A 461373-nucleotide genomic window follows, 5' to 3' on the forward strand; every position below is an offset into this window, starting at 1 on the left:
CTTGTGTATATGCTTTCGATTTTTCCTTGCGGGAAAAACAGAAAAAGGTTCTCTTTATCTTGTAACAATTCGACAGCATAAGCGAGACTCTCTAAACTAGAACGCCTGCCTTTGCTTATAGAACAAGCGCCTATTTTAGATAACATCATAGTTTTACGCAGCTCTTTCTCAAGCATCATGAAATGAAACCTTCGTTTAAAAACTTTAAGGTTCAATAAGATTTGAATAAAGCCGTCGTAAAACGAAAAATGATTGCTGATCATTAGAATTGGAAACCCTTTATCTTCGTAATGACCAGTGTACCTTACACTCCCAAAAAAAAGCCTATTAATGTTTTGGTATAATACTTAGAAAATTTTACCCAATATTTATTATGATTGGCTCGTATCATTTTTTAATATTGATTGTGAATGGCAATAATTATAAAAAAGCATAATTGGATAAAAAACAACCAGCGAGCAGGTCTGTTGTGCGTATTTATCTTGAACTGTTGAATAGCTCCATTAAATACTAAAGCCAAAAGAAACCAGACCACATAGTTACTAACGGGTGGCTCGTTTTTAGAAAATTGCCACATGTCCATTAAGGGCGCTACTTTCTCAAGTAATATATCATAAAGTACCATCAGCGATGCGGCGCCTACTACAATCGGAATGTTTTTGGTTGTGTATTTAGAGATAATACTATTAGAGGCATAGGTCAAGAAAACCCAGTTAAGGCCAATGACAATGGGTACATCGGCTATTTTGAAACCAAGCCCATTTCCGTACGTATACATGCCAAATATTTTGCTAGTGGCTACACCAATAATTTCGGTTATAAAACTCAGTATAAAAATACTTGCTAAAACTGCAATCGTTTTAATACTCCATTCTTTATGATGTGAAAAGATAGCCACAGCGACCAAGACCAAGGTATAGGGTGTAACTAGAATAAACAATTCATGGGTAAGTGGCAAAAAATATAAAACCAAACCAACACAGTAAAATACGATAAAAGTTATCGGTAGCCCCTCGTTAGCTATGTATTTCATTATCCGATTCATCTATTATGCAGGAATTTCTTTAGAAACAATTTTGGCACTGGCCAAACAGAGTGGTATTCCACCTCCTGGGTGAACGCTTCCGCCAACAAAATACAAGTTCTTTACGCCTTTAAGAAAATTCGGATGTCTTAAAAATGCAGAAAACATAGAATTCGATGAATTGCCATACAGTGCTCCCCCTTTACTAAGTGTGTTTTGCTCAATGGTTATTGGCGAAGCGATTTTCTCGTGTTCGATATAGTCTTCAATGTTTGTTTTAAGACACTTGTTGATTTTAGTAATGATATTTTTTTTGGTCGTACGTATCAGTTCATCCCAATTCTCCTTACTATTTGAAGGTGCGTTAACCATTACGAACCAGTTTTCACAATTTTTCGGTGCATCAATTTTTACCATTTTTGAACTAACAAAAATATAGATAGTAGGATCGGTATCAATGGTTTTTTTTGAAATAGATTCTCAAACTCTTCTTTATAATCACCACTGAATAGAATGTTATGCAAATCTAACTCTGGAAACTCTTTATTTACTCCCCAGTAGAATACCAGCGCAGATGATGAAGGTTCTAAGCGATTGAATCGCTTTTTTAACGGGTGATCCATCAGATTATTAATAACATAGCTGATATCTGAATCTGATACTACTGTATCGAATGCTAATGCCTTATCCCCAACGCTTATCCCAACAGCTTTTTTGTTTTTTACATCGATGGATGTAACCAATGAATTAAAATTAAAACGGACGCCTTTTTTTAGGGCAAGCTCATAAATGTGCCGCACAATAGCATACATCCCTTGTTCGGGAAAATAGGTTCCCAGATTATTTTCAAGATGTGCTATTACGTTAAGCGTTGCAGGTGCTTTGTACGGATTAGAGCCATTGTAAGTGGCATACCTATCAAACAATTGAATAAGCAATGGGCTTTTAAAATTGCCCTTGTTATCACCATGCATGGTTTTGTAAAAGCGAATCTTTTGAACCTGCAACAGGGATTTCAAAACTGAAAACTTCAATAAATTCTTGACTTTATGCAAGGAGTTAAAAAGGAAGATATCAGCCGTGATTTTGTATATTGATGACGCGCGCTTAAAATATTTAGTGATATTGGAAGGATCTTCTCCTAGTTTTTGAACACATTCATCGGCGAATTTTTGTTGATCGGACCAAGCGATTAGATTTTCTCCACTGTTGTAGAAATACTTGCATATTACCTCAAGCTTTTTGTAAGCAAAAGTTGATGGAATAGTTTCACCTGCGGCACTATAAAGTTCCTCCACCAATTCTGGTAACGTAAATAAAGACGGACCGGTATCGAATCGATAACCTTCCATATGAATCTCACTAATTTTTCCACCGGGAGAGGCATTTTTTTCAAATACCGTTACTTCATGTCCTTTGGATGCCAATCTACAAGCAGTGGCTAAGCCCCCAATTCCGGCACCAATCACGGCAATCTTCATACGTTTTTGGACTTTTTAAATCTCATTTCAAAAATATGGGTTAGCGCCAATGGTGATAAAAGCAATGAGAAATTATAAAACATATCTTCAATCGGAATTGAAAAAATACGAATTCCCAAAATTGCTTGAGGATTGTAATCAAATACAGCTTGTTCAATTCCCGTACCCGTTAAGATTCCGTTTATAATAAAAAATGGGATGAGTAAAATCGGATATATGGCTAAATAGTATTGCACAACTTCTTTGGCAAAAAAATAACTCAGTAAAAGTATTGCCGGTAAAACAAGGAAAACGACAAAAGTATAGGCAAAATCCCTATATAATAATGACATTATAATGGACACTACTACTAGTAACTGCGTTAAAAATTTTGTCCATTGTTCATTCAGCTTGAATCTTGGAAAATGGAATTGTACTGCGTAAAACGAGAAAGCACAAGCATACGGAATGACAACAAAAAACAAGTATTCTTCTAAAGGAAGCTTATTTATATAAATACCCGAATTATAGATCGGGTTGAAGAACCAGTAGCCTTGATGGGTAAAGATAACATCCCAAATGACGAAAACAACCATCGTTATTAAGATTGCAGGAAGCAAGAATTTCCAACGGGTATAGAGCCCAAGGTTTTTCTCGAAACTCAAAGCTAAAGGCCCAGCGAGTGAAATAATAAGTATGATCAAATAGAGTGACATAGTTCGTGATTTTCTTGTATGCTATGCCAGTGGAAGTTTATTGGTGATGTAGTTAGAGATCAGTGCCGAAATCTTCAGCCTGTTAGATATTGGAATTCGCTCATTCAGTAATTCCGCTAAAGGTGTATAATTTATGTTAGTCGCAAGTTTACTGTAATAAAGATAGGCTACATACACTTCACTTTTTTTTGAATTGTTAGACAGTAACTTGACTTCTTCTAATGCAACTCTGAAATCTTTTGCGAAAATAGTAATCTTTTTCAAACTCGCCTCTTTATTAAATAGGCGCCCACACTATTCTACAAAACTTTCTAAGTGTGGTTTAGTTAGCCTTAGCGTTTAAGGGGACGACCTATTTTGAGTTGCTGAATAAGCCCTACACCACTTAAATTTAAAATAGTTGTATTCTACAAATACACAAGGCACCCACTCTACCTTTGTGGTATCATGAGATTATGGTTTACCCCGATAATGTCTGCCGCGCATTTTGTTTTTGCTATGCTTATGCTACTAACCGTATATTTCTTTATTGGCGTGCTGTTTGAGGAACGAGATCTAAGGGCAGCTTTTAAAGAAAGTTATCGTGTATATGACAAAGACACCTGTGACGATTCCTTTTACAAAAAGAAGGGTGAAATAAATTAACAACCTATTGCTAACTCTATGCAAGCCATGGCGGGGTTTTATCTCTTCTATGGCTTCCTTTTTATTTATTAACTTCGGGCTATCACAGAAACTGCGTCAGTGCACCAACTCCCCCACCGTTGACGCAAAGGCTTACAACGTACCGTAGCCTAACTATCACTTGGTATATAAATCAGAAATCGATAAAAATCAATTAGCAATCATCAATCAAAAAAATTACAACTATGAAAAACAAGGTCTTTATCATACTAGCCATACTATTCCTTCAATCCTGTGGAAAAGAACCTAAAACCAATCCCGCACTCGATAACATCAAAAAGGTTGAAACAGGTCTCACGACACCCATATATATTGTGGGAGACTCCACATGGACAATTGAAGAACGTATGGAGCATTACGGCGTGCCCGGAGTTAGTATCGCCGTCATACACAATGGGGAAATTGAATGGAAAAAAACCTATGGCTTTGTGGATAAAGAGCGTACAGCTCCTATCACTGAAAACACACTTTTTCAGGCCGCTTCCATCAGTAAACCCGTGACCGCTTACGGGGCCTTAACGCTCGCAGAACAAGAAAAAGTAGCCTTAGAAGAAGACATCAATACCTATTTAAAATCTTGGAAATTGCCAGACAATGAATTTACCAAAGACAAAAAGGTGACCATAAAAAATCTGCTCAATCATTCCGCAGGTATCACCGTTCATGGCTTTTTAGGGTATAGTACTGATTTACCGGTACCCACGCTGGTCGAGGTATTGAATGGCACACCTCCTGCCAATTCACCCCTAGTGTTGTAGATAAAATACCGGAGGAAAGTTTTCGGTATTCCGGCGGAGGTTATAATATCGTTCAGCAAATGATGATCGATGTTGAAGGTAAACCCTTCCCCCAAATTATGGACGAATTGGTACTTCGACCCTTGGAAATGAATAATAGCACCTACAACCAGCCCCTTACCAAAGCACAAGTAACAATGGCCGCAACGGGGTATTTGCCAGATGGCAGTATGGTAAAAGGCAAAAGACATACCTACCCTGAAATGGCACCGGCAGGTTTATGGACCACCGCTACCGATTTGGCAAAATTTGCGATCAACATGCAAAAGACACTGAAAGGTAATAGTGAAAAAGGTCTTTCTAAAGAAATGACCACAACAATGCTCACCCCTTTTGTGGCAGATTTTATAGGATTGGGAATTTTTATCAATAAAAAGAAAGAGGAAATGTACTTTGGGCACGGCGGATGGAATGAAGGATTTTCCAGTGAGTTGACCGCTCACAAAGACAAGGGTTATGGCGTGGTCGTACTGACCAACGCCAATCAACCCAACTTTATTTCTGAAGTTATCCGTTCTGTTGCCCTTGCCTATGATTGGGACAACTATGTGCCCGTATATGAGAAAATGGAAGTTGAGCCAGCTACTATAGCTGAAATTGGCGGCCGGTATCTTATTAATGGCAATAGAATATTGGAAGTATATCAAAACAACGATCAACTCTTGGGCAAAGAATTGGGTGAAGAACCGAAAGAAATGATCAAAATTTCCGATAGCAGCTATGTCAGAAGGGATACCGAATTCCGCTTTCAATTCAAACCGAATTCCGAAAATAAGACCATGAATATGGTAGTGCTAAACGCCAATGACGGAACCACGGTTTCAACGTTAACTAGGATGGATGATGATAAAAAAATGCCCATCGAACTGCTCGTTGCTGGTAATTTCGATGAATCACTTGAGGCGTATCAAGCATTACAGAAGGAAGATGAAAATGACCCTACCGTTAATGAAAACATGCTTAATGACGTAGGATATCATTTTTTGGGCAATGATCAAACGAAGATCGCACAAGATGTTTTCAAAGTGAACATGATGCTCTATCCTGATAGTTTCAATGTTTATGATAGTTACGCGGAAGCAGCTATGAAAATGGGAGAAAATGATTTGGCCATTGAAAATTATAGGAAATCCTTAGCACTCAATCCTGAAAATAGCAATGCTAAGGAAATGCTTAAGGAATTACAACAAAGCAATTAAACTAACTCTTTGATAAAGTCAAAATTTCGATTACCACCTCCCCAGCCGACGTACTCCCACTCCGAAAGGAAAATGAAGATTCCAAAGCTGGAATTCGAATTGAATCAAGAAATATAGTAATTTGTAATGATAACCAAAAATCTTAAGAGGAACCTACCCAAATATTAATCACGCCAATACTATTTGACTATGTATACTATCAAGTCTTTGCGATTACCCATTTCATTATTTTACCTTGTCTCCATGCTCATTATGGGCTGCAATCAACCAAAAAAAACCGCGGATGCCGATAAACAAGAAAATCTGGTAAACGTAGAAGATTGGCCCACCATCAAACCGCTACCTCTAAACCCTACGATCGAAGCACAAATTGATTCCATATTGCCCAAACTGACCTTGGAACAAAAAGTAGGTCAGGTGATTCAAGCCGACAATGCATCGGTCACTCCTGAAGATGTTAAAAAATATCGTTTGGGATCCGTGCTCAGCGGGGGCAACTCGGCCCCGGGTGAATTACCTTATGCCGATACCAAAAAATGGTTGGCGCTGGCCGATGAATATTACAATGCGTCCATCGATTCAGAAGGCGTTGAAGTTGCCATACCCTATATATGGGGCATCGATGCCGTACATGGTCATGCGAACCTTTCCGGTGCCATCGTCTTTCCGCATAGTGTTGGGCTGGGTGCCATGCGAAACCCGGACCTTATCGAGAAAATTGCAGCGGTGACCGCTCACGAACTTACGGTTTCCGGTCACGATTGGACCTTTGCACCGACCTTGGCCGTACCGCAAGACCTACGCTGGGGTAGAAGCTATGAAGGCTTCTCAGAAGACCCGGCAATCGTCAAGTCCTACTCAGATCGTATTGTCTACGGACTGCAAGGCCGTGTTGGGGAAGAGGATTTTATGGGAGCGGGTCGCGTGATTTCCAGCGCTAAGCATTTTCTTGCTGACGGAGCGACGGAAAAAGGCGTTGATCAAGGGGATGCCAAAATTAGTGAAGTAGAATTACGGGATGTACATGCGGCCGGTTACTACAGTGCCATACCCGCCGGCGTGCAAACGGTGATGGCCTCTTTTTCAAGCTGGCAAGGTAGGAAGCTCCACGGCGACAAAGAACTGTTGGCCGATATCTTAAAGGGGCAACTCGGGTTTAACGGCTTTGTGGTAGGCGACTGGAACGGTCACGGTCAAGTGCCGAACTGTACGAATACCGATTGTCCGCAGTCCTTAAATGCAGGTCTTGATATGTTTATGGCTCCAGACAGCTGGAAAGGTCTATATGAAAGCACCTTGGAACACGTAAAAAATGGAACCGTCCCCATGGAACGATTGGATGATGCCGTGCGCCGTATCCTGCGTGTAAAAATCGCGTCGGGCATATTCACAAAAGGTGCACCGAGCACGCGTAAAAACGCAGGGGATGAAAGTCTTTTGGCACTTCCTGAAAACAGGGCCATTGCAAGACAGGCTGTACGCGAGTCCATGGTTTTGCTCAAGAACAATGGAGGTGTATTGCCCTTGGATGCATCGAAAACCATCATGGTGGTGGGTGATGGTGCAAACAGTATTTCCAAGACCTGTGGAGGTTGGACGCTGTCATGGCAAGGTACGGGCCATACGAACGATGAATTTCCGAATGGTGAGTCGATACTTGATGGCATCAAAGAAGCGGTCAAGGAAGCTGGAGGCAAGGTGATTTTTTCAGCGAACGCAGATTCGAACGAAACGGCCGATGCGGTGATTGCGGTATATGGTGAAGATCCTTATGCGGAATTCCAAGGTGACCTCGAAAATCTCGATTTCGTTCCCAACGGTTTTGATGTCAGCAAACTTGCCAAATTTCGAAGAAAAGGTATTCCGGTTGTGTCCGTTTTTCTATCCGGCCGGCCCTTATGGAGCAACCCTGAAATAAACCAATCGGACGCCTTTGTCGCTGCATGGTTACCGGGCACCGAAGGAGGTGGACTCTCGGATTTGCTGTTCCAAAGAGACCCATCGTATGATTTTACCGGGCGTTTGTCCTTTTCTTGGCCAAGTAGTGCGGTGGTGCCCGAAGACAAAGCACAACAACCGGAAGCTTTGTTTCGGTTAGGGTATGGACTGGATTATAAAAGCAATACCATAGTTGATCAACTTTCAGAAAACCCAGGTTTGGAAAATATTGAGACAGCTTCAGCGGGTAAATTTTACAGCAAAGGGGCTCCCGTTGCCCCATGGGCCCTGTGGCTAAATTCAGGAGACTTGAAAAAACAAGTAGCTAGCTTTCCGACCTCCGTGAGCGGACTCGTTATCAGCAAAACCGACCACGAAGCGCAAGAAGATGCGCTGCGCATAAAATGGACAAAATCAGGCAATGACCAGGTTCGGGTGAGTACGACTTCGCCCACCGATATGTCACGTCAAGCCAATGGCGCAATGGAACTGACATTCTCGGCAAAATCATTTACAGACAACCATGCGGCCGTCAGAATTGGCATGGGGTGCAATGAAGATCCATCTTGTGACCAAACGGTCGATATTAGCATAATAGGGAATGCCTGGAAAGAATATCGTATCAGCCTGAGCTGCTTTGCCAATCTCGGTGTCGACATGAGCAAAATTAGCACGGCATTTCTGATTACGGCTGGTGAAGGCGTAGATATCGGAATGAGCAATATTCGCTTGGAATCGGACATTGATGCGAAACCTGGCTGTGACGGCAAGTAGCTGATTTTTGGTTTATAGGCATTACAAAGGGTATACAGCCTTACGGATTTCCAAATGTTAGAGGGTATAAACTACTCTAAAGGTCACAAATCGTGGCTGTATAAAGGTTTCTGAAGTGAAAACCGATAGGTTGTTCGCATTGTTTCTAACCTGTGAATCAATATCCAATAAATTCGTGGCTTTCAGTTCATATTCCCATTTAGCATTCCTGTCCTTTCGGTAGGCCAGGGAAGCATCCCAGTTTTGGAACGACTGCGAACTACCGGTACCCAAATCTTGATTGGTATAGGTGTATTCTGTACGGAAGGTGACCGATTTCCAGATATAGGCATCGAACTCCACCGAAGGTGCATTTGTAACGAACTTGGTCTCACGGTTGCCCTGATTATTATTGGTCACACTATAGCGATACGTCAGGTTAATGTTAGGTGCCACTTTGAAATTCGTACGTATACCGGGGGTATAGGTCTGTGTGTAGCCCTCATTCAATGATTGTTGGCCCTGAATGAACTGATTGATTTTACTGTAATTAAAATTAGCGTTCAGGCTTGCCCTTACCTTACCAAAGGTGCGTTGTACACGCCCGAAGAAACTAACATTTTCATCCGCAAAATTCGAATTGAAAAAGGTACTGGTTCGAATCACATTCTCGAAATTGGTCAAACTTCGTATCTGATCGATATTGCTAGTGTATGCGGCCCTAGCGAACACATTGGTATAATTAAAGAGATTGAAGCTGCTGTAAAACAGACTTACATTGTGCGATAAGGCATTCTGAAGGTCCGGCTCCCCGAATTGAATGCTGTTGAAATTATTCAATACTAACCCTTGTGCCAGTCTTGTGACGTCTGTGAATTGATTTCGCATGTTGTAACGAAAGGTCAGCGATTCACTCTTTTTAAAATCGATTCGCGTTTCGAAATCCGGCAAAAACCGGAAGAAATTATCCTCGAAGGTTTCCCCAGCTTGGGTATTCTTGTTTCCGTAAGCATGAAGTGAAAATCCGGGTGTTATCGTAAATTTTCCAGTTTTCAAACGATAATGTACTCCCAAATACACATCGCTAAACGTGTATTCTGTATCGTTGGTGGCCCGTCCTTCATTAAAGGCCGGTGTCGGATTGAACCGCGACCCGTCACCTAAGAGCTGAAAAATGTTTGAATTGAACTCTTGCCGACAAAAAATAGTTCCTAGCGTGAGATTTAGGTTACTTTTCTGATTAAGGAGGTTGTAATAATCCAACTTGGCATCCAATTGATTGGATTGAATACGCCGGTTCTGAGCTAGGTCGTAATTCATGAGGGAGGTGTCGAGCCCTAAAGCATCTGCCGTCGTATCAAAAGCGTCTTCGCCATTAGGGTCGTTCTGCAAAAGGGCATTGTAAAATGGGTCTTCGTCTTTTAGCAAATGTTGTGCCTCAAAAGCGAAAATATTATTTTCATTAAGGGTGTAGTAGTAATTTAAATTTTGATTTATGCTATAGGGTTTGACTTCCTCTACCTGTGTTGTGTTGCCGATAACTGAGGAAAAATTAGTTTGATTTTGCGAATCGTTCGATGTGCGCCCTAACACATCATAATTCAATTGATTATTGACATCTGGTTGATAGGATGCGCTGAGTTTCACCAAGACCTGATTGGAACGTTCCCTACTGGATTGTTCCGTAGTTTCATCGGGAATACCAAAATCTGGATTCGTATATTGTACAAAGCTCGTTTCCCGAGAAAGAATACGACTACTATTGTATATCAGGAAGCCGCTTAAATCGAGTGCCTTGTTCGGGGAATAGCTAAAATTACCCGTCGCCAGTTTGTTTTCGATTTCAAGGGCATTATTCTGATTCGTTAAGAAATTCAAACTGTTGTCCCCAAGGTTGATATCGGTTCCACTGCTGTTGCTCGGCGCCCTGAAACCGCCCCCAAAACCCCTAATATCACGTCGTGTCAAGGCCGCCTCGCCCGTATTATTCAAATCTCCTATGAAATTCAGCGTGTATTTCGAACTGTAATAAAATAATTTGGGTTGTACGATATAGAGTTCATTATCAGGGGCGGCACCAGCTCCTGCAGTAATATCCCCAAACCAAAAATTTTCTTTTCCTTCTTTGAGTTTGATATTCAAAGCCACATTATCTTGATTATTCCGCACACTGCTCATCTGACCAACCTCGGAATAATTTCGAAGTACTTGAATCTTATCCACCGCTTTGGACGGAATATTCTTGGTCGCTAATTTTGTATCCCCATCAAAAAAATCCTTTCCATTGACCATCAACTTATTGACGACCTTACCCTCTACCTCTACCTGACCGTCCTCATTGATTTCGACGCCTGGTAGATTTTCCAGCACATCTTCCAACTTTCGTTCGGTACCTGTGTTAAAGGAATCAGCGTTGTATACCAAGGTATCCCCTTTGACATTCACAGGCATTTCATAAACAACCTCTACCCCGTCCAAGGCATTTTCAGGTTCAAGTACATAGTCTTTTTTGATATCGTTTTCTTGTGTGGAAAGAATCTCTGTGAACGTTTTCATGCCCACATAACTGATCTGTATCTGGTACGTCCCATTTTTTCCTAACTCGAGTTTGTATTTACCCGTTGCATCGGTAATTCCATAAGACTCCAAACTTCCGGTTTCTTGATCGATGGCGATGACATTGGCAAGTTCAAAAGGTGCGTTCAAGCTGTCTTTGACCACCCCTTCGAATGTAATTTGACCATAGGAAGTAAGGGCTACAAAGTAGCGCAATAAAGGGTAGTTTTTTCATTAGGAAGTCTTACCTGTAAGTCTGGAAAGTAGTTCTCGACTGCACTATCGACCGGGTCTTCTTCTTCCGCGATTGTTTCTCATTTCTAGCATTTTGCCCTGAATGGTCGATCTGTAGTCTGTTTTGGTTATTTCGTTCCCTTTATCTGGGGCCTCAATCGTAATTTTCTCTTGTGGGTTCATGACAATCTTAGCACAAAGCATGGTAGTATTACCCGCACTTACTTCTAGAATTAGGCCAGGGAGTCCCCAATATTCAGCTGGCCCGTGACCTACGGGTATTTGAGGGGTATACCAAGCTTCCACTTCGGTCATTTTTATCTCAGGTACCTCAGAAGTGGTATTTGCAGCGTCCTCTTTATTTTCATCTTCTCTTAAATCTCCCCATGAAAAATCGTACCAGGTCAATTCGGACGTTGGTACGACAGCGGTGGCCTTAAAGCATAGGTACTGCCCGATTTGCTTAGACTCTTTGCCCATTTGCCATTGAATATCCTGTAATTTGTCCTTGACCAAAAAGCGTTTTCCATAGAATTCTTGACTCTGCACCAACGCATTTTCCTTTACGTTTTTGTATTGCTCTCCCCTTGCGAAATTCTTTCCCCAAGAATCCGTGGCGCCCGACATAGCATCTAACTTGTTCTCTTCCTTGAAAATTGACTCTTCCTTATTGAAGGTTAATATGTAGGTCTTTTCCAACCTGTTTTTGAGACGCGCTTGTACATCTTTTTTCTGTGCTTCGCTCATTCTTGCCCCCCAACTACCGAGCTCCATTTTTGATTTGGAAAAATAAAAAGCTTGCCCTTGAAATTCTTGGGCTTCTGGTTTAAAGGAAAATAAAAATAGAATGGAAAGAAGACCAATTTTAAATAGTATTGATTTCATGCTGATGGTTCAATTTATTTTGTTTAACGAATATAATTAAAGTTTAAACAGTTTGAGGTTGTTTATCAAAAGATTAACACTATCGCGATTATCAAATATCTAAAGCCTTCTATAAACCAGCCTAATGGTAGTACAATGGTCATACCATTGAACCGTCTATTATTTTAAAGAAGGTCTGAACACTCTTCTTGAAATAACATAAAAAAAGGCTTGCCCGTGGCAAGCCTTTTTTTATCAACGGGGTTCAAAATTATATGTCCTCGGCCAACCAAGCTTTCATCATCCAAACGGTTTTTTCCTGTTCGGTGATAAAATCGCTCATCATCGAGTTGGTGCCTTCATCGTTTGCAGCATCAGAAGCATCCAAAATTTTTCTTTCGGTGACTAACAATTCAGTCAATGAGTCAACGATCAATCGAATGGCGTCTTCGTCCCGTGTCACATTTTTCCCCACAGGAACTTTAGAATGCTCGATATAATCTTTAAAGGTATGCTCGGGCACGCCACCTAAGGTAAGTATACGTTCGGCGACCATATCGACCTTCAGATTGGCATTAGTATACAGTTCTTCAAACTTCACATGAAGATCAAAGAATCGCTTCCCTTTTATATTCCAGTGTATTCCCCTTAAATTTTGATAATAGGTTTGAAAATTAGCCAATAACGAATTCAAATCTTTACTCAGCTCTTTTGATTTTTGGGCATTCAGCCCTATACTGTTTGTTTTCATTTTATATTTTTTTGGTGTTCATTTTCTATAAACGAAATATGCCTCAAAGCTATTCCGTACTCCTGGAATCAATAATGATATTAATCATGTTACAAATTACGGCATAGGCCTTCAACTATAAATTTATTAAATATAAAATCCTTTTTAATATAAGTTTTATTGATAGTTTTTATATTTTTATAATTCAAAATTATATAGTATGACCATTACCCAATTACAATATGTGTTAGCCGTAGCCGAGTACCAGAATTTCACCCTGGCCGCTCGTAAAAGTTTTGTAACCCAACCTACCTTGAGCATGCAGGTACAAAAGCTCGAAGATGAACTTGATATACTTATTTTTGACCGGAGCAAAAAGCCTATCGGTATCACCGAAGTAGGTGAAAAAATAGTGGCCCAAGCAAAAAATATTGTAAATGAGGCCGAGCGAATCAAAGATATCGTAGATCAAGAAAAGGGGTTTATCGGAGGAGATTTTACCCTGGGTATCATTCCGACGATCATGCCCACGCTCTTGCCCATGTTCTTGAAAACCTTCATCAACAAGTACCCCAAAGTCAATCTTATCATTCGGGAACAAAGCACCGAAAGCCTGATTCGGAATATTCTGGAAGGGCACTTGGATGCCGCTATTGCCGCTACCCCTTTAGAAATTGAATTTATCAAAGAACGTCCCCTGTATTATGAGCCCTTTGTGGGGTACGTGCCAAAGAACCATCGTCTTGGAAAAGCAAAAAATTTAGACCCCAAAGATCTTGATATTTCCGATATCTTGTTATTAAAGGATGGACATTGTTTTCGAGACGGGGTAATCAACCTCTGCAATAGTACCAAAGACCGAAAGGATGAACATTTTCAACTGCAGAGCGGAAGTTTTGAAACCTTGGTAAATCTATCGAACGAAGGGTTGGGAATGACCTTGTTGCCCTATTTGAATACCTTGGAACTCGATACCGAAAAAAAACAGAACCTAAAATTTTTCAATAATCCGCCTCCAGCGCGCGAGGTAAGTCTTATCTACCACAAAAGCGAATTGAAAATACAGATTACAGATGCTTTGCGCGATGTAATTTCAGGGGTTGTTCGAGGGGCCATTGCCTTTCAGGATGTAAAAATTATCAGTCCGTTAGGCGGCAAATGACCTAGTCGATTCTATGAAGTGTAGTGGAGCATCCTTCGATACAAATTGTGGGGCCTATGGGTACGAACGTCACCAAATCGTCCTCAAAAGAGGTTCGTAACTCCCATTACACGTCCTCATTATCACGAATATAATTGAGCGTCAATACTACTTCCTCAAAAGTAAACGTGCCGGCAAAGTTGAGCGAGGTGTCCTTTTCGTAAACAAAGGTAAAAGTGCCATCCAATCCGAATGTATAGATACCACCGTTTTCGACGTCGTTCTCTATTTGCGGACCACCGATACTATAACTTTCCGATACGATCTGCCACGAACCTACTAGCTGGCCTGCATTTAACGGAACCGCGTTTTCTTGAACATCTTTGTCACACGATAAAAACAATAAAAGGACAATGGGAATAAAATACTTTTGCATACGAACATAGTCTTTGTTTTAAGATACCGAAAAAAGACAATGGTTGCTTGAGAGAAATTAAAAAAGCCACTTTTTCAAGTGGCTTTCGATTATACTTTTAAATAAATTAAACTTTCTTGTAATTCTGGTTTGTCAGTAATGAACTGCTGCAACCAGAGTTTTAGTTCTTCGATTTCATCGGGGAGCAAATTTGAAATCGCTTTTTTTACTTCCTTGCAAAATAACTTTGCATCGAAGCTTACTTTTTTGAGAACGGTTTTGGTGTACTCAAGCATAGCTCTAGCCATATTCCAAAATGTTATTAGATTAGTTGTACGTTGTTTAATACTATCGTAAAGTTAACCATCAAAAGATATATAATATTGTACCGGAGGCGTTAAAAATTAGATAAATTCGTGTTAAATTGGATAATATGCATGAAGTTACAAGAATTCCGAACCAAATCAAAACAAGCTTCGTATTTCTTAATGTATTGATAGCTTTATTAGTAACCTCTTGTTCCAGTACTAAAAAAATAATCCAAAAAGATATCTCAAGACTCATCAATTACAACGCATTTGAAAATCAATTCACGGGATTTTTATTGGTCGACCCGCAAAAAAAAGACACGCTTTTCAACCATAATGCCAACAAGTATTTTACCCCGGCAAGCAATACTAAAATCTTCACATTGCTTACGGCTTTGAAATCGCTACCGGAAAAAATTCCCTCTTTAAAATACATCACAAGAAACGATACCCTATTTATCGCAGGAACGGGCGATCCTAGTGCTTTGCATTCCTATTTTAAGGATTCTACCTCCATTGCCTTTCTAAAAAATCAAGGAAACATAGCCTTATATTTTGAGAATTTCCAGGAGGAAAAATATGGTCCGGGATGGGCTTGGGACGATTATCAGTATTACTATCAACCCGAACGTGGAAGTTTTCCGTTATATGGCAATGTGGTCACGCTGTTCAACAGTCCAGAAAAAAGTATCACTCCGGATTACTTTACGGATAGCATCATAAATCTGGATTATGCCCTAAACCGCGAAGCTGAAAAGAATATTTTTTATTATCCCGTCCAAAGAGAAGACACCCTAGAAATTCCGTTTCGTACGGACACCACCCTGACCCGCAGACTACTGGAGAAGCTACTTGATAAAAAAATCACCCATGCCACAACCATGCCAGCGGGCAAAAAATCGATTCTATATAGTGTTGCGACCGATTCCGTCTTAAAAAGAATGATGCATGAGAGCGATAATTTTTTAGCGGAACAATTGATGATCCTTTCCTCCTCGATGTTATCGGATACGCTCAATTTCGCAAAAGCGCGTGACCATATCCTTGAAAATGAACTCAACGGACTAGAACAACCCCCTAGGTGGGTAGATGGCTCCGGACTTTCGCGCTACAATCTGTTCACCCCAAAATCGATGGTGCAGGTCTTGTCGAAACTGTACGCTGAGGTATCTCGAGAACGTCTTTTGCACTTCTTCCCTGTGGGAGGAGTCAATGGAACATTGGAGCATTGGTACGGTGCCGACACGCCTTACGTCTATGCAAAATCAGGAAGTCTTGGCAACGTCTACTGCCTAAGCGGATATTTGCTCACCAAATCGGGTAAAACCTTGATTTTCAGTTTTATGAACAATCATTTTATGACGCCAAGTTCGGAGATAAAGCAACAGATGCAAGCAATTTTTCAGGGAATACGGGATGGATATTAAAGGTCGTCATTGCGAGGAGCAATACCTCCTGAAAGAGAGGTTTGGCGACGCGGCAATCTATTTGACTATTGAGACAGGTTCAACAGATTGCTTCGCTTCGCTCGCAATGACATTAAACGAATAACCCGTTCATAGCCGCATATTGCAACAAAATAATAGTCTTCGAATCATTGATCTCTCCCGACGCCATCATTTCCAAAGCTTTTATAAAGGGAATTTCCAAAACTTCGATATTCTCGGTCTCATCTTCGGCACCTCCGCCCTCCCCTACTTTCATGCGGTCTTCGTACGCGCCAACGAATAAATAGAGGATTTCGGTAACCGAACCGGGTGACATATAAGTCTCAAAAACCCGTTGTACATTATCGATCTGATAGCCCGTTTCTTCTTCGACCTCTTTTCTGATACAATCTTCCGGATTGTCGCCATCTAAAAGTCCTGCACAGACTTCAATCATCATGCCGTCTTCGTTGCCGTTCACATAGGTCGGCATCCTGAATTGTCGCGTTAAGACCACCGCACCCTTCCTTTTGTTGTACAACAGAATCGCCGCCCCGTTTCCACGATCATAGGCTTCACGATGTTGCGTTTCCCAACTGCTGTCATCTTTTTGATACTCGAACGTAAACTTGTTCAAGGTATACCAATTGTCGGAGAGCAGCTCTTTTTTGATGTTTCGGATTCGACTGTTTTTCATACGACAAAGATATAGACTGCGATTCGGTTTTAATACATACCTATTCCGCATTAATTGCTATCTTTCTCAACCAAGAGCGAACCAATTCCAACTATGAAACCAATCCTTTACCGACTGCTTATTCTTTTATTTTTTTGGTGTTCGACTGCATCATCACAACAACTTGGAACGCAATATATCGACGCCTGGAAACAATTTTATCCCTCAAAAGCACTTTCTAATGGCATGCGTCCATCAGTTTTTCAATATGAAGACTTTTCGGCAAAGCGGATTGCCGACTGGTTGGCTTTCAACGAAAAGATGCTGCAGCAATTGGATACGCCCAAATCCGATGAAATAGACCGAATCGATGCTCGGTTACTTCGGGTACAAGTTCAATCCGAAATTGATATATGGACGAAATTATCCACACAAACAAGTTCCCTAATACTATACAGCAGGGCCATTGCCAAAAGTTTGGAACCCGTCTTGAAGGCAGATTATCTGTTGGGCAACGAAAAAACCGAATTGATCTGTCAGCGGCTCGATGCGGTTCGTCAACTTTGTGAGGCGGCGAAAACAAATTTAACCCAAGTCACGGAAGACGATTTGGAAAAAGGTATTGCGCAGCTCAAATCTACATTGGAATTCTACAAAAATGACCTGTCGGAAAGCATTGAAAACGATAAATCAGTCGGCCCAGGTGAGAATTTCGAAATGTTGTTGCAAGCTGCCATTGATGGCCTCGAAAAGTTGCTGACATTTTCGGAATCGACATTACGAAAAAATACCAAACCATCTACGGATATCCTTGGACGAGACGAATATGCCCGACGATTAAAATTGTATACGGATAGCGAATTGACCCCTGAGGAACTTTCGAAAATGGCCTTGCAAGAAATTGAAACGGTAAGAAACCTCATGGTCGAGGTTTCAAAGAAGTATTTAAAAACCGAATATCCGAATAGTCCGATTCCCGATGACGCCAACGGATTGACCCTAAAAGCCTTGGCCGATATGGAAAAAGATGCACCTTTAAACGCCGCCGACTACCTTCAATTTTGGAACGAATTGGCCGACGCGGCAGTAGCCTTTATTGCCGAACACAACATCGCTACGCTCCCTAAAAACAAAACGCTCAGAATTGTTACTGCCCCCGAAAGTGCGGGTCCTGCTGCCCGTATCGGCTGGGTAGCAAGTGCGCCGCCCTTCGACCCCAATCCCATGACGACGCTGAATTTACCCTCCATTCCGGATACACTGCCCCAACAGGAACAAATCGATTTTTGGGCTTCCTTCAACCGACCTTTCAATCGTATGATCGTAATCCACGAATTGTTTCCGGGACATTATATGCAGCTGAAAATAAGTAGGGAAACCCCGCACCCCATCCGACTGTTATTTCCATATGGAATTTACATCGAGGGTTGGGCGACCTTCGCAGAAAAGGTGCTTCTAGATGCAGGTTGGGAAGCCGAAAACCCTTTGACCCTGCTCGCTCATTTGCGCAAACGATTGGAAAATGCTAATCGTGCCTATACTTCGGTACAAGTGCATTGCAAAGGTTGGAGCCAAGAACAAGTGATGCAATTCTCGACGGAAACCTCATTGTTGGCCCCGCAATTTGCCAAAAGTCTTTGGGGCCGGATCATGAATTCACCCATGCAGTTGACTTCCTATTATTTGGGTGGCGCTCAGTTTAGAGAACTGTTCGAAGCTGAAAAAGAGCGGCTGGGCGATGCTTTTGACCTGCAACACTTTATGGATACCGTCATGCGGGCGGGACCCATTCCCATAGATGAATTCTACGAACTATTCAAAAACTCAGCAACAAATTAGACTATGCAGCGATTCGAACTACAACCCGGCTATTCGATTTCAAGGGTTATCAAAGGAGGATGGCATTTGGCAGGTGGTCACGGAAACATCGCTGAAAATGTAGCAATCGAAGACATGCGGCAGTTTGTCAAAGCCGGCATTACCACCTTCGATTGCGCGGACATTTATACCGGGGTCGAAGAACTCATTGGAAAGTTCAGAAAAACCTACCAAGACGAATTTCGTTCAGGCGACCTTGCTCCCATACAGATTCATACCAAATATGTACCAGATTACAATGCGCTGGCGACCTCGAAAAAGGAAGATACCGTAAAAATCATCGATCGTTCGCTAAAGCGATTAGGCGTTGAACGACTCGACCTGGTTCAATTCGCATGGTGGGATTATAGCTTCCCCAAGTACGTCGAGACTGCAATACACTTATCGGAATTACAAAAGCAAGGTAAAATACAGTACATAGGGGTCACGAATTTCGATACAGCGCATATTAAAGAAATAATCGGTGCAGGAGTCACTATTTCTTCCAACCAAGTGCAATATTCGGTGCTCGACCGTCGTGTGGAAAAGGACATGACCACCTTGGCGGAAAAGCATAATATTCCGTATTTGTGTTACGGAACGGTGGCCGGAGGTTTTTTGAGCGACCGCTACCTCGGCGCCCAAGACCCCCCGCAACCTCATGAAAATCGTTCGTTGACCAAATACCGCTTGATCATCGATGAATTTGGCGGATACGCATTTTTTCAAGAAGCGCTTCGGGCACTTCGGGAAATTGCGGATCAATATCAAGTGGGAATCGCCGAAGTGGCCAGTAAATACATCCTGCAAAAACCGATGGTCGGCGGAGTCATTATCGGTGCGCGAAATCGGAAACACCTCAGCGCGCTACAAACACTAAACAACTTCGAATTGAGTGAAAACGATTTTAAAAAGATAGCGGAAATCGTTGCCCCAAGTCAAGGCCCGAAAGGACCGTTCTATGCTCTAGAACGTGACAAGACAGGAAAACACGGCTCCATTATGAAATACAACCTGAACGAAAGCTAGGCCCGTGAAAATCAATTCCCCAAAGGAGAACACACGTAGCATCCAGTTTTATGGAGGAGTATTTGGTGCGTTGTTGCCTTTCATCATTTTTATCATCGGCGTGGTGGTTATCGCCTTGTCAGGGGCACCCGATGAGCGCGGTTTTTGGCCCGTGTTGCTGTTGGCACTTGGGGTCGGACTTATTTTGGCCAAAAACCGTACGGACTTTTCGGAAACGGTCATTTCGGGCATGTCGCAACAAATTGTTATGATCATGATTACCGCTTGGATCTTGGCTTCCATCATCGGTATTTTAATGACCCTCACTGGTTTTGTAGAAGCCCTGATCCGGATTTCAAACCAGCTCAGTCTCAACGGCACAGGATTTGTTATTGCCACCTTTATCATTTGTTGTATCGTTTCGCTTTCCACGGGTTCTAGTTTCGCGACTATTTTAATCTGTAGTCCCTTGCTCTACCCTACTGGAGGGGTTCTAGGCGCACATTTACCTTCTTTGGCTGGGGCCATTATCGGTGGTGCCGCTTTTGGGGATTTTATCGCACCGATTTCCGATACGACCATCGCGAGTGCCTTATCACAAAATGCCAAAATCGGGGATGCCGTAAAAAGTCGTATCAAATATATCGTGCCAGCGGCACTTCTTGCCTTGGTCGGATATGCAATTACGGCTAGTTGGTTTAGTACGGAAGGTACGGCTGATGCATCTCTAATCACCGGCAGCCCAGCGGGACTACCCATGCTCCTGGTGCCCGCACTGATTATTTTTCTATTTTTAAAAGGAAAACATCTCTTGCACGGACTTTTATTCGGACTCCTTTTTGGAACGGTGCTAGGTCTCGCCTTGGGACTCCTGCAATGGGATCAAGTTCTTTCACTGGACCTCGAAAATTTCGCCGCAAAGAGTTTTGTCATCGATGGTATCAACCGGGCCGTGGGCATCAGTATTTTTACACTCTTATTAATGGGCCTCGTAGAAACCCTCAAAGCAAGCGGACTCCTAAACCGATTGGTGGATTTTGCCACACTGCGCACCCAAACCGAAAAACATGCCGAACTATGGATTTCAGCCGTAATGAGTATGGCCGTTTTATTGACGACCCATAGTATAGTCGCCATTTTAACGGTGGCCGATTTTACAAAAAAACAGGTAATCAGTGGCATATATCAAAAATCAGGCGCGCCAATCTGTTAAGCTTGATTGCCTGTGTCTTTCCGTTTCTACTGCCCTATTTTATTCCTGTGATTTTGATGGCGAACATGACCTCTACAGGAAAAGAATTCGGAATACCTCAAGTAAGCCCTTTTGAAGTAGGCTTGTACAACTTTACGTCATGGGGGCTCTTGCTTGCCGTCCTCATTACCGTTATTTTCGGAGTCGACAGCACCAAAGAAAAACAAGAAAACGATGAGCGATAAAAAACAATTACGCGACGACCAATTCGAACTTTACGACCTTAGCATCGTCGTCGAAGAAATAAAAGGCAACTGCACATGCAACATGACTATTGGCGATACCTTTTATTTAAAAGGTGGGAAAATATCGCTGCCCGAAAAGAGTGATTTCTGTTTGTATGCGATGCAGTCGACCATTCCACTTCTGCCCACCAAACAACGTAAAAACCACTCCGCTGACTGGATGGAAACCGATTCAAGAGTCGTCTGCCCAGATCCTGCCTGCCAGCTGGTCATGCGAATTAATCGTGATTCGCTTCGGGTGCTGGATCATGATGATGTGAGTCCGATTAAGTGGGAGAAGGGTAAGGAATAAATTACTCTAACTAGATTTTATCTAAAGAGGGCAAAAGATTATTCTTATATGAAATTAAGGTGTAACACATTTACCAAAACTATCTAAATGGAAAAAACAGTATTCAATAATCAAACCTTTTACACATTTCTACTAATTGGATTAGGAATTATATCATGTTAGAATTTATACACATTTTCAATGACTCAAAATTTGATAGCCCTTATTCCAGCAGTTGTTCAATTAATAATTCTTATCCTGATATTAACAAAAAATAAGCACGCAAAATTGGGAATTAAGATTTGGTCGATATTACTAATCGTAGGTCCAAGTCTTTCAATTCTGGGAAAAACTATACAAATTTTATTAGGCGATGATGTTTTAGGCAAAGTTGGTCCTCCTATTATTCAAATACTGATATTATTCGCTGGACTTACCATCTATCACTATAATACTACGACCGTGGAAGTGAAATTGGTGGACGGAAAGGAATTAGAATAAAAAACGTGTTACTGTTACTAGTGATGTCCTAGCGTGTTTACAAAGTCCAGTAATTCTTTTCAATTGACCTTTAAAATTGTAAATTCCCCTTCCCTAAAAACCAATACAAATGCAATTCAAAAAATCCTTTTTATTAGGCCTAGCAATAGGTCTCCTACTAATCAAGAGCTGTACAACTCCCAAAAAAGAATCCGCTACCCTGATCATTTATGGCGGACCCATTTATACGGTAGATTCCGTTCAGGCCAAGGTCGAAGCGGTCGCTACCAAAGACAATAAAATTCTCTTTGCCGGTAGTCTTGCGGAAGCCGAGCAATATAAAACCGACCAGACTAAAATCATCGATTTGGCAGGCAAGACCATGACCCCAGGGCTGATCGAAGGGCACGGGCATTTTATGGGACTGGGCTATAATGAATTGAACCTTGACCTGATGAACACGATCAGCTATCAAGAAATCGTCGATGCCGTGGCCGAAAAAGTCAAGACGGCCGCGCCCGGCGAATGGATCACGGGGCGAGGCTGGCACCAAAGCAAATGGACCGAAATCCCGGAGGATACGGTACATGGTTTTCAAACGCACTATCGGTTAAGTGAGGTATCGCCCGATAATCCCGTTTATTTAAGTCATGCCAGCGGTCACGCAGGCTTTGCCAATGCCAAGGCCATGGAAATCGCGGGTGTCGAAGTATTGCCCAAAGACGGTATCGACAAATTGGAAGTCGAAGGCGGTGAAGTCATGCGCGACGGATTGGGAAGGCCCACGGGTATTTTCAACGAGCGGGCACAGAGCTTGATTCGAAAACACATTCCGGAAAGTACTCCCGAAAAAAATGCCAAGGCTTTTGAACTGGCCGTTGCAGCTTGCCACAGAAATGGAATCACCGGTTTTCATGATGCCGGCATCGGTCGGGAGACCATTGCACTCTACGACCAAATGAAAACGGAAGACAAAATGAAAGTCCGTATGTATGCCATGCTCACGGGATGGGACAAAGAGTTGCTCAGCGAATGGTATAAAAAAGGGCCCTCCGTAGACCCTGATCATTTGGTGACCATTCGCTCCGTAAAACTGAATTGCGACGGTGCATTGGGATCTCGCGGTGCTTGGCTATTGGAATCCTACACGGATCGACCGGGACATTTCGGTCATGAAACCCTCCCCATGGAGTTTGTAAAAGAAACTTCATTAAACGGATTACAACACGGTTTTCAGGTATGTGCCCATGCCATCGGGGATCGCGCCAACCAAGAAATCCTTGACCGTTATGAATCTGCTTTTACCGAACTGTCCGACCTTGCGAACGACCATCGGTTTCGTATCGAACATGCCCAACATTTACATCCTGATGATATTCCACGTTTTGCGGAGTTCGGGGTCATTCCCGCCATGCAGGCAGTACATATGTCCTCCGACCGGCCTTGGGCCATTGACCGTTTGGGCGAAAAACGCATCAAAGAAGGTGCCTATATGTGGCAGGCCCTTTTGCAAAGTGGAATTCCCATTGTAAATGGTACGGATGTTCCCGTAGAACCATTAAATCCGATTGCCAGTCTATATGCGAGCGTAAGTCGGAAAACTTTAAAAGGTACTCCCGATGGTGGTTATGAACCCGAACAAAAGATGACCCGGGAACAAGCCTTACGATCCTATACCTTGGATGCCGCCTACGGCGCTTTTGAAGAAAATATCAAGGGTTCCATTACACCGGGCAAGCTGGCCGATTTTACAATATACAGCCAAGATTTGATGACGGTTCCTGAAGAGGAACTTTTGAACACAGAAATCGCGATGACCATTTTTGATGGTAAAGTGGTATATACCAAAAACGAATAAAATAGCTTATACTAAAAAATGAAAAAATCAATTTACTATTTCGCCCTTTCAGCCATATTATTGATGGGTTGCAAACAAGAAACAAAAAAGGAAGATCAAGAAAAAGAACTCCCCAGAATCGCCATTGCCGGTATCGGTATCGAATCAAGTACTTTCTCCCCTGCCCAAACCCATGAAGAGGCTTTTCATGCCCGAATCGGGGATTCCATTTTTGGGCGCTACTCTTTTTTCGATGAAGGCTCCGACATTCGAAAACGCGCGGAATGGGTTCCTGCGTTGGTGGGCAAATCATTGCCCGGTGGTATTGTAACTAGGGAGGCCTATGAGTCGATGACAGAAAAAATATTGAAAATGTTGAAGGAAGGTGGTCCGTACGACGGACTTTGGTTCGATATCCATGGGGCGATGAGTGTGGTAGGTTTGGATGATGCCGAAGGAGATCTGATCAAACGCATTCGTGAAGTTGTTGGAACGGATGTGTTAATTTCAACTTCCATGGATTTACATGGAAACGTTTCCAAACGTTTGGCCGAGCATTCCGATTTGATTACTTGCTATCGTATGGCACCCCATGAAGACGCGCTCGAATCAAAAAAACGCTCCATTGACCTGATGCTTGACCGATTGGAAAATGGTAAAGGAAAGCCAAAATACAAAGCGTGGATTCCCGTGCCGATTTTGTTGCCGGGAGAAAAGACCAGTACGCGCATCGAGCCGGGCAAAAGTTTATATGCCAAAATACCTGCTGTGGAAAATCAAGAAGGTGTCATCGATGCTGCCATTTGGATCGGATATGCGTGGGCCGATGAACCTCGAAATCATGCAGTGGTTATGGTTACCGGAGATGACAAGGAACAAGTGACGGCAGGAGCGCAAAAATTGGCCAATGCCTTTTGGGAAGTTCGGAATGAATTTGAGTTCGTGGCCCCAGTTGCGACTCTGGATGAAAGTTTAAAAATGGCCTTGGCCAGCGATAAAAAACCGTTTATGATCAGTGATATGGGCGACAACCCGACGGCAGGTGGTGCCGGTGATGTAACATGGACGCTCAATGAAATACTAAAGCGTCCCGAATTCAAAAACGAAAATGGCCCTTCATTGATCTATGCCTCCATTCCCGGACCAGAATTTGTTGAAGAAGCCATGAAAATAGGTGTCGGAGGAAAGATAAGTGCCCTAGCAGGTGCCGCTGTGGATAGTCGCTACGCCCCACCTATTACATTAACGGGCACCATCGAAGCAATCAAAGAAGGAGACCGCGACGCCGAGGTCGAAGTCGTCGTCAAAGTAGGAAGTGTTCATGTTATCGCCACCAAAAAACGAAAGCCCTATCATCAAGAAGAAGATTTTACGGATCTGGGATTGAATCCAAAGGAAAGTGATATTGTTGTCGTAAAAATAGGCTATCTGGTGCCTGAACTTTACGAGATGAGAGGCGATTGGATTATGGCGCAAACACCCGGTGGTGTCGATCAAGATTTGGAACGTTTGGGCCATAAAAGAATTAAAAGACCCATGTTTCCATTGGATGCAGATATGGAAGATCCTGATTTGAGTGCGCGGTTATTATCGGCTTCCGATGCTTTGAACTAAAATCAATCAACTTATGCGAAAAACAGTTTTCATTTTTTTATTTTTCTTGGTAACGTCTTCCTTTGCAACAGAAAAATGGGAGATTTTTGAGACAGAATATAAAGGACCAAAAGTTGACAATCCGTTTGCGGATGTTTGGCTGAATGCGGAATTCACTTTTAAAAATCACACCTACTTTGTCGATGGTTTCTACGACGGGGACCAAACGTATAAAATTCGGTTCATGCCCGAATTTGAGGGCAAATGGACTTATACCGTATTTAGTAACATACCCTCCTTAAATGAAAAAAAGGAAGTTTTAAGTGTACATCCGCCAAGCCTAAAAATCATGGACCGGTCTCTGTTCGCGATACTTTTCATTTTAAGTATGCGGATGGTACACCTTATTATCCGGTAGGTACGACTTCGTATGCATGGGTACATCAAGAAAATGAATTGATCCAGGAGACGCTCAAAACACTGGAAAAAAATACTTTCAACAAGATTAGAATGACGGTTATGCCTAAATATTATGGCAGATATGTCTCGAACGAACCACCGCACTATCCGTATGAAGGTTCAATGGAAAAAGGTTGGGACCGCAGCCGTTTCAATGTGGCATTTTTTCAAAATCTGGATAAGCAGGTCGGTGAACTTCGAAGATTGAATATCGAGGGCGATATCATACTTTTTCATCCGTATGATAAATGGGGGTTTAGCAAAGGTACCCTCCAAGAGAATTTATTTTATTTAAAGTACGTGGTGGCCCGTCTTGCAGCGTATCGCAATGTTTGGTGGAGCATGGCCAACGAATACGACATCCTGAAAAAATCCGATGCTGAATGGGAAATATATTTCAAACAATTGTTGAAAAGCGACCCATATAAACATTTGAAATCCATACATAATGGTAAAGGTTGGTATAATCATTCTTTACCGTGGATTACACATCTTAGTATACAGACACCTTACTTGGAAAAAACACAAGCTTGGCGAGAAACGTATAATAAACCCGTAATTAATGATGAATTTGTGTATGAAGGAAATGTACCCTTTGATTGGGGAAACCTCACGCCCGAAGAGACCGTGAATCGATTTTGGACAATTTATTGTCGGGGAGGTTATGCTTCTCATGGGGAGACCTATATACATCCCGAAAATATCCTGTGGTGGGCCAAAGGCGGCAAACTTTACGGAAAAAGTCCGAAAAGGATTGCTTTTTTGCATCAAATCATGAAAGATGCTCCGGAACAGGGCTTAAGACCTTTACATACCGAATGGAACAAAGAAACCTATCTCTATAAGGGTGATGATTACTTTCTTCATTATTATGGAAATAGTCAACAGGCATTGGCTATTCTCAATTTATCGGAAAATAAGAAGTATTCAATTGAAATTATCGATGTATGGTTAATGACGATTGAGAAATTGGAAAAAAACTATTCAGGAATTACAGAAATCGATTTACCACAAAAACCATATATGGCTATTCGTATTATCTCCCAGTAAAACCTTTTACATAGTTGCGAAAAAGTATTTTTCAAATTGTCTTTTGTATGTTTTTTGTTCCCAAAGGACTATTGAGGTCGCAGAGAGTCCTCCAATTAGTAATTAGAGGTGATTAAAATCTCGAATTTCTGGATAGAAATGGATTAAATAACCAGTGTTTCCGTTGGATGCATAAATGACGGATCCCAATTTAACAGCACGATTGCTGTCTGCGGCCGATGAATTGAAATGGCACAGCCACATTTACAAATTTAAAAATATAGGAAATGAAAAAATTAATCCTATTTTGGGCTTGCGGCCTTATCTATAGCTTGGCGTATTCCCAAACAGAAAATTCCATCTCAAAAGAGCTGACCGATTCATTGAAGCAAATCTTCAAACGAGGTTATATCAACGGGTTTTCGGTCGCCATTGTGAGTTCGGATTCCACCCTATATAACAAGGCATTTGGATATGCCGATATTTCAGAAAAAAAGAAATACACGGCAAGTACCATACAACCTATAGCCTCGATCTCAAAAACGGCTATCGGCATATCATTGTTGAAAGCTCAGGAAATGGGTAAACTGAAACTCGATGACCCCATCAATCAATACTTGCCTTTTTCCGTTGTAAATCCCTATTTTCCAGAGGAAAACATTACCATAAGACAGTTGGCATCGCATACTTCCACCATAAAAGATGCATCGCAATATGACGGCCGAGGGTATGTTTTGAGGGAAAAAAGCAACGCTGGCAAAAAAGTGGAAAAGAATTTTCGACCTCCGAACGAACTAATGGATTATGCAGTGTTATTGGAAAAAATACTAAGTATTGACGGTGATTGGTACAAGAAAAAGAACTTCATCAAAAAAAAGCCAGGGGTTATTTTTGAATATTCGAACCTCGGTGCAGGGCTGGCAGCCTTGGTATTGGAGAATGCAGTAGGCGAATCGTTTCCGAAGTTTACCAAGACCCATATTTTCGAACCTTTGGGGATGTCAGACACCGGCTGGTCTTTAAAAGATGTTGATGGTTCAAAACATACCAAACTATATGCCGACCAAAACACGGAACTGGCCCCATATCAATTGGTCAATTATCCGGACGGGGGTATGATTACTTCATCAACCGATCTTGGCAGGTACCTGATCGAGTTGATTTCCGGGTATAATCGGAACGGTACGCTGCTCAGGGCAGAAAGTTATACCGAATTGTTTTCCCCGAACCTAAACGATGAAAATCATAAAGACCGAAGTGAAAGTGCCTATAATGACGAATATAATATGGGCATTTTTATGGGAATGTCAGCAAAGGGTCAAATAGGGCATTCTGGTGGAGATCCTGCTGTAACGACTTTGATGTTCTTTAATTCGGAGACCAAAATCGGTAAACTCCTAATCGCTAACACAGTATTGAGCAAAGAGGGAATTAAGGAGTTTATCGACATTTTCAAAATGCTCGCGTCTTACGAAACTAAACTGTAAGCGCATGATTTAAATATCTTCTAAAGGGGAGCATCTCTTTGTAAACCCCAATTACTTTTTTCTCAAAATTATCTTTGAGGACTTCTTTTGTAGAAAACTCCATGGCAACGGCAAAAGTCTTATTTCGCAATAAATCGATATGCGGGTGGTCGTTAGAAAATCCTTTCGGGGCGTTGATGAGTTTTACATCTTCGTAAAGTCCGCTAAAGGTTTCTTCGAAAGATTTTTTATTCAAAATCTTTTTTAATTCCTCCCCATTATAGTCGATGGCATCACGAATGCTACGTAACCGTTTTGGATCGGGTCGCCAAAGACCGCCGGCGAACATAGAACGTTCAATTCCGATTTCAATATAGAAGTCTCCGGTCCCCGGGCGCTTATCAAATCCGGCACCAAAATGGTCTTTATAGATTGGTTTGTTCGGGTGAAACATCAAATTATTATTGATGCGATTGATGCCTTTTTTACCGGGAGTGTCGTAATACTCATCATCAATTTCGGCAAGGACTGCGTTCATTTTATCCAACCACCCAATATAGTCATCACGGACTTCTTTGTACCATTTTCGATTGGCATCCATCCATTCTTTTGAGTTGTTTTTTGGAGTTCTTTAAGGAAATTGATTAGTTTTTTGAAGTTCATTTTTGTTCGTCATTGCGCGCTTTGCTACCGAAGGTAGGGCAAAGCGAAGCAATATGTTATTTTGATTCTAAAAGTCCCTAAGATTTATTTGCCCAAAGTTACAAATTTGACAGATTGCTTCGTCGTGCCCCCGCGAAATGACGTGTTCCTAAAACCCACGATCTCCACCAACAATATCGCCTAGAGTGCCTAGAATACTACCCTCGCCCTTATCTTTTCCACCTCTGGGAATGGCTGCTAAAACACGACCTGCCAATCTGCTAAAAGGCAGGGATTGAACATAAACGGTTCCCGGGCCACGCAGCGTAGCGAAGAAAAGACCTTCACCGCCGAAAACGGTGTTCTTGATGCCACCTACGAACTCAATATCGTAATCCACGGTCTGTGAAAAGCCTACGATACAACCTGTATCGACTTTTAAAACTTCTCCCACCGCAAGTTCTTTTTTGGCTAAAGTACCCCCCGCATGTACGAAGGCCATGCCGTCACCTTCGAGCTTTTGCATGATAAAACCTTCGCCACCGAAGAGTCCTCGACCCAGTTTTTTGGAGAACTCGATTCCGACAGATACCCCTTTTGCAGCACAGAGAAAGGCATCTTTTTGACAGATGAACTTTCCATTTTTCTCGGAAAGATCAATAGGTAAAATTTTTCCAGGATAGGGCGATGCAAAACTAACCATTTTCTTTCCTTGCCCCACATTTAAAAAGGCGGTCATAAAAAGACTTTCTCCGGTCAATATTCTCTTACCAGCGGAAAAGATTTTGCCAAGAACCCCGGTATCCTGATTCGAGCCATCTCCAAAAATGGTATCCATTTTAATGTCGGATTCCATCATCATAAAACTGCCCGCCTCTGCCACGACGGCTTCTTGTGGATCGAGTTCAATTTCTACGTATTGCATTTCCTCGCCGTAAATCTGGTAATCTATTTCGTGTGCGTTCATTCTATATAGTTTTTTGTTGATGGTTGTTAGTTGTTGGTAAATCTTTAAATGTTACAATATTTTCAAAGTTTTTCAGATAATTTCTTGGTTCATCTTTCCAAAAAAAAATTAAGGTATCGCTTTGTCATCCATCAAATAGCAACCTTCAACTCTTAACCCTCACCGTCCACTCAAAATTAAAGGTAGACACCACTACCCCATCTTCATTCACTCCGACTGATTTCATCCAAAAGGTCTGCCCCTCGCCAGTTGCCACAGTTCTTTGAATGGCCTCCCCGATTAAAAACCCGTCTTCGCATGTAAAGGTTATTCTACCTGTGGCTTTCTTGGAGAAATTAGCATTATTATTCGCAACCAGCATGGAGATTTTCTTACCACTTTCGCGAATTTGATTGATGACCATGGCACCTGTGCTTAGCTCGGCAGCCATACCCTGTATAGCCCAAAACATCGACTTAAACGGATTCTGATTACGCCAACTATGGGTTACGGTTACCACGCATCGCTGCTCATTTATCGATTTTACCCGCACACCCGTCCACCAAGCGGCCGGTAATTTGAAAAAAGTGAATTTATTGAATTTACTAGCGGTAACGCCCATATTTACGTATGATTTCCTCAAAAGTATTGAAAATATCCCAATATATATTTGTTAAACTTTTGTTAATATTTAGTACTGTGTGTTGCATAGTACCTTCTTTTAGATATATATTTGTATAAGAAATTACTAAGCTATGACAGATACATTGACCAAGCACGAAAAAAATTTGTCCGCTATCATACATGCGTCGACCCTTTCGAAGTACTTTATTCCTTTTGGGAACTTTTTACTTCCGTTAGTATTATGGACGGCCAATAAGAACGATCATGCATTCGTGGACTATAACGGAAAGCAGGCGTTGAATTTTCAAATAAGTATTTTACTATACAGCGTGGTCCTTGCGGCGATAACAGGAATCTTGTTCTTCGTTTTCGCTTTTGAGTTTGTAGGTTTTATCGACATCTTCGATTTGAACCGCCACGATCTATCTGAATTCAGCCATGACCATTCGGGCTGGGGCATTCATATCATTTTTATGATTACGGCGGGTATGCTCGGACTAGGACTTTTGGTACTTGACGTCGTATGTACCATTCTAGCCACTTTGAAAAGTGGTAAAGGCGAAAAATATGTTTATCCGTTTACGATAAACTTTATAAAATAATGAAGTATCGAAAAACATTAATAGCTGAAACTATATGCACTGGTATTTCCAGCAGGTTGATCAGCTTACATTAAAACGAATCATCAATCAAAGGGTACTCATCATACCCGGTAGTAAATAGGAGTTTAATCATCAATCAAAAATCAATCATCAAGATGTTTATTCATCGATTAGAAAACGAACAGTTAAACTATGCAGACGCAAATTTCAGACATACCAGAAAGAGTTCCGCATAAAAAGAAAAAAGAAATTATGAATGTAGAAAATACAAAAGCACAAATGCGCAAAGGGGTATTGGAATACTGCATACTTTCCATATTGAACGGAAGGGACAAATATGCATCCGAAATTCTTGAGACCCTAAAAGACGCCAAGATGCTCGTAGTAGAGGGTACGATCTATCCCCTATTGACCCGGCTAAAGAATGCGGGGCTGCTCAACTACCGTTGGGAAGAGTCCACCTCTGGGCCGCCAAGAAAGTACTATACGTTGACAGAAACAGGTAAACTATTCCTAAAAGAATTGGATACCACCTGGGACGAATTGAGAAATGCCACCAATGTGGTGACGAAAAACAAATAGCCACAAAAAACAGACCCAGTCCTTCGACTCCGCTCAGGATGACAAGAAAGGGTAAAAAAACATCAAAAAATGAACAAGACAGTAAATATTAATCTCGCAAACAGGCTTTTTCATATTGACGAACAGGCCTATAACAAAATGCGCCGTTATCTCGAATCGATAAAACGTTCCTTTGCTAATACGCCAGGTAGCGATGAGATCATGGCCGATATCGAAGCACGTATCGCCGAACTTTTTTATGAAAAACTGGAAAACGAACGGCAGGTAATCACTGAAAAAGAAGTCGATGAAGTCATCACCATCATGGGCCAGCCCGAAGATTATATGGTTGATGAAGACATATTTGAAGATGAACCCCAATCAAGCAGATCAAGTAGCGCAGCGAAACGCTCTAAAAAACTATATCGTGATACCGACGAGAAATATGTAGCTGGGGTATCCTCAGGATTGGGACACTATTTCGGAATAGATGCTCTTTGGGTACGATTGCTTTGGATATTCTTGACCATTTTTTCAGGTGGAGGGTTCATCTTGATTTACGGTCTCTTATGGATATTGATTCCCGAGGCCGCGACAACCTCCCAAAAATTGGATATGAAGGGGGAAGCGATCAACATAAGCAATATTGAACGAAAAGTAAAAGAAGGTTTTGACGAAGTTGCCGATAGGGTAAAAAGTGTGGACTACGAAGGTGTGGGAAACAAAGTAAAAAGCAGCGGTAAGACTTTTTTTGATACCCTGGGCGATATTATCATGTTCTTCTTCAAAATTTTCGGAAAGTTCATAGGTATCCTATTGATTATCATAGGGGCCGCTACGATTATCGGTCTGTTCATTGGTCTCTTTACGGTAGGTATTTTAGATATGGTACATATCCCTGGGGTGGATTTCTACAATATCGTCAATGCGACCAATACCCCAGTATGGTTGGTATCGTTGCTTGGATTTTTCGCCATCGGCATTCCGTTTTTCTTCCTTTTATATTTAGGATTGAAGATTTTGGTCAACAACTTAAAATCCATCGGTAATATCGCTAAGTTCTCCTTATTGGGCCTATGGTTGATCTCGTTGATTACGTTGATCGTACTCGGGATCAAAGAGGCAGCGGCACATGCCTATTCCGGAAGTACGACCACTGAAAACGAATTGGTCTTTAATCAGCCAATAGATACCTTAAATATTGTTATGAAAGCCACCGATATTCCTAATGACGGAAATCGCATCGGAATCAACGGTATGCGATTGAATTTTAATGAAGAAGGTCAAGAAGAATTGGTTTCGGAAGATGTACGGGTATACTTGAAAAAATCGAAAGATAGTATTGCTCGAATCGAGATACGTAAAAATGCAGATGGTAGCTCGTTCCAAAGTGCCAAGGAAACTGCGGAAAGAATCGACTATAGCTATGTTATCGAAGGAAACAGCATTATACTGAACGATTTTCTGACTACTCCAAGGGAAAACAAGTTCAAAGATCAAGAGGTACGTGTCAATTTGTTTTTACCGGTAGGTACGATTATCGATTATGATCGCTCGAATAGTCGCTGTTCAACGATTCGTGCAACTAACGATAGGGATATGAACGGTTGTGATTTCGAGGATTACATATGGAAACTGAACCCAAAAGGCGAATGGGAGTGCCAAAATTGCCCTGAAAATGAATGGAATGACGATGATGATGAAGGCAATAACCGCATCAACATCAATGAAGATGGAATCGACATCAATATCAAAGATGAAACGGATTCGTTCAAAATGAAAATCAATGAAGATGGTGTCGAAATCAAAGCAAAGGATAGCCGCGATAGTGTAGACATCAATATAAATGACAAAGGTGTGAAGATAGATGCCGATTAAATTAGGCCTTTACGATTCATCCGAAACATTCGACGATCCAGTCATATAAACTATACAGATACGACTTAAAACAACAATTTTACATCAATCTTAAAACAACGATCATGACAACTTTAGCACGAATTGCAATTGCAGTATTAGTAAGTATATTTTTATCGTCCTGTGGGTTCGATATCAATATCGGGGACTTTGGTACTGGTATCTCAGGAAACGGTAATGTAGTAACCGAAGAACGTGACATAACCGAAGATTTTACCGAAGTCTTGGCTTCCGAAGGAATACAGGTTTATGTAACACAGGCCGACGAATTCGAAATTTCAGTCGAGGCCGATGAAAATGTAATGGACCTCATCGGTACCGACATCCGAAATGGTAAATTAAAGATTCATGCCATCGAGAATATCGGGCGTGCCACAAAAAAAGTATACGTATCCTTACCCGACGTAACCGCCCTGAAAGGCAGCAGTGGTTCTCATCTGACTACAGAAAGCACCATCAAGGCCGATATTCTTGAAATAGACGCTAGTAGTGGAGCTTTAATGAGTATTGAAATCAATGCAGACCAAGTAGACATTGAAGCCAGCAGCGGCGCAAATTTAACTGTTGCGGGCGGAAGCGATAAGACGTATGTAGATGCTAGTCAAGGAGCAAATATCAATGCAAAAGAATTAATGGCCAAGAGTTGCAACGCCGGGGCAAGCAGCGGTGCCAATATTCGTATCAATGTTTCGGACGAATTGACTGCAGATGCCAGTAGTGGAGGAAATATCTCCTATACTGGGGATGCCAATGTAACCACAAAGAAATCAGTTTCGGGTAGCGTTCATAAATACTAGTATACGGTTATAAAAGTTAAACCACCTAATATAATGACCCAGATTCGCCTACCGAATCTGGGTTTTCATTTCAAAGTATCGAAGGTTTATCTATATTAGTACAAACCTTATACGATGCAACTCGGCCTCAAAAAATACACCCTCCCATTAAAACATACCTTCAGTATCTCAAGGGAGTCCCATGACGTTCAAGACACCTTAATTGTTGGTCTTTCATTAGATGACAAAACGGGCTATGGTGAGGCCACTTCAAACTCGTACTATGGGGTTACCATTGAAAGTATGGTTTCCGAAATCGAGTCCTTACGAAACGAAATTAAAACATTCGAGCTGACCGATCCAAAGACGTTCCATCAATTTCTGGTGGAAAGAAAGTTGAGCAACTTCGCTATTTGCGCGTTGGACTTGGCCGCCTGGGATCTGTTCGGAAAACTAAAAAGCAAACCTTTGTATAAACTTTGGGGTACTTCGAACGAAAATTATCCTGTAACGAACTATACCATTGGCATTGCGCCCATAGAAAAAATGGTTGCCAAAATGAAAGAACTACCTTGGCCGATCTATAAAATAAAGCTGGGTACGGATGATGATGTGAATATTGTCAAAGAACTTCGCAAACATACCGATGCCATTTTTAGAATCGATGCCAATTGCGCATGGACCGCCCAAGAAACTATAATCAATGCTCCCCAACTCAAAGATTTAGGGGTTGAGTTTTTAGAACAACCCTTGAAGGCCGATGATTGGGAAGGCATGGAAAAAGTGATGCATCATAGTGTGTTGCCGGTGATTTCCGATGAAAGTTGTATCGTTGAAAACGATGTCGAAAAGTGTGGACTCCATTACAGCGGTATCAATATTAAATTGACGAAGTGCGGGGGCCTTACCCCTGCCCTACGCATGATTCAGAAAGGGAAGGAAATGGGTCTCAAAATCATGGTTGGCTGCATGACGGAATCAACCGTGGGCATCTCGGCCATCGCTCAACTTTTACCACAATTGGATTATGTTGACATGGATGGCCCCCTATTAATAAAGGAAGATATAGCGGATGGAATCAAAATTCTGAACAATGGCAAATTGGTGTTTCCGAAACTTGGTGGAAGTGGAATAACGTTACGATAATGGCACAGTATGTTGATAGTTTTCCCGGTCGTGAAATCGTTGTGGATGGGACAAAGCATCTATATTTCGGTGGGACGTCGTATTTAGGACTGCAGACTCTACCAGAATTCCAACAGATTTTCATCGATAACGTCAAAAAGTACGGCACCAATTATGGTGCTTCCCGAAACTCTAATGTCCGTTTATTGATTTTTGATAAAGCAGAAGCCCATTTATCAGAATTTGTAGGCAGTGAAAGTGGAATTACCATGTCTTCGGGATATTTGGCAGGGCAATTATTGGTTCAGCATTTCACATCCAAGGATTATAAGCTATTCTATGCTCCGAATGCCCACTCCGCACTCTTTACGACTAAAACCAAACCTTACACCACGTACGCAGTTTTGAACGTTGCCCTGCGCGAGCATTTAAAGAAAAAAGGAAATGCCATTCCCGTGGTATTGCTCGATTCCATAGATTTTTCAGGATATAATTACCCAGATTTCGACGGACTGCAAAGCCTGCCCTTAAATCAGGTGATTCTTATCGTCGATGACTCCCATGGTATCGGAGTGGTAGGCCAATCAGGTAATGGGGTCTTCGAAATCTTAACATCATTAAAACCCAAAGAACTATTGGTCAGTTGTTCTTTAGGCAAAGGATTCGGTATTCAGGCCGGAGCCATATTCGGTACAAAAAAGAGAATCGACCAACTTAGGGCCACGGATTTTTTTGGTGGCGCGAGTCCTGCAGCACCTGCCGCCCTGGCTTCTTTACTTGAAGCGAAACCTATTTTCATTTCGCAGCGCGAAAAACTTAAAAGAAATATTGATCTCTTCGTAGCTGGTTTGGAAGAAAAAAAGCATTTTCTGTTTATGGCGGATCATCCCGCCTTTTCTTGCATGGATACAGGTTTGGCTTCCCATCTGAAGAAAAACCAAATTATCACTACTAATTTTAGCTATCCGTCCGATATTGACGATACAAAGAGCAGAATTATTCTTGGAGCTCAACATACCACAGATGATATTCAAAGATTGTCAACCCGTATAGGCGAATACAGTTTTTAAACCTCGATGAAATTAGATGGTTTTCTTTATGAAAATGACAATAAAGTAAGTTTCATGTTGTCATATCAATATTATTTTTCGTAACTTTTGTAAGTATTAATCCTAAAGAACACCGCCATGAAAAAATTATCCGCACTAATAGTTTTGATGCTACTTCTAGTTTCTGCGACCGGAAACATTGAAAAAGATAGCGCATATCATTCCATCCAAGGCACTTGGGAACTTCAAAGCTTTTATTTTTATAATGATAATAAAATAACCGATACCGTACCGACCCAAGATGGGTATCGACAGATGAAAATGTACTATAATGGCAAAGTTATGTGGTCTCGTACCGACCCGAGGGATACCATAGGCAGGTTTGGTTATGGATCATACGTCATTACGGAAACCGAATTAATAGAAACCATCGAATATGGCGACTATCAAATGATGATGGCCTTGGACACAATACGTAACTTCACTTTTCAACTAAATCTGACCGATGATAAACATTATAGCCAAATATCCATAGATGATGATGGGTATAAAACGTTTTCGGAAAACTATAAACGTATAGATTGAAATATAGTATAACCCAACAAGAAAGCCCCGGCCAATAATGGCCGGGGCTCTTTTGTTAATTTATGATGTGCTAAACCACCTCCTCGGGCGTTTCTATCGTTGCCAAATAACGTTCGGCATCCAATGCCGCCATACAACCGGTACCGGCCGCAGTAACCGCTTGACGGTATTCTTTGTCTTGGGCATCGCCACTGGCGAAAACTCCAGGTTTATTGGTCTTTGTAGACTTGCCTTTGGTAATGATATAGCCTACATCGTCCATATCCAATTGACCTTTGAATATTTCGGTATTGGGCTTGTGGCCGATAGCAATAAAAAGACCGGTTATGGCGATATCCTCTTTTTCTCCGGTCTGGTTATTGACCATACGTAGCCCTTCGACTACTTGGTCTCCCAGAACTTCATCCACCTCCGTATTATAGTGTATTTCAATATTTTTTAAACTGTTCACCCTATGCTGCATGGCCTTAGAGGCACGCATATGGTCTTTTCTGACCAGCATGGTCACTTTGTTGCAAATATTGGCCAGATACGATGCTTCTTCTGCAGCCGTGTCTCCAGCTCCTACGATGGCAACATCCTGTCCTTTATAGAAAAATCCGTCACACACGGCACAGGCAGATACTCCCCCACCCCGTAGACGTTGTTCGCTAGGAATATTGAGGTATTTCGCCGTAGCACCGGTCGAAATAATGACCGTTTCCGCCTCAATAACTTTGTTGTCATCAATGGTCGCTTTATGTATGCCTCCCACTTCATCGTTCAACTCCACTGCTGTGACCATACCGATACGAACCTCCGTTCCGAATCGTTCCGCTTGTTGCTGTAATTGCACCATCATAGTCGGGCCGTCGATACCCTCTGGATACCCTGGAAAGTTATCTACTTCGGTGGTGGTGGTCAATTGGCCACCAGGCTCCATACCCGTATAAACCACGGGTTTTAAATCTGCCCGGGCGGCATAAATTGCTGCGGTATATCCCGCAGGCCCTGAACCTATAATCAATGTTTTTAAACGTTCTAATTGCTCTGACATAATCAAGAATCTCCTTTATGATTTATAAGACAAAAGTAGGTTTTTTACCAAAAACCTTACTTTATAACTTATGAAAAGTTATCGGTAACTTTTTAAAATTAGAATCGGTTAGGCGACGACTATTTTTATAAGGCCCCCTACTAAAGTGAAAAAATGATCTTTATCATAGATACATAAAATATTATAGGTTTTCTTTGCAAATTATAAGGTGGGAAAAACTAAACTTTTATGAATCCCTTGCATTTGTACTCTGTATATAGTATAATTACCTGAAAAATTGCATGTTATGGAACCTACCCTCTTAAAAGTCATGGTTATCGACGACTCTTCGGTACAAAGAGCGGCTATAGTAAAATTCATTGAAAATCATCCTAATCTTGAATTGACCGGAGAATACCACAATGGTATCAATGCACGAAAGATTTTGATGGAGAACGATACTGATCTTATTTTTCTAGATGTCGAGATGCCCGTCTTGGATGGCTTTCAGCTACTTGAATCATTGGACCATAGGCCTCAAATTATTATTATCACAAGTAATCCTGATCATGCGTTGCAGGCTTTTGATTACAACGTAACAGACTACTTGTTAAAACCCATCGCGAAGGAACGTTTTAACGAATCTGTCAAGAGAGCGATGAACAATCATATCGCCAATCTGGAATCTGGTAGTGAAGGTGAGCATATTTATGTCAACAGTAATCTGAAAAAAGTCAAAGTTTTCATCAATGACGTAAATTGGGTAGAAGGTTTCGGAGATTATGTCAAAATTGTGACGGACGATAAAAATGGTATTTTGGTGCTATCTACAATGAAAAATTTCATCAAAAAACTACCAGAGGATAAATTTCTCAGAATTCACAAATCATATATCGTCAATCTTGAAAAAGTTGAAAAATTTAATACGGCCCTAGTAGAAATAAAGGGTACGCAATTGCCATTAAGTCGCCACAAAAAGGACCAATTGGAAGATGCTTTGGTCAATGGTTGATCACGACTGTGTTTAATGAACTACCTCGAGGCAGAGCCATCAAGGTATCAGCCCCTAAGCGTCGGGAAGACCACTGCGCTACAAGAATCAAGAAACCAGACTTTTCTGTCTTGGCTCCAGGTTCTTGGCCGTTGAATCTTGATGAGGTCATTATCTGAATGCTACACCCGAGGTAGAGCCTCGAAGAATCCTATTGATTAAACGTTTATCAGGCTTAGATTACCTGTGTACCATTACTCGGCCGAACCTCAAAAGGGCTAAGTTCGATACCGAATCTTTTTTTGTAAGCATCTGAAATTTCTTGAACAAAACGCTCAACGGCATCTTCGTGAACAATATTCATCGTGCAGCCGCCAAATCCACCACCCGTCTGTCGTGCTCCTAAAACTTCTATATACTTTTTAGAAAATTCGACCAAAAAATCCGATTCGGCGCAGCTTACTTCGTACCATGTACTGATTCCTTCGTGCGCCTCGTAGAGAAGTTGGCCAACGACCTCAAGATTTCCCTCTTGCAACGCTTTGGCCGCTTGTAATACTCTTGCGTTTTCGTTGATGATAAAATGACATCTTCTATAAACGATATCGGTCATCTTGAGTTTGCACGATTCCAACATTTTTTCGGAAACATCCCGAAGCGATTCAACCGTAGGATATTTCTCTTTTATGATGGCCACCCCCTCTTCACATTCCTTTTTTCTAACATTATATTCACTCGTGGCAAGATTGTGCGATACCCCAGTATTTAACATGATGATTTTATAGGGATGTAGTTTCATTGGGATCAATTGATGTTCCAACGAACGACAATCCAAAAGGATGACATGTCCCGCCTCACTCATCACAGAAGCAAACTGATCCATAATACCACACTGCGTACCTACATAAGTATGTTCCGCAATTTGCGAAAGGGATACCATTTCCATTTTTGAAAGCTTTAGATCAAAAAGCTCGTTAAGACCAAATGCGATTCCGCATTCCAGCGCTGCGGAAGAACTGAGTCCCGAACCTAAAGGTAGGTTGCTTTCCAAAACACAATCGAAACCTCGGACCTTATCCGTCCGTTTTAAGATTTCGTTCAATACGCCTAGAACATAGTTTTCCCATGCTTCTGTACTTACCGAAATTCTTTTTAGGTCAAATTCAAAACCTTTATCAAAGTCTTTACTATAAACACGACATGCAGATGAAGTACTATTTTTTTGAAACTTCAACTCGATTATTTTCTCGATGGCCGTGGGTAGTACATATCCTAGATTATAATCCGTGTGCTCACCTATTAAATTGATCCTACCGGGTGAAGAAATGGTCAAATCAGGCTTAAAACGCTTTAAAAATTCCATGTACCGGCTTATTTCTTGTTCTTTTCCAACATATCGACCGAAGCTACCGTACGAAATCCCAAATGTTCCAAAGAAGAGTCTAGACTCGTTGCCATTCTCGCCGATATGCGATAACTGGCGCAATACGATTCGCTACACAGAAAAGACCCCCTTTCATTACCTTCTCCCGAGCATAGGGATCTCTTTCATTAAACGCACTATTAGCCCCTTGAGGGTTTTTTGGAGTACCGTCCGAACCACTCATTTCGTTATAATAATTAGTGTTGTACCAATCGCTCGTCCATTCCCAAACGTTTCCTGCCATATCATAGAGCCCTATAGTGTTTGGAGGATAAGATTTCACAGGCGCCCGCTCTTCGTAACCATCATTTTTGGTGTTCTCTACCGGGAATTCTCCCTCCCAAGTATTTGCGTTTTTTCCCAAAGCGGTCTTTTCATCTCCCCAGAAAAAAATTGTATTGCTCTTGCCTCCCCGGGCTGCAAGTTCCCATTCTGCCTCGGTAGGCAATCTTCTTCCACTCCATTCACAATAGGCCAAGGCGTCTTCATAAGCAATGTGTACCACGGGATGATTTTCTTTTCCATGGATAGAACTTCCAGGACCATCGGGATGTTTCCAGTTGGCTCCTATCGTCCATTGCCACCATTGTGAAAAATCATATAGATTGGGCACCGAAGTTTTGGTTTTCTTAAAAGTAAGCGATCCAGGCTGCATGATACTGTCATGGGGTTTGGGAGTACCTTCGGGAAGTTGTTTTTTCATTTCTTCCCAATCGATTTCGCGTTCGGCTATGGTAATATATCCCGTCTCGTCAACGAATTTTTTGAATTTTGCGTTGGTCACTTCGGTCGCATCCATAAAGAAACCGTCCACAGCTACTTCAAAGGAAGGCTTTTCATGCCCCATGGCCATTGGGTCTTGTGCAACGGCACCCTGGTAAAGAATAGCCCCTGGTATCCAGACCATATCTTCGGGTGCATCGATATTTTCAGGGATATTCTGTAAAAGTGGACTTTTGTCCTCCACTTCTTCCACTATTTTAGACTCGAATTTATCCGTGGATTCCCCTTTCGATTCTTTTCTGTCTCCGCAACTCCATAGCAACGAAAAAATAACTGCAAAGAATAAATATTTTATGTTCGGTATGAGTAGTTTCATTTGCAAAGTGCTAAGATGTAAAGTTATTTTATATCTTCATAACCCAAAGGAAAAATTATGAAAATCAACAAAACCTTCGCCCTGATACTCATTTTTATCAGCTTTTATGGATGTAAGGAAGAACCCAAAAAAGCCGAACCTCAAGAAGTCACTGTAAAAGAAAATAACCCAGAAGGTAATCGCTCAGGAATTCTTCCTGAAGACTTTGAAGACGCAATACATGGCGACGGAGTTTCTCTGTATACCCTCCAAAACAAGAACGGGCTTGAGGCTTCGTTCACTAATTTTGGGCAACATTTGGTATCGTTAATGGTGCCGGATAAAAACGGGGATTTTAAAGATGTCGTTCTCGGTTTCTCGAATCTTGATGGTTACCAACAACCTGGTGGTAAGTATTATGGTTCGATTATAGGAAGATACGGAAACCGCATTGCAAAAGGGAAATTCGTACTTGACGGAACAACCTATACCCTAGTTAAAAATAATGGTGAAAACCATTTACATGGGGGCGACACCGGTTTTGATTCCGTAGTTTGGGAAGTGGATTCTGTGGCCCAAAACTACATTTCGTTCAGTAGAATCTCCCCTGATATGGATGAAGGCTATCCTGGAAATCTAGAGGTACAGGTCTCTTATCTCCTAACTGACGACAATGCGCTAAAAATCGAGTATCACGCGACCACGGATAAAAAGACCCATGTTAACCTGACCAACCATTCTTTTTTTAATCTTAAGGGCTATGGAGAAGGCACCGTACATGACCACGTACTTGAAATAAATGCGGATCATATCAATGCTGTCGATGAAGGTTTAATTCCCGTTGGAAAACCCATGCCCGTTGAAAATACACCCTTCGACTATAGGTCGCCCAAACCCATCGGACAGGATATCGACGCCGACCATCCGCAATTAAAAATCACTGGTGGACTTGATCATAACTATATTTTAAATGAATCACCAAAAAACGAACAGGGACTCGTTTTTGCAGCCCGGGTAACCGAGCCAAAAAGTGGTCGTGTGATGGAAGTCTTTACCAGCGAGCCCGGCGCACAGATCATACCAGTAATTTTTCAAACGGCTCGACCGTGGGTAAAGACGATAAACCTTTTATATTCAGAGGTGCGATTTGTTTGGAGACCCAGCACTTTCCCGATTCGCCAAATCGACCGGATTTTCCTAGTACGGTGCTGGAGCCGGGAGCGGAATATCGTTCTTCCACGGTTTATAAATTTGATATTAAGTAGTAATTATTTACAAGTCAGGGCCTTCATGGTAATCAAGTATAAATGTTTGCAATGATTGATAATTTTATAATCCGTCAAAAATCAAAAAAATACCAATGGTCCGGAGATTGTTTTTTATCCATAAAGTCTTTCTATGGAGGTCAAGCAGATTATCTAGTAAATCAGCGTGAATATCAAGTTGGCAACACTAACTTTCTTATTCTTAACGAATGCACCAAATACCGCTTAACAATTGATAACCCTAAAGAAACTGAATCTTTTTGCGTGTTTTTCTCACCTGACTTTGTTTCGGAGGTAGTTTCCAGTTTAAATTCTACGGATGAAAAATTACTTGACTTCAATAAAAAACGCCAAGAGGGAATCAGACTATTTGAAAGAAATTATCATCTTAGCGGCAAAGTCTCCGAACTGCTCAAAATCGGTAGAAATAAATTCCATTTTGGAATGGACGAACTTGAAAAAGATGAATTTTATCATCAATTATTGAATGCGATATTTCAACAGAATAACAATACTTTGATCGAGACCGAGCGACTAACATCAAAAAAGAAATCTACTCGCGAAGAGATTTATCAAAGGGTTCTTTTCGTTAAGGATTTTATAGACTGCAATTATCATAAAAACTTAAGGCTAAAAGAATTGGCAAATGTTGGTCTATTATCAGAGAACCATTTACTACGGAATTTTAATCAAATTTTTGGTATCACGCCATTCCAGCATATTTCAAAAAAAGAATTCAAGAAGCCAGACGGCAAATATTGGAAACTGACAAAACCATAAAAGAGATTGCTTTGGATGTTGGTTATTCAAGTTTTGGGAATTTCAGCAATTACTTTAAAATTGTTGTAGGTCAATCTCCAAGCGCATTGCGAAAAAGTGATATATAGTAATTCGATCAATACCTAAATGATTTCCTTTGCGGAAAAGACATCGTAATGAAAACTATAATAACCTTATTTTTCTACACAGTGATAGGTCTAACATCTAAAACTACTAATATGATTGAATTGCTTAAAATGCACATTCAAAACAAAGAGGTTGAAAAAATTATATCATTTATTGAAGAAAACCCTGATGTATTGAATATAAAGGATGAAAGTGGAAGTTCAGGTTTGATGATAATCGCTTATAGTGGGCTTGAAAAAGCATTTGAGCGAGCTATTGACTTAAAGAAAGGATTTTCATTTCACGAAGCTATTGTATGCGGTAAAATCAATATAGTTAACGACTATTTGGATAAACCTGATTTTGATTTAATGAACACTTATTCGGAAGATGGTTTCTCTCCTTTATCATTAGCAGGTTTTTTCAATCGAAATGAAATCGCAAAATCTTTGATTGAATTAGGAGCTGATCCAAATTTATCGGCTACAAACCCATCAAAAGTAAACGCTTTGCATTCTGCAATAGCAAAAGAAAATTTTGAACTTTGTAAGTTATTAATCGAAAACGGAGCAAATGTAAATGCAGAACAAATGCAAAATGTAACAGCTCTACATTCTGCAGTTCACAGAGGTAACCTGGACCTTACAAAACTTCTGATTGAAAATAACGCTTCAATCTCATTAAAAATGGACAATGGAGACACGGCATTGATGATTGCCAATCGCGAGGGACATAAGGAAATAGCGAAGTACCTTTTAGAAAATCATAACTGAAAAGTATCTGCATAAAATCTGCTCCGTCAAAATTATTACATCAATCGCCGATCAATCGCCCAACAATCCATTCTCAATAAGTGGAATCCGAAACCGCTCTTCCTCAGCATTGGTATGTTGTTCAGCGAAAATGCGGGCGGCTTTTTCAATAATATCAGGGTGTGCCTCGGCCACATTTTTCATTTCAGTTGGATCATCTTTTAAATTATAAAGTTCTAATGTTGGTTCATTTTTTTCATCCTTAAGATGTTGCCGTACCACCTTCCAATCACCCATTCGAATGGCCACCTGTCCTCCATATTCTGGGAATTCCCAATACATAAAATCATGCTTCGATTGGTTTTCTTCTGCCAACAATGTTGGCAGCAGGCTGATGCCATCAGTTCCTACAGGCTTTTCATATCCGGCAATGTCCCCAAACGTGGCCATCAGATCATAATGTGCTGAAATATGGTCGCTGGTACTTCCTGCTTTAATTTTTCCGGGCCATGAAGCGATCATGGGCACCCGAATACCTCCCTCGTATACAAAACCTTTTCCTCGTCCATATTCTCCTTGAAACGGTTTGGCACTTTCAAAAAATTCAGGATCTGCCCCACCGGCATAACTAGGGCCGTTATCCGAAGTAAAAATAATCAGGGTATTTTTATAAATGCCCTCATCCTTTAGTTGTTGTACAAGCTTACCGATATTTTCATCCAGATAAGAAACCATGGCCGCATAGGCCGCTCGGGGAGTTTGATTCGGAAAATAAGAGCGCTCGCCCTGATAGGGTTCTTCTTCCCCAAATTTATCGATATAGTAATCCACCCACTTTTTTGGGGCCTGAAGGGCGACATGGGGTATCGGGGTAGCCCAATACAAAAAGAAAGGGTTGGTACTATTTTGATCAACAAAGTTGCTCACCTCTTGGAACATCAAATCCGGTGCATAATCCTTTAGATTATAGGCCGCATAGCTTTTAGGATCATTCGGATCCGCCCCCTTGGGTAATTTTGTATTAGGGGCGACCGTATCGTTTGCCAAATGCACGCGATTTCTATTCTTGTAAAGATGTAATGGATAATAGGTATGTGCCTGACGTTGACAATTATAACCATAGAAAAAATCAAAGCCCATGTCATTGGGGACGGATTTTGTGTGCGGGGCGCCTAGGCCCCATTTTCCGACGAGACCTGTGGTATAGCCTACTTCTTGCAGCCTGTGTCCGAGCGTGACCGTATTCGAGGGAATGGGCTTTTGGCCTTCTAGTGTAGAATCCTTGGCCATGGCGATATAATTCCAGACATCGCCGCGTTCTTTCCATTCGTGATTTCCCCTAATATAGGCATGACCCGCATGCTTTCCGGTCAAGAACATATATCGTGCCGGGGCACATACAGGGGCACTGGTATAATGTTGTGTGAAGAGCATACCTTCTTTTGCGAGCGCATCGATATTAGGAGTTTCTATCTTCTTCTGACCGTAGGCGCCGACTTCGGCATAACCAAGATCATCGGCTAGAATGTAGATGATGTTGGGTTTTTGCGGTTCTTGGACCACCTCTTCTTTTTTCTTTTCGTTTTTACAGGAAAAAATAAGCATCCCTACGAAAAGCAGGGATGCCATTGATTTAATTAGTTGCATAAAACTTTATGGTTTTAAAGTACGACCGTTTTTCCGGGCGTAGGAATTTCATACCATCCATCGGCATTGGGTTGTACAGGTGCTTTTGAATCCCAAGTCAGATTATCTGGAACCAATGCCAAATCGGATTTCATGGCTTCGTCCCATGTGACGACTTTGCCAGAATAAGTGGCCATCCTTCCTAAAATAGCGGTCATGGTACTTTTGGCACCGTTTTCACCGTTTGCGATGACCCCACCATTCCGGATAGATTCGAATAATTTTATATGCTCGACTTGATACGGGTTTGGATCATCTTTACCTCTATGTTCAAAGACGGTATTCCCACTATAATCCTTCAAAGTGGCATTATCGCCTTCGGTTGATACTGTACCTTTTGTTCCCTGAAAAACTCGGATACCCTGCTCATGGTCTCCGGTTGATGTCGGCATTGGCTTGCAATCACGGCACCACTGGGATACGTGAACTCTACAAAGTGATGATCGAATATCTCTCCGTGATCTTTACCGGTACGTACTTGACGGCCTCCCATTCCCTGTGCTGATACGGGATATTCCCCGATAAACCAGTTGGCCACATCGATATTATGAATATGCTGTTCCAATATATGGTCTCCGCATAACCAGTTGAAATAGTACCAGTTACGCATTTGATACTCCAATTCCGATTGACCAGGCTGACGCTCACGCACCCAGACCCCGCCACTGTTCCAATATACCTGACCCGAAACGATCTTGCCAATGGCATCTTTTTTCAATTGATCTATGGCCGCTAAATAATTGTCTTGATAATGACGCTGTAATCCTACAACTACATTTAGTTTATTTGCCTTTGCCTTTTCGGCAGCGGCCAAAACCTTACGAACACCGGGAATATCCGTGGCCACTGGTTTTTCCATAAAAACGTGCTTACCATTGTTTATGGCATATTCAAAGTGCTGTGGTCGAAATCCAGGTGGCGTGGCCAAAATAACTACATCGGCCAGATCCATCGCTTTTTGGGCCGCATCGAAACCCACGAACTGATGTTCGTCCTTCACATTAATCTTACCTTTCGCCATGTCGCCCATCTCTTTCGAGATATTGGCGAGGCTTCCTTTGAGACGGTCTTCAAAGGCATCGGCCATGGCCACAAGTTCTACATTTCCATCCGCCCGTAAGGCTTGAACGGCAGCTCCGGTGCCTCTTCCCCCACATCCGACCAAGGCAATTTTCAATTTTTTATCATTAAAAACATTGAACATGGCGTTCATCTCAAATGAAGGCAATACGGCCGCCCCCGAAAGCAGGGCAGTTTTCTTTACAAAACTTCTACGTGAGTTTTTTGAACCCGTAACAGGATTCATCTTTTTTTCATTTTCCATTATTTCGAATTTATTTCTCTAGTTGCTATTGTACTACTATAGGCTACCGTGAATATAAGAATAATATCATTTTATTCTTAATAAACAATAGAATTTGTAACCTAAATAGCTCGTAATGTCATATATACATCTTTTTTTAACTATAAGGACAACGTACTAAAGGAAACCATGATGTAAAGCACAATTAAAACCACTGCTACCGAAGCAACGATGTCCCAGATGTTGTAACTTGATTTGTTGGCGGCCTTCTGCTCGGCGCTTACGGTACCAAAAGTCAGTCCCGCCAATTGGGCCTGGGAGGGTGCCGGATAGAACATGCTCACTATAACCGCTATGGCCACACAAATAGCAAAAAAGTAGGCTCCAAAAACCAACCAATTGATATCGGCGATATTGAATAGAAAACTTCCTTCGGAAAAACTCGATTTTAATATTTCAAGCGTCAATTTGGAAAACCCGATGATAAATCCACCGATCAAGGTGGCTATGGCTCCATTGGAATTTATCCTTTTATAAAATATACCCAAGAGGAAAACGGCAGCTATCGGAGGAGAAATGTAGGCCTGTACATTTTGAAGGTATTCGTACAATCCATCGGACAAGCGGGAAATAATCGGAATCCAAAGCAACCCCAATCCGACCACAAAAAAAGTGGCGATGCGACCTGTTCTCACTAACTGTTCTTCAGGTTTGTTCGGCTTCAATTTTTTATAAATATCCAACGTAAACAAAGTAGAACAAGAATTGAAAACCGATGCCAACGAACTCATCAGCGCGGCCAAGAGTCCCGCCGCCACCAATCCCCGAAGTCCCGATGGAAGTAGATTGCTCATCAAAACGGGAAATGCCTCGTCTGGACTGTCCCAATCCAGTTTTCCCTGCATTTTCAAACCCAAGGCAATAACGCCAGGAACGAGAAAAAGAAATACCGGCATCAACTTTAATAGAGCTCCGAAAATACTCCCCCTTCTTCCCTCTTTTATATTTTTGGCGGTCAACACCCGTTGTACAATGACCTGATCGGTACACCAGTACCAGATTCCAACAATCGTACTCGTAATAAAAAGTGGCAACCAAGGATAATCAGGATCCGAATTCGGCCGCCACATATTAAAATAATTCGGGCCAATGGTTTCCTTTAATTCGCCCCAGCCTCCTACCGCATCTAACCCAATAAAAGTCAATACTCCTGCTCCCAGCACCAAAATAATGGCTTGAATCGTTTCGGTATAGACTACGGCACGCATTCCTCCCAAAACAGTGTATAATCCTGTAAGTACTACAGTTGCAACCGCACCAATCCAAAAAGGAATCCCTAATAAAGCTGAAACAACTACTCCACCGGCATAGATCGTTACGGAAACTTTGGTCAAAATATAGGCAATCAAAGAAACTACGGAAAGTACCCAACGTGAACGGGCATCAAATCTTTTTTCAAGAAATTCCGGCATCGTAAAAACACCACTTCGGGCATAGAAAGGTAAGAATACCCAACCGAGCATCAATACGATCCAGGCGTGCAGCTCATAAATCAATAACGGCATTTTATCACCAGCTCCATTTCCGGCTAGGCCAACAACGTGTTCCGAACCGATATTGGAAGCGAAAATGGAAGCACCTACCATGAACCAGCCAATATTCCTTCCTGCCAAAAAATAATCTTCGGTGTTTTTTTGTTTTTGCCTAATGACCCACCAGGCCACGCCCAATAAAATCAGAAAGTAGGCAATGATGACTACCCAGTCTAGTGTATCAAGTCCTTTCATAGTTTAACTGGTTGGTTTTAAATTTCAATTCGCCTGCTACATGTCCACACTCTTCGATATGCCCATGGCCAATCCCCGAATCTCGGCTAGGCCTTTAAGACGACCAATGGCCGTATACCCAGAATAGGCATTTTTGGTGTCGAGGTCATACAATATCTGATGTCCATGGTCGGGCCGCATCGGCAATTGCATACCTCTCGCCTTTTCAATTTCCAAAACTGCCTTAACGATTTCGTACATGTCGGAAGACCCTTCTAAATGATGGTCTTCATAAAAACTTCCATCGGTCTCACGTCTAACATTTCGCAGATGGAGAAAATGGATACGGTCCGAAAATTTTCGAATCATCTTAGGTAAGTCATTGTCTGCATTCGCGCCGAGGGATCCCGTACAAAAGGTAATTCCGTTAGCGGGACTATCCACAAAATTGACCAGATCATCCAGATCGGCCTCCGATTTTATGATTCTGGGAAGGCCCATAATATCAAAAGGAGGGTCATCGGGGTGAATCGCCATCTTTATTCCGTTTTCTTCGGCCACTGGAATGACCTCGTTTAAAAAATAGGAGAGATTCGCCTTCAGGTCAGCATGTGTAACGCCTTCGTACTGCGCAATCATTTCCTGAAATACCGGTATCGTCAAATTATCAACGGTACCGGGCAGGCCCATCAAAACATTATCTTGTAATTGTCGCCTTTCGGAGTCACTCATTTGAGAAAAATGCTCGTCGGCCCGTTGCAAGATTTCTGCTGAATAATCGCTATCCGCATTTTTGCGTTTTAAAAGATGACATTCGAAAATGGCCATATCGACCTTATCAAAACGTAATGCGGTACCTCCACTTTCAAGTGGCCAATGTAGATGTGTGCGGGTCCAGTCCAACACGGGCATAAAATTATAGCACACATTCTTGATTCCGCATTCGGCGACATTTCTCAGACTGGTCTTATAATTTTCAATCCGCTGCGTGTAATCGTTTTTCCGCAGTTTTATATTTTCATGGATGGGAATGCTCTCAATAAACGTCCATTCTAAACCATTCGCCTCGATTTCGCTTTTAGTCTTTTTGATTTCCGCTATGGGCCAAACTTCCCCGTTCGGAATATGATGTAAAGCCGTTACAACACCAGTTGCACCTGTTTGCTTGATATAAGGCAAGGTCACCGTATCTGTATTTCCGAACCATCTAAAGGTTTCCTTCATATTTTCAATGCTATCAATGCGAAGCTCGCAGCTTACTAGATTACAAAATTAACCGCACCGTCCCAAATTTTCTTTTCACACTAAATTTAAACCTAAAACTTTGTTATATTCATCATCATTTGAAAAAAGAATACCTCATTTAATCCATACTTTATGAAAAAGCATTGCCTTGCCTGCGATTTAAAAAACGACCCAGAACTTATAGCGGCTTATGAGGAATATCATAGAGACGTTTGGCCCGAGGTATTTAATAGTCTCGGGGATTCGGGCATTACTCACATGGACATCTATCGTATCGAAAATCGCTTGTTCATGATCATAGAAACGGATGACGAATTTTCCTTTGAGAAAAAAGCACAAATGGACGAAAACAACGAGAAAGTACAAGAGTGGGAAATTCTGATGTGGAACTATCAACAGGCACTACCATGGGCCAAACCGGGAGAAAAATGGCTGCCTATGGAAAAAATATTCGAGTATGACAAAGGATAATTTATTCCATCGGGTGGTCCTTTAACAGCTCTTCAGGGGTGTAAAACCCTTGTTTGTCCTTTGTTTCCTCCCTCACTTTTTTGACCATTTCTGGAGTAATCGCGGAGGCTTTGTTGTCGAATGTATTTCGCACGAAAGTCAGTACACCGGCCATTTCATGGTCGTTCAACATACCTCCATAGGGCGTCATCGGTACTTGACCCGGATAGGTTTTTCCCATTAATTCCAATTGTCCCATAATGCCGTGCAAGGTCAATTTAATGAGTCGGTCTGTACTACCTGTTACCCATGGCGATTTGGCCAAAGGCGGAAATTGCGAAGCACTTAAACCTTTACCGTCCGATTGATGACAGGTTATACAAAATCCTTCCCGTTTGTAGATTTCCTCACCCATAACGAAGAGTTCTTTTTCGGCACCTTCTAAATCAGTCTTGGTCCCCTTTGTTTCGGGATCTTGACCTACATTCACATCATGAATATGCGCTACAGCAGCTTCGTAGGGTTTTTCCATCCAGTTATCCAATGGCATTTTTCCCGCGGTTTCAATAATCGGCAATCCAACATCTTTGTCCAACCAAGAAGCTGCAACAAAAGCCTCTAATCGCACCCTTGGGTTATCGTCCTTGGCAGCGATCATCAACAAGTCGGCTTGATTTTGAATTTGATGGCCCGAATACCTCAAAACTTTGACCGCCGCGGCCCTTGCCCTGAAATCCTTAGCGTTCAGCATTTGATTCAATAAATCGGCATCCACTTTATCGAGACCCCAGGTAACCCAAAGTGCTTCGAGTACATGATGCTCATATCTCAGGTCATTTTTGTCCAAACCACTAACCCAATCTTTTATGGCCGACAACACTTCTTTTGAATCACGACCTCGTAATTCCCTTTTCGTTCGGTATCGTGTTCTGAATTCAGGCAGCTTTAAGTTATCAAGTAGTTCTTCGATAGTGGCACCCGCCACTTTTGCAGGTTCAACCAAAGGTCGTGAAGGATAGGTAATACGATATATTCTACCGTGCACATGGTCGCGTAAGGGGTCTCGGGCATTATGCTGCATGTGCCCGACGAGTACATTATGCCAATCGATTAAATATAAAGAACCATCTGGAGCGAACTCCATGTCTACAGGACGGAAATTCGTATCCGTAGAGGTGACCAAATCTTGCCGATGACGACTCAAAAATCCCGAACTATCGGCGTCGTCTATCATGGTGTGCTGTTTCGTTCCTAGAAATCCGATAGTATTGTTAATAATCAAATCACCTTGTACCTCATCCGGGAAATGGCGGCTCGAAATAAATTCGAGCCCTGAGGTGGGTCGCACACGATGCTCATCTTGTATCAAATTCTTCGGTAGTGGATTTGCTTGTCCGTATCTGGATTCAATAGTGCCAGGAGTCATCCATGTCATATCCGGACCTGAAGTATGAGCAAAAAATGGTTGCCCCCAGTCGTCAAAGGCTATTCCCCAAGGGTTTGGAATCGGCAGTTGCGCTGTTCTTTCCAAACGATGACGTTGCGGGCTGAACCGATAAAAACCTCCGTTGGTCGCCCGAACCGGCCCATAAGCGGTTTCAACATTAGTATGAAGAAATACACCTTCTCCCATATAAATGGCACCTGATGGGTCAGCCGCAAATGCTCCCGCAGTATGGTGGGTATCATGATCGTCGAATCCGCTTAAAATAATTTCTTTTTCATCGGCTTTGTCATCACCATCAGTATCTTTTAAGAGTACCAAATTAGTTCCTTGGGAGACATAAACACCCTCTGGGGCAAACTCAAAACCGATGGTTAAGTTTAAATCATCGACAAAAGTTGTTTGCTTGTCGGCCTTACCGTCATTGTCGGTATCCTCAAGAATAATCAGTTTGTCCTGTGGCTTTTCGTCACCCGGTTTGTAATGCGGATAACTGGGCATAACCCCTACCCAAAGCCTTCCTTTGTTATCAAATGATAGTTGCACAGGGTTTGCCAAATCTGGAAATTCCTTCTCGAAAGCAAAAAGTTCGATTTTGTATCCTTTGGCGACTTTAATTGAATTTAAAGCATCCTCCCCATATTTATAACCTTCCTCAACATTGCCCATACCCGGGTCGTAATTCGACTTTACCGGCGGGAGCTTTTCGGTTTTCGCATCGGCAGCTACTATATCAAAAGTTCCGCCTTTTGCGACTTCCCAAATGGCACTATCACGAATAGCGGTCATTTGATTAATCTTCTCTTTTTCAAACGGATAATTGGCCGGACCGAAAGGGTCATAACGTCGACCCCATGCATGTACTCCATTCGGGAGTTTTATCTCATTATGCCAAAACCAATTCTTCTCCATCACAGCCTCATGGACCAAATCACGATTCGTAGCTGCTTTTGCAGGTACTACTCCAAAAACTTCATCCGCTAAAAGTTTGGCGAATTTTTGATACCCGTTATCATTGAGCTGAAACCCATCTGCTGTAATATGGCTTACCTCGGTCGCCATCCATGCTGTAGTCGGTGTGAAAGCATCCACAAAAGGAACACTATCTTTTGCCGCTACCTCACGCATAGCCTCGGTATATCGTTTCAAATTTTTATTTTCCTCTACGCCGCTTGGCAAATCCATTTTTGAGGAAAGATCTTCAAAGGCTATTGGCGAAACCAGCGCCAATTGAGGTGCCTTTTCGCTATTGTACTTTTGACTTTTGGTATGTACAATAAATGCATGTAGTTCGTCCTTGAAATTCTGTAATCCTGCTTCGCCTTCGAACGATTCATTGTATCCAAAAAAGCCAAGACTACATCGGCCTCCAAATTGGTCAGCCACTCATCTTCCGTTGGAAAAAAACCGATACTTCCCGATTTATTCCCCAATGCATTCTTATAAAATTTATCTGCCCCCGGGAATGCCCAAGGCTCTTTTCTCGAGGAATGTGGTCGAAACCCGGGAGTATTGCCAGGATCCGCCATATTTCGAATAAATAGTGAACTATCCGGATAGCGCAATTGCATCTCGGTCTCAAAATGGCCGAAATTCAGCATTCGCGATGCTAAATTATTTCCGATTAGCACGATATGGTCGTTTTTATGTACTGGTATGGCTCCCTCCTTTTTGTCGGTGCAACCAACCAAAATCAGAGTTAATAAAACGAAAAACCCAATAATCCTTATTAAACTTCGAAGCATAATGTTGGTGTATTTATTCTTTATAATTGCACATGAATTCCATTCTTTACGGATAATTCACAGGCCTCGATAATCTTCTGACAAGTAATCGCATCATGTAAACTTGACAGTGGCTGTTCATCTTTTCGAACCACTTGATCAATAAAATGCGTCGCCGTGTTTTTTATAGATTCAGGATAGTTCTGATAGGTCTGTGAATGTGCTCCGTTTCTGTCATTAATGACAAAATCACGATAGCTGTAGCGTGTGCTACCTTTGGTTCCTATAACCTTTATGATGCAAGTCCATGGATCTCCGGCATGATCATCGTTTGCAAAACTGGCACAAAGGTGACTTAGCGTTCCATTTTTCATTTGAATGTTCGCCATGGCCACATTTTCTTGGGGCGCAATAGTATCATCAACGGTATTCATTATACAGGAAACTGTTTTTGGTTCGCCCGCCAAATACAACATGGTATAACTGTGGTGCGTCAAAATCTGACGAATTACACCGGGATAACGTGCTCGTATTTCATCTGCATGATGAATATTATACATCATATAGAACTGTACAATATTACCAAGCTTTCCATCTTCAATCATGGCTTTCGCACGTTCAATGCCAGGTTCGTAAATATAATTGTGTACGGGCATACATTTTACCCCGGCCTTTTCTATGGCCGTTTGCATTTGTTCCAATTCAGCAATGCTTGAAGCTGCTGGTTTTTCCACCAAAATGTGCTTTCCTGCCTCAGCAGCCTTGATGGTATATTCACAATGTGTTTCCATATTGGTCAATACGAAAACTGCATCAATGTTTGGGTCGGCTAAAAGTGAGTCAACCGAGTCGTAGGTTTTACAACCGAATTGTTCCGCTTTAACCTTCCCCTTTTCGGGAGTGCGGTTCCATAGTCCGATTAACTCGGCACCTTCTAAATCGTTTATAGCTTCTGCGTGCAGATTGGCAATATCGCCTGCTCCTATGAATCCGATTCCTATAGTGTTCATGAGGCTGGTTTTGAATATTCTAATGTTCCTTTTTCGGCCATGGCCTTAAATTCTAACAATGATTTTCGAATGCCCTCAGAAATAGTGGTTAATGGAAGGTTTGAAAAGGTACTCGCAATTTTCGTATGGTCCAAATCACAGACAAAAAGGTTAGGGGGAGCGTTGTTTGTAATCGACAAAGATGCGAAATTGCCCATTCCCAGTTTTTCTGCTTCGTAGGCCGCTAACTCTAAAAATGATTTTATAGGAATGGTTTCTCCTTGAATATTGAATGCCCCAAAACCTTCGAAACTTTGTATAGTGACCGCTGCGAATTGGGCACCGACATCCTCTACAAAATGATAGTTCTCCCGACCTTGGTAAGGCATTTCAAAAGGCATTACTTCTCCCGAAACCGCTCCCATCGTTATTGCTTTTAAAGCATTCGTTGGAGCAGATGTTTTTCCTTTGTCCCGCCCTTTTCCGTAGGTCGTATTGATTCGCAAACAAACCGTTGAAACCTTCGTATTGTCATAAAACAAACGCGCCAAATGTTCTCCGGCCAATTTCCAAATTCCATAATGATTGGGCGGAGCCAATGGTACCTCTTCAGAAATGATTTCCTGCGAATACATGGAACGCATTCCATAGATCGCCGCGGAACTGGCGAATACAAAGCGTTTTAAATTCGGTAGCTTTTCAGCGGCATCGAATAGGGCCATAGAACCACCTGTATTTATTTCCATTCCACCAATATGGTCGCGTGAGCAATCAGGACTTTGATAGGCGCCCAAGTGGATGATGTGTGTTGGATTTACTTCGAGCAACACCTGTTCAATTTCAGAATAGTTTGAAACATCCAAAGTCACAAATTCTAAACGTGGGTCTAAGTCTTCACCTAACCATAGTTTTAAGGGGGCTGTATTATTGGAGCGGGAAGCGACCACTATTTTACCGACTTCTTCGGATTGTAATAGTTTATAAATAGTAACGGAACCGATACATCCTGTTCCGCCTGTAATGAATATTTTGTTCATTAAATTATGTTTAAACAAGGAAAAACATCCCCCTAGCACCCTTCAAAGGGGGAATTCGTTAGTTCATTTTTACAACAGCTTTCATGTTTTTCGCTTTTATGGAATCTTCGAAGGCTTGGGTCACATTTTCAAAATCATAGAAATCGGTATAGTGTTCTGCGGGAAATACACCTGTAACCATCAACTTCATCGCCGACATGTAATCTTCTCTGCATGAACCCATAGAACCTCTCATATTCATGGAAGTACGTGTCAAATGTGTTGCGTTTATGGAAACTTCTTGCCCGTAGGTTGCAATGACACAAATATCTCCCTCTGGTCGAACTACATCAATTGCTTCGGTCAATACCACGGGAACTCCTGAACATTCGATAAGTAAATCAACTTTGCCATTTGTCCCAAAAGGAACCCCGTTTTCGTCGGTGATTCCGTTTTGCAATTGGGAAGTTAAGGTGTTTTCCGGAGAAACCTCTAAAGTGATGAATCCTCTTTCTTTTGCTTTTTTAAGTCGAATGTCTCGGTCGTGTGCAATGCCCGTCACGGCTACTCTCGCCCCTGCAGCTCGAGCTACTTCCGCAGACATCAGTCCGATTATTCCGCAACCGGTAACCACAACATCTTGCCCTGGATTAATATCACATTTATTATAAAGCGCATTTGTAATTATCGATAAAGGTTCTACCAAAGCACCTTGAGCTGGAGTCAAACCTTTCATTAAGGGAACAACGCGATCCGATTCTAAAACCACACGTTGCCCAAAACCGCCATTTCTATGAAAGCCTATAATTTCTTTTTGCGGACAAAGATTCCATTTGGCAACGCTGCAAGCCGGACATTCTTCGTCTCGACATCCTAACATCGCCAAGGGGGTGAAAATATCCCCCACTTTAACATCGCCATGATCCCCCGGCCCTAATTCCAAAACTTCTGCGCTGAATTCATGGCCGATTATTCGGGGGCGTTGTACCCAATCGAAATTAGCTTTGGCAATTGTAGCGCTGTTGTCCGAACCACATATACCTGTGTATAACGTCTTAGCAAGAATTTCCCCTTCTTTCAATTCTGGAATCTCCATATCGACTACCGCTGCATTGCTTGTTACGGATACACCGGAATTTGGATAGATTTTTTCCTTTCCTTTAAGACAAAAGCCTTTTGTTTTTTCTTTCATTTATTATTGATAATCGTTCGTATTGGATAGGTTATTTCACAGAGTTACACAGAGAAAAAAGAGTTTCACAGAGAGTTTGCGATTAAAAATTCAAATATCAAATTCAAGTTCAAAAAGCCCTCACTTTTTACTTTCCACTTATTACTTTTTACTGCTTACCGCTGTTGCCAAATGATTACCTCCATTGAACTCCGGTATCTTTCCAGCTTTTTGATTTTGCGGATTCTAATACGGCTTCGCAAACTTTTTGGGTTTCTTGGGCTTCCTTGAAAGTTGGGGAGCAAGGTTTACCTTCTCCCAAAGCCTTTAGAAAATCCGCCACTTGATGCACGAAACTATGTTCGTATCCTATTGATAATCCAGGCACCCACCATTTGTCCATATAGGGTTGGTCACCATCGGTAACGTGAATGGAACGCCATCCCCTTTCTATGGATTCATCGCGATGGTCGAAATATTCCAGTCGGGTCAACTCATGTAAATTCCACTTGATGGAAGCATGTTCTCCGTTGATTTCAAAAGTAAACAAGGCCTTATGACCTCTTGCATATCGTGTCGATTCGAAAAGTCCCAAAGAACCGTTGTCAAAATGACAGTGAAAGATACACGCATCATCAATACTCACTTTTTGTTTTTCACCGGTTCCCGTATGAACTCTTTCTTTAATAAAAGTTTCGGTCATTGCGGAAACATCTTTAATGCCTCCGTTCAACCACATGGCCGTATCGATACAATGCGCTAACAGATCTCCTGTTACTCCCGAACCTGCCGCGTCGTTATCTAAACGCCAAAGTCCTTCTCCACCTTGGGGGAGTTCGGGGCTGATGGTCCAGTCTTGTAAAAAGTTAGACCGAAAGTGAAAAATCTTACCCAATTTTCCTGCGTCTATTAACTGTTTCGCTAAAGTTACCGCTGGAATACGTCTATAATTAAAGTATACAGTATTCGGAACACCCGCTTTTTCAATTGCATCGACCATAGGCTGTGCCTCAGCAACTGTTCGCGCCAACGGCTTTTCGCAAAGCACCATCTTGCCTGCCTCAGCAGCAGCTATAGCGATTTCCGCATGCATATTATTTGGCGTGCAAATATCAATGGCATCGATATCGTCACGCGCAATCAATTTTCGCCAATCGGTTTCTATGGATTCATAACCCCATTGTTCTGCAAAGGCCTTTACCCTTTCTTCATTTCTTGCACAAACGGCTTTTAGAACAGGTTTGTATTTTAGCTCAGGGAAAAAATCTCCCACACGTTTATAGGCGTTGGAATGGGTGCGGCCCATGAATCCGTAACCTACTAGGCCTACTCTTAGTTCTTTTTTGTTCATTTTTAATTAGTGTTATCGTGAAAAGTCCTCCCCCTAACCCCCTCCGAGGGAGGGGGAACTCCTTTTACTCTGCTTCATACCATCCGTGCATTTCACGCACTTTAATCATAGCGCCTAAAACATCGTTCCAGGTTTGTTGTTTCATCATAACTTCATTGGGGAACATGCAGCCGTCCCAACAGATGTGCTTGAACTTTTTCGTTAGGATTCCGTTTTCATCACGTAGCCAATGTCCGGCATCGACTGCTATATCCAATTTTCCATTGGGATCTGTGGCTTGACAATGTCTTCCGGTTTTATCATGGTCACCCGCTCCGAAGACCGTTCCATCATTTTGGGCGACGTGGAAATCTATAGTCCAAGGTCGAAGGGCCGCTGTCAGAGTTTTCAGTCCTTCAGTCAATGTTTCCCTATCGTTCCAATCGAAATCTTTTGGTAAAATGCGTTCATCCTCTTTGTTATATCCAAGAAGATATAATAAGGTATGCGCCATATCGGCCTGAAAACCTATATTCGGTCTATCGACGGCCTCTAAGGTATTTAGCATTGTTTTCCAGCCGTGCATGCCGCCCCAGCAGATTTCGCCTTCGGCAGCTAAAGATTCACCATAATCGGCTGCGACATCACAAGCTTCACGAAAGGTCTGGGCGATTAGTTTTGTATTTCCGACTTCGTCTTTAGCCCAACTTTCGGGATCCACCGAAGAATCGATCCTGACGACCCCGTTGGGCCGGATTCCCATATCACCCAATTTCTTGCCAATTTCACAGGCCTTTCTCACTTGAGTAACGAAGTTTCCACGCTCTTCGGCTGAACCCATGGCTGAGCCGCCACCTGTGCCCGCCCAAACAGGGGCTACAAAACTTCCGATTTCCAACTTATAGGAACGCACCTTATCAACCAACCGTTTCAAATCATCGTCGGTCGAATCGATACTGACATGTGGATCTGCTAAAAACAAGTCGACACCATCAAATTTTTGACCGTTCACCTCCGCCTGTGACGTAAGTTTTAACATCGTATCAAGGTCAATTGGGGGTTCAGAATCGGGTCCTTTGCCGACCACTCCAGGCCAAGAGGCGTTGTGGAGTTTGGGATAGTTGTTCTTTTGCATTTTACTTGTATTTTAGATTTTCTGCTGATATTACTGTGTACAGACACAAGTTCACTAATTTAAATAAAAATCACCAACTGCCTAGTATAATAATTGTTGGTTTTATAAAACAGATGGTTATTTTGTGACAAACCGGCAAGACTTGAACAAATTAATTATGATAATAGCAAAAAAGTAAGTAAACTTATAGGCTGAAATAACACTACGACCACAAAAAATAATAGTACAACCAAACAATTTAAATTATGGAAGATAAAAATTTCAATGCTGGTGTAAACACGAATCGGCTTTTTTATGGTAGTTGCTTTGCTTTGATAACAACTGCTTTTTCTTTTAGCCTTAGAGCTGGTGTGTTACCAGAACTACAAGAAGCCTTTGGGTTAACCGCCGGACAACTAGGGGATATCAACATGATGTGGTTTCTTGGTTTCCCGATTGCCATGATAGTGGGAGGATTGACATACCATACCATTGGCCCTAAGAGAATTATGGAATTTGCATTCTTCGCACACACACTCGGAATTCTGCTGACTATTTTTGCCGGAGGATACTGGACTTTAATAATTTCAACACTTTTTATCGGATTGGGCAATGGCTGTACTGAAGCTGCCTGCAATCCAATGATAGCCGATAGTGCTACTGGTAAACGAATGAATACCCTGATGAATCGATTCCACATGTGGTTTCCGGGAGGGATTGTAATAGGGAGTCTTGTCAGTTATTTCATGACCAAAATGAATTTGGGATGGCAAGCTCAGATTTGGATTATTTTAGTGCCAACCATAATTTATGCATACCTTTTCTTTGGCCAAAAGTTTCCTAAACCAAGAGTCCAAGAGGCTAAAACGTTAAAAGGGAATTTAAAAGGTATGGCATCTCCCATCTTTATATTTATAGCGATTTGTATGGCGATGACCGCGATTACAGAGTTCGTGCCCAACCAATGGGTACAATTGATTCTAGCGAAAAGTGGTGCGGCTCCCATGTTAATTTTAGCTTTAATCAGTGGCGTTATGGCAATCGGTCGTTATTTTGGAGGAGATTTTGTCCACAAGTTTGATCAGACCGGCGTTCTTTTGGGATCTGCAATTTTAGCTGCCCTAGGTATCTTTTTGCTGAGTACGCAAACAGGTGCCATGACCTATGTTGCAGCAGTTATTTTTGCCTTGGGCATTTGCTACTTTTGGCCAAATATGATTGGCTTTGTAGCAGAAAAAATACCTAAGAGCGGAGCATTGGGTATGTCGGTCATCGGGGCGATCGGTATGTTCATGACGGCCAATATGCAGCCTATTTTTGGCGGTTGGATCGATGCAGCACGTGAAAAAGCAACTTCGATGGGACTATCTGGCGATGCCATGGAATTAGCGACTGGACAGGAAACCCTTAAGACTATGACGCTTTTTCCAGGAATATTAATTGTCTTGTTTACCATTTTATATTTTTGGATGAAAAACAGAAACAAAACAACGGCCGCCGATGCTACTAGCGGTCAGCCTGCGACTGAGCTCTAAGAATAAAAGAAAGAGATTCCGGCCTTCGCCGGAATGACAATTAATATTTTATTTATGAAAATAGGAATGAACATGCTCCTCTGGACCAATCACGTGACGGAGGAGCATTATCATATTGTAGACAACCTAAAGAAAACCGGATACGACGGTATCGAACTCTATATGGGCGATGGAGACATTTCGCACTACACCAAACTCGGGAACCATTTTGCGGATTTAGGTCTAGGAGTAACCACGGTTACCGGACTTGCACCCGAAGAAAATATTTCAAGTAAAGATGCAAGTGTTCGTCAGGCAGGCTTAGACCGACTAAAATGGGCCATCGATAATGCTGAAGCGTTGGGGGCCGAGAATATTTGTGGGCCGATCCATTCCAGTTTTGCTTACTTCACCAGACAACCGCCTACGCAAGACGAACGAAAACGGAGTGCCGAAATGCTGCGTCATGCCGCCGAGTACGCCGGGCAAGCCAACATCATGCTTTGTCCTGAGGCATTGAACCGTTTTGAATGCTATCTCTATAATACTATGGCCGATTTGAAAACTTTGGTGGAAGCCGTCGATCACCCCAACTTGGGGGCCATGTACGATACGCATCATAGCAATATTGAAGAAAAAGTCAATCCGGAGCTTTGAAAACCATTGCACCCGTATTAAAACATATCCATATCAGTGAAAATGATCGTGGTACGCCAGGAAGTGGACAAGTGCAGTGGGACGATGTTTTTCCTACTATCAAAGAAATCGGTTACGATGGTTGGTTGACGATTGAGGCTTTTAGTACGATTATTCCAGAGTTTGCCAATGCCATTAACGTTTGGAGAGACTATTCGCCATCCAAGGAAATCTATACCGAGGGATTGAAATTCATAAAAGCTGGAATCGGGGCTTAATTTCAAAATATACCATTTATGAAGAAGCTATATCTATTTTTATTTTGTTGTGTTCTGATTTCCTGTGGAGAAAAAACCGAGAAAAAGAAAGCAGCGGAAAGGGAGGTTGAAAAGATTTTGGAAGCCCCAAAACAATTGTTAACCTTCGAAGGAAATAGCGATAATGCAAAGCATATTGTTTTGGTTTCCGGGGATGAGGAATACCGTTCCGAGGAAGCATTGCCACAGTTGGCAAAAATATTATCAACGCATCATGGATTCAAATGCACGGTTCTTTTCGCACAAGATCCTGCAAAGCCAGGAATTGTCAATGCGAACTATGTCAAGAATATTCCGGGCTTGGAAGCTTTGGATTCCGCCGATATGATGGTCTTGTTCACGAGGTTCCGTGCGTTGCCTGATGAACAGATGCAACATTTCGACAAATACTTGAAAGCAGGTAAACCTTTAGTAGGTATTCGCACAGCCACCCATGCTTTCAATTTTCAAAAAGATTCTACTTCTAATTTTAGGCACTATGGTAACTACTCCCAAGGTGACAAAACAGAATGGACGGATGGTTTCGGGCGTTTGGTACTCGGTGAAAAATGGCATACCCACCATGGGTATCATAAACATCAAAGCACGCGCGGAGTGATTGCAGAGGACGCAGGGTCACATCCGATAGTAAACGGAATCGAGAGCGGTTCAATTTGGGGGCCGACCGATGTCTACGGGGTACGTTTGCCCTTACCGGGAGACAGTCAGCCCATCATTTTGGGGCAGGTCATCAATAGGAAAAGTGAATTTGATGAAAATGATATTTTCTTTGGGATGAAACCTACCGATACAGAACTCGCCACAGAAAACAACGAGGGTCTAGAAGTCAATAAAATTCTTATGCCCATTGCTTGGACCAAAAGCTACCAACTGCCAGATGGCAAAAAAGGAAAAGCGTTCACCTCTACCATTGGTTCGGCCACCGATATGTTGAATGAAAGTGTTCGTAGGTTATTGATCAACGGTGTTTTCTGGGCCATGGACGAAACCGTGGCTGAAAAAGCAAATGTGGAGTTGGTCGGAGATTTTAATCCTTCTGCGTACGGTTTTAAGACCGATGAATATTGGGTCGATAAAAACCTTAACATTGAAGACCTCGAATAAATCGGGTAGCAAAAAGAAAATTCTAAACATAGGTTCTCATGAAAAAATTAAATTATAATTCCGTATTGCTTACTTTTTCTATTTTCATGTTGTTAGGCACAACACTGACCTATTCTCAAGAATCTTTGGAGGGAAAGGTTTTGATGGCTGTTTTTGCGCATCCTGATGATGAGATGACCGTTGCGCCGATATTATCGAAATATGTCGACGAAGGTGCTCAAGTATATCTTGTTATCTGTACGGACGGTCGTTTGGGCACCAATGATTTTACGGATCATGAGGCAGGCGAAGGCTTGGTGGCCCTACGTAAGGAAGAGATGAAGTGCGCCGCCGAAAAACTGGGGGTTGAATTAATACATCTTGATTATCATGACCAATTACGTGCGGGGGAAGGCTATGACGGCCATGTACCGCATGCTAGACAATTAATAATCGAACTTGAAGGCATTATTACCGAAAAGAAGCCCGATGCCCTGATTACATGGGGTCCTGACGGCGGAAGCACTCATATGGACCATCGTTTGGTCGGAGCCTCAGTTACACAGGTCTTCACCAGTAAAATTTGGGATAAAACGAAAAAACTCTACTACGTGGGCAATCCCTCCAATCTTATTGAAGAACCGGAACGAAAGAAATTGGCGGGGCAAGACCCAAGCTATTTGAATGTACACATAACGTATTCGGATGCAGATGCCGAAAAGGCCATAGAGTCTTTGAAATGCCACAAAAGTCAAGTATCCCCTGATATGATTAAATGGAAAGAGGAGTCGCGTGCAAAATCTAATTCTACTATTTACTTACGAGAGTTCGTTGCTCCAAAGGAAAAAAGAATTCCGTATTTGAGTAATTCCGATGCTTAAAACCGATACGATAACCGAATCATAGAACCTCTAGGCAATACCGGAACTACTACAAAACTAGCATCAGGATTGGCCTGGATAAAATCGGAAGTCACCCCATTGGCACTTGCCCCAAAACTATTGGCCCCAAAGAAATTCGCAAGTCCCTCAGAATTAAATAGATTGGTTACCAAGATATTTGCCGAGAGATTTTGGGTAAGATCATAGCCGAGGCCTAAATTGAAAATACTATAGGGTGCCAATTGAAAAGCATTGGCCACATTGCCTTCGCGTTCTCCCATAAACTGCCATCTCAAGAATCCATTAAGCTTATCTTTTTGATATTCAGCACCTAGGTTGAACATTATGTTCGGATTAAACGGAAGGGTATTGTCAGAGTAATCCAAAATAGTGTCATCGGCAGTATCTACCGATCCAGCTGCGTTGTAGACCGTCCACTTTGTGGCGATACCATTTTGTATAACACCATTGAATCTAAAGGTCAATGATTCAATTGGAGCATAGGCACTCTCCCACTCCAATCCAATGGTCCTTGAATCATTGAACTGTACCGGGGTGTAAAATACACTTCCTCCTTCTGGATCAAAAGCGAAATCGGCCACGCCTATATTTTTTAACTGGCTCCAAAAAGCAGTGGCTGTAGCAGAAAAATCTTTTTTACTGTATTTCAGCCCGAGTTCGGCCTGGGTTATTTCTTGCACCTCTCCTTTTTGATTTATGGGAACATTTGAAAAATTATTGAAGTAGTAATTGAGTTCAGGGGCTTTATTTCCTGAGGAAAAACGACCAAAAATAGCTGCTTTATCGGTAAGCTTATAATTCAATGCCGCTGAATAGGCTAAATAATTGTAGTTAAAATCAAATTCATCCCTTCCACCATTGGGAGACAATAAACCGTTATCGTAGTCGGTCAAAGGGTTGCCATCAACACCACCGTCTTGTTGAAAAGGAGCAGCTTGATCCTTGCTTCCTTTGTGGACAATGCCCTCATACCTAAATCCTACATCTAAATGAAGTCTTTCCTGTAACTTCCATCGATCATTGACAAAAAATGCGCCTTGTGTTACTTCGGCTCGGGAACTTATAAAAAATAATCCCCCATAATTACTAACACCATTATTATCAGAAAGTGAAATTACTGGTTGGTCTTGATTTTCTAGCGTAACTCGTAACATTCTTGGGTTGGGTTCGTATGTTGCATAGCCAAAACTGCCTTGAACGAATAATGAAGTACTTGCATAGCCTCCATCCAAACCAAAATTCAAATCGTGATTTTTAGCTTTTTTCGAAAAACTAAAGATTCCACAACTTCAGTGGTCTCATTATCATTGTACCAGGTTGCTGTTCCTAATATTGCATCATTGGGTAAAATTCCATCACCTATATATTGAAAAGGGTCACCCGACAGAATCCCACTATTATCCAAACGCGCTAATTCGTTTCCAGAGGCTGCTTCACTAAAAACAACTTGGCCAATAGGGAATTGCGCCCCACTTATAAAATATGCTAGTGGGTCATTCAAAGAAACAAAGGCATTACTGATGGATGTCTGCCAATTTGCATCCTTCATAGAAAATTTTCGTTTATTGTGAATTGACCAGCCCTTACCCAAATTATAAAAAAAGTCAAATCCAAAAGCACGATCTTGTGCATGCACCCCCTGCGAAGGGTCAAAATTATTGGTCGCATTTTCATTCAGTCGCCTACCATCGGGAACGTTTGCCGAAAATGCTGGCATCATAAGCGCGGTAGAATTGATATCTTGCCCAAAGGCCGCTTGCGGGTCGTTCCAGTTGGTTGCTGCTACACCAGTATATCGGTTTGTAAAATCATCCAATATCTTAGCATATAATTTGAGATATCCTCCTCCATAGGCTTTGGTAACATTGAATTTTAACTGTCCACCTTTGCTAAACGTAAAATCGGTATTTCGTGCTCCATCGTCGTTGCGGTAGTGTCCGCCGAAATTGTAAAACCAGTTATTTCCCAAAGAACCGCCGAAAGTCCCGTCGATTCTTAAGGTCGGTTTTCCTTCTCCCTGTACGCCTCCTTGCAATTGAACTTCACCACCAAAATCGTCACGTGGGCCTCTTGAGATAAAATTATAGATTCCTCCCGGGCCGTTCAAGGCGGTTATCGCAGCACTTCCGCCGCGAATGGCTTCCACTTTATCTGTGGTAATATCCACTCTATGGAATATATCTGGGCTGTAGTAGGAATGCTGTACCAAACTTACCGGTAGACCATCTTCCTGTAAAGAAACATAATACCATCCCATATCATCTTCTGCAGAAGCAGATACTCCTCGCGTATACACTCTTGTGAACACTTCTCCCGCAGATGGGTCAACGAAAGTTCCAGGAATGGCCTGTAAGAGATCAGCAGTACCCCTAGGTAGTATTTGTTGAATACTTTTTGATTCAAGAGTCGTAACGGCCGTACTAGACTCTAATTGTAAACGAGGTTCAAAACTACCGGTCACTACTACATTTTGGAGGCTTAGAGGGTCGTCTTGTAAGGTTATGGTAAGTGAAAGGTCCGTGTTGTCCACTTGAATTGTTTCGGTATACGTCTTAACACCGATATAGGTAATTGTCAATAAGTACAAACCCGAATTTACGCCTCGTATTTCAAAAGTTCCTTGCATATCGGTAACTGCGAATTGTTTGGTAGGCTGCAAGGTTACATGGGCACCTGATAAAAGTGTGCCTTCTTCATCGCTGACCACGCCATTGATAGTTACCTGAGAAAAAACAAATGAAAAAAAAGTGAATGTAAAAAATAGGAAGATTAGAGCCCTTTTGTTCATGTTAAGTCAATTTGGAAGAACAAATATAGGGATATAAAAAGGCATGACCCTATGACTTTTGTCAGTATGACCGTACTATATTTAAACAAAAAAGTGATCAAATAAAACTGATCACTTTTTCGATAAGTCGGGATGACAGGATTTGAACCTGCGACCCCACGCCCCCCAGGCGTGTGCGCTACCGGGCTGCGCTACATCCCGAAAATTTTCGACTTAAGCCGAAAAAATTCCAAATTCCAAAACTAAAGTAGGTGAATTTTGGATCTTAAAATCGGACTGCAAAAATATAAAAGTTGTATTGATAACCCTTCATCTTTTTTAAAAAAGAACAAACTAATCCAAACTTTCCATCCATTCGAACATTCGTTCCGTCCAACCTCTAAGATGGGTATTGTCTCTTGCCAACGAAAAACCGTGACCACCACTCGGATAGATATGCATGGTGGCAGAAACCCCCTTATCTTTCAAAGCCTGATAAAATAAAATGCTGTTTTCAACAGGTACACCTTTATCATCCGATGCGTGGACCAAAAAAGTTTCTGGGGTATCACCGGTTACCTGTTTTTCATTGGAAAAACGAATAATCAAATTCGAGTCGGGATTCTCGCCCAATAAGTTTTTCCGAGATCCCGAGTGCGTTGAGACCTCTCCAAAAGTAATAACGGGATAGGCTAAAGCCATAAAATCAGGTCTTGCGCTTATTTTGTCTATTTCATCGATAGGTTCATATACTTTTTCCTCATAATGCGTGCCCAAGGTGGACGCCAAATGGCCTCCTGCAGAAAAACCGATAATCCCGATTTTGTTTTTGTCGATATGAAAATCTTCAGACTTACTTCGTACCATTCGAAGTGCCCGTTGAGCATCCATCAAGGGCACATCGTACTTAATCTTTTGAGAAATATCGGAAGGTAGTCTGTACTTGACTACAATGCCCGCTATTCCTTTCCCATTCAGAAACTTTGCAATATCGGTACCTTCCCAATCATAGGCCAAAATACCATAACCCCCTCCTGGAAAAATCAACATGGCCTGTCCGGTAGCGTTTGATTTGGCAGGAAGGTAGACTTCAATAGTCGGTTCTTGTACATGGCTGATGCGTAGTATACCTTCAGTGATTTGAATTTCCTTTTCGTCGGAAAGCACATGGTTTGGAATCTTGTTTTTCGGCCATAAGGGCATAATGGTGTCTTGAGAGACACAGGTTAACGACATGATCAGCCCAAAGGCCATTGTAATCAAAAATCTTTTTTCCATATTCATAATTCTGTTTTAAAAACCCGGAATCGGATCACCTGGTAAGATAGGTTTGTCTTGCCAAATGATTTTGCCGTCCTTAAATTCTAATATACGCTGATAATTGCCCACATAGGGTAATTTATTCTTTTTAGGAAGCCATATTTTCAGACTGTCGGAGATGTGTTCATACTTTGAATCCCCAATAAGGTTCATCCACTCATTGGGGTCGTTATTCATATCGTATAGCTCTTCGGCCCCATCGCCATATCGAATATAGCGCCAATTTTCTGTACGCACCGCATGATTATTATAGTTATTGGTTGTTATTGCGGGCCATTGTCTGTAGGCTTTTTCGTTTTTCAGTTGCGGAAGCAAACTATGGTCCTGTAAATCTACTTTTTCAGGTAGTCCACAGAGTGCATTCAACGTTGGATAGATATCCAAAAGTTCAACCGGTGCCCTTACTTTTTTACCTTTTCCGATTCCCTTTCCAGCAAAAATCAAAGGAACGCGTGTCGACCTTTCCCACAACGTATTTTTTCCAGATATCTCCTTTTCACCCAAATGAAAGCCGTGATCGGACCACAATACGATAATGGTATTCTCCGCCTCTCCATTCTCGTCCAATGCATCCAAAACACGACCGACTTGACTATCCATAAAGCTGATAGCCGCCAAATAGGAGCGAACGAATAGTGAATCTTGGTTTTGTTCCTGAAACCATTTCCAGCGGGGTTCGGGTACATCCCAATGGTTATACCAAGAAGACCTTGGCGTATCTTTTCGGTCGTTCTCAAGCATGTGCGGCATTGTCAATATCTCTTCGGGATATATATCAAAAGACGCTTCCGGAGCATATAAGGGTACATGGGGAAGAAAAAATCCGACCGCCAAAAAGTAGGGGGCTTTAGGTGTGCTCTTTAAAACATCTACAGCCCAAGTCGCCACATCATAGTCCTGTATTTCATTATCTTTTAACGGGAAGCTTCCCCAATCTACCCAAGGATTGTTTCCGCCCGGAGTTTCCCCCGCCAGCTTCTGAGGGGGATGCTTTTTCACCCGAATAGGTCTTATAGCCATTTTTGGAAAAGTATTGTGGCAATGTGACAATATCCTTTAATTCTTCGACATCCCTAATCCATGGGGAAAGTCCATAAACACCGGTAGTTGATGGGCGATACCCTGTCAATACACTTGTTCTTGAAGGATTGCATATCGGGGATTGCGTGTGTGCGTTCGAAAATAGTGTACCCCTTGCCGCCAACTTGTCGATATTGGGTGTCTTCACTTGTGGATGTCCTTTCAGGCAACCTACCCAATCGTTCAAGTCATCGACCACAATGAAAAGGACGTTGGGTTTGATAGCCATGGCAGCACCTGCCTTTGGTTTTTCAGAACAGGAAAAGGTCATTGAAAAAAATAAGGTAGAAATACCCAGAAAAATAACTTTGAAACCTGAAACTTGAAACTCCAAACCCCTCATTCGCATTCCCATTTGAAATTGGCTACTTTATCTTTATGCGCGCCCTGCAAGTTATAATGCCACCATTCGGTACGCGTCGACCAGAAACCATGTTTTTCCATCGTTTCCTTTAACAGTTTTCGGTTATCCATAATTTCTTGTGGTAAATCAAAATTGTCGTGATAGGCCCTTTTGCCAAAAAAATCGAAATCGGTACCCATGTCCATTTCTTCTCCATCCAGGGTAACCAACGTAATATCGACCGCTCCACCCTTGTTATGAATAGATCCCTTTTTCGGATTGGCCACATACTGTGGATTCGGCATGATTTCCCACATTTTATACTGTACCGAATTCGGCCGGTAGCAATCGAAGAATTCTATCTTCACACCTGATTTTTTGAAATCGGCATTAGCCGCCAATAAAGCCTTGACCGTTTTTACACGGGTGTAACACTCTGCGCATTCATATACTTTTTCTTTCAGAAAATTGTTTTCGGTGGCATATCGTAAATCGTATGCAAAACCATCACTGAAATCGGCCAGACGGACGAAAGTGGTGTCAGCAAGGCCTTCGACAGTACGAATCGTTTTTTTGTCCGTTTTGCTGACCATTAAGGAATCGGTCATCTGATTATTTTCCTTACCGTTTTCAACTTGGTTTTCCGTAGTACGACTTTCTTTGCAAGAAATCAGAAAGAGGGCAAGAAAAATAAAGTGATGAATTCTTTTTAGCATTCTAAAATGTTTTACTTTCTTGCAATTACAATGACCCAGTCCTTATCTTTTTGTCCGTTATAAGCAGAAAGTTCTACGCTATTCGGTTTCGTAATTTTCCAACCTTCGTTTTGTTTGTCGTACAATTTCCCTCCTTCCATGGGGTCATAAAAGGCAATGGTAAAGGCACCATCACCGATTTGAAGGTCCGTATTTTCTCCTTTGGGTAGGTAAACCACATAAACTTCGTCCTTTTTGGCAAAACAGAAAGCTTTTTTATTGTTCAACAATTCATCATGATTTTTCATCTCCCAAAAGGGCAAATGATCGACAAAAAATTGCCTTGCATTAGTACTTATCGACCACCATTGATCCCGTGCCCTGAAATCTTCAGCGGCCATATCATTATTGGGAGCGTCGAGACCGCCAAAATACCACGAATTTCCAGCGGAACCGGCCATCAAACTTCCCCAAAGGCTGGTGCGCATGACGGCGGCATAATTATTATTTGCCGCAGTATCGGTGGTCACACCGATATCCCAGTGACCAATTTCATCCAAATAGACCACCCATGGCTTCTTTTTCTTTTTTGATAGATCAAGCCATTTCTTGACTTCGACATGTACTTCGGTGGTATCGAACATTTGCAATGATGGTATTTCAAAATCTTTGTAGCCGAGCAACGGGGTAAATGTTTCTTTTATGGGGTCTAGTGGGCGGCCCTCCATACGTTTGCCGGTCACGCGTACATGATTATGAACTGCGATGGGATGATTATATGAATCGATACTACGAATATAGGAGGCGTAGCTTTTCAATTGCTCCGAGGTTCTATTTGTTTCTTCTCCTAAATTCCAGACTATGCCCAAATGATGTCCGAAGCGTGCGACTAGTTCTTTGTAATATAATTTTCGATCAAGGCCCAGTTCCCCTTTGTTCAAAATGGTATCGTTCTCGGTTTCCTGGGTAAAAACGTTCATCGCCATACCAAGTTTATCCATGTGGGTGAAAACTTTTTCCCATTGCGCCAATTTGCTAACATCGTAGCGCGTCTGTTCTTCGGGAGCTATCCACGGCCAAACGTTATCACCGTCGCCATGTTCGTTCATGGTCAAAAAGTACAGGCTGTTCATACCCTTTGACGAGAGATAGTTCAAAGCCCCAATAATGGCCTTTCCTTTACCATCGCCCCAAGTAACGTCTCCATCCTTCCAGTCGTCTTTATGGGAAGGGTATTCATGCAATCCTTTATTCAAAGTAGGCGTATAAGCACCTTCTTTCTTGAAAGTACCATCAAATTCATGATATGCAAAAAATGTTTCCGGACTGCCGACACCGTTTTTTAAAAAGGCTTTTCCGGTTTCGCCTTCTTCCAAATAATGCTTGCCCACATACTTCAATCTTCCGGTTTTATAAAACCCGGTGGCGGTAGAATCGGCGGGGGCAATTTCAAAACTTCCCGTAGACTTCCAAATCGCTTTTTTCTTTTCAGTGAGCGGGTTTAAGGCAATACCTATATCGGTCCCTTCGGCGATATAGGCCTCGAATTGCCAAATTCCTTCTGAATCAGGGAAAATTTCACCTGCCATTTGTTCCCACTTTCAGCTCCAGTATCGGCGGTGTGACCATCGGCGGCAAAATAGCCGGGGACGCTATACTGATTCTCTCCATTTTTAAAATTTACCCATAGGCCGTAGTGCAAAAACGGATTTATACTATCGGTCTCAGAAACTTTTGGGCCGTCAAAGGTAATGGTTACAGGCTGCCATTTTTTTAGACTGCCTTCAAGCACATAGTTCTGATCTGCGATTTCAGTCTTGCATCCCCCGATAGTAAATGATAAAACAACAAGGCATAAAAGAAATCTTACTTTCTTGATTGGTAACTGCATTTTTGGTCATTGATTTATGTTAGGGAAGATAATGATATTTTTACTTCGACAAAATTTGAAAACCTTTACATAAGTATCCTATTTCATAATGGACTTCATGCGATTTCTACTTATTTTTATAAACAACAAATAAAAATAATGTACAAAAAACTCTTAGTGCTAACATTTCTTTTACTTCTAATTTTTTCTTGTAAAGAAAAAGAAAAGAAGGTCGATACTCCAGAAGAAACTTCTCAGGAAAAGTGGATGCTCGGTTTCGAAAAAACGGATATCAACCCTATCATGACCGCAGATTCGAGCTATACGTTCGTTGACCCCATTAGCAATGCAGCGGTGCAATGGCAAAAAGCCGATGTTTTTAATCCTGGGGCCATCGTTAGAAACGATACCGTTTTTATGCTTTTTAGGGCAGAGGATAATCCCAAAGCAATTTTAGGGGGAAGAACTTCCCGAATCGGTTTGGCATATAGCATCGATGGAATCAACTTTACCAAATATCCGGAACCGGTCTTGTTTCCCGACAATGATGAATTCGCCCAATGGGACCAGCCAGGAGGAATCGAGGACCCAAGGGTGGTCGAAACTCCCGATGGCACCTACATCATGCTCTATACCAGTTGGAACAAGGATGTGGCCCGACTTTCAAGCGCCACCTCCAAAAATTTAAGAAATTGGACAAAACAAGGGCCTGTTTTCGAGGAAGCATACAAAGGAAAATTTTTGGATATTTGGAGTAAATCCGGTTCCGTAGTAACGGAATTGGTCAACGGAAGGTTGATCGCCAAAAAAATAAATGGCAAATACCAGATGTATTGGGGCGAACTTTTCGTGAACCTCGCCCAATCCGAAAACGGAATCGATTGGGAGCCGATGCTTGAGGAAAACAGTGAGCTATTGCACGTTTTCAAACCCACGTTGAACGAATTCGATAGTCATTTAACGGAACCAGGGCCTCCTGCCCTGTACACCGAAAATGGAATTCTGCTTCTGTACAACGGCAAAAATCTAAGCGGCGAAGGGGCCACCACCAAATACCCTGAAGGCACGTATTGCGGTGGGCAAGTACTCTTTGACAAAAACGAACCTCAAAAATTTCTTGAAAGACTTGAGACTCCTTTTATTTGTCCAAGCCTACCGCATGAGGTCAGTGGTCAATATAAGGCAGGAACGACTTTCATCGAAGGATTGGTCTATTTTAAAGATAAATGGTTCCTTTATTACGGTACGGCCGATTCAATGGTCGGTCTGGCAGTGAAGGAGTGATTTATGGTTTATGGTTTATGGTTTATAGAATGAAAAGAAATAGAAATATTTTTCTACTCCTGATTGGGATACTGCTCTTGTTATCCTGCAACGAAGAAAAGGCAGTAAAAAACACCAAATCTGAAATCAAAAGACCCAACATCGTATTGATTATGGCAGATGACCAGGGATGGGGTGACCTCAGTATCAGCGGAAACACCAACCTCAGCACACCAAATATAGATGCCTTGGCAAAAAACGGTGTCTCTTTCGAAAATTTTTATGTCCAACCTGTCTGCTCCCCTACTCGGGCCGAACTTTTAACGGGCCGTTCCGCAGCGAAAATAGGGGTCTATTCTACTTCGGAAGGCGGAGAACGTTTCAATCTAGGAGAAACCACCCTAGCCCAGATATTCAAAAAAGCGGGATACCGAACCGCCGCCTATGGCAAATGGCATAGCGGGATGCAACCTCCCTACCACCCTAATTCTAGGGGATTCGATGACTATTATGGATTTGCTTCAGGTCACTGGGGAAACTATTTCAGCCCCATGTTGGAACATAATGGTGAAATTGTAAAAGGCAAAGGATTTTTGGTGGACGACCTCACCGACCACGGAATCAATTTTATCGAAAAAAATAAGGAGCAACCTTTCTTTCTCTATCTACCCTACAATACACCACATAGTCCCATGCAGGTGCCCGATGAGTTCTGGAACCGTTTTAAGGACAAAGAACTCGATAGTCTGTATCACGGGACGGAAACCGAAGATTTGAATTTTACAAAAGCGGCCTTGGCCATGGTGGAAAATATTGATTACAATGTTGGGCGTTTGACCCATTCTCTAAAAGAACTAGATCTCGAAGAAAATACCATCGTCATCTACCTTTCAGATAATGGCCCGAACGGATGGCGTTGGAACGGTGGCATGAAAGGCAAAAAAGGTTCCACCAATGAGGGTGGCGTACGCACTCCATTTTTCATACAGTGGAAAAACGCATTAAAAGCTGGAAAAAAATACAGAACATCGCAAGTGCTGTTGATATTCTGCCAACCCTTGTCAAACTGGCGAACCTTACTTATACCGGCCAAAAAGAACTTGATGGAAAAGATTTGACTCCCTTACTGACCGATGAAAAAGTCGATTGGAACGATAGGTTGGTTTACAACCATTGGAACGGAAAAACAAGCCTACGCTCCCAAAAATATCGATTGGATGATGAAAATCGATTGTTCGATATGGAAAATGATCATGGGCAAACCACAGATGTTTCAAATCAATACCCACAAATTACCGATTCACTTAAAAAGCAAAAAGAAAAATGGACGGCCGAATTGCCTGAAATTCCTAAAACTCCTCAACCTTTTACCTTGGGGCATCCCGATTATGAATATACCCAAATTCCGGCGCGTGACGGTATGCCCCATGGGAATATCGAACGAAGCAATCGCTATCCGAACAACACTTTTTTTACGAATTGGAAGAGTATAAAGGATTCCATTACTTGGGATGTAGAGGTATTGGCCGATGGTGAGTTCGAAGTAGAACTCTACTACACAATGAAACCCGAAAATACCGGGGTGGGTATTCAGTTGTCTCATGGAAATAGTAAATTGGTCACTCGAATCACCGAAACACATGACCCTCCCCTAACAGGCATGAAGAACGATCGTGACCCGCGAATGGAATCTTATGTCAAAGATTTTAAACCCAAAGTTATGGAAAACATAAAACTTCAAAAAGGGAGAGGGCTTTTAACCCTTCAAATTCCACATATGGATGGCAATGGTGGAATTGATGTGCGCCTTCTGATGTTTAGAAGGGTAAAATAAAAGACGTCTATTGTAATTTTCCCTATGAAAAAATGGTTTGGGAATAAAGTTAATCTAGTTGTTCTGCTTTTTGCAGTTATCAACGTGCTGATCCATTTATTAATATACAATAATCTGGAATTTCATAGAGATGAACTCCTCTACTTTGCATTGGGCCGACATCCAGATTTCGGATATATGACCGTTCCTCCGTTGATTGGTTGGATTGCTACGCTGATGCAGAACATTTTTGGATACTCTTTATTCGCTGTTAAACTATTTCCTGCCATACTTAGCGGCGTCATGGTGCTATTATCATCTTCCTTGGCAAAAGAATTGGGTGGTAAAAGCTATGCCCAAATTTTAACCGCAGTTGCAATTATTGTAATGCCTATTTCTTTAAGAGCCTTCCACCTTTTTCAACCGGTTCCTTTGGATATGTTTTTTTGGACACTGATTCTATTCTATATTGTTCGCTATCTGAATTTAGGAAAAGACAAATACTTAGTAATCATTGGCGCCTTATCAGGCATAGCCATGCTCAATAAATATCTAGTTGCTCTTTTAATAGGTAGTTTTCTGATAGCGTTACTTTTTTCTGAACGAAGAAAAGTATTTACCAAAAGGGCTTTTTATATAGGCATCTTAATCGGTATTTTAATTTTTCTACCCAATATACTTTGGCAAATCTTCAAGGAGTTTCCGGTCATCGGTCACATGAACGCCTTAAAAGAAAATCAATTGGCAAATGTCGACCGATTATCTTTTCTGACTGACCAGCTATTCATGCCTTTGGCCTCGGCATTCTTATTCGTTTTAGGTTTTGTCTTTCTAATCCGATCGAATAAATATCGGGTTTTGGGTATTACCGCACTTTTGGTCATAGCCATACTACTGCTCTTGCGCGGGAAAAGCTATTACACCATTGGTTTGTTTCCTCTTATAGTGGCTGCAGGAACTTTGATTGTAGAAAAATATGTGAAACATCTGGTACCAAGAATTATTATACCTGCCATCATGGTACTCTTGACCCTCCCAATTTTGCCTTTCGGAATGCCCATTTATGGTCAACAGGGCCTTATTGACTATTACGCAGACCTTGAAAAGGACTTCGGACTTCTATTAGGAAGGACATTTGAAGATGGCTCTGTTCATTCACTACCCCAAGACTATGCGGATCAATTGGGATGGGAAGAACTTGCCCAAATTACCGCGAAAGCGTACGAGCAAATTCCCGATAAGGAAAAAGCGGCCATCTATTGCGAAAATTATGGACAGGCAGGAGCCATATCAGTTATCGGAAAAAAGCATGGTTTACCAGAACCCTTATGTTTTCATGAAAGTTTCGTGTATTGGGTACCTGAAAAATTTAATCCTGATATTGAATACTTCATTTATATCAATGATGAATTGGGGGAAGATGTTAATGAACTTTTTCAAGATGTGAAAGTTGTAGGTTCAATCTCGAACGAACATGCAAGGGAGTTTGGCACTACTGTTTATTTATGTTCACGCCCTAAATCGAGTTTTAACGCTTTTGGAAAAACGTAATTGAAAATTTGGCAGCAGACCAAATGTTCTGAATTAAAGCGCTATTTATCTTAGAGATTACTTTCCACCATATAAATATTCTGCAGCTGCTTTGCTCATTCCCCTGTAATCATGTCCGATGCCGGAAATGATTTTCAGTTCCCAATTAAATTCAGCGCCCCGTTTCAAAGCTGTTTCTTTTGAAAGCTCATAGAAATATTTTCCGCGTGCAAGTCGATGAAGTCCTTGTTTATCCGCTTCGGGCGAATGTCTTATATCTCCTCTAGTTTCATTGGCATTATCATCCTCTCCTAGAAATAAGGTTAGATTGGAGCTGAAGTCTACCTCTTCTTCCGGGTTGATATCACCAAGACCATATGGAAATATTTCGTCATCGGTCGGTAATGTATACCATCCAGAATTTGAGGCCAAGATTCTATCGGCCTTATTTTTTGGATGGAAGATGGCAAGTCGGTGCAATAGTTGTCCACCTGCGGAATGGCCGAACATATCATAAAATTCTTTTTCAAGGTTCAGATTGTTCTTGACTTCATTGAAAATCCGGTCAAAATCATCGAAAATCCATTCGTTCTGATTTTGATTGATCTTAAAGGTCCCATCTTGGATATTTACATCATATATCATTCCTGCTAGATTATAACTCCATAATCCGGGATAGTACGTTTCCGAGTATTCTAGGGATAGTATCAGAACGTTATATTTTTCAGATTGCTCGACCCAAGCGTTTCGATAATCATCTCCATTTCTTCCCGCTCCGGGTAGCACAAAAATAATTGAAGATTTGGAGGAAAAATTGTTGGGTTTGTAATAATGAACGACGATGGTGTTATTCTTTTTGAACCCTCCTTCAATTAAAAACCTTCCAGAACCATCTTCAATATTGACCTGGTTTAACACTAGTTCTTTTTCAGGAACCAATTCGCTCTTCGGGATAAGCTCCATATTGCAATTAGGACAATTTCCTGCTTGAGAAAAGGCAAGTTCATCACAGGCGAGATCACAAGGAGTGCAAACATATACTTGCTTTTGTTCTTTACAGCAAGTGAGTATAAACAGAAATACAATGAAGTATATTTTCATCGCGGCTACGCTTTGAAATTAAAAAGAAGTGAATAACTGAAAAAAGAAAGAGGGCAAGTCTGCCCTCTTTCTGCATTCCTTTTGAATCTTATTTGATAGCACCTTTTTGTAAAAGATATTTTACAACCTCATCGTGCTCTTTCTCCTTCGCCATCTTTAAAGCAGTACATATTCTCATCTTACCATCTACCATTTCTTTACACTCTTTATTGACATCCGCCCCATTCTCTACCAAAAATTCAACGGTCTTTAAATGTCCTTGTTCACTCGCACTGATTAACGGAGTTTCATCTCCTTTTACTTCCTCGTTCACTTCGGCCCCTTTGGACACTAAATACGCTACAATTGGTAAATAGCCTCCTCTTGATGCCATTATCAAGGGGTTTCCATCACCTCTTACGGCCATATTGACATCGGCCTTGTTTTCGACAAGAAATTGTACCATTTTCAGATGACCTTGTTTACATGCTTGAATCAAGGCACTACCATCTCCAGGAAACTTTGTATTCACTTCTGCACCTGCTTCTAAAAGCATCTTGACCAATTCTATATCTCCTTTTCTTGCCGCCATCCATAAGGGATAACCGTCACTTTCTGTTCCTAAGTTAGGGTCGGCACCTTTTTCCAATAACAGTTTGGCAATCCGATGTTCCTCGTGCCTAATCGCCATGGTTAAGGAAGTGCCTTCTCCCCTTTGTGTCAGGTTTACGTCACTGCCTTTTTCTATCATTCGCTGAACCGCCGAATAATCCCCAGAACGCACGGCTCGTAAAAAAGGTACTAAGTCATCATCAAATTCATTTTCATAGTTATTTTCTTCATCCCCATCGACAAAGGCAGTTTCCGTTGGCTCTTGCGATTGCAGTGCAAATGGTTGATTTAAAAATAAAAGTGTGACCAATAAAGTAGGCGCGATAAATGCATACTTCCAATAGCTGTGTCCGTTAGATTTCTTCTTGTTCATCATGATGATTCGTTTTTTGATTAATGATTGATTATAATTCGATGTAATTGAAAGCGGTTTGTGGGATGTGGCTATCGTCAACAGGTTCATCTGATAGTCTTCTGGCTGTACCAAAGTTGAATTCAGCAATAGATTGTCCGTTTGATATTCGATGTTTTTTTCGATTTCCTTCCGAAAAAGCCAAACAAACGGATTGAACCATAAAACGACAATGGCGATTTCGGCCAACAACAAGTCCACGGAATGCAAACATTTGACATGCACCTTTTCGTGTTCCAAAATTTGCTCGTAAGTTTCAGAATCATATTTCTCAGGATTTATAAAAATAAAATTGAAAAAAGAACAAGGTTCGGATACATTTTTTGAATGGATGATAGTAGTACTTCCATCACGGATTTTATGAGTCCCCCGATTAATTTTTCTTCGGATGTTTACAAACTGTGAAATGAGGTGAAGGGTCAAAACAAGGACTCCAAAGCCATAAAACATGGACATCCAGAATAGCAAGCCCTTCTTAGATGAAATTGGTATTGCTTGCACGGAAAACTCTTTCTCCGCTCCAGACGAACGGGCGACAGTTGTACTTTCCTCGTCCGGCATTTTATCAAAATACTCCGTTGATGCGCTAATCGTGCTGGTTTCTTCAATTAAAGAACTGACCACACCTTGATTATTGACCAACTCAGGAAGCGCAACAAACGGAAGTGAAAATGCCAAAAACAAACTCCCCAGCAAGTACACGCGGTTTACCGCAAAAAAACTCTCCCGTTCTAAAAGCAGTTTGTAAAACGCCCAAAGAATAAAAAGAACTAACGAAGCCTTTACTAAAAACCCTAGCATGGTTTATTCTTTTTTTGATTTGATGATGCGAATCAAGTCTTCAATCTCTCGATCCGACAGTTTTTCTTGCTTGGCAAAATGTGCCATCATTTTAGGCATCGAATTGCCAAAGTATTTTTTCTTGATCTCTTTAATATCTTCACTACGATAGGTTTTCATGGATATTTTAGGACTGTACTGATCCGTATTCCCTAATTTTTCCGATTTTAAAAAACCCTTCTTAACCAGTATTTTCACCAACGTAGCAACAGTATTGTAGTGCGGTTTCGGATTTGGGAGTTCCGCCACGATATCACGAATGAACGCCTGTTCCAATTTCCAAATGACCTGCATGATTTGGTCCTCTTTCTCGGTAAGTTTCTTCACTAGTATTAATTTTACGAAACAATACTACTAAATAATTAGTAGATATACTAATTATTTAGTAGAAAACTGTTTTATATCTTTTTAAGGTCATTCTGAAGAATGATTAATGGTAAGTCTTAATCGTTGGAATAAATCAAAACCTCACTATCGGCATATCCAATTCGTTCGGCTTTGGCCTCAAAAGGTATATCGACGGGCAATGGTTCGTTGTAGACATGCCAAATGGAATCTTGGGGTCGTTTCCACACCATCGACGCGTCGGGCCGCTTATTGAATAGATGGATGCCATCCTCTTTTTCTTCCATTTCCATGGGAGATAATTGGGGCTGTCGGCCATCGGGAAGCCAGTTGGCAATCAATTCCCTTTCAGGATATTCCCCTAAGTCGTTGGTATTCTTAATCCATTCCTTTAGCAGTTCCCGATAATAGATCAAGGTGTCCTTTGCCTCGGGATGGTTGGCCAAATTATTCAGTTCATAGGGATCTTTGTCCAGGTCGTACAATTCCTCTTCTGGTTTAAGGGCCTTCAACCAAACTGATTGCTTCTCATTCAATTTTCCGGCTGCATATAACCGTCGTAGTTCCGGCATCATGGGCATCTGTTCACGATACGAAACGGGAATGGCATGTGGCAGTTCGGTATTGAAACTCTTGATATACTTGTACCGTTTCGACCGCACGGCCCGTAAGCGGTCATAGAATTCGTCAAAACGATCCGAGGAATGAAAGGTGTATTTCGGTTTCTTTTCGACTTCAAATTGACCAAATTGTGCAACACCTTGCATCACTTTTGGCGGCTCGATTCCGGCCAGGGAAAGGACCGTCGGGGCGTAATCGATAAAACTGATCAGACGGTCATCAGTGCCACCCGCATTTTTATGTTCCGGAAACTTAACAACCAATGGTACTTTCACCCCACTATCATAAAGCGCACGTTTATGTCTGGGAAAGGGCCCGCCATGATCGCCATAAAAGAAAATGATACTGTTCTCATAGAGACTATCTTCTTTGAGGTCCGCGATAATCTCACCAATTTGGTCGTCCAAACGTTTGAGGTTGCTATAGTTGACCGCCAAATCATGTCGGATAATTTCATTATCAGGGAAATATGGAGGTACTGGAACATTTTTGGGGTCCACAAAAAGAGAGTCCTTCCCCCTACTCCATATTTGCGATTCATGACTGACGCCGAAATTAAAGACCGTAAAAAAGGGCTGTCTATCTTGTCTTTTTCTCCAATGTCTTTCTTTGCTACTTTCATCCCATGCGCCATCGGTCTTTTCAAAATTATAGTCTTCTTTTGGGCCATTGGCGGTATAGTATCCTTTCTTCCGAAGGTATTCCGTAAACATTTTGACCCCATCGGGGACAATTGGCGAATAGCTTGGCAAACTATCGAGCAAAGGTTCGTTAACTTCACGCCACGGGGTATGGGTACGCATATTATGCGTTCCTAAAGTGGTCGGATACATACCTGTAATCAAGGCACTACGCGCCGGGGCACATACGGGCACCGGGGAAACGGCATTTGTGAAAGTTACTCCATCAGCCGCTAAAGATTCTAGATTCGGAAGCGATATCGTACTGTCTCCATACATCGGAAAAAAATCGGGAGATTGGTCTTCGGCGACCAACCAGATGATATTTGGAGGTAATTGTTCAATTTCTTTGAATACGTTTTCTTTTTTATCTCCACACGAATGAAATACAAAAAGCAACAAAAAAATTAGGCGAGCGGATGAAAATTTGTGCATCATTTTTATTTTGAATTTCACGACCATTTAAAGATAGTGGATTACATATAAAACAAAAACTCCTTTCTTTAGGGCAAAGAAAGGAGTCTTGAAAATTAAATTGATAAAAATTATTCCAATCCTTCCAAAAATTCAAGGCTTTGTGGCACCTGTTCCACAACACGGGAACATTCATCTTCAATAAACATATATTCTACAACGCCTAATTCTTTGGCTCGTTTCACAACACCTGCTATATCCACTTCACCTGTTCCCAAGACCACATTCGTCTCTACATCGGCATGCCCGGTATCGTCTTTTGGTGTACCTTTTTCCATATCTTTTAAGTGCAATAGCACAAACTTATCGGGATAACGGTTCAACAAGGCCAATGGATCCTCTCCACCATGTTGTACCCAATATACGTCCATTTCAAAAGCAAAGTCCTTTGCGTTTTTTGCCATGTAATCGAATAGTGTGCCCTCTTCATAGGGTCGAAATTCGTAGCCATGGGCGTGATAGGCCAAGGTAAGACCTTCTTCTTTCAACCGTTTTCCAGCGGTATTAAATACTTCCGTGGCCTCTTTGGTTTTTTCAATATCGAAACTATTTCCCTCGTGGGAAATCCAAGCGCACATGACGTATTTGGCCCCGAAGGTTTTTGCATTTTCGATAATCTTATCCAGGTTTCCCGCCTTTAAATCGTCATAACCGGCACCGACACTGACAACATCTAGATTGTTTTTCTTCAATAATCCTTGAAACTCTTCCATCTCAAGTCCGTATGTGCCGCCGCCTTCAAGATTCGTAATACCCCAATCATTGATTAATTTCAAAGTGCCAGGTACATCGGTCTTGAATTGGTTGCGGAGACTATACAATTGCAAACCGACTTCTTGAGCATACATTGATGTCCCAAAAGCTGCTATTAATATGAGTGTTGTTAGTTTTTTCATGTTATATATATTTTATTCTTCTAAACTTTTTAAGTATTCTAAACTTTGAGGTATTTGTTCAACTGACTTTGAAGACTCATCCTCAATAAATAGATACTCCAGTCCCATTTTTTTCGCTTCGGCGACGACGGCCGCGATATCAATCTGACCTGTTCCCAAAACCACGTTTGTCTCAACATCGGATTGACCATTTTGATTTCCTTCGGTACCTTTTTTACAATCTTTCAGATGCATCAATTTGAATTCATTCGGATATTTCCGCAGCCACGCCACGGGGTCTTCTCCAGGATGCGCAAACCAATAGACATCCATCTCAAAATCAAAATACTCTGAATTCTGTATCATATGATCCATAAGCGTTGCATCTTCATAGGGTCGAAATTCATAGCCATGAGGGTGATAGACCAAGGTGATGCCTTCATCTTTCAACTTTTTGCCAGCCGAATTGAAAACATCCAAGGCCATTTTGGTCTCATCGATCGTGAAAATGGTATCCTTATGCGGAATCCAAAAACATACTACATATTTTGCTCCGTAATCCTTTGTTCTTTGGATAACCGTTTCGGGGCTACCCCTCAATTCTTCGAAAGGAGCACTGGCACTTACAATTTCCAAATTGTTCTCGACCAAAAGAGCTTTGTATTCTTCCAACGAATAGCCTTGGGTACCATCATTGCCATCTTCTACCTTCGTAATGCCCCATTCCTTTATTTTGGCAAACGTACCGGGCACATCTTTTTTGAACTCGTTGCGGAGGCTATACAATTGCAGACCGATTTCTTGGGCAAAGCAACTTGTACCTATCATCAGAAGGACTGATAAGACCATGACATTTCTCATAATCAAACTATGTTCAAGAAAATAGTTAAATACATAATGGTTTCGCTAAATTACTTTTTGAGAAATGGAACCTTTGAAATTATGTAATAAGATTCCCTTTCTCGTCCCATTCGGCAATTTCGTTCCTTTTACTTTGGTCCACACATTTAGCTATCCAATCGGGATCGTAGGCCATGCCATGTTTATCAAGTACTTCTTGGGGCACACCATCCCAAACATTGGGCTGATTACCTTTATAACCCAAATCGGCTATGCCAACTTTTGAAGTGTAGTATCCGGTTACCACCAAATTACGCATCGACGCAAAAAATTGTATTTCAAGAGGTTGCTCTTCTAAGGGTGTTTCAGGATCGTGCCAACAGATTTCGTCACAAATTTGTTTCTGCTGTTCCAAAGTGGCCGATTTGAACTCAGTGCCAAATTCGGTATTGCTTTTATGGTCCAACCACATCAACCCGCCCAGCAAAGTGGGTTGCATTTCGGGCATATCTTTTCCGACAAACTCTATAAATTCTGGAACTTCGGCTTCAATGGGCCCTCCATTCGGTTCTTTTGGAGGAAGTATTACCGTACTCAAAACTGCAATTGTCTCCAACTCGTGTTCATTGAACAATTGTTCAGCGTTCAATTTTTCGATACGCTCCAATTCCTCGGGAGTTCGGCCAAAATATTTGGTATCCCCAGTGGCCGGAATTTCTCCGTTTGCTTTATTATCCCCTTCGGTCTTACAACCATGAAAGGCCAGGGCTGATGCACCTGCACCAAGTATGATTGTCTGTATACTTTTTCTTCTGTCCATTACGATCTAAATATTTTGCTGTTTCAATTGTTCGATGATGTAATCACTTGCTCTCCATGACAGGGCTAAAATCGTCCATGTGCAATTTTTATCCGCTTGCGAGGTAAAGGGTCCTGCATCCACAATGAATACGTTATCGACATCATGTAATTGGTTGAACTTATTGGTCACCGAGGTCTTGGGATCATCGCCCATGCGTGTTGTACCTACCTCATGAATAATCTGTCCTGGTGCAAGAAGTCCGTAATCTTGTTCTTTGCCCGGTTTGCCGCCCCATATCTGTTCACCACCCATATTATGGATCAGTTCTTCAAACGTATCCTGCATGTGCTTGGCCTGCTTGATCTCGTAATCGGAATGATTGTAATTGAACTTTAGCACGGGAATACCATATTTATCAACTGTTGTAGGGTCTATTTCGCAGTAATTATCTTTTTCTCGCGATACTTTCGCCCCTTCCGCCAAAACCGATTACGGAGCCATAATATTTTTTGACATCGTCACGCAATGAATCCCCATAACCACCAACCGGCAGATTAAAGAACTCGTTGAACGCGTTCGCATTAAATCCAAAACCGTAATTGGGTTGCCCCATACCGCCCCAAACTTCGATATGATAACCTCTCGGGAAGTCCAAATTTTTGTTATCGCCCCACCAAGGAGAATATACGTGCATACCCCCAACACCATCTTCATTGTAACTTACATCGCGGTTCATCAAACCTGGAATGAACCCCGCGGCACTGGCCCCAGTGGAATCGTGCAGATACTTACCAACGACATCACTACTGTTTCCCAGTCCGTTCGGATGTTGTTTACCTTTAGAGTTCAAAAGGATACGCGCCGAACTACAGGCAGACGCAGCCAATACTACAATTTTGGCCTTTAGTTTATATTCTTTTCTGTCCTCCTTATTGATATAGGATACTCCTGTAGCCTTTCCTTCTTCGTTAACCGTGACCTCCCTAACCATGGAGTTGACATAGATTCTTACCTTCCCACCGCTTTTTTGTGCTGGGAAAATAAGGCAGCTACCGGCAGAAAAATCGGCATATACGGAGCAGGAACGCCCACATTGTCCACAATAAAAACAAACCCCCCGATCTTTATTGATACGTTTGGTCAACATGGACATTCTACTGGGAATTACCGGAATACCTGTTTTCTTTGCGCCCTGAATGTAGAAAAGTTCATGTAACCTCGGTTTTGGCGGGGGAAGGAAATAACCATCCGGGTCGTTCTCCATCCCCTCGTTCGTTCCGAAAACACCTATGAGTTTATCGACCTTGTCATAATACGGCTTTACGTCATCATAGCTAATGGGCCAGTTCTCACCTAGACCATCTACATCTTTATGTTTAAAATCCTTTGGGCCAAAACGAAGGGAAATACGGCCCCAGTGATTGGTTCTACCGCCCAACATTCTAGCGCGCCACCAGCGAAAATCGGACCCTTCAGCTTGGGTATAAGGCTCGCCTTCTACCTCCCAATCACCCCAAGACATGTCCCATTCGCCAAAAGCGCGATCGGTACCTGCCCCTCTTCTGGGGGATTCATAAGGCCATTTTAATTGGGTCATTGTTTTAGGATCTGCGGGGTCGAAAAAAGGACCGGCTTCCACAACGGCCACATTGAAACCGGCATCGGCCAATTGCTTGGTGGCCATACCACCACCGGCACCGGAACCAACGATGATTACATCATAAACTTCTGAGGATTCTTTTATCTGCATGCTCTAATTTTTGTTATTTGCTACAATTTATAAAAATATGGAAAAGGAAACGCAATTATTTACAGGAATAACCAAAATATCCTCGGGGTAAGCCCAATCAGGTATTCAAATACCAAATTCCAAGCACCGAACCTGTCTGCCGACAGGCAAGATTCCAATTAGACCAAAAGGAAATTCATAGTGAACAATAAAATTATTGGTGGTTCAATGCATTGACTTTGTAAACCTATTGGATAGACATCTATTTCATTCAGAAGGAATCGAGTTGCTTCAAGGCCTCCTTGACGGTTTTGACAGGAAGTTTGCAAGTCGTATTCTGGCAAACATAGATGAAAGTATCATCAGGCTCATACCGATCTTTGAACAAGGGCATCTCACTTTCGTCGTCGCTACCTACTATCAATGCATTCGGAATGTAATCTTCATGAAGGGAAGCCACCATCGACTTCGCCTGTTTTCCTACCACGGCGATTTCGAAATATGGATAGGCATGATTCAACATTAAAGAATTCCATTTACCATAGCTGGAAGCATTTGTCCGTATCATCGAAGACATCGCGGACAACATTTTTTTCGATCTCTCAAGAAATTCAGGATTATATTCGATATGACCTATTTGAAACAAATTATGGGCCATCATGGCATTCGGCGAAGGTAAGACCCCATCATCGGTTTTAATAATTTTTGAAATGAGTTCTTGATCTTTGTTATAGCGGAACATAGACGAGTCGCCATCCAGATAATACTTACTCGCCGTCATATTCAGTTCCTGCGCAAAATCGTAATAGCTAGCATCAAAAGTTGCGGTATACAAGTTTAAGGAGGCATTCATCAGAAACGCATAGTCTTCGATAAAACTACTTCCTTTTCTGCTGCCTTCTTTATAGGTGTGCACCAGTACATTATTTTCATAACTGTTTTCCTTTAAGAAGCTGAAGGTTTCAATTGCTTTCATTAAAAAATCCACATCGCCAAAGGCTTGGTAAGCGTCGACGTATCCATTGATCAGCAGGGCGTTCCATGATGTGATGATCTTTATCGTCGACATTGGGCCTAGGCCGCTTTATCCTAGCTTCGAGAAGTTGGTCTTTCCATTTATTCTTTGCCGTTACCAAATCCGTGATTGATATACCATTTTTATTTGCGAATTCTTGATCTTCTTCTCGCTTAAAAAGCACATAGCTTTCTTCCCAGTGGTGCTCCGGAGCGATATTGTAATATTTCGAAAAGCGTTCGAAATCGCTTCCCAAAATGTTTTTTAATTCTTCTTCTTCCCAGATGTAGAATTTACCTTCCCCTCCTTCGGAATCGGCATCCAAGGCAGCATAATATCCACCCCTGTCATTTTTCATATCGCGATCTAAAAATGCGACGGTCTCCAATACGACTTTATGATACTTCGGGTCTTTGAACACTTGATATGCTTTGGAAAACAAACTGATCAATTGTGCATTGTCGTACAACATTTTTTCGAAATGGGGCACTTTCCATTCCTCATCGGTACTATATCTGAAAAATCCACCCCCAACATGGTCGTAAACCCCTCCCATAATCATCTTGTCAAGTGTATTCTTGACATGTGCTTTCGCAAGTTCATCTTGGTTCAACAGTGCATAGTCCAATAAAAAATCAAGATTCACCGGAACCATAAATTTTTCAACGCCCTTATCGCCTCCCCATTGCAAATCCCAATTGAGTTTCCAGGTTTCGATACCTTCCATTAAAATCTTATCCAAGGGAACCGTAGAATCTTCGGCAGGAGCGATTATGTTCGTTTGTTGAATACCAGCCGCGACCATATCTGCATATTCATTGGCCTTTTTAGGGTCGTTCTTGTACATATCCCCGATTTTCGACAATACCTCGGCCCATTGTTCTTTCGTATGATAGGTGCCGCCATATAGGGGCTTTCCATTGGGTAAGACAATTACGTTTAGAGGCCATCCAGAATTGCTGTCGATAAGTTGCACGAACGTTTGATAGATTTGATCGACGTCGGGTCGTTCTTCACGATCTACTTTTATATTGATGAAATTCTCGTTCATGAGTTTGGCAACCTCCTCATCTTCAAAGGTCTCTTCTTCCATAACATGGCACCAGTGGCACGAGGAGTAACCGATACTGATCAAGACCAATTTATTTTCCTTTTTGGCATCTTCCAAAGCTTGCAGACTCCATGCACGCCAATCTACGGGGTTATGGGCATGTTGCAATAAGTACGGACTCGTCTCATCGATCAATGCATTGGTATACTTATGTACGGTTGTATTGTTTTTCTCTTGTTGTTTGCATCCTAAGAATAGGAATACAACTGCGAAGACCGTTAGCAAAATACTGCCGACTTTGTTACATTGATTTTTCATAGCTATAATTCGTAGTTCGGTAAAATTACCATTTTGAGAAAAAGTAGTGGAACAATTACGAAAATTTAATCAGTAACGAAACTTGAAGTGGGAAGTCCCGAAGAATTGAACAAATCGGGCAGGGCGGTATTGCCCCATGCATAACGTACGCGTTTGGGACTCTTAACATTATTGGACGAAACTATAATCGTATCATTTCGGATAACCGCTTGGGCTGGAAGAAATTTTCCATCTTGGCCGGCAATCTCAAATAGCGTTCCCCCTTTTCTTTCCATGTTAAACCTTCGGCATGCTTAAAAATGACTTCGACTTCATTGCCATTGATTATCATTTCTTTATAAAGCGGACCATACACTTCGGCATCCAAGCTTTTGTAGTGTTCTTTCAAGGCCACATTGGCGAGACGAAGACCGACATCTTGTTTGTTCGTTGGATGGATATCATCTATCGTACAAATATCGCTAGTAAGAACCATTCCCGTATTAGGGAATTCCATAGCTCTACGCTGTTGATCGCGAACGATGACTCCGGCCTCTGGAGTTCCATATTTGAAGGGAGCTATCTGTGAATAGTAAAAAGGGAAATCGTAACCCCAACTTTTTCGCCACGAACCGATCATTTCCGTAAAAAGCTTTTGATACGTTTCTGCATTCGGGACATTTGATTCGCCTTGGTACCAAAGGGCTCCCGTTATTTTGAAGGGCGTAATAGGTGCAATCATGGCATTATGGACTATAGTCGGTTCCGTAGGCCAAGAATCGGTCGGTTCAATAGCTTTGGCAGCCTCTTTCAGCTTCTCGTTTTCTTCGAAAATCCGCTCAGGCGTCCACACTTCGGCAGGGGTTCCGCCCCATGACGCATCGATGAGTCCGATCGGGATTCCTGTTTCCTCCTGAACCTTTTTTGCAAAAAAGTAGGCTACGGCACTAAAATCTTGCATTGTAGCTGGAGTACAGACCTGCCATGTACCATTTACATTTTCTTGCGGGGTATCGGCGGTCGTCTTTTCAACAGAAAACAAACGTATGTTCGGAAAATTGGCATTGGCTATTTCTACCTCGGCGTTATCGATACCACTGTTGGCGCTCCATTCCATATTCGATTGGCCCGAACACAACCAGATGTCACCGATCACTACATTTTTCAGGACAAATTCATCACCCTTTCCTTTTATGGATATTTCATACGGACCGCCAGCCTCAGGAGTGGCTAACATTGTTATCCAATTTCCATCCTCATCTATTTCAACTTTGTACTCTCGACCGTCCCAACTTGGAGTGACCGTAATGCGTTCATGGTTATGCCCAGATCCCCAAAATTGCGCCTCCGAATTCCGTTGTAATATCATATTATCGCAGAAAATGGAAGGCAGTTCAATAACGGAAATGTTCGGTTCGCAGCTGAAGAAGACCACAAAAACCAAAATCAGAAGTCTGAATTTCATTACGGGTATTTACATTTAGAATGACCTAAATATAGGCAATAAACTTAAAGGTCATATCCCTACCTATTTATTGTACTTTTCAATATCTTTAGGACAAACTAACCGAACAACCTATCAAAATAAGGAGTCATGGAAAAAAACCAATTCGACAAAAACAGACGAAGTTTTATGAAAGGCGCTTCCGCAGCCATGTTGCTATCCTCTTTTGGCACATACGGGTTTGAATTACGGAATACCGCAAAACCGATTCGAGTAGGCTTGATTGGTACGGGCTGGTACGGAACTAGCGATCTTTTTAAATTGATACAGGTTGCCGATGTCAATGTTGTAGCCCTTTGTGATGTGGATAGCAAATTCTTGAACGATGCCGCGGAGCAAGTGGCCCAGCGTCAAAAATCGGGCAAGAAACCTAAATTATATTCCGATTACAGAAAGATGTTGGAGAAAAAAGATTTGGATATTGTTCTCATCGGAAGCCCAGACCATTGGCATGCCTTGCAAATGATCGACGCCGTCAAGGCAGGAGCACATGTGTACGTGCAAAAACCCATCAGCGTAGACGTTATGGAAGGTGAGGCCATGGTAGCCGCAGCCAGAAAATACAATAAAGTGGTACAAGTGGGTACCCAAAGAAAAAGCACTCCGCACCTAATTGATGCAAAAAAACAAATCGTCGATTCCGGACTTTTGGGAAAAATAAAACACGTTGAGATGTGTTGCTACTTTCATATGCGGGCCAATGGTAATCCGCCTTTGGAGCCCGTGCCCGATTTTTTGGATTATGAAATGTGGACCGGTCCTGCCCCTTTACGACCTTATGATGGCCTTCCGCACAGAAGATGGTGGCGGACCTTTATGGAATACGGCAATGGCATTACCGGAGATATGTGCGTTCACATGTACGATACCGTGCGTTGGATGCTCGACTTGGGTTGGCCCAAGAAAATTAGTGCCACTGGCGGAATTTACGTGCAGACCGAAGGCAAGTCGAATATTGCCGATACACAGACCGCCATTTTTGAACACGATGACCTCAATTGTGTATGGCAGCATCGGTCTTGGGGTACACCCGCCGACCCAGAGTATCCTTGGTCGTTTAAGTTATATGGCGAAAAGGGAACCCTATCAGGAAGCACCATGCAAGCCGATTTCGTACCCTACGATAAAGACGTTGAACCTATTCATTTTGACGTACTCTACGAAAAAGAAGAATACCCGGAGGATTTAGTTGAAAAAGATAATGAACTGAATGCTGCGCCTGCTACACGCCGCCACATGAAAGATTTTCTCGCCGCTATCGAAAACGGCTCACGCCCAATTGCCGATATTGAAGAAGGGCATATTTCAACAGCAAGTTGTATTCTAGCCAATCTATCCATGGAACTGGGCCGACCCTTGGTGTACGACCCAAAAACACGCACTGTTTTAGATGACCCTGAAGCAACTAAAAAGCTTCAAAGAGACTATAGAGGACCTTGGGAACATCCTCATCCTGATACAGTTTAGTTAAGGTTTCTCTTTTCAATGATAGATTACAAGCATCTTAAATTCACGACTGCAGAAGCGGAACAAGTTATTTTCGACCTTTATGGCATCTCGGGAAAAGCCATTCCCTTGCCTGGGGAAATCGATTTTAATTATCGAATCAAGATTGAAAATCAAGATGGATATATCTTAAAAATTTCCAGACCGGATGAAGATGAAGCGTATCTTGATTTTCAAATAAACCTTTTGCAACATGTAGCCAAGACAGCACCCAACTTGGGAATACCCAAGGTAATAAGGGATAAAAAAACAACAGTCTGGCCAAAATAAAGGACCAAGCAGGTAACACAAGAAAAGTACGATTGTTATCTTGGATTCCAGGTCGATTGTGGAGCCAAGTAAACCCGCAAACGGAAAATCTACGTCTTAGTCTTGGCAAACATTGTGGCAATCTGACTAAGGCCTTAGAGGGTTTTGATCATCCGGAAGCCCATCGTGGTTTTGATTGGGACCTCGCCCAATCATTATGGATAAAGGATTATCTACAACTATTCGATGGCACCGAAAAAAGTATTTTATCATACTTCCTAGAATCCTTCGAAAGTAAACAGACTGCCTATCAAAAACTCCGAAAAGGTGTTGTTCATAATGACGCCAATGACAATAACATTGTGGTATCGGACGTGCTCATCGACCCTGTGGTCAAGACCATAATCGATTATGGGGATGCATGCCATACACAAATAATCAATGATGTCGCCGTTACTTGCGCATATGGCATTATGGGGCACAATGACCCGCTAGAGGCTGCATTGTCAATCGTTCGCGGATATCATGAAAAATTTCATCTGCTGGAAGAGGAACTTTACCATCTCTACACGTGCATTGCCATGCGATTGGCCATTTCGGTGACCAAGTCCGCCATCAATCGAAACCAAGAACCGGACAATGAATATTTATTGATCAGCGAGAAACCTGCTTGGGAAGCACTTAAAAAATGGAGAGAAATCAATCCTGAATTTGCATGGTATAGTTTTAGGGAGGCCTGTTATTATGATGTCCATCCCCAACAGGCAGCATTTGAAAAATGGTCGGCACAAAAAAGTATCTCATTAACTGATCTTTTTCCTACTATAAATAAAATTAAAACCCATCATTTAGATTTAAGCGTGTCAAGCACCTGGATCGGACATCAGAAGGAATTCAATGATCTGGATTGGTTTCAATTTAAGATCGAAAAACTACAAGCCGAGCATGCTGATTTTATTATTGCCGGAGGTTACCTAGAGCCGCGCCCACTTTATACTTCCACGGAATATGATAAAATTGGAAATAACGGTCGTGAAAGCCGTACCGTTCATTTAGGAATCGATTTTTGGCTTCCTGCCCAGACACCCGTGCATGCTCTTTTTGATGGGGAAGTTGTGATTGCGGTCAATGACGAAGGCGACAAGGAATATGGAGGGCTTATAGTGCTTAAGCACCAGATCGACAACATGGAGTTTTACTCCCTTTATGGACATCTTGCCGTGGCAAGTGCAACTGGGAAAGAAATTGGACAACAAATCAAAAAAGGAGCTCGTATCGGACATTTGGGCAACTATCCAGAAAATGGTAATTGGGCACCGCACCTTCATTTTCAGTTAATGCATTCGTTATTGGGTTATACCAAAGACTTTCCGGGAGTCGCCTATTTCAATCAAATCGGAGTTTGGAAAGGACTATGCCCTGACCCCAATATACTTTTCAAAGACGAATCACTATTTCCGAAAGAGCATGCTTCCAATGAAGCTTTGATTTCTTACCGTAAAAATCACCTAGGCAAAAGTCTGAGCTTACAATACAGAGAACCTATAAAAATGGTCAGGGGCCAAGGTGCCTATTTGATGGATCAAAATGGCAGAAAATACCTAGATACCGTAAACAATGTGGCCCATGTCGGGCACGAACATTTTGAAGTTGTGAAAGCGGGTCAAGAACAAATGGCATTGCTCAATACCAATTCGCGTTATTTAAATGAGAATATCAACCTTCTGGCCAAAAAATTACTTTCCACCTTGCCGAAAGAATTAAGTGTGGTCCATTTTGTAAACTCCGGCAGCGAGGCCAACGAATTAGCGATACGCATGGTCAAGGCCACCACAAGTAGTAACGACATGATCGTATCGGAAGTTGGATATCATGGCAATACCAATATGTGTGTGGATATCAGTTCTTATAAGTTCGATGGAAAGGGAGGAAGAGGCGCACCGGAACACACCCACGTTTTTCCACTTCCCGATGCTTTCAGAGGTAAATACCGCGGGAAGGACGTGAGTGGCAACTATGCCGAAGAAGTACAACTACAAATAGAGAGAATTCATCAAAAAGGACGAAAGGTCGGTGGCTTTATCATCGAACCAATCATCAGTTGTGGTGGACAAATAGAATTACCGAACGGATTCTTAAAAGAAGCATATCAATTCGTGAGATCCGCCGGTGGGCTTTGTATTTCAGATGAAGTCCAAGTGGGATGCGGACGCATGGGGAAAACCTTTTGGGGTTTTCAATTACATGATGTAATACCCGATATTATCACAATTGGAAAACCTTTGGGCAACGGACACCCTGTAGCCGCCGTGGTTTGCACCCAAGAAGTGGCCGAAAAATTCGCCAACGGCATGGAATACTTCAATACGTTTGGCGGAAATCCTGTTTCGTGTGCCATTGGTACTGCGGTTTTACAAACCGTGCGCCGGGAAAAACTGCAAGAGAACGCCCTTGTATTAGGGACTTTTCTAAAAAAAGAACTTCGAAAGTTGGCCCAAGAATTTCCAATACTCGGGGATGTCCGCGGGCAGGGACTTTTTTCGGGATAGAACTCGTCGATGCCGAAATGAATCCCTTGGCGGCCCAGACCGAATACTTAGCGAACCGCATGAAAGACCATGGAATTCTTATGAGCACTGATGGGCCTGATCACAATGTTTTAAAGATTAAGCCGCCTATGGTTTTCTCGAAAAATAATGCGGAAGAGTTGGTTTACTATTTGAAAAAAATTCTCGCCGAGGATTTTATGAGGTTATGAACTCATCTTGAGTTAATGTTTGGAACCGAGAATGAAGGCTTTTGTGGCCTGATGAAGTCATTTTTTGGTTGCATAGCCATAGCTACGGAAGCTGAAAATGGCAAAATCAGCACGCAAAATGCGAAATTCGCAGGTAAAAGATTAACTCAAGACGAGTTCTATAGCAATCCTACCCAATTCATTTCCCCCTACCTTATTTGTCACTCATTGTAGGGTTTTTTCAACGTTGTACGATTTCGAGAATATTCTTCTTTTTCCACACAAGAATTCAAGCTATATTGATATGAATTTGGAATTTTTGATGAGGGTCTAATGGCGAAAAAATTTGAAAAATATAACAATACGGGCATTTTAATACTTGGTATTTGTTTCCTAATGAGCATCGCATGCGAAAAAAATTCTTCGGCGAACAAAGATAGCACAGGTATCAAAGAGTTTTCAATCATCTATGATGGAAACAACAATACTTCCGGAATTGCTCCTAAAGATGACCAAACCTATACCATAAATTCCATAGCCAAAATAAAAGGACAGGGCAGTTTATCCAAGGAAGGATTTATTTTCAATGGATGGAATACCACAGAAAATGGTAGTGGTGTTGCATATTCCGAAAATGACACTTGTCATTTGAAAACAGCCAATATTATTCTCTTTGCGCAATGGCTTAACGAAATTTCCTATAATGAGTTCATTCCGAGCAACGTAAGTATCATCGACATTTTAAATGGTACCCCCTCCCATCGGGTCAATGGTATTATGCTACGGTAGATATAGTCAACGGAAGTCTTACCCTCCGGGATGGCATGAGTTCGGATAAATTCCAATTTCAATACAACGGGGAGACCGGTTCCAATTCGGATAATTTAGGATTTCTTAGGGTCAAACAAACGGCTGGTTATCGTACCGCGACCATCAACGGAAAAGCAAGGGCCATGAGTTCAGGGAGTTTAATCGATGCCAATACTTTTGATGCATCGAATATCGCCGAGATTAGTGGCGACTTTTATAATTGGACGGATTTGAACAACGTCTTCATTCCTGCAATGATTACCATCAAAACTAAAGTACATTTCGGTTACCTCAACGTATCCTATGACAATCAGGCCGGGCAATTGACGATTCATGCAACATCCTATAATAGAATTCCTGAAAAGGCTATTCGGGCAGGCGACAAAGGTTGACTTTCTTCACGGTGAAGTATTAAAATCAAAATTTCAGGAAATAAAATAAGTGTCAAAGGAATTTGGGTGTTTACTTTTGCGTGTACACCAAAAGGCTATCCCGATTTTGAGTGACTAAATACAATTCCTTTCCCAAATTACTTTGAACCTTTGTTATGGACTTCGCATCACCCGGTGCCAAGAAACCACTTTTATACATATCTACCGCTTCGAACGAACCTTTGCCATTACCTTTTAACAAAAGTCCGTTAGAGGCATCATAACGGCCAATAAAGGTTTCGTTGCCATAATCATTGCCTATCAATATCACGTCAAGGTTGGTGTCGTTGTCGACATCTGAAATTGCAATATCATTAATAGGGGCGAATTGGGCTTTAAGGGGTAGCTCAGAAACTTTAAAACTTCCATTTCCAAGATTTTCGGCATAAATACTTCTATCGTAATTTCCGGTAAGTTCGGTACTACCCTGAAGTTCTTCTTCATTTAACAGAGTCTCACGCGTAGCCTTTGCGAAATCTTTATACAAATTAAATTTTTCACGAAATAAAGGGCTTTGTTTTGAGAGATCGCCCCAAAAATTGACTGGAACGGATTGGTAAACTCCCTCACTGTTTTTAAGGTAGGCAAACGACACGGGGTCAATACTACCGTTGGCATCGAAATCTTTGGCAAATACGGTAACGGGACGTTCGGCCGAAGGTTGATAAAAATTATTACGGCCCATATTGCCTACAATGAAATCTTGATCACCGTCTTTATCAAAATCGGCGGTGGCGATACTCTCCCACCAACCCAAATAGTCTTCAAGACCCGTATTTGTAATTTTTTGAAATGAGTTCTTGCCATTCTTGAAAATAGTAATGGGCATAAGTTCACCGACCACTACCAAGTCTAAAAGATTATCGTTATCAACATCCGACCAGACTGCATCGGTAACCATTCCCACCTTTCTTAACTCAGGAACTTGTTGCTCGGTAACATCTTCTAGGGTGCCATTATTATTTCTTAACAAGAGGCTATTTTCAGGCATCGGATATTTACCAATCGGTGTTCTACCTCCAACAAACAAATCGGTAAATCCATCCTGATCGTAATCCGCCGCTACCACTACGGAACCACTCGCACTGACCACGGGAATTTTATTTTTAGCTATCGTAAAATTGCCTTTTCCATCATTGATGAGCAGCCAATCTTGATAAAATTCGCTTTCCGCATTATACTCATTACTTCCGGAAACCAGATACAGGTCTAAGTCCCCATCATTTTCAAGATCAAAGAGGGCCATGCTTTCCTCTTCATATTCCATATTCCCTGTATCGCTGAAAAGGGAGCTTGTTTCAAAAGTACCGTCAGATTTTTGATGAAATAACTTAGGGGAATAACCTCTAGAACTTCCAATGATAAAATCCTCTAATCCGTCTCCATTGACATCACCATTGATAACGCAGGGGCCATTCTGGGTCAATTTATGGGGCAGTACCCGTTGTACATTATAGTCGACAACATCCTGTTCAAGATGCTTGTATTTGATCCCCAAAGCTTGGGATACTTCTAGAAAATGCGAAGTTTCATTCTTTGGAACGAAGGGAAACGAGAGTTGTGCAAAGTCCTTTGCCGCGGCATTTTTGTGATCTAAGGAAATAGTGCTATTTGTTTTGACATTGTCAATCTTTTCAAATTTCCCATCGGGCCATAGCACTTCAACCGATTTTACATACTCAAGATTGTCAAGGCCAAAATGTACTGTTTGTGCCACCGATGACATATAGCCTCGTGTCAGATGGTGCTCATAATACTGCATGTCATCATCATAACGAACGGTAATCTTTGTTCCAATACCCAAAGGGTTCTCTGAAGCACCCTTTACATCAATTTTGAGATAATGCCCACCTTCGAGGGACTCATTGGCATGATTCTCAAATAGAAAGGCCTCGTCATTAATGTTATTGACCACATAATCCATATCGCCGTCATTATCAAGATCTACAAAAGCGGCGCCGTTCGAAAAAGATGGAATGTTCAGACCCCAGATTTCTCCTATATCTTCGAAAGTCAAATCTCCCTTGTTTTTATAGGCATAATTCGGGATTTTTATTACCGGTATAGAATCCAACATCTTTGCCGGGCTTAAAAACTGACTCACGGTCAAATTAAAATCCGAAAAATCCATATCCGTGATATCCCTAGGAAAACCATTGGTAATCAAAAGATCTCGGTATCCATCGTTGTCGACATCCACGAAAAGTGGCGACCAACTCCAGTCTGTTTTTGATATACCTGACAGCAAACCGATTTCACTGAAGGGAACGTCTGTGCCATTGCCCAACTGCAACATATTACGCATGTATTGTGGTTGATAGTCCCATCTTTTATTAAGTACATACGAAATATAATTATGACCCATAATGGTCGTCTTCATACGATGATTCGTCTCTCCCAACATATCGAGCGTGATAATATCAAGATAGCCATCATTGTTATAATCGGCTATATCAGAACCCATGGCAAATTTACCTTGATGTTTTATTCGGCCTTCTATATTGTTCGAAAAGGTGCCGTCACCGTTATTGATGTATAATAGGTCGTTGGTCAAATAGTCGTTGGTTACATAAATGTCGGGCCAGCTGTCGTAATTCAAATCTGAAATAACAACACCCAAACCAAAACCCTCTATGGTAATACCAGCTTCTAAAGTAACATCGGTAAAAGAGCCATTACCATTATTTCGATACAGGCGATCATTGCTTACCGCGGAGCCATCGGTCACTTTTTTACGATAATTCGTTGGCAATACATGTACTTGCTCATTGTTGAGTACATACAGATCCAAATCACCATCCTTATCGTAATCAAAAAAAGTGGCGCCCATACTATTACCTTGTTCAGCAATGCCATAGACCTCCGCCATTTCTTTAAAAATGGGGACACCTTCACTATCAATCCCTTGATTCACGAACAACAGATTCTTTCGCTTTTCCAAACTCTTTTCGCGGGCAGAGCACACATAAATATCCAATAGACCGTTATGGTCAATATCCACTACCGTTACCCCTGTATTCCATCGGTCATTTGCTTCAATACCGGCTTTTACCGAGACATCGCCAAAAGTAAAACTACCTTTATTCAAGTATAGTTTATTAGGCACTTGATTACCGGTAAAAAAAACATCGGGTAAACTATCATTATTAAAATCTCCTATGGCTACCCCACCCCCATTGAAAATATATTCTTCGGTAAGTATGTTGGCGCTATCGGTCTCAACGATTCGATTGTTAAAAGTAATACCTGTTTGTTCGCTTGATTGTAAAACAAATAATGTTTCTGCTTTTTTCTCTGAACAGGCCGATACGAAAACCAACAGAAAGCCCAACAAAAGTGTACCATATTTCATTTCGATACGATTATATCTAGATTATTAATTAATCCGCTAATCTACAAATATTAATGCGTTTACTATTCATTTTAACAGCTGGAACATCATTCATTATTACTATTTCAATACTTATTTTTCAAAGAATCATCATAAAAAAAAGCGACCGAGAATAACCCGGTCGCTTTTCAAAACTATAATTTCTATAATACTTAGTAGGCTGGATCCTGAGTCAAGGTAGGAACACCATCTATTGCAGATCTATCGATTGCTTCTAAAGGTATTGGGAAATATTCATGCTTACCAGCGGTAAAACTCTTTCCGGCCATATAGCTTCTGTGCTGTGATTCGCTCGCTATATAAGCATTTAATACCTCAGCAGAAATACCCCATCGCTGTAAGTCGAACAAACGGTGGCCTTCTAAAGCAAACTCCAACCGTGTCTCGAAACGAACGGCCTTTCTTGCCGTAGCCTGATCCGTCCAAGGGGTATTGTATTGCGAAATTTCATAATTAGCAGCAGGCGTACCTTCTAGTACTGTGAAATCATTACGCTCTGCTCCTTGCGTCGCCGCCGACACAAAGCCTTCAGGATTCGATGCTCTTGCGCGGATTAGATTCACTAATTCCCTAGCGCGATCCAAATCACCTAATTCCACTTCTGCTTCGGCCAACCATAAATAAATCATACCTAAGCGCATAATCCTGTAGTTATTGGCCGAAAGGTTTTGCCAACCCCCTTGCGCGAATGCCTCAGGTTCTGCCATATGCTTTTGAGAAAACCATGGACCGGCATAATTCAAATCACGGACAAAATCTGTTTGATAAATTTTAAACCCCTTAAAAAGGATACCAGGTCGACCCACAGAGTGATCGATCCTTGGATCCAAGGTGGTCGTCACTACAGAAGTACCATCTGCATTGGTATCGGGCGAGACATCCGTTGCGTCAAAGGCATCCAACAATGGTAAGCCATCTACGGTCTGATAGGCATTGACCAAGTTTTGAGATGCCTGATAAAACCCACAGCAACCCCATGGGTCGGTATAAGGGTGCGCCAAACCAATACCCCGGTTCGCTACATCACCTGAAGCACTGTTAATCGCATATTGCACTTCAAAGATAGATTCCGAATTGTTACGTGTCGCTACCAAAAAGTTATCTTGAAAATTGGGTACCAATGAAAACGGACCGTTGTTTACAATATCGTCCAGAAGAACCTTAGCCTCGCCCAATTTTCCTAAATCTGCCGTACCATTAGGCCACCCCTGATACATTTTGGCTTTGGCCAAAAAGGCTTTTGCGGCCCAGCTAGTAGGTCTACCCACATCGCTTTGCGTCGTTGGTAAAACCGCTGCAGCCGCTTCAAAATCGGCCTCTATCAATGGCCAAATTTCACGGTCATTGGGCACCTTCGTACTTTCCAAATCGTTCAATACAAAATTGGTCTCATCAATATAGGTCGGCATACGCCACATTTTACGGGCTTCAAAATGGAACAAACCTCTTAAAAAACGTGCCTCTGCAATTATCTGCGCGCGCCTTGCCTCACTAATATCTTCTACTTCGGCCAGTGTATTTATCGTATTATTGGCCGCAGCTACTCCCTTATACAACCCTCGCCACTTATCACGAATGTGACGGTTGAACGACTGAAAGTCATACTGCTCTATAAAAGACTGCTCAGGCTGATCCCCTGCATCGGTACCCTTCAAACCGTCATCTGAAGCGATATTGAACACCCAGCTATGAATGTCGTTATGCCATGTTTGACCTGTAAGACCACCACCGGGCACCATATTGTAGGCCCCGATCAATAGCCCTTCGACACCGTCTGCGGTGGCCACATCACCCTCGCTAAACTGGCCCTGGGGCTGTCTGTCCAAAAACTCATCATTGCAAGCTGTCCCCAACAAGAGAAGCGTACATGAGGTAATAAAAATCCAATTTCTCTTTTTCATGATATATGTAATTAGCATTTTTAAATTATTTTAAAGTTACGTTTAATCCCAGACTGAAGGTACGCGCTACCGGCAATCCTCCACCATCATAACCTAAAGTCTGGTTTCTTCGAGCATCATCGGTATTCGATAATTGTACTTCAGGGTTCAAGCCCGTATATTTAGTAAAGGTAGCTAAATTCTGCGCTTGAAAATAAATCTGGGCATTGGCAATACCACCAACGGATTCTAGTATCTGCTCGCCAAAGGAATACGTCAACTGCACGTTTTTAAGACGAAAGAAACTGGCATCTTCGATAAAATAAGAAGAGGGTCGGCTACTAACAGCATCGTTACGGTCCATAATAGGCGTCGTCGCCCCAGGATTTCTTGCTACCCAAGTGCTCGGATCCGCATTGATATCGGTAGGTTGCCATGCATCAAATAACGCTCTTTGTGACTTGTTGCCTTGAAAGGTATTGAAATCAGCAAAATAACGTGTATAGTTAAATACGTCGTTTCCTTGTGACCCATTACCAAAAATATTGAGAGCCAAATTCTTGTAGCTCAAATCGATATTGATGCCATAGGTAAAATCCGGGTGTGGACTACCGATGATGGTACGGTCATCATCATTGATGACCCCATCATTGTTGATATCCGCTACGCGGAATTTACCAGGCGCATTATAAACGCCGTAAGGAGCCCATGCATCGGCTTCGGCCTGTGACTGAAACAGCCCTAGGTTCTGAAATCCATAGAAAGACGATATAGGAGAGCCTTCTTGTGTTAACGATAGGGCCGGTATCCTTCGGCTTTGACCAAAGATTCGGGTGTCCTCGCCAACCAATTCGTTCACCTCGTTCTTATACTGCGAAATATTACCATTAATGCTATAGCCGAAATCACCTTTCTTGTCGCTATACCCTAAGGATATATCGAAACCTTTATTGGTCATTTTACCCACGTTAAAAGAGGGCTCGTTCGCTTGACCGGCCGTATACGTAACAGGCACCTGAATCAACATGTCATCGGTGACACGGGTGTAGATATCAAATGCGAAATTCAACTTGTTATCCAACATGACCATATCAAGACCGAAGTTACCCTGGGTAGTAGTCTCCCACTTGGCATTCGGGTTACCAAATGACTGAGTAGAAAAACCTATTTGAGGAGCAGCGGTTGAACCATCAATAGGATATCCTCCTGTCGTGATATCAGATCGATATGTTGTGAAGGCATTATAGTCACCAATTTGTTGGTTACCGGTTTGCCCCCATCCATAACGCACCATCAAGTTATTCATCCAATCGACATCCTCCATAAATTTCTCGTCGGAAACCCTCCAACCTACACTGAAAGCGGGGAATACGGCACTACGAGCCGCTTGTTGGAACCTCGAAGAAGAATCATTCCGCAAGGTAAGCTGTAACAAATATCGACCATCATAATCGTAATCAATCCTACCGAACTGCGACCACAATGAATAATCTTGTTGCACAAAACCATAATTTCCAGCGGTCGTTTGATCCCCTTGGCTAATATAACTTAGAATATTGGTCGTTTCAAATTTGAAGCGTTGTCTTGAAGCCCCGAAACGCTCTTCAAAGAGTTGGATAGACTCCACACCTAGATAGGCTTTGAAATTATGTACATCGTTGAACGTCTTGTTATAGCTTAACGTATTCGTCCAAGTCCACTGATATTCGTATTGTTCACGAGCATTGGAACTATTGATAAAATTACCCTCGACATATTCAGGCTGAGGTCGCCCTAAATCGCGTTCCCTTTGCACCCGACCATCGAGACCAAAGCTGGAACGAATATTCAGACCCGGTATAATTTCGTAGTCGGCATAGACATTACCCAACAAACGTAATCGAAAATTTCGGTCATCTTGATCTCTTGAAAGACGCGCAAAGGGGTTAAAGTTGTTCCCTAAATTCGCACCTCGACTACCGGCAAAGTTACCCGCAATATCATAGATGGGCAATAGAGGATGATGCTTATACGAACCTTGCACCGGGCCTTGTTCATCATCATTATTAACAAAACCTTTTCGATTGTCAAAGGAGGCCGTAAAATTCTCTCCGATCGTCAGACGATTGTTGATAGCCTTGAATTCCGTATTTGCACGTAAGGAAACCCTGTTATATTCGAAGAACTTTATGAACGATTCTTGTTCAAAATAGTTCAAACTAAAGGCATACCGAGCACTTTCTGTTGCACCGGAAGCAGAAATGTTATGACTCATAATCGGTGCCGAGCGGGTAATTTCTTCCCACCAATTGGTATCGGCGGCGCGGGTAATTGCATAAATATTACCCTCTTCCAAAGCATAAAGACCTGGATCTGCGGCAGGATCGCCTTCAAAAGCACCACTAGGAAATACAAAATCCGGTAGGATCACATCACTAGGGCCAAAAGTGTATTGACCATGATTTGGTGCTACCCCAGCATAAATATCTGCCAAATATAGGTATCTACCTAAATCTACGGCATTCAATGCCTCTACATCCTTCTCGGCACTTTGAGTTCCATAAAAGGTATTGTAGGTAATGTTCGGTTTCCCTAACTTACCTTTTTTGGTCGTAATAATGATAACCCCGTTCGCCGCACGTGAACCATAGATAGAGGCCGCCGAGGCATCTTTCAATACTTGTAGCGATTCAATATCATTAGGGTTAAAGTTTCCTTGCGATTGCGATGGTACCCCGTCTATAATGTAGAGCGGGTCGTTATTACCCAAGGTACCGAAACCACGAATACGTACTGTGGCCTCACCACCGGGTCTCGCATCGTTCACAATGTTCACACCGGCTGCCCTACCCTGTAATTGTTGGGAAAAGGTAGTTGCGGGTATCGCCAATAATTCTTCAGTATCGACTACCGTAACAGAACCGGTCAAATCCTTTTTGGCCTGACTACCATATCCCGTTACAACAACCTCGTCCAATTTACTGGCATCTTCGATCATCGTTACATCGATAGTGGTCTGCCCATCGACCGCAATCTCTTGGGTGCTGAATCCGATATAACTAAAGACCAAAGTGGCATCCGAATCGACCTCTATGGTATAGTTACCATCGAAATCTGTCTGGGTACCATTCGTTGTTCCTTTAACTAGGATAGTTGCCCCCGGCAAGGGACCCGTCTCGTCACTGACCGTACCGGACACCGACTGAGCATTTGCAAATGCGAAACAAAAAAGAGTTCCGACAAGCAACATACTTTTCAAAAGCGTAATCTTCATAGATAGTTGATTTTTAAGTTAGTTAATTTTGATTTAAATAAATGATTGATAATTACTATTAAATTTTTGAGTTTGAAAATCATGAATTCTATCCTTAACTCATGAATTTTCACTTAGGGATTTGCCAAATTTAAGCATGGCAAGCCTCTTAATATAAAGTTAAAGGTAAAAATAAATTTCAATCATACAAGGTCATACGTCTCATGATTAGGGTTCCTTAGAACCAGACATTGTGATAGTCCGATGTTTTTTCGTACAAAATAAAAATATAAAATGTTGAGATACAGATTATTAAAAACAAGAGGCGAAAAAAATTCATCTCAAAAATTAACCTTGATTTAATTCATAATAGTCTAATTCGAGTACCAGAAATAACATATTTACCGCATTTCATGACAATTTTACGAAAACGATGTATTATATTCTTCTTGAATTCCTTTTAGAAAATACCGATAAACAAATAACAAACCCAACCTGAGAACCCGGCCGAAACCTTTTTGAAAATTATTGATATATGGTCGATTATTGCTTGAAGCGATTATAAACTAATCGACTTAGGACTTATATAATACTAAGTATTTTGAACCTTAGAAGTCCCCTCCTCTAGAGAAGCTGAAGAAGAAGGAAGTTTCATTCATAAATGTCTATCAGATGTGTTCTAATATAGACAGGTTCCGCCAAACTATCTGTGTTGAGTTGCACCTGCATGGTAGATGATGGTGACAAAGGCATATGGCACGCGATACAATCGTTGTTCATACCTGTGGTCATTGTTGTATTTTCATTTGTGCAACCTTTGGTAATCGACGCATGGCATTCCATACATATTTTATTGAAAGATGCCATATCACCTCTCTGGTTCTTATGAGGATTATGACAGGTGGTACAGTCCATATCCGGTGACTTGATAAAGCATTGGCTGCTTGTTAAGAGGCCATACTGATTACCGTGCACATCAAGTTTCTCTTTGGGTCGGCCCGAGTTATAGTTCTTTGAATATTCATCGAGATGCTCCCCGGGCAGAAAGTCAAAGGGATTTCCCTTGATTTGACGATTTCGAAGTCCGGAATGGCACTGGGCACATATATCCAATCGCTGTTGCCTAGAAAGGCTATCAATTTTTATGATATGTTCTGGGGTTTCAACGGAAGGATTACCTCTTTGATATAACACATGTTTTTCTAAAGGGCCATGACATCTTTCACAATCAATACCCAAAAACAATTGATCTTTAACAAATTGATTACTATTTCCAACGGGGTCATGGTTCTTGGCAAAGGTAACATGACACTTTAGACAGGCATCGGTAATGGGCCTTTTAAAACTGGTCACCGGAAAACCGGGAGCGTTGACCCAATTATCGATCGGTGTGTAGTAGGATGCCTGCAACTGAAATAACCGGTCGTCTTCCCAACTGAGATAAGATTGCCCTTTTACGCCAGAGCCGATAACAACGTCCAGCTTTGAAGTAACTTCCTTGGCTTGGCCGTGCGTACCATATTTAAAATCGGATTTTTGGAAGAACGCCCCATCTTCGGAATGTAGTGTGAGTCTGGCATCCTGGAGTTCAATCGTGTTCGAGTCCGTATCAAAACTACCCTTGATACTTTCAGAACTTGCAACTGCCGAGGTATTATAATGTGCCGTACCTATATGGGTCTCATAAATATCGGCGTGACATTCCATACAAGTCTCGGACCCTACATAATTTCCTCCAGTAGCATGAGTTGCCAAAACCTTTGGTGTAAAATAGTCCGATTCGGTTGTCCGGTTTTTACAATGCCACACAAAAGACGCCACTGTTATTCCAACTAGAAAAAGAATGATGTTGCGGATGCCCTTTTTTTTCAAAATCAAGGAGTCTTGCTTTAGATGGATTCAAAGTTAGGTTTTAAATAGTTTCTGTTCAAAGATTGGGCAATTAGTATTCTACTAATCTTTCTATTCTATCACTTTTTAAAAAATTTATTTTTCAAAACCAATGAATTTAAATTTTATATCTTTAATAAAAACTTAAACTTCTTTATGCGACTTTCATTAAAATTTGTTGTCTTTTTACTATGCTCATATTCTCTTTTAGGTCAAAAGACCGAATCAAAAATCACTTGGGTCAAAGGCACGGTATTGAATGCAAATCAGGAACCCATAAAAAAGGCGGTTATTTATTTGGATTCAATGAAAACCAAAATCAAAACCGACAAAAAAGGGCAATTTAAAATTGGTTTGAAGCCTGGTGAGGAGCTCGTATCTGCCTATTCATGGAAGTATGGGGTCCAAACGGTTGCCTACAATGGCAATGAAGAAATCTCAATTGTTTTTCCCGCAAACGGAGACGTTATGTCTGAAGAGAAACTAGCAGATATGGGTTTTAAGACAAAGAAAAAAATCAGAAAAAAAAGGAACCCAAAGACTACAGCAAATACTTGGATATGTATCAGTTAATTGGGGCCGAAGTGCCAGGAGCACAAGTTAGTGGTACGACCATTCGTTTGCGCGGAAATGCTATAAACTCTGTGAACTCTGGCCAAGAACCACTTTTGATTGTCGATGGCACTGTGGTGGGTTCGTTGGAATATATTCTTCCTAGGGAAGTTGCCTCTGTACGGGTTATTCGTGATGAAAACGCTTCGATCTATGGCGCTCGTGGCGCTAATGGCGTAATTGTAATAAAAATGAAAAACTAAAGGGTCAGTAGTACGAATTTTCCTTTGAAACAGGCTTTGTTTTATCATTTGCCAGAAGATAATGTTCTCAATAAGATGGTTGAAAACAACTAAATCCGATCACAAAAGTGATCGGATTTAATTTGTAGGGATAGTAGCATATCATATACCGCTGCAAGTAAGTGATTTCGGTATTTAGGTTTTCCTATGCAAATCAAATTCCCATAAGGTTACTTGGCAAAAAAAGTTATTGTCCTATATATTTGTAAAAGTTCTTATTGCTCGCACAAAGGCACCCGAATTATTCTTAACCTGAGAGGCAACACCTCCATTGTTTACCATAATTCTAGCTTGATCCGTATTTACCTCGGTAGAACTCCAGTAATAAAAAAATATAATCTCTGTTCCTCCATTTGCTAGAGATGTATTGTTAACGGTTGCCAAATTGAGGTAAATTTCAGATAGTTCGAACAATGAAGGTAAATACCAATCAGAATAACCAGCTGAAGTTGAATTATCACATAAAGCTGCTGCATATACGCCAGCTCCATGGTTATTTATAATTGCTGTTGTATTTGCCTGTCCTGTACCTATGTTTTGCCCGGTAGCTCCAGTATTGGTATTTGTACCAATACTCCAGCCTATTCCTTGATTAGGGGTGGGATTGACTTGGTCGACAATGTCACAAACTAATCCGCCACCATTTCCATCAAGCCAAAAAATTACACCTCCGTAGTTAAAATCTCCAATCTCATCTATGTTATTTACGTCAATTATCACCGTTGCCGGATTTATAGCTCCATCTGCTGTAATCGTCGCAGTAATTGTTGCATTTGTTTCAAAGTCGAACAAAGCGGCATCCGCAACACTTAGCTCACCTGAATTTGCATCTATATTTAAAGCACCTGCCGGAGATTGAGAGGTTATATTGAAGTTTACGCCTACTCCTTCACTGGTTTGTACGGTTCCTACAATTTGCCCGTTGGTAGGATTTTCATCAATGGATTCCACCGCATCTTGTAGCGTTACCTCATTTAAGTTAGTGAGGTTAATTGTAGCTGTGGCTGGGCTTTCTGCATCATCAACCGAAATCGTTGCAATGATAATGGGATTGGTTTCATAGTCGAATAACGTCGCATCAGCTACAGTCAACTCTCCTGTGCTTTCATCTATACTTATTGCTCCCGCTGGTGTTTGAGTTTCGATACTAAAACTTAAAGGTCCGTTTCCATCCACTTGTACCGTCCCCAAATTTTGTCCATTCATTGGGTTTTCATCGATTGCGACAGTTAAGTCTTGAACCCCTATTTCATTGAGGTCATTAAGGTTTATGGTAACCGTTCCTGAATTTTCGGCACCGGCAACGGCAATAATTGCGGTAAGAACAGGATTTACTTCATGGTCGAACAAAGTCACATCCGCAACGGTTAATTCTCCTGTAATTGAATTTATGCTTAAAGCTCCTGTTGGTGTTTGAGATGCTATACTGAAACTTAAGACGCCGCCACCTTCAGTTTCTACCATACCAATAGTTTGGCCATTGGTTGGGTTTTCATCAATAGTGACATTTAAATTCTGGACACTTATTTCATCATTTACGATTACTTCATTAATAGACCCTTCATCATCGTTATTACAACCAAAAGTTGTGAGTACTAAGGTAAGTGTCAATACGTAGGTTACTTTCAATGTTTTTTTCATGGTATTTAATTTTATTAATTTTAGATATGTAGGTTCGTGTTTATTTTAATAATTCGTTTTTATTGGTTCACCGTTTAAAGCATTGGAGAACCTAAAGGTCGTGCCGCCATGTTCTGGTTTTAGATTTATTGATTATTCTGTTTTAACCACGACGCCATTTTTTTTGGAAACACAATAGAATCGATAACGAGTGTTGGATTGTCTCTATTTTTTCCATCCTTAGAACGCCAGATTGTGCGGCTCTAGTGCAGTTGGAAACGGCCGATTTATTTGTGGAACTTTACAGCGCATAAGCGCAAAACTTCACGCCATATACGCATTGAGGGAATTGGAAGAAATTGCTTTTTAATTAGATAAAAACAGCATTTAATCACTGTTCTTATTCAGAAAGGCGGAAACAAAGTGTTCTTTTTTACGAGAAGAAACAGGAATCTTTTTCCCATCTTTTAAATGAATCATCCCAGATTTATCATACTTGTCTATAAACTTCATATTGACCATAAATGACTGGTGCGGACGAATGAAATTGGCCAAGACCAAACGTTCTTCAAATTCCTTTAGGGTTTTAGACACGAGATGATTTTTACCATCACTACAATAAAAAGTCGTATACCCTTTATCAGATTCACAATATAATAATCCGTTTAAATCGATGACTTGAAAGCTATCATGAAGGGATAATATCAATGTGGCGTCGTCGTTCTTCCATGCTGCTCTTGCTGTTCTAATGTTTTGCTTTTGCTCGGTAACGGTCAAATTGGAAATCTTTTGAAGTGCCAATTTAAGCTCTTCTACATCCACAGGTTTCATCAGATAATCCACAGCACCCGCTTTTAGGGCTTTTAGGGCATATTCTTCATAAGCCGTAATAAATATAACTTTGAAAGTAAGGTTTTCGGTCTGTTCCAAAAATCAAAACCGGTACCATCGGTTAAATTAATATCCAAAAAAACCAAATCGGGTTTGCAGGCTTTAGCCACAATTAGCGCCTCTTTAACTGACTCACATTCACCCACCACGGTTATCGCTACATCTATCAACTCCAATAAACGCAACAAACCTTTTCTTATCGGTTCTTTATCCTCTACCAGTAATACTTTCATTTTATGGAATCGATTTTATACGGAATTACCAAAGTAACCAAGGTTCCCTGCTCACCAAATGATGCCCTATCCGCAACACTGACGGAACTTTGTACTCTAAATTCTTTGGAGAGCATTTTCAAACGTTCCGAGGTTATGGCGGTAGCCAAAGAGTTCTTGTTCTTTTTTGTTTTCAATTTCCTCTTGTTGATACCTATTCCGTTATCAGTTATATTACAGATGATTTTTTTGTCTTCGAACGATATTTGTACCCTAATTTCCTTATCCTCTTTTTTAGAGGTAAACGCGTGTTCAATGGCATTTTCAACAAATGGTTGAATAAGCATTGGCGGAATTTTAAAAATAGTTCTATCTATGGTGGGATTTATTTCCAAATGATATGTAACTGGGGGGTTTACAGCAAGGTTTTGAAGCTCTATATAATTGTCGATGGCCGAAAGTTCTTCAGATAACGAAACCAAAACTTGTCTTGAGTTCTCCAAGGAAGTTCGAAGTAATTTCGAAAATTTGGATAAGTATAGAACTGATTTATTCCCTTCATTATTCAAGATCATTCCTTGCAATACCGATAGTGAATTGAAAATAAAATGCGGGGTCATTTGCGAGCGTAACAGCTTTTGCTCAATCGATATATTCTGATTCTTCTCTTTTATATTTCTCAATTTTAAAAAGAAGATTATTCCTCCTAGAATTATGGCTGTTAAAAGAAAAGCAATTATGGTTAAGAATATATTACGTTGTGACTTCTCTAAATTGGTATTGATGGAACTTACCTCTTTAGTTAGCTTTAACTCCCTGATACTGGCAGAATCCAATGCCTGTTTATATTTGTATTCATATTCTAACTGTGTAATTTTCTCTATATTTTCTTTGTTGAAAAGGCTGTCGTTCAGTATTTTGAATTGTTGGTGACTTGTAAGTGCCCTTTTGTAATCTCCTTTGTTTTTATAAATGTCCGAAAGCAATTCGAACACCTCTGTTTGATAGTTTAAAAGTTGGAGTTTACCGGAGAGTTCTTTACTCTTTAAAGCATTCGTTAGGGCTTTATCGTACTCTTCTTTATTTGTATATATTTTTGCAACCCCTAAATAAGAATTACACAAAGCACGAGGGTTATCAGCTTCCAAGTTTATCTTCTTTGCTTTTTCAAAATATTCGAATGCAACTGCATCATCTTTTAGTTGTAAATGAACATCTCCAATATTATTTAAAATAGTGCCTATGTAAATTTTATTCTTGATTTCTTTACTTATTTCTAGTGCTTCTTCAAGAAAATCAAGGGCTATTTTATAGTTTTCTTTTCTCTTATGAACATTACCCAAGTTATTTAGAGTTTCTGTCGTACTTTTTTTGTCATCATTCTTTTTATGAATTTTTAAAGCCCGCTCATAAGACGCTATTGCTTTATCATAGTTCTGTAAATTTTTATAAATAATACCTAAATTATTTAGTGATTTTGATATCCCTAAAGTATCTCCAAATTTTTCATCAATGGCCAAACTTTGGTTGTAATACTCCAAAGCAAGTGGATAATTTCCTTGATCACTATAAATTGTTCCCATGTTGTTAAAGCTGCTTGACATTGTTTTTTCATCACCCGACTCTTTACTGATTTTCAGCGCTTTTCGGTGGTATTTAAGTGCTTCCTCGTAATTACCCAGATTTGAATAAGCCTTTCCTATATTATTCGAATTAATTGCAATGTTTTTCTTATCATCTATCTCTTCATTAATTCTTATTGATTTTTCATAATACTCTATTGCCAGCCTCTGATCTCCTTTATCATAAAAGAGTATGCCTATTGCATTGTAGCATTCAACGATACCAATTTTAAAATTTATCGTATTGTACAATCGCAGTGCTTCGTTAAAATACTGAAAGCCCTTATCGAAATTTGATTGAGCCGCTTGAGTTACACCTTTTACATATAAACTTTTAGCTCTTCCTTTTGTAAAATTTAGCTTATTTGCCAGTGCCTCAGATTCTTCTAAATAGGTTTGCGTTTTAAGACTATCTTTTTGATAATAGGCGTAGGCCAAATCGTTTAGAATATTTACCCGAATCGTATCTTTTTTTGTATAAAGTGATAGTTCATCTTTCAAACTATCTATAACAGTATTTTGCGATTGCATGCCTATCGTAAAAAATAGTAAACATACAATAGATAAGATGGTTTTATCCTTGAAATTCATAAAGCGAAGTTGCTATTTATAATCATATCATTCCCCAAAAAAGAGTTGATTTAGATCTTTGGGTTCTAAACTTTTATAGCAAGTTTATCAATAAAAAAGGACTCCTATACATTTTGGTTGAAATTCAAAAGTATATATCTGCCCAAAGTAGGATGTTTTGAATAAAGTATTAAATATTTATTCAGCGAATAACCATTCAAGTTCTACGCTTATTTATTCTTTAGAGCCATATATATATTCTCTACAATTTCCTACTCTTCTGCCTGTTAATACTACGGTATAAACAACATAATCAAATCATTTATGAAAACAGTACGTAAATTATTATCAATTGCATGCATCGCTCTTATATTCGCATGTTCTACTGAAGAACCTGAAAACAATATAATTGCCATAACTCCAGGTCCACCGGAAGAGGAACCAACACCACCTGCACAACCTTTATTGGTAACTTATTTAACCGTTATTGTAGATAATGACTACAATACAAATACCATTCCTTCAGAAGATTGGATCTTGGTACACCGCGAAAACGGCGATCTGTATAATTATGTTCCCTTACAAAATGGAAATACGGTAGTTTTGGAAGCTCTAGATACAGTCAACTTGGCGAATATGACGGTAACCAAATTAAGGGTGAATGACTTCGGTAACAAATTAAGTTATAACCTACAATCTTTTGGAAAAATACAACCTGGAAGAACTTGGACATTAAGTGGATTTGCAGCTAGCACACCTTTAACAGATTTGGGTCAAGTTGACATTACCGTAAACAACGTAACCGCTTGGAATTCATACTCCTTAACGAACACTCAAGATTATTCCCCTCCATCCGAGTTGAGCCAATATGCGGCTTTTAACCCGGGGTTTGATCCAAACATTATCGACATTAATGGTTTCACGTATAAACAAACCACTGATTATTTGATGACCGTAATAGACGGCAATTGGGTCCCAACGTATTCTTTGATTAATGGTTTGACCGATGGCGCTACTATTACACTCGATGGCAGTACCCAGTTTTCTGCCTTTGATCAAGTTATTGCTGTTCCCGTCAATAGTACTTTAAATAATTTTAGTTACGGCGTATCGGCCTTGAATGCGTTTACCAATTCACGTTTCCAACTATATTGGACATCGACTCCGAACCCTAATTATGTCGCAGGTACTAGTTCCTCTTTTAGTGTGGGTTATTTAAATGCCTACCAAGATTACGAAACGAACATTTCTATGGGCAATCCGAACTTTAGTTATAACTACAGTAAAAAGGGAAGCCCTATCGCTAATGGTGACGTTGTGTTTCCTACGGCAACGGTTACCCTAAACGATACTATGTTTACCACTTATGATTTTACAAGCACGGCCAGCCCAATTACTAATGCTTCGAGATGGGGAGGAGGTATGCCAACGGACTCTTATAAAATAGATTGGATAGTTTATGGGCCAACCGACGAAATTCCTTCGATTGGAGAAATGCCATTGGTAGACTTTCCAGATTTGGATTTTGCCAATATTTCTTTTATTTCTACAAGATTATTTACCCAGGGTGATGGGTATGACATCTATACCGGAAGCATTTTCGGCGATGGCACTACAACAAATTATAATCCTGTTCAAGAGTGGTTTGAATTTAAACCATAAGTCTTATTGGATTATTTGAGGCATATAATTTGGCCGTTATGACTCAACATCATAATGGTCAAATTCTTTTAAGAAGACTTATTTATTTTGTTTGGTTTTTTAGGCATTATGATGAGAAACCGTTTTTTTTATTGCTAAAAACAAAAAAACCAGCTCATAAATTAACTGGTTTTAAGTCGGGGTGGCAGGATTGCCGACCCTATTGCAAATATTTGATTTTCAGTATTTTAATGGTGCTTAGCCAAAATCAAATCCCTTTATGGACACTCGATTTATAAGTAACTTCAGAACGTATTGATTGTGTGTTATTTACAAGATAAAATTACAAAGAAAATCGATATCATCAAATGTTATAATAGTCCAAGATTACCATCGTGCAATCATGTTTAGTATATATGCCTACCAAGTGTTGTGCTCAAATTAAAATATTGTCACATAAAAAGTTCGTTTTATGGAGCAAGAGCTTTTCATGGCATAGCTACCTTTCTTATTGTTTTACTTTTGCGCATGCTTTATTTCCACTATAATCCGTGGCGCATATTTTAATATTATTCAGCTCTAAAGTACTTGAAAAGCTAGCGACCCATAAGTTTTCTCCATACCAAGTCATTGAAATTGGTTTGGATTTTTCATCCAGAATTAATTTCACTGAATCCCAATCTTGCGGCATATTCGGGCTCTTGTTATCGTGGATTCTCGCTTTTACGATTATGCTTCCGTTTTCTTTATTTTCATAGGTTTGGATGTGTGAAATAATAGGTATTGCGCTATCCATCTTGATGTTTTTTCCCATAAAAATTCGTTCTTCTATTCCTTCCTCACCTTCTCCCTGCCCCATAATGATATCCATTTTTTTGTCGTTGTCTATATCTCCTAATATCATAGACAACGTAAGTGGGGTAGCATTTCCTTTAAGTACTGGCTGGATAAGCTTGAATTTTCCAGTGCCGTCATTTTCTAAGAGTCGATCCTCACCGGTTAAGGAACTTATTAAAAAGTCGGCATCACCATCAGAATCATAATCTAGAAAAACGATATTATTATCGTCCATCCCAATATTTTCTGAATCTGGCCAAAGCATATCCGTGGCATCGATAAATGTTTTTGCACTGTCATTTAAAAATATATGTTCCCTTCTTGAATCGGGCGCTTTATTTACAATATCGCCATCATTAATAGTGAGCAGGTCTAGAAAACCATCCCCATTAACATCCATTATTTCCAAATCGTAGTTGTTGGTATATGCCGGTAAAAGCCTTTTATCCTTAAAGTAACCTTTTCCGTTATTTACATAAATTCTACTTGTAGCACATCGCTTGCAAGAAATAGCGATGTCTAAATCAAAATCATTGTCAAAATCAAAAACTCCAAATCCCATGAAAATTGGATCAAGATTTCAGGCATTTGTGTTTGAGTTAGGTCGGTAAAATATCCTTTGCCATCGTTTACCCAAAGCATTGTTCTTCCTCCTGAATTATTCATATTAGAGCCAGCTCCCCAGTCCGATAGCACCATATCCAAATCACCATCATCATCTACATCACCTAATTCTATATCGCCTACACTTCCATTTATTTGTGGCAATTGGGTGGAAGTAACATTTTTAAATTTTCCGTTTCCAAGACCTACGTATAATTGGCTTTGTGTCTGGTAGGTGGTTCCAAGAATAATGTCTGGTATGGAATCTGAGTTAATATCACGGACTTTTATGACCCTGGACAGGAATTTGGAATCAGAAAAAACTTGGTCGGTAACTTCCTTGAATTTTTTATCCGCTCCTTGATTGACAAAAATTCGACTGAATTCCGGTTCCCCTGGTGAGGAATAATTTCCTCCATTTGCAAAAAGTAGGTCGATCATTTTATCGCCATTTATATCGGCGACTTCAACTCTATTTGTCCATTCACGGGTAATAGGAAGATAGGTCTCCGTTTTGTCCTCCCAAAGTCTATATTCGGTATTTTTATCTGCCGGAATATCCTTGTTCATTTTATCCGTACAAGCCAATAGCAATATTCCGATAAGCAGTATTGAAATTGATTTTGTCATAGTAGGTTTGGTTGTTAGGTCAATCACAGGTATTTGATATGGTTTCGACGCATGACGCATTTAGTGAATTAAGAACAATGCATTTTTTAATCTATAGGATATATTATAAAGCTGTCATGAACTTCTCTTGTTGGTGTGTCTCCCAATGCTGTAAGTGCCATGGCAAGTTCATTTAATTGGTCGATGCTTAAAGGAAGCGGATGTTCTTCGGGTTGATACATCGTTTCCATAGGATAATCCACACCGGCAGTCCGGGTCATTTCTATATGGTTGCCAAGAATATATGAGATTTCATTCTTCGTTGTGAATTCAACAAGACGTTGTATGCTTTGCTTAAAAGCGCCCCAATCTTTAACATACAGCCTTCCGGGATAAAAGGAGTCTCCCGTCAATAGTATTTTTGTAATAGGGTCATAAATGGCAATAGAAGAGGCCTGATGTCCAGGAATTGGTATTATGTTCATTATTCGATCGCCAAGGTCAAAATCCACAATTTCTTCGGGCCAATTTGCAATATTGAATGTCTTTTTTAAATCTTCGACTTCAAGACCTACGACCATTGTATTTGGTTTTCCCTTAAATTGACCATCGGCGGCGTAATGGTCACCGTGCTTATGCGTATGGGCAACCACTAATTCAACTTTGCCATTCTTTTCGGACCAATCATCAATGATTTCTTTTACTGTTGTATAAAGCGGAAAGATGTCAGCTTCTTCGGTCGCCCCCGTATCCATTAACAATGCTTTCTCTTTACCTAAAAACAGAAACATAAAAGGCGCTTCGTAATTGGTGCACTTGTTTTGACGCAAAATCCAAGTAGTACTGTTGTACTTAACCACCTGAATTGGCGGGTCTATATTCTCATTGCAATTTTCGGAACCATAAATCCAATTTTGAACATCTAGGTCCACTATTTCTTCTACCGCAGGTTTGCATGACCAAATCAGGATAAGTACTGACAGTGCTAAAAAGGTATTTGTTTTCATATGTTATTTAATTGCATAAACGGTGTAGGCAACCCCACCTTCTATACGTCTTCCTATTCCAACCGCTATCGTGTGATTTAGCCAATAATATTTTTCTGAACTTGTCTCAAAAATTGGAACAACCCTAAAATAGAGACTTCCATCCTCCTTAGGATAAATAAACCCTGTATACGTCACATAAATAAGCGCATCATCATCAGTTTTTAGAACAATATCAACGTCTAATTTCTTTATTCCAGAATCGAAAGAAAGTGCCCAATCGGCCCCAATTGGTAAAACTTCTCCTTTAATTTTTGGACCTTCGAAAGAACCACCGGTTACAGGATGAATCATTCGATTACCTAGCGATGTTTTTCCTAAAACAATGGTCGAATCTAAAGTCGCTTCAATTTCGTAAAGAAACTCATATTCAAGTTCGCTCTTTTGCGCTGGTACGGCTTGAATAAAAAATAGATTCAAGAAAATAAAATTAATGACTGTCGATTTGTATTTTTTCATATTCGCTATTTTTGTTGCTTAGATTGCGGCGGTGTTAATTGGGCTTTACTATTTAAGTTGATCACATCCTTCCAAATATTTTGTATAGGCTGTGTTGATTATTTTCCAACCCATTTTCGTTTCGGTAAGCGTAAATATATCTATACCACAATGGGTGAATTTTCCATTGACTCTAAATTGGTAAGGAACCCAAGCCATTGCAATTCCGTTATGTATTTTTATATCAAAACTCAAGGGTATTTCCTCCCAAATCTCAGCTGGATTAAAAGTTAAAATATCGTCACGAAAAAACCTCATTGATATGTTACTTGATTTCATGGTATTGTTTATCGACCATATTTGACCATCAAGAAGTACTATATTTTTGTAAAGTGTAGTGTCTTGTTTATTGAGTGCCTCAAAAAATTGAGTAACTACTTTTTTGACCTTAATTTCGTTAGAATCGTTTTTATTTTGAGATAAGCCCCCGAAACTTATCATTATCCATATCATTATTAGTATTTGTCTCATAATTTTTTAGCCAATTAAAAAAGTTTGAATCACTTTATGGAATGGGAATCATAATCCACATTTACTTTTTGTTCTTACTCTTTTTAGTTTTTTGATCAAAATAAAAGTCCGTTACTAAATAGGCACAAAAGCTGGATGAAATCCCAATGAAAATTGACGGAATCTCTTCGCTCCCAAAGTAATCCCACCCTAACTTTAATAAAAACCCAGCGGCCATGGATAAAACCGCTGATTGCCAGTAATGCTTCTTTTTTACAATGGAAAAAACCGTAACCGCAAGCATCACATTCGCATAATAATCCAAAATAATCAAGGCAACTTCCAATGCAGAGTCAACAAAGTTGGCGACCACTATGGCAACCAATGCGATAAAAACCGTATAGGCTTTTGAGTAAAATAACTTCTTTTTGTTAGAGACAGATGGCACGATACGTGGCAAGATGTCTTGAGCGAAACTTACGCCTGCGTTGTTCAAAAACGTGTCTTGTGATGACATCACAACCCCAATCATGGCGATAATAAAAATACCGTATAGAATGCCCGGAAAATGATTTTGTGCAATGTGAAGTAATACTTGGTCATTATTGGCCATTTCAGGATACAAATACGCTCCTGTAGTGCCAATAAAAATCATCAATACCGTCCAGACGAAAATAAAAATACCCGACCATAAGGTAGCACTTTTAGCTACGTTATCATTTTTTGATGCCAAATATCTACTGACAATGGGTGTGTCATATCCGGAGATCGTAAAGAAAACCAAAAAAAGACCAAAAATTACCGATACACTACTTCCTTCAAAAGCGACTTGAGTTTGCTCCATTGCAAGCTGATTATAATTTTCCCACGAAAAACCATCGTTAATAACGATAAGTACAGCTAAAATCGGAATAAGAATTGCAAAATGAAGAAATTGAATAACATCGGTTTGGATGGTCGCTCGTATACCTCCAAATAAGGAATACAACATAACTATGGTGGTAATGATGAATATTGACCAAAATTTTGAAAAACCAAAAACATTGTTGATCAATTCCCCGCCGGCATAACTCATAGCCACCACCAATGCTGAGAGTGATAATAGCACCATTGTTCCTGCCATGATGATAACCACGGGATGATTGTGGGAAAGTTGACCTCCGACAATATCACCAATAGAGTAGCAATTAGTAAATTTCCTGCGAATTTTTGGGGCCAAAAACAGCGCAAAAATTATTATGGCAATTCCCATAATAGGTGCTATGAATGCCATAAACATTCCATTGTTGAATCCATTACGTGTCAATCCCAAAGTCCATCCGGGCCCTAGATAAGAGGCACAGATTGAAGCGAAGATCACAAAACTGCCTAAACCTCTATTGGCTACGGAATATTCTTCAAAATCTCCCTTCCTTCTTGTGTAAATGATAAAAGCGAAATATAAAATTCCAAAGAGAATAATAATTATTTGGTTGTTGGTCATACTAAAAATCAGTGGTTATTGGTTGGTCATATTTTCTACTCGGGGCTTTTCGGTCTTCATAGCCGAGCTACTTCGTCGAAGGAGGCCAGCAAGGATACCAAAGGCTAAGGTTTGGTAAATGAATTCATATTCATTGGTACTGATTGTTATTCTTTTTTATCACTCTGGTTATCGGAAATGATTTCATAAATTCCATTAGAAACCTTTTTTGGGCTCATAGACACATTGTTGCTAAACACAAATACTCTTATATTCTCCTTCGGATTTACCATAAAATGGCTTCTAAAGCCAACAATGTAGCCCGTATGGCTTATTAGTTCTTTGGAAAGAAAAAGGCCATAACCATAACTATCCAACTTGCCCGATGGTCCCACCTCATCTGATTCTATATAAGATGTGGACATTTTTTTTAAAGATTCCTTCTGGAGTATTGGCTGCTCATTTTCAACATAGATGTTTGTCCATTTTAGAAAATCATTTAACGTTGTCACTAAGTTGCCATCCGGCTCGGTAACGGGTAAACTAACGATGTCGTCAAGTACGTGTTTATTCTGCCCATCGTCCCATCGATATCCGATAGCTTCATCATTTGAGGCTGCATAGTCGGTTGTATGAATAAAAGAAGAATGCATTTCTAATAGCTCAAGAATGTTTTCCTTTAAGTAACGGTGATATGGTTCTCCCGTTCTATTTTGAATGATCTCTCCGAGTAGCGTATATCCTATGTTGGAATAGGAAAACTGCGAACCTGGCGGAAAATTTAATTCCTTAGACATCGCTTCCTTTATCATTCCATCTACAGTTGCTCCTAAACAGAATCCCTTCTCAACTTCATAATAATCTCGAACTACTGCATAATCTTCAATACCACTTGTATGGGATAATAGATGATGAACGGTAACACTATCCCAATTATCGGAACGATATTGAGCAGGTAGAAAATTATTGATGGATTCTTCCAGATTTATTTTATTCTGCTCTACTAGTTGCATTATTGCAGCCGCCGTAAATTGTTTGGTTATCGAAGCCACATGAAACTTAATATTGACATTGTTTTTAATTGTGTCATTAGCCATCCCATAGCCTTTGGCATGAATGACATCATTGTTTACGGCTGCAAGAACAACGCCTTTAAAATGCTCATCGTTAACCATCTTATTAATAAATGCTTCTATTGCTGGATTCGTGACCTCCTTATTAAGTTCTGTTTTTTCAGCACCTTCATTATTTACTACTTTTTTTCTTTGTTATTGCATGAAGTAATAAGAGATACAAATAAGAAAATGCTAATTGCTTTGATGTAATTCATATTTTGTTTTTCAAATGACTTGTAACGATAAGTATATGGCACTTTTTCAACGTGCTCTATGCAACTTAGCTTTTACATTTTCTATTCGATTGTTTTTACGATTTTCCCACCTTTCATTACGAATTTCACCCGAGTCAATTCGGAAATGTCATCAATTGGATTTTTCTTTGTGGCTATAAGATCTGCGATTTTACCGACCTTTATACTTCCAATTTCGTCTTCCTTCATAAGCAACTCGGCATTCACCATGGTACCGGCTCGTATTGCCTGTAAAGGTGACATTCCGAGTTCGACAAGTGCCTGGAATTCTTTGGCTGCAAAATTGGGCGGGAATCCGATATTGTCGGAACCTACACCTATTTTTACACCGTTGGCAATAGCCTTTTTATACATCTTCCAATAGCCTTCGCGGTATTTTTTCGTCAATTCATACATTTTAGACTGCGCCTTACTGTCTTTAAAAGTTTCTAGTCCGTATTCACCTACATAAACAGTAGGGATCAGAAAAACATCATGTTCTAAAAAAAGCTCGATACTTTCTTCATTCAAGAAGGTGCCGTGCTCGATGGAGCGCACCCCAAATTTTATCGCTTTATTGATGCCCTCCGTGGCATGTGCATGGGCCATAACGGGAACCCCCCTTCTTGTTGCTTCCTCAATGGCAGCAGTTAATTCCTCATCACTGAATTGGACGTTTTGCGGATTATCCCCTTCAGACATAAAAGCTCCTGTTACGAGAATCTTGATCCAGTCGCTTCCATATTTTATTTCCTCTCTTATGGCCTTTTGAATTTCATCCTTGCCATCAACAACCAGTCCCTCGGCAATAACAGTTTGTTCAGGCGCGATAAAATTGATATCACCACCCCCGCCGGTTACGGATAAATAATGCCCTGCCCCATAGATTCTAGGACCGTCGAAAAGACCGGCGTTTATGGCATCCCTGATTTCGAAATGAGCATATTGGGTATCGGCATCACCGGCTATCCGTATGGAAGTCCAACCTTCTTTAAGCCAATTTTGCACTGTTTTTAGACCCCTTAACGCATTAAATGCGGATGATCCCTTTAAGTGATTTACTTGGTAGTCGTCACCATATATCAAAGGATGCACGTGCGCATCTATTAATCCAGGAAGTATAGTGTATCCCGTTAGGTCTATTATCTTGTAGTCGGACTTTATAATGTCCTTGGTGCCAATCTCCACGATTTTTTCGCCCTGAACGACGACTACCCTATCGGTATACACCCTATCGTCTTCAGCGGTGATAAGCTTGCCACAAATGATGGCCGTTTTATCTTGGGAACGAAGTACCGTTGAAAACATTAGTACTAGAAGTGCTACTACCGATACAATTTTCATTTTTAATAGTTTAGGATGGAGTTAAGACGTTCTTTCATGGCTCGTTGCCCTATCGAATATTAGATACGACTCAGTTCTGAGTTTGTTATGTATGCTGGGGGAGATTTTAAATGTAACCAAATTTTTTCCATGCACAACATACCTTTTTTGCGCTATTTCTTCAATTGAGACGATATCGCCGACTTTAGGTCATGAGCTAGTTGGGTTACCTTTTCATTTACAGAAATATAACCTTCATAAATCCTTTTTTGGGATTTTAGTATGTTCCTAAATTTTCTTTGATTAAGCAATTCATTAACTGCATCAGGATCAACTTCACCTGTATCGACGAAAGGGATATACTCCAGTATATATGGGTCTATATTCTCACCTACAAACTTTTCGTGCCAGGTATTGGCATCTCTAATACTGGCCAGTTCGTATTCATAAAATGACGTAATTTGTTTGCGTAATTCTTTAGATTGGATTAGGCGGATTTTTTTCTTCTTTTAGCGCTACATAAATAGTGGTAAACTCCTTTGACTTGATCTCGTCACTAACTGCAAATACAATGTACACTTGTTCTTCGGCTGAACCAACACTGTCTTTATAGTTGTTTATAGCTAATAACTTTTTTTGCTTGTCTTTTTTTCTGTTTCTAAAAACTGAAGGTTCTCATTCAATTCTTCAATCATGGCATGCAAAGCAATGTTTAGTTCTTTTCTTTCAATTCTAATATCGTTCCAATTATTGATTTGAAGGGCAATTAAAATACCAATGATGACTAAAAGTATTTCGCCAATGGCATATTTCAGGTACTTCCCTGTTTTTCCTTCTGACAGCAGATTCTGTCTAATTTTTCTAAAGAATTTTATCATTGGTTATTGATTACCGGTTGGTTTTATTGGCTACAACAATTGGATAGCTCCATCAATCTTATTTCACTTATGTGTCTTGGTTAATAATCGTGTATTTGAACTTTAGTCCCGATACCAATCGGGAATGACAAGAGCTTTTCATAGGAGGCTTCGTTGGCATTAGTATTTTTTATCTTTCTCGAAAACACTTTTGGGAATATGCATGGTTACTAGCATATGCGGTAAATCAACTACTTCCGCAATTTTTAAATCTCCAATAAGTGAACAAAGCATATAAGCCTCTTCCCATGATATATCATATGTTTTTGAAATATGTTCTACCATATATCGGGTAGCTTTTTTAGCTGCTTCGTCTATACTTGTACCAAAACCTGTTGTCGCATAATAATCTTTTGATTCATATTCGGGCTCTGCTATTTTTTTATCCTTTATGATACTTAATCGAAATCGTATTCGCATATCACATTCTACGGCCGTCCCAACAACTTCACCAAGACCTTGCACCGCATGTGTGTCCCCAATTGAAAATAATGCACCTTTTACAAAAACAGGAAAGTATGCGGTAATTCCTTTAACCAAATTTGGGTCATCCATATTTCCACCATTTGCTCTTGGTGGAATAGTCGTTAACATTTCTTCCGTATTTGGTGCTACCCCCATGACTCCGGGAAACGGCTTCATAGGTATACTAATGTTTTCGGAAAAGTGTACAAGATTATTTTCTTTATCCAGTTTATAAGTTTTAAATCCTTTGGCATCGGTTTCACCGGCTAAAAACCCAAATTCTGGTCCCATACCAGTCCATCCCCAATCTCCAGGTTCCAAGTCCAGTAACTCAACGGCTAAAACATCACCAACTTCCGCTCCCTCAACGTATATGGGTCCTGTTAAGGTGTGGACTTTACCCATATCTACTTTCTCAAAATCATCTAGTGTAGAATTTACATTCAATTGTCCTCCAGTTGCTTCTTTGGTAAAAGCCTCAACAACACTTCCATTTGGAACTTTGATTTGATAAGGAATAGCGCTACTGAATTTATTATGGTTTTTTTCAACTGAAATTGTAAAATCAGGTTCTGGAATCGATTCCGTAACGGCTGATTGACTTACGTCAGCCTTTTCTTCGCATCCGAAAGTTGCAATTAGAAACAAACAAGTTAGTACTCTTTTCATACTGGTTTAGTATTTAGTTATCAATATGCTGTATGTCTTTAATCAGTCTCTCCGCCCCTAAAGCTGATTTGGATTTTTGATACATAGATGAATCATTCCTTTTGCCCAAAATAAGGTCTGCAGCAACTAGTCCGTAGGCTAGAGAGCCTTTTGCTCCAACACCTGACATTCCTCCAATAAGTACAAAACTGGAATCAATTTCCGTTTCATTTTTTAGTGCGTGACTTACATAAGGTATTTCAGATGGCGTTAAAGAATACACGCACGAATAACCCCGAACATATTCCAAATCTGAAAATTTTACGGGTAAATCTAGTTTCACTAAATAATCTGCTGTATTCTCTTTGCTCCACTTAATTTCTTGCGTAGTTAAATCCATTGACCATACTTTATCCAAATCCTCAATGTCCGTTCGCAAAAAATGTCCGCCAACCTTTAATAATGGATTGTCTTTTTCATCATATTCTTCAATCATGGAATAGAATATTTCAGAATTTAGATATGCAACCGGATAAGATTCTTGAAGTTTTTTCTTCTGGTCGATTGTAAACATGGCGTATTTATCCGAATCGATTTTTAAAAATGATAGGAATAATCGTTTTGGACTTATTAAACTGTCAAAATAAGGGGCTATATCTTTTACTAAAGTTCCATTATAGGGCCCGGCTGCAGCAATGACTTTTTTGCTCAAAATGGTTTTGTTTGTACCGGTTTTAGTGTCTTTAATATTGATTTCATAAATACCATCCTCTTTTTTTATACTGGTAACCTTCTGATTATAGTCTATTCTATTTCCAGATTTACGTATTCCCTGATGTAGTTTTTCAATTAAAACTTTCGGATTAAGGGTACCCGAATATGGTTCAAACTCTCGAATCACCATCATGGTATCGGAAATTTTCATTCCAAACTTTTCTTTGGCTTCTTCTGAATTTGATGCATATTCATATTTAACGGGCTGTCCGTTTAACAATTCTTCAACTTCATTTAATTGGGATTTAGAATACATGTAGGTTACCGGGGAAGTTGTATAGATTTCTTCCATAGCGTGTAATTCTTCCAATTCCCCTTCGTTTAAAAAATCAATCAAATCTTTGGTTTCACTAACCGAGGTCTGTTGTAGAAATGAAAAAATATCCTGATTTGGCCCAAGGCTTCTTGAAATCCGTGTTTCGCCGAAACTAGAACCAAAAGTATAAATCGAGTCTTGTTGCTCAACCAATAAAACATTTTGTCCATATTTTGATAACTCCCATGCCGTAGAACTCCCCATTAGTCCACCACCAATAACTACTACGTTTTCTATCTTATCAGAAGTTTTACATGATACTAATGCGAGTGAAAAAAATAGTATTAGGATTAACTTTTTCATTTTTGGATATTAATGCCAACAATTGGATAGCATCATTGATGCATTTCCACTTTGGTGTTTAAGGGAATACTCCTTTGATTGAACTTTAATCCCGATACCTATAGGGGAAGGACTAGGGCTTTTCATAGGATACGTTGTTATGCTCAATTTTTTTAATCTTCCTATGCGTTGTCCTTGTTGAACGGACATAGCACTAAGTCTATTTTTTCAAAAATCAAGAGTACCGTAGATCCGCCATATGCAAAATGCCCTAGTTTTTCCCCTTTATATATTGGTATTGGGTTCGCGTCATTGATTTTTTTGTATGCTGTTTCAAAGACTACCGAACCTACGGTCTGTAATCCGATCGGTACCATTGCCACGTAACCATAGGCTGCTGTCTTTATGATAAAATAGCCATGTCTGAAATTTTCAAAAACACTGTAATCCTTATTATATCCGACATTTCCATTATTTATCATAGCTAACATATCGGGCATACCGAAGTATCTATCCCCGACAGCTTCATTAGATTCAACGATACTTCCTGAAATTGGCGCATGATAGTGATGATAGTTGTCTGGCATTAAAAATACAGCCATTGCTGTGCCGCCAATAAACTTTTTAGCATAGTCCGAATTATCCAAAAGGGCGTTTAGGCTCATGGTCATTCTGCCTTTGGTAGATATTTCGGAATCCAATTGCAATTCATTTGCTATCATGTTTATAACTCCATCTGCAGGTGAAACAAGCACAGAATTATCAGCAACACCATCAATAGGTCTTGCTCCCGGTTTTAGGTCTCTTTTAAAGAATGCATTAAATGACTTAAAACCTTCCGGTGGTAAAACAAAATCTTCATTTCCAAGCTCTTTGTCAGCCAGCCATTCCTCAATTATTTTTGCAGACGCTGGGCTATCCATGAACTTTCCGCGTTGTTCAACGAATGAGTTGGTCCAACTTAGACCTGGCTCTTCAAGAATAAATTTCATTCCGCTTGGGTTTTTGTAATACAGAAAAGTAAATTTTAAAATTCTGTCTAAACCATTGTGGGTGTTCGGTAAAAAGTAGAACCAGTCATTGAAAAAATCCCCTAAATCATCAATGTTCTTATTTTTCCATGGGTTTCCTGTACCGTCTGGCAAATCACGGACATTTTCAAACATTGAATCTACCGTATTCTTGAACTCTTGGTCATTGGTGTACAGTGATTTCAATTGCGCCACCGGGGGGCTGTCCGTTTGGGCAATTGCACATAATCCAAAAAAGGATATTGCGATTAAACAAAGAAGAACTTTTAGTTTTTTCATTTGATTGGTTTGTATTGCCAAAAAGGAGTTTGGATACAACTAGGTGTGTTGTTGAAGCATCTAACTTAATGAATATAAATAGAATATGGCCCTGATAGTTAATGGGACACGAAGATTTTTGTCGGAAGTGGTAAAATAGCCATTACCTATAGCCATCCTGCTGTATGCCGTTTTTTAATCCAAATCAATTTCAATATAAGCTTGCTCATGCGGCTTTCCCGGAGCAATTATAAATTTGGGGGCTTTTGAAAGTTCATAAATTACACTGGCGTAGGTCGAATTATTGCTAACTACGTCATTGCCATCGTTATCCCTTGAACGAAGAACGTCTTTAATAGCATCAATTCGAATATTCGTAGTGTTCTCCGAAAATCTTTTTTGAAACGATTTGATACGTTGGCATTCATACAATCCCTCTTCGATGGTCTTATCATTCTTTTCCAATTGTGCGAGATAGCTTGTATTAAAATCGGTATTGCTCATCGGATGGTTGGTATGATACGTGAACATTGCGTTTTCAAACGGTCGGAATTCAACTACTTTGTTCGCCGAACATTCCAAACTATATACCTTTTCCGAACCACCGATAATATAATTTTGGCCCGAAGCATGGGGTATTTCATTTATAAAATTCAAAGCCTCTTTTTGTGTGTTTTTATCTAAAACAGCACGCACAACAAAAGATACGGGCAATCCAGTCTTACTATAGTCCAATTGCATTAATGTATTGCAATTTATGGACACTGATTTATTGTTCATTCCCGTAATGCCTATGTGCCCTGGAATAGTAAGCACCATAGTTTGCTTATCCGAATTTGGTTCACTGATCTTGATCACTGTTTGAAAGCCATGATAAAACTCGGGGATATCCATATTTTGGGCTGTAAGGCTCGGTTTGTCGTTTCTTTTGTTTACGCCAAAGGAGCTACAACTGTGCGCCAAAATATCCTTTGTATTAAACCAATACTCATCTCCTAATTGATGCATAAAGATGGTTTCCATCCATTCCGGAACCATCTGAAATTCCTTGTAATTCCTTCATTATTTCCGGCATCCATTTTTGAACAGCGGTTTTATAATCGGTTTGCTCTAAAAACTTCGCAATAAATAGGTCTGGCTCCTGCTTAGTGGTCTGCGCTATCTCCTTTTTGAACAAACGTATTACTTCCTGTATTTCCTTCTTTAACACTTTGCCATGCATTAAACCACGTTCGTAAGGCGTTCCGTTTAGCTCAATATATCTAAGTTTTCCATTAGCAAGTAATTCAACCTCCTGTGTTTCATTTTGAGCAATAGCGACCTTCTGTTTTTGTTTGCCATCAGTAAGGCAGGAGTAAAGAAAGATGTTCGATAAAAGAAGTAATAAGATCTTATTTTTCATTGCTATTGCGTATTCATCGGCGTATACATCGTTTGCTATATAAAACTAAAACATAACAAAGGGATTGTTTCATAAAATTCTAGTGGCGTGTCGACTTCCTGTCATAATAGTGAGTGTGATTATTAGCTAATATAGGAATATATAGTTTGATTATAACCAATTTATTTGAGCTATCGGTTACCACTTTTGGAGCCTCATAATCGGACGTTTTAGGGGACAATCTAACGAAAGTGAGAAACGTTGGCAGGAAGTGTTTTAAATGTGGTCTCTTTTAATAGTTTCATTAATTCACCTTTTATGGGGCACTTCTAACAAGGTAATATGGCTAGATGTTTATCCCATCGACATATATTTTAAATATGTCGAAATTTTTGGGTTTTATCGACATATTCAACAAATACGACAACTAGCCATTCCCAAATGCAGCTGCCATTAATTCTTGCTCCGCCCTTGGAATTCCGATTTTATTGGCAATTCTCTTCCATTGTGCAACTGAGTTTAGAACTTCTTTGATTATAGTATCCATTTGTTTATCGTCCAAACGAAAGTACTCTCCTACACTTTTGGCCAACTTCAAATCCAAAGAGTTGTTCTCCATATCAATGTTTAGTGCTAGTCCGTCTTTGTCTATTGATGGGTTAATATCATAAGCGGGAGAAAGTATCCAGCCTTTTGGTGTCAAAATAAATCCATGGTTCCGCAAATGGTCATCCGTATTTGAAACCGCAATATTAAAAACAATCCTGCGCCATAATTGGTGCAAGTTTTTATCAATGTTTACCCCATTAGTTTGGATGAACTCGGCAATGTCCAGATAACTTGCTGGGCTATCTCGTATAGTATCCTCGTTATTCCCGGTCATGGTCATTGCGGAGGAGAAATGGATGCGCTCCCTTTCTACCCTATCAAAACGTTGTGTAAAAAACGTATGATAGTTTCCAGCTATCCTTTCAATCCTTGAAGATGCCATTTCGATACCACAATTTACCGCTAATCGATATGTCAAAAATTCCCATGCCCCTTTATCTATAGTATCATTTTTGGATGGAAATTTTGCTATCCATAGGTTTCCGTGTTCATCTAAAATATTGGCTTTGGGTCTGGCGCCTCCTAACGAGGACCCAGGAGCCATGAGAACGGCCAGCCATTTGCCTACTTCATCATTGTCCGTATCGTTTTCAAAATTCTTGGCTGCTTCTTGAAGTTCTCTAACCGATGACCAAGGTGGGGTCGGATTGTCTTCACTATTATCCAAAAATGGGCCATCGGGGTCGATTTTAAAACGTAAAGCGCCCATTCGACTTTCGTCATATACTCCTAATAAATAATCAATTTCATATAATGTAGGGGCTTTTTTGTCCTGCTCCCTTGCTTCTTGGGCTGCTCGTCTTTTCATTAGGGTTCGCCCCCACGTATCGGGCATACTATCCAAGAATACCCCAAAGTTTTCTTTGTTATTTGGGTACTGCGGACCTGAATAAAATTGGATATCCGGGTCTAACAATAGCTGTTGTTCCGATTTTATCCAATCCTTATCGTATTCGAAACTAAAGGCTTTTTTCCCTTTGGCATAATGAGCCGCAAGAATACCTATCATCTTAGCTTCTGGCATTCCTTGCCAATGTGCATACACGTATATGTCAAATTTACCTTGTGCCATTCCTCCCTTTTATAATAAATCCAAGTCCTGTAGTTTTCTTCCGAATTCGTCATCTGTTGCCAACTTCAAGAAATCATCTTGCAAACTTAGTGCAATCAGAACATTAAAATAGGATCCGATCGCGACCTTCGAATTTCCTTTTTCGATTTCGTAAAGGGTTCGTCTATTTATCCCGGCCCTTTCCGATACCTGAATGGTATTAAGCTTTCTACGCTTACGGGCAAGTTTGATATTTTCCCCTACTTGCTCCATTATCTTTTGATATTTTGGGAATAGGACAGCTTTCTTATTTTTCATTTTGGGTAATATTTTTCCCAAATATACTCTTTTTGGGTATAATAATGCTCATTTTAATGAAAAATTATTTTAACAATCAACGAATACTCATCTTTTAAAAAGAGTTTATAGGATAAACTTCCACGCTTATTTGTAACAGAGTAAGGGTAATTTCTTCATTTTTTTGTAACAAAGTCAGGGTAAATATTGTACTAAAATGAGCCTAGCGTACTATACCAATATTAGCCCTGTATGCGAAATATCTCAAAAAGTTATATTGAAACATGACAATTCATAACCTTTTTCTTCCTTCCCCCTATCCACAAAAAGTGCCCATAAGGGCACTAATTCCCATTGACTAAACACATTGATTTATTCATATTTGAATGGTAATTTCTGTTTGGGGTAAGTCCGTCCCAAATCTTACCTTAAAACTTTGCGCATGGATCCTGTCCGGTTTTTGTAGCGATTCCGGCAGATTAGCGTTAAGCAAAAACCGGATAGGGCGCACCCCTACTCTCGATTTGGAACGCTGTCCTGCTTTTTGGCCCACCTTTGAAAATCCCTGTAGATGACTTCGTGATCTTCAAAATAGCCCCTTGCCCGGCCAAGGCCTTCCTGTCTAGCTGTACTTACAGCATCCTGCATTTTAAGTTCATAGTTGATATAATAGTAGCCGAAATAACTGAACGCAATGGTATTGATAATTACATAGATATAGAACAACGCAAGCTCCCATTTTGGCGTCCATCTGGACTTCTCAATTTTTTCAAGGACTTCCTCCATCCGTTCTTCGTAGGAATCCTTTGTGCGGTTCTGAAGCCTTAAGAATTCCTTGATTTGGAATTCTAGATGAGATGTATCCATTTTGATTTCTGTGTCATCATACTTTTTAGAAAGTTCTTCCAGTTTTCCAATGGAATTGTTGAACCCCGATATTTCTTGGGTAAGAACTTCCATAATTTCGTCCAGCTTTGCCATAGTATTACATTTCCATTCCTAATCCAATCGATTTTTTAACGGCCATTTTGATGGCCTTTTTTGCAATCGCCATCGCAAAGTTGGGCGATACGCCTACAGTTTTTCCAAGTAGCTTTAGGGAGTTGTCCTTTCCAATTTTTTGAGCGACGATTTCGTCAAACCCGATCCGCTCTGCAATCCTTCCCATGGACATCGAACGGTGCACATCGCTTCCTTTCAGATTGTGGCCTTTGTATTCAAAGCGGAAACCCTGTAACAGATTTGACTTATTAATACTTGGTATAACTTCTACATCCCTTTGTTTCATCTGCTTGATGTATTGATCAAAATCCTTGGGTCTCATTTCCGTCATGACCTTTTCATGTATCTCCTTGATTTCCGCCCGTATATCCTTAATCTTGTCCAGTTTCTGTTGTTGCACTTCCCTGACCGTTGTCATGCCCAATTGCCTTGCTACCTTTTCGGCAGCGAGTTGGCTCCGTTTTCCGATATAGTTGTCCCTATAAGCTTTTCCCTCAAAATTTATCCGGTTCACGTATAAATGGATATGTATATGCCTCATGTTCCGATGGACAAATGCAATGGCCTGTCGTTCCTCTAATCTCATTTCCTTGACGAACCGTTCCGTGATTTCCCTTAGTTCCTTTTCCCTGAATTCCCGACCATCTTCTATGGTGGGACTCAACACAAAACTCATGGTGTTCTTTTCACATTTATGGTTCTGCATTTGTATAATCTTGAATTCCTGTGTAATCTCCTTGGGATTGTCCCCTGACAGATGTTGCCTATAGACCACTTCGGCATCCTTTTCTTGATCCCATCCATAGCCCATGGAGGCTCCCGTATGCGATATGGATTTTCCCAAGCCTATCATTTCCGGAAACTCAAAAGGTGATTGCGTATCTCATTTGCCAAATGCACCACTTCATCGGCCAGTTTCGGGTTGCGTTTTCGGTACATGTTCCCGATGCGCTTAAAGTTGACTTCGTACTTGGTCAGCATCTTGTACATCTCTATTTGTTCTTGGGTCAAACGCTCGATAATCCTATCATCAAAAGCAGCACGGCGACAATACTCGCTTATGGAAAGTCCACTCCTATCGGCCTTGACCCTAAGCAGTTTCTTCTCATAAATAGAACATCTAAATTGTACAAACTCCTTTTTCACTTTTGGTATTTCTTAAATCTTAAAACCGTCCCTTTTTGAATTAATCCTAATCAAACTTCAACTTTAAATTATATATCGAAAACCCAATTAACAGTTCCTATTCTTTTGCGACCCATCGGGAGCAAAAGCGAGATTTGTCATGACAATGACACATCTCGAATTATTACTTACTAATAATAATTGGTTACTATATTCATTTATATAATTTCTGTATTCATATACTATTCTTAATCATTTTCTCGATTAAAAATTGATATTCAGTATTGAATTATTTTTTCTTTTTAGGTGTAAATTTTTTATCAAATTGCCTATCCAAATAATCATCGGTTAAATTAGGTTCGCCCAACAGCCAGGCATCGATAATATCCTTGTCGAAGAATTTTTGGCGGATGTGTTTGTTGCCGCCCATGGGTATCAAACGCAATTGGGTCAGTTTATAGATCTTGCTTTTTGAGAGTCCTGTGTAGGCCACAAGGTCATCTACGTTCATCACTTTCTTCTGATGGGAAAGAAGTCCCTTGATATCCTTTAGGAGTTCTATCATGTCGTTTTCCGTTTCCATAGTTACAAGCTTTAAAAGCAGCCTCAAAAGCGGCCACTTGTGTTACAAATGTGCGATGCAATGTAAATGGATGAAAGCAGATGGAAGGGCGAAAAGGGGAAATCTCCCCCTAAGATTTTTTAAATATCCCCAAAAAGTCGAAGAACGAGTCTATTAGTTCTTCAGTTTCTCTTGTTAAAGGGTTTTTATTATAACTTTTTGAAAGCTTCTTGGCGGAAATTAACTCCCCTTTATTGTAGATTTTCTCGGAGCGTTCAAAAGTTGATAGATGTAGTCCTTTTTTAAACGGCTTGAATTTTTCCAATATGTACTTTAGTTCGGCCTGGGTGCAATTGAAATGTAGCATGGATTCATGGTCGTCGAAATCGTACACCAGAACATTGTAGAAATGTTCGAATTCGTTCCGGTTTTCGTCCAAAAATTCATAACTAATCAATGAATTATATATCCTCCTCAGGATATGTTGGTTGAAATCCATATGGAAACCGACCAGTCTCATCGAAGGGTTCCTATATCGTTTTCTTAATTTGTCCTTATAGGCATCCGATATTAAAAGACTGAATGTAACAATGATGAACAGAACTATCGGAACCAGCGCAAGCCATAATTTTCCATAATCCCTGTACAGGTCGAATGCCGTATACAGAAAAAATATCCCGAAAAGAACCAGCCCGAATATAAGACCGTTGTTCCCCCTTTTCATAAAAGTGGCATAGTCCTCGTTGACCTTGGCTTTCTTTTCGTTCAAGGTCATAAGCCAATCGGCGATATGGTCTATTATCTTTTTCACTATCCTAAAGCTTGATTTCAAGATAGTTAAAAGAAATTATACCGCTTTTCATTTTCGATGTCATGGGTCATAAATTGGACAGAAGTATCCAATGTTTTTGTGGGTAGGGGAAGGAAAGGTCAAGCGGCCCTTCGCCACTTGTTCTTTCGCGCGGCACCGAGGGGGTCGGAAAAACCGGAACGGAAAGACTTCCCAGACGGACCGGTGAAACGTGTCCGTATGGGGAGGATTGAAGTGGAAGAGTTTGCCGACTTCCGCAGGGGCTTGAATCTAGGGTATTGGTCTCTTTGTCAAGCCATGAATTCGCTTCATCGCTGGCCCGCATTTTCTTCGAGGGCCACGCGTAAAATTTAAAATGTCAATACCTGCCCGTTGTTATTGTTAGTCACTAAATTCGTAAAAGTAATCGCTTTAGGGCTATGACTTTTTCCATAACACCCCTGATTTCATTCATTCTCTTTTGCGCGTATTGATAGCTTGGATAACCCTCACATTCTTGAAAATTCTTACTAGTAGATTCGAGTGAATCTAAAATGAAGTTCAGGTCTAAAATGGTTTATTCGTCCTTCATAATACTTGAAATTTGGGTGTGTTAACCGACAAAATCATGTGGTTCTGCCTTTCGGGAAAGGTGCTTATAATAGCGATCCAGTAAGTAATTAGCACCATCGCTTTTTAACCGCATTATTCGTTTAATACCAAAGTTGAATTTGTCACCGGAATAAACTGTCGCTTTGCCAATATTGTGTAAAGGGGCTAATTTACAACCTACTGAACTCAAAACCTTTTGTTTAGTTGCATTGTTCAAAGCTGCTAGTTTTGGAGTTAACTCTAAAATTTGTTTATTCTTTTTAGTATAGTATTTCAAAAGCTTTTCATATCTCATTTCCCATGCTGCACTCACCAAATCGGTATCAAATTTATTTGCGGAGAGGTTAATGTTTGCCTTACCATTTGAATTAAATACTGTAAGATCTAGGGCGTCCAGATCAACTCGATATTCGCTATTGAAGTATACAATACCCACGTTCTTTTTGCCCTCAATAAAATATTCCAGTTTGAATTTATTCGCATAATAATGCATTAACATTCCCGATTTCTTGAAATGTGATTCAATTTCCTTTTCAAGATTGTCCAATGAAAAAGTATTCAATTTTAGTAACATTGCTGTCTTAGCAGCCCTAACACCTCCACTTCCTCCCTTACTGGTACGCATCATTAGATCGCATTCTTGCGCTACAAGAATGTAAAGCCCTTTACCACTCCCCTCGTAGATTTCAAATACATCCCCATTTTCAAGCGGCAGGTGTAGTTCATTGATTTGGTTTCCTGGATGATAGATATCGTGATGTCGTAACGTTAATTTTTCCTTGTACGGTTGGTGATTGGCTGGGACATTAAATGTGATGTCACTTAACTCCTTTGCCCGTTTTATTGCTGGATTTACACCTTTGGCAAACTTCTTCCTGACCATCAACTCCTTGATTTTTTGGTCATAAAGGTTATTTGCAATTCGCATTAGGGTATTTACCTCCCAAACACCCTCTCCATATGAACTTCGCAATATTGTATGATCAAAGTCGTAGGTGTCTAATCTATTTAGTTTGTTTATAACTTCTTTATAGGCTTCTTCTATAATTTCGGTAGCTTTTTCTTTTATATCCTCACAATGTTCATTCAAAAAGGTCTTTTTAATGCCATCGCATAGCTTTTCAGGATAATTGATGCGCTTTTTGGTTAAGGCAAAGAAGTCATTTTTTCTTAAAACACCATTGGATTTCTCCACAATTTTGTCTCTTTCGGGAAGCTCTTTCGAAACCTCAGAAATTAGATGCGTTATCAGCGCACACACGATGTTCTTACCAGCTTTTGATTTTCTCGCTGATAGAATTAAATCCGTACCTGTTGTTGCCCCGCTTCTAAAGCGTTCCCCTTGGGCATACTTTAATTCTAGATCAAAGAGAATCAATACCTTTTTCTGGTTGGACTGATATTTTTTTCAATAGTTGCAAATAGATTATCCCAATTATCAGGACTTACAGTATGTAGCGTGCCAGCAGGAAAGTAGGATTTTAATTTGCTGGTTCGATCATAATCAACACTGTCAAAGCTGACTTTATCGACTTTTGAAATAATTTCACTTTGGGATTCTTTGCTTAGTGTTCTCCAGTGTTTTTCTAGCTCATCTCCAAAAACATCTACATCCGGTACGTTAGTCTTAACTCCTTGGCCAAATATTTCTTTGAGTGCTTCTTGATTCTTTGCTTCATATAAATCTTTTGAATGACTTAAGATAGCTGGCAATGGATTGTAATCAAATAAATCATCTACATAGTAGACCTCTTCAATATGCATCAAATCAAGCAGTTGATTTAACTTTTCAGGCGCACTTAGTTCCGGTATTGCAGTTGGTTTAGCTAACATATTTTTGTTTGCATTTTTTCATTAGGGAATGACCGCAGCCATGTTTAGTTGAAAGATGTACCTTCTTCCAGCTTCGTTTTTTTGTTTAGTAGCAGTATTTCACAGCCTTCAGATTCCAGCATTTGCTGTACAATGAACAAGCCGAGTCCCCTACCTATTTTTTTAGGTTTAGTGGTGATAAATGGCTGAAATATCCGGTCTTCAACAGTTGGATCTATACCGCTTCCATTATCATAAACCTGAATGACGGGTTCACGAATTTCAAGGGTAATCTCTGGTAAGAATTGGGGTTCTCTCTTCTTTTTCTGTAAAAGCCAGTATTCTGAATTAATTATAATGTTATCAAGTATCTGGACCATCTTTCCTTTGTTAATGTTCAAATTGAAATCTGTCCCTTTATGTATTACCACAACCTTAATCTGTTTATCAAACCGATCTATGTAAAACTCTTTGGTTTCTTCAATCAGGTCCGCAACGGCAATAATCTCCCTACTTTCCCTCACATACTTCAATGACGGCGCAAGATGACTCAATTGCTTTTTGAATGACTTAGAAGCTCCCTTCACATGCTCAATAAAAAGCTTTACAGCCTGTATTCCATCAATAGTTAACTGACTCCTTATATGTTTACTAACTCGGTCAGTTTCGATTTCCAGCCTATCTAGAATGTTTGATAATTGATGAGATAGTGCTTCTGCCGTTAAGCCTAATCCTGCTAATTGTGAAAAGTCCGTTAACTGTTCCTGCAAACCCTCTATTTGCGGCTGTAAAAACTCGACATGTTTATCCAGAAGCTTTGCTTCTTCCAGCAAGCCTTCAACCTCTTCTAAATTACGGCTGGCCTGTTCTAGCAAACTCATGACCTCGTTTAACAAAGCCCTTTCATTTTCTCCAATACCTTTTTTTGAAAATTGCTCACTTGCCTTTATATGTAAGTCGCTGATTTTCTTGCGCGTATTTTGCGTCTTAATGGTAGATTTGTGTGCCTTTTCAGAGGCTTTTTTAAGACTTGTAAAGGATTCGCTTATCGATAATATATTGCCTGCTTCCTTGGCGACTTTTGATCGATAATCATTTAAGCTTCTTCGAGTACTCTCCAAAGTATCATTAATACGCTCTACGATTTCACCCATAAAGCGGTGAAAATTTCGGGAATAGGGACTGTCCATAAAACCTTCGCGATCTGTCTTCTCCCTAAGGTTGCTATTCTCCTTCGCTGTAATTGCAACATAACCAATTACGTTGCCAGGGCGTAGGCCATAGATTGAACTACCAGAAGTTGCTCCTTGTGATAGTTTAAGCCAATCCTGTCCGTCTATACCATACGGTTTTATTCCGAAACCATCTCTAAAAACACGAATTCCGACCTGGTTTTGCACAATGCGTTTAAATTCCGACAATGAGTCAAACGCTTGATTAATAGTATCAGAGTCTTTGAAAAAGAAATCGTCTATTTCTCCATTGAACTCACCTGGATGAGCTAGTGATAATCTATCTGGTTTACTATCATCCTTTATAATCCATGATACTTTTGAAATATCAGCTAAAGATTTCTCTATCGTAAAAGTAAAAAGCTGACCTTTTTTGCCTGAATACTCAACGTTGGTAAGATGATATTTTTTGTTATTTTTCGGGTCAGTTAGAAAACTGAAGAAGTTTGCCCCATTATCAGGCATAATATTTTGCTCATAAAATTTTAAAGCATCTCCTCCTCCTCCTGCCAGTTTGCGCAGTTTTACTTCTCCAGTTAGCATTAGTTTGTCTTCTGTTATTTTATAAGTATAACTTGAGACACTATTCTGTCTAACCCTTTCACTTAGTTCATCAAGGTCTTCATTTTTACCGTTCAGCTTTAGATAAACATCGAAAATTCGTTTTTCCTTAAAAGGGAAAACCATTTGCGAAATTTGTCCTCTGAACCTATCCCACGAACTGCCCTTCCATTTTTGTGGATCTCGAAGCTTGGTTATGACTAGCTTTGTTCCTTGTTCATTCTTGACTTTTTTATTATAGCCCAAATGTAAAGGGACCGATGTTAAAGAAACATCATCCTTAAATTCAGACCAATCAAATGCTACATGGTTACTTTTTTCTTTCCCTTGTTGCCCTGTAAACATTTCGAGACGGTCACCCAATTTCTGCGTACTTAGACGCCCTACCCCTTTTCGCCTAAGGGTGTTCTTTCTTTTGGTGTGGTATGTCCTTCCAGTTTGAATTGCTTTTTGAATGACAATGATATTTTCATCCACTTGTCGCGTATGTCGCTTTCCGACATACCAAATCCATCATCATGAATAACAATATAGCCTGGTAAAGTATTTTTATAAAAGCAATCTGGATTTGCATACTTGTCATTCGTATTTACTTCCACAATTACCCAATCGGCATCAGCATCGTAGGCATTTTTCACCAACTCCATAATGGCTGTCACTTCGTCTGTGACCAGTTCTTCCCCTAATTGCCTGATTACTGCGGCACTAATATCGAAATGCGGTTTTTCAGCCAAGTTTTCTAAAGATTAAAATGTCCTCAGTATTTATTAGTGCCGAAATAGAGTTTCGCTTTGCCATTCGCTTCCGAATTATTTCCCGTTCCACTGTTGACACCAACTTTCCCTGTTTTTTTCAATTAATTCTGTAATAATAGCAGCGTTCGGAATTTCTATCCCTCCAACTCTGCGATTGCCTACCGTCCAAATTTGATAACTATTAGGCTTCATCACCTCAAATATATTCGCAATTGTTTGATTCAGGTCAAGCAAAAAAGCATCTACCTTTTTTACAAGTGAATCATTAACCTTTTCTATGGCTTTACGAGTCCTCAGGAAAGATGGGCTTTGTTTACATAGTTCGTCAACTTTTTCCGAATCAATTTCGGTCAATTTTCCGCCAAGAGAACGTGAATCAATTTCCAAAGTGGTTCTCAAAAAATCTTCAGTAGCCTTGGCGTCAATATCATTTAAATCAATCCATTGCAAAGGAAGATAGGAATATTGACCGTAGGTTACAGTAGTTTTATTATCGCCATATGGCGGTGAGGTGACCAGCAAATCGTAAAATGGCTCTTTGGTTGGGCAATATATACTGGCTTTGGAATCTTCGATTCTAATATGCACTTCTGCTCGATAGGATTCTTGGACTAGCTGTCCAGAATTAGCTAAAAGTACAGTATGAGCTTCGTAGTCTTCCAAAGTCTTATCTAAGTGAAGTGCAAAGACATCAATTGCCGAAAAAACACGCCTATCTATTTCATCCTCTGGTCGAATATGCAATTTGAAAGTGGATGTTCGATCATTAGAAGAAACCCTCACTGTCTCGGCCAGCACTACCCAAAAAAAACGTCTGACATTTAGATTTTCTTCTTCACGAATTCCACGAACAATTTTTGATAATTCTTGCTGTGTTACTGGCTTAAACCACTTGTTAATTCCTTTAAATTCTTTTTCAATTTTGTCATTTTTGTCAGACTCAATGCGCTTCATCAAATGCATGGCTTGTTGCTTTGCTCCTTCAACTAGAAATGGGCCTGTTCTCACTTTTGAAATCAATACCGCCAATGGGTTTATATCCTGCCCGTAGCAGTTCAACCCATTTTCCATTGAGGCAACCAGGGTTGTAGCCGAACCCATCATTGGATCAATCATATTCTTGGTTCCCTTTACTACAGATGAAACAATATCTATCAATTTTTTCTGAACAGCTGGAACCATCATGGCCGGATATTGAAAAAAACTGTGGCAATACTCCCTACGGTTAGAGTCTGGACAAGTCCAAACATCAGAGTTTTCTGCAGTAGCGTGTTCAATTTCTTTAACAAGTAGTTGATCTGTTTCTTCAGGTGTGAGCCCCTTTTCTACTCTTGAAATTGATTTAACGCTTTTTTTATTAATGGCATATTTATCTGTGATTCACAATGTAACAAAAATACACTTTAATAATATATACCAGTCTTAGAATGTCTCAAACTAAACGACCTGGGCTTACTAGTGAAGAAGTATGAGGCCCTCAGGAGCGCGTCAAAATATAAAGCTATTAAAATTTGAATTTTTATATCATTATGCACCTTTTCCCTACGCTTCGAACAGCAATAAAAGTGTTCCATTACATTTTTAAAGAAGTTTTATAGAATAAATTTCTCAGATGATACCATATAAACTTTTTTTCCGAAGCTTAAGTTAAAGAACGTAAGACATTAAAGTACAACCTAAGAAACTTCCTCGGCTCTATCACTCTTTTCCCTCATGTGCGCCATCAAATTCTGCATATCCTCCCCCACCTTCTTCTCAACCACTCTTGCATAAATTTGGGTTGTAGACAACTTTGTATGCCCTAAAAGCTTTGAAACTGTTTCAATAGGGACTCCATTTGAAAGTGTAATTGCTGTTGCAAAAGTATGCCGCGCCACATGAAAGGTTACTTTTTTACGAATACCACAGACTTTTGCTATATCCTTTAATGTCCGGTTAATCATTGGGTTGCTATACAAGGGTAGCAATCGGCCACTTTCGTATAAATCAGGGTCATCTTTATATTTATCTATGATTTCCTTTGCCTTGGGTAGCAAAGGAATTTTTAAAGGTTCATCAGTCTTTGTTCTTTTTGTATACAGCCAATCGTTACCATCCATACCCTTTACCAAATGGTCGGCTTTTAATTCTTGTACGTCAATAAAAGACAACCCGGTATAACAGGCAAAGATGAAGAGGTCTTTTATATGTTGAGTGCTTGGCACTTTAAAAGAGGTTTCTTCTATTATTTGTAGCTCCCGTTCGGTCAAAAATTGGCGTTCCACTTTTTCAAAGCGGAGTTTAAAATTTATGAATGGGTCTTTCTCTAGCCATTCTAATTTGACGGCCAATCTGGACATCTTTTAAGGCGTTCCATGTGTTTCATGGTGCCATTGTTGGCACAACCCATTCGTGTGGCTGGTTTGTACTTTCTTATATATTGTTCGAAATCAACAATAAAACCGTAGTTCAGTTTTTTGAGCGGAATATCCTCAATGCCCTTTTCTTCTTTCAAGAATTCGTTGATGCAACGTTCCGTACTGTAGTAGTTTTTCATCGTACCTTTTCTAAGTACGGTTTGCATTGAAGTATTGTGGTACGTAATTAAATCAAGTAAAGTTTTGTATCGCTCATCTTGACCCAGATACCTGGCCTTAATCATGGCCGAGGTTATGTCTACATCATCCTGCAAAAGTTGCCGATGCGCTTCATGTAATCCTGTAAAAATTTGATCTAGATACTTGTTTAAAGAGATGACATATTTGGAAAATCCCTTACCTCTTTTACTCCTATTATCCCATAAAGAGGCTTTCAATTCCCGATTGATACTAAATTCAGCTCTTTTACCGTCCACGGTAATCCGAGCATAAAGCATCAAATTTTCGGTTTCCCTTTCGAGTTTTCTGGTAATGAATACGACGGATAATCTACTGTTTTCTAACATATTACGTAGCTTTAAATTAATAAATGAACAGTAAAAAACACGAGGTCAAATACCTTCAAAAGCTACTTCAATGTACAAAAAATACTGTGGTGTCCAATTCCCGAATCCCACACCAGCGAGGTGTTTTCAGGTGGTTTCATGAGGTTTCATCTGGACCCCCTAAAAACATAAAACGTTGCAAATCAAGCGATTTGCAACGTCATGCAACTATATGAAAATAGTTAAGTCGGGGTGGCAGGATTCGAACCTGCGACCTCCTGCTCCCAAAGCAGGCGCGATAACCGGGCTACGCTACACCCCGAATGGTGTGAATTAAATGTTTCAAAGAAAATTGCGGAGAGAATGGGACTCGAACCCATGCGACACTTACGCGTCGACAGATTAGCAATCTGCTCCGTTACCACTCCGGCACCTCTCCTGTAATTTCTTCAATGAACATGCACCACCGAATCAGTGATAAAATGCGGTTGCAAATGTACATTTTTCCATGACTATTAAACAACAAATTATTTACTTTTTTTATTCCCTTGAAAACCTTGAGCTATTCGGGGTATTCTACCCGTAAATGATAGATATTCGTCAATTTCTGTTTGAAGATTTTCTTGATGAGTTCGATTTCTTTAAAAGTAATGTTTGCGTTCAAGAACTGATTGGCACTCATTTGGCCGGCAATTATTTTATCGACGAACTCATCAATAATTAAGAACGTCGGGTTTTTAAGACTTTTCGAAGCCGCTTCTACCGAGTCTGCCATCATTAAAATAGCAGTTTCCTTAGAAAAAGGAATGGGGCCCGGATATGTAAAATCAGCCTCATCAACATCCTCCTCGAGCTCTTGCTGTTTTTTGTAAAAATAATAGACCATCGTAGTGCCATGATGAGATCTTATAAAATCGATTACTCGATCTGGTAGCTTGTTCTTTCGGGCTATCTCTATTCCGTCGATTACATGGTTCACTATGATCTTTGCGCTATCCTTGGGCGAAAGCTCATCATGTGGGTTTACATTGGTAATTTGGTTCTCGGTAAAATACGTGGGGTGGTTCATCTTACCAATGTCATGGTACAGGGCCCCTACCCTCACCAGCATTGCATTGGCCCCTATTTCGTTGGCGGCGGCTTCTGCCAAATTGGCTACCTGTAATGAATGGTGAAAGGTGCCAGGGGCCTTATTCGATAGTTCTTTCAACAATTTCGAATTGGTATCGGAAAGTTCCAACAATGAAACATCGGAAACCAGTCCGAACAATTTTTCATAGATATAAATCAGCGGCTGTGCAAAGAGTGTAATCATTCCGTTCAATAAAAACAGACCCAAGGTTAGCCAAACGATATTATCCAGATTACCTTCATGGATGATATGAAATGCGAGGTATCCTATTATATAGATAAGTGTAATCTGGCCAACCGAAATAAAAAGATTCGCTCTCTTGTAGAGTTCTGAAACGCTTAAAATAGTTACTATTCCCGCTATAATCTGAAGAAATATATATTCAAAGCTATTGGGTACTACAAACCCCAAGATCAGAATAGTCAAGACGTGTGCGAACAACCCGAGCCTAGCGTCGAAAAATGTTTTTAATATCAGGGGGAGTATGCATAACGGAACTACGAATACATAGGCCTCATCATACTTTAAGACCAATGTGGTCACAAAAACCATCAGTAAAATATTAAAGAATATAAAGGTTACCTTGGTACTGTTGTTGTAAATAGAGCGTCTGTATTTTTTCAAGAAGAGAAGAAGCATAATCAAAACCAATGCAACCAAAACGGTATAACCCGCCAAAATAAAATAGTAATTCTTGGCCGTCCAGAGTTCAGATTCGAATTCCGACCGTAAAGATTCGAGAACCTTTAGATTATCGGCCTGTACCACCTCACCTTTTGCTATAATCAATTTGCCTTCATCGACCGTTCCCCTGGTCGTTGAAATTTTTGACAGTTCATCGTCAAGTGCTTTTTTAGAAAGGGCTTGATCAAAAAATACATTGGGTTTGACCAAATCGAAAAATAAATTCTCGTATTGATTGCCAAAGCTCCTCAAACCCCTTTTTTGTATAACAGTCTGAATTACCTTGTTAACATCTCTTACACGATATACGTTTTGGGCCGACCTCCGTTCTGCCTCGTTATTTTTGACCAAATATACTTGTCGGTCCGCACTTGAAACTTCTGTTTCTTTAAAGATTCCGTTTTCATATAGGGAATCTAAAATCTCTTGGCCCACCTGCTTCAGTGTAATCCGTTGATTCTCATTATAGGTATCGGCGCTAAAAATGGTCGGAAATTTTTTATCGTATTCCGCATATACTTCTCTTTGGATGTCACTGTCGTATCGATAATAATCCAAATGCGCGTCCCTTGTCTTTTTTTGATCCTTTTCCAGCTCTGGTTCGCTTTTTTTAACCGAAAAATCAAAAGGGGAATACAAATTTTCATATTGCCATGGTTTGCCTTTCTCAAACTCGTACTTAAATTTTCCTCCTTTTGGAAAAAAAAATACAATACAGGCCGTAGTAACCAAATACAGGAAAAATTTGTAAATGCGGGATTGGTTTTTGAACAGCTTTTCCAGGAAGTTTCGCATGAAGGAGATATCTAAAATCAAAAATAGAAAATATAAACTTAAAAAGGTCTTTTGGCCCAATTGCCATTTTGATTGGTCATTAATTTATTAATTTCGCAAGACAAGGAAATTTGTAATATGAAGGAAGTAGTTATAGTATCAGCGACGCGAACTCCTATAGGAAGTTTTATGGGAGCCCTATCAACGGTTCCTGCACCTAAATTGGGTGCTGTGGCCATTAAAGGAGCTCTTGAAAAAATCGATTTGAATCCAGAATCGATAGAAGAAGTGCTTATGGGAAATGTAGTACAGGCAGGTACCGGGCAAGCTCCTGCTAGACAGGCTGCGATTTATGCAGGAATTCCGGATAGCGTTCCGTGTACGACCATAAATAAAGTTTGCGCTTCGGGTATGAAAGCGGTAATGCAGGCTGCCCAAGCCATTGCGTTAGGCGACATTTCGATAGCGGTTGCCGGAGGGATGGAAAATATGAGTCTGATACCGCACTATATACATCTGCGCAACGGAACTAAATTTGGACCTTCAACGCTCATTGATGGGATGCAGAAAGACGGTTTGGTCGACGTGTATGACCAAAATGCGATGGGAGTTTGTGCCGACGCTTGTGCGGTGGAACATAATTTCAGTCGTGAAGACCAAGATGCTTTTGCCATACAATCATATAAAAGATCTGAGGAGGCCTGGAAAACCGGAAAATTCAATAACGAGGTGGTATCCGTCGAAGTTCCGCAACGGAGAGGTGAACCCATCATCGTCAAAGAAGATGAAGAATATAAAAACGTAAAAATGGAAAAGATTCCGTCTTTACGGCCTGCATTTTCAAAAGATGGAACGGTTACCGCTGCCAATGCTTCCACCATCAATGACGGGGCAGCGGCCCTTGTACTTATGAGTGCGGATAAAGCGGCCGAGTTAAACCTTAAACCCATTGCCAAGATCATCGGATACGCTGATGCGGCCCAAGAACCTAAATGGTTCACCACCGCACCTGCAAAGGCATTGCCAAAAGCACTGGACAAAGCCGGAATTCCAATGAACAATGTCGATTACTTCGAATTCAATGAGGCTTTTGCGGTCGTTGGCCTCGCCAACATGAAATTACTGGGCCTGACCGATAAAAATGTCAATGTAAACGGTGGGGCGGTTTCCTTAGGGCATCCCTTGGGCTGTTCAGGAGCCCGTATTATGGTTACATTACTTAGTGTATTGGAACAAAACAATGGAAAAATAGGCGCTGCGGCCATCTGTAACGGTGGTGGTGGAGCTTCGGCGATAGTTCTCCAAAAACTTTAATTTCTTCCCTAGATAGATGCAATACGGTATTTGCGCGCTTAGCATTGTTCCCATTCGATCCGCTACGGACCACTCGAGTGAAATGGTTTCTCAAATTTTATACGGCGAACATTTTAAAATACTTGTACAGCGAAAATCTTGGAGTCAAATTAGAATGGCCCTAGATGGATGTGAAGGTTGGGTCAGTAATGAACAAATATTCACCATTACGGAGCAGGAATATCAAGAAATCGAGAAATCTGAAAATAAAAAATGTGTTTCAGATCTTGTTTCGTACATCGAGACGGAAAACAATATTCTCATTCCGATAGTGTTAGGTGCTACCATTAACACTGTCACCATCTTAAAGCATACATACGAAGGTTATTCTACATTTTCTGAATCTTCTAAATCGAACCTCATCAATACAGCATTGCTCTATTTGAATGCGCCGTATCTCTGGGGCGGCAGAACTCCTTTCGGGCTCGACTGTTCCGGATTCACCCAAATGGTCTATAAAATCAACGGTTATAACTTACTTCGAAAGGCCGGTGAACAGGCAACCCAAGGAACCGCCTTGAGTTTTATCGAGGAAAGTGAAGTCGGGGATCTGGCTTTCTTTGATAATTCAGAAGGAACTATAGATCATGTCGGCATCATTATGGGTGACAATTACATCATTCATGTTTACGGAAAAGTCAGGATCGATCGTTTGGACCATACCGGTATTTTCAATACCGAATTAGGAAACTACACCCATAAGCTACGGGTCATCAAAAAAATCGTATAAAAAAATCCTTCCCGAAAATCGGGAAGGATTTTTTACTACTTACTTCGTTGCGAATATTATTCGCCCATCATCTTTTTAAGACGCATGAAGTTTTCATTGTCGCCCATGGCACCATAGATATTCTTAAGTTGTTCCATGATGCTCTTGCTATCAGGGGTTGTTTTCAAAGCATCCTCCAAAACTTGGGCTCCTTGCTTGAAAAGGTCGTCCTTTTTTCCCTTCAATTCTTCGTATTTGGCAATATCACTTTTTGAATTTCCCAAAGAATTCATTTCGTCAATGAAACTGTTGCCCTCATTAACATAGGTAGTGGAAAGGTTTAGTTGCGCATTGGTGTAATCAGGCTTTATTTCCAAAGCTTTTTGATATGCAGCCCTAGCTTCTTCCATATTGCCCTGCTCCATACTGATAACTCCAATATTGTAATGTAAATCAGCGTTGTCTGGTGCCAAAGCGGTAGCTTCCGACATCAATGATTTGAATTTGTCCAAATCTCCTTTTGAATAATAAAGATTGGCCTGATTGATAATCAGATTAATATCCTCAGGGTCGTTAGCTCGTGCCTCGTCATATGCCGCCAAAGCCTTATCATCTTGACCGGTCTCCGAATAAATTAATGCAATGTTCTTAACGATCTCAGGTTTTTGGAGGGCGTCTTCTCATCGATAGGGTCTTTATAGGTACCCGACTTGACCATTAGATCACGCTGAATTTTATCCATTTCCTCTACTTCTCCAGATTCAATATTTGTGGCTTTAAATACTGTGCCACTACCGTCGTAGCCTACATCTTTAAGCTCTTCATAGTAGCCCAATGCCTGATCGTAGTGCCCACCTTTTACCGCGCTACTGGCTGCATAGTAAAGGTAAGATGTATCTTGAGGGCTTATTTTGAAACTGGTGTACAATTTCTCGGCCGCCTCTTTATACTTCTCTTCACCATTGTCCTTTACAGCTGCATTTACCAAATCAGCGGTCAGAGCTGCCATATGTTGTTTGGTCTCAACACCGTACTTGGCCTTACCACTTTTTTCTTCAACTTCTATTACTTTTTGAAAGGAGGTCGCGGCCTCTTGAAAAGCACTTGCATCACCTTTTTTTGCCAAGTCTGCATAGGCCTTACCTCTTACAAAATAGTATTGCGCTTGCAATTTTTCATCGGCCCCTGATATTGAACCCGCAGCCGCTTCAAGAGCTGTTTTTGCTGCCATCGAATCACCACCCTTAAGGGCTTTTTCCGCAGTTTTTATTTCATCTTTCTGCGCAAATCCGACCATTGCAAAAGACATGGCCGCTAGTATTAGAACTTTAGTTTTCATTTCGATTTAATTAAATATTAGTGTTTAAAAAATTATTTTCATTCTTCGCTACTCCCTTCATCAATAGCCGTGCCATCTTCGGTATCTACCTCAATATCAAGTATGTCGGCGCCTTCAACGGCATCTTCGTCTTTCATGACCTTGGCCACTGCCGCAATGGAATCGTCACCTTTTATATTGATCAACTTGACACCTTGTGTAGCACGCCCCATAACTCTCAGGTCTTCAACGCTCATACGAATCGCAATTCCTGACCTGTTAATAATCATAAGGTCATCTGAGTCGGTGACGTTTTTAATGGCCACCAAACTTCCCGTTTTATCGGTAACCGATATGGTCTTCACTCCTTTACCGCCTCTATTGGTTATGCGATAATCTTCGATACTTGAACGTTTTCCGTAACCATTTTCCGAGACGACCAAAAGTTCGTCCTCGAAATTATGTACCGAAACCATACCTATCACCTCATCATCGTCGTTGGCCAAAGTAATTCCGCGAACACCTGAAGCATTTCTACCCATGGGGCGGGTCTTGCTTTCCTCGAACCGAATCGCTTTTCCAGATTTCAAACCTAAGAAAATTTGACTTGTACCCGTTGTCAGTTTTGCCTCTAGAAGTTCATCTCCCTCTCTAATTCCTATGGCATTGATTCCATTTTGACGAGGTCTGGAATATTGCTCTAGGGATGTTTTCTTGACTACACCTTTCTTGGTAGCCATAATCACATAATGACTATTCACATAGTCTTCATCTTTTAAATCTTGGGTACAGATAAAAGCTTTGACCTTATCATCGTTCTCGATGTTTATAAGATTTTGTATCGCCCTACCTTTTGAGGTTCTACTTCCTTCCGGAATTTCATAGACCCGCATCCAAAAACATTTTCCTTTTTGTGTAAAGAACAACATATATTGATGGTTGGTACCTACAAAGAGATGTTCTAAGAAATCCTCGTTCCTTGTCGATGATGCTTTTTGACCTACTCCACCTCTATTTTGTGTTTTGTATTCGGTAAGGGGGGTTCTCTTGATATATCCCGCATGTGAGATGGTAATCACCACTTGTTCATCAGGAATCATATCTTCGATACTCAAATCTCCACCGGCAAAATTGATTTCCGAACGTCGTTCGTCGCCATATTTATCCTTGACCTCAAGAAGCTCGCTCTTTATGATTTCCATTCTTCGATCCTTCTTATCAAGTATATCCTTCAAATCGGCAATGGTCTTTATTACTTCATCATACTCGGTACGCAACTTGTCTTGCTCTAATCCGGTAAGTTGACGAAGTCGCATTTCTACGATAGCCTTAGCCTGTATTTCAGTTAGTTTGAAGCGTTCCATCAAGTTTTCCCTTGCTTCATCAGCATTGGCGGAAGCACGTATAATCGCAATGACCTCATCGATATTATCAGATGCGATGATAAGTCCCTCTAAAATGTGGGCCCTATCCTCGGCCTTTTTAAGCTCGAATTTGGTCCTTCTTACCACTACTTCATGTCGATGATCCACAAAATGATGGATCATATCCTTCAGATTGAGCATCTGCGGTCTGCCTTTTACCAAGGCAATGTTGTTGACACTAAAGGAAGACTGAAGCGCCGTATATTTATAAAGTGTATTTAAGACGATATTGGGAATTGCATCCCGTTTGAGAATGTAAACGATACGCATTCCTTTTCTATCCGATTCGTCACGGATCATTGAAATTCCTTCGATTTTCTTTTCATTGACCAGGTCAGCGGTCTTTTTGATCATATCGGCCTTATTCACCTGGTACGGAATTTCCGTCACAATGATACACTCCTTGCCTTGAACCTCTTCAAAAGTAGCTTTGGCACGCATTACGACTCTTCCACGACCCGTGTGGAATGCCTCTTTTACACCATCGTATCCATAAATAATACCTCCCGTAGGAAAATCGGGTGCCTTGATATGGGTTATTAATTCGTCAATTTCGATATCGTTGTTCTCTATGTAGGCTATGATACCGTCGACTACTTCCGAAAGATTATGCGGCGGCATGTTGGTTGCCATCCCCACCGCGATTCCTGAAGCGCCGTTGACCAATAGGTTCGGAACTCTTGTCGGTAAAACGGTCGGTTCTTGAAGTGAATCGTCAAAATTGAGTTGATGATCGACGGTATCTTTATCGATATCGGCCAACATGTCATCCGCTATTTTACGCATGCGCGCTTCGGTATATCGCATCGCGGCAGGACTATCACCGTCTACGGAGCCGAAATTTCCTTGTCCATCGACCAACATATAGCGTAAACTCCATTCTTGCGCCATTCGCACCATTGAGTCGTATACCGATGTATCACCATGCGGGTGGTATTTACCCAACACTTCACCAACGATACGCGCAGATTTCTTATGGGCACTGTTTGAACGCACCCCCAGTTCATACATTCCGTAAAGAACCCTTCTGTGCACCGGTTTGAGACCATCCCTTACATCGGGCAGGGCACGTGACACAATGACCGACATCGAATAATCGATGTAGGCAGATTTCATTTCATCTTCTATGTTGATCGGAATCAATTTTTCTCCTTCAGCCATTTAAAAATCTTGAGTTTTATTTGTGTTAAAAAAGCATGCCAATATACGCAAAATCAAACCTTTCAAAACAAATTATAATTACTTTATTCAATAATTTATCAACACTTTTTGCGTTAGCTATAATTAACAATTACAATGTTAATTATTTTGTAAATCGATGCTTTTTTCGTCATTTCACACTAGTTTATCGATTATGGGTACAGTATTTGTTTCTGTTTGGCCTAGATTTACTAATTTTATATTTGAAAGGATAATTTATGGATGATAATTTCTCACCGCGGGTAAAAGACGTAATTGCATATAGCAAAGAAGAAGCATTGAGATTGGGCCATGACTTCATTGGCACCGAGCACTTGATGTTGGGCCTTTTGCGCGATGGTAATGGAAAAGCAATCAGCATTCTCGATGCATTGGAGGTCGATTTGGATCATTTAAGACGAAAAGTAGAAATTTTAAGCCCGTCTAATCCGAACCCTTCAGGAACTCAAAAAGACAAAAAAAATCTACATCTGACGCGACAGGCTGAAAGGGCCCTGAAAACCACTTTTCTTGAAGCAAAACTTTTTCAAAGCTCATCGATCAATACGGCGCACCTATTACTTTGCATTCTCAGAAACGAAAACGACCCGACCACAAAACTGCTACATAAGTTGAAAGTGGACTATGATGGTGTAAAGGAACAGTTCAAATTTATGATTACCAGTGATGACGAAATCATCGATTCTCCTACTTCGGAATCTTTTCCGGGAGATTCCGATGACATGGGCGATGCAAAAGAAGGAACTTTTGGGTCCACTTCAAGCCAAAAGGGCAACAAAAAATCAAAGACCCCTGTACTCGATAACTTTGGGAGGGATTTAACCAAAATGGCAGAGGAAAATAAATTAGACCCTGTTGTTGGAAGAGAAAAAGAAATCGAGCGGGTATCACAAATCTTAAGCCGGAGAAAGAAGAACAATCCATTGCTCATTGGCGAGCCAGGTGTTGGAAAAAGCGCCATCGCAGAGGGATTGGCACTGCGCATCATCAATAAAAAGGTCTCTAGGATCTTGTACAACAAACGTGTGGTTACCTTGGATTTAGCTTCTTTGGTGGCCGGAACAAAATATAGGGGGCAGTTCGAAGAACGCATGAAAGCCGTAATGAACGAGCTGGAAAAAAATGAGGATGTCATTCTCTTCATCGATGAGATTCATACCATAGTTGGTGCGGGAGGAGCAACAGGAAGCCTGGATGCATCCAATATGTTCAAACCGGCCTTGGCCCGTGGCGAAATACAATGTATCGGTGCAACCACACTTGACGAATATCGTCAATACATTGAAAAAGACGGTGCTTTGGAACGTCGTTTTCAAAAAGTCATCGTTGAGCCTACCACGGTCGATGAGACTATTGAAATCCTGCAGAATATCAAAGGTAAATACGAAGAACACCATAATGTTCAATATACCGATGAAGCAATTATCGCTTGCGTGAAATTGACGCATCGCTATATGACGGATAGATTCTTACCGGACAAGGCCATTGACGCTTTGGACGAAGCCGGGTCTCGAGTACACATTGTTAATATGGATGTGCCAAAACAGATCTTGGAACTCGAAAAGCAGCTTGAAGATGTGCGTGAATTGAAAAACAGCGTAGTCAAAAAGCAGAAATATGAAGAAGCTGCCAAATTGCGTGACGACGAGAAGAGAATAGAGAAAGATTTGGCCACGGCCCAAGAAAAGTGGGAAGAAGATAGTAAACAGCACAAAGAAACCGTTTCTGAAGACAACGTGGCCGATGTGGTCTCTATGATGAGCGGTATTCCTGTAAACAGAATAGCACAGACCGAAAGCAACAAATTGGCCGAACTGCCCAATCTGATAAAGGCAAATGTTATAGGTCAAGATGAGGCGGTCGCCAAAGTTGCCAAAGCCATTCAAAGAAACAGGGCCGGACTCAAGGACCCCAACAAACCCATAGGAAGTTTTATTTTCTTGGGACAAACAGGGGTGGGAAAAACCCAATTGGCCAAAGTGCTGGCCAAAGAATTGTTCGATTCGGAAGATGCCTTGATACGTATCGACATGAGCGAATACATGGAAAAATTCGCTATATCTAGATTGGTCGGAGCACCTCCGGGATATGTAGGATATGAAGAAGGTGGCCAGTTGACCGAAAAGGTGCGGCGTAAACCGTATTCGGTTATTCTTTTGGATGAGGTCGAAAAAGCACATCCTGATGTGTTCAATATGTTATTACAGGTTTTGGATGATGGATACTTAACCGATAGTCTCGGTAGAAAGATAGACTTCCGGAATTCAATAATCATAATGACCTCAAATATTGGAGCGCGTCAATTAAAAGATTTCGGACAAGGGGTCGGTTTCGGTACGGCGGCTAAAAAATCGCAGGAAGATACGTATCAGAAAAGTGTTATCGAAAGTGCCTTGAAAAAGGCTTTCGCCCCTGAATTCTTGAATCGTATAGATGATGTTATCGTGTTCAATCCTTTGGAGAGGGAACATATCCATCAAATCATCGATATCGAATTACGTAAGCTCTATGCGCGTATTTCGGATATAGGTTACGACCTTAAGCTAACAGATAAGGCAAAAGACTATATAGCTGAGAAAGGATTCGACAAACAATATGGGGCCCGTCCGTTAAAGCGTGCCATTCAAAAATATATTGAAGATGCATTGGCAGAGGAAATCGTAAATTCCAAACTAGAGGAAGGCGATAGTATTTTTATGGACCTGGATACCAAAAAAGATGAATTGACCATAAAAATCAAAAAAGCGGAAAAATCGTCTAAAACATAAATTAAAGTAAGAATTTTAAGATAAGGGAGTCATACAAATTGACTCCCTTTTTTTATGGCATAAAATGAAGTCGTAAGAATTGAATCACAGTAAAACTGCTCAAAAAGCAGTATAAACGATATTTAAGCGTTTAATCTAATATTTTCTACAGTCTTTACGGTTACATCTACATTCGTTGCAGACACTATAACACAGATGAAATGAGAGTGGGACAACCGAAAAAGACAATTATCGTAAGGGAATATCAGTTAGACATCGGAGTTATTCAGGTATTTGAAAACTATATGGTCGCCATATTTGAAGAAGGGGCGACACTAACGTTGGAACGCGCTTACCAAATTATAGGCATTTCCGAAATTCATTTTAGGGAAAAGAATTTTGGTTACATAAGCCTGAGAAAAAACTCCTATGCCATTGACCCTACCATTTATAGTTATTTAAGGGAGTTGGACAACCTAAAGGCACTGGCCATCGTATCGGTAAAAGAAATCGATATGCACAATTTCAAAATCGAGAAGCTTTTCTATAAAAAGCCTATGAAATTCTTTATCGAGTTCGACAACGCACTTGCTTGGGTCAAACAACGGGTAAAGAGTAAATAGAACCCAAGCGGCAAACAAATTGGATAAACCCTGATGTTAAGGTGATTTATCAGCATTTAAATCTTTTAGCACCTTGTGATTGTCTTTTAGAAAATCCCACTTGTCGCCAAATTTGCCATCGACTACATCGAAGTGCCAAATCTCATCCCACGAAAGTGCCTGATTTTTAGGTTCGATACCTTTAATTATTTCGTCGCCATAATCGCTGCCCTCAAAAGTATGTGATGCCGCATAATTAGCGGTTATATTGATCCAAACGATGGCTTCATTTCCTTCTACGGTCAAATGTTTGATTGTCGATTTATAATTGGGGAAGGATTCTCTAAATTTGGAATGTTCCTCTAAAAATTCTTCTGGGTTTGGTTGAAGGTAGTTGGGAAGTTTGGTTTTCCAATCCGATGAATTCAATTCCCTCAAGTAATTCTTAATGAAATTTCTTGTGCTTTCTTCCTCGGATAGCCTCGACTCAAAAGCCTGTAATTGAGATATTTGATTTTCTTGAACACCCTCATTTTTTGGTCCACCACAAGACAACAGGCCACAAACGGCCAGACCATATACTAGTTTTTTTATCATTTTTTCTTTATAATTTTAAGACGCTGTAGTCTGGGGTTGCATCACACCTAATTGTTCCATCAATATCATCTGATCGGCAATAAGCCAGTGGTCTGTTATTCTACCATTTTCGATGGTGTAACGAATAACAAAAGGTAAGTCCATTTTTCTACCTGTAGGTGGAATACCGCTAAATTCACGTTCGTGGATTCCCGTGGCCCTACCCTGAACGATTACTTTATTACCTTCGGTAACCATTTCCTCGACAAAAAGTTCGTACTTGGGAAACGCCCCATCAAAAAATTGAATGTGCTCTATCAATTTTTCATCATTGGTATATTCTTCACATAGTTCACGTGTCTTTTCGACACCTGAAATTGCATTGAAATACTTAATGATGAATTCCCTGTTTTTCTTTAGACTATCCATAAGATTGAGTTTTTTGAATATTACATCTATATTATACACATCAAAGTTAGGGCGACTTTTAAGACCCTAATTGACCGAATGTTGCAAAAAATTGCGCCTAGGTTACATTTTGGCCTTTATAAAATCGGAAGGGTTAAAACCAAACTTTTTTGAAAAGAGCGCGTAAAATGACTTTTACTTGCAAAACCTACCTCATAACAAACTTCACTTACGTTCAAATCTTTATCTTTTGATTGTAGGAGCTTTTTTGCTTTTTCCAATCGTACGAATCGCAAATATTGTTGGGGAGACATTTGGGTAAGGTTCTTAATTTTTCGAAACAATTGTGTTCGACTCAAGGCCATGGCATCGGCCAAGGCATCTACCTTAAAATCGGGATTTGAAATATGTGAATGTATGACCGCATTGACTTTCTTCAAAAAAACTCCCTCACTGTTACTTTTTAACGCAGCGGCCTTTTCCAAATGTTCGGTATTCGAAAAATGGGAACTAAGCCTTTGACTGACCGCGGAAAAATACATTGGATATTTTTTGGGCAATAAACTTCCGTTTACACCTGATTTAGTGGGCATCATGCTATCTTGCTTTGTAGGAATCGAAACTATAAAGCGAGTTCCCTGGCTCAGTTTTTCAACCAAAAGACCGTTTTTAACCGCCGAGAGAATCTCTCCTAATCGAGAAAGATCTACCCCGGTATTCTCTATGGAAAGAATACACCGATCCTCGTTCTCAATACATCGACCTACTGAAACTTTGATAGAATAGGATTGTGGAGTAAAAGTCACTACCCGGCTTAGCAATACCGTAATTTCAGAAAGTACTTCCTCTGGATTATAAGAAGCCTGTAACGTTTCAACCGAAGATTCAAATTCCAACTCCACCTCTTGCGCTACGGCAAAAGGCCGAAGGCCCGTGACCAGTCCACGGAACAAGGGAACAAGATCGGCATTGATGGCAAATGACATAAGAACTAGTAATAAGAATACCTATAAGATAGTGTTTAAGACAAAGGTTTCCAAACCTCCCTAAGAACCCATTGACTACTCTTCCGAACCGGCGGGAACTTCTTCTTGTCTAGGAGCTTCGGGGATTTCGAATAAATCTATATATGCTTTTCCTATCGATTCTATAACTGCCGAAGCGGTCAACGATTGATATCCCGTATACTCAACTGCGATATCTCCTGCCCTGCCGTGTAGATAAACGCCAAAGACAGCGGCATTCAATGGCTCGTATCCCTGAGCCACCAGACCTGTTATAATACCCGTCAAAATATCGCCTGTGCCTGCGGTTGCCATTCCTGGGTTTCCGGTCATATTCACATATCCTTTTTCATCATACACAGTGATGGTATGCGCCCCTTTTATCAAGACGATACAATCGTGTTTTTTTGAGAAGGTCTTGACTTTTTTGAGTTTATCAAAATCATCTTTCCACTTGCCGACAAGTCGTTCCAATTCCTTGGGGTGAGGGGTCAAAATCGATTGTTTTGGAAGCATTTTCAAAAACTCCTTATTCCCAGAAATAATATTCAAAGCATCCGCATCGATGACCAAAGGAACCTTATTCTTTTTAAGAAAATCGCAAAAAGCTTTCACGGTTTCCGTATTCGTGCCCAAGCCAATCCCAACTCCGACCACAGAAGGATCAATATTAAAATCAATCTTTCCAATCGTACGTTCGTTGGTATCGGTAATCACCATTGCCTCGGGTAAGGCAGTCTGCAAAGAAAGATATCCACATTCGGGCACATAGGCGGTGACCAAGCCACTACCGGAATGCAGACACGCCTTCGAAGCAAGAATTACCGCTCCAATTTTTCCATGACTGCCTCCAATAATCAACGAATGGCCATGCGTACCCTTGTGCGAATATTTCTCACGAGGTTTGTATAACGGCAGCATCTCATTTTTTCCTATCAGTTCATATTCCGTCTCGTTGGTCATTAAAAATTCGGGGTCGAGGCCAATGTCCAAAATTTCCCACTGGTTGACATAGATACCTGTTTCCGGCATGAAAAAAACCAATTTTGGCGCTTGAAAACTGAGTACATAATTCGATTTTATAATACCGCTTGGATTGGCCGGTATTTTATCGGTAAACAATCCGGAGGGGATATCCACCGAAAGAATAAAGGCTTCAGACTCGTGTAGATGCTCCATAAGCTTCATCACCCATTTATCCGGCGGACGGTTGAGACCGATTCCAAAGATGGCATCAACGATAATATCATCCCTACCTATTTGTGGAAGGGTGTCATCCGATTCCAAAAATTCGGGCCATACTTTTCTATCTTTCAACCGTTCAAGATTGATCAAAAAATCCTTTGAGCGCGTCTTGCTATAATTCACGACGTACACGGCAATGTTATACCCATGTTCCTGTAGATGTCTGGCAAGGGCGATTCCGTCACCCCCATTATTACCTATTCCGCAGAACAGATGAATCTTTACCTGCGCACCTTGCATACGTTTGTGAATCCAATTGAATATCTGAATGGCGGCCCGTTCCATCAACTGGTCACTTGTAATCTGCTGTTTCTCTATTGTGAATTTATCAGCGGCATATATTTGTTGGGCGGTAAAAAGCTTCATTTACTAAAAGTAAGAGTGAATTATTGACGATTCTCTAAAAATAAGTGCAAACATTTGATTGGGATACTAAAAGTACTACTTTTGATGCTTTATAAGAAAAATGGGCGTTCTCAATTCGTACATAGTAATCCACTCCTCACCGTCTGCCATAGATTGTATTACCACGACCCCTGTGGGGTAAGCAACTATTTTTTTCGTCCGTCTTTTAGTTCTTTTTTTCTCATTTGAAATCCACCTTTTGTAAATTACCTCGGGGCAAGTCCCGCGAGGCATTGAAAGGAAATTCATTGTTTGATTTCGACGCAAGCGTCGGAGCATATAAATCTCGATTATCGAGTAAAATCCGTTTTCAAAATGAAAGTATTGAAATTTGGGGGCACTTCGGTCGCCAACGCACAGCACATCATTAAGGTCAAAAACATTGTATTAAAAAACACCGGCGGCAGTGCCATTGCGGTTGTGGTTTCGGCATTTGGCGGAATTACCGACTTATTGCTAAAGGCCTCGGAAAGTGCGGCGTTAAACGATACTTCCTACACCAAAACTATAAAAGAGATTGAAATAAGGCACCTGACCGTGATAAAGGAATTGCTTCCTATACAAGTTCAAAGTAGTATTTTAAGCAAAATAAAATCGGAAATAAACGATTTGGAAAGTCTGTTAGAAGGAACTTTTTCGATTGGGGAACTTACCCCAAAATTATCCGATAAAATTGTGAGCTATGGTGAACGAATGTCCTCTTACATCATTAGCTCCTTTTTTAAGGAGGAAGGCCTGGATGTCACTTTCAAAGACAGCAGGGAAATTATCCGAACCGATGAAAACTACGGTGCAGCGGTGGTCGATTTTGAGATGACGAACACGGAGTGTGTCGAATATTTTGACAAGACAGAGCATCTGATAACCGTAATGGGGGGTTTCATTGGATCTTCGGCTATGGGAAATACAACTACATTGGGTCGCGGTGGATCCGATTATACGGCCGCCATAATCGCGGCCGCAACAGATGCCGAGGTACTGGAGATCTGGACCGATGTAAGCGGTATGTACACCGCCAACCCAAAAATCGTAAAACAAGCCAAACCCATTCCGCAACTATCCTATGAAGAAGCCATGGAACTGTCACACTTTGGTGCATCGGTTTTATATCCACCTAGCATTCAACCTGTATTGACGAAGAATATTCCCTTGCACATTAAGAATACGTTCGACCCTGAAGCCTATGGTACCCTTGTCTCGAGAGACCACCGTGAAAAAAAGAAAGTAGTCAGTGGAATCAGTTCCGTAGAACATATTGGAATACTCACCTTGGAAGGGCCGGGAATGGTGGGCATACCGGGTATTTCAGCTCGATTTTTCGATGTGCTTTCAAGAGCGGGTATCAATGTTGTACTGATTACGCAAGCCTCTTCTGAACATTCTATTTGTGTAGGAATCTCGGATAAGGATCTGGGCAAAGCCGTTGAAAAAATCAATTCGGCCTTTTCTTTTGAGATATCCCAAGGTAAAATAAATCCCGTCAAAGCCGAAACTGACCTCGCCATCATCGCACTTATCGGCGATCAGATGAAAAGCCACCAAGGCTTGAGCGGAAAAATGTTCAGCACCTTGGGCAAAAACAATGTAAACATAAGAGCAATCGCACAGGGGGCCTCGGAGCGGAACATCTCGGCCGTAATTCGAAATGTCGATGTCAAGAAGGCCTTGAATGCCCTGCATGAAGAATTTTTTGAAGAAAACACCAAACAGCTCAATCTATTTGTAATGGGCGTGGGCAATGTAGGATCGAAATTTTTGGCCCAAGTTCAAAAACAACGAAAATTTTTAAAAGACAACCTCAAATTAAATTTGAGGGTCATCGGTATTTCAAATTCCCGCACAATGGCTTTTGACGAAAACGGCCTCTCGTTGAAAAACTGGGAGACATTATTGGCCGAAGGTCAAAAAGCGGACAGGGATATATTTTTCGAAACGGTACAACACTTCAATTATCGAAATAGCATCTTCGTTGATAATACGGCAAGTGATGCAGTAGCAGCTACCTATGCATCGTATTTGGGCAATAGTATCTCTGTAGTGACTTGTAATAAAATAGCCTGTTCTTCTGATTATGCCATCTATAGAAACCTCAAGCATTTAGCGAACGAATATAACGCCCCGTTCCTTTTTGAGACCAATGTGGGAGCAGGATTGCCCATTATTGATACGTTAAAGCATCTGATTGTCTCCGGGGATAAAGTATTGAAAATTCAGGCCGTACTTTCGGGAAGCCTGAACTTCGTCTTCAATAATTTCAGCGATAAAACGACATTTCACGATGTGGTAAAACAGGCGCAAGAGGAAGGCTATACCGAACCCGACCCTAAAATAGATCTTAGCGGTGTGGATGTGATGCGAAAAATACTGATATTGGCACGTGAAAGTGGAAACGAATTGGAAATTGATGATATAGAAAATAAGTCCTTTTTGCCAAAGGAAAGTTTGGATACCGGCAATAACGAGGATTTTTTCGAATCCCTTAGAAAATATGAAGCCGAGTTTCAGAAAATGTATAAGGATGCGATGGAAAATGATAGCAAGCTAAAATATGTCGCACAATATGAAGATGGAAAAGCTAGTGTAGGTTTAGAGCAAATTCCGAAAGGTCATGATTTTTATAATTTGGAAGGAAGTGATAATATAGTTTTATTTTACACGGAACGCTACCCCAACCAACCGATGATCATTAAAGGAGCCGGGGCCGGATCAGATGTTACCGCTTCTGGGATTTTTGCTGACATTATCCGAATCGGAAATTTTTAAACCCAACTTCGCGAGGAGCGGGGAAAATAGTTGAGTACAAAACAAATTTTAACGCGACGCGGCGATCTGCTACATTTTGAATCAAACTAAAATAGATTGCCGCGCTTCGCTCGCAATGACGAAACAAATGAACGAAATCAAAATATTCTGCCCAGCGACCATCGCCAACATATCCTGCGGATTTGATGTGCTGGGCGTAGCTTTGGATGCTGTTGGCGATGAAATGATCGTTCGAAAAGTTTCCGAAAAAGGAATCCGTATTACAAAATTGACCGGTCAAGACCTTCCGCTAGAAACTGAAAAAAATGTTGCCGGAGTAGCAGGTTTGGCCTTTTTGGAAAAATCGGATTACGATGGCGGGTTCGAAATCGAAATCTATAAAAAAATAAAGGCCGGTAGCGGTATCGGTAGTAGTGCGGCAAGTTCTACGGGTGCTGTTTGGGCAATGAACGAATTGTTGGACGGACCGTTTTCAAAGCTCGATTTGGTAAAATTCGCCATGGAAGGTGAACGCCTGGCAAGTGGTGTGGCCCATGCAGACAATGTGGCCCCTGCCCTATTCGGCGGATTCACCTTGGTACGCAGTTATGAACCTTTGGACATTATCGAAATCAATACCCCGAGCGAATTGTACGCTACGGTAATTCATCCGCAAATCGAAGTGAAGACTTCCGATTCGAGAAGTGTGCTGCGAACTAATATTACGCTCGCTCAGGGCATCAAACAATGGGGCAATGTTGGCGGACTCGTCGCAGGACTTTTCACAAGCGATTACGATTTGATCGGAAGGTCGTTGGTCGATCATATTGTTGAGCCCATTCGTTCGATTTTGATTCCTGGTTTTGACGAAGTAAAATCAGGTGCCCTGAAAGCAGGTGCCCTCGGTTGTGGAATTTCAGGCTCCGGACCCTCGATTTTTGCCTTTAGCAAAGGGGAAACGGCCGCCAAAAAAGTTGCCGAAAGTATGAAGAACGTCTATAAAAATATTGGAATTGATTATGATGTGCATGTTTCTAAGATAAATGTTGAAGGCGTGCGGATGCTTGATGTCTGATGCTCGGTGCTCGGTGCTCGGTGCTCGGTGCTCTAATAAAATATTCATGGTAAAATCCCTTTATAAAACATCGTGCTTCGTGCTTCTAGCATCCAGCCATTTTCAAATTAATAAAATTTTCAAATTAACACATTGAACTTCTACAGCCTAAATAACCAAGCACCCAACGTCTCATTTAAGGACGCCGTCATTACAGGAATTGCCCCCGATAGAGGTTTGTACTTCCCTGAAAGTATCGAACCGTTACCTTCAAGTTTTTTTGAAAGAATCGAAGAACTTTCCAATCACGAAATCGCGTTCAATTCCATTCATCAATTTGTTTCTGATGATATTCCCAATGAGAAATTAAAAGAGATTCTTGCCAACGTTTTGGACTTCGATTTTCCGGTAGTCGAGATCGAAGAAAATGTGGCCACTTTGGAACTTTTTCACGGCCCTACCATGGCCTTTAAAGATGTTGGCGCCCGATTCATGGCGAATTGTATGGGTTATTTTTCGGAGGGAGAAAATTCAGAAGTTACCGTTTTAGTGGCTACTTCTGGGGATACCGGTGGCGCAGTTGCCAATGGATTCTTAGGAGTTAAGGGAGTAAATGTTGTCATTCTTTATCCGAGCGGAAAAGTCAGCGATATTCAAGAACGGCAATTGACGACACTAGGCCAGAACATAACAGCATTGGAAGTCGATGGTACTTTTGACGATTGTCAGAAAATGGTCAAGACCGCTTTTTTGGATGAGGCATTATTGAAGAAGATGAAACTGACCTCGGCCAATTCAATCAACATAGCCCGATGGCTTCCCCAACTTTTCTACTTTCTATTTGCTTACAAACAGGCCAAATCAAAAAACAAAGAAATCGTTTTTTCTGTTCCTTCAGGAAATTTTGGAAATGTTTGTGCCGGTATGGTCGCCCAAAAGCTAGGAATGCCTGTCAAGCATTTTATCGCTTCCACCAATCTCAACGATACGGTTCCTGAATTTATGAAAACGGGGGAATATGTTCCAAAACCTTCGTCCGCAACCATATCGAATGCCATGGACGTCGGCGACCCAAGCAATTTTGTTCGCATCCGCCATTTGTATGGCGATAATTTTGAAGAACTTTCCAAAAATCTTTCCTCCTATATGTTTACCGATTCCGAAACGCGAGAGGCAATGTTGCACATTTATACAAATAGCGGATATATTACCGACCCCCATGGCGCGGTAGGTTATCTGGGACTAAAAAAATATCAAGAATTGCATCCCGATAATTACGGAATCTTTTTGGAAACTGCCCATCCGGTCAAGTTTTTGGATGTTGTCGAAGAGACAATCGGTATATCCGTGGAAATTCCCTCTCAAATCCAGAAAGTAATGGGAAAGGATAAAAAATCCATCCACATCACAAAGTATGACGAGCTTAAAAACTTTTTGCTAGAGGGTTGCTAATCTAGATTAGGAAGTACAAAATCATCCAGCGGACTTGGTTGTTTCATAACTGCTTCAATCGCTTCTGTAGTTCTTGGGGCTCCAGCAGATAAATTGACCGGGCCGTTGTCGGTAATCAGAATATCATCTTCAATGCGTACGGCGATGCCCCACCACTTTTTGTCGCAATCGCTTCCTTCAGGAATATAAATTCCCGGTTCTACCGTAATCACTGTATTTGCTTGAAACGGTCCATAGGTACCTTTATCGTGAACATCCAATCCCAGGTAATGTGAAGTGCCATGCGGAAAGTAGGTTCTGGCTTCCTTGGCTTCCTTTATAATTCCTAATTTCATAAGGCCTTCGGCAATTACTTCACTAGAGGCACTACCCGGTGCCTGAAAAGGTGCACCGACAGTACTTGCTTTAATTCCCGCTTCCTGCGCATCATAAACAATATCATATATCTGTTTCTGCTCTGGTGAGAACTTTCCGTTCGCCGGAATGGTCCGGGTTACATCGGCCGTATACCCATGGTACTCCGCACCCAAATCCATCAAAACCAAATCATTGCCGACCTGGGTCTTGTTGTTTTCAATATAATGGAGAATACAACCATTATTACCTCCTCCTACTATTGAAGGATATCCTTCATATTCAGCACCATATTTTTTGTAAACGTATTCGTGTACCCCTTGAATTTCAGTTTCCGACATATTGGGGTGCATCGCTTTCATCACTTCCACCTGACCCACTGCCGAAATCTCGACGGCCTTTTTCAAAAGCACCATTTCTTCTTCGGTCTTTGTTTCCCGTAAGGTGGACATGATTTCAGAAATCATACTTGAATCAAGGTTATTCGCCTTTAGTTTCAAACTTACCTTTTGCTTTATCTCGCTTCGTATGGCGTCATCTTTGGCATTCATAAAACCACTTAACAGTTCATCTTCCTTTAGTTTGGCATCGTAGTTCAAATAACGGCCCAAGGTCTGTGCTACATTGGCACTGTTCTCCACATCGGTTGATTGGATCCTCGTATATAATTGCTGTTTGGTTGCGCTATAATCAGCAGGATACTCGGCTTTTATCTTGAAGCTTCTTATCAAATCGAACAAATCGGCATCGCCCCTTTTATCCCTGACATCATTGTTAAAATCAAAAAAAGAGACCTTATCGAAAGAAGTGAAATCTATGTTTAGGTTCATAAATTCACTTCCGTTAAAGGCCATATCAAAACCTAATTCCTTTTTCACGCCTTCGACACCCAACCGTTTGCCGTTCCATTGTTCCGCCAAAGGATCTCGCTCCTGCACATAAAGAAGTTCATTGTACTCTTTGCCGTCGGAATCTTTTGATTCTCGGAAAAAACTACCAAAACAGCGTTCGGTTCTTTATAGCCTGTTAAATAATAGAAATCAGGATCTTGATGATAAATATAATCTACATCGTTAGCACGATTACGTTCTGCATTCGCGAACAATACGACTATACTATTGGGCGGCATCAACTTGCGCACCTTATCCCTTCTTTCCTTATGAAAATCAGCTGGGAGGAAGTCGGTAGGTGTATTCTGCGCCCAACAGGTGAGCGAAGTTAAAATAATCATTGCGGCAAATAGGATTGTCCTGAACATGTGAATATTTTTAATGGCTCAAAATACCATTTTTTGTAAAACAAATTTGAAGCTGTTATTATAAAATTGTGAAAACATACGGACTTCGAATAAGAATTTCCCTAATTAATTCGATAAATTTGCTCAGCTAAAATTTCGATGTATATGAAAGACACGGCCTTATCAAAAACACACGAAGCCCTTGGGGCCAAAATGGTGCCTTTTGCAGGTTATAATATGCCTGTTTCCTATGAAGGCGTGAATGCTGAGCATGAAACTGTACGCGATGGCGTTGGTGTTTTTGATGTTTCCCACATGGGCGAATTCTTGATTTCTGGGCCGACCGCCTTGGATTTGATTCAAAAAGTTACCTCGAACGATGCTTCTAAATTGACCATCGGAAAGGCACAGTATAGCTGCTTACCGAATGAAACTGGAGGTATCGTCGATGACCTTATCGTTTACAGAATAAAGGAGGAACAATACCTGCTCGTTGTGAACGCTTCGAACATCCAAAAAGATTGGGCCCATATCTCAAAATACAATGCGGAATTTAATGCCGAGATGCGAGACCTATCTGAGAATTATTCCCTTTTGGCGATTCAAGGCCCAAAGGCCGTCGAAGCTATGCAGTCAATGACCTCGGTCGATTTGGCTGAAATAAAGTTCTACAATTTCGTTGTCGCCGATTTTGCAGGAATCGATTACGTCATCATCTCGGCAACGGGATACACCGGTTCTGGCGGATTCGAAATATACTGTAAGAACGACCAAGTAAAACAAATATGGGACAAAGTATTTGAGGCCGGAGCGGATTATGGCATAAAACCCATTGGTTTGGCAGCGCGTGATACGCTACGCCTAGAAATGGGCTACTGCCTTTACGGTAATGACATTAATGATGAAACCTCACCCATTGAAGCGGGATTGGGGTGGATTACAAAATTTACCAAAGACTTCGTAAATAAGGAAGCTCTGGAAAAAGAGAAGGCCCATGGCCCCGAACGAAAACTCATAGCCTTTGAATTGGACGACCGTGGAATTCCAAGACATGATTATGATATCGTTGACGGACAAGGAAAAAAATTGGAACCGTATCCTCGGGAACCATGTCTCCCTCATTGGGCAAAGGCATCGGTCTTGGGTATGTACCCGTGATATTTTCTGAAGTAGGAAGCAAAATCAATATTCAAATTAGAAAAAATGCGGTACCCGCTACCGTGGTAAAACTTCCGTTTTACAAAGGGTAGTTCTTTATGGCCAAACGAAAGGGAAAGTTGCAGGAAGGAGGCAAGAAGATTTTGATTTTAGGGGGAAGCGGATTTATCGGCCATGCCATCTACAAAGAACTCTGCAATTATTTTGACACCTACGGCACCTATTTTACGGCGCGAAAAGCTTTCGAGGGCAACCAACAATTCTTTCGCTATGACATGCAAGAAGATGATGTTTTTCCTTTATTGGAAAAGATACGTCCCCAACTGATTATTTCCGTGGTACGCGGAAATTTTGCCGCTCAGGTACAGGCACATCAGCATCTGGTCGAATATATTTCGAAAAACGATTGCAAACTATTTTTTATATCCTCGGCAAATGTTTTTGACGCCTATAGCAAATATCCTTCTTATGAGAATGACAAGACGCTTTCTGAAAGTGTCTATGGCAGGTTTAAGATAAAAATCGAGAACATGTTGTTGCGCTTGCCCAAAGAGAAAATGGGAATCTTGCGTTTACCCATGGTTTTCGGCAACAGTTCCCCAAGAATTAAAGAAATCAAAAATCGAATCTGGAACAATGAACCTGTAGAGGTTTTTCCGAACCTAATACTGAATGTAACAAACGACGACAAGTTGACCCAACAAATACATTATCTTATCAATCGCGACAAAAGCGGAATTTATCATTTGGGAAGTACGGACTTGGTACACCATGAAGATTTCATTCGGGAAATTGTCGGGCGTATCGGAAATTTTAATCCCATCTACAAACGGGTATATACGACCAACGAAGAGCGCTATATGGCCGTACTTCCCAAGGACAATAAGCTGCCAAAAAGTTTGCAGGTCACTTTTCAAGAAATCATAGACCATCATATTTTGAGTTGAAGAACTGCGTACGCTTGTTTATCTTTAAGAATTGAATAGAAATAGATTCCTGCTTTTGCAGGAATGAAAAAAAATGTTTAGCTATGGAAAAACTAACAGAAAGAACCATCGAAGAACGTCTTGAAAAATTGGAAGGATGGGAATATGTGGACGGGGCCATTGAGACCTCTTTCGAATTCAAGAATTTTAAGGAAGCTTTTTCAGTAATGACCCGGCTCGCGTTCGAGTTTGAGAAGCATAACCACCATGCAGATTGGAGCAACGTTTACAACTCGTTGAACATACGATTGAACACCCACGATGCAGGAGGCGTTACCGAAAAAGATTTTGAACTCGCACATGCTATCGAGAAAATTATTGAAACATAGTTTGAAGTAGGCAGTGGTTGTAATCAGTAATCGAAAATAAGTTTTGAACTTGAACTTGCGCTTGAACTTTCTTTAATTTGTAGGTATTCAATTTTTAGTATAAAAAATATGGGAAGAGCTTTTGAGTTCAGGAAAGCGCGTAAAATGAAACGTTGGTCGGCGATGTCGAAAGCGTTTACGCGAATCGGCAAGGATATTGTTATGGCCGTAAAAGAAGGTGGCCCCGACCCTGATTCAAATTCCCGATTACGGGCCGTAATCCAAAATGCGAAATCGGTCAATATGCCCAAAGACAATATTGAGCGGGCCATAAAAAGAGCTTCTGACAAAAGCCTGGGGGACTTTAAAGAAGTCTTGTTCGAAGGTTATGCCCCACATGGCATTGCCATTTTGATAGAGACGGCAACGGATAATAATACCAGAACCGTCGCGAATATCCGTAGTTATTTCAACAAATGTGACGGAAGCTTGGGCACTTCAGGATCCGTTGAATTTATGTTCGACCATACTTGTAATTTTAGAATTCCCGCCGAAGGAATCGATTCCGAGGAATTGGAATTGGAGATGATCGACTATGGCGCCGAAGAGGTCTTTGTTGACGATGACGGAATTCTCATCTATGCCACCTTCGAGAGTTTTGGTGCCATTCAAAAAGAATTGGAAAACCGTGATATCGAAATACTTTCTTCCGGTTTTGAACGCATTCCGCAAGTGACTAAAAAGCTGACCGAGGAAGAAGCGGCAGATGTAGAAAAACTACTCGAAAAAATCGAGGAGGACGATGATGTTCAGAATGTATATCATACGATGGAGGAGTAAGTATAATTTAGTCCATAATTTAAGAAAGTTATTTTTAATTTAACTTGTTTTTAGTTTTTTAAGGTACTGTAAATAAATTGCGGTAACTTGATATTTTTGAACCTTGCAACCTAATTAATGACCTCCATTAAAGAACACTGTTGTGGTGCCGATGTGTTTTTTGACAAGAAAACAGCAAAAAAACAATATCGGCAATATTTAAAAAATGGGCCATCGAGGGTGACTGCAAAAATCATCCGACAATTAACCGCTCAAACCATCGAAGGTAAATCATTGATCGATGTGGGTGGTGGCATTGGTGCTTTGCAATGGTGGTTCCTTCAAACGGGTGGGGCTCGAACCACAGCTATCGACGCTTCATCTGGTTATTTGCGACAAGCGGAAGAACATGCTGACAAAAAAGCATGGGGGGCAAAAACTCATTTTATTCTTGGCGATTACACGGTAGTACATACTCAAGTCGACCGCCCTGATTATATCACCCTAGATAAAGTGGTCTGCTGCTATCCGGATTTCAAGGAAATAATTGAAACAAGCTGTCAAAAAGCAAGAACTCATGTTGCGCTGAGCTATCCCATCGACGGAATAATTTCCAAAATCGTATCCTGGATCGGTGCTCTGATCATAAAGCTTAAAAGCAATTCATTTAGACCCTATGTTCACCCTGTAAATCAAATCAGGGAGGTGTTCGAGCAACAGGGATATGAAAGGGTCTCGCATGCCCTGGCCTTCCCTTGGCATATTGAAACCTACCGTAGAGTAAAAGTATAGAGCTTTTAAACGGTTCAATAACCCATGCTCGTGTATATCTGTTCGATGGCCGCACAAACCTATGACATTGCCAGACATAAACAGCAAATCACGAATTAGATGCTGAAGTCAAACAGAGGCGGTGGAGTTTCTGATCTATGCCCCTTTCGAAAGTTTCGGTACCATTCAAAAAGAATTGGAAAACCGTGAGATTGAAATTCTTTCTTCCGGTTTTGAACGCATTCCGCAAGTGACTAAAAAGCTGACCGAAGAAGAAGCGGCCGATGTTGAAAAATTATTGGAAAAAATCGAGGAGGACGATGATGTACAGAATGTATATCATACCATGGAGGAATAAAGAATTCATTCCCAATTAAGTTGCTGACGGTACACACAGATTGTAGAACTACCAAACAAAAAAGAGAACCTATTAGGTTCTCTTTTTTGTGCAGTTTTTAGGCATTAGTGTTTCACTATGACCCGTTTTGTAAACTGGTTCCCTTTTTCATCAATTGCCTTTAGTAGGTAAACTCCAGATTTAAGGTCTTGTACATCAATGGTGCTTTCCAGATTTGCCTTGGCTATTTTACGCACCGAGCGGCCGCTCATGTCGAAGATTTCCATACTACCCATCGTTACCGGTTTCTCAAAACTGACGGAGACACGTTCACTGGCCGGATTAGGATAAACCTTTAGTGCGTTCAGCGGTCTTTTTCCAGCTAGGCCGTTTTCACCAACCTTGCTCACGACAAGGTTGTCATAGTGGGCCGACCCAGGTTCGTTACGGCCGAAGTTCGGGTAGATCCAGATATCGAGGGTCCTTACCCCCTCACTTACGGTTATCGTCTGCTCGTGGGTACTCCAACCTTGGCCGAAGCTATGGCCGATCTCCCAGGTGTTGGGCCTGCCGTTCTCCACTACCTCGATTCGCGCCTGCCCGTCAGTACTGTTGCCGTCGATACTGAAATAAAGTTCATCGCCTGCAGCGATTTCTTCCTTTGACAAGTCGATACTGATGACATATTTCGCCCAAGGTTCGTTATTGCCATTGTTGACCAATTGAATGGCGCAGTCCGAACCGTTGGTGATATCCGATACGCCATTGGCGACATCCAATCCGGAACCGTATCTGCCTCCCCCAAGCGGTAAGCTCAGGTCTTCATTGGCCAAATCATCGGGGCAACCTGCAGGTATGGCCCTTCTCACCACAAGATTGTCGTAATGCGCAAATCCCGGGACATTATTCTTGAAATTCGGGTAGAGCCAGATATCTAGGCTCTGTAGCCCCTCCCGAACGGTAATCGTCTGTTCGTGGGTGCTCCAGCCTTGGCCAAAGTCATGGCCTATTTGCCAAGTGTTGGGCCGACCGTTCTCGACTACTTCGATTCGGGCCTGCCCGTTCGTACTGTTCCCGTCGATGCTGAAGTACAGCTCGTCACCTGCGGTGATCCCATTTTCGGCCAAGTCTATCTTTATCGCATACTTCGCCCAAGGTTCGTTCGTATCGTTGTTCACCAATTGTATGGCACATTCCGAGCCGTTTGTGACGTCCGACACTCCGTTCGCGGCATCAAGACCCGAACCGAAAGTACCCACCGGTAATAGAATGTCATCATCTTCATTGGCAAGAATATCGGGACAATCGGAGCCCTCCACTTTTCGTACGATAAGGTTATCGTAGTGTGCCGATCCCGCTACGTTGCCCGCAAAGTTCGGATAGATCCAGATATCGAGCGTGGTGATGCCGTTGGGTACGGTCATCGTCTGTTCATGCGTGCTCCAGCCAGCCCCGAAGGTATGGCCGATCTGCCAGGTGTTCGGCCTTCCGTTCTGCACCACCTCGATGCGTGCCGTACCGTTGGTACTGTTACCATCGATACTGAAGAACAATCGGTCCCCGGCGGATATGCCTTTCTCAGCCAGGTCGATTTGTATCGAATACTTCGCCCAAGGTTGATCGGGGTCGCTATTGACCAATCGTATCGCACAGTCAGACCCATTGACGATGTCGGATACCCCTATGGCAGTATCGAGGCCCGAACCAAAGGTACCGGCAGGCAAGGATAAGTTTTCATTCTCGTTGGCCAATAAATCGGGACAACCTTCGGTCGGGCAGTCTTCGCTTTTCGCTGCATCGATGATGGTCCAACCGAAATCATCGATCAGTTTTTGGCGGGCGGCTTCGCCCTGACAGTACTCACTATTGCCGCTATCAAAGACAACCCCATTTTGAAGCGTTACAAGGCTAGCCCAACCTATTAAGATATTGTCATAATTTTCTGTAGATAAGAAAGAATTGGCAAACATTCCATTCATATTTGTAACACTGCTCACATTCCAATTGCCTATATCTTGGTTGAACACGCTATTGTAAAACATACCATCCATTGTCTTTACATTCGAAACATCCCATGCATGGATGTCTTGGTCAAATACCGAATTACCATTGAACATTGCGGTCATATTACTGACACTACTAACATCCCATCTGCCTATGTCTTGGTTGAATGTGCCGTTAGAAAACATATGGAGCATATTCCGAACGTTTTGAACATTCCAATCACCGATATCTATATTGAATTCCTTGGCTCCGGTAAACATCCAATCCATGACATTAACCTGACTAACATCCCAATCATTGAAGGAACTATTGCCTACCAAAGAAGTACAACTTAAAAACATATAGGACATATCTTCGGTATTGGTTAAATCTGGTATATCGGTGGCTAAAACATCCATATTTCCGCAAAATGCGAACGCATTTCCCATGGAGGACCATCTAATAGATCCCCACTGATCAACTGATATTAACTTTTTTTGATCTCTGGTCTCCCCAAAACCTTCTTCAAAATAGATTCTTGGAAACGCACCCGAAATTGAAACCTGGTAGGTCCCCGGCGTTTCGTAGGTATGGGTGATGTCCGTCGTAACCTCAGTATCAGAAGTGCCATCACCCCAATCCACAGAATAATTATAGGTCTCCCTTGGAAAAGTTGGTATGGTAATCTGATTGTCTTCCGAACTACCGGAATTATCAGTTTTCCAGGTAGAGACAAAGGGCTTTTCAATTACACAGTCCTCACTTTTTCCTTCATCGGTGATGGTCCAACCGAAATCATCGATCAGTTTTTGTCGGGCGGCTTCGCCTAGACAATATTGGCTGTTGCCACCATCAAAAACAAGATTATTTTGAAGTGATTGAACGCTCCAACCAACCAATGTATTATCATAATTTTCGACAGAAAGTTTAATACCTGAGAACATACTATTCATCTCTCTAACCTGTGCCATATTCCATTGACCCAAATCTTGGTCAAAGGCAGATGCTTGATTAAACAAATAATTCATATGCCTAACATTCGATACATTCCAACTACTTATATCTTGATTAAAGGAATGCGCACCAGAAAACATTGATGTCATACCGATAACATTTGCCACATTCCATTTGGCTAGATTTTGGTTAAAAGATATAGCTCCATTGAACATATTGGTCATTGAGGATACCTCGGCGGTATTCCAACCAGAAATGTCTTGATTAAAAGAAGAAGCAGAAAGAAACATATCGGCCATTGTAGTGACATTGGAAACGTTCCAATTACCTATAGCTCCATTAAACGCTTCGGCATTTTCGAACATAGAATTCAATGTAATAACATTATCTACTTCCCAACTATTGAGATTCATATTAAATGTGCTTGCCCTATTGAACATATCGTTCATGGTGACAACGTTACTGACGTTCCAATTTCCTATATCTTGATTAAATTCACCAGCTGAATAAAATGCATATGACATATCAGTTATACCACTTGTATCCCACAAACCGACTGTAGCATTCCATATCAAATTTGAACAAAAAGCAAAGGTCGTATCAAATGAAGTAACATGCGTAAGATTGGGTAAATCAGTTGCTTTGATATCCAAATTAGAACAGCCATTATAAGCCGAGTGGAATGAACCCCAAATATTATCACCCCATTGGTCCACGGTCAGAAGTTTTTCTCTATCGTTATTTGAAGACCATCCAAAATACATTCCCGGAAATTTTCCCGAAATCAAAACCTGATACGTTCCCGGTACTTCATAAGTATGTGTGATGTCTCCGGCAACCCCTCTATCAGAAGTACCATCTCCCCAGTTAACTGTGAAATCATATATAAAATCAACGAAAGTAGCATTCCTGTAAGTTGGAATGGTAATCTGATTGTCTTCTGAAGTCCCGGGGTTGTCGGTTTTCCAGGTGGTGATAAAAGGTCTTTCAGTTTCGCAATCTTCACTTTTACCACCGTCGGTAATCGTCCAACCGAAATCATCGATCAACTTCTGCCGTGCGGCTTCGCCAAGGCAGTATTGGCTGTTGCCGCCATCAAAAGCAACTCCGCTTTGGAGTTGTTGTGTACTCCATACATTTAAAAGAACATCATAGTTCTCAGTAGACAACCCCGCATTTTTGAACATCCAAAACATATTCGTAACATTTGATACATTCCAATTAGAAATATCCTGATTGAATGAACCGGCGTCAACAAACATCTCTGACATAAAAACCACCTTCGATGTATCCCAATTTTCTAAATTTTGGTTAAAAACAACATTCTGGTCGAACATCCCTCCCATGTCAGCCACCTTGCTGACATCCCAGTCTCCAATATCATGATTGAAAGGAGCTAGCCTGAACATGCCACTCATGTCAGTAACGTTCGAAACATCCCAATCACCGATATCTTGATCAAAAGGAGAAGTAGAAAACATTTGATTCATCGATGTAACCTGGCTGACATTCCAATTACCAATATCTTGATTAAATCCTGAGAAGTTGAACATACTCCCCATATTGGTTACATTGCTAACGTCCCAATTGCCAATATCTTGATTAAACAAGCTGCATCCAAAAAACATAGAGCTCATATAGGTTATATTGCTCATATCCCAATCATTTAGCGAATTGTTATAGACCAAGGATGAACAACCTCGGAACATATGACCTAATATAGTCAGTTCTGATATGTCTGGTAAATCAGTTGCGACAACATCTAGATTTGCGCATTGATCAAAGGCAGCATTTAAATCTGACCATAGTTGAGACCCCCATTGATTAACTTGCAATAATTTCAAATTATCTTTTTGTTCTCCGTTGATTATTCCAAAGCTCACTGCCGGAAAAATCCCTGAAATTGATATCTCATAAATCCCAGGAATTGTGTAGGTATGGGTTATGTCTTTTGTAACATTATTATCTACACTACCATCCCCCCAATCGACCGTATAGTCGTAAGGACCACTAAAAATACTTCGAGATGTATGAATGGTTATTTGGTTGTCTTCTGAAATACCGGGGTTATCAGTTTTCCAAGTTGTTACAAAGGCAATGCTACTGTCTAAGGTTATATTGATAAGCTGTTGACAAGATTCAGAACTATTTCCGGCCACGTCGACAGTGCTCCATGTAATAGTTGTTGTACCCAAAGGAAATGGAGCCTCCAAATCTTGGCCATCGCTTCGGGTAGCCGAATATTGAAATTCTTCTTGACAATTGTCCGTTGCCGTCGGTGAGATAAGTTCTAAGGGAATACTATCACCGAATGGAATCGTATGGTCAATATCAGCGGGACAAATTATCGTCGGCGCCTCTTCATCTGAAACTATCACCAGTTGTGCACAACTCTCCGATGTATTACCTGCCTCATCGGTGGCGGTCCATGTTATGGTAGTTTCCCCGATTGGGAAGTGGTCGGTCAATTCTAAATTGTCACTTCTTATTGCCTCAAAAATGAAGGTTTCAGACACATTATCGGTAGCTGTTGGCTCCGAAATAAGTGAAGTTGCTTCGCAAATTCCTTCTTCGTTGATTAGGTCAATATCAGCAGGACAGGTGATAATCGGTGCCTCGTTATCTTCGTTCGATTCAAGACTTCCAGGAGATCCGATATCCCCGGCGGTGCTGGTATATGTATTGAAAAGGGGCGTTTCTTCTTCATTTGGTTCGGCACTGCTCAATGACCAACTGCCCCCTACGGTGTTGTCGAAATCCAAGGCGATTAAAAATATGGACTTTGAATTGCTCGAAGCGGGCCAATCACCTCCAGCGTCATAAATGACTTGCTGAATGACATTCGCTTGTGAAACATTGTCTCCCTCATAACTCTCGAAACTATCCCATATTCCTATAGAATCTCCCGTATTGTTCAAACCAGGCCAGTTGGCCACCGGAATTGCATCAACGACACCCCACGCCGCCTCAAATTCTTGAAGGGTCAGGTCATCATCAAATAAAATAACCGATTTTCCGGGTTGTAATATGCCCTCGGAAATATTTGCGGCATCTTGATCCGTATTGTTATTGTCATCAAGTACATAGCCGGTCAAGTCGATCGCCTCGATGCTATTGTTATAAATTTCTATCCACTCCCCATTGCTTTCTGTAATGGGGTTGTACATGATTTCTGTAATAATTAAATCCGGATTTTGACCGTAAACGGAAAAAGAAAAAAGAAGAATGAACAGCGCGGAAAAAGTAAAATTTCTCATAATGGTTAGGTTTATAGTTATTTAATCAAATTCGAGTACCGACCTGTGATTGAATCGAAGGACCGAATTAAATATTTATGTGATACTAACAAATATCCTATAATGGGTATTTTATCGATCATCGGCCTGTAGGTAGCCTTTACAAAGAATTGGGAAATTGTAAACTGAATCGCATGATGAAACTAGAGCATCTCATCAAAAACACTAAATTTATGTTGTGAGTCAAGACAAGAATGTTGTGAAATGTTAAAATTATTTGGTCAAAGCTACTTTTTTTGTAAGAAAAAAGTGCCAAAACAGAATAATGAAATCCGAATCAAGAGATGATTTAGTCGTATTGGAGAAGTAGCTAACTATACGCTGGCACTTTGCCAACCACACCTTTAAAGAACGACATATAAGTTTTGAAATCATCCTCTTTATTATCGGTCGGAAAATGAGGTTCGGAAAACTTTATCTCTTTCTTACCATAGTCAAAAGCGACCATGACAATGGGTACGTTAGCTGCCTTGGCGATGTAGTAGAAGCCCGTTTTCCATTGTGTCACTTTTTTACGCGTACCCTCTGGCGATAGTGCCAACCTAAATTCTTTGCGTTCGTTAAAAATTTTGGCAATGGCGGAAACCGTGTCGCTATTCTTACTACGATCTATGGGTGCGCCGCCCATCCACCTGAAATACCATCCGAAAGGGAACTTGAAAAGGCTTTTTTTGCAATGAAATTGATTTGCTCGTTGCAGACCCGACGGATCAATAGTCCCAAAAAAGAAATCGACCCAACTGGTATGGGGCACTACGATAAAGATACATTTATCTAAATCGGGAAAGGATCCTACCAATTTCCAACCCAAAATCTTGAAGTAAATAAATCTAGCAAGGCTTTGCATGGCATCGAATTACTGAGAATCATTAGGTAGTTCTAGACTTTAGCCTTTGCTGAGCGCAGCCGAAGTGCTCTAACAGACAGTAGAAAAAACTAAATTTTTTGATAGATGGATTTCAATTTGGCGGGGGTCATCGTTTTCTGCCAATCTTTACCCAAAGCATTTTCCCATAACGGCTCCATGTTCAATGAAACATTTATCATGGTATCGAAATCAGCTTCGCTCAAATTGGCGCAAACATTCTTAGGAAGTGTAACTTCGTGTTTTTCGAGCATGGTTTTAAAAAGTGCGACCCCCTCGGGGTAAAACTCCTCTAAATGTTGAAATACCAGACAATTACCTATCCCGTGTTTTACACCCAGTAAATAACCCAGACCATAGCTCATGGCATGGGCAACACCGACCTGGGAGTAGGCAATGCTCATACCGCCATGCCAAGAAGCCATCATCAATTTATCACGGGATTCAGAATGTGACAGGTCTTCTAAAAAAACTTCTTTGCATAGCTCCAGTGCCTTTTCGCCATAACTTTGACTAAAAGCGTTCAAATAAGTGCCATTGAGTGATTCGATACAATGGATATAACAATCCATTCCGGTATAGAACCATTGCTCTTTGTCGACGCCTTTGGTCAGTTCGGGGTCCAGCACAACTTGATCAAACGTGGTGTAGTCAGAATTGATTCCCAATTTTCTTTCTGGTCCCAACAGCACCGTAGTACGGGATACTTCTGCACCGGTTCCACTAATGGTCGGTATGCCTACATGATATATCGACGGTCTATGCACCAGGTCCCAGCCTTGATAGTCCGATGCTACTCCTTTATTGGTCAGCAATATGGCCACTGCTTTGGCCAAATCCAATAACGTACCACCACCAATACCTACGATACCGGATGGAAGCTCAGAAAACTCCTTTTTGATACGATTTACCAAGACATCCACTTGTGTCGTCTTGGGTTCTTCATCCGCAGAGATGAAAATAATTTGATCGTTGAATATTAAAGGGACTCTTTCAGCAAGCTCGGTCCCTTCGAAAACATCGTCCACCAAAAATATGATGGGTGCTTCGGAGTGACTTCTTTTCGGCATCAAAATCTCTCCCAAGTGATCAAAACTTCCCGAACCGAACACCACTCTGGGAACCATAGGAAAATTTCGGTACTGCCGCGTTTTCAGAGCCGAAACGTTTTTTATATCCATATCTTTTTTTGTATGCATAATCTGAATTACAAGTACTTCAAAATATTCGATAACTTATTTAATGTCAGATATTTATTGTTATCTTCCTCGACCGTTACTTCTTCATGTTTCCATGTCGTATGAAAAGGAATATGAACCGCTTTGGCGCCAATATTTACAATAGGCAGAACATCCGATTTAAGTGAATTTCCGATCATTAAAAATTCCTTCACACCTATCTCCAAATGTTCGAGCAAATTTAGATAGTTTTCTTCTTTCTTATCGCTCAATACCTCAACATGATGAAAATAAGTAGACAAACTCGACCTATCCAGCTTGCGTTCTTGGTCAAGAAGATCACCTTTGGTCAAGACGATCAACCGGTATTTATCTTTTAGCACTTCCAACACTTCTTTCACACCCTCAAGAAGTTCTACCGGATGAGCGATCATCTTTTTACCCAGATTCAAAATGTCATGAATCGTTGCTTGGGAAATCGTATTATTTGATATTTCAAGGGCAGATTCGACCATAGAAAGCATAAAACCTTTGATTCCGTAGCCGTAAAGCTCTAGATTCTTCATTTCCATTTTGAAGAGCTCTTGATCAATCTTGTTCTTGGTTTCATAACCTTCGAGTAAATCAGCAAATTGTTCCTCCGCCTCCCTAAAATAAGTTTCGTTTACCCATAGCGTATCATCGGCATCAAAGCCTATGACCTTAATGTTGCTAAAATCTATTTCCATGCTTCTTGCGCCCTTTTTAGGTCTTCAGGTGTATCTATCTCTATTCCTGATACGTTTGTTTCCACCATTTTTATCTTCTTTCCATATTCCAAATAACGAATGGCCTCTATTTTTTCGGTGGCCTCTAAAGACAGCATAGGCAGTCTTTGAAAGTCCATCAAAGCACTTTTTCTAAAGGCATAAATCCCCTTATGCTTATAATACTTAGCCTCGATTTCAGTAGACCTTGGATAGGGAATTGGTGAACGCGAAAAGTATAAGGCAAAATTGCGATTGTCCACAATGACCTTTACGGTATTCGGATTTGAAATTTCCTCCTCGTCCGTAATGTGTACCATTAAGGACGCCAGGTCTATTTCTTGATCAATATCACTTCGAAACACCTCTAAAACAGCCGCAAGACTAGTGCGCTCGGTAAAAGGCTCATCGCCCTGTACATTGACTATGATATCGACATCAATATCGGCAACGGCCTCTGCGATACGGTCACTGCCGCAATCGTGCTCTTTTAGACTCATTATCACCTTACCGCCAGCCTCAGCAATGGCATCATAGATTACCGGGCTATCCGTCACAACGAACACCTCGTCAAATAACTCTGTTCGCACCGCCGCTTCATAGGTTCTGACGATAACAGGTTTACCTGATAGGTCTTGCATTAATTTTGCAGGAAATCGAGATGCGGCGTATCGCGCCGGAATCATAGCTATAATTTTCACTTGCTGAATGGATAAAGGTTAGGTTTTTGCCTTGGGCCTTAATTTTCTATAAATCATAAAAATGAAAACAAGAATAATGATGACCATGATGACGGCCAATATCGGTGCAAAAATAGATGCGGTCGTTACCGCTATGGCAGTACCTGTTTCAACAGTCGACACTAGAGGGTTTGCCAAACCGCCTGTTGTTGCAGTAGATGTTAATCGGCTCGCCGCCCCCGCTCCTTTAATGGCGGTAGCTGTTCCGCCACCCGCAATTATGGCCAAAGACCAGGTCACAACGGGATCCAAGTTGGCCACGGTAGAGACCATGACGGCAGTACCGGCAATGGCAGCCAAGGGTACGGCAAAACTATCCAGCAAATTGTCGACCCAAGGAATAAAATAAGCAAAAATCTCAACAACGGTCGCTACCCCAAGGGTAATTACAGCGGCGAGACTGCCGATCCATTGCCAGCTATCGTTCAATTCCCATACATCAAAATAGGCCGCTAAACTCAGGGCAAATAGGGGAAGAAAAACCCGAAAGCCCACAGAAGCCGCAAGACCTACGCCCAAGAAAACACTTATGATGGTTTCTGATGTCATGTATTGGCAAAGTTCAAGTGCAAGTTCAAATACAAAAACAGTTCCAAAGAGCAGAAAATTTCCCTAATGTGCATTTGACTCCCATTATTTCCCACGAATTTAACTTATTCCGAATCAAGAAAAAAATCGTTCTTAAAACCGATAAGATATAGTTGCGATTTGGCCCTGGTAATTGCAGTATAAAGCCATCTCAAGTACTCCTTGTCTACCCCATTGGGTAAATAAGGTTGCTCCACAAAAACAGTGTTCCATTGACCCCCTTGGGACTTATGACAAGTAATTGCATATGAGAATTTTACCTGCAATGCATTAAAGTATTTATTATTCTTTACGGACAAGAATTTTTTATACTTCGATGTTTCATCGGCATAGTCTTTCATCACCTCTTGATAAAAGCGATTACCATCTTCGTAGGAAAGTGAAGGAGTCACGGCCTGAATGGTATCTAACAACAATACAGTTTCAAGGGGTTTTTGATTCGGGTAATCGACCATCTTGACCATAACCTCGGCAAATCGAAAGCCATATAACTCTTTGATCGAAAATATTTCGAGTACCTCGATAATATCGCCGTTAGCAATAAAGCCAGCTTCCGAATTCGGTTTTAGCCAAAAGTAATTGTTCTTCACCACCATCATGAAGTCGCCCACCGCCAACTCATTTTCTAAATATAGAATGCGATTACGAATATTCTCGTTATAGAGATTGGCCCTTTTGTTCGATCGAACAATAAAAGTTGTTTCCTCTTTGCCATGTATCGAATAAGCATTTTCTATGGCCTCCAATATTTCGTTCCCATCGATCAAACGCACGATATCACCGTACGGATTCACATCAAATTGAAAGATTTCGAAAAAATTACCCTGAAGTTGTTCGCGCAGCACCGTGGCATTGACCAATATACCTGAATCTTCTTCCTGTCTGACCACCTCATCCAATTCGAGACGAACAACCTCTTTATTATAGTTCATAGAAAGTTTGTCGGCATCTAAGGCTGGACTCAATTCTAAATGTACCGGAGGCAATTGAGCAGTATCTCCTATCAGTATCAATTTGCAATTATGTCCCGAAAAAACGAATAGTAAAAGGTCATCCAACAAGGATCCGTTTTCAAAAAGTTTGGAATCGGCCGGCGTATCAGGAATCATGGATGCCTCGTCTACGATGAAAACCGTATTTCGATGCTTATTGGGCGCCAATACGAATTGTACCCTGCCCCCGCTCTGCTTTTTGGGGATATAGATTTTTCGATGTATCGTAAATGCCTGGGTCTTAGAATAATTCGACATCACCTTGGCGGCTCGGCCCGTTGGGGCCATCAAAACGGCTTTCATGGTCGTTTTCCATAAACACGATACCAGTGCACCGACGATAGTTGTTTTTCCGGTTCCTGCGTATCCTTTTAAAAGGAAAATATCTTCTTGATTTTTTGAAAGTACGTACTTGGCCAATTTTTGAAGGGCAACGGATTGCTTGTCCGTCGGGTCATGCGGAAATTTTTCCTTTAAAATTTGATAAAAAGCACTATCGGAAAGTACACTCATAGAAAATCAAAGATAATCATGATTTTTTAGGAATGCTTTTTTAATGCATCTGTCGGGAAACATGTAGCATAATCGCGCAAAGCTATTTTGAATTCCCTTTCCAAAATCAATCCTAATCAGCTTAAAGCAGCTCAAATACAAGGAGTTACAAATTAAATTTGAAGGCTAAAATCAGGTCTTAAAAAATTAGGCAGTTTCCAAAAAAATTGTAGATTTGTGTTAACCACTAAATTAAATAAACACGTACGAAATGAAGACCATAATACAAATTGTACTTTGGATTGCCTGCATCGGTTTAGGATACATGATTTATAACTCGATTACTGGCCCGATTAAGTTCAATGATGAAAAACAGGAACGTTTTTCAAAAGTTATTTCGAACTTAAAAGACATCAGAAGTTCTCAAGAGGCCTATAAAACCGTCAATAAAAGATACGCCAAAGATTTTGAAAGCCTTATTAGCTTTGTGGATACCGGAAAATACACCATTACGCAACAAAAAGATTCTTCGTTCATGCGTTATGACAAGGCATATCAAATCGACCTTCAGGTGGACACAGTTCTAATAGATACTTTAGGTTTTGTAGCTGTGAAAGATTCACTTTTTAAAAATGATGATCGTTACAAAAGCATGATGAACGTGCCGGGAGCGCCCAATGGCGAAAAATTTGAGATGAAAGCCGATATTATCGACAAAAGTGGTTACAGGGCACCGGTTTTCGAGGTAAAGGTGGCCAAAAGCGTTATTTTGCACGATCAGCCTGCGGATCTTTTGGCGAGGGAAAATGCACAGATCAGTGTTGAAGAGGTTAACGGAAACGAAATAAAAGTTGGCTCGATGACCGAAGTAAGTACGAGCGGAAACTGGCCTCCGATCTATGACAAAAAAGGTGACGAAAACTAATATCGAAGCGTCAAAAGAAAATTTTCAAAAACTGTCCATTCAAGTGAGCTTGAATGGACTTTCTTTTGTATCGTAGACACGGTCAGTCATGCTGTCAAAATGTTGGAGAGTACTATTTTTGCCAAGGAATTGACCCCTATGATCTTCAAGAACACTTGCAAGAATTTTTAGAGAAACACAAGATTGATAAAAGAAGTTTCTCAGAAGTTATCGTTGTACACCGAAACAATTTGTTCGCACTGGTGCCGCAATCACTTTTTGATGATTCTCAATTAGCGAACTATCTTAAGTTCAACACGAAGATATTGGCCAACGACCATATTGTCTACGATGAAATTAAAAATCACGATATTTTTACCGTCTATGTACCCTTTGCCAATATCAACAATTACATTTTTGACCTATACGGCGAATTTGATTTTGAACATCATAGCACCGTAATGATACATTCTTTGTTGAACGCCAGTAGCAATGAACTTGACACCATAGGCTATGTTCATGTGGGACGGCAACAAATGGATATTACCATTATTTCCAATAAGCAACTACTGTTATACAATACTTTCGCTTTTGTGACCAAAGAAGATTTTATCTATTACTTACTTTTCACTTTGGAACAATTGAAGCTCAACCCAGAGCATATTTCATTAAAGCTTTTCGGCGCCATAGAAGAGGACGATGAAATTTATAAACTTTGCCATCGCTATGTAAAAAATGTTGTGATTTCAGTTCCACCGGTAAATACATATCCCATTTTAGAATCCGTTGAGGAGTCTATAGATTTCACGTTGTTAAGCACTTTATAATGCGTATTATTTCAGGAAGCCATAAGGGAAGGCGAATCTTTGCGCCAAAAAACTTGCCCGTGCGGCCTACTACAGACATGGCCAAGGAAGCACTTTTCAATATTCTGAACAACCAATATTATTTCGCGGATTTGAAGATCTTGGACTTGTTTTCGGGTACTGGCAATATTGCCTTTGAATTTGCCAGTCGCGGCGCAAAGGAAATTACATGTGTCGATAGTCATCAAGGTTGTGTTCAATTTATTTCCAAAACCTCCGAGGAACTTGATCTCGGCATTTTGGCGATGCGGAATGACGTATTTACCTATTTGGGGCGGACCAAAGATCAATTCGATTTGATTTTTGCGGACCCACCTTACGATATGTCTTTGGAGGATTTCGAGAAGATTTCTAATTTGGTTTTCCAAAATAACCTATTGAAAAAAGAGGGCTCCTTGATTATTGAACATTCAAAACAGATGGACCTCTCTCATTTGTCAGGCTTTAAAGAGCAACGTAAATATGGAGGTAGTGTTTTTAGCTTTTTCAGTATTACCGGCAATGGTGATTAGAACCAAGGTCACAAAGAAAATTAACGCGCTCGAGAGAACGATGATATAGTAAAAAAGCAGGCCATAAGCCGGATTCTGTCTCCACTAAAAACGGATCCCTATCATTTATCTAGGTCTTTGGTCGCCCAAAGACTCGAACCGCCTACCCTTCGGCTCGGGCGTGCAGCCCTCGAACACCGATTTACATGACGTTTCACCACATAGAGTTTACCTGATTTCACTACAGCCGAACTGTACTTGCTTTCTGTTGCACTTGTCCTGTCCCGCCCAGGGCGGGACGACGGGCGTTACCCGCTATGTTGCACTATGGTGTCCGGACTTTCCTCTCCCCGCCAAGGCGGGCAGCGATAGGGCGGCCTGCTTCCGCAAAGTTAGTGCAATAAACAGAACCAGCTAAGAATTTAATTTCCATAGAATTACCTGGATTGCTTTTTATCCCTAATTTTTCCTTTTTAGCCCAATCTAGACAGCAAATAAAAATTATCCACTATTTTGACCTTCTTCAATGAATCAATAATGATTAAATTTTTAAGACAGCACTATCTCTTTTTCAAGAATTCAAAAAAGCCATTTATGTACCCAACATAATCGGTATTCTAACCTTTCTTATTGTATTATTTTTCGGAAGTGTTCTGACCTACTCCGATCAAAAGATTTCCTCTGTTGCCTTTATCGTGCTTTTTATGGTTTACGTTAGTCAGTTCGTCTGTCGTATTGCCCTACCCTTAATTTTTAAAAACATTTTCAAATATGATACATGGACAATTGGCAAAGAAATAATTTGGCTTTTCTCTGAATTGATTTTAGCTATTCTATTAGGATACTTTCTTTTGAAAATCATTTGGCAAATACCTATAGGAGAACGATTGAACATAACGTTGCAAAACGTTATTAGAACAGTGTTGGCTCTTCAATTGTTTATCGTTCCCTTATCTATTTTTATTAAGAAGGAAATGGTTCTTCAAAAACATTTCTACCATGCAAAACACCTGAATATGATTCTAATCAGGTTTCATACCGGTTTCAAAGAAGCGAAAAGCGAGAAGATTCTAGTTTTCAAATCAAATGATAGTCAAGAAGATTTGAAGGTCAATGCCATCGATTTGCAATTGATACATGTAACCGACAATAATATAGAAGTATTCTATTCGCTCAATGAAACCAACCAAAAGGTTTTATTGAGAAATACGTTAAAATCTGTGATTGACTCAATTCAAGGTGTTGATTATCTTTTTCAATGTCACCGATCGTATATTGTAAATCTTCGCAAGGTTACCTCTATAAACGGAAACTCGCGAGGTTATAGAATTAACTTCAAAAATCATGATGAAGATATTCCTGTTTCTAGAAGCAAGGTTGGGGAATTCAACGAATTAGTCTCTAAGCTTACGGAAAATTAAACGTGTATTTCCACCCTAAAACATCCCATTAATCCCTTTCGGTTTGAGTGGGCCATACTATTTCATTACCTCATGCTTTTAAATGAAGAGACTATGAATACAAAAAAATTAAAATTGTTTATGACCCGGGGGTGCTTTCAATAGCCATAATTCTTTCTGTTGGTATACTATATGAACAGGTGATACGTATAAAAACACGGCAGATTTTTCCACCTAAAGGCTCAATTATCCATGTTGGTGACCAAAACTTTCATGTCAATATCGAAGGGAACAAAACCTCTTTACCTACCGTAATCTTTGAATCGGGATATTATCCAACAGGAGGCAGTTCATTAATTTGGGAAAAAATACAAAACGAGATTTCAGAACATACAAAAACCATTTCGTATGACCGTGCCGGTATTTTAGGGAGCGAACCTTCCAAAAATGAGCTCACCACTGATCGAATTCTTGAAAACTTCCATGGTATTTTGAAAAAGGTCGATGGGGATGGCCCTTATATTATTGTGGCCCACTCCATATCAGGAATGTCAGCTAGGGCATTCACGGCCCAATATCCGGAAATGGTTTGTGGTCTCGTTTTGATAGATGTTACGCATCCTGAGGCGTATGAAAAAATACCAAAAGAAATTCTCGGAAACCAATCTCCAAGAAATCTTACATGGATCAAGTTTTTATCTTTTATCGGCTATCTCAGACTGACAAATTCCTATCGATATCCTGCTACCAGGGCAAATGATTCGATTAATATCATCAGCAATGCTTTTTTTCCGGAAAAAGCAACATCTATTGCCGAAGAGAAGAACCTTAAGATGGAATGGTCAGAAAAAATAAAAAATAACCGCTTTTTAGGAAACTTACCTATAAGAATTATTTATGCAGGTGGAGAAAAAGTAATCAGTGGCTTTCCCTCAAGAAAACAAGGGGAACTGTATAATACTATTTGGGAAAAACTACAACAAGATATGCCGACTCTATCCAATGATACAGAATTAATAGAAGCTAAAAAAAGCGGCCATTATATACCTTTGGAGCAACCTGATTTGGTTACTAAGACCATCTTAGATTTACTTAGACAAATTGAGGACGAATAGTTCTAAAAATAATGTTTCTTGAGAGCTTTTGGCACCTGTTAATAAATAGAGGTAACTTAACGATTCTGACCAACATTTATAGTCCGCAATTTTTATATTTGTACAAAGACCGGAAACATAGTTAAACGCTTAGCCATTGGAACCCTTTATCGTATCGGCAAGAAAGTATCGCCCCCAGACATTCAAAGATGTCGTGGGGCAATCCTCCATTACCAATACGTTGACCAATGCCATAGAGCACGATCATTTGGCTCAGGCACTATTGTTTACCGGACCACGCGGTGTTGGCAAGACCACTTGCGCCAGGATTTTGGCCAAACAAATAAATTCGGATGGCACGGAACGTGAAGATGAAGATTTTGCCTTCAATATTTTTGAACTAGATGCCGCTTCGAACAATTCGGTCGACGACATCCGAAACCTGATAGACCAAGTTCGTATTCCGCCGCAAGTCGGCAAATACAAGGTATATATTATAGACGAGGTTCATATGCTCTCGCAATCGGCCTTTAATGCCTTTTTAAAAACCTTGGAAGAACCGCCCAAGCACGCCATATTCATTTTGGCGACCACGGAGAAGCATAAAATAATCCCGACGATACTTTCGCGGTGCCAAATCTTCGATTTCAAAAGGATTACCGTCAAAGATGCCGCAGAATACTTGAAATACATCGCAGAAAACCAAGGAATCGAGGCAGAAGCGGATGCCTTGCACATCATTGCCCAAAAAGCAGATGGTGCCATGCGAGACGCATTATCCATTTTTGATAGGGTCGTGAGTTTTTCAGGAAAAAAATTGACACGAAAGACGGTTACCGAAAATTTGAACGTACTCGATTACGATACCTATTTTGAGGCCACGGATCTCATTCTGAAACATGATATTCCCGGATTGCTATTATTGTTGAATAAAACATTGGCACTAGGTTTCGACGGTCATCATTTTATTATTGGCCTGGCATCCCATTTTAGGGATTTAATGGTTTGTCAGCATACGAGTACGATCGAATTGCTCGAAGTTGGGGACAATGCTAAAAAGAAATATACGGAACAAGCAAAAAATACTACTAGTTCGTTACTGTTAAAAGCCTTGGACATCGCAAATGACTGCGATCTCAAATACAAAACGAGCAAAAACCAAAGATTGTTGGTTGAACTTACCCTGATGAAACTCGCCTCTATAGATTTTGATGGCGAAAAAAAATCCTGAATCAATTGCTTTAGCGGACTCCGAAGTTGAGTTTATTGCTCCGGCGTCTTTTTATAAGAATAACAAATCTCCAAGACCAACCTCAAAAGATGGAAGTTCAGAGCAGGTTATAACCGAAAAAGTAAATCCACAAACAATTCATTCGGATGGGACTTCAACTGACGAAACTTCAATTGAAAATGCTTCGGTCAGTAATCAGCAGTCCGGCCAGTCCATAAATCTAGAGATCAACGAAGTTGCTAACGAAATCGAAAATGAAATTGAGGTAGTCGAACCTATTTCCGTGGCAGAACCTATTTCAAAAATAGCTCTGCCAAAAATCGATGTGAAAATCAAAAGTGATGTCGATAAGGGTATGGCCGTTCGGTTAGCCGAAAAAAGGATCTCCGGGCTTTCCATATCAAGTTTAAAGGCAAAAAAAACACATGAACTAAATAAAAAAGATAAAAGTGTTGACCCGGCAAAACTACCGAGGGAATCTTTCACTGAGGAAGAAATGCAAAAACACTGGGCCGATTTTGTAAAAAAATTGGATGAAGACGGGCGTAAAATCTTGGCCTCCAATCTACATACCGATGTTCCTAAATTACAAGACGATTCCGTGATTTGGATAGAGATGCCGAATAGCACCATGAAAAAGGAAATTGAACGCGAGCAGTTCGACCTCATGGAACATTTACGGCAAAAGCTCAACAATCATTTAATAGAACTGAGAATCACCGTTAACGAAGAAACCGCCAAAAAGTTCGCTTTCACTCCTGAAGAAAAGTATCAAAAGCTACGGGAAAAGAACCCTGCCATCGATATTTTAAGAAAAGAATTCGATTTAGACCTTTGAGTTTTTGTGCGAAAAATGAATCCAGTACGCATAGACGAACATGACCAAGGCAATAATTAAAAGGCCTATGGCCTCTCTACCTTCCTCTATATTATTGATATCACCACCTTCGAGATCGAAACCTTGAAATTTTTCAGGAAAGACATACCAACATCCCAATATAGCCATAAGTCCGAATAGAAAAGGTACGATGGCACGCACTTTATTCAAAGCGAATACGAAAGAGACTATTGCGGCAACTAGATAAATCAATATCCAGACCATCGGATCGGGATCGTTGTATTGAAGCACAGCGGAAGTCAAACAAAGTATTCCGAATAACCATCCAAATAATTTAAAGAACAGACCCATAGTATTGCCCAATTTTGATTGCGAGTAATTTCACGCTATTTTTACAAATCTAAACAATAAAAATATGTTAGGCCTGAAATTACCGACAGACCCTCGATGGGTCAATATTGTTGAGAAAAATATCGATGAGATCTTGACAGATCATGCATACTGCGAACAAAAGGCGGCAAGTACGGCGATTTCCCTCATTGTCAGTTTTCCGGAATACACAAATTTGGTGGAAGAGATGATCGCCTTGTCTAGCGAAGAAATGGGTCATTTTAAGATGGTGCACGATCGTATTGTCGACCGAGGAAAAACATTGGGTCGTGACCGAAAAGACGAATATGTTTTAGAGCTTATTAAATTCTTTCCAAAAGGCGGTAGCCGTGTCACTCAATTGGTTCATCGATTACTATATGCCGCTTTGATCGAAGCTCGAAGTTGTGAACGATTTCGACTGTTATCGGAACAATTAGCTGATAAAGAACTTGCCGAATTCTACCATAAACTCATGGTCAGCGAGGCGACGCACTATACGATGTTCTTATCTTTTGCACGAAAGTACGGCAATCGAGAAGAGGTCGATAAAAAGTGGAAAGAATTGCTTGAGTACGAAGGCAAAATCATGCAAAATCTAGGCAAAAAAGAAACCATTCACGGATAATTTTCTTCAGTACAAATTTAATCTATCAAGCTTTTTTTCGGTCTTTTTAGAAGAAATCAGCGATGCCTTAAGTTTTAGGAATCGATTTCCTTATGGTTCAATTTATCCAAGTAGTAGTCATACATGGCAAATTGAGAGCGTAATTTGGGTTTTCCATTATTTTTTCGATAGGCATTATCTTGCTTTTCCGAAAAAATCCGAGCCTTCATATTATCGTTCCAAGAAATTTCAAACGTATCTATCAATTCTTGTTTTATCATCGGGTCATAGACGGGGCATCCGACCTCGACGCGATAGTCAAGATTTCGGGTCATCCAATCAGCCGACGATATGTAGACTTTTGAATCTCCGTTATTCCCGAAAATAAATACTCTTGGGTGCTCCAAAAATTTATCTACGATACTTATGGCCTCGATGTTTTCGCTCATTCCTTCTACGCCAGGTACCAAACAGCAAATACCACGCACAATAAGCTGAATCTTGACGCCTGCCCTACTCGCTTCGTAGAGTTTGTCGACCATCTTGTACGACGTAAAGCTGTTCATTTTAATTTTGATATAGGCCTCTTTGCACGCTTTGGCGTTTTCGATTTCCTGATCGATCAACTTTTTGAATGCCTTGACCGTATAGTGTGGAGAAACTATCAAATGTTTGTATTTGTTTATCTTGAAGGTGGTCTCAAAAAAATCAAATACTTTGTTCAGTTCCTTTAATATAGGTTCATGGGCGGTGAACAAAGTATAGTCCGTATAAATGCGCGCCGTAGATTCATTAAAGTTTCCTGTACTTATAAAACCGTAACGCTTAAGCACATCGCCTTCTTCCCGCTCGATTACACATATCTTACAATGTACTTTAAGGCCTGGCACCCCAAACTTCAATTTAACTCCTTCGGCCTGTAATTGTTCGGCATATTCAATATTGGCGCGTTCATCGAATCTCGCCTGAAGTTCTATTTGTACGGTTACCTGTTTTCCGTTCTTTACAGCATTTATCAAAGAGGCGGCCACTTGCGAATTGTTCGCCAATCGATATACCGTGATCTTAATACTCCTCACTTTTGGATCAAGTGCCGCTTCCCGTAAAAATTTTATCAGATATGAAAATGTATGGTAAGGGGTGTACTGCAAAAAGTCACGTTTGGCGATATGCTCAAAAAGACTTCCTTCTAGACTAAGTCCTTTTACCGGCAAAGGCACTATTTTGTCGTAGAGCAAATCTTGTCTGCCCAGACTCGGAAAGCCCATATAATCGCGTCTATTATGATATCGGCCACCGGGTATTACACTATCGGTATCCTCAATATTCATTTTATCCTTCAGGAATTTCAGGGTATCCTTACCAATGTTTTTATCGTAGACAAAACGTACAGGGTCACTGATCTTGCGATGCTCGACACTGGACGAAATTTTCTCGATGAAACTTTTGCTCAGGTCGTTGTCGATATCAAGCTCTGCATCGCGGGTAATCTTTATCATGTGTGCAGAGATCGACTCGTACTCGAACATGGTGAAAATGCTACGAAGACAATAACGGATAAGGTCGTCCAACATGATGATATAGCTCTTATCACCTTCTTTAGGCAACTCGACAAAGCGATCAATTCCTTTGGGAATTTCGATCAACGCATACCGCTTCTCTCTTATTCTTGAGTTACCATTGCCCAAAATGACCATTCTAACAGCTAAATAGGCCGCTGTATCTTTCAAAGTAGGAAATTTTGTTAAATCGTTTAGGATGATGGTCATCAGCTGTGGACTGACCTTTTCAACGAAATACTGTTTAACAAAATGGGCCTGACTATCTGAAAGTTCGGTTTCTCGTAAGATAAAGATGTTCTTGGTCTCTAGTTCGTCCTCTATGTTCTTGAGTATGCCAAGGCTTTTCGTTTGTTGCTGTATACAGATTTTGGTAATCTGCTCAAGTAGGTCTTTGGCCACCTCACCTCCTAGAACGCTTTTTCCTGTCTTTCCGACTTCAACGATTCGCTTGACCGTTGCATAACGAACCTTGAAAAATTCATCAAGATTGTTGGAGAAGATTCCCAAAAATCGAAGTCGCTCTATTAGGGGCACATTCTTATCGGCACTTTCTTGCAATACCCGTTCATTGAACCATAGCCAACTGATTTCGCGATTTACATATTGATTTTTGGTTTTTATCATCCTCTCAATTGTTTTGGGAATATCATTTGTTTCGTTGTTCCTTTTGATATGGATTTCCAATCGGAAACATCAAACTCCAAATGCACGACACCACTGGTCGGAACGTTTTCAATATAGGTATTTCCCAATGAATTGGCAAGATGCGTAAAAGCATGATTGTGTCCAAAAACCATCACGGTTTCTAAATGATCATCCAATGCTTTGGCAAAGTGTAGCACGTCATCTCCTGAAAAATCATAAAGCCCATCGGAGACCTGAAATTTATCAAAAGGAAACTGTAATTGTCTCAAAAAAACCATACACGTATGCAGAGCCCTATTGGCTGGACTTGAAAATATCGCATCTATTTTCACATTGTGGCCATTGAAGACCGAACTCACCAAAAGGAGTCATTGATGCCCCTTTCCGACAACGGTCTATCTTTATCGCTTACCGAATATTCCCAAGACGATTTTGCGTGACGTACCAGAATTAGTGTTTTCATGTAACATAAATTTAGTGTACCGAGGATTCATTGATAGGATGATCCAAGATTCAAGTCCATAAATACTAAAATCGAAATTCGAACTCTTGAACTTTAAACCTGAGATTTTGAACCTTTTTAGGGCGCAAGCCGTTCCATCTTCCAATCGAAATCATCTTGTAAGGTATACCTTAGTCTATCGTGTAGACGATTTGACCGACCCTGCCAAAATTCAATGGAAACGGGCTTTACGATATAACCGCCCCAATATTTTGGCCTTTCAATTTCTTTGCCTTCATAGTATTTTTCAAGTTCCGCGAGTTTTTCCTCTAGAACATCTCTTGATGAAATTACCCTGCTTTGGTCAGAAACTATGGCACCCAATTTGCTCCCATCAGGACGTGATTCAAAATACCCATCGGAAAGGTTTTCAGCAATTTTTTCGGCCGTTCCTTTGATTATTATCTGTCTTTCCATGGTGGGCCAAAAGAAAGAAAGGCACACCTGCGGATTTTTTGTAATTGCCCGACCCTTTTCACTTGTATAATTGGAATAGAAAATGAACCCTTCATACGTATATTTTTTCAATAGCACCACCCTACTTTTGGGATATCCATCCAAACCTAAGGTCGAAACGGTCATCGCGTTAGGCTCATCGATACTTTCCGAAGCCTCAACCTCATAAAACCATTTTTGAAAAAGCTCCATAGGGTTTTCGGAAACCGAATCTTCGGTAAGGGCACTTTTTTCGTAGGATTTTCGGAAATTACCCAAATCTTTTTGCATGATACCTATTCTAAAGTTCAGAAAAGTAAAGTTCAGGAAAAGATGGGAGAATGTGAAGTGCCTTGCTATTTAAATCTCGAAGATTTTTCCGTCGTCGGCCAATTCGACATTTTCAAAAACCGTTTCCGCCTCATCCTTAAATAATGCTATGGATTTATATCTGGTAGAATAATGCCCTAAAATAAGTAGGCCGACTTTTGCCGATTTTGCGATTAGTGCCGCTTCTTTTGCGGTACTATGTTTTGTTTTCGTAGCGAGATATGCTTCAGACTCAAGAAAAGTCGATTCGTGGTACAACATATCGACACCTTCGACATATTTCACAATCGTCGGTTCGTAACCCGTATCACTACAATACGCATAACTTTTTGGTTTAGGCGGTTCAAAGGTCAGCTGACTGTTTTCAATCACCTTGCCGTCATCAAGAGTCACATTCTTTCCGTTTTTTATATTTCGAAAATAAGCCTTGTCGATTTTGAACTCGGCGACCGCCTGAATATTTAATTTACGCTGCGCTGGCTTTTCACGAAAAAGAAAGCCATTCGTATAAATACGATGGTTCAAGGGGATAGTGGAAACCTCAACTTTTGCATCCTCAAAAATCAATTCAGGTGCGGTCGAAGTGAGTTCGTGAAAAAGCAAAGGATAATCCGTCCAAGAATTTCCTAGCTGTAAGAGTAAGGTTATGGCTTCCTTAATACCTTTTGGGCCGTGTATATGTAGTGGTTTTTCCCTTCCCAGCAGTCGAAAGGTAGAGACCAAGCCCGGAAGTCCGAAAAAATGGTCCCCGTGCAGATGCGAAATAAAAATATGATTGATCCGTGAAAACTTGATCTTATTTTTGCGCAACTGAACTTGTGTACCTTCGCCACAATCGATTAAAAATACATGATTTCTGATTTCCAGAACCTGCGAAGTAGGGTTGGTCGACGTTCGCGGCGTAGCGGCGTAGCAACCTAGAATATGGAGTTTCATACTTCTGTTTCTAGGTTTGTCGTTTATAGTTCAGTGCCTCTTCCGGAGAAAACTCACTTTTGAAGGAAAAAGCATAAGGGGTTTCACCATATTGGTTCAGATAATTTAATCGCGCTTTTGCATCTTGCGGTGTGGGATCATATCCATTCCGAACATACCAAAGTGCCATATGCATATCGGTCATTTTCTCGAACCATTCTTTTCTTCTTTTGAAAATTTCAACATGATCCAATGAATAGGTGAAGTCAAAAAGAGATTTTTTATCCTTCCATACAGACATATTTATAATCATGAAATTATCGTTGAAAACGTTTATGGAAGCCGCGTTGTCGTTTTCGTCCTTTAACCGCCAAACAAAACCTGGGCTGCGCTCCGCCAGTGTATTGATCCTATCAAGATTATTCACAAAATCGGCCATAATCGGATCATCTATAGGGGTAAGCATTCGAGCGATATTGATTTGGGCAAAATAGTAGCTCATAGGTCCAAATCGCGTTCTATCTCCTCCATCTCGATAATGTCTCGTGCCTCTTGAATGGTCGGCACCACGCTGATCTCATCAGGAACTTCGTCGTACGAAACTTTATCGGTAACGATAACAAAGGATTTCTTCGTACTTCGATGTGCATTGGAAAGTTCCAAAAATTCCAGAACATCGTTGGAAGTCAATTTGGTAAAAGAAAAAAGATTGATAATAATACTGTCATTTTTAATTTTTGGGTACCCCCCTTTAAATTATCCAAGAACTTTTGAAGCGAAATATTTTCTTGAAAAACGATGGTCGTACCGTTGTTGGAATCAAAAATCATATCAAACTATTTAATTTTAGAGGCCAATAAATAAATGACGGCCATTCGAATAGCCACGCCATTTTCTACTTGATTCAATATAATGGATTGTTTGGAATCGGCCACGTCACTTGTTATCTCGACTCCACGGTTTATAGGACCTGGGTGCATAATAACGATTTCTTTGTCAAGACTGTCCAAGAGTGCTTTATTTACTCCGAATTGCTGGGTATATTCCCTTGTCGTCGGAAAGTAATTGATGTCCAACCGTTCATTCTGTATTCGAAGCATATTGGCGACATCACACCAGTTCAAAGCCTTTCTCAAATCGGTCTCGACTTCGACACCCAACGATTCGATGTGTTTGGGCAACAAGGTTTTTGGCCCGCATACTTTAACGTTCGCGCCTTGAAGTTTCAGGGCGAAAATATTCGACAACGCCACTCTTGAATGCAAAATATCACCTACAATTACCACATTTTTACCGGCTACATCATGTAATTTTTCACGAATGGAATACGAATCTAAAAGTGCCTGGGTCGGGTGCTCATGGGCCCCATCACCAGCATTTACAATAGATGCGTTGACGTGTTTCGACAAAAAAATACCGGCACCTGGGTTTGGGTGACGCATGACCACCATGTCGACTTTCATCGAAAGTATATTGTTTACCGTATCGATAAGGGTCTCACCCTTTTTGACCGAGGATTGTGAGGCGGAAAAATTGAGAACATCGGCAGACAATCTTTTTTCGGCCAATTCAAAAGAAAGCTTGGTACGTGTACTGTTTTCGAAAAAGATATTGGCAATGGTGATGTCACGTAACGAAGGAACTTTCTTTATCGAACGATTGATGACTTCCTTGAAATGATCGGCAGTTTCAAAAATGAGTTGAATATCTTTTTTATTCAGATATTTAATTCCCAATAAGTGTTTTACACTCAGTTCACTCATTTATCAGTTGTTTATCAAATAAATAACGTCTTCCCCATCATTTTCCTTCCACATGACCTTGACTTTTTCGTCGTTTATGGCGTCGACCTGCCGGCCCCTATAATTAGGTTGTATGGGTAAATGTCTACTAAATCGCCTATCGATCAGTGTCAACAGTTCTATTTCGCTGGGTCTTCCAAATGATTGAATGGCGGTCAAGGCGGCTCGTATACTCCGACCTGTATAAAGAACATCATCGATCAGTACCACACGCTTATCCTCGACCAGAAAATCGATTTTGGTCTGGGTGGCTTCCAAGGTCTTGTCACCACGCCTAAAATCATCTCGGTAGAATGTAATATCGAGAAAACCTACCTGTATTTTTTTTACGCCGTATTCTTCCTTTAAAATTTTGGTCAACCTATCGGCCACGAATATCCCCCTGGGCTGAAGGCCAATGAGCACTGTATTTGAAAAGTCAAGATGATTTTCAAGAAGTTGGCAAGCCAAACGATGGAGGATGATGTTTATTTCTTTTGAGGAAAGCAAAACTTTTTGACTCATATCCGGGCCATCAACACTTTTGAAGTACAAAAATAGGGATTTCCTATTAAAGTATGGGGAATCAATTCCAATTGAATATAATAGAATACTTTAGGATCTGTATATATTCAAATCTAAATAACTGTTTCTGAATTTTCCTTCGGGGTCATAGTGCTTTATCAACCGCATGAATTCGGGAAGCTTTTCATATCTCGAATGCAATGTGGAAGGTGAAATCTTAAAAATTTTTCCCAATGCAGGCGGGCGCCAAAGGGCTCAAGAACACCTTCGATTTCCGAATAATACAATAAAAAAAGCCCTGATGTTTATCAGGGCTTTTGAGATAAGATGACAAGAAACCTACTGCTTCTTTTTTAGAACCAGCTTCCATTTTATCTTTCAACGCTTGTAATGCTTCGTTGGCATCGCCCAAAGTTGGCTTAGCCTCATCTGCACTTGCCGCTTGTCGTTTGACAGCTGCCTTTACATTACGTCTTTCTTCTTCTCTAAAAATTGCCGTATGGCTGGCAACGACTCTTTTGAAGTCTTTGTTGAATTCGATAATCTTGAATTCAGCTTCTTCGCCTTTACCCAATTTTTTACCATCTTCCTTCTCCAAATGACGTTGCGGCACGAATGCGGTAATGTCATCGTTGAAATCAATAGTAGCACCTTTATCAACTATTTCGGTGATAGCTGCTTTGTGAATGGTATCTACGGCAAACTCATTCTCATACTTGTCCCAAGGGTTGTCAGTAGTCTGCTTATGGCCCAAGCTTAGCTTACGACCTTCGACATCCAATTCAAGTACCTCAACTTCCAAGGTTTCGCCCACGGCGGTAAACTCCGATGGATGCTTTATTTTCTTGGTCCAAGATAAATCGGAGATATAAATCAATCCGTCAATTCCTTCCTCCAATTCAACAAAAACACCGAAATTGGTAAAATTTCGTACAATACCCTTATGTCTTGAACCTACTGGATATTTCGTTGTAATATCAGTCCATGGATCCGGAGTCAATTGCTTGATACCCAAAGACATTTTACGGTCTTCACGATCTAAGGTCAATACTACTGCCTCTACCTCGTCGCCTACTTTTACAAAATCTTGTGCAGATCGTAAATGTGTCGACCAAGACATTTCGGAAACGTGAATCAAACCTTCAACACCCTCAACAACTTCGATAAATGCACCATAATCGGCAATTACGACTACCCTACCTTTAACTTTGTCTCCTATTTTGATTTCATCGCTCAACGCATCCCATGGATGTTTCTCCAATTGTTTAAGACCTAATTGAATCCTTGATTTGTTCTCGTCGAAATCGAGAATTACAACGTTCAATTTTTGGTCAAGTTCTACAACCTCGTTCGGATGGTTGATCCTGCTCCATGACAAATCCGTAATGTGTACCAAACCATCTACGCCGCCCAAATCGATAAAGACTCCGTATGAAGTGATGTTCTTCACAACACCTTCCAATACTTGACCTTTCTCCAATTGGCTGATAATCTCTTTTTTCTGCTCTTCGATATCAGCTTCGATAAGCGCTTTGTGAGATACAACAACGTTTTTGAATTCATGGTTGATCTTGACCACCTTGAATTCCATGGTTTTATTGACATACTGGTCGTAATCGCGAATAGGCTTCACATCGATTTGAGAACCTGGCAAGAAAGCCTCGATTCCGAATACATCGACAATCATACCTCCCTTGGTTCTGCATTTTACAAAACCGCTCACCACTTCTTCTTTGTCATGGGCCGCATTTACGCGATCCCAAGCCATAATGGTTCTTGCCTTTCTGTGCGAAAGTACCAACTGACCACTTTTATCTTCTCGAATATCGATAAGAACCTCGACCTTGTCACCCACCTTTAAATCAGGGTTGTATCGAAACTCGTTCAACGATATTACACCTTCCGATTTTGCGTTGATATCGATGATAGCCTCCCTATCGGTAAGATATACCACGGTACCTGTAACGACCTCTTCATCGGCCGTGTCCACAAAGTTTTTGGCTACCAGGGTTTCAAATTCCTTTAACTTGGAATCATCCACCTTCTCGATACCTTGCTCGTACTTGTCCCAATCGAAATTTTCCAAAAATTCTTTTGGGTCTTGAGCCGGAGTTTCCGTCTTTACTTCTTTTGTTTCTTGTTGCACTTCGGCAGTCTCTACTACCTCTGCAGTTGTTTTTTCTTCAGCCATTTGCTGATGTTAATTTGTATTCCGTGATATTACAAGAGTTGTGCAAAATTCCCGGAAGCTATTAGCACTATTTTTTGTCGTCCTTTTTCCTCTTGATTATTTGCAAAAAAGGAGTGCAAAAATACGATTAATAAATGGTTTTACAAACCGTTGAAACAACGGTTTTAATTTGAGAAGGAGTATTTCACGGAATTTGCCCTAAAATATTGCAAATATCACTATCTTACGCACTGAAATATTAACCGTTTAAATTTTAATTATTATGAGTGTCAAAGCAAAGTATCAACCCGTTTTGAACCTTGGTGAGCAATTGGGCATCAAAGATGGCAATGTAACCGAAGAAGGTGGGGTTTTGAAAATAAAAGGTGTGGCCAATACACAATATGAAAAAAATCTTTTATGGGATAAAATAAAGGAAGTGGGTGGTCAGAGCCCTTCCGATCTTAAAGCAAATATTACCGTTGCCGATGATTCAGTATATCACAGACATGTTGTAAAAAGTGGTGAATCGTTAAGTAAGATTGCAAAACACTACTATGGTGATGCCATGAAGTACAAGCAGATTTTTTCTGCTAACACCAATATTTTGAAGAATCCTGATGTGATTCATCCTGATCAGGTCTTGGTTATTCCAAATCCGTAAGCAGAGTTATTTAATATTAAAAAACGGGCGTTAAATAACGCCCGTTTTTTTATTGTTAATGATGCGAAGTGCATAATTGTACATGCGTTCGAATTGTTCTTTAAGTCCCATGTCGCTGTTATCAAATTCTATGGCATCTTCTGCCTTTCTCAACGGGGAAAATTCTCGCGTGGAATCGATACGATCCCGATTTTGAACATTCTTCAATACGTTTTCGTAGGAGACTTTTTCACCTTTATCAAGCAACTCCTTATATCGCCGGTATGCCCTTTTTTCCGGTGAAGCCGTCATGAAAATTTTCAGCTCGGCATCGGGGAAAACAACCGTACCAATATCGCGACCATCCATTACGATACCTTTTTCGGCACCCATATCTTTTTGCATATCAACCAGCATATGGCGCACCTCCTCAATTTCAGCAACGCGACTTACATTTTCGGAAACTTTTAAAGTACGTATTTCATTTTCGACATTTTCACCGTTCAAGAGCATTTCGGAATATCCTAATGTTTCATTGTATTCAAACCTTAAAACTATTTTAGGTAATAATTTTACCAAGGCATGAATATTCTCTCTTTCATCACCTACGAATCCATTACGCATGGCAAATAAGGTAACGGCCCTATACATCGCCCCCGTGTCGACATAGATATAGCCCAGTGCTTTTGCCAATTGTTTGGCAATCGTACTTTTACCTGTTGACGAATAACCGTCTATGGCTATGGTGATTTTTTCCATGAGTTAAAAATACTCAGAAATAAACAGGGAACGTAATATGGGCAAATATATCTTAGCCCATGCAGCCCCTAAAGCTTTTTGGCGTTTTTTACTTTTTGCTTCGTTATGGCCGCCTCAATGACTTCGTGCATATCGGCTACATAATGGAAGACAAGACCTTTGAGGTATTCCTGTTTTATTTCAAGAATGTCTTTTCTGTTATCCTCACAAAGTATGATCTCTTTGATACGCGCTCTTTTGGCGGCTAGAATCTTTTCCTTTATTCCCCCGACCGGCAATACTTTTCCTCGTAAGGTAATCTCTCCCGTCATGGCCAAACTCTTTTTCACCTTGCGCTGGGTAAATAGGGAGACCAAGGAAGTTAACATGGTAATACCTGCACTCGGGCCGTCTTTAGGGGTAGCACCTTCTGGCACATGTATGTGTACATTGTATTTCTCAAAAACTTCGGGGTCAATCTCGAACCGATCTGCGTTCGATTTGATGTATTCCATGGCGATGGTGGCCGATTCTTTCATCACCTTTCCTAAGTTACCTGTGATGTTCAAATTTCCTTTTCCTTTGGAAAGGATTGATTCGATGAACAGAATATCGCCCCCGACGGTTGTCCATGCCAGACCGGTCACGACCCCCGCAACATCATTATTTTCGTATTTATCGCGCTCCAATCTCGCCGGGCCTAAGATCTTTTCCACGTCTTCATTGCTTACTTTGATATCGTATTCTTCTTCAATGGCAATTGACTTTGCTGCATAACGCACCATTTTGGCAATCTGTTTTTCAAGGCCCCGCACCCCCGACTCTCTTGTATAACCTTCAACTATTTTTTCCAACTGCCGTTTCCCTATTTTCAAATCTTTTGCTGATAGGCCATGCTCTTTCAGTTGTTTAGGCAATAAATGTCTTTTCGCAATCTCTACCTTTTCCTCAATGGTATATCCGGTAACGTTAATAATCTCCATTCTATCACGCAGTGCAGGCTGAATGGTCGATAGATTGTTTGCAGTAGCTATGAACATTACCTTGGATAAATCATAGCTCATTTCAAGAAAGTTGTCGTGAAAATCCGAATTCTGCTCTGGATCTAGCACCTCAAGCATAGCGGATGAAGGGTCGCCTTGGTGACTGCTAGAAAGTTTATCGATTTCATCAAGAATAAAAACTGGATTCGAAGTTCCTGCCTTTTTCAAGCTTTGAACGATCCTGCCCGGCATGGCGCCTATATAGGTCTTTCGATGCCCTCGTATCTCGGCTTCATCGCGCATTCCCCCTAATGACATTCTTACATACTCTCTGCCCAAGGCTTCGGCTATGGACTTACCCAGCGAAGTTTTACCAACGCCCGGAGGTCCATACAGACAAATAATAGGCGATTTCATATCATTTCGAAGTATCAGAACCGCCAAATATTCGATGATCCTCTTTTACATCTTCCAAACCATAATGATCACGATCCAAAATTTTCTCGGCCCTTTTTAAATCGAATTTATCCTTTGAAAATTCATTCCATGGCAGATCCAAAAATAAATCGAGATAATTTCTTTGAATGGAATACTCGGCCACCTGTGGATTCATTCGTTGAATCTTGGCAAGCTCTTTTTCAAAATGTTCTTTGACCTTTTTGTTCCATTTTTTCTTTTTGGCCCGAATCCGCATTTCGTCAATTTCCTCATCGTAAGAACCGCCACCCAGTTCTTCTTGTATGGTCTTCATCTGCTGATGCAGAAAATATTCACGTTGCTGCTGGTCAAGATCACTTCTCACCTTGGATTGAATGTCATTTTTGAGCTCCAGTTTTTGTAGCTCGACATTCATGTATTTTAAAGTGGCCAGGGCCCTATCTTGTAAATTCGCGATTTCTAGAAGGTCTTGTTTGTCCTTAACGTCCAAGTTAAGGTTCGACGAGACAAAATTGATCAAGAAAGAATTGCTCTGTATATTCTTTATGGCAAAAGATGCTTCACTCGGTATATTCGGGTTATCCCTGATAATCTTTAAGGCCAAATCTTTAATGGATTCTATAATGGCCAAGAATTCCTTACTGGTCTGATCTGGCCGTATTTCTTCAGCTTCCCGAACCGTAGCGGTCATATATGGTTGCTCTGTAAGTACTTCGGCAATTTCGAAGCGTTTTTTTCCTTGTATTATTACCGTTGTATTGCCATCGGGCATTTGTAATACTCTCAAAATTCGTGCAACTGTACCCAAAGTATTGATATCGCTCACCCCAGGATTTTCGGTTTCCTCATCCTTTTGGGAAACGACTCCAATTACTTTTGAACCGTTATTGGCATCTTTGATCAAATTAATCGACTTATCCCTTCCTGCTGTGATAGGAATGACCACTCCCGGAAAAAGTACCGTATTTCGCAAGGGCAAAATAGGCAGGGTTTCCGGAAGTTCCTCATTGTTCATATGTTCTTCGTCCTCTGGAGTCAACAACGGAATCAATTCTGATTCTTCGTCAATACTTTGCAAAGACATATTGTCAAAATTTGAAAATTTGGAATCTCCCATATATATTTTTTCGGCCATAATGTCATAAATATGACATTTACCATTTTATTATAAACTATTCAATCCATCAAAAGCCCTATTCTCATTAAACCTTTGTCATTCGGGCATTCTCGTTCTACACACAAAAACAATTGTTGTGCCATTCACAGCATGAAAAAGAAAAACCCTTTCAGAAACAAACTGAAAGGGTCTTAAAAAGACAATTTAAAATAATCTTACCTTTTCTTTATTATTTTACGGGTAATTACTTCCCCGTTATCAAGGGTTAACTTTATAATATACATCCCTGGTGGAAAATTACTCATGTCGAACGTTAGACTACTCGAATGATCTTCTGTCAATATCTCCGATATCAAGGTCTGCTGCTGCATATTACTCAGTATAACACTTAAAGGCCTACCTTGTAAGGTTTGAATATCCATGGTAGCCTGATCCATAGTTGGATTTGGATACACCGCGAACTCATTCTTTACCGAATGATAATTCTTAAAATCTCCTTGAAACTCATCTAAAGGCGAAGATTTTCCGGTTCCAGGTTTGGAGACATCGAGTGTCAATGTCGTCTTACAACCTTCAGAAGACCTAAGTACGTATACACCTGAATCAGCATCCGTTACGTTTCTCAAGCTATAGTTGTCAGCCACTTGTCGTCCATCCGGAGTGGTAATCGTTAGACCGATATCGTTCGGCAGCATACTAAGCAATAAATCGGTTCCCGCATCGACTTTTAGATAATTCTGACCACTTTTCCAGATACCGTCGATGCGATATTCGGGAATTATACTTTCAGCTGTGCAGTTCACCGAGCCATTGACCGTAATATCTAGTGTAGCGGAACAACCTTCCTCAGAGAAAAAGGTATAGATTCCGGCTTGCTCCAATTTTATACTCCGCATGGCATAATTATCGGAAACTAAAGTACCATCTGGCCTTACGATGGTCAGTCCTACATTTTCAGGGAGCATACTCAGTACCACATCCGAACCTTCGTCAACAATCAATGTATTTTCACCGTTGGACCAAATGCCATCTATACGATATTCAGGTATAACACTATCTTCCTCGCATTCATCCACAACATTGACTTCCAGGGCTTTACTACAACCTTGGGACGATGTTAGAAGATACGTTCCGGCTTTGGACAAGGCAAAATTGCTTATTTTATAATTGTCTTCAACAATGGTCCCGTCAGGTAAGGTAAGGGCCATCGCTACTCCATTGGGCAACATACTAAAAATAACCTCAGAACCTTGGTTTATCGTTATAACATCTTCCCCATTCGACCATTTTCCATTGATACGGTATTCAGGGATCAATATTTCATCACAACTTGAAGTACCCTCGTTCACCGTCAAATTAATTTCAGTGGTACAGCCTTCTTCAGAAGTCAGTATATAGGTACCGTTGTTTGCGGTCGTTACAGCGCCCAAACTATGTTCATCACCTACAACTTCGCCACTTGGCAACGTTATCTCAAGTCCGATATCTTCAGGATACATACTAAGAACCACTTCGGCACCAGGTTGTACCGATAGATTATTGTAACCCTTGAACCATGTTCCGTTGACTTGGTACTGAGGCACTATGCTTCCCGTGGGACACGTATCGCCATCTGAAATCACAAAAATTTCAAAAGCCCTTGAACAACCATCGTTACCGGTTATTCGATAAACGCCTGCTTGGTCTGGATTGATGATTCCGAGGTCATAAGATCCTGAATGGACCGTACCGTTTGGCAATGTAATGGTGTAAGTACTTCCGAGCCCCCTTTTTCTTATTTGAACCGAAGTGCCTTCGTCTACAGTTATCCTAGAATCTCCTGAAATCCAATTAATACCGTTCAAGGAGTACTCCATACTTATATCGGCATCCGAGCAGTTAAAGTTTTGAGACCATACGGCAAGTTTGCTAGAAGTGCTATTGCCGGCTGCATTGAAATTTCCACCTACATAAAGGTCATTCCCGTTGGCGGAAAAATATATGCTATTTACTTGGTTATCCGTACCTACATTTTTAGAGGTTCCTAATGCTTCAAAACCGGATGATTCACTCCACCTCGCCATATTATTCATAACGTAGTTAGACTCAGTTACGTCAGAGACCGTTTCAAAATTTCCTCCCAAATAAATATAAGTACCATCGGTTGCAAGTGCGTTTACGTTACCACTGGTACCATTGCCCAGTCCTTCCCAACTCTTAGACGTTATATTCCAGCGGGATATCCTGTTTACCGTTTTGCCACCGGCAAGGGTGAAATTTCCACCAGCGTAGATATATCCTGATTGTACCAAAATAGCCTGGACAAAACCACTTGTGCCTTCGCCTAACGTATTCCAGCTACTACCATTCCATGTAGCGATCCGATTTGCGGTCTTACCTCCTGCGCTATCGAAATTACCTCCGACTATAAGCTGTCCATTATGTAAGGCAACAGATCTAATTTCATTGTTCGTACCACTGATCAAAGTACCCGAATCGCTCAATGGAGACCATCCATTTTTCCATTTTGCAATATTGTGGACGATTATTCCCCCAGCGTTCTCGAAAGCTCCACCTGCATAAACATTGTCATTCTGGTCGATAATTATTTTGGCCACGGAACCATTTGTTCCCGTACCCAGGGGCGACCAGTTAGAACCATTCCATACCGCAATATTTTTGGCTTCTACACCGCCAATATTCGTAAATTCGCCGCCAGCATAAAGATTTCCATTGGATGCTATAGCCAACGCATTTACACTGCCATTGGCACCGCTAGAGAGTGTCTTCCACCCTTCATTTTTAGTATATACAGCTATATTGTTGGCTGCAATGGAGCCAGCCGTAGAGAAACTTCCCGCAACAAATAAATCGTCACCTGAAGTAATTACCGCCTCGATATTTCCATTCGTTCCATTTTCAATATCTTGCCAAGATCCGATACCATCGACGACTGTATTCGACGGGTCCGTATTTTCATCACCCCCGATGATTTTAAAAATTTTTGCTGAGTTTCCGTAACCGCTGAAATAAAGCTCACCGGATTCGTCCAGGCCAAAACTTGAAACATACTCTCCATTGGTTCTAAAAAGTAATTTAGATGTGGCCGAATTATTGCCAGAATTGTAGTCGAGTGACCAAACCCTTCCGGAAACATAATCCCCATAGATATATTTTCCCTGTAAATCAGGATTATTACTCGAACCCCTATATACATAACCTCCTGTTATTGATAAATCGCCATTATTATGGTTATATTGGTAAATCGGTCCAATTTGGGGGTTTGTGGCCAAACCTGTTGAAGTATTATAGTCTGCATTTGCCTCATATCTATTCCAACCGTAGTTACCTCCTTTTGAATCAAGTTGATTTCTTCGAATTCCCCTTGGCCCACATCAGCGCCCCACATGATATTAGTACTTGTATCAAAGGAAAATTTCCACGTATTTCGAATACCCCATGCATAGAGCTCATCCATTCCGCTACTTCCCACTCGAGGGTTGTCATTGGGTATCTCATAATTGCCATTGGGGAGGTCAGGATTGGATTCCAAAGGATTATTTCCATCCACATCTACATCGATTCGCAGTATACTTCCAAAGGGATTATCAAGATTTTGGGCATTTCTGTTCGGATCGCCGCCGCCGCCGCCATCACCAAAAGAAGCGTAGAGATAGCCGTCTGGGCCAAACCCGATTTTACCACCATTATGATTCGAATGTTCTTGATTTTTATCGAAACTCAAAATTTCCAATCTACTTGAGACATCGGCTTGATCGGAATTATTGGAACTAGCATTATATCTAGCGATAACAATTTCCACACCTACATTGGCCACACTGCTATATCGGGTATAGTAAACATAGAAGTAGCCATTTTGGTTATACTCGGGATGAAAGGCAAGACCTAAGAGGCCTATTTCCTGACCGAATGAAAAGCTTACTTCATTGGTCAAATCCAAAAAAACTTTTTGTTGGGAAGTATTAGGGTCATTATCGAAAACCTTGATTTTTCCCGATTGTTCAACTACGAACAACCTATTGCTGGAATCACCAGCATTCTGAATTTCAACAGGAAACTCAAATGTCAAGTTTTGAAACGCCTCTTGATAGGTTACCGCTTCTTGGGCAAAAGTCGTTAAACAAAAGGCAATAAAAAGTAGGCATAAGTAGGTAATTTTCTTCATAAATTTTGGGGATCAAATTTATTCAAAGTAAACGGTCTATTTCGCTTAAACGTACCTTTACTACGTTTAATTACATAAAAAAGATTTTTATTACTGAGAAATTACACATTTTTTCGATGAAAGAACCCAAAATTTAACATATTGATTCTTATTTTTAATTCACACACTTGCTTTTATCGAAAGAAAAGCTGTACAAAAATTCGCTATTTTTCAATAACAATAGATTTAAAAATATTCCCATAAATACTCTGAATTTGAAGATAATAGACACCAGAAGAAAGATGACCTAGATTTAATTCCTCATTTGAGGCATGATTGGCATCAAGTTTAAGGCCAAAGACATTTTGCCCAAGTGAGTTGTAAACATTACAATTAAGCTCGACATCCATAAGACTACTCAAATTCAAATAAAGCAATCCCGAACTTGGATTGGGATAAACCAATACTTTATCTAGTTCAACAAATGCATCAAGATCTTCCTCTAAAGTATCATTTGAATTAATAAGTTTTTCGTTAAGGATATTTTTACCCGTGCCACCTATTGACCCCTTGCTCACCACAAGGTCCCCGTAGCGCGCCGAGCCCGCCGAGGAGACCCCGAAGTTCGGGTAGATCCAGATGTCCAGTGTCGACAGCCCAGAGGGGACCGTCACCGTCTGCGAGTGCGTAGACCAGCCCGTGCCGTAGGCGTGGTCCACCAGAAAGGTGTTCGGACGGTTGTCCCGCGCCACCTGGAAGCGCGCGGCGCCACCCGTGCCGCTCCCCGCAAGGCTGAAGTAGAGCTCGTCGCCCGCCGAGATCCCGTTGGCCGCTAGGTCGATCGCGATGCGGTACTTCGCCCAGGGCTCCCCGCCATCGCCGTTGGTCAGCTCCAATTGGCAGCCAGGGCCGGCGCCCGTGCCCTCCAGCATCACCGCCGAGTCCAGGCCCGAGGCCAGGACGCCCTCCGGCAGGGGCAGCGAGGCGTCACCGTTGACCAGGTAGTCAGGGCAGCTGCCGGGCTCGCCCGTCACCGTGATCCTGACCGTACCGCTGTCGGTCTGGCCGTCGGAATCGGTCACCGTCAGCACAGCGTCGAAGGTGCCCACGGAGGTATACTCGTGGTCCGGGTCCGCCACGTTGGAGACAGGGCTGCCGTCTCCGAAGTCCCAGCTATGGGACAGTCCCGGCTGGTCGTCCGTGGAACCGCTGCCGGTGAAGCCCACCGTCAGCGGTGCCGCGCCGTTGGTCGGGGATGCCAGGACCACGGCCGTCGGGCCGTCGCCAGGGCAGACCCCTTGCTCACCACAAGGTCCCCGTAGCGCGCCGAGCCCGCCGAGGAGACCCCGAAGTTCGGGTAGATCCAGATGTCCAGTGTCGACAGCCCAGAGGGGACCGTCACCGTCTGCGAGTGCGTAGACCAGCCCGTGCCGTAGGCGTGGTCCACCAGAAAGGTGTTCGGACGGTTGTCCCGCGCCACCTGGAAGCGCGCGGCGCCACCCGTGCCGCTCCCCGCAAGGCTGAAGTAGAGCTCGTCGCCCGCCGAGATCCCGTTGGCCGCTAGGTCGATCGCGATGCGGTACTTCGCCCAGGGCTCCCCGCCATCGCCGTTGGTCAGCTCCAATTGGCAGCCAGGGCCGGCGCCCGTGCCCTCCAGCATCACCGCCGAGTCCAGGCCCGAGGCCAGGACGCCCTCCGGCAGGGGCAGCGAGGCGTCACCGTTGACCAGGTAGTCAGGGCAGCTGCCAGGCTCGCCCGTCACCGTGATCCTGACCGTACCGCTGTCGGTCTGGCCGTCGGAATCGGTCACCGTCAGCACAGCGTCGAAGGTGCCCACGGAGGTATACTCGTGGTCCGGGTCCGCCACGTTGGAGACAGGGCTGCCGTCTCCGAAGTCCCAGCTATGGGACAGTCCCGGCTGGTCGTCCGTGGAACCGCTGCCGGTGAAGCCCACCGTCAGCGGTGCCGCGCCGTTGGTCGGGGATGCCAGGACCACGGCCGTCGGGCCGTCGCCAGGGGCAGACCCCTTGCTCACCACAAGGTCCCCGTAGCGCGCCGAGCCCGCCGAGGAGACCCCGAAGTTCGGGTAGATCCAGATGTCCAGTGTCGACAGCCCAGAGGGGACCGTCACCGTCTGCGAGTGCGTAGACCAGCCCGTGCCGTAGGCGTGGTCCACCAGAAAGGTGTTCGGACGGTTGTCCCGCGCCACCTGGAAGCGCGCGGCGCCACCCGTGCCGCTCCCCGCAAGGCTGAAGTAGAGCTCGTCGCCCGCCGAGATCCCGTTGGCCGCTAGGTCGATCGCGATGCGGTACTTCGCCCAGGGCTCCCCGCCATCGCCGTTGGTCAGCTCCAATTGGCAGCCAGGGCCGGCGCCCGTGCCCTCCAGCATCACCGCCGAGTCCAGGCCCGAGGCCAGGACGCCCTCCGGCAGGGGCAGCGAGGCGTCACCGTTGACCAGGTAGTCAGGGCAGCTGCCAGGCTCGCCCGTCACCGTGATCCTGACCGTACCGCTGTCGGTCTGGCCGTCGGAATCGGTCACCGTCAGCACAGCGTCGAAGGTGCCCACGGAGGTATACTCGTGGTCCGGGTCCGCCACGTTGGAGACAGGGCTGCCGTCTCCGAAGTCCCAGCTATGGGACAGTCCCGGCTGGTCGTCCGTGGAACCGCTGCCGGTGAAGCCCACCGTCAGCGGTGCCGCGCCGTTGGTCGGGGATGCCAGGACCACGGCCGTCGGGCCGTCGCCAGGGGCAGACCCCTTGCTCACCACAAGGTCCCCGTAGCGCGCCGAGCCCGCCGAGGAGACCCCGAAGTTCGGGTAGATCCAGATGTCCAGTGTCGACAGCCCAGAGGGGACCGTCACCGTCTGCGAGTGCGTAGACCAGCCCGTGCCGTAGGCGTGGTCCACCAGAAAGGTGTTCGGACGGTTGTCCCGCGCCACCTGGAAGCGCGCGGCGCCACCCGTGCCGCTCCCCGCAAGGCTGAAGTAGAGCTCGTCGCCCGCCGAGATCCCGTTGGCCGCTAGGTCGATCGCGATGCGGTACTTCGCCCAGGGCTCCCCGCCATCGCCGTTGGTCAGCTCCAATTGGCAGCCAGGGCCGGCGCCCGTGCCCTCCAGCATCACCGCCGAGTCCAGGCCCGAGGCCAGGACGCCCTCCGGCAGGGGCAGCGAGGCGTCACCGTTGACCAGGTAGTCAGGGCAGCTGCCAGGCTCGCCGGAATCAACGTTTAAATTAATTATGACCGAACAACCTTCTGAAGAAGTCAATACATAGACTCCATTTTGGTTGGACGACACATTCGTTAAAATATAATCCCCTGAAATATCGTTCACTACACTGCCGCTTGGCAGCGAAACATCAAATTCCAAAATATTGTTCTCGGCATCTTGGTTAGGTAAAATACTGAGTCTTACCGTATCTCCGAGTTCTGCTGAAATGGATATATCCTCTCCTTCAAGGGCATTTAAATACGGACCATCATTAATTCTCCATTCTGCCGATACTTGAGAGTTTCCGGGCTCACACCCTCCTATTACTACATTATACGTCACCACTGTCGGGCATCCCCCTGCGGTGGTGAGGGTGAGCTGGTTGTTGGCCCCTATGTCGGTGGCCGGGTCTATCAGGTAGCCGTTGGCCTGGGTGAAGTCGGTCCCGGATTCGAAGGTGGGGCTGTCGTTGTCGTTCTGTGCCGTGGTGACGTAGTAGGTGCCCGTGGCCACGGCCCTGATGTATACCTGCGAGGAGGAGGGCGCGTTTATCACGTTGCCGTCCGTCCACGGCCCGCTGGTACCGATGCGGTACTGCGCCGTGATGGTGCCCGGCGGGCATGCCGGTACGCCCTGTGCGACGCCCGCGTCGTAGAGGGCCTTTATCTCCTGTGCCCCCAGGGCGTTGTTGTATACCTTGAGCTCGTCGATCTTGCCCGATATCTCGTCGGTGACCCCGCTCTGGTTGTAGTTGTTGTTGATCAGCACGTTGTTGGTGGCCGGGTCGCGGGTCTCGTAGAAGCCCGAGGACGCGAAGGAGGAGAAGTTCGGCGTGGTGGCGTCGAAGATGATATCGCCGCTCACGGCCTGCGTACAGACCTCGACCCCGTTGGCGAAGAGCCTGGCGGTGGTACCGTCGTAGGTGGCCGCGATGTGCACCCACTGCCCCGCGGGCGAATAGCCCGAATAGCAGTCCCCGCCCCCCGCTGTGGTGGCGAACTCCCATTTGTAGAGGTTGTTGTGGAAGCCGAAGAACATGGCCGGGTAGTCGTGGGTGAGTATGCCCACGTTGTTGGCGATGTCGTCGCGGTCGACCCATGCCATCACGGTGATGGACTGTGCCGTGGCCGCGAGCGAGGCGGAGTAGGGCACGTCAACGATGGTGTTGCTCTGGAAGGTCTCCCCGTCCATCTGGGCCGCACCCCCGAAGAGGCCGGTGGACCAGTTGTCGGTACTGGGGGCCTTGGTGGCCCCGTTGTCCGTTACGTCGAAGATGGTGCCGTCGTTGTTGTTGCCCGAGGCGTCGGCCGCCACGGACCCCGAGGTCTCGTCGAACTTCAGGTGCATCACCAGGTTCGGGTCGCCGGTGAGCGGCACGGCGTTGCCGACCCTGATGGTATGGGCCACGCTGGGCACGCCTGCGGCGTTAAGGCCGAAGAGCATGTAATAGCCCGGGGGCAACAGGTTCCTGCCCGGTATGGCCAGGCTGTGCGAGGTGCCGCCCGTGGTGGCCAACGGGATCCTGCGCTGTTCGTTGTTGGTGCTGTGGGTGGCGGCCGAGAAGCGGATCAGGCTGAACTCGGTGACCGCCGTGTTCGTGGTGACACTGATGTTGGTGTCGTAATCGGCCGTCGCCGGGGCGTTGGTGATGGACGGCCTTGTGGCCAGTTGCCCGCCCGCGGTGAAAAGGTACGGCGGGCTGTAGACCTCGGCGTCGAAATGGTTGGTACAGTCCTCGTAGCCGGGCAGGCCGATACCGTCGCACAGGCCCCCGCCGCCCACGAAGACGCGGCCGTCGGTCATCAGTATGCCCACGCTGTGGTAGGTCCTGGGGGTGGCCATGGCCGCCAAGGTCTCCCAGGTGTTGGAAACCGGGTCGTAGAGCTCGGCCGGGAGCGCCGCCCCCGTGTCGGAGAAGACCTCCGCATGGTCGAGCCCGCCCGTGACCAGTACCTTGCCGTCGGGCAGTACCGTGCTGTTGTGCATCGTGCGCACGTACTGCATGTTGGGCGTCGCGGTCACCGTTACGTTATTGGGATTGTTGATGTCTATCACGAAGGACTTCTCGTTGGCCGGGATGCCGTTGTTGAACTCGGTACCGTAGGAGGTCGCGCCCCCTACCTTGAGGATCTTGCCCGTATCGAACATCACCGTGGTGCCCTTCATCGAGAAGGTGTCGTTGCCACGAGTGCCGGCACTGGTCACCGTACCGCTGCCCGAGACGTCGATCCAGTTCATCGAGGCACTGGGCCCCGCATGGAAGATCCGCCCGTCGGGCGCCGCCCAGAGCCACAGGTGGTTGTCCACCCGGTAGAGCCCCTGTTGCTCGCCGTTGAGGTCGGCCGTGGTAAAGATGTCCGAGCCCTGGATGCCGGGCTTGTTGATCCAGCCCGTCTCGGCCGACCACAGCTCGCCGTCCTTGCCGCCGTTGGTCGCCGCCGTGTTGCTGCCGCTCCAAGAGCCGCCAAGGGTGAAGACCGAGCCGTCGGCCAGGGTCACGTTGCCCTGGTAGCCCCGGTTGATGTTCATGTCGTCGGCACGGCTCCATACCCCCGTGGCCGGGTCGTAGATGCTCGTGCGCTCGCTGCTCACACCGCCAGCCGAGAGGATCCGCCCGTCCGCAAGGTTGTTGATCCCGGGGCAGAACATGTCGTGGTCCGTCTGGGTGGTGGTCATCGTCTCGGTGGTGCCCGTGGAGGGATCGAATATCTGGGTATAGGTCATCCCGTTGCCCGTCTCCACGAAGGTGTCCGGGTACTGAGAGGACCACGTGATCAAACGCCCGTCGGGAAGGTTCGCAACCGCCACCGGGACCAGGTTGAAGCCTATCGGGGCGCTCCACTGCCCGTCCTGGGAGGGAGTCTGGGAGAAAGATAAGTTACAAAATAATAAGAGTATTGTTAAAAGTACATATCGCGGTAAAAAGTGCAAGTTTCCCATTGTATTTGATATTTCTTATAAATTAAAGATTCGGGAGAACTTTACGGCCCTCTAAATTAGGACTATTGACCTTCTAAATCACAATGAAAGAGTATTGATCGATTAACTTTTAGAAATATCGATTAAGTGTAACAAATCTTTTTTTTTGTTCTCAAACTGTAACATTTGGTAAATTGGCTCATCTCTAATACAAACCATCCACCTTTTGAGCCACGAAAGAGAAGATATTGACACATTATTGCAATGGTGCCTTGAAGGAAAGCAAACAGCACAAATGCAAGTTTACAATCGCTATTATAAGGCCATGTACAATACAGCTTTGCGAATCGTAAAAAATAGTGCCGAGGCCGAGGATGTTATGCAAGAATCGTTTCTAAACGCGTTTACCAAATTGCATACTTTCAAAGGCGAAGTAACCTTCGGGGCATGGTTAAAGAGAATTGTGATAAACAACAGTATCTATCATTACCGAAAGCAACAAAAGAACAAGGAAGTAGCCCTAGATGATGTATTGTACAAGGTCGAAGATAATGACGGAATTGCTTCGGATCATGTGTTCACCGAACTGAAGGCTCAAAAGGTGATGGAGACCATGAACCGGTTAAAAGATAATTACAGAGTTTCTTTGACCTTACATCTAGTTGAAGGTTATGATTATGAAGAAATCAGTACGATTATGAATATCAGTTATGCCAACTGCCGGACGACCATTTCAAGGGCCAAAGAAAGTTTACGAAAAAAATTAACAAACGTATAAATCATGCAAGAAGAAAAACTTGAAGATTTTTTCAAAAGGGCAAAAAATGATTTTGATTATCACGAGCCTTTAATAGGGCATCAAGAGCGTTTTTTAGCTAAGTTGGAAAGACAACATAGTGTCATAATACTTGATGATAAGAAAAAATCATGGTGGAAGCCACTGTCAATTGCTGCTTCAGTAGCGATTCTGCTATCAATTGGCATTGGATTTTACTCATCCCAAGACGCAACGGACAACAATCAAGTAGCAGAAATGTCCTCCGAGGTTTCCAATACACAATTTTACTTTGCCAGTCTTATTGAGGAGCAGGTTAAACAGTTGGAAAGCGAGAGCATTCCCGAAACCAAAAAAATGGTTGATGATACCATGGTCCAACTGAAAAAACTTGAAGCCGACTACACCATTTTGGAAAAAGATCTTGCCAATGGGGGAAACAGTAAAATGATCTTAAGTGCAATGATTACCAATTTTCAAACAAGAATTGACCTCTTGAACGACGTTCTCGAACAAATCGAAACTATTAAAAATCTAAAAGAATATAATGATGAAAACTTTACTATTTAAATACTCCACGATTCTTCTTTTAGTCTTCCCAGTGATGCTTATGGCACATGAGGGCAAGATGGGAGGCAAACACACCAAGGAGAAAACCATTAAAAAAGAGTTCGATGTGAACTCAGACGCCCTATTAAAAGTAAATAACAGTTATGGCAATCTAAATATTACTTCTTGGAACGAAAATCGGGTAATGATCGAGGTCCATATCAAAACCAACGGGAATAATTTGGAAAAGGTGCAACGTAAACTCGACGAAATTACAGTCGATTTTGAAAATACCATGAGTATGGTATCCGCTAAGACGATTTTCAATAAAGACCGAAATGGTTGGGGATGGAACAGGAATAACAATGTCAATATGCAGATTAACTACACCATAAAACTTCCTGTTAAAAACAGTGTGAACCTTAATAACGACTACGGTAATATCATACTTGACAGAATCGACGGTCATGCCAAAATCAATTGTGATTATGGCCGGTTGGAAATCGGTGAGCTACATGGTCGTAATAATCAGCTTAACTTTGATTATACCTCAAATTCAAGTATCGGGTATATCAACAGCGGCGAAATCAAAGCAGATTATTCCGGATTTAAAATTGAAAAAGCTGGAAATCTTACTATCAAAGCCGACTATACGAACTCAACTGTCGAGTATATGGAAAACCTTGAATACTCTTGTGACTATGGAAAAATTGAAATCGGAGAGGCCAATAATATTCAAGGAAACGGCGATTATATTACCGTAAAATTAGGTACCGTTCATGGCAACTTGGATGTTGAAGCCGACTATGGTTCCATCCGGATTGAGAAGATGGCGGAAGACGCAGGCAATTTGAGAATCGATTCTGATTATACGGGCGTGAAAATAGGGTATGACCCGCAATATCATTTTGATTTTGAAATACGCACTTCGTACGCAGGTGTTAGTGGTAAAGATGATTTCGAAATAAATATTAGTACCGAAAAGTCAAGTAACAAATATTATAAGGGGTATCACGGAAAGTCAAATAGTGGTAATACCGTCTCAATAAACAGTGAATATGGAGGAATAAGTTTCTCGAAAAATTAAATAAATCAATCTTAAAAACACAAATCATGAAAAAAATCGCAATCTTGAGTTTAGTAGTATTATTTACCGCTTCGTGTACTGCACAATGGGGCAAAAGAGTAAAAGGAAATGGCGATATGGTCACCATAGAGCGTTCGGTCGGAGATTACGACGGTATCGGGGTTTCGGGTTGGTTCGATGTCAAACTGGTCAGTGGCAATGAAGGCGAATTAACGTTAAAAGGTGAGGAGAACATCTTGGAACATATTATTACGGAAGTAAAAAACGGAAAACTTTCAATAAAAGTTGAAAAAGGATATAATTTGCAACCCTCATCTTGGAAAGAAGGGGTGCTTATTACCGTACCGGTAGAACAAATCAATTCCGTGGCACTATCCGGATCTGGGGACATTGTTGGAAAAACTACGATGAAAGCTAACGATTTTAAGACCTCAATGTCAGGTTCTGGCGATATTACTTTGGATTTGGATGTTGATTCCATATCAGCCTCCATGTCAGGATCTGGTGATATTACCTTGAGCGGCAATGCCAAGGATTTTGACGCAACGATCTCAGGAAGTGGGGACATAAAAGCCTACGACCTTTCGGCAGACAATGTAGACGCAACCGTTTCAGGTTCTGCGGATATTAAGGTAACAGCTAAAAAAATGTTGAAGGCCAGAGTATCCGGTTCAGGGGATATCAGCTATAGAGGTAACCCGGAAAAAGTAGATACAAAAACCTCCGGGTCAGGAGACATTTCAAAAGGATAGGAAAACATCACAATTAAAAAACGAAAGTCAATTTTCAGAAGCCTCTTTATACAAAGGGGCTTTTTTTCGTGGTACTCGTAGTAGCAACAGAATTCCGACTAGAAAGAACAAAAACAAAAAGAGAATGGCATAGCGCATCGTACTAATTTGATCTACGATGGCAAAAAGAACCATGCCTATTACAATGCCTATCTTTTCAGCCACATCATAAAAACTAAAATAAGAGGTAGTGTCTTCTGTTTCGGGTAGAAATTTTGAATATGTAGAGCGCGCCAAAGCTTGAATTCCTCCCATTACCAAACCCACCAAGCCCGCAGCAACATAAAACTGCATTGGAGTAATCATAAAATAAGCGTAGAAACAAAGGCACAGCCAAATCGCGTTTACGGTAATCAACGTACTGATGTTCCCGAATTTTTCAGAAGCCCTTGATGTAACGATAGCGCCGAAAACAGCCACTAATTGAATAACCAAAATACTAATGATCAGTCCTGATGTTTTCTCGGAATCAGTGGCCCAAGCGATTTCTTTCTCCCCGAAATACACGGCCATCAACATAATGGTCTGCACTGCCATACTAAAGACGAAAAAAGCGCCTAAATATCTTTTCAACCTTAGATTTTGTTTCAATTGCCGCCATACCAATTGTAGCTCCCTAAAACCATTTAACAATACATTTCTAGTCACCCTGTGGCCATTGGAAATCCCCTTCGGGAGTACATAAAACGTATATTGACTGAAAAGAATCCACCATACACCAACCGTGATGAACGAAACTTTCATGGCCTTCAATTTGGCGAGGTTGTTTTGTTCTTCCGTACTTCCGATGTCAAAACCGAACCACTCGGGCTTCATGACCATCGCCAAATTTAGCAGCAGCAAAAGAACACTACCGATATAGCCCAACGAAAAACCCCTTGCACTTATGCGATCTTGTTGGTCTTCAAACGCAATATCGGGGAGGTAGGAATTGTAGAAAACCAAACTTCCCCAATAACCTATCAAACCCATAAAATAAAACAATAGGCTTAGGTGGATATGTTCTAAACTGAACCAATATAGCCCTATGCATCCCGTTCCTCCCAAATAGCAGAAGAATTTCATGAAATTCTTCTTATTTCCAATATAGTCCGCAATACCAGATAAGATCGGGGATAATACCGCCACCATTAAAAAAGTAAAGGCCGTAATTATGGATATCAATACCGTTTGTTTCATTTCAAAGCCAAATGCCGAAACAAGTTCGTCAGGGGAAGAAAAAAGTGCTGAATAATAAATAGGAAATATAGAAGAGGCAATGGTCAAAGTGTATACCGAATTGGCCCAATCATAGAAAGCCCATGCATTCAATAATTTTTTGCTCCCCTTGGTGGCTAACGTCTTGACCATATTTAAAATAAAAAACCGCTCCAAATGGAACGGCTTCTAATATACGATTATTGACTTAAATACCTATTGGAATTTGGTAACTCCAAATTTAGCCGCCTCTTGTTTTGCCAAAGGTGCCCATGCAGTTAAATTGGAAATTCTAGTGTCGTTCGATGGGTGGGTGCTCAAAAATTCTGGTGGAGCCTGTCCCCCACTTTTGGACTTCATACGTTTCCACAGTTCGGCCGCCTCATCAGGATTGTACCCAGCTATGGCCATAATCTGCAACCCGATACGGTCCGCCTCAGTTTCATGGCCTCTGCTAAAAGGCAACATCAGACCAACTGTCGAACCAAGTCCATACGCCTGATTGAACATATTTCTTTTTTCTGGATCCTGGATCGCTACATTTCCGGCGACAGCCCCGATTTGCTGTAACGTACCGGCACTCATTCGTTGTGCGCCATGATCTGCCAATGCGTGGGCGACTTCATGACCCATAACGACCGCAACACCCGTTTCGGTCTGTGTAATTGGAAGTATGCCCGTATAGAAAACAATTTTACCTCCTGGCATACACCAAGCGTTGACCGTTTCATCTTTAACAAGGTTATATTCCCACTTATAGTCCTTGAGATACCCTGGATATCCATTGGCTACCAACCATCGTTCAGCGGCGGAAGAAATACGCTGTCCGACCTTGGTAATCATCTTGGCCTCAGCCGTATTTTCAACGACCGCGTTTTCGGTCAAAAATTGATCATATTGTGCGAATGCCATCGGAAAGATTTGGCTATTCGGATAAAAATTCAAAACTTTCTTGCCGGTAAAGGGGTTAACCTTGCATGCCATTACAGTCAAAAAGACCGCTGTTATTAATACAATTTTTTTCATTTTAATATAGTGTTTAGTGTCTTGTAAAATACAAAAAAATTAATTTCCAATAATATGTAATTCGGTAAAATCCTTTTTGATTACAATACTATTGTCGCCATTAAGTTTGAGTTCTTTCAAGGGCACTTCTACATTGTCTACTTCTATAGCCATAATTTTAAAGGGCAGGCCATGCAGGTTAATCTTGAAATTCTTGTAACTCGTTATGAACGACCCATCTTTAAACTGCTGAACAATCAATTCTTTTTCTTTGCCCAATAATTTCAATCTTCTAAGGCTATACTGTCCTTTTTTGTAATCATAGCCATTCTGTGCATCTTCATATACCAAGGAACTCTCTACTCCTAATTTATAATATACCTCTAAATTCAATTCTTTTATCTCCAACTCGCCTACATATTGTTGAACCGGGTACTTGGGTACGATTGCCCCCTCTTTGACAAACAGGGGCATGCTATCGAGATCAGCTTCTACCCATTTCTCTTTTCCGCCTTCGACAATTTCGTTATTCCAATAATTATACCATTTTCCTCTGGGTATGTACATTCTTCTTCCTTTGGCGTTCGGCTCTTGTACCGGACATACCAAAATTTGCTTACCAAAGATGAACTCGTCCGTTCTGAAATGGGTCTGCGTATCCTCCTGGTCGAAATGTACCAAGGACTGCAGCATGGGTGTGCCTGCAACCGTATACCTCCAGAACATGGTGTACAAATAGGGCAACAATTGATATCTGATTTCAATGAATTTACGGACTACATCGGTTACTTCCTTACCGAAAGACCAAGGCTCTTGGTCACCATGGTCCCCACTGGAGTGCACCCTACAAAAGGGATGAAAAATTCCCAATTGAATCCATCTTGCAAAAAGTTCACCGTTGGGTTGTTCGGCAAATCCACCGATATCGGAACCGACGAACGAATACCCGCTCATGCTCATTCGCTGTGCCTGAACATTGGCAATCCACAAATGCTCCCACGTGGCGACATTATCTCCGGTCCAAGTAGAAGAATAGCGCTGTGTACCAGCAAAGGCAGCTCTTGTAATCACGAAAGGCCTTTTTGGGTATACGTATTTCTTAACCCCTTCATAAGTCGCACGTACCATTTGCATGCCATAGATATTATGGGCTTTTCGATGCGAACTTGGGTGGCCATCAAAATTATGTCTTGTATCTAGAGGAGCGGTTTTTGTGGGTACTTCCATCACGGCCGGTTCGTTCATATCGTTCCAGACGGCATGAACACCGATTTCGGCCATGAATTCTTTGTAAAGTTCCGCCCACCATGCGCGCACCTCAGGATTCGTAAAATCGGGAAAATGACACTCTCCCGGCCAAACTTTTCCTTTCATATATGGTCCATCCCCACGTTTACAGAAATAATCCTTTTCAACGGCCTCTTGATAAACCCAATAGTCACGGTCTACCTTGATTCCCGGATCGATCATGACAACGGTCTTGAATCCATCTTCATATAACTCATCGATCATTCGTTTTGGGTCGGGAAATTTTTTCTTGTCCCATGTGAAACATCGAAAACCATCCATGTAATCGATATCCAAATAAATGGCATCACAAGGTATTTTCAATTTTCTGAACTTAGCCGTAATATCCTTTACATTCTTTTCTGGAAAATAGCTCCATTTTGATTGATGATACCCCATGGCCCACATCGGAGGAAGTTCTGGAGTACCGGTCAAATTGGTATAGGCCTTGACCACTTCGGACATCTGTGGACCATAAAAAAAGTAATAGTTCATCTCGCCCCCATCGGCCCAAAAGCTGGTAACGTTTCTACGCTCATGGGCAAAATCGAAGTACGACCTGAACGTATTGTCGAAAAATATACCGTAGGATTTATTGTTATGTAAACCTATATAAAAGGGAATCGCCTTATAAAGTGGTTCTTGGTCTTTTCCATACGCATATTGATCAGTGCACCAATTGTTGACCCGCTTTCCTTTTAGGTTCGAATGGGTAGCCTTATCGCCCATACCATAAAAACTTTCGGTATTTTGAGTAATCTTGCTCATTTTCACTGTATTTCCACCGAATTCATAATTCTCTTCCCAGTGAAAGCCGATTTCATCCTCATTTATGATGGTTCCTTCCAAATCAGAAATTTGAACACGTAGCGAATTTTTGTCGACCAATACTTGAACTTTTTCGGTCTCAACTAAGTATTCGGTCTTTGTCTCGGTAACTTCCAATTTATTATACCCGTGGCTTGCGGTATCGCTGACGGCGTACGAAAAATCGGGTTGAAAAACGTGTTCCGTGGCATAACGGAACCGAAAAAGACCATCCTGCAATACGGTAAGTTCCAATATGACACCGTTTTCGGTGGTAAAGTAAAGTTTGTGAGTATCTCTTATATAATCTACTATCTGGTTCGGGTATAGATTCCCTTTATATTCCAGTTCAGTATTTGTAATCATAAATGGTTTATTTATTTAGATGGCAAAAAAAGGCCATAACAGTCAATTTTAAAAATTTAACAATACGAATTGTCAACTTGATCGTTTAGGCGACGGATTATTGCAGAATGATTACACTTAACGGAGGTATGGTCACTTCAACAGAATTTTTCTGGCCGTTCCAGTCGGTCTTGGTGGTCTTAATGGTAGTATTCGTTATTCCGCTTCCACCATATTTGGTATCGTCACTATTGAATATCTCTTTGTATTTTCTTGCTTTGGGAACCCCAATACGATAGCTCTCCCTAGGAATGGGCGTAAAATTACAGGCCACAACCAAATCGTTTTTCTTATCGTGGCCTTTTCGCATATACGTCAAAACCGAATTTTCAGAATCCCCATAATCAATCCATTGAAAACCCTCTGAACTGAATTGTTTTTCATAGAGTGCGGGATAGGATTTATAAACCGTGTTCAAATCCTTGACCACATTCTGTATTCCTTGATGCAGTTCAAATTGAATCAAATGCCAATCAAGACTTTGATCGAAATTCCATTCTGAAGTCTGCCCGAATTCGGCACCTTGAAACATGATCTTGGTACCTGGGTGCGTGAACATGTAACCAAATAAAAGTCTTAAGTTGGCAAACCGTTGCCATTCGTCACCGGGCATTCTATAAATCAATGATTGCTTCCCATAGACCACTTCATCATGTGAAAAGGGAAGCATGAAGTTCTCGGTAAACGCATAGGTCATACTGAATGTTATATCGTTCTGGTGGTGTCTTCTATAAATCGGTTCTTTCTTGAAATATTCAAGGGTATCGTGCATCCATCCCATCATCCATTTCATGCCAAAACCAAGTCCGCCTAAATAAACAGGGCGAGTAACCCCTGAAAATGCCGTGGATTCTTCCGCGATTGTCTGAACACCGTCATAACTTTTGTAAACCTCTTCGTTCAATTCCTTTAACAGCGATATGGCCTCAAGGTTTTCATTGTTCCCGTATATATTTGGCTCCCAATCTCCATCATCTCTAGAATAGTCTAAATACAACATCGAAGCTACTGCATCGACCCGTAAGCCATCAACATGGAATTGTTCTAACCAAAAAAGGGCATTGCTAATCAAAAAGGCCCGTACCTCGTTACGGCCATAATTAAAAATCAAACTTTTCCAATCAGGGTGGTATCCCCTTCTACGATCAGGATGTTCGTATAGGTTCGAACCGTCAAAATTACCTAGTCCGTGGGCATCTTCGGGAAAATGAGAGGGTACCCAATCTAGAATTACTCCAATATCGTTCCGGTGAAAGGTATCGACAAGCACCTTAAAATCTTCAGGTTTTCCAAAACGGGAGGTCGGTGCAAAATAGCCGGTTAGTTGATACCCCCACGAAGGGTCGTACGGAAATTCCATAATCGGCATGAACTCTACATGCGTATACCCCATTTCCTTCACATATTGAACAAGTTCATCGGCAAGTTCAATGTACGACATGAAGGTATTGTCGGCTTTTCGTCTCCAGGAGCCCAAATGCACTTCATATACCGAATAGGGTCGATCTAACCCATTTTTATCCTTTCGGTATCCCATCCATTTTTTGTCCTTCCATTTATAATCCGACTCCCAGACCACGGAGGCCGTTTTAGGCGGTTGTTCACAAAAACGAGCAAATGGATCTGCCTTTTCCGTTATAACATCATTGTTGTTCGATTGAATTTTATACTTATATAAGGTGCCCTGGTCAAGTCCGGGAATAAAGCCTTCCCAAATGCCGCTAGAATCCCAACGAACGTTCAATCTATGGTCGCCTTCCAACCAAAAATTAAAATCGCCGACCACCGAAACCGATTTTGCAGAGGGTGCCCAAACGGCAAAATAAACTCCTTTCTCGCCATCGACCTCTACGATATGTGAGCCAAGTTTGTCATACAATCGATAATGTTTCCCCGATTTGAAGAGATCTATATCAAAGTCTGTAAATAAGCTATGTACTTTTACTTTGCCCATATAATTATTTTGTTTCATTAATTATGCCCAGGATGCCTTCAAGTGGTATTACCGCCCAGCGCGGACGCGAATTCATTTCATAGCCCAATTCATATACCGCCTTCTCGAGCATAGTATATTTCAGAATGAAAATACGTTCTTGATGGTACCCGATATTGAGATTGTTCTCTTGAATTAGAGTGACATAGGTTTCCAAAAATACGCCAATAAAAAATCGATATAGTGTTTCACCTGCTTTAAATAGATCTTCTTGCGAATACGGATATTTGTCGCCATTGTTAAAAATAGTCGCATAAATAGCGTAGTGAAATGAACGGAAGATTCCGGCAACATCCTTTAACGGTGGGTGTTTTACCTTTCTATCACGAATTGTGCTTTCTGGCTCTCCTTCGAAATCAAGTAGATAAAAATCATCTTGGTTCACTAAGATTTGCCCTAAATGATAATCGCCGTGCACACGAATACGCTCTCCCTTTAGCTTCGTCCAGTCAAAATTTACGAAACGGCGGCGTATCTCGTTCTTTCGTTCTAAAAACTCCTTGACCAGTACTGCGGCCCGACCCTCTAATTTATGGAGGTTATTCTCGACACTGTTTATTCTGTTCTGAAACTGATACAGTAACCGATTTTTAAGCCAGACCTCGTAATCACTATTGAAATGTGCAGGGGTAAACGAAGTATCTTCAAACTCAGAACCTAGGGCGATATGCATTTCTGCGGTACGCCTTGCCATCACCTGCAACCGAAGAAAAATGCTCAGACCGGCCCAGTCGATTATTTCAGGCGGCACATCTTTTATTTGAAGCCGTTGGAACATTTCTGTCTTTGGCAACTTTGAAACCTCGATTTTTTTATACTCCAGGTTAGCGAATACCTTATTCACCTCTTTAAGCATGAATTCCCAAGCATCGCCTTGGTTTGGCACCAATTCTTGTAATAGAGCGATAGTGATATTGTCTTTATCCTTATCGATAAAACTGATGCTTCCCAAGTAGGCCGGCGTATTCTTAAATCCTTTCTTTTCGGAAAGAAATTGGCTCATCTCAAAATCGGGGTTCTTATCCGCATAAATTCGCCTGAAAAATTTGATGACCGAATTATCATTGATGATGATTGAGGTATTGCTCTGCTCTAACCCCATAAACCGAGACGATTTATATTCAGTTTCATTGAACAATGCACTTTTGTGGTAGCGAACTGCAGTTTTATCATTGGGCACCGATGTCATAATTCGCTCAAAAACCAATTTTCTGAAGGCCTCTAAGTTGATGGCGTCGATAATGAAGCCTTCTTGTCCTTTCATGGTCAACGGTAGAATACGATCTTCTTTGGCAAAACTTTCATCTGAGACGAAAGCAATCGGCAAGAAATAGTGCTGGTAAAAGGCCTCTTCGAAATTGATTTCCAATAAGAGTCCGTAGTATACCTCCTCATTCTGCTGGATCCGAAAGTATTGATGCAGCTCTATGTACTTCAATTTACTCGATTTGCCCCCGTACCAACGTTGTCTTAGAATATATTCAACAAGAATATCGGATAGAAACGCCTTGATAAATGGTTCATGGTCAAGCAAGTTTTCCCAGGGCACATCGAAAACGTACGGAGGTTGCAATAGGGTTTCTTGCTTTTTTTTTGCCATGTTGTTCGTAACGATTTTAGCTATTCTAATTTATTTTACGTGCCTTGAAATATTGATACAAAGAGCTTGCAGCAATTAAAGTCCATATGGCTCGATACAGCCAAATATTCATCGAAAAACCAAAAATCGAAGCATTTTCGTTACCTCCCCAAAAACTGTAAATCACGTTCGCCACAGCTATTATTCCCACTATTAAATTCAAGGTTTTGTTCATAATAAAAAATTGATCGGCTTTGTTATTGCTTTTTAATATGGAATAAATGGAAAGGCAGGGCTGGATGTACTTCTACAAAATTCCATTCTTCCCGCCAAATGTAGCTATTATTGGTAATTACGTCATGCATTTCTACGGACTGCCCGGCCTGTAGCCCCATTTCGAGCAAAGGAAGTTGCACCGTTCCGCGTTGCGCATAGTGATTATCCAGATTGATTATGGTCAATGTCTCATCGGTGCGGTCGTCGTTCCATTTGTAAAAAGCGATCAGCATATCGTTTTCTATATGGCAAAATCGGATATTGTTCGTCTGCTGCAAAGATCCATGGTCTTTTCGGGCCGCATTTAGCTTTGAAATTACATAGACCAGTTTATTTTCTATCGACCAGTCCCAATGTCTAATCTCGTATTTTTCGGAGTGTAGGTACTCCTCCTTGCCGGGCATGGCATCGCTTACCATATATTCGTAAACAGGGCCGTAAAGTCCTAAGTTTCCACATAAAGTAGCGGCCAGCGCATAGCGCAAAATATGCATGGCTTCATTAGAACCTTGCAAATGGTACGGATTGATATCGGGCGTATTTGGCCAAAAGTTCGGCCGGTAATATTCCCGCATTTCGCTTTGGGTCAGTTCGTTCATATACTCGATCAATTCGTGTTTCAAGACCCGCCACGTAAAATAGGTATAGGATTGGGAGAAGCCTTGTTTACCCAGCTGTTGCATCACTTTGGGCCGTGAAAATGCCTCGGCCAAGAACAGAACATCGGGATGTTTCTTTTTGACTTCGATAATCAACCAGTTCCAAAAATAATGGGGCTTGGTATGCGGATTATCGACCCTGAAAATATTGATTCCACATTTCACCCAATGCAGGGTGACACCGAGCAATTCTTCCCAAAGCGCCTGATATTCCTTTGCATCAAAATGAAAATTGACAATATCCTGATATTTTTTCGGGGGATTCTCGGCGTACTGAATCGTACCATCGGGCCGTTTTCTGAACCATTCGGGATGTTCCGTAATATACGGATGGTCAGGTGCCGCCTGAAACGCAAGATCCATCGCAATCTCGATATCGTGCTCTTTCGCTTTCTTTATGAGCTCCTTAAAATCTTTTTCCGTTCCCAGTTCAGGGTGTATGGACTTGTGCCCTCCCAATTTGGAACCAATGGCCCAAGGCACTCCTGAATCGCCTTCCTCCGCATCTGTGGCATTATTTTTCCCTTTTCTATTTTTCTCTCCGATAGGATGAATTGGAGGAAAATACAAAGTGTCAAATCCCATTTTGGCTACCCTGGGCAATAATCGTTCACAATCTTTAAACGTACCGTGTTTACCAATTTCAGGGGAAGCAGAACGTGGAAAAAACTCGTACCATGTACTGAAATTCGCTTTTTTACGGTCTACATATACCAGCAGCAAATTACTCGTATTCACCAATAAACGCCGCGGATTTTCGATAAACAAATGGTGCAATTTCTCCGAGACGGCCACATTGACTGCCTCATCGTATTTTGAATCATCTTGAAAAAGTATCTCCCATTTTGCCAGTTCCGACCTATGTTGGCCTGTAAGTTTTTTGGTTAGAAACTTAAGGTATTGCACGCCATCAAGAAGTTCGCTTTTTACATGTTGCCCATCCTTTAATTTAGCTTCGATACCGTGTTGCCAGTTTAGGGCGTGGTCTACCCAACCTTGTATTCGGTATTCGTAAAAGCCTTGCTTATCTGCCTGAAAGGTGGCACTGTGCACATCATTGCCCAAATGGACCATTCGAACATTTTCGAACTTTTTTTGGTTTTCTTGTTTGAATTGAACCTCGGCCTGAATAATATCATGGCCGTCACCCAAAACATCGGCGATTACGGTAACATTTTCTCCCACTACCCTTTTGATGAAAAATGCTCCACATTCCAGTTGAGGGCTAATATTTTCGATAACAACACGTTGTTGTCTAAGCATGGTCTTGGTTTGATGGTTATTTAATGTAGTCTCTAAAAATAGGGAATTCCTATGAAACAAAAATTAGGAATTTAAGATATTTCAAACTAATCCGGACTCCAACATTTTCGCTTGAATTCATTTTTGGAACGCTTTTTGAAAGCATTCGAAACATCACACTAACGACAATGTATAAAAATCATTTAAACTTTAGCATTATGAAAAAAATCACTATAGTACTCGGCGCCTTTCTAACCTTATTCTTTGTGGCATGCGAAGGACCTCAAGGACCTCCAGGATTTGATGGTTTCGACGGTCTAGATGGATTAGACGGGCAAGATGGAATCAACATTCTTGGAAAGGTCATCGATATCGAAGGTGATTTTACAGCGGAGAACGAATATTCGATTTTTTTCGAATTTCCACAGACTATCGAAGTTTTCGAAACCGATGTGGTTCTCGTTTATATTTTATGGGACCAGATCGAAGACAGTAACGGAGACCCAGTAGATGTTTGGCGATTATTGCCCCAGACCCGCATCTTAGATCAGGGGTTGCTTCAATATAACTATGACCACACTTTCTTTGACGTGAACTTGTTCTTGGAGTCGGACTTTGATCTTACGACTTTACAGCCAGGTGATACCGATAATCAAGTGTTTAGAATTGCCGTACTTCCCGCCGAAACGCTTTCGGGTTCAAAAATTGACAAGTCGAATATCGAAGGTATTATGGGCATGTTAAATATGAACGAATTGGATGTCCAAAAAATTAGTCTCGACTAAACGTATCCCCACAAAAGCTAAACCCGTTGGCCAATTTGGTCGATGGGTTTTTTGTTTGCCATACATTCGTTTTAAAAAGTAACTGGATTTTTTTCCATGGTAACGTATCTTTGAAAGGATTGTATATGAAAAACGTCTAACAAGAAAAAGAAAGTATGAGAGTTAATGCATTGATTTTGGCCGCTTGCTTTGCTTTTGCAAGCTGTAACGGAATTTCACAAGAAAAAAAGTCAAAAGAAACCGCCCAAGAGACCAAAACGGCAACTTTTCCGGTTTCAAAGACCGAAGCCGAATGGCAAAAAGAACTGACCGAAATGGAGTTTTACGTGCTTCGTAAGGCGGCTACCGAAAATGCCTTTACCAGTGATTTATTGGACAATAAAAAGGAGGGGGTTTACGTATGTGCCGGTTGTGGTACCGAAGTCTTCAAAAGCGAACATAAATTTGATTCAGGCACAGGTTGGCCTAGCTTTGATCGTGAAATCGAGGGCAATGTAGCGTATGATGTAGATTATAAAATTGGCTACAAGCGCACTGAAGAACATTGTGCTACTTGTGGCGGACATCTTGGGCATGTTTTCGATGATGGCCCTAGTGCCACAACAGGAAAAAGACACTGCATCAATGGTGTGGCCTTGGATTTCATTCCAACTGAAAAATAGGCTGCCAAAGGAAGAGTCTTTTCTATTTTGATAAAGTTGAAGTATGGATTACCAAGAGAATTTTTTGGAAAGCGTCCGTTTTGAATTGATGAAATACAAATCATACGGCGAAAAAACATTTGCCCAACTCAGCGAAGAAGATATTCATCGGAAGCTTTCCGAGGCGGACAATAGCATCGCCATCATTGTCAAGCATATGGTAGGTAATATGCTGAGTCGGTTTACCAATTTTCTTACCGAAGATGGTGAAAAACCATGGCGTCATCGCGATGTTGAATTTGAAGACCCGTATGAAAACATGGATACGATGATGGCTGCTTGGCAAATGGGATGGGACTGCCTCTTTGTTGCCATGGATTCAATCAACAAAAATAATTTTGATACCCACATCAAGATTAGAAATGAAGACCATACGGTTATAGAAGCCCTTACCCGTCAATTGGCACATTATGCCAGCCATATCGGACAGATTATGCTCATGGGGAAAATGATCAAAGGTTCCGAATGGAAATCACTCTCAATACCAAAAGGCGCCTCAGAAGCTTTTAATAAAGAGAAGTTCGAAAATTAATCGATTAACATGTAGTGGTCTGGAATACGTTCTCGTCCCTCGCCAGCAAAAACCATAAATTTTTTTGAATTTGACCCCGAAACTTCTGAGGGGGCTTGTTTTTTGGTGCTTGATTTCCGTACTTTTGCATCTGCCTTTTGCAGGGTACATTTCTATTTCAAAATTCAAAAAATAAGGATATGGGCAAATTTGATGTTATTGTTGTGGGCAGTGGCCCCGGAGGCTACGTAACCGCTATCAGGGCTTCACAACTCGGTCTTAAAACGGCCATCGTCGAAAAGGAAAACCTGGGTGGTGTCTGTTTAAATTGGGGGTGTATCCCCACCAAAGCGTTGCTTAAATCGGCTCAAGTATTCGAATATCTGCAACATGCAAATGATTACGGACTAAAGGCTGAAGGCGTCGATAAGGATTTCGACGCTGTAGTACAGCGAAGTCGAGGTGTTGCCGACGGAATGAGCAAAGGCGTTCAATTTTTGATGAAAAAAATAAAATCGAGGTCATCAATGGTTTCGGGACTTTAAAATCAGGAAAGAAAGTATCGGTCAAAGGAGATGACGGAAAAGAGACAGAATACAGTGCCGACCATATTATAATTGCGACCGGTGCACGCAGTAGGGAATTGCCCAGTTTGCCCCAAGATGGTAAAAAGATCATAGGCTATCGCGAGGCCATGACCTTAAAAGAACAGCCTAAGAAAATGATTGTTGTGGGTAGCGGTGCCATCGGTATCGAGTTTGCCTATTTCTATAACGCGATGGGTACAGATGTTACCGTCGTGGAATATCTACCGAATATCGTTCCGGTCGAAGATGAAGAAGTATCGAAACAATTGGAACGGAGTTTTAAAAAAGCCGGTATAAAAATTATGACTTCTTCAGAAGTTACTCATGTTGATACTTCAGGGGAAGGGGTCAAAGTGAATGTAAAGAAGGCCGGTGGTGCTGAGATTATTCCTGCGGATATTGTATTGTCGGCAGTGGGAATAAAATCGAATATTGAAAATATTGGGCTTGAAGAAGTTGGTATCGAAACCGATAAAGATAAGATCTTGGTCAACGATTTCTATCAGACGAATATTCCCGGATATTATGCCATCGGAGATGTAACGCCAGGGCAGGCATTGGCGCATGTCGCTTCTGCGGAAGGCATCCTATGTGTTGAAAAAATTGCGGGAATGCATGTTGAGCCCCTTGATTATGGCAACATTCCAGGCTGTACCTATTGTATGCCAGAAATTGCATCCGTGGGGCTTACTGAAAAACAGGCCAGGGAAAAAGGTTTCGATATCAAAGTGGGCAAATTCCCGTTTTCCGCAAGCGGAAAGGCGAAAGCTTCGGGCAACTCTGACGGTTTTGTAAAAGTCATCTTCGATGCGAAATACGGTGAATGGCTCGGTTGTCACATGATCGGGGCCGGAGTGACAGATATGATCGCGGAGGCCGTTGTCGCGCGTAAACTGGAAACTACGGGGCATGAGGTTTTAAAGGCGGTCCACCCCCACCCGACTATGAGCGAAGCGGTTATGGAGGCTGTTGCCGCGGCCTATGATGAAGTCATCCATTTATAATTTTTTTAGATGAAGCTTACCCATCGAAACATCCACCGTGATGTCGCCTATTTCTATGTAGGATTGATTCTTGCCTTCTCCTTTTCAGGAATTATTCTGAACCATCGTCAAGACTGGTACCCTATGGATTATAGTTATGATACCAAAGAGGTGCAACTTGAAATTCCCACTGATAAATCCGCTTTTGAATCGGAAGACTACATCAAAGAGATTTCGGAACAATGGCAATTGGCCTCGGAGTACGATGACCATCGATTACGTGATAACGAGCTCCGTATTTTTTACGATGATAACGTTATTCTCGATGCCGACATCACCACAGGGAAAGGAATTTTGGAATACAAACGGAAAGTCCCATTTTTGGGCCATACCATGTTCTTGCACAAAACCACGAACAAATTTTGGATCTGGTATTCGGATATTTTTGGCATCGCCATGTTGACCATTGCCATTACCGGAATGTTCTTGGTAAAAGGAAAAAACAGTTTTAAGAAAAGAGGATGGAAATTGGCCTTGGCCGGACTCATTTTTCCCATAATCATTTTAATCATATTCGCTTGACACCATGTTGAACCTATTTCGGCTGACCGCTATTTTAGAAGGTATTTCGTATCTCTCGCTCTTTGCCGTGAGCATGCCCTTAAAGTATATGGCCGAGATTCCAGAACCCAATAAATATATTGGGTATGCCCATGGATTTCTGTTCATCGCCTATATCATTTTGGCCATTGTTTTTTGGATGGAAAAAAAATGGAGCATCAAACGGCTTTTTATTTTGGTCATCGCTTCCCTACTACCTTTCGGTACGTTCTACATTGACGAAAAATATCTAAAACCCCTGAAATCAGGGGTGACAGTATAATGGTCCAATAGTTCGTAGAGTCCATTTTGTAGCACACTTCAAAATGTCATTGTTATTGAAGTTAAAATTTCTTTTGTGATGGTCTTCGCCTTCCATCAACGCAATCTAAAGAGAATTGTCGTAGGGTCGTATAGGCAAAAGATTAGGTTTTATTAAAAAAGGGAATACCCTAAAATCAGGGCTACCGCCTTGTAATCTGAAGAAAATGATTGCGAATCAGTTATGACATCACGACTTGTATGATACCTTAGTTCCAGCGATAATTTGTCATTCATTTTATATCCAAATCCAAATGCTAAATTTGGACTCGATCTGATCTCCAAATCACCGACCGTATCATAATCAAAAATCGAATTTATGGCAAAGTCTAACACAACGGCACCATTTATAAATAATTTCGATTGTTCGTTTAAGAACATATAGTGACGTATTCCTAAAGGTAGTTCAATAGATCTATAACTGGCTTTAACAAGATATCTTTCCAATTGTTTCTCCGCTTCAAAATATTGATAGGTAGGTTCAACGAAAACCGCCCATTTTTTGCCGTTGAAAGCCATAACAAACTCGGCTTCAAGCCCCAGCCTGAAACCAATTTTAGAATCGAATTGTGCGTCTCTATTATTAAGGAGTCCGCTATCAATTGTAAGTGCCGAAGCATTTATTCCCGGTCGAAGGTTCAGATGAAATAAATTGTTCGATTGCGACTTGCTGTATTCCTTGAAATCAGAACCATTACATTCGTTGAACTTTACAAAAAGCCTGACTAATTCACCTTTACTATAGTTTAGCCTTTTTATTTCGCTCAATGGAATAGTAGGGCATTTTAAATCGTTCCATAGCTGATTCAGGTACTCATTGTTTTCCTTCACTTCAAAATCAGTGGCTTTGTACTGTTTATAGATCAGTTGTTTGACCCCAGAATCTCCCACCGTATAGAAAAATCGTCTTAACCCCCGTCCTCGTACATAAATAGACTTGCAGAACCTTCTACCAATACCTTCAAAAGAAGCTGTTCTTCCTCGAAATTTGGATTTCTATCAGAACTCAAATTGCTCAAAATTTTGCTTGATCTGTCTATTTCAACATTATATCGTCCATATTTTGCCTTGTTATAAACACCCACCTCACGTACATAATGCATTATTTTCTTCGAGGTTTCGCCGTTTTCGGATAATTTATATTCAAATTCGGTGGGATTATTTTTCCAACCCACGTTTCTGATTAGGCATTCTGTTTTTTCATCTAGGTTGTCGATGAAGTATCCTTTTTCAAAAGAAATCTGCGAGTGACAATTAAAGCTCAACAGTAATACGAAAACGAATAGGTACAGTTTTTTCATTATGAAACCTCCATTTTATTAGCTTGGGTGGTTCGATATTAACAGGTTTCATTTCATTTTATTGCCTTTCATTGTGGGAATGGCCTTACCGAACCAAGCCTACTTGGCACCATAATCCTTCGTTGCTTAATCCTAAGAATGAGTATTTAGGGCGTACAATTACCTGAATCGCATAATAATATGCTTTTAATGGTTTGTTAATATCAAGGTTGGATATCTAAAATACCTGAAGTCGGAGGTGCCCGCAAAATAGACTTCTAGTCTATTGATTAACTTTGAAGAAAAGGAAAGGGCTTTCCCTAGGGCACTTTGTTGCATTCCTACTTTTCCGGCCAGATCGTTTCAAACCATTCGCAGACTATTAGCATTTCTTCTGTCGGTTTCTCCCCACTTTGTTCCAATGCGTTCGCAAAAAAGTCCCAATGTGCTTTTTTCCATTTTTTAAGAGGTTCAATTTTCGTTCCCATATCGAGTTCAGCATATTCTTTGGAAATTTGGTTGAATGGAATTGTATCTACTTTTGTAATTTTAATTATCGCTTTTGCTTTTCCGTCAAAATCCGTTACAATACTTTTTGTTCCGATTTTCGGTAAATCTGCATTAGCTTCTTCGAACCAATAGTATAACATGGAACCTGCTTTTTTTCTCCTTTCAAAATCAATTCCGCTAACCGATTTGCGTCATATTCATTGTTGTGAAAAGTATCAGAATCTGGTAGTTCGTCTTTTTTAAATTCAGGATTTGATTCGATATAGCTGTTCCACATTTCAGAGACAGAAGAGACAGATTTATCAATCGAGTTTTCAGGCTCAGTTTCCATTTCTGTATGTGTTTGCGTCTCAGTTTTGGTTTTGGTTTCGCTTTTACAGCCTATAAAAATAAAAAGTAAAATGAGTGTTAGATGTTTCATAGTTTCTTCGGTATTAATGGCAACGTCCTCGGCAATAGCAAAAGAGGCTTTCGGTTAGCTCAGGCATTTCCGCCACGCATTTGGCCATTGTTTTACTCCATTTTGGTTTTCAACATTTTATATGGCTCCAACTTTTTCAAGTCCAGAATTTTCTCTCCGTCAAAATTGTCCAATTGCGTATTGATTACAAAATATATATTTCCGTCTAAAATGTCAAAGGTGGTGGGTATTTTAAAATCCTCCGTGAAAGCGATAATTTTTTCTTTTCCCAAAATTTCCGTTCCTGTCTTGTTAAGTTCAAACTTGAACAATCCATTTTGGGAAATGTTGCCCCAACCATTCACTATTCCGTATAAATTGTCTTTGTAGAATTTTAAACCATCAATGCTCGAATACTCTTCTTTGGGCTGATTTATAATTTTTTTTGATGCTTTTTCGACAATGCAAATTCCGTTGTTTGACGCAAAATATAAATATTTATCATTACTGGAAATAGTGATTCCATTGGAGTTTGGAATCTTTTCAGAATCCAAATAGACTTCGATGGTTTTACTTGGTCTTTGGATTTTATAGCTTTTATTGCTTTCTGAATCGGTTATGAAAATTTCATTGTTAGCACTAATTGTTAAATCGTTCAAATATTGGAAATCCGAACGGTCAATCGAATAAGAGTCAATCAAGTCCCCCGAGGAAATTTGTAAAAGCAAAAGGATGGATTTGTTTTTGTCTGCCGTTAAACTATTAACAAGAGCATATAAAGTATCTCCTTTTATTGTCATTCCAAAACCCGCTAGATAATTGTGTTCGCCAGTTTTTAGAAAAGTTTTAGGGTCGCTGCCGTCAATTGAACCACTTACTATTTTCTTGCTTTTTAGACTGTTCAGATATACCCTTTTTGTCTTGTTGTCTATTGCAATGCCTTCGGGAAACAAATCTTGCTCAAAAGGTAGTTCGATTAATTCCACTTTTTGACCGGAACACAAGTTTAAACAGAAAAATAGGGTTGAACACCAGAGAATTAATTTGATTTGCATGATTTTTTTCATCTTAGAACAATTACTTATAAGGCAAATCTATTTTGTTTAATCAGGTTATCAAATAAGGGGTAAATTTTGCACCATCATAATTCATCCCCAAATTTTGAAAGTGCTTTAAAAACAGGGGAAAGTTGAGTTCCTAAAGAAGTAATTGAATATTCTGTTTTTTTCGGAAATTCATCAAAGTCTTTTTTCTGAATAAGTCCATCATCTATCATTTCACTTAACTGTTGCGTTAGTGCTCTTTTTGAAGCTTCTGGAACTTCTCTTTGAATATCCCTTAATCTTGCGTTAGTTTCAAAAAGTATACTCAGAATTACTGGTTTCCATTTTCCAGAAATCACGTTTAGAGTTTTCTCTATCGAGCAATCGTTTTTTAATTGAGTTTTTCGTTGGTACAAAATCTTTTTTTTAATAATGGCCAACTTCGTTATATGCCTTATTCTTATTTGCATATACCCCCAACATGGGTGGATATGCAAACTTTTTATTCCAAAAAACTCCGCACCGCCAAATCATAACTTTGTAACCCAAAACCTAGAATGACCCCTTTTGCTCTTGAAGCGATATAAGAGACATGTCGATATCCTTCACGTTTATGGGTATTGGAGATATGTACCTCGACAACGGGAGTTTCAATGGCCTTGACCGCATCGCCCAGCCCTATCGAAGTATGGGTGTATGACGCCGCGTTTAGCACGATTCCGTCATAGGTAAAACCTACCTCTTGGAGCTTGTCAATAAGCTCGCCCTCGATATTCGATTGAAAGTATTCGAGCTGTACGTCCTTGAATTTGAACTGTAATTGGGAGAAATAATCCTCAAATGTCTGGTGGCCGTAGACCTCGGGCTCGCGTTTTCCGAGAAGGTTCAGATTGGGCCCATTGATAATAAGTATCTTCATTCGCTAAAAATAGCGAATTGCGACCTAAAAAAGAACGGGAGATTATCTAAAATGTCGAGCCGACAAAAAAGTATAGACTACACCAAAAGTCACTGTTGTCCAACTCTCATTTTCCAATTGAATCGCCGTATACGAAAAGTTTACTTCGGTCTGCGCACCCATTTGAAATCCGATTTGGGGGCGATAATAGAATCCGCCGTCATTGCCATCGCTCAATCCAAACGCTTGGCCTACATCACCTCCTAAAGAAAAAGAACGCGATGGCCATATACGTACCGAAGCCGCTATAGGAGCAAATTGAACACTTGGCGATTTCGTGGAAATCACCTCATCTTTGAAGGTTTCCCCAAAACCGTGTACGATACCCGTTTTGATTCCCAAATCGAACACTTTGTTAGGGGCCCACATATAGCCGATATCGGCACCGAAGACCAGGCCGATCTTATCATTAAAATCCCCTAGGGGTATTCCGCCATGGGCTCCTAGTTTAAATCCCTCTTGGGCGTAAGTCAACGTCGTTAAAAGGAAAAGGGCCAAGGTCAACATCTTATATTTCATGGGTACCGATTTTTAGTTTGGTTCCTACGAATCTAGGACCTTACCCAAAGACTGCCTCATTTTTGTTGTCAATTGCCCAAAAAGGGTTGTAGAATAGCCATTTTAGTTCATTTGCCGATGGCAAACCATCGTTTTATGGCACGGAAAAGATGTTCGGATGTAAAGGTCTTGCGCTCAACAGTTTAGCACTAGAAAAAGTAGGAAGCTCCTATCTGTACTGCTATGTTATAGGTGTTGATATTGTCAATGACCTTAATAAAACCGGTATTGAACCGCAACTGAAAGTAGAAATTTTCATCCAAACGATACCCACCACCAACGCCTATTCCTATATCTATGGTACTCGTTTCCAAGAGGTCGTCATAGTTTCCACCGAGAAGAATTCCCACTTGCGGACCTGCTTCAACAGCGATTTCTTCCGTAATGTGATATTTGCCCATAATCGGCACATTCAAATAGTACAAGTGCAGGTTATCCCCTGTGTTATTGGTCCCTTGCATCGAAAACAGAAGTTCAGGATCTAAGTAAAAATCTCCGGTAATAGGAATTTCAACGATACCACCGACCTGAAATCCCGGGTGCGGGGAATTATCGATAATACCGTTCCCCCTCAAATCGGAAACGACCAGACCGGCCTTGGCCCCAAAGCGGATATCAGAACCACCGCTAAGCGAAGAGGTACCTTGAACAACGTTTTGTGAATAATTCATCGAGGGAAGGGCCATCAAGAAAAACAGAAGTAGCGGGAATAACTTTTTCATAATCTGGAGCTTTTAGGTTAAACATTGGGGTTATGCTAACACAAATATACAAAGACTCTTGATGTTTATGTCAGCTATCGTCAACAGATCGTTTAACTACGAAGAAATGAAATGGGTAAGCTTTAGCCATTAAAAAAAGCGGAAGATATCTTCCGCTTTTCATAAAAAATGTCTCGAATACTATAAAAAGTAAATCGCGGATATCTGAAATACTCGGTTCTTCGAACTTATGTCTTCAATAGCGTTTACTATACCGGCATTAAAACGAAGTTGAAAATAAAAGTTCTCATCCAAACGGTATCCGGCCCCGATGCCCAGTCCGATGTCAAAACCATTGGAAGACTGGCTCACGGTAGGCGCACCTGCAAAGGCATTTCCCTCTAAATTATCAGCAAAAAGAAGTCCGATTTGTGGACCAGCCTCGATATAGAATCCATCGAAGATGTTATACTTTGCCATTACGGGTACGTTCAAATACCAGAAATTAAGGTCATCTTGAAAAAAACCGCCACTTCCCTGTAACGATATCAATGCCTCGGGCTGTACCATAAATGCATCGCTTACTGGAATTTCGAGAGCGCCCCCTAAATGAAACCCAGGTTTCACATCGTAGGAATAGATGGCGTCACCGCTCAGGTTTGCAGCGTTAAAGCCTACCTTGGCTCCGAAACGAATGTCGTCTTGCGCCCCTGCACTTAGGGTAAAAAGAAATAAAGCTGTTAAAAGGTAAAGTTTATTTTTCATATTGTTCGTGTTTAGTTCAGATTGCTGTAGTTCATAGACTAAAATACGCAATAATCCGAACTAAACACAAACGGGATTTAGAATTTATAATACGCACCCAAATTCAGGTTGGACCCCTTAATGTTAAGGAGACTTCCGGCAGGACCCGAGTAACGATCTGTCAATTCGAAAGCATATCTTGCCTGAACCCCCAATTTATCGGTAATATCATAACCTGCACCAAAGCCGAGGTCAACGCCCAGCGTCTTTAAAACATCGTCAACGTTTCCGTTGGTTCCGATGATTTCCTCCACATCTTGGATGGTTTGTTTGATGTCATTAAGATTGGATGAAAAATTTAGCTGTGGCCCTGCTTGTACATGAAATTTATCGGCTACGTAGTATTTTGCCATGATCGGTAGATAGACAAAAGAAAGATCCCCCGCTCTGCCATAGGTCAGTTCAGGTTGCACATGGAATTTTTCAGTGGCCGCAATATCGACCAAGATGCCTGCATAATATCCGGTATTGTTGATTTTGGCAAATCGGTTGACCCCGACCAAATTTAAAATGGAATTGCCTGTTCTAAATTCAACGTTTGCATTGAGCAATCCCCCGGTTACGCCAACTTCAACCCCTTGGGCGTTGGACGAAAAAAAGGTCAAAAAAGCAAATACGAGTAATACTAGTGTTCGTTTCATAATAGTGTAGTGTTTAAAAAATGATTATTTCAATCATCGATTTACAAATACGATGCCAAAATTATACAGCATTGATTTTGAATAACTTGTTTGTTTTTTTAACTCAACTACCTAAGGGCAGGCCCGCAAAGCACTAAAAAGAATTAACCTTCACCATTTCGAAGCAAGCTCGCTTGAACGTCAACAGGCTTCGAGATGCTAAACCCACTTGTGGAAATAAAAAAAGGAATAATCAAATGCACTTTTTAGAACTTGTTGAATTATTACCTGGCAATTGTATCAGTACACTATCTTTACTTCATGAAGTGGAGCCAAGCTATTCAAGATTATCGGCACTATCTAAAAATTGAACGTGGACTGGCGGAAAATTCCATTAAAAATTATGTGTTGGATGTAGAAAAACTATCCTTTTTTTGGAAGAAAATCAGGCCTCGGCGAGTCCCGTAAATATAGATAAGGAAACGGTTCAAAAATTTATCTACGAAGTGGCCAAAACAGTAAACCCCAGGTCGCAGGCACGAATCATTTCAGGACTCAAAAGTTTTTTCGGATATCTTGTTTTTGAGGATTACCGCAAAGACAACCCCATGGACCTTATCGATTCCCCTAAAATAGGACGAAAACTTCCGGACACCTTATCCGAAACCGAAATCAATGCCCTCATTGGGGCCATCGACCTATCAAAACCGGAAGGAGAACGCAATCGTGGCATTCTAGAAACACTCTACGGCTGTGGGCTACGCGTATCGGAAATAACAAGCCTAAAAATATCAGATCTCTATTTTGATGAGGATTTTATTAAGGTAACTGGCAAAGGAGACAAACAGCGCTTCGTTCCGATCAGTGAAATCAACAAAAAATATATCAATATCTACCGAAATGAGGTCAGGGTGCACCAAAAAATACAAAAAGGTTTTGAAGATATTCTTTTTCTAAACCGCAGGGGAAAACAGTTGACCCGTGCCATGGTCTTTACCATTATCAAGAAATTGGCCGAAACAATCGGTCTGAACAAGAATATCAGTCCGCATACGTTTCGACATTCTTTCGCAACCCATTTATTGGAAAATGGCGCCGATCTTCGGGCCATCCAGCAGATGTTGGGTCACGAAAGCATCACCACCACCGAAGTCTACATGCATGTTGACCGCACTCATCTTACCGATGTGATGCTCAAATATCATCCTAGAAATTGAAGTTCAAAACGTAAGCTTCCCACTGATCGTGTAAATTTTAGGCATGGGCACGTGGAGTTCGGCATAAGCGCCCATCGGGAAATTGTTGATTTGAGCCCTTTCCCATAAAAAAATACATGCGCAATCGTTAGAGTCTATCAAATGTAAGAACAAGGTTTTGCCATTTGCTGGAAAGCAATATCTTTAATCTTTAAATTCAATACGCATGCAAAATATAAGCCGTTCATGGTGGAAGGAAGGAATCGTATATCAAATTTATCCCCGCAGTTTTCAAGATACCACTAACAACGGTATCGGCGACCTTCAGGGTATCATAAAACGTCTCGATTATATCAAAAGTCTCGGGGTCGATATCATCTGGCTGAACCCCGTTTATGCCTCACCAAATGATGACAACGGATACGACATCAGTGACTACCGAAATATTATGGAAGAGTTCGGTTCGATGGCCGATTTTGATGCTCTATTGGCAGACATGAAAGAACGTGGGCTGCGATTGGTCATGGACCTCGTTGTCAACCATAGCAGCGATGAACACCGATGGTTTCAAGAATCGCGAAAATCGAGGGAGAACCCTTATCGGGACTATTATCATTGGTGGCCTGCCGAAAAAGGAGTACCGCCGAAACGATGGAGCTATTTCGATATCGAAGAAAATGCCTGGAAGTACGACGAACAGACCGATGCCTATTACCTACATTGTTTTTCGGTAAAGCAGCCCGACCTGAAATGGGAAAATCAAAAAGTGCGCCAAGAGATTTACGACATGATGCATTTTTGGTTCAAAAAAGGGGTGGATGGCTTCCGGATGGATGTCATTTCCTTTATTTCGAAGGATACCGATTTTCCTGAACTTCCTGAAAAGTATAATGGCGATTATATTCCCTTTTATTCCAACGGACCCAAATTGCACGAGTACCTAAAGGAAATGAATAGGGAAGTATTAAGTAAATACGATGTCATGACCGTGGGCGAAGCCCCAGGAATCGGACTTGACCGTGCCTTGGAATTTGTGGACGAAGACCGCATAGAACTTGACATGTTCTTTCATTTCGATCTCTTGGGATTGGACCGCGAACCGGGCGAGACCTTTTTAATGCGAAAGGATAAATGGAAACTTACCGAATTCAAAAAGATACATTCCGATTGGGATGCCGCCTTTGCCCATAAAGGTTGGGGAAGCATTTTTCTTAACAACCATGATTTCCCGCGAAGCGTTAGTCGATGGGGCAACGATTCGAAAGTACATTGGCAAAATTCATCGACCATGTTGCATACCTGGGTATTGACCATGCGTGGTACCCCCTATTTCTATTATGGGGAAGAAATCGGGATGACCAATATCAAGTTCGAAAAAATAGAGGATTACCGTGATATCAATACCATCAATCGTTATAGAGCCTTAAAAAATGAGGGGGAGACTTAGAGGCTTTCTTGAAGAACGAAAAACATGCAAGTCGTGACAACGCCCGTACCCCTATGCAATGGGATATTTCTAAAAATTCTGGTTTCAGCGATGTCAAACCTTGGATAAGAGTCAACGAAAACTACGCCGAAGGTATCAACGTCGCTCAACAGGAACCAGAGAAAGACTCTGTCTTAAATTACTTTCGAGGGATGGTCGAAATTCGCAAGAAGCATCTGGGACTTGTGTATGGCAACTATGAATTGTTGTTGCCGGAAAATGAAGAAGTGTATACCTACCTGAGAACTTTCAACGAGGAACGATACTTGGTTTTACTAAGCTTTTCGACCAAAAAAGTCGAAGTTCTCTTTGAGGAATTAAATTTCGATTCGGCTAAATTATTGATTTCGAACGATGATGCGCCTTACGTAAAAAAAGATTCCGATTTTGTGCTAGAGCCTTATCAGGCCTGCGTGTATCAATTGTATTAATCCTTAAAAGCGCTGTAATCTTTTTTATAGGGGCGTATAATCAGGCGAGCCTCGCGATCAAAACGTACGTAGTTGTATACCCAATTGATGAAGACCACCATTCGATTTCTAAAACCGATTAGAAAAAACAGGTGTACGAACATCCAAACAAACCAAGCGAAGACTCCTTGAAATCTGAATTTGGGCAAATCAACTACCGCTTTGTTCCGACCGACAGTGGCCATAGAACCTTTGTCCTTATATACAAATGGTTTCATTGGTTTACCTTCCAATAGCCGCACAATATTAATACCAAGGTTTTTACCTTGCTGCATTGCGGGCTGGGCCATCATGGGGTGTCCATAAGGCCGAGCCTCCGTAACGATACAGGCTACATCGCCGATGGCAAAGATATCCGATTGACCCACTACCTGATGAAAGTCATTGACCTTGAGTCGATTACCACTAACGACAATATCTTTGGCCTCAAGCCCTTTGATCAAGGCTCCTTTTACTCCAGCTGCCCATACCATAGTGGCAGCTTCAAAGGTAAGGCCCTCCGTAGCTGTAGTAATGGTCTTTCCGTCATAACCGGTAACCCTTGTATTCTTCCAAATTTGAACCCCTAGTTGCTCCAAAAACTCTTCCGATTTTTTAGAGGCCTGCTCGCTCATTTCTTTTAAAATACGATCGCTAGCCTGTATAATGTTGATCTGCACCCGACGGGTATCCAAATCAGGGTAATCCTTAGGTAAAATTCCTTTTTTTATCTCGGCCAAAGCACCCGCCAACTCGACACCTGTCGGTCCACCACCAACAATCACAAAATTCATAAGGGCATCACGTTCGTGCATCTCATCGGTCAATAGAGCTTGTTCAAAATTTTCAAGAATTAGGCTTCGCAAGTTCAATGACTGGGGAATAGACTTCATGCTCATACTATTTTTCGCAATTTCCTTATTGCCAAAAAAATTGGTTTTAGAACCCGTTGCCAAAACAAGATAATCATAATGCAATGGCCCGATATTCGTCCGAACTATTTTATCAGTTCTATTAACACTTAAAACTCTGGCTAGCCTGAAATAAAAATTTGTAAAATCTTTCAAGACCTTGCGAATGGGGTAGGCAATAGAGTCCGGTTCCAATCCCCCCGTAGAAACCTGATACAATAAAGGCTGAAATGTGTGATAATTATGCTTGTCCAATAAAACAACTTGTACTTCTTTATTGCTTAGTTCTTTTGCTAGTGAGATACCGCCAAAACCACCACCAATAATTACGACTCTAGGGAAATTTGACCTTGGAATGTTCATAGGTAATATTGTAGCGCAAACTTAAACAAACCTCGGCGATTTGGGAATAGGATACTCCTTTTGATTATATTTAGAGACTGTTTTGGAAATGTGTCGATTATTTTTTTATGCCCCTTTTTGCGCCGTTCTTCGTTAAAATTATATGCCGTAGCTAAGGCTATGCCAGAAAATTTTGCCTAAAACGACATCAAAAATGATCTATAAAAATTCTAATCACACATTTCAAAACAGTCTCTTAAAAAGCTGATTCAAAAATTATAGAAAAATGAAAAAATCAATACTTTACGTGACCGTTCTGTTTTTTGCTTTACAAAGTACTATCGCCCAAAAAAAAGTCGATGACGTTATTAAGAAACTGGATGACCAATCGGAAGCATATGGTGCTATCGCACAGAATATCTGGGACCTTGCCGAGATGGGCTATCAAGAAGAAAAAAGCTCCGCCCTACTTCAGAAAACCTTGGCCGATGCCGGATTTTCCATTACAACCGGAGTAGCCGGCATTCCCACCGCGTTTATTGCGGAATATGGCAGCGGTACTCCGATCATTGCCATTATGGGGGAGTACGATGCCCTACCCGGACTTTCGCAAGAAGCCGTGCCTGAAAAAAAATCGGCGGGTAAAGCGGCTGGCCATGCCTGCGGGCATCACCTGTTCGGTACCGCATCAACAGCAGCGGCCATTGCCACTAAAGATTGGATGGTTGCCAATAAGACAAAAGGTACAATACGTTTCTATGGCACACCCGCCGAAGAAGGCGGAGGCGCAAAAGTCTATATGTCGCGAGAAGGACTTTTCGATGATGTTGATGTTGCATTACATTGGCATCCTGGAGCGCTGAATGCAGCTAGTGCAGCGGCAGCTCTATCAAATATCTCTGCAAAGTTTCGCTTTTATGGGGTTTCCGCACATGCCGCGGGTGCACCCGAGAAAGGTCGTTCTTCTTTAGATGGCGTTGAAGCCATGAATAATATGGTCAATTTATTGCGCGAGCATATTCCTCAAGAAACACGTATTCACTATGTTATTACCGATGGCGGAAAAGCACCCAATGTAGTGCCCGATTTTGCCGAAGTCTATTACTATGCTCGACATAATCGAAGAGATGTGGTTAAAGGAATATTCGATCGTATCGTTAAAGCGGCTGAAGGTGCCGCTCTTGGTACAGGAACGACCATGGATTATGAAATAGTGAATGGTGTACATGAGCTATTACCCAATATTACGCTGCAAAAAGTGGTGCACAGTAATTTATCGAAAGTTGGAGGAATTGAATACACTTCTGAAGAAAAGGTTTTCGCAGATAAAATCGCGGTTAGTTTGGGCCAAGAGAAAGCGGACCTAGCTACTGCAAGAAACATACAGCCCTTTAAAGAAACCGCAAGGGCTTACGGTTCAACGGATGTAGGAGATGTTAGTTTTGTGGTACCCACCGTAGGGTTCAGTACCGCTACATGGGTCCCGGGCACCTCGGCCCATAGCTGGCAAGCAGTCGCTACAGGAGGCACCTCAATAGGCATAAAAGGAATGATGGTCGCCGCGAAAACCTTGACGATGACGGCTATTGACCTATTCAAAGACCCCAAATTGGTCAGTGCGGCCAAAACAGAATTCATGGAAGCCCGTGGAGCGGATTTCAAATACATTCCGTTATTGGGCGACCGGGCACCAGCCTTAGATTACCGAAAGTAAATCAAATACTTCATTACGAGGAGCCAAAAGAATACTTTTCGCCTCATTGAAAAGCTTCAGCGGTGGCAATCTGTCGAACTTTTGTACTGATGTCAACAGATTGCCACGTCGCTAGGGCGCTCCTCGCAATGACGTATGTCTAAACTTTTCCATTTTGTGTAACAAAATGGAAAAACGAACTACTAATCACCAAACGCCACCAGCCTTCTTGTGAACAAAGAACTTGAGCACAAATTCGTTACCGAACTTGAGAACAATCAGAATATTGTTCACAAGGTCTGTACATTGTACACTAATGATCGTGATTCACATAAAGACCTATTTCAAGAGATTACGATACAGCTGTGGAAGGCGTACCCGAAATTCAGAGGTGATTCAAAGTTCAGTACCTGGATGTACCGTGTGGCCCTGAATACGGCCATCACCATGTATCGGAAATCGAAGAAAAGAATCCGGACGCAAGATTATGAATCCGTAATTTTTAAGATTACGGCCGACGAATATGACGAAACCGAGGAGCAACAACTGAAACTGATGTACAATGCCGTAAAACAATTGGGCGATATCGACAAAGCCCTTGTTTTTTTATATCTGGAGGATAAAAACTATACCGAAATAGCGGAAACACTTGGTATTACGGAGGTAAACGCCCGAGTTAAAATGAACCGCATCAAGAATAAATTAAGAACTATATTGGATCCGTAGGGTTATGATGGACGAACTGGAACTATTAAAAAAAGATTGGCAGAAGAAAGAAGAGCATCTTCCCAAATTGTCGTACGATGAAATTCATAAAATGATTTGGAAGAAGTCTTCTTCAATCGTTAAGTGGATATTGATTATCAGTATTTTGGAGATTACCCTGCCCCAATTGTTATTTTTATTTCCATCCTTTAGAAGCGCCATATCAGACTCTTCGACCTTTAATTCTGGTTACATTGCCCTGTCCGTTTTTTACTATATCGTCGTCATCTATTTTATTTATCTTTTTTATAAAAGATATAAGGAAATTTCAGTCTTGGACGATGCAAAAAATCTAATGCGTAAAATAATTTCGGCTAGAAAGACGGTTCTTTACTACATCATTTTTTCTTTGAGCATGCTCTTTCTAATCTTCTTGTATTACGCTATTGGAATATACATAAGTGACGAGGCTTTGATGAGTATTGAAGGGGTTGATCGGTTACTTGAGAAAAAATCCTTAGAGGAAACTAGAAATGCCTTGTTTTGGGTGTTCAGTTTAAGTGGTTTAGCCGTCACAGTAGTCATGGGAGGAATCTATTTTTTATTATACGGCCTCCTTCTACGAAAGCTCAAAAGAAACTATCAAGAACTGAAGAAGATGGAAGTCTAAGAAGAAGGAGATTTTTTCGCCTTGTTCATATTCCGAAATCTGCGCAATTCATTTTCTTCCTCATAGGCCAACAAATCCTTCTCCGAAATCACTTTTAAAAATGAAGGATGCTGTTCAATGGCATACTCCAACTTCTCGATAATGGCATCGGTCGACTCGTTGTCATAGTCAATTTCCAAAGGTTCTTTGATCACCATCGATTGTAGAATGCCTTTTTTCTTGACCCGAAGTCCTTTTTTATCGAACGATCGGCGAAAACCATCGATAACGACCGGAACAACAATCGGTTTATATTTTTTAATAATATGGGCAGTTCCTTTGCGAAGCGGTTTCCAGGGAGTCGTAGTACCCTGTGGAAACGTAATGACCCAACCATCGTTCAAGGCTTTTCCGATACTCGAAATATCGCTCATTTTTACCTGACGATTGACATCTTTGCCTTCAGCGCGCCAAGTACGTTCAACGCTAATTGATCCGGCATAGGCGAATACTTTGGTCAAGAGACTTTTTTTCATGGTCTCTGCTGCAGCAACATAGTACATATTGAGCTTTGGCTTCCAGATGTAGCCGATGTTTCTGATGTTGTCGTCCCTTCCGCTCAGGCTCGCATTGAATACATGGAACATGGCCACTACATCGGCGAAGTAGGTCTGGTGGTTGCTAACAAAAAGTACATTCGTGTCCGGCAACGACCGAATAATTTCAGAGCCATCGATTTCCAAGGTATTGAAACCTTTATAGCGTTGGTGCGTTATTAATCCTAAAATTCGGATGAGCCATTTTTTAAGAAATAGAATATGTCCGAACGGATTTTCCTTGAATATACCCATAGGGTGCTAAAATACGAAATATGATCGATGAAGTAAGGGGTACGGGGCACCAAATATGAGGTGGATGGCAAAAAACAAGAAACTCTGCATACGCTATTAAATAAGGAACAAGACATTTTGACCGTGCAGAATATTTAGGTCTTACAAAACCTGTTTCAACAGTTCCTTAATCTCGCTAAGCATCATTGCGGTAGCGCCCCAGACCGTATAACCGTTTAAGTTAAAGGCCGGTACATCGATATCGGTAGCATAGGAAGTACTCAATTTTTGTGTAAAGATTTTCGAATCGTCCATAAAATCGACAATCGGAACCTCAACCAAAGATTCAACTTCGGCTTCTTCAGGTATAAATGAAAACGGATTTACAAGCAATCCGACGTAGGGCTGCACCTCAAAATTACTTGGTGGTATATAAACCGTACTTAATGATTTTATTAGCGTAACTTCTTCAGGTGGAACACCTACTTCCTCATGGGTTTCCCTCAAAGCAGTTTCTATTAAATCTGAATCGTTGCTTTCCATTTTACCACCCGGAAAACCTATTTGGTTCGAATGTACACCCTCATATGTTTTTCTGTGGATGAGTAGTAAATGGGTCGTCAGCTTCGCATCAGGATAAAAAAGCGCAATGACGCCCGCCTTTTTCGAATTTTCTGGAATACGCTTACGCTCACGCATAAACTGAATCCTGATTTCAGGGGCCATTTTAAAGTGGGATGCTTCCCCCGGTAAGGGCAGATTTTTTATTTTTGGGAGTTGTTGTGAAAATAAATTGAAATCCATGTTGTTGAAACGAATCGCTTTTAGTGCAATATTACCATTAATTTTTATCGTTGGCTGTAAGGAAGAAAGTGATAAAAAATCCTCAGATACGAAAAAAAATACGGTTCAAATAGACAGTTCAGCCATAGAAGTAGCTGAAAACGAAAAAAAGGAAGCCGAAGAAAAATTCGAACTGAACGAAGAAAATGCCATTGACTTCTTCTTCAATTATCAAAAAGAACTCGATGATAATATCAAGGTAAAATTGACCACAAGCCTAGGTGATTTTACGGTGCAGCTATATGACAATGTACCCTACCATAAGGCAAATTTTGTGTATTTGACCAAAAAGGGATATTTCGACAACTCACAATTTCACCGTGTCGTGAAAGATTTCATCATCCAAGGCGGGAATGCCGATGACAAATCCATAGCCGAGAAACGCCGTGCGATTGGACGTTATTTGTTACCACCCGATACAAGAAAAGGATACAAGCATCATCGGGGTACTATATCTATGCCGAGCAGCGAAATCAATAATCCACATATGTTAGCCTCTCCCTACGAGTTTTTTATCGTAGTGACCCAACCAGGCTCATATCATCTTGACGGCGACTACACCCCTTTTGGAAAAGTCATTGAAGGAATGGATGTGGTCGACAAAATCAACAATGTTCGCGTTGGTAAGGGCGATTGGCCGTTTCAGAATGTGTATATCGAAAAGGCCGAAGTTCTGGAGTAGCAGGGGCCACTCCAAATTTCAATGTTATCTCATTTTCAGAATTTCATTTATCGTTCCGATAAATGTTTGGCAAGGCAATTTTAAAAATTACCGCCAGCAATCGTATGCCGATGACCACTACGATGGCACCGATATAGGCATATGTATTATCAATCGGGAGTTTGCGAAGTAAAAAATAACTGGCACCACCGATAATACAAGCCGTTGCATAAATTTCTTTTCGAAAGATTACCGGAATCTCGTTACAGAGAATATCACGAATAACACCACCGAAACTTGCCGTCATAGTACCTAGGGCAATACACATAATCGGTAATAAGCCCGCATTAAGTCCCTTTTCTATGCCGACCATGGTGTATAGTCCGATACCGATGGTATCGAACAAGAACAATGATTTCCTAAAATACTTCAACTGGTTTCGGAACAAAATAGCAAAAACTACAGTCCCTAAAATGACAAAGGTATAGGTTGCATTTTGCATCCATCCTACAGGTGTGTTCCCTATAAGCATATCACGAAGGGTGCCCCCTCCTACTGCGGTAACGAATGCAATGATGAAAACCCCGAACAAATCCAACTTTTTGTCCATGGCGATCAATACGCCAGATATGGCGAAGGCAATGGTACCAAGAATATCAATAACAAAGTAGAACATTTACTAGTTTCAAATTTTAACTTTTTCTTTATAAAGAGTATCAATTATTAACTTAATAATGATAAAAAAGTGACAAAATTTTATTTTTTAGGTTTTTTCTATTCGAATTCAAAGTTGTTGAGTATAGAAATTATAATCCTTTATCACAATATCCACAAACTCGATAGGTTTAAGGTCTGAGGTAATATCGGTTACCTTCTTGATACGATTGCTCAACGAAAGAATGACATTGTGGTCTCCGTTGCGCTTGGCCGAATCGAACAATTCTTTGATAGTCTGCATCTCACGATCCTTGAAAATCGTCACTTGCGGAAACTTCGGACTATAATCTTCGGGCAAATCACGTAGCAAGGTGTCTTTTAAGAATACTTTTTTCTTTTCACTGATGACGGTAGTGCCGGCAGCGATATCGCCAACACGCTGACCCTTTCCTCGTATCAAAATGGTTAGGACGGCAACTCCTCCCGAAGTCAGTACCACATCAATAATACGCAGAATCCAGCGCACAAAATAACTTGAAAAATTAGGCTTCGAGCCATCGATTTTCACCACGCGAATGTGCAAGAGGCTTTTACCTACGGTCTTGCCATCCATAAAAGTTTCGAGCAACACATAATATAAGAAGGCGGGTAGACCCAATAACAAGTACAGCGCCCACATGTCTGAAAAATCAATATCAAGTGAAAGCAATAACCAAATAATCAAAATGGTATATACAAGTATGATAAAACTATCTATAATATAGGCGAGCATACGATCACCCAGATGTGCGGTATTCTGATCGATACTTATATTTTGGGCAGTTTCTATTTGAAATTGTTCCATATATTTCCTTCGGTAAAGAAAGGTCTTATTTGATTTTTGAAAATACTTTTTTGTACATAACTTCGTTAAAATCTGGAAAGATAGACGTACTAGCCTTCGCTATCTAGGCAATTTTAGAACAAAAATCCAACCGATTCCGTAAACCCCGGTATTTCATGCGCGAAGCTGCCTTTGTAAAACAAAATAAGGACAAATGGGCCACTTTTGAAAACGCACTGTCAAACAAAACGAATATTGCGCCCGATGTATTGTCCGATCTGTATATTGAAATTACAGATCATCTCAGCTACGCCAAGACTTTCTACAAAGGTAGTAACACCGAATTCTATTTAAATTCGCTAGCGGCACAGGCGCATCAAAAGATATATAAAACCAAGCGGGAGGCAAAAAACCGTATTCCCGAATTTTGGAAAACTGAATTCCCGACCCTCTTCTATCATCACCACAGAGAATTGCTCATCGCTTTTCTAGTATTTATTTTTTTCGCATTTGTCGGGGCTTTTTCGGCCGCGAACGAAGGTGATTTTGTACGTTCCATCTTAGGGGACGGTTATGTAAATATGACCTTGGAAAATATTGAAAAAGGGGACCCCATGGCCGTATACAAACAAATGGGCGAGTTCAATATGTTCTTGGGCATTACTATCAATAATGTGCGGGTAGCGCTCATGGCCTTTGCCTTTGGAATTTTTCTAGGCATCGGAACGTTGATGATCATGCTACAAAACGGAATCATGCTCGGAAGCTTTCAATATTTCTTTTATGAAAAGGGATTATTATGGGAATCGGCCCGTACCATCTGGATCCATGGCACGATAGAAATATCGGTCATCATCATCGCCGGATGTGCCGGACTGGTACTGGCGAACGGAATGCTTTTCCCGGAACCTATTCGCGGCTGGAATCTTTCAAAAGAGGTGTCAAAAACGGATTGAAAATTATGGTCAGTACAGTCCCTTTTTTCATAGTGGCCGGATTTCTGGAAGGTTTCGTGACACGACATACCGAAATGCCCGATTGGCTTGCCATTCTCATTATCGCGAGCTCACTGACACTGATTATTTACTACTATATTATTTACCCGATTCAATTGAACAAAAAACCAACAATATGAAAGACCAATATATTGAATTTAAAAAGCAAAGGGAACTTGGCGATATTCTATCGGACACCTTTGCTTTTCTACGCAACGAATTCAAACCCTTCGTCTCCACCTTTTTTAAAATTGTCGGGCCATATCTCTTTATCATGGTAATTGCGCTGGCCTTGTACATGTACTACATTGGCAATAGTTTCAGTCTTTTGATGTTCAACTCAGATGCCGTACCCAATGTTCCCGTGATGCTTTTAATAGGGCTTTTTTATATGGTGTCCATAGTGGTGGTATATACGATGTCGCAATCAACGGTATTGCATTATATTAAATCGTATGAAAACGGCAAAGGTAAAATCGATTTCAATACTATTAAATCAGACGTGTACGAATCATTTTGGAAGTTTGTCGGGTTAGCATTCTTGGTGGTCATTTGCGTATTTGTGGGGCTCATGTTTTGCCTAATTCCCGGTATATATCTTTGGGTGCCGTTGTCATTGGCTTTTGCCGTCATGGTATATAATAGATTAACCGTAACGGATGCTTTTAGCTATAGTTTCACATTGGTCAAGGATGAATGGTGGATAACCTTCGCCACATTGATTGTAATTACGATTATCGTAACCATAGCAAGTTATGCCTTCGCCCTGCCGACCGCGATATACAATTGGATGAAAATGGGTATTTTTTCAGGCGAAATGGATGCAGAAGGAATCATGGATGTTTTTAAAGACCCTATTTACATTCTGCTCAATGTTATCGGCACCGTAGCCCAGTTTTTACTAAATGTCATCACTATTGTAGCAGGTGTATTGATCTACTTTAATCTTAATGAAAAGAAAAACTTTACCGGAACGTATGAGCGCATTCAGAGTTTAGGCGAAACCCCGAAAACTAAAATGCTAAAATACCTTCGTCTCCTTTTACTCTTTTTTATGTTGGCCAATTTTACGATTGCCCAACAAGATTCGACGGCGACCGCGAATTATGATACTGCGCCGTTGGAAGTACGTAAAATCACGGAAGATGATTTACAATCCTATCGTGATAATCCTGATTTTGACTATGAGGTCGTCAAACAAGATCAAACCTGGTGGGACGATTTTAAAACTTGGTTGGGTAATCTACTGATCCAATTTTTTGAATGGCTTTTCGGCGTGGAAAAGGCAGCGGGTTTTCTGCAGGTCTTTTTTAGGATCATCCCATATATCCTTTTGGTAGTATTGATTTTCATTCTCATCAAGTTCTTTCTGAACGTGAATGCCAATGCCTTGAAACAGGCCAAAAAGAATGAAGCCTTGGTCGCTTTGTCTGAAGAGGAACACATCATCAAAAATGAGGATATCCAACAATTGATACAACAAGCGCTGCAAGACAAGAATTATCGGTTGGCGATACGGTACTACTACCTATACATCTTACAATTGATGGGTGACAAGGAAATCATTGTTTGGGAGCTTCAAAAAACAAACTATGACTATTTGAACGAAATCGACCGGCAAGAATTGAAACATCCCTTTAGTACCATTACAAGGTGGTACGACTATATCTGGTACGGTAATTTCGACATTGACGAGGGTAAATATAAACGGGCCGAAAGTGATTTTGAATCCCTTCAAAATACATTGAAAAATGGGTAAGAAAGGAAGGGTATATATCATCATCGCCGTCATCACTTTGGCCGTTCTCATGCTCTTGCAATACAGCAAGCCCAAAGAAATCAATTGGTTTCCGTCGTATGTGGCACAGCATAAGATTCCGTATGGCACCTTTGTATTGAACGATGTTATGGCTAAGCTGTTCGGGGACCAGATACAACAAGTTCATGTACCGCCTTTTGAGTTTTTAATAGATAATATTGAGGCAGAAGGCACGTATTTTTTTGTGAATGAAAGGATAAATTTTGGAGAGAGCGAACTCAACGTCCTACTCGATTGGACTTCGGAAGGAAATACGTTATTCATCGCATCCGGTGCTTTCGAGGAAAATTTATTGGATACCTTGAATCTGGAAACCTCCTATCTTTTCGCCGGTTTCGGCGATGAGCAAAAGGAATATTATCATTTGGCGCATCCGAAATTGAAAAATGAGGAAGGCTATCCCTTTGAAAAAGATGACTACGCCACTTTTTTCAAAAATATAGACTCTTCGAATACCACAATAATCGGCACCGTGGATTATTTCGACGACCAAGGAGAATACCAGATGAAAAATTTCAATGTCATCAAGCAGCCCTTTGGTGAGGGGGAAATAATATTATCGACTTTTCCAAAGGCGTTTACCAATTATTTCATCCTTGAAGAAAAAAATAGGGGCTATACTGCGGGCCTACTCTCGTATTTGGATGATTCACAGACCATTTATATGGACAATCACTATAAATCTGGGAAGACGTTCTACACCTCGCCCATGTATATTTTCTTGAACACCAAAGAATTTAAATGGGCCTATTACCTTGCCTTGATAGGCGCATTGTTCTATATCATTTTCGAGGGTAAGCGAAAACAAAGGGCGATTCCGGTGGTGCTTCCCCTTAAAAATCAAACCCTGGCCTTTACCCGTACCATTGCAGATATGTATTTTGAAAATGGGGAAACCAAGGCGATTTCAGAACATAAGATAGCCCATTTTTTAGAGTATATACGTTCGCATTTCTATATGAGCACCCTAGAATTCAATGAAGAGTTTTATCGCAATCTAGCATCTCGCAGCAATCATTCCTTCGAAGAAATAAAAGAACTTTTCACCCTAATAAAGCGCATGAAAAAAAGCGAATCTTTTAGTGACGAAGAGCTAAAAAAATTGAATAGAAGTATCGAAAAATTTAAACATAAAGCACATGGAAAATAACGAAACATCGAATAATGACCTCAACTTTGACAACCGTATTCCGCTGGAAGAGCTTAGAAGTTCAGTAACCAATATCAAGACAGAACTGGCCAAGGTCATTGTTGGACAGGAGAACTTTGTAGAACTTTTGATCGTATCGCTTTTGGTCGATGGGCATGTGCTAATAGAAGGTGTGCCGGGCGTTGCCAAAACCATTACGGCAAAGCTTTTTGCGAAAACCTTAAAGACCGATTTTAGCCGGATTCAGTTTACGCCCGACCTAATGCCCAGCGATATTTTGGGTACTTCGATTTTCAATGTCAAAACTTCGGAGTTCGAATTTAAAAAAGGTCCCATTTTTTCGAATGTAATTCTTATCGATGAGATCAATCGTGCACCCGCCAAAACGCAAGCTGCCATGTTCGAAACCATGGAGGAACGTCAGGTCACGATGGACGGTACTACCTATAAAATGGATGTTCCCTTTATGGTGTTGGCGACCCAAAACCCTATTGAGCAAGAAGGTACGTATGCCCTTCCGGAAGCACAGCTAGATCGTTTTATTTTTAAAATCAAGGTGGATTATCCGAATGTGGATGAAGAAGTACGCATCATTCAAACGCATCACGAGCGAAAAGGTTCAAAACCTCAAGAACTCATCAAAGACGTTATTACACCCAAGCAATTGGCCGATTTTAAATCAAAGATCCAAGGGATTGTGGTGGAGGAAAAAATCATCAAATACATTGCCGATATCATCACCAAGACCCGTAACCATCCCCATTTGTATTTGGGTGGTTCACCAAGGGCATCGATTGCGACCTTAAATTCCGCAAAAGCTTTTGCGGCCATCAACGGACGCGATTTCGTAACTCCGGAAGATGTGAAACGGGCATTGGTCCCCGTATTGAACCACCGTGTCATTTTGACTCCAGAACGTGAAATGGAAGGCATGACCACGGATAGCGTAGTCAACATGATCATGGAATCCGTAGAAATACCAAGATAGTCGAATGCAGTTTTTAAAGTCGTTCTACATACACAATACTTTTTTCAGGTATATCGCCATTTTGGCGGCCTGTTTTATCCTATCCTACTGGATGCCTTGGCTCTACCCTATCTCGTGGGTTTTGACCCTGATTTTAGTGGGACTATTTTTATTTGATGTCTATCTACTCTACACTTCAAAAGGTATCGAGGCAACACGCACATTGCCACAGAAACTCTCAAATAGTGATTTTAATCCAGTATCGATTGAGTTCAAGTCCAACTATCCTTTTCGAAGTTTTATTTCGTTGATCGATGAACTTCCGGTTCAATTTCAAAAACGTGATTTCGAACACAAAACTAGCCTCATAAAAGGTGAAAAGCGGAGTTTTGAATATACGGTACGGCCTGTCGACCGAGGTGAATATGTCTTCGGAAACATGAACATCTATGTTTCTTCGCCTTTGAAAATTATAAAACGCCGGTATGTTTTTCAAAAAGACCAAATGGTGCCTGTGTACCCCAGTATCATTCAGATGCAGCAATATGATTTTTTAGCCATCAGCAATAAATTGACACTTTTCGGATTAAAGAAAATAAGGCGCATCGGGCATACCCAAGAATTTGAACAAATAAAGGAATATGTATCCGGCGACGATATCAGGACTATAAACTGGAAGGCGACCGCAAAGCGAAACCAACTCATGGTCAACCAGTTTCAAGATGAAAAATCGCAACCCATCTACTCCATTATCGATACCGGTAGGGTCATGAAAATGCCTTTCAACGAACTCAAACTGTTGGACTATGCCATAAATTCTACCTTGGCATTCTCGAATGTTGCCTTAAAACGAAACGATAAAACAGGTATGGTCGCCTTTTCGAAAAATATCGAGACCCACTTACCCGCCGTACAAAAATTGACGCACCTTAATGCCATTTTGGAAAAACTCTACAATATCAACACCGAGTTTACCGATTCGGATTTCGGATTGCTCTATGCCCATATCAAACGAAAAATAAATCATCGAAGCCTTCTACTGCTTTATACAAACTTTGAACATATCTCTTCTTTAAAACGTCAGCTTCCTTTTTTATTGGCGATTGCCAAAAAACATGTTCTGGTCGTTATCTTTTTCGAGAACACTGAATTGGAAGAGCTCATCGCCCTTGACGCCGAAGACCTACAATCGATGTATCATAAAACCGTTGCGGAAAAATTTTCCCTCGAAAAAAGATTGATGCAAAAAGAATTACAACAATATGGCATTCAAACTATTTTGACCAAACCGGAAAATTTGACCATCAACACAATCAACAAATATTTGGAAATAAAGGCAAGGGGACTGCTATAATCAAGCAGGCTCTTAGATTATTCTCGTAATATGGCCTGCACCTGAAGGTTGGAAACCACGTCATGCGATCCATTTTCAAGCGCATCGAACGGTAATGCATACTGCATTTGAATTACATATGACGAAGTGTTCTTAAGATTCGTGTTGTAACGCCTACGACTTTTTTTAATAGTAGATCCAATGCCACGCCTGAAACGATTCCTCCCACAGCCGTAAAAAGCACATCGCCATTGTCCCAAACTCCATAATCGGATTGGTCGTAGGCTTCTTTGGCCAAACCTGCGACAAGGCTACTACCAACGGCACCAACCCACGTCCATGTTCTATCTCCTTTGAAAATTTTATGGGCAGCATACCCTCCAACACCTCCAATGACGGCCCCTGCGGCCAAATGTTTCGCTTTATCAGGACCCCATTCAATCTGCGCTCGGACATTTCCCAAAAAGGAGCATAGCACAAAAAATAAGATATATCTTTTCATTTTATTGGTTGCTAACCCATTCTAGGTCAATTGAAAACCGACTCCAAACTCCCTCTAATATAAACATACATTAGTGGTTTCAGTTATCAATTTACCCAATTATCGACAAGAGGTAAATCATACCTTTCACAAAGGGAAGATTTCCTATCTTCCCCAAGAAATTTTTTCACTGAGCTAATCGACCAACAAACTATGACCGCATACAAAAAGATATTCCTACTTGTAGCATTTCTATTTTCAACAACTTGGGCACAGATAAATGCCCAGACCTATGCCAAAAATGGCATGGTGGTGTCCTCCGATAAAACTTCTTCGGAGGTCGGGGTTTCTATTTTGAAAAAAGGAGGCAACGCGGTTGATGCGGCAATCGCGACGGCATTTTCTTTAGCGGTAACGCACCCGGCAGCGGGAAATATCGGAGGTGGAGGATTCATAGTGTTCATGAACGCCAAAGGCAAGGTCACCACTATCGATTTTCGTGAGAAAGCACCTTTGGCGGCCGGCCCCAATATGTATCTCGATGAAAACGGAAACCTCATAGCGGATATCAATCACATGACGGCAAAGGCCATTGGAGTTCCGGGGACCGTGGCGGGACTCTATCTTGCACATCAAAAGTATGGTCAACTTCCTTGGGCCGAGTTGGTACAACCAGCGATAGATCAGGCCCAAAATGGATTTGTCTTCAATTGGTCGCTGAACGGAGCAGCCGAATATTTCTCTTCCGAGGAAAATGAAAGTGAATTCATGAAAAACTATTTCAAGAACCAAACGGGAGAAATTCCTGAACCCGGGGATCTTTGGCACCAACCCGAATTGGCATGTACCCTGATCTTGATCCGCGACAAAGGCCATGACGGATTTTATAAAGGAGAGACTGCCAATAAGATTACAGCTTGGATGAAGCAAAATGGTGGCATCATCACAAAAAAAGATCTCAAAAAATATGCGGCCGTTGAACGTAATCCGATACAAGGAAGCTATAAAGGGTATGATGTTTATTCCATGCCCCCGCCAAGTTCGGGCGGAGTAGCGCTGATAGAAATGATGAACCTGATGGAATTGGCCGACTTCAAAACCATGGAGTTCAATTCCGCGTCACATTTGCATTTGGTGGCCGAGGCCATGCGTAGGGCCTTTGCAGACCGGGCAGAACACTTGGGTGACCCCGATTTTAATCCTGATATACCTGTTGATAAATTGACCTCTAAAGATTTTGCGAAAAAACGTTTCGCTGAAATCGACATAAACCGTGCTTCCGTGAGTGATTCAACAAGATTCGGACAGTTATACGACGGGGAAAGCACGACACATTTGTCTACCATAGACAAAGATGGAAATGCCGTATCCCTAACTTATACCTTGGAATATAGCTACGGCTCCCAAATGGGTTCCTCAGAGCTTGGGTTTATCTTCAATAATGAAATGGGCGATTTTAACCCCCAACCAGGCGTGACCAAAAGCAACGGACAAATAGGAACCAATGCAAATTTGGTCGCCCCCGAAAAAAGAATGCTCTCCAGTATGACCCCGACCATCGTCGGAAAAAACGGAAAACCTTATCTGGTCATCGGGAGTCCGGGTGGACGCACCATTATCAATACCGTTTTTCAGACCGTGTTCAACGTACTCGAATTCGATATGCGGATAGACAAGGCCATCGAAGCTCTGAAAATTCACCATCAATGGTTGCCCGATCAGATTATCTATGAGAAAAACCTTTTGTCTCCAGATACCAGAAAGATTCTTGAGGGCATGGGGCACACCCTAAGAGAACGGACCAACATGGGCGCCCTTATGGGAATTACCTATGATTCCGAGAAAAAGGTATTTACGGGTGCTTCCGATTCTTCGCAGCCTGACAGCGGCGCGGTCGGCTTTTAGTGGCATGCTAACATAAAAAATAGAACGACAAAATTGGCCCAAGGGCACTCTCGTTCTTAAAATAAAATCCTAAATTGTAGACTTACTTTTTATGAAACCCTAAAACGGAATGAAACACTATAAAACCAAAATCATGAAAAATAATTTATTTACGGTCGCAATTGTATTCTTTGGAGCGGTTACGGCATTGGCAAATCAAAAAATCACATCATCTGAGACGGAAAATTCTTTCTTAGGAACGTGGACCATGGATATCGCAGGGGATGAAAAAGGTGTAGGCTGGCTACATGTTCATGAAGACAAAGGATATTTGGATGCCGAAATGTTATGGATCGGTGGCAGTGTGCTACCCGTAGGTCACGTGTATATGGTCGATGACGATACCATGGTGGTAACCCGTACGTATGGGTACAAGAGAAGTGGCGAACGTACACATGTTATGACCCACGTGGTCCGCATCGAAAAGGATGGTAATGATGGTATCAAAGGCGTCATGACCGGACCTGCATGGGGCGGATCCGGTGAGACCACTCAAACCTTTACCGGAAAGAGAATGCCCCCAATGCCGGCAAAACCAGATTTGAGCCAAGTAAAATACGGCAAACCCATCAAACTATTTAATGGAAAGAACTTGGACGGATGGGGTATCATCGACCCCGAACATAAAAATGGATTTAAGGTCATTGATGGAGAATTGGTAAACGATCCTGTTCAACCGAAAGAGGGCGAGCACCATCATTACGGTAATCTTCGCACGGAGCAAGAATTCGAGGATTTCAATTTGAAACTGGAAGTAAACGTGCCCGAAGGAAACAATAGCGGTGTATATCTTCGCGGACTTTACGAAATTCAGGTGGTCGATTCGTATGGTAAGGAATTGGATTCGCATAACATGGGTGGTCTATACAGCAGGGTTACCCCTACCGAAGCAGCCGAAAAACCGGCGGGCGAATGGCAGACCTTCGATATTACCCTCGTAGACCGCCACGTAACCGTCATCTTTAATGGAAAAAAAATCATTGACAACCAACCGGCACTTGGCCCGACTGGTGGAGCCATTAGCTCCGATGTAACCGCCCCCGGGCCGATATATCTTCAGGGTGATCATGGTAACGTAACGTATCGTAACGTCGTTTTGACTCCCGTACTCTAATAGTCTTAGAGATAACTATTAAAACAAAAACCCTAGAAAACTAGGGTTTTTGTTTGTTCATATCTCAACGTTAGAGCTTTATAGACGAATTAGCTTTTTTTTATGAAACGACCTCAAAGTATTCGTTTAAATTCGAAATCTAATACAACAGAAGAAAATAGGTTCTAACACACTAACCATGAACTATATAAAATGTATTATTTATTTTCTGCTTTTGGTACCGTTACTAGGTTTTTCGCAAAATGAAATAGCGGAAACATCAAAAGCCGAATCGAGAAAAAATAGACCGACCTATCGGGGCATTTCATTAGGTGGACTTGGTATTGGCAGTTTTAGGGATTTTGCTACCTCCCCCTGATTTATTCAGGAATCGCTATTTCTTCATCCCGTTTTAAAATAAGTATGGATAAAGAAAGGGAAACCGAAAGAGGCAGTGCGCTCTCGATTGGTTTTTTCGGTAATAATTTCAATGACCACTTCAGCCAAAGTATCGTAATTTCCCCATCATTATACTATTCCGAGCTGTACAAGTTGAAGAAGATAAGCTCAGAGAAATTCAATATAAAGGCAGGGGGCATGATCAATTTGACCGCAAACGTTAGGATCAATCCCGACCTGAATAACAATGCTGTTGGCTATGAACTCATACCCACACTTTTCGGAAGTGCTAAAGGCACACTCGATGTAAGCCGAAAAGTAGATAAAGATAAAAAGTTCTTGTTTTTCAGGTATCGGGCGCTAAAAAGAACGAAAAAGCTGGCGTTACGGCTCAATGTCGGTCTTATTAATTCCTCGTATCGAAATGGCTACGTTTATTCGGGACAATCATTCTTACTTAACGACTCCAGACTCTTTGATGGATATGAGTTCAAGGTATTTTCCGGATTTAGGATGAGCAGCTCTTTGGATTACACCCTACATTCCAGAAAAAATAAAAATGCCGTTCAAATATCGTATGTATGGGATGCGTACAAGACCGGCGGAAATCTCGACAAATTCGAAATGGCACAACATGCGTTGCGATTCACGCTATTATTTAATACCAAATAATATGATGATGAAAAAACATATCATACTGGCAGTTCTACCAATCCTTATTTCATGCGAAAAAGTACTGTTTGAAGAAGACCTGGCCACGACGGACCCCAAGGCAAATTTTGAATATCTCTGGAATGAATGCAACGAAAAATATTCATACTTCGAGGTAAAGCAAATTGATTGGGATGCGGTAAAAACCGAATACGAGGCAAAACTATTCGAAGGAATGACCCAAGATTCCCTATTCAATGTCTTAGGAGGCATGTTGACAGAGTTGCGTGATGACCATGTAAATCTCATATCGAATTTCAATGTTTCCTTTTTTGGGGTTGAATTTCTCGGACAGGATAATTTCTATGGCCGCCTTATAGAAGAAAATTACCTGAACCGTGATTATTATATTTCCGGACCTTTTGGTCACAATTTTATCTCCAACGACGAAATCGGCTATGTTCGGTTTGCATCCTTTCCCGGTACGGTAGATGATACCAACCTCGATTTTGTTTTGGACCGCTATAAGGACACCAAGGGACTCATTTTAGATTTAAGGGAAAACGGTGGCGGAGCCGTATCGGATATCTTTAAAATACTCAGCCGCTTTGTAGAGGAAAAGACATTGACGAACTATTCGCGGATTAAAAACGGTCCCGGGCGCAATGATTTTTCAGAAGCCGAGCCCGTATACGTTTCCCCTCACAATGGAATCAGATACACCAACAAGGTTATCATGTTGGTCGATAGAGGCACCTATAGCGCTGGCTCTTTTACCGCATTGGCTACAAAAGCCCTGCCCAACATCATTTTGATGGGCGATACGACGGGTGGCGGACTCGGCCTACCCAACGGCGGCCAATTGCCCAATGGGTGGACCTATCGTTTTTCAATCACTCAAGCCTTGACTTTGGACAAAAGTGCTGAATTTGAAAATGGAGTGCCTCCCGACATTCGAGTACTTTTCGATTGGAACGACTTGACCAAAGACGAGGTTTTGGAACGGGCTATTCTTGAGTTGCAATAAACCTACATGAAACACATCGGTTTTTATATCTTTAGGGCATGACCTTTATTGAGAATCCGATTTATGTCTTAGGGGTATTGTGTTTGATGGTCATGCTATCGATCTATGCAGGTAAAACTCAATGGGGCAGTAAGATAGGTGCCGCATTGTTGGTCATTCTTTTCACGGCGGTACTCGCCAATTTAGGTGTCATACCATCTGCTTCGAATACGATTCCGCTTTATGGTGGTATCTTTCATTATGTAGCTCCCATATCCATTTTCTACCTTTTGCTGGGCGTCAATCTAAAATCCATCAAAAAGGCCGGAGCACCTATGATAATCCTTTTTCTAATTGGTTCGTTGGCCACGGTAATAGGTATTTTGGTAGCTTGGTTTTTGATTTCACCAAAGGAGGTTCTTGGCGATGATGCCAATATCATAGCCGGAATGCTTACGGGTACCTATACCGGAGGAAGTATAAATTTTAATGCCGTCGCCCTAGAGTATGATTTTCAAGAACAAGGTAATCTATATGCAGGTACTATTGCTGTTGACAATGTGGTAACGACCATCTGGATTATGGTCACTTTGGCCTTTCCTGCTTTGTTAAGAAAGTTCTGGAAAGATAAAAAAGTGAAACAATCTACCACCAGCAACCATGAAATGGAAGATGACAAAATCGACCTCAACGCATTAATGTGGTTGGCGTTTTTGGGAATATCCGCTTTTTTCTTGGCGGAATTGGTCAAACTGATTCTTCCGAACATTCCTTTTATGTTGACTCTCTCGACGATAGGGATTTTGGTTGCCCAGATTCCATTTGTATCGCGACTACCAGGAAGTCATACGCTGGGCCTGTACCTAGTCTACCTGTTTTTAGCAGTTATTGGTGCCTATTGTGAAGTCAATGCAGTCTTGGCCTTAAAGGAAATTGGCATTACCCTTTTGCTATTTACATCCCTAGCGGTATTCATGCACGGCATACTCATTATTTTATTTGGAAGCCTTGCCTATCTTGATTGGGACATGATTTCGGTAGCAAGTCAAGCAAACGTTGGTGGAGGTCCAACGGCATTGGCCATGGCCGAGTCTTTCGGTCGAAAAGAATTAGTGTTGCCTGCAATATTAATCGGCACATTGGGGAATGCCTTGGGGACCTATTTGGGCTTTTTGGTGGTCGGTGTACTCGCATAATAGTTCTAGAAATCATATGCCTAACTTTATAATCTTAAAAACTTCAAAATGAGTAACCAACAACTGACAATCACAGCCACAATTATCGCCAAATCAGAAAAAAGAGATTTGGTAAAACAATCCTTATTGGGCCTTATTCCTCCTACCCTTGCCGAAGCAGGTTGTCTGAACTATGATTTACATCAGGACAATGAAAACCCTAATCGGTTTTTCTTTTATGAAAATTGGGTGACTCGTACTCATTGGCTAAACCATAATGAAAGTGCGCACATTTCAATCCATAAGAAAACCACAGAAGGGGCTATCGAAGAGGTCATTATTCATGAGATGAGTCCAATACCATTTCAATAAGATAATTAAGTCCTCATCAGGAAATCCCACTTTCCAGAAATCCAAGCATCTAAAAATCAAAAAAAAATAACCCCTGACATCATCTGACATTCATACCGATATCTTTGCGGTATGTTTAACCTTAAAAATCAATAAAAGATGTCAAATGCAATCAGCTGGTTTGAAATTCCAGCAAAAAACTACGAAAGGGCAAAAAGCTTTTACAACACGGTATTGGCCACGGAAATCAAAGATTCACCCATGCCCGAGGGCAAGTACGGTATGTTTCCCTATGATGAGGATAATAATGGTGTTGGCGGTGGACTTGTTCAAATGGAAGGTATAGAACCCTCTGCAAACGGAGTCACCGTTTACTTAAATGGCGGCAATGATTTAAGTGAGCCGTTGGCCCGTGTTGAATCTGCAGGCGGGAAAGTGGTCATGCCAAAAACCGATATCGGTGAAAACGGCTTCATGGCACAATTCATAGACACCGAAGGCAATAAGATTGCCCTTCATTCCTGGAACTAAAACAATACAACAAAAAGAAGGTAGTGAACTTTTAATCAGGTTCACTACCTTTATTTCTATGTCGCAACTACCACGACTCATATCGATTTTAACGCTGTTGAAATCCCGAAGGGTTTTAACGGCCACTGAACTCTCCGACAAATTTGATGTCAGCGTTCGTACTATTTACCGCGACATTCAAAAACTAATTGAATCAGGGGTTCCCGTCATTACTCTAGAAGGACGAGGCTATACTCTAATGGATGGCTATACGGTCGCTCCCGTTCAATTTACCGAAAAGCAGGCCAATGCCTTGATTACAGCACAACATCTGGTGGGCCAATCAAACGATTCTTCTTTTGTGAAAGATTTCGAGGAGGCTTTGACCAAAATTAAGTCGGTATTTCGTTCTTCCGTTTTGGAAAAAAGTGAATTGTTGGATAATAAAATCCACATTTTCGATACACGGCAAGAGAGCATCTCGAGCAATGCCCTATCTGAAATACAATTGGCCATTACCCACTTCAATTATGTGGAAATCAATTACCGAAAAGCGGATGACCCTAACATTTCATTCCGGAAAATCGAACCTTGTGCCATCTTCTCCACCGAGAACAAATGGATTTTGATTGCGTGGTGCCATCTACGAAAAGACTATCGTGCCTTTCGTATCGACCGGATCCAGCACTTTAAAATCCTTCCCGAAAATTTCGAAGATCGTAAATTCTCCATTCAAGATTATTTTAACTGTGAAAAGGAAAAAGCGTATCGGGCGAAGTTTCAGTAATATTCTAAATGTTATTTGTTACTTCGAATAAGGCTGAGTTATAAAGCTTAAATTATTTCATTTTTTTATAAGGCAGGATAGATAGTTATACTACTTAGGTTTTCCAAATGAACCCTTGATAAACATATAAATACTTTCGGACAAAAAAAAGTACCATTCGTCCTTTAAAACTAAAATTGCCTTTCCAGACTATTTATCTTTAGTATACTTTCAGAAGTACGTTAAATTCCCCTACTTCTAAGAGTACCACATACTATAATTAATGGTATGTAGTGCAATGAAAACTCCCCCTAAGAATAGAATAAACACCTAAGACCCCATCACCATTGGTACGGGGAACGATAAGAATTATTTTCAAGTTTACCTTAATCATTTTTAAACCAGTTAAAACTTAATCGTATGAAAACAAAAAAACAAAGTGGGATGGGAGCAATTTTGAAATTAGCCATCCTGTCAACATTTTTATTATCAGTAGCTTCCTGCAGCTCGGAACCCGAGCTGGTGCCCGAAGCAAAAACCGAACCTGTAGCAAGCCTTAAGCCTGAAAAAAGTACGGAATCGGAAGAAAATCTGGAATCCAAGGAAATCACAGAAATAAATTATGTCCTATCCGAATTGACCACTGGTGCTGCCTTGCACGGTGCCAATGGTGTTGACATTGGGCCAGATGGCAATCTGTACATTGGTAGTGTTGTTGGCCAGGAAATCGTTGTTATGAACAAGGAAAACGGAACGATCGTCGATCGGCTTGGAAAAGAGAGAGGTGTGATTGGTGCAGATGACCTGGTGTTCGGACCGGATGGGTCACTCTATTGGACCGACATATTGGTTGGTGAAGTTGGACGAATGACTCCCGATGGAGCCATAACCAAACAGTTTGTAGCACCAGGGGTCAATCCGATTGCATTCTCACCCAGTTGTCGTCTCTTTGTGGCACTTGATTTCTTGGGTGATGGGCTATATGAGCTTGACCCTAACCTTATAGAACCACCACGGCCTATAATCATTGCTACCGAAGCAAACCCTTTCCCTCTTGGATTTTTCAATTCATTTGACTTCGGTGCAGACGGCCGCTTGTACGGGCCTCTTTTTGCAGCAGGTTTGATTATAAGTGTGGATGTCGGTAACCCTGGTGATCCTGTTTCAACAGACCCTTTTACTGATGGAACCGTCCAAATAGTAGCTTCCGGATTTCAGAACCCTGCAGCAGCGAAGTTCGAAGTGGATTGCCTTCTTACTGTACTGGATCAAACAGGAGAGGTTTTTAAGATAAACACTATAACCGGCGATAAAACACTGTTCACCACCCTTGAACCAGGTTTGGATAATATGGTCTATGACAAGGATGGAACTCTATATATGACCAATAATGACGAAGGCTGGGTCGCTGAGATAGGATCTGACGGACAAGCCCGCACCATCAGTCCGGGAGGGATGATAGCCCCCAGCGGGCTGGCAGTTTTACACGGGCCGAATAATCAGGACAATATATTTTTGGGAGACATATACCGACTGAGACAATTTAATGGAGGTAACGGCGAACAAGAAAACAGCTATAAAGGCCATTTGGTCCCAGAAGAAAACACATTGTCACTGATATTACCGATGAACCTTAAAACAGATGGGAACAACCTAGTGGTTGCTTCATGGTTCAGTGGTGCGGTACAGGTCTGGGATTCCCAAACAAATCAAGTCCTAGAAAATTTTGTGATGGGTGCTCCAATTGATGCCATCAGATTTATGGACGATCTTGTGGTGTCCGATATAGGGCTGGGCGGCGTAGTCTGGGCCAGTGACAATTCGATGATACTTCCTATCGACAATGCAACTGTATTCGCACCCGGTGGTTTGGCGACCGATGGAGAATCCGTTTGGGTGGCCGACTGGGGCTCTGGCATTGTTTTGCAAATCGATTTTGAGGGCAAGACCCCAGCTGCACCAATTGTTGTAGCATCAGGTTTAGCGAATCCCGAAGGATTGGCTTTGGATAACGACGGAAATTTATTGGTAGTTGAAACAGGTGCTTCAAGGCTATCCCGTATCGACTTGTCCACCGGCGAGGTAGCAGTTGTTGTGGATGGCCTTGAATTTGGCGCACCTGGCGGGGAAGGCTTTCCACCTACGTGGACCTTTGATGCTGTGGCCATGGGCCTATCCGGTGACATCTATGTTACGGGTGGCGGACCCAATGTCATTTATCGCCTCTCACCAGAATGAGGTTTATAAAGGTCTTTGAAAAGGAAGTTTCCTATTTTTAATGATTTTCTAGCCGGTAATCGATACCCTGTATTAAGCAGGGATATTGATTGCCGGTTTTTTTTGATTGGATACGTTAATTTTTATCAGCTCCATACAATTATTTAACTACTTAAGGCAATTAAAATGTCACCCAATGCACTTTAATTTACATCTGTACAAGGATAGTAAAAATCTATTCTAACAAATAGAAAATGTAATATCTAAGCCTTTCCCAAGAGCAAGAATGAAGCAAAATCATGTGAATTTTTGTACATTTCTATCCCTTAAACCAACTTTTTTATGAAACGATTTCTTGTTGCCGTTACTTTCTTGCTTACAATAAATGTCAATGCACAATATTCCTCCGTACAAATAGATTCCCTAGTAAACGACGCCATAGAAAAACTAAATGTCGCAGGGACGGCAGTCGCCATAGTTAAAGATGGCAAGGTCATTCATAACAAAGGCTATGGTGTAAAATCATTCTCCACCAAAGAAAAGGTCGACGAGCACACCAATTTTGCCATTGCCAGTAATAGCAAGGCTTTTACGACTACGGCCTTGGCACTTTTGGTCGAAGAAGGCAAAATAAAGTGGACCGACAAGGTCATCGACCATATTCCCGAATTCAAGATGTACAATTCGTACGTTACCGAAAATTTCAATATTCAGGATTTATTGACCCACCGCAGCGGGATGGGACTAGGCATCGGCGATTTGATGATTTTTCCTGACAGTTCTGATTTTACGATGGAAGATTTATTATCAAGTTTTCAGCATTTCAAACCGGTTTCCGCCTTCCGAACGAAATTCGATTATGATAATTTGTTATATCTGGTGGCCGGGGAATTGATTGCCCGAAAAAGCGGTATGACCTGGGAACAGTTCATACAAATAAGAATCTTCGATCCCTTGGGAATGGATAACTCCTCCCCTTCTTTTAAAGATATCAAGGACAAAAGCAATGTTGCTTCCCCACATACGACGGTCTACGGAGAAATGAAAGCGCTTCCTAATTATGGTGATATGATGAACGGAGCCGCCGGTGGCATCTATGGCAATGTGGATGATCTCACCCAATGGATGATGGTACATCTCAATAAAGGTGCCTATGGACAACAATTAAAAGATACATTGTTCACAGTGGAAAACCAAAATGAAATGTGGATGATTCATACGACGACACGAACGAATAGAGATCCAAGATACAATTCGCATTTCTCCGGGTATGGACTCGGATGGGACCTGACAGATAAAAAGGGAAATATGGTCGTATCACATACAGGTGGCCTCCCTGGAATGCTGTCGCGAACAGTACTAATTCCCGATCTGAATTTGGGCATCGTCGTCTTGACCAATACCGAGCCGGGAGGTGCAGGAGTATTCGTAGGCGTCTCTAGAACTTTGGTCGATAGTTATTTAGGATTGGATGATTTTGGGTGGATAAATAAGTTCGGCGAGTATTTCAAAGAAAGAAAAGGCGAATCGGAAGCCGTCGTCAACAAAGTATGGGAAACGGTAGCGACCAACAAAAAGAAAAAATAGACAAAAAAGCCTATATCGGTAGTTATCAAGACCCTTGGTTCGGGAAAGTGGAAGTATTCGACAAAAACGGAACCTTATGGATGAAATGTTATCGCTCACCAAAACTAAACGGACCAATGGCATTTTACAAAGCAAATACCTTTGCAATAAAATGGGAATACCAAGATATGAACGCCGATGTCTTTGCGATGTTTCAATTGGATGAAGAAGGCAAGGCGGTCGGACTCAAAATGAAGGGTATATCCCCTGATATAGATTTTAGTTTCGATTTTCAAGATCTTGACCTTTATTGAATCGAAATCGACGAATAGACCTAGTGTGTCTCTGGGCATAATCTATGATTTTATCTTAAAAAAGAATCGAAAAGAATGGAGCTAGCAATTACCATAATCATATACATACATGCAATTCTTGGCGGTATCGGACTAGTCATGGGTTTTGGTAGCATGGCGGTCAAAAAGGAGGAAAACTGCATAAAAAGATGGGGGTTGTATTTTCAATAAGCATGGTCGGAAGTTGCATTCTTATCATACCAATTGCTTGGATGCCAAATCATGAGAGCTTGTTTCTATTTCTTATTTCGTTGTTTACCATCTATTTGGTATTGGTCGGTCAGCGTGCACTAACGTTCAAACGAAGAAGCAAACGTAGTGCATCAAAATTAGATTTAGGTATTTCTTCGATTATGCTTGTGTTTTCGATATTTATGTCACTATATGGACTGTATGGACTCTTGAATCCTTTTGCAGATAATATTCTCTTTTTGGTTTTTGGCGGATTGGGAATATTCTTGACCTTTAAGAACTTTCTGTTCTATAAAAATTTCAAAGAACTGAAAATAGCATGGCTCCTAACACATTTAACCCATATGATAGCTGCCTTAATTGCCTCGATTACGGCTTTTATAGTAGCCGGTTTGAAATTATGGACTATAATGGCCTGGATTCTACCTTCCATTATTGGAACCGTTTATATTATTTATTGGCGACTAAAAATCAAGGGAAAGATAAAAGTATGAGTAAGACGCGAAGAAAATTTCTAAAATCAATTGGAGTAGGCATTACCGGAGCCATGGCCGCGCCCACATCCCTATGGGGAAATACTTCAGAATTCCTAAATTCCGAAATCCAAAGGTTAGCTTTAAGAACGGAAGAGACTTCCGAAATTTTCTGGGAAGAAGTAAGCGCACAGTTCAAATTTGCAGAAGGACTTACGTATTTCAATAATGCCTCGTTAGGGGCCTGTCCGAATCCTATTCGTAGCGCCACCATTGATTTCCAAAATACTTTGGACGATTTTCCATCCAAATACATGTGGGGCGGTTGGGATACCGAAAAAGAACGAACGCGAAAGCAAGTCGCCGAACTTTTTTCGGTCTCCGATGAGGAAATCGCCTTAATTCACAATACTACCGAAGGCATGAACCTTATAGCTCGTAGCCTGGACCTAAAGCCCGGCGACGAAGTCATCTTGGCGGACCACGAACATGCCAGCGCGGTTTCTCCATGGAAAGTTTGGCAGGAAGAAAAAGGCATCGTTTTAGTGCGCCCTACCCTACCCATTTTACCAAAAAAAGTAAAGAATTGGTCGAGGTATATCGCCAGGCCATCACACCAAAAACAAAAATCATTTCGATGTGCCACATGGTCAACACCAATGGAATGATCCTACCGGTCAAGGAAGTTTCACGATTGGCCCATGAAAAGGGAATCTTGGTCGCGGTCGATGGTGCTCAAGGTGCAGGAATGTTCAATGTTAATTTGCACGATTTGGGCTGTGATTTCTATACGGTCAGTGCCCACAAGTGGCTATTCTCTCCGAAAGGTGTCGGTATTTTTTATGCAAAGGAAAGTAGTCAGTCACAACTAAAACCTTTGATGGTCGCCAGAGGATATGAAGATACATCTATCCGTAGGTTGGAAAACTACAACACGAGAAACCTTCCAGAAGTTCTAGGGTTAGGTGCCGCCTTGGACTATAGGAAAGCCATAGGGGCTCAAAAAATCCATGACCGCGCCTTTGAACTGAAACATTATTTTAGGGATAAAATAAAAGGTAATCAAAAGTTGGTCTTGAAAACTCCGGCCTCCGATGAACAATCCGCCGCTATTCAAGTTGTCGAAATTTTGGGCAAAGATGTGCAAGAAGTAAAAGAACGACTTTTCGAGGACCATGGAATCGATTGCCGCCCAATGAGCAACTTTGGCTTGAATGCCGTTCGACTTTCCTTCGCCATTTTTATTACCAAGTCTCAAATAGACATTTTGGTAGATGCCTTAAAGTCTATTGTCGATAGTTAAAAAGCTTTGCTTCTTCATCGCATTGGAGAACAAATCAAAATCAGTATCTTCCTTTTATCAAATTTATACGAATGCAATGCGCCACTTTTTACTTGTATTTACAATTTTAATTAGCTGTAATTTCTCTAACGCCCAAAAACTAAAAGTCAGCGAAAACAATCGCTATTTGGTCACAGAAACCGGGGAACCGTTTTTCTATATGGCCGATACCGCTTGGGAACTTTTCCATCGCTGTGATCGCAAAGAATCGAACATGTACCTCGAAAAAAGAGCCGAACAAGGCTTTAATGTCATTCAAGCAGTCGCCTTGGCCGAAATCGACGGATTGAACACTCCGAATCTGTATGGGGAAACGCCGCTGGTAAATAACAATCCTGAAACTCCAAATCCGGCCTATTTTGAACACGTGGATTACATTATCAAAAAAGCCGATAGTTTGGGAATGTACATTGCGCTATTGCCGACTTGGGGCGATAAACTCGACAAGAGGGGCTGGGGCGTTGGGCCGGAAGTCTTTGGTCAAAAAAATGCCCGAGCATTCGGCAACTGGATTGGACAGCGATACAAAGACTGCGACAATATTATTTGGGTCATCGGCGGCGATCGCAATCCCCAAGAAAATACGAACCAAGTCGAAGTCTGGAACCAAATGGCCGAAGGCATCGCCGAATCGGTCGGAGGGTATGATGAAACCTTGATGAGTTATCATCCACAACCTAAAGAAGCTGGTGGTTCTTCAACGTGGTTCCACAATCAAAAATGGCTTGATTTCAATATGCACCAAACAGGCCATTGTGCCAATCAAGGCACCTACAAGCACATTGAAAACGATTATAATTTGAGTCCCGTAAAACCAACTTTGGACGGAGAACCGCTTTATGAAGACCATCCCAATTGTTTCAATGCCAAAGAGCTAGGACATAGTGTTCCGGAGGATATCCGACGCATCATGTACTGGAACGTCTTTGCGGGAGCCTTCGGGCAGACCTACGGTTGCCATGATGTCTGGCAGATGTACAAATTGGATAAAGAAGGTATCAATTCCCTTTACGTCCATGGCCCGTGGCTTTGGATTTGCCCATGGCAAATCAGGTAAAGCATTTGAAAAATTTGATGCTGTCACGGCCTTTTCTCACACGTATTCCGGATCAATCGATGGTGTTGGATGCTCAGGAAGAAACTAGTAACTACGTGATTGCCACTCGCGATAGTGAAGGTTCATACGCCATGATTTATTTTCCTACCGGGAAGACTACAAATCTCGACCTTTCAAAAATTGAAGGAACAAAAGTCAACGGATGGTGGTTCGACCCTCGCACCGGTAATGCATTTCCCACCTCGGAAATCAATCCGTCAAAAAAGGTAACCATAGCTCCTCCCACTTCCGGTAAAGGCCATGATTGGGTTTTGGTTGTCGATGATGCCTCCAAAAATTTTACTGCCCCTGGAAAAAGAAATTGAAATCGAGTTGACATATCCCTTCAAAAAAATTAACTTCCCTTTGAAAAATTATTATGTTATTGGGTTACTGCGTTATTGTGAAAAATTTATAATGAACCAATAATTGAATAACAAAGTAGTACGTTTACCGATGATTTAATAACCTAGTCACCAAAAACCTAATAACCAGAAAAATAATGAGACAGCATTTAATCACCCTTTTATTGGTCTTGGCATTTGGCTTTACAAGCGCCCAAGAATCCATTACCGGTTTTACACCTGAGAACGCAAAAAAACAACAAGAATTGGAAAAAGCCTTTGAGTCCAAACTTTCCTCGGACAATTTGGACAAATGGATGCAGCGTATGGCCGCAGAACCGCACTGGGTCGGCACGGAATATGGTGAGAAAAATGCAAAATGGATACAGCAGCAATTCAAATCATGGGGATACGATGCCAAAATCGAAACGTATCATGTGCTCTTCCCCTACCCTAAAACAAGGGTTTTAGAGATGACCGGACCTACCACCTATGAAGCAAAATTGACCGCCGTACCCGTTGAAGGTGATGAGTTTACTGCGCAGGGCGATGCACTATTGCCCAGCTATAATGCCTTTTCTACGGATGGTGATGTTGAGGCGGAATTGGTATTCGTAAACTACGGCATTCCCAAAGATTATGAGGAACTTGAAAAATTAGGTATCGACGTCAAGGGAAAAATCGTCATTGCAAAATACCAAGGTTCTTGGCGCGGTATCAAACCCAAGTTGGCCGCTGAAAAAGGAGCGATTGGCTGCATTATCTATTCAGATCCACAAGACGATGGATATGTACGTGGAGACGTTTATCCCAAAGGTGCTTACAAAAACAAAACTGGGGTGCAACGTGGTTCGGTAATGGATATGCCTACCTATCCCGGTGATGTATTGACTCCCGGTTATGCGGCGACCAAAGATGCCAAACGTTTAGATCGAAAAGACGCACCGACCATTACCAAGATTCCCGTATTGCCTATTTCCTATGAAGATGCGGCACCGTTGTTGGCCGCTTTGGAAGGTCCTGTGGTTCCTGATTCTTGGAAAGGTGGGTTACCGATTACCTATCATATAGGTCCCGGCCCGGTGAAAGTCCATTTAAAATTGGAATTCGATTGGAAAATCGTTCCTGCCCATAATGTTATTGCCACTATGAAAGGAACGGAATTTCCAGATCAATGGGTTATGCGGGGCAACCACCACGATGCTTGGGTACATGGGGCCAATGACCCGATTAGTGGTATGGTCGCACTTATGGAAGAGGCTCGCGCCATTGGCGAATTGGCCAAAAAAGGCCAAAAACTAAAACGTACGCTAGTCTACGCTGCCTGGGATGCTGAGGAAGAAGGTCTAATAGGTTCGACCGAATGGGTCGAGGACCATAAAAAGGAGTTACAGGAAAAGCTTGTTGCATACATTAATACCGATGGCAATGGCCGTGGGTTTTTGGGGGCCGGAGGATCCCATTCGTTACAAAAGATGGTCGTTGAAGTGGCAGGTTCGGTAACAGATCCACAACGAGATGTATCGATACGGGAAAGAAGAATGGCCGTAGATCAAGTCAACGGCGGAAATGATAAATTCGAACTCTATGCGCTAGGTTCAGGTTCCGATTATACCCCTTTCATACAGCATGCTGGAATTGCGGCGCTTAATCTCGGTTTTGGTGGCGAGAATGGTGGAGGGGAGTATCATACCATCTACGATACCTATCCGCATTACAAAAGATTCAAAGATCCAGGATTTGCTTATGGAGTAGCACTGGCAAATACCGCTGGCCGAATTACACTTCGCTTGGCGAATGCAGATGTGTTACCCTTCGAATTTCAGCAATGGCATACTACCGTTTCAGATTACCTGGATGGGATAATGAAGAATACCGAATCGATGCGCTCCGATGTTGAAAAACACAATACAATGGTCGACAAAAATCTTTTTGAATTGGCCGCGGATCCTACAAAGCCTTTTAAAAAACCCGAAAAGAAAGATGCAGTACCCTTTTTGGATTTTACGCCTTTGCAAAACGCCATGGCAGACCTAAAATCCACTATCACCGAATTTTCAAAAATGGATGTTTCGAAGTTATCCGTTGAAAAGCGAAATGCACTCAACAAAAAATTAATGATGGCCGAGCATAAACTCACTTCCGAAACCGGATTGCCAAGACGCTCATGGTACAAACATCAAATCTATGCACCCGGATTTTATACCGGTTACGGTGTCAAGACCTTACCAGGAGTTCGCGAAGCGATCGAACAAAAAAATTGGAAAGAAGCGCAGGAGCAGATTACCAAGCTTGCAGGCACATTAAATGCATTTAACGAGCATGTACAGGAAATGAACAAATAAAAATCAAAGAACTATGGAATCGAACTATGAAAAAATATATACCGGAAGCTCTTTCGTAGCACATAGAATCGTTAGCAAGTTGCATGGTTTGGGAATTGAAGCCGTGGTCAAAGATGAAGCGGAATCCGGTCGATTGGCCGGGTTCGCCACTACCTCTTCGGGACTTGTGGATTTGTTCGTACATAAAGATGAGGTTTCAAAAGCTACTTCAATAGTGGAAGAGGAAATCAAAGAATGATCATATAGATTTTATCGAATAGCCAAATTAAATGCTGTTCACACATTTTTTAGAACGGAATGGACTTTAATAACCTCATCTGACACAATTTTACTTTCTAGGATAATCTTCTTCCTTAATTTCGCTATCTTAGAAACGAGCAATTCATTACTTCATGCTTTTTAGGTATTGCTCTTCATTCCCCCAAAGTTATTTTATACGATTAAAAGTCTAAAAAGTCACACATTGTTTTAACAAACAATGACATTTTAGTATTCAAGTTATAAGTATCATCTCAAAAGTTCCGATTTAAAAGTAAAATCAATATCAAAGGAGCACTAATAGTAATAGATTAACCGACAATCATGAAGACCACTTCCAAATTCGTAATTTCACTTTCCTTGCTTCTATTCTTAGGTTGTAAAAACACCAAATCAAACCCAGACCTAGCTTCTTTGGATTTACTAAGAGGCGACCTTCAATTATGCGGAGACGGACAATTCGGAGAAGTTAGTTTTTCAGAATCGTGTAATTACGAAACTCGGGAAACCTTCGACCTAGCTATCTCCCTGCTCCATTCCTTTGAATATATCGAATCGGAAAAAGCCTTTGTGCAAGTCATTGATGCAGACCCGGAATGCGCTATGGCCTATTGGGGAGTTGCCATGAGTATTTATCATGGGCTTTGGGCGCCGCCAGAACAATCCGTCTTGGAAAAAGGGATAAAACTTCTTGAAGTTGCCGAAAAACTGCCCAAATCAAAAAAAGCGGAACAGTATTTAGATGCAATCGGTGCGTTCTATAAGGATTGGAAAACAGTCGACAACCAAACCAGAAAAGAAAAGTATGCCCAAAAGATGGAAGAAATGTACCTCGAAAACAAGGAGGATACCGAGGTTGCCGTTTTCTATGCTTTGGCCCTTCGCGCATCGGCCGTACCAAGTGATATGACCTATTCCAAGCAAAGGGAAGCAGGTGAAATTTTGGAAGATCTGTTCAAAAAAGAACCCAACCATCCGGGTATCGCACATTATATCATCCATTCGTATGACTATCCCGAACTGGCCGAATTAGGACTCATCACGGCAAGACGCTACGCGGAGATTGCACCGAATTCCGCACATGCGCAGCATATGCCTTCCCATATCTTTACACGCCTCGGACTTTGGGAGGAGTCTATTATTACCAACATCAATTCGGCATCTTCTGCCATTTGCTATGCCGAAAGTGTTTCTCCCGGAGCCCATTGGGATGAGGAAGTACATGCCATGGGGTATTTGGTGTATGCCTATTTACAAACGGGGGATAACAAAAATGCGATTGAGCAATATGATTATCTCAAATCCTTTGAGAAAATATTTCCCGAAAATTTTAAAATCGCCTATACGGCCGCAGCGATTCCAGCCCGCATCGCAGTAGAAAATAAAAACTGGGAGGAAGCAGCCAATCTTGAACTTCCCCAGAATTTAGGACTCGCTTGGAAAAACTTCCCATGGCAAAAGTCGCTGCTCCATTTTGCCAAAGCATTAGGAAATATTCATATTAATGACTTGAAAGCTGCTCAGGAAGAACTTGACTTACTTGTTTCTTTCGAAAGTGAATTGCTTGAGTTGGAAGATGCCTATAAAGCCAACCAAGTGGCCATTCAAATTGAGACGGTGGAAGCTTGGCTACAATTGAAAAAAGGAAATAAAGAAGAAGCCATTGCACTAATGACCACTGCGACGGACATGGAAAGTAAGACCTCAAAACATCCCGTAACTCCTGGAGAAATTTTACCCGCTGACGAACTTTTGGCCGATATGTATTTAGAGATGGGCAAGCCGACCGAGGCTTTAACCGCGTACGAGCTAAATCTAAAAAGACGTCCGAATAGGTTCAATGGGCTATATGGAGCCGCAATTGCCGCGAAACAATCGGGCAAACTTGAAAAAGCGGCACTTTATTTTAATCAACTTATCGCACTGACCGAAAAGTCAAGCAGCGACCGACCTGAAATCATAGAAGCCAAAGCATTTGTAAAACAACAGGTAAGCTAGACTATTGAAAAAAATGTAACAAAAACATAAAAAGAGCATCCAAGAAATAAGCCATACCAATTCTCGGTACCAATCGAAATCGCGGATTCATGAATACCTTTAAAAAATAAGTGAAAACCAGCGAACTAAATGTTCAATGGCGCCGTGCCCGCCGGCAGGCAGGAATTACACCTGCCGGCCGGAGGGCTGGTTTGGCAAAAAAATAACTAAATACAAACAAATGAAAACAAAGTTAGGGTTAGCCATAATAGCTTTGGCACTATTGGTCGGAGTCCAATTTTTAACAAAGAACAACAACACCGAAACGACGCAAAATTATCAAAAAGCGTCCTTTAATTTTATAAAGTGTACATCTACCAAATATATGTTGGATGTGGTGGATACCACCCAACGAATCTCACCACTTTTCACGAATCTTGGTAATCTCCATTTTTCAATAAGCACTAAAAATGAGAGGGCGCAAGCCTTTTTTGACCAAGGTGTAAAATTGTCCTATGCCTTCAACCATGCTGAAGGGCACCGCTCATTTATGGAAGCGGCAAGATTAGACTCCAACTCTGCGATGACGTATTGGGGGCAGGCGTTCGCGCTGGGTCCAAATATCAATGACCCATTACCTGATGAAGAGCGTAAAAATAAAATAAACGAGGCCATGGTCAAGGCTAAAAAGTTGGCAGCAAAAGCCAGTAATAAAGAGCAGGCACTTATTGAGGCCTTATCCGCTAGGTACAGTGAAGATTTGACAGCCGATGTTGCCGAACTTAATATGGCCTACATGAATGCCATGACCAAGGTGGTCAATAAATATCCTGAAGATGCCAATATCCAGATTTTATATGCTGCATCGGTAATGAATACGGTTCCATGGAATTATTGGGACAAAGACGGTAATCCTTCCCCGAATATTAAAGAAGCGAAAGCAGCATTGGAAAAGGCCATTGAACTAGAACCGGAAAACCCCGGTGGACATCATTATTATATTCATATGGTGGAATTGCCTTATCCAGATTTTGGGGAACCAAGTGCGGATCAGTTGGCTTCTTTAATGCCCGGCGCAGGTCATATCGTGCACATGCCTTCTCATATTTATATTCGGGTAGGCAGATATTTGGATGCCGTAAAGGTGAACCAAGCCGCAATTTTGGCCGATGAAGATTATATTGCGCAGTGCTTTTCCCAAGGGCTTTACCCACTTGGCTATTATCCGCATAATATTCATTTTTTATGGTCTTCCGCCAGTTTATTGGGAAGCAGTGAAATTGCAATAGATGCGGCCAAAAAGACTGCGGAAAAAGTACCGATGGGCGAATTGATTGCAATGCCCTTTCTTCAAGATTTTGCGTCGACACCTATGTTGGCCTACACACGTTTTGGAAAATGGAACGAGATTCTGACGATACCAGCACCCAATGCAGAAATCAAACATTTGACATTAATGCGTCACTATGCAAGAGGAATTGCCTTCGTTCGAAGAGGAAATGCCAAAGAAGCACAAGAAGAACTGCATGCCATTGAAGAAATTCGAAAAGATCCGGAGTTGAAAGATTTGATCGCAACGGCGAACAATGATTCCCATTCCATTGCCAATGTTGCCCATGAAGTAGTTGCCGGTGAGCTGGCAGCACTTAATGGCGATTTGTCAAAAGCAACCGAACATCTAAAAAAGGCGGTCAAACTAGAAGATAATCTTGTTTATACCGAGCCTGCCGCCTGGCACATTCCTACCCGGCAAAATTTAGGCGCTATTTTGATGAAGGCCAAGAACTATGAGGAGGCCGAAAAGGTTTACAAAGAAGATTTGCAAATTCTGCGTCAAAATGGTTGGTCATTAATGGGTTTACATAATAGCCTAAAGGCACAAGGAAAAATGGAAGAAGCCAAAACCATCAAAGAAGAATTCGATAAAGCTTGGGAACATGCCGACATTGTAATCGATAATTCAATATTGTAAAATAAAAAGCCATTGGGTTTACAGAAAACATCGAAATTTTACATTTTTGGGGGCCTTATTATCTTAGGTGTATTATTGGTTTCATACTTTTTCATAAACCAAAAGGAAGAATTACCAATCTATAACCCAACGGATTTTAATCCGGAATTGGTTGATCCCAGTTTACAACAAAAGACCACCGACCATACCGTTTCAGATTTTAAGCTTACCAATCAGAATGGCGAAACAATCACTCAAAAAGACTACGAGAACAAAATTTATGTGGTTGATTTCTTTTTACCAGCTGCCCGAGTATTTGCCCGATCATGACAAGCAATATGGAAAAAATCCAATCCGCTTTTAAAGATGATGCGGATGTGAAACTACTATCCATATCAGTAACACCAATATTGGATAGCATTCCTGTTCTGAAGGAATATGCTACGAAAAAGGGAGTAATCGATGCCAAATGGAACATCACTACTGGCGACAAAAAACATATTTATAATTTAGCCCGTAAGAGTTATTTTGCGGTAGTCAATGAAGGGGATGGTGGCCTACAGGATTTTATTCATACTCCTAATTTTATTCTCGTCGACAAAAACAAGCAGATTAGGGGTGTCTATAATGGAACCAATAACGAAGAGGTAGAACATGTTATTCAAGACATCAAAAGTTTATTGGACTAATCGACCAAAAACTTTTCAAAAAACCTGTTACCATCAAAGAGTCCATGAATTTTCTCCGTTATATGGAATACATCCTTTATATTCCCCGGAATAGGGTCGTATCGCAAATGGTTTTTTCCGATTTCCTCAGAGGTGAAATAACCGACCAATGTAAATTGCTTTACCCTGCGGTAAAAATCCAACGGTGCCTGCTCGCCTAAAAAAGTGCCCCAAATACTGGGATTGAACTTGTTGGTCTCCTCCCCTACTTGTTTTAATATTTCCGCACGTTGGTCGTTGTTCAGATTCGTAAATGGTTTACTGAATTTTTCCTGACAGATTTCGGCAAAGCGATCATAGCCCTTCATAACGTGTTCTTGGTCTTCGGGAGACAAGGTTTTTGCGAACATCAAATCCACGAACATATCTACCTTTAAATCTTTGGCACCGGGAGTGTCAGTTTTAGGAAGAATCATTTCTGTGATTTCGGAAACCTGGGCCGCTTGTTCCTCAGTGAAGAATTGTGGTTGCCAATCGATTCTTTTTTGGTCTTGACACGATTGTAATAAACTTGCCAATGTACTTCCGCCCAGCGTTACCCCTGCCAAAAGCGCTGTATTTTTGAGTGCTTTTCTTCTATCCATAGCTATATATTCTGTTTATTAAGTTCCTTGACGGCATGGTCGGCCGCTCGTGCCGTAATCGCCATGTACGTCAATGATGGATTCACACAAGACGAAGAGGTCATACATGCACCATCCGTTACAAAAACGTTTTTGGCGGCATGTACTTGATTGAATCCGTTCAAGACTGATGTTTTCGGGTCACGCCCCATTCGCGCAGTACCCATTTCGTGAATGCCATGCCCTGGAGGGCTCTGATTGTCAAAACCAAGAATATCCTTAAACCCTGCCTTTTCAAGCATATCCACTGCATCCGATTTGATTTGCCGATTCATGGCTTTCTCGTTCTCTTTAAACTCACAATCAATATTCAAAGTCGGTAATCCCCATTTATCCTTCAAATCAGTATTAAGGGATATTTTATTTTCATGATAGGGAAGGCACTCCGCAAATCCGGTAATAAAAAAGCCCCATGGACCGGGTTTGAACAATTTGTCCTTGAAGTCCGCCCCGAATTCCTGATTATTGATTCCCGAGCCCCAATTGGATCTTCCGGCTCCGCCTTGATATCCAAAACCACGAACAAAATCATTTGATTTCGTATTCTCATCGAGGTTCACATAACGTGGAATATAAATTCCGTTCGGTCGTCGACCTGAGTAATATTCATCCTCGAAACCTTCGATGCTCCCCATGGCTCCGACTTTATAGGTATGGTCCATCAAGTTGTGCCCCAATTCTCCACTATCGTTACCAAGCCCATTCGGAAAGCGATCGGATTTCGAATTCAACAAAATCTTGGTAGAACTTAAGGCGGAAGCATTGCAAAAAACAATTCTGGAATAAAACTCCATTTCTTCCATCGTCTCGGAATCTACGATTCGAACACCTGTCACTTTTTCTTTTGCATCATCATAAATAAGCGAACTCACAATCGAATGTGGCCGTATCGTCAGATTACCTGTTCTTTCCGCTGCGGGAATTGTCACGGCATTGCTGCTAAAATACGCCCCGAACGGACATCCTCTTGAGCATCGATTTCTGAATTGACATTTTCCACGCCCGTTCAAGGGTTCTGTCAAATGGGCACATCGCCCAATAATCAAATGCCGATTCTCATAATTGTCTTGGATTCTTTTTCTGACGTGTTTCTCGACGCAATTCAATTCCATCGGTGGTAGAAAATGGCTATCGGGCAAATGGGGCAGACCTAATGGCTCACCACTGATACCTGCAAATTTTTCTACATAGGTATACCACGGTTCAATATTCTTATAACGAATCGGCCAATCCACTCCATGACCATCTTTTGCATTTGCCTCAAAATCGAGATCGCTCCAACGGTAGGTTTGTTTTCCCCAGACAATAGATCGTCCACCAACTTGGTGCGCACGAATCCAAATAAAAGGTTTTACTTCGGTATACGGATTCTCTTCATCGTTCGCAAAATTATGAGCCGTATCCGCACCGCCCCATCCGACTCTTGATAGTGAATGGTGCTTTTGCTTTTCTTCATAATCCAAGGCTCCTCGAAGTTCAAAATCCCATGGATCTTTTGTAGCGGTGGGATAATCTTGAGGATGTTCGATCATACGGCCGCGTTCAAGAACAAGTGTTTTCAAGCCTTTCTCGCACAATTCTTTAGCGGCCCAGCCTCCGCTGATGCCAGAACCGACGACGATGGCATCATAGGTGTTTTCTGCTTTTGCTTTGATATTCAAGTTTGCCATGAAGTATTTTTATTGAGGAAAAAACGAGTACACAAGATAGTCAACATTTGGGGGATTATGCAAATGCCCCTGAAATAACCATGATCAGGGCATAGCTAAAAAGTGGTCACTTGCTCCTTTGCCATTTTGAATTCGCCCATTATTTCATCAACGATCTGAGCAGCAGGTTTAATGTCGTGGATAAGCGCGGAAATCTGCCCGATTTCGAGCTCGCCCTCTTCCAAATCACCTTCAAACATTCCTTTTTTAGCCCGTGCCCGCCCCAACAATTCTTTTAACTGTTCTACGGAAGCTCCTTGGGCGTATGCTTTTTGCACATCTTGATAAAACTTATTTTTGATGAGCCGTACCGGTGCCAACTCTTTAAGGGTCAATTCTGTATCGCCTTCTTTCGCTTCTACCACCTTTTGTTTGAACAACTCGTGGGACGAGGCTTCATGGCTAGCCACAAAACGACTTCCTACTTGTACACCATCAGCACCAAGCACCATAGCAGCCAACATCGCCCGACCCGTAGCGATACCACCAGCAGCGATTAAGGGAATATCTATTTTTTCTCTCACTGCGGGAATCAAGACCAAAGTCGTCGTCTCGTCCCTTCCATTGTGCCCGCCGGCCTCAAAACCTTCCGCCACTATGGCATCGATGCCAGCTTCCTGTGCCTTAAGGGCAAATTTTACACTACTGACTACATGAACTACGGTGATTCCCTTTTCTTTTAAATAGGATGTCCATGTTTTAGGGTTTCCTGCGGAAGTAAAAACGATTTTGATGCCCATTTCCACAATGATATCCATGATTTTGTCAAGATCCGGATACAGCATTGGCACATTGACTCCGAAAGGTTTTTCGGTCGCCTGTTGGCATTTGTAAATGTGCTCACGAAGCACTTCGGGATACATGCTTCCGGCACCGATGAGACCAAGACCGCCCGCATTGGATACCGCGGATGCCAAACGCCAACCACTGGCCCATATCATTCCGGCTTGGACGATTGGGTATTCAATTCCGAAAAGCTGGCTTATTTTGTTTTGCATAAAATACTGTCTATTCGAGCGCCCGCCTGAAGGATGTATTCAGGCGGGCAGTTGGGAATTATTTAAGAATGTCTCTTGACCTCTCGACTGCGTCTGCCGGTCGGCAAGACAGGCTCAAGGGGACAATGTAAAATTTAAGAAATCACCCCAGAACCAATCAATTCATCCCCTATATACCAAGCCACAAACTGTCCTTCGGTAATCGCCGACTGTTTGTTTTCAAAATCGACATATAACCCACCATCGATTTTATAAAGTGTAGCTCTTTCCAAAGGTTGTCGGTAACGGATCCGTGCCAAGACCTGCATTTTTTCATCTACTTTCAAGGCCAAATCGGGCCGCACCCAATGTACTTCTTCTTCGTTTACGAAGAGGGTTCTTCTGTACAGTCCGGGGTGTGATTTTCCTTGTCCTGTATAAATTACATTTTTCTCAACATCGGTTTCTATCACAAACAGCGGTTCTTTGGTTCCTCCTACATCCAAACCTTTGCGTTGGCCTTTTGTAAAATAATGTGCGCCTTGATGCTCGCCTACTATTTTGCCATCGGTAATTTCATATTCCGGCTTTTCGGAATAATACGCCAACTCGGCTTTCTTTGATTCAAATCTAGACTGGTGACGGTTGTATTGTGAAACATTGGAAGGCACCTCAACAATGACGCCCTTTTTCGGTTTTAATTTTTGTTGGAGAAAATCGGGCAAACGAACCTTTCCTATAAAACATAAGCCTTGAGAATCTTTTTTATCGGCAGTCACCAAACTCTTTGAGGCAGCTATTTTTCGAACCTCTGGCTTGGTCAATTCCCCAATCGGAAATAATGTTTTTGCCAATTGTTCTTGAGATAACTGACATAAAAAATAAGATTGGTCTTTGTTGTCGTCTACTCCTGCCAATAGTTGAAAGGTTTCGGAACCATCTGAGTTTTCCAAAACCCCTTTTCGGCAGTAATGTCCGGTCGCGACATAGTCGGCGCCGAGTTGAAGGGCGATTTTCAAAAAGACATCGAACTTTATCTCGCGATTACAAAGTACATCGGGGTTTGGCGTTCGGCCTTTCTCATATTCACGAAACATATAATCGACAATACGTTCTTTGTATTCTTTGCTCAAGTCGACCGTCTGAAAAGGAATGCCCAACTTTTCGGCTACAATCAAAGCATCGTTGCTATCTTCTAACCAAGGACACTCCTCTGAAATAGTTACCGAATCATCGTGCCAATTTTTCATAAAAAGTCCGATGACGTCATACCCCTTTTCCTTTAAAAGATATGCGGCAACGCTAGAATCTACCCCTCCCGAAAGTCCTACGACCACTTTTTTCATCACATCTAAAATAAAAGACAAAAATACAAAATTAGCTGGCAAGCTTTGTAAGGCCCAGCACAAGCTATTACATCAATTTGTAAGGACAGTTATAATCCATCGACATTCAATTTCATAAGCAACCAATTTCTATTTTATCCATCTTACTACATATATGGTTTTGTCAAATAAGTATAAAGAACGATACTCCTTTGGTTTTGACTTCTTAAATTTCTCATAAAATGATTGCGTCAAATTGAAAATATCATATTTATTCCATTAGTTTAAAGCAAAAATTAAAAATAGATTATGAAAAAGTTTCAAGAATTTAATGTTGTGTTCCTTGCAATAGTTTTGCTGTTAGCAACCAGTGCCTGTAATTTAGATGATGGTGTCAATTCAATTCCATTGCCTGAATCAAACATCATTGAAGTAGCTTCGGGCAATACGGACATTTCGTCTTTAGTAGCTGCGATTGAACGTGCCGAACTGACCTCGACCCTTTCGGGCAATGCTAAATTTACCGTACTTGCCCCAACGAATACTGCTTTTGATGCCTTCCTGGCCGCCAATGGTTTTGGAAACGTCAACGACGTACCGGTTTCGACCTTAAAAGAACTTTTGCTAAATCATTTAGTTAGTGGTACCATTAGTGCGGCCAATTTGGCCGTATTACAACGAAACTATTTGGAGTCACTGGCCAACGGCCCAGTGGACGGTACCAAACTTGCACTTTATTTTGATGCTACAGGAGGAGGAGTAACGTTTAACGGCCAATCCAGTGTTACCGATGCAGATATTTTGGCATCAAACGGGGTCATACATATTGTAGATGCCGTGGTCGAACTACCCACCCTTGATACTTTTATTTCCTCTGATGAAAATTTCGAGGATATGGGAACGGCCCTAGATTTGATTACGCCGGTATCCGATTTACCGGACGAAATCAAAGATGGGCAAAACGGTCCGTTCACGCTATTCGTCCCCTCAACGGATGCCTTTCAAGCATTGTTGGATTCAAATTCTGACTGGGAGTTCTTGAGCGATATCGATGAAGCCCTTTTAACCTCGGTTATAGCACATCATGCCGTAAATGGAAATATTCGGTCAGAAGGTTTAGCTCCTGAAACCGTTATTACCACATTGGAAGGCGATGAGATTACAATCAACTCCCTAGACGGAAATGTTGAAATTACGGATGGATCAGGAAATCCTGGAAGTGGTATTGCCATTTTTAATATTCAGGCATTGAACGGTGTTATACATATCATAGATAAAGTATTGATACCAGATACTACCAACTAGAAATGTATTCCATCACTGAGAAATAATGAACCGCCATATGGCGGTTTTTTTATGTCATAAAAACTTGAGAATACGAGAGATAGAAGCATTTTCTAAAACATTTGTTAAGGAATCGTGCATTTCATCCTTTATTTTGTTAAACTTTTTGTAAAACAAGTTAAACAAAGCAACCTTTTTAAAATTGTTCATCTATTTTTAGAAAAGATTAAACAAAATACTTTGTGGAACATATTTAGTTATTGAATAAGTTTTAAAAAAATTACTTCTGTTCCCCCTGACGAATGAGCTTTTACAAATTGATTTGTTTTTGAATTTCAAAAGTTTAACAATTTAATCCTTAAAAACAGTTTATTATGAAAAGATTGAGCACTTTAAAAAGTATACTGCTCTTGGCAGTATTCTCGATGTTCGTTGTGTCTTGTGACAAGGAAGACGACAACCCAACGGACAAAATGGAAAACGATGCAATGGCAACCATTGTAGAAACAGCTCAGGCAACAGATGCCTTAAGCAATTTAGTTGCTGCCTTGGGGCAAGCCGATGCAGGTTTAGTGGAAACCTTAAGTAGTGAAGGTCCGTTTACGGTCTTTGCTCCGACAAATGACGCCTTTGTAGCATTATTAGATGCCTTGGGCGATGATTACAATAGTTTAGAAGATTTCGATACACAAGCCGAAAAGGACTTGTTGCGAGATATTCTTTTATACCATGTTATCACCAGTAAAGTACTTTCTACCGATTTGGCCGAAGGAGATGTTCCGACCGCCTACGCAGACAATAGTGTACAAGTTATTGCCAGCGGAGGCACTTTTGTAATTGGAGATGCTTCTGAAACGGATGCCAATATTACCGCTGTTGACATTGAAGCTTCAAACGGTGTTGTACACTTAATAGACAAAGTACTTTTACCGCAAGCTGCCATTGACTTCGTAATGAGTTTAGGCGAGGAGGAAGAAGAAGAAATGGAGTCTAACATTGTAGAATTGGCGAAGTCTGTTGACGACCTCAGTTTGTTAGTCGATGCCTTGATTCAGGCAGATGCTGGCTTGGTGGACGTCTTGAGTGGTGACGGACCGTTTACCGTATTCGCTCCTACCAATGCCGCTTTTGCCGCTTTACTTGATGTTTTAGGAGACGATTACAACAGTCTTGAAGATTTCGATACGGATGAAGAAAAGGCTTTATTAGCCAAAGTGTTGACGTATCATGTGGTCGGTGCACAAGCACTATCAACAGACCTAAGTGATGGTCAGATGATTGCCACCGTACAAGGTGAAGACGTTACCGTAAGTCTAGAAGGAGGCGTATTTATTGGTGATGCTACAGACACTGATGCACAAGTGGTAACTGCTGATGTAATGGCAAGTAACGGTGTCGTACACGTAATCGATAAAGTTTTATTGCCTCAAGAAGTATTGGACTTGTTGGCCCCTGCAACACCTAATATCGTAGGTTTGGCGCAATCCGTAGATGACTTAAGTCTGTTGGTTGATGCGTTGATTCAGGCCGATGCCGGTTTAGTTGACGTTCTTAGTGGAGATGGTCCTTTCACCGTATTCGCTCCTACTAATGCAGCCTTTGCAGCTTTATTGGAGACTTTGGGAGATAACTATAATAGTCTAGAAGACTTTGACACAGACGAAGAAAAAGAAATCTTGGCCACTATTCTTACCTATCATGTAGTTGCGGGAGCGGCTGTCGAGTCGGGCGATTTGACCGACCATCAAATGATTACCACCGTACAAGGTGAGGATGTAACCGTTAGCCTTGATGGAGGAGTATTCATTATTGATAAAACGCATACGGGAGCACAAGTGGTTACCGCTGATGTGATAGCGAGCAATGGAATTGTTCATGTCATCGATAGGGTATTATTGCCACAAGAAGCACTTGATGCTCTCGGTCACTAAATGAAAGACGTTAGTTGATTAATTTTTGGTTGTTGAAACTTCCCGCGCCATCTTAGTTTTTGAGGATGGATGTGGGAAGTTTTTTTATGCCAATTCCCTAATAAAACAGACGTCAAAATTTTCATACATCACCACAGCAACTTTTAGCATACAAAAATCGACGCTTGACAACTATTAATTTTTTTAAAGGGAATGATGCGCATCTTTGAAATCCCAAATCTTACCAAACTTAACCTACTTAATGTTGAAAGCCCGGACATCTCTCCGGGCTTTTTCATTTCAAATCAGAATCAAATCTTGAGAGGAATCCTGAAGGGAATATCCTTGTTATTTTCTGGACATTACCTTCTTCACGATTTGCTCAGATCCTGTATTTATAATCATAATGTAAACGTCCGGAGCCAATCGGTTAACATTAAACCTAAGATCATTAGATCCTTTTTTAACAGATCTACTATCGTCTTTAAGTACTGTTCGACCGTTCATGTCGTACATTCTTATATTGAGTCTGGCATCGTACTTAATCTTGATATTCAGGTTCAATTCATTGACAAAAGTCAAAGGATAGGCCCTAACAACAGTCTCGTTGACGACCGCTTCTGGCTGCTCTTCAGAATTGGTTCCTCCACTGGTGTACACAACCTCTTCAACTGCGATATTTTCAGTTACCTGTTCTTCCTCATCTTCCTCATTGGTTACGAACTCCTCATCAATAATCTCCTCTCCCGTTACGACAACACCTTCCGTATCACCCTCATTACCAATCGTTACTTCAAGCGTTACGGAACAGCCATTCGCATCAGTAACGGTAGCGGTATAGCTGCCTACGCTTAGACCTTCGGCCGTATCGGTAGTCGCACCATTGCTCCAAGCAAACGAATAGGGTGCCGTTCCACCAACACCAATAGCCGTCGCCGAACCATCACTTGCGCCAAACGCACTGACGTTTTCAGTAATATTGATACTGCAGGCCAATACATTCGGCCCTGTTATCATTACCGAACATTCCGATGTTGCTCCTGTGGCATCCTTGACAGAAACGGTATGATACCCAACTCCAAGGTTATCCACCGTGTTGTTATTGGTGTAAGCACCACCATCCCATGAATAGGTATAGGGCGCATGACCACCGTAGCCGGTAACAGTAGCAACTCCGTCCTGGCTCCCAGCACAACTGGCAGGAGTGTCTTGCGCAACGCTACATATCAGATTTTTATTGATGATAATTTCACAACTGGTCGTGCCACAACCATTACTATCGGTCACGGTTACCGTATGTGGACCATAGGTCAAGGCGACCGCCGTTTGGGTCGTCTCACCGTTGTCCCACAGATAGGTATAGGATCCACTTCCTCCCATAGGGTTGACCGTGGCCACTCCATCTTCTGAAAGATAGTTGCTGGCTAAGACATCCTGTGTAATACTGCAACTCATTTCACCTGTTCCGGTTACGGTAACCCAACATTGCGATGTTGCACCTGTAGAATCCATTACCGTGACATTATGGTCTCCTACACTCAAGTTATAGTTGGTAGCATTCTCTGAATATGCTCCTCCATCCCAAGAATAGGTGTAGGGTCCATAACCACCGTAGGCGGTTACCGTTGCAACACCGTCATTGCCACCGCCTGCACATCCTGCCTGTGCATCAAGCTTGACACTACATATCAGCACCTTGGTGATATAAATCTCACAAATGGTCTCATGTCCACTCGAATCCCTCACGGTAACCGAGTGCATGCCGTATGTCAGAGCGGTGGCGGTCTGGGTCGTCTCTCCATTATCCCAGGCATAGCTGTAGCCTCCCGATCCTCCGGCAGGATAGACCGTTGCGGCCCCATCAGCGGACAGATACGTACTGGCCAACACGGTTTGGGTAATGGAACAGGCCAAATCATTTGGACCAGTCACCATGACCGAACATTCGGTTGTATTACCTTCGGAATCCATGACAGTAACGGTATGGTAACCTACATCTAGATTGTTGACCGTGCTGTTGTTGCCAAAGGTACCACCATCCCAAGAATAGGTATAGCCCGGATATCCACCAAAGGCAGTAACAGTCGCCTGGCCATCGCTAGCACCGGCAGAACTTACCGGGGCATCAAGTCTTATGCTGCATATCAAGTTCTTTTGTATGAACAGTTCACAGCTAGTTTCGCCGCAACCATTAGTATCTACGATAGTCACTGAATGCGGACCGTATGTCAAAGCGGTCGCGGTCTTGGTGGTCTCACCGTTGTCCCACAGATAGGTATAGGACCCACTACCGCCCACAGGGTTGACTGTGGCCACTCCATCCGCTGCCTGGAAACTGGTTGCCAGTGCATCTTGGTAGATACTACAACTTAAGTCGACTGCCCCACCTCCTGGGACTTCAATATAACATTGCGTCGTAGCTCCGGTAGTATCCATGACAATTACTATATGGTTTCCGGCACTTAATGCAGAATTGGTCGGGTTACCAACAAAGGCACCGCCATCCCAAGAATAGGAGTAATCACCGTAACCTCCGAACGCCGTGACCGTAGCCACGCCATCGTCGCCTCCTGTACAGGTGGCTGCGGATACCAGACTGACACTACAGATTAAAGTCTTGCTGATAAAAATCTCGCAGGTCGTTTCACCACATTCCGCATCTGTTACGATAACCGAATGTACACCGTACGTCAAGGCAACCGCTGTTTGGGTAGTCTCGCCATTGTCCCATAGATAGGTATAGTCTCCTGATCCTCCAGTTAGCATTACCGTAGCCACACCATCAGCACTCTGGAAACTGGTCGCCAATTGATCTTGTTCAATGCTACAAGCCAACATCTCATACGATTCAACCGTAAAGGCATCCGAAGTAGCTGAACACCCTTGGTCATTGGTCACAGTAACAGTATAACTTCGGGCATTTACGGTTATCATCTGTGTGGTTTCTCCGGTTGACCAAAGGTAGCTAGCATAGCCTGCACCTGCATCAATACTACTCCGTTGCCGTCGTAGCAATAGGTATCGTCTCCTGTAATTTCAGGCACGTCAACAGCATCCAAGGTCGCGCCGATCGTGAACACTTCAGAATCAGCAGTACAGCCAGAGGCGTTCTCGGCAGTTACCGTATAATCAGTTCCAGGTGTAAGGCCCGTGATATTTCCATCAACGTCCACGGCGCCCGATGGGCTTACCGTATAGGTCAATCCCGCAACAGGCACCAGACTTGCGCTGCCCGCCATTTCACAGGTAGCATCGACCACCGTTACTACAGGCGCGTCAACAGCATCCAAGGTCGCGCCGATCGTGAACACTTCAGAATCAGCAGTACAGCCAGAGGCGTTCTCGGCAGTTACCGTATAATCAGTTCCAGGTGTAAGGCCCGTGATATTTCCATCAACGTCCACGGCGCCCGATGGGCTTACCGTATAGGTCAATCCCGCAACAGGCACCAGACTTGCGCTGCCCGCCATTTCACAGGTAGCATCGACCACCGTTACTACAGGCGCGTCAACAGCATCCAAGGTCGCGCCGATCGTGAACACTTCAGAATCAGCAGTACAGCCAGAGGCGTTCTCGGCAGTTACCGTATAATCAGTTCCAGGTGTAAGGCCCGTGATATTTCCATCAACGTCCACGGCGCCCGATGGGCTTACCGTATAGGTCAATCCCGCAACAGGCACCAGACTTGCGCTGCCCGCCATTTCACAGGTAGCATCGACCACCGTTACTACAGGCGCGTCAACAGCATCCAAGGTCGCGCCGATCGTGAACACTTCAGAATCAGCAGTACAGCCAGAGGCGTTCTCGGCAGTTACCGTATAATCAGTTCCAGGTGTAAGGCCCGTGATATTTCCATCAACGTCCACGGCGCCCGATGGGCTTACCGTATAGGTCAATCCCGCAACAGGCACCAGACTTGCGCTGCCCGCCATTTCACAGGTAGCATCGACCACCGTTACTACAGGCGCGTCAACAGCATCCAAGGTCGCGCCGATCGTGAACACTTCAGAATCAGCAGTACAGCCAGAGGCGTTCTCGGCAGTTACCGTATAATCAGTTCCAGGTGTAAGGCCCGTGATATTTCCATCAACGTCCACGGCGCCCGATGGGCTTACCGTATAGGTCAATCCCGCAACAGGCACCAGACTTGCGCTGCCCGCCATTTCACAGGTAGCATCGACCACCGTTACTACAGGCGCGTCAACAGCATCCAAGGTCGCGCCGATCGTGAACACTTCAGAATCAGCAGTACAGCCAGAGGCGTTCTCGGCAGTTACCGTATAATCAGTTCCAGGTGTAAGGCCCGTGATATTTCCATCAACGTCCACGGCGCCCGATGGGCTTACCGTATAGGTCAATCCCGCAACAGGCACCAGACTTGCGCTGCCCGCCATTTCACAGGTAGCATCGACCACCGTTACTACAGGCGCGTCAACAGCATCCAAGGTCGCGCCGATCGTGAACACTTCAGAATCAGCAGTACAGCCAGAGGCGTTCTCGGCAGTTACCGTATAATCAGTTCCAGGTGTAAGGCCCGTGATATTTCCATCAACGTCCACGGCGCCCGATGGGCTTACCGTATAGGTCAATCCCGCAACAGGCACCAGACTTGCGCTGCCCGCCATTTCACAGGTAGCATCGACCACCGTTACTACAGGCGCGTCAACAGCATCCAAGGTCGCGCCGATCGTGAACACTTCAGAATCAGCAGTACAGCCAGAGGCGTTCTCGGCAGTTACCGTATAATCAGTTCCAGGTGTAAGGCCCGTGATATTTCCATCAACGTCCACGGCGCCCGATGGGCTTACCGTATAGGTCAATCCCGCAACAGGCACCAGACTTGCGCTGCCCGCCATTTCACAGGTAGCATCGACCACCGTTACTACAGGCGCGTCAACAGCATCCAAGGTCGCGCCGATCGTGAACACTTCAGAATCAGCAGTACAGCCAGAGGCGTTCTCGGCAGTTACCGTATAATCAGTTCCAGGTGTAAGGCCCGTGATATTTCCATCAACGTCCACGGCGCCCGATGGGCTTACCGTATAGGTCAATCCCGCAACAGGCACCAGACTTGCGCTGCCCGCCATTTCACAGGTAGCATCGACCACCGTTACTACAGGCGCGTCAACAGCATCCAAGGTCGCGCCGATCGTGAACACTTCAGAATCAGCAGTACAGCCAGAGGCGTTCTCGGCAGTTACCGTATAATCAGTTCCAGGTGTAAGGCCCGTGATATTTCCATCAACGTCCACGGCGCCCGATGGGCTTACCGTATAGGTCAATCCCGCAACAGGCACCAGACTTGCGCTGCCCGCCATTTCACAGGTAGCATCGACCACCGTTACTACAGGCGCGTCAACAGCATCCAAGGTCGCGCCGATCGTGAACACTTCAGAATCAGCAGTACAGCCAGAGGCGTTCTCGGCAGTTACCGTATAATCAGTTCCAGGTGTAAGGCCCGTGATATTTCCATCAACGTCCACGGCGCCCGATGGGCTTACCGTATAGGTCAATCCCGCAACAGGCACCAGACTTGCGCTGCCCGCCATTTCACAGGTAGCATCGACCACCGTTACTACAGGCGCGTCAACAGCATCCAAGGTCGCGCCGATCGTGAACACTTCAGAATCAGCAGTACAGCCAGAGGCGTTCTCGGCAGTTACCGTATAATCAGTTCCAGGTGTAAGGCCCGTGATATTTCCATCAACGTCCACGGCGCCCGATGGGCTTACCGTATAGGTCAATCCCGCAACAGGCACCAGACTTGCGCTGCCCGCCATTTCACAGGTAGCATCGACCACCGTTACTACAGGCGCGTCAACAGCATCCAAGGTCGCGCCGATCGTGAACACTTCAGAATCAGCAGTACAGCCAGAGGCGTTCTCGGCAGTTACCGTATAATCAGTTCCAGGTGTAAGGCCCGTGATATTTCCATCAACGTCCACGGCGCCCGATGGGCTTACCGTATAGGTCAATCCCGCAACAGGCACCAGACTTGCGCTGCCCGCCATTTCACAGGTAGCATCGACCACCGTTACTACAGGCGCGTCAACAGCATCCAAGGTCGCGCCGATCGTGAACACTTCAGAATCAGCAGTACAGCCAGAGGCGTTCTCGGCAGTTACCGTATAATCAGTTCCAGGTGTAAGGCCCGTGATATTTCCATCAACGTCCACGGCGCCCGATGGGCTTACCGTATAGGTCAATCCCGCAACAGGCACCAGACTTGCGCTGCCCGCCATTTCACAGGTAGCATCGACCACCGTTACTACAGGCGCGTCAACAGCATCCAAGGTCGCGCCGATCGTGAACACTTCAGAATCAGCAGTACAGCCAGAGGCGTTCTCGGCAGTTACCGTATAATCAGTTCCAGGTGTAAGGCCCGTGATATTTCCATCAACGTCCACGGCGCCCGATGGGCTTACCGTATAGGTCAATCCCGCAACAGGCACCAGACTTGCGCTGCCCGCCATTTCACAGGTAGCATCGACCACCGTTACTATCGGGGCGGCAAGTTCGACTGGTTCATTTATAGTAAAACTTTCAGTGATAGTACAGCCTTTATCATCGGTTATCATAACCTCATACGTACCTGGAGAAAGGCCCGTTTGATCTTCGTCAGATACCGATAAACCACTTCCATCGGCTGTGGACCAAGCATAAGCGTAAGGAGTTACCCCTCCCGAAACGGACAAGTCAATTGCCCCCGTCGCATCGCCAAAACACAGAACATCGGTTGTAGTAGCGGTCGCTGTCAAAGCGGGTCCAACGGTAATGCTTGCAGGAATAGTACACCCGTCTGCATCCGTCACAGTAACAGAATAGTTTCCTGGCGCAACAGAAAATAAGTCTTCAGTAGTGGCTCCATTTGACCATGAGTAATTGTAAGGTGCCGTACCGCCCATGACATCTAGGTCAATATCAACATTATTGCCACTTGAACAAGCCGCAGTCGCCATCGCCTGCAATGGTGGGTTAATTATTAGAGTGCCTGTTGGTCTATCACATTTTGAACTGTTCACATCGCCACTTAAAATCGGGCATGGGTCGTCTGAAGGCACAGTCCATGCAACCATAATATTGCTCAGTTCGAGTGAAGATCCGCAAGTATATGTAACTTGTCCAAAATTAATAACTTGAATACCATTGCCTTGATTTTGGACTGGAACATTATCAAGAATGCTATTCTTCGGAATAATAGGTCCACTACATTCTGCAAAAGTTGTGACCGTTGGAACACCATTTACATCGGTGGTGGTCAAATCACCCATAACTGCAAGGGCAGGTCGATTACTATTTGTGTTGTGCAGAACCGTTATTAGTAAGTCATATGTCAAAACATCACCAGGCATACATGTTGTACAACCAGTTCCACTAAGTTCTGCACTTAACAATTGTACATCGTTAGCGGTACAATTTAAATTAAGCGGTCTTAAATCTTGCTGTTGCTGGGCGATTCCAAATAGGGGAAGTGCCATAAGACCAACAAAAAATAAGAAAACGCCCATTTTGGACATTCTACTTGATTTTTTGAAATTCTTCTTTTGTAATTCTAAATACGAATTGTCAGCTATCGGCAAAGTACCGGTAGGATAATGGGTAGTGTTTTCCATGATAAAGTTTTTAGGTTAGCTATAACTTTACCATAACAACAAAAAATTAGACTCATTGAATCTGTAAGAATGTGGGGCTCTTACGAATCAACAATCAAAAAAAGGAAAGTGAACAAATAAACTTGTTCTAAAAATTTAAAAAAATGTTTGGGGGAAGTAGTAATGTAAAAATCTAAAGCATAAGCACTTGTTTGTTTAAAATGTAACTTTCCAAATCAACATTGTTATGATAAAGTTCCAACAGTTCTGATGATAACGTTAACATTTTCATAATATTTCGATGAAATGCACAAAAATGCCATGAAAAGCACAAAAATCCTGTGAAATGCAAAAGCCCCTTTAGTTAAAAAGAGGCTTTTTCAAATTTATATTGGAAAAAATTTATCGCTTTCCGGCCTTTTTCTGTTCCTCGGCCTGCTCCATCATTTCGCGCATCTTACGCTGGAACTTATTTTCTTTCTTGGGTTTCTTTTTATTCTCTTGAATCTGCGCGTGGATCTTGTCGTTGTCCAAAATAAAGTTCTTGATGACTAACATGATTCCGATGGTAATCAGGTTTGAAATAAAATAATACAGACTTAGTCCACTTGCGTAGTTGTTAAAAAAGAACAACATCATAAAGGGCATCAGGTACATGATGAATTTCATGTTCGGCATACCAGGTTGTTGCGGCATATTCTGGCCTGTGGTCATCATCATATAAAAGAAGATAGCAACTGATGCCAATATGGGGAAGAGACTCACATGGTCACCATAAAAAGGAATGGTGAACGGCAATTGTGCAATCGCGTCATAAGATGAAAGGTCATCCGCCCATAAAAAAGATTTTTGACGTAAAGCAAATGAAGTGGGAAAGAACATAAATAGTGCATAGAAAATCGGCATCTGCAAAAGTGCGGGCACACAACCACTCATCGGACTCACCCCGGCCTTACCATATAGTTTCATGGTCTCTTGCTGCTTTTTCATCGCATTGTCCTTATACTTTTCTCCTAGCTCGGTAATTTCCGGTTTAAGCACTTTCATTTTTGCTTGCGACAAATACGATTTATAGGTTACTGGAGACATGGCCAAGCGAACGATGATCGTCATCAATATAATGGCAATTCCAGCTGGAAGGAAAGAACTTAAAAAAGCATAGAACGGAGTGAAAATATACCGATTAATCCATCCGAAGATGCCCCACCCGAAGGGAATGGAATCTTCCAATCCCAAATCTTCATAGTCATCCAAAACCAACGCGTCGGTCGGGCCATAGTACCAATGCATGTTCTGGGAAAGTTCACCGCCATTTAACTTTAGAGGTACAACGGAAGCATATTCTTTTGTGAACCCTTGGGTATGGCTTTCTTCTTCGACCAAATTTTTTGATGACAATTCCGCTTTTTCAAAATTCTCCTTAGTAGCTAAAATGGAACTAAAGAAATGCTGGCGATACGAAAGCCATTTTATATCCGTCTCGGTTTCTTCATCGTCACTACCCTCTGAGAGTTTACTTATTTTTCCTTCCTCGTGATTATAGGTCAATCGGGTATATCGATTTTCGTATTCTACGCTCTTATTGTGGCGTATTCCTTTCAGGTTCCATTCCAATTGTACTGGCTTCGAACTATTGATGACCCCGTTCAAGCCTTGTGAGCGAATAGTGAAATCGACTAAATAATCCTTCGGTTTCATTTCATAGCGATATTCCAAAAACTGGTTCGGTGAGGTTTTCGCTTTTAAGGAGAGTACTTGGTTATCTCCACTTTTACTTAGGGAAGGTTCAAAATAAAGGTCTTTGGTATTCAAGACGCGATTATCGGAAGTAGTAAAATTCAATGCAAAGGAAGCATTACCATCCTTAACCAAATAAATCGGAACGGAATCGTACGCCTTGAACTGTTTCATCATGGCTTCCACTATCTGCCCGCCTTTGTTAGCAATTTCAAGCTTTACCAAATCGTTTTCCAAGATGGTCGTTTTATCAGAGGGCGATGTAAAGCCAAAAGAACCTATGGTACTTTTATATTGGGCAACAGCTGCGGAATCTTGAAGATTAATGACCGCTGGTTCGTTCGTCTTGTTTTCTTTTACTTGGTTTTTTTCGACCGCTGCCTCGACCTGTTCTTGTTCAGCTTTCTGAGCCTCAACTTCTTCGGGTGTGGGCTGGTTCTGATACATCCAAAAAAGAAGGATTCCGAAAATGAGCACAAAGCCGATTATGGAATTTATATCAAGTTTCTTTTCTTCCATCTAAATAAAAAAATTAGGATATGGTAAATGTTTGGTTTTCAGCACGCAAATATATGTCCAATTGTGGAAACTATGCCAAACTGGCATTCGTTTGCTGTTTTTTGTGTTTTAAGGCTGCCTGTACAAAGCCAACGAACAACGGATGCGGATTGGCCACCGTACTCTTATATTCAGGATGATACTGCACCCCTATAAACCATGGATGTTTTGGAAGTTCTATAATTTCGACCAGCCCAGTAGCCGTATTGATACCAGAAGATTTGAGTCCCGCGTCCTCCAACTGTTCTTTATAATCATTATTGAATTCATAACGGTGGCGATGCCTTTCGGAAATATCCGTAGCCCCTTGATACACCTCTTGAGCCAAACTACCATCGACCAATTTGCAATCCCATGCTCCCAAGCGCATCGTACCCCCTTTATTGGTTATGGTTTTCTGTTCTTCCATTAAACTGATGACTGGATCTGGGGTATTTTCGTCCATTTCGGTAGAATTGGCATTGGTCAACCCTAAAATGTTTCTGGCATATTCGATGACGGCCATTTGCATGCCCAGACAAATACCCAAAAATGGAATACCATTTTCACGGGCATATTGCACCGCCTTTATTTTTCCTTCGATGCCCCGTTCCCCGAAACCGGGTGCGACCAGAATACCATCAAGACCCGATAATTTTTTTCAAGGTTCTTTACGGTCAAATGTTCGGAATGGATCGAGCGCACATTGACCCGAACCTCGTTAACTGCTCCGGCATGAATAAATGATTCTAAGATAGACTTGTACGAATCTTGTAATTCTACATATTTCCCTATGAGTCCGATATTGACTTCATTCTTCGGATTTTTGTGTCGATGCAAAAATTCGTTCCATTGGGTCAAATCGGTTTCTTTATCATCGGGCAAGGCCAATTTTTGTAGAGCGACCGTATCCAAGCCCTCCTCTTGCATCATTACCGGCACGTCATAAATCGTAGAGGCGTCAATGGATTGGATTACCGCTTCACGCCTTACGTTGCAAAACAATGCGATTTTTTCCTTGATTTCATCCGATATCTCATGTTCCGTTCTACAGACAAGAATGTCGGCTTTGATACCGCTTTCCATCAAGGTTTTTACGGAGTGTTGGGTAGGTTTTGTTTTAAGCTCCCCGGCAGCCGACAAATAAGGCACCAAAGTCAAGTGGATGACGATACCATTATTGTCGCCTAGTTCCCAGAGTAATTGGCGCACCGCTTCGATATAAGGCAACGATTCAATGTCACCGACGGTACCGCCGATTTCGGTAATGACGATATCATATTCGCCACTGTTTCCCAAAAGCTGTACTCGCTCCTTAATTTCGTTGGTAATGTGCGGCACGACCTGTACCGTTTTTCCTAAAAATTCGCCACGACGTTCTTTCTCGATGACGCTCTGATAAATTCGTCCCGTAGTTACATTGTTCGCCTGTGAGGTTCGAACATTCAAAAAACGCTCATAATGCCCGAGATCCAAATCGGTCTCCGCACCATCGTCTGTCACATAACATTCGCCATGCTCATACGGATTCAAAGTACCCGGATCCACATTGATATAGGGATCCAATTTCTGAATGGTGGTCTTGTAACCTCTAGCCTGTAGCAGTTTGGCCAGAGAGGCGGCAATAATTCCTTTTCCTAAAGAAGAGGTAACCCCGCCGGTTACAAAAATATATTTGGTTTGAGACATGAAGCGTTCGGTTGAATTCGTAACGCAGGCAAAAATACGAATTGCCATAACAAATCACAGGGAATCCTTCGGAAATTCTTTCTGTACTTTACGAACCAAGGGCTCTAGCCCGTTTATCTTTATTTCGTGCATCGCCTGCAACAAATGACCCAACTTTCCATCCGGAAAACCCTTTTGCTTGAACCATACGAAATACGCCTCCGGCGATCCAGTAAATAACGTCCTTTATATTTTCCGAAAGGCATGCGATAATGGGCCAATTCGATGAGTTTTTGCTTGTCGGGACTTATTTCCATTTTTAAAACTAAAACTTATATCTTTAAGACAACAAAATTTCACCGAAAATGAAACGAAGAAAATTTATCGGAACATCGGCCGCAGCCTCAGTGGGTATTTTGGCCTATAAAAGTGCCAATGCAAATCCGACTCACGAAACTATTGCCAACGAGCTTAAGGGAAATATAAACCATAGTGTTTGCCGATGGTGTTATTCGAAAATTCCTATGGAGGAGTTTTTGCAAAACCTGAACGACTTGGGAATCAAGGCCATGGACCTAACTGGTCCAGAAGATTGGCCTTTGATGAAAAAATACAACATTCATTCCTCTATGTGCTGGGGAGCCGGCAAAGGAATTTTAGAAGGATGGAACGACCCCAAACTTCATGAAGAACTCATCGCAGACTATACAAGGGTAATTCCTCTAGTGGCCGAAGCGGGCTATACCAACCTTATCTGTTTTAGTGGAAACCGAAATGGCATGGACGACCAAGAAGGACTCGAAAACAGTGCAGAGGGATTAAAGAATATTATGCCCATAGCCGAAAAGCACGGAGTGATAATTCAAATGGAGCTGCTTAACTCAAAAGTAGACCACAAAGACTATATGTGCGACCACAGCGCATGGGGTGTCGACCTGTGCAAGGCCATCGGGTCGGACAACTTCAAGTTATTATATGACATTTACCACATGCAAATTATGGAGGGGGATGTTATTCGGAACATTCAGGATTACCATCAATATTTTGGTCATTATCACACGGGGGGCAATCCGGGTCGTCATGAAATCGATGAGACCCAAGAGCTATTTTACCCGGCCATTATGAAAGCGATTCTAGCCACGGGATATAAAGGTTATGTCGCCCAAGAATTCATTCCTTCTTGGGAAGATCAGATTGCGGCACTGAAGGATGGTGTTGAACGATGTGATGTGTAAGTCCATTTGAGATAGTAGAATACTAAAAAAAGATAACACCCTTTTAAATGAGAATTCCAAAAAAAGTAATCCCCTATTTGACATTACTTGTCGTAATAAGCTGTGTAAAACCAAAAGACTTGACAAATGCGGTAGATCAATTAGAATGTTCGACTTTATTGGGTGAAATTTTTACAGACGAATCTTTGACCTGTTCACAAATAGAAGCCAAAATCAATAATGTAGAAAATTCGTGCGGAAAGTTTCTAACGGACGAAGAAAAAGCGGACTTGGCCGCGATAAAAGAGAATTGTACCGATGACTAAGAATTAAGGCTATTGCAAAGCATCCAAGATATCTTGGTTCCACTGTAACTGTTTCTCGAAGTTTCTTGAGAAATTTGTTTCGTAATCGTATTTCTTTTGAAAGGCGCTCAGTTCTTTTAGAATATCCTTATAAATCTGTTTTATCTCGGCCTTGACATTTTTGGTAAAGGTCGTTTCAGCTACTCTTTCTCTCATCTTTCGGGCAAAGAGCTCCGAAATATCGAAGTGCAATTGTTCATGGCTTAAAATTACCCCATTGACCAAGCCAGGCTGAAACCAAGACTCCGCGGGATAAAAATGGGTGCTAATCTCTATATCAAGTTGAAGGTTTCCCGCTTCCTCTACCGAAGAAAACTCATAGGTTATGCCGCTTGCCGTTACCGCTGCGGCCCAAGCGGTCTTAAAGGGTCTTCCCTTAAAATCTTCCCACTGTAATTTGCGTTCTGAACTCCAATCGATAGTTTCTTCTTCTTGCGAAAAAACAAACCCTGTTACCAGAAATAGGGCAGATAAAAATATGTTCTTTAAAGGTCCCAATGATAGGAGATTGCTTTTTCGATATCGGGATGTAGGCTATAATGTACCGGACAAGTATTCGCGATATGTATTAAAATCTTTCTGTCCTTTTCGGTAACCTGCGCAGGTAGATTCAATTTTACTTCGATTTTTGAAATGCGCCTAGGGTTGGAAGCCATGTGCTTTGTGACCTCGGCGGTCGAATTTGACAAATCGACTTCCAGACCTTCGGCCTTTATGCCCATCATGGTCAACATACAACTGGCCAAACCTGTGGCGACGGTATCCGTTGGAGAAAATGCTTGGCCCTTTCCATTATTATCCGTTGGGGCATCTGTAATAAATGCATCCCCTGAACGTATATGTTCGCTTTTGGTGCGCAGCCCTCCCGTATAAGTTACTTTTGAAGTCATTATTCTATTCCTTTATCTGTTGGATACGCATTTCGTTATACTCCATGATATAAGCGGACTGATTGAAATACCCGGATGAAAAGCTCTTTTCATATGAGAATTTATTTCCGGTATATTCGGTCTCCCCTATTAATTTAGAAACTTCCATCAAATTATTCTTGTAGGCAAGTTTCAGCAAAAGATCGAACGTCATATCGAAACCATGAACGGCATAGCTATCAGGACTATCGCCAAATCGTTTCCTATAGCGTCTGACAAAAGAGTCGTTGGCCGGCTCACGATGTACCGACGGATAGGTAAATTTGAGGTTCGACAAATGTGAACTTGAAATTACATCGCTGTCGAAGGCTTCGTCTTTATAAGTCGTAAACATTTTTAAGGTAACCCGCTCCTTGTCCTCAGGTTCCAAAAGTGCGTTCTGAAAAGAATTCAGAATGGAGGTTACACTGCTAACCAATTTAAAATCATCGGTCTCCACAAAAACCCAATTCTCCTTTTCTTTTGAAAACAATAGTTTTAATTTATCGATATTCACCCCAATGTTCTTCTCCTCTTCTTTGACCTCGGCCACTTTGGCATCGGGAAAATTCGCTAAGAGAGAATCTCGCACTATGGAATGAGATGAATCGGCTATGATGACAATATTTTCGTCAACAACCTTTTGCTTTGTATAATCGATCATCTTTTTCCGAAGTAGCGCCTCTGAGGTGTTCGAAAAATAAACGTTTTGGGGGACGACCGTACTGTATGGAGGTCTTGGTGCAATAATCGGAACCTGATGTTCCAATGCACGCGCGGCGACTTCATTTAAGGAAGCTACATCCAATGGGCCCACTATAGCATTCACTTCAGCAAGGTTTTCGCCTGCGAGTATTTCTTTTGTTCTGTTAAGATCCAGTTGATTGTCATACGTTTTCACATCTACAGAAATACCCAGTTCGGCAATAGAGTCGAGTGCTACCAAAGCACCTGAGTACACTCCTAGACTCAATTTGATTTCCTTTCTTTTGGCGATCATTTCCTCGACACTTTCTTTGTCATTGAAATTCAATCGATTCAACCGAAAGGGTAATAATACTAACAGTTTTGGTCGATTGGTCGTATCGATACTATCCAAAAGATTTATTCTATCGAGCACCAATGCATTTCGTACTTCAAAATCACCCGTTTGATCTTTTGGTAGTTTCAAAACCATGCCCGCTTTGAGTCCGTCTTGTAAATCAGGGTTCAAGGCCAATAAATCTTTATAGGCAATGCCCAATTTTCGGGTCAGTGAAAATTCGGTCTGTTTAGGTTTTACCTCGTAGAATATAAAATTGTCGGTATTGACTTCGCCCGGGTCAAGCTTTTTTTGGGAATTCGAATGACCATACCTTCTTTCAATCCTCCCCTTTGCGAGATTTCAGGATTCAATCGAACGATCTCATCCGATTTCACCCCAAATTCTTGTTCCAACCTAAAGAAGTTCATTTTGGCGGGAACCGTGTACGAAATGAACAATTGGGTTTCTTGGCCCTCAATAGAACTTCCCGCTAATTTCGGCATTCGAAGTTCTTGGCCTTCCTGTATGTAATTGGTCTTCTTTGATAAATCAGGGTTGAGCACCAACATACTATCTATGGTGATACCATATTTATGGGCGATGCTCCAACGGGTTTCCTTTGGGGCCACGGTATAGGTTTCAAAATCTTCTTCATTGACAACATCTTCGGGTCTGACCCTACGGTACTTGGGAATTCGCAGTACCATCTTCTTTTTTAATTGCGAGGAATAGAGTTCTCGGTTATAGCGCTTAATATCCTCTTCGGTAATGTTGTAGCGTTTGGCAATGCCAAAAAGGGTCTCCTTTCTTTTTACCTTATGGTCCGTAAATCCGATAGGTTCTTCTTGAACAGTTTTTTGGTTGGAACTCGAAGAAACCGCATTGCCTTGGGTGGCCGGAATCACCAAAATGGTATTGGCCCGCAATTCTTGGTCTTTCTTGATCTCTTTGTTATAGGTAAGAATGCTTTCTTGTGACACTCCGAATTGCTTGGCGATAGTCTCCAAGGTTTCACCTTTTTTACGGAATGCGTCCTAAATTTCTGGGCGGTCGCTTTGCAGCCCATGAACATCACCATGATAAGCACCATGGTATTCTTCAAAATTCGGTTCATACTTATTCCCATTCTATGGTTGCCGGGGGTTTGGAACTAATGTCGTACACTACTCTATTGACTCCGGGAACTTTATTTATAATATCATTCGATGTTTTCTGTAAAAACTCGTACGGTAGATTGACCCAATCGGCCGTCATACCATCGGTACTTTCTACCGCCCGTAAAGCTACGCATTTTTCATAAGTGCGCTCATCGCCCATCACCCCTACACTATTTACGGGCAAAAGCATCGCTCCGGCCTGCCAGACCTTGTCATAAAGGCCCCAATCGCGCAATCCTTGTATGAAAATATGGTCGACTTCTTGCAAAATGGCCACTTTTTCGCGGGTGATATCCCCTAAAATTCGTATCGCCAATCCGGGACCCGGAAAAGGATGTCTGCCCAATCGTTCATCACCCACGTTCATACTTTTTCCTACCCTTCGTACCTCATCCTTGAATAACATTTTCAAAGGTTCAACTACTTTCAGTTTCATAAAATCGGGCAGTCCGCCTACATTATGATGGCTTTTTATGGTCGCCGATGGTCCGCCCGTACCGGAAACCGATTCAATAACATCGGGATAAATCGTGCCTTGTGCCAACCATTTTGCATCTTCGACCATATGCGCCTCATCGTCAAAAACCTCTATAAATACCCGGCCAATAATCTTTCTTTTGGTCTCCGGGTCACTTTCCCCGGCCAGTGCATCCAAAAAGCGTGCCGAAGCATCGACCCCCTTCACATTAAGACCCATGCCCTTATATTGTTCGAGCACCTCTTCGAACTCGTTTTTTCTGAGAAGACCGTTGTTTACGAATATGCAATGTAGGTGTTTGCCGATGGCTTTGTGGAGTAGCACTGCAGCTACGGTGGAATCGACTCCTCCCGATAATCCCAATATAACCTTATCTTCTCCGATCTTTTGCTTGAGCTCCACAACGGTTTTTTCGACGAAAGCATCCGGTGTCCAAGTCTGTTGGAGTCCTGCGATATGAACTAAAAAATTTTCCAAGAGCTGCTTGCCCTGTGTGGTGTGGTATACTTCAGGGTGGAACTGAATGCAGTAGGTTTCTTCATCGTTAAACCGGAAGGCTGCATTCTTTACATCCTGTGTACTCGCCAATAAGGTCGTATTTTCGGGAAGTTGTTTTATTGTATCGGCATGGCTCATCCAAACCTGTGAACCGTCGGTTATTTCATAGAAAAAAGGCTCCGTACTCGAGATGGCGGTCAAATTGGCCCGACCGTATTCACGGGTGTTCGACTTTTCAACGTTCCCACCATGGAAATGCGCCAAATATTGCGCTCCGTAACACACCCCCAATAAAGGTATTTTACCCCTGATTTGAGATAAATCGGGATGCGGCGCGTCATCGGCCCGCACCGAAAACGGAGAGCCCGAAAGGATAACCGCCCCATATTCGGAAAGATTCTCAGGAAGCTTATTATACGGTTTGATTTCGGAAAAAATATTCAGCTCGCGAACACGTCTACCTATAAGTTGGGTGTACTGCGAACCGAAGTCTAGAATCAGGACTTTGTTTTGCATGGGCAAAAATAGGAAAATCGAAAATTTGGGGAAGAATTCTTCAAGGATATTTACAAGAGGTTTTTAACAAGCGCAGAAATGTTAAAAAAAGTACTATTTTAGAACTATCCCACAAAACCAGACCAACATGAAATCCATCACATGTCATCCCATATTTTTGATCTTTTTTTATTCTGGGTTGCCACAGGGCAAGGTCAAAAAAATAAAAAGGCACTCGACAGTACTATTCTTGCCGTTGAGCATATGCCAGATGACACTCTTAAAGTAGGGGCATACGGAACATTATTTGAAGTATTACAGTTTAATAATCCTAATTTAGCGAACAGTTATTCGAAAAAAGCTTTAAATCTTTCAAAAAAGCTAGATTACAAAAAAGGTATTGCAGTTTCCAACTTTCAATTTGCAGACTTTTATAGATCAAAAGGGAATATAGATTCTGCTAGGTTTTATTATGAAAAAGCAGCAAACTTAGGCAAAGAAGCCAATAGTATTATAATCCAATTGTTTGTAAATCATTCTAGAGGAGATTTAGAGAAAAGCTTGGGCAATTACAAAAAAGCACTATACTTTATCAACAAGAATATCGAAATATATGACCAAACAGATACAATCTATCGCGCCCAAAGTGGAAAGTTTAATTTAATAGGTTCCGAATTTGAAGCAATAGGATCAATTCACAAAGAATTGGGCAACTATCAAATAGCACTTTCAGAAACTCTAAAAGCTTTAAACTTTTTTATAAAAATAAAAGATACGCTAAGACAAGCGGATGCCATGAAGCAGCTCGGAAGTATAGAGAGTATCTTAATGAATTATGAATCCGCAATTGAACATGGCAAAATTGCGCATGAAATTTATGACTCCTACAATGACAAACAATATAAAGCATTTGCTGCAAATGATATTGGCTCGTACTATCTAGCATTAAACCAAAGTGCAAATGCTGAACCCTTTTTAAACGAAGCACTGAAAATATCCAAAGAGATTGCTAGTAAAGAAATAGAAGCTCATGCTCTAAGTAATCTTGGCGAAGTTTACTTTGCTTTAGATGAATTTGATAAATCGGATTCCTTATTAAAAGAAGGATTAAAAATTTATAGGGAATTAGATTACAAAAAAGATATTTCTTCAACCTTGAACAAACTCTCTATTTTAGAAAAAGAGATGAATAAGCTCAATAAAGCTACAGCATATCTTGATGAATCAATTCGGACGGCAAACGAAATTGGGGCAAAAGATATTTTAAGTAAAGCATATTCGCTACGGTCAGCGGTGCATCAAGAATTAGGAAACTATAAGTCAGCACTAGATGACTTTAAATTATTCAAGTCAACTAATGACACCCTGTTCAACACCACCAAATCACAACAAATCGAAGAACTCCGCACCATTTACGACACCGAAAAAAAGAACAACAAATCGCCCAACAAAAAACCGAAATTAATCTTTTGGAAGAAAAAGAAAAGGTAAGCAACCTTCAAAAAATAGCTCTAGGTGGTGGGCTAGGATTGTCACTATTAACCTTAGGTTTCGGGTTTTACGGTATCCGTCAAAAAATTAAACGAAATAAAATTGAAAAAGAAAAGATAGCTGCCGAACTGCAGTTAAAAGAATCTGAGCTTGCCTTTAAAAAGAAAGAATTGACCACACACGCCCTGCATTTGGCCAAAAAGAACGAAGTGCTTGAAAACGTTAAACAAAAGGCACGGGAACTAAAATCTTCTGAAAATGGTGGGCGAGGCTATCAGCAGTTGATCCAGACCATCAATTTTGATCAACAAGATGACAAGAACTGGGAAAATTTTACCCAATACTTTGAACAGGTGCATAAAGACTTTAGTAAAATAGTAAAAACAAAATATCCTGACATTACCAAAAACGAACTGCGTTTGATGGCGCTTTTAAAAATGAATCTGTCCTCAAAAGAGATCGCCACTATTCTTAATATTTCTTCCGATGGGGTGAAAAAAGCACGGCAAAGGCTCCGTAAAAAGATGGAACTTTCCCCTGAAGAATCGCTCGAATCTACGGTTCTAACAATGTAACCAAAATACTTCGAACTCCGAAAAACCCTATATTCATTGACGTAAAAGGCTGTACCCCCTTTGTACCCCCTTCATATTTTTATGGCCTGAAGTCATGGCCTAGGTTTGTGGTGTCATTAAGTTGACAAACAAGTTTTGTGGTCTTGCTCGGTTCGATACTGCAGATCAAAACCGAGTAGGTCACACAAAACAAAAACAAAGTTTAACCACAAAACAAATAGATTATGAAAACGCAAAAGAGATTTTTCAGACTTTTACTTTTGGTAGCATTGGCCTTCACATTTACTAATTGTACCAAAGATGAAACCCCACCACCCCCAGAACAGATTGTCGATACCGACAAAGACGGTATTGCCGATGCCAGTGACAAGTGCCCTTCAGAAGCAGGGCCTGCCAACAATCAAGGGTGTCCATTAGGCGAAGAGGGTACAGGACTAACTTTTGATGATGTCGTAAAGTTAGGCGCGGACCCAGAGCCATTTCCAGCCTCTAGAACTGAAGAAGAGATAGGAGAGCCTACCTCGGAAAATGAAGACCAAACCCGTCAAAGTGAAACAGGAGAATCGATAACGGAAAGGTTTATTTGCACAAGAAGAACAGTAAGTGTTCGAGACGGCAACGGGGAATTTCCATTATTCAATACAAGTGCCGATGTAATTTACCCGGGTAATATTTTACAAGGTAAGACCCTTCAAGCAGCTACCCCCTCTCCAATTGTTGTCAAACGAGCCGGAGGTACCATTTCATACGATTTGAACAATGGAAACTTACAATCTTCATTCGATGTTGAAGAAGTGAAAAAAAGTAGTGTTCAAGAAGCCATGAACAATATTATCTCCAATTCAGGCGATGTGGTTCCCGCCAATATTGATCTAGAAATTATTCAGATCGAGTCAGAGAGTCAATTAGCCCTTGAAATCGGCTTCGATGTGGAAACCCTGGTAACCAAGACATCAGGTAATTTATCATTCAGTCAAGATAAATCATACAACAGAACCTTGGTAAAGTTGAATCAATCGTATTACACAATGAGTTTTGACCTCCCCACTAGTTTAGACCAAATATTTGATGCTAGTGTTAAACCTGATGATTTGGCTACCTATGTTCAAGCTGATAATCCGGCTACGTTTATATCGTCTGTAACTTACGGTCGGGTCTTTTATATGTTGATCGAGTCGACCTCAAGCCGAACCGAAATGCAATCAAAACTAGATTTGGCGTATGATGGTGTCGCAGCACAAGTTGAAGGGAGCATAGAAGCCAGTTACATTCAAGAACTGAACGATTTGAAAATTAAAGTAATGGCCTACGGCGGCGATGCGGCAGGCAGCATAAGTTTGGCAGGAGAACAGAGTATCTCTGATATAGCGGATCGCATTGCGCAGAGCACCGATGTTAGGGCAGGTCTACCAATATCCTATGTCGTGCGTAGCGTAGAACGCCCGGATCAGATTGTAGGTGTACAATTGGCAACGGAATATGACATCGTAAATTGTGAACTAAAAGGAGTATTGCCTCCACAAGCATATTTGTCTTTGGTAGATCTTTTTAAGGACGATGCCGATGGTGGGGGAATTGGGGCCATGACTAATGTTACAGGAAATGAGATTTTAGTTTTTAATAAAACAGGGGATAAGTACGCTTGGTTTAATGGAAACAGTGGTGAGATAAAAGGTGTTTATGGAATAAAGGACGCCAACTCACCTTTAGGGGTAGTGCCATTAGAAAATGTTGGAGCTGTATTGATTGGTGGTGAAGCAACAATGCACCTAATCGATAAGACAGGCCTCTATTTGGCAAAGTATAACTGGGCATTTGACGGAGTAGATTTTAGTGGTGATAATCCTCCCATTCAATTTGGCATCTATTATACTGGTGGTAACGGGGGAAGTGATCAGGTATTTTTAATGAACACTGAATATGGTCAATATGATAATTTCCAGTTTGGTCAAGAAGGAATTGATGCCGGTCTCAGTTTGCGAGGAGTTGACGGTCTACGTTTCACACTTTTTGCAAAACCAGGTAATGAATTTCAGAATTTAAGTGTCTATGACTCTACAGATATTTTTGGAAATTTTACACGAATTATTGAACACACCAATCCCGGAAATACAAGAGATTGGATTTATAATTCAGGTAACAGCATTCCCTTTGAAAAAGTTGGTGCGGCCTGCTATATATCTATAGGAGGTGAAGAATACTATCTCTTTGTAAATGACACAGGTGATGAGCTAGCTTCGGGTACGCTGACCGTTTTTTCAGGTCAAAATTTGCCGACTGCCCAGTTCGACGCTCCTTGGGTCATTAACTAAATGCTTTATATAAATTAGTTTTTAAAACAGGCCTTCGGGCCTTTTTTTGTCAAAAAGTAAACAAAATTGGAGGATATATCGTTCTCCCCAAATAATACATATTTTCTAAAATTAACTTTATATAAATAACTTTATAATACTGGTTATTAATATTTTAAATCTATTCCTACAAATTGAATTTGTTAGAAATATTTAGTAGGTTTTTGAATCAGTAGACTTCTCCACCGAAGAGGCATGGTCTTTTATAATATACCATCTTCCTTCGATTTTTTGAAGGTCATAACTAATTATCATACGATTGAAATAAGGTTTCCCGTCCCTTTCAGGTTCCCGGTACACCACTTCTGTAATAGCCATCCCCATGGTTTCCCCAACCGCGGTATTCAAAATTTTGGTCTCGAATGTCCAGTCGGTTTGGGCGAACCATTCTTTGTGATAGTCCATAAAACCTTCAACCTTGTCTATAATTTCCTCACTTGGCAAAATCAATTGCATATTGCCTTTTGGCGATAATGTGCTTCGTAAGATTTCAAGGTCACGATTGGTAACTGCATCCAAATGGGTTTGCATCACGTCAAGAAATTCGGCTTTGTTTTCGGCGGTCGACTTTTGGACCGATACTTCAGCTTTGGTTTCATCCTTCGGATTGCAGGAAATCAATCCCGCCGATAACATTACAAAACAAAGTACTATTTTCAAAATAAGAACATTCCACATAGTGACCTCAATTTTCGATTGTTAGGGAACGTAAATTAGAAAATTGAAGAATAAAAGTTGTATCTCGCTTTAGGGTTTTGAAAAATCATTTTATTAAGGAGGCACAGAAGTGCTAAAAATTTAGGCATTAAAAAAGCCGCGACCCTACATCGCGGCTTTTAATCAAAATCAAAAAACCAACCTAAACACATGAACTTAATTAAACTAACTCAAATCAAAATTCTTTTTTAAAAAAACCTCATCCCGACGAGTTGGGGCGAATCAGGATGAAGTTTTGTAATCTTTTTTCTTAGCAATTTGTATATAGAACACCTACGAGGATAAAAACCCTACTTCAACACTACTTTTTTTTAAATTTTAATCAAAAAAATATGTAATTATCTCATTTACTGATATTTATAATCTAAATATTTTTATACTTTTTTCAAGAAGATCCATTAATTATGTTCATCGTTAGTATTTATTGTGTAATTTTAATAGGCAAATATCATAGGGTATGACCGATGTTTTTTTCAAGGAACTAAAAGATGAACTCGAAAATGGGGCTTCGTTAAAGGAGCATCCTTTTCGATATTGTGCGCTTGCCACTTTGGGTCTGGAGAAAATGCCCAGACTTCGTACCATTGTCCTACGTTCGGTCGATAATTCGCTCAACTTGATCTTTTATACCGACACCCGGTCTAAAAAGGTACTGCACATCAAAGAAAACAATCGGGTGAGTTTACTCTTCTATCATCCAGAAAAATTACTTCAGATACGCATTGAAGGACTTGCGACTATCATAAAAGACCCAAATATTCTTACAGAGCATCGAAAAAATATACATGAATCAAGTATAAAGGATTATACGACCAAAACCGCCCCGGGGAGTGCCATTTCAAATCCTGATGCGGTTGAATATTTAGACGATACCGATTATTTCTGCATGGTCAACATAGAACCTTTTAAGATTGAATATCTAAAATTGAAACGCCCCAATCATCTTAGGGTCCGTTTTTCGAGAAGCGGTGCAAATTGGGAGTCGAATTTTTTGGTGCCTTAGAATCTCTCCTCAACCCGCCCGAGCGGTATGGAGAGGCCTCTCAAGAAGGTGTGTGAAATCATAATTTAATTACGGTGAAGTCTAATTGCAAAGGGGCTAACGATTTCATCAAATTTGGAATCAAGGTCTCTCCATGTTCAAGATAGAGTTCTGAAAAATTGATATTCCGTTCTTGTAGTGATTTGCCAGGAAATAATTCGTCTTGCAGTTCGGTCAACCGTACCACGTGATCTTTGAGCTTTCTTTTTTGTGCTTTTAGCAGACGTTTCTCAAGACGGTCCAAGCCTTTTTTTGTTTAACCTCTTGCGCCTTTACGGCGCCCAAAAACGTTTTGTCGGTCTGTTCGGCAATTTCGTATAACGCCTTGAACTGTTCTTCCAATACCTTTTTTTGCGGCGCGAAATCAATATCGATATTGGAGATTTCCCGTATTTTTTTATTTACCAATTGGTTCTGTTTCAAGAACAAATCGACATCGGAAATATCTAATTTTTGTAGTTTTTCGCCTTGCTTTTTCGACATGACCAAAGCGGAATTTCTGAGTAATAACATGGGGAACGGAACATCCATCGCTTTAAACGAGGCTTTTAATTCCAACCAGTAGGCCAACTCTCCCCCACCCCCGATATAGCAGAGATTGGGTAAAATCACTTCTTGATACAAAGGCCTAGCGATGACATTGGGCGAAAATCGTTCGGGATACTCCTCGATTTCTTTTTCAAGTTCTTTCTGGGTCCAAGCAATTTTAGAATCGATAACGGCATACTTTTCGTCGATACCTACGATTCGCTCGCGAAGTCCATCCTTCAAATAGAAATAATTGATTTGCCTAGGGTTTACTTGAATCGAATAATTGTCGGGCAGTTCTTCCAATTCAGTTGCAGTCGAGGATACCTTTTCAAAAGCTACGTTCTCAAAAATGTCTTTTTTGATGTACGGTATCAATAACTTTTTGAGTGATTTATCATCGCCATCCACGATAACCAGACCATGCTCCTTAAAAAGTTCATTGGCTAAAAAACGTGTAGCATGGGTCAATGTATCATGACTAAGATAGGCATCCTTAAATAGCGTTTTCAGGGTATCGGCATTTTTACTGCTTCCCAAGCTATCGGAGAATATTTCTAAAACCTCATCGAGACCATCTGTTTTCAAATGACCCACGGCACCGGCGGCCTTTCGGTTCCATTGCAGCTTTTTTCCCTTGAAATTGAAGTAGTTGATCTCTTCAAAATCATGGTCCTCGGTGGCCATCCAATACACGGGTACGAAATTATATTTGGGATAGGCCTTTTTTAATTCGACCGTCAGGTTAATGGTAGAAATGATCTTGTACAAAAAGTACAACGGGCCGGTAAAAAGATTCAATTGATGCCCCGTGACCACCGTAAAGGTGTTGGGTTCTTTGAGCATGGCCATGTATGTCTTTACCTTTTTGCTTAGCTCCACCCCTTGATATTGCTGCAGTAAGGCATCATAGAGAATATTTCTATGGGTTTCGGGAAAATGATCCGATTTCTCACAGATCTGTGCCTCGAAATTTTCGAGTCGCGGAAATCGATTGTAAAAGGGTTTAAGCGTTTCCCTTTCATCGAGATAATCACAGATAAGGTCTGAAAAATAGCCGGTGTTTCTAAAGGGAATACAATCAATATCCATAAATGCGGTGAAAATGCGTGTAAAGATAAAATTCTTGGGTGTATCAGTTCCTAAAAATACGTTAATTAGCGAAGGGTTCATCCTATAATCGCAGAAAGCGATGCAGTCGTAGAAATTCGGGATATTTTGTGCACATTATTCATTAGATTTGATTTTGTTCCATTTAAACCATTTCTATGAGGCCATTTTTACTCCCTTTGACACTCCTTTTTACCTTGATTTCAATTTCACAAGACATCAAGTCACCCTCCGAATTTTTAGGTTATGAACTTGGCACCGAGTTCACAAGGCACCATCAAGTGGTCGATTACTATCAATATTTAGCCACCACCGACCCTGCCCGGGTGAAATTGCAAGAGTATGGAAAAACGAATGAACGACGTCCCTTGCTTTTGGCCTATGTTTCTTCTCCGGAGAATATCAATAACCTCGAAAACATTCGAACCGAACATTTAAAAAGTACAACGGGCGAAAGTACAGCGACCAAGGCCATCGTTTGGATGAGCTATAACGTACATGGCAATGAAAGTGTGAGCACCGAGGCTTCGATGCAGACCATCTACGAACTGTTGACCGACAAAAGCGATTACCTAGTGAATACCGTCGTACTTATGGATCCATGTATCAACCCCGATGGACGTGATCGCTATGTCAATTGGTACAACCAAAACAAAAATATACCCTATAATGTTGACCCGAATAGCAAGGAGCATAACGAAGGTTGGCTGAGCGGTCGTAGCAACCATTATATGTTCGATTTAAATCGTGACTGGGCATGGTTGACCCAAGTGGAAAGCCAACAGCGCCTTAAAATGTTCAACCAGTGGTTGCCCCATATACATGTCGATTTTCATGAGCAGGGGGTGAACAGTCCGTATTACTTTGCCCCCGCGGCAGAGCCTTTCCACGAGGTCGTTACGCCTTTTCAGCGGGAATTTCAAAAAACGATAGGAAAGAACCACGCCAAATACTTCGATGCCAACGGCTGGTTCTATTTTACCAAGGAAATTTTCGACCTTTTTTATCCGAGTTATGGAGATACCTATCCGACCTACAACGGCGGTATCGGAATGACCTATGAGCAAGGCGGCAGCGGACGCGCCGGATTGGGAGTTTTGACGAATATCGGTGACACCTTGACTTTAAAAAATCGCATCGCCCATCATCGCACGACAGGGCTTTCGACCGTAGAGGTCGCCGCTAAAAATGCCGAACAACTGATTTCGGAGTTTAAAAAATTCTACCGGAACAAAAATTTCAAATATAAAAGTTATGTGCTGAGCGGGGATCAAGATAAAATCGATGCCCTGACCCGCCTTTTGGACCAACACCAAATCGAATACGGAATTTCGGGCGGGGGATCCGCAAAAGGTTTCAACTACCAGACCCGAAAAAACGAAACCTTGCGCAATACCGCCAACAGTCTCATCATATCGACCGACCAGACCAAGGGCACCTTGGTCAAAGTACTTTTAGAACCGAATGCAAAGTTGAGCGACTCATTGACCTATGATATCACGGCCTGGTCGCTGCCCTATGCCTACGGACTCAACACCTTGGCCTCAGAGGTAAAACTCAATGCGGGCCAAAACCAGAATAACGCTACAAAAACTAATAGGTCGGTAGACGGCGATGCCTATGCTTATATTACGGATTGGAACAGTATGGACGATGCCCGTTTTCTAGCAGCGTTGATGCAGAAAAAAATAAGGGTCCGCCATGCCCTGAAACCCTTTAAAACTGTAGAAGGCAGTTTTGACCGCGGTAGCCTGATCATTACGAAAGCTGACAATAAAAACAACAAAGAGTACGTATCCGCCTTGAACGAAGCAGCTACAAAACATAACAAAAACTTGGTAGCCACCTCGACGGGATTCGTAGAAAGCGGAAAAGATTTCGGTTCACGCTACGTGCAGATGATCGGTGAGGTCAAAGTGGCCATACTCTCCGGAGAACCTACCTCTACCTTACAATTTGGGGAAGTTTGGCATTTCTTCGAGCAGCAATTACACTACCCTGTAGCCATTCTTGATTCTGAATATTGGTCACGGGTCGACCTTTCGGAATATGACGTACTGGTACTGCCCAACGGATGGGGCTACGAGGGCTTTTTTAAGGAATTGCAATTGGAAGCCCTGAAAGAATGGGTCAGTGACGGTGGTAAATTGATTGCCATGGGCGGTGCTATCAAAGGTATCGATGGCGACAAAGGTTTTGATATCAAACTTCGCAAGAAGGAGAGCGATAAAGATTCGACCGCCATCGAAGTACAATCTTACGATGATGGGCAGCGCGAAGGTATGAAAGAAGCCATTACCGGCGCTATTTTCAAAACCAAGGTAGACCCGACCCACCCATTGGCCTATGGCTATGACGACACGTATTTTACCTTAAAATTAGGGCAAGACGCCTACGAATATCTTGAGGAGGGTACGGTGGTATATCTTGAGAACGAGACTAAACCAGCGGCAGGCTTTGCCGGTAGCGAAGCCCAAAAGAAAATCGCAAAGACCTTGGTCTTCGGCGTAGAGGAACACGGCCGCGGACAGGTCATTTATATGGTCGACAACCCATTGTTCAGAGGGTTTTGGGAAAACGGAAAACTCTTTTTTGCCAATGCGATTTTTATGGTGGATTAAGGAGTTGGCTATGGATGTATATTTGTTTCAAAATACACTCATAGCCCCCCAAAATGGTATAAAAGTGGCGAAAAGGTATCACATATAAACAAGTTGTACCTAATTTACGAAATGAACAAATTACAATTCATACTTTTACTTTTCATAACATTATTTGGGCAATCACAAAATACGGAATCTGAACCTACATTTTACTCTGAACTAGCAGAAAAAGTGGCGCCCAAAACTTATTATGACCTAAAATTCGGCAACCCAGCCGAAGTAATTGTTAATGACACAATCTTCATGGCAAATTCTGAAACTTGGATTGAGAAAAACATTTATAGCTTTAAATCTAGTAGTGAAATGTTTGTAAAAAAATATCGCGATAATGAATTAGTTGCCGACGAAATAATTGAATTAGATTCTAACAATAGAATTCTGAATTATGAAGGTAATTTAAAATATGAAGGTGGAAAATGGTACGTAACTAAAGTCAAGTATCAATATCAAGAAAACGAAAAGATAAAGGAAAAAATAAATGATTCTGGAGAGACTTATTTGAGATATACAGTAAAGTATGACAGTTTGAAAAACCCAATTACAATTGAGCATACAATTGTTGGTCCAGACCCTACAAGACTTCAAAGTGTAAATTATGATTATACAAATAGTAAGTTCATACTAATGGACCTTAATTATCAAGGTCGGCTAGAAGAAATCAAGGGAAATATTAACTCAGATTTTGTAATTGAAACCAATGAAAATGGGGATATAACAAAAATGTACTGGATTTTGACTGATAAAAACGAACCTTTTATACATGAAATAGATTACGTGTATGATGAAAAGGGAAATTGGATTAAATTAATTAAAAACGTATTAAGTCCGGATGGAATAAAAAAACCATATCATCGGACTTACAGAGAAATCAAAGACAAACTTAGGATGGCTATAGCAAATAGGGCATAAAGTGCTATACTTAGAGGCTTGGGCGTGTTTGCTAAGTCCGCCAAATCTTTTGGATTTGGCTTTTAAAATGAAAAAGATAAAAACAAAACAAAAAGCTTTGGCTACCAGCGCAGACGGAAACGAAAAATTTCCTTGCCTGCCCTACTTGCCATAGCCGCGACCGTTAGCTCCAATTTAAAATCGCAAAAAAATGAAGGTTACAGCTGAAAAAAATGAAAAAGTTGCTAATATGATCTTTGCATCTATTTACCCCTTTACTGGAATAGATTGGAAAAGCATGGAAGAACAAAAAGAAGAGTTCCATCAAGTAATAGAATGGTTAACTGGTTTTGATGAAAAAAAATTACAATCACTTATCGAAGAGAAGGCAACGTTTAGAACGTTTTTTGAAAAAGCAAAAATCCATCCCAATGCTCACATGATTAAAGGAGTTGTTTGTGGTTATCGAATTGAAGAAATAGACGATGAATTTGAAGTGTATAAACAATGTAGACGTTTAGAGAAGTTGATTGATGAATTAGCGAAAGGGCGAAAAATGGAGAAAATTTTACGAGAAGAAAAGAAATAAAAACTGGTGCTAATAACTAAGTATAGTGCATACCCAGAGGGATACGCACCATACACAGAACGTTCTTCGCAAGCTGAAAATATAATCTCAAACAAATGATTGCAAGAATCTGGAAAGGAAAAACAAAAATTGAGCATTTGGAAGAATATACTGATTTTATGAAAGTCAGAGCAATTCCTGACTACGCTCAAGTTGATGGATTTATTAAACTGACTTTTTTAAAACGAATCGATAAGGATTATGCCTATTTTGAATTAATCACTTTTTGGGAAAATATGGAGGTAATCAAGGGATTCGCTGGTAATAATTTTGAAAAAGCCAAATATTACTCAGAAGACAAGAACTATTTGATTGATTTCCCCGAAAGAGTTACTCATTATGAAGTGTTCGCTGAATAAGCCAGTGAACAACAAAACCTCTAATTCATTTTGGCGGATTTCCTTGCAGGAAATCACTGCTTTTCTATTAACTTCAGGCTATGGCGGAAAAGTCCTGAGGACGTTTTCCGCACCGTATCACAGCCGAACCGTTTACCGTAATTAGGCGCACCCAAAAATGAAATTTGAGAATCCCCGCTCCGCAAAGTCTCCCGACTTTCCGCCACACAACCGTGAACTAAATACAACAAATTACCCTCTAAAAATTCACTACATTTAAGGGTCACGTTTTAAGACCAGTTCATGCCAATCTCTTTAACCGCCCGTACTCGATTTCTGCTTTTCGCGATAGCAATAGGCTATTTTATCCAACTTCAAGCCCAAAACGACCGCCCTAATATCATCTTTATCCTGACCGATGACCAACGATGGGATGCCTTGGGCCATGCGGGCAACCCGATCATTCAGACCCCGAATATGGACCAACTTGCCAAGCAGGGCACCTATTTCACAAACGCTTTCGTGACCACGCCCATTTGTGCGGCCAGTCGGGCCAGCATTATGACAGGACTTTTTGAACGAAAACACGATTATACATTTCGTCAGCCTCCCTTAAAAAAGGCATTTATTGACCAAAGCTATTTTTCCCTTTTGCAAAAAGCGGGTTATTATAATGGATTTCTGGGCAAGTTCGGCGTCAACTTTGAAAATCAAATGGATACCCTGTTGTTCGATGTCTATAAACCCGAACAACAAAGCGGATACTATCGACTTAATGAAGATGCCACAAAACATCGCCACTTGACGAACATTATGGCCGACAATGCCATTGATTTTATCCAAAGCGCACCGAACGGTAAACCCTTTGCGCTTTCCATCAGTTTTCATGCGCCACATGCCGTCGACAGTTCGCCCGACCAATATGTTTGGCCCATCGAATTGGATACGATGTATCAAAATATCACGATTCCCGATCCGATGATGAGCGAAGATTCAGACTTTGCCCGGCTTCCCGAATCCGTTCGTAAAGGCTTTAACCGCGCCCGTTGGAACTGGCGTTATGACTCCCGCGAAAAGTATCAAAAAATGGTCAAGGGATATTATCGTATGATCAGTGGAATCGACGCGGCTCTGGGCAGCATTCGGAAATCCCTCGATGACAATGGCCTTGCCGAAAACACCATTATCATTCTTATGGGCGATAACGGTTACTTTTTAGGCGAACGCCAAATGGCCGGCAAATGGCTGCTTTATGAACCTTCGCTACGGGTTCCCCTAATCGTTTATAATCCTATTGAGGGCAAACAAAACACCGTGGCCGATATGGTGATGAATATCGACGTACCTTCGACGATACTCGACTTTGCGGGAGTGGACATTCCCAAAACCTATCAGGGAAAAAGTCTATCAGGCTATACAAAGACAGATGGGAATGTGCCTGAAAAAAGAACCGAGGCCTTGTTCGAACACCTTTGGAATTTTGAACCTATTCCCCCAAGTGAGGGCGTGCGTACTGAAAAGTATAAGTATTTTAGATACCGTGATTTTCCCGAATGGGAAGAATTGTACGACCTGGAAAACGACCCCAATGAAGAAAATAACCTCGTTGGTCAGGCCGAACATAAAGCTATTCTAGTAAATTTAAGAAAGCGATGTGACGCATTGATCCAAAACATGGAAAAATAACCCCGTTTGGGCTTCCATCTCTGCCATAAACCGACACTGTTAAATTTAGTATCTTTCCGTAATCACCGACACCACTTTAAAATCTTCAAATGTATGGGCCACCGAAGCATTGTAATTTCCAGCTTATCTGTTCTTGCCGTTCTCTTTGGATGCAGACAAGAGGCGAAAAACGAAAACCAAATCGAATTGACCGGACTCAACGAACCGGTAGAAATTATCCGTGACGAGGCGGGCATCAACCATATCTATGCCAAAAACCAGCATGATCTATTTTTTGCCCAGGGCTATGCTGCCGCGAAAGACCGTCTTTTTCAGTTTGAAATCTGGCGAAGACAGGCCACCGGAACGGTAGCGGAAATTTTGGGTGAACGTGAACTAAAACGCGATATAGGCACACGGCTCTTTAAATTTCGCGGTGATATGAAGACCGAGATGGAACACTACCATTCTGAAGGTGTAGAAATCCTTACGGCCTATACCGATGGGGTCAATACATATATCGACGAAGTACTGCAAAACCCAGAGCTGCTTCCGGTAACCTTTAAGGCGTTGAACATCCTTCCCCAAAAATGGACTCCCGGAGTCATTATTTCAAGACATCAGGGACTGCTGGGCAATATTACCGAAGAATTGGATTATGGCCGTGCGGTCGCCAAATTGGGCGCCGAAAAAGTGAAGAAATATGCTTGGTTCCATCCCAAAGACCCGAATATTGAGCTAGATCCGGCCATCAATGGCGCACTTTTGTCCGACGACATATTGGAACTATACAATGCCTATCGCAGACCCATAGAATTCCAACCTGAAGATATCCAACCCCAATATCGGTTAGATGGCCAGCAATCGGCAGCGGTTTCTAAGAAAGAAGGTCAAGAAGATTGGGAAAAGGACAAAACCTATGTCGGAAGCAATAATTGGGTCACCTCACCTACACTTTCGGAAAACGGACATGCCTATATGGCCAACGATCCCCATCGTCGATTGGCGATTCCGTCGTTGCGCTATTATGTGCATTTATCCGCCCCAGGCTGGAATGTCATCGGTGGCGGAGAACCGGAAATTCCCGGAATATCCATTGGACATAACGATTTTGGCGCTTGGGGACTGACCGTTTTTGAGACCGACGGTGAAGATTTATATGTGTATGATATCAATCCTGAAAATCCGAACCAATACAAGTACAAGGATGCATGGGTGGATATGAAAATTATCGAAGAAACGATTTCGGTAAAAGACAGGGACAATGTATCCGTAGATCTTCGGTACACACGTCATGGCCCAGTAACCTATGTCGATTCGGTAAACCATAAGGCCTATGCGGTGCGTTGTGCATGGATGGAACCGGGCGGATCGCCATACCTCGCCTCACTTCGGATGGATCAGGCCAAAACTTGGGAAGAGTTCAGGGAAGCTTGTAATTACAGCCATATTCCTGGAGAAAATATGATATGGGCCGACACCGAAGGAAATATCGGATGGCAGGCCGTGGGCATTGCCCCGATACGCAGAAATTATAGTGGTTTGGTGCCCGTACCCGGCGACGGTCGCTATGAATGGGACGGATATTTGCCGATTATCGAAAAACCGCATTCCTATAATCCAACAAAAGGATTTATCGCCACGGCGAACCAAAATGTAACGCCCAATGATTATGCCCATTGGGATGCTATCGGTTTCGGCTGGTCAGACCCCTATCGGGGAAAACGTGTCGATGAAGTGTTGGGTTCGGGCAAAAAGTTGGACATGGAGGATATGAAAAAACTGCAGACCGATTACCTATCCATTCCCGCACGTACTTTGGTACCGATTCTAAATGAAATTATTAAAATCGAGGAAGCTCTAGTTGAAAAAGCTTGGGATCAATTGAATGGCTGGGATTATGGACTGGATAAAAATTCAGTTGCCGCCGGTATTTATGTGGCATGGGAAGAAGAACTTCAAAACAAGTTTTTGCAGTATTTTCCAGATCCAGGTGCTGAGGAATTGGTGGAAAATTTACAAATGGCCCGATTGCTGGAATGGATTCAAAATCCAAATAAAAAAATGGGTTCAAAAACTAAAAGAGATCAATACCTGCTGCGCACTTTTACGAGTGCTATTCAAGGTTTGTCGGAAAAACTCGGAGATGACATTTCAAATTGGAAATATGGCCAAGCGGCCTACAAACATGTACAGATCAAGCATCCGCTGAGCGACGTGGTCAATGCCGAATTACGAACTACATTGAATACGGAACTGAGTCCGCGAGGCGGAAACCAACATACCCCGGGATCGACGGGAAGTGCCGAAAGCCAATTGTATGGGGCAACCTTTAAGATCATCGTTGATGTCAATGATTGGGATGCTACCATTGGCGCAAATCCTCCGGGGCAGTCAGGGCATCCCGAAAGTCCATTTTATAAAAATCTATACAATCAGTGGGTAGCGGACGAATATTTCCCCGTCTATTTTTCGAGGGAAAAAGTAGAATCTGCAAAGCGTGAGCAAATCATTTTGGTACCGTCGGAGTAAAATAACCTGACAACTTTCGTATTACCGTGATATTTTCGTGATACTTCCTTAAAATCAAATACTTACCTTTATCCTTAGGAATCAATACAATCTGGTCGATACTTCCGAAGCCCACTATTATGAAGAAATCAATCCCATTAATTCTCGCATCCCTAATTATTATGGCCTGTAGTCCGGACACTAACCCTGTCGAACAGCTTATAAACCCTGACCCCGTGCTACCCACAGCTGATTTTTCGGCTGATATTACAGCGTTGGAAACCGGGGCAAGCGTCAACTTCGCGGATGATTCGGAACATGCGACCAGCCATGAATGGACTTTTGAAGGCGGAGATCCTGCCATCAGTTTTACGGAGAATGTTCAAGTAACCTATGAAACAGCAGGAACGTATTCGGTAAGCCTAAAAGTGACCAATGACGACGGTACTGACACAGAGACAAAAGTTGATTTTATCACCGTTACCGATGCTCCCGCTCCCCCGTTGCCGAGTTTTCAGGAGATTCCACCACATTAGAAACTGGTGAGAGCATCCAATTTACGGACAGTAGCACCGGTATGCCAACCGCTTGGGCATGGGAATTCGAAGGAGGCGACCCAGCGACCAGTACAGATCAGAACCCTTCCGTGACCTATGCAATGGCAGGTACGTATACGGTAACACTGACCGTCACCAATGACGATGGCTCGGATGAGGAAATAAAAATGGATTATGTTACTGTTACAAATCCGATTCTGGTGCCCGTGTCAGAATTTAGTGCTTCGCAAACCACAATTACAAGTGGCAACGAAATTACCTTTACCGATGAGAGCACCAACGAACCCACTTCTTGGTCTTGGGAGTTTGAAGGAGGAAGTCCTGCTACAAGTACCGAGCAAAATCCGACGATTAGCTATAACAATTTTGGCACCTATGAAGTGACACTTACCGCTACCAATTCAGCAGGAAGTGATGTGGAGACGAAGACCGGTTACATTACAGTCAATATGCAGACCGCGACGTATACGGTTACCTTCAAAGGTAATTGGAGCGCAGCGAACCATCCGACCAATTTCCCCGGTGGCAATCATTTTTCATCGGCCGTAGGTATGGTACACAAACCGGGCGTCACCTTTTTTGAGGAAGGAGAACTTGCCTCTCTTGGAATCAAGGATATGGCGGAACAAGGCCAAAACGGACCCATAAGTACTGAAATCGGCACGTTAGTGAGTAACGGTTCTGCCCTTAGTTATTATAGTGGCGGAGGATTACCGACAGGTCTTGATGAAGTGAGCTTTACCATTACGGTTAACGAAGAATTTTCTTGGGTCACCTTGGTCAGTATGATTGCACCAAGCCCCGACTGGTTCGTAGCCGCAGAAGATGTGAATCTTTTTGATAACGGAACCTTTATTTCAAACCTTACGGTCGATGGAATCTCGTACGATGCGGGTACCGATAGTGGGCCCAACTTCACATCAGGGAATCAAGTAACGAGTCCGGCCGAAAATATCACGTTGATTACTGACGCACCATTGGGTAACGGAACTACTGTAGACCCGACGGTAGCCTTCTTTATATTTACGAAGAATTAAAAAGAACTGATTACTTTAAAGGAACTTCCTATACGTAATCATCGGCGGTTAAAAAAAAGTCTTTTCTCATTGGAGGAAAAAGCGCAGTTCGCCATTGCTGGACTGGTACATATTCTTGCAATCGTCCATTTCTATTGAAATAAAGAGCCTGCCAAATCCGTTCCGGCGAGCTTATGATGTTGGGCAAATTAACCTCTACGGTCTTGGAGTGAAGATTCCGATTCCACATAATAGGAATCGGGTCAATTTTTAGTACCGTGTCATAACGGAAAAATTGATACTTTAGAACAATTGTTTTGAAAGTATGCGATCACCTAGAATATTTCATGTTACCGAATGCCTATGCTCCATGGTGGCACTTTGGTTTTTTATGGCGTGTTCGGATTACGAAACAAAGGTGCCGGAAGGTTTTCAGATACACCCCGATTTTACGTTACAGCTAGCCGCTGCGGAGCCTTTGGTCTTTGACCCTGTTGACCTACAATTCGATGAACACGGGCGCGCCTATGTACTGGAAATGCCGGGCTACCCAATGCGAGATGCACAAAGTCGGTTGATTGAACTGGTCGACAACAACGATGATGGACTTTTCGAGGAGCGCATAGTTCTCGATGACAGTTTGGGCATTGCCTCGGCCTTCTTACCCTATAAGAATGGTTTTTTGGTCGCTTCGCCACCGAACCTCCTTTTCGTCGCCGATACCAATGGCGATGGCAAGGTCGATATGCGAAAAATAGTGATGGAAGGTTTTAGCACCGGAAACCTTCAGCACAATTTTAATGGTCTTACCTATGGCATCGACAATTGGATCTATGCCGCCAACGGAGGTAATTCCGGGGCTCCTTTTTTGAGAGCCAACCCACGGAAGCACTCGAAATGCACGGGGGTGATATCAAGTTCGATATGGAAAACAAAATCTTGAAAAGGGTCGGTGAATCATCAGGTGGATTCAAGATTACCTTTGACGATTGGGGTCGCCTCTTTGAGACCCATAACCTTGAGCATGTGTCTCATCTCGTGTTCGAAGATCGTTACCTTGACGAACTTCCGGTTTCCCCGGCCCATGGTTTGACCAACATTTCGGATCACGACGAGAACGGATTGGCCCGCATCTACCCTATCGGGGAGCAGGAAACCCGTGTCAACCATCCCGAGCAGTCGGGATATTTCTCCGGGGCCTGCGGTATTACGCACTACGGCGGAGGGGCGTTTCCTAAAACCTTTGACAACACCCTTTTAGTAGCTGATTGCGTATTGAACCTCGTACATATGGATTTACTTTCTGCGAATGGCAGTTCGCTCAAAGCTTCACGCGTGCAACAGAAATCCGATTTTTTAGCTTCGACAGATCGTTCCTTTCGCCCGGTCAATATGGCCGTATCGCCCAACGGGGCTTTGTATGTTTTGGATATGCACCGCGAAGTCATCGAACATCCGGAATGGATTCCCGATGAATTGGAAGTCGATATGGATCTCGATGCCGGAAAAGAGAAAGGAAGAATTTATCGTATCGTTCCCAAGGAAGGTTTATCGCCAATTGATTTCGAGTTGACGGTCGATGACCCTAAAAGTTTGGTCAAGGCATTGGGAAGTAAAAATCAATGGACAAGAAACACCGCCCAGCGCCTGATAGTGATTAACAAGATGGTGAATACCGTTGACTTGTTAATAGAGCAAGTCAAAAATACCAAGAATTCGTTGGCGCGTTTGCACGGTCTTTGGGCGCTGCAAGGACTTGGCAAATTAAAAACACCCGAATTGAAAAGAGCATTGCAGGATTCCGTGGCCGAGATTCGTGAAAACGCCATCAAAGTAGCGGAAGAACGATTGAATTCCAATTTGGAACTGGCCGACGAAATTATGATTTTGTTACGAGATTCCAACCCGAGGGTGCGAATGCAGGCCTCCTTGACCATGAGTACATTAAACGAGGAAAACTATTTCGCCAAGAAAGAAAAGTTGGGGTCGATCATGTCGGATGTCATATCAAATGAAGATAATGATATTTGGGCCGTCAGGGCCATAGCAAGTAGTCTACAACGACAGGCTTTCCCTTTTTCACTGCAGGTGTTAAACAACGAAAGGGCGGATTTGAACCGTACAAAAGTTGAAGTATTGTCGCTTTTGTTCGAAAAATTGGGAAAGAACCACAAGGCTAACGAACTTGCCAACTTGACAAAAATCCTGCAGGAAAATCAATTTGCAACCTCGGCAAAATCCAAACTCTTGACGGCCGTGGCCACCGGTTGGCGACAGGGCTCGGGCAGCGAACCGTCAATTGCAGATACGAAAGCGTTGGCCAACGCATTGAACTTAGTCGAATCTGAAAACGATGTTGTTATGATTCGAGCGGCCGGAGCCATTCGCAAGGCAGCCGGACTTCCCGCTTCCACCAAGGTTTCCGGTTTTATGAAGACGGCCCGTACTTTGGTTTTTGACGAGGAGTTGTCGACCGTTGATCGCTTGGACCAATTAAAACTTTTGGCCTTTGACGATTTTGATAACAAAGCAGCCATCTTGTATGGCCTATTGAACAATAAGAAGCCATTGGTGCTTCAAAAAGAAGCACTGGCACAATTGGAGTCCGCTGGCAGCCAACAGGTCGCCAAGCACCTTCTTGAACTTTGGCCCGGTCTTGGGCCTCAGGCTCGAAAAATCGCCGCTGATATTCTTTTGTACAAATCCTACAACCACGATGCCCTTTTGACGGCCATGGAGAACGGTACTGTAAATTTGGGCGAGTTCAATCTAGATTTGGAGCGTAGAAGAACCCTCTTGATGTGGTCGGAAAAGGATATTCAAGAACGTGCCAAAAAACTATTCTCCGATGGCGGTATCGTTCAACGAAAGGAAGCCATCGAAAAAATGCGTCCGGCATTGGCCCTACAAGGTAATATGTCGTCAGGTGCAGTCGTTTTCAAAGCGCAATGCGCAAGTTGCCACCGCTATGGCAGCGAAGGCGAAGAAGTCGGCCCGATGCTCACAGAGGTAAACCGGAAAAGTAAGGAATCGCTTCTGTACGACATTCTAGATCCGAACGCAGCGGTCGATACAAAATATCTCAACCATCAAGTCAAGACCGAGGACGGCGATATCATAACGGGACTTGTCTTTAAGGAAACAGATACTGAGATTGGCCTTAAAATGATGGGCGGCCAAGAGAAAATCATCCCCAAATCCAAGATCGATCAATTTTCATCCTTAGGCGTTTCCATGATGTTCGAGGGCCTTGAAGCAAATATCAACCAACAGGAAATGGCCGATCTTTTGGCCTTTTTACAGCAATCGAACAACAATTTATAATCAATAGGCAATGAGAACTATTTTTATGTGGGTATTGTTGGTCTCTCTTTGGGCTTGTAGGGAAGAGCCAAAGCAGGTCCAAATCGCGCCCGAACCCAAAGAAACAGCTACAGCTGAAAACATAGCACCCATAGATTTAATCGGCAAGACCATTGTGTATGATTACGGCGAGAACGTCTATCATGTGACCATTGATGATGAAATTCGCCTGCATTGGGAGGCAGTGGAAGGATCAGAAGTAGGGGTAAAGGAAACCGAAACCTATAAAATGCATCGAATCACTGCCCAGACTATCTTCATTACCTGGGGCGAAGCCAATGGAATAGGAGTCAGCCAAGTACTCGATTTTAAGAAAGGTATCGTTTACAACCATTTATTACGCGGTCGAGATATAGCGGTCGGTACCGGGGAAATTTTCATTTTAAATAATTGACATTATTTAAGGCTCACTTCCAGCACATAATCGTCGGCCGTAAGAAAAAGTCTTTTCTCATCTGAAGAAAAAGCACAATTCGCCGTGGCTTGACCCGTATGGATCCGTGCAATCGGCTTTCCTGAGGTATCAAAAATAAAAAGTCCGGCCGGGCCTGTCGAAAAAAGATGCCCAGAACTGTGGATTTTCATACCGTCGGGAAGGCCTTGTTGCCCTTCTTGTCCGATTAAATCGGTGGCGTCGTAGAAAATCTTTTTATTCACGGTTTTTCCAGTTTCCATAAGATCATATTGGTACCAGACCGCATGTTCGGGGTCGGAGACAGCGACGTACATCTTTGATTCATCAGGTGACAATGCGATTCCGTTCGGGCGTGTGAGTTTATCGATTAAAATAACTTCACCCGAAGTCAACAGACAATACACTCCTTGAAAATCAAGTTCTTTGTTGGGGTCCTCCATTTGTTTGGGTAGGCCGTATGGAGGATCTGTAAAATATAAATTTCCTAGGGAATCAAATACTCCATCGTTCGGACTATTGAACCGTTTACCCTCAAAGTTGTCTGCAAGGGCAATATATTCCGGTTTTGGATCATCAAGGGAAGTATCCATTTTTGCAACCCTTCTTTCCCCATGTTGCATCAACACCAGTTCCTTTTTTTGTTTAACAACAATCCATTGGATCCGGGTTCGTTTCCATAATCAGATTTACCAAGATATCCGGATGGTTTTAGGTATGTAGATAAATCGCCTTCGGCATCAATCTTAAAAACGGTATTGTTGGGAATGTCGGAGAATAAAAGATAATTTCCATCATCAATGTATACCGGGCCTTCCGTCCATGTAAACCCTTCTCCGATAACTTTAATTTCGGCATTCGGATCGATAAGTTCCAAGGCGGCATCATCAAGAATTTCGATTTCAAATTCTTGTGCCTTGGAACACGCTATCGACATAAGAAGAATGGCCAGATTCAGAATAGCTGCTTTTTTCATGGGACTGTTTTTGTTTTTCGTAAAGTAAGAAAATATTCTTATAACAATGCTTCTGGCAAAGCGAGATATATAATTGGCAATCGCCCCTGTCAGCAGATAAGACAGGTCTAACCTATAAAAAACGGATAAAGGATACAGCTCGATTACATGGGTAAGGTCCGCATCTATATTTTTGAACAAAAAAGCACCGCTTCCGCGGTGCTTTCCTAACCAACCAATAATAAACAACACTTATTTGGGCATCACAACATCTTCGATGATATGGATCACTCCGTTTGAGGCCATAACATCGGTCTTGGCGATTTTACTGTAGTTTCCGTTTTGGTCCATCAAGAAAATTCCTCCATCCTTGCTGACAGCGGTTAACGTAGCACCGTTCAAAGTGGTCAACTCAACTTTTCCATTCCCACTCTCCAAAGCTTTTGCAACATCGGCAGCCGCTAACTTGCCCGACACAACGTGATAGGTCAGTATGGCAGAAAGCTTTTCTTTGTTCTCTGGTTCCAGCAAAGAGTTCAATGCATTTGAGTCAATTTTTGCAAAGCCAGAGTTTACGGGTGCGAAAACCGTAAATGGGCCCTCACCTTTTAGGGCTCCTACAAGGTCGGCCGCCTTCAAAGCGGAGACCAAAGTTGAAAAGTCATCCACTGATACCGCGATATCGACAATATCCTTTGACTGTGACTGGGCCGTAGTTGTTTGTGAAAACATAAACAAGGCTACGGTTGACATAATAAATAATACTTTTTTCATACTTGTGTTTTTAAGATTAAAGTTTAACTAAATGTGCTGCGCACTTTCATTTATAACTACACATTCATTTTGCCCATGGATGAGCTGCAGTCTTTTTTATCATATCTTTAACATTCCATATGACAAATACCCCGTCGGACATAGAATTGATTACCAAGCTTCGTCAAGGTGATAAAGCGGTATTACTTACCCTTTATGACAGATACGCCCGGGCTTTGTATGGCGTTATTTTGAAAATGTGCAAAAAGGAGGATTTGGCCCAAGACCTGCTTCAGGAAACCTTTTTAAAGATTTGGAAAAAAATAGATCAATATGATGCCGATCAGGGAAAATTCTTTACTTGGAGCTATCGCATCGCCAAAAACACGACCCTAAATTCATTGCGAAAGGTTTCACCGCTCATCCAAACGGATGATTTGAGTGTATATGCAAATAGGGATTCGGAAGAAAGTGCTCCGAAAGATTTTTCTCAATTGAACGGGACACTTAAGTTGCTTCAGCCACATCATCAAAGGGCACTTACTTTAGTCTATTTTAACGGATTGACCCATCGGGAAGCACATAAAGAAATGAACGTACCCTTGGGAACGTTCAAATCATATATTAAACAGGCGCTCAAACAGATGCGAGAGCACTACGGAAAAATGGCCTTGTCGATTATAGTATGTATAATATTGTTGGCAAATGGATAGGAAACAAATTTTGGAAGAAGGATTATTGGAACTTTATCTGTTAGGGGAATTGACTCCAGGAGATGAGGCTAAGATTGTCGATGTCCTTAAGTCCGATGCCGACCTGCGGCGTATCTTCGGGGAACTTGAATCCGATTTCGAACATATGGCCCTAGAGAACGGAATGGAACCACCCAGCTCAGTTCGTGAAGCTTTGGAAAAGGAAGTATCATCACCGAAGGTACCGGTCAAGACACTTTCCTTACCTACCGAGGTCAAGGCCAAAGCTCCTTCCAAGATAAGATTTTTGGTTGCCGCCAGTCTTGCCGCACTGTTTGCCTTGAGTTCGCTATGGCTCTATAACAATTGGCAAACGGCCGATAAGAATGTACGCGCTTTGGAAGAGCGTTCGCTTGACATGGAAGAACGCTTGACTACGATTGAAAAGAACTATAACGATACCTCGAACAAACTTCAAAAAATCAACGACCCTAACATTGTGCCCTTACTTCTTGTCGGCAACGAAAAACTTCCTGAGGGAAGGGCAACGGCCTATGTAAACCATACGACCAAAGAAGTCTTTTTAAACACAAAAGGACTTCCGGCCGTGGAAAACGATAAAACCTATCAACTCTGGGCCGATGTGGATGGCGTCATGATCGATATGGGCATCGTACCAACAAATCAAGAACTGATCGCCATGCAATATATCGATAACGCCGAATCGCTAAATATCACTATTGAACCCGCAGGAGGTAGTGATCATCCTACCGTTGAAAATCTTGTTTCGAATGTTTACTTGTGACCATGGCGAAAATATCTCTCTTTCAAATCAACAGGAAGACTTAGTTCTCAAACGGGCTCGCCATACAAATCGAAGTCGGCCGCATCGGTAATCTTGATATTTGTAAATTCCCCTTGTTTTAAATAGTGTTTAGAGGCATCAATAAGCACCTCATTATCTACGTCAGGGGAATCGAATTCTGTACGACCCACAAAATAATTACCTTCTTTTCGGTCGATAACACAACGGAAGGTTTGACCGATTTTTTGCTGGTTCAATTCCCAAGAAATCTGGGACTGTATTTCCATAATCTCGTTGGCACGTTCTTGCTTGATTTCTTCAGGAACGTCATCCTCTAAATTATAAGCGTGGGTATTCTCTTCATGACTGTACGTAAAGCAGCCCAAACGCTCAAAACGCATTTCCTCGACCCATTTTTTAAGTGTCTGAAAATCCTCTTCGGTTTCGCCCGGATATCCCACGATCAAGGTCGTACGAATGGTCATTTCAGGAACCGCAGCTCTAAAGTCTTGTAGTAGTTTTGTGGTCTTTGCCTGCGTAGTTCCACGACGCATACTTTTTAAGATGGCATCTGAAATGTGCTGTAAGGGAATATCCAAATAATTACAAATCTTGGCCTCACGTTTCATAACATCAAGCACATCTAAAGGAAAACCCGTTGGGAAAGCATAATGCAAGCGAATCCATTCAATACCTTCAACTTTTACCAAAGCTTCAAGAAGTTCGGCTAGGTTTCGTTTTTTATAGAGGTCTAATCCATAATAGGTAAGGTCTTGTGCAATTAAAATCAATTCTTTGACGCCCTTCGCAGCCAATTTTTCGGACTCCGTAACTAGGTCTTCAATTTTTTTACTCCGGTGCTTACCCCGCATAATAGGGATTGCACAGAATGAACAGGGACGGTCACAACCTTCGGCAATCTTTAAATAGGCATAATTCTTTGGTGTAGTCGTTAATCGCTCTCCGATTAATTCATGTTTATAATCCGCACCAAGTGCCTTTAATAAATTTGGTAGTTCACTGGTACCGAAATACTCATCGACATTCGGAATTTCTTTCTGTAGATCAGGCTTGTAACGTTCGCTCAAACATCCTGTGACGAAGACTTTGTCCACTTCGCCGGCTTCCTTTTTCTGTACATATTCCAGAATGGTATTGACACTTTCTTCCTTTGCATTCGCAATAAATCCACAGGTATTGATGACCACGACATTGCCTTCCTCTTCGTGAACGACATCTTTATCGTTGGCACGCAACTGCCCCATAAGTACTTCGGAATCGTACACGTTTTTGGAGCAACCAAGAGTTACTACGTTGATCCTGTTCTTTTTAAGTGTTTTTGTACGCATAGCATTTTTCTGGGAGGCAAAAATACAACAAGCCTTTCTAATGACTCTATTTAAACAAGATTTCTTCTTTTTTTACGTTAAACTTTACATCCTTTTTAGAGTCCAATATCAAAACTCATCCTTATGAAAAAGCCATGGATATTCATCGCCCTAATCGTATTCGGATTTTTCTTCAGCTGTTCTTCGGATGACGCTATCGATACTATTCCGCAGGAAGAACAAGAACAGGAAGAAAACGAGACCGGACTTTATTTTCCACCTTTATCCGGCTCAACTTGGGAAACCAGCTCCATTACCGAGTTAGGTTGGAATACCGATGCAGAACAAGAACTTTATGATTTTTTAGAAGATAAAGGCACCAAGGCCTTTCTAATTTTAAAGGATGGAATAATCGCCGTGGAATGGTACGCCGAAGACCATAATCAAGATGCTCCTTGGTACTGGGCATCGGCGGGAAAAACCTTGACCAGTTTCACTACGGGCATCGCTCAGGCAGAAGGTTATTTATCCCTTTCGGATAAGACTTCAGATTATTTAGGCACCGGTTGGACGTCCACACCCTTAGAAAAAGAAAATCTCATTACCGTTTGGCATCAACTAACAATGACCTCGGGCATGGACGATACCGAAGGAGATTGTAAAACCCCAGCATGTCTGACCTACGTTGCCGATGCCGGAACACGTTGGTCGTATCATAATGCGCCTTACACGCTACTGCAAGATGTGGTCTCGAATGCGACCCAAGTGGATTTTGAAGCCTATTTTAACGAAAAACTTAAAACAAAAATCGGTATGACCGGGCAATGGCTTTCCACCAATGGCGACAATAATGTCTACTGGAGTACCGCACGCAGCATGGCTCGTTTCGGACTTTTAGCCCTAAATGAAGGTGTATGGGATGAAGAAGCTATTCTCGGCGATGCCGATTTTATCAACGGCATGAAAACCACTTCTCAAGAATTGAACCAATCGTACGGTTACCTATGGTGGCTTAACGGAAAGGAAAGTGCTATGTTACCTAATACTCAAATTGTGTTCGAAACCGAATTAATGCCCGCAGCACCCGACGACCTATTTGCAGGACTTGGCAAAAACGACCAAAAACTGTATGTCGTGCCCAGTCAAAATCTGGTTGTAGTTCGTATGGGGGAAGATACCGGTGAAGCCGCAGCAGGCCCTTCAGGATTCGACAACCAACTTTGGGAACAACTAAATGCTATAATCGACTAATCATAATCTTTCGGCATCACTCTAGCTTTTGTAGCCTTCTCAAAAGCAGCACCCATTCTGAGCAGCTCGGCCTCTGAAAACTGTTTTCCGACAAAGGTCAAACTTATGGGCTCTCCCGATTCTTTATATCCCATTGGTACAGTTAGTACCGGATATTTAGCAACCGCGGCATAACCAGCATGATAGTTATTTATGGATAGTACTGCATCTAGATTATGGTCATCCATAACTGTATTAAAGAAAGCTCGTCCGTTTTTTTCTAGGGTGGATTTGATTTTTTCCAATCCTTCCGCAGAAGTGCTATCTGCCAGTATTCCATCAAACCGCACTTGGCCGTACGGAATCCTAAGCAAGGAATCTTCAAGATTAAAGGCAACTGCATCGGCTACCGATGAAATTTTAACAGCATTCTTATCTTTTACTTGCGTTCTTATGTATTCAGGAAGGTCATTACGCATATCAATATTTAAAATGCTGAGAAAACCATCCATTTTAACTTCGGGAGGCGTAAATTCGATAATTTCCGCTCCCAAGCTTCTCATTTTTTCAATATTCGCTTTGTAGACGGAGTCACTTTCTAGTAACGATTTCATCGCTCCCAAACGCAGATTTTCAAATGGAGTAGGATGCAACCCTGCAGAAATAATTCCAGGAAAATGTTCTTCAATAGATTTTGAATCCAAGGTATCCTTCCCAGTCATGGCGTCTAATAGAATGGCATTGTCAACAACGTTTCGAGTCATTGGTCCTGGTGTATCCAAAGTACTTGAAATAGGAACGATTCCGGTTCTGCTCAAAAGACCGATAGTTGGTTTTAAACCCACTACCGAGTTTTGACCGCTTGGCGAAAGAATCGAACCTGAAGTTTCCGTTCCCACGGCAGCTACCGCATAATTGGCTGCCATGGAAGTACCGCTACCCGCACTTGAGCCACCGGTATCAAAAACACGACGTCCATAGGGATTTAAGGTCTGTCCCCCAACCGCACTTTGACCATTGGGACAATCGCACAAAAAATTCGCCCATTCGCTTAAGTTCACTTTACCAAGAATCAAGGCTCCGTTTTCTTTTAACTTTTTTACAATAAAAGCATCCTCAACTTCATTGCTTATCAAGGCAATAGCTCCGGCGGTAGTTTTCATACCTGAAGTATTGATGTTATCTTTTAATAAAATGGGCATTCCGTAAATGGGGTGGCGTACTTCAGGGGCAGTTCCTTTGGCGACCATTTCATCTAATTTCTGAGCTTGATCTACTACATTTTCGTTCAAAGCGATGATGGTATTTAGGGTAGTAGTGTTGTTCAGTTCATATTTGTAAATGCGATATAGGTAGAACAATACCAAGTTTTCGTAATTAAGTTTGCCTTCTTCAAGATGTTTGCGAAGGGTCAGCATGTTTTGTTCTAGAATCAAAGGTTTCAACGATTTATACTGCTCCTCGGGCATTTTTGAAACCTCCGTATACAAGGGCCTGAAAACATCATTTTTGTCCAATACCGGGGACTGGATACGCTTGTAGCGCATACGTTCTTTTTCGTGGTCTGCATTGACCGCCACTTCGGCGGAATCATTGTACGGTTCCCAAAGAACGATTTCGGCTTTGTCGGTTTGATTTTTTTCTTGACAGGAACATATAAACACAGTTACCAGTACCAAAAAAATCTTTTCATCTTCATTTTAGTTTGGTTTTCCACAGGATTATATTTTTTTGGTTCATGCGTACAAATTCGTCTTTTTCTTCTTTCTCAGCAAGTGCTAAGGATTTTTCGGCAGATTGTATGGCGGACTCATAATCTCCCAAAGTGGCTTCCACCTGCGATTTGACGCGATGAAAATAATAGGTGTCACCACCAAGTTCTATAGCTTTGTCAAGATAGCCCAAAGCAATTTCATAGTCATTGCCTTGCTCTTGTAAATAGCGTGCGGCTTCGTAATAGGTCTGTGCCGTCGGATTTTCCTCTAGTTGAAGTTCGATTTCCCGTCGCATTTTGCTATCGGTATCGACTTGAATGGGAATACTGATTTTCGTGTTCACCCATTGCCAAACCATGTTTATGGAGTTATGGGTTATCGAATTAAAGAAAATCAAAAAATTTTCTTGAAAGTCTTCAGAAGTTTCGGGTTTGACCTTAATTCGAAAAGCATCTTCTTCGGGATTGTATGCAGCACGCCCATCGCCCCAATGCGAAGTGTTTTTATGAAAAACGATTTCCCATTCCTCTTCTTCAGGAAAGGCATATAAGGCATAAGTGCCTTTGGGCAATACATTGCCTAAAATTTTCAATTCGTCAGTACAGCTAAATTTTGTGGATTCGTTAGCCCCGACCCTCCAAATTCGGCCATAGGGAACAAGTTCGCCAAAAACAGTTCGGCCACGGGTTGCCGGTCGGGAATATTCAATCATAATTCTTGAAAGTCCGACTTCTTGCTCCACTTTCGCAAACGAACTTGCTTTGGGGTGGGTTATTTGGGAGAAGGCAAATACTCCAAGAAATAAAAAAAGAAAGGTGATTTGTTTTTTCATAGGATGCCGACCAAATTACGTGGAAGGAAAAAAAATAAATATTAATTAGCTTTAGGGGACTGGACTAGGACTTTTCATAGGACATGTTGTTAGGTACTGGACTTTCCCCGCCAGTAAATTATTATTAAGCCCAAAATTATGAAAGGAATGCTTAAAATCTGACCCATATTCAAAGCCATCGAATCTTCAAATCCGACTTGGTTTTCTTTGAAGAATTCGACGACGAATCGTGCAGTAAAAAGTAAAATCAACAGTGTTCCGATTAAAATTCCGTTTTTGTTTTCTACTTTTTTCAATCTATAAATCAATACCAAAACCCCAAAAATCAGAAAATAGGAAAGAGCCTCATAAATTTGTGTAGGATGTCTTGGAATTAGGTCGTCTCTCTCGAAGACAAATCCCCAATTTCCGTTAGTAGGTTTTCCATAAATCTCGGAATTCATTAAGTTTCCAATGCGTATGAATGTTGCAGTAACAGCCCCTCCGATTGCAACTCTGTCAAGCACCCATAAAAAATTGGTGTTGGTTTTTCTTGAGTAAAGAACTATTCCAATTATTGCTCCAAATACTCCACCGTGGCTTGCAAGTCCTTGAAATCCTATAAATTCGAACGATTCCCCGACTTTTTTAATAGGTAGGATTATTTCAAGTGGATTGTGAAGGTAATATTGAGGTTCATAGAAAAAACAATGTCCAAGTCTCATGCCTAAAAATGCTCCGATTAGAATGTACATAGCCAACTGGTCAAGATGTTCCACGGGGATTTTTTCTTTTTGATAAATCTTCTTTACTATAAAGTAGCCTAAACCAATTCCCAAGACCCAAAAAAGGCTGTAGTATCTTATTGGAAACGTGTCCAGAATCGTGAAAATTTCTGGGTCAACGTTCCAATATATAATTCCGTCTTTCATTTCTATTTGGTTGAGCTTGCTATAGTACTGAGCTTGTGGGTAACTTGTTTATATACGCATGTTCTATACTCTTATCCCACTGTTGAGGTCGGCTATGTGCAGGTTTTCTTTTTAATTACATCTTAAAAAAAGAATCAACAAACTCAAATTTGTTAAAGACCTGTAGGTCTTCAATGCCCTCGCCCACCCCGATATACTTTACGGGTATCTGAAATTGGTCGGAGATACCAATGACGACTCCGCCTTTGGCGGTTCCATCGAGTTTTGTGACCGCAAGCGAAGTAACTTCAGTAGCTTTAGTAAACTGTTTGGCCTGTTCAAAGGCATTCTGTCCGGTTGAGCCATCGAGTACCAATAAGACTTCATGCGGCGTGTCATCGACTACTTTTTGCATGACCCGTTTTACTTTGGTCAATTCGTTCATCAGATTTACTTTGTTATGCAAACGACCTGCCGTATCGATAATAACGACATCGGCATTTTGGGAAACCGCCGAACTTAACGTATCGAAAGCTACCGATGCAGGGTCGCTTCCCATTTTTTGCTTCACAAGGGGTACACCGACCCGGTCGGCCCAAACCTGTAATTGATCAATCGCAGCGGCCCGAAAGGTATCGGCAGCGCCAAGCACCACGTTTAGCCCTTGGTTTTTGAATTGATGTGCCAATTTTCCGATAGTAGTGGTTTTTCCGACTCCGTTTACGCCGACCACCATAATGACATAGGGTCTTTTATCGGCAGGCACTATGAATTCCGTTTCACTGCCAGAGTTTGTTTCCGAGAGCAGTCCGGCGATTTCTTCACGAAGGATTCCATTCAGCTCGTCCGTGCCCATATATTTATCCTTGGCGACCCGAGCTTCGATACGCTCAATGATCTTAAGCGTGGTATCGACACCAACATCAGAAGTGACCAACACTTCCTCAAGATTATCGAGCACATCGTCATCGACCTTTGACTTTCCGGCGACGGCCTTACTTAATTTGGAAAAGAATGTCGTTTTGGTCTTTTCGAGACCTTTATCAAGTGTTTCCTTTTTCTTTGAGGAAAATATGTTCTTGAATAAACTCATTTGTTCTACTAGGTTAGGTAACCAAAGATAAGGAATGGTGGGTAAAACCTTTTAATAGATAACGCTTTTCTGTTCGACCAACCTCGCGTATGAACACCCCCCTTAGCCCCCCTCAAGGGGGGAATAATTTCGAATGAAAAAAGCTCCTTTCAGTAGAAAGGAGCTTTAATATTTTTGAAAAGAGTAAAATTACTTCTTTGCCATCCATTCGTTCACCATTTCTGGTGGCATGACCGATTCTACAAAGACATAAGCACCTGATTTAGGAGACTTTACCATCTTAATGGCCTTTGTCAATCGTTTTGAACTTGTCTGTAAACTTGCTACCGTCTTCTTTGCCATGATATATTATTTTATCTCTTTATGGACTGTCATTCGTTTCAAGATCGGATTGAATTTTTTTATCTCCATCCGTTCTGGGGTGTTCTTTTTGTTCTTGGTCGTAATATACCGAGAAGTTCCGGGCTTGCCAGAGTCTTTGTGCTCCGTGCACTCCAATATTACCTGAATTCTATTGCCTTTCTTTGCCATCGTTACTTAATTTTCAGACTATTTGTTCAATAATCCTTGTGCCTTTGCCTCTTTTAAGACTGCGGAAATACCTCTTTTGTTGATGATCTTCAACGCCTTTGCGGAAACTTTCAAGGTTACCCAACGGTCTTCCTCAGGAATATAGAAACGTTTCTTGGAAAGATTAACGTTAAATCTTCTTTTCGTCTTGTTGATGGAAAACGAAACGTTGTTTCCGAACATCGCCCTTTTTCCCGTAATCTCACAAACTTTTGACATAGCGCCGATTTTTTAACAGGATGCAAATTTATATCATTTTTACGGGACGGACAAAATTCTTATCTAGAATTTTAAAATTTCTTTTTGCAGTAGCTCAAAGGCCTTATTTACTGACTTTTGCACGATTCTGGTTCTATTGTTTCCCATGTTGAATTTTTCAGCAAAAACACCGTTCGGAGAAGCTATGGCTATGAACACCGTACCGATTTCAGCATCGGAATCTCCTTTTGAAGGTCCTGAGTTTCCCGTTGTGGCGACGGCGAAATCTGTTTTGAGCAGTTGTCTCACATTTTCGGCCATTTCTTTGGCGACCTGAGCACTCACTACGGAATGCTTGGCAACTATCTCTTTGGAAACCTTCAATATCTCTATTTTCGTTTCGGTAGCATAACTGACAACACTCCCCTTAAAATAGGCCGATGCGCCTGGAAGGGCGGTAATCCGCTCGGCAATCTTTCCTCCCGTAAAACTCTCTGCAGTTGCCAAGGTCATCTTTTTCGAAACGAATAATTGGGCGACTACTTCTTCTATAGTCTGGTCATCTTCGATCCCATAGATCAAATCGCCTATCAGTGGATATAATTTTTGGGACTCGGCCTCCATCTCCTTTTCCAATACTTCCTTATCGAAACCCTTTGCACTCATTCGCAAACGTACTTTTCCCAAATTCGGCAAATAGGCCAATTTGATAAAGGGGGAAGGTTATCTTCCCAATCTTCGATTCGTGCCGCAATGGCACTCTCACCTAAGCCATAGGTCACCAAAGTCTTGTGAATGATAAAGGGCCGTTCAAAACGCTCTATGATTTTGGGAATCACGCTATCGGTCAAAAGATGTTTCATTTCAAAGGGAACACCGGGCAAGGAAACAAAAACGGTTCCGTCTTCTTCGATCCACATACCCGGTGCGGTACCGTTGGGGTTATGAAGTACCGTTGCCTTTGAAGGCACCATCGCTTGTTTACGGTTAATATCGGAGATCGGGGTACCCGAAATATGTTTTCTAAAGAGCTCCTCGACATGATGGAGCACATTTTTATCCTCCACGAGAACATCCCCAAAAAATTCACAAAAGGTATGTTTGGTAACATCGTCTTTGGTTGGCCCTAGACCGCCGGTAACAATGACAACCTGTACCCTAGATTTAGCATCTTTTAAGGCCTGCAAAATATGCTCGCGGTCATCTTGTACCGAAGTAATCTGATATACCGAAATACCTATTTTATTGAATTCTTTACCAATAAAAGCAGAATTGGTATCGACAATCTGACCTATAAGGATTTCATCGCCAATGGTGATGATTTCTGCAAGCATTATGCGGGAAAGTCTTTTTTTAGCTCAGAAACTACTTGCTGGATATCTGTCTTGAGTACGGGAAAAACCTTTTCTATTTCTGACATATTGGCCGCATTCTTTCCTAAAGTCTCTATTTGCAGGGCGGCTTCCCGGGTCTGTTCCATACCCAATAAATCTACATTGGGCTTGATTTTATGGGCCAATTGATAGACTTTTTCATGATTGCCTTCCGCAAGGGCGATTTCTAAGTCGGATAGGTCTTGTGGCACCTCTTCCAAAAAAACCGAAATGACCGAATTGATGAAATCTTCATCGCCCTCCGCCATCTCATTGATTTTATCAAGATTATAGATCATTACTTTACCTTTAAAGAGAAGAGCTCTTGCCCTTCCAAAACGCCCGCAAGATAGTCATTTGTTGCTACTCTACCAACACCGGCCGGAGTGCCGGTAAAAATAATATCACCTTTTTTTAACATAAAAAATCGAGATACATAAGATATCAATTCATCTATCTTCCAGAGCATTAACCCTGTATTTCCTTTTTGCACTTCTTCTCCATTCTTAAACAACGAAAATTTCAAATTGTTTACATCTGGAAAATCGGACTTCGGAAGCCATTTTCCAATGACGGCGGCCCCATCGAAACCTTTGGCCTTTTCCCACGGGAGTCCTTTTTCCTTTAGTTGTGATTGCAAGTCTCTGGCAGTGAAGTCGATACCCAGCCCGACTTCATCGTAATACGTATGTGCAAAACGTTCATCAATATGTTTGCCGACCTTTTTGATTTTTACCAATACCTCGACTTCGTGATGCACGTCATTCGTAAAATCGGGAATATAAAAATCTTGATCTTTTGGCAAAATTGCGGAATCGGGTTTTATAAAAACTACGGGGTCCGTTGGTCTTTCGTTGGCCAGTTCTTTGATATGATCCGTATAATTACGGCCGATACAGATGAGTTTCATTGTATTGATGTTTGGTGCTCGATGCACGGTGTTTGGATTGTCTGAATTAGGATTTTTAGGATTATTTGATTTTAGGATTATTTGGATATGGAAATTGTAAGAAACTTTTTCTTTCGTTGTCGATTGAAGTACTCAAATAACTAATTACCTTTTATGTTCACTCCAACTGCTTACTGCTTACTGCTTACCGCCAACTAACTCAACTTATTATTCAGTCTACTAAGTTTAATCTGCGTCAATACTTTTTTTGTGTACAATGGAAAGTCGGCATTTAAAATCCATCCGAAATAACCGGGTTCATTGTCGAGAACATCCAACACCTTTTTTCCCTTGTGCTTTCCGAAAGCAAAAATTTCCTCTCCATCGTCATCGTATCCTAGAAAGCCTGCAAAATCGGCAAATTGGCGATGGGTCGAAAACTCCGCTAATTTCTTGATATTGTTTTCAAGATCGGGATATCTATCAAGCTGCGACAGTAAAACTTCATAGGTAGCCAGGGTATCGGCTTCTGCGCTATGGGCGTCTTCCAAATCTTTATCACAATAAAACTTGTAGGCGGCACCCAACGTGCGTTTTTCCATTTTGTGGAATATGGTCTGCACATCGACCGACACGGTATTCTTCATATCGAAATCGATATCGGCACGTAACATTTCCTCCGCCAACAGCGGAATATCAAAACGGTCTGAATTAAAACCTCCTAGATCACTATCCTTGATCATACCGTAAATCTCTTTTGAAAGCTCTTTAAAAGTAGGTTCGTTAGCTACTTTTTCATTGGAAATGCCGTGAATAGCGATTGAATCAGCAGGAATCTCCATCTCAGGATTCACGAGCCAAGTCTTGCTCTCCTTATTACCATTAGGATGAATTTTCAAAATGGATATTTCCACAATTCTGTCTTTGGCCACATTGGTGCCCGTGGTCTCGAGATCAAAGAAACAAATAGGTCGGGTAAGTTTTAGTTCCATGGGGTAGGTTTAAGCGTACAAAGATAGCCTTTCGCAGAAGGAAAGAAAATGAAAGGAAAATTTTTATTGACAGAAATTCCTATTTTAACACCTTGTAGCTGGTATGATACAGAAGGGCATGAATATTGAAATCCGAATTTCCAGCACTATTCTTGAGACGCTTCACAAACTCCTTGTACAACATTGGACTATCATGTTCTTGTTTTAGAAAATCAAAAACTTCCTTCAAGGACAAGAGAATATGTGCCAGATCGGAAGGATTGATCACGATGCGAGTTTCTTCCCTGCGCTTACCGACCAAGCGAATACCTTCTGTCATTAATCCCGAAAAATCGGCTTCGTGGTCATAATCGTTTTCCGCACCGCTGACAAAATTAAGATTCGTTAGAATTTCTTGAACTTGAAGGTCAAAATCGTAGACAATAATAGTAGCTTCCTTTTTACCGACCCGGATCAGTTCATTCAGCAAGGTCTGTGATTTGGCATAATGCAAGGATCCAGCAAGTGTAATGACATCAAAAACGGAATCTTTGGATTCAATACCATCGTTGACATAATCCATGTAGGTAACTTTCGGACATCTAATAGCTTTTTGCCGCATAGCACTACTTGGCTCGATGCCGATAACCGTATTGCAAAAATGACTGAGGGCAATTGATGAATGGCCCGTACCTGAGCCGACATCGAGTCCGAGGTCGTATTTTTTAGCCTTTTCCAAACACTTTTCCAAAATCGGAATATGAAGAGGAGGTCTGTATTTAAGATAATGATGGGCAGTTACGTCATTATATTCATCAATCATAACTCAAATCATTCGGGTCAGGATTTATTAAATCAGGTTTGGGAGTAACTTTAAATCGCGCAGCTTTCAAGTTAGAAAATCCGTTAAGATAGGCCTTACAGACCCGATGCATACCATCCATGACCGAACCATCGGCCGCCAAAATAATGGGGTAGTCTAAGTCACACTCAAGTACCAATTGCATATGGTCCGTAATCCACTTGCAAGTAGGCACATCGGTATCGTCCTGATACCAATAATTCTCGAACAACGCGCCTATTCCTGAAATTGGAATTTCAAGAACAGGAAGGTGCTTTGACCGCTGCGCCAATTTGTGAACGTCCCAGACAAGCCATCCGTCAGTAGACTTTTTATGATGATATTGTTTTCTCATTTCCCTCGAATCGAACACGCTATGGTGAAGCTTTAAAAGTAGTAAATAATAGAATTGAACGGAGGTATTGGTTTCCGTCGGCGTTTTTTATCTTCGTAGGATGAGACCTTTAGTCAAATACTTTTTGCCCATATTTTTTCTATGTTGTCAGGGGAAGCCTGAGAATCAACCACATCATATCTATACCTCTATCGCCTCTGATTCAGCATTATATTATTACAATCTGGGCTGGAAGCAAATCATGGATGATGGAAATTATGGTCCCGCTGAAGTATCCTATCGCAAGGTTTTGAAACACGATCCCGATTTTCTCATCGGAAAAAGTGTATTGGGCCGTTTAACCCTTGATCTTGAAGAACGCCTTAAAATTTTTAAGGAAGTTGAAGAAGGAAAAGATAAAGTCACTGGAGACGAACGACTCGTTCTTGATGTGTACCACGCCTTGGTCGAATTTACCAATGCAAGGGAACAAAAATCATCGAATGCCGCATCGTTACGTGAAAGGGTTTTTAAACTAGCCGAAAACAATTTGAGGGCCATTGTGCACAAATATCCCAAAGAGGTATACATGAAAGCGGAATATATCGAATTTCTTCACGCCGTTCACGGACCCGAAATCGCTTTGGATTCTTTGATCATACTGACTTCACCCGCTCAAAAAGAGAATCCGTTTTTATTGGGATATTCGGCCAGTATGAACGCGGAGGTCGGAAATTTTGAATTGGCATTACAACAAGCGAAGCGACTACAGGAGGTTATTGGTGATAGCGCGATACCGAAATCGTATGCTGTTTTAGCGGATGTTTATTTTCAAATGGACAGTCTAGAACTGGCAAAAATCAATGCGGATAGAGCGAACATGTTGGACCCAAGAAACTTGGATGCCTCAAGGCTTAAATCGAAGATAGATGCGCTTCTCAAGGAATAAAAAGAACAAAAGCCGTGTATTGATGATATTGTTAAATGCCGAACCAAAGGTATAGCTCAGACCCACGCAAAAACTTATTCGAAATCTGTTGCTATCTGCTTTTGTTGTAGTAATACATCTTCGATGGAAGCATCGCCTGCGGGAAGATTGATTTGATCCCGAATAATTTCGAAATCCCCGGAAAAACGGACCGCAAGTCCTTTAAATAAACGAAGTGACAGACTGCTAAACAATTGAATTCGGTTCTTTTTGAAATCGTTCAAGAAGGTAGAGCCTCGCAATCGCGAGTAAAAATTGCCCCAAGGTTGGCGATAACGCACCTGTACATCGAGGGAATGGTTAAAAATACCTTCTTGCAACTGGCCAAAAATGGTCGGGTCGATATAATCATTATGAAAATATCCGATTTTATAAGCGAACACGATTTCCCTTCGCAGTACCTCATTATACGAGAAAATATTGTATTCGATGGCGGGTGAAAAATAATACCGAAAATCAAGATTCGTAAAAGTATCGTGTCTGGCACCGGCGAAAATACCCGTTGACCAATGATCGGAAAGACTCCTGACAATACTACCGTCTCCTGAATACCGAAAACGTTCACTGGTAAAGGTATCCTCGTTTTGAACAAATTCGCTATTGGCCTGATTCAATTGAAGGTCGGTACGTATTCGCCATTTTTCTGTGACCCGGTCGCTTTCAAAGCCCACTTCGTAGGCAAACTCTTTTCGGCTTGATTCCCTGTCAAGTTCCATTTCACCGTATACTTCAAATATCCAATTGTTCCAGGGATCTTTGAAATCGATATCCTGAATATCACCCATACCTTTGTCATCAATCGTATATGTAATATTTTCTGCCATATCGGACTCCAACTCGTATCTCAAAAGTCCGGACCTCACTTTCTTCAAAAGTCCTTTTCGAACTTCATCTTGGGTCATATTGGCATTGGTATCGTATGAAAGTTTTTGAACAATGTCATCATAATCTCCGGTTCCCTCGAATTCCAGTTTATACGTTCGACCACTACTACCGTTGGCAATATCGTATATAAAGAGTTTTACGTTGGCTTGGGCTTGGTCACGCACATGACTCACGTAATTTTTTTCTTGACGCAAGTAACTCTTTTCACAATTGCAGTCCGTAAATAATTTAATAGGGTCTTTGTTTTCTTCATCATGTTGGGAGGAAACTAATCTGGGAAACAGTAAAAGGAAAAAAATAAAAGGATACGCTGCGAGTTGAAAGAAGAACTTCATGTATGGTGATTCGTAATCTTGGTTTGGAAGCGTAAAGATAAGATTTGCAAAAAAGGCTCGATGTTAGCGTAATGTTAATAGCGAATCTGATGATAGGTTACAGAAAATTTACCAATTTGCAAAAAATGGGCGACTAATTGAGAAAGATTGGAAGGTTCTAAATTTAGATTTCACGGTTCACGTCCCAAGCTTCAAGATAATCCGCTACGGACTTCGCGAACATACTGCCCAAAGCACCGTTAACGACACGATGATCATAGCTGTGGGAAATATACATCTTACTTCGAATTCCTATAAAATCACCTTCGGAAGTTTCGATAACCGATGGAATCTTGCGTATAGCGCCCAATGCCAAAATACCTACTTGGGGCTGGTTGATGATGGGCGTACCAAAAACACTACCAAAAGTACCTACGTTGGTCACGGTATAGGTACCATCTTGTACTTCGTCGGGCTTTAGTTGATTGTTCCGCGCCCGATTCGCCAAATCATTTACGACTTGGGCCATCCCGACAAGATTCAATCGATCGGCGTTTTTGATTACGGGTACAATTAGATTTCCATCAGGTAGGGCGGCCGCCATGCCAATATTGATGTTCTTCTTTTTAATGACCTTGTCACCATCGACCGAAATATTCATCATTGGATAGTTTTTCAGGGCCTTGGCTACGGCCTCCATGAAAATCGGGGTAAAGGTCAATTTTTCACCTTCACGCTTTTCAAAAGCGTCTTTCATTTTATTTCGCCAATTGACCACATTGGTCACATCGACTTCGATAAAACTTTGAACATGAGCCGAGGTCGATACACTATCGACCATGTGTTTGGCGATCAACTTGCCCATTCGGGTCATTTCGATGACCTCATCGGCCCCAGAAGTAGTTATTGGAGCTTGGGCAATTGTACTCGCCGGTTCTATAACAGGTTCACTTACAATAGGAGGTTGTTTCTCTTGGCCGGTATTTCGCGCTGCTCCAGCTGAAGATTTCCTATTGGCAACATACTCTAAAATATCGTTTTTGGTCACCCTACCCTCTTTGCCAGTTCCTTTGATGGTATCGAGTTCGGCAATGGAGATATTTTCTTCTTTGGCTATATTTTTAACCAATGGGGAGTAAAATCGGTCAGAACTTGATGAGTCCAGAACCGGTGTACTTACGGTCTCTTTGGCAATAGCAATAGTTTCTTCGACGGCTTCTACAGTTTCCTTTGAAACTTCCGGATCTACTACTTCTTTTTTCTCTACTTCGGTGTCAACGGCAACGCCATTCAATTCGATCACCGCCACCGTTTGGCCTACCTTAATAATATCGTCTACGTCAAAAAGCTTTTCGACCAGCACCCCTTCCACCTCGCTCGGTACTTCAGAATCTACCTTGTCGGTGGCTATCTCGAAAACCGCCTCATCCAACTCAATGGTGTCGCCAACTTCCTTTAACCAAGAGGTCAAGGTAGCCTCTGCAACGCTCTCCCCCATTCTCGGCAATTTTAATTCAAACTTTGACATATTGATATTTTGTAGCTACTTTTCTCCTTATTTTTTGCAAAAATAATAAAAAAACATCCTTAAAATTAAATTTAACGCAACGTTAATTCATCTTCAAAGAACCTTCAAAAGGAATGCGATTCAAAATGCTTCTACCTAACGTAACCTCATCGGCATACTCCAATTCGTCACCCACAGCAATACCACGCGCAATGGTCGAAGTGCTTATATCTAGACCTTCCAATTGTTTGTAAATATAGAAATTGGTGGTGTCGCCCTCCATTGTGGAACTTAACGCAAAAATCAACTCTTTTATTACGCCCTTTTTGGCTTTAGTTATCAAAGATGAGATCGTAAGGTCTTGAGGTCCAATACCCTCCATTGGGGATATTTTTCCTCCGAGAACATGATATAATCCACGGTACTGCCCTGTGTTCTCTATGGCCATGACATCTCGAATATCTTCGACCACACAGACCAAGGTTTCGTCCCGTTTTGGACTGGCACAAATTTCGCACAGTTCAACATCGGAAATGTTATGGCAGTTTTTACAAAACATCACCGAATTGCGGAGATTTTGCAAGGCATTCGACAAATGGGCCGTACGTTCATTGGGTTGTTTTAGTAAATGCAGAACGAGACGCAACGCGGTACGTTTTCCGATTCCCGGTAGCTGCGACATTTCGTAGACCGCATTTTCCAATAATTTCGAAGAAAAATCCATAGGGACAAATTTACGATTTTAGATTTACGATTCTAGATTTTGTACTTTGCATTTCAAATAGCCTTACAATGACTCCGACCAACATTCTGCTGCTTATCGGCGGGTATTTTCTACTGCTCATATTGATTTCCTATTTTACAGGAAAGAACGACTCTAACGAAGATTTTTTTAAAGCGGGAAAATCCTCGCCTTGGTATTTGGTCGCCTTTGGTATGGTCGGCGCATCACTTTCTGGGGTTACTTTTATTTCGGTACCCGGCTGGGTGGAAGCCTCTCAGTTTAGCTATATGCAGGTCGTATTCGGCTATTTTCTGGGGTATATGGTTACGGCCTATGTATTACTTCCTATCTATTACAAACAAAATGTGACCTCCATATACGAATATTTGGACGACCGTTTCGGCTTTGTGAGTTATAAGGTCGGTGCCATTTCTTTTTTCGTATCGAGGGTACTCGGGGCCGCTTTTCGCCTCTTTTTGGTCGCCATTGTGCTGCAACAATTCGTATTCGATGCATGGAACGTACCTTTTGAGGTTACCGTAACACTTTCCATTCTTTTGATATGGATATATACTTTTAAAGGAGGAATAAAAACCATCGTCTGGACCGACACCCTACAGACCTTGTTCATGCTGCTATCCGTAGTACTCTCCATCCATTTTATACTGGAACAACTGGATTGGAGTTTTTCCGATTTCTTGAGTTCAGCAGAATTCGGCAACTACAGCAAGACCATTTTTGTCGATGATTTTATGGATAGCAAGCATCTTATCAAATCATTTTTAGGTGGTATGTTCGTCACCATTTGCATGACGGGCCTGGATCAAGATATGATGCAAAAAAACCTGACATGCAAAACCTTAAAAGATGCACAAAAGAATATGGTCAGCTTTAGTGTGGTGCTGGTCATCGTGACGTTCGTATTCATGTTGTTGGGGGCACTCTTGTTCATTTACTCGAACAAAAATCAAATTGAACTCCCCTTAATGGACGGAAATCCAAAGTCAGACCTTCTCTTTCCTGAGATTGCCTTAAATAGTGGACTTGGTATTACCGTGGCCATTACGTTCATGTTAGGGCTTATTGCCGCGGCTTACAGTAGTGCTGATAGCGCATTGACCTCATTGACTACCTCTTTCTGCGTCGATTTTTTGGGCATCGCGAAAAAACCGGAAACCAGCCGTAAAAGAATAAGAAAGGCTACTCATGTAGGTATGAGTGTCTTGCTGATTATCGTTGTCATCGCCTTCAAACATATTTTGGATACCAATGTAATAGATGGCCTTCTAAAAGTTGCGGGTTATACGTATGGGCCTTTGTTAGGTCTTTTTTCTTTCGGTATTTTCACAAAATATCAAGTTAAGGACAAATATGTCTGGATCGTAGCATTGACCTCGGTAGTGATTTGTTACGTCTTTGGTAAAATTCCACCGGCCAATCTTGGAGGTTATGTTTTGGGCTATGAGTTATTACCCTTGAACGGACTATTGACCTTCATCGGATTATGGTTGATCCGAAGAAAATAATATGCCCCTAATGAATCAATCGATAAACGGATTGAAATCTTCGACGTTCGTTTTCAAGGAAAATGTTAAAGTTTTAGCCCAAAAATATCGCAAACGATTTCGCTCGAATTTAATATTGGTTTGTAGACAATAAAACCAAAGTACAAGCTACCGCTACGGCAATGCCCTTATCTTCTAGTATTTTGTAGAATTCCGTATTTTCAGTTCCCGGATTAAAGATGACTCTTTTGGGGTTGATTTTAAGAATTTCACCGTAATAATCAGGCTGACGTGCCGGACCGATGTACAAAGTTATCGTATGAATATTTTGAAAATCGTCGAAATTGGACTTTATTTGCACTCCCCTGATTTTACCTTCTTTAAGACCGAATGCTTCAGTTTTAATGTTATGGTCCACGAGGCGATTCACTGCCAAATTACTATAACGATAAGGTTTTAAGGAAGCTCCGAAAACGAGGGTTTTTTGCATATGTTAAAGTTGCATTTAAAGTGTAACTTTTTTAAGATAAAGCCGTCTTTACACAACACGGTGTTTATTAAGTTAGAAACAAAATTATCGTTGATAACGCTATATGTTTATAGTTAATGGTTAGTGTTTAGTATAGCCTATCAGCGAAAGAAACCCCGGCAGCAATGTCGGGGTTTTGTGTTTTTACCACCTGATGATTACGCTGCCCCAAGTGAAGCCACTACCAAAGGCGGCCAGCACTACCAAATCTCCTGATTTTATTTTACCTTCTTCCCAAGCCTCGGTCAATGCAATAGGGATAGAAGCGGCGGTAGTATTGCCATATTTCATAATATTGTTGAAGACTTGATCGTTTCCTAGACCGAATTTCTTTTGAATGAACTGTGATATTCTTAAATTGGCTTGATGCGGAACGAGCATGTCGATATCCGTTGGTTTAAGATTGTTTTTGTTCAAGCCCTCCATAATGACTTCGCTAAACCGTACGACCGCATTCTTAAAAACGAATTGCCCGTTCATCACTGGGTAGTACGATTCGTCTTCCGGATTGTTATCGGAAACAATATCGTTTACCCAACGCCCTCCCATTCCGGGTGCCAAAAGTGCCAGTTCTTCAGCATGTTGACCTTCAGAATGTAGATGGGTCGAAAGAATTCCTTTTGCAGGATCTTCTTCGCGGCTCAATATCGCCGCACCAGCACCATCACCAAATATTACAGATACCCCACGACCTCTCGTGGTCATATCCAATCCCTTGGAATGGATTTCAGAACCGATAACCAATACATTCTTGTACATCCCGCTTTTTATGTACTGATCGGCGATGGAAACTGCATAGACAAACCCTGAGCACTGGTTGCGCACATCAAGGGCGCCTACGGTTTTAATACCCAGATCGCGTTGTACCAAAACACCAGGGCCAGGAAAATAATAATCAGGACTCAAGGTCGCAAAAACGATAAAATCGATATCATTCTTATCGATACCCGCTCTCTCTATGGCAATTTTTGCGGCTTTTACGCCCATACTCGTAGTCGTCTCTTCGCCATTCTTGGCGACGTGCCTACGCTCCTTTATTCCTGTACGTTCTTGGATCCATGCGTCATTGGTATCCATCAATTTTGATAAATCGTCATTGGTGACTACGTTATCGGGAACGAAAAATCCCAAACCGGTAATTTTCGAGTTGTACATTTTAATTTGTTTTACGATTCTAAAGTAGTGAGCTTTTCCATCCCATTCAAGAAATTTGAAATCGATGATGCGAACATTAAAGTTACAAATAAACGGCGAATTAAATTAGTGTTGATACAGGGCACCAATTTATGTGAGCCTGATTTGCAAAGTGTTGAGATACTGATTAAATAGCAATGGAAATGAGCCCCTTGCATAATTTTTATGTAAATTGAAAAACTTTGAAAATGCTTTTTTTCCAACAAGAACACACTAAATATATTACAATGAAAAAACTACTTTCTATAGCTGTCATCCTCTTTGTTTTCTTAGGATATTCACAAGAAAATCTGACCTATCAAAAACCTCCGAAGGCCATTTTAGATTTGGTGGACGCCCCGTTGGCACCTACGGTATTGATCAACGACAGCGGTGATCATATGGTCATGCTCTACCGGAATTATTACAAATCGATCGCAGAACTTTCGGAAACCGAACTTCGATTGGCGGGGCTGCGCATAAACCCAAAGACCAATATTGGAAGTCGCACGAACTACTACAATAATATCAAGATAAAATCTCCAAAAGCAAAGGAAGGCACTCAGGTTACGGGGATGCCAGAAAATCCGAGATTGGCCAATTTTAAATGGTCGCCCGACCAATCAAAAATCGCAATGACACAAACCATCGAAAACGGCGTTGAGATTTGGGTACTAGACCTCAACAAAGCTTCGGTAAGCAAAATTACCGACGAGGGCGTAAATGCCAATATGGGCGATGTAGTCAATTGGTTCAAAGATGGCCAAAGTCTTCTCGTGAAAATGCTGCCAAAGGATAGAAAATCATTGATAAATGCTTCGGAATCTATACCTGCGGGACCTACAATCTCTTCGAACGATGGTAAAAAGGCGCAAAACAGAACGTATCAAGATCTATTAAAAAACCCGAACGACGAATTTAATTTTGAACAATTGGCCCGCTCGGAACTTCATAAAGTAAATCTTGACGGGACTAAATCCTTATGGATGACGGCGGATATGTACTCCTCGATAAGTTTTTCCCCAGATGGCCAATATGCCATGGTAGTTTCGGTCAATGGACCATTTTCTTATCTCGTACCCTACTATAGATTCCCATCGAAAACCACCATCTATTCAAAAGATGGTACGTTGGTTTCAGAACTATTGGAAGTACCTTTAATAGAAGACCTGCCCAAAGGTTTTATGGCCGTTCGTATGGGAATGCGAGATGTGAGCTGGCGCAATGATAAACCCTCAAGCCTTGTATATGCACAAGCGTTGGACGGTGGCGATCCAGAGAACGAAGTTGAATTCAGGGATGAAGTTTTTGAAATCGAGGCTCCGTTCAAGAGCAGCGGTAAAAGTCTATTGAAACTTGTCAATAGATATAATGACATCGAATGGGCAACTGAAAATACTGCCGTTGCCTATGATTATTGGTGGAATACCAGAAATACGAAGACCTACCTTTTTAATCCTTCCGATAATACGGTAAAACCTGAATTGATTTCCGATAGAAACTATCAGGATGTATATAGTGACCCCGGAGATTTTGCCACAGAACTTAATCAATATGGGCAGTCGATAATCGCATTGGACGGTAGTGGCAGTGCCTATTTGCTGGGTGACGGTTTTACCGAAGCCGGACAATTTCCCTTTGTGGACAAATTAAATCTCAAAACTCAGAAAAAAACAAGATTATACACTTCAAAACTTGAAGGAAAAAAGGAAAGTCTCATGGAGTATGACCCCAAGAAAGATGAGCTTTTAGTACGGATCGAATCGCCCACGGAATATCCTAACTATTATTACAAAAGCTTGAAAAAACGAAAAGGGCCCGAACAACTTACCAACTTCGAGAATCCTTTCAAGAGTATACAAGATGTTCATAAAGAAGTGATTACCTATAAAAGGGAAGATGGCCTAGAGCTTACTGGTACGCTTTACCTACCCGTTGGATACGACAAAGATAGTAAGGATAAAAAGCCCATGATCTTATGGGCATACCCTCGCGAATTCAAGGATAAGAACAGTGCATCGCAGAACACCCAAAACCCTAATGAATTCACATATCCTTTTTGGGGTTCCCCGATTTATTGGGTAACCCAAGGGTATGTTGTTTTGGACGATGCCGCTTTTCCTATTATCGGTGAGAAAGATGAACAGCCCAACAATACATTTAGAACTCAATTGGTAGCCAATGCCAAAGCAGCCATTGATGCCGTTGATGAAATGGGTTACATCGACCGAAAAAAGGTAGCCGTAGGCGGTCATAGTTATGGAGCCTTCATGGTGGCCAATCTGTTATCGCATTCGAATCTTTTCGCGGCGGGTATCGCCAGAAGCGGGGCCTACAATAGAACCTTGACTCCATTCGGATTCCAAAGTGAAGAACGCAATTATTGGGAGGCACCTGAAGTGTATTACACCATGTCGCCATTCATGCACGCCGATAAAATGAAAACGCCTTTGCTGCTGGTTCATGGTGAGGCGGATAACAATTCGGGCACCTACCCGATGCAAAGTGAACGTTATTTCAATGCATTAAAAGGCTTGGGAGCAACCGTTAGATTGGTCATGTTACCGAAAGAAAGTCACGGTTACCGGGCAAAAGAAAGTATTCTGCACCTGCTGTGGGAGCAAGATCAGTGGTTGGATAAATATGTGAAACAAGAAGGATTGCCCGTAAGTATGGAAAAAGATAATATCGAAAAGGATTAATTGAGATATTTCACGTAATTGTTGACCACTACGTTGGACTTCAAATCATGAAGAAGGTTGAATAAACCAAAAAACGTACGGTTCATGTATAAAAAGTGCTTTGAACCCCGGTTGCCGTTCATTTTTCGAATTTCAGGGTCATTTGCATATTTGTCACTTAATTCCGCGATTCGGGACCAAAACGTACCGTCGCCGAAATCGAATGTTTCAGTATGGAAGGGAGAAGTGAAAAGCGACAACATTTCTTTAAACAGGTTCTTGAAAAAGATTTGATCTGAGACTGAATCCGTTGGGAGAAGTATTTCCAAATCAACCAACTTGGAAGTAAAAATGGCATCGTCCTCCAAGTTTTCCTTTTTTGCCAACTCGAAGTAGGGCAGGTAAAATTCATCGGGGACTTCCTTAATACATCCGAAATCGATAGCAATAAGCTTTCCATCTTCACTAATCAGAAAATTTCCAGGATGTGGGTCGGCGTGCACCTTACGAAGACCATGTATTTGGTACATGTAGAAATCCCAAAGTGTTTGGCCCAAACGATTGCCGAGTTCTGTGGAAAAATCGGTCTTGGCGAAATCGCTCAAGTGCTTCCCTTCCATCCAGTCCATCGTAATGATGCGTTCACTTGACCATTCCTCATAGTATCTCGGAAACAGTAAGTTATCAATATGGGCGCAACCTTGGGTTATTTCATTGCTTTGTGTTACCTCTAGAAAATAGTCGGTTTCCTCGATGAGCTTGTTCTCGACCTCCTTAAAGTATTTATCGGAATCTTTCCCCTTGATATTGAACATGCGAAGGGCAATGGGTTTGACCAAGGCCAAATCACTACTGATGCTTTCCGCCACCCCAGGGTACTGTACTTTCACCGCCAATGTCTTGCTGTCTTTCGTTGCACGATGCACCTGTCCTATACTTGCGGCGTTTACCGAATCTCGTTCAAAAGTGTCAAAAATCTCTTCCGGATATTTGCCTAAATATTTCTTGAAGGTCTTACGAACCAACGGACCTGATAAGGGAGGGACCGAAAACTGTGATAAAGAAAATTTTTCAACATAGGCCCTTGGTAAAAGGTTTTTTTCCATGCTCAGCATTTGAGCAACCTTAAGGGCACTTCCCTTTAAAGTCTTTAATCCGTCATAAATATCCTCGGCGTTATCTTCGTCAAGACCCTCTCTACCCAATTCAGGATTTACAAGGCGCTTGCCATAGTATTTTACATAATTACCACCGATTTTAACGCCAGTTTTCACGAGCTTGCCAGCGCGTTCGATTTTTCCGGTCGGGATTCGGTCAAGGGTTTTCATTTTTTTCTTTTAAGTTCAAGTCGGCCCGCCGGAGGAGGGTTCAAAGTGTTGTTTTTACGCAAAGGTTTCTTTGTACAGAAATTTTCCGAAATCAACTATTCTTTCCAAAGGGGTATTGTCAAAAACATCAAAAATAGTGTTGATGGATTTTTCAATGGCCATATCCGTTTTTTCAAAACCTGGGGATGAGTCATCGATCCAAAATTTCAGGATAAAGAGAAATTGAATCCAAGCCCCCTCGGAAAATAGGGTCCCGTTGTATTTGGTCAAACCCTTTGATTTATATGCATTTGCATCGTCGATAAGGTCTCTGGCAAACGACTTTATTAGTTTCCTAAGACCCTTTAATTGCTCCATGTTTTTTAGCACACCATGACCACGATCTAGTGTGAACAACACGTAACTTCTGTTTAAAGTCAACAACTCGAAAAAAGTATAGAAGAAGGTGAGCATCTTCTCTTTGTTGGGCAATGTTTCGTAGTCCTTGTTTTTTTCTATCAGAGCAAGGGTATGCTCATAAAAGGAATTCCAAATACTTTTTCGTACACTCTCCATAGAACCAAAGAGTTCGTAGAATGCTTTCTCTTCGAAATTGTGTTCCTTACAAAATTTGTAGACCGACTTCGGAACGCGTTCTTGTTCCAAGACATAGTCCATATATTTCTCGATAACTTCTTTTGCCGTAGTCTTTTTCGTTTTAGCCGCCATAATTAAAAGTTTTTGTAAGCCACCCAGATTGGGTATTTCAAAAAGAAATGTTGTTTAAATTGATTTTAGAAAAAACGTGCTTCTGGGGGAAGCACGTTCTCAAACAACCTAACCAATAAATAATCAAACGTGATTATGGGTTAAATTTCTTTTTCATAGCAATTCTAGTCCCACAATCATATACAAATATAATTAATGTTTAACTATTTAATGAAAAAATTAAACAAAAATATTTGTTAAATCTTTTGACACTACAAATCAACCTTAAGTGTCAGTTTGTCACGAAGTTCGAGTGTGGTACTTTTTTTGACTATATCATCGATGAAAACAAAGAACCCAAGAGGAACAGATTTCCGATTTTTTTGAAAACAATAGGAACAGTAATCAGATTCCCTCCTTCGAGGAAATGAAAATAAAATACTTTATTTATGGCAACAGGTAAAATCAATGTATCAGTAGAGAACATTTTTCCGCTGATTAAGAAATTTTTATACAGTGACCACGAAATATTTCTTCGTGAATTGATATCAAATGCAACCGATGCAACCTTGAAATTGAAGCATTTGACCTCCATAGGAGAGGCCAAGGGTGTAGTATACGGTAATCCGCTAATCGAGGTGAAAGTCGATAAAAAAGGTAAGAAAATCCATGTCATCGACCAAGGTATCGGTATGACCGAGGAGGAGGTGAAGAAATATATCAACGAACTCGCTTTTTCAGGTGCCGAAGAGTTTCTGAACAAATATGAAGACGGTGCCAAAGAAACTGGAATCATAGGGCACTTCGGGCTTGGGTTTTATTCTTCTTTCATGGTAGCCGACAAGGTCGAGATCATTACAAAAAGTTACAAAGATGAACCTGCCGTGCATTGGGAGTGTGATGGTTCTCCGAAATTCAGTATCAAAAAGTCAAAAAAGGAAGATCGTGGCACCGAGATTATTCTTCACATCGCCGATGACTCGAAAGAGTTTTTAGATGATGCAAGAATAACGGGGCTACTCAAAAAGTACAACAAGTTCATGCCGATACCGATAAAATTCGGAATGCGGACGGAAACCCTTCCAAAACCTGAAGATGCCAAAGAAGAAGATCCGGCCCCAACTCATGAAGTCGATAATATTATTAATAATCCGGATCCGGCATGGACCAAACAGCCCAAAGACCTAAAGGATGAAGATTACAAATCTTTTTATCGGGAATTGTACCCCATGCAATTCGAAGAGCCGCTTTTCAACATTCATTTGAACGTTGACTATCCGTTCAACTTAACGGGAATATTGTATTTCCCTAAAATGACCAATGACCTCAACCTTCAAAAAGATAGAATACAACTCTATCAAAATCAGGTGTTCGTTACCGATAATGTAGAAGGAATCGTCCCAGAATTTTTAACGATGCTTCGAGGGGTCATCGATTCACCCGATATTCCTTTGAACGTTTCGCGATCGTATTTACAAGCGGACGGAGCGGTCAAAAAGATATCCTCATATATTACTAGAAAAGTGGCCGATAAACTGAACTCGCTTTTCAAAAACAACCGTGAGGACTTTGAGGCCAAATGGAACGATATTAAAATCGTCATCGAATATGGAATGCTCTCGGAGGAAAAGTTCTTTGAAAAGGCAGACAAATTTGCACTCTACCCTACCGTAGATGGCAACTACTTCACTTTTGAGGAATTACAGGAAAAAATCAAGGATACCCAGACCGATAAAGATGACAAGTTGGTTGTACTTTATGCGTCCGATAAAGAGGCGCAACATAGCTATATAGAAGCCGCAAAGGCCAAGGGTTATGAAGTTTTGTTGATGGATTCACCGATTATCGGACACTTAATGCAAAAACTGGAAACCTCGAAAGAGAAAATTTCCTTTGCACGTGTTGATGCCGACCATTTTGATAATCTTATTAAAAAAGAGGATACCCAGATTTCAAAATTATCGGACGAAGAGAAAGATCGCCTCAAAGCGAATTTAGAAGAAGTCATAGAAAACAAAAGCTATACCATACAATTAGAACCTATGGACAGCAATGCATCGCCCTTTATTATTACCGAACCTGAATTCATGCGCCGTATGAAAGAAATGCAGCAGACCGGTGGCGGTGGTATGTTCGGTATGGGCAATATGCCAGAGATGTACAACCTCATCGTAAACACGAATCACGAATTAGTGGGTGAGATATTGAATACCAAGACCGCAAAGAAACGAGAACGTTTAATCAATCAATCCATCGATTTGGCGAGACTTTCAAAAGGCCTGTTAAAAGGTCAGGAATTGACCGAGTTTATCAAACGAAGCTACGAGATGGTGAAATAATTGGCAGTGCGCAGTTTGCAGTTGGCAGTGAAATGATGCTGGATGCTGGATGCTGGATGCTGGATGCTGGATGCTGGATGCTGGATGCTGGATGCTGGATGCTGAAAAAAAGAAAGCCGCTTCATTGAAGCGGCTTTCGTATGTTTTCCACAAAAAATACTGGTTTTCAGGTATGGTACGATTTAAATACCGACACTATATTTGAATCACTCTTGTTTAGGCAAGAAACCATTAACTATAGCTATAGTGACCGCCCCAGAATCTGGGGTGGTTTTTTTATTAAAAGTTGTTATCTTTCTTAAAATAACTACCAAAATGAAAAATGACTACCAGAGCGCCGATTTTAAGAAATTGCTCGATAAACTTCAACAAGATAGCTGGCAATTGGAACTTATCATTTCTGGATTTGCGATTTACGGATTGTTTGTGGGCTTCGAACCCATAGAGGTAGAAAGTCTAAAAGCCGTCAAAAATAACGAAGCGCTGGGTTCATTCTTTATAAGCAACACCTTAAATAGTATGTCAATCTTAATAATGTTACTATTGACTCACGTCGTCCTTAGAGGGCTTTGGATTGGGGCCATCGGCCTTCGGTATGTTTCGGGCGAAATTGAATATAAGAAATTGAACTATTCAGAAAAGTTCACTTCTTTTCTTGAAAAGAAAGTAGGTTCTTTTGATCAGTATATCTCAAGATTAGAAAATATTTGTAGTTCGTTGTTCGCACTTGCGTTTTTAATGATTTTCTTTTTTATTTCCTCTTTTATGGTAGTCGGTGTTTTTACATTGGTGACACATTATTTAGAAGGCTTAGAGTCAATTTCCAAAGGGGTGCATACACTTGCATCATGGACTTTTAATATTGTATATTTTTTTTGTGTTTTACTTGTTCTGATTGACTTTCTGGGTGCGGGACTATTAAAAAGGAACAAATTGATTTCCAAGATTTACTTCCCTATTTATCGGGTTTTCAGTTATATTACCCTTTCTTTTCTATATAGACCTTTGGTCTATAACTTTTTAGATCAAAAAAAAGCGCGTTGGCTAGGCATACTCATTGTTCCTTTATACCTCTTATTCTCAATTTTCGCATCAGCATATGGTAGGTCAAACTCAAATTACCTCGTAGTTGACCAGAATACCTCCGGAATTTATACCAACAAAGAAAACTACGAAGACCAGCTGATCGAAGAAACTGAACTGGTGCGATTTGTATCTATTCCATCGAAAGTTATAGAAAAACCCTATTTACCAATATTCATAGGATTTAATGCTTGGATGGAAGATGCCGTTTTCGAAAATGATTCTACCCTTTTACCCAAGAACGACGAAAGAGGCTATGGCTTTCGGCTAGATAGGTTAATTGCCGCAATGGGAAGGTCATCAATCAACATTACATCAGCAGAATCATTGGGTTTTCAAAAAAGATATCTAGAAAATTTTGGTAAAATTTTTCAATTCCATATTGATTCCATGGTTTACAAAAGTGAATTTGGAATGACGGCTAACAAAAAAGACAGATTCGGTTTTGAGACTTATTTGGATATTGAAAACCTTCCTAAGGGAAAGCATCTCTTACGGTTCATCGGACCGGATAGACAACCCAATGGCGAATTTGTAACTGATACACTCATTACAATACCCTTCTGGTATTTTCCAGAAAACAGTTCAGGGAACACAAAAAGTGAAATCCCCAGTTCAGAAGGCGTAGTGGAACAAAAGCCTTCTTTATAAGTCCGTCTGAGCGCAGTCGAAGACCCCAGCGCGTTCCTAGGCATTTCGTCTGCGCTCAATGTGACATGTAGAATTACAAACTCTTCAAATAATCAATACTACCCTTCAACGTCCCAGGGTTCGACTCCATTTCTACATAGACCACTTGTAACCCTCCGGTATCGGCGGCGGCAAAGAAGTCTTTCCAATCAGATATACCTGAGCCCAAGGCGATTTCCTTTGGATTCTCCATAGCATCATAATCCTGCATGTGGGTGGATATAAAACGACCGGGAAATTTTTTAAAGTAATCCGACCCTTTGTATCCCAGCACGATAACCTGGGTCTGGAACTGCATTTTTACCAAGTTTGGATCCAGTTCCTCTAAAATGATATCGTATTCTAGTTTGTCATCAAATTTCGTTTTGAATTCTATGTCATGATTGTGGAAGGCAGCCACCATGCCGGCCTTTTTGACTTTTTCTCCAATAGTGTTCAACTTCGCACACTTTTCCTTTAGTTCATCTAGAGTTTCGGAATGTAGCCCTCCTGAAGCTACAAAATGTTCAAGTCCCATTTGATTGGCCCAATCGATGCGTTCTTCGAGGTTCTCGTTCATTTCGTTCCAAGTAAGATGGCTACTATTACATTTCATGCCACAATCTTCGATGATTTTTTTAAGTTCCGTTCCAGAATATTTTACGAGTGGCTCAAAAGGTCCTTTGTATCCTGAAGGGGAGCACATTTCAACATATTCATAGCCCATTCCGGCCATTTTCTTGAGTGTGCCGGTGATATCTTTTCCGATTTCTTCACGAAGAACATATGATTGAAAGCCGATGGGCTGGGTTACCATTCCTGCCGCTAAAGTATTCGCAAATAATGCGTTTCCATAGGGCGAAAGCAGTCCGAAGGAAGTTGCCCCAAGGGCACTTTTGGTCAAAAATTGTCTTCTTTTCATCTTCTCATGTATTTATTCCTAATCAATGTATGAAATTTTTGCTTATTCCAATCATTTGGAATTTTGAATTAATTATTTGCACGAATGAATTCAATCATTGATGCCCTGTAGGTGCTTGAATTGTCAAACGAAATATTCCTCCAAAGTTCCGCATGATTCAAATCAGGGACATAAACTACGTTGTAGTCCTTAAAATCGCTTTCCATTAACCGTTTTTCAAAAAGCCTTGTATACCTATCAAGTGCATTATCTGAAATCAATAACATCGGAATACCTAAATTTTCAAGATAATTCGTTGGCGAGGCGTTTATAAAATCTTCTTTTGAATCTCCAAAAACCGCTTCTACATGGAGTTCGGCCAGTTCCTGTCTATCGCCAGTTTCAAAGACCTCATGGTAGTTTACGACATCGTAAGTTCCGGATATGGGAATCATCCCTTTGATAACATCTTTTGAAAGGCCCTCATTTTTAAGGTACGATTCGTCTAAACCGATCAATGCTGCAAGATGTGCACCCGAAGAAAAACCGCCAATAAAAATCTTCTCTTTATCATATCCATTTTCCGATGCGTGCTCGTAAAGCCATTTGACCGCAGCGGCCAAATCTTTGATATGCTCAGGATGCTTCACTCCCTTATCCAAAATCGAATCCCGCCATTTGGCAGCACTTAATCTGTGACCTATACTTGCAACCGCGATTCCCTCCTCGGCAAATTTTCTTGCCAGGTCCATTTCCACATTTCTATCGACATAGGACCATGCTCCACCACCAATCCAAACCAATAAAGGATAATCCGTGTCTGTCTTAGGAAGGACCAAGTTTAGTCGTTGAATCGTATCGATGGATTTTCCTTCGAGATAGTCAATGTTTTTTAGCTCGATAAACTCAAATTTGTTTTTGGTCTGACCAAAACAGCAACTAGCGACCACACAAAAAATCGAAATATAGAAAGTAAGTCTTTGCAGATTACATCGAAACATTATCATATGAAGTTGTTTGCAAACAAATATATGGTTTTCGATACATTGATTTCACATAGCGTTGACAATGAATACGTTAAAAGCATGCTAAAAGATTAACGTTCTTTAAAAACTTCCTTTAAATTGAATCTTATCAACTTTTTAATCCAAAATCATGAAAAATAATTCAAGACGCTCTTTTATAAGGAATTTGGGTTTGGGAGTTGGTTCTGCCGCACTGTTACCTTCATTTACATCTCTCGAACAAGCCGATAGTGAAAATAGAAAACTCTATCAAGGAAAAAAGTTGAATATTGCACTTTGTGGTCTCGGTCGCTATGCGAACATTTTAGCGCAGAGTTTTGTGGATTCAGAGTATTGTCATCTTTCGGGAATTATTACCGGCACTCCAGCAAAGGCCGTAGATTGGAAAGGACGCTATTCAATTCCTGATGAGAACGTCTATAATTATGAAAATTTTGATAGCATAAAAGATAATCCAAATATTGATTTGGTCTATGTGGTGTTACCCAATGGAATGCACAAGGATTATACCATTCGGGCGGCCAAAGCCGGCAAGCACGTTATCGTAGAAAAACCCATGGCATTTACCGAAAAAGACTGTCAAGAAATGATAAACGCTTGCAACGCAGCTAGAGTTCAACTTGCTGTGGGTTATCGGTTACATTACGAACCAAATCATATGGAAATCATGCGATTTGGGCAGGAAAAAGTATTCGGACAGGTACGTTTAATCGAAGTCTCACTTGGATACAATATAAGCGGAATAGGCCCAAACGATTGGCATTTAAAAAAGGCCCTGTCAGGTGGTGGCCCTTTGATGAACCTCGGAGTGTATTGTGTTCAGGCCAGTCGATATACTTTGGGAGAAGAACCGATTTCGGTAACGGCTCAATTTGGCCCTATTACCAGACCTAATATTTACAAAGAAGTTGAAGAATCGATTACTTGGCAATTGAACTTTCCTAGCGGTGCTGTAGCAACTTCCACGAGTTCCAATAATAGCAGCGTGGATCGATTTTTCGCTTCCGCGGAAAGGGGTTTTTTCGAATTAAGCCCAGCGGTTAGCTATGGTCCGTTCAAGGGAAGATCAAGTGAGGGTGCGTTCGACTTCCCGGTCATCAATCAACAAGCTGCACAAATGGATGGCATCGCAAAGGAAATTCTTGAAGGCCGCAATCTTCCTGAACATATTTCAGGCGTTGAGGGCCGTAAGGATATGAAGGTTATAGAAGCTATTTACAAGGCAGCCGAAAGTGGTAATGAAGTTATTTTGTCTTAAGCGAAGAAGCTACCAAAAAATCGGTCCTTTTCCCAAATACTTTTCCGCGATTGGCTGGTAGTAACCGCGAACATCCTCCAAATCATAAATCTTTTGACTTTTCGTGTAAAGGTCATATTTGTTGAAGTCTTTAATAAGCTCTAAATATTCTTGATCTTTTTCATTCAACAATTCGGAATAGGCGCCTCCCGAATGCCAGGGATAAAAAGAATGGTAGCGAATCATGACCATCGCCTCTTCGGGTAGTTTATTTTCTTCATGGTTGCTCAACACTTGATATAAATATTCATCGTGGCCCCAAGCCAATTCAACATTATCGATTCCACAGCCCTTTTCATAGATACCTATTGAAGTTTTATAGCGCTCATCTTGCATATCAGGATTCGTTTCATTGAACTCCGGATAGACACATGAATCGGGCAAGGCGCAACCGACCACAAAAACATCGCCAACCATACCCCACTGTTCGGCCTGACTGGTACCGTCTTCATCACTACCCCATAGAAACATGATTTTACCCAAGTCGTGAATGAGCCCGGTTAATTGCATCCAGTCGGGGCGGCCTTCGGCTCGTAAGGCCTCTGCGCTTTGTATCAAATGCTGCACATTCGGAAGATCTAAATCTGGATCGCTGACATCGATAAGACGATTCAGATGCCCCATAGCTTCCCAAAGGTCCATTGGCTTATCAAAAGTCAGGTATTTTTTGTGCATACGCTTCACGTAATCATAGGTTTGATTCTTGCGCATTTTACGATAATGCTCTTTGACGGCTACCGAGACATCGGGAGCTTCGTAGTTTCTAAATGTTTTTTCCATAATTAAAGTTCAAGTACAAGCGTAAGTTCAAATTCAATGTCCAACCTCTAACTCCTAACTCCTAAACTACACATTTCCTAATACAAGGTACAAAATAACTGTAAATACGATCAAAAAGAGGCTGAAGGGTTTTGCATATTTCCAAGGTTTTAGGTCAAGAACCCCGGCATCTTTCATTTCAAATTTCTCCTCCTTTGGCAATAAGAACGAGGCCAAATGCATGATCAGTATGTTCAGTACAAATTCCAATCCCCATATATGTACAAAATGAAGGTTGACTTCGAAAACAAAATTCATAATAACGTAAAAGAAAAGACCGAATACCAATCCGACTTTTGCGCCTGAGGATGTCACTTTTGGAAAAAGGAAACCTGCAATGATTACACTGGCTATTGGGATAAAAAAGATACCGTTCAACTCCTGTAACAGTTGGTACAAGCCTTCAGGTGCGTTCGCTACAAAAGGCGCGATCGAAATGGCGAATATTGCCAAGATGGCAGAAGTCCACTTTCCCATTTCCACCAATTTAGTTTCGCTGGCATCTTTTTGAATGTACCTTTTGAAAATTCCTAAACTGAAGACGGTGGCCGCACTGTTAAGGGCACTATTAAAAGTACTCAAAATGGCACCCATCATCACCGCCACAAAAAAACCGGTCAACCAGAGGGGCAGCACTTTTTTGACCAATAAGGGATATACCGTATCTGGGTTGTCATACAAACTTTCCCCAAAATAGTAGAATCCGATGAGGCCGGGGAGCACAATGATCAAAGGGACAAGAATTTTCAACAGCCCCGTGAAAAGTAACCCTTTTTGGGCCTCCTTAAGGTTTACGGCTCCGAGTACCCGTTGTATGATAGACTGGTGCATCGTCCAAAAATAAATTTGGTTGACCATCAGGCCCGTAAACAAAACTTCAAAAGGCAGAATTGCAGTGCGCGCACCTTCCCCTACTCCCGATTCCTTGCTGACCACATTAAATTTTTCGGGACTGTTGTCAAAGACCATCCCCATGCCCTGAAAAAGATTGCCATCGCCAATGCTCAATAACGCCAAAATGGGGACCAGCAACCCGGCCACTAGAAGACCGAATCCGTTTATGGTATCGGTATAAGCTACCATTTTCAGCCCTCCGAAGATGGCGTAAACGGCGCCGATACAACCTACAACCAAAATCGTGATCCAAATACCTTCTTTTTGACTTACGTTCAAAAGTTCTGAAATTTCAAAAATCGCCTCGATATTGAGTGCTCCGGTATACAAAACGATGGGCAACAAAGTTGCCACAAACGAAATAATCAAAAGCAAAGCCACCAAGGTTCGGGTAAGTCCGTCAAATCTCTTTTCAAGGAATTCGGGAATAGTAGTAAGGCCCATTTTAAGATACCGAGGCGCAAAATATAGGGCACCCAAGACCAAAGCGAGGGCCGAGGTAACTTCCCAAGCTACGATTATCGCTCCGTTACGATAGGCCGAGCCGTTCATGCCCACCAAATGTTCGGTTGAAATATTGGTCAACAATAACGATCCCGCGATTACGATTCCCGTGAGCGATCTTCCTCCTAGAAAATAACCGTCACGAGAATTTAATTTATCTCGACGGAGTTTATAAGTGGCATAAAATGCGACAAATCCTGTGAATAATAGAAATGTAAAAAGAGCCATGCCTAAAAGTAACGATATTTTTGAAAGTTAGGTCAACATCTTATTTTGTTGATTTGGGTATGGAAAAACAATAAAAATACCAAGAAACCAGTATTTTATATATTTAGACAACCTTGTAAATTTACAATGGAACATAAAATACGATCGGAAATGGGATATCTAAAAATTTCGATTTTGCTATTAGTCGGAGCACTATTACCCGTGAACGGGCAGGAAAATAAAGCGGATCAGTTGTATCTCACCAACGGGGAATTATTGGAAGTCACCATTAAAAAGGTAGAACCCAATACGATTACCTATAGCTTTTTTGGCGAAGATCTCGAGAATATTGCCGAAAAGGCCAATGTGGCAAAAATTTTATTCAAAAATGGCAGGGAACAACTATTCTCAGATTCACAGGCTTCTGCCGCAAGCCCCAGACCTGTGGATTTTGAATACCCACCCATGAAAGCAAATGAAGGTGCTGTTTTGCCTTTTGAGTTTGTGGTTGACGGCTCGCAAAGTCCTGAAAACGGTATCGAGGCCCAAGAGTTTTATTATGATAACCTAATGCGAAAACCGGAACGCAATACGATCAGCTATCAAGATGCAGAAACTACCCGTAATCGCTTGCGCGCCGCCGGTGTTAAGGAGGCCGTGGACATGAGGGACTATGATATGAAAGAAATAGCAAAAATCGTTGGGGCAGGTATTTTGGTAACAGGTAAAATTACCGTTGACTATAGAACCACAACTTCGACGACCACCGGCTCGACGACCACAAAGGTCGATACCAAAAAGAAAAAGGTCAAATCGTATTCGAGCGACTACAGCACGTCTTCCGATGAATTCGACACCAAAGTAGATTTTAAGATTTATGATATGAACGGCAATAAAGTCGTTGACCAAACACGAAGGCCATTTATGGCGAGCACCCGTGAGAATTATGTTACCGCGCTCAATTATTTTATGAAAAGAACACCGTACTATCAAAAGTGAAAGGCCTCAAATCTTTTAAATGGTAGGCATTTAGAAAGTGCCATTTAGATGAGCACCGATATTTTGCCCTTCCAAAATACCTTAGAAACTAAAGTTTGTTTATTAAATCTTAGGAGGCATATCTTTTATCGAAATGCTGCTTCAATAGTAATATTTGTATTCCCACAAAAAAAGCAAAGGTGACAACTCCATAAAAAACCACTTTCGAAATTTCAAAGCTGGGCAAAGTGAAAGTTTTTAATTTGTGAAAAGGAATAATATCAAAGTACGAACCAAAAGAGGTCCCGGTTTCTATATTACCAAACAAGAGATACGAAAAAATACCAACGGTTAGCAGAGCGGTCAACACCCATCCTTTTTTAGAAATCAATGGTTTATAACCGACTTGTTTTGCTCTTGTCACTGCCTCGACATCGACCATCACCCGTGTCGTAAAATCAAAAGAAGGCACTTCTTGCGATACATCGCAGAACAACTTTCTCGTAAAATCATCTAACTTCTTATCGGTTTCCTTGTCCATAATTTTGTAATTGTATGGGTTCTAGATGCGTCCTTAAAATAACCGCTAAACGTTTTCTGGCCCTGAACAATCTAACCTTTAACGTCTTTTTATCGAGGCTAACTATTTTCGAAATTTCTGCTAACGAAAGCTCCTCATAATAGAACAACCTTATCAACGTACCATCTTCGGTGGGTAGTTTTCCAAGACATTCCTTTATAGATTTTTCCCGATCCGAGCGGTCCATAATGTCTAAGGCCGTTTCCATGGTCCGTATCTGATTCTCGTTGATTTCATCAATGACCACGGTCGTTTGCTTTCTATTGTTACTTTTAATTTGGTCTAGACACGTATTATAGGTGATTCGATATACCCAAGTCGAAAATTTAGAATCGCCCTTAAATTTTTCCAAGGCTTTAAAAATTTTCAAAAAAACGTCTTGGGAAACTTCTTCGGCTTCCTCTCGATTTTTAAGCAATTGCAAAGCCAACGAAAAGACCATATTCTTATACCGATTTACCAAAATGGCAAAAGCCTTGGTATCGCCATTCAGAACATTTCTAATCTCAAGTTGGTCGTTGTCGGCTGACATGTACCTCTTTGACGACCGAAAATGTTCATCGGTTACAAGAAATTCCCTTAAATATTTTGAAAAAGTTGTAACCATGATTTGATTTACATCGTCATACACAAAGTACTTAATAAAATTAACCAATTAAAAAACAAACGTCATGGTAGCAATAGTATTTATCAGTGCATTTATCGTAATATTCGGAATCGTGTATCTTTTCTTTTCAACCCGGAACAAAGAACGCATGGCCCTTATCGAAAAAGGAGCCGAGGCAAGTATTTTTGTTAAAGGAAAGCGAGAACATGCCGCACCCGTCTGGAAGATTCTTATTTTAAATCTTGCACTTCTGCTGATGGGAATCGGCGCTGGCATAGTAACCGGAGGTATCTTAAGGTCTAGCCTTAATGTGGACTGGGATACCGCTATGCCCGGATCTATATTCCTTTTGGCCGGTACAGGGTTATTGGTAGGTTTCTTTATCACCAAAAAAATGGACCAGGAAGCCTAATCAACTTTTTGTTTCATGAATTAAAGAAAAACCATTCGTTAATTGGCGGATGGTTTTTCTATTTTTGAAGTATGAAGATAGTATCCACCAATATTGGAAAACCCACCACCTTCATGTGGAACGGAAAGGAAGAGCAAACAGGAATCTTCAAATACCCTGTTGACGAACCCTTGTTTTTGACCGCTGTCGATGTGGCCAATGACACTATTATTAACAGAATCAATCATGGTGGTATCAATAAGGCCTGTTATCTTTTTTCGAAAGAACAATACCCGTATTGGAAAAAATTATACCCTCAATTGGATTGGAACTGGGGCATGTTCGGCGAAAATCTGACCGTCGAAGGCATGGACGAATCACAAATGCGCGTTGGCAATATTTATAAAGTGGGAAGTGCCATGGTACAGGTTTCGCAACCCCGTGAACCCTGTTATAAACTTGGGGTTCGGTTCGGCAATCAAAAAATATTAAAACAATATATTCAACATAGTTTTCCTGGCACGTATGTTAAGATTTTAGAGGAAGGCACCGTTCAAACGAGAGATGAATTCCATTTGGTACAACAATCGGAAAATACCCTGACCGTCAACCAGTTTTTCGATTTGATGTTCACCAAGGAAAAAGATTCCGAAATACTACAATTGTTCATGACCAACGATTCCGTTCCAGAGTATAAGAAGGAACGAATGCAAAAATATCTTTTATAGATATGACGATGCCATGGCACCTTTATTTGATGGCGGCAATGTACATTTTTGCAGGCACTATGCACTTTATCAAGCCCAAAGCATACTTACGGATCATACCAAGGTATTTGCCTAAACACAAGCTGTTAGTGGCACTAAGCGGATTGGCAGAGATCATATTAGGTATCGGACTCTGCTTTTCTGTAACGAAAGATTTATCCATTTATGGAATTATAGCTATGCTCGCCGTTTTCTTGTTGGTGCATTTTTATATGCTCAAAGGTGAAAGAGAATCGGCAGGAATCCCGCAATGGATATTGACACTTCGTATTCCTTTACAATTCGGTTTGATATATTGGGCCTATTGGTATTTACAGTTTTGACAAAAAAAGTCCCCAAGAGCTATGAACCTCTTGGGGACTAAAATTAACTCAACTTCAACTAACTATTTTACGACAACCGACTCATAAAACGTGTTGTCATTATTTCGTACCGAAATTACGTAGTCATTTGCAAAAGCCTTCTCGAAACTGAACGCTTTCTCAATAATCATTTCATCCTTTATCGTCTCCTTGAAAATGATTTCATTGTTATTGTCGGTTACTTCTAGGGTAACATCTTTTTTATCAAGGTTCAGAAAATTCAAAAAGACCTTATTATCTTCCCTTCTAAAGAAAGGCTTCGTAACCTCCTTCTTTTCTACAACTTTTAAATCGGCTTTTTCGATTTTCACATCATAAGCGATTTCCTTTGAATTACTTTTAGCCTTTAGCGTATAACTACCTTCCTCTAAGGTATTCAAATCGAATTTTTTCGAATAGGTTACTCCAGATATAACTTCAGAATAGATAACGTTACCAGCGTCATCTACAATACTGATGGACTGTACTTCTGAATCGGACTCCCAAGAGAAGGTCAGACTTTTATCTGTACTGTTGGTAACTAGTTTCGGGTCGGCAGCGATGCTCTTTGCTGTTACGAACATAATGGCCAACATTGCGACTGATCTTATTACTTTTTTCATGTTTTTTTTATTTAAAATTTATATTGAATAATTAGTTTTTCGACTATCTGAAACTCCGATAGGACGCCCAACGGACCCTTTTACTTTTCTTAAAGTTTGAAAAAAGGAATTTTTCCTAACCTCCGTCGGCATTTTGCTCATTGTTGCATTCATAGAATTCATCTTTTAGGATTCATAAATAATTTATGGTACAAACTTACCACCGATACGCAGCCTACACTACTACAGATTTTTCCTATTTATGTGTTATTTTACCCAATAGGTAGGTTAATTAATTGTTAAATGGTAATATTGAACATATTTTAGGTAATTTTGCAAAGGATTACTGTTTTGATCACAACTAACTTTGTATATAAAGACCTACAGTTATGCAAAAACAAAAACCCGCATTTGAAGCTATAGAGCCCAATTTTGGGCATTCGTTTACCTATCAAAAGTTTTCTGAAAATAAAAACGACAAGAATGCCAATTGGCATTACCACCCTGAGATAGAATTGGTGTATGTAAACGGTGGATCTGGCAAACGCCAAATCGGAAGTCATGTCTCCTATTACTCCGAAGGCGACCTGATTTTAATCGGGAGTAACCTGCCGCACTGTGGCTTTACCGATAAGCTGACAGGAAACGATAGCGAGACCGTGGTACAGATGAAAGCCGATTTCTTGGGAAACGATTTTTTCAATATCCCGGAAATGAAAAAAATACAAGCGTTGTTCGAAATGGCACAAGGGGGAATCGCTTTCCATGGAAAGACCAAAATGAAAATCGGCGAAAAAATGGAAATATTGGAATATCAGTCCGATTTTCAAAGGCTATTATCCATCTTGAACATCTTGAACGAATTGGCAAAATCGGATGAACTTCAGATACTCAATGCCGAAGGCTTTTCCATGGAAGCGGAAGTGAAGGACAATGACAGGATCAATCTGGTCTTCAATCATGTAAAGAACAATTTCAAGGAAGAGATAACACTGGACGAAATCGCAGATTTGACAAGTATGACCGTACCCTCGTTCTGCAGGTACTTCAAAAAAATAACCAACAAAACGTTCGTTCAATTTGTCAATGAATATCGTTTGGTACATGCCTCTAAATTATTAGCCGAAAAACCGATGAGTATTACCGAAGTATGCTTTGAAAGCGGATTCAATAATTTTTCGCATTTCAACAAACAGTTCAAGGCCTTTACGGGTCAAAATCCATCGGAGTACCGAAATCAGCTAAAGACGGTCTTGGTGTAATGGAGCGAACAAATTCCCAAAGATTGGATTTGAACCTTCCTGATAGTAATATTCTATATTTCAGGGATTTCTTTACTACGGAACGCGCAAACGAATATTTAGAAGTTTTGCGAAATACCGTTCCATGGCAGCAAGACGATATCAAGGTTTTTGGGAAAGTGCATCCGCAACCTAGACTTACCGCCTTGTTCGGAAATAATGAGAAGCCCTACTCGTATTCCAATATTACCATGCAGCCACGGGCGTTCAGCAACGAACTTTTCGAAATAAAAAAGGAAATAGAAAAAATTGTGAAGGTAAATTTTACCACCTGCCTATTGAACTTATATCGCACGGGAAAAGACAGCAATGGATGGCACGCAGACAATGAAAAGGAATTGGGGAAAAATCCCATAATCGCCTCAGTCAGTTTGGGCCAAGAACGGTTCTTTCACCTAAAGCACAGAACCTGGCCCGATGTAAAACATAAGATGTTGTTGGAACACGGAAGCTTATTATTGATGCAGGGCGAAACACAACACCATTGGTTGCATCAGTTACCAAAAACGGCCAGGCCGATCGGGGAGCGTATCAATTTGACGTTTAGGGTTATTCTGTAGACTAACCACAAATAAAAAATCGACCTCCAAACAAAAGTCGATTTTTTAGTACCCATCAGAAAATTGGAAGCTATCTTTAATAAAAGTGGGCCGTTTTATTAATATCCCTGCGGCCAATTTCTTCTTTAAGATAACTTCAAAACGTGTGCCAAGGTATTTCTATTCGTTCAAAATCTTATTTTTTGGGTCAAAGACCTTTTTATTAGCAGGAATCCCGACTAACTTTGTGGCAATATGGAAGAGAATTTTACCGAACGTCAACTGGACCGCATCATAGAAATGGCTTGGGAAGACCGTACGCCCTTTGACGCCATTACCTACCAATTTGGTATCTCGGAAAAAGAAGTGATTGAAATCATGCGGCGCGAAATGAAGCCCAAAAGTTTTAAAATGTGGCGCAAAAGGGTTCAGGGCAGAAGTACGAAACATGCCAAACTGCGAAGCGGGGAAGTCGACCGGTTCAAATGTTCACGGCAAAAACATATTTCGAACAATAAGGTTTCGAAAAGATATTCCTAAAACAGCTCGTTCAACACCTTCGCCAACCGTAACCCTCCTTTTTCTAGTTGCAGCTCCACCGTGCCCCACCAGACATACCCATAACGATAATATAGTTTTTCGCCAATCTCCACCGATTTATAAACTTCATCCGCAAGTAAATGTGACTCCTCCACCCAATCCAATAATCCCCCTTCTTGTAATGCTTTTTTCTGTTTCTTCGAATATTGGGGAAGCGAGGCTGTAAGCTCTGTATAACTCATGCCATAATCATTGATCATATTAGCGTCCCAAAGTTTGTGCAGGTTGCTTCCGTTATTGAACCATTGCAATTGAATATCGTTTCCGCCTTTATCTTCCAGACGGCCAACGTGCATGGGTTGATGAAGGTCGCCCACCAAATGGATAAGCATTTTTAGGTAGAACGCTTTGTCTTCAGGTGAACTGTTCCGGTCTTTCACGATACGCATACATTCTTGAATCCCCTTGACCAGGTCGCCATATTTAAAAGGTTCGATTTCGTTATATGTTTTCCCTTGGGGAATGTTCACGTAATGCCAAGAACTGAATTTTCTAAAAGTGGAATCGGCCTTGATCTCATCGGCAAAATTGGAAACCGAGGCAAGACTTTGTCCGTTAAGTATTTTTTTAATGGCCCTTCGGGCCTTTCCGTTCAAGTGTTCTTGGGCGACTTCACCAATGACGCGATGTCCGGTCTTCGACCAAACGGGGGTGTTTGCGAAACTCATTTGACAAACTAAAAGAAGAAGAACTATTTTTTTCATCATAAAATAATTTCTGACTATAAATTTTGCTTTGCATATTGCATTCTCTGTGAAACCCTGCCTGCGGCAGGCAGGTCTCTTTTCTCTGTGAAACTCTGTGAAATAACCTACACGAGTTCTTCTACAGAGCTTCACAGAGTCCACACGGAGGCATTAACTACATAGTACCATTATCCGCATAAAAGTAAGGTATCGAATTCAAATCTATTGTTAAGAAGCTACCGCATTTGAATTATTAATTTGATATTGCGCTGCAAAACGAAGCCGGTTTGATACTAAAGAATATAAAATCCCCAATCCTCAGATATGTGGTCATTTTTGTGCTGGCCGGTTTCGTGCTATTGTTTCTTTTTGTACTAAGTGTCAGGTTCGGGGCTTGGGGCAAGATTCCCGATAAAACCGAACTCTCCGATTTTAAATACCAACGTGCTTCAGAGGTATACACAGCAGATAGCGTGCTAATCGGAAAATATTATCTGTTCGATAGGCAGCCCATTGCATTTGATAACATTCCGAAACAGCTTGTTGAAGCCCTTGTGGCCATTGAAGACGAGCGATTTTATGAGCATTCGGGTATTGATTATCCGAGTCTTTTTCGTGTCGCTTTGAAGACAATTTTGATGCAAGACCAATCATCGGGCGGCGGTAGCACGTTGACGCAACAATTGGCCAAAAATCTCTATCCAAGAAGGGAGCGAAATAAAACGAATATTGCTGTTGATAAGCTGAAAGAGATGTTCATTGCATCCCGATTGGAAGCTATTTATTCAAAAGAAGAAATTCTTACGCACTATCTGAATACCGTTTCCTTTGGCGACAACACATTCGGAATCGAAAGTGCCTCCCTGAAATTTTTTAATATAAGAGCGGAAGAACTAACGTTGGAACAAGCGGCTACCTTGGTCGGAATGTTAAAGGCGACGTATGGGTATAATCCCAGAGTATTCCCTCAAAAAAGTCTTGACAGAAGAAATTTAGTATTGCAATCGATGGTCAAGAATGATTTTCTTTCCGAAAAAATGAAGGATAGTCTCCAAAACCTTCCCCTAAAACTTAACTATCGAGATTACGATTACAACGAGGGGCTCGCTCCTTATTTTCGGGAGGAAGTCCGCAAAAAAATGCTAAAATGGACAGCGGAGCAAAAAGAAGCAGGCAATGATTACAACATCTATACTTCCGGACTTAAAATTTACACCACGCTACATTCAAAAATGCAACGGTTTGCCGAAGAAGCCATGGTCGCTCACATGGAAAAATTACAGTCGCAGTTCGAAAAAAGCCATGGAAAAAGTGCCCCTTGGATAAAGGATAAGAAACTCATTGCCAAATTGGTAAAACGTACACCTGCCTATAAAAAATTAAAGGCCAACGGCTTGGACGAATCAAAAATAATGGATTCACTAGCCATCAAAAGAAAAATGATTTTGGCGGATTGGAAAGGCGAAAAAACCGTCGAAGCAAGCGTCATCGATAGTGTACAACACTATATGAAATTTTTGAACACCGGTTCATTGGCCATTGATCCCAAAACAGGTGCGGTAAAAACTTGGATCGGCGGGGTCAACTTCAAATATTTCAAATTCGATCATGTTGCACAGAGCAAAAGACAAGTTGGGTCAACATTCAAGCCTATCGTGTATACGGCGGCGCTGGAAGTGGGTATCCCTCCCTGTACCTATTTCTCGGCCCAAGAGGTGGAATATGAAAATTTAAAGGGATGGTCGCCGAGTAATTCGGGGGACAAAGATGAAGACTACCTCAACTATTCTATGGAAATGGCGCTGAGCAATTCGGTAAACACCGTTGCGGTCAAAGTTTTAGAAAAAACAGGAATCGAAAACGTACTGGTTCAAGCCAAAAATATGGGCGTTTTCTCCGAACTGCCAAAACAGCCTTCGCTCGCCTTGGGTACCGGGGAAATTTATGCCAACGAACTGGCAGGGGTCTATGCGAGTTATGTCAATAATGGAAAAGCGGTTTTGCCCTATTTAATTGAAACCATCACGAATCAAAAAGATTCGATTTTGGCCAGTTTTGAGCCAAAAAGAGCACAAAAAAGCGCTTTTGCTAAGGAAACAGGCCAAATTATGCTCGAAATGTTGAAATCTACGATTAATCAAGGTACTGCCTCACGTTTAAGAACAACCTATAAACTAAACAATGATATTGCTGGTAAAACGGGTACTACACAGAACAACAAAGATGCTTGGTTCGTAGCCTTGACCCCGAAGCTAGTTCATGTCACCTGGGTGGGACTCGATAATCACGAAATCGGATTTCGAAGTACAAATTTGGGCCAAGGTGCCAATGCCGCTCTCCCTCTATTTGCGCTTTGGATGCAAAAAATGAACCGTGACCCTGAGTTTAACGCAATTACAAAAGCAAGATTTCCGCGACCCGACGTCAATGTCTTACGAAGTCTAGATTGCGAACCTATTAAGCGTGACGGTTTCTTCAAACGGCTTTTTAAAAATCCGAACAAAAAGAGGACCAAAAAGTTTAGGTCAAAGAATTCGGGTAGTCCAAGATAAAATTTAAAAATTTCAAAAAAATTTGGCTTTGTATCATTTATTTTGATATATTTATGATATCATTTTAATATCATTAAAACAAACCATCATGAAAAACGAAAAAGATTTGAACCCAACGAACGGCTACTTGATGCTCTTAGTAATTTTTATTTTGCTCATTGTGGGTGTTTTGGCACTTCGCGGGCTTGTTGTTTTTGCCGTTATCGCCCTTTTTGCAGCTATTTTGATGATTCCGGGCTTTGTATTGGTCAATCCGAATAGTTCTAGGGTATTATTGCTTTTTGAAAGTATATGGGTACCATTAAGAAAAACGGCCTTTTTTGGGTCAACCCGTTTTATTCCAAAAGAAAGATTTCGTTACGGGCAAGTAATTTTGATAGTGAAAGACTCAAGGTAAATGACAAATTGGGGAATCCTGTCATGATAAGCACCATATTGGTCTGGCGGGTGACCGACACTTACAAGGCCGCTTTTGATGTGGATGACTATCAGAACTTTGTTCGTGTACAGACCGATGCGGCGGTACGTAAGTTGGCTAGCATGTATCCCTACGATAATTTTGCTGATGAAGGCCTTGTAGAGGATATTACGTTACGTTCAAGCGTCAATGAGGTCAGCGTGGCCCTGGAAAAAGAATTACAAGAACGTTTATCGATGGCAGGTATTGAAGTACTTGAGGCACGAATCGGTTATTTGGCATATGCCCAAGAAATTGCGAATGCCATGTTGAAAAGACAACAGGCTACCGCCATCGTAGCCGCTCGACATAAAATTGTAGAAGGTGCCGTAAGCATGGTCGAAATGGCTTTGGAAGAACTTAGCAAAAAAGGTGTGGTCGATTTGGATGAGGAACGAAAAGCCGCTATGGTCAGCAATTTGATGGTCGTCTTGTGCTCAGACAAAGATGCTTCACCTATTGTTAACGCAGGAACCCTAAATCACTAATTATGCGTGTTTTTAGCGAAATTCAGCGATTTAATCAATGGTGGATGCAACTCATAAATATCGGGTTGTTGGGTTTTCTTCTGTTTTCTTTTTATAATTGGTATATCGCCAAAGAACCCACAGGAAATGTTACGCCAACGGATACCGTTGGTCAAATTGTTGTTATAGTTTCCATTATTCCTGCTTTACTTTTGTTATATAGTATTAAGTTGAAGACTTCCAACGATGAAATAGGCATTCATTATCAATTCACCCCTTTCCATTTTTCAAGAAAAACCATCCGTTGGAACGAAATTGAAAAGTGCTACGTTCGCACCTACAATCCTATAAAGGAATATGGCGGATGGGGATATCGCACCTCGTTTGGCAAGAAAAAAGGCAGTGCGTTCAATGTCAAAGGAAATATATTGGCATTCAATTGGAGCTCAAAACAGGTAAAAAGCTATTGATAGGCACTCAAAAAGAAAAAAAGCGAAGGAAACACTTAATCGCTATTTAAATCCAGAGCAATGAAGGAGTATAAAATTTTAAAGCAAAAAAGTAATTTATTGAAAAACACCGATGCCCAATTTGAAAATGAACTGAATACCCTCGCCAGAGAGGGCTGGCATGTTATAAGCGCAACATGCCTCTCACACACAGAGCAATTAAAAGTCGTTCTCGAACGCAACAAAAACAGATAGTATCAAAGAGAAACAAAAGACAGGAATGACACCTTTGATTCACTGTATTTTAAAATCCGAATCATGAGCAAAAAGAAAGCCTTCGCCCTGCGATTGAATGAAGAAATGCTCAAGGCTATTGAAAAATGGGCTAGTGATGAATTTCGCAGCACCAATGGCCAAATTGAATGGATGCTCATGAAAAGTCTAAAAGAGGCTAAGCGAGAGCCAAAAAGAAGTAAAAAGATCGAGTAAAAAATCAAAATTATAAGTTAATAGCTGTTTTAATCAACGTTTTGATTTTATTGACCACAATCTATTCGACCAACCGGTAAAACAAATGAATTGAAAGTCAAGCTAATAGATTTTGGGGTTCTCGCTTTACGTTGGTATCTAATCGTATATATGCTAAGTTATGGTTTTAGCAAACTGACTCTTAGCCAATTTGGAGTTCATGACGACTCGATTTTGGAACAACCGATTAAAGATATCGACAGTTTTTACGTTGCTTGGCATTTGTTCGGCAGAAGTACTTTCTTCAATATAGCTACTGGTCTGCTAGAAATTTTAGGAGGCTTATTACTAATCTTTAACAGAACCGTATTATTAGGCGCCCTCATAGTATTGTCCGTATTGGCACAAATACTCATTATCTACATTTCATTTACGACCCTTCCCATCTTCTTGGCCCTTCGCTCCCGTTAAGAATTCTAGGGATGATTGTGGCCGACTTGCTAATTCTCTACTATTACAAAGATCAAATTCTCGTTATTTGGAAAAAGCTAACCACTCAAGTCATACCAAAATTCAAATATAAATGGTGGATATATTTGCTTTTACCAATCATTGGAATCTTAATGGACTTCGTTTTTGGAGGTCTAACTTTTCCGATAAAAATACTATTGGAATGGATTAAGAACTAAAAGCCATTTATTTTGCTCAGAGGTGATATAGCCCTTAAATAACTATTTATCGAATTCTGACCGAGCTACAGCTCGGATAATACAAATGAAAATAGGCTTATGAAAAGTCTTAAGAAAGCCCAACGCAAACCCAAGAAATAGAGCGGTTGGACCAAAAAGTTTAGGATAGTTTTAACGATATATTCCCTTAAATTTGATGTTCCAGCTAATTCTTGACCAATGCCTAAATTTTTTTGTGGTTCCCTACTCTTACTTTTTCTTTTTTATCCTTTTCGCAAACAGAGAACAAATCGTTTAACGTCAAGCTGATTTCAGAAACTGTTCAATTAGACGGCGCCCTTGACGAACCTTTTTGGGAAAACGCCGATGGCCCGCACGATTTTCAACAGTATTTTCCCTCCGATAGTATTCTTGCCAAGAACCAGACCGATATTAAAATGGTGTATGACAACACCACTCTTTATATAGGCGTTACGGTCAAATCAATAGGTGACGATTGGGTTATTCCTTCGCTTAGAAGGGACTTTAGAGCCAGTGGTAATGATAATGTAAACCTAGTATTCGACACATTCAATGACGGCACGAATGCCTTCATGTTCGGCATTAATCCGTATGGGGTTCAGCGCGAAGTACTCATTTCTGGTGGTGGTTTAGATTTACGGGGATTCAATACCGCTTGGGATGTGAAATGGAAGGGGGAATCAAAGCGATATAAAGGATATTATACCGCTGAACTTGCCATACCGTTGACCTCATTCAAGTTTAAAGAAGGCGAGACCAAATGGCGGTTTCAATGTTACCGATTCGACATGCAAAGTAATGAGCGAAGTGTTTGGTTCAATGTGCCACAAAATCAACTGGTAATTAGTCTGGCATTCATGGGAGATATGTATTTCGAAAAACCTTTGGGAAAATCGAGAACACCAATTGCTCTGATTCCTTACATCAACGCAATTTCTGAAAAAGATTTTGAAACTGACATCGGCGATAACCGATTAAAAGTAGGTGGTGACGCGAAAGTATCAATAGGCAATGGAATGAATTTGGATGTGACCCTTAATCCTGATTTTTCCAATGTCGAGGTCGATGATATCATTACCAATTTGACCCGTTTTGAAATTGGGCTTCCCGAGCGAAGACAATTTTTTACTGATAATAGCGACCTGTTCGGAAGTTTTGGTGGAAGCCGAGATGCCAACCCATTCTTCTCCAGACGTATTGGTATTGCAAGAGACACGGCCGACAATTCCATAGAAAATCGAATTATTGGAGGCGTACGCCTAAGTGGAAAACTAAACGAAGATTGGAGGCTTGGTTTTCTAAATATACAAACAGACGAAGACATTGAAAATGAAATCGCTTCGAACAACAATATGATGTTCGCCCTACAAAAAAAGGTCTTCTCGCGCTCCAATATTAGCATGTTCCTTATTAATAAACAGTCTTTTAAAGACTATGATTTTATTGAAAGGGAAGACGAATATAACCGCGTAGTAGGAATGGACTACAATCTGGCCAGTAAAGACAATAGCTGGTTCGGCAAGTTCTACCTGCATAAGTCTTTTCAACCTGATGACAAGAAAGGAAATTTCTCTTCAGGTGCTTTTCTAGGACGTAATTCTAGGTATTTCAACTTTTTTCATGACATGGCCTATATCGATGAAGAATTTCAATCCGATCTGGGTTTCGTACCAAGAACCGATATTTTCAAAACGGCCACCTCGGCCGAAGTAGTCTTTTGGCCGAAAAGTAATATTATCAACAACTACAGCTTTGAACTATTTCCGATTCTAACATGGCGGCCAGGACTTGATTTCAAGCAAACAGACCATGATATTATGCTCAATTGGAATGTGAACCTACAAGATCAATCCATGGGCGGTATAGGCTTTACCAATTCCTTTATTTTTCTTACCGACCCGTTCGACCCCACCAATACAGACGGTGCCGTAGAACTTCCTGGAAATCAAGGGTATCATTTTAATAGTATTACCGCAGCTTACGAATCGAATCGAGCCAATGTTTTTGCCTTTGAGGCCGAAACCTCGGTAGGCCGTTTTTTTAATGGCAATCGTTTTTCATTTATGGGAGAGTTCAATTTACGCTTACAACCCAAAGCATTGATCAGCCTTGCATTGAACTACGATCAACTACGGCAACCTGCGCCTTACGCGAGTGCCGACTTATGGTTGGTCAGCCCTAGGTTCGAGTTTACCTTTAGCAAATCACTTTTTTGGACGACCATTTTACAGTACAGTAATCAACGTGACAACTTAGGTATCAACTCACGATTGCAATGGCGATTTGCCCCGTTATCCGATTTGTTCATCGTATACAATGACAATTACTTTGTAAATACCTTTGTACCGAGATATCGCTCCATAAACTTGAAATTCACCTACTGGCTGAATATTTGATCGGGGGTTCGACTAAACCCTTCCATTACATTAAGATTTAAAAATTTAGGTGTTTTCATTGGTGAATCACTTAAATTTACTTTTTAGACTCGCGACCAATGACAAAATTATTTTGGGGTATTGTATGCATATTAGCTACCTCAGCTTTATTTGGTCAAACCCAACCACGATCGTTTACCGTAAAGTTCATTTCAGAGCCCATTGTTGCGGATGGAATTTTAGACGAACCCATTTGGCAAACCGCCGAAAGTGCCAACGACTACTGGCAGTATTTTCCAACAGATTCTGTCCGGGCCGGACAGCAGTCCGAAGTCAAGATATTATATGACGACAAAAACATTTATATTGGTGTAAAGGCGAATTCCGTCGGGCAAAATTATGCATTGACATCCTTAAAAGGGATTTTAGGGGAGCGGGCAACGACAGTTTCTCGGTCATGTTCGATACCTATAGCGATGGACAAAATGCTTTTCTATTTGGCATCAACCCCTATGGTGTGCGTCGAGAGGGATTAGTTTCCGGTGGCGGGAACGATCGTATGCGAGACTACAGTTTGTCATGGGACGTGAAATGGAAAGGCGACGCCAAAATGTACGAAGATCATTTTACAGCCGAGATGGTCATTCCGTTAACATCATTAAAGTTTAAGGAGGGCGCTACCAAATGGCGATTCAACAGTTATCGCATCGATACACAATCGAATGAGCGCAGCTCATGGGCTAGAATTCCTCAAAACCAACTTATTTTCAGTACCGCTTTCATGGGCGATATGGTCTTTGAAAAGCCCTTGGGGAAATCGCGGACGCCTTTGGCGATCATCCCCTACATCAATGCGCTGTCCCAAAAGGATTTTGAAATAGACGAAGGCCTGAACAATTTAAAGGTCGGTGGTGATGCCAAGGTTTCTATCGGCAACAATTTGAATTTGGATGTAACCATAAATCCCGATTTTTCGCAGGTAGAGGTCGATGATCAAGTGACCAACCTTACTCGATTTGAGGTTTCGCTTCCTGAAAAAAGGCAATTTTTCATTGATAACAGTGATCTCTTTACAAGTTTTGGTGATCAGCGAGATGCCAACCCGTTCTTCTCAAGGCGCATTGGTATTGCAGTCGATACGGCCGATAATTCCATCGAAAATAAAATTATTGGTGGTATCCGGCTTAGCGGTAAACTGACAAAAAATCTTAGGGTCGGTCTTTTGAATCTACAGACCGCAAAAGATGAGGCCAACGAGATTCCGTCGAACAACAATACCATGTTGGCCTTTCAACAAAGGGTCTTTTCAAGGTCTAACTTTGGTATGTTCTTTATCAACACACAATCCTTTGAAAAAAATGATTTTTTGGATAGGGAGGAAGAATACAATCGCGTATTCGGATTTGATTATAACCTAGCCTCCAAAGATAACATATGGACAGGAAAGGCATACCTCCATAAATCATTTCAGCCAGACGATAGTGAGGGAAACATTTCGACCGGGGGAACACTAAGGTATCAAACAAGAAAATTCAACCTTTTTCTAAAAGGTGTCTCGATTGACGAAGATTTTTCTTCCGATCTGGGATTTATTCGGCGAACCGATATTTTCAAGGGGTTCGTTAGTGCTGAACGGGTTTTTTGGCCCAAGCAAGGCATATTGCAAAATCACAGCTTCCGATTCTCACCGGTCTTTATTTGGAGCCCCAGTTTGGATTTTAAAAATACCGACTATGATTTCAGAACCAGTTGGGAGGCACAATTCAAGGACCAGTCACAATTTAATCTTGGCATGACCAATAGCTACACCTTTCTATTTGACCCATTTGATCCGACCAATACAGACGGGGCCGTAGAATTGCCCGGTGACCAAGGGTATCATTATAATAGTGTTGAATTTGAATATACCTCCGATTTGAGAAAACGTTTTTCATACAATTTGGGATCCGAGATCGGCCGATTTTACAATGGAAATCGTTTTTCTGTAGAAAGTATGATGACCTTACGGTTTCAACCCAAGGTATTTCTTTCGTTGATATTGAACTATGACCAGATAAGTTTGCCCGACCCCTACCCGAGTGCCAATATTTGGTTGATAAGCCCAAAAATCGATATTACGTTCAGCAAATCGGTCTTTTGGTCCACCTTGATCCAGTACAGCAACCAACGTGACAACCTCGGTTTCAATTCGCGCTTGCAATGGCGATTTGCACCCCTGTCCGATCTGTTTATCGTGTACAACGATAATTACTTCGTGAACAGCTTCGCGCCCCGGTTTCGTTCAATAAATCTCAAATTTACCTACTGGTTGAATCTCTGATCCCTAGATATATTCAAAAATACACGCTCCCTGAATTTGATTATATTTGAACAGCAACAACCTTACTTTAATGACAGAGTCCACTATTCCCCAACCATTGATTGCCGATGATACGATAGTTTTTGGATTGTTGGCTTTGTGCCTCGGTTTCGTATTTTACACTTCCTCGATAAATACCGGCTTTTGGAAAAAATTCTACGGCATTGTTCCTACGGTATTGATGTGCTATCTCTTACCAGGAATCTTGACCAGCATCGGACTGATCTCCGATGAGACCTCGAATCTATATTTTATGGCCAGTCGGTACTTGCTGCCTGCGGCACTGGTTCTTATGACCCTAAGTATAGACCTAAAAGCGATTGCCAATCTAGGCTCCAAAGCTTTGATTATGTTTTTTACGGGAACTGCAGGAATCATTATCGGCGGGCCTTTGGCCATTTTGATAGTCTCTATCTTTTCTCCGGAAACGGTCGGAGGTGCCGGACCAGATGCCGTATGGAGAGGACTTTCTACCATTGCAGGAAGTTGGATCGGTGGTGGGGCCAATCAAGCTGCCATGTTCGAAATTTTTGAATACAATCCGGATAAGTTCGGGGGCATGGTGCTTGTCGATATTGTCATCGCAAATCTATGGCTGGCCATTTTGCTTTTGGGAGTGGGAAAAACCAAACAAATCGATAAGTGGCTAAAAGCCGATACTTCCGCCATAGAAACCTTAAAAAAGAAAGTTACGGAACACACGGCCAGAATTACTCGGGTAGCTACGTTGCACGATTACATTGTTATGTTAGCATTGGCATTTACCTCAGTCGGGGCAGCACATTTATTCGGAAATTATTTTTCTGAATATTTAACAAACACCTTTGAGGTCATTCGCGACAAGACCAAAATATTATCTTCCTTGGGGTCAAGTTTTTTATGGATGGTCGTATTCGCAACAGCTGCCGGCATAGCCTTGTCATTTACCAAGGCCAAAAATTATGAGGGAGCGGGAGCCAGTAAAATCGGGGGGATGTTCATTTATATTTTGGTAGCTACTATCGGTATGCAAATGGATCTAAGCAAAGTGTTGGATAATCCGGGGCTCATCGCGGTAGGTCTTATCTGGATTTCGTTTCACGCAGGCCTTTTAATCCTAGTTGCCAAATTGATAAAGGCACCCTATTTCTTTCTCGCCGTGGGAAGCCAGGCCAATGTTGGTGGAGCCGCATCGGCACCTGTCGTGGCTGCGGAATTCCATCCTTCCCTAACCTCCGTGGGAATATTACTGGCCGTTTTCGGCTATGTAGTTGGAACTGCCGGAGCTTATCTTTGCGCCATTTTGATGGAAATAGCCTCGAAGGTTTAATAATCGGTAAACTTTATTGATATTTGCGGCACAAATAATTTTCAATGAAAAAGTTTGCGCTTCTTACTGTTTTATTATCCTTATTTATTTCCTGCGGTGATAGTCATACCGAAAAAACCATGACCGTTATGGGAAAGGTAAAGGGGTTGAAGAAAGGTACACTCTATCTACAAAAACTTCCCGACTCAACCCTGATCACTATTGATTCCTTAGAAATCAACGGAGATGGTAGTTTTCAATTCAATACTGAAATCGAGAGTCCTGAAATATTTTATCTGTACTTGAACAAAAAGGATAATAACGATATAAACGATCGAATTACCTTCTTCGGAGAACCAGATACAATTACCATCAATACAGCCTGGAACACCTTTGATACCAATGCCAAGGTCATGGGATCAAAAACCCATGAAAAATTCGAGGAATATCAAAAAGTGATGACCCGGTTCAATACCAAAAATTTGGAATTGATGAATAAAGCCTTTAATTCTGAAACCGCTTTGGACTCGACGGAAATAGATTCGATACAACGCCTGAGCGATAGAAATATGCAAAAAGGCTATGCCTTTGCCGTCAACTTTGCGTTGAATAATAAAGACTCATACATAGCCCCGTATATAGCACTTTATGAAATATCAGATGCAAATAAAATATATTTGGACTCTATTTATAGTTCGCTCAGCCCAGAAGTAGCTGGTTCCAAATACGGCAAGGCCCTAAAAAATCATTTGACCAAATTGACGGAATAGCCAAGACCAACAAATTAGCACCAAGAAATACTGTATAGAAAAAGCCCGTGATCACGGGCTTTTTCTATATGATATTCGAATAAGGTTTTATCCCAATTTATTTAGGTCATTCACAAGACCTGTCGCTTTTTTCTCCAATTCGGCACGCACTGCATTTAAATGCGCTTTCCTGTTTTCAACCTTTCGTTGGTTGACTTTCGCAATAAGGTCATCAAAAGTTGCAATAGCACCATCTATAATCTTAGCACCTTCTTTTGAGTCTTGCTTTCCATTGGCTGCCTCAACAATATATACCGCTTCAATGATATCGCCCAATACGTAATTTATATCTTTTTTTAAATCCCGAATATTTGCCATTTTTAAAATGTTTTTTGCAAAAGTAAGTTTTTAAACCATTTCACCTACATCAATATGTATTTTATACTCCTGCCACTTAGAAATCCGGGGATTTTGGGAATTTTATTTTTTTCTTTCTCAAGGCATAATTTTCAAGCATAGCCGTAGCTACGGTTTAAAATTTTAACACGGGGAAAGGGAAAAAGAAAGACACAAAAACTTGGGTTTCTAAGTGGCAGAAGTATACTTCTATTATATCGTAACCTCCAACAATTTAGCATCATTTGTCTTTAAACTTAGTTTGGTCGAATTCGCTGAAATCAAAAGAGTTTCACCCTTTTCGATAAAAGCACTCCCGAAATCATTTTCCACCGTCACGGATCCGCCTACACACATAAAAATGGTAAACGAATCCCTTTGAGTAATATCAAATTCAATATCCTTTGTCAGATTCAAATAATCGGTCTTGAAATACGGGCAATCGACCATGGTATTCGTTGTGTCCGATCTGTTTTTATAACTAATCTTAAAGTCGTCCTTTTTCTTATAATCTATGGCATCCAGCGCCAGCTCAGTATGTAATTCACGATAGTTGCCATGCTTATCCTTGCGGTTAAAATCGAATACCCGATAGGTAATATCAGAAGTCTGTTGAATTTCCGCTAACATGACACCGGCACCTATCGCATGAATTTTTCCGGTGTTTATAAAAAAAGTATCCCCTTCCTTTACTTTTTCGTAATTCAATAAATCCAAAAGGGTATTCTCTTTTAGACTGTTCGCGTACTCCTCTTTGGTGACATCCTTGTTAAAACCAACAATGAGATCGGCATCTTCATCGGCATCCATGATGTACCACATTTCGGTCTTTCCGAAAGAATTGTGCCGTTCTTTGGCCAATGCGTCATTGGGATGTAATTGTATGGAAAGGTCTTGCTTTGCATCAATGAACTTGATAAGAATGGGGAACTCTTTACCAAAACGCTCTACTACGCTCTTTCCCAAAAGTTCTTCGGCCCTTTTATCGATCAACATTTGAAGCGACGAACCGGATAGTTCGCCATTTGCAACAACGGATATATCTCCCGCTACGGTAGAAAGTTCCCAGCTTTCTCCCGTGATATCAGACGTTATCGGCTTACCCAATACATCTTTCAGTTTGGTGCCGCCCCATAGGCGTTCTTTCAAAATAGGTCTGAATTTTAAAGGATAGAACTGGTTCATAAATTACTGTTTAAGGGCTTGCAAAGCTTTTTTAACATGTTGAGAGGTATTCATATTATTAAAAACCATTATCAATTTGCCTTGTTTATCGAATACAAAGGTCTCCCTTCCAGGCAGCAAATTAAAAATTCGATTTTCAACACCGAACAATTTTCGGGTTTTTTTATTCGGATCGGATAATAATACAAATGGCAAATCATAGGTTGAGGTAAATTTACGGTGCATTTTTGCCGAATCTGAACTAATTCCGACGACCTCAGCCCCTAGATTGGTAAAATCCTCATAACTGTCGCGAAAGTTGCAGGCTTGTTTTGTGCAACCTGGGGTATAATCTTTAGGATAGAAATAAATGACCACAGGTTTCTTACCATGAAAATCAGAACTCCGTAAAGTATTCCCAGTTTGGTTCTTCAACTCAAATTTAGGAAGCGGATCGCCAATTTTTAGTCCCATCGATTTAGCCCGAGTAGGTTACAAAATTACGCGGGGTTTCGAACAAGACAACCTCAAGTTCTTTCGAGGCACTGATATGGGGTCGTAATTTGTTCCAGATAACGACCGCAATATTTTCCGCTGTAGGGTTCAAGTCTTTGAATTCTGGCACCTCAATATTCAAATTTTTATGATCCAGAGCATCTTCGACCTTATCTTTAATCAAGTCTTTCAATACTTTCATATCCATAACAAAACCCGTTTTCGCATCGATTTCACCAGTAACGCTGACTACCAATTCATAATTATGCCCGTGAAAGTTGGGGTTGTTGCATTTACCAAAAACCGTATTGTTCTTCTCATCGCTCCAGTCAGCACAAAATAATCGATGAGCTGCGTTGAAATGGGCCTTTCTACTAACTTTTACCTTCATTGTGATACGCCTTATTGTGTGATATGATCGTAGAATTTATCGAAAATTAATTTGAACCATTCCGTGTAGCGTTTTGGATTCTTCTCGATATCGGACTTAATATCAACGGGCAGCATCCATTTCCAATCGGCGACCTCGTCACTATTAATTTCAGGAGCCTTATCATAGGTACCCACCATTACGTGATCCAGTTCATGTTCGGTTAGGCCGTTGTCAAAGGGGGCTTTATAGATAAACGAAAACAGTTCTTTTAAATCTGTCTCAAAGCCCATTTCTTCTTGCAGTCTTCTTCGACCGGCTTCAAGGTTACTTTCACCGATGCGCTGATGGCTACAACAGGTATTGGTCCACAACAATGGGGAGTGGTATTTGCTAGACGCTCTTTGTTGCAGCATGGTCTCTCCTAAATCGTTCATTATAAATACCGAAAACGCCCGATGAAGTACGGCTTTTTCATGAGCCTCCATTTTGGGCATGATACCCAGAACTTCATCTTTTTCATTTACCAATATCACTTCTTCTTCCTTCATAGTGTAAAAATAAGGCCTTTGGTCAACTTTTGAGTCAAGGTATTATAAATAATCCCTATTGTACATCATGAATAGTGTTAATGACAGAACCATAAATAAGAAACTCCGGTAGGATCTTCCATTTTTGAAAAATACAATACCGGAGTTTTGCCATAGAGATATTTTTAGTTCAAATAGAGATGCCCTGAAAGTTTTTTAGAAGACCCGTCGGTATCCGTATATTCAAAAAGATAAAAATACGTTCCTGTAGGCAGTTTATTTTCCTTACCTCCAACTGGCCTTACCTGCGAAGTACCATCAAAATAGTTACCCAATGTGTTATATGATTCGGTATAGTAAATTAGAATTCCCCAGCGGGTGTAAATTCGGAGTTTATTTTCCGGCCGTACCTCTAGACCGGTAATGGTCAGTATGTCATGTACACCATCGCCGTTCGGGGTGACCACGTTGAATACCTCTACCTCATCGATTTCAATCGGTAGGTCGCTATCTAAATAATCGGGTGTACCATCACCATCAAAATCATCGTTGGCGTAATTGCCATCTTGATCCATATCCTCATCGATCGTATCTATTCCATCATCATCATCGTCCGTATCCCTATAATCGGACTCATCGTCTCCATCAGTATTCGGAAGGTCATTAATAGGATTGTCAATTTCATCGTTCACGTCGATATCTATTTGTTCGGCACCTTCATAACCATCGTTCAAACCGTCATCGTCTTTATCCGAGCCGATAAATGTCACATCAGCAACGCCGTCATGATTAAAATCATGACCCTCAATGTTGTCAGGTACATTATCATTGTCACTATCGGAATCCAAATAATCAGGTAAATCGGTACCATCGGTATTCACGGGAATGATACCGATATTGCCATTGGCCTCATATGCATCATCAAGGCCGTTTGCGTTTCCATCGGTTCCACTTGGTGGAATATATCCAGAAGTTGCTTGTGCCTCAACATTGTCAGGAATACCGTCATCATCGCTGTCGATATCCAAATAATCGGGATAACTATCGCCATCCGAATCGGTTGGATTCGTAGAAGGATCATTATCACCATCAGCATTCAAATCCTCAAAACTATCCAAGATACCATCATCATCGGCGTCTATATCCAAGGGGGTATCGTCAGTTGCATCCCTAAAATCAACATCTCCCCCTGTGTTGGCATCATTGTCTATATCCGGAAGAATTACCGTACCTGATAACGGATTATCAATTGTTCCTCCAACATCAGTGTAATCGGGAGTGGCGTCTGTGGCATCGTCAAGGCCATCATTGTCAGTATCGTTTCCGGAAAGTGTAATCGCTGCTTCCGCAGTGTCATCGGCCCCTTCGTTATCTGAATCGATATCCAAATAATCGGGATTATCGACTCCATCGGTATTCGTAGGAACCAAACCGGCGGTATAAGATGTGTCAACTCCATTGGCATCTATACTCCCTGAAGGGGCAACGTAACCTATTGTCGTTTGCGCTTCAACATTGTCAGGAATACCATCACCATCGGCATCTAAATCGAGAATATCATCAACCCCGTCGGCGTCGGAATCCAACATCACATAATTTACCGTCTCCCCGTCTGGGTCGTTCTGCACGGCATCAGGTACACCGTCTGTGCCGACTGTTCCATTTACGACTCCATTTGTATGAGGTTGACCATGACCGACCTCAACGGCATCGAAAATTCCATCATTATCACTATCCAAGTCAAAGGCGTCGATAACCCCGTCGTTGTCAGTATCCATACAAGATGAAGGATTCGTGACGGTAACACTAACAAAATCGATATTTGCACCTGAATGGAAACTTGGCCCAGGGGCATCGGAAGTCAATCGCACCGTAGTTTGTTCTGTGGTCGCAACGAAAGTACTCTCATAGTAAAACCAGGTATTTGGACCGCGAACACCAGCTATGGGACCTTGAGCCAGAGTGGTTTGACTATCATTAAAAATCGTGGCACTTGAACTATCGATGACATCTATTTGTAAATCAACCGTGGTGCCTGATAAGTGACCATAATCCTCCCCCCAATACAGTGAAAGGGTGTAGGTATTTCCGGGTACTGTATTGATTTCCTGACTGAATTCGTTCATTACGCCACCTGACCTTGTTGCATTTCCGATCAGATCCATGTACTGTCTACCATGAAATGCCGGGGCCCAAGTACCTCCGTCAACCCAAGCATCCATATTTTGGGTGTAATCCCAAGCTGAAATTTGGTCTGTGTTCAAATCTGCTCCAATATAGGCCCCATTATCACCTGCATTGGCATACGTTGCGGTATTGGTAAAATCGTCTCTTTCAAAAGAAGCGTTCAGTATCAGATTGCCACAACCTTCATCGGTATCTAAAATACCATCATTGTCATCGTCCAAATCGACGATATCGGGCATTCCATCGTTATCATTATCGGGGCGATCGTCCGATGCATCCCTAAAATCGACATCGCCTCCAGTGGATGCATCATTATCTTCATCAGGTAGCATAATCGGGGCGTTTAGTGGATCGTCAATAATTCCACCTGGATCCGAATAGCCACTTAAATCATTGTCCGACCTATCATCTAAACCGTCATTATCAATGTCGGCACCGGCAATCCATTTTAAGGCTTCCTCCAAATCGGTTCGGGAATCATTATCGGAATCGGTATCCATGTAATCAGGATTATCAGACCCGTCGGTATTAGTGGGGGTTATTCCTGCAGCATAGGCCAAATCAACTCCGTTTGCATCTACGGTGCCGTTAGGTGCTATATAACCAATCGTTGTTTGTGCTTCCACATTATCAGGAATTCCATCACCATCGGAGTCTAAATCGCCAAAGTCTGACATGCCGTCTGCATCATCTGAACTTTCTGAAACGGTATAATTAACAATTCCGTTATCAGGGTCTGCCTGTACGGCATCGGGTACACCGTCAGCACCTACACTTCCATTTACTCTTCCGTTAGTTTGTGACTGCCCATGACCTGCTTCCACAGCGTCATAAATTCCATCGTTGTCGGTATCCAAATCTATCGGATTAGGATAGCCGTCCTTATCACTGTCCAATACATAAATCTCAGGATTTATATAATTCGTAGTACAGCGAAAATCAAGATTATGTTCTCTTCCGGAGGCCGCTACGGCAGGTATGATAGTGGTAATACCAGCCCTGAAACGAATCTCGGATCGGTTTTCATAATTTATACCAAAATTGGCCTGTGGATTGGTATTGCCTGCTCCTGTGTACTCCGTCGTTCCACCCGTGGCTACGATCCAAGGAAACTCATAGGAAATCGATAAATCCGTTGGATTAGATACTATATAATTCGTCGGATTCTCTACATAGATTTCCTCACTATAGTCTACATTGCCATCAGTATCATTGATGTTTATAAAGAATTTCGGAACCGTTACCGGAGTCGTACCTCCAGAATTCACGAACTGCATACGATATTCAATATACCCTTCCTTACCTACATTCGAAATATCAAACGCCGTTCGCGGCCTAAAGGCCTGTGCTTCTGAAGTATTATTATCTATGTCTGCCACGGAAGCATTGAACGTCTCTACAATAGTCACCAAGGCATCGGTACCCGATGTTATATTCGAAAATCTGTAGACTGCCCCCTGCTGTAATGCGGTGCCGGACTCAAGCGACGATGGAGTACTAAAATCGAGAATGGTCTCACCAGTACAATCTGGTTGCGTGTTTCCTACAATAACGTTTAGTTCTTCGGAATCCAAAAGGCCGTCGTTATCGTCATCAAGATCTATGGCATCAACAATGCCGTCAGTATCGGTATCCAATCGGTCATCCTGTGCGTCCCTGAAATCGACATCGCCACCTGAATTGGCATCTTTATCCGTGTCCAATAGAATTATCGCTCCTGAAAGTGGATCATCTATTGTACCACCAACATCGGAATAATCTGCTGTTGCGTCAGTGGAGTCATCTAGGCCGTCATTATCAGCATCTGAATTTAACAAAGTAATCTGTGCTTCTAAAGTATCGTTTCCTCCCTCGTTATCGGAATCCAGATCCAAATAATCAGGGGCATCTGCACCATCGGTATTTGTTGGGTTTATTCCTGAAGGATAAGCAGTATCGAAACCGTTGGCATTTACCGTACCGCTTGGGGCGATATAACCAATGGTTGTTTGTGCTTCCACATTGTCGGGAAGGCCATCTCCATCGGCGTCGAGATCCAAAAAGTCAAATAGCGTATCGGTGTCATCTGTACTTTCTGCTACGGTATAATTAACCAATCTATCATTTGGATCAACCTGCACAACATCCGGTATACCGTCAGTGCCTACTGAACCGTTAACCCTACCATTGGTTTGAGGCTGTGCATGGCCAGCTTCAGCAGCGTCAAATATGCCATCATTATCAGCGTCTAGATCAAGATAGTTAAATACTCCATCTAAATCGGTATCTAAATTTTCGCAAGTGGAAAAGCGAATAGTGAAATCATCCCATACCGAAAAATCCGCTGCATTATCATCAATATGGCCATAAACATAGGTTCGAATGGTGTAGGTGGTATTCTCATCTAATTTGATAAATTCATCTCTACTTTGAGTTAAACGATCTCCTGGTAACAAATCAGTATAACTACTATTCACATCAATATCAATGGAAAGAATATCATAAGAAGTAAAACCATCACTAGAAATCAGGGTCGCGATTTGGTAAGAATCACCTACAGTAGGTTCGAACCAACCCGTGGCCAATTCTGTGATTACCGGTTGCATCAAGTTAGTGCCTGTAGTAAACGAGACTTCAACATAGTCATTCGCAGCAAAGGCCTCACTGAAATTATTAGCATTTATATTTCTTAATTCTACTTGTTGTGCTGGAGTACTTGCAGTAATTCCACTAAATGAGATATCAGTATTGGTAACAACCAACCAATCCGTTATGCTAGGGTTTTGCACAAAATCTAAACTTAAATTTCCTGGTGGTGTATTCAGGGTCCATGAAATATAATCGTCATCAATACACTCAGCACCTTCATCCGTATTCAAGATTCCATCATTATCAATATCATAATCCAAAAAGTCAACAATACCATCACCGTCGGTATCAGGTCGATCTTCTATATCATCCCTAAAATCGACGTCACCGCCCGAGGAAGCGTCGCTATCCAAATCGGGAAGTATTACGGGTGCGGTCAATGGGTAATCTATGGTACCTCCAACATCCGAATAATTCCCTGTCGCATCGGTTGCGTCGTCAAGACCGTCGTTATCGGTGTCATTACCTGAAAGTGTTATTGCGGCTTCAATCGTATCATTGGCCCCTTCGTTGTCCGAATCTGTATCCAAATAATCTGGGTTATCCGTGCTATCTGTATTTGTGGGTACGATTCCCGAGGGATATGCTGGATCTACTCCAAAGGTATCCACCGATCCACTTGGCAAAAGATAGCCTATCGTGGTTTGCGCCTCCACCTGGTCAGGAATGCCGTCACCGTCAGAATCCAAATCTAAAAAGTTATGGATGGTATCGGAATCATCGGCGCTCTCACCGACAGAATAGTTAACCATCCCATCATTTGGATTCGCCTGAACCAAATCGGGAATGCCATCGCTACCAACTGCACCGCTAACAATACCATTGGTATGTGCCTGTCCGTGGCCAGACTCTACCGCGTCCAACATCCCATCATTGTCACTGTCCAAATCAAAAATATTGATGACGCCATCGGCATCAGTATCCAAACTGCAAAATACGGGTTGGGTGAATCTTGTAGAAGAGTCTGTAGGGTATTCAAAACTAAGGACAATACGACTCACTTGCCCTTCAAAATAAAACAGAATGGATCCAATAGGGTCATCGGCAGGGTCATCACCGTCAGAGTCTACGGCGTCTGCCACGAATAGATTTCCCGTTTGGGTTATTATAGAACCTACTTGCGTAACACCTTCTGTTGTAAGGTCGTAAAGCACATTATTTTCATCATAGACATCAATGGTGCAACGTGTATTATTGTCGAAGTCTGTCATCTTAAAGCTGACCTTCGCTATCGGAATACTAAAGGTCGAAGTCAAACTACCTGACTGACCAGCATCGCCACGCAGTCTTATGGATGGGCCATTCAGACCGGCATCATATCCAAAAATCTCAACGTTATCAGGATTATTCAATGTATAGGTCAAATCTGTACCGTCTATCGAATAGGTATCATCAACAACATTATTTCCTATTCCTATCGTACCAGAGATGTTAGAATCCCTGCACCCATCGATACTATCGGGAATCCCGTCGTTATCGTCATCAAAATCTACCCGATCTCCAATTCCATCCATATCATTGTCTGTGGCCAAACCTAATGTAAAGGAACCTCTATAACTAATTGTGTGGGCGTCAACGGAAATATAATAGGTATTACCGGCTATAAGGCCGGGTACTCTAAGGTTTACATCTTGGTTGGGAAAGGCGTAGATTGCACTGGTGACCTCAGTAACCCCGTCACCCTCCCAAAGCGCTATCAACGTTCTTGTCTGGCTTCCCTTGGCGCCCCCAATATCAACTGTTATGTTCACTTGATTGGTTGCTGGGGCAACAAAGTAGAACCATCGATTTGCACGCGGTCCACCAACACCCCAAGCACTACCTGGGTTTAAATCTGGTGAAGCACCCAAAGTATTGTAAGCCGCATCGGCGGAAGAAGTATTTATTAGACCGGTAACATCAACTGCCCCTTCATACATATCGTAATCAACCTGATCTTGAAGACAAAGCGTAAAAGAACCTTGTCCCGCATAGGAATCCACTGAAATATAATAGGTAGAACCGGGAGTCAAGCCCAAATAGTTCGCATCTACGTGAGATCCTGCAGAGTCGAACCTATCACTGGCAAGTTCTGTAACGCCATCGGCTTCCCAAAGTGCCAACTGCGTAAAGCGTTGTGTACCCAAAGGATCACCGGCACCCCCGCCCCTTCTAACAATGACTCGAATCTCCCCCGAAAGAGGGGCATCGAATCGAAACCATCGATTATGTCTGGGGCCACCAGCAGACCATTCACTGGCGCTGTTTCGGTCCGCCGAAGCACCGTACGAATTATATGCGGCATTCGCGGAACATCCGTTTATAAAACCTGTAATATCCAAGGCCCCTTCGTAAAAGTCATAATCCATTACATCCTCCAAACACAGAGCAAAAGTACCGGTGGTAGATGAACCATGACTATCTACTGAAATATAATACGTGCTTCCAGGCGTAAGACCAACATGACCTATATTGACATTGTCATATTGTGTATACCAATTTTCGCTTCGTATTTCAGTTAGTCCGTCAGCTTCCCAAAGTGCAATCTGTGCGTATCGAATTGCACTTGGGGAGGTACTTCTACGAAGTCTAATATTAATTTGTCCATTGGCAGGTGCCACAAAACTGAACCACACGTTATTATCTACCACCCCACCGTTCCATTCACTTCCTGCATTGCCATCACCTGTAGAGTTTACGGTCGTATAGGCGTCATCAGCCGAACAAGAATTGATTAAGGAGGAAATATCAATGGAATTAACGAAATCATCGTTCGCAGGTTGGGCAAAAGATAGTTGGGCACAACTTAGCAAAGCAATGAAAAGTAACATTTTCATCGCTCCGGATAGAGGTTCGGTTTGGTTAGTTTTATTAGGGGGCATAGGCTTTTCTATGGCAGTCCAATGGGGCTTTTATTCATATATATGGATAATGAAATGTTAGAAAAATCTTGGCGATTTCATCTGTCCCTTGGTCTTAATGAAATCATATCTCAAAATAACCTCAAAAGAACCATCGTTAAAAGCGGCGCTACCCAGTTCGGTAACTTCACGATCATAGGCCATACCGATTAAAATATTTTCAGAAATATTAAAACCGACCATACCGCTTACGGCAGCATCCCAACGATATGCAGCACCTAAGATAAATTTATCGTTCAGCATGAAATTGGCCGATAGGTCAACCTGTAATGGGGCACCTTGTACGACTTTGGTGAGCAGGGTGGGTTTGAATTTTAAGAAAGGGTTCAAATCCCATACGTAGCCTGTAATAAAATAGAAGTTCATCTGTTCTTTGGCACTAGATAGGGATGATTCATCAAAATGAGATGTCTGTAAAAATCTGGGTACCGAAAGACCCGCATAAAATTTTTGGGTATGGTAATAGATCCCTGCACCAAAATTGGGGGAAAAACGATTATCGATATCTTGCTCTAAGGTTTGGTCAGGAGCAAATTGATTGAGTTCCGAGAAACGCACGTCCAAAAGATGTGCGCTTGCCTTAAGGCCAAAACTCAACCTACCTTCAGTCGAAGTATAAATAGTATATGAAAAATCGATATCGAAATTCGTTTCGGATGTCGGACCTATTTGGTCGTTTACTATTGAAACGCCGAGTCCTACCCCACGATATCCTATAGGCGAGTGTAAATTCAAGGTTTGCGTTTTTGGGGCACCATCAAGGCCCACCCATTGAGATCTGTGTAGGGCAGCAATACTCATATGCCCTCTGGATCCCGCATACCCTGGATTCACACTAACGGTATTGTACATGTATTGGGTGTACTGTGCATCTTGCTGTGCAAAACTTCCAGTGACAATAAAAAATATGCCCCCAAATACCCATGATGTGAGTCTTTTGATCAAAATTTTATTTTTGCCCTTTTTAGCTATCAACATCATTTATCTATTTATATAGAGATATCCTGAAAGGGTTTTCATATTTCCTTCCGAAACCTCATAATCCAAAATATAGAAATAGGTGCCGACCGGTAACATGTTATCGGCCTGTACGGTTACTCTACCTTTCGAAGTACCGTCGAATACATTCCCCTCGGTATTATATGCATTGGTACTATAGACTAGAACACCCCATCGGTTATAAATTTTGAGGGTATTGTTCGGATAATTTTCCAGTCCGGCTATCGACAATACATCGTGAATTCCGTCACCATTGGGTGTTATAACGTTAAAAACCTCTATTTCAGTATCCGGTAAGTTCGGTTCCAAGTATTCGGGAATACCATTACCATTGGAATCATCATTCGAATAATCACCATCACCATTAAGATCTTCGTCAATAGTTTCGATGCCGTCATCATCGTCATCGGTGTCTCTATAGTCCGATTCTCCATCACCATCAGTATTCGGTAAATTGTTGAACGGGTCATCTATTTCATCGTTGACGTCAAGGTCAATGGCAGTTGTACCCTCATAACCATCATCAAGACCGTCATTATCTTTGTCAGAACCGATCAATGTGACTTCTGGAATTCCATCATGATCATGATCATGCGCCTCGATACTGTCAGGTACGTTATCATTATCACTATCCGAATCCAAATAATCAGCTAAAAGGTCTCCGTCGGTATCGACAGGGAAAATTCCCAGATTACCATTGGCTTCATACGCGTCATCCAAACCGTTATTGTTCAAATCCTGTCCGTTAGGAGGAATGTAACCTGCTGTAGTTTGTCCTTCCACATTATCAGGAATACCATCGTTGTCACTATCTATATCCAAATAATCGGGAAATCCGTCACCGTCGGTATCCGTTGGATTCGTTGATGCATCACCATCACCGTCTAAATCAAGATCTTCAAGATTATCCACAATTCCGTCATCATCGGCATCCAAATCGATGGCATCTGTCACCACAACCGTTACGTCGGCCGTACTACAATTGCCAACATCGTCGCAAATAGTGTATGTAAACGTATCAGCACCCACAAAACCAGTGTTTGGCGTATAGGTTACCGTATCATCTGATGGATCATTGGGAGTACCGTTGTCATTTATGGTCACAGTTCCATCAGATGGATTTGTAGTCGTTAAAGTCCCGATGGATGGAAGGTCATTGTCGTTGGCCAGAATATCGATATCGATTGGTGTATCTTCCATTGTCGCTACAGCATCGTCGATCGCATCAACAATAGGAAGTACATCGATTGTTACTGTGGCCGTACTACAATCACCAAAGGTGTTACAGACGGTATAGTCAAAACTATCCGGCCCATTGTAATCGGGGTTCGGAATATAAGTGACGATATCGTCGGTCGGATCATTCGGCGTACCATTGTTATCAATGGTTACTGTTCCATTGGAAGGATTTGTAGTTGTTAAATTTCCAGTCGTTGGCAAGTCAGAATCATTCGCATAAATATCAACAACAACAGACTGATCTTCGTCCGTCGTAACTACATCATCTACCAAGGTAGCCGCTTCGTAGATACAGACCACCGTAAACATGGGCAGATTGAAACTATTCCCAACTTTTGTAATGGTCGCTTGATATTCTACTGGAGTTTCGGTTGCGATTACAGTCGGACGGGTCTGGTCACCCGATACTGCAGGACTCCAAGTTAATGTAGCACTGGGTGATACGTTATTGGTATTATCCGTTATATCAAGTGTAACTTCGTTGAATGGTGAATTGCAATTGGTAAGAATAAAATAGCTCGAAGCGTTTCTTCCACAAAGTGTTCCATCGTACAGGGCAAAATAGACTCCACGATCAGTTACCTCTAAAAAGGAGTCCGTGCTTAAAATCGTGCTGGTATCCGAAGCCTCATACCAACGATAGTTGGTTTCATCCGTGCTGTTCGGGGCCTGCAATAGAAACTGGGCATTGGATGCAACAATCCCCAGCAAAGTAAGAACAATGCTGAGGACTAATGATTTATATGTGAATACGGACTTCAATTCGATTTGGGATCGTTTAGTTTGTTCAACTTATTTTACTACAAAGACCACATTGATCAATGAATTGTAATCCGCTGGTGTTGCAATAATATCATAGGTCAATACACCACCTGCGCTGATTGTAAACTCTGCCGGACTCGTATCAAACACTGTCGGATCCGCATAGGTCACATAGTAATACAATTCGGTACGACCATACGTAGGTACCGTTGGAGCTGTTGCGTCCGACGCAGCTACGGGACTGCCAAATTGGTCAATATATTCCTGATATAAATCCACAGTTCGATTATTCCCAGTAGAAGATGCATCAATCGCAATTGAAGGTGGATAGAATATCCTCGCCGCTTTTGAAACTATAGGCGCTATATCCTGGATTACATCTTCTACGGTATCCTCCGTAGTTCCATCTCCATCAACATCAACCGGAGTATCGGAATCTACTTGTGACGCCGTTTGTTCATCGGTATTGTCTAGATATACTGATAGGTCAATAGCAGGTGTTGGTGTAGGGTCTCCCGTTAGGCTTAATATATGGGATGACAATGATAAATCTTGATCATCGGTTGCTGGGTCTCCTGCGGGACCTTGTGGGCCTGTTGCTCCTGCTGGGCCTTGCGCTCCTGTTGCTCCTGTAGGACCGGCTGGGCCGGCTGGGCCGGCTGGACCCACATTACCTTGTGGTCCTTGTGCCCCAGTTGGACCGGCTGGGCCTGTTGCTCCGTCTGCTCCCGCTGGGCCTACTGGACCCGCTGGACCTGTTGCTCCGTCTGCTCCGTCCGCTCCCGCTGGGCCTACTGGACCCGCTGGACCTGTTGCTCCGTCTGCTCCGTCCGCTCCCGCTGGGCCTACTGGACCGGCTGGACCTGTTGCTCCGTCAGCTCCGTCCGCTCCCGCTGGGCCTACTGGACCGGCTGGACCTGTTGCTCCGTCAGCTCCGTCCGCTCCCGCTGGGCCTACTGGACCGGCTGGACCTGTTGCTCCGTCCGCTCCGTCCGCTCCCGCTGGGCCTACTGGACCCGCTGCTCCCGTTGGGCCTACTGGACCCGCTGGGCCTGTTGCTCCGTCCGCTCCGTCCGCTCCCGCTGGGCCTACTGGACCCGCTGGGCCTGTTGCTCCGTCAGCTCCCGCTGGGCCTACTGGACCGGCTGGACCTGTTGCTCCGTCCGCTCCGTCAGCTCCCGCTGGGCCTACTGGACCCGCTGGGCCTGTTGCTCCGTCAGCTCCCGTTGGGCCTACTGGACCCGCTGGACCTGTTGCTCCGTCTGCTCCCGCTGGGCCTACTGGACCCGCTGGGCCTGTTGCTCCGTCAGCTCCCGCTGGGCCTACTGGACCGGCTGGACCTGTTGCTCCGTCCGCTCCCGCTGGGCCTACTGGACCCGCTGGGCCTGTTGCTCCGTCTGCTCCGTCAGCTCCCGCTGGGCCTACTGGACCGACTGGACCTGTTGCTCCGTCCGCTCCCGCTGGGCCTACTGGACCCGCTGGGCCTGTTGCTCCGTCTGCTCCGTCAGCTCCCGCTGGGCCTACTGGACCGGCTGGACCTGTTGCTCCGTCTGCTCCCGCTGGGCCTACTGGACCCGCTGGGCCTGTTGCTCCGTCAGCTCCCGCTGGGCCTACTGGACCGGCTGGACCTGTTGCTCCGTCCGCTCCGTCCGCTCCCGCTGGGCCTACTGGACCCGCTGGGCCTGTTGCTCCGTCTGCTCCGTCAGCTCCCGCTGGGCCTACTGGACCCGCTGGGCCTGTTGCTCCGTCTGCTCCGTCCGCTCCCGCTGGGCCTACTGGACCCGCTGGGCCTGTTGCTCCGTCTGCTCCGTCAGCTCCGTCCGCTCCCGCTGGGCCTACTGGACCCGCTGGGCCTGTTGCTCCGTCTGCTCCGTCAGCTCCGTCCGCTCCCGCTGGGCCTACTGGACCCGCTGCTCCCGCTGGGCCTACTGGACCCGCTGGGCCTGTTGCTCCGTCAGCTCCCGCTGGGCCTACTGGACCGGCTGGACCTGTTGCTCCGTCCGCTCCGTCCGCTCCCGCTGGGCCTACTGGACCCGCTGCTCCCGCTGGGCCTACTGGACCCGCTGGACCTGTTGCTCCGTCCGCTCCGTCCGCTCCCGCTGGGCCTACTGGACCCGCTGCTCCCGCTGGGCCTGTTGCTCCGTCCGCTCCCGCTGGGCCTACTGGACCCGCTGCTCCCGTTGGGCCTACTGGACCCGCTGGGCCTGTTGCTCCGTCTGCTCCGTCAGCTCCCGCTGGGCCTACTGGACCCGCTGGACCTGTTGCTCCGTCTGCTCCGTCAGCTCCGGCTGGGCCTGTTGCTCCGTCAGCACCTGCTGGGCCTATTGGACCCGCTGGACCTGTTGCTCCGTCTGCTCCGTCAGCTCCTGCTGGACCTATTGGACCCGCTGGACCTGTTGCTCCGTCTGCTCCGTCAGCACCGTCAGCACCTGCTGGGCCTATTGGACCCGCTGGACCTGTTGCTCCGTCTGCTCCGTCAGCTCCGTCCGCACCGTCAGCTCCTGCTGGGCCTATTGGACCCGCTGGACCTGTTGCTCCGTCTGCTCCGTCAGCACCGTCAGCACCGTCAGCACCTGCTGGGCCTATTGGACCCGCTGGGCCTGTTGCTCCGTCTGCTCCGTCAGCTCCTGCTGGGCCTATTGGACCGGCTGGACCTGTTGCTCCGTCTGCTCCGTCCGCTCCTGCTGGGCCTATTGGACCCGCTGGACCTTGTGGACCAGTGTCCGGATCTATCCATGAATAGGTTCCAATACCGTCAGTTGATAATACTTGTCCATTCGTTCCACCCGTAGGTAATTCTATTTCGTTATCTGGATCAGCATCCTCATCTCGAATGTCAATCAATGTGTTTCCTCCATTGACTAAATCTATTTGAACAGATTGGTTCGGTGTCACTACCGTACTACTAATGTCCTGTGTGTCCAAACTCGATAATGGGACGTCAAAATCGGCTCCCCCATCACTTAATCTTAAATTCGTGCCTACTATAGAAAAAGCATTGTTGTACTCATTGCCGACAACACCGTCTAAATCAGGCGTGGCGTTACCCCCTACCGGATCCCATGTAGTTCCATTATAGACATATAATTGTCCTGCGGCATCATCTATATAGGTGGCTCCGGGATTATTATTTGCAGGAGCTCCCGATGGTGCTCCTGTTCCGATTACCGAAAGTTCGTTGGTTATATCAGAATCAGCATCCCTAATATCAATTTGTGTGGTACCACCTCTTTCTAAGTTAATATCTACGGATTCGTTAAGAGTGGCTACAGCACTACTAATTTGTTGGTTATCACTACTATTGGCAGCAAGGTCTTCCAAAGCTTCCTGAACATTGGTCTCATCGGTCAAATCTCCGTCAACATCAAAATTCGGGCTTAGTGCCACTTGAGAAGCATTTTGATCATCCGTTCCATCAAAAGAAGTGGTAGTAGTATCTTCCGAAGTATAGGTATAGGTAATATTATCTGCAGTTGACAGGGTAGTAACTGTCTCCGCGGGGAGCACCAAATTCGTTATCGTGCCCTCCTCGTCGGTATAGGTCAGCGTACGTGTAAGGTTGTCGAAGGTAAGCGTGCCGACGCCCAAGGGGACGTTCGTTATCGTGCCCTCCTCATCGGTATAGTCGATCGAGTTGCCGTCGGCGCCCAATGCCGCAGTGCCCACGCCCAACGGGATGTTCGTCGTCAGGTTGTTCTCATCGGTATAGTCAAGACTGTTGCCGTCGGCGCCAAGTGCAAGTGTCGTCAGCGTCTCCGCGGGGAGTACCAGGTTCGTTATCGTGCCCTCCTCGTCGGTATAGGTCAGCGTACGTGTCAGGTTGTCGAAGGTAAGCGTGCCGACGCCCAAGGGGACGTTCGTTATCGTGCCCTCTTCGTCCGTATAGTCTATCGAGTTGCCGTCAGCGCCCAATGCCACCGTACCGACCCCTAACGGGATGTTCGTCGTAAGGTTGTTCTCATCGGTATAGTCAAGACTGTTGCCGTCCGCGCCAAGTGCAAGTGTCGTCAGCGTCTCCGCGGGGAGTACCAGGTTCGTTATCGTGCCCTCCTCGTCGGTATAGGTCAGCGTACGTGTCAGGTTGTCGAAGGTAAGCGTGCCGACGCCCAAGGGGACGTTCGTTATCGTGCCCTCTTCGTCCGTATAGTCTATCGAGTTGCCGTCAGCGCCCAATGCCGCAGTGCCCACGCCCAACGGGATGTTCGTCGTCAGGTTGTTCTCGTCCGTATAGTCGAGGCTGTTCCCGTCCGCGCCAAGTGCGAGCGTGGTCAAGGTCTCAGCGGGGAGCACCAGGTTCGTCACCGCGCCCTCCTCATCGGTATAGGTCAGCGTACGTGTCAGGTTGTCGAAGGCCAGCGTGCCCACATTCAGGGGGACGTTCGTTATCGTGCCCTCTTCGTCCGTATAGTCTATCGAGTTGCCGTCAGCGCCCAATGCCGCAGTGCCCACGCCCAACGGGATGTTCGTCGTAAGGTTGTTCTCATCGGTATAGTCCAGGCTGTTCCCGTCCGCGCCAAGTGCGAGCGTGGTCAAGGTCTCAGCGGGGAGCACCAGGTTCGTCACCGCGCCCTCCTCATCGGTATAGGTCAGCGTACGTGTCAGGTTGTCGAAGGTCAGCGTGCCGACGCCCAAGGGGACGTTCGTTATCGAACCCTCCTCATCGGTATAGTCGATCGAGTTGCCATCGGCCCCCAATGCCACCGTACCGACACCCAACGGGATGTTCGTGGTAAGGTTGTTCTCATCGGTATAGTCAAGACTGTTGCCGTCGGCGCCCAGTGCGAGCGTCGTCAAAGTCTCCGCGGGGAGCACCAGATTCGTTATCGTGCCCTCCTCGTCGGTATAGGTCAGCGTCCGTGTCAAAATGTCGAAGGTCAAAGTGCCGATGCCCAATGGGACGTTCGTTATCGTGCCCTCCTCATCGGTATAGTCGATCGAGTTGCCATCGGCACCAAGGGCCACCGTACCGACCCCCAACGGGATGTTCGTCGTAAGGTTGTTCTCATCGGTATAGTCCAGGCTGTTCCCGTCCGCGCCAAGTGCGAGCGTGGTCAAGGTCTCCGCGGGGAGCACCAGGTTCGTTATCGTGCCCTCCTCGTCGGTATAGGTCAGCGTCCGTGTCAGGTTGTCGAAGGTCAGCGTGCCGACGCCCAAGGGGACGTTCGTTATCGAACCCTCCTCATCGGTATAGTCGATCGAGTTGCCATCGGCGCCCAATGCCACCGTACCGACACCCAACGGGATGTTCGTCGTAAGGTTGTTCTCATCGGTATAGTCAAGACTGTTGCCGTCGGCACCCAGTGCGAGCGTCGTTAGCGTCTCCGCGGGGAGTACCAGATTCGTTATAGTGCCCTCCTCGTCGGTATAGGTCAGCGTCCGTGTCAAAATGTCGAAGGTCAAAGTGCCGATGCCCAATGGGACGTTCGTTATCGAACCCTCCTCATCGGTATAGTCGATCGAGTTGCCATCGGCCCCCAATGCCACCGTACCGACACCCAACGGGATGTTCGTCGTAAGGTTGTTCTCATCGGTATAGTCAAGACTGTTGCCGTCGGCGCCCAGTGCGAGCGTCGTCAAAGTCTCCGCGGGGAGTACCAGATTCGTTATAGTGCCCTCCTCGTCGGTATAGGTCAGCGTACGTGTCAGGTTGTCGAAGGTAAGCGTGCCGACGCCCAAGGGGACGTTCGTTATCGTGCCCTCTTCGTCCGTATAGTCTATCGAGTTGCCGTCAGCGCCCAATGCCACCGTACCGACCCCTAACGGGATGTTCGTCGTAAGGTTGTTCTCATCGGTATAGTCAAGACTGTTGCCGTCCGCGCCAAGTGCAAGTGTCGTCAGCGTCTCCGCGGGGAGTACCAGGTTCGTTATCGTGCCCTCCTCGTCGGTATAGGTCAGCGTACGTGTCAGGTTGTCGAAGGTAAGCGTGCCGACGCCCAAGGGGACGTTCGTTATCGTGCCCTCTTCGTCCGTATAGTCTATCGAGTTGCCGTCAGCGCCCAATGCCGCAGTGCCCACGCCCAACGGGATGTTCGTCGTCAGGTTGTTCTCGTCCGTATAGTCGAGGCTGTTCCCGTCCGCGCCAAGTGCGAGCGTGGTCAAGGTCTCAGCGGGGAGCACCAGGTTCGTCACCGCGCCCTCCTCATCGGTATAGGTCAGCGTACGTGTCAGGTTGTCGAAGGCCAGCGTGCCCACATTCAGGGGGACGTTCGTTATCGTGCCCTCTTCGTCCGTATAGTCTATCGAGTTGCCGTCAGCGCCCAATGCCGCAGTGCCCACGCCCAACGGGATGTTCGTCGTAAGGTTGTTCTCATCGGTATAGTCCAGGCTGTTCCCGTCCGCGCCAAGTGCGAGCGTGGTCAAGGTCTCAGCGGGGAGCACCAGGTTCGTCACCGCGCCCTCCTCGTCGGTATAGGTCAGCGTCCGTGTCAAAATGTCGAAGGTCAAAGTGCCGACGCCCAAGGGGACGTTCGTTATCGAACCCTCCTCATCGGTATAGTCGATCGAGTTGCCATCGGCGCCCAATGCCACCGTACCGACACCCAACGGGATGTTCGTCGTAAGGTTGTTCTCATCGGTATAGTCAAGGCTGTTCCCGTCCGCGCCCAGTGCGAGCGTCGTTAGCGTCTCCGCGGGCAAGATTACCGTAATTGGCGGGCCACCGTTCTCCAATTCTAAAGTAAGTTCGTTCGTCAAGTTGTCGAAACTAAAATCAAGGATTTGTTGACTATCCGTAGAGGTCAATTCCCATGAATCGCCATCCCAAAAATAAATGGTACCCGTATTGGTGTTAACGTAGATATCACCAATATCAGCTCCCGCAGGTGTTCCTGAACCCGGTACCGTTACCAGCGTACCGCTCAACACTTCACAGTTACATTGATCTTGCAGGGTAACCGTAGTCTGCGAAAAAGCAAACGTGGCAAACAAGAGGAACGCAATTATTAGAATCTTTTTATTCATGACGACTAGTCTTTACTTAAAATATTCTTACTACTTCTAGTTTCTATTTGACATAAACCGTTTCGTTGTTGTACCCATCAAATTGGATACAGCATCGGCAAGTAGATTAACTTATAAAATGCGACTAAGTGAGAGATTCCTTTGGAATAAGGATAAAGGAACTGAAGCAGATGGTTTTTCATCCATTTGGCCTTTCTTGTTTTTACTGGGTAAAACCTTCATTAAGTCGGTTAAGTTATTCAAACTTGGGTTGGTATAAATGCCTCGTTACTGATTAAATATCATAACAGATTTATTACACCATACAAAATTAGATTAATGCCTACCATAGGAAAATAAATGTTGTGTAAGTGTTAAAATGTACTGTATAGGCCTATAATTTTGAGGTTTCATATAATTTTTTTAGCCATTTTTAGTCTGTTTAGTTGGTCGATCACGCCAATTATTACGGCACTTCCAGAATACATTTTGCGTGGGAAAAATCTTTAGGAATACTATTGGGCCTAAGCATTTTTCTAATTCGGATTTACTCGATAGGTAATACGTCTATTGGTAATCAAGGTGCTCAATTTAAGCGTTGCGATGGCAGTATCAGTAAGACCCAAACCTGGACATAAACTGACATTGGAATCAGATATGGTATAATTGAACGAAGTACCCGGAAAAGGTATTGCTGCACTATAGGTAAAGGTCACCAACCCATTATCTGCATCATCGATTACGACCGAGCCTAGGGGTGGTTGGGTAACGCTTTGAATGAAGAAATTCTCTCCATCTGGTTCTGAATCATTGGCAAAAAGATCTATTTGAATTGAGATCGTGGTACTGTTGGAAACAAGTTGCGTATCGTCAACTGCCACAGGCGCGTTCTCATTTTCAATGGTTTCTGCGTCTGTCGTTGTTAGTGTATAGTGATTAGTTCCAGGTATTAAAATAGGTTGGGCAATACCTGTTGCAATTAGCCTTGAAATCCCGTCAACCGGGTCATAAAAGTTAGGATAGTGTACCTCAATCAAATAAGTCTGGGCCTCCCCGAGTGGCAGACCAAAATGCACCGTTTCTGGTTGTTGTGTTCCATGGCCAAAAACCCCATTTACCTGCCTCAGACCACTCACAATGTTTCCTTCACAATCTTTGATAAGCACATTGGTTCCCGTAGCAACACGACCAGAAAATCCACCAGTCGAACCATCAGGGTTTCTATCCTCGGTAACGTGAACGATCAAATGATTATTTCTATTTGCAACAGGAAGGTTATTTATCCATAACTGATTTCCAGAATTATGATTGATGCTCATATAGATATCCAAATCTCCATCGTCATCGATATCTACCATAGTCGTCCCTTCGCCGTCACGGGTATTGAATGTCTGGGAGTCTAAAGTAAACCCCATTGGGACACCGCTTCCTATTACACCAGGCGCCGGAGTTGGGCTATTCAATTGATTTATGTATAAATAGCTTCGATTGGTGCCAACTAGTAAAACATCAATATCGCCATCGTTGTCAATATCTCCACCGGCCAAAGCATCTATTCGATTACCTGAGGTACTATTGTTGGCATTGGACGGTTGAGGTAGTCCTGGGAAAACCCCTGCTCCCAAAGGAGTCCAGATACCCGGGCCATCATTTCTGAATATTTGTGTAAACCCGTTTTCGGTCCATACTGCATCCAAGTCCCCATCATTGTCTAAATCCCAAAGACCATTACCTCCCTTGTTGCTATTTGATGCCTGAGCCAAATCGGCACCACTGGTGAAGGTTCCTCCCTGATTTAAAAAGAAGTCGTTCTCATCGCGCTTTCTCATAAATATATCGACCCAACCGTCATCATCGACATCAGCAGCCGTACCATAGTCGCCATCGGTAGCATATTGGTTCAAACCAAATTGTACCACTCCAGGTCCATTACCGGTCGTAATATGAGTAAACATGCCATTTGCTGGAGGATTCACAATCGTATGTGTAAGATGATTGATGTAGTTGTTTCGCAGCAATTCAATTCCGAAATTATGGCTGTCGAAAAAGATGTCGAGATCGCCATCGCCCTCAAAATCAAAAAAGCCTGCACCTTCAACATTCAGGGGGTTGACGTTTATTGTGTAACCGCTTCTTCCAACAGTTATCGGTGCGGTGCCACCCACCCCGTTACCGAAGGTGCCACTTGGGTTTTGAAGGAAAATCTGGAGGGCCGGATTAGTACTGCTATTACCATGTGAGCCAATCATGAAGTCGGGTCTACCATCATTGTTCAAATCGCCCCAGGCCGCTTGTCGCTCAGCAGGGGCTGACAGCATTCCGGGTGCTAAAGTAGCTTGTACATTCGTGAAAAAACCAGCCGTATTTTGCATCAAAAAACTCTTTACGCTTCCATTTTGATTTTCCAAGACCAGAACATCTAAATCTCCGTCTTGGTCGAAATCGGCCCACGCATGCCCTCCATCTTTATTTCGATTTAAATTAAGGCCATATGCCGCGGCACTCTCGGTAAAAGTAGTTTGGGCATACGAACACATACCTATTCCCATAAAGAATACAAAGATCATCCTATATAATAATCGCTGAATCGAATTCGTTGGTTTTGGTTTTGTGCTATTCATTTCTTTCTAATCCTAAATGCCTAATTCTTATTAACCCTATATGTTATTCTTCTATTTGTTATGACCGTATTTACTTGCACGGTCAGCGTAGCGGGATCCGAAATGGTCGGACCACATATATATTCATCCGAGGAGATGAGCACCCTGTACTGATTTCCATTATCAGCTGGGGCAGCATTGGTAATGACCAATGTATTTGTAGTGATACCACTATGGATTCCCGAATTGGTCAAATCGACCCAAACTGTACCGTTATAGATTTGCCATTGGTAGCTGTCGTCATTAGAAGCCGTCCCTGGAAACGTTGTGCTACAGCCCGGACAAATCGTGGTATCAACAGGTTGTGTCGCAATGACAGGAAGTGTGTCCTCAATATAATCGCGTGTTCCATTCCCTCCTGAATCTGCCGGAACTGGGTAGGCGGCAGTCGTAACCCTACCATTGGCATCCGTCGTAGGTGGATCGCCTACATCGTAGTACTCGTTGTCGCCACCATCTGCATTTGCATTGGCATAGGCTTCATTGGCATCACTACATCCGTCGTCGTCACTATCGGTATCCAAATAGTTGGGAGGTGCAGTTCCGTCGGTATCCGCAATCGTATAATTAATTGTGCCACTTTCCGGAAGCGTTTCGACCAAATCTGCCAATCCGTTCCCGCCAAACGTACTTATAAGCACTCCATTGTTATGGGGTCTATTATGGCCAGCCTCCACCGCATCATAAATACCGTCGTTGTCACTGTCTAAATCTAGATGGTTGGCTACTCCGTCGGAATCGAGATCAATTCCATAGTTCTCGGGGTTATTGTAATTGGTTAAACAGCTAAACTCTATATTGTGCTGTCTACCCCCTGCATTTGCACCGGCCACCCTTGCCTCACCACCTACCCTAATGGACATAGATGACTTCGAAGTATAGCTGACTCCAAAATTTACTTCGGGAAATGTGTTGCCCGCACCAGGAAATTCAGTTGTACCTGCAGTACCAATTACCCAGGAACCATCGGTTGACATGGTCAATTCTGTGGGATTGGAAATCGTATAACTTGTGGGATTATCCGTCCATATTTGCTCTGCATAGTTGGCGTTTCCATCAATATCGTTCAAATTCATGAAAAACTTGTTGATAACGACGGGGGTTGAACCCCCCGAACTTACAAATTGAATATTATACTCGATATACCCACGGTCACCTATGTTCGACAAATTAAAGGCGGTTTGGGGCCTAAAGGCCGAAGTATCAGAGGAGTTATTATCTATATTGGTCGGAATTGCATTCACCGTTTTGGCAATGGTCACTAGGGCATCGGTACCTGTCGTTACGTTCGCTATTCGATATACTGCACCTTGTTGTAAATCAGTACCTGAAATTAAAACGGCCGTGCTGCTGAAATCCATCGAAGTATCGCCGCCGCATGCGGGTTGTGAATTGCCAACAATGGTACTGAGCTCATCCAAATCTGGGATACCATCGTTGTCATCGTCCAAATCTGTCTTGTCGATTACTCCATCGCCATCTGAGTCGGCTGAGACTATCAATAAAGCAGCGCTCGAGGTAGTGGGGCTACAAATGTAACTTCCATCTAGGATCAATACTCTGTAGAAATTCCCATTTTCGGACGCTGTTACACCACTCTCAGTATATGAACTGGACGTCGCTCCGGGAATGTCGGAATAATTTACTCCACTATCCGTACTTACTTGCCATTGATAACTTAAAATTCCTCCGGTGGCCGAGACTGAAAATGTGGCATCAGCCCCATCGGCAACCTCTTGATCTTGAGGTTGTGTATTTATGGTAGGAACTGAACCTGCTTCCTCATGGTCTGAGGTTCCATTTGAATCTGAGTCTGATGGAGTTGCGTAAGAAGCCGCAATTACGGTACCATCCGCATTTGTAGCGGGCGGATTTCCAGTTCCGAAATATTCATTGTCCCCTCCATCTGCATTCGAACTTGAGTACGCTTCATTCGCATCACTACAGCCGTCGCCGTCACTATCGGTATCGAGATGATCGTTAGAGCTATCGGTGTCGATATCGCGAGCACGGCAGGCCGAAACGCTAAAATTGAAATCATCAAAAACGGAGTAACTTTCGGGAGTATCGTCAACCTGACCATAGGTATATACCCTAAACTTATATTGTGTATTCGACTTTAATTCTAGGCTTGAGGCCTCTAGATGGTCGAAAGTCAGATACGAACTACCGCTACCATCATAAGTATGAAATACGTTTTTGGCCAATGTGTACCATGTTCCGGTAGTTCCTTCAGAATACATTACTGTAGTATGGTAGGAATCACCCTGATTCGGTTGAAACCAACCCGAGACTATATTATCAACAATATAAGAACTGGTTTCGATACCTGTAGTAAAAGATACCCCTATGTAATCGTTGTTGTTAATGGCACTCTCAAGGCTTGTGGCGGACATGCCCGTAATATGAACGTTCGCGCCAACTACAGAGTAAATTCCGGTGTTGAGTACCATGTTGGTTGTGGCGTCAATGGCCCAATCCGTTATTTTCGGGTCATATACCGTATCCATGCCTAAGTTTCCTGAAGGATTGTTCAATGACCATACAAAACCCGAAGAAACTTGATCGGAAGATTCAACGCAATCCGTGATTCCATCATTGTCGTCATCTAAATCCATAAAATCCGGTATACTATCGCCATCATAGTCTGCTTCACAGGTAAATAATGAAATTGACTTTTCGGCCTCGATATAGCTGATACGCTGGTTACTCCCTGTAGCGCGCATTAGGCGTATATACTGCCAATCTATAGGCGAGGTAAATGTATAGTCCAAGGTGTTGCTTCCCAAAGAGGTCCATGGGCCCGTACTACTGGAGGATATCCAAACATTAAAAACATGCCCTTCGGGGCCGTTTACGGTGGCCTTATCGCCACTATTTACAAGAGAGGCCATTTCCAAAACCAGCTCATCGCTGTTATCATTGAAAGAGGCGGTGGTATTGTCATTACTGCCCAGCGCATTGGTCTCATTGCCAACACTATTATCGGTTATCACCGCGGTGGCAGAAATATAATCGTAATAGGTGCTTTCATATAAAGTGAAACCAGGAGAACAAGCCGTATTATCTCGTAAAACAATTCTATAATCCTCTGCTTCGCCATCTGCAGCTTCGCTGTTGCCTGCTGCCAGACCAGTTTCTGAAGAATATCTAAATCTGGCGTAAGAAGTACCATTACTCGCCGTAATCGGCACCGGTACATTTAGTGTGATCGTGCCACCAGACGGGGCTACATTTGAGGCAATCTGCTCTCCACTATCATTGAAATCACCATCCCGGTTAAAATCTATCCATGCATTTAGAAACCCTGATCCGTTGGCCACTATATCGAGTGTTTTGGTCTGGCCGAGATCAAAAACCTGTCCGCTGATCTCAAAACCTCCACTTGTTACTCCATCTTCGTCGTCGCCATTGTTATCATCGGCCGTCCCAATACTAAAATTGCCAAAGGGATCCTCGCTATCGGGCGGGACATTACCCAAATAAATGGATACCCCTGTTGCCGTCAAAACCGGTAAAATATGGGCCGCATAACCATAAGATGAAGGTGCATCGCCCGCATCATTTCTGGTGCCCAGATTTCCCATAATGGACTCAACATCACCGGTGCTGCCCAGTTGTGCTGCCGGAATCAAATTTCCGGTATCGGTATCGACAATAAAAATGGTTCGACCCAGACCAACATTATTCTCATCTTCGATATAGTTCGTTCCATCACTTGCATAGGTAATTCCCTCGCCATCTATACCCAAAGACGTGGAAAAGGCAAAAGTTGTGACTCCGGTGGTAACATCAACCGTATAATAATCAACATTATTATCGTTTTGAATATAAAACTCCGCAGTATCAGGGTTCCAAGAAATACCATCGGCGTTACTTCTAGCACCAGATAGGGTAATTGGGTATCCATTGTAAGGGCTCCATGCCGGTAAGGACCCACTGGCGTTGGGGTTGATGGCCATAATACGATCAGCACCGCCGCTTGTACCATTATTATAAATGATAAAGAGCACTTCTTGACCTGTACTATTATTAATCCAAAATTCGGCACCTTCGACATGACCTCCAACAATACCGGTTTTGACCAAAGTAGCGACTCCGGTCGAAGGATCAATCGAGTACATATCAGAACTTGTGGTCGGTTCACCACCTACAAATACATAGACCTGTCTATCGGTCGATCTATAGCCACCACCTTCCCCGGAAAACGTTATTGGCGATCCACCAAAAGTTACATTCGTAAAAGTGGGCGAAGGTAACGGTGTCGCAGTGGGATCTGGCGCTACTGAATAGAGTTCAGACCTATTATCGGCGATATAATAAATAAATGGAAGCCCCCTATTTGGGTTGGCAACTATTGCTGGTAAGGGATCCATCGTAAAATCGGCAACAATCGTTAAAACCGGGGCACGAGAAGAATCCCCGTTGTAGGATTCTGCCGTTCGTTCCCCTATACCATTGATTATAAATGACATCGCATTACCGGAGGACCAACCGCCCCTGTTCACAATTTCTTGAACGATGCTGGTTAAATCCGGAGTGCGTTGGTTCGCTCCTGATTGGCCTACCGTATTCCATGCCGGTATGGCATTCCATGCCACGGATGCAGTGGTCAAGGTTCTAGAGGAAATATTACCATTTGAGGTCGTATAGGTGGACGCATTGTCCGAATCTTCCCCTGAAATTACAACGGACGTGGTACCGCTATCCGTTTCATCAGTCGTGAATTGAATACTCGCACTTAATATTGTTGTTCCCTGCGGAATGAATATGTTCTGGAAACGAATGCCCACCAACTGATTATTACTACCATCACTTGTCAATTCAAGATCTGAGCTATTGATGATCGTATTCCCATTGGAAACACGCTCTTCGGCATCATCACTACCTTGGGAGACCTGTGAAGTAATGGTAGTCTGCCCAACGGAAAGGGAAGCCAACATAAGCATTGAACAAAATATAATTCTATGTAGGACTTTTTTGATCAAGCTTTTCGGTCAACTTTGGGTTAGGTTTGGGGCGATGAACTATTTTCTATTATGAAGTAACAAAAAGGTACTCCCCACATTACAAAATTAAACCAAAGCATAGAGTGTTAAAATAAATGTTGTATAAGTTACCATAAGCAACGTAAAGGGTTTAAATCTTGAGGTCAGGCCTATGGTAAAAGTATATACCAAAGCCCTTCATAGGCCTAATAATCAGTAACTTATCTAGATTTTTTGTAGGAAAAAGACTAATTTTTGTTTACTCTATAAGTAATTCTTCTATTCGTTATAACGGTATTCACCTGTATGGTCAAAATTGCGGTATCTGAAATAGTCGAGCCGCAAACATAATCATCAGAGGAAATGAGTACCCTGTACTGATTGCCGTTATCAGCTGGAGAAGCATTAGTGATTACCAAAGTGTCAGTGGTCGTGCCACTATGGATTCCTGAATTGGTCAGGTCCACCCAACTAGAACCATTAAATAACTGCCATTGATAGCTATCGGCATTAGAGGCGACAACGGTAAATACTGTACTACAACCGGGGCAAATTGTTATATCGACAGGTTGTGTCGAAATTACCGGAATGGTATCCTCAACGTAGTCTTGTGTACCATTGCTTCCAGAATCGGCAGGAACTGGGTATGTAGCCGAAGCTACCCTACCATTGGCATCCGTTACCGGAGGATCTCCGCTGTCATAATATTCATTGTCACCTCCATCGGCATTTGTGTTCGCATATGCCTCGTTGGCATCGCTACAACCATCATCATCGCTATCGGTATCCAAATAATTAGGAGGTGCATTACCATCGGTATCGACTATGGTATAATTTATAGTTCCGCTTTCAGGGGAGGTCTCCACATCGTTGGCAAGCCCGTTAGCACCAAAAACCGAGATGACCACTCCATTAAGATGGGCCGCGTTATGCCCTGCCTCAACGGCATCATAAATACCATCGTTGTCACTGTCTAAATCCAAATGGTTGGCTACTCCATCTGAGTCCAAATCAATTCCATAGTTCTCAGGGTTATTATAATTGGTCAGACAACTGAACTCAATATTGTGCTGTCTTCCACTTGCAGAGGCCCCGGCGACCCGCGCTTCTCCACCGACACGAATAGACATGGAAGATTTTGAAGTATAACTCACACCATAATTCACTTCGGGATTCCCGTTTCCGGCCCCGGTATATTCTGTGGTTCCTGCCGTACCGATTACCCATGAACCATCAGTCGACATAGTCAGTTCGGTTGGATTCGAAATTGTATAACTCGTCGGATTATCTGTCCATAATTGTTCGGCATAATTAGCATTCCCGTCAATATCGTTCAGGTTCATAAAAAACTTATTAATGACCACAGGAGTCGACCCTCCTGCTGTTACAAACTCGATGTTATATTCTATATAACCCCTATCACCGGGGTTTGTAAGATTGAATGCGGTTTGCGGCCTAAATGCCGCCGCGTCGGAAGAATTGTTATCCACATTGGCTACAGTAGCGTTGACCGTTTGAACAATAGTTACTAGGGCATCTGTTCCCGTCGTTACGGCGGGAATTCTGTAGACCGCTCCCTGTTGCAATGCGGTTCCAGAAATTAGTGTGGCAGCTGCGCTAAAATCCAAAGAAGTATCGCCACCGCATGCCGGTTGTGAATTGCTCACAATGGTATTAAGCTCATCCGTATCTGGGATACCATCATTGTCGTTATCCAAGTCATCCTTATCGGCAATGCCATCGTTATCACTGTCGGTTAAAGGTAAAACTGTAAGCGTGCCGCTAGATTCTCCTTGTAAAGGGATATTTTGAGCATTTGTAATGTCAGAAGGAGATATAGTATTCAAAAACGTCCCATCCGTGGTGGTAATCACATCAAAGGTAAACGTACAGCTGGTACCTGCTGGAATATTTGCTCCGGAAACCGAAAAATTACTATTTCCTGGAACTGCCAATACGATTCCACCGCATGATGATGAGGCATCAGGTGTTGGTGCAATGATCATATTGGCCGGAAAATTATCCGTAAGCGTAAAATTGGTAAGGTTCACCCCATTCGCGGGGTTATCCACCACGATGCTCACCGTAGATTCGTCTCCCACCGAGACGGTAGAAGAGGTAAATGTCTTGCTGGCCACCGCCGGAAAGGCAATTTCATTGGAAACCACAAAAACGCCACCCCACAGCCCTTCACTAGAACTTCCCAGAACAACATTTAAATTCGTAGCATTGTTGGGTACCGTACCCGAGGCATCGAACACATCCGTATCGATACCCCAACTGTAACCGAAATTTGGATTTCTGCCGCCAACGTCCACTCCAAATTCTGAAATAGTCCCATTCAGGGTGTTGTTGTTTGGGTTTAATCCATTGGCTAGGGCAGTCCCATTAATACTTACAAAATCACCATTCAAATTAGCTTCCCCGTCAAATGCAAAATATCCTGCATGTGTTTCAAAAGCACCCGTACTGGGTGTCAACAGCCCAGTGACCGTGAAATTATCATTGGTACCAAAACCAAAGAAATTAAAGCCATCCCATACGTTAATCCGACGTGTTTTCTCAGTTGAATCACTATAAACAATGACCATGGTCCAACCCCCGTAAGGTCCGGTAAAGGAACTTCCCGTTGCCAAGGCTATATCGGCAACAAAATAGTTGCCACTACCTGCATTTTGTACTATTGAAGTTACATCGGCATGCGACATAAAAGACCGCCAACCTGGAAAACGTACAGTTTCAATATTTCTTACGTCTGCATTTATCGTAGTATAAGCCCCCGCACCGGGTTCCTGAACTTTACCTGATCGATATTCAGTGTTCCCGGCGGGTTTGTTATTCCGCTATTGCTGCTGTTATACATACCTCCCCAGTATAATCCCGCCCATTCTACATTTGCCCCGACAGGAATGTTAATGTTACTACTACTTGAGTTTTGTGTGGTGCCATCCGAGTCTACATCTATATAGGCCATGTTCGCCCCAGGGTTATTAGTAGTAGGCGTAGCAGGGCAACCTGATACACATTGAAGGTTCGTATTACCGCGCATGATAAAATTACCCATCAAATTTCTTGCGTCCCTTTCTTCATATGGCCTTGTTGCATTGGGGTCGCTTTCATCATCAAGAATAGTGCCTGTTGCCGTGTCCGAAATGTTCACGGAACCGTCGGAAGAACCCGTGAATTGGACAGCAAAGGTTTCGTCACCTTCAAAAACGAAATCATCGCTTATGGGAACCGTAAATTGATCCGTATCCCCTACAATACCATTGAAATTTAAAATACCACTACTCGAGGTATAATCGACCGGCGCGGTAGCCGAGCCATTCACCGTGGTATAATTTACCGTGAAAGGTCCGCCAGCGTTCAAACTGGTATGAGTAACTGTAAAGGTTACGATTCCAGCATCTTCATCTACCACTTCATCATCAATGGTAACCGCCGGACCGCTGGGAGTAGTACTAATCAAGACATTGTCGACATAGGCATAATCGTTACTTGCCCAATTACTATTGATATTGTTAAACCTAATCACCGTATTCGCCGAAAGATATGGCGATATATCTTGGCTAAAAGTACCTGTTGTTGTACCCGTTAAATAGCCCAAGGTAGTATAGGACACTCCCCCATTGGAAGAAATCTGAACTGCCAAACGCTGCGTTGATGTTAGGCTGACTGTTTGCCAATCGAAAGATAGGATAGCCGAGGAAGCACTGGACAGGTCTACACTTCTTCTTATATTTTCCCCCCAAATGTAATAGAATCGAAGCCTATTACCCGTAACATTGATATATTGGCTTGAGGGACCGTTGTTGGTATCTTGACCATTCTCTACCCAATCAGACGCCCAATTCTGATTACCATCATTTCTGGAGTATGATACCGTGCTAAAATTGTCTAGATAGGTATCCTGACCGCAAACAAAGGTTACGGCGAATACCATCAACAAGAAAATAAAAAGCCTTGGTCGGAACATAAGTAGGTCAATCTAAGCTACAAAATTAGCCCTACTGCCTATTATTGCCTAAATATTGTTGTGAATCAACAAAATAAGTGTGTGAAAGTGTCAAATGACCGAGGGATTTTTACTTAATTTTTTCGAGTCGCCGTCAATTAGCCTAAAAAAAGGCCTTTAACGGCTGTTTTTCAATATTTCATCCTATAGCTCACTCCATAATAATAAATTCAGACCTGCGGTTCAATTCATGCTCTTTGGCCGAGCATCTCACACCGTTTTCACACCCGTTCACCAGTTTTGTTTCACCAAAACCTTCGCCTTGTAGACGGTCTTCAGAAATGCCTTTTGCAATCATGTAGTTTACGGTAGACTCCGCACGTTTCTGTGAGAGCCACAAATTATAGGAATCCCTACCCCGACTATCGGTGTGCGAATTAACCATAATTTTTAGACTTGGATATTTTTCCATCGCAGCAATCACTTTTTCCACCTCAACTTCAGAATCTTTACGGATATTGAATTTATCAAAATCAAAATAGATAGTGCTTAGCTGCAATAATTTGGCCAAATCATCGCCGAAACCTGCGGTCACCTTGTCACGCTCCAAATAAAAATCAATGATTCTTGGTTTACCATCAGACTTACCTAAATACTCCTCAGAAGGAACGTAACCGTTCATCATGGCCCTTACAAAATTACCCCTATCACAATCTAAGGACAATATGTATTTGCCTTCCGAATCGGTAATTGCTGAAGATACCTCTTCGTTGTTCTCATCGATGACCTTGACGGTAGCACCGACCAAAACTTCATTTGAAATTTTATCCCGTACCGTTCCAGAAATCTCTTGGATACAGTCCAATTTTAAAGGGGTAGTTTCCAAAAAGCTGTAGATGTCATCTGCACCCATACCTTCGGCACGGTTAGACGCGAAATATCCTTTTCTATCTTCTTCATTGAAAATGAAGGTAAAATCATCCATATTACTATTCACTGGCTCGCCCACGTTGACTACGGAACCATCAAAACGATCGTTGGCAATTTTGATTGCAAAAACATCCAGTCCGCCTAGTCCCGGATGGCCATCGGAAGAGAAGTATAGCACTTCTTCCTTGGATATGAACGGAAAAGTTTCACGCGCTTCAGTATTTATCGTATTGCCCAAGTTTTGGGGTACTCCATAGCTTCCATCTTCATTGATGGCAACTTTGAACAAGTCGGATTCTCCCAAAGTTCCAGACATATCAGAAGCAAAATATAAAGTCTTCTCATCAGGACTTAAGGCCGGATGCGCAACAGAATAGTCATCACTGTTAAAAGGAAGTTCTTCAACACTTCCCCATACTCCTTCTGTGAGCACAGCCTTGAAAATTTTCAATCTTATTACACCATTTTCATCTTTTATATACTTCCCGTTCTTAAAATTATTACGGGTAAAATATAGTGTATTGCCATCGGCGGTAATTGTTGAAGTTGATTCATGCAATCGTGTGTTGACCTCATCGTCTATTTTCGTGACTTGGTTTTCAGATATGCTGTCGGCATTTACCTTATAAAGATCAAGAAAATCTTTTGAGTTCCAAGTATGTCGGTATCTTGCCAAGTTTCCGGTATCCCTGTCGGAAGAAAAGATTAGTCCCTCTTTATAGAACGAAGGAGCAAAATCAGAATATGGAGAGTTGTATTCAAAAGGGCCTATATCATACCGGCCAGAGTTTTTCTTTATATCGGCCATATAATCCTTTTCGGTCTTAAACACCGATGCCCGGACATCGTTCGAGGTCATTTCAGTAAACTTGGCCATTACTTCGTTCGAATCCTCATAATTGCCCAAGGTTTTAAGGGTCTGTGAATACCTAAAGAAATATTCAGGTCCGACATCTGCCGGATATTCATCGACTAGTTTTTTATAGGTTTCCGACGCTTCTTTATAGTCAGCATTAAAATAATAGGAGTTCCCCAGTTTTTTTAGGAGGTCGGCGGATACATAGCCTTTCTCCATGACACGCTTGTATATATCTATTGCCGGACTAAAAGAATAATCTTGATACTGTTCGTTGGCCTTGTTGACCAATCTTTCTTGCGCGATAGCCTGCCCCCAAAGAGTAAGGGACATTATAAAAAGAAGTAAGCTTATTTTTTTTATCATCGCAACCAAAATTAAAAGAAACGTGGAGATACCAATTTTTGAAACGATTTGACCAGTTCAAACCTCAAGAATACCTCGAAAGAACCATCATTGAACTGCGTACCCCCTAGTTCGGTCGTCTCGCGATCGTAGGCGAGGCCCAACATCAACTGATCGGTAATCTGAAAACCTGCCATGCCGCTTAAGGCCGCATCCCAGCGGTACGCGGCACCGAACGTAAATTTATCGTTGAACAAAAAATTAGCAGAAACATCTACTTGTAAAGGCGCTCCTCCAACTACTTTGGTCAAAAGGGCAGGCTTAAATTTGAAGTTGTTGTTCAGATCAAAAACATATCCGGTAATCAAATAAAAATTGATTCGTTCTTTCGAAAGAAACCGCACTGAGTTAGCATCTCTTTGTGAATTATCGAAATGTTCTGTCTGCAATAAGTTCGGGGCCGATAGACCAGCATAAAATTTATTGGTATGATAGTACATACCCAGACCGACGTTGGGCGAGAATCTATTTTCGATATTGTCGGCAGCAACCGGTTCCACATCAAAATTGCGCAGGCCATTGAAGTCTAGGTTCAAAAGGTTTCCCCCTAGCTTAAGGCCGAAGGAAAGTTTACCCTCCAAAGAAACATCGACCGTATAGGAAACTACCGCATCAAAGTAGGTCTCTTGTACAACTCCATCACCAATATTGTCATTTACCACCGATAGGCCGTACCCTATCTTGCTATTACGAATCGGGGAATGTAAGTTCAAAGTCTGACTTTCTGGAGCCCCATCCAGGCCCACCCATTGAGATCTGTAGAGGCCTGCAATGCTCAATTGACCACGAGAGCCGGCATATGCAGGATTCACACTCATGGTATTGAACATGTACTGCGTATATTGTGCGTCTTGTTGTGCAACCGCATATTGAAACCCCAAGACCGATACTAAAACCAATGTAATTATTTTGCCCCTTAAATTTACCATAAGTCTTTACATGATTAATTACTTACATATAGGTATCCACTATCCGTTACATCGCCTTTTTCATCGGTTTGATACTCAAAGATATAAAAATATACTCCCGCTGGAAGGTATTCGCCTGAACTGACGGTCGATCTACCTTTCGATCTTCCATCGAAAACATTGTTCTGATTGTTGTAACCCGCTCCTTCGTAAACGGCTACACCCCATCGGTTATATATTCTCAACGTATTGTTCTTGGCTTTGTCGACATTTCTGATGAACAAAAAGTCATTTTTACCGTCACTATTCGGGGTTACTAATTGATTTACTTCTATAATACCGTCGAAAGGTATTTCTTCCACCACCACGGTAACGGTAGCCGTATCACAATTTGTTGTTATTGCAGTTTCACAAATGGTATACTCTATGGTGTACGTACCCGCATCTGTATTAGGCGCCAAATCTACAGTGCCATCAGGATTAACGGTCAATGGACCAGTTGGTGTCGAGGTTATTACTACATCATCCGGATTTACTGGATCACCATTCAAAATATCATTATCAAGTACGTTGCCTGGTAAGGTGCCGCCATCGGTACCATCTTCAAAAGGAACACTAAAGTCATCATCCACTGCGTCTATTATAGGCGCACCGACCGTAATGGTGACCGTAGCTGATGCACAAACATCGGGGTCGGGATCCGTGTTGCAAACCTCATAAATTATGGTAACAACCGTACCGGTTTCCTCAGCTGTCGGCGTGTAAATTAGTTCTCCCGTTTCAGGGTCTAAAACTACCGTTCCGGTCGCCGTGCCTCCTATTTGGGTAATACCTGTCGTACCAAGATTGTTGGCATCGTTGTTCGGTAGGTAGTCATCATTTTCGAGAATGTTGATCGTCACTTCTGTCAATGCATCTGTTGAACCTGCATCATCGACTGCTGTTGCCACCAGTGGATTTGGATCACCACCGTTCGGATTGCCATCACTATCGCAGTCTAAGGCAAGCCATTCCACAGAAGGCTCAAGGGTCTGGCTTACTATCAAAAGGTCGCAAGGATCTAAAGGATCCGTACCGTCGATAACTTCTTGTTCATTTGTCACGCCATCACCATCGCAATCGAGATTGTTCCATTCTGTTGTGGTATCCACGGTTTGATTCTCCAAAACAAAAGAACATGGATCTTGAGGATCTGTACCATCTGTAACCTCCTGCTCGTTGGTAACACCGTCACCATCACAGTCTGCTAAGAGAAAATCTCCTGTTTGTGCTAAAGTAATATTTGCCGGATCATAGTCGCAAGGGTCTGTCGGATCTGTCCCGTCGGTAACTTCTTGTTCGTTGATAACCCCGTCGCCGTCACAGTCAATGGCATTCCACTCATCTGAAGGATCCACACTTTGACTAGCAACAACAAGGTCACAAGAATCGGATGGGTCTGTACCATCTGTTTCCTCTTGCTCGTTTGTAACACCATCTCCGTCACAATCATTTGTCGGTACGGATAAACAATCCACATTACATGCCGCAGCAGTAACGTTGCTATCCGTTGCACTAACATTCAATTGACCGCCGTTTGCCACTACTGGAACGCCGTTTGTATCCTCGCCCCCAGTGAGTGCCCCATTACCATCAATCGCCGAATTTTCAAAAGCTGCGCTTCCCTCTAGAGCATCAGGACAACTATCGTTATCGGAATCCAAATCCCTAAAATCAGGAGTAGAGTCGTCATCTGAATTTATTGGATCGAGACCATCATTACCGTAGGCATTGTCCAAGCCATCGGTATTGTCGTCCAAGCCAGAAGGCGGATTATAAGCATCTACAGGCTGCGCCTCCCTACCATCAAGAATACCATCGTTATCGGTATCCAAATCCCTGTAATCGGGAATACCGTCATTATCGCTATCAATGGGATCCAGCCCATTTTCATAAGAATCGTCGATATCGTTATCATTCGCATCCCCTGTTGGAGGGATATAACCTTCCGAAGTCTGTGCCTCTACTTTATCTTTAATGCCGTCATCGTCGGAGTCAAAATCGCGAAAATCGGGATACGAGCCACCATCGGTATTTATCGGATTTATCCCAAAGCCAAAAGAACCTTCATAGGCGTCGTCCAAACCATTGTCGTTTGCATCGACTCCAGAGGGCGCAACATATCCGATAAATGGCTGTCCTTCAATATTATCGCGAATACCGTCTATATCCGAATCTATATCAAGATAATCAGGAATTCCACCACGATCCGTATCAAGAGGAGTTAAACCTGCACTGGAAGAAAATTCATAGGCATCATCAAGACCATTACCATTGGCATCGACACCTGAAGGGGCTATATAACCGTCAACTCGCTGCGCCTCAATATTATCTAAAATACCATCATCGTCAGAGTCGATATCCAAATAATTGGGTACGCCATCGCCATCCGTATCCGTCGGGTCGGTACTTGGGTCGTTATCACCGTCTGTATTTTTGTCCTCAACACTATCTATGATACCATCACCGTCAGCGTCATTCACGTTGTTGAAAATAGGAGTGAGAACCATATTTTCTATAATTGTCGAATTACCAGGTTCGGCAATTAGATAATTAGAAGAGAGAATTGCAATCGTAAAAAAAGGAATGTGCCAAAAAAATCTTTTATTCCTGTTTTGGGGGAATAGGATGTAGAAAGTTCCATAAGTGTCAGCAATTTTTAACCTGCCGTTTGGGCAGGCGGGTTTACTAATCACCATGGCCTGTAGATGTCTCGTGTAAGTATTTGGGAATACTAAAATTCAATGCAAGATATACCTAAAAATTCAATCTTCAAATTGTTCCTACAGCATCTGCATTCAATTCTCCTTTAAAAACAGGTTAACTCGACAAACTGCAAAATATTGTTTTTGCGAGTTCATTTAAATACGTGAAAATCGGTTAAAAAGATGTTGTGCTTTGAATTAAATCGATAAAAACAACTCTTCATCGGTGGGTTAAAATAATATCGAACCGCATACGAAAAACTTAAATGATGTTCTGATTAAGGATATAGAAAATAAAGGGAATCCCACTAATAAATTGCCTCCTTCCGGTCTAAATTTTCTCTATTATTTACCCTACTTTTGTCAAAATTTATACATGAGTTTCGCTAAAGAAATCCAAAGGAGAAGAACGTTTGGGATTATCTCCCATCCTGATGCCGGTAAAACTACGTTGACCGAAAAATTATTGCTTTTCGGAGGGGCAATACAGGAGGCCGGAGCGGTCAAGAACAATAAAATAAAGAAAACGGCCACAAGTGACTTTATGGAAATTGAGCGACAACGTGGCATTTCGGTAGCGACGTCGGTGTTAGCGTTTCTTTATAAAGACAAGAAAATCAATATTTTAGACACCCCTGGGCACAAAGACTTTGCTGAAGACACATTTCGAACCTTAACGGCAGTCGATAGTGTCATTGTGGTCATCGACGTGGCAAAAGGGGTCGAAGAGCAGACTGAAAAACTTGTCGAGGTCTGCCGTATGCGAAATATTCCCATCATTGTTTTTATCAACAAATTGGACAGGGAAGGTAAAGACGCGTTCGACCTACTCGACGAGGTCGAACAAAAATTAGGTCTTTCCGTAACGCCCTTGAGTTTTCCTATTGGCATGGGATATGACTTCAAGGGAATCTACAACATCTTTGAGAAGAACATCAATCTTTTTAGTGGGGATAGTAAAAAAAATATTGAAGATACCATTGCTTTCGATGATATTAATAATCCGGAACTGGAAAACATTATAGGAAGTAAGGCTGCAGAATCTTTACGGGAAGATTTGGAATTAATCCAAGGCGTCTACCCCTCGTTTAACAAGGAAGAATATTTAAAAGGAGTTCAACAGCCTGTATTCTTCGGATCGGCCCTGAATAACTTTGGGGTACGTGAACTACTGGACTGTTTTATCGACATCGCCCCATCACCAAGACCCAAAAAGGCGGAGGAGCGTTTGGTAGAGGCAAGTGAAAAGGAAATGTCAGGATTCGTTTTTAAGATTCATGCCAATATGGATCCCAAACATCGTGATCGACTCGCCTTTGTAAAAGTGGTATCGGGTACGTTTGAACGTAACAAACCTTATTTACACGTTCGAAGTGATAAAAAATTAAAGTTTTCAAGTCCGAATGCGTTTTTTGCGGAGAAAAAGGAAATCGTGGATGTTTCCTACCCAGGAGATATTGTAGGGCTTCATGACACGGGTAATTTTAAAATCGGGGACACTTTAACCGAAGGGGAAATATTACACTACAAAGGGATTCCCAGTTTCTCACCGGAACATTTCAGGTACATCAACAATGCGGACCCAATGAAATCCAAACAACTATACAAAGGTATCGATCAACTCATGGATGAAGGTGTAGCCCAGTTATTTACTTTGGAAATGAACGGACGCAAAGTAATCGGAACAGTGGGTGCACTGCAGTTCGAAGTTATCCAATACCGTTTGGAGCATGAATACGGGGCAAAATGTTCTTACGAGAACTTTCCGGTCTATAAAGCTTGTTGGGTCGAAGCACAAGATCCTAAAAATGAAGAGTTCAAAGAATTCAAAAGGGTCAAGCAAAAGTTCTTGGCAAAGGATAAAAGAGGGCAATTGGTCTTTTTGGCCGATTCGCAATTCTCATTGCAAATGACACAACAGAAATATCCTTCTGTGAAATTACATTTTGTCTCTGAGTTTGATTGAGGAAAAAGTTAATGAGAAAATTAATTAAGGGTATAAATCCAACATTAGCTTTTTTCTCTTTAACTCATTAATTTTTGAAAACGAAAAGCGCCGGCAATTGCCGGCGCTTTTCGTTTTAAGCCTCTCCAGTCGGCCCGAAATTAAGGGGTATATGAGGTTGTTCATAATCTTTTATTGTTCCGTGTGCCTTTTCAAAACGATTTACGTTATCCGTCAATGCTTTTAGAAATTTCTTGGCATGCTGCGGTGTCAGCACGATTCTACTTTTAACCTTAGCCTTCGGTGCTCCAGGCATCATACTAATAAAATCCACAACGAATTCAGAGACCGAATGATTGATAATAGCAAGGTTTGAATAAATACCTTCGGCGGTTTTCTCATCCAATTCGATATTTATCTGTTTTTGTTTCTGATCTTTATTATTGCTCATAATAATCGAAGTCTTTAAAAAAATGACCCCCGACAAGAATGTCGAGGGTCAGTAAATTTCTAGAATTTCAAGGCTTCCTTTCGGGCCATGATTTCATCATATTCCTCTTTCGAGCCCACGATGATATTTTCGTAGTCACGCATACCCGTACCTGCCGGGATCTTATGTCCTACAATAACATTCTCTTTCAAACCTTCCAAGGTATCCACTTTACCGCTTACCGCCGCTTCGTTCAATACTTTGGTCGTTTCTTGGAACGAGGCCGCAGAAATAAACGATTTGGTCTGTAAAGATGCTCTTGTAATACCTTGGAGTATCGGCGTAGCTGTCGCAGCAACCGCATCTCTCGCAGTAGCCAGTGCTTTATCGGAACGTTTCAAGATAGAATTCTCATCACGCAATTCACGAGCAGTAATGATCATTCCAGCCTTGATATTTTCTGATTCTCCAGCATCTAAAACCACTTTCTTTCCGAAAATTTCATCATTTTCTTCAATAAAGTCGTCTTTATGTACCAGCTGATTCTCCAAGAAGATAGTATCTCCCGGATCTTCGATTCGTACTTTACGCATCATCTGACGCACCACTACTTCAAAGTGCTTGTCATTAATCTTCACACCTTGTAAACGATATACTTCCTGTACCTCGTTCACCAAGTATTGCTGAACAGCTGACGGACCTTTGATCGCCAAAATATCTTCTGGTGTTATCGACCCGTCGGATAATGGCATGCCTGCACGAACATAATCGTTCTCTTGTACCAATATCTGGTTGGAAAGTTTCACCAAGTATTTCTTGACTTCGCCCAATTTTGACTCGATAATGATTTCTCGGTTACCTCTTTTAATCTTACCAAAAGAAACAACACCGTCAATTTCTGAAACAACCGCCGGGTTCGATGGGTTACGGGCCTCGAACAATTCGGTTACCCTTGGAAGACCTCCTGTAATATCACCAGCTTTTGCCGATTTACGTGGAATCTTGACCAAAATCTTACCTTCTTTAATCTTATCTCCGTCATCAACCATAATATGGGAACCAACGGGAAGGTTGTACGAACGTAAGACCTCATCCTTATTATTCATAATCAGTAAAGTCGGAATCAATTTTTTGTTCCTTGATTCTGCAATCACCTTTTCTTGGAAACCGGTCTGTTCGTCGATTTCAACTTGGTAGGTGACTCCCTGCTCTATATTTTCATAAGCAATTTTACCAGGGAATTCAGAAACAATAACTCCGTTATATGGATCCCAAGAACAAATGACATCTCCCTTAGTTAATTTGGCACCGTTCTTAATGAACAATGTCGAGCCATAAGGAATGTTGTTCGTACTCAAGGTAATTCCTGTTTTGACATCGACAATTTTCAATTCAGAAGTTCTCGAAATGACAATTTCCGCCTTTTTACCTTCACCATCTTCACCCGTTACCGTTCTTAAATCCTCAATTTCGGCAACTCCTGAAAACTTAGCCTCAAGCTTGTTCTCTTCGGAAATGTTTCCTGCAATACCCCCAACGTGGAAGGTACGTAAGGTCAATTGAGTACCTGGTTCACCAATGGATTGAGCGGCAACGACACCTACGGCCTCACCTCTTTGAACCATTTTATTGGTAGAAAGATTTCTACCATAACATTTGGCACATATTCCTTTTTGTGCTTCACAGGTCAATGCCGAACGAACTTCTATTTTTTCAACAGGAGACGCCTCGATTTTCTTAAGGTCAGATTCCATAATTTCTTGACCGGCAGTCAAAAGTAACTCTTCGGTCAACGGATCATAAACATCATGCAGCGATACACGGCCTAAAATACGCTCGCCCAAAGACTCCACGATTTCTTCATTTTTCTTCAAAGCCTCGACTTCGACACCTCTCAAGGTTTCGCAATCTTCTATATTGATGATGACATCTTGTGATACATCTACTAAACGTCTGGTTAAATATCCAGCATCCGCAGTTTTCAAAGCCGTATCGGCAAGACCTTTACGGGCACCGTGGGTGGAGATAAAGTATTCCAGAATTGATAGTCCTTCTTTAAAGTTAGAAAGAATCGGGTTTTCAATAATCTCACCACCACCGGCAGTCGATTTTTTCGGTTTTGCCATCAGACCTCGCATACCTGTCAACTGACGGATCTGCTCTTTAGATCCCCTCGCACCAGAATCCAACATCATGTACACGGAGTTGAAACCTTGCTGATCTTCGCGGATTCTCTTCATCGCCAACTCGGTCAACATGGCATTGGTAGATGTCCACACGTCGATTACCTGATTATAACGCTCATTATTTGTAATAAGCCCCATATTATAGTTGGCCATAATACCATCTACCTGTCCGTTAGCATCAGCAATCATGTCGTGCTTTTCTTGAGGGATGATAATATCGCCCAAACTGAACGAAAGTCCGCCTTTAAAGGCAAACTCGTATCCCATGGTCTTGATCTTGTCCAAGAAATCGGCAGTGGTCGGTACATCGGTGACACTCAAAATTCTACCGATAATATCTCGAAGCGATTTCTTGTTCAATACATCATTGATATAACCCGCTTGTTCTGGCACTTCCATGTTGAACAGTACCCTTCCGACTGTGGTCGGAATTATTTGGTTTACCAATTCACCTTCTTCATTGAAATCTTTCGCACGGACTTTTATTCCAGCATTCAAGTTGACCATACCTTCATTAAAGGCAATTTCAACTTCTTCGTAGGAATAAAAAGTAGAACCCTCACCTTTAATCGGTACCTCAGGGGTCGATTTTCTTTCCTTGGTCATATAGTATAGACCCAATACCATATCCTGTGAAGGAACTGTAATTGGTGAACCGTTCGCAGGGTTCAATATATTATGTGATGCGAGCATCAACAATTGCGCTTCTAAAATAGCCTCAGGACCCAATGGTAAATGAACCGCCATTTGATCCCCATCGAAATCCGCATTAAATGCGGTACAAACCAATGGGTGAAGACGTATCGCCTTACCCTCTATCAATTTTGGCTGAAAGGCCTGAATACCCAAACGGTGCAAAGTAGGGGCACGGTTTAGCAGAACAGGATGCCCTTTCAATACGTTTTCAAGAATATCCCAAACTACAGGTTCTTTTTTGTCAATTATTTTCTTAGCCGATTTTACCGTCTTTACAATACCTCTTTCAATCAATTTACGGATCACAAAAGGTTTATAAAGTTCAGCGGCCATATCTTTAGGAAGACCACATTCGAACAATTTCATCTCGGGCCCAACAACAATTACCGAACGAGCGGAATAATCCACACGCTTACCCAAAAGGTTTTGACGGAAACGACCTTGCTTTCCTTTTAACGAATCTGAAAGTGATTTTAAAGGTCTGTTAGATTCTGTCTTGACAGCCGATGCTTTACGAGTATTGTCAAAAAGTGAATCAACAGCTTCCTGAAGCATTCGCTTCTCATTTCTAAGAATTACTTCTGGAGCTTTTATCTCTACCAATCTTTTCAGACGGTTATTTCTGATAATTACCCTTCTATAAAGGTCATTCAAATCGGAGGTTGCGAAACGACCACCATCCAAAGGCACCAAGGGACGTAGTTCTGGTGGAATTACCGGAACTACCTTCATGATCATCCACTCCGGTCGATTTTCCCTATTATCCTGAGATTCGCGCAAGGCTTCAACTACCTGAAGACGTTTCAAAGCTTCGGTCTTACGTTGCTTTGAAGTCTCGGTATTCGCTTTATGACGTAATTCGTATGAAAGTTCTTTTAAGTCGATTCGAGCCAAAAGATCAATCAAACATTCCGCACCCATTTTAGCGATAAACTTATTCGGGTCCGAATCTTCCAGGTACTGATTTTCTTGAGGAATGGATTCGACAATGTTCAAATACTCTTCCTCGGTCAAGAAATCTAATTTTTGAACCTCTTCACCTTCAGGACCTTTGGCGATACCTGGCTGGATCACAACATAACGTTCGTAGTAAATAATCATGTCCAACTTCTTGGAAGGTAATCCTAAAAGGTATCCTATTTTATTTGGTAACGAACGGAAATACCAGATATGGGCCACGGGCACTACCAAATTGATATGTCCTACCCTATCTCTACGTACTTTCTTTTCGGTTACCTCGACCCCACAACGGTCACAAACGATACCGCGATAGCGGATGCGTTTATACTTACCACAGGCACATTCATAATCCTTTACAGGACCAAAAATACGCTCACAGAAAAGTCCGTCACGTTCTGGTTTGTGCGTTCTATAGTTAATGGTTTCAGGTTTCAAGACCTCACCCCTAGACTCTGCCAAAATTGCTTCTGGAGAGGCTAAACCGATTGAAATTTTGTTAAACCTTTTTTGTGGTGTATTATCGTGTATTCTAGCCATAATATATTATGCTACTAAATTATAATGTGTGTTCTAAAACTATTCTTCCAATCTGATATCTAAACCTAATCCCTTAAGTTCGTGCATCAATACGTTGAAAGATTCCGGTAAACCGGGTTCTGGCATGGTTTCTCCTTTTACGATAGACTCGTAAGTTTTCGCCCTACCGATTACGTCATCTGACTTGACCGTCAAGATTTCCCGCAACGTGGCAGATGCACCGTATGCTTCCAATGCCCAAACTTCCATCTCTCCAAAACGCTGACCACCGAATTGGGCTTTACCACCCAAAGGCTGTTGTGTAATCAACGAGTAGGGTCCGATAGAACGTGCATGCATCTTATCGTCTACCATGTGACCTAATTTCAACATGTAGATGACACCAACAGTCGCAGGTTGATCGAAACGTTGTCCGGTTCCACCATCGTAAAGATAGGTATGCCCGAATCTTGGAATACCGGCTTCATCGGTATATTCGTTGATTTGATCCAAGGTTGCACCATCGAAAATCGGGGTCGCATATTTCTTGCCCAATTTTAGACCGGCCCAACCTAGAACGGTTTCATAAATCTGACCGATGTTCATACGTGATGGTACCCCTAACGGATTCAGTACGATATCAACCGGAGTTCCGTCTTCCAAGAACGGCATGTCTTCTTGACGTACGATACGAGATACAATACCCTTGTTACCGTGACGACCCGCCATCTTATCACCAACCTTAAGCTTACGCTTTTTGGCAATGTATACTTTGGCCAACTTCATGATACCTGCTGGTAACTCATCACCTACCGATATCGTGAACTTGTCCCTTCTCAGATTCCCTTGCAGGTCGTTCAATTTAATCTTGTAGTTGTGCAAAAGGTCCGCTACGGAAGTGTTGGTCGCTTTATCCGTTGTCCAACTTCCTCCAACAAGGTGAGCAAAATCATCCACCGAGTTCAACATTTTCATGGTGTACTTCTTCCCTTTCGGAAGTACTTCTTCTCCAAGATCGTTCAACACACCTTGCGATGTCTTACCGTTGATCAGGGTAAAGAGTTTTTCAACAAGAACATCTTTCAACTCTTGGAATTTCACTTCGTATTCCAACTCCAACTTGTTCAAGTCTTCCTTGTCTTCCGAACGTTTGCGCTTATCCTTCACAGAACGCGAGAATAATTTTTTCTCGATTACCACACCTCGCAATGATGGGGAAGCCTTTAAGGAAGCATCCTTTACATCACCGGCTTTATCGCCGAATATGGCACGCAACAGTTTTTCTTCGGGAGTTGGGTCCGATTCCCCTTTTGGAGTAATCTTTCCAATTAGAATATCGCCCGGTTTCACCTCGGCCCCGATACGGATCATTCCATTTTCATCTAAATCCTTTGTAGCTTCCTCTGAAACGTTCGGAATGTCATGTGTCAACTCTTCAGCACCTAATTTAGTATCTCGTACCTCTAAGGAATACTCATCGACATGAATAGATGTGAATATATCTTCGCGGACAACTTTTTCCGATATTACAATGGCATCCTCGAAGTTATATCCTTTCCAAGGCATAAAGGCAACGGTCAGGTTTCTACCCAAGGCTAATTCACCTTTTTCGGTAGCATATCCTTCACAAAGAACTTGTCCCTTCTTTACTTTATCACCTTTTTTGACAATAGGCTTCAAGTTGATACTTGTACCTTGGTTGGTCTTTCTAAATTTAACCAACTCATAGGTTTTTGAATCTTCCTCAAAACTTATCAGTCTTTCAGCATCGGATCTTTTGTACTTGATCGTGATTTTCTGAGCATCGACGTATTCGATAGTTCCGTCTCCTTCTGCATTGATCAGTACTCTAGAATCAGAGGCTACTTGACGCTCCAAACCTGTACCGACAATCGGGGATTGTGGTTTCAATAATGGAACGGCTTGACGCATCATGTTCGAGCCCATCAAGGCACGGTTTGCATCATCATGTTCCAAAAACGGAATTAGTGAAGCAGAAATAGATGCGATCTGATTTGGTGCAACATCGGTGTAATTGATTTCAGATGGGTCTACTACAGGAAAATCACCTTCTTCCCTAGCAATAACCTTATCGGAATCAATAGTACCGTTATCTTTAAGCGGAATGTTTGCCTGCGCGATTTTCATTCCTTCTTCCTCCTCGGCACTTAAATAGACATATTCAGCAGTATTTACTTTCGACTTGTCTACTTTTCGATAAGGCGTCTCAAGGAAGCCCATCGGATTTACCTTTGCAAAAACGGCCAACGAAGAAATCAAACCAATGTTAGGCCCTTCAGGCGTTTCTATCGGACAAAGTCTGCCGTAGTGAGTGTAATGAACATCACGTACCTCAAAACCAGCTCTTTCTCTTGAAAGTCCACCAGGTCCTAACGCCGATAATCTTCTCTTGTGCGTAATCTCAGCTAAAGGATTCGTTTGATCCATGAACTGAGACAATTGGTTTGTACCAAAAATGAGTTGATTACCGATGATAATGTCTTTGCATTGATCAAATCAATGGGTGTAAACACCTCATTATCACGAACGTTCATTCGTTCACGGATGGTTCTTGCCATACGGGCAAGACCTACGCCAAATTGCGACGACAATTGCTCACCCACCGTTCGAACACGTCGGTTCGAAAGGTGATCGATATCATCGATTTCCGCTTTGGAGTTGATCAGTTCGATCAAATACTTGATAATGGTAATGATGTCTTCTTTGGTCAAGACCTGCTTGTCCATTCCGATATCAAGTCCCAATTTTTTGTTCATTCGATACCGACCTACTTCGCCTAAGTTATAGCGCTGATCGGAAAAGAATAGTTTGTCAATGATGCCACGGGCCGTTTCCTCATCGGGCGGCTCCGCGTTTCTGAGTTGGCGATAGATATGCTCTACGGCCTCTTTTTCAGAGTTCGTAGGGTCTTTTTGCAATGTATTATGGATAATGGCATAATCGGATTGCGCATTGTTTTCTTTGTGCAACAAGATGGTTTTTACATCCGTCTCCAAGATTTGTTCTATGTGGTCTTTTTCAAGAACCGTGTCACGATCCAAAACAATCTCGTTTCGTTCGATGGAAACCACCTCTCCAGTATCTTCATCAACAAAATCTTCATGCCAAGTGTTCAACACACGGGCGGCCAATTTTCGGCCCAAAACTTTCTTCAAGCCCGCATTGGAGACCTTAATTTCTTCTGAAAGATCAAAGATTTCCAAAATATCCTTATCACGCTCAAACCCAATAGCCCTGAACAGCGTGGTTACCGGTAATTTTTTCTTTCTATCGATATAGGCATACATAACGCCATTGATATCGGTAGCAAATTCAATCCATGAACCTTTGAACGGAATTACCCTTGCAGAATATAACTTGGTTCCGTTTGCATGGAATGACTGGCCGAAGAAGACACCAGGTGAACGGTGTAATTGAGATACAACTACACGCTCTGCACCATTGATTACGAACGTACCACTAGGAGTCATATACGGAATCGTTCCTAAATAGACATCTTGCACTATAGTCTCGAAATCTTCATGTTCCTCATCGGTACAATACAACTTCAAACGTGCTTTGAGAGGCACACTATAGGTTAGCCCTCGTTCTATACATTCTTGGATGGAATATCTTGGTGGATCGATGAAATAATCAAGAAATTCCAATACGAACTGGTTACGTGTGTCAGTAATCGGAAAATTCTCTTGAAAAGTATTGTAAAGACCTTCATCGCCCCGTTCATCAGATTTGGTTTCAAGTTGAAAAAAGTCTTGAAACGATTTGATCTGAATATCCAAGAAATCGGGATATTCCGGGGTGTTCTTTGCAGATGCAAAATTTATTCTTTCAGTAGTGTTTGTGAACATCTATGGACAGTATTTTGATCGTGAATACTAGATAGGTCGTATATCCCTTTATATACGGTATACATAAAAAGGCTTAGGTCTAGCTCCGCCCGAGGGTGAAAAAAGACCTAAACCAAAGTGCTATGGTTGTTGCTATTATTTAAGCTCAACTTCTGCTCCTGCTTCTTCCAATGATTTTTTGATTCCTTCAGCTTCGTCTTTAGAAACACCTTCCTTAACGGCTTTCGGTGCGCTATCAACGATGTCTTTAGCATCTTTCAATCCAAGTCCAGTCAATTCTTTTACCAGTTTTACAACTGCCAATTTAGAACCACCTGCAGCGGTCAAAATCACATCGAATTCTGATTTTTCTTCAGCAGCTTCACCTGCTTCACCACCACCACCTCCGGCGGCAACAGCAACTGCAGCAGCTGCAGGCTCGATGCCATATTCTTCTTTAAGTATGTCAGCCAATTCATTAACCTCTTTTACGGTCAAGTTAACCAACTGTTCTGCGAAATCTTTTAAATCTGCCATTTTTCTATCGTTTAATAAATTTTTAAAATATAATTGTTCTTAGTGCGTACTTATTTTTCTGATAATGTTTTAAGGATTCCAGCGAGTTTACCTCCTCCGGATTTAAGTCCAGAAATAACATTCTTAGCGGGTGATTGTAGCAATCCGATAATCTCGCCGATCATTTCTTCCTTAGACTTAATGCTAACCAAAGCATCCAGGTTTTCATCACCAATGTAAATTGCCTCTTCGATAAATGCCCCTTTCAAAAAGGCCTGTCGGATTTTTTTCTGAAAGTCTTGATCAACTTTGCAGGTGCATTTGCCGTATCGGCGAACATCAACGAAGTATTACCTTTCAAAACTCCGGGAAGTTCCCCGAATTCTTTCTCAGAAGCTTCCATTGCTTTTGCAAGCAAGGTATTCTTAACTACTGCCAGTTTTATGTTAGCCTTAAAGCACGCTCTCCTCAAATCGGAAGTCGTGCCCGCGTCCAATCCCGAAATATCGGCCAAGTAAATGGTCGAACTATCGGCCAACTGCGTAGTTAAATCTTCTATAACGTTTGCTTTTTCTTCTCTTGTCATATTCTAATTTTTACTACCCAGTTATTGAACTGTCTTGGGATCTAGTTGAACACTCGGGCTCATGGTACTTGACATAAAAACACTTTTCATGTACACCCCCTTTGAAGCTGTAGGTTTCAGCTTATTCAAAGTATCCAACAATTCTTTGGCATTGCCTGCGATTTTTTCAGCAGGAAAAGATGCCTTCCCGATTGCCGCATGTACAATACCCGTTTTGTCTACCTTGAAATCAATTTTACCCGCCTTCACTTCAGAAACTGCTTTCGCGACATCCATGGTTACAGTACCGGTCTTTGGATTGGGCATTAATCCCCTAGGTCCCAAAACACGGCCTAAAGGTCCTAATTTTCCCATGACGCTGGGCATGGTAATGATGACATCAACATCGGTCCAACCGCCTTTTATTTTATCCAAATATTCATCCAACCCAACATAATCAGCACCGGCTTCTGTCGCCTCTGCTTCTTTATCTGGGGTAACCAAAGCCAAAACCTTAACGTCTTTACCTGTTCCATGAGGAAGTGTCACCACTCCACGAACCATTTGATTTGCTTTTCGCGGGTCAACGCCCAAACGAACCGCCAAATCAATCGAGGCATCAAATTTTGTATTGGTAATCTCTTTTATCAAAGCTGAAGCCTCATCAACAGAATAGAGCTTGTCTTTCTCTATTTTGGCGTGAGCTTCTTTTGCTTCTTCGTTAACTTTGCCATTTAAATTGCTTTTTAGATTTAAAAAGGTCTTTTACCTGCTACCTTCATACCCATCGACCGTGCAGTACCAGCAACCATACTCATCGCGGATTCTACGGTAAATGCGTTAAGATCGACCATTTTATCCTCGGCAATTGCCTTGATCTGATCCCAGGTTACACTACCTAATTTTACTCGGTTAGGTTCGCCAGATCCTTTTTTAATCTTAGCTGCTTCCATCAATTGAACTGCCGCTGGCGGTGTTTTAACGACAAAGTCAAAAGACTTGTCTTTGTAGACGGTGATAACAACGGGCAATACTTTGCCTGGTTTGTCCTGCGTTCTAGCATTGAACTGCTTACAGAACTCCATGATGTTAACTCCGGCAGCACCTAAGGCGGGTCCAACCGGTGGCGATGGATTCGCTGCACCTCCCCTAACTTGTAGTTTAACTACTTTACCTACTTCTTTTGCCATTGTTTAAATTTAAATTCAAAGTGTGTTCATGGGAAGCAACACAACTTTAGACTATGTAACAATTTATTTTTAGTCCATTGAAAATTTTCAATGGCTACACTTTTTCAACTTGCATATAGCTTAGCTCCAACGGTGTTTTTCTTCCGAAAATCTTGACCATTACCTCTAGCTTACGCTTCTCTTCGTTAATTTTTTCAACCGTACCGTTAAAGCCATTGAAGGGACCATCGATTACCTTGACCGTCTCACCAAACACAAAAGGAATCGCAACACTATCCGTATTAACGGCCAATTCGTCAACTTTTCCGAGCATACGGTTTACCTCGGACTTTCGCAACGGCACGGGATCCCCGCCTTTGGTCTCTCCTAAAAAACCAATAACATTGGTAATAGAACGTATGATATGAATCATTTCCCCGGCCAAGTTGGCCTTGATCATAATGTATCCAGGGAAATACACTCTCTCTTTATTAATCTTTTTTCCGTTTCGGATTTGCACCACCTTTTCGGTCGGAACCAAAACATCCTCTAAATAATCTGAAAAGCCATGTCGCTCTACCTCGCTTTCGATATAGCCTTTGATTTTATTCTCTTGGCCACTGACAGCTCGCACCACATACCATTTCTTCTCCAATACTTCTGACATAGGGCTCGGCTTAATTTAAAACGTTATCAAAATATAACTTGATCAATTTACTGAACACGGTATCGACCCCCCAGGTTGCCAGGGCGAACAAAATGCTAAAAACAGCTACGATGACCATAAGGTTTGACGATTCTGCCCTCGGCGGCAAGCTAACGTTGTTTCTTAGTTCTTCGATTGATTCCTTTATATATGTCAACATAATCTTTTACTATTATTGGCACGGGAGGAGAGACTCGAACTCCCGACACCTGGTTTTGGAGACCAGTGCTCTACCAACTGAGCTACACCCGTTTATATTTACATTGAAAGGTATCCCGCCATAGCGGGACACCCTTAATATAATTTATACTCTATATAATTTAATCTAAAATCTTGGTGACCTGACCGGCACCAACTGTTCTACCACCTTCACGGATGGCGAAACGCAATCCTACGCTTAAAGCGATAGGAGATAAAAGATCAACAGTAATCGTAAGGTTATCACCTGGCATTACCATTTCAACACCACTAGGCAAATTGATAGTACCTGTAACGTCAGTAGTTCTCACATAGAACTGTGGACGATAGTTGTTATGGAATGGCGTGTGACGACCACCTTCTTCTTTTTTAAGAATATAGACCTCAGCTTCGAACTTAGCGTGTGGCTTAACAGAACCTGGCTTACAGATTACCATACCTCTAGAAATCTGAGATTTTTCAATACCTCTTAATAGGATACCTACGTTATCGCCAGCTTCACCTCTATCCAAAATCTTACGGAACATCTCAACACCCGTTACGGTAGAAGACAATTTTTCAGCGCCCATTCCGATAATGTCAACGGCATCACCTGTGTTGGCAACACCAGTCTCAATACGACCGGTTGCAACAGTACCACGACCAGTAATCGTAAATACGTCTTCAACAGGCATCAAGAAAGGCTTATCAATATCACGTGCAGGCAACTCGATCCATTCGTCAACCGCATTCATCAATTCCATTACGGTATCAACCCATTTTTGCTCACCGTTCAATGCGCCTAGTGCAGATCCAGCAATTACAGGTCCGTTATCACCATCGTACTCGTAGAAAGAAAGGAGTTCCCTAATTTCCATTTCAACAAGCTCTAAAAGCTCTTCATCATCGACCATGTCAACTTTGTTCATGAAAACAACAATTCTTGGAATACCTACCTGACGTCCTAAAAGGATGTGCTCACGGGTTTGCGGCATAGGTCCGTCCGTAGCAGCAACAACCAAGATGGCACCGTCCATTTGAGCGGCACCCGTAACCATATTTTTCACGTAATCTGCGTGACCCGGACAGTCAACGTGTGCATAGTGACGACTTGCGGTTTGGTACTCAACGTGAGATGTGTTGATCGTAATACCTCTTTCTTTTTCTTCAGGAGCGTTATCGATAGAATCGAAGCTTCTCTTTTCAGACAATCCTGCGTTAGCCAATACCTCAGTAATAGCGGCAGTCAATGTTGTTTTACCGTGATCTACGTGTCCAATAGTACCAATATTCAAGTGCGGTTTGGAACGATCAAAAGTTTCCTTTGCCATGTTTAATGAATTTTAATCTTAAGTTTATATTAGTGTGTACAAATTATTCTTTAATTGAGCCAACGACGGGAATTGAACCCGTGACCTCTTCCTTACCAAGGAAACGCTCTACCCCTGAGCTACGTCGGCTTTTTGAGGTTTCAGGTTCAAGGTCCAAAGTTTCAAGTTTTCCTGACATCTTTTAACCGTAAACGCTAACTCAGTTTTGAGCGGGAGACCGGGTTCGAACCGGCGACATTCAGCTTGGAAGGCTGACGCTCTACCAACTGAGCTACTCCCGCATTTTATAGACCTGGATTCAATATCCAGATTTAAAGGTGTGGGGAGAGCAGGATTCGAACCTGCGAAGACATAGTCAGCAGATTTACAGTCTGCCCTCGTTGGCCGCTTGAGTATCTCCCCTCAATCGTAAAATGTAAGAACTTTCTTCTAAATTGAGCCGATAGAGGGACTCGAACCCACGACCTGCTGATTACAAATCAGCTGCTCTAGCCAGCTGAGCTACATCGGCCTTTTTGCACTTTTTATCGCATAAAAAAGTCCGCTATTTCTAACGGACTGCAAATGTAGATATTTATTTGTTTAATCAAAACAAATTTGAGAAAATTTTAATCACACCTGAACACGAAGTTTTTCCTTGCGTTTTATGAGTTTACGCTCTAACGAACTACATGCAGAATCAACTGCTTCTTCGAATGACTTGCACTGTTTTTTGACTACAAAATTATCCTTGGGCACGTTCAATTTAATTTCCACGATTTTGTTCTCCTTTGCACTTGTATTCTCCACTTTCAAATAGACATCCGAACTTATGACCTTATCATAGAATGTTTCCATCTTGTCCAATCGGTTTTGGATGAAATCCATCAATTTCCCATCCGCATTGAAATTTACTGATTGCGCGTGTACTTTCATAGGTTAAGGGTTTTAGGTTAAACAATGTTTGAAAAGAATTTCTTTTACTTTTTGCTTCTCGGGTGTGCCGAAGTATGTGCTTTTTTGAGTTCGGCGATACTATTATGGGTATATACCTGGGTCGAGGCCAAACTAGAGTGCCCCAACAATTCTTTAACGGAATTCAAGTCGGCTCCTTTATTGAGCAAATGCGTCGCAAAGGTATGTCGCAAAATATGCGGACTCTTTTTTACCTTGGATGACACCTTACTAAAATACCCATTTATAATTCTATAAACAAGAGTTTCATATACTTTATTGCCACTCTGGGTCAAAAAAACATAGTCGTCGTCAATGATGTCATCGAGCGATTTTCTTTCCGTGAAATACTCTTGAAATAGCTCTTTGGTAGAGGGCAATAGCGGCACCAAGCGTTCTTTATTTCGTTTTCCTAAAACCTTTAAGGTGCCCCCTACAAGATTTACATTTTGCGTTTTAAGGTTAATCAGTTCGGCCCTTCGTATGCCAGAAGTGTACAGAAGCTCGATAATCAACTTATCACGAATGCCTTCGAAATCATCATTAAAAGAAATCTGTCTTAAGACCAGTTCCATTTCTTTTTCGGAAAAAGGCACTTCTATTTTTTTTGTGGTTTTGAGAGCTTTATGTTTTGCAAGCGGATTCGCTTGAAGTTCTCCGATTCGCTGCAAAAATTTATAATAAGCCTTTAACGAAGCAACCTTTCTATTTATGGAACGGTTCGAAATACCCGAGTTTACCAGATCAACGATCCAGTTTCGGACCACTACGTATTCTATATTATCTATTGAGACACTATCGAATTTGTCGTTGCAAAAGGCCCTGAACGATTCCAAATCCTTTCTATAGGCACTTATGGTATGAACTGAATAGTTTTTTTCCAAGGACAAATAGGATATGAATGCATCTAGCGCCATGTAACAAAGCTACGAAAGTTCGTATCAAAAATTTCTTTGGAAGTACTTAGAAAGACTCCTGCCGAAGTTTATCCTGAGACTTTGGACTTCGCTCAAGACGGGTTTGGTCGAAGGGCGGGAATGAAAAAAAGAGATTTATGAAACAAAAAAATCCCATCGGTAACCGATGGGATTTTTTAAATTTTATTCATTTGAATACAAGAAGATTCTAGATTTCTTCCTTATCTCTCAAACCTTGAATATACTGTGCCTTTTGTATCTGGGCTCTACGTTCTACGGAGGGTTTTGAGAATGCTTGTCGCTTACGCAATTGACGCATTGTACCTGTCTTGTCGAACTTTCGCTTGAAGCGCTTTAAAGCTCTATCGATGTTTTCTCCTTCTTTAATGGGTATTATTAACATTGGCTACAACCTCCTTTCTTTAATGATTAAGGATGCAAATATACAGCCATATTCAAAATAAACCAGACTAATTTCAAAATATTTTCTTGCGCAACAGCTTTCACTATTTATCCGGTGCTCGATACTCCTTTTTGTCGATTACTATTTTGGCTATGATTTCTTTGAGTATCTCGGAAGTGCCCCCTCCGATAGGCCCGAGCCTACTATCTCGAAACATGCGCGCCATCGGGTAATCTTCTATATATCCATAACCGCCCAAAAACTGAAGACAGTTATAGCTAACATCATCTGCCATTTTAGTGGACTTTAATTTTGCGATGGTCGCCTCACGAACCACATATTCGCCTTTGTCCATTTTGTATACGACGGCATAATTGTATTGTTTGCATACATCCATGTCGGCATGTAGGTCTACAAAGCGATGGCGCAAGGCCTGATATTGGTTGATTGGCTTCCCAAAAGTCTCACGTTCCGACATGTACTGCAGGGCATAGTCCAAGGCATATTCCGCACGGGCATGGGCATTGATGCCCATAATCAACCGCTCCAATGAAAAAGCTTCCATGATAAAGGTAAAGCCCTTACCCTCTTGGCCGATTAAATTCGTAGCAGGTACGATCACATTATCGAATGCCAATTCAGCCGTGTCCGAAGCCCTCCAGCCCAACTTGTTCAATTTGTTGGCAGAAACACCTTTACTGTCAAGGTCTACAATGAAAAGACTAATGCCTTTATTTCCAGCGGATGGATCGGTCTTTGCGGCCAAAATAATATAGTCGCCATAGACCCCATTCGTAATGAATGTTTTAGAGCCATTAATGACATAGGTATCACCTTTTTTTGTTGCTGTCGTAAGCATACCGGCCACATCGCTTCCGCCAAAAGGTTCGGTCACACCAAGACATCCTATTTTATTGCCATTGACACTTGGTATTAAATACCTTTTCTTTTGATCATCATTCGCATTTTTGTTCAAGTGGGTCATCGCTAGATAAACATGCGCCCAAATAGCTGCCGCGAACCCTCCTGAATTAATCTTTTGAAGTTCCTCGAGTAAAATAACCGTGTAAAAAAGATCAAGGCCCAAACCCCCATCAACTTCTGGAGTCGCTAGGCCGAAATAGCCCATATCGGCGAACTTTTTCCAAATGAAACGTTCAATGGTACCTGTCTCTTCCCATTTCTCGATATGGGGAACTACTTCTTTCTGTAAAAAATTCTTTAAACTTTCTCGAAATAAATGATGTTCTTCTGTGAAGTACATACTGTTCATAGCATATTTTTTAAAGTGACAAATATAATGCTATTCTATCGATCTTATCCGATGGGAAATCATCTATACTTTTTAATTCGTCGAACGAATCGATTGAACCGTTCAATTCCCTGTAGACCACTATATCTTGGGCCACAGCGTATCTTATATAGACGAGTTTGACCAATTCGGCAACGGATGCTTCGTTGACATTTATTTTCTTTATCTCGGGTGTACTTAGTAACTTGAAACGCTTCAAGGTTCTTTCGGCAACAGCAGCTTCCAATCCATAAACATCATATAACTGCTCATCGACCAAAAAACCGCCCAGGCGATCTCTGAATTTTATGATTCTGGCAGATAGTTTCTCGCCGATGCCAGTGATGGTTCTTAGGTCTTGGGCGGTGGCGGTGTTTAAATCTTGCACCAAAAAGTCCTCCCCTAGCCCCTCCCGAGGAGGGGAATTTTTTCGCCCACCCGACTGCTTGGTGTCAACTGCCGACTGTTTACTCTTTTTCTGCGTCCATTCGGGGAATTTGAAATAGGGCGAAATCGCTTCTAACAAAGAATCGGAAATTTGGGTCACAGTTTGAAATTCTTCCGGCGAGTTGGCAAACTTGCTCTGCGCTCGAAAGGCACGTAGTCTATCGATTTCTTCAACGGACATACCCAGTGCATACCCTTTATAATCAGTGATAAAATTCGGATTAAAGGGATATATCTTAACGGAATCTTTTTGCAGTGCTTTTTCCTTTAGAATATCGATCTGAGCCTGGGTCTCGATATCGATTGAAATCGATTCCGCATGATTCTCTGCAGGGAACGTTTTAAAAAGAAAATATCCAACCTGAAGTACTACGATAAGAAGAAGTAAAAAGAAAATCCCACTTCGTTCTTGTTTGTTGAAGTCAAAGTGGGATTTAAAGTTTTTCAATTTTTAATTAGTTGAAAGAAGACTTTATGTCATCCAAATATTTTGCCAATTCTTCACGGACCCGTGGGAATAGGAACAATAGCCCCACCATATTCGGGAAGACCAAGGCTAAAATCATGGCATCGGAAAACTTGATAACGGCATCCAAAGTTGCAGCGGCACCGATAACAACGAATAGAAGGAAAAGTATCTTATAAACGGTATCCGCAGTTTTACCCCTTCCAAAAAGATATTTCCAAGATTGGAGTCCGTAATATGACCACGAGATCATCGTGGAAAATGCAAAAAGAATAATGGCAATGGTAAGTACATATCTAAAACCGGGAATAACCGAATCATACGCCATCGATGTCAAGTCTACCCCGCCCACATAGGCACCCGTATCGTTTAGGAGTACCGTGCTGCCTACTGCGTTTCCATAATCGAAAGCTCCAGCATCCATATTAAAGAAGATGATGACCAAGGCGGTCATGGTACAAATGACCACGGTATCAATAAAAGGTTCCAACAAGGCCACTACGCCCTCACTGGCAGGATATTTTGTTTTCACAGCAGAATGGGCTATAGCGGCCGAACCTGCACCAGCCTCGTTGGAAAAAGCCGCTCTTTGAAAGCCTACTATAATAACACCGACGATACCGCCTAGACCTGCCTCAGGAGTGAACGCTCCGGCGAAAATCATTCCGAAGGCATCCCCGATATACTTTATGTTAGCAAAAATGATGACCAAAGAAGCCAATACATAAATACCTGCCATGAAGGGAACAATTTTTTCGGTCACACTGGCGATTTTTTTAATTCCTCCGATAATCACAATACCCACCAATACAGCCAAAATAACGCCGATAATTACACCGGTCGCCCCACCTTCTAGATTCAACATGGTCGTTAATTGTACTGCCGCCTGATTTGATTGAAATGCATTGCCCCCGCCAAAAGAAGCGCCGACGCAGAGAATTGCGAAAAGCACGCCCAAAACCTTGCCAAGCCCTTTCAAATTTCGCTCTGCCAAACCTCTCGATAGGTAGTACATCGGACCACCATATACCGTTCCATCGGGGCCTACATCACGATATTTTACACCTAAGGTACATTCCACAAACTTCGTCGACATACCGATAAGTCCGCAAACGATCATCCAAAAGGTAGCACCGGGTCCGCCCAAAGCGATGGCGACCGCAACACCCGCAATATTACCTAAACCGACCGTACCTGAAACGGCCGTGGCCAATGCTTGAAAGTGGCTAACCTCACCTTCCTTGCTTTCATCACGTATCGTATCGGGCAAATCACCATCGACGATATTGACATCAGATTTCTCAACACCATGACCTTCGGGGGATTCCAATTCGTCGTACTTTCCACGTACGGTATTAATTGCAAGTCCGAATTTAGTAATGCTCGGAAACTTAAAATAAATGGTAAAAAAGGTAGCGCCGAAAATAAGGAGAATTAGAACAATTGGAAGATTATAGCCTGCCACAGGTATAGGGGTGAGTATCAAGTTTTCCCACCATACCGCAAATGGCATGAACGCATCGTTGACTTTTTCATCCAACCCTTTCTCGGTAGTCTCTTGGGCAAATGTCAGAAAGGGAAGAAAAACAACTAATAATGAAAGAAGGTTACGGTGCTTCATAAGGTATGTTTTTGTATTTGTTTAGTTTGTTGCCCGACAATATCGAAAAAATAAGCCTTACTATCAAATATTAGTCTTGATTTAAATGGAAATGGCACTAGCCTATATGGAACATTTCGTTCAGTTTGTGTATTTGCTCCGGCCGGCCAAGAACGATAACTTTACTCTTGGGCTGTAACTGCAAGTCCGCTTCTGGATTTATAATATAGTTGCCGTTCGGTTCTATATAACCAATAATCGTACAACCGGTTTTCCTTCGCAAATCAAGGTCACGAAGCGAGTTGCAATTTACCTGCCCTTGGAAATCTTCGATAGCTACTTCCTCCAAATTGGTGGTATGTTCACCTTCCATCGAAAGCTTATCCATAAAGGTTATCAAATCGGGCATGACCACTAACGAGGCCATATGATCCCCACCTATTTTATCGGGCATGATAACCTTATTGGCTCCCGCAAGCTGTAATTTTTTCTGCGAGGTCACCAACGAGGCCCTACTAATAATGAAAAGGTTTTTGTTCATCTGTCTAGCGGAAAGCACGACAAATAAATTGGCGGCATCATCCGGAAGAGCGGCAATGAGGTATTGGGCATTATCGATCCTGGCTTCTCTCAAAATCTCATCTTCGTTTGCATCGCCCTCTACGAACAACACCTCGGAATCATGTTTTTCGATAATCTCCTTTTCCCGCTCTATAACCACGAATGGTTTCTTATACGCCGTCAAACGTGCTACCGCCTGCATGCCATTACGGCCAAAACCACAAACGATTACGTGATTGTTCAGACTGTCGATTTGGTTTTTCACTTTTTTCTTTTTTAAGAGTTGAAGGGAATTTCTACCTAATATATATTCCGTAATAACCGAAAGGGCAAAGGCGAATATAAAAACACTCAATACGATTAAAAATACGGTAAAAATTTTTTCTTGCGCACCCATAGGCACAACCTCGCCGAAACCGACCGTTGTGACGGTAATTATGGTCATGTAAAAGGCATCGACCCACGAAAGGTCAGACAAAAACCTATAGCCTAAGACTCCCATCAAAAGAACCGACACCATTAGGATCAAGGCCAAATATATTTTCGAACGAAAAAGTCTTAGCATATTAAAGGTCAAAAACTGATGTTCGTTTGGTATATAATAGGTCTTTGATTTTTAACCAAAAGGCCAAAAACAGGTACAGGGCAAAACCAAAACCTAGAGTAACGAAGGTCAAGTAAATAAATGAGGTGCGCACTACCCTGGTCCTAATTCCCAAACGTTCTGCAATACGCCTGCAGACCTCAAAGCCCCTTTTTTGAAAATAGTAAAGCGTGCGATAAAATAAATTCATGCCTAAAATTAATCTTTTCCTTTTAATATTCGATTGCCCACTGCACATTGCAGGCATTTATTCTGGGTGCAATATTCATTGTATAATTGAAGAACGGACTGGCTTTCTTTGGCACTTTTCAAATCGAGTCCGAATTGCTCGAATTTCTGAACGATAGAATTGTGCTCTTCCGATATTTGGGATATGATGCCGACAATTTCTTCCCCGGCGTCTTTTCCCATGTGCTTTGCATAGGCAAATTTTATAGGAAGTATGGTATTGACGATCAATAAGTCAATGAATTTTCTAGTTGTCCTTTTGATGCTTTTTTTAGATTCCTTACCAAAATTAAAATGAGTATCCCAATAACTACTTGCCGAAACATCGAGGGTATTATAGAGTGCTTCTAAGATACTAGCCGCTACTATTTCAGCGAAGAGGTTCTGTTTACTGTGATACAAACTGGCCAACTGCGCCAGTCTAATCGTTGGAAAGTTATGAGGCCTCAATTTAAAAAATGCAGGTTTGAGAACACGGTCAGGGTTCAATTCGAATTTTTTGATGAGATAATGAAATTCATTTTGCAAATTGAGATAATATTCGTCGACAACATCGTTAGATTCAAGAAGATGCGACATTCCGAAGAAAAGACTTTCCAACAGCGGGCGGCCGTTCCGTAATTTCCGTACTATGGAGTAGTCCACTGCCTGGGCCAAGCTTACAAATGCTTCACCATTTACTTTTAGTCCGAAATTTTTTAGCAGGGAGGAAAAAAGAACCTGTTCCCAATCATTCTTACTATCCTTTAACAATGTTTCGATTTGGACGGATTTGCGTTCCAGACGCTCAAAATAAAGTCGCTCTAGCCAATTCTCCAATACAAACGCATCGATTTGGCCGATACGGCTTTCACAATTGATGAAGGATTTATGCTTCTTATCAAAAAGATCTTGGTATGATTTCAAGATTCCGGGGGCGATGAACGTTTTAAGTTCCAAGGTGGGAATCTCCGAATTATCGCTACGAAAGACTTCCATATCGTCTTCCCAAACAACATGCAGAATTACGTTATCATAATTGGGGTCTTGTTCATGGTTGTGGGCGAACCAATCGGATGATTTAATATGGATCTCTATGTTACCGGCCCACAATTGATCATCTATTCGAACCTTGGCATTAAAAAAGTCCGGACCTGCCAAATGATTATGTGTTCCGACATCTTCAATTAGAATCGGTTCGTTTTTCGAAGTGACCAAATCTTCCAGCTGAAGCTTTTTATACTTCCAGATAAAATGGAGCAGCTCTTCTTTCAAGGTGGTTATCGGGTTACTGGGTTATTTAGGTTATTAGGAAAATAATCAAAACCAAGTTTGGTAAACTGAAGGTTATCGTCTTATGGTTTCAGGTTTTAAGTTAATTCTAATCGAACTTGTGACTTGAAACTTTTCAAACATGAAACCTACTCGGCCACCTCTCCTTCCCAATTCATAAATCCACCTTCAAGATTATAGGCATTTTCAAAACCGATGCTGTTCATAATGGCGCAGGCCTGACCACTTCGGTTACCGCTTCTACAATAGACGTAGTAGTTTTTAGTTTTATCCAGCTTTTCAAGTTCGGACAAGAAATCCTGCCCTAGATAAATATCGATATTGGTAGCCTTGGGTATATAGCCTTCCTCTACTTCTTCTGGGGTTCGCACATCTAAAACAAATGCGTTATCATCGCTCTTTAGCTGTTCGGTCCATTCTTCTTGTGATAAGTCTGCCATAGATTACAAGTTTAATTTCATTCCCTTGCCCATGCTGAATTTATTTCAGCAAAAGACCAAGATTCACTATAGAATCTCAAAAATACAATTTCCAATATAAATTCCTTCTGAAAATTTTTAACAAAAATTTGGCGCATCGAAAGTTGCCATTTCGAAGATTCCATTTACATTTGTACATACAATTGTTGTAATTACATGAACGTTGAAAAAATCATAAAAACGGATAAAAAAATTCCTGTCAAAAGCAGGACCATTATTCATTTTATGTTGGTCAACAATAAAATCAATGAGACCATAGCGAACGTTTTAAAACCTTTCGATGTTTCGTTGCAACAATTCAATGTTTTACGAATATTAAGGGGACAAAACGGAAGACCGGCCAATTTATCGACCTTGAATGAGCGCATGGTAACCAAGATGAGCAATACCACCCGTTTGGTCGATAAATTATTACTGAAAGGATATGTTAACCGAATTGTTTGCCCATCCAATCGAAGAAAGGTCGAAATCAGTATTACCGAAAAGGGATTGGAAATGCTGGAAAAAATGGATGCTGGCATGATCGTTGCAGAGGAAGAAATATTACAAAACCTTTCGACCAAAGAACTGGAACATCTGAACATGTTGTTCAACAAATTTTAAATAGACACTAATTATTAATTCAATTAAATTTTAAAAACAATGAAAAAAGGAATATTTAGTTTAGCCTTGGCCGTAGTTTTCGGAATTACTGCAACTGCAACCGAACCGATCGATGGCGAAAAGAAAGAAGTCAACGTCGAAAAAAGTAAAGTGACCTGGAAAGCCTACAAAGTTGGTGGCGGACACGTTGGAACCGTTAATTTGAAAGAGGGTGCCTTTATGTTCGACAATGGAAAATTGACCGGAGGCGAGTTTCTAGTCGATATGACCACCTTGATTCCTACTGATGTAGAAGGCGAGTCTAAAGGGAAATTGGAAGGGCACTTGAAATCCGATGATTTTTTTAGTGTTGAAACGCATCCTACGGCAAAATTGGTCTTTACAAAGGCGGAGTCATTTAACAAAAACTCCTACACAGTAACGGGAGACCTGACCATCAAAGGAATCACAAAGCCTATTACTTTTGTGGTTTCCATTTACGACAATAAGGCTACTTCAACCCTTAAAGTTGATAGAACAAAATATGATATTAAATTTAGGTCCGGGAATTTTTTCGAAAATCTTGGCGACAAAACAATCTATGACGAGTTCGATCTTGTCGTTGAAATGGAATTCTAAATAAACTTGACCTCACAAGTTTGCCCGCTTCCTTTCGCAAGGAAGCGGGTTTTTTTTTTCATGAATCCGTTTGTGGTTCTGAAAATGATTTCTATATTTGACCCAATGAAGCCCATAACGGGTATTTTTAAGATGAAACGAAACAAAATAAATACTTGGTGGTGGAACAACTTACGGACGACATCGTGAGCTGAGCACCATTGTAGTAAAACTATATAAAAGGCTTGTCTATCACGACAAGCCTTTTGCTTTTGAAAATTTTGAGAATATGCAGTACAAATTAGAAACCCATTATAAAAAGATTTTGGCGGACACCATAACGCCGGTAAGCGTATATCTTAAAATCCGCGATCGCTACCCAAATAGCATTCTTTTGGAAAGTAGCGACTACCATGCCAATGACAATAGTTTTTCTTATATCTGCTGTAATCCGATAGCTTCTATCAAGGTGGAGAACGAAACCGTGGTCCGGCAATTTCCTGATGGTAAGATCGAATCACTTGCAATCAAAACGGAGACCGATGTAGTACAAATTATCGATGAATTCAGTCAGAGCTTCGAATCTAAAAACAACGGTTTCAAGTTTATCAACAATGGGCTTTTTGGCTACATGGCCTATGATGCTGTTCGCTATTATGAGGATGTCGAAATCTCAAAAAAAGATAATTCCATTGCAATTCCTGATATCTATTATGCAGTCTATCAAAATATAATCGCCATCAACCATTTTAAGAACGAGGCCTATATTTTTGCCCACTGCTACAATGCCAAGGAAAATACTTCGGAAATAGAACAGCTTTTGAACGTTCGCAATTTTGCTTCTTATAATTTTTCGACGGAAGGCGAAGCCATCTCTAATTTGAAAGACGAAGAATACAAAGAGCATGTGAACTTGGCGAAAAAACATTGCCAACGTGGCGATGTTTTCCAATTGGTACTTTCGCGAATGTTCTCTCAGGGATTCAAAGGAGACGAGTTCAATGTATATAGGGCCTTGCGTTCGGTAAATCCTTCCCCCTATTTATTTTATTTCGATTATGGGGATTTCAAGATTTTTGGGAGTTCTCCCGAAGCACAATTGATTGTCAAAGATGGTAAAGCCGAAATACACCCGATTGCAGGGACTTTCAAACGTACCGGAAATGATGAAAAAGATGCGATTCTGGCAAAGGAGCTTACGGAAGACGACAAAGAAAATGCCGAGCATGTCATGCTGGTAGATCTCGCCAGAAATGATTTAAGCCGGAATGGTAATATGGTCGAGGTAACCAATTATCGAGAAGTACAGTTTTTCTCTCATGTTATTCATTTGGTTTCCAAGGTGACGGGGCAAAAGAAAAAAGACATTCTGACAATGAAAGTCGTTGCCGATACTTTTCCGGCCGGTACTTTGAGCGGTGCCCCGAAACACATGGCCATGCAGTTGATCGAGAAATATGAAAAAACAAGCCGCGGATACTATGGCGGTGCTATCGGTTTTATGGATTTTGAAGGAAACTTTAACCATGCCATCATGATCCGTACGTTCTTGAGCAAAAATCACGAACTCCATTATCAAGCAGGTGCAGGTTTGGTCGCCGCTTCGGATCCCGACGACGAACTTCAGGAAACATATAATAAATTAGGTGCTTTGACAAAGGCTTTGGAAATGGCAAAAACGATATGAAGATGAAGAAGATACTTGTCATCGACAACTACGATAGTTTCACGTATAATCTAGTGCACTATCTCGAAGACCTTAACTGTGAGGTCGTGGTAAAACGAAATGACCAATTGACCTTGGCCGAAGTCGATGCGTTTGAAAATATAGTGCTTTCCCCAGGACCTGGAATTCCTGATGAGGCCGGTTTACTAAAGGAAATAATTTCAACCTACGGACCGACAAAACGGATTTTAGGCGTTTGCCTTGGCCAACAGGCGATAGGCGAAGTATATGGCGGTTCTTTGGTAAATTTGGAGGAAGTATATCATGGTATCGCCACTGGCATAAAGATTATTAAAAAGGATATTTTGTTCGAAGGGCTTCCTGAAGAGATAGAAGTGGGCAGATACCACTCTTGGGTCGTGCATCCCGATCTTCCCGAAGTTTTGGAAGCCACTTCCATAGACGAAAACGGACAAATCATGTCCCTTCGACACAAGACCCATGATGTTTGTGCGGTGCAGTTCCATCCCGAATCGGTGCTTACTCCCCATGGAAAAAAAATGTTAGAAAACTGGTTGAATAATTAGATTATGAAAGAAACCCTTAACAGATTAATAAATCACGATGCGCTCTCTAAAGATGATGCCAAACAAATCTTGGTCAATATCGCAAAGGGGGAATACAATACCAGTCAAATTGCGGCTTTTCTAACGGTGTACATGATGCGTAGTATTACTATCGAAGAGTTGGAAGGTTTCCGTGATGCGTTGCTAGAACTTTGTGTTGCCATCGACTTATCAGCCTATAACCCGGTCGATTTGTGTGGCACCGGAGGTGATGGCAAGGACACGTTTAATATCTCGACCCTGGCCTCTTTTGTGACCGCAGGTGCGGGGGTAAAGGTTACCAAGCACGGCAATTATGGGGTTTCCTCAAAATGTGGAAGTAGCAATGTCATGGAGTTTCTAGGAATAAAATTTAGCAATGAACGTGATTTTTTAGAGAAATCCATCGACGAGGCGGGTATTTGTGTACTGCATGCACCGTTGTTTCATCCTGCCATGAAAAATGTAGGCCCAATTCGTAGGGAGTTGGGTGTAAAAACTTTTTTCAATATGCTAGGGCCTATGGTCAATCCCGCATTTCCAAAGAATCAAATGGTCGGTGTATTTAATCTTGAATTGGCGAGAATGTATGGATATCTGTACCAGAATACCAATAAAAATTTTACTATTCTCCATGCCTTGGACGGATACGATGAAATCTCATTGACCGGAAATACCAAAACCATTTCGAACAAATCGGAAAGCATGTTGCGCCCAGAAGATTTCGGAGTTAATAAAATACAACAATCTGAAATATTAGGCGGCGAAGATATAAACGGATCGGCCCAAATATTTATGGATGTGCTTCAAGGCCGCGGTACCGAAGCACAAAACAATGTAGTCTGTGCCAATGCCGGGGTCGCGATTGCTATCGTTAAAAATATTAGTCCAAAAGAAGGATTTGAGAAAGCGAAAGAATCCCTTTTGAGCGGGAGAGGTTTAAAGGCTTTAAAGAGATTACAGGAATTGAGTAAAAATTAGTTGATGGTTGTTAGTTGATAGTTTTAAGTTTTAGTACTATCAACCAAAAACCGTTAACCAACAACTATACATGAATATTCTAGACAAAATAGTAGCCGACAAACGTAAAGAAGTCGCTTTGAAAAAATCGCTCATTCCAATTTCACAATTGGAGTGCTCAGTGCTTTTCGCGCGTGAGACGTTCTCTTTGGCCAATGCCCTTCGCGAAAGCGAAACAGGAATCATTGCAGAGTACAAAAGACGTTCTCCTTCAAAATCGACCATCAATCAAAATGCGAACGTGTCCCAAGTTGCCAAAGGCTATAAGAAAGCAGGAGTATGTGGTATGAGCATATTGACCGATATAAAATATTTTGGGGGTTCCTTGGAAGATTTATTACTAGCGAGGGCATCTGTTCAAATGCCATTATTGCGAAAAGAGTTTATCATCGATGAATATCAAATTGTCGAGGCAAAGGCCCATGGGGCCGATGTCATTCTTTTGATAGCGGCGATCTTGACCAGAGAAGAAATAAAAACATTCTCAGAGGTCGCTAAGCAATTACAATTGAATGTTTTATTGGAAGTACATAATGAAGAAGAACTTCGTAAAAGTGTTATGCCGAGTTTGGACATGTTGGGAGTGAACAACCGAAACTTAAAAACGTTCGAAGTCAGTTTGGAAACAAGTAAATCGTTGTCCGAATTGATTCCCGATGAATTTGTGAAAGTTTCGGAGAGTGGCATTAGTTCTGTCGAAGCAATCAGGGATTTAAAAGATTATGGGTACCAAGGGTTTTTAGTCGGGGAGAACTTCATGAAGACGGATGATCCCGGGGAAAGTGCCATGGAATTTATTAAAAACCTAATGAAGTGACCTCCCCTAACCCCTCCCAAGGAGGGGGACTAAATAAGTATATGGACAGAAATTCGAAAAATAATGACAATTTAGACTCCCTCCCCTTGGGGGAGGGCCGGGGTGGAATCAAGCTAAAAATCTGCGGTATGAAATATAACACCTTAGAGGTTGCGACATTGCGACCTGACTATCTGGGTTTTATTTTTTGGGAGCCGTCCAAACGGTTTTTTAATGGACAGATTCCTTCGCTTCCGCTCGGAATTAAAAAAGTAGGCGTTTTTGTGGATGCTTCTTTGGAAGTAGTTTTGGAGAAAATCGAGAAATATGGTTTGTGGGGCGTTCAATTGCATGGAGATGAAAGTCCCGAATATTGCGAACAATTAAAGGCAAAATGTCATGCTGAGCTTGTCGAAGCACATTCGAAAGACCTACAAAAAGTTCAACTCATAAAAGTTTTCTCCATAAAAGATAATTTTGACTTTTCAATTCTGGCATCCTACGAAGAAGTATGTGACTACTATTTATTCGACACCAAAGGAAAACTACCCGGAGGAAATGGATATACTTTTAATTGGAAGGTTTTGGAAAACTATCCCTCTACCAAGCCTTATTTTCTAAGTGGTGGTATTGGATTGAAGGAAGTAGAATCCGTCAAAGAATTTATGCAACGACCCGAATCGAAATATTGCTATGCCATTGATGTCAATAGCCGCTTCGAAATCGAACCGGGTCTGAAAAATATTGTCAAATTGAAAGAGTTCAAAAAGTTGTATCCTAAATACTGATAACTGAAAACTATGAAATCTTATCACGCGAACGAAAAAGGCTACTATGGAGAATTTGGGGGAGCTTTCATTCCAGAAATGTTGTATCCGAATTGTGAGGAACTTCGGCAGAACTATATTCGAATTATGGAAGAACCTTCCTTTAAAAAAGAGTTCGACCAGTTGTTGAAAGATTATGTAGGCCGTCCTACCCCACTCTATTTTGCGAAACGTCTTTCAAAAAAGTACGGTACCAAAATCTATTTAAAAAGAGAAGATCTTTGTCACACCGGTGCCCACAAGGTTAATAATACCATTGGGCAAATTTTAATGGCGAAGAAATTGGGCAAAAATCGCATTATTGCGGAAACCGGTGCCGGTCAACATGGGGTCGCCACGGCTACGGTATGTGCTTTAATGGGTATCGACTGCGTAGTATATATGGGCGAAATCGATATTGCTAGGCAGGCACCCAATGTGGCACGTATGAAAATGTTGGGCGCCGAAGTGCGACCGGCCCTTTCAGGCAGTCGAACCTTAAAAGATGCGACCAACGAGGCCATTCGAGACTGGATTAACAATCCTGTGGATACGCACTATATTATAGGTTCTGTGGTGGGGCCGCACCCCTACCCCGACATGGTAGCCCGTTTTCAATCCGTTATTTCGGAAGAAATCAAATGGCAGTTGAAGGAAAAGGAAGGTCGTGAAAATCCTGATTATGTGGTCGCTTGTGTCGGTGGTGGCAGTAATGCGGCCGGGGCCTATTATCACTATCTAAATACTCCCGAAGTGGGCATTATTGCGGTAGAGGCAGCCGGTAAAGGTGTAAATTCTGGAGAAAGTGCGGCAACCTCGGCGTTGGGGAAAGTAGGCATCATCCATGGAAGTAAAACGCTTTTGATGCAGACCCAAGATGGACAGATTACGGAACCCTATTCTATTTCAGCCGGATTGGATTATCCCGGTGTCGGACCCATGCATGCACACCTTTTCAAGTCAGGTCGAGGCGAGTTTATTTCAATAACGGATGACGAGGCCATGACGGCAGGATTGGAAATATCGCAATTAGAAGGCATTATTCCTGCCATTGAAACATCACATGCCTTTGCGATTTTCAATCATAAAAAGTTCAAGGAAGATGATGTTATTGTCATTAACCTTTCAGGCCGTGGGGATAAAGATCTACAGACCTATATAGACTATTTCAAGCTATGACAAATAGAATTAATCAAAAAATGATGGAGGATAAAAAACTCCTCTCCATCTATTTCACAGCAGGATATCCTGCTTTGGACGATACCGTAAAAATCATTCAAGACTTGGAGAAAAACGGAGTAGACATGATCGAGATAGGCCTACCCTTCAGCGATCCATTGGCCGATGGGCCGACCATTCAGAAAAGTTCGACGGCCGCCCTGAAAAACGGAATGACCACGGAAATTCTTTTTGAGCAGTTGAAGGACATTCGCAAATCCGTTTCCATTCCTTTGATCATTATGGGCTATTTCAACCCGATGTTGCAATATGGTGTGGAAGCGTTTTGCAAAAAATGTCAAGAAATCGGTATCGATGGATTGATTATTCCAGATCTTCCGGTCGATGTATATCATGAGGAATATCAAGCCATTTTTGAAAAATACGGACTGATCAATGTGTTTTTGATTACCCCCAGACTTCGAAAGAACGTATTCGGTTTATCGATAGCGTTTCGAACGGATTCATCTATATGGTCAGTTCGGCCAGTGTTACCGGGGCTAAATTCGGTTTTGGTGATGAGCAACAAGACTATTTTCAACGCATTGCTTCACTTTCGCTCAAGAACCCTCAAATTGTTGGCTTCGGTATCAGTAATTCCGAAACGTTCGATCAAGCCACCAAGAGCGCCAAAGGTGCTATTATCGGTTCGGCCTTTATTAAACATTTGACGGAAAACGGAACTGGGTCGATCGGTGATTTTATAACAAAAATTAGATGATGAAAGACCTTGTCAATAATTGGAAAATTGTCATCTTATTGTGCTTGACTTTGGGTCTCGCCCCTTTTTTTCCTGAACCCCATATTTGGGGCAAGCTAAAATGGATTGCCGGAGGGGCCATAGGAATGGGGTTTGCTGACTGGTTCGATGTTCTATTCCACGGACTTCCCTTTCTGCTCTTGGCCAGATTGATCTTTGTGAAGTTCATTCTATTGAAAGCACCCTGAAATGAGAAATGAATTCGGTAGATTTGATAAATTTATTTGAATGGAAAACTTTTTAAGAACTAATTGGCCCACTATATTGATTGGAATAGGATATTTTCTACTGCTGATAATTGCGTTCTATAAAATAGATTGGGAGAAACCTTCATTCAGTACAAATTGGATTTGGTACATTTTACTAGCTCTGTTAGGCATATTAGGATACATTTTTGCTCATTACTTTTATAGCACGATTGCCCAACAAAATCAAACACTAGCCGTTGATTTTCTCAAAGTACTTTTACCGACAATATTGGCAATTCTATCTTTGATCTATGCACTTAGTTCAGGATTATTTAACATTAAGAACGAAACACTTCAAAAAAACAAGGCAAATCTTCAATACGAAATAAACGAGTTTGAGAAAAAACAGAGGATTGCTTCTGATGAGTTAAAAAGTCTTGAAGATTCAATACATTCAAGACAGGTTCAACTTGAATTGAAAACCAAGGAAGTTGATAAAAAAGAAAAGGAAATTGAATCTTTCCAAAAGGAAATTGAAGAGATTAAAAAAGAAAGTATTGAGAAAGAAAAAGCTATTGAAGAATTAACAGAATTAAATCAAGAATTTGATAAGCAGTTAAAAATCAGACTGAAAAATATAGAAAAACCAATCGTTGAAATTGTAAATGTTGATCTTGAGCCATCTTCTTTGCATATCAAAGTTTCAGTCTATGATTCTAATATGAAACTCTTAACGAACAAGGATATAGCTTTATTAAATAATGACGAGATGTCTATGCCCTCTAAGGGCTTTGATGAAAAAACCGGAATGTTCAATTACTCTCCCCATATCTACGCGGGTTTATCCTTGAGCGGAAAATGGAAGCAACACTTATTTGGGCTAACAATAGTAGGTAAGGTAGTTGACACATCGGTTAATTATAGAGGTTATGACGATTCTTATCACAAAACTATTTCACTACCTTACATGAGTGCCGAATATCGAATAATCCTAAACGATTTTAAATGAATAAACTATTTCTAGCCCTTTTCTTATCTGTAATTTATTTTTTACCCGCCCAAGACTCTATTCAATTAAAATCCCAGGTACGCCATAGTATCGATGAGCTGCGAGATTTTGTTTCTATACCGAACGATGCCCTTGACCATGCCGATATCAACAGAAACCTGACATGGCTCACCAAAAAGTTTACTGAAAGGGGCTTTAATTCCTCTATACTTCCGACCGAGGGAGAATCACTTTTCTTCGCGGCACTTCCGATGGACGATGCCAAACCCACCATTCTTTTTTATATGCATCTGGATGGGCAATCGGTTGATCCCTCAAAATGGAATCAACCCAATCCCTATCAAACGGTATTAAAATCAAAAGATGGCGATGGTTGGAAAACTGAAAAGTTTGAAGACCTCAACGATGACATCAACTATGATTGGCGGTTGTTCGGCCGTTCGACCTCAGATGATAAGGGGCCAATCGTCATGTTCTTGAACGCCATAGACCTTTTGAAAAAGGATAAAGTGGAAATCCCTTTCAACATTAAGGTCATTTTGGATAGCGAAGAGGAAAAAAGCAGTAAACCTTTGCCCAAGGCGGTAAAACAATATCGAGAATTATTAGAAGCCGATTTTTTAGTAATCAATGACGGCCCCGTTCATGTTTCTGAAAAGCCAACGGTGGTCTACGGCTGTCGCGGCATTACTTCATTGTCATTGACTACTTACGGCCCTATAAAACCACAACATAGTGGTCACTTTGGCAACTACGCGCCAAACCCGGGTTTTCAGTTGGCACAAGTTTTGGCGACCATGAAGGATGCAAATGGAAAGGTATTGATAAATGGTTATTATGATGGCATTGTAATCGATGAGGCTACCATGAAAATCCTAAAAAGTGTACCTGACGATGCGGAGGTCATCAATTCGAACCTTGCCATAAAAACGCCGGATAACGTCGGTAGTTTTTATCAAGAGTCATTGCAATATCCGTCTTTAAATATCCGTGGACTAGGTTCGGGATGGATCGGCGAAAAAGCTCGGACTATCGTTCCAGCCACTGCCACGGCTGAAATCGATTTGCGACTCGTACCCGAATCGGACGGAAATCGATTAAAAGATTTGGTTAAGGATCATATCAAAAAACAGGGGTTCTATATTTTGGATAGTGTACCCACCAAAGCGCAACGCTTGGCACATGACAAAATAATAACAATTATGGAAGGAACGGTTACCGATGCCTTTCGTACGGATTTAACGAATCCCTATGGTGATTTTTTGGTTAAAACCTTAAACGAAAAGTTTAGGGAAGAAGTGGTGCAAATTCGAATTATGGGCGGTACGGTACCGATTGCTCCTTTTATCAATGAATTGAAGATTCCCGCATTTATTGTGCCTATGGTCAACCCCGACAACAATCAGCATAGCCCGAACGAGAATCTGAAAATCGGACAGATCGGGTATGGAATTCAAGCTTTTTATGGGATTTTGAGTACGGAGTTTTCAAAATAGCACTATAACCCATTTGTTTTCGTTTGTATTAGTGAAATCATTACAACCTAAGATGAGGGGAAATTTCATAGTGGTTATTTTTTTAGTATCGTATTTTGGCCTTTCCCAAGACATTCAAATTGTGGATAGCCTAGATCGCTCCCCGATACCTTTTGCAACCATTTCTTTTGGCAACGGACTAGGTACTTTTGCCGATGAAGAAGGTCGATTTTCTTTTTCAAAAAGGAAATATGCTGACATAGATTCGCTCTTTGTATCTTCTATGGGGTTCGCCGACAAAGCGGTCAAGATAGATTCCACTTTATTGGTTATCTCGCTGACTCCTGCGGCTTCACAATTAAGTGAAATTATCGTTTCGGCACCTAAAGAGGGTAAATTCAGGTCTAAAAAACAAAAGGCAGAAACCCATACCGACATATTTGCTTGTTGGTTACCTACCGTGGAAAGTGAGGTAGCGGTGCTTTTCGAACGTTTCGAGAAGCGTGTTACCCAGATCTCGAAACTCTATCTGCCCATCAACGCTGAGTCGCAATATAAATCAAAAGGAAAAGGTAAGTTCGCAACCATTTTTAGAATACAGTACTACGAAAACCAAAGTGGGGTTCCCGGTAATCCGATACCTTATGAAAACATTGTTTTTTCTATCGATGAAAAACAGGACAAGGTTTTTGAACTTGATGTACTCTCCAAATCATTGTTCATTCCCGAAAACGGAATCTTTGTTTCGCTACAAGTACTGGGTTATGCCGATGATAACGGAAAACTTGTAGATTCTAAAAAATATCGCGAAGTCAAGACTTCAAGAGGTATACAGAAGATTTCAACTTCTTTTAGGCCTTTGCTTCCTTTTGTGAAAGGCTTGCCCAATGAATCTACTTTTGTGCGACGCATATTCCTAAATAATAGAAAATGGCAGGTATTCGACCGCAACTACAACAAAAATTCAAAACTTGTTCAGACCGGTCATAAAAATTATGGAATGGGGGCAGAATTCAAAGTTTGGGAGTAGTTTTTCATAAAGCCCAGAATTCTCATTGTGAAATCCCGGGCTTTATTATTTTAAAAATTATGCAGAGTTCCTACTGGCGTTGATATTACCGTAAAGCGAACGTGTCACGATTTTTTCGTAAAGTTCGATATATTCGGATTTCTGCCCTATTTTTTGCAAAGCATACTGTTGTATCACCAAGAGTGGTAGTACGATATTTTCCCGAATTTTTATGGATTCCCTCGATACGGCCTCATTCTGCATAAGAATATCGAAACCCGAAATCAGCAACAGCATTTCTTTTGAAAGTTTGAATTCTCCGTGTAAAATATTCCAAAATCCACCATATTCGGCATCCTCCTTCATATAGCTGGTCAATTCAAAATAGCATTTTGAAAGCGACATCATACTGTTCAACATCAGTGCTTTGAACAGGGGTACCTCTTTGTACAGTTTTTTCAGTTCATGTATTCTGCCTTGATCTTTTAAAGTCTTAATGGCGGTACCGATACCAAAATAACCGGGAACGTTCTGCTTTAACTGGCTCCAAGAACCGACGAACGAAATGGCCCTGAGGTCGCTCAATTCCAGCTTTTTCTTGTTTCCTCGTTTACCTGGCCTACTGCCTATATTCGCCTTGGTATAATACTTTAAGGTGCTCATATTTTCAAGATATGGCATAAACTTGTCATGATGCTTCAAGGCATCATATTTTTCAAAACTGAGATCGGAAAGCTCTTCGAGGAGTTTTCTAGATTCCTTTGAAATTACATTTTCTTTCCCGAATAGATTATTCGATAGTCCGGCCGTCAACAATTGTTCGCTATTATGCATGAACTGTTCTTTTGTACCATAGGTACTGGTAATGGTCTGCCCCTGTATCGTCAACTGAATTTCGTGGTTGGCGATATCTTTGGTCTGGGCTGCATAAAAACGATGCGTCTTTCCGCCGCCACGAGCGGGCGGTCCTCCACGACCATCAAAGAAAATCGCTTTGATACCGTTCTTTTTGCAAACTTTTGAGAGTTGTTCCTTTGTTTTAAAAATGGACCAGTTAGCCTTTACGTACCCGCCATCCTTTGTTCCGTCGGAAAAGCCCAACATAATGTTGTGCTTATTATCGCGTACTTCTAAATGCTTTCGATATTCGGGCAGATCAAACAAGGTCTGCATGGTATCCTCGGAGGTTTCCATGCCCTTCATCGTTTCAAAAAGCGGGACGATATCGAACGTAATGGGGGCGTTTTCCCATCCGCACCAGCGGAAAAGGGCATAAACGAACAATACCGAGAATATATCTTCTGAATTGCTAATGATATAGCGATTGCATCCTTCTTCGCCGTTTTTTTGCTGAATACGCTTTAGTTGTGCAATATTCTTAATGGTATCCTTTACGATATCATCTGAATAGTCACTGGCCTTAAGGTTCAGACTTTTATGCAAAAGGATATCAATCATTTTCTTTTCGGAAAGTTCACCAAGACTTTCCTTGATGAATCCGTTCTTCGACAAAACCTGCTCGATAACCTTTGTGTGGGCACTGTGGTCTTGCCGGATATCCAAAGTAGCAAAGTGCGTTTTGAATATTTTGACCTTATCGATAAAATGTTCGAGTTCAACAAGATAAAGATCATGATATTCTTCAATGAGCAGTTCACGAATCGTGCCCAACGGTTCTATAATGTCATTATACCCAATATTCTTGGTCGAGTCGAACATGGCCAAATACAGGTTTTTTCGAAGCTGTTTCAAGGGTTCTTGTAACTTTTTAAAGGTCAATTTTTTCTGTAATACCTTAAGGTCATTATAATAGCATTTCATCAAATTGATACGCAGCTCATCGGCAACATCCTTGGTAATCGAGGCGGTGACAAACGGGTTTCCGTCGCGATCCCCGCCTGGCCAAAAACCAAGCTTCATGATATTGTGGTTTTCGAATTTCTCATTGTCGATGTTTTCCTTGATATAGGCATACAAATCACCTACAGCATCATAGTAGACATTTCTTAGAATATAGATAATGTTCTTTGCCTCGTCGAGCGGAGTAGGCTTTTTGGAGTTGATCAACGACGTAAGGCCCAATTGCTGAAGGGTCAAATCTATATCATCGATTTTATCATGTAAGATCAAAGAGCGTAACTCATCGATAATATCGAGCACGGCAGGAGTATAAAACTGTGTCGGATGGGCCGTTAACACAATGCGGGCACTGAACGTCGAGAGTTTATCGGCGACTTTGTCCCAACTCTTGTTCTTATCGACCAATTGAAAATAATCCTTTATAGAAAGTGATAGACTATGTTCATGCAACTTCGGAAAAGCCGCATCCTCAACACTATCATACAGCACCACCTGACGTTCTACATATTGAATGATGCGGAACATGAAATCGATCTGCGCCTTTTCGGAATCAATGTTAGCGTAGTTCTGAAAAAAAGTTTCAAGTATGTCTTGCGGATTTTTTCCCGATTGCAAACCCTTCTGACTTTGGTCGAGCAATAAGGGAATCAACATACCTACATTTTCTATATTCTGATAAGGAAGATTCAAAAACAGGCTATTATAAACATTAAATTTGTTGTTTACCGATTTTTTGAATTCCCGTAGTCTTTCTTCTTGCAACATAGATTTTATAATATTTTTTGAGAAATCACCAAAACAATGTGTGCTCTCGATTTCAACATCCAAAGATCGTCATAAATCCATGAAAGCGTTCACCTCTCGGGTTGAAATAACAAATTTTAAGATGCGATATGAAAAAACCAACAGAATAAGACGGTTGCTTTGCATTATTCATAATTTAAGCACTTCCATTTTAAAAAAACGGACGGTATTGCCTGACCCTGAAATCGAGTGTTGTGAAATCAGGATTCTCCTTCTTTAATTTTTTGTATACGGAAAGACTTCCTACAGCCCTATTCGCGGCCCCCGAGGGCGCTGTCAACGAGACGGTTCTGATTATTCTGGAAACATTCTTTTTCTGGGTCACCATCGGGAGTCGAAATTCGTATATTCTTGGAACTTCATCGGAAACAACCTCTAAACGCAGTTGATGATCTTTTAAATGCTTTCTAAAGAAATACTCGGGGCCGTTCTTGCTATTTCCGCCAGTAAACAAAAGAGTATCGACGTTTGGATATTTCTGTAAATACGCAAGAAGGTTCCTTAATTTGATGTTTTGCATCCCTAAATCGGAGGCATCGATTTTTGAACGTTCGGCACTTGCTACGATGTCACAGATTCCGATTTTTCGTTTAATTAAAAAGTCTTTTCGTTGTTGTATGGCTTCCTCTGTAGTTTCAAATTTCAGATTCAAATTAAAGAGCCTATCCAAAATTGGCCATAACTGACCGTCTCGGCTGCCGTAACAGAAATTCACATCATCCGATTTCAAATCGCCAATGGTAAATCTTGGGGGCGGAAGTGTACCGACTATCAATTTCGTTGCTTCCTCGAATAGAAAAGGTTCGTACGGGTGGGTATGTAGAAACAAATGTTCGTGGTTGTTCGTTGTTCGTTGTTCGTTGTTCGTTGTTCGTTGTTCGTTGTTCGTTGTTCGTTGTTCGTTGTTCGTTGTTCGTTGTTCGTTGTTCGTTGTTCGTAAACTATAAAATATCGATTTAAATACCTATTTTTAAGGGAACAAGAAAATCCTAAATTCAAAGAAGAGGCTTTAATATAGGTAACAATAAGAGGTAGATTCCCGTCTCCACGGGAATGACAATAAAATAAATCATTTATGGGAAAAGGAGATAAAAAATCAAGACGTGGAAAAATCGCCAACAATTCGTACGGTGCCCGTCGGCCAAGAAAAATCAAAAAGAGACCTACGGTAGAGGAGAAAATCAGTGTGCGAAAGAAAAAGTAAGGTCAATATCTACCTACCTCACAAAAACTGGCTGATTCTCTTTTAGAGTGTGCTCTTTGCTAAATTCATAGTCATCAAGATTGAAGCCGCGGATATCATTTAAAGTTTTGGCATTCGAATCGATAATATATCGCACCATAGAACCCCTTGCCTTTTTGGCAAAAAAGCTGATTACTTTGAGATTGTCATTTTTCCAATCTTTGAAAATTGGGGTAATCACGGGCACTTTAAGCTGTTTTTCGTCAATGGCCCCGAAATATTCGTTACTGGCCAGGTTGATAAAAAGTTCATCATCTTCGAGTTCATAGTTCAAATGGGCGGTCAAGTCCTTTTTCCAAAATTCATACAAGTTCTTTTTACGACCCACTTTTAATTGGGTTCCCATTTCAAGTCGATACGGTTGTATAAGGTCGAGTGGTTTTAGAATGCCGTAGAGGCCTGATAATATCCTCAACGTATCTTGCAACTTGTCCAACTTCTTTTCTGCAATGGTGTATGCATCCAAACCCTGGTACACATCCCCATTAAAAGCATATACGGCCGGGCGGGCATTTTCTGTTGTAAAAGGGGTTTTGAATTTTTGATTTCGCTCCCAATTAAGTTGCGCAAGATTATCCGAGATGTCCATCAATTTTGAAAGTGCCTTGGGCTTTTTCTTCACCAAAATTTTATTCAGCTTTTCAGCCTGTTCCAAAAAATTAGGTTGGGTATATCTTGAGGTGGGCAATGTGCTTTCAAAATCAAGCGATTTTGCAGGTGATATTACTATTTTCATTTTCAAATTTTATGAAGCCCATAATGGGCATTTACCTAATAGTGGAAGCACCAATTAATACAAATAAATCTATATGAACTGGTTCGCATTTTTTTAGATGAATTATAAAAATAGCATCATTTTTTAAGATTGCCTATACTACTGAAAAAGAGTTCTTGATACAGCCATAATCAAAAATTATGATTGACTATGCTGGGCATAGGCACGCCACTTCTCGATACAATCGGCCATATCTTGTGGTATTTCGGAATCAAATCGCATTGTTTTACCTGATACGGGATGTACAAAACCTAACGTTTTGGCATGAAGCGCCTGTCTTGGCAGTACTTTGAAGGCATTATCCACAAATTGTTTATACTTCGTAAAAGTGGTGCCTTTCAAAATCTTGTCGCCACCGTAGCGTTCGTCATTGAACAGCGTATGCCCAATGTATTTCATATGTACGCGAATTTGATGGGTACGACCCGTTTCAAGCTTACAGGAAACCAACGTGACATATCCCAAACGTTCCAAAACGGTGTAATGGGTAACGGCATCCTTTCCCTCATCCCCTTCAGGGAAAACATGCATCTGCAGTCGATTTTTCGGATGTCTTGCTAGATGACCCTCGATGGTGCCACTGTCATTTTCAACATTTCCCCAAACCAGTGCAATATATTCGCGCTCAGATGTCTTATCGAAGAATTGTTTGGCGAGGTGGGTCATGGCCGCCTCGGTCTTGGCAACGACGAGAAGTCCTGAGGTATCTTTGTCAATACGATGGACCAATCCCGGTCGTTCGTTGCTATTCACTGGTAAGTCTTTTATATGATGCAATAAGGCATTGATCAGGGTGCCGGAATAATTTCCGTGGCCGGGATGCACTACCATTCCCGCAGGCTTGTTGACGACCAGCAATACTTCATCTTCATAAACAATATCCAAGGGTATATCTTCGGGAACCAATAAAAATTCATGCGGAGGGTGCTCAAAAAGAACCTTAACCTCATCCCCGGGTTTTACTTTGTAATTCTGCTTCACGATGGTGCCATTCACCCAAATATGGCCATTTTTGGCAGCTTGCTGAATCTTGTTTCGTGTAGCATACTCGATAAAATTCATCAAGAATTTGTCGACCCGTAAAGGTTCTTGACCTTTGGAAGCTATAAATTTGTGATGTTCGAACAGCTCGTTGTCCTCTAGTTCAGGACTGTCTTGAGGTTCCATAATTTATTCGGAGTCTGCCTTTATCTGGGCCCGATTCGAAATCTTACCGTTACCACAGACCAATTCAATTTTGGAGGTTTTCGGAAGTTTATCTCCCGGCGATATATTCTTGCCCTTGTATTTGATATAATAGACCATGTCTTCGCCCAATTCATCAATATAAGTTACCCGCTGTACGTCAAGACCTACCGCACGCAACATTGAAGCGGCATTACGTTGGGTAACCTGAATAATCTTTGGCACGCTGACTTTCTTATAACCCGAAGGGTTTACCGTAAAATAAATCGTGCGGTCGGGTTTTACCTTATTGCCCGCGCCGGGCTCTTGTTCTATTATGGAAAAACGCGGAAAGTCGGGATTGTAGTTCGCAGAATCTAAAACTTGATAGCGAAGGCCCGCGTCTTCAACGGCTTTTCGCATATCCATCACGGACATTTTCGAAAAATCGGGTACTTCTACGAACTCACCGTGATTGGTATTGCTTTTCAACCAAGAAAATACAATATACCCCAATATTACAGATGCCAAGATGGCAAGTCCGATTTGGATCAAGAAGGTTTGGCTCTTCAAAAAGTTGAAAAAATTTCGCATTAGTTCGTTTTGACCTCGCAAAGATAACAAAGACAGCGCTTTTTTTCTTTACTTTGAAACGGTTTTATCCGTCTATCATTATAACTACATTATGCGAAAAAATATTGCCATCATCATGGGTGGATACTCAAGTGAGTACAAAATTTCCTTAAAAAGTGGCAACGTGGTATATGATTATCTCGATAAGAAGAAATTCAATGGCTA

386 protein-coding genes, 8 tRNA genes, 1 other RNA gene and 19 pseudogenes (2 of these 414 only partly in view) are annotated in these 461373 nt (G+C 41.8%); 177 read left to right on the forward strand and 237 right to left on the reverse strand.

From position 1 onward, the window contains the following. From N8A86_RS01075 to N8A86_RS01095, 5 genes are all read right to left on the reverse strand, one after another. A protein-coding gene (locus tag N8A86_RS01075; protein ID WP_273568999.1) for a 1-acyl-sn-glycerol-3-phosphate acyltransferase crosses the window boundary here: on the reverse strand, positions 1 to 332 show its 5' portion. 229 nt of this gene lie to the left of the window's left edge; only the first 332 of its 561 coding nucleotides appear in the window; the start codon lies at positions 330 to 332; its stop codon lies off the left edge, out of view. 62 nt (positions 333 to 394) lie between these two features. After that, the gene (locus N8A86_RS01080) at positions 395 to 1033 is read right to left on the reverse strand and encodes a carotenoid biosynthesis protein (protein ID WP_273567384.1); all 639 of its coding nucleotides are present in this window, start codon (positions 1031 to 1033) and stop codon (positions 395 to 397) included. Between the two features lie 15 nt (positions 1034 to 1048). Then, on the reverse strand, positions 1049 to 1441 hold the full coding sequence (locus N8A86_RS01085) for a phytoene desaturase family protein (protein ID WP_273567385.1): 393 nt from the start codon (positions 1439 to 1441) through the stop codon (positions 1049 to 1051). Continuing rightward, positions 1435 to 2505, reverse strand: coding sequence for a phytoene desaturase family protein (locus N8A86_RS01090; protein WP_273567386.1), 1071 nt, complete (start codon positions 2503 to 2505; stop codon positions 1435 to 1437). Before N8A86_RS01090 ends, N8A86_RS01085 begins: the two co-directional genes overlap by 7 nt. After that, positions 2502 to 3200: a lycopene cyclase domain-containing protein gene (locus N8A86_RS01095; RefSeq protein ID WP_273567387.1), complete on the reverse strand. Its 699-nt coding sequence runs from the start codon at positions 3198 to 3200 to the stop codon at positions 2502 to 2504. Before N8A86_RS01095 ends, N8A86_RS01090 begins: the two co-directional genes overlap by 4 nt. Before the next feature lie 396 nt (positions 3201 to 3596). Here N8A86_RS01095 and N8A86_RS21925 point away from each other — a divergent pair, with 396 nt between their 5' ends. From N8A86_RS21925 to N8A86_RS01110, 4 genes are all read left to right on the forward strand, one after another. Next, positions 3597 to 3845 (forward strand): methyltransferase family protein, encoded by a 249-nt coding sequence (locus N8A86_RS21925; protein WP_430682191.1) that lies wholly within the window; start codon positions 3597 to 3599, stop codon positions 3843 to 3845. Between the two features lie 224 nt (positions 3846 to 4069). Continuing rightward, the gene (locus N8A86_RS01100; protein ID WP_273567388.1) at positions 4070 to 4642 is read left to right on the forward strand and encodes a serine hydrolase domain-containing protein; all 573 of its coding nucleotides are present in this window, start codon (positions 4070 to 4072) and stop codon (positions 4640 to 4642) included. A gap of 5 nt (positions 4643 to 4647) precedes the next feature. Continuing rightward, positions 4648 to 5880, forward strand: a complete 1233-nt coding sequence (locus N8A86_RS01105; protein WP_273569000.1) for a serine hydrolase — start codon at positions 4648 to 4650, stop codon at positions 5878 to 5880. 189 nt (positions 5881 to 6069) lie between these two features. Further along, on the forward strand, positions 6070 to 8592 hold the full coding sequence (locus N8A86_RS01110) for a glycoside hydrolase family 3 protein (protein WP_273567389.1): 2523 nt from the start codon (positions 6070 to 6072) through the stop codon (positions 8590 to 8592). A gap of 57 nt (positions 8593 to 8649) precedes the next feature. Here the strand turns inward: N8A86_RS01110 and N8A86_RS01115 are convergent, their stop codons facing one another. From N8A86_RS01115 to N8A86_RS01125, 3 genes are all read right to left on the reverse strand, one after another. Further along, positions 8650 to 11343, reverse strand: coding sequence for a carboxypeptidase regulatory-like domain-containing protein (locus N8A86_RS01115; RefSeq protein WP_273567390.1), 2694 nt, complete (start codon positions 11341 to 11343; stop codon positions 8650 to 8652). Between the two features lie 63 nt (positions 11344 to 11406). Beyond that, positions 11407 to 12246, reverse strand: coding sequence for a GLPGLI family protein (locus tag N8A86_RS01120; protein ID WP_273567391.1), 840 nt, complete (start codon positions 12244 to 12246; stop codon positions 11407 to 11409). A 250-nt stretch (positions 12247 to 12496) separates the two neighbouring features. Next, positions 12497 to 12976 (reverse strand): Dps family protein, encoded by a 480-nt coding sequence (locus N8A86_RS01125; RefSeq protein ID WP_273567392.1) that lies wholly within the window; start codon positions 12974 to 12976, stop codon positions 12497 to 12499. A gap of 199 nt (positions 12977 to 13175) precedes the next feature. Between N8A86_RS01125 and N8A86_RS01130 the strand changes: the two genes are divergently transcribed. After that, the gene (locus N8A86_RS01130) at positions 13176 to 14117 is read left to right on the forward strand and encodes a LysR substrate-binding domain-containing protein (RefSeq protein ID WP_273567393.1); all 942 of its coding nucleotides are present in this window, start codon (positions 13176 to 13178) and stop codon (positions 14115 to 14117) included. Between the two features lie 106 nt (positions 14118 to 14223). Here the strand turns inward: N8A86_RS01130 and N8A86_RS01135 are convergent, their stop codons facing one another. Then, positions 14224 to 14532: a lipocalin-like domain-containing protein gene (locus tag N8A86_RS01135; RefSeq protein ID WP_273567394.1), complete on the reverse strand. Its 309-nt coding sequence runs from the start codon at positions 14530 to 14532 to the stop codon at positions 14224 to 14226. An 89-nt stretch (positions 14533 to 14621) separates the two neighbouring features. After that, positions 14622 to 14819: a hypothetical protein gene (locus tag N8A86_RS01140; RefSeq protein WP_273567395.1), complete on the reverse strand. Its 198-nt coding sequence runs from the start codon at positions 14817 to 14819 to the stop codon at positions 14622 to 14624. Between the two features lie 125 nt (positions 14820 to 14944). Here N8A86_RS01140 and N8A86_RS01145 point away from each other — a divergent pair, with 125 nt between their 5' ends. Further along, positions 14945 to 16246: a D-alanyl-D-alanine carboxypeptidase/D-alanyl-D-alanine-endopeptidase gene (locus tag N8A86_RS01145; RefSeq protein ID WP_273567396.1), complete on the forward strand. Its 1302-nt coding sequence runs from the start codon at positions 14945 to 14947 to the stop codon at positions 16244 to 16246. Positions 16247 to 16358: 112 nt separating this feature from the next. Here the strand turns inward: N8A86_RS01145 and nudK are convergent, their stop codons facing one another. Then, positions 16359 to 16943: a GDP-mannose pyrophosphatase NudK gene (nudK, locus tag N8A86_RS01150; RefSeq protein WP_273567397.1), complete on the reverse strand. Its 585-nt coding sequence runs from the start codon at positions 16941 to 16943 to the stop codon at positions 16359 to 16361. Between the two features lie 93 nt (positions 16944 to 17036). Here nudK and N8A86_RS01155 point away from each other — a divergent pair, with 93 nt between their 5' ends. The 11 genes and pseudogenes from N8A86_RS01155 to N8A86_RS01200 all read left to right on the forward strand — a co-directional run bounded on the left by N8A86_RS01155 (position 17037) and on the right by N8A86_RS01200 (position 28440). Continuing rightward, positions 17037 to 18761, forward strand: a complete 1725-nt coding sequence (locus N8A86_RS01155; protein ID WP_273567398.1) for a DUF885 domain-containing protein — start codon at positions 17037 to 17039, stop codon at positions 18759 to 18761. 3 nt (positions 18762 to 18764) lie between these two features. Then, the gene (locus N8A86_RS01160; protein WP_273567399.1) at positions 18765 to 19808 is read left to right on the forward strand and encodes an aldo/keto reductase; all 1044 of its coding nucleotides are present in this window, start codon (positions 18765 to 18767) and stop codon (positions 19806 to 19808) included. A gap of 4 nt (positions 19809 to 19812) precedes the next feature. Further along, positions 19813 to 21000: a Na+/H+ antiporter NhaC family protein gene (locus N8A86_RS01165; RefSeq protein ID WP_273567400.1), complete on the forward strand. Its 1188-nt coding sequence runs from the start codon at positions 19813 to 19815 to the stop codon at positions 20998 to 21000. Between the two features lie 2 nt (positions 21001 to 21002). Then, complete coding sequence (locus N8A86_RS01170; protein ID WP_273567401.1) at positions 21003 to 21224, forward strand: hypothetical protein; 222 nt, start codon at positions 21003 to 21005, stop codon at positions 21222 to 21224. Then, a complete protein-coding gene (locus N8A86_RS01175) occupies positions 21214 to 21576 on the forward strand; it encodes a TIGR04076 family protein (RefSeq protein ID WP_273567402.1) in 363 nt (120 codons plus the stop codon). The genes N8A86_RS01170 and N8A86_RS01175 overlap by 11 nt, the downstream gene beginning before the upstream one ends. A gap of 589 nt (positions 21577 to 22165) precedes the next feature. Continuing rightward, positions 22166 to 23893 (forward strand): amidohydrolase, encoded by a 1728-nt coding sequence (locus tag N8A86_RS01180; protein WP_273567403.1) that lies wholly within the window; start codon positions 22166 to 22168, stop codon positions 23891 to 23893. Between the two features lie 18 nt (positions 23894 to 23911). Next, positions 23912 to 25486 carry a M81 family metallopeptidase gene (locus N8A86_RS01185; protein ID WP_273567404.1) on the forward strand — a complete coding sequence of 525 codons (1575 nt, stop codon included), beginning with the start codon at positions 23912 to 23914 and terminating at the stop codon, positions 25484 to 25486. A 13-nt stretch (positions 25487 to 25499) separates the two neighbouring features. Continuing rightward, the gene (locus N8A86_RS01190; protein WP_273567405.1) at positions 25500 to 25883 is read left to right on the forward strand and encodes a DUF5060 domain-containing protein; all 384 of its coding nucleotides are present in this window, start codon (positions 25500 to 25502) and stop codon (positions 25881 to 25883) included. Positions 25884 to 25903: 20 nt separating this feature from the next. Beyond that, a pseudogene (locus N8A86_RS22115) lies at positions 25904 to 26557 on the forward strand (apiosidase-like domain-containing protein); the annotation flags it as partial. A 141-nt stretch (positions 26558 to 26698) separates the two neighbouring features. Continuing rightward, positions 26699 to 26974 (forward strand): DUF5605 domain-containing protein, encoded by a 276-nt coding sequence (locus tag N8A86_RS22120; RefSeq protein WP_337251794.1) that lies wholly within the window; start codon positions 26699 to 26701, stop codon positions 26972 to 26974. Positions 26975 to 27240: 266 nt separating this feature from the next. Then, complete coding sequence (locus N8A86_RS01200; RefSeq protein ID WP_273567407.1) at positions 27241 to 28440, forward strand: serine hydrolase domain-containing protein; 1200 nt, start codon at positions 27241 to 27243, stop codon at positions 28438 to 28440. Here N8A86_RS01200 and N8A86_RS01205 read toward each other — a convergent pair. From N8A86_RS01205 to N8A86_RS01215, 3 genes are all read right to left on the reverse strand, one after another. Further along, positions 28430 to 29020 (reverse strand): DUF2461 domain-containing protein, encoded by a 591-nt coding sequence (locus tag N8A86_RS01205; RefSeq protein ID WP_337251712.1) that lies wholly within the window; start codon positions 29018 to 29020, stop codon positions 28430 to 28432. The two genes, N8A86_RS01200 and N8A86_RS01205, sit on opposite strands and share 11 nt — an antisense overlap. A gap of 210 nt (positions 29021 to 29230) precedes the next feature. Further along, positions 29231 to 30028, reverse strand: coding sequence for a TIGR00266 family protein (locus tag N8A86_RS01210; RefSeq protein WP_273567408.1), 798 nt, complete (start codon positions 30026 to 30028; stop codon positions 29231 to 29233). 145 nt (positions 30029 to 30173) lie between these two features. Then, on the reverse strand, positions 30174 to 30629 hold the full coding sequence (locus tag N8A86_RS01215; RefSeq protein WP_273567409.1) for a DUF4442 domain-containing protein: 456 nt from the start codon (positions 30627 to 30629) through the stop codon (positions 30174 to 30176). Positions 30630 to 30762: 133 nt separating this feature from the next. On the opposite strand from N8A86_RS01215, the gene N8A86_RS01220 reads away from it, so the two are divergent. The 7 genes from N8A86_RS01220 to N8A86_RS01250 all read left to right on the forward strand — a co-directional run bounded on the left by N8A86_RS01220 (position 30763) and on the right by N8A86_RS01250 (position 37246). Further along, positions 30763 to 31233, forward strand: a complete 471-nt coding sequence (locus tag N8A86_RS01220) for a DUF4870 domain-containing protein (protein ID WP_273567410.1) — start codon at positions 30763 to 30765, stop codon at positions 31231 to 31233. A gap of 252 nt (positions 31234 to 31485) precedes the next feature. After that, on the forward strand, positions 31486 to 31815 hold the full coding sequence (locus tag N8A86_RS01225; RefSeq protein WP_273569001.1) for a PadR family transcriptional regulator: 330 nt from the start codon (positions 31486 to 31488) through the stop codon (positions 31813 to 31815). Between the two features lie 69 nt (positions 31816 to 31884). Beyond that, positions 31885 to 33672: a PspC domain-containing protein gene (locus N8A86_RS01230; protein WP_273567411.1), complete on the forward strand. Its 1788-nt coding sequence runs from the start codon at positions 31885 to 31887 to the stop codon at positions 33670 to 33672. A gap of 104 nt (positions 33673 to 33776) precedes the next feature. Beyond that, on the forward strand, positions 33777 to 34508 hold the full coding sequence (locus N8A86_RS01235) for a head GIN domain-containing protein (RefSeq protein ID WP_273567412.1): 732 nt from the start codon (positions 33777 to 33779) through the stop codon (positions 34506 to 34508). A gap of 114 nt (positions 34509 to 34622) precedes the next feature. Beyond that, positions 34623 to 35633, forward strand: a complete 1011-nt coding sequence (locus N8A86_RS01240; RefSeq protein WP_273567413.1) for a dipeptide epimerase — start codon at positions 34623 to 34625, stop codon at positions 35631 to 35633. Then, positions 35633 to 36682, forward strand: coding sequence for an aminotransferase class I/II-fold pyridoxal phosphate-dependent enzyme (locus N8A86_RS01245; RefSeq protein WP_273567414.1), 1050 nt, complete (start codon positions 35633 to 35635; stop codon positions 36680 to 36682). Before N8A86_RS01240 ends, N8A86_RS01245 begins: the two co-directional genes overlap by 1 nt. 117 nt (positions 36683 to 36799) lie before the next feature. After that, positions 36800 to 37246, forward strand: coding sequence for a hypothetical protein (locus tag N8A86_RS01250; protein WP_273567415.1), 447 nt, complete (start codon positions 36800 to 36802; stop codon positions 37244 to 37246). Between the two features lie 70 nt (positions 37247 to 37316). Here the strand turns inward: N8A86_RS01250 and trxB are convergent, their stop codons facing one another. After that, complete coding sequence (gene trxB, locus N8A86_RS01255; RefSeq protein WP_273567416.1) at positions 37317 to 38282, reverse strand: thioredoxin-disulfide reductase; 966 nt, start codon at positions 38280 to 38282, stop codon at positions 37317 to 37319. Between the two features lie 286 nt (positions 38283 to 38568). Here trxB and N8A86_RS01260 point away from each other — a divergent pair, with 286 nt between their 5' ends. Further along, entirely contained in the window at positions 38569 to 39273 is a 705-nt protein-coding gene (locus N8A86_RS01260) for a LytR/AlgR family response regulator transcription factor (protein ID WP_273567417.1), read from the forward strand. Positions 39274 to 39487: 214 nt separating this feature from the next. Here the strand turns inward: N8A86_RS01260 and galK are convergent, their stop codons facing one another. Both galK and N8A86_RS01270 read right to left on the reverse strand, forming a co-directional pair. After that, positions 39488 to 40615 carry a galactokinase gene (gene galK / locus N8A86_RS01265; RefSeq protein ID WP_273567418.1) on the reverse strand — a complete coding sequence of 376 codons (1128 nt, stop codon included), beginning with the start codon at positions 40613 to 40615 and terminating at the stop codon, positions 39488 to 39490. 79 nt (positions 40616 to 40694) lie between these two features. Next, positions 40695 to 41774, reverse strand: a complete 1080-nt coding sequence (locus N8A86_RS01270; RefSeq protein WP_337251713.1) for a formylglycine-generating enzyme family protein — start codon at positions 41772 to 41774, stop codon at positions 40695 to 40697. A gap of 57 nt (positions 41775 to 41831) precedes the next feature. Between N8A86_RS01270 and N8A86_RS01275 the strand changes: the two genes are divergently transcribed. The 4 genes from N8A86_RS01275 (at position 41832) to N8A86_RS01290 (ending at position 44676) form a co-directional block, all read left to right on the forward strand. Continuing rightward, a complete protein-coding gene (locus N8A86_RS01275; RefSeq protein ID WP_430682174.1) occupies positions 41832 to 43073 on the forward strand; it encodes an aldose epimerase family protein in 1242 nt (413 codons plus the stop codon). Then, a complete protein-coding gene (locus N8A86_RS01285; protein ID WP_273567419.1) occupies positions 43070 to 43798 on the forward strand; it encodes a hypothetical protein in 729 nt (242 codons plus the stop codon). Before N8A86_RS01275 ends, N8A86_RS01285 begins: the two co-directional genes overlap by 4 nt. Then, entirely contained in the window at positions 43777 to 43905 is a 129-nt protein-coding gene (locus N8A86_RS21935; RefSeq protein WP_430682175.1) for a helix-turn-helix domain-containing protein, read from the forward strand. Before N8A86_RS01285 ends, N8A86_RS21935 begins: the two co-directional genes overlap by 22 nt. A 111-nt stretch (positions 43906 to 44016) precedes the next feature. Continuing rightward, positions 44017 to 44676, forward strand: a complete 660-nt coding sequence (locus N8A86_RS01290) for an ankyrin repeat domain-containing protein (protein WP_273567420.1) — start codon at positions 44017 to 44019, stop codon at positions 44674 to 44676. 51 nt (positions 44677 to 44727) lie between these two features. On the opposite strand, the gene N8A86_RS01295 is transcribed toward N8A86_RS01290, so the two are convergent. The 5 genes from N8A86_RS01295 to uxuA form a co-directional block, all read right to left on the reverse strand. Then, the gene (locus N8A86_RS01295; protein WP_273567421.1) at positions 44728 to 46302 is read right to left on the reverse strand and encodes an arylsulfatase; all 1575 of its coding nucleotides are present in this window, start codon (positions 46300 to 46302) and stop codon (positions 44728 to 44730) included. Between the two features lie 14 nt (positions 46303 to 46316). Next, positions 46317 to 46643, reverse strand: a complete 327-nt coding sequence (locus tag N8A86_RS01300; protein WP_273567422.1) for a hypothetical protein — start codon at positions 46641 to 46643, stop codon at positions 46317 to 46319. After that, complete coding sequence (locus N8A86_RS01305; protein WP_273567423.1) at positions 46640 to 47665, reverse strand: Gfo/Idh/MocA family protein; 1026 nt, start codon at positions 47663 to 47665, stop codon at positions 46640 to 46642. Before N8A86_RS01305 ends, N8A86_RS01300 begins: the two co-directional genes overlap by 4 nt. Positions 47666 to 47805: 140 nt before the next feature. Continuing rightward, positions 47806 to 49431, reverse strand: a complete 1626-nt coding sequence (locus N8A86_RS01310; protein WP_273567424.1) for a sodium:solute symporter — start codon at positions 49429 to 49431, stop codon at positions 47806 to 47808. Between the two features lie 36 nt (positions 49432 to 49467). Continuing rightward, complete coding sequence (uxuA, locus tag N8A86_RS01315) at positions 49468 to 50634, reverse strand: mannonate dehydratase (protein WP_273567425.1); 1167 nt, start codon at positions 50632 to 50634, stop codon at positions 49468 to 49470. Between the two features lie 153 nt (positions 50635 to 50787). Here uxuA and N8A86_RS01320 point away from each other — a divergent pair, with 153 nt between their 5' ends. Further along, positions 50788 to 51126 carry an L-rhamnose mutarotase gene (locus N8A86_RS01320; protein WP_273567426.1) on the forward strand — a complete coding sequence of 113 codons (339 nt, stop codon included), beginning with the start codon at positions 50788 to 50790 and terminating at the stop codon, positions 51124 to 51126. Between the two features lies 1 nt (position 51127). Here N8A86_RS01320 and N8A86_RS01325 read toward each other — a convergent pair whose 3' ends face one another. From N8A86_RS01325 to N8A86_RS01350, 6 genes are all read right to left on the reverse strand, one after another. Next, complete coding sequence (locus N8A86_RS01325) at positions 51128 to 53935, reverse strand: PVC-type heme-binding CxxCH protein (RefSeq protein ID WP_273567427.1); 2808 nt, start codon at positions 53933 to 53935, stop codon at positions 51128 to 51130. A 379-nt stretch (positions 53936 to 54314) separates the two neighbouring features. Further along, positions 54315 to 55283, reverse strand: a complete 969-nt coding sequence (locus tag N8A86_RS01330; RefSeq protein ID WP_273567428.1) for a Gfo/Idh/MocA family protein — start codon at positions 55281 to 55283, stop codon at positions 54315 to 54317. Beyond that, positions 55280 to 56299, reverse strand: coding sequence for an NAD-dependent epimerase/dehydratase family protein (locus N8A86_RS01335; protein WP_273567429.1), 1020 nt, complete (start codon positions 56297 to 56299; stop codon positions 55280 to 55282). Before N8A86_RS01335 ends, N8A86_RS01330 begins: the two co-directional genes overlap by 4 nt. A 58-nt stretch (positions 56300 to 56357) precedes the next feature. Next, a complete protein-coding gene (locus N8A86_RS01340; RefSeq protein ID WP_273567430.1) occupies positions 56358 to 57470 on the reverse strand; it encodes a zinc-dependent alcohol dehydrogenase in 1113 nt (370 codons plus the stop codon). 175 nt (positions 57471 to 57645) lie between these two features. Further along, a complete protein-coding gene (locus tag N8A86_RS01345; protein ID WP_273567431.1) occupies positions 57646 to 58800 on the reverse strand; it encodes a Gfo/Idh/MocA family protein in 1155 nt (384 codons plus the stop codon). 64 nt (positions 58801 to 58864) lie between these two features. After that, positions 58865 to 59914, reverse strand: a complete 1050-nt coding sequence (locus N8A86_RS01350; RefSeq protein WP_273567432.1) for a sugar phosphate isomerase/epimerase family protein — start codon at positions 59912 to 59914, stop codon at positions 58865 to 58867. 245 nt (positions 59915 to 60159) lie between these two features. Between N8A86_RS01350 and N8A86_RS01355 the strand changes: the two genes are divergently transcribed. The 5 genes from N8A86_RS01355 to N8A86_RS01375 are packed head-to-tail and all read left to right on the forward strand — an operon-like array spanning position 60160 to position 64324. Then, a complete protein-coding gene (locus N8A86_RS01355) occupies positions 60160 to 61428 on the forward strand; it encodes an MFS transporter (RefSeq protein ID WP_273567433.1) in 1269 nt (422 codons plus the stop codon). Positions 61429 to 61482: 54 nt separating this feature from the next. Further along, positions 61483 to 62064, forward strand: a complete 582-nt coding sequence (locus N8A86_RS01360) for a sugar phosphate isomerase/epimerase family protein (protein WP_273567434.1) — start codon at positions 61483 to 61485, stop codon at positions 62062 to 62064. Beyond that, positions 62061 to 62321 carry a sugar phosphate isomerase/epimerase family protein gene (locus N8A86_RS01365; RefSeq protein WP_273567435.1) on the forward strand — a complete coding sequence of 87 codons (261 nt, stop codon included), beginning with the start codon at positions 62061 to 62063 and terminating at the stop codon, positions 62319 to 62321. Before N8A86_RS01360 ends, N8A86_RS01365 begins: the two co-directional genes overlap by 4 nt. Positions 62322 to 62339: 18 nt before the next feature. Further along, positions 62340 to 63464 carry a ThuA domain-containing protein gene (locus tag N8A86_RS01370; RefSeq protein WP_273567436.1) on the forward strand — a complete coding sequence of 375 codons (1125 nt, stop codon included), beginning with the start codon at positions 62340 to 62342 and terminating at the stop codon, positions 63462 to 63464. 38 nt (positions 63465 to 63502) lie between these two features. Next, complete coding sequence (locus N8A86_RS01375; protein ID WP_273567437.1) at positions 63503 to 64324, forward strand: PIG-L deacetylase family protein; 822 nt, start codon at positions 63503 to 63505, stop codon at positions 64322 to 64324. Here N8A86_RS01375 and N8A86_RS01380 read toward each other — a convergent pair. From N8A86_RS01380 to N8A86_RS01420, 9 genes are all read right to left on the reverse strand, one after another. Then, positions 64321 to 65589: a TonB-dependent receptor domain-containing protein gene (locus N8A86_RS01380; protein ID WP_273567438.1), complete on the reverse strand. Its 1269-nt coding sequence runs from the start codon at positions 65587 to 65589 to the stop codon at positions 64321 to 64323. The two genes, N8A86_RS01375 and N8A86_RS01380, sit on opposite strands and share 4 nt — an antisense overlap. Further along, the gene (locus N8A86_RS01385; RefSeq protein ID WP_273567439.1) at positions 65586 to 67133 is read right to left on the reverse strand and encodes a TonB-dependent receptor; all 1548 of its coding nucleotides are present in this window, start codon (positions 67131 to 67133) and stop codon (positions 65586 to 65588) included. The genes N8A86_RS01380 and N8A86_RS01385 overlap by 4 nt, the downstream gene beginning before the upstream one ends. 127 nt (positions 67134 to 67260) lie before the next feature. Next, a tRNA-Pro gene (locus N8A86_RS01390) sits at positions 67261 to 67334 on the reverse strand. Between the two features lie 132 nt (positions 67335 to 67466). Continuing rightward, positions 67467 to 68390 carry an alpha/beta hydrolase gene (locus N8A86_RS01395; RefSeq protein ID WP_273567440.1) on the reverse strand — a complete coding sequence of 308 codons (924 nt, stop codon included), beginning with the start codon at positions 68388 to 68390 and terminating at the stop codon, positions 67467 to 67469. 15 nt (positions 68391 to 68405) lie between these two features. Continuing rightward, positions 68406 to 69431: a sulfatase-like hydrolase/transferase gene (locus tag N8A86_RS01400; protein WP_273567441.1), complete on the reverse strand. Its 1026-nt coding sequence runs from the start codon at positions 69429 to 69431 to the stop codon at positions 68406 to 68408. Next, positions 69340 to 69855 (reverse strand): sulfatase-like hydrolase/transferase, encoded by a 516-nt coding sequence (locus N8A86_RS01405; RefSeq protein ID WP_273567442.1) that lies wholly within the window; start codon positions 69853 to 69855, stop codon positions 69340 to 69342. The genes N8A86_RS01400 and N8A86_RS01405 overlap by 92 nt, the downstream gene beginning before the upstream one ends. After that, positions 69852 to 70571 carry a M15 family metallopeptidase gene (locus N8A86_RS01410; RefSeq protein ID WP_273567443.1) on the reverse strand — a complete coding sequence of 240 codons (720 nt, stop codon included), beginning with the start codon at positions 70569 to 70571 and terminating at the stop codon, positions 69852 to 69854. The genes N8A86_RS01405 and N8A86_RS01410 overlap by 4 nt, the downstream gene beginning before the upstream one ends. A gap of 11 nt (positions 70572 to 70582) precedes the next feature. Further along, positions 70583 to 72139, reverse strand: a complete 1557-nt coding sequence (locus tag N8A86_RS01415; protein ID WP_273567444.1) for a glycoside hydrolase family protein — start codon at positions 72137 to 72139, stop codon at positions 70583 to 70585. Next, on the reverse strand, positions 72064 to 72441 hold the full coding sequence (locus N8A86_RS01420) for a DUF5060 domain-containing protein (RefSeq protein ID WP_273567445.1): 378 nt from the start codon (positions 72439 to 72441) through the stop codon (positions 72064 to 72066). The genes N8A86_RS01415 and N8A86_RS01420 overlap by 76 nt, the downstream gene beginning before the upstream one ends. A 138-nt stretch (positions 72442 to 72579) precedes the next feature. On the opposite strand from N8A86_RS01420, the gene N8A86_RS01425 reads away from it, so the two are divergent. The 4 genes from N8A86_RS01425 to N8A86_RS01440 are packed head-to-tail and all read left to right on the forward strand — an operon-like array spanning position 72580 to position 77047. Further along, positions 72580 to 73704, forward strand: a complete 1125-nt coding sequence (locus N8A86_RS01425) for a glycoside hydrolase family 130 protein (protein WP_273567446.1) — start codon at positions 72580 to 72582, stop codon at positions 73702 to 73704. Positions 73705 to 73733: 29 nt separating this feature from the next. Continuing rightward, a complete protein-coding gene (locus tag N8A86_RS01430) occupies positions 73734 to 74801 on the forward strand; it encodes a sulfatase-like hydrolase/transferase (RefSeq protein WP_273567447.1) in 1068 nt (355 codons plus the stop codon). Beyond that, complete coding sequence (locus N8A86_RS01435) at positions 74798 to 75517, forward strand: hypothetical protein (RefSeq protein WP_273567448.1); 720 nt, start codon at positions 74798 to 74800, stop codon at positions 75515 to 75517. The genes N8A86_RS01430 and N8A86_RS01435 overlap by 4 nt, the downstream gene beginning before the upstream one ends. 24 nt (positions 75518 to 75541) lie before the next feature. After that, positions 75542 to 77047 (forward strand): glycosyltransferase family 39 protein, encoded by a 1506-nt coding sequence (locus N8A86_RS01440; protein WP_273567449.1) that lies wholly within the window; start codon positions 75542 to 75544, stop codon positions 77045 to 77047. 57 nt (positions 77048 to 77104) lie between these two features. Here N8A86_RS01440 and N8A86_RS01445 read toward each other — a convergent pair whose 3' ends face one another. From N8A86_RS01445 to N8A86_RS01495, 11 genes and pseudogenes are all read right to left on the reverse strand, one after another. Then, the gene (locus N8A86_RS01445) at positions 77105 to 78127 is read right to left on the reverse strand and encodes a hypothetical protein (RefSeq protein ID WP_273567450.1); all 1023 of its coding nucleotides are present in this window, start codon (positions 78125 to 78127) and stop codon (positions 77105 to 77107) included. An 88-nt stretch (positions 78128 to 78215) separates the two neighbouring features. Beyond that, a complete protein-coding gene (locus N8A86_RS01450) occupies positions 78216 to 79931 on the reverse strand; it encodes an ankyrin repeat domain-containing protein (protein ID WP_273567451.1) in 1716 nt (571 codons plus the stop codon). Between the two features lie 3 nt (positions 79932 to 79934). Next, positions 79935 to 80297: a BlaI/MecI/CopY family transcriptional regulator gene (locus N8A86_RS01455; protein ID WP_273567452.1), complete on the reverse strand. Its 363-nt coding sequence runs from the start codon at positions 80295 to 80297 to the stop codon at positions 79935 to 79937. A 116-nt stretch (positions 80298 to 80413) separates the two neighbouring features. Further along, positions 80414 to 82015 (reverse strand): sulfatase family protein, encoded by a 1602-nt coding sequence (locus N8A86_RS01460; RefSeq protein WP_273567453.1) that lies wholly within the window; start codon positions 82013 to 82015, stop codon positions 80414 to 80416. A 146-nt stretch (positions 82016 to 82161) separates the two neighbouring features. After that, positions 82162 to 82986 carry a sugar phosphate isomerase/epimerase family protein gene (locus tag N8A86_RS01465; RefSeq protein ID WP_273567454.1) on the reverse strand — a complete coding sequence of 275 codons (825 nt, stop codon included), beginning with the start codon at positions 82984 to 82986 and terminating at the stop codon, positions 82162 to 82164. A gap of 12 nt (positions 82987 to 82998) precedes the next feature. Then, positions 82999 to 83826: a sugar phosphate isomerase/epimerase family protein gene (locus N8A86_RS01470; RefSeq protein ID WP_273567455.1), complete on the reverse strand. Its 828-nt coding sequence runs from the start codon at positions 83824 to 83826 to the stop codon at positions 82999 to 83001. Between the two features lie 79 nt (positions 83827 to 83905). Then, positions 83906 to 84625 carry a gluconate 2-dehydrogenase subunit 3 family protein gene (locus tag N8A86_RS01475; protein WP_273567456.1) on the reverse strand — a complete coding sequence of 240 codons (720 nt, stop codon included), beginning with the start codon at positions 84623 to 84625 and terminating at the stop codon, positions 83906 to 83908. 6 nt (positions 84626 to 84631) lie between these two features. Continuing rightward, positions 84632 to 86357, reverse strand: a pseudogene (locus N8A86_RS01480) (GMC family oxidoreductase). Between the two features lie 250 nt (positions 86358 to 86607). Then, entirely contained in the window at positions 86608 to 87312 is a 705-nt protein-coding gene (locus tag N8A86_RS01485; RefSeq protein WP_273567457.1) for a YyaL domain-containing protein, read from the reverse strand. After that, on the reverse strand, positions 87299 to 88720 hold the full coding sequence (locus tag N8A86_RS01490; protein WP_273567458.1) for a thioredoxin domain-containing protein: 1422 nt from the start codon (positions 88718 to 88720) through the stop codon (positions 87299 to 87301). Before N8A86_RS01490 ends, N8A86_RS01485 begins: the two co-directional genes overlap by 14 nt. Before the next feature lie 181 nt (positions 88721 to 88901). Then, a complete protein-coding gene (locus N8A86_RS01495; protein ID WP_273567459.1) occupies positions 88902 to 90164 on the reverse strand; it encodes a sialate O-acetylesterase in 1263 nt (420 codons plus the stop codon). Between the two features lie 129 nt (positions 90165 to 90293). On the opposite strand from N8A86_RS01495, the gene N8A86_RS01500 reads away from it, so the two are divergent. The 6 genes from N8A86_RS01500 (at position 90294) to N8A86_RS01525 (ending at position 95897) form a co-directional block, all read left to right on the forward strand. Further along, positions 90294 to 91670, forward strand: coding sequence for a Gfo/Idh/MocA family protein (locus N8A86_RS01500; protein ID WP_273567460.1), 1377 nt, complete (start codon positions 90294 to 90296; stop codon positions 91668 to 91670). Between the two features lie 18 nt (positions 91671 to 91688). Further along, positions 91689 to 91979 (forward strand): hypothetical protein, encoded by a 291-nt coding sequence (locus N8A86_RS01505; RefSeq protein WP_273567461.1) that lies wholly within the window; start codon positions 91689 to 91691, stop codon positions 91977 to 91979. A 32-nt stretch (positions 91980 to 92011) separates the two neighbouring features. Then, positions 92012 to 94507: an aminotransferase class III-fold pyridoxal phosphate-dependent enzyme gene (locus N8A86_RS01510; RefSeq protein WP_273567462.1), complete on the forward strand. Its 2496-nt coding sequence runs from the start codon at positions 92012 to 92014 to the stop codon at positions 94505 to 94507. A gap of 17 nt (positions 94508 to 94524) precedes the next feature. After that, a complete protein-coding gene (locus tag N8A86_RS01515) occupies positions 94525 to 94716 on the forward strand; it encodes a hypothetical protein (RefSeq protein WP_273567463.1) in 192 nt (63 codons plus the stop codon). A 312-nt stretch (positions 94717 to 95028) separates the two neighbouring features. Next, positions 95029 to 95484: an InlB B-repeat-containing protein gene (locus N8A86_RS01520; protein ID WP_273567464.1), complete on the forward strand. Its 456-nt coding sequence runs from the start codon at positions 95029 to 95031 to the stop codon at positions 95482 to 95484. A gap of 35 nt (positions 95485 to 95519) precedes the next feature. After that, entirely contained in the window at positions 95520 to 95897 is a 378-nt protein-coding gene (locus tag N8A86_RS01525) for a hypothetical protein (RefSeq protein ID WP_273567465.1), read from the forward strand. Between the two features lie 70 nt (positions 95898 to 95967). Here the strand turns inward: N8A86_RS01525 and N8A86_RS01530 are convergent, their stop codons facing one another. The 4 genes from N8A86_RS01530 to N8A86_RS01545 all read right to left on the reverse strand — a co-directional run bounded on the left by N8A86_RS01530 (position 95968) and on the right by N8A86_RS01545 (position 106311). Further along, entirely contained in the window at positions 95968 to 99288 is a 3321-nt protein-coding gene (locus N8A86_RS01530) for a VCBS repeat-containing protein (RefSeq protein ID WP_273567466.1), read from the reverse strand. 191 nt (positions 99289 to 99479) lie between these two features. Then, the gene (locus N8A86_RS01535) at positions 99480 to 101228 is read right to left on the reverse strand and encodes a RagB/SusD family nutrient uptake outer membrane protein (RefSeq protein WP_273567467.1); all 1749 of its coding nucleotides are present in this window, start codon (positions 101226 to 101228) and stop codon (positions 99480 to 99482) included. 25 nt (positions 101229 to 101253) lie between these two features. Further along, positions 101254 to 104460, reverse strand: coding sequence for a SusC/RagA family TonB-linked outer membrane protein (locus N8A86_RS01540; RefSeq protein ID WP_273567468.1), 3207 nt, complete (start codon positions 104458 to 104460; stop codon positions 101254 to 101256). A gap of 630 nt (positions 104461 to 105090) precedes the next feature. After that, positions 105091 to 106311, reverse strand: a complete 1221-nt coding sequence (locus N8A86_RS01545; protein ID WP_273567469.1) for a cytochrome c3 family protein — start codon at positions 106309 to 106311, stop codon at positions 105091 to 105093. Between the two features lie 174 nt (positions 106312 to 106485). On the opposite strand from N8A86_RS01545, the gene N8A86_RS01550 reads away from it, so the two are divergent. Both N8A86_RS01550 and N8A86_RS01555 read left to right on the forward strand, forming a co-directional pair. Then, on the forward strand, positions 106486 to 106902 hold the full coding sequence (locus tag N8A86_RS01550; RefSeq protein ID WP_273567470.1) for a hypothetical protein: 417 nt from the start codon (positions 106486 to 106488) through the stop codon (positions 106900 to 106902). Continuing rightward, the gene (locus N8A86_RS01555) at positions 106890 to 107144 is read left to right on the forward strand and encodes a TonB-dependent receptor plug domain-containing protein (protein ID WP_273567471.1); all 255 of its coding nucleotides are present in this window, start codon (positions 106890 to 106892) and stop codon (positions 107142 to 107144) included. Before N8A86_RS01550 ends, N8A86_RS01555 begins: the two co-directional genes overlap by 13 nt. Positions 107145 to 107378: 234 nt before the next feature. On the opposite strand, the gene N8A86_RS01560 is transcribed toward N8A86_RS01555, so the two are convergent. The 4 genes from N8A86_RS01560 to N8A86_RS01575 form a co-directional block, all read right to left on the reverse strand. After that, positions 107379 to 108824, reverse strand: coding sequence for a hypothetical protein (locus tag N8A86_RS01560; RefSeq protein WP_273567472.1), 1446 nt, complete (start codon positions 108822 to 108824; stop codon positions 107379 to 107381). Positions 108825 to 109190: 366 nt separating this feature from the next. Continuing rightward, positions 109191 to 109733, reverse strand: coding sequence for a LytR/AlgR family response regulator transcription factor (locus tag N8A86_RS01565; protein WP_273567473.1), 543 nt, complete (start codon positions 109731 to 109733; stop codon positions 109191 to 109193). Further along, a complete protein-coding gene (locus tag N8A86_RS01570; protein ID WP_273567474.1) occupies positions 109667 to 109927 on the reverse strand; it encodes a LytR/AlgR family response regulator transcription factor in 261 nt (86 codons plus the stop codon). The genes N8A86_RS01565 and N8A86_RS01570 overlap by 67 nt, the downstream gene beginning before the upstream one ends. Further along, on the reverse strand, positions 109924 to 112119 hold the full coding sequence (locus tag N8A86_RS01575; RefSeq protein ID WP_273567475.1) for a tetratricopeptide repeat protein: 2196 nt from the start codon (positions 112117 to 112119) through the stop codon (positions 109924 to 109926). Before N8A86_RS01575 ends, N8A86_RS01570 begins: the two co-directional genes overlap by 4 nt. 303 nt (positions 112120 to 112422) lie before the next feature. Between N8A86_RS01575 and N8A86_RS01580 the strand changes: the two genes are divergently transcribed. Continuing rightward, positions 112423 to 113760 (forward strand): hypothetical protein, encoded by a 1338-nt coding sequence (locus tag N8A86_RS01580; protein WP_273567476.1) that lies wholly within the window; start codon positions 112423 to 112425, stop codon positions 113758 to 113760. 487 nt (positions 113761 to 114247) lie between these two features. Here N8A86_RS01580 and N8A86_RS01585 read toward each other — a convergent pair whose 3' ends face one another. The 21 genes from N8A86_RS01585 to N8A86_RS01685 form a co-directional block, all read right to left on the reverse strand. Beyond that, positions 114248 to 115138 (reverse strand): FG-GAP repeat domain-containing protein, encoded by an 891-nt coding sequence (locus N8A86_RS01585; protein WP_273567477.1) that lies wholly within the window; start codon positions 115136 to 115138, stop codon positions 114248 to 114250. Further along, positions 115096 to 115809 (reverse strand): FG-GAP-like repeat-containing protein, encoded by a 714-nt coding sequence (locus N8A86_RS01590; RefSeq protein ID WP_273567478.1) that lies wholly within the window; start codon positions 115807 to 115809, stop codon positions 115096 to 115098. Before N8A86_RS01590 ends, N8A86_RS01585 begins: the two co-directional genes overlap by 43 nt. Positions 115810 to 115895: 86 nt before the next feature. Beyond that, positions 115896 to 116795 (reverse strand): MBL fold metallo-hydrolase, encoded by a 900-nt coding sequence (locus N8A86_RS01595; RefSeq protein WP_273567479.1) that lies wholly within the window; start codon positions 116793 to 116795, stop codon positions 115896 to 115898. Between the two features lie 3 nt (positions 116796 to 116798). After that, positions 116799 to 117293, reverse strand: a complete 495-nt coding sequence (locus tag N8A86_RS01600) for a DUF3237 domain-containing protein (protein WP_273567480.1) — start codon at positions 117291 to 117293, stop codon at positions 116799 to 116801. A 48-nt stretch (positions 117294 to 117341) separates the two neighbouring features. Then, positions 117342 to 117803 (reverse strand): hypothetical protein, encoded by a 462-nt coding sequence (locus tag N8A86_RS01605; protein WP_273567481.1) that lies wholly within the window; start codon positions 117801 to 117803, stop codon positions 117342 to 117344. A 61-nt stretch (positions 117804 to 117864) separates the two neighbouring features. Then, positions 117865 to 119265 (reverse strand): sodium:solute symporter family protein, encoded by a 1401-nt coding sequence (locus N8A86_RS01610; RefSeq protein ID WP_273567482.1) that lies wholly within the window; start codon positions 119263 to 119265, stop codon positions 117865 to 117867. A 146-nt stretch (positions 119266 to 119411) separates the two neighbouring features. Next, complete coding sequence (locus tag N8A86_RS01615; RefSeq protein ID WP_337251795.1) at positions 119412 to 120440, reverse strand: serine hydrolase domain-containing protein; 1029 nt, start codon at positions 120438 to 120440, stop codon at positions 119412 to 119414. 215 nt (positions 120441 to 120655) lie between these two features. Further along, positions 120656 to 121936, reverse strand: coding sequence for a metal-dependent hydrolase family protein (locus N8A86_RS01620; protein WP_273567483.1), 1281 nt, complete (start codon positions 121934 to 121936; stop codon positions 120656 to 120658). Positions 121937 to 122538: 602 nt separating this feature from the next. Further along, a complete protein-coding gene (locus N8A86_RS01625; RefSeq protein WP_273567484.1) occupies positions 122539 to 122793 on the reverse strand; it encodes a DUF6090 family protein in 255 nt (84 codons plus the stop codon). 159 nt (positions 122794 to 122952) lie between these two features. Further along, a complete protein-coding gene (locus N8A86_RS01630) occupies positions 122953 to 123966 on the reverse strand; it encodes an acetamidase/formamidase family protein (protein ID WP_273567485.1) in 1014 nt (337 codons plus the stop codon). A 13-nt stretch (positions 123967 to 123979) separates the two neighbouring features. Continuing rightward, on the reverse strand, positions 123980 to 125338 hold the full coding sequence (locus N8A86_RS01635; RefSeq protein WP_273567486.1) for an NAD(P)/FAD-dependent oxidoreductase: 1359 nt from the start codon (positions 125336 to 125338) through the stop codon (positions 123980 to 123982). Positions 125339 to 125499: 161 nt separating this feature from the next. Next, positions 125500 to 126627: a phosphatidylserine decarboxylase gene (locus N8A86_RS01640; RefSeq protein ID WP_273567487.1), complete on the reverse strand. Its 1128-nt coding sequence runs from the start codon at positions 126625 to 126627 to the stop codon at positions 125500 to 125502. A 174-nt stretch (positions 126628 to 126801) separates the two neighbouring features. Continuing rightward, positions 126802 to 127614, reverse strand: a complete 813-nt coding sequence (locus tag N8A86_RS01645) for a C45 family autoproteolytic acyltransferase/hydrolase (protein ID WP_273567488.1) — start codon at positions 127612 to 127614, stop codon at positions 126802 to 126804. Further along, positions 127595 to 128008 carry a C45 family peptidase gene (locus tag N8A86_RS01650; protein ID WP_273567489.1) on the reverse strand — a complete coding sequence of 138 codons (414 nt, stop codon included), beginning with the start codon at positions 128006 to 128008 and terminating at the stop codon, positions 127595 to 127597. Before N8A86_RS01650 ends, N8A86_RS01645 begins: the two co-directional genes overlap by 20 nt. Before the next feature lie 406 nt (positions 128009 to 128414). Further along, positions 128415 to 129668 (reverse strand): type II toxin-antitoxin system HipA family toxin, encoded by a 1254-nt coding sequence (locus N8A86_RS01655; protein ID WP_273567490.1) that lies wholly within the window; start codon positions 129666 to 129668, stop codon positions 128415 to 128417. A gap of 9 nt (positions 129669 to 129677) precedes the next feature. Further along, positions 129678 to 129965: a helix-turn-helix domain-containing protein gene (locus N8A86_RS01660; RefSeq protein ID WP_273567491.1), complete on the reverse strand. Its 288-nt coding sequence runs from the start codon at positions 129963 to 129965 to the stop codon at positions 129678 to 129680. A 492-nt stretch (positions 129966 to 130457) separates the two neighbouring features. Continuing rightward, positions 130458 to 130925, reverse strand: a complete 468-nt coding sequence (locus N8A86_RS01665; RefSeq protein ID WP_273567492.1) for a DUF6730 family protein — start codon at positions 130923 to 130925, stop codon at positions 130458 to 130460. A gap of 4 nt (positions 130926 to 130929) precedes the next feature. Next, complete coding sequence (locus N8A86_RS01670) at positions 130930 to 131799, reverse strand: relaxase/mobilization nuclease domain-containing protein (RefSeq protein WP_273567493.1); 870 nt, start codon at positions 131797 to 131799, stop codon at positions 130930 to 130932. Continuing rightward, a complete protein-coding gene (gene mbpA, locus N8A86_RS01675; RefSeq protein WP_273567494.1) occupies positions 131796 to 132092 on the reverse strand; it encodes a mobilization protein MbpA in 297 nt (98 codons plus the stop codon). The genes N8A86_RS01670 and mbpA overlap by 4 nt, the downstream gene beginning before the upstream one ends. A gap of 268 nt (positions 132093 to 132360) precedes the next feature. Beyond that, positions 132361 to 132654, reverse strand: a complete 294-nt coding sequence (locus tag N8A86_RS01680) for a helix-turn-helix transcriptional regulator (RefSeq protein ID WP_273567495.1) — start codon at positions 132652 to 132654, stop codon at positions 132361 to 132363. Positions 132655 to 132763: 109 nt separating this feature from the next. Then, the gene (locus tag N8A86_RS01685) at positions 132764 to 133444 is read right to left on the reverse strand and encodes a DUF6617 family protein (RefSeq protein ID WP_273567496.1); all 681 of its coding nucleotides are present in this window, start codon (positions 133442 to 133444) and stop codon (positions 132764 to 132766) included. A 57-nt stretch (positions 133445 to 133501) separates the two neighbouring features. Here N8A86_RS01685 and N8A86_RS01690 point away from each other — a divergent pair, with 57 nt between their 5' ends. Continuing rightward, a complete protein-coding gene (locus tag N8A86_RS01690) occupies positions 133502 to 133798 on the forward strand; it encodes a hypothetical protein (protein ID WP_273567497.1) in 297 nt (98 codons plus the stop codon). Between the two features lie 238 nt (positions 133799 to 134036). Here N8A86_RS01690 and N8A86_RS01695 read toward each other — a convergent pair whose 3' ends face one another. From N8A86_RS01695 to N8A86_RS01740, 10 genes are all read right to left on the reverse strand, one after another. Further along, complete coding sequence (locus N8A86_RS01695) at positions 134037 to 135413, reverse strand: hypothetical protein (protein ID WP_273567498.1); 1377 nt, start codon at positions 135411 to 135413, stop codon at positions 134037 to 134039. Further along, the gene (locus N8A86_RS01700) at positions 135410 to 135868 is read right to left on the reverse strand and encodes a hypothetical protein (protein ID WP_273567499.1); all 459 of its coding nucleotides are present in this window, start codon (positions 135866 to 135868) and stop codon (positions 135410 to 135412) included. Before N8A86_RS01700 ends, N8A86_RS01695 begins: the two co-directional genes overlap by 4 nt. A 44-nt stretch (positions 135869 to 135912) precedes the next feature. After that, positions 135913 to 138003, reverse strand: coding sequence for an ATP-binding protein (locus tag N8A86_RS01705; protein ID WP_273567500.1), 2091 nt, complete (start codon positions 138001 to 138003; stop codon positions 135913 to 135915). Positions 138004 to 138023: 20 nt separating this feature from the next. Continuing rightward, the gene (locus tag N8A86_RS01710) at positions 138024 to 138374 is read right to left on the reverse strand and encodes an ATP-binding protein (RefSeq protein ID WP_273567501.1); all 351 of its coding nucleotides are present in this window, start codon (positions 138372 to 138374) and stop codon (positions 138024 to 138026) included. Between the two features lie 75 nt (positions 138375 to 138449). Next, on the reverse strand, positions 138450 to 139775 hold the full coding sequence (locus N8A86_RS01715; protein WP_337251796.1) for a DNA methyltransferase: 1326 nt from the start codon (positions 139773 to 139775) through the stop codon (positions 138450 to 138452). Between the two features lie 296 nt (positions 139776 to 140071). Then, a complete protein-coding gene (locus tag N8A86_RS01720) occupies positions 140072 to 140734 on the reverse strand; it encodes a site-specific integrase (protein WP_273567502.1) in 663 nt (220 codons plus the stop codon). Continuing rightward, positions 140710 to 141318 (reverse strand): phage integrase SAM-like domain and Arm DNA-binding domain-containing protein, encoded by a 609-nt coding sequence (locus N8A86_RS01725; protein WP_273567503.1) that lies wholly within the window; start codon positions 141316 to 141318, stop codon positions 140710 to 140712. Before N8A86_RS01725 ends, N8A86_RS01720 begins: the two co-directional genes overlap by 25 nt. 226 nt (positions 141319 to 141544) lie before the next feature. Beyond that, a tRNA-Pro gene (locus N8A86_RS01730) sits at positions 141545 to 141619 on the reverse strand. A gap of 33 nt (positions 141620 to 141652) precedes the next feature. Further along, a tRNA-Ser gene (locus N8A86_RS01735) sits at positions 141653 to 141736 on the reverse strand. 123 nt (positions 141737 to 141859) lie between these two features. After that, a complete protein-coding gene (locus N8A86_RS01740) occupies positions 141860 to 143908 on the reverse strand; it encodes an HD family phosphohydrolase (RefSeq protein ID WP_273567504.1) in 2049 nt (682 codons plus the stop codon). Positions 143909 to 144025: 117 nt separating this feature from the next. Between N8A86_RS01740 and N8A86_RS01745 the strand changes: the two genes are divergently transcribed. Together N8A86_RS01745 and N8A86_RS01750 are read left to right on the forward strand one after the other, a co-directional pair. Beyond that, positions 144026 to 145201 (forward strand): acetyl-CoA C-acyltransferase, encoded by a 1176-nt coding sequence (locus tag N8A86_RS01745; RefSeq protein WP_273567505.1) that lies wholly within the window; start codon positions 144026 to 144028, stop codon positions 145199 to 145201. 16 nt (positions 145202 to 145217) lie between these two features. After that, on the forward strand, positions 145218 to 145970 hold the full coding sequence (locus N8A86_RS01750; RefSeq protein ID WP_273567506.1) for a C40 family peptidase: 753 nt from the start codon (positions 145218 to 145220) through the stop codon (positions 145968 to 145970). A 56-nt stretch (positions 145971 to 146026) separates the two neighbouring features. Here N8A86_RS01750 and N8A86_RS21320 read toward each other — a convergent pair whose 3' ends face one another. The 3 genes from N8A86_RS21320 to gyrA are packed head-to-tail and all read right to left on the reverse strand — an operon-like array spanning position 146027 to position 149852. After that, positions 146027 to 146605, reverse strand: coding sequence for a tetratricopeptide repeat protein (locus tag N8A86_RS21320; protein ID WP_337251797.1), 579 nt, complete (start codon positions 146603 to 146605; stop codon positions 146027 to 146029). Next, positions 146584 to 147288, reverse strand: coding sequence for a tetratricopeptide repeat protein (locus N8A86_RS21325; protein ID WP_337251715.1), 705 nt, complete (start codon positions 147286 to 147288; stop codon positions 146584 to 146586). Before N8A86_RS21325 ends, N8A86_RS21320 begins: the two co-directional genes overlap by 22 nt. 38 nt (positions 147289 to 147326) lie before the next feature. Further along, a complete protein-coding gene (gene gyrA / locus N8A86_RS01760; protein ID WP_273567507.1) occupies positions 147327 to 149852 on the reverse strand; it encodes a DNA gyrase subunit A in 2526 nt (841 codons plus the stop codon). 257 nt (positions 149853 to 150109) lie between these two features. Between gyrA and N8A86_RS01765 the strand changes: the two genes are divergently transcribed. Both N8A86_RS01765 and N8A86_RS01770 read left to right on the forward strand, forming a co-directional pair. Further along, positions 150110 to 152659, forward strand: coding sequence for an ATP-dependent Clp protease ATP-binding subunit (locus N8A86_RS01765; protein ID WP_273567508.1), 2550 nt, complete (start codon positions 150110 to 150112; stop codon positions 152657 to 152659). A gap of 200 nt (positions 152660 to 152859) precedes the next feature. After that, entirely contained in the window at positions 152860 to 153261 is a 402-nt protein-coding gene (locus N8A86_RS01770) for an STAS/SEC14 domain-containing protein (RefSeq protein WP_273567509.1), read from the forward strand. A 36-nt stretch (positions 153262 to 153297) separates the two neighbouring features. On the opposite strand, the gene N8A86_RS01775 is transcribed toward N8A86_RS01770, so the two are convergent. The 4 genes from N8A86_RS01775 to N8A86_RS01790 all read right to left on the reverse strand — a co-directional run bounded on the left by N8A86_RS01775 (position 153298) and on the right by N8A86_RS01790 (position 156839). Continuing rightward, positions 153298 to 153837, reverse strand: coding sequence for a nuclear transport factor 2 family protein (locus N8A86_RS01775; protein ID WP_273567510.1), 540 nt, complete (start codon positions 153835 to 153837; stop codon positions 153298 to 153300). Positions 153838 to 153852: 15 nt separating this feature from the next. After that, on the reverse strand, positions 153853 to 154245 hold the full coding sequence (locus tag N8A86_RS01780; protein ID WP_273567511.1) for an ester cyclase: 393 nt from the start codon (positions 154243 to 154245) through the stop codon (positions 153853 to 153855). Between the two features lie 116 nt (positions 154246 to 154361). After that, the gene (locus N8A86_RS01785) at positions 154362 to 155210 is read right to left on the reverse strand and encodes a helix-turn-helix domain-containing protein (RefSeq protein WP_273567512.1); all 849 of its coding nucleotides are present in this window, start codon (positions 155208 to 155210) and stop codon (positions 154362 to 154364) included. Between the two features lie 75 nt (positions 155211 to 155285). Beyond that, the gene (locus N8A86_RS01790) at positions 155286 to 156839 is read right to left on the reverse strand and encodes an NAD(P)H-hydrate dehydratase (protein WP_273567513.1); all 1554 of its coding nucleotides are present in this window, start codon (positions 156837 to 156839) and stop codon (positions 155286 to 155288) included. Between the two features lie 354 nt (positions 156840 to 157193). Between N8A86_RS01790 and thrA the strand changes: the two genes are divergently transcribed. The 3 genes from thrA to thrC all read left to right on the forward strand — a co-directional run bounded on the left by thrA (position 157194) and on the right by thrC (position 162126). Beyond that, a complete protein-coding gene (thrA, locus tag N8A86_RS01795; protein WP_273567514.1) occupies positions 157194 to 159641 on the forward strand; it encodes a bifunctional aspartate kinase/homoserine dehydrogenase I in 2448 nt (815 codons plus the stop codon). 127 nt (positions 159642 to 159768) lie between these two features. Then, the gene (locus tag N8A86_RS01800) at positions 159769 to 160695 is read left to right on the forward strand and encodes a homoserine kinase (RefSeq protein ID WP_273567515.1); all 927 of its coding nucleotides are present in this window, start codon (positions 159769 to 159771) and stop codon (positions 160693 to 160695) included. A 132-nt stretch (positions 160696 to 160827) separates the two neighbouring features. Continuing rightward, on the forward strand, positions 160828 to 162126 hold the full coding sequence (gene thrC, locus N8A86_RS01805; protein WP_273567516.1) for a threonine synthase: 1299 nt from the start codon (positions 160828 to 160830) through the stop codon (positions 162124 to 162126). Here thrC and N8A86_RS01810 read toward each other — a convergent pair. Further along, positions 162123 to 163418: a M24 family metallopeptidase gene (locus tag N8A86_RS01810; protein ID WP_337251716.1), complete on the reverse strand. Its 1296-nt coding sequence runs from the start codon at positions 163416 to 163418 to the stop codon at positions 162123 to 162125. The genes thrC and N8A86_RS01810 overlap by 4 nt on opposite strands. After that, entirely contained in the window at positions 163355 to 163738 is a 384-nt protein-coding gene (locus tag N8A86_RS21330) for an aminopeptidase P N-terminal domain-containing protein (RefSeq protein WP_337251717.1), read from the reverse strand. The genes N8A86_RS01810 and N8A86_RS21330 overlap by 64 nt, the downstream gene beginning before the upstream one ends. Positions 163739 to 163882: 144 nt before the next feature. On the opposite strand from N8A86_RS21330, the pseudogene gcvT reads away from it, so the two are divergent. The 6 genes and pseudogenes from gcvT to N8A86_RS01840 form a co-directional block, all read left to right on the forward strand. Next, positions 163883 to 164967, forward strand: a pseudogene (gene gcvT / locus N8A86_RS01815) (glycine cleavage system aminomethyltransferase GcvT). Positions 164968 to 164973: 6 nt separating this feature from the next. After that, a complete protein-coding gene (locus N8A86_RS01820; RefSeq protein WP_273567517.1) occupies positions 164974 to 165822 on the forward strand; it encodes a sugar nucleotide-binding protein in 849 nt (282 codons plus the stop codon). Positions 165823 to 165905: 83 nt separating this feature from the next. Then, on the forward strand, positions 165906 to 166190 hold the full coding sequence (locus tag N8A86_RS01825; RefSeq protein WP_273567518.1) for a 4a-hydroxytetrahydrobiopterin dehydratase: 285 nt from the start codon (positions 165906 to 165908) through the stop codon (positions 166188 to 166190). 108 nt (positions 166191 to 166298) lie between these two features. Beyond that, positions 166299 to 167009, forward strand: coding sequence for a YebC/PmpR family DNA-binding transcriptional regulator (locus N8A86_RS01830; RefSeq protein WP_273567519.1), 711 nt, complete (start codon positions 166299 to 166301; stop codon positions 167007 to 167009). Between the two features lie 117 nt (positions 167010 to 167126). Further along, positions 167127 to 167780, forward strand: a complete 654-nt coding sequence (locus N8A86_RS01835; RefSeq protein WP_273567520.1) for a class I SAM-dependent methyltransferase — start codon at positions 167127 to 167129, stop codon at positions 167778 to 167780. A gap of 130 nt (positions 167781 to 167910) precedes the next feature. After that, positions 167911 to 168117 (forward strand): annotated as a pseudogene (locus N8A86_RS01840) (YebC/PmpR family DNA-binding transcriptional regulator); the annotation flags it as partial. Positions 168118 to 168221: 104 nt separating this feature from the next. Here N8A86_RS01840 and N8A86_RS01845 read toward each other — a convergent pair. From N8A86_RS01845 to N8A86_RS01875, 7 genes are all read right to left on the reverse strand, one after another. Then, the gene (locus N8A86_RS01845) at positions 168222 to 174290 is read right to left on the reverse strand and encodes a BspA family leucine-rich repeat surface protein (RefSeq protein WP_273567521.1); all 6069 of its coding nucleotides are present in this window, start codon (positions 174288 to 174290) and stop codon (positions 168222 to 168224) included. Between the two features lie 349 nt (positions 174291 to 174639). Continuing rightward, positions 174640 to 175176, reverse strand: a complete 537-nt coding sequence (locus N8A86_RS01850; protein WP_273567522.1) for a 1-acyl-sn-glycerol-3-phosphate acyltransferase — start codon at positions 175174 to 175176, stop codon at positions 174640 to 174642. An 89-nt stretch (positions 175177 to 175265) separates the two neighbouring features. Continuing rightward, entirely contained in the window at positions 175266 to 176375 is a 1110-nt protein-coding gene (locus tag N8A86_RS01855) for an iron-containing alcohol dehydrogenase family protein (RefSeq protein ID WP_273567523.1), read from the reverse strand. A 26-nt stretch (positions 176376 to 176401) separates the two neighbouring features. Further along, positions 176402 to 177100, reverse strand: coding sequence for an HAD family hydrolase (locus tag N8A86_RS01860; RefSeq protein WP_273567524.1), 699 nt, complete (start codon positions 177098 to 177100; stop codon positions 176402 to 176404). Next, positions 177091 to 177804 (reverse strand): 3-deoxy-manno-octulosonate cytidylyltransferase, encoded by a 714-nt coding sequence (kdsB, locus tag N8A86_RS01865; protein WP_273567525.1) that lies wholly within the window; start codon positions 177802 to 177804, stop codon positions 177091 to 177093. The genes N8A86_RS01860 and kdsB overlap by 10 nt, the downstream gene beginning before the upstream one ends. Before the next feature lie 33 nt (positions 177805 to 177837). Next, on the reverse strand, positions 177838 to 178407 hold the full coding sequence (locus N8A86_RS01870; protein WP_273567526.1) for a DUF4126 domain-containing protein: 570 nt from the start codon (positions 178405 to 178407) through the stop codon (positions 177838 to 177840). Between the two features lie 104 nt (positions 178408 to 178511). Then, entirely contained in the window at positions 178512 to 179951 is a 1440-nt protein-coding gene (locus N8A86_RS01875; protein WP_273567527.1) for an ATP-dependent DNA helicase, read from the reverse strand. Positions 179952 to 180201: 250 nt separating this feature from the next. On the opposite strand from N8A86_RS01875, the gene N8A86_RS01880 reads away from it, so the two are divergent. From N8A86_RS01880 to N8A86_RS01890, 3 genes are read left to right on the forward strand one after another with little or no spacing between them, the layout of a single operon-like run. After that, on the forward strand, positions 180202 to 180855 hold the full coding sequence (locus tag N8A86_RS01880) for a hypothetical protein (RefSeq protein WP_273567528.1): 654 nt from the start codon (positions 180202 to 180204) through the stop codon (positions 180853 to 180855). 53 nt (positions 180856 to 180908) lie between these two features. Continuing rightward, positions 180909 to 181661 carry a DUF3822 family protein gene (locus N8A86_RS01885; RefSeq protein WP_273567529.1) on the forward strand — a complete coding sequence of 251 codons (753 nt, stop codon included), beginning with the start codon at positions 180909 to 180911 and terminating at the stop codon, positions 181659 to 181661. Beyond that, the gene (locus tag N8A86_RS01890) at positions 181661 to 182212 is read left to right on the forward strand and encodes an RsmD family RNA methyltransferase (RefSeq protein ID WP_273567530.1); all 552 of its coding nucleotides are present in this window, start codon (positions 181661 to 181663) and stop codon (positions 182210 to 182212) included. Before N8A86_RS01885 ends, N8A86_RS01890 begins: the two co-directional genes overlap by 1 nt. Positions 182213 to 182261: 49 nt before the next feature. Here N8A86_RS01890 and rnpB read toward each other — a convergent pair. Continuing rightward, an RNA gene (gene rnpB / locus N8A86_RS01895) (RNase P RNA component class A) lies at positions 182262 to 182576 on the reverse strand. Positions 182577 to 183207: 631 nt separating this feature from the next. Here rnpB and N8A86_RS01900 point away from each other — a divergent pair. The 3 genes and pseudogenes from N8A86_RS01900 (at position 183208) to N8A86_RS01910 (ending at position 186754) form a co-directional block, all read left to right on the forward strand. Then, entirely contained in the window at positions 183208 to 183612 is a 405-nt protein-coding gene (locus N8A86_RS01900; protein WP_273567531.1) for a LytTR family DNA-binding domain-containing protein, read from the forward strand. 179 nt (positions 183613 to 183791) lie between these two features. Continuing rightward, a complete protein-coding gene (locus tag N8A86_RS01905; RefSeq protein WP_273567532.1) occupies positions 183792 to 184706 on the forward strand; it encodes an alpha/beta fold hydrolase in 915 nt (304 codons plus the stop codon). A 136-nt stretch (positions 184707 to 184842) separates the two neighbouring features. Further along, positions 184843 to 186754 (forward strand): annotated as a pseudogene (locus tag N8A86_RS01910) (DNA polymerase III subunit gamma/tau). Here the strand turns inward: N8A86_RS01910 and N8A86_RS01915 are convergent. Then, a complete protein-coding gene (locus N8A86_RS01915; RefSeq protein ID WP_273567533.1) occupies positions 186743 to 187105 on the reverse strand; it encodes a transmembrane 220 family protein in 363 nt (120 codons plus the stop codon). The pseudogene N8A86_RS01910 and the gene N8A86_RS01915 overlap by 12 nt on opposite strands. Positions 187106 to 187169: 64 nt before the next feature. Here N8A86_RS01915 and N8A86_RS01920 point away from each other — a divergent pair, with 64 nt between their 5' ends. Then, positions 187170 to 187751, forward strand: a complete 582-nt coding sequence (locus tag N8A86_RS01920) for a MiaE family protein (RefSeq protein ID WP_273567534.1) — start codon at positions 187170 to 187172, stop codon at positions 187749 to 187751. A gap of 74 nt (positions 187752 to 187825) precedes the next feature. Here the strand turns inward: N8A86_RS01920 and ppk1 are convergent, their stop codons facing one another. The 10 genes from ppk1 to rpsA all read right to left on the reverse strand — a co-directional run bounded on the left by ppk1 (position 187826) and on the right by rpsA (position 196616). Further along, positions 187826 to 189916 (reverse strand): polyphosphate kinase 1, encoded by a 2091-nt coding sequence (gene ppk1, locus N8A86_RS01925; RefSeq protein WP_273567535.1) that lies wholly within the window; start codon positions 189914 to 189916, stop codon positions 187826 to 187828. Beyond that, the gene (locus N8A86_RS01930) at positions 189913 to 190296 is read right to left on the reverse strand and encodes a SixA phosphatase family protein (RefSeq protein WP_337251718.1); all 384 of its coding nucleotides are present in this window, start codon (positions 190294 to 190296) and stop codon (positions 189913 to 189915) included. The genes ppk1 and N8A86_RS01930 overlap by 4 nt, the downstream gene beginning before the upstream one ends. Before the next feature lie 221 nt (positions 190297 to 190517). Continuing rightward, positions 190518 to 191165 carry a pyridoxamine 5'-phosphate oxidase gene (gene pdxH, locus N8A86_RS01935; protein WP_273567536.1) on the reverse strand — a complete coding sequence of 216 codons (648 nt, stop codon included), beginning with the start codon at positions 191163 to 191165 and terminating at the stop codon, positions 190518 to 190520. Positions 191166 to 191234: 69 nt separating this feature from the next. After that, entirely contained in the window at positions 191235 to 192140 is a 906-nt protein-coding gene (locus tag N8A86_RS01940) for a ribonuclease Z (RefSeq protein WP_273567537.1), read from the reverse strand. Positions 192141 to 192150: 10 nt separating this feature from the next. Next, the gene (locus N8A86_RS01945) at positions 192151 to 192621 is read right to left on the reverse strand and encodes a DUF3291 domain-containing protein (protein ID WP_273567538.1); all 471 of its coding nucleotides are present in this window, start codon (positions 192619 to 192621) and stop codon (positions 192151 to 192153) included. Then, positions 192618 to 192809 (reverse strand): hypothetical protein, encoded by a 192-nt coding sequence (locus N8A86_RS21335; protein ID WP_337251719.1) that lies wholly within the window; start codon positions 192807 to 192809, stop codon positions 192618 to 192620. The genes N8A86_RS01945 and N8A86_RS21335 overlap by 4 nt, the downstream gene beginning before the upstream one ends. A 146-nt stretch (positions 192810 to 192955) precedes the next feature. Then, positions 192956 to 193882 carry an aspartate carbamoyltransferase catalytic subunit gene (locus N8A86_RS01955; protein WP_273567539.1) on the reverse strand — a complete coding sequence of 309 codons (927 nt, stop codon included), beginning with the start codon at positions 193880 to 193882 and terminating at the stop codon, positions 192956 to 192958. A gap of 3 nt (positions 193883 to 193885) precedes the next feature. Next, complete coding sequence (gene pyrR / locus N8A86_RS01960) at positions 193886 to 194425, reverse strand: bifunctional pyr operon transcriptional regulator/uracil phosphoribosyltransferase PyrR (RefSeq protein WP_273567540.1); 540 nt, start codon at positions 194423 to 194425, stop codon at positions 193886 to 193888. Positions 194426 to 194515: 90 nt separating this feature from the next. Next, entirely contained in the window at positions 194516 to 194659 is a 144-nt protein-coding gene (locus N8A86_RS21940) for a D-arabinono-1,4-lactone oxidase (protein WP_430682176.1), read from the reverse strand. Then, positions 194643 to 196616, reverse strand: coding sequence for a 30S ribosomal protein S1 (rpsA, locus tag N8A86_RS01965; RefSeq protein ID WP_273567541.1), 1974 nt, complete (start codon positions 196614 to 196616; stop codon positions 194643 to 194645). Before rpsA ends, N8A86_RS21940 begins: the two co-directional genes overlap by 17 nt. Before the next feature lie 262 nt (positions 196617 to 196878). On the opposite strand from rpsA, the gene N8A86_RS01970 reads away from it, so the two are divergent. Beyond that, on the forward strand, positions 196879 to 197259 hold the full coding sequence (locus N8A86_RS01970) for a LysM peptidoglycan-binding domain-containing protein (protein ID WP_273567542.1): 381 nt from the start codon (positions 196879 to 196881) through the stop codon (positions 197257 to 197259). Between the two features lie 30 nt (positions 197260 to 197289). Here N8A86_RS01970 and cmk read toward each other — a convergent pair whose 3' ends face one another. From cmk to N8A86_RS02000, 6 genes and pseudogenes are all read right to left on the reverse strand, one after another. Continuing rightward, the gene (gene cmk, locus N8A86_RS01975; protein ID WP_273567543.1) at positions 197290 to 197997 is read right to left on the reverse strand and encodes a (d)CMP kinase; all 708 of its coding nucleotides are present in this window, start codon (positions 197995 to 197997) and stop codon (positions 197290 to 197292) included. 68 nt (positions 197998 to 198065) lie between these two features. After that, a pseudogene (gene lon / locus N8A86_RS01980) lies at positions 198066 to 200514 on the reverse strand (endopeptidase La). Positions 200515 to 200729: 215 nt separating this feature from the next. Further along, entirely contained in the window at positions 200730 to 203786 is a 3057-nt protein-coding gene (locus N8A86_RS01985; RefSeq protein WP_273567544.1) for a T9SS type A sorting domain-containing protein, read from the reverse strand. Next, on the reverse strand, positions 203720 to 204679 hold the full coding sequence (locus N8A86_RS01990; RefSeq protein ID WP_273567545.1) for a PQQ-dependent sugar dehydrogenase: 960 nt from the start codon (positions 204677 to 204679) through the stop codon (positions 203720 to 203722). Before N8A86_RS01990 ends, N8A86_RS01985 begins: the two co-directional genes overlap by 67 nt. 203 nt (positions 204680 to 204882) lie before the next feature. Further along, complete coding sequence (locus N8A86_RS01995) at positions 204883 to 205926, reverse strand: T9SS type A sorting domain-containing protein (RefSeq protein ID WP_273567546.1); 1044 nt, start codon at positions 205924 to 205926, stop codon at positions 204883 to 204885. After that, positions 205887 to 210674, reverse strand: a complete 4788-nt coding sequence (locus N8A86_RS02000) for a PKD domain-containing protein (protein WP_273567547.1) — start codon at positions 210672 to 210674, stop codon at positions 205887 to 205889. Before N8A86_RS02000 ends, N8A86_RS01995 begins: the two co-directional genes overlap by 40 nt. A gap of 337 nt (positions 210675 to 211011) precedes the next feature. Here N8A86_RS02000 and N8A86_RS02005 point away from each other — a divergent pair, with 337 nt between their 5' ends. Genes N8A86_RS02005 through N8A86_RS02020 form a run of 4 tightly spaced genes read left to right on the forward strand, consistent with a single transcriptional unit; the run spans position 211012 to position 213948 of the window. Continuing rightward, positions 211012 to 211563 carry an RNA polymerase sigma factor gene (locus N8A86_RS02005; RefSeq protein WP_273567548.1) on the forward strand — a complete coding sequence of 184 codons (552 nt, stop codon included), beginning with the start codon at positions 211012 to 211014 and terminating at the stop codon, positions 211561 to 211563. 3 nt (positions 211564 to 211566) lie between these two features. Continuing rightward, positions 211567 to 212130 carry a hypothetical protein gene (locus tag N8A86_RS02010; RefSeq protein ID WP_273567549.1) on the forward strand — a complete coding sequence of 188 codons (564 nt, stop codon included), beginning with the start codon at positions 211567 to 211569 and terminating at the stop codon, positions 212128 to 212130. Then, positions 212111 to 213196, forward strand: a complete 1086-nt coding sequence (locus N8A86_RS02015) for a DUF4097 family beta strand repeat-containing protein (protein ID WP_273569005.1) — start codon at positions 212111 to 212113, stop codon at positions 213194 to 213196. The genes N8A86_RS02010 and N8A86_RS02015 overlap by 20 nt, the downstream gene beginning before the upstream one ends. Before the next feature lie 26 nt (positions 213197 to 213222). After that, a complete protein-coding gene (locus N8A86_RS02020) occupies positions 213223 to 213948 on the forward strand; it encodes a head GIN domain-containing protein (RefSeq protein ID WP_273567550.1) in 726 nt (241 codons plus the stop codon). A 27-nt stretch (positions 213949 to 213975) separates the two neighbouring features. Here N8A86_RS02020 and N8A86_RS02025 read toward each other — a convergent pair whose 3' ends face one another. The 6 genes from N8A86_RS02025 to N8A86_RS02050 all read right to left on the reverse strand — a co-directional run bounded on the left by N8A86_RS02025 (position 213976) and on the right by N8A86_RS02050 (position 224458). Further along, positions 213976 to 215337: an MFS transporter gene (locus N8A86_RS02025; RefSeq protein ID WP_273567551.1), complete on the reverse strand. Its 1362-nt coding sequence runs from the start codon at positions 215335 to 215337 to the stop codon at positions 213976 to 213978. 63 nt (positions 215338 to 215400) lie between these two features. Further along, complete coding sequence (locus tag N8A86_RS02030; RefSeq protein ID WP_273567552.1) at positions 215401 to 216210, reverse strand: M48 family metallopeptidase; 810 nt, start codon at positions 216208 to 216210, stop codon at positions 215401 to 215403. Between the two features lie 39 nt (positions 216211 to 216249). After that, a complete protein-coding gene (locus N8A86_RS02035; protein WP_273567553.1) occupies positions 216250 to 218649 on the reverse strand; it encodes a glycoside hydrolase family 31 protein in 2400 nt (799 codons plus the stop codon). A 97-nt stretch (positions 218650 to 218746) separates the two neighbouring features. Further along, entirely contained in the window at positions 218747 to 220642 is a 1896-nt protein-coding gene (glgB, locus tag N8A86_RS02040) for a 1,4-alpha-glucan branching protein GlgB (protein ID WP_273567554.1), read from the reverse strand. 4 nt (positions 220643 to 220646) lie between these two features. Then, entirely contained in the window at positions 220647 to 222281 is a 1635-nt protein-coding gene (locus tag N8A86_RS02045) for a maltokinase N-terminal cap-like domain-containing protein (protein ID WP_273567555.1), read from the reverse strand. 236 nt (positions 222282 to 222517) lie between these two features. Beyond that, positions 222518 to 224458, reverse strand: coding sequence for an alpha-1,4-glucan--maltose-1-phosphate maltosyltransferase (locus N8A86_RS02050; RefSeq protein ID WP_273567556.1), 1941 nt, complete (start codon positions 224456 to 224458; stop codon positions 222518 to 222520). Between the two features lie 197 nt (positions 224459 to 224655). Between N8A86_RS02050 and N8A86_RS02055 the strand changes: the two genes are divergently transcribed. The 6 genes and pseudogenes from N8A86_RS02055 to N8A86_RS02080 all read left to right on the forward strand — a co-directional run bounded on the left by N8A86_RS02055 (position 224656) and on the right by N8A86_RS02080 (position 228887). Beyond that, positions 224656 to 225222, forward strand: a complete 567-nt coding sequence (locus N8A86_RS02055) for a collagen-like triple helix repeat-containing protein (protein WP_273567557.1) — start codon at positions 224656 to 224658, stop codon at positions 225220 to 225222. A gap of 155 nt (positions 225223 to 225377) precedes the next feature. Beyond that, positions 225378 to 225884 (forward strand): peptide-methionine (R)-S-oxide reductase MsrB, encoded by a 507-nt coding sequence (gene msrB, locus N8A86_RS02060; RefSeq protein ID WP_273567558.1) that lies wholly within the window; start codon positions 225378 to 225380, stop codon positions 225882 to 225884. 43 nt (positions 225885 to 225927) lie between these two features. Continuing rightward, positions 225928 to 226455: a DUF1572 family protein gene (locus N8A86_RS02065; RefSeq protein ID WP_273567559.1), complete on the forward strand. Its 528-nt coding sequence runs from the start codon at positions 225928 to 225930 to the stop codon at positions 226453 to 226455. 179 nt (positions 226456 to 226634) lie between these two features. Continuing rightward, positions 226635 to 228025, forward strand: a pseudogene (gene lpdA / locus N8A86_RS02070) (dihydrolipoyl dehydrogenase). Between the two features lie 9 nt (positions 228026 to 228034). After that, a complete protein-coding gene (locus N8A86_RS02075) occupies positions 228035 to 228586 on the forward strand; it encodes a PepSY-associated TM helix domain-containing protein (RefSeq protein WP_273567560.1) in 552 nt (183 codons plus the stop codon). Positions 228587 to 228590: 4 nt separating this feature from the next. Then, positions 228591 to 228887, forward strand: coding sequence for a DUF3817 domain-containing protein (locus tag N8A86_RS02080; protein ID WP_273567561.1), 297 nt, complete (start codon positions 228591 to 228593; stop codon positions 228885 to 228887). A 152-nt stretch (positions 228888 to 229039) separates the two neighbouring features. Here N8A86_RS02080 and N8A86_RS02085 read toward each other — a convergent pair whose 3' ends face one another. The 10 genes from N8A86_RS02085 to N8A86_RS02130 form a co-directional block, all read right to left on the reverse strand. Then, positions 229040 to 229816, reverse strand: coding sequence for a porin family protein (locus N8A86_RS02085; protein ID WP_273567562.1), 777 nt, complete (start codon positions 229814 to 229816; stop codon positions 229040 to 229042). Between the two features lie 17 nt (positions 229817 to 229833). After that, positions 229834 to 230226 carry a hypothetical protein gene (locus tag N8A86_RS02090; protein WP_273567563.1) on the reverse strand — a complete coding sequence of 131 codons (393 nt, stop codon included), beginning with the start codon at positions 230224 to 230226 and terminating at the stop codon, positions 229834 to 229836. Between the two features lie 320 nt (positions 230227 to 230546). Continuing rightward, positions 230547 to 230855, reverse strand: coding sequence for an ASCH domain-containing protein (locus tag N8A86_RS02095; RefSeq protein WP_273567564.1), 309 nt, complete (start codon positions 230853 to 230855; stop codon positions 230547 to 230549). 373 nt (positions 230856 to 231228) lie between these two features. Then, entirely contained in the window at positions 231229 to 232101 is an 873-nt protein-coding gene (locus N8A86_RS02100; RefSeq protein ID WP_273567565.1) for an SMP-30/gluconolactonase/LRE family protein, read from the reverse strand. A gap of 155 nt (positions 232102 to 232256) precedes the next feature. Further along, a complete protein-coding gene (locus N8A86_RS02105; RefSeq protein WP_273567566.1) occupies positions 232257 to 232574 on the reverse strand; it encodes a winged helix-turn-helix transcriptional regulator in 318 nt (105 codons plus the stop codon). Between the two features lie 86 nt (positions 232575 to 232660). Beyond that, complete coding sequence (aroQ, locus tag N8A86_RS02110; protein ID WP_273567567.1) at positions 232661 to 233077, reverse strand: type II 3-dehydroquinate dehydratase; 417 nt, start codon at positions 233075 to 233077, stop codon at positions 232661 to 232663. A 42-nt stretch (positions 233078 to 233119) separates the two neighbouring features. Further along, positions 233120 to 233635 carry an outer membrane beta-barrel protein gene (locus N8A86_RS02115; RefSeq protein ID WP_273567568.1) on the reverse strand — a complete coding sequence of 172 codons (516 nt, stop codon included), beginning with the start codon at positions 233633 to 233635 and terminating at the stop codon, positions 233120 to 233122. A 188-nt stretch (positions 233636 to 233823) separates the two neighbouring features. After that, positions 233824 to 234396, reverse strand: coding sequence for a porin family protein (locus N8A86_RS02120; protein ID WP_273567569.1), 573 nt, complete (start codon positions 234394 to 234396; stop codon positions 233824 to 233826). Positions 234397 to 234576: 180 nt separating this feature from the next. Further along, positions 234577 to 235140 (reverse strand): porin family protein, encoded by a 564-nt coding sequence (locus tag N8A86_RS02125; RefSeq protein ID WP_273567570.1) that lies wholly within the window; start codon positions 235138 to 235140, stop codon positions 234577 to 234579. 77 nt (positions 235141 to 235217) lie between these two features. Further along, the gene (locus N8A86_RS02130) at positions 235218 to 235820 is read right to left on the reverse strand and encodes a porin family protein (RefSeq protein ID WP_273567571.1); all 603 of its coding nucleotides are present in this window, start codon (positions 235818 to 235820) and stop codon (positions 235218 to 235220) included. Positions 235821 to 236120: 300 nt separating this feature from the next. Between N8A86_RS02130 and xerD the strand changes: the two are divergent. The 3 genes and pseudogenes from xerD to N8A86_RS02145 all read left to right on the forward strand — a co-directional run bounded on the left by xerD (position 236121) and on the right by N8A86_RS02145 (position 238912). Further along, a pseudogene (gene xerD, locus N8A86_RS02135) lies at positions 236121 to 237016 on the forward strand (site-specific tyrosine recombinase XerD). Positions 237017 to 237221: 205 nt separating this feature from the next. Beyond that, positions 237222 to 238442, forward strand: a complete 1221-nt coding sequence (locus tag N8A86_RS02140) for an alpha-glucosidase (RefSeq protein WP_273567572.1) — start codon at positions 237222 to 237224, stop codon at positions 238440 to 238442. A gap of 8 nt (positions 238443 to 238450) precedes the next feature. After that, positions 238451 to 238912 carry an alpha-amylase family glycosyl hydrolase gene (locus tag N8A86_RS02145; RefSeq protein WP_273567573.1) on the forward strand — a complete coding sequence of 154 codons (462 nt, stop codon included), beginning with the start codon at positions 238451 to 238453 and terminating at the stop codon, positions 238910 to 238912. Here N8A86_RS02145 and N8A86_RS02150 read toward each other — a convergent pair. Then, positions 238909 to 240204 (reverse strand): NAD(P)/FAD-dependent oxidoreductase, encoded by a 1296-nt coding sequence (locus N8A86_RS02150; protein WP_273567574.1) that lies wholly within the window; start codon positions 240202 to 240204, stop codon positions 238909 to 238911. The two genes, N8A86_RS02145 and N8A86_RS02150, sit on opposite strands and share 4 nt — an antisense overlap. Positions 240205 to 240469: 265 nt before the next feature. Between N8A86_RS02150 and N8A86_RS02155 the strand changes: the two genes are divergently transcribed. From N8A86_RS02155 to N8A86_RS02165, 3 genes are all read left to right on the forward strand, one after another. Next, a complete protein-coding gene (locus N8A86_RS02155) occupies positions 240470 to 241897 on the forward strand; it encodes an amidohydrolase (protein ID WP_273567575.1) in 1428 nt (475 codons plus the stop codon). A 210-nt stretch (positions 241898 to 242107) separates the two neighbouring features. Continuing rightward, complete coding sequence (locus N8A86_RS02160) at positions 242108 to 242602, forward strand: RNA polymerase sigma factor (protein ID WP_273567576.1); 495 nt, start codon at positions 242108 to 242110, stop codon at positions 242600 to 242602. Between the two features lie 7 nt (positions 242603 to 242609). Continuing rightward, on the forward strand, positions 242610 to 243251 hold the full coding sequence (locus N8A86_RS02165) for a hypothetical protein (RefSeq protein ID WP_430682192.1): 642 nt from the start codon (positions 242610 to 242612) through the stop codon (positions 243249 to 243251). Here the strand turns inward: N8A86_RS02165 and N8A86_RS02170 are convergent. Together N8A86_RS02170 and N8A86_RS02175 are read right to left on the reverse strand one after the other, a co-directional pair. Beyond that, on the reverse strand, positions 243248 to 244081 hold the full coding sequence (locus tag N8A86_RS02170) for a lysophospholipid acyltransferase family protein (protein ID WP_273567578.1): 834 nt from the start codon (positions 244079 to 244081) through the stop codon (positions 243248 to 243250). The genes N8A86_RS02165 and N8A86_RS02170 overlap by 4 nt on opposite strands. A 141-nt stretch (positions 244082 to 244222) precedes the next feature. Continuing rightward, positions 244223 to 244864, reverse strand: coding sequence for an NUDIX hydrolase (locus tag N8A86_RS02175; protein ID WP_273567579.1), 642 nt, complete (start codon positions 244862 to 244864; stop codon positions 244223 to 244225). On the opposite strand from N8A86_RS02175, the gene N8A86_RS02180 reads away from it, so the two are divergent. Then, entirely contained in the window at positions 244863 to 245585 is a 723-nt protein-coding gene (locus tag N8A86_RS02180; protein WP_273567580.1) for a peptidylprolyl isomerase, read from the forward strand. The genes N8A86_RS02175 and N8A86_RS02180 overlap by 2 nt on opposite strands. A gap of 43 nt (positions 245586 to 245628) precedes the next feature. On the opposite strand, the gene N8A86_RS02185 is transcribed toward N8A86_RS02180, so the two are convergent. Further along, positions 245629 to 246240: a trimeric intracellular cation channel family protein gene (locus tag N8A86_RS02185; RefSeq protein WP_273567581.1), complete on the reverse strand. Its 612-nt coding sequence runs from the start codon at positions 246238 to 246240 to the stop codon at positions 245629 to 245631. A gap of 108 nt (positions 246241 to 246348) precedes the next feature. After that, on the reverse strand, positions 246349 to 247065 hold the full coding sequence (locus tag N8A86_RS02190) for an RDD family protein (protein WP_273567582.1): 717 nt from the start codon (positions 247063 to 247065) through the stop codon (positions 246349 to 246351). Between the two features lie 155 nt (positions 247066 to 247220). Between N8A86_RS02190 and N8A86_RS02195 the strand changes: the two are divergent. The 5 genes and pseudogenes from N8A86_RS02195 (at position 247221) to N8A86_RS02215 (ending at position 253329) form a co-directional block, all read left to right on the forward strand. Next, positions 247221 to 248179, forward strand: a pseudogene (locus N8A86_RS02195) (stage II sporulation protein M). Beyond that, positions 248176 to 249798 carry a DUF4129 domain-containing protein gene (locus N8A86_RS02200; RefSeq protein ID WP_273567583.1) on the forward strand — a complete coding sequence of 541 codons (1623 nt, stop codon included), beginning with the start codon at positions 248176 to 248178 and terminating at the stop codon, positions 249796 to 249798. Before N8A86_RS02195 ends, N8A86_RS02200 begins: the two are co-directional and overlap by 4 nt. Continuing rightward, a complete protein-coding gene (locus N8A86_RS02205; RefSeq protein WP_273567584.1) occupies positions 249791 to 251008 on the forward strand; it encodes a DUF4350 domain-containing protein in 1218 nt (405 codons plus the stop codon). Before N8A86_RS02200 ends, N8A86_RS02205 begins: the two co-directional genes overlap by 8 nt. Beyond that, a complete protein-coding gene (locus N8A86_RS02210; protein WP_273567585.1) occupies positions 250998 to 251996 on the forward strand; it encodes an AAA family ATPase in 999 nt (332 codons plus the stop codon). The genes N8A86_RS02205 and N8A86_RS02210 overlap by 11 nt, the downstream gene beginning before the upstream one ends. A 4-nt stretch (positions 251997 to 252000) precedes the next feature. Then, positions 252001 to 253329, forward strand: a complete 1329-nt coding sequence (locus N8A86_RS02215; protein ID WP_273567586.1) for a DUF58 domain-containing protein — start codon at positions 252001 to 252003, stop codon at positions 253327 to 253329. Between the two features lie 112 nt (positions 253330 to 253441). Here the strand turns inward: N8A86_RS02215 and N8A86_RS02220 are convergent, their stop codons facing one another. Next, positions 253442 to 253810 carry a hypothetical protein gene (locus N8A86_RS02220; RefSeq protein WP_273567587.1) on the reverse strand — a complete coding sequence of 123 codons (369 nt, stop codon included), beginning with the start codon at positions 253808 to 253810 and terminating at the stop codon, positions 253442 to 253444. Between the two features lie 192 nt (positions 253811 to 254002). Between N8A86_RS02220 and ggt the strand changes: the two genes are divergently transcribed. The 23 genes and pseudogenes from ggt to N8A86_RS21345 all read left to right on the forward strand — a co-directional run bounded on the left by ggt (position 254003) and on the right by N8A86_RS21345 (position 276487). Next, on the forward strand, positions 254003 to 255694 hold the full coding sequence (gene ggt / locus N8A86_RS02225) for a gamma-glutamyltransferase (RefSeq protein WP_273567588.1): 1692 nt from the start codon (positions 254003 to 254005) through the stop codon (positions 255692 to 255694). Positions 255695 to 255827: 133 nt separating this feature from the next. Then, entirely contained in the window at positions 255828 to 256847 is a 1020-nt protein-coding gene (locus N8A86_RS02230; RefSeq protein WP_273567589.1) for a 3-keto-disaccharide hydrolase, read from the forward strand. A gap of 178 nt (positions 256848 to 257025) precedes the next feature. Beyond that, positions 257026 to 257205 (forward strand): hypothetical protein, encoded by a 180-nt coding sequence (locus tag N8A86_RS02235; protein ID WP_273567590.1) that lies wholly within the window; start codon positions 257026 to 257028, stop codon positions 257203 to 257205. Positions 257206 to 257249: 44 nt separating this feature from the next. Beyond that, positions 257250 to 257897: a hypothetical protein gene (locus N8A86_RS02240; RefSeq protein WP_273567591.1), complete on the forward strand. Its 648-nt coding sequence runs from the start codon at positions 257250 to 257252 to the stop codon at positions 257895 to 257897. Between the two features lies 1 nt (position 257898). After that, a complete protein-coding gene (locus N8A86_RS02245) occupies positions 257899 to 258903 on the forward strand; it encodes a S41 family peptidase (protein WP_273567592.1) in 1005 nt (334 codons plus the stop codon). 38 nt (positions 258904 to 258941) lie between these two features. Beyond that, positions 258942 to 260078: a DUF819 family protein gene (locus tag N8A86_RS02250; RefSeq protein ID WP_273567593.1), complete on the forward strand. Its 1137-nt coding sequence runs from the start codon at positions 258942 to 258944 to the stop codon at positions 260076 to 260078. Positions 260079 to 260126: 48 nt separating this feature from the next. Then, positions 260127 to 260429, forward strand: coding sequence for a putative quinol monooxygenase (locus N8A86_RS02255; RefSeq protein ID WP_273567594.1), 303 nt, complete (start codon positions 260127 to 260129; stop codon positions 260427 to 260429). A 138-nt stretch (positions 260430 to 260567) separates the two neighbouring features. Then, a complete protein-coding gene (locus tag N8A86_RS02260) occupies positions 260568 to 260939 on the forward strand; it encodes a VOC family protein (RefSeq protein ID WP_273567595.1) in 372 nt (123 codons plus the stop codon). 58 nt (positions 260940 to 260997) lie between these two features. Beyond that, positions 260998 to 261705, forward strand: coding sequence for a helix-turn-helix transcriptional regulator (locus N8A86_RS02265; RefSeq protein ID WP_273567596.1), 708 nt, complete (start codon positions 260998 to 261000; stop codon positions 261703 to 261705). A 399-nt stretch (positions 261706 to 262104) separates the two neighbouring features. Next, on the forward strand, positions 262105 to 263922 hold the full coding sequence (locus N8A86_RS02270; protein WP_273567597.1) for a hypothetical protein: 1818 nt from the start codon (positions 262105 to 262107) through the stop codon (positions 263920 to 263922). A gap of 321 nt (positions 263923 to 264243) precedes the next feature. Further along, on the forward strand, positions 264244 to 265488 hold the full coding sequence (locus tag N8A86_RS02275; RefSeq protein ID WP_273567598.1) for a serine hydrolase domain-containing protein: 1245 nt from the start codon (positions 264244 to 264246) through the stop codon (positions 265486 to 265488). Then, a complete protein-coding gene (locus tag N8A86_RS02280) occupies positions 265452 to 265781 on the forward strand; it encodes a DUF3471 domain-containing protein (RefSeq protein ID WP_273567599.1) in 330 nt (109 codons plus the stop codon). The genes N8A86_RS02275 and N8A86_RS02280 overlap by 37 nt, the downstream gene beginning before the upstream one ends. Positions 265782 to 265856: 75 nt before the next feature. After that, entirely contained in the window at positions 265857 to 265991 is a 135-nt protein-coding gene (locus N8A86_RS02285; protein ID WP_273567600.1) for a hypothetical protein, read from the forward strand. A gap of 59 nt (positions 265992 to 266050) precedes the next feature. After that, entirely contained in the window at positions 266051 to 266506 is a 456-nt protein-coding gene (locus tag N8A86_RS02290) for a hypothetical protein (protein WP_273567601.1), read from the forward strand. Continuing rightward, positions 266503 to 267153 carry an aminotransferase class V-fold PLP-dependent enzyme gene (locus tag N8A86_RS02295; RefSeq protein ID WP_273567602.1) on the forward strand — a complete coding sequence of 217 codons (651 nt, stop codon included), beginning with the start codon at positions 266503 to 266505 and terminating at the stop codon, positions 267151 to 267153. Before N8A86_RS02290 ends, N8A86_RS02295 begins: the two co-directional genes overlap by 4 nt. Next, positions 267123 to 267788 (forward strand): aminotransferase class V-fold PLP-dependent enzyme, encoded by a 666-nt coding sequence (locus N8A86_RS02300; RefSeq protein WP_273567603.1) that lies wholly within the window; start codon positions 267123 to 267125, stop codon positions 267786 to 267788. The genes N8A86_RS02295 and N8A86_RS02300 overlap by 31 nt, the downstream gene beginning before the upstream one ends. Positions 267789 to 267864: 76 nt before the next feature. Further along, the gene (locus N8A86_RS02305) at positions 267865 to 268884 is read left to right on the forward strand and encodes a glycoside hydrolase family 140 protein (protein ID WP_273567604.1); all 1020 of its coding nucleotides are present in this window, start codon (positions 267865 to 267867) and stop codon (positions 268882 to 268884) included. Between the two features lie 5 nt (positions 268885 to 268889). Then, complete coding sequence (locus N8A86_RS02310) at positions 268890 to 269249, forward strand: putative collagen-binding domain-containing protein (protein ID WP_273567605.1); 360 nt, start codon at positions 268890 to 268892, stop codon at positions 269247 to 269249. 176 nt (positions 269250 to 269425) lie between these two features. Continuing rightward, the gene (locus N8A86_RS02315) at positions 269426 to 271612 is read left to right on the forward strand and encodes a transferrin receptor-like dimerization domain-containing protein (protein WP_273567606.1); all 2187 of its coding nucleotides are present in this window, start codon (positions 269426 to 269428) and stop codon (positions 271610 to 271612) included. A gap of 13 nt (positions 271613 to 271625) precedes the next feature. Continuing rightward, complete coding sequence (locus N8A86_RS02320; protein WP_273567607.1) at positions 271626 to 271850, forward strand: putative signal transducing protein; 225 nt, start codon at positions 271626 to 271628, stop codon at positions 271848 to 271850. 344 nt (positions 271851 to 272194) lie between these two features. After that, positions 272195 to 273868, forward strand: a complete 1674-nt coding sequence (locus N8A86_RS02325) for a tetratricopeptide repeat protein (RefSeq protein ID WP_273567608.1) — start codon at positions 272195 to 272197, stop codon at positions 273866 to 273868. Positions 273869 to 274088: 220 nt separating this feature from the next. Next, entirely contained in the window at positions 274089 to 275819 is a 1731-nt protein-coding gene (locus N8A86_RS02330; RefSeq protein WP_273567609.1) for a tetratricopeptide repeat protein, read from the forward strand. Positions 275820 to 275966: 147 nt separating this feature from the next. Then, positions 275967 to 276487 (forward strand): annotated as a pseudogene (locus tag N8A86_RS21345) (SCO family protein). On the opposite strand, the gene N8A86_RS02340 reads toward N8A86_RS21345, so the two are convergent. The 4 genes from N8A86_RS02340 to mnmA form a co-directional block, all read right to left on the reverse strand. After that, positions 276484 to 277110, reverse strand: coding sequence for a gluconate 2-dehydrogenase subunit 3 family protein (locus N8A86_RS02340; RefSeq protein ID WP_273567610.1), 627 nt, complete (start codon positions 277108 to 277110; stop codon positions 276484 to 276486). The pseudogene N8A86_RS21345 and the gene N8A86_RS02340 overlap by 4 nt on opposite strands. A gap of 2 nt (positions 277111 to 277112) precedes the next feature. Then, positions 277113 to 278819, reverse strand: coding sequence for a GMC oxidoreductase (locus N8A86_RS02345; protein WP_273567611.1), 1707 nt, complete (start codon positions 278817 to 278819; stop codon positions 277113 to 277115). Between the two features lie 95 nt (positions 278820 to 278914). Beyond that, the gene (locus tag N8A86_RS02350; RefSeq protein ID WP_273567612.1) at positions 278915 to 279856 is read right to left on the reverse strand and encodes an NAD(P)H-dependent flavin oxidoreductase; all 942 of its coding nucleotides are present in this window, start codon (positions 279854 to 279856) and stop codon (positions 278915 to 278917) included. 134 nt (positions 279857 to 279990) lie between these two features. Next, a complete protein-coding gene (gene mnmA, locus N8A86_RS02355) occupies positions 279991 to 281181 on the reverse strand; it encodes a tRNA 2-thiouridine(34) synthase MnmA (protein ID WP_273569006.1) in 1191 nt (396 codons plus the stop codon). A 288-nt stretch (positions 281182 to 281469) separates the two neighbouring features. Between mnmA and N8A86_RS02360 the strand changes: the two genes are divergently transcribed. Further along, complete coding sequence (locus N8A86_RS02360; protein ID WP_273567613.1) at positions 281470 to 282465, forward strand: fasciclin domain-containing protein; 996 nt, start codon at positions 281470 to 281472, stop codon at positions 282463 to 282465. Between the two features lie 353 nt (positions 282466 to 282818). Then, positions 282819 to 284375: a fasciclin domain-containing protein gene (locus N8A86_RS02365; protein ID WP_273567614.1), complete on the forward strand. Its 1557-nt coding sequence runs from the start codon at positions 282819 to 282821 to the stop codon at positions 284373 to 284375. Between the two features lie 327 nt (positions 284376 to 284702). Here N8A86_RS02365 and N8A86_RS02370 read toward each other — a convergent pair whose 3' ends face one another. The 5 genes and pseudogenes from N8A86_RS02370 to N8A86_RS02390 all read right to left on the reverse strand — a co-directional run bounded on the left by N8A86_RS02370 (position 284703) and on the right by N8A86_RS02390 (position 296205). Then, the gene (locus N8A86_RS02370) at positions 284703 to 287288 is read right to left on the reverse strand and encodes a T9SS type A sorting domain-containing protein (RefSeq protein ID WP_273567615.1); all 2586 of its coding nucleotides are present in this window, start codon (positions 287286 to 287288) and stop codon (positions 284703 to 284705) included. Continuing rightward, complete coding sequence (locus N8A86_RS02375) at positions 287285 to 291967, reverse strand: SprB repeat-containing protein (protein WP_273567616.1); 4683 nt, start codon at positions 291965 to 291967, stop codon at positions 287285 to 287287. Before N8A86_RS02375 ends, N8A86_RS02370 begins: the two co-directional genes overlap by 4 nt. A 381-nt stretch (positions 291968 to 292348) precedes the next feature. Then, entirely contained in the window at positions 292349 to 294202 is a 1854-nt protein-coding gene (gene yidC, locus N8A86_RS02380) for a membrane protein insertase YidC (RefSeq protein ID WP_273567617.1), read from the reverse strand. 70 nt (positions 294203 to 294272) lie between these two features. Beyond that, positions 294273 to 295909, reverse strand: a pseudogene (gene pyrG, locus N8A86_RS02385) (CTP synthase). 54 nt (positions 295910 to 295963) lie between these two features. Then, positions 295964 to 296205: pseudogene (locus tag N8A86_RS02390) on the reverse strand (DUF3820 family protein). A gap of 48 nt (positions 296206 to 296253) precedes the next feature. Here N8A86_RS02390 and N8A86_RS02395 point away from each other — a divergent pair. Together N8A86_RS02395 and N8A86_RS02400 are read left to right on the forward strand one after the other, a co-directional pair. After that, positions 296254 to 297123: a hydroxypyruvate isomerase family protein gene (locus N8A86_RS02395; protein WP_273567618.1), complete on the forward strand. Its 870-nt coding sequence runs from the start codon at positions 296254 to 296256 to the stop codon at positions 297121 to 297123. 47 nt (positions 297124 to 297170) lie between these two features. Further along, complete coding sequence (locus N8A86_RS02400) at positions 297171 to 297428, forward strand: hypothetical protein (RefSeq protein ID WP_273567619.1); 258 nt, start codon at positions 297171 to 297173, stop codon at positions 297426 to 297428. 9 nt (positions 297429 to 297437) lie between these two features. Here N8A86_RS02400 and N8A86_RS02405 read toward each other — a convergent pair whose 3' ends face one another. The 5 genes from N8A86_RS02405 to guaA all read right to left on the reverse strand — a co-directional run bounded on the left by N8A86_RS02405 (position 297438) and on the right by guaA (position 302048). Further along, entirely contained in the window at positions 297438 to 297965 is a 528-nt protein-coding gene (locus N8A86_RS02405) for a DUF922 domain-containing protein (protein ID WP_273567620.1), read from the reverse strand. Further along, on the reverse strand, positions 297953 to 298357 hold the full coding sequence (locus N8A86_RS02410) for an OsmC family protein (protein ID WP_273567621.1): 405 nt from the start codon (positions 298355 to 298357) through the stop codon (positions 297953 to 297955). Before N8A86_RS02410 ends, N8A86_RS02405 begins: the two co-directional genes overlap by 13 nt. A gap of 4 nt (positions 298358 to 298361) precedes the next feature. Next, a complete protein-coding gene (locus tag N8A86_RS02415; protein WP_273567622.1) occupies positions 298362 to 299618 on the reverse strand; it encodes an ABC transporter substrate-binding protein in 1257 nt (418 codons plus the stop codon). A 35-nt stretch (positions 299619 to 299653) separates the two neighbouring features. Continuing rightward, entirely contained in the window at positions 299654 to 300406 is a 753-nt protein-coding gene (locus tag N8A86_RS02420) for a lytic transglycosylase (protein ID WP_273567623.1), read from the reverse strand. 109 nt (positions 300407 to 300515) lie between these two features. After that, the gene (gene guaA / locus N8A86_RS02425) at positions 300516 to 302048 is read right to left on the reverse strand and encodes a glutamine-hydrolyzing GMP synthase (RefSeq protein ID WP_273567624.1); all 1533 of its coding nucleotides are present in this window, start codon (positions 302046 to 302048) and stop codon (positions 300516 to 300518) included. Positions 302049 to 302189: 141 nt separating this feature from the next. On the opposite strand from guaA, the gene N8A86_RS02430 reads away from it, so the two are divergent. The 3 genes from N8A86_RS02430 (at position 302190) to N8A86_RS02440 (ending at position 306405) form a co-directional block, all read left to right on the forward strand. Beyond that, on the forward strand, positions 302190 to 303518 hold the full coding sequence (locus tag N8A86_RS02430; RefSeq protein ID WP_273567625.1) for a tetratricopeptide repeat protein: 1329 nt from the start codon (positions 302190 to 302192) through the stop codon (positions 303516 to 303518). Further along, positions 303497 to 304093: a helix-turn-helix transcriptional regulator gene (locus N8A86_RS02435; RefSeq protein WP_273567626.1), complete on the forward strand. Its 597-nt coding sequence runs from the start codon at positions 303497 to 303499 to the stop codon at positions 304091 to 304093. The genes N8A86_RS02430 and N8A86_RS02435 overlap by 22 nt, the downstream gene beginning before the upstream one ends. A gap of 224 nt (positions 304094 to 304317) precedes the next feature. Continuing rightward, positions 304318 to 306405, forward strand: coding sequence for a thiol-activated cytolysin family protein (locus N8A86_RS02440; protein ID WP_273567627.1), 2088 nt, complete (start codon positions 304318 to 304320; stop codon positions 306403 to 306405). A 192-nt stretch (positions 306406 to 306597) separates the two neighbouring features. Here N8A86_RS02440 and N8A86_RS02445 read toward each other — a convergent pair whose 3' ends face one another. Further along, on the reverse strand, positions 306598 to 307122 hold the full coding sequence (locus tag N8A86_RS02445; RefSeq protein WP_273567628.1) for a YybH family protein: 525 nt from the start codon (positions 307120 to 307122) through the stop codon (positions 306598 to 306600). 496 nt (positions 307123 to 307618) lie between these two features. Here N8A86_RS02445 and N8A86_RS02450 point away from each other — a divergent pair, with 496 nt between their 5' ends. Next, a complete protein-coding gene (locus N8A86_RS02450; protein WP_273567629.1) occupies positions 307619 to 308164 on the forward strand; it encodes a pyridoxamine 5'-phosphate oxidase family protein in 546 nt (181 codons plus the stop codon). Between the two features lie 58 nt (positions 308165 to 308222). Here the strand turns inward: N8A86_RS02450 and bshC are convergent. Beyond that, positions 308223 to 309904, reverse strand: a pseudogene (bshC, locus tag N8A86_RS02455) (bacillithiol biosynthesis cysteine-adding enzyme BshC). Between the two features lie 95 nt (positions 309905 to 309999). Between bshC and N8A86_RS02460 the strand changes: the two are divergent. From N8A86_RS02460 to N8A86_RS02510, 11 genes are all read left to right on the forward strand, one after another. Next, positions 310000 to 312462 (forward strand): M14 metallopeptidase family protein, encoded by a 2463-nt coding sequence (locus tag N8A86_RS02460; RefSeq protein ID WP_273567630.1) that lies wholly within the window; start codon positions 310000 to 310002, stop codon positions 312460 to 312462. 111 nt (positions 312463 to 312573) lie between these two features. Then, on the forward strand, positions 312574 to 313413 hold the full coding sequence (locus tag N8A86_RS02465) for a hypothetical protein (protein WP_273567631.1): 840 nt from the start codon (positions 312574 to 312576) through the stop codon (positions 313411 to 313413). A 190-nt stretch (positions 313414 to 313603) separates the two neighbouring features. Continuing rightward, positions 313604 to 313981 (forward strand): DUF2200 family protein, encoded by a 378-nt coding sequence (locus N8A86_RS02470; RefSeq protein ID WP_273567632.1) that lies wholly within the window; start codon positions 313604 to 313606, stop codon positions 313979 to 313981. 95 nt (positions 313982 to 314076) lie between these two features. Continuing rightward, positions 314077 to 314379: an antibiotic biosynthesis monooxygenase gene (locus N8A86_RS02475; RefSeq protein WP_273567633.1), complete on the forward strand. Its 303-nt coding sequence runs from the start codon at positions 314077 to 314079 to the stop codon at positions 314377 to 314379. Positions 314380 to 314661: 282 nt separating this feature from the next. Further along, positions 314662 to 316044, forward strand: a complete 1383-nt coding sequence (locus tag N8A86_RS02480) for a sulfatase family protein (protein ID WP_273567634.1) — start codon at positions 314662 to 314664, stop codon at positions 316042 to 316044. Between the two features lie 93 nt (positions 316045 to 316137). After that, positions 316138 to 318555 carry a penicillin acylase family protein gene (locus tag N8A86_RS02485; RefSeq protein ID WP_273567635.1) on the forward strand — a complete coding sequence of 806 codons (2418 nt, stop codon included), beginning with the start codon at positions 316138 to 316140 and terminating at the stop codon, positions 318553 to 318555. A 119-nt stretch (positions 318556 to 318674) separates the two neighbouring features. Beyond that, complete coding sequence (locus N8A86_RS02490; protein ID WP_273567636.1) at positions 318675 to 319070, forward strand: PKD domain-containing protein; 396 nt, start codon at positions 318675 to 318677, stop codon at positions 319068 to 319070. Between the two features lie 14 nt (positions 319071 to 319084). Then, positions 319085 to 320128 (forward strand): PKD domain-containing protein, encoded by a 1044-nt coding sequence (locus tag N8A86_RS02495; protein ID WP_273569007.1) that lies wholly within the window; start codon positions 319085 to 319087, stop codon positions 320126 to 320128. A gap of 304 nt (positions 320129 to 320432) precedes the next feature. Then, on the forward strand, positions 320433 to 321050 hold the full coding sequence (locus tag N8A86_RS02500) for a DUF7133 domain-containing protein (protein WP_273567637.1): 618 nt from the start codon (positions 320433 to 320435) through the stop codon (positions 321048 to 321050). Continuing rightward, a complete protein-coding gene (locus N8A86_RS02505; protein ID WP_273567638.1) occupies positions 321032 to 323431 on the forward strand; it encodes a DUF7133 domain-containing protein in 2400 nt (799 codons plus the stop codon). Before N8A86_RS02500 ends, N8A86_RS02505 begins: the two co-directional genes overlap by 19 nt. A 10-nt stretch (positions 323432 to 323441) precedes the next feature. Then, positions 323442 to 323864 (forward strand): MoaF-related domain-containing protein, encoded by a 423-nt coding sequence (locus N8A86_RS02510; RefSeq protein ID WP_273567639.1) that lies wholly within the window; start codon positions 323442 to 323444, stop codon positions 323862 to 323864. Positions 323865 to 323866: 2 nt separating this feature from the next. Here N8A86_RS02510 and N8A86_RS02515 read toward each other — a convergent pair whose 3' ends face one another. The 3 genes from N8A86_RS02515 to N8A86_RS02525 all read right to left on the reverse strand — a co-directional run bounded on the left by N8A86_RS02515 (position 323867) and on the right by N8A86_RS02525 (position 325611). Continuing rightward, on the reverse strand, positions 323867 to 324505 hold the full coding sequence (locus tag N8A86_RS02515; RefSeq protein WP_273567640.1) for an SMP-30/gluconolactonase/LRE family protein: 639 nt from the start codon (positions 324503 to 324505) through the stop codon (positions 323867 to 323869). Further along, the gene (locus tag N8A86_RS02520) at positions 324505 to 324858 is read right to left on the reverse strand and encodes an SMP-30/gluconolactonase/LRE family protein (protein ID WP_273567641.1); all 354 of its coding nucleotides are present in this window, start codon (positions 324856 to 324858) and stop codon (positions 324505 to 324507) included. The genes N8A86_RS02515 and N8A86_RS02520 overlap by 1 nt, the downstream gene beginning before the upstream one ends. A 231-nt stretch (positions 324859 to 325089) precedes the next feature. Beyond that, positions 325090 to 325611: a fasciclin domain-containing protein gene (locus N8A86_RS02525; protein ID WP_273567642.1), complete on the reverse strand. Its 522-nt coding sequence runs from the start codon at positions 325609 to 325611 to the stop codon at positions 325090 to 325092. Positions 325612 to 325730: 119 nt separating this feature from the next. On the opposite strand from N8A86_RS02525, the gene N8A86_RS02530 reads away from it, so the two are divergent. Then, a complete protein-coding gene (locus N8A86_RS02530; protein ID WP_273567643.1) occupies positions 325731 to 326303 on the forward strand; it encodes an RNA polymerase sigma factor in 573 nt (190 codons plus the stop codon). Then, a complete protein-coding gene (locus tag N8A86_RS02535) occupies positions 326296 to 327087 on the forward strand; it encodes an anti-sigma factor (protein WP_273567644.1) in 792 nt (263 codons plus the stop codon). Before N8A86_RS02530 ends, N8A86_RS02535 begins: the two co-directional genes overlap by 8 nt. Before the next feature lie 47 nt (positions 327088 to 327134). On the opposite strand, the gene rimO is transcribed toward N8A86_RS02535, so the two are convergent. Next, positions 327135 to 328436, reverse strand: a complete 1302-nt coding sequence (gene rimO, locus N8A86_RS02540) for a 30S ribosomal protein S12 methylthiotransferase RimO (protein ID WP_273567645.1) — start codon at positions 328434 to 328436, stop codon at positions 327135 to 327137. 123 nt (positions 328437 to 328559) lie between these two features. Between rimO and N8A86_RS02545 the strand changes: the two genes are divergently transcribed. Beyond that, positions 328560 to 329666 (forward strand): serine hydrolase domain-containing protein, encoded by a 1107-nt coding sequence (locus tag N8A86_RS02545; protein WP_273567646.1) that lies wholly within the window; start codon positions 328560 to 328562, stop codon positions 329664 to 329666. Here N8A86_RS02545 and N8A86_RS02550 read toward each other — a convergent pair. From N8A86_RS02550 to N8A86_RS02610, 13 genes and pseudogenes are all read right to left on the reverse strand, one after another. Continuing rightward, the gene (locus tag N8A86_RS02550) at positions 329663 to 331318 is read right to left on the reverse strand and encodes an amidase family protein (RefSeq protein ID WP_430682193.1); all 1656 of its coding nucleotides are present in this window, start codon (positions 331316 to 331318) and stop codon (positions 329663 to 329665) included. The two genes, N8A86_RS02545 and N8A86_RS02550, sit on opposite strands and share 4 nt — an antisense overlap. Positions 331319 to 331340: 22 nt before the next feature. Further along, on the reverse strand, positions 331341 to 332192 hold the full coding sequence (locus N8A86_RS02555) for a DUF2911 domain-containing protein (RefSeq protein ID WP_273567648.1): 852 nt from the start codon (positions 332190 to 332192) through the stop codon (positions 331341 to 331343). 89 nt (positions 332193 to 332281) lie between these two features. Then, a complete protein-coding gene (gene lgt, locus N8A86_RS02560) occupies positions 332282 to 333103 on the reverse strand; it encodes a prolipoprotein diacylglyceryl transferase (protein ID WP_273567649.1) in 822 nt (273 codons plus the stop codon). Positions 333104 to 333218: 115 nt separating this feature from the next. Continuing rightward, positions 333219 to 334175 (reverse strand): signal recognition particle-docking protein FtsY, encoded by a 957-nt coding sequence (ftsY, locus tag N8A86_RS02565; RefSeq protein WP_273567650.1) that lies wholly within the window; start codon positions 334173 to 334175, stop codon positions 333219 to 333221. A 189-nt stretch (positions 334176 to 334364) separates the two neighbouring features. Further along, positions 334365 to 334517 carry a DUF4295 domain-containing protein gene (locus N8A86_RS02570; RefSeq protein ID WP_273567651.1) on the reverse strand — a complete coding sequence of 51 codons (153 nt, stop codon included), beginning with the start codon at positions 334515 to 334517 and terminating at the stop codon, positions 334365 to 334367. Positions 334518 to 334523: 6 nt separating this feature from the next. Continuing rightward, positions 334524 to 334706: a 50S ribosomal protein L33 gene (gene rpmG, locus N8A86_RS02575; protein WP_100871363.1), complete on the reverse strand. Its 183-nt coding sequence runs from the start codon at positions 334704 to 334706 to the stop codon at positions 334524 to 334526. Between the two features lie 18 nt (positions 334707 to 334724). Beyond that, a complete protein-coding gene (gene rpmB / locus N8A86_RS02580; protein WP_273567652.1) occupies positions 334725 to 334964 on the reverse strand; it encodes a 50S ribosomal protein L28 in 240 nt (79 codons plus the stop codon). Positions 334965 to 335027: 63 nt separating this feature from the next. Next, positions 335028 to 336277 (reverse strand): annotated as a pseudogene (locus N8A86_RS02585) (competence/damage-inducible protein A). Next, the gene (locus tag N8A86_RS02590; protein WP_273567653.1) at positions 336277 to 336615 is read right to left on the reverse strand and encodes an Hpt domain-containing protein; all 339 of its coding nucleotides are present in this window, start codon (positions 336613 to 336615) and stop codon (positions 336277 to 336279) included. The pseudogene N8A86_RS02585 and the gene N8A86_RS02590 overlap by 1 nt, the downstream one beginning before the upstream one ends. Next, on the reverse strand, positions 336615 to 337226 hold the full coding sequence (locus tag N8A86_RS02595; RefSeq protein WP_273567654.1) for a fumarylacetoacetate hydrolase family protein: 612 nt from the start codon (positions 337224 to 337226) through the stop codon (positions 336615 to 336617). The genes N8A86_RS02590 and N8A86_RS02595 overlap by 1 nt, the downstream gene beginning before the upstream one ends. Positions 337227 to 337420: 194 nt before the next feature. After that, entirely contained in the window at positions 337421 to 338197 is a 777-nt protein-coding gene (locus tag N8A86_RS02600) for a 3'-5' exonuclease (protein WP_273567655.1), read from the reverse strand. Between the two features lie 79 nt (positions 338198 to 338276). Further along, positions 338277 to 338999 carry a class I SAM-dependent methyltransferase gene (locus N8A86_RS02605; RefSeq protein ID WP_273567656.1) on the reverse strand — a complete coding sequence of 241 codons (723 nt, stop codon included), beginning with the start codon at positions 338997 to 338999 and terminating at the stop codon, positions 338277 to 338279. Next, complete coding sequence (locus N8A86_RS02610) at positions 338992 to 339372, reverse strand: hypothetical protein (RefSeq protein WP_273567657.1); 381 nt, start codon at positions 339370 to 339372, stop codon at positions 338992 to 338994. The genes N8A86_RS02605 and N8A86_RS02610 overlap by 8 nt, the downstream gene beginning before the upstream one ends. 100 nt (positions 339373 to 339472) lie before the next feature. Between N8A86_RS02610 and N8A86_RS02615 the strand changes: the two genes are divergently transcribed. Further along, entirely contained in the window at positions 339473 to 340300 is an 828-nt protein-coding gene (locus N8A86_RS02615; RefSeq protein WP_273567658.1) for a hypothetical protein, read from the forward strand. A gap of 74 nt (positions 340301 to 340374) precedes the next feature. On the opposite strand, the gene N8A86_RS02620 is transcribed toward N8A86_RS02615, so the two are convergent. The 3 genes from N8A86_RS02620 to recR all read right to left on the reverse strand — a co-directional run bounded on the left by N8A86_RS02620 (position 340375) and on the right by recR (position 343769). Further along, positions 340375 to 341418 carry a DUF481 domain-containing protein gene (locus tag N8A86_RS02620; RefSeq protein ID WP_273567659.1) on the reverse strand — a complete coding sequence of 348 codons (1044 nt, stop codon included), beginning with the start codon at positions 341416 to 341418 and terminating at the stop codon, positions 340375 to 340377. A 304-nt stretch (positions 341419 to 341722) separates the two neighbouring features. Next, positions 341723 to 343066 (reverse strand): dihydrolipoamide acetyltransferase family protein, encoded by a 1344-nt coding sequence (locus N8A86_RS02625; RefSeq protein ID WP_273567660.1) that lies wholly within the window; start codon positions 343064 to 343066, stop codon positions 341723 to 341725. An 82-nt stretch (positions 343067 to 343148) separates the two neighbouring features. After that, positions 343149 to 343769 (reverse strand): recombination mediator RecR, encoded by a 621-nt coding sequence (recR, locus tag N8A86_RS02630; protein WP_273567661.1) that lies wholly within the window; start codon positions 343767 to 343769, stop codon positions 343149 to 343151. Positions 343770 to 343837: 68 nt separating this feature from the next. On the opposite strand from recR, the gene N8A86_RS02635 reads away from it, so the two are divergent. After that, positions 343838 to 345295 carry a sodium:solute symporter gene (locus tag N8A86_RS02635; protein ID WP_273567662.1) on the forward strand — a complete coding sequence of 486 codons (1458 nt, stop codon included), beginning with the start codon at positions 343838 to 343840 and terminating at the stop codon, positions 345293 to 345295. A 109-nt stretch (positions 345296 to 345404) separates the two neighbouring features. Here the strand turns inward: N8A86_RS02635 and N8A86_RS02640 are convergent, their stop codons facing one another. Both N8A86_RS02640 and N8A86_RS02645 read right to left on the reverse strand, forming a co-directional pair. Next, positions 345405 to 345764 (reverse strand): CoA-binding protein, encoded by a 360-nt coding sequence (locus N8A86_RS02640; protein WP_273567663.1) that lies wholly within the window; start codon positions 345762 to 345764, stop codon positions 345405 to 345407. Positions 345765 to 345947: 183 nt separating this feature from the next. Beyond that, on the reverse strand, positions 345948 to 346958 hold the full coding sequence (locus tag N8A86_RS02645) for a 3-oxoacyl-ACP synthase III family protein (RefSeq protein ID WP_273567664.1): 1011 nt from the start codon (positions 346956 to 346958) through the stop codon (positions 345948 to 345950). 266 nt (positions 346959 to 347224) lie between these two features. Between N8A86_RS02645 and N8A86_RS02650 the strand changes: the two genes are divergently transcribed. Further along, complete coding sequence (locus tag N8A86_RS02650) at positions 347225 to 349678, forward strand: alpha/beta hydrolase family protein (RefSeq protein ID WP_273567665.1); 2454 nt, start codon at positions 347225 to 347227, stop codon at positions 349676 to 349678. On the opposite strand, the gene N8A86_RS02655 is transcribed toward N8A86_RS02650, so the two are convergent. Together N8A86_RS02655 and N8A86_RS02660 are read right to left on the reverse strand one after the other, a co-directional pair. Further along, entirely contained in the window at positions 349675 to 350985 is a 1311-nt protein-coding gene (locus N8A86_RS02655) for an ABC1 kinase family protein (RefSeq protein ID WP_273567666.1), read from the reverse strand. The genes N8A86_RS02650 and N8A86_RS02655 overlap by 4 nt on opposite strands. Before the next feature lie 54 nt (positions 350986 to 351039). Next, entirely contained in the window at positions 351040 to 351693 is a 654-nt protein-coding gene (locus N8A86_RS02660; RefSeq protein ID WP_273567667.1) for a TetR family transcriptional regulator C-terminal domain-containing protein, read from the reverse strand. Between the two features lie 428 nt (positions 351694 to 352121). On the opposite strand from N8A86_RS02660, the gene htpG reads away from it, so the two are divergent. Together htpG and N8A86_RS02670 are read left to right on the forward strand one after the other, a co-directional pair. Continuing rightward, positions 352122 to 354011, forward strand: a complete 1890-nt coding sequence (gene htpG, locus N8A86_RS02665) for a molecular chaperone HtpG (protein ID WP_273567668.1) — start codon at positions 352122 to 352124, stop codon at positions 354009 to 354011. Positions 354012 to 354326: 315 nt separating this feature from the next. Beyond that, positions 354327 to 355745, forward strand: coding sequence for a hypothetical protein (locus N8A86_RS02670; protein ID WP_273567669.1), 1419 nt, complete (start codon positions 354327 to 354329; stop codon positions 355743 to 355745). A gap of 73 nt (positions 355746 to 355818) precedes the next feature. On the opposite strand, the gene N8A86_RS02675 is transcribed toward N8A86_RS02670, so the two are convergent. Further along, positions 355819 to 356685 carry a sugar phosphate isomerase/epimerase family protein gene (locus N8A86_RS02675; RefSeq protein WP_273567670.1) on the reverse strand — a complete coding sequence of 289 codons (867 nt, stop codon included), beginning with the start codon at positions 356683 to 356685 and terminating at the stop codon, positions 355819 to 355821. Positions 356686 to 356753: 68 nt separating this feature from the next. Next, complete coding sequence (locus N8A86_RS02680; protein WP_273567671.1) at positions 356754 to 357671, reverse strand: alpha/beta hydrolase; 918 nt, start codon at positions 357669 to 357671, stop codon at positions 356754 to 356756. Between the two features lie 148 nt (positions 357672 to 357819). On the opposite strand from N8A86_RS02680, the gene N8A86_RS02685 reads away from it, so the two are divergent. Continuing rightward, entirely contained in the window at positions 357820 to 358947 is a 1128-nt protein-coding gene (locus tag N8A86_RS02685; RefSeq protein WP_273567672.1) for a Gfo/Idh/MocA family protein, read from the forward strand. 9 nt (positions 358948 to 358956) lie between these two features. On the opposite strand, the gene N8A86_RS02690 is transcribed toward N8A86_RS02685, so the two are convergent. Then, complete coding sequence (locus tag N8A86_RS02690) at positions 358957 to 359766, reverse strand: inositol oxygenase family protein (protein WP_273567673.1); 810 nt, start codon at positions 359764 to 359766, stop codon at positions 358957 to 358959. A 66-nt stretch (positions 359767 to 359832) separates the two neighbouring features. After that, positions 359833 to 361431, reverse strand: coding sequence for a solute:sodium symporter family transporter (locus N8A86_RS02695; RefSeq protein WP_273567674.1), 1599 nt, complete (start codon positions 361429 to 361431; stop codon positions 359833 to 359835). Positions 361432 to 361581: 150 nt separating this feature from the next. Between N8A86_RS02695 and N8A86_RS02700 the strand changes: the two genes are divergently transcribed. Continuing rightward, a complete protein-coding gene (locus N8A86_RS02700; protein WP_273567675.1) occupies positions 361582 to 362409 on the forward strand; it encodes a hypothetical protein in 828 nt (275 codons plus the stop codon). Between the two features lie 109 nt (positions 362410 to 362518). Here the strand turns inward: N8A86_RS02700 and N8A86_RS02705 are convergent, their stop codons facing one another. Both N8A86_RS02705 and N8A86_RS02710 read right to left on the reverse strand, forming a co-directional pair. Then, entirely contained in the window at positions 362519 to 362929 is a 411-nt protein-coding gene (locus tag N8A86_RS02705; RefSeq protein WP_273567676.1) for a hypothetical protein, read from the reverse strand. Next, positions 362910 to 363500 carry an RNA polymerase sigma factor gene (locus tag N8A86_RS02710; RefSeq protein ID WP_273567677.1) on the reverse strand — a complete coding sequence of 197 codons (591 nt, stop codon included), beginning with the start codon at positions 363498 to 363500 and terminating at the stop codon, positions 362910 to 362912. The genes N8A86_RS02705 and N8A86_RS02710 overlap by 20 nt, the downstream gene beginning before the upstream one ends. Before the next feature lie 139 nt (positions 363501 to 363639). Between N8A86_RS02710 and N8A86_RS02715 the strand changes: the two genes are divergently transcribed. The 3 genes from N8A86_RS02715 (at position 363640) to N8A86_RS02725 (ending at position 365056) form a co-directional block, all read left to right on the forward strand. Next, the gene (locus N8A86_RS02715) at positions 363640 to 363987 is read left to right on the forward strand and encodes a DUF6249 domain-containing protein (protein WP_273567678.1); all 348 of its coding nucleotides are present in this window, start codon (positions 363640 to 363642) and stop codon (positions 363985 to 363987) included. 71 nt (positions 363988 to 364058) lie between these two features. Further along, on the forward strand, positions 364059 to 364694 hold the full coding sequence (locus N8A86_RS02720; protein WP_273567679.1) for an MOSC domain-containing protein: 636 nt from the start codon (positions 364059 to 364061) through the stop codon (positions 364692 to 364694). A gap of 2 nt (positions 364695 to 364696) precedes the next feature. Then, the gene (locus tag N8A86_RS02725) at positions 364697 to 365056 is read left to right on the forward strand and encodes a DoxX family protein (RefSeq protein ID WP_273567680.1); all 360 of its coding nucleotides are present in this window, start codon (positions 364697 to 364699) and stop codon (positions 365054 to 365056) included. 62 nt (positions 365057 to 365118) lie between these two features. Here N8A86_RS02725 and N8A86_RS02730 read toward each other — a convergent pair whose 3' ends face one another. Next, the gene (locus N8A86_RS02730; RefSeq protein WP_273567681.1) at positions 365119 to 365697 is read right to left on the reverse strand and encodes a DUF3244 domain-containing protein; all 579 of its coding nucleotides are present in this window, start codon (positions 365695 to 365697) and stop codon (positions 365119 to 365121) included. A 368-nt stretch (positions 365698 to 366065) separates the two neighbouring features. Here N8A86_RS02730 and N8A86_RS02735 point away from each other — a divergent pair, with 368 nt between their 5' ends. The 3 genes from N8A86_RS02735 to N8A86_RS02745 all read left to right on the forward strand — a co-directional run bounded on the left by N8A86_RS02735 (position 366066) and on the right by N8A86_RS02745 (position 368056). Then, the gene (locus N8A86_RS02735; protein WP_273567682.1) at positions 366066 to 366938 is read left to right on the forward strand and encodes an AraC family transcriptional regulator; all 873 of its coding nucleotides are present in this window, start codon (positions 366066 to 366068) and stop codon (positions 366936 to 366938) included. Then, positions 366938 to 367537, forward strand: a complete 600-nt coding sequence (locus N8A86_RS02740; protein ID WP_273567683.1) for an alpha-ketoglutarate-dependent dioxygenase AlkB family protein — start codon at positions 366938 to 366940, stop codon at positions 367535 to 367537. The genes N8A86_RS02735 and N8A86_RS02740 overlap by 1 nt, the downstream gene beginning before the upstream one ends. 234 nt (positions 367538 to 367771) lie before the next feature. Next, positions 367772 to 368056, forward strand: coding sequence for a TIGR03643 family protein (locus N8A86_RS02745; protein WP_273567684.1), 285 nt, complete (start codon positions 367772 to 367774; stop codon positions 368054 to 368056). Here the strand turns inward: N8A86_RS02745 and N8A86_RS02750 are convergent. Then, on the reverse strand, positions 368053 to 368820 hold the full coding sequence (locus N8A86_RS02750) for a S1/P1 nuclease (protein ID WP_273569008.1): 768 nt from the start codon (positions 368818 to 368820) through the stop codon (positions 368053 to 368055). The genes N8A86_RS02745 and N8A86_RS02750 overlap by 4 nt on opposite strands. Before the next feature lie 269 nt (positions 368821 to 369089). On the opposite strand from N8A86_RS02750, the gene N8A86_RS02755 reads away from it, so the two are divergent. The 11 genes and pseudogenes from N8A86_RS02755 (at position 369090) to N8A86_RS02800 (ending at position 380697) form a co-directional block, all read left to right on the forward strand. Then, positions 369090 to 371354 carry a transglycosylase domain-containing protein gene (locus N8A86_RS02755; RefSeq protein WP_273567685.1) on the forward strand — a complete coding sequence of 755 codons (2265 nt, stop codon included), beginning with the start codon at positions 369090 to 369092 and terminating at the stop codon, positions 371352 to 371354. Positions 371355 to 371442: 88 nt separating this feature from the next. Further along, positions 371443 to 372299 (forward strand): annotated as a pseudogene (locus tag N8A86_RS02760) (SPFH domain-containing protein). A gap of 2 nt (positions 372300 to 372301) precedes the next feature. Next, on the forward strand, positions 372302 to 372748 hold the full coding sequence (locus N8A86_RS02765; RefSeq protein ID WP_273567686.1) for a hypothetical protein: 447 nt from the start codon (positions 372302 to 372304) through the stop codon (positions 372746 to 372748). 60 nt (positions 372749 to 372808) lie between these two features. After that, the gene (locus N8A86_RS02770; protein WP_273567687.1) at positions 372809 to 372982 is read left to right on the forward strand and encodes a DUF4177 domain-containing protein; all 174 of its coding nucleotides are present in this window, start codon (positions 372809 to 372811) and stop codon (positions 372980 to 372982) included. Between the two features lie 63 nt (positions 372983 to 373045). Further along, positions 373046 to 373216: a type II toxin-antitoxin system antitoxin gene (locus N8A86_RS02775; RefSeq protein ID WP_273567688.1), complete on the forward strand. Its 171-nt coding sequence runs from the start codon at positions 373046 to 373048 to the stop codon at positions 373214 to 373216. 90 nt (positions 373217 to 373306) lie between these two features. Beyond that, entirely contained in the window at positions 373307 to 373666 is a 360-nt protein-coding gene (locus N8A86_RS02780; protein WP_273567689.1) for a DoxX family membrane protein, read from the forward strand. Between the two features lie 451 nt (positions 373667 to 374117). Further along, positions 374118 to 376301 carry a DUF5916 domain-containing protein gene (locus N8A86_RS02785; RefSeq protein WP_273567690.1) on the forward strand — a complete coding sequence of 728 codons (2184 nt, stop codon included), beginning with the start codon at positions 374118 to 374120 and terminating at the stop codon, positions 376299 to 376301. A gap of 98 nt (positions 376302 to 376399) precedes the next feature. Further along, on the forward strand, positions 376400 to 376816 hold the full coding sequence (locus tag N8A86_RS21355) for a DOMON domain-containing protein (RefSeq protein WP_337251725.1): 417 nt from the start codon (positions 376400 to 376402) through the stop codon (positions 376814 to 376816). Continuing rightward, entirely contained in the window at positions 376738 to 378600 is a 1863-nt protein-coding gene (locus tag N8A86_RS02790; RefSeq protein WP_337251726.1) for a DUF5916 domain-containing protein, read from the forward strand. Before N8A86_RS21355 ends, N8A86_RS02790 begins: the two co-directional genes overlap by 79 nt. Before the next feature lie 70 nt (positions 378601 to 378670). After that, positions 378671 to 379948, forward strand: a complete 1278-nt coding sequence (locus N8A86_RS02795) for a DUF819 family protein (RefSeq protein WP_273567691.1) — start codon at positions 378671 to 378673, stop codon at positions 379946 to 379948. A 44-nt stretch (positions 379949 to 379992) separates the two neighbouring features. Beyond that, positions 379993 to 380697, forward strand: a complete 705-nt coding sequence (locus N8A86_RS02800; protein WP_273567692.1) for a DUF4369 domain-containing protein — start codon at positions 379993 to 379995, stop codon at positions 380695 to 380697. Positions 380698 to 380784: 87 nt separating this feature from the next. Here N8A86_RS02800 and N8A86_RS02805 read toward each other — a convergent pair whose 3' ends face one another. From N8A86_RS02805 to N8A86_RS02880, 16 genes are all read right to left on the reverse strand, one after another. Then, a complete protein-coding gene (locus N8A86_RS02805; protein ID WP_273567693.1) occupies positions 380785 to 381054 on the reverse strand; it encodes a hypothetical protein in 270 nt (89 codons plus the stop codon). A 231-nt stretch (positions 381055 to 381285) separates the two neighbouring features. Further along, entirely contained in the window at positions 381286 to 382257 is a 972-nt protein-coding gene (locus tag N8A86_RS02810) for a type I phosphomannose isomerase catalytic subunit (RefSeq protein ID WP_273567694.1), read from the reverse strand. Positions 382258 to 382260: 3 nt separating this feature from the next. Continuing rightward, positions 382261 to 382710 (reverse strand): peroxiredoxin, encoded by a 450-nt coding sequence (locus N8A86_RS02815; RefSeq protein ID WP_273567695.1) that lies wholly within the window; start codon positions 382708 to 382710, stop codon positions 382261 to 382263. Between the two features lie 4 nt (positions 382711 to 382714). After that, complete coding sequence (locus tag N8A86_RS02820) at positions 382715 to 383122, reverse strand: 6-pyruvoyl trahydropterin synthase family protein (protein ID WP_273567696.1); 408 nt, start codon at positions 383120 to 383122, stop codon at positions 382715 to 382717. A gap of 11 nt (positions 383123 to 383133) precedes the next feature. Then, positions 383134 to 383652 carry an isopentenyl-diphosphate Delta-isomerase gene (idi, locus tag N8A86_RS02825; protein ID WP_273567697.1) on the reverse strand — a complete coding sequence of 173 codons (519 nt, stop codon included), beginning with the start codon at positions 383650 to 383652 and terminating at the stop codon, positions 383134 to 383136. A gap of 164 nt (positions 383653 to 383816) precedes the next feature. Further along, positions 383817 to 391262: a T9SS type B sorting domain-containing protein gene (locus N8A86_RS02830; RefSeq protein ID WP_273567698.1), complete on the reverse strand. Its 7446-nt coding sequence runs from the start codon at positions 391260 to 391262 to the stop codon at positions 383817 to 383819. A gap of 102 nt (positions 391263 to 391364) precedes the next feature. Beyond that, complete coding sequence (locus tag N8A86_RS02835) at positions 391365 to 392327, reverse strand: PorP/SprF family type IX secretion system membrane protein (RefSeq protein WP_488226199.1); 963 nt, start codon at positions 392325 to 392327, stop codon at positions 391365 to 391367. Further along, on the reverse strand, positions 392328 to 394346 hold the full coding sequence (locus N8A86_RS02840) for an Ig-like domain-containing protein (protein WP_273567700.1): 2019 nt from the start codon (positions 394344 to 394346) through the stop codon (positions 392328 to 392330). Positions 394347 to 394376: 30 nt separating this feature from the next. Next, on the reverse strand, positions 394377 to 401306 hold the full coding sequence (locus N8A86_RS02845) for a hypothetical protein (protein ID WP_273567701.1): 6930 nt from the start codon (positions 401304 to 401306) through the stop codon (positions 394377 to 394379). 515 nt (positions 401307 to 401821) lie between these two features. Continuing rightward, a complete protein-coding gene (locus N8A86_RS02850; RefSeq protein WP_273567702.1) occupies positions 401822 to 403906 on the reverse strand; it encodes an FG-GAP-like repeat-containing protein in 2085 nt (694 codons plus the stop codon). Between the two features lie 20 nt (positions 403907 to 403926). Beyond that, positions 403927 to 408894 carry a GEVED domain-containing protein gene (locus tag N8A86_RS02855; protein ID WP_273567703.1) on the reverse strand — a complete coding sequence of 1656 codons (4968 nt, stop codon included), beginning with the start codon at positions 408892 to 408894 and terminating at the stop codon, positions 403927 to 403929. A 287-nt stretch (positions 408895 to 409181) separates the two neighbouring features. Next, a complete protein-coding gene (locus tag N8A86_RS02860; RefSeq protein ID WP_273567704.1) occupies positions 409182 to 411641 on the reverse strand; it encodes an immunoglobulin domain-containing protein in 2460 nt (819 codons plus the stop codon). A gap of 53 nt (positions 411642 to 411694) precedes the next feature. Beyond that, positions 411695 to 412909: a Calx-beta domain-containing protein gene (locus N8A86_RS02865; RefSeq protein WP_273567705.1), complete on the reverse strand. Its 1215-nt coding sequence runs from the start codon at positions 412907 to 412909 to the stop codon at positions 411695 to 411697. A gap of 190 nt (positions 412910 to 413099) precedes the next feature. Continuing rightward, entirely contained in the window at positions 413100 to 415040 is a 1941-nt protein-coding gene (locus N8A86_RS02870; protein WP_273567706.1) for an OmpA family protein, read from the reverse strand. Positions 415041 to 415051: 11 nt separating this feature from the next. Then, entirely contained in the window at positions 415052 to 416008 is a 957-nt protein-coding gene (locus N8A86_RS02875) for a PorP/SprF family type IX secretion system membrane protein (RefSeq protein WP_273567707.1), read from the reverse strand. A 14-nt stretch (positions 416009 to 416022) separates the two neighbouring features. Then, positions 416023 to 418536, reverse strand: a complete 2514-nt coding sequence (locus N8A86_RS02880; protein ID WP_273567708.1) for a T9SS type B sorting domain-containing protein — start codon at positions 418534 to 418536, stop codon at positions 416023 to 416025. A gap of 571 nt (positions 418537 to 419107) precedes the next feature. On the opposite strand from N8A86_RS02880, the gene N8A86_RS02885 reads away from it, so the two are divergent. Next, positions 419108 to 420697, forward strand: a complete 1590-nt coding sequence (locus N8A86_RS02885; RefSeq protein WP_273567709.1) for a peptide chain release factor 3 — start codon at positions 419108 to 419110, stop codon at positions 420695 to 420697. 115 nt (positions 420698 to 420812) lie between these two features. Here N8A86_RS02885 and N8A86_RS02890 read toward each other — a convergent pair whose 3' ends face one another. The 25 genes and pseudogenes from N8A86_RS02890 to N8A86_RS03010 form a co-directional block, all read right to left on the reverse strand. Then, positions 420813 to 421127 (reverse strand): DUF3467 domain-containing protein, encoded by a 315-nt coding sequence (locus tag N8A86_RS02890; protein WP_273567710.1) that lies wholly within the window; start codon positions 421125 to 421127, stop codon positions 420813 to 420815. A 59-nt stretch (positions 421128 to 421186) separates the two neighbouring features. Beyond that, entirely contained in the window at positions 421187 to 425485 is a 4299-nt protein-coding gene (gene rpoC / locus N8A86_RS02895; RefSeq protein WP_273567711.1) for a DNA-directed RNA polymerase subunit beta', read from the reverse strand. Between the two features lie 39 nt (positions 425486 to 425524). Continuing rightward, positions 425525 to 429333 (reverse strand): annotated as a pseudogene (gene rpoB / locus N8A86_RS02900) (DNA-directed RNA polymerase subunit beta). A gap of 135 nt (positions 429334 to 429468) precedes the next feature. Next, on the reverse strand, positions 429469 to 429849 hold the full coding sequence (gene rplL, locus N8A86_RS02905) for a 50S ribosomal protein L7/L12 (protein WP_273567712.1): 381 nt from the start codon (positions 429847 to 429849) through the stop codon (positions 429469 to 429471). Between the two features lie 50 nt (positions 429850 to 429899). Beyond that, a pseudogene (gene rplJ, locus N8A86_RS02910) lies at positions 429900 to 430414 on the reverse strand (50S ribosomal protein L10). 21 nt (positions 430415 to 430435) lie between these two features. Next, positions 430436 to 431127, reverse strand: a pseudogene (gene rplA / locus N8A86_RS02915) (50S ribosomal protein L1). An 18-nt stretch (positions 431128 to 431145) separates the two neighbouring features. Beyond that, a complete protein-coding gene (gene rplK, locus N8A86_RS02920; RefSeq protein WP_273567713.1) occupies positions 431146 to 431583 on the reverse strand; it encodes a 50S ribosomal protein L11 in 438 nt (145 codons plus the stop codon). Between the two features lie 94 nt (positions 431584 to 431677). Continuing rightward, entirely contained in the window at positions 431678 to 432229 is a 552-nt protein-coding gene (gene nusG / locus N8A86_RS02925) for a transcription termination/antitermination protein NusG (RefSeq protein ID WP_273567714.1), read from the reverse strand. A gap of 10 nt (positions 432230 to 432239) precedes the next feature. Beyond that, positions 432240 to 432428 carry a preprotein translocase subunit SecE gene (gene secE, locus N8A86_RS02930; RefSeq protein ID WP_273567715.1) on the reverse strand — a complete coding sequence of 63 codons (189 nt, stop codon included), beginning with the start codon at positions 432426 to 432428 and terminating at the stop codon, positions 432240 to 432242. 16 nt (positions 432429 to 432444) lie between these two features. Continuing rightward, a tRNA-Trp gene (locus N8A86_RS02935) sits at positions 432445 to 432520 on the reverse strand. Between the two features lie 68 nt (positions 432521 to 432588). Continuing rightward, a complete protein-coding gene (gene tuf, locus N8A86_RS02940; protein ID WP_273567716.1) occupies positions 432589 to 433776 on the reverse strand; it encodes an elongation factor Tu in 1188 nt (395 codons plus the stop codon). Between the two features lie 57 nt (positions 433777 to 433833). Beyond that, positions 433834 to 433905 (reverse strand) — tRNA-Thr (locus tag N8A86_RS02945). Between the two features lie 79 nt (positions 433906 to 433984). Then, positions 433985 to 434057: transfer RNA gene (locus N8A86_RS02950), tRNA-Gly, on the reverse strand. Positions 434058 to 434096: 39 nt separating this feature from the next. Next, positions 434097 to 434178 (reverse strand) — tRNA-Tyr (locus tag N8A86_RS02955). A gap of 35 nt (positions 434179 to 434213) precedes the next feature. After that, positions 434214 to 434287, reverse strand: a tRNA-Thr gene (locus N8A86_RS02960). A gap of 101 nt (positions 434288 to 434388) precedes the next feature. Further along, positions 434389 to 434691: a ribosome hibernation-promoting factor, HPF/YfiA family gene (gene hpf, locus N8A86_RS02965; protein ID WP_273567717.1), complete on the reverse strand. Its 303-nt coding sequence runs from the start codon at positions 434689 to 434691 to the stop codon at positions 434389 to 434391. Positions 434692 to 434735: 44 nt separating this feature from the next. Continuing rightward, complete coding sequence (locus N8A86_RS02970) at positions 434736 to 435626, reverse strand: tyrosine-type recombinase/integrase (protein ID WP_273567718.1); 891 nt, start codon at positions 435624 to 435626, stop codon at positions 434736 to 434738. Between the two features lie 208 nt (positions 435627 to 435834). Then, a complete protein-coding gene (gene rpsU / locus N8A86_RS02975; RefSeq protein ID WP_273567719.1) occupies positions 435835 to 436029 on the reverse strand; it encodes a 30S ribosomal protein S21 in 195 nt (64 codons plus the stop codon). A gap of 103 nt (positions 436030 to 436132) precedes the next feature. Further along, positions 436133 to 437302, reverse strand: coding sequence for an acyl-CoA dehydrogenase family protein (locus N8A86_RS02980; protein ID WP_273567720.1), 1170 nt, complete (start codon positions 437300 to 437302; stop codon positions 436133 to 436135). A 10-nt stretch (positions 437303 to 437312) separates the two neighbouring features. After that, positions 437313 to 438215 (reverse strand): ComEA family DNA-binding protein, encoded by a 903-nt coding sequence (locus N8A86_RS02985; RefSeq protein ID WP_273567721.1) that lies wholly within the window; start codon positions 438213 to 438215, stop codon positions 437313 to 437315. Positions 438216 to 438222: 7 nt separating this feature from the next. Further along, the gene (locus N8A86_RS02990) at positions 438223 to 439854 is read right to left on the reverse strand and encodes an alanine/glycine:cation symporter family protein (RefSeq protein WP_273567722.1); all 1632 of its coding nucleotides are present in this window, start codon (positions 439852 to 439854) and stop codon (positions 438223 to 438225) included. Between the two features lie 97 nt (positions 439855 to 439951). Further along, positions 439952 to 440959, reverse strand: a complete 1008-nt coding sequence (locus tag N8A86_RS02995; protein ID WP_273567723.1) for a potassium channel family protein — start codon at positions 440957 to 440959, stop codon at positions 439952 to 439954. 1 nt (position 440960) lies between these two features. Next, a complete protein-coding gene (locus N8A86_RS03000) occupies positions 440961 to 441188 on the reverse strand; it encodes a PspC domain-containing protein (RefSeq protein WP_273567724.1) in 228 nt (75 codons plus the stop codon). An 8-nt stretch (positions 441189 to 441196) separates the two neighbouring features. After that, positions 441197 to 442480 (reverse strand): DUF2851 family protein, encoded by a 1284-nt coding sequence (locus tag N8A86_RS03005; RefSeq protein WP_273567725.1) that lies wholly within the window; start codon positions 442478 to 442480, stop codon positions 441197 to 441199. Positions 442481 to 442626: 146 nt separating this feature from the next. Next, positions 442627 to 442938 carry a rhodanese-like domain-containing protein gene (locus N8A86_RS03010; RefSeq protein ID WP_273567726.1) on the reverse strand — a complete coding sequence of 104 codons (312 nt, stop codon included), beginning with the start codon at positions 442936 to 442938 and terminating at the stop codon, positions 442627 to 442629. Positions 442939 to 443133: 195 nt separating this feature from the next. Here N8A86_RS03010 and N8A86_RS03015 point away from each other — a divergent pair, with 195 nt between their 5' ends. The 13 genes and pseudogenes from N8A86_RS03015 (at position 443134) to N8A86_RS03075 (ending at position 454750) form a co-directional block, all read left to right on the forward strand. After that, positions 443134 to 443580, forward strand: a complete 447-nt coding sequence (locus N8A86_RS03015) for a MarR family winged helix-turn-helix transcriptional regulator (protein ID WP_273567727.1) — start codon at positions 443134 to 443136, stop codon at positions 443578 to 443580. Positions 443581 to 443619: 39 nt separating this feature from the next. Continuing rightward, on the forward strand, positions 443620 to 444198 hold the full coding sequence (locus tag N8A86_RS03020; protein WP_273567728.1) for a YceI family protein: 579 nt from the start codon (positions 443620 to 443622) through the stop codon (positions 444196 to 444198). A 268-nt stretch (positions 444199 to 444466) separates the two neighbouring features. Further along, the gene (locus tag N8A86_RS03025; RefSeq protein WP_273567729.1) at positions 444467 to 445864 is read left to right on the forward strand and encodes an anthranilate synthase component I family protein; all 1398 of its coding nucleotides are present in this window, start codon (positions 444467 to 444469) and stop codon (positions 445862 to 445864) included. Positions 445865 to 445866: 2 nt separating this feature from the next. After that, positions 445867 to 446430 (forward strand): anthranilate synthase component II, encoded by a 564-nt coding sequence (locus N8A86_RS03030; protein WP_273567730.1) that lies wholly within the window; start codon positions 445867 to 445869, stop codon positions 446428 to 446430. A gap of 3 nt (positions 446431 to 446433) precedes the next feature. Continuing rightward, on the forward strand, positions 446434 to 447429 hold the full coding sequence (trpD, locus tag N8A86_RS03035; RefSeq protein ID WP_273567731.1) for an anthranilate phosphoribosyltransferase: 996 nt from the start codon (positions 446434 to 446436) through the stop codon (positions 447427 to 447429). Positions 447430 to 447499: 70 nt separating this feature from the next. Continuing rightward, positions 447500 to 448285 carry an indole-3-glycerol phosphate synthase TrpC gene (gene trpC / locus N8A86_RS03040; RefSeq protein ID WP_273567732.1) on the forward strand — a complete coding sequence of 262 codons (786 nt, stop codon included), beginning with the start codon at positions 447500 to 447502 and terminating at the stop codon, positions 448283 to 448285. Positions 448286 to 448392: 107 nt separating this feature from the next. Next, complete coding sequence (locus N8A86_RS03045) at positions 448393 to 449052, forward strand: phosphoribosylanthranilate isomerase (protein WP_488226201.1); 660 nt, start codon at positions 448393 to 448395, stop codon at positions 449050 to 449052. Positions 449053 to 449064: 12 nt separating this feature from the next. Then, entirely contained in the window at positions 449065 to 450249 is a 1185-nt protein-coding gene (trpB, locus tag N8A86_RS03050; RefSeq protein ID WP_273567734.1) for a tryptophan synthase subunit beta, read from the forward strand. Further along, positions 450246 to 451009: pseudogene (trpA, locus tag N8A86_RS03055) on the forward strand (tryptophan synthase subunit alpha). Before trpB ends, trpA begins: the two are co-directional and overlap by 4 nt. Further along, positions 451009 to 451236 carry a hypothetical protein gene (locus N8A86_RS03060; RefSeq protein WP_273569010.1) on the forward strand — a complete coding sequence of 76 codons (228 nt, stop codon included), beginning with the start codon at positions 451009 to 451011 and terminating at the stop codon, positions 451234 to 451236. Before trpA ends, N8A86_RS03060 begins: the two are co-directional and overlap by 1 nt. Before the next feature lie 40 nt (positions 451237 to 451276). After that, entirely contained in the window at positions 451277 to 452245 is a 969-nt protein-coding gene (locus N8A86_RS03065) for a coiled-coil domain-containing protein (RefSeq protein WP_273567735.1), read from the forward strand. Continuing rightward, positions 452242 to 453741: a M20/M25/M40 family metallo-hydrolase gene (locus tag N8A86_RS03070; RefSeq protein ID WP_273567736.1), complete on the forward strand. Its 1500-nt coding sequence runs from the start codon at positions 452242 to 452244 to the stop codon at positions 453739 to 453741. The genes N8A86_RS03065 and N8A86_RS03070 overlap by 4 nt, the downstream gene beginning before the upstream one ends. Before the next feature lie 52 nt (positions 453742 to 453793). Beyond that, a complete protein-coding gene (locus tag N8A86_RS03075; RefSeq protein WP_273567737.1) occupies positions 453794 to 454750 on the forward strand; it encodes a peptidase associated/transthyretin-like domain-containing protein in 957 nt (318 codons plus the stop codon). A 57-nt stretch (positions 454751 to 454807) separates the two neighbouring features. On the opposite strand, the gene N8A86_RS03080 is transcribed toward N8A86_RS03075, so the two are convergent. Further along, complete coding sequence (locus tag N8A86_RS03080; RefSeq protein ID WP_273567738.1) at positions 454808 to 457354, reverse strand: phosphoenolpyruvate carboxylase; 2547 nt, start codon at positions 457352 to 457354, stop codon at positions 454808 to 454810. 190 nt (positions 457355 to 457544) lie between these two features. Further along, on the reverse strand, positions 457545 to 458222 hold the full coding sequence (locus tag N8A86_RS03085) for a uracil-DNA glycosylase family protein (protein ID WP_273567739.1): 678 nt from the start codon (positions 458220 to 458222) through the stop codon (positions 457545 to 457547). Between the two features lie 246 nt (positions 458223 to 458468). On the opposite strand from N8A86_RS03085, the gene N8A86_RS03090 reads away from it, so the two are divergent. Continuing rightward, positions 458469 to 458597: a 30S ribosomal protein THX gene (locus tag N8A86_RS03090; RefSeq protein ID WP_273567740.1), complete on the forward strand. Its 129-nt coding sequence runs from the start codon at positions 458469 to 458471 to the stop codon at positions 458595 to 458597. Between the two features lie 13 nt (positions 458598 to 458610). On the opposite strand, the gene yaaA is transcribed toward N8A86_RS03090, so the two are convergent. The 3 genes from yaaA to N8A86_RS03105 all read right to left on the reverse strand — a co-directional run bounded on the left by yaaA (position 458611) and on the right by N8A86_RS03105 (position 461169). Continuing rightward, complete coding sequence (gene yaaA, locus N8A86_RS03095; RefSeq protein WP_273567741.1) at positions 458611 to 459372, reverse strand: peroxide stress protein YaaA; 762 nt, start codon at positions 459370 to 459372, stop codon at positions 458611 to 458613. 177 nt (positions 459373 to 459549) lie between these two features. Then, the gene (locus tag N8A86_RS03100) at positions 459550 to 460578 is read right to left on the reverse strand and encodes an RluA family pseudouridine synthase (protein ID WP_273567742.1); all 1029 of its coding nucleotides are present in this window, start codon (positions 460576 to 460578) and stop codon (positions 459550 to 459552) included. Positions 460579 to 460581: 3 nt separating this feature from the next. Next, positions 460582 to 461169 carry a PASTA domain-containing protein gene (locus N8A86_RS03105; RefSeq protein WP_273567743.1) on the reverse strand — a complete coding sequence of 196 codons (588 nt, stop codon included), beginning with the start codon at positions 461167 to 461169 and terminating at the stop codon, positions 460582 to 460584. Positions 461170 to 461260: 91 nt separating this feature from the next. Between N8A86_RS03105 and N8A86_RS03110 the strand changes: the two genes are divergently transcribed. Then, positions 461261 to 461373: the 5' portion of a D-alanine--D-alanine ligase gene (locus tag N8A86_RS03110; RefSeq protein ID WP_273567744.1), read on the forward strand. Its footprint extends 862 nt past the window's final position; only the first 113 of its 975 coding nucleotides appear in the window; its start codon is at positions 461261 to 461263; its stop codon lies beyond the right edge, outside the window.

Origin of the sequence: Maribacter halichondriae, from assembly GCF_027474825.1 — a bacterium.
In the GTDB taxonomy this organism is placed as follows: domain Bacteria; phylum Bacteroidota; class Bacteroidia; order Flavobacteriales; family Flavobacteriaceae; genus Meishania; species Meishania halichondriae.

What these genes read in the sequence shown, in the direction of transcription:
- N8A86_RS01080 (WP_273567384.1), bottom strand. Translation starts at nt 1,033, where the DNA reads ATGAAATACATAGCTAACGAGGGGCTACCGATAACTTTTATCGTATTT.
- N8A86_RS01085 (WP_273567385.1), bottom strand. Translation starts at nt 1,441, where the DNA reads ATGGTAAAAATTGATGCACCGAAAAATTGTGAAAACTGGTTCGTAATG.
- N8A86_RS01090 (WP_273567386.1), bottom strand. Translation starts at nt 2,505, where the DNA reads ATGAAGATTGCCGTGATTGGTGCCGGAATTGGGGGCTTAGCCACTGCT.
- N8A86_RS01095 (WP_273567387.1), bottom strand. Translation starts at nt 3,200, where the DNA reads ATGTCACTCTATTTGATCATACTTATTATTTCACTCGCTGGGCCTTTA.
- N8A86_RS01100 (WP_273567388.1), top strand. Translation starts at nt 4,070, where the DNA reads ATGAAAAACAAGGTCTTTATCATACTAGCCATACTATTCCTTCAATCC.
- N8A86_RS01110 (WP_273567389.1), top strand. Translation starts at nt 6,070, where the DNA reads ATGTATACTATCAAGTCTTTGCGATTACCCATTTCATTATTTTACCTT.
- N8A86_RS01120 (WP_273567391.1), bottom strand. Translation starts at nt 12,246, where the DNA reads ATGAAATCAATACTATTTAAAATTGGTCTTCTTTCCATTCTATTTTTA.
- N8A86_RS01125 (WP_273567392.1), bottom strand. Translation starts at nt 12,976, where the DNA reads ATGAAAACAAACAGTATAGGGCTGAATGCCCAAAAATCAAAAGAGCTG.
- N8A86_RS01130 (WP_273567393.1), top strand. Translation starts at nt 13,176, where the DNA reads ATGACCATTACCCAATTACAATATGTGTTAGCCGTAGCCGAGTACCAG.
- N8A86_RS01135 (WP_273567394.1), bottom strand. Translation starts at nt 14,532, where the DNA reads ATGCAAAAGTATTTTATTCCCATTGTCCTTTTATTGTTTTTATCGTGT.
- N8A86_RS01140 (WP_273567395.1), bottom strand. Translation starts at nt 14,819, where the DNA reads ATGGCTAGAGCTATGCTTGAGTACACCAAAACCGTTCTCAAAAAAGTA.
- N8A86_RS01145 (WP_273567396.1), top strand. Translation starts at nt 14,945, where the DNA reads ATGCATGAAGTTACAAGAATTCCGAACCAAATCAAAACAAGCTTCGTA.
- nudK (WP_273567397.1), bottom strand. Translation starts at nt 16,943, where the DNA reads ATGAAAAACAGTCGAATCCGAAACATCAAAAAAGAGCTGCTCTCCGAC.
- N8A86_RS01155 (WP_273567398.1), top strand. Translation starts at nt 17,037, where the DNA reads ATGAAACCAATCCTTTACCGACTGCTTATTCTTTTATTTTTTTGGTGT.
- N8A86_RS01160 (WP_273567399.1), top strand. Translation starts at nt 18,765, where the DNA reads ATGCAGCGATTCGAACTACAACCCGGCTATTCGATTTCAAGGGTTATC.
- N8A86_RS01175 (WP_273567402.1), top strand. Translation starts at nt 21,214, where the DNA reads ATGAGCGATAAAAAACAATTACGCGACGACCAATTCGAACTTTACGAC.
- N8A86_RS01180 (WP_273567403.1), top strand. Translation starts at nt 22,166, where the DNA reads ATGCAATTCAAAAAATCCTTTTTATTAGGCCTAGCAATAGGTCTCCTA.
- N8A86_RS01185 (WP_273567404.1), top strand. Translation starts at nt 23,912, where the DNA reads ATGAAAAAATCAATTTACTATTTCGCCCTTTCAGCCATATTATTGATG.
- N8A86_RS01190 (WP_273567405.1), top strand. Translation starts at nt 25,500, where the DNA reads ATGCGAAAAACAGTTTTCATTTTTTTATTTTTCTTGGTAACGTCTTCC.
- N8A86_RS22120 (WP_337251794.1), top strand. Translation starts at nt 26,699, where the DNA reads ATGAAAGATGCTCCGGAACAGGGCTTAAGACCTTTACATACCGAATGG.
- N8A86_RS01200 (WP_273567407.1), top strand. Translation starts at nt 27,241, where the DNA reads ATGAAAAAATTAATCCTATTTTGGGCTTGCGGCCTTATCTATAGCTTG.
- N8A86_RS01205 (WP_337251712.1), bottom strand. Translation starts at nt 29,020, where the DNA reads ATGGATGCCAATCGAAAATGGTACAAAGAAGTCCGTGATGACTATATT.
- N8A86_RS01210 (WP_273567408.1), bottom strand. Translation starts at nt 30,028, where the DNA reads ATGAACGCACACGAAATAGATTACCAGATTTACGGCGAGGAAATGCAA.
- N8A86_RS01215 (WP_273567409.1), bottom strand. Translation starts at nt 30,629, where the DNA reads ATGGGCGTTACCGCTAGTAAATTCAATAAATTCACTTTTTTCAAATTA.
- N8A86_RS01220 (WP_273567410.1), top strand. Translation starts at nt 30,763, where the DNA reads ATGACAGATACATTGACCAAGCACGAAAAAAATTTGTCCGCTATCATA.
- N8A86_RS01225 (WP_273569001.1), top strand. Translation starts at nt 31,486, where the DNA reads ATGAATGTAGAAAATACAAAAGCACAAATGCGCAAAGGGGTATTGGAA.
- N8A86_RS01230 (WP_273567411.1), top strand. Translation starts at nt 31,885, where the DNA reads ATGAACAAGACAGTAAATATTAATCTCGCAAACAGGCTTTTTCATATT.
- N8A86_RS01235 (WP_273567412.1), top strand. Translation starts at nt 33,777, where the DNA reads ATGACAACTTTAGCACGAATTGCAATTGCAGTATTAGTAAGTATATTT.
- N8A86_RS01240 (WP_273567413.1), top strand. Translation starts at nt 34,623, where the DNA reads ATGCAACTCGGCCTCAAAAAATACACCCTCCCATTAAAACATACCTTC.
- N8A86_RS01245 (WP_273567414.1), top strand. Translation starts at nt 35,633, where the DNA reads ATGGCACAGTATGTTGATAGTTTTCCCGGTCGTGAAATCGTTGTGGAT.
- N8A86_RS01250 (WP_273567415.1), top strand. Translation starts at nt 36,800, where the DNA reads ATGAAAAAATTATCCGCACTAATAGTTTTGATGCTACTTCTAGTTTCT.
- trxB (WP_273567416.1), bottom strand. Translation starts at nt 38,282, where the DNA reads ATGTCAGAGCAATTAGAACGTTTAAAAACATTGATTATAGGTTCAGGG.
- N8A86_RS01260 (WP_273567417.1), top strand. Translation starts at nt 38,569, where the DNA reads ATGGAACCTACCCTCTTAAAAGTCATGGTTATCGACGACTCTTCGGTA.
- galK (WP_273567418.1), bottom strand. Translation starts at nt 40,615, where the DNA reads ATGGAATTTTTAAAGCGTTTTAAGCCTGATTTGACCATTTCTTCACCC.
- N8A86_RS01270 (WP_337251713.1), bottom strand. Translation starts at nt 41,774, where the DNA reads ATGAAACTACTCATACCGAACATAAAATATTTATTCTTTGCAGTTATT.
- N8A86_RS01275 (WP_430682174.1), top strand. Translation starts at nt 41,832, where the DNA reads ATGAAAATCAACAAAACCTTCGCCCTGATACTCATTTTTATCAGCTTT.
- N8A86_RS01285 (WP_273567419.1), top strand. Translation starts at nt 43,070, where the DNA reads ATGATTGATAATTTTATAATCCGTCAAAAATCAAAAAAATACCAATGG.
- N8A86_RS01290 (WP_273567420.1), top strand. Translation starts at nt 44,017, where the DNA reads ATGATTGAATTGCTTAAAATGCACATTCAAAACAAAGAGGTTGAAAAA.
- N8A86_RS01295 (WP_273567421.1), bottom strand. Translation starts at nt 46,302, where the DNA reads ATGCAACTAATTAAATCAATGGCATCCCTGCTTTTCGTAGGGATGCTT.
- N8A86_RS01305 (WP_273567423.1), bottom strand. Translation starts at nt 47,665, where the DNA reads ATGGAAAATGAAAAAAAGATGAATCCTGTTACGGGTTCAAAAAACTCA.
- N8A86_RS01310 (WP_273567424.1), bottom strand. Translation starts at nt 49,431, where the DNA reads ATGAAAGGACTTGATACACTAGACTGGGTAGTCATCATTGCCTACTTT.
- uxuA (WP_273567425.1), bottom strand. Translation starts at nt 50,634, where the DNA reads ATGAAGGAAACCTTTAGATGGTTCGGAAATACAGATACGGTGACCTTG.
- N8A86_RS01320 (WP_273567426.1), top strand. Translation starts at nt 50,788, where the DNA reads ATGAAAAAGCATTGCCTTGCCTGCGATTTAAAAAACGACCCAGAACTT.
- N8A86_RS01330 (WP_273567428.1), bottom strand. Translation starts at nt 55,283, where the DNA reads ATGAACACTATAGGAATCGGATTCATAGGAGCAGGCGATATTGCCAAT.
- N8A86_RS01335 (WP_273567429.1), bottom strand. Translation starts at nt 56,299, where the DNA reads ATGAACAAAATATTCATTACAGGCGGAACAGGATGTATCGGTTCCGTT.
- N8A86_RS01340 (WP_273567430.1), bottom strand. Translation starts at nt 57,470, where the DNA reads ATGAAAGAAAAAACAAAAGGCTTTTGTCTTAAAGGAAAGGAAAAAATC.
- N8A86_RS01345 (WP_273567431.1), bottom strand. Translation starts at nt 58,800, where the DNA reads ATGAACAAAAAAGAACTAAGAGTAGGCCTAGTAGGTTACGGATTCATG.
- N8A86_RS01350 (WP_273567432.1), bottom strand. Translation starts at nt 59,914, where the DNA reads ATGCAAAAGAACAACTATCCCAAACTCCACAACGCCTCTTGGCCTGGA.
- N8A86_RS01355 (WP_273567433.1), top strand. Translation starts at nt 60,160, where the DNA reads ATGGAAGATAAAAATTTCAATGCTGGTGTAAACACGAATCGGCTTTTT.
- N8A86_RS01360 (WP_273567434.1), top strand. Translation starts at nt 61,483, where the DNA reads ATGAAAATAGGAATGAACATGCTCCTCTGGACCAATCACGTGACGGAG.
- N8A86_RS01370 (WP_273567436.1), top strand. Translation starts at nt 62,340, where the DNA reads ATGAAGAAGCTATATCTATTTTTATTTTGTTGTGTTCTGATTTCCTGT.
- N8A86_RS01375 (WP_273567437.1), top strand. Translation starts at nt 63,503, where the DNA reads ATGAAAAAATTAAATTATAATTCCGTATTGCTTACTTTTTCTATTTTC.
- N8A86_RS01385 (WP_273567439.1), bottom strand. Translation starts at nt 67,133, where the DNA reads ATGAACAAAAGGGCTCTAATCTTCCTATTTTTTACATTCACTTTTTTT.
- N8A86_RS01395 (WP_273567440.1), bottom strand. Translation starts at nt 68,390, where the DNA reads ATGGAAAAAAGATTTTTGATTACAATGGCCTTTGGGCTGATCATGTCG.
- N8A86_RS01405 (WP_273567442.1), bottom strand. Translation starts at nt 69,855, where the DNA reads ATGAGGGGTTTGGAGTTTCAAGTTTCAGGTTTCAAAGTTATTTTTCTG.
- N8A86_RS01410 (WP_273567443.1), bottom strand. Translation starts at nt 70,571, where the DNA reads ATGCTAAAAAGAATTCATCACTTTATTTTTCTTGCCCTCTTTCTGATT.
- N8A86_RS01415 (WP_273567444.1), bottom strand. Translation starts at nt 72,139, where the DNA reads ATGGCAGGTGAAATTTTCCCTGATTCAGAAGGAATTTGGCAATTCGAG.
- N8A86_RS01420 (WP_273567445.1), bottom strand. Translation starts at nt 72,441, where the DNA reads ATGCAGTTACCAATCAAGAAAGTAAGATTTCTTTTATGCCTTGTTGTT.
- N8A86_RS01425 (WP_273567446.1), top strand. Translation starts at nt 72,580, where the DNA reads ATGTACAAAAAACTCTTAGTGCTAACATTTCTTTTACTTCTAATTTTT.
- N8A86_RS01430 (WP_273567447.1), top strand. Translation starts at nt 73,734, where the DNA reads ATGAAAAGAAATAGAAATATTTTTCTACTCCTGATTGGGATACTGCTC.
- N8A86_RS01440 (WP_273567449.1), top strand. Translation starts at nt 75,542, where the DNA reads ATGAAAAAATGGTTTGGGAATAAAGTTAATCTAGTTGTTCTGCTTTTT.
- N8A86_RS01445 (WP_273567450.1), bottom strand. Translation starts at nt 78,127, where the DNA reads ATGAAAATATACTTCATTGTATTTCTGTTTATACTCACTTGCTGTAAA.
- N8A86_RS01450 (WP_273567451.1), bottom strand. Translation starts at nt 79,931, where the DNA reads ATGCTAGGGTTTTTAGTAAAGGCTTCGTTAGTTCTTTTTATTCTTTGG.
- N8A86_RS01465 (WP_273567454.1), bottom strand. Translation starts at nt 82,986, where the DNA reads ATGAAAAAACTAACAACACTCATATTAATAGCAGCTTTTGGGACATCA.
- N8A86_RS01470 (WP_273567455.1), bottom strand. Translation starts at nt 83,826, where the DNA reads ATGAGAAATGTCATGGTCTTATCAGTCCTTCTGATGATAGGTACAAGT.
- N8A86_RS01475 (WP_273567456.1), bottom strand. Translation starts at nt 84,625, where the DNA reads ATGGACAGAAGAAAAAGTATACAGACAATCATACTTGGTGCAGGTGCA.
- N8A86_RS01485 (WP_273567457.1), bottom strand. Translation starts at nt 87,312, where the DNA reads ATGAAAGCAATTGAAACCTTCAGCTTCTTAAAGGAAAACAGTTATGAA.
- N8A86_RS01490 (WP_273567458.1), bottom strand. Translation starts at nt 88,720, where the DNA reads ATGAAAAATCAATGTAACAAAGTCGGCAGTATTTTGCTAACGGTCTTC.
- N8A86_RS01495 (WP_273567459.1), bottom strand. Translation starts at nt 90,164, where the DNA reads ATGAAATTCAGACTTCTGATTTTGGTTTTTGTGGTCTTCTTCAGCTGC.
- N8A86_RS01500 (WP_273567460.1), top strand. Translation starts at nt 90,294, where the DNA reads ATGGAAAAAAACCAATTCGACAAAAACAGACGAAGTTTTATGAAAGGC.
- N8A86_RS01505 (WP_273567461.1), top strand. Translation starts at nt 91,689, where the DNA reads ATGATAGATTACAAGCATCTTAAATTCACGACTGCAGAAGCGGAACAA.
- N8A86_RS01515 (WP_273567463.1), top strand. Translation starts at nt 94,525, where the DNA reads ATGAATCCCTTGGCGGCCCAGACCGAATACTTAGCGAACCGCATGAAA.
- N8A86_RS01520 (WP_273567464.1), top strand. Translation starts at nt 95,029, where the DNA reads ATGGCGAAAAAATTTGAAAAATATAACAATACGGGCATTTTAATACTT.
- N8A86_RS01525 (WP_273567465.1), top strand. Translation starts at nt 95,520, where the DNA reads ATGAGTTCGGATAAATTCCAATTTCAATACAACGGGGAGACCGGTTCC.
- N8A86_RS01530 (WP_273567466.1), bottom strand. Translation starts at nt 99,288, where the DNA reads ATGAAATATGGTACACTTTTGTTGGGCTTTCTGTTGGTTTTCGTATCG.
- N8A86_RS01535 (WP_273567467.1), bottom strand. Translation starts at nt 101,228, where the DNA reads ATGAAAAAGAGAAATTGGATTTTTATTACCTCATGTACGCTTCTCTTG.
- N8A86_RS01540 (WP_273567468.1), bottom strand. Translation starts at nt 104,460, where the DNA reads ATGAAGATTACGCTTTTGAAAAGTATGTTGCTTGTCGGAACTCTTTTT.
- N8A86_RS01550 (WP_273567470.1), top strand. Translation starts at nt 106,486, where the DNA reads ATGCGACTTTCATTAAAATTTGTTGTCTTTTTACTATGCTCATATTCT.
- N8A86_RS01555 (WP_273567471.1), top strand. Translation starts at nt 106,890, where the DNA reads ATGTATCAGTTAATTGGGGCCGAAGTGCCAGGAGCACAAGTTAGTGGT.
- N8A86_RS01560 (WP_273567472.1), bottom strand. Translation starts at nt 108,824, where the DNA reads ATGAAAAAAACATTGAAAGTAACCTACGTATTGACACTTACCTTAGTA.
- N8A86_RS01570 (WP_273567474.1), bottom strand. Translation starts at nt 109,927, where the DNA reads ATGAAAGTATTACTGGTAGAGGATAAAGAACCGATAAGAAAAGGTTTG.
- N8A86_RS01575 (WP_273567475.1), bottom strand. Translation starts at nt 112,119, where the DNA reads ATGAATTTCAAGGATAAAACCATCTTATCTATTGTATGTTTACTATTT.
- N8A86_RS01580 (WP_273567476.1), top strand. Translation starts at nt 112,423, where the DNA reads ATGAAAACAGTACGTAAATTATTATCAATTGCATGCATCGCTCTTATA.
- N8A86_RS01585 (WP_273567477.1), bottom strand. Translation starts at nt 115,138, where the DNA reads ATGGGATTTGGAGTTTTTGATTTTGACAATGATTTTGATTTAGACATC.
- N8A86_RS01590 (WP_273567478.1), bottom strand. Translation starts at nt 115,809, where the DNA reads ATGACAAAATCAATTTCAATACTGCTTATCGGAATATTGCTATTGGCT.
- N8A86_RS01595 (WP_273567479.1), bottom strand. Translation starts at nt 116,795, where the DNA reads ATGAAAACAAATACCTTTTTAGCACTGTCAGTACTTATCCTGATTTGG.
- N8A86_RS01600 (WP_273567480.1), bottom strand. Translation starts at nt 117,293, where the DNA reads ATGAAAAAATACAAATCGACAGTCATTAATTTTATTTTCTTGAATCTA.
- N8A86_RS01605 (WP_273567481.1), bottom strand. Translation starts at nt 117,803, where the DNA reads ATGAGACAAATACTAATAATGATATGGATAATGATAAGTTTCGGGGGC.
- N8A86_RS01610 (WP_273567482.1), bottom strand. Translation starts at nt 119,265, where the DNA reads ATGACCAACAACCAAATAATTATTATTCTCTTTGGAATTTTATATTTC.
- N8A86_RS01620 (WP_273567483.1), bottom strand. Translation starts at nt 121,936, where the DNA reads ATGAAAATTGTATCGGTAGTAGCACTTCTAGTACTAATGTTTTCAACG.
- N8A86_RS01625 (WP_273567484.1), bottom strand. Translation starts at nt 122,793, where the DNA reads ATGATAAAATTCTTTAGAAAAATTAGACAGAATCTGCTGTCAGAAGGA.
- N8A86_RS01630 (WP_273567485.1), bottom strand. Translation starts at nt 123,966, where the DNA reads ATGAAAAGAGTACTAACTTGTTTGTTTCTAATTGCAACTTTCGGATGC.
- N8A86_RS01635 (WP_273567486.1), bottom strand. Translation starts at nt 125,338, where the DNA reads ATGAAAAAGTTAATCCTAATACTATTTTTTTCACTCGCATTAGTATCA.
- N8A86_RS01640 (WP_273567487.1), bottom strand. Translation starts at nt 126,627, where the DNA reads ATGAAAAAACTAAAAGTTCTTCTTTGTTTAATCGCAATATCCTTTTTT.
- N8A86_RS01645 (WP_273567488.1), bottom strand. Translation starts at nt 127,614, where the DNA reads ATGCATCAATTAGGAGATGAGTATTGGTTTAATACAAAGGATATTTTG.
- N8A86_RS01650 (WP_273567489.1), bottom strand. Translation starts at nt 128,008, where the DNA reads ATGAAAAATAAGATCTTATTACTTCTTTTATCGAACATCTTTCTTTAC.
- N8A86_RS01655 (WP_273567490.1), bottom strand. Translation starts at nt 129,668, where the DNA reads ATGGCACAAGGTAAATTTGACATATACGTGTATGCACATTGGCAAGGA.
- N8A86_RS01660 (WP_273567491.1), bottom strand. Translation starts at nt 129,965, where the DNA reads ATGAAAAATAAGAAAGCTGTCCTATTCCCAAAATATCAAAAGATAATG.
- N8A86_RS01665 (WP_273567492.1), bottom strand. Translation starts at nt 130,925, where the DNA reads ATGGCAAAGCTGGACGAAATTATGGAAGTTCTTACCCAAGAAATATCG.
- N8A86_RS01670 (WP_273567493.1), bottom strand. Translation starts at nt 131,799, where the DNA reads ATGATAGGCTTGGGAAAATCCATATCGCATACGGGAGCCTCCATGGGC.
- N8A86_RS01680 (WP_273567495.1), bottom strand. Translation starts at nt 132,654, where the DNA reads ATGGAAACGGAAAACGACATGATAGAACTCCTAAAGGATATCAAGGGA.
- N8A86_RS01690 (WP_273567497.1), top strand. Translation starts at nt 133,502, where the DNA reads ATGTCATGGGTCATAAATTGGACAGAAGTATCCAATGTTTTTGTGGGT.
- N8A86_RS01700 (WP_273567499.1), bottom strand. Translation starts at nt 135,868, where the DNA reads ATGTTAGCTAAACCAACTGCAATACCGGAACTAAGTGCGCCTGAAAAG.
- N8A86_RS01720 (WP_273567502.1), bottom strand. Translation starts at nt 140,734, where the DNA reads ATGTCCAGATTGGCCGTCAAATTAGAATGGCTAGAGAAAGACCCATTC.
- N8A86_RS01725 (WP_273567503.1), bottom strand. Translation starts at nt 141,318, where the DNA reads ATGTTAGAAAACAGTAGATTATCCGTCGTATTCATTACCAGAAAACTC.
- N8A86_RS01740 (WP_273567504.1), bottom strand. Translation starts at nt 143,908, where the DNA reads ATGCGAAACTTCCTGGAAAAGCTGTTCAAAAACCAATCCCGCATTTAC.
- N8A86_RS01745 (WP_273567505.1), top strand. Translation starts at nt 144,026, where the DNA reads ATGAAGGAAGTAGTTATAGTATCAGCGACGCGAACTCCTATAGGAAGT.
- N8A86_RS01750 (WP_273567506.1), top strand. Translation starts at nt 145,218, where the DNA reads ATGCAATACGGTATTTGCGCGCTTAGCATTGTTCCCATTCGATCCGCT.
- N8A86_RS21325 (WP_337251715.1), bottom strand. Translation starts at nt 147,288, where the DNA reads ATGAAAACTAAAGTTCTAATACTAGCGGCCATGTCTTTTGCAATGGTC.
- gyrA (WP_273567507.1), bottom strand. Translation starts at nt 149,852, where the DNA reads ATGGCTGAAGGAGAAAAATTGATTCCGATCAACATAGAAGATGAAATG.
- N8A86_RS01765 (WP_273567508.1), top strand. Translation starts at nt 150,110, where the DNA reads ATGGATGATAATTTCTCACCGCGGGTAAAAGACGTAATTGCATATAGC.
- N8A86_RS01770 (WP_273567509.1), top strand. Translation starts at nt 152,860, where the DNA reads ATGAGAGTGGGACAACCGAAAAAGACAATTATCGTAAGGGAATATCAG.
- N8A86_RS01775 (WP_273567510.1), bottom strand. Translation starts at nt 153,837, where the DNA reads ATGATAAAAAAACTAGTATATGGTCTGGCCGTTTGTGGCCTGTTGTCT.
- N8A86_RS01780 (WP_273567511.1), bottom strand. Translation starts at nt 154,245, where the DNA reads ATGGATAGTCTAAAGAAAAACAGGGAATTCATCATTAAGTATTTCAAT.
- N8A86_RS01785 (WP_273567512.1), bottom strand. Translation starts at nt 155,210, where the DNA reads ATGTCATTTGCCATCAATGCCGATCTTGTTCCCTTGTTCCGTGGACTG.
- N8A86_RS01790 (WP_273567513.1), bottom strand. Translation starts at nt 156,839, where the DNA reads ATGAAGCTTTTTACCGCCCAACAAATATATGCCGCTGATAAATTCACA.
- thrA (WP_273567514.1), top strand. Translation starts at nt 157,194, where the DNA reads ATGAAAGTATTGAAATTTGGGGGCACTTCGGTCGCCAACGCACAGCAC.
- N8A86_RS01800 (WP_273567515.1), top strand. Translation starts at nt 159,769, where the DNA reads ATGAACGAAATCAAAATATTCTGCCCAGCGACCATCGCCAACATATCC.
- N8A86_RS21330 (WP_337251717.1), bottom strand. Translation starts at nt 163,738, where the DNA reads ATGTTCAGGACAATCCTATTTGCCGCAATGATTATTTTAACTTCGCTC.
- N8A86_RS01820 (WP_273567517.1), top strand. Translation starts at nt 164,974, where the DNA reads ATGGCCAAACGAAAGGGAAAGTTGCAGGAAGGAGGCAAGAAGATTTTG.
- N8A86_RS01825 (WP_273567518.1), top strand. Translation starts at nt 165,906, where the DNA reads ATGGAAAAACTAACAGAAAGAACCATCGAAGAACGTCTTGAAAAATTG.
- N8A86_RS01830 (WP_273567519.1), top strand. Translation starts at nt 166,299, where the DNA reads ATGGGAAGAGCTTTTGAGTTCAGGAAAGCGCGTAAAATGAAACGTTGG.
- N8A86_RS01835 (WP_273567520.1), top strand. Translation starts at nt 167,127, where the DNA reads ATGACCTCCATTAAAGAACACTGTTGTGGTGCCGATGTGTTTTTTGAC.
- N8A86_RS01845 (WP_273567521.1), bottom strand. Translation starts at nt 174,290, where the DNA reads ATGAGAAATTTTACTTTTTCCGCGCTGTTCATTCTTCTTTTTTCTTTT.
- N8A86_RS01850 (WP_273567522.1), bottom strand. Translation starts at nt 175,176, where the DNA reads ATGCAAAGCCTTGCTAGATTTATTTACTTCAAGATTTTGGGTTGGAAA.
- N8A86_RS01855 (WP_273567523.1), bottom strand. Translation starts at nt 176,375, where the DNA reads ATGGATATAAAAAACGTTTCGGCTCTGAAAACGCGGCAGTACCGAAAT.
- N8A86_RS01860 (WP_273567524.1), bottom strand. Translation starts at nt 177,100, where the DNA reads ATGGAAATAGATTTTAGCAACATTAAGGTCATAGGCTTTGATGCCGAT.
- kdsB (WP_273567525.1), bottom strand. Translation starts at nt 177,804, where the DNA reads ATGATTCCGGCGCGATACGCCGCATCTCGATTTCCTGCAAAATTAATG.
- N8A86_RS01870 (WP_273567526.1), bottom strand. Translation starts at nt 178,407, where the DNA reads ATGACATCAGAAACCATCATAAGTGTTTTCTTGGGCGTAGGTCTTGCG.
- N8A86_RS01875 (WP_273567527.1), bottom strand. Translation starts at nt 179,951, where the DNA reads ATGAGTGTACTTTCCGATAGTGCTTTTTATCAAATTTTAAAGGAAAAA.
- N8A86_RS01880 (WP_273567528.1), top strand. Translation starts at nt 180,202, where the DNA reads ATGAAGACCATAATACAAATTGTACTTTGGATTGCCTGCATCGGTTTA.
- N8A86_RS01885 (WP_273567529.1), top strand. Translation starts at nt 180,909, where the DNA reads ATGGACTTTCTTTTGTATCGTAGACACGGTCAGTCATGCTGTCAAAAT.
- N8A86_RS01890 (WP_273567530.1), top strand. Translation starts at nt 181,661, where the DNA reads ATGCGTATTATTTCAGGAAGCCATAAGGGAAGGCGAATCTTTGCGCCA.
- N8A86_RS01900 (WP_273567531.1), top strand. Translation starts at nt 183,208, where the DNA reads ATGATTCTAATCAGGTTTCATACCGGTTTCAAAGAAGCGAAAAGCGAG.
- N8A86_RS01915 (WP_273567533.1), bottom strand. Translation starts at nt 187,105, where the DNA reads ATGGGTCTGTTCTTTAAATTATTTGGATGGTTATTCGGAATACTTTGT.
- N8A86_RS01920 (WP_273567534.1), top strand. Translation starts at nt 187,170, where the DNA reads ATGTTAGGCCTGAAATTACCGACAGACCCTCGATGGGTCAATATTGTT.
- ppk1 (WP_273567535.1), bottom strand. Translation starts at nt 189,916, where the DNA reads ATGATAAAAACCAAAAATCAATATGTAAATCGCGAAATCAGTTGGCTA.
- pdxH (WP_273567536.1), bottom strand. Translation starts at nt 191,165, where the DNA reads ATGCAAAAAGATTTGGGTAATTTCCGAAAATCCTACGAAAAAAGTGCC.
- N8A86_RS01940 (WP_273567537.1), bottom strand. Translation starts at nt 192,140, where the DNA reads ATGAAACTCCATATTCTAGGTTGCTACGCCGCTACGCCGCGAACGTCG.
- N8A86_RS01945 (WP_273567538.1), bottom strand. Translation starts at nt 192,621, where the DNA reads ATGAGCTACTATTTTGCCCAAATCAATATCGCTCGAATGCTTACCCCT.
- N8A86_RS01955 (WP_273567539.1), bottom strand. Translation starts at nt 193,882, where the DNA reads ATGAGTGAACTGAGTGTAAAACACTTATTGGGAATTAAATATCTGAAT.
- pyrR (WP_273567540.1), bottom strand. Translation starts at nt 194,425, where the DNA reads ATGAGTCAAAAAGTTTTGCTTTCCTCAAAAGAAATAAACATCATCCTC.
- rpsA (WP_273567541.1), bottom strand. Translation starts at nt 196,616, where the DNA reads ATGGCTGAAGAAAAAACAACTGCAGAGGTAGTAGAGACTGCCGAAGTG.
- N8A86_RS01970 (WP_273567542.1), top strand. Translation starts at nt 196,879, where the DNA reads ATGAGTGTCAAAGCAAAGTATCAACCCGTTTTGAACCTTGGTGAGCAA.
- cmk (WP_273567543.1), bottom strand. Translation starts at nt 197,997, where the DNA reads ATGGAAAAAATCACCATAGCCATAGACGGTTATTCGTCAACAGGTAAA.
- N8A86_RS01990 (WP_273567545.1), bottom strand. Translation starts at nt 204,679, where the DNA reads ATGAAGAAAATTACCTACTTATGCCTACTTTTTATTGCCTTTTGTTTA.
- N8A86_RS02010 (WP_273567549.1), top strand. Translation starts at nt 211,567, where the DNA reads ATGCAAGAAGAAAAACTTGAAGATTTTTTCAAAAGGGCAAAAAATGAT.
- N8A86_RS02015 (WP_273569005.1), top strand. Translation starts at nt 212,111, where the DNA reads ATGAAAACTTTACTATTTAAATACTCCACGATTCTTCTTTTAGTCTTC.
- N8A86_RS02020 (WP_273567550.1), top strand. Translation starts at nt 213,223, where the DNA reads ATGAAAAAAATCGCAATCTTGAGTTTAGTAGTATTATTTACCGCTTCG.
- N8A86_RS02025 (WP_273567551.1), bottom strand. Translation starts at nt 215,337, where the DNA reads ATGGTCAAGACGTTAGCCACCAAGGGGAGCAAAAAATTATTGAATGCA.
- N8A86_RS02030 (WP_273567552.1), bottom strand. Translation starts at nt 216,210, where the DNA reads ATGAAAAAAATTGTATTAATAACAGCGGTCTTTTTGACTGTAATGGCA.
- N8A86_RS02035 (WP_273567553.1), bottom strand. Translation starts at nt 218,649, where the DNA reads ATGATTACAAATACTGAACTGGAATATAAAGGGAATCTATACCCGAAC.
- glgB (WP_273567554.1), bottom strand. Translation starts at nt 220,642, where the DNA reads ATGGGCAAAGTAAAAGTACATAGCTTATTTACAGACTTTGATATAGAT.
- N8A86_RS02045 (WP_273567555.1), bottom strand. Translation starts at nt 222,281, where the DNA reads ATGGCAAAAAAAAAGCAAGAAACCCTATTGCAACCTCCGTACGTTTTC.
- N8A86_RS02050 (WP_273567556.1), bottom strand. Translation starts at nt 224,458, where the DNA reads ATGCTTAGACAACAACGTGTTGTTATCGAAAATATTAGCCCTCAACTG.
- N8A86_RS02055 (WP_273567557.1), top strand. Translation starts at nt 224,656, where the DNA reads ATGAAAAAAATCACTATAGTACTCGGCGCCTTTCTAACCTTATTCTTT.
- msrB (WP_273567558.1), top strand. Translation starts at nt 225,378, where the DNA reads ATGAGAGTTAATGCATTGATTTTGGCCGCTTGCTTTGCTTTTGCAAGC.
- N8A86_RS02065 (WP_273567559.1), top strand. Translation starts at nt 225,928, where the DNA reads ATGGATTACCAAGAGAATTTTTTGGAAAGCGTCCGTTTTGAATTGATG.
- N8A86_RS02075 (WP_273567560.1), top strand. Translation starts at nt 228,035, where the DNA reads ATGAAGCTTACCCATCGAAACATCCACCGTGATGTCGCCTATTTCTAT.
- N8A86_RS02080 (WP_273567561.1), top strand. Translation starts at nt 228,591, where the DNA reads ATGTTGAACCTATTTCGGCTGACCGCTATTTTAGAAGGTATTTCGTAT.
- N8A86_RS02090 (WP_273567563.1), bottom strand. Translation starts at nt 230,226, where the DNA reads ATGAAAAAACTGTACCTATTCGTTTTCGTATTACTGTTGAGCTTTAAT.
- N8A86_RS02095 (WP_273567564.1), bottom strand. Translation starts at nt 230,855, where the DNA reads ATGTTATACTATTGGTTCGAAGAAGCTAATGCAGATTTACCGAAAATC.
- aroQ (WP_273567567.1), bottom strand. Translation starts at nt 233,077, where the DNA reads ATGAAGATACTTATTATCAATGGGCCCAATCTGAACCTTCTCGGAAAA.
- N8A86_RS02115 (WP_273567568.1), bottom strand. Translation starts at nt 233,635, where the DNA reads ATGAAATATAAGATGTTGACCTTGGCCCTTTTCCTTTTAACGACGTTG.
- N8A86_RS02120 (WP_273567569.1), bottom strand. Translation starts at nt 234,396, where the DNA reads ATGAAAAAGTTATTCCCGCTACTTCTGTTTTTCTTGATGGCCCTTCCC.
- N8A86_RS02125 (WP_273567570.1), bottom strand. Translation starts at nt 235,140, where the DNA reads ATGAAAAATAAACTTTACCTTTTAACAGCTTTATTTCTTTTTACCCTA.
- N8A86_RS02130 (WP_273567571.1), bottom strand. Translation starts at nt 235,820, where the DNA reads ATGAAACGAACACTAGTATTACTCGTATTTGCTTTTTTGACCTTTTTT.
- N8A86_RS02140 (WP_273567572.1), top strand. Translation starts at nt 237,222, where the DNA reads ATGCAAAATATAAGCCGTTCATGGTGGAAGGAAGGAATCGTATATCAA.
- N8A86_RS02150 (WP_273567574.1), bottom strand. Translation starts at nt 240,204, where the DNA reads ATGAACATTCCAAGGTCAAATTTCCCTAGAGTCGTAATTATTGGTGGT.
- N8A86_RS02155 (WP_273567575.1), top strand. Translation starts at nt 240,470, where the DNA reads ATGAAAAAATCAATACTTTACGTGACCGTTCTGTTTTTTGCTTTACAA.
- N8A86_RS02165 (WP_430682192.1), top strand. Translation starts at nt 242,610, where the DNA reads ATGGACGAACTGGAACTATTAAAAAAAGATTGGCAGAAGAAAGAAGAG.
- N8A86_RS02170 (WP_273567578.1), bottom strand. Translation starts at nt 244,081, where the DNA reads ATGGGTATATTCAAGGAAAATCCGTTCGGACATATTCTATTTCTTAAA.
- N8A86_RS02180 (WP_273567580.1), top strand. Translation starts at nt 244,863, where the DNA reads ATGTTGTTGAAACGAATCGCTTTTAGTGCAATATTACCATTAATTTTT.
- N8A86_RS02175 (WP_273567579.1), bottom strand. Translation starts at nt 244,864, where the DNA reads ATGGATTTCAATTTATTTTCACAACAACTCCCAAAAATAAAAAATCTG.
- N8A86_RS02185 (WP_273567581.1), bottom strand. Translation starts at nt 246,240, where the DNA reads ATGTTCTACTTTGTTATTGATATTCTTGGTACCATTGCCTTCGCCATA.
- N8A86_RS02190 (WP_273567582.1), bottom strand. Translation starts at nt 247,065, where the DNA reads ATGGAACAATTTCAAATAGAAACTGCCCAAAATATAAGTATCGATCAG.
- N8A86_RS02200 (WP_273567583.1), top strand. Translation starts at nt 248,176, where the DNA reads ATGAAAGACCAATATATTGAATTTAAAAAGCAAAGGGAACTTGGCGAT.
- N8A86_RS02205 (WP_273567584.1), top strand. Translation starts at nt 249,791, where the DNA reads ATGGGTAAGAAAGGAAGGGTATATATCATCATCGCCGTCATCACTTTG.
- N8A86_RS02210 (WP_273567585.1), top strand. Translation starts at nt 250,998, where the DNA reads ATGGAAAATAACGAAACATCGAATAATGACCTCAACTTTGACAACCGT.
- N8A86_RS02215 (WP_273567586.1), top strand. Translation starts at nt 252,001, where the DNA reads ATGCAGTTTTTAAAGTCGTTCTACATACACAATACTTTTTTCAGGTAT.
- N8A86_RS02220 (WP_273567587.1), bottom strand. Translation starts at nt 253,810, where the DNA reads ATGAAAAGATATATCTTATTTTTTGTGCTATGCTCCTTTTTGGGAAAT.
- ggt (WP_273567588.1), top strand. Translation starts at nt 254,003, where the DNA reads ATGACCGCATACAAAAAGATATTCCTACTTGTAGCATTTCTATTTTCA.
- N8A86_RS02230 (WP_273567589.1), top strand. Translation starts at nt 255,828, where the DNA reads ATGAAAAATAATTTATTTACGGTCGCAATTGTATTCTTTGGAGCGGTT.
- N8A86_RS02235 (WP_273567590.1), top strand. Translation starts at nt 257,026, where the DNA reads ATGAACTATATAAAATGTATTATTTATTTTCTGCTTTTGGTACCGTTA.
- N8A86_RS02240 (WP_273567591.1), top strand. Translation starts at nt 257,250, where the DNA reads ATGGATAAAGAAAGGGAAACCGAAAGAGGCAGTGCGCTCTCGATTGGT.
- N8A86_RS02245 (WP_273567592.1), top strand. Translation starts at nt 257,899, where the DNA reads ATGATGATGAAAAAACATATCATACTGGCAGTTCTACCAATCCTTATT.
- N8A86_RS02250 (WP_273567593.1), top strand. Translation starts at nt 258,942, where the DNA reads ATGACCTTTATTGAGAATCCGATTTATGTCTTAGGGGTATTGTGTTTG.
- N8A86_RS02255 (WP_273567594.1), top strand. Translation starts at nt 260,127, where the DNA reads ATGAGTAACCAACAACTGACAATCACAGCCACAATTATCGCCAAATCA.
- N8A86_RS02260 (WP_273567595.1), top strand. Translation starts at nt 260,568, where the DNA reads ATGTCAAATGCAATCAGCTGGTTTGAAATTCCAGCAAAAAACTACGAA.
- N8A86_RS02265 (WP_273567596.1), top strand. Translation starts at nt 260,998, where the DNA reads ATGTCGCAACTACCACGACTCATATCGATTTTAACGCTGTTGAAATCC.
- N8A86_RS02270 (WP_273567597.1), top strand. Translation starts at nt 262,105, where the DNA reads ATGAAAACAAAAAAACAAAGTGGGATGGGAGCAATTTTGAAATTAGCC.
- N8A86_RS02275 (WP_273567598.1), top strand. Translation starts at nt 264,244, where the DNA reads ATGAAACGATTTCTTGTTGCCGTTACTTTCTTGCTTACAATAAATGTC.
- N8A86_RS02280 (WP_273567599.1), top strand. Translation starts at nt 265,452, where the DNA reads ATGGGAAACGGTAGCGACCAACAAAAAGAAAAAATAGACAAAAAAGCC.
- N8A86_RS02285 (WP_273567600.1), top strand. Translation starts at nt 265,857, where the DNA reads ATGGAGCTAGCAATTACCATAATCATATACATACATGCAATTCTTGGC.
- N8A86_RS02295 (WP_273567602.1), top strand. Translation starts at nt 266,503, where the DNA reads ATGAGTAAGACGCGAAGAAAATTTCTAAAATCAATTGGAGTAGGCATT.
- N8A86_RS02300 (WP_273567603.1), top strand. Translation starts at nt 267,123, where the DNA reads ATGTGCCACATGGTCAACACCAATGGAATGATCCTACCGGTCAAGGAA.
- N8A86_RS02305 (WP_273567604.1), top strand. Translation starts at nt 267,865, where the DNA reads ATGCGCCACTTTTTACTTGTATTTACAATTTTAATTAGCTGTAATTTC.
- N8A86_RS02315 (WP_273567606.1), top strand. Translation starts at nt 269,426, where the DNA reads ATGAGACAGCATTTAATCACCCTTTTATTGGTCTTGGCATTTGGCTTT.
- N8A86_RS02320 (WP_273567607.1), top strand. Translation starts at nt 271,626, where the DNA reads ATGGAATCGAACTATGAAAAAATATATACCGGAAGCTCTTTCGTAGCA.
- N8A86_RS02325 (WP_273567608.1), top strand. Translation starts at nt 272,195, where the DNA reads ATGAAGACCACTTCCAAATTCGTAATTTCACTTTCCTTGCTTCTATTC.
- N8A86_RS02330 (WP_273567609.1), top strand. Translation starts at nt 274,089, where the DNA reads ATGAAAACAAAGTTAGGGTTAGCCATAATAGCTTTGGCACTATTGGTC.
- N8A86_RS02340 (WP_273567610.1), bottom strand. Translation starts at nt 277,110, where the DNA reads ATGGATAGAAGAAAAGCACTCAAAAATACAGCGCTTTTGGCAGGGGTA.
- N8A86_RS02345 (WP_273567611.1), bottom strand. Translation starts at nt 278,819, where the DNA reads ATGGCAAACTTGAATATCAAAGCAAAAGCAGAAAACACCTATGATGCC.
- N8A86_RS02350 (WP_273567612.1), bottom strand. Translation starts at nt 279,856, where the DNA reads ATGCAAAACAAAATAAGCCAGCTTTTCGGAATTGAATACCCAATCGTC.
- mnmA (WP_273569006.1), bottom strand. Translation starts at nt 281,181, where the DNA reads ATGAAAAAAGTGGTCGTAGGACTTTCGGGAGGGGTAGATTCTAGCGTT.
- N8A86_RS02360 (WP_273567613.1), top strand. Translation starts at nt 281,470, where the DNA reads ATGAAAAAGTTTCAAGAATTTAATGTTGTGTTCCTTGCAATAGTTTTG.
- N8A86_RS02365 (WP_273567614.1), top strand. Translation starts at nt 282,819, where the DNA reads ATGAAAAGATTGAGCACTTTAAAAAGTATACTGCTCTTGGCAGTATTC.
- N8A86_RS02370 (WP_273567615.1), bottom strand. Translation starts at nt 287,288, where the DNA reads ATGATAACCGTAAATGCCCGAAGTTATACTGTTACTGTGACCAATGAC.
- N8A86_RS02375 (WP_273567616.1), bottom strand. Translation starts at nt 291,967, where the DNA reads ATGGAAAACACTACCCATTATCCTACCGGTACTTTGCCGATAGCTGAC.
- yidC (WP_273567617.1), bottom strand. Translation starts at nt 294,202, where the DNA reads ATGGAAGAAAAGAAACTTGATATAAATTCCATAATCGGCTTTGTGCTC.
- N8A86_RS02395 (WP_273567618.1), top strand. Translation starts at nt 296,254, where the DNA reads ATGAAACGAAGAAAATTTATCGGAACATCGGCCGCAGCCTCAGTGGGT.
- N8A86_RS02400 (WP_273567619.1), top strand. Translation starts at nt 297,171, where the DNA reads ATGAGAATTCCAAAAAAAGTAATCCCCTATTTGACATTACTTGTCGTA.
- N8A86_RS02410 (WP_273567621.1), bottom strand. Translation starts at nt 298,357, where the DNA reads ATGACTTCAAAAGTAACTTATACGGGAGGGCTGCGCACCAAAAGCGAA.
- guaA (WP_273567624.1), bottom strand. Translation starts at nt 302,048, where the DNA reads ATGCAAAACAAAGTCCTGATTCTAGACTTCGGTTCGCAGTACACCCAA.
- N8A86_RS02430 (WP_273567625.1), top strand. Translation starts at nt 302,190, where the DNA reads ATGTCATCCCATATTTTTGATCTTTTTTTATTCTGGGTTGCCACAGGG.
- N8A86_RS02440 (WP_273567627.1), top strand. Translation starts at nt 304,318, where the DNA reads ATGAAAACGCAAAAGAGATTTTTCAGACTTTTACTTTTGGTAGCATTG.
- N8A86_RS02445 (WP_273567628.1), bottom strand. Translation starts at nt 307,122, where the DNA reads ATGTGGAATGTTCTTATTTTGAAAATAGTACTTTGTTTTGTAATGTTA.
- N8A86_RS02450 (WP_273567629.1), top strand. Translation starts at nt 307,619, where the DNA reads ATGACCGATGTTTTTTTCAAGGAACTAAAAGATGAACTCGAAAATGGG.
- N8A86_RS02460 (WP_273567630.1), top strand. Translation starts at nt 310,000, where the DNA reads ATGAGGCCATTTTTACTCCCTTTGACACTCCTTTTTACCTTGATTTCA.
- N8A86_RS02465 (WP_273567631.1), top strand. Translation starts at nt 312,574, where the DNA reads ATGAACAAATTACAATTCATACTTTTACTTTTCATAACATTATTTGGG.
- N8A86_RS02470 (WP_273567632.1), top strand. Translation starts at nt 313,604, where the DNA reads ATGAAGGTTACAGCTGAAAAAAATGAAAAAGTTGCTAATATGATCTTT.
- N8A86_RS02475 (WP_273567633.1), top strand. Translation starts at nt 314,077, where the DNA reads ATGATTGCAAGAATCTGGAAAGGAAAAACAAAAATTGAGCATTTGGAA.
- N8A86_RS02480 (WP_273567634.1), top strand. Translation starts at nt 314,662, where the DNA reads ATGCCAATCTCTTTAACCGCCCGTACTCGATTTCTGCTTTTCGCGATA.
- N8A86_RS02485 (WP_273567635.1), top strand. Translation starts at nt 316,138, where the DNA reads ATGGGCCACCGAAGCATTGTAATTTCCAGCTTATCTGTTCTTGCCGTT.
- N8A86_RS02490 (WP_273567636.1), top strand. Translation starts at nt 318,675, where the DNA reads ATGAAGAAATCAATCCCATTAATTCTCGCATCCCTAATTATTATGGCC.
- N8A86_RS02500 (WP_273567637.1), top strand. Translation starts at nt 320,433, where the DNA reads ATGCGATCACCTAGAATATTTCATGTTACCGAATGCCTATGCTCCATG.
- N8A86_RS02505 (WP_273567638.1), top strand. Translation starts at nt 321,032, where the DNA reads ATGGAAAACAAAATCTTGAAAAGGGTCGGTGAATCATCAGGTGGATTC.
- N8A86_RS02510 (WP_273567639.1), top strand. Translation starts at nt 323,442, where the DNA reads ATGAGAACTATTTTTATGTGGGTATTGTTGGTCTCTCTTTGGGCTTGT.
- N8A86_RS02515 (WP_273567640.1), bottom strand. Translation starts at nt 324,505, where the DNA reads ATGCAACATGGGGAAAGAAGGGTTGCAAAAATGGATACTTCCCTTGAT.
- N8A86_RS02520 (WP_273567641.1), bottom strand. Translation starts at nt 324,858, where the DNA reads ATGAAAAAAGCAGCTATTCTGAATCTGGCCATTCTTCTTATGTCGATA.
- N8A86_RS02525 (WP_273567642.1), bottom strand. Translation starts at nt 325,611, where the DNA reads ATGAAAAAAGTATTATTTATTATGTCAACCGTAGCCTTGTTTATGTTT.
- N8A86_RS02530 (WP_273567643.1), top strand. Translation starts at nt 325,731, where the DNA reads ATGACAAATACCCCGTCGGACATAGAATTGATTACCAAGCTTCGTCAA.
- N8A86_RS02535 (WP_273567644.1), top strand. Translation starts at nt 326,296, where the DNA reads ATGGATAGGAAACAAATTTTGGAAGAAGGATTATTGGAACTTTATCTG.
- rimO (WP_273567645.1), bottom strand. Translation starts at nt 328,436, where the DNA reads ATGCGTACAAAAACACTTAAAAAGAACAGGATCAACGTAGTAACTCTT.
- N8A86_RS02545 (WP_273567646.1), top strand. Translation starts at nt 328,560, where the DNA reads ATGAAAAAGCCATGGATATTCATCGCCCTAATCGTATTCGGATTTTTC.
- N8A86_RS02555 (WP_273567648.1), bottom strand. Translation starts at nt 332,192, where the DNA reads ATGAAAAAACAAATCACCTTTCTTTTTTTATTTCTTGGAGTATTTGCC.
- lgt (WP_273567649.1), bottom strand. Translation starts at nt 333,103, where the DNA reads ATGAAAGACGGAATTATATATTGGAACGTTGACCCAGAAATTTTCACG.
- ftsY (WP_273567650.1), bottom strand. Translation starts at nt 334,175, where the DNA reads ATGAGTTTATTCAAGAACATATTTTCCTCAAAGAAAAAGGAAACACTT.
- N8A86_RS02570 (WP_273567651.1), bottom strand. Translation starts at nt 334,517, where the DNA reads ATGGCAAAGAAGACGGTAGCAAGTTTACAGACAAGTTCAAAACGATTG.
- rpmG (WP_100871363.1), bottom strand. Translation starts at nt 334,706, where the DNA reads ATGGCAAAGAAAGGCAATAGAATTCAGGTAATATTGGAGTGCACGGAG.
- rpmB (WP_273567652.1), bottom strand. Translation starts at nt 334,964, where the DNA reads ATGTCAAAAGTTTGTGAGATTACGGGAAAAAGGGCGATGTTCGGAAAC.
- N8A86_RS02590 (WP_273567653.1), bottom strand. Translation starts at nt 336,615, where the DNA reads ATGATCTATAATCTTGATAAAATCAATGAGATGGCGGAGGGCGATGAA.
- N8A86_RS02595 (WP_273567654.1), bottom strand. Translation starts at nt 337,226, where the DNA reads ATGAAACTCATCTGTATCGGCCGTAATTATACGGATCATATCAAAGAA.
- N8A86_RS02600 (WP_273567655.1), bottom strand. Translation starts at nt 338,197, where the DNA reads ATGGAACTAAAACTTACCCGACCTATTTGTTTCTTTGATCTCGAGACC.
- N8A86_RS02605 (WP_273567656.1), bottom strand. Translation starts at nt 338,999, where the DNA reads ATGATTGATGAATATAATGACGTAACTGCCCATCATTATCTTAAATAC.
- N8A86_RS02610 (WP_273567657.1), bottom strand. Translation starts at nt 339,372, where the DNA reads ATGAGAAAACAATATCATCATAAAAAGTCTACTGACGGATGGCTTGTC.
- N8A86_RS02615 (WP_273567658.1), top strand. Translation starts at nt 339,473, where the DNA reads ATGAGACCTTTAGTCAAATACTTTTTGCCCATATTTTTTCTATGTTGT.
- N8A86_RS02625 (WP_273567660.1), bottom strand. Translation starts at nt 343,066, where the DNA reads ATGTCAAAGTTTGAATTAAAATTGCCGAGAATGGGGGAGAGCGTTGCA.
- recR (WP_273567661.1), bottom strand. Translation starts at nt 343,769, where the DNA reads ATGGATTTTTCTTCGAAATTATTGGAAAATGCGGTCTACGAAATGTCG.
- N8A86_RS02635 (WP_273567662.1), top strand. Translation starts at nt 343,838, where the DNA reads ATGACTCCGACCAACATTCTGCTGCTTATCGGCGGGTATTTTCTACTG.
- N8A86_RS02640 (WP_273567663.1), bottom strand. Translation starts at nt 345,764, where the DNA reads ATGCAAAAAACCCTCGTTTTCGGAGCTTCCTTAAAACCTTATCGTTAT.
- N8A86_RS02645 (WP_273567664.1), bottom strand. Translation starts at nt 346,958, where the DNA reads ATGTACAACTCGAAAATTACCGGTTTGGGATTTTTCGTTCCCGATAAC.
- N8A86_RS02650 (WP_273567665.1), top strand. Translation starts at nt 347,225, where the DNA reads ATGAAAAAACTACTTTCTATAGCTGTCATCCTCTTTGTTTTCTTAGGA.
- N8A86_RS02655 (WP_273567666.1), bottom strand. Translation starts at nt 350,985, where the DNA reads ATGAAAACCCTTGACCGAATCCCGACCGGAAAAATCGAACGCGCTGGC.
- N8A86_RS02660 (WP_273567667.1), bottom strand. Translation starts at nt 351,693, where the DNA reads ATGGCGGCTAAAACGAAAAAGACTACGGCAAAAGAAGTTATCGAGAAA.
- htpG (WP_273567668.1), top strand. Translation starts at nt 352,122, where the DNA reads ATGGCAACAGGTAAAATCAATGTATCAGTAGAGAACATTTTTCCGCTG.
- N8A86_RS02670 (WP_273567669.1), top strand. Translation starts at nt 354,327, where the DNA reads ATGAAAAATGACTACCAGAGCGCCGATTTTAAGAAATTGCTCGATAAA.
- N8A86_RS02675 (WP_273567670.1), bottom strand. Translation starts at nt 356,685, where the DNA reads ATGAAAAGAAGACAATTTTTGACCAAAAGTGCCCTTGGGGCAACTTCC.
- N8A86_RS02680 (WP_273567671.1), bottom strand. Translation starts at nt 357,671, where the DNA reads ATGATAATGTTTCGATGTAATCTGCAAAGACTTACTTTCTATATTTCG.
- N8A86_RS02685 (WP_273567672.1), top strand. Translation starts at nt 357,820, where the DNA reads ATGAAAAATAATTCAAGACGCTCTTTTATAAGGAATTTGGGTTTGGGA.
- N8A86_RS02690 (WP_273567673.1), bottom strand. Translation starts at nt 359,766, where the DNA reads ATGGAAAAAACATTTAGAAACTACGAAGCTCCCGATGTCTCGGTAGCC.
- N8A86_RS02695 (WP_273567674.1), bottom strand. Translation starts at nt 361,431, where the DNA reads ATGGCTCTTTTTACATTTCTATTATTCACAGGATTTGTCGCATTTTAT.
- N8A86_RS02700 (WP_273567675.1), top strand. Translation starts at nt 361,582, where the DNA reads ATGGGATATCTAAAAATTTCGATTTTGCTATTAGTCGGAGCACTATTA.
- N8A86_RS02705 (WP_273567676.1), bottom strand. Translation starts at nt 362,929, where the DNA reads ATGGACAAGGAAACCGATAAGAAGTTAGATGATTTTACGAGAAAGTTG.
- N8A86_RS02710 (WP_273567677.1), bottom strand. Translation starts at nt 363,500, where the DNA reads ATGTCAGCCGACAACGACCAACTTGAGATTAGAAATGTTCTGAATGGC.
- N8A86_RS02715 (WP_273567678.1), top strand. Translation starts at nt 363,640, where the DNA reads ATGGTAGCAATAGTATTTATCAGTGCATTTATCGTAATATTCGGAATC.
- N8A86_RS02720 (WP_273567679.1), top strand. Translation starts at nt 364,059, where the DNA reads ATGAAGATAGTATCCACCAATATTGGAAAACCCACCACCTTCATGTGG.
- N8A86_RS02725 (WP_273567680.1), top strand. Translation starts at nt 364,697, where the DNA reads ATGACGATGCCATGGCACCTTTATTTGATGGCGGCAATGTACATTTTT.
- N8A86_RS02730 (WP_273567681.1), bottom strand. Translation starts at nt 365,697, where the DNA reads ATGAAAAAAGTAATAAGATCAGTCGCAATGTTGGCCATTATGTTCGTA.
- N8A86_RS02735 (WP_273567682.1), top strand. Translation starts at nt 366,066, where the DNA reads ATGCAAAAACAAAAACCCGCATTTGAAGCTATAGAGCCCAATTTTGGG.
- N8A86_RS02740 (WP_273567683.1), top strand. Translation starts at nt 366,938, where the DNA reads ATGGAGCGAACAAATTCCCAAAGATTGGATTTGAACCTTCCTGATAGT.
- N8A86_RS02745 (WP_273567684.1), top strand. Translation starts at nt 367,772, where the DNA reads ATGGAAGAGAATTTTACCGAACGTCAACTGGACCGCATCATAGAAATG.
- N8A86_RS02750 (WP_273569008.1), bottom strand. Translation starts at nt 368,820, where the DNA reads ATGAAAAAAATAGTTCTTCTTCTTTTAGTTTGTCAAATGAGTTTCGCA.
- N8A86_RS02765 (WP_273567686.1), top strand. Translation starts at nt 372,302, where the DNA reads ATGCGTGTTTTTAGCGAAATTCAGCGATTTAATCAATGGTGGATGCAA.
- N8A86_RS02770 (WP_273567687.1), top strand. Translation starts at nt 372,809, where the DNA reads ATGAAGGAGTATAAAATTTTAAAGCAAAAAAGTAATTTATTGAAAAAC.
- N8A86_RS02775 (WP_273567688.1), top strand. Translation starts at nt 373,046, where the DNA reads ATGAGCAAAAAGAAAGCCTTCGCCCTGCGATTGAATGAAGAAATGCTC.
- N8A86_RS21355 (WP_337251725.1), top strand. Translation starts at nt 376,400, where the DNA reads ATGACAAAATTATTTTGGGGTATTGTATGCATATTAGCTACCTCAGCT.
- N8A86_RS02790 (WP_337251726.1), top strand. Translation starts at nt 376,738, where the DNA reads ATGTTCGATACCTATAGCGATGGACAAAATGCTTTTCTATTTGGCATC.
- N8A86_RS02795 (WP_273567691.1), top strand. Translation starts at nt 378,671, where the DNA reads ATGACAGAGTCCACTATTCCCCAACCATTGATTGCCGATGATACGATA.
- N8A86_RS02800 (WP_273567692.1), top strand. Translation starts at nt 379,993, where the DNA reads ATGAAAAAGTTTGCGCTTCTTACTGTTTTATTATCCTTATTTATTTCC.
- N8A86_RS02805 (WP_273567693.1), bottom strand. Translation starts at nt 381,054, where the DNA reads ATGGCAAATATTCGGGATTTAAAAAAAGATATAAATTACGTATTGGGC.
- N8A86_RS02810 (WP_273567694.1), bottom strand. Translation starts at nt 382,257, where the DNA reads ATGAACCAGTTCTATCCTTTAAAATTCAGACCTATTTTGAAAGAACGC.
- N8A86_RS02815 (WP_273567695.1), bottom strand. Translation starts at nt 382,710, where the DNA reads ATGGGACTAAAAATTGGCGATCCGCTTCCTAAATTTGAGTTGAAGAAC.
- N8A86_RS02820 (WP_273567696.1), bottom strand. Translation starts at nt 383,122, where the DNA reads ATGAAGGTAAAAGTTAGTAGAAAGGCCCATTTCAACGCAGCTCATCGA.
- idi (WP_273567697.1), bottom strand. Translation starts at nt 383,652, where the DNA reads ATGAAGGAAGAAGAAGTGATATTGGTAAATGAAAAAGATGAAGTTCTG.
- N8A86_RS02830 (WP_273567698.1), bottom strand. Translation starts at nt 391,262, where the DNA reads ATGAAAATGTTACTTTTCATTGCTTTGCTAAGTTGTGCCCAACTATCT.
- N8A86_RS02835 (WP_488226199.1), bottom strand. Translation starts at nt 392,327, where the DNA reads ATGATGTTGATAGCTAAAAAGGGCAAAAATAAAATTTTGATCAAAAGA.
- N8A86_RS02845 (WP_273567701.1), bottom strand. Translation starts at nt 401,306, where the DNA reads ATGAATAAAAAGATTCTAATAATTGCGTTCCTCTTGTTTGCCACGTTT.
- N8A86_RS02850 (WP_273567702.1), bottom strand. Translation starts at nt 403,906, where the DNA reads ATGAATAGCACAAAACCAAAACCAACGAATTCGATTCAGCGATTATTA.
- N8A86_RS02855 (WP_273567703.1), bottom strand. Translation starts at nt 408,894, where the DNA reads ATGCTTATGTTGGCTTCCCTTTCCGTTGGGCAGACTACCATTACTTCA.
- N8A86_RS02860 (WP_273567704.1), bottom strand. Translation starts at nt 411,641, where the DNA reads ATGTCGCATGCCGATGTAACTTCAATAGTACAAAATGCAGGTAGTGGC.
- N8A86_RS02865 (WP_273567705.1), bottom strand. Translation starts at nt 412,909, where the DNA reads ATGTTCCGACCAAGGCTTTTTATTTTCTTGTTGATGGTATTCGCCGTA.
- N8A86_RS02870 (WP_273567706.1), bottom strand. Translation starts at nt 415,040, where the DNA reads ATGATAAAAAAAATAAGCTTACTTCTTTTTATAATGTCCCTTACTCTT.
- N8A86_RS02875 (WP_273567707.1), bottom strand. Translation starts at nt 416,008, where the DNA reads ATGGTAAATTTAAGGGGCAAAATAATTACATTGGTTTTAGTATCGGTC.
- N8A86_RS02880 (WP_273567708.1), bottom strand. Translation starts at nt 418,536, where the DNA reads ATGGTTCTCACTCCTATTTTCAACAACGTGAATGACGCTGACGGTGAT.
- N8A86_RS02885 (WP_273567709.1), top strand. Translation starts at nt 419,108, where the DNA reads ATGAGTTTCGCTAAAGAAATCCAAAGGAGAAGAACGTTTGGGATTATC.
- N8A86_RS02890 (WP_273567710.1), bottom strand. Translation starts at nt 421,127, where the DNA reads ATGAGCAATAATAAAGATCAGAAACAAAAACAGATAAATATCGAATTG.
- rpoC (WP_273567711.1), bottom strand. Translation starts at nt 425,485, where the DNA reads ATGGCTAGAATACACGATAATACACCACAAAAAAGGTTTAACAAAATT.
- rplL (WP_273567712.1), bottom strand. Translation starts at nt 429,849, where the DNA reads ATGGCAGATTTAAAAGATTTCGCAGAACAGTTGGTTAACTTGACCGTA.
- rplK (WP_273567713.1), bottom strand. Translation starts at nt 431,583, where the DNA reads ATGGCAAAAGAAGTAGGTAAAGTAGTTAAACTACAAGTTAGGGGAGGT.
- nusG (WP_273567714.1), bottom strand. Translation starts at nt 432,229, where the DNA reads ATGTCAGAAGTATTGGAGAAGAAATGGTATGTGGTGCGAGCTGTCAGT.
- secE (WP_273567715.1), bottom strand. Translation starts at nt 432,428, where the DNA reads ATGTTGACATATATAAAGGAATCAATCGAAGAACTAAGAAACAACGTT.
- tuf (WP_273567716.1), bottom strand. Translation starts at nt 433,776, where the DNA reads ATGGCAAAGGAAACTTTTGATCGTTCCAAACCGCACTTGAATATTGGT.
- hpf (WP_273567717.1), bottom strand. Translation starts at nt 434,691, where the DNA reads ATGAAAGTACACGCGCAATCAGTAAATTTCAATGCGGATGGGAAATTG.
- N8A86_RS02970 (WP_273567718.1), bottom strand. Translation starts at nt 435,626, where the DNA reads ATGGCGCTAGATGCATTCATATCCTATTTGTCCTTGGAAAAAAACTAT.
- rpsU (WP_273567719.1), bottom strand. Translation starts at nt 436,029, where the DNA reads ATGTTAATAATACCCATTAAAGAAGGAGAAAACATCGATAGAGCTTTA.
- N8A86_RS02980 (WP_273567720.1), bottom strand. Translation starts at nt 437,302, where the DNA reads ATGAACAGTATGTACTTCACAGAAGAACATCATTTATTTCGAGAAAGT.
- N8A86_RS02990 (WP_273567722.1), bottom strand. Translation starts at nt 439,854, where the DNA reads ATGAAGCACCGTAACCTTCTTTCATTATTAGTTGTTTTTCTTCCCTTT.
- N8A86_RS02995 (WP_273567723.1), bottom strand. Translation starts at nt 440,959, where the DNA reads ATGCTAAGACTTTTTCGTTCGAAAATATATTTGGCCTTGATCCTAATG.
- N8A86_RS03000 (WP_273567724.1), bottom strand. Translation starts at nt 441,188, where the DNA reads ATGAATTTATTTTATCGCACGCTTTACTATTTTCAAAAAAGGGGCTTT.
- N8A86_RS03010 (WP_273567726.1), bottom strand. Translation starts at nt 442,938, where the DNA reads ATGGCAGACTTATCACAAGAAGAATGGACCGAACAGCTAAAGAGCGAT.
- N8A86_RS03015 (WP_273567727.1), top strand. Translation starts at nt 443,134, where the DNA reads ATGAACGTTGAAAAAATCATAAAAACGGATAAAAAAATTCCTGTCAAA.
- N8A86_RS03020 (WP_273567728.1), top strand. Translation starts at nt 443,620, where the DNA reads ATGAAAAAAGGAATATTTAGTTTAGCCTTGGCCGTAGTTTTCGGAATT.
- N8A86_RS03025 (WP_273567729.1), top strand. Translation starts at nt 444,467, where the DNA reads ATGCAGTACAAATTAGAAACCCATTATAAAAAGATTTTGGCGGACACC.
- N8A86_RS03030 (WP_273567730.1), top strand. Translation starts at nt 445,867, where the DNA reads ATGAAGAAGATACTTGTCATCGACAACTACGATAGTTTCACGTATAAT.
- trpD (WP_273567731.1), top strand. Translation starts at nt 446,434, where the DNA reads ATGAAAGAAACCCTTAACAGATTAATAAATCACGATGCGCTCTCTAAA.
- trpC (WP_273567732.1), top strand. Translation starts at nt 447,500, where the DNA reads ATGAATATTCTAGACAAAATAGTAGCCGACAAACGTAAAGAAGTCGCT.
- trpB (WP_273567734.1), top strand. Translation starts at nt 449,065, where the DNA reads ATGAAATCTTATCACGCGAACGAAAAAGGCTACTATGGAGAATTTGGG.
- N8A86_RS03060 (WP_273569010.1), top strand. Translation starts at nt 451,009, where the DNA reads ATGAAAGACCTTGTCAATAATTGGAAAATTGTCATCTTATTGTGCTTG.
- N8A86_RS03065 (WP_273567735.1), top strand. Translation starts at nt 451,277, where the DNA reads ATGGAAAACTTTTTAAGAACTAATTGGCCCACTATATTGATTGGAATA.
- N8A86_RS03070 (WP_273567736.1), top strand. Translation starts at nt 452,242, where the DNA reads ATGAATAAACTATTTCTAGCCCTTTTCTTATCTGTAATTTATTTTTTA.
- N8A86_RS03075 (WP_273567737.1), top strand. Translation starts at nt 453,794, where the DNA reads ATGAGGGGAAATTTCATAGTGGTTATTTTTTTAGTATCGTATTTTGGC.
- N8A86_RS03080 (WP_273567738.1), bottom strand. Translation starts at nt 457,354, where the DNA reads ATGTTGCAAGAAGAAAGACTACGGGAATTCAAAAAATCGGTAAACAAC.
- N8A86_RS03090 (WP_273567740.1), top strand. Translation starts at nt 458,469, where the DNA reads ATGGGAAAAGGAGATAAAAAATCAAGACGTGGAAAAATCGCCAACAAT.
- yaaA (WP_273567741.1), bottom strand. Translation starts at nt 459,372, where the DNA reads ATGAAAATAGTAATATCACCTGCAAAATCGCTTGATTTTGAAAGCACA.
- N8A86_RS03100 (WP_273567742.1), bottom strand. Translation starts at nt 460,578, where the DNA reads ATGGAACCTCAAGACAGTCCTGAACTAGAGGACAACGAGCTGTTCGAA.
- N8A86_RS03105 (WP_273567743.1), bottom strand. Translation starts at nt 461,169, where the DNA reads ATGCGAAATTTTTTCAACTTTTTGAAGAGCCAAACCTTCTTGATCCAA.